451 protein-coding genes, 17 tRNA genes, 7 pseudogenes, 4 riboswitches and 4 other annotated features (1 of these 483 cut by a window edge) are annotated in these 461,373 nt (G+C 37.1%); of the genes and pseudogenes, 326 read left to right on the top strand and 149 right to left on the bottom strand.

The features are described 5' to 3' along the window. Positions 1 to 95 precede the first annotated feature (95 nt). From BN990_RS16880 to BN990_RS16870, 3 genes are all read left to right on the top strand, one after another. On the top strand, positions 96 to 1,103 hold the full coding sequence (locus tag BN990_RS16880) for an ABC transporter substrate-binding protein (RefSeq protein WP_021290536.1): 1,008 nt from the start codon (positions 96 to 98) through the stop codon (positions 1,101 to 1,103). A gap of 96 nt (positions 1,104 to 1,199) precedes the next feature. Then, positions 1,200 to 2,060, top strand: coding sequence for an ABC transporter permease (locus tag BN990_RS16875; protein WP_021290537.1), 861 nt, complete (start codon positions 1,200 to 1,202; stop codon positions 2,058 to 2,060). After that, positions 2,057 to 3,265, top strand: a complete 1,209-nt coding sequence (locus BN990_RS16870; RefSeq protein ID WP_038245851.1) for a quaternary amine ABC transporter ATP-binding protein — start codon at positions 2,057 to 2,059, stop codon at positions 3,263 to 3,265. Before BN990_RS16875 ends, BN990_RS16870 begins: the two co-directional genes overlap by 4 nt. Before the next feature lie 57 nt (positions 3,266 to 3,322). Here BN990_RS16870 and pdxK read toward each other — a convergent pair whose 3' ends face one another. Beyond that, a complete protein-coding gene (gene pdxK / locus BN990_RS16865) occupies positions 3,323 to 4,120 on the bottom strand; it encodes a pyridoxine/pyridoxal/pyridoxamine kinase (RefSeq protein WP_021290539.1) in 798 nt (265 codons plus the stop codon). A gap of 158 nt (positions 4,121 to 4,278) precedes the next feature. Between pdxK and BN990_RS16860 the strand changes: the two genes are divergently transcribed. From BN990_RS16860 to cydC, 5 genes are all read left to right on the top strand, one after another. After that, complete coding sequence (locus BN990_RS16860) at positions 4,279 to 5,373, top strand: glycosyltransferase family 2 protein (RefSeq protein ID WP_038245850.1); 1,095 nt, start codon at positions 4,279 to 4,281, stop codon at positions 5,371 to 5,373. 417 nt (positions 5,374 to 5,790) lie between these two features. Beyond that, positions 5,791 to 7,143, top strand: coding sequence for a cytochrome ubiquinol oxidase subunit I (locus BN990_RS16855; RefSeq protein ID WP_038246115.1), 1,353 nt, complete (start codon positions 5,791 to 5,793; stop codon positions 7,141 to 7,143). After that, positions 7,140 to 8,153, top strand: coding sequence for a cytochrome d ubiquinol oxidase subunit II (locus BN990_RS16850; protein WP_021290542.1), 1,014 nt, complete (start codon positions 7,140 to 7,142; stop codon positions 8,151 to 8,153). The genes BN990_RS16855 and BN990_RS16850 overlap by 4 nt, the downstream gene beginning before the upstream one ends. 43 nt (positions 8,154 to 8,196) lie before the next feature. Continuing rightward, a complete protein-coding gene (gene cydD, locus BN990_RS16845) occupies positions 8,197 to 9,933 on the top strand; it encodes a thiol reductant ABC exporter subunit CydD (RefSeq protein WP_038245849.1) in 1,737 nt (578 codons plus the stop codon). Next, on the top strand, positions 9,930 to 11,645 hold the full coding sequence (gene cydC / locus BN990_RS16840; RefSeq protein WP_021290544.1) for a thiol reductant ABC exporter subunit CydC: 1,716 nt from the start codon (positions 9,930 to 9,932) through the stop codon (positions 11,643 to 11,645). The genes cydD and cydC overlap by 4 nt, the downstream gene beginning before the upstream one ends. Positions 11,646 to 11,884: 239 nt before the next feature. Here the strand turns inward: cydC and BN990_RS16835 are convergent, their stop codons facing one another. The 4 genes from BN990_RS16835 to BN990_RS16820 all read right to left on the bottom strand — a co-directional run bounded on the left by BN990_RS16835 (position 11,885) and on the right by BN990_RS16820 (position 15,174). Next, positions 11,885 to 12,475: a 5' nucleotidase, NT5C type gene (locus BN990_RS16835; RefSeq protein ID WP_021290545.1), complete on the bottom strand. Its 591-nt coding sequence runs from the start codon at positions 12,473 to 12,475 to the stop codon at positions 11,885 to 11,887. Then, on the bottom strand, positions 12,472 to 13,581 hold the full coding sequence (gene ribD, locus BN990_RS16830; protein WP_038245848.1) for a bifunctional diaminohydroxyphosphoribosylaminopyrimidine deaminase/5-amino-6-(5-phosphoribosylamino)uracil reductase RibD: 1,110 nt from the start codon (positions 13,579 to 13,581) through the stop codon (positions 12,472 to 12,474). Before ribD ends, BN990_RS16835 begins: the two co-directional genes overlap by 4 nt. Next, the gene (locus tag BN990_RS16825; RefSeq protein WP_021290547.1) at positions 13,574 to 14,329 is read right to left on the bottom strand and encodes a GTP cyclohydrolase II; all 756 of its coding nucleotides are present in this window, start codon (positions 14,327 to 14,329) and stop codon (positions 13,574 to 13,576) included. Before BN990_RS16825 ends, ribD begins: the two co-directional genes overlap by 8 nt. Before the next feature lie 251 nt (positions 14,330 to 14,580). Further along, positions 14,581 to 15,174, bottom strand: coding sequence for a TetR/AcrR family transcriptional regulator (locus BN990_RS16820; RefSeq protein WP_021290548.1), 594 nt, complete (start codon positions 15,172 to 15,174; stop codon positions 14,581 to 14,583). 155 nt (positions 15,175 to 15,329) lie between these two features. Here BN990_RS16820 and BN990_RS16815 point away from each other — a divergent pair, with 155 nt between their 5' ends. The 3 genes from BN990_RS16815 to BN990_RS16805 all read left to right on the top strand — a co-directional run bounded on the left by BN990_RS16815 (position 15,330) and on the right by BN990_RS16805 (position 19,721). Beyond that, complete coding sequence (locus BN990_RS16815) at positions 15,330 to 16,238, top strand: ABC transporter ATP-binding protein (RefSeq protein ID WP_038245847.1); 909 nt, start codon at positions 15,330 to 15,332, stop codon at positions 16,236 to 16,238. Next, positions 16,238 to 17,839, top strand: a complete 1,602-nt coding sequence (locus tag BN990_RS16810; protein ID WP_038245846.1) for an ABC transporter permease — start codon at positions 16,238 to 16,240, stop codon at positions 17,837 to 17,839. Before BN990_RS16815 ends, BN990_RS16810 begins: the two co-directional genes overlap by 1 nt. A 142-nt stretch (positions 17,840 to 17,981) precedes the next feature. Then, positions 17,982 to 19,721 carry an ABC transporter ATP-binding protein gene (locus tag BN990_RS16805; protein WP_038245845.1) on the top strand — a complete coding sequence of 580 codons (1,740 nt, stop codon included), beginning with the start codon at positions 17,982 to 17,984 and terminating at the stop codon, positions 19,719 to 19,721. A 255-nt stretch (positions 19,722 to 19,976) separates the two neighbouring features. On the opposite strand, the pseudogene BN990_RS16795 reads toward BN990_RS16805, so the two are convergent. Next, positions 19,977 to 21,193, bottom strand: a pseudogene (locus BN990_RS16795) (IS110 family RNA-guided transposase). A 607-nt stretch (positions 21,194 to 21,800) separates the two neighbouring features. Between BN990_RS16795 and brnQ the strand changes: the two are divergent. After that, positions 21,801 to 23,156 carry a branched-chain amino acid transport system II carrier protein gene (brnQ, locus tag BN990_RS16790; RefSeq protein ID WP_021288863.1) on the top strand — a complete coding sequence of 452 codons (1,356 nt, stop codon included), beginning with the start codon at positions 21,801 to 21,803 and terminating at the stop codon, positions 23,154 to 23,156. 64 nt (positions 23,157 to 23,220) lie between these two features. Here brnQ and BN990_RS16785 read toward each other — a convergent pair whose 3' ends face one another. Next, a complete protein-coding gene (locus BN990_RS16785; protein WP_021288862.1) occupies positions 23,221 to 23,877 on the bottom strand; it encodes a GntR family transcriptional regulator in 657 nt (218 codons plus the stop codon). 112 nt (positions 23,878 to 23,989) lie between these two features. On the opposite strand from BN990_RS16785, the gene BN990_RS16780 reads away from it, so the two are divergent. Beyond that, a complete protein-coding gene (locus tag BN990_RS16780; protein ID WP_038245843.1) occupies positions 23,990 to 24,709 on the top strand; it encodes an EcsC family protein in 720 nt (239 codons plus the stop codon). A gap of 27 nt (positions 24,710 to 24,736) precedes the next feature. On the opposite strand, the gene BN990_RS16775 is transcribed toward BN990_RS16780, so the two are convergent. Further along, on the bottom strand, positions 24,737 to 26,341 hold the full coding sequence (locus BN990_RS16775; protein ID WP_038245842.1) for a catalase: 1,605 nt from the start codon (positions 26,339 to 26,341) through the stop codon (positions 24,737 to 24,739). A 180-nt stretch (positions 26,342 to 26,521) separates the two neighbouring features. On the opposite strand from BN990_RS16775, the gene yfkAB reads away from it, so the two are divergent. Further along, the gene (gene yfkAB, locus BN990_RS16770; RefSeq protein ID WP_031334918.1) at positions 26,522 to 27,619 is read left to right on the top strand and encodes a radical SAM/CxCxxxxC motif protein YfkAB; all 1,098 of its coding nucleotides are present in this window, start codon (positions 26,522 to 26,524) and stop codon (positions 27,617 to 27,619) included. A gap of 178 nt (positions 27,620 to 27,797) precedes the next feature. Then, entirely contained in the window at positions 27,798 to 28,898 is a 1,101-nt protein-coding gene (locus tag BN990_RS16765; RefSeq protein WP_038245841.1) for a mechanosensitive ion channel family protein, read from the top strand. Between the two features lie 162 nt (positions 28,899 to 29,060). Here BN990_RS16765 and BN990_RS16760 read toward each other — a convergent pair whose 3' ends face one another. The 3 genes from BN990_RS16760 to BN990_RS16750 all read right to left on the bottom strand — a co-directional run bounded on the left by BN990_RS16760 (position 29,061) and on the right by BN990_RS16750 (position 32,005). Beyond that, positions 29,061 to 29,816, bottom strand: coding sequence for a DUF3891 family protein (locus tag BN990_RS16760; protein WP_038245840.1), 756 nt, complete (start codon positions 29,814 to 29,816; stop codon positions 29,061 to 29,063). Positions 29,817 to 30,159: 343 nt separating this feature from the next. Continuing rightward, the gene (locus BN990_RS16755) at positions 30,160 to 30,630 is read right to left on the bottom strand and encodes a FixH family protein (protein WP_038245839.1); all 471 of its coding nucleotides are present in this window, start codon (positions 30,628 to 30,630) and stop codon (positions 30,160 to 30,162) included. 13 nt (positions 30,631 to 30,643) lie between these two features. Further along, positions 30,644 to 32,005, bottom strand: coding sequence for a PepSY-associated TM helix domain-containing protein (locus BN990_RS16750; RefSeq protein WP_038245838.1), 1,362 nt, complete (start codon positions 32,003 to 32,005; stop codon positions 30,644 to 30,646). 362 nt (positions 32,006 to 32,367) lie between these two features. Between BN990_RS16750 and BN990_RS16745 the strand changes: the two genes are divergently transcribed. Continuing rightward, a complete protein-coding gene (locus tag BN990_RS16745; protein WP_021288854.1) occupies positions 32,368 to 33,321 on the top strand; it encodes a calcium/sodium antiporter in 954 nt (317 codons plus the stop codon). Between the two features lie 34 nt (positions 33,322 to 33,355). On the opposite strand, the gene BN990_RS16740 is transcribed toward BN990_RS16745, so the two are convergent. The 3 genes from BN990_RS16740 to BN990_RS16730 form a co-directional block, all read right to left on the bottom strand. After that, positions 33,356 to 33,961 (bottom strand): alpha/beta hydrolase, encoded by a 606-nt coding sequence (locus tag BN990_RS16740; protein ID WP_038245837.1) that lies wholly within the window; start codon positions 33,959 to 33,961, stop codon positions 33,356 to 33,358. Positions 33,962 to 33,978: 17 nt separating this feature from the next. Beyond that, entirely contained in the window at positions 33,979 to 34,401 is a 423-nt protein-coding gene (locus BN990_RS16735) for a MarR family winged helix-turn-helix transcriptional regulator (protein WP_021288852.1), read from the bottom strand. A 72-nt stretch (positions 34,402 to 34,473) separates the two neighbouring features. Further along, positions 34,474 to 36,054, bottom strand: a complete 1,581-nt coding sequence (locus BN990_RS16730; protein ID WP_101953563.1) for a Vga family ABC-F type ribosomal protection protein — start codon at positions 36,052 to 36,054, stop codon at positions 34,474 to 34,476. A 380-nt stretch (positions 36,055 to 36,434) separates the two neighbouring features. Here BN990_RS16730 and BN990_RS16725 point away from each other — a divergent pair, with 380 nt between their 5' ends. The 4 genes from BN990_RS16725 to BN990_RS16720 all read left to right on the top strand — a co-directional run bounded on the left by BN990_RS16725 (position 36,435) and on the right by BN990_RS16720 (position 38,618). After that, a complete protein-coding gene (locus BN990_RS16725) occupies positions 36,435 to 36,767 on the top strand; it encodes a PadR family transcriptional regulator (protein WP_038245836.1) in 333 nt (110 codons plus the stop codon). 354 nt (positions 36,768 to 37,121) lie between these two features. Next, a complete protein-coding gene (locus BN990_RS22670; protein ID WP_148530721.1) occupies positions 37,122 to 37,304 on the top strand; it encodes a hypothetical protein in 183 nt (60 codons plus the stop codon). 269 nt (positions 37,305 to 37,573) lie between these two features. Next, positions 37,574 to 37,792, top strand: coding sequence for a hypothetical protein (locus tag BN990_RS22665; protein ID WP_148530720.1), 219 nt, complete (start codon positions 37,574 to 37,576; stop codon positions 37,790 to 37,792). Between the two features lie 64 nt (positions 37,793 to 37,856). Beyond that, positions 37,857 to 38,618 (top strand): isoprenyl transferase, encoded by a 762-nt coding sequence (locus tag BN990_RS16720; RefSeq protein ID WP_238323682.1) that lies wholly within the window; start codon positions 37,857 to 37,859, stop codon positions 38,616 to 38,618. A gap of 80 nt (positions 38,619 to 38,698) precedes the next feature. Here the strand turns inward: BN990_RS16720 and BN990_RS16715 are convergent, their stop codons facing one another. Then, the gene (locus BN990_RS16715) at positions 38,699 to 39,289 is read right to left on the bottom strand and encodes a hypothetical protein (RefSeq protein ID WP_021288847.1); all 591 of its coding nucleotides are present in this window, start codon (positions 39,287 to 39,289) and stop codon (positions 38,699 to 38,701) included. Positions 39,290 to 39,568: 279 nt separating this feature from the next. Between BN990_RS16715 and BN990_RS16710 the strand changes: the two genes are divergently transcribed. From BN990_RS16710 to BN990_RS16695, 4 genes are all read left to right on the top strand, one after another. Continuing rightward, on the top strand, positions 39,569 to 39,892 hold the full coding sequence (locus BN990_RS16710; protein ID WP_021288846.1) for an ArsR/SmtB family transcription factor: 324 nt from the start codon (positions 39,569 to 39,571) through the stop codon (positions 39,890 to 39,892). A 1-nt stretch (position 39,893) separates the two neighbouring features. After that, on the top strand, positions 39,894 to 40,160 hold the full coding sequence (locus tag BN990_RS16705) for a hypothetical protein (RefSeq protein ID WP_021288845.1): 267 nt from the start codon (positions 39,894 to 39,896) through the stop codon (positions 40,158 to 40,160). Positions 40,161 to 40,323: 163 nt separating this feature from the next. Beyond that, entirely contained in the window at positions 40,324 to 40,881 is a 558-nt protein-coding gene (locus BN990_RS16700; RefSeq protein WP_031334912.1) for a cysteine hydrolase family protein, read from the top strand. 359 nt (positions 40,882 to 41,240) lie between these two features. Next, a complete protein-coding gene (locus tag BN990_RS16695; protein ID WP_021288843.1) occupies positions 41,241 to 42,140 on the top strand; it encodes a macrolide 2'-phosphotransferase in 900 nt (299 codons plus the stop codon). Between the two features lie 248 nt (positions 42,141 to 42,388). Here BN990_RS16695 and BN990_RS16690 read toward each other — a convergent pair whose 3' ends face one another. From BN990_RS16690 to BN990_RS16680, 3 genes are all read right to left on the bottom strand, one after another. Further along, entirely contained in the window at positions 42,389 to 43,522 is a 1,134-nt protein-coding gene (locus tag BN990_RS16690) for a conserved virulence factor C family protein (RefSeq protein ID WP_021288842.1), read from the bottom strand. Between the two features lie 242 nt (positions 43,523 to 43,764). After that, a complete protein-coding gene (locus tag BN990_RS16685) occupies positions 43,765 to 44,133 on the bottom strand; it encodes a DUF4180 domain-containing protein (protein WP_021288841.1) in 369 nt (122 codons plus the stop codon). A gap of 139 nt (positions 44,134 to 44,272) precedes the next feature. Next, complete coding sequence (locus BN990_RS16680) at positions 44,273 to 44,722, bottom strand: YaiI/YqxD family protein (RefSeq protein WP_021288840.1); 450 nt, start codon at positions 44,720 to 44,722, stop codon at positions 44,273 to 44,275. 150 nt (positions 44,723 to 44,872) lie between these two features. On the opposite strand from BN990_RS16680, the gene BN990_RS16675 reads away from it, so the two are divergent. The 3 genes from BN990_RS16675 to BN990_RS16665 all read left to right on the top strand — a co-directional run bounded on the left by BN990_RS16675 (position 44,873) and on the right by BN990_RS16665 (position 47,507). Beyond that, positions 44,873 to 45,238 (top strand): PadR family transcriptional regulator, encoded by a 366-nt coding sequence (locus tag BN990_RS16675; protein ID WP_021288839.1) that lies wholly within the window; start codon positions 44,873 to 44,875, stop codon positions 45,236 to 45,238. After that, positions 45,225 to 46,238, top strand: coding sequence for an HAAS signaling domain-containing protein (locus BN990_RS16670; RefSeq protein WP_021288838.1), 1,014 nt, complete (start codon positions 45,225 to 45,227; stop codon positions 46,236 to 46,238). Before BN990_RS16675 ends, BN990_RS16670 begins: the two co-directional genes overlap by 14 nt. Before the next feature lie 756 nt (positions 46,239 to 46,994). Then, on the top strand, positions 46,995 to 47,507 hold the full coding sequence (locus BN990_RS16665; RefSeq protein WP_021288837.1) for a GNAT family N-acetyltransferase: 513 nt from the start codon (positions 46,995 to 46,997) through the stop codon (positions 47,505 to 47,507). Between the two features lie 257 nt (positions 47,508 to 47,764). On the opposite strand, the pseudogene BN990_RS16660 reads toward BN990_RS16665, so the two are convergent. Together BN990_RS16660 and BN990_RS16655 are read right to left on the bottom strand one after the other, a co-directional pair. Continuing rightward, positions 47,765 to 48,224 (bottom strand): annotated as a pseudogene (locus BN990_RS16660) (GNAT family N-acetyltransferase). A gap of 8 nt (positions 48,225 to 48,232) precedes the next feature. Continuing rightward, complete coding sequence (locus BN990_RS16655) at positions 48,233 to 48,850, bottom strand: TetR family transcriptional regulator (protein ID WP_021288835.1); 618 nt, start codon at positions 48,848 to 48,850, stop codon at positions 48,233 to 48,235. Between the two features lie 281 nt (positions 48,851 to 49,131). Between BN990_RS16655 and BN990_RS16650 the strand changes: the two genes are divergently transcribed. From BN990_RS16650 to argF, 12 genes are all read left to right on the top strand, one after another. Continuing rightward, on the top strand, positions 49,132 to 49,551 hold the full coding sequence (locus BN990_RS16650) for a YwqH-like family protein (protein ID WP_021288834.1): 420 nt from the start codon (positions 49,132 to 49,134) through the stop codon (positions 49,549 to 49,551). A gap of 1 nt (position 49,552) precedes the next feature. Continuing rightward, positions 49,553 to 49,837 (top strand): YwqI/YxiC family protein, encoded by a 285-nt coding sequence (locus BN990_RS16645; RefSeq protein ID WP_038245835.1) that lies wholly within the window; start codon positions 49,553 to 49,555, stop codon positions 49,835 to 49,837. Positions 49,838 to 49,895: 58 nt separating this feature from the next. Beyond that, positions 49,896 to 50,579, top strand: a complete 684-nt coding sequence (locus tag BN990_RS16640) for an LXG domain-containing protein (protein WP_038245834.1) — start codon at positions 49,896 to 49,898, stop codon at positions 50,577 to 50,579. Between the two features lie 320 nt (positions 50,580 to 50,899). Continuing rightward, on the top strand, positions 50,900 to 51,214 hold the full coding sequence (gene rhaM / locus BN990_RS16635; RefSeq protein ID WP_021288831.1) for an L-rhamnose mutarotase: 315 nt from the start codon (positions 50,900 to 50,902) through the stop codon (positions 51,212 to 51,214). Between the two features lie 19 nt (positions 51,215 to 51,233). Next, positions 51,234 to 52,556, top strand: a complete 1,323-nt coding sequence (locus tag BN990_RS16630; RefSeq protein WP_021288830.1) for an MFS transporter — start codon at positions 51,234 to 51,236, stop codon at positions 52,554 to 52,556. A gap of 42 nt (positions 52,557 to 52,598) precedes the next feature. Then, a complete protein-coding gene (gene rhaB / locus BN990_RS16625; protein WP_021288829.1) occupies positions 52,599 to 54,023 on the top strand; it encodes a rhamnulokinase in 1,425 nt (474 codons plus the stop codon). Continuing rightward, positions 54,020 to 55,273 (top strand): L-rhamnose isomerase, encoded by a 1,254-nt coding sequence (gene rhaA, locus BN990_RS16620; protein ID WP_021288828.1) that lies wholly within the window; start codon positions 54,020 to 54,022, stop codon positions 55,271 to 55,273. Before rhaB ends, rhaA begins: the two co-directional genes overlap by 4 nt. A gap of 108 nt (positions 55,274 to 55,381) precedes the next feature. After that, entirely contained in the window at positions 55,382 to 57,448 is a 2,067-nt protein-coding gene (locus tag BN990_RS16615; RefSeq protein WP_038245833.1) for a bifunctional rhamnulose-1-phosphate aldolase/short-chain dehydrogenase, read from the top strand. 87 nt (positions 57,449 to 57,535) lie between these two features. Further along, entirely contained in the window at positions 57,536 to 58,297 is a 762-nt protein-coding gene (locus tag BN990_RS16610) for a DeoR/GlpR family DNA-binding transcription regulator (protein WP_021288826.1), read from the top strand. Between the two features lie 342 nt (positions 58,298 to 58,639). Then, on the top strand, positions 58,640 to 59,782 hold the full coding sequence (gene solA, locus BN990_RS16605; protein WP_038245832.1) for an N-methyl-L-tryptophan oxidase: 1,143 nt from the start codon (positions 58,640 to 58,642) through the stop codon (positions 59,780 to 59,782). A gap of 85 nt (positions 59,783 to 59,867) precedes the next feature. Continuing rightward, positions 59,868 to 61,061, top strand: coding sequence for a class I SAM-dependent rRNA methyltransferase (locus tag BN990_RS16600; RefSeq protein WP_021288824.1), 1,194 nt, complete (start codon positions 59,868 to 59,870; stop codon positions 61,059 to 61,061). Positions 61,062 to 61,207: 146 nt separating this feature from the next. Further along, positions 61,208 to 62,176 carry an ornithine carbamoyltransferase gene (gene argF / locus BN990_RS16595; RefSeq protein ID WP_021288823.1) on the top strand — a complete coding sequence of 323 codons (969 nt, stop codon included), beginning with the start codon at positions 61,208 to 61,210 and terminating at the stop codon, positions 62,174 to 62,176. An 18-nt stretch (positions 62,177 to 62,194) separates the two neighbouring features. Here argF and thrB read toward each other — a convergent pair whose 3' ends face one another. The 3 genes from thrB to BN990_RS16580 are packed head-to-tail and all read right to left on the bottom strand — an operon-like array spanning position 62,195 to position 65,461. Then, a complete protein-coding gene (gene thrB, locus BN990_RS16590; protein WP_021288822.1) occupies positions 62,195 to 63,106 on the bottom strand; it encodes a homoserine kinase in 912 nt (303 codons plus the stop codon). After that, positions 63,103 to 64,164 (bottom strand): threonine synthase, encoded by a 1,062-nt coding sequence (gene thrC / locus BN990_RS16585; RefSeq protein ID WP_038245831.1) that lies wholly within the window; start codon positions 64,162 to 64,164, stop codon positions 63,103 to 63,105. Before thrC ends, thrB begins: the two co-directional genes overlap by 4 nt. Then, a complete protein-coding gene (locus tag BN990_RS16580; protein ID WP_038245830.1) occupies positions 64,130 to 65,461 on the bottom strand; it encodes a homoserine dehydrogenase in 1,332 nt (443 codons plus the stop codon). The genes thrC and BN990_RS16580 overlap by 35 nt, the downstream gene beginning before the upstream one ends. 244 nt (positions 65,462 to 65,705) lie before the next feature. Here BN990_RS16580 and BN990_RS22965 point away from each other — a divergent pair, with 244 nt between their 5' ends. Continuing rightward, the gene (locus BN990_RS22965; RefSeq protein ID WP_021288819.1) at positions 65,706 to 65,852 is read left to right on the top strand and encodes a hypothetical protein; all 147 of its coding nucleotides are present in this window, start codon (positions 65,706 to 65,708) and stop codon (positions 65,850 to 65,852) included. Between the two features lie 86 nt (positions 65,853 to 65,938). Continuing rightward, entirely contained in the window at positions 65,939 to 66,988 is a 1,050-nt protein-coding gene (locus tag BN990_RS16575; protein ID WP_038245829.1) for a DUF3900 domain-containing protein, read from the top strand. Between the two features lie 227 nt (positions 66,989 to 67,215). Here the strand turns inward: BN990_RS16575 and BN990_RS16570 are convergent, their stop codons facing one another. Beyond that, positions 67,216 to 68,367: an MFS transporter gene (locus BN990_RS16570; protein WP_038245828.1), complete on the bottom strand. Its 1,152-nt coding sequence runs from the start codon at positions 68,365 to 68,367 to the stop codon at positions 67,216 to 67,218. A gap of 217 nt (positions 68,368 to 68,584) precedes the next feature. Here BN990_RS16570 and BN990_RS16565 point away from each other — a divergent pair, with 217 nt between their 5' ends. The 7 genes from BN990_RS16565 to BN990_RS16535 all read left to right on the top strand — a co-directional run bounded on the left by BN990_RS16565 (position 68,585) and on the right by BN990_RS16535 (position 76,729). Then, positions 68,585 to 69,373: a squalene/phytoene synthase family protein gene (locus BN990_RS16565; RefSeq protein WP_038246109.1), complete on the top strand. Its 789-nt coding sequence runs from the start codon at positions 68,585 to 68,587 to the stop codon at positions 69,371 to 69,373. A 253-nt stretch (positions 69,374 to 69,626) separates the two neighbouring features. Next, positions 69,627 to 71,144, top strand: coding sequence for a BCCT family transporter (locus BN990_RS16560; protein ID WP_101953571.1), 1,518 nt, complete (start codon positions 69,627 to 69,629; stop codon positions 71,142 to 71,144). 230 nt (positions 71,145 to 71,374) lie between these two features. Further along, positions 71,375 to 72,961, top strand: a complete 1,587-nt coding sequence (locus BN990_RS16555; protein WP_038245826.1) for an L-lactate permease — start codon at positions 71,375 to 71,377, stop codon at positions 72,959 to 72,961. Between the two features lie 82 nt (positions 72,962 to 73,043). Continuing rightward, a complete protein-coding gene (locus BN990_RS16550) occupies positions 73,044 to 73,757 on the top strand; it encodes a FadR/GntR family transcriptional regulator (protein WP_021288813.1) in 714 nt (237 codons plus the stop codon). A 112-nt stretch (positions 73,758 to 73,869) separates the two neighbouring features. Next, positions 73,870 to 74,607, top strand: coding sequence for a (Fe-S)-binding protein (locus BN990_RS16545; protein WP_021288812.1), 738 nt, complete (start codon positions 73,870 to 73,872; stop codon positions 74,605 to 74,607). Next, positions 74,604 to 76,028: a LutB/LldF family L-lactate oxidation iron-sulfur protein gene (locus tag BN990_RS16540; RefSeq protein WP_038245825.1), complete on the top strand. Its 1,425-nt coding sequence runs from the start codon at positions 74,604 to 74,606 to the stop codon at positions 76,026 to 76,028. The genes BN990_RS16545 and BN990_RS16540 overlap by 4 nt, the downstream gene beginning before the upstream one ends. Beyond that, positions 76,028 to 76,729, top strand: coding sequence for a LutC/YkgG family protein (locus tag BN990_RS16535; RefSeq protein WP_021288810.1), 702 nt, complete (start codon positions 76,028 to 76,030; stop codon positions 76,727 to 76,729). The genes BN990_RS16540 and BN990_RS16535 overlap by 1 nt, the downstream gene beginning before the upstream one ends. Before the next feature lie 288 nt (positions 76,730 to 77,017). Here BN990_RS16535 and BN990_RS16530 read toward each other — a convergent pair whose 3' ends face one another. Next, positions 77,018 to 77,203, bottom strand: coding sequence for a hypothetical protein (locus BN990_RS16530; protein ID WP_021288809.1), 186 nt, complete (start codon positions 77,201 to 77,203; stop codon positions 77,018 to 77,020). Positions 77,204 to 77,273: 70 nt separating this feature from the next. Beyond that, entirely contained in the window at positions 77,274 to 77,747 is a 474-nt protein-coding gene (locus tag BN990_RS22960) for a hypothetical protein (protein ID WP_021288808.1), read from the bottom strand. Positions 77,748 to 78,158: 411 nt separating this feature from the next. Here BN990_RS22960 and BN990_RS16520 point away from each other — a divergent pair, with 411 nt between their 5' ends. From BN990_RS16520 to BN990_RS16495, 6 genes are all read left to right on the top strand, one after another. Continuing rightward, positions 78,159 to 79,643 carry an MDR family MFS transporter gene (locus BN990_RS16520; protein WP_074436691.1) on the top strand — a complete coding sequence of 495 codons (1,485 nt, stop codon included), beginning with the start codon at positions 78,159 to 78,161 and terminating at the stop codon, positions 79,641 to 79,643. A 412-nt stretch (positions 79,644 to 80,055) separates the two neighbouring features. Continuing rightward, entirely contained in the window at positions 80,056 to 80,385 is a 330-nt protein-coding gene (locus BN990_RS16515; RefSeq protein WP_021288806.1) for a PadR family transcriptional regulator, read from the top strand. Further along, positions 80,382 to 80,780 (top strand): permease prefix domain 1-containing protein, encoded by a 399-nt coding sequence (locus tag BN990_RS16510; protein ID WP_038245824.1) that lies wholly within the window; start codon positions 80,382 to 80,384, stop codon positions 80,778 to 80,780. The genes BN990_RS16515 and BN990_RS16510 overlap by 4 nt, the downstream gene beginning before the upstream one ends. An 11-nt stretch (positions 80,781 to 80,791) precedes the next feature. Then, a complete protein-coding gene (locus BN990_RS16505) occupies positions 80,792 to 81,430 on the top strand; it encodes a hypothetical protein (protein WP_021288804.1) in 639 nt (212 codons plus the stop codon). Then, a complete protein-coding gene (locus BN990_RS16500; RefSeq protein WP_021288803.1) occupies positions 81,427 to 82,014 on the top strand; it encodes a hypothetical protein in 588 nt (195 codons plus the stop codon). Before BN990_RS16505 ends, BN990_RS16500 begins: the two co-directional genes overlap by 4 nt. Positions 82,015 to 82,197: 183 nt before the next feature. Then, on the top strand, positions 82,198 to 82,935 hold the full coding sequence (locus BN990_RS16495) for a MerR family transcriptional regulator (RefSeq protein WP_038245822.1): 738 nt from the start codon (positions 82,198 to 82,200) through the stop codon (positions 82,933 to 82,935). A gap of 302 nt (positions 82,936 to 83,237) precedes the next feature. On the opposite strand, the gene thiE is transcribed toward BN990_RS16495, so the two are convergent. The 7 genes from thiE to BN990_RS16460 form a co-directional block, all read right to left on the bottom strand. Further along, positions 83,238 to 83,819 (bottom strand): thiamine phosphate synthase, encoded by a 582-nt coding sequence (gene thiE, locus BN990_RS16490; protein ID WP_051170014.1) that lies wholly within the window; start codon positions 83,817 to 83,819, stop codon positions 83,238 to 83,240. Between the two features lie 43 nt (positions 83,820 to 83,862). Further along, positions 83,863 to 84,633, bottom strand: a complete 771-nt coding sequence (gene thiM, locus BN990_RS16485; protein WP_038245821.1) for a hydroxyethylthiazole kinase — start codon at positions 84,631 to 84,633, stop codon at positions 83,863 to 83,865. Further along, on the bottom strand, positions 84,633 to 85,466 hold the full coding sequence (gene thiD / locus BN990_RS16480) for a bifunctional hydroxymethylpyrimidine kinase/phosphomethylpyrimidine kinase (protein WP_238323681.1): 834 nt from the start codon (positions 85,464 to 85,466) through the stop codon (positions 84,633 to 84,635). The genes thiM and thiD overlap by 1 nt, the downstream gene beginning before the upstream one ends. Beyond that, the gene (tenA, locus tag BN990_RS16475) at positions 85,433 to 86,122 is read right to left on the bottom strand and encodes a thiaminase II (protein WP_021288798.1); all 690 of its coding nucleotides are present in this window, start codon (positions 86,120 to 86,122) and stop codon (positions 85,433 to 85,435) included. The genes thiD and tenA overlap by 34 nt, the downstream gene beginning before the upstream one ends. Positions 86,123 to 86,189: 67 nt before the next feature. Then, a riboswitch (TPP riboswitch) is annotated at positions 86,190 to 86,293 on the bottom strand. Continuing rightward, positions 86,282 to 86,779 carry an energy coupling factor transporter S component ThiW gene (thiW, locus tag BN990_RS16470; RefSeq protein WP_038245819.1) on the bottom strand — a complete coding sequence of 166 codons (498 nt, stop codon included), beginning with the start codon at positions 86,777 to 86,779 and terminating at the stop codon, positions 86,282 to 86,284. Its footprint overlaps the riboswitch before it by 12 nt. 122 nt (positions 86,780 to 86,901) lie before the next feature. After that, positions 86,902 to 87,012: riboswitch (TPP riboswitch) on the bottom strand. A 268-nt stretch (positions 87,013 to 87,280) separates the two neighbouring features. Beyond that, positions 87,281 to 87,673, bottom strand: coding sequence for a spore coat protein (locus BN990_RS23530; RefSeq protein WP_051739235.1), 393 nt, complete (start codon positions 87,671 to 87,673; stop codon positions 87,281 to 87,283). A 442-nt stretch (positions 87,674 to 88,115) separates the two neighbouring features. Continuing rightward, on the bottom strand, positions 88,116 to 88,322 hold the full coding sequence (locus BN990_RS16460) for a hypothetical protein (protein ID WP_038245818.1): 207 nt from the start codon (positions 88,320 to 88,322) through the stop codon (positions 88,116 to 88,118). Between the two features lie 198 nt (positions 88,323 to 88,520). Between BN990_RS16460 and BN990_RS16455 the strand changes: the two genes are divergently transcribed. After that, positions 88,521 to 88,895 carry a DUF2642 domain-containing protein gene (locus tag BN990_RS16455; protein WP_038245817.1) on the top strand — a complete coding sequence of 125 codons (375 nt, stop codon included), beginning with the start codon at positions 88,521 to 88,523 and terminating at the stop codon, positions 88,893 to 88,895. A 13-nt stretch (positions 88,896 to 88,908) separates the two neighbouring features. Continuing rightward, entirely contained in the window at positions 88,909 to 89,121 is a 213-nt protein-coding gene (locus BN990_RS16450) for a hypothetical protein (RefSeq protein WP_021288792.1), read from the top strand. A 124-nt stretch (positions 89,122 to 89,245) separates the two neighbouring features. On the opposite strand, the gene BN990_RS16445 is transcribed toward BN990_RS16450, so the two are convergent. After that, complete coding sequence (locus BN990_RS16445; RefSeq protein WP_148530719.1) at positions 89,246 to 90,169, bottom strand: Gfo/Idh/MocA family protein; 924 nt, start codon at positions 90,167 to 90,169, stop codon at positions 89,246 to 89,248. 116 nt (positions 90,170 to 90,285) lie between these two features. On the opposite strand from BN990_RS16445, the gene BN990_RS16440 reads away from it, so the two are divergent. From BN990_RS16440 to BN990_RS16430, 3 genes are read left to right on the top strand one after another with little or no spacing between them, the layout of a single operon-like run. Next, a complete protein-coding gene (locus BN990_RS16440; RefSeq protein ID WP_021288790.1) occupies positions 90,286 to 91,206 on the top strand; it encodes a glycosyltransferase in 921 nt (306 codons plus the stop codon). A gap of 25 nt (positions 91,207 to 91,231) precedes the next feature. Beyond that, a complete protein-coding gene (locus BN990_RS16435) occupies positions 91,232 to 91,909 on the top strand; it encodes an acyltransferase (protein WP_021288789.1) in 678 nt (225 codons plus the stop codon). 23 nt (positions 91,910 to 91,932) lie between these two features. Then, positions 91,933 to 92,955 (top strand): D-glucuronyl C5-epimerase family protein, encoded by a 1,023-nt coding sequence (locus BN990_RS16430; RefSeq protein WP_038245816.1) that lies wholly within the window; start codon positions 91,933 to 91,935, stop codon positions 92,953 to 92,955. A 31-nt stretch (positions 92,956 to 92,986) separates the two neighbouring features. On the opposite strand, the gene wecB is transcribed toward BN990_RS16430, so the two are convergent. Continuing rightward, complete coding sequence (gene wecB, locus BN990_RS16425; RefSeq protein ID WP_021288787.1) at positions 92,987 to 94,072, bottom strand: non-hydrolyzing UDP-N-acetylglucosamine 2-epimerase; 1,086 nt, start codon at positions 94,070 to 94,072, stop codon at positions 92,987 to 92,989. Between the two features lie 156 nt (positions 94,073 to 94,228). Here wecB and BN990_RS16420 point away from each other — a divergent pair, with 156 nt between their 5' ends. Then, on the top strand, positions 94,229 to 95,464 hold the full coding sequence (locus BN990_RS16420) for a glycosyltransferase (RefSeq protein ID WP_051739233.1): 1,236 nt from the start codon (positions 94,229 to 94,231) through the stop codon (positions 95,462 to 95,464). Between the two features lie 9 nt (positions 95,465 to 95,473). Here BN990_RS16420 and BN990_RS16415 read toward each other — a convergent pair whose 3' ends face one another. Together BN990_RS16415 and BN990_RS16410 are read right to left on the bottom strand one after the other, a co-directional pair. Then, positions 95,474 to 96,436: a GDP-mannose 4,6-dehydratase gene (locus BN990_RS16415; protein WP_021288785.1), complete on the bottom strand. Its 963-nt coding sequence runs from the start codon at positions 96,434 to 96,436 to the stop codon at positions 95,474 to 95,476. Positions 96,437 to 96,456: 20 nt separating this feature from the next. After that, a complete protein-coding gene (locus BN990_RS16410) occupies positions 96,457 to 97,212 on the bottom strand; it encodes an SDR family NAD(P)-dependent oxidoreductase (RefSeq protein ID WP_031334898.1) in 756 nt (251 codons plus the stop codon). A 153-nt stretch (positions 97,213 to 97,365) separates the two neighbouring features. On the opposite strand from BN990_RS16410, the gene BN990_RS16405 reads away from it, so the two are divergent. From BN990_RS16405 to BN990_RS16385, 5 genes are all read left to right on the top strand, one after another. After that, on the top strand, positions 97,366 to 98,562 hold the full coding sequence (locus tag BN990_RS16405) for a glycosyltransferase family protein (protein ID WP_021288783.1): 1,197 nt from the start codon (positions 97,366 to 97,368) through the stop codon (positions 98,560 to 98,562). 27 nt (positions 98,563 to 98,589) lie between these two features. Further along, complete coding sequence (locus BN990_RS16400; protein ID WP_021288782.1) at positions 98,590 to 99,819, top strand: glycosyltransferase; 1,230 nt, start codon at positions 98,590 to 98,592, stop codon at positions 99,817 to 99,819. A 45-nt stretch (positions 99,820 to 99,864) separates the two neighbouring features. Next, the gene (locus BN990_RS16395) at positions 99,865 to 100,866 is read left to right on the top strand and encodes a glycosyltransferase family 4 protein (RefSeq protein ID WP_231378645.1); all 1,002 of its coding nucleotides are present in this window, start codon (positions 99,865 to 99,867) and stop codon (positions 100,864 to 100,866) included. 115 nt (positions 100,867 to 100,981) lie between these two features. Further along, positions 100,982 to 102,298, top strand: coding sequence for a nucleotide sugar dehydrogenase (locus BN990_RS16390; protein ID WP_021288780.1), 1,317 nt, complete (start codon positions 100,982 to 100,984; stop codon positions 102,296 to 102,298). A gap of 1 nt (position 102,299) precedes the next feature. After that, positions 102,300 to 103,424 (top strand): DegT/DnrJ/EryC1/StrS family aminotransferase, encoded by a 1,125-nt coding sequence (locus tag BN990_RS16385; protein WP_021288779.1) that lies wholly within the window; start codon positions 102,300 to 102,302, stop codon positions 103,422 to 103,424. Between the two features lie 3 nt (positions 103,425 to 103,427). Here the strand turns inward: BN990_RS16385 and BN990_RS16380 are convergent, their stop codons facing one another. Beyond that, positions 103,428 to 104,732: a glycosyltransferase family 2 protein gene (locus tag BN990_RS16380; protein ID WP_021288778.1), complete on the bottom strand. Its 1,305-nt coding sequence runs from the start codon at positions 104,730 to 104,732 to the stop codon at positions 103,428 to 103,430. A gap of 144 nt (positions 104,733 to 104,876) precedes the next feature. Between BN990_RS16380 and BN990_RS21605 the strand changes: the two genes are divergently transcribed. Together BN990_RS21605 and BN990_RS22050 are read left to right on the top strand one after the other, a co-directional pair. Further along, positions 104,877 to 105,128, top strand: a complete 252-nt coding sequence (locus BN990_RS21605; protein WP_148530718.1) for a hypothetical protein — start codon at positions 104,877 to 104,879, stop codon at positions 105,126 to 105,128. Between the two features lie 19 nt (positions 105,129 to 105,147). Then, positions 105,148 to 105,351: a carcinine hydrolase/isopenicillin-N N-acyltransferase family protein gene (locus tag BN990_RS22050; protein WP_074436690.1), complete on the top strand. Its 204-nt coding sequence runs from the start codon at positions 105,148 to 105,150 to the stop codon at positions 105,349 to 105,351. On the opposite strand, the gene BN990_RS16370 is transcribed toward BN990_RS22050, so the two are convergent. Then, positions 105,342 to 105,414 (bottom strand) — tRNA-Ala (locus BN990_RS16370). The genes BN990_RS22050 and BN990_RS16370 overlap by 10 nt on opposite strands. A 269-nt stretch (positions 105,415 to 105,683) precedes the next feature. Here BN990_RS16370 and BN990_RS16365 point away from each other — a divergent pair. Beyond that, a complete protein-coding gene (locus BN990_RS16365; RefSeq protein WP_038245815.1) occupies positions 105,684 to 109,367 on the top strand; it encodes a 5'-nucleotidase C-terminal domain-containing protein in 3,684 nt (1,227 codons plus the stop codon). 64 nt (positions 109,368 to 109,431) lie between these two features. Here BN990_RS16365 and nadA read toward each other — a convergent pair whose 3' ends face one another. From nadA to nadB, 3 genes are read right to left on the bottom strand one after another with little or no spacing between them, the layout of a single operon-like run. After that, positions 109,432 to 110,553, bottom strand: coding sequence for a quinolinate synthase NadA (nadA, locus tag BN990_RS16360; RefSeq protein ID WP_038245814.1), 1,122 nt, complete (start codon positions 110,551 to 110,553; stop codon positions 109,432 to 109,434). Then, entirely contained in the window at positions 110,550 to 111,401 is an 852-nt protein-coding gene (gene nadC / locus BN990_RS16355; RefSeq protein WP_031334892.1) for a carboxylating nicotinate-nucleotide diphosphorylase, read from the bottom strand. Before nadC ends, nadA begins: the two co-directional genes overlap by 4 nt. Further along, on the bottom strand, positions 111,370 to 112,956 hold the full coding sequence (gene nadB, locus BN990_RS16350; protein ID WP_021288774.1) for an L-aspartate oxidase: 1,587 nt from the start codon (positions 112,954 to 112,956) through the stop codon (positions 111,370 to 111,372). Before nadB ends, nadC begins: the two co-directional genes overlap by 32 nt. 99 nt (positions 112,957 to 113,055) lie before the next feature. Between nadB and BN990_RS16345 the strand changes: the two genes are divergently transcribed. From BN990_RS16345 to panF, 6 genes are all read left to right on the top strand, one after another. Beyond that, complete coding sequence (locus BN990_RS16345) at positions 113,056 to 114,180, top strand: IscS subfamily cysteine desulfurase (RefSeq protein ID WP_038245813.1); 1,125 nt, start codon at positions 113,056 to 113,058, stop codon at positions 114,178 to 114,180. Between the two features lie 61 nt (positions 114,181 to 114,241). Continuing rightward, positions 114,242 to 114,784: a transcription repressor NadR gene (locus BN990_RS16340; RefSeq protein ID WP_021288772.1), complete on the top strand. Its 543-nt coding sequence runs from the start codon at positions 114,242 to 114,244 to the stop codon at positions 114,782 to 114,784. A gap of 139 nt (positions 114,785 to 114,923) precedes the next feature. Further along, on the top strand, positions 114,924 to 115,067 hold the full coding sequence (locus tag BN990_RS22660) for a hypothetical protein (protein WP_021288771.1): 144 nt from the start codon (positions 114,924 to 114,926) through the stop codon (positions 115,065 to 115,067). A 257-nt stretch (positions 115,068 to 115,324) separates the two neighbouring features. Further along, positions 115,325 to 116,818, top strand: a complete 1,494-nt coding sequence (locus BN990_RS16335) for a peptide MFS transporter (protein WP_038245812.1) — start codon at positions 115,325 to 115,327, stop codon at positions 116,816 to 116,818. A gap of 163 nt (positions 116,819 to 116,981) precedes the next feature. Continuing rightward, positions 116,982 to 117,248 (top strand): YhdT family protein, encoded by a 267-nt coding sequence (locus BN990_RS16330; protein ID WP_038245811.1) that lies wholly within the window; start codon positions 116,982 to 116,984, stop codon positions 117,246 to 117,248. Further along, positions 117,245 to 118,684, top strand: a complete 1,440-nt coding sequence (panF, locus tag BN990_RS16325) for a sodium/pantothenate symporter (RefSeq protein ID WP_038245810.1) — start codon at positions 117,245 to 117,247, stop codon at positions 118,682 to 118,684. The genes BN990_RS16330 and panF overlap by 4 nt, the downstream gene beginning before the upstream one ends. Before the next feature lie 177 nt (positions 118,685 to 118,861). Here panF and BN990_RS16320 read toward each other — a convergent pair whose 3' ends face one another. From BN990_RS16320 to BN990_RS16295, 6 genes are all read right to left on the bottom strand, one after another. Then, on the bottom strand, positions 118,862 to 120,847 hold the full coding sequence (locus BN990_RS16320) for an acetoacetate--CoA ligase (protein WP_038245809.1): 1,986 nt from the start codon (positions 120,845 to 120,847) through the stop codon (positions 118,862 to 118,864). Between the two features lie 155 nt (positions 120,848 to 121,002). Further along, positions 121,003 to 121,527, bottom strand: coding sequence for a type 1 glutamine amidotransferase domain-containing protein (locus tag BN990_RS16315; protein ID WP_021288766.1), 525 nt, complete (start codon positions 121,525 to 121,527; stop codon positions 121,003 to 121,005). Between the two features lie 91 nt (positions 121,528 to 121,618). Then, on the bottom strand, positions 121,619 to 122,029 hold the full coding sequence (locus BN990_RS16310) for a DUF3021 domain-containing protein (RefSeq protein ID WP_021288765.1): 411 nt from the start codon (positions 122,027 to 122,029) through the stop codon (positions 121,619 to 121,621). Then, positions 122,019 to 122,480 (bottom strand): LytTR family DNA-binding domain-containing protein, encoded by a 462-nt coding sequence (locus BN990_RS16305; RefSeq protein WP_021288764.1) that lies wholly within the window; start codon positions 122,478 to 122,480, stop codon positions 122,019 to 122,021. The genes BN990_RS16310 and BN990_RS16305 overlap by 11 nt, the downstream gene beginning before the upstream one ends. Before the next feature lie 17 nt (positions 122,481 to 122,497). Continuing rightward, positions 122,498 to 123,247 (bottom strand): ABC transporter permease, encoded by a 750-nt coding sequence (locus BN990_RS16300; protein WP_021288763.1) that lies wholly within the window; start codon positions 123,245 to 123,247, stop codon positions 122,498 to 122,500. Positions 123,248 to 123,276: 29 nt separating this feature from the next. After that, a complete protein-coding gene (locus BN990_RS16295; RefSeq protein ID WP_038245808.1) occupies positions 123,277 to 124,176 on the bottom strand; it encodes an ABC transporter ATP-binding protein in 900 nt (299 codons plus the stop codon). A 220-nt stretch (positions 124,177 to 124,396) separates the two neighbouring features. Between BN990_RS16295 and BN990_RS16290 the strand changes: the two genes are divergently transcribed. After that, the gene (locus tag BN990_RS16290) at positions 124,397 to 125,887 is read left to right on the top strand and encodes a BCCT family transporter (RefSeq protein WP_038245807.1); all 1,491 of its coding nucleotides are present in this window, start codon (positions 124,397 to 124,399) and stop codon (positions 125,885 to 125,887) included. Positions 125,888 to 125,923: 36 nt separating this feature from the next. On the opposite strand, the gene BN990_RS16285 is transcribed toward BN990_RS16290, so the two are convergent. Next, positions 125,924 to 126,367: a YueI family protein gene (locus BN990_RS16285; protein ID WP_038245806.1), complete on the bottom strand. Its 444-nt coding sequence runs from the start codon at positions 126,365 to 126,367 to the stop codon at positions 125,924 to 125,926. A 118-nt stretch (positions 126,368 to 126,485) separates the two neighbouring features. Next, positions 126,486 to 126,656, bottom strand: coding sequence for a YfhD family protein (locus tag BN990_RS22045; RefSeq protein ID WP_021288759.1), 171 nt, complete (start codon positions 126,654 to 126,656; stop codon positions 126,486 to 126,488). Positions 126,657 to 126,847: 191 nt separating this feature from the next. On the opposite strand from BN990_RS22045, the gene BN990_RS16280 reads away from it, so the two are divergent. After that, positions 126,848 to 128,803, top strand: a complete 1,956-nt coding sequence (locus BN990_RS16280) for an aconitate hydratase (protein WP_038245805.1) — start codon at positions 126,848 to 126,850, stop codon at positions 128,801 to 128,803. A gap of 16 nt (positions 128,804 to 128,819) precedes the next feature. After that, a complete protein-coding gene (locus tag BN990_RS22955) occupies positions 128,820 to 128,996 on the top strand; it encodes a hypothetical protein (RefSeq protein WP_021288757.1) in 177 nt (58 codons plus the stop codon). 117 nt (positions 128,997 to 129,113) lie between these two features. Here the strand turns inward: BN990_RS22955 and BN990_RS16275 are convergent, their stop codons facing one another. Further along, a complete protein-coding gene (locus BN990_RS16275) occupies positions 129,114 to 129,737 on the bottom strand; it encodes a spore coat protein (protein WP_038245804.1) in 624 nt (207 codons plus the stop codon). 172 nt (positions 129,738 to 129,909) lie between these two features. Between BN990_RS16275 and BN990_RS16270 the strand changes: the two genes are divergently transcribed. From BN990_RS16270 to BN990_RS16250, 5 genes are all read left to right on the top strand, one after another. After that, positions 129,910 to 130,164 carry a hypothetical protein gene (locus BN990_RS16270; protein ID WP_021288755.1) on the top strand — a complete coding sequence of 85 codons (255 nt, stop codon included), beginning with the start codon at positions 129,910 to 129,912 and terminating at the stop codon, positions 130,162 to 130,164. Positions 130,165 to 130,167: 3 nt separating this feature from the next. Continuing rightward, a complete protein-coding gene (locus BN990_RS16265; RefSeq protein ID WP_038246100.1) occupies positions 130,168 to 131,520 on the top strand; it encodes a tripartite tricarboxylate transporter permease in 1,353 nt (450 codons plus the stop codon). Between the two features lie 90 nt (positions 131,521 to 131,610). Continuing rightward, positions 131,611 to 133,398 carry a cation:proton antiporter gene (locus tag BN990_RS16260; protein ID WP_021288753.1) on the top strand — a complete coding sequence of 596 codons (1,788 nt, stop codon included), beginning with the start codon at positions 131,611 to 131,613 and terminating at the stop codon, positions 133,396 to 133,398. A gap of 105 nt (positions 133,399 to 133,503) precedes the next feature. Next, positions 133,504 to 134,799, top strand: coding sequence for an alpha/beta hydrolase family protein (locus BN990_RS16255; RefSeq protein ID WP_031334890.1), 1,296 nt, complete (start codon positions 133,504 to 133,506; stop codon positions 134,797 to 134,799). Positions 134,800 to 134,866: 67 nt separating this feature from the next. After that, positions 134,867 to 135,814, top strand: a complete 948-nt coding sequence (locus BN990_RS16250; RefSeq protein WP_038245803.1) for an MBL fold metallo-hydrolase — start codon at positions 134,867 to 134,869, stop codon at positions 135,812 to 135,814. 77 nt (positions 135,815 to 135,891) lie between these two features. Here BN990_RS16250 and BN990_RS16245 read toward each other — a convergent pair whose 3' ends face one another. Both BN990_RS16245 and BN990_RS16240 read right to left on the bottom strand, forming a co-directional pair. Next, positions 135,892 to 136,284, bottom strand: coding sequence for a hypothetical protein (locus BN990_RS16245; protein WP_021288750.1), 393 nt, complete (start codon positions 136,282 to 136,284; stop codon positions 135,892 to 135,894). Between the two features lie 81 nt (positions 136,285 to 136,365). Continuing rightward, on the bottom strand, positions 136,366 to 137,127 hold the full coding sequence (locus tag BN990_RS16240; RefSeq protein ID WP_038245802.1) for an exodeoxyribonuclease III: 762 nt from the start codon (positions 137,125 to 137,127) through the stop codon (positions 136,366 to 136,368). Positions 137,128 to 137,368: 241 nt separating this feature from the next. Between BN990_RS16240 and BN990_RS16235 the strand changes: the two genes are divergently transcribed. From BN990_RS16235 to BN990_RS16220, 4 genes are read left to right on the top strand one after another with little or no spacing between them, the layout of a single operon-like run. Beyond that, complete coding sequence (locus BN990_RS16235) at positions 137,369 to 137,767, top strand: GntR family transcriptional regulator (protein WP_021288748.1); 399 nt, start codon at positions 137,369 to 137,371, stop codon at positions 137,765 to 137,767. Beyond that, the gene (locus tag BN990_RS16230; RefSeq protein WP_021288747.1) at positions 137,760 to 138,449 is read left to right on the top strand and encodes an ABC transporter ATP-binding protein; all 690 of its coding nucleotides are present in this window, start codon (positions 137,760 to 137,762) and stop codon (positions 138,447 to 138,449) included. The genes BN990_RS16235 and BN990_RS16230 overlap by 8 nt, the downstream gene beginning before the upstream one ends. Next, positions 138,446 to 139,282 (top strand): hypothetical protein, encoded by an 837-nt coding sequence (locus BN990_RS16225; protein WP_038245801.1) that lies wholly within the window; start codon positions 138,446 to 138,448, stop codon positions 139,280 to 139,282. The genes BN990_RS16230 and BN990_RS16225 overlap by 4 nt, the downstream gene beginning before the upstream one ends. Before the next feature lie 14 nt (positions 139,283 to 139,296). Continuing rightward, the gene (locus tag BN990_RS16220) at positions 139,297 to 140,532 is read left to right on the top strand and encodes a hypothetical protein (protein ID WP_038245800.1); all 1,236 of its coding nucleotides are present in this window, start codon (positions 139,297 to 139,299) and stop codon (positions 140,530 to 140,532) included. 20 nt (positions 140,533 to 140,552) lie between these two features. On the opposite strand, the gene BN990_RS16215 is transcribed toward BN990_RS16220, so the two are convergent. Next, a complete protein-coding gene (locus tag BN990_RS16215; RefSeq protein WP_021288744.1) occupies positions 140,553 to 140,894 on the bottom strand; it encodes a thioredoxin family protein in 342 nt (113 codons plus the stop codon). A 110-nt stretch (positions 140,895 to 141,004) separates the two neighbouring features. On the opposite strand from BN990_RS16215, the gene BN990_RS22950 reads away from it, so the two are divergent. Beyond that, the gene (locus BN990_RS22950) at positions 141,005 to 141,181 is read left to right on the top strand and encodes a hypothetical protein (RefSeq protein WP_021288743.1); all 177 of its coding nucleotides are present in this window, start codon (positions 141,005 to 141,007) and stop codon (positions 141,179 to 141,181) included. 194 nt (positions 141,182 to 141,375) lie between these two features. On the opposite strand, the gene BN990_RS21600 is transcribed toward BN990_RS22950, so the two are convergent. Beyond that, a complete protein-coding gene (locus tag BN990_RS21600) occupies positions 141,376 to 141,918 on the bottom strand; it encodes a CotY/CotZ family spore coat protein (protein WP_021288742.1) in 543 nt (180 codons plus the stop codon). A gap of 437 nt (positions 141,919 to 142,355) precedes the next feature. Here BN990_RS21600 and BN990_RS16205 point away from each other — a divergent pair, with 437 nt between their 5' ends. After that, the gene (locus BN990_RS16205; RefSeq protein ID WP_021288741.1) at positions 142,356 to 142,556 is read left to right on the top strand and encodes an SHOCT domain-containing protein; all 201 of its coding nucleotides are present in this window, start codon (positions 142,356 to 142,358) and stop codon (positions 142,554 to 142,556) included. 46 nt (positions 142,557 to 142,602) lie between these two features. Here the strand turns inward: BN990_RS16205 and trpA are convergent, their stop codons facing one another. The 7 genes from trpA to trpE are packed head-to-tail and all read right to left on the bottom strand — an operon-like array spanning position 142,603 to position 148,954. Further along, entirely contained in the window at positions 142,603 to 143,376 is a 774-nt protein-coding gene (gene trpA / locus BN990_RS16200; protein WP_021288740.1) for a tryptophan synthase subunit alpha, read from the bottom strand. Beyond that, positions 143,377 to 144,573: a tryptophan synthase subunit beta gene (gene trpB, locus BN990_RS16195; protein WP_038245799.1), complete on the bottom strand. Its 1,197-nt coding sequence runs from the start codon at positions 144,571 to 144,573 to the stop codon at positions 143,377 to 143,379. Further along, positions 144,551 to 145,183 carry a phosphoribosylanthranilate isomerase gene (locus BN990_RS16190; protein WP_021288738.1) on the bottom strand — a complete coding sequence of 211 codons (633 nt, stop codon included), beginning with the start codon at positions 145,181 to 145,183 and terminating at the stop codon, positions 144,551 to 144,553. The genes trpB and BN990_RS16190 overlap by 23 nt, the downstream gene beginning before the upstream one ends. Next, positions 145,173 to 145,958, bottom strand: coding sequence for an indole-3-glycerol phosphate synthase TrpC (trpC, locus tag BN990_RS16185; protein ID WP_202406577.1), 786 nt, complete (start codon positions 145,956 to 145,958; stop codon positions 145,173 to 145,175). The genes BN990_RS16190 and trpC overlap by 11 nt, the downstream gene beginning before the upstream one ends. 6 nt (positions 145,959 to 145,964) lie before the next feature. Next, the gene (gene trpD, locus BN990_RS16180; RefSeq protein WP_021288736.1) at positions 145,965 to 146,990 is read right to left on the bottom strand and encodes an anthranilate phosphoribosyltransferase; all 1,026 of its coding nucleotides are present in this window, start codon (positions 146,988 to 146,990) and stop codon (positions 145,965 to 145,967) included. Beyond that, complete coding sequence (locus BN990_RS16175; RefSeq protein WP_038245798.1) at positions 146,974 to 147,573, bottom strand: anthranilate synthase component II; 600 nt, start codon at positions 147,571 to 147,573, stop codon at positions 146,974 to 146,976. Before BN990_RS16175 ends, trpD begins: the two co-directional genes overlap by 17 nt. Next, on the bottom strand, positions 147,554 to 148,954 hold the full coding sequence (trpE, locus tag BN990_RS16170) for an anthranilate synthase component I (protein WP_021288734.1): 1,401 nt from the start codon (positions 148,952 to 148,954) through the stop codon (positions 147,554 to 147,556). The genes BN990_RS16175 and trpE overlap by 20 nt, the downstream gene beginning before the upstream one ends. 70 nt (positions 148,955 to 149,024) lie before the next feature. Next, positions 149,025 to 149,277 (bottom strand) — a binding site (T-box leader). Between the two features lie 42 nt (positions 149,278 to 149,319). Further along, positions 149,320 to 149,566 (bottom strand) — a binding site (T-box leader). Positions 149,567 to 149,936: 370 nt separating this feature from the next. On the opposite strand from trpE, the gene ddlA reads away from it, so the two are divergent. Then, positions 149,937 to 151,037, top strand: a complete 1,101-nt coding sequence (gene ddlA, locus BN990_RS16165; protein WP_038245797.1) for a D-alanine--D-alanine ligase — start codon at positions 149,937 to 149,939, stop codon at positions 151,035 to 151,037. A gap of 66 nt (positions 151,038 to 151,103) precedes the next feature. On the opposite strand, the gene BN990_RS16160 is transcribed toward ddlA, so the two are convergent. The 3 genes from BN990_RS16160 to BN990_RS16150 form a co-directional block, all read right to left on the bottom strand. Then, positions 151,104 to 151,658 carry a nitroreductase family protein gene (locus tag BN990_RS16160; protein WP_038245796.1) on the bottom strand — a complete coding sequence of 185 codons (555 nt, stop codon included), beginning with the start codon at positions 151,656 to 151,658 and terminating at the stop codon, positions 151,104 to 151,106. A gap of 371 nt (positions 151,659 to 152,029) precedes the next feature. Next, entirely contained in the window at positions 152,030 to 152,791 is a 762-nt protein-coding gene (locus BN990_RS16155; RefSeq protein ID WP_021288729.1) for a DeoR/GlpR family DNA-binding transcription regulator, read from the bottom strand. 96 nt (positions 152,792 to 152,887) lie between these two features. Then, positions 152,888 to 153,988, bottom strand: a complete 1,101-nt coding sequence (locus BN990_RS16150) for an alcohol dehydrogenase catalytic domain-containing protein (RefSeq protein ID WP_038245795.1) — start codon at positions 153,986 to 153,988, stop codon at positions 152,888 to 152,890. A 203-nt stretch (positions 153,989 to 154,191) separates the two neighbouring features. Here BN990_RS16150 and BN990_RS16145 point away from each other — a divergent pair, with 203 nt between their 5' ends. From BN990_RS16145 to BN990_RS16130, 4 genes are all read left to right on the top strand, one after another. Then, a complete protein-coding gene (locus tag BN990_RS16145) occupies positions 154,192 to 155,874 on the top strand; it encodes a ribulokinase (protein WP_038245794.1) in 1,683 nt (560 codons plus the stop codon). Positions 155,875 to 156,068: 194 nt separating this feature from the next. Then, positions 156,069 to 157,106 (top strand): PTS transporter subunit IIC, encoded by a 1,038-nt coding sequence (locus BN990_RS16140; protein ID WP_038245793.1) that lies wholly within the window; start codon positions 156,069 to 156,071, stop codon positions 157,104 to 157,106. Between the two features lie 73 nt (positions 157,107 to 157,179). Then, positions 157,180 to 158,043, top strand: coding sequence for a fructosamine kinase family protein (locus BN990_RS16135; protein WP_038245792.1), 864 nt, complete (start codon positions 157,180 to 157,182; stop codon positions 158,041 to 158,043). A gap of 18 nt (positions 158,044 to 158,061) precedes the next feature. Then, positions 158,062 to 158,514: a DUF2269 family protein gene (locus BN990_RS16130; protein ID WP_038245791.1), complete on the top strand. Its 453-nt coding sequence runs from the start codon at positions 158,062 to 158,064 to the stop codon at positions 158,512 to 158,514. Between the two features lie 145 nt (positions 158,515 to 158,659). On the opposite strand, the gene BN990_RS16125 is transcribed toward BN990_RS16130, so the two are convergent. The 3 genes from BN990_RS16125 to BN990_RS16115 are packed head-to-tail and all read right to left on the bottom strand — an operon-like array spanning position 158,660 to position 162,228. Beyond that, positions 158,660 to 160,552: a PTS fructose transporter subunit IIABC gene (locus BN990_RS16125; protein ID WP_038245790.1), complete on the bottom strand. Its 1,893-nt coding sequence runs from the start codon at positions 160,550 to 160,552 to the stop codon at positions 158,660 to 158,662. Positions 160,553 to 160,567: 15 nt separating this feature from the next. After that, positions 160,568 to 161,479, bottom strand: coding sequence for a 1-phosphofructokinase (gene pfkB, locus BN990_RS16120; protein ID WP_021288721.1), 912 nt, complete (start codon positions 161,477 to 161,479; stop codon positions 160,568 to 160,570). Then, complete coding sequence (locus BN990_RS16115) at positions 161,476 to 162,228, bottom strand: DeoR/GlpR family DNA-binding transcription regulator (protein ID WP_021288720.1); 753 nt, start codon at positions 162,226 to 162,228, stop codon at positions 161,476 to 161,478. Before BN990_RS16115 ends, pfkB begins: the two co-directional genes overlap by 4 nt. A 224-nt stretch (positions 162,229 to 162,452) precedes the next feature. On the opposite strand from BN990_RS16115, the gene BN990_RS16110 reads away from it, so the two are divergent. Next, entirely contained in the window at positions 162,453 to 162,989 is a 537-nt protein-coding gene (locus BN990_RS16110; protein WP_021288719.1) for an HD domain-containing protein, read from the top strand. A gap of 39 nt (positions 162,990 to 163,028) precedes the next feature. Here the strand turns inward: BN990_RS16110 and BN990_RS16105 are convergent, their stop codons facing one another. Further along, positions 163,029 to 164,051 carry a D-alanyl-D-alanine carboxypeptidase family protein gene (locus tag BN990_RS16105; RefSeq protein ID WP_038245789.1) on the bottom strand — a complete coding sequence of 341 codons (1,023 nt, stop codon included), beginning with the start codon at positions 164,049 to 164,051 and terminating at the stop codon, positions 163,029 to 163,031. Positions 164,052 to 164,205: 154 nt separating this feature from the next. Between BN990_RS16105 and BN990_RS16100 the strand changes: the two genes are divergently transcribed. Beyond that, positions 164,206 to 165,411: an MFS transporter gene (locus BN990_RS16100; RefSeq protein ID WP_038245788.1), complete on the top strand. Its 1,206-nt coding sequence runs from the start codon at positions 164,206 to 164,208 to the stop codon at positions 165,409 to 165,411. 7 nt (positions 165,412 to 165,418) lie between these two features. Here BN990_RS16100 and pepT read toward each other — a convergent pair whose 3' ends face one another. Further along, complete coding sequence (gene pepT / locus BN990_RS16095; RefSeq protein ID WP_038245787.1) at positions 165,419 to 166,648, bottom strand: peptidase T; 1,230 nt, start codon at positions 166,646 to 166,648, stop codon at positions 165,419 to 165,421. Between the two features lie 224 nt (positions 166,649 to 166,872). Here pepT and BN990_RS16090 point away from each other — a divergent pair, with 224 nt between their 5' ends. Then, complete coding sequence (locus BN990_RS16090; protein ID WP_021288715.1) at positions 166,873 to 167,721, top strand: sulfurtransferase; 849 nt, start codon at positions 166,873 to 166,875, stop codon at positions 167,719 to 167,721. Next, positions 167,718 to 168,281 (top strand): DNA-3-methyladenine glycosylase I, encoded by a 564-nt coding sequence (locus BN990_RS16085; RefSeq protein ID WP_038245786.1) that lies wholly within the window; start codon positions 167,718 to 167,720, stop codon positions 168,279 to 168,281. The genes BN990_RS16090 and BN990_RS16085 overlap by 4 nt, the downstream gene beginning before the upstream one ends. A 114-nt stretch (positions 168,282 to 168,395) precedes the next feature. Here BN990_RS16085 and BN990_RS16080 read toward each other — a convergent pair whose 3' ends face one another. Further along, entirely contained in the window at positions 168,396 to 170,162 is a 1,767-nt protein-coding gene (locus tag BN990_RS16080) for a methyl-accepting chemotaxis protein (protein ID WP_021288713.1), read from the bottom strand. Between the two features lie 161 nt (positions 170,163 to 170,323). Between BN990_RS16080 and BN990_RS16075 the strand changes: the two genes are divergently transcribed. The 10 genes from BN990_RS16075 to rsgA all read left to right on the top strand — a co-directional run bounded on the left by BN990_RS16075 (position 170,324) and on the right by rsgA (position 180,839). Next, positions 170,324 to 170,836: a hypothetical protein gene (locus BN990_RS16075; protein WP_021288712.1), complete on the top strand. Its 513-nt coding sequence runs from the start codon at positions 170,324 to 170,326 to the stop codon at positions 170,834 to 170,836. 140 nt (positions 170,837 to 170,976) lie between these two features. After that, positions 170,977 to 172,392 (top strand): LysM peptidoglycan-binding domain-containing protein, encoded by a 1,416-nt coding sequence (locus BN990_RS16070; protein WP_021288711.1) that lies wholly within the window; start codon positions 170,977 to 170,979, stop codon positions 172,390 to 172,392. 68 nt (positions 172,393 to 172,460) lie between these two features. Beyond that, positions 172,461 to 172,574, top strand: coding sequence for an RAxF-45 family protein (locus BN990_RS23525; RefSeq protein WP_021288710.1), 114 nt, complete (start codon positions 172,461 to 172,463; stop codon positions 172,572 to 172,574). 184 nt (positions 172,575 to 172,758) lie between these two features. Beyond that, a complete protein-coding gene (abc-f, locus tag BN990_RS16065; protein ID WP_038245785.1) occupies positions 172,759 to 174,387 on the top strand; it encodes a ribosomal protection-like ABC-F family protein in 1,629 nt (542 codons plus the stop codon). A 74-nt stretch (positions 174,388 to 174,461) separates the two neighbouring features. After that, positions 174,462 to 175,286, top strand: a complete 825-nt coding sequence (locus tag BN990_RS16060) for an aldo/keto reductase (protein ID WP_021288708.1) — start codon at positions 174,462 to 174,464, stop codon at positions 175,284 to 175,286. A 242-nt stretch (positions 175,287 to 175,528) separates the two neighbouring features. Further along, positions 175,529 to 176,485 (top strand): ABC transporter permease, encoded by a 957-nt coding sequence (locus BN990_RS16055; RefSeq protein ID WP_021288707.1) that lies wholly within the window; start codon positions 175,529 to 175,531, stop codon positions 176,483 to 176,485. Beyond that, complete coding sequence (locus BN990_RS16050; protein ID WP_038245784.1) at positions 176,472 to 177,428, top strand: iron chelate uptake ABC transporter family permease subunit; 957 nt, start codon at positions 176,472 to 176,474, stop codon at positions 177,426 to 177,428. The genes BN990_RS16055 and BN990_RS16050 overlap by 14 nt, the downstream gene beginning before the upstream one ends. Beyond that, complete coding sequence (locus BN990_RS16045) at positions 177,425 to 178,201, top strand: iron ABC transporter ATP-binding protein (protein ID WP_021288705.1); 777 nt, start codon at positions 177,425 to 177,427, stop codon at positions 178,199 to 178,201. Before BN990_RS16050 ends, BN990_RS16045 begins: the two co-directional genes overlap by 4 nt. 229 nt (positions 178,202 to 178,430) lie before the next feature. Further along, positions 178,431 to 179,450, top strand: a complete 1,020-nt coding sequence (locus BN990_RS16040; protein ID WP_101953570.1) for a siderophore ABC transporter substrate-binding protein — start codon at positions 178,431 to 178,433, stop codon at positions 179,448 to 179,450. 324 nt (positions 179,451 to 179,774) lie between these two features. After that, complete coding sequence (gene rsgA / locus BN990_RS16035) at positions 179,775 to 180,839, top strand: ribosome small subunit-dependent GTPase A (RefSeq protein ID WP_038245783.1); 1,065 nt, start codon at positions 179,775 to 179,777, stop codon at positions 180,837 to 180,839. Between the two features lie 331 nt (positions 180,840 to 181,170). On the opposite strand, the gene BN990_RS16030 is transcribed toward rsgA, so the two are convergent. Continuing rightward, positions 181,171 to 181,713 carry an HD domain-containing protein gene (locus BN990_RS16030; protein ID WP_021288702.1) on the bottom strand — a complete coding sequence of 181 codons (543 nt, stop codon included), beginning with the start codon at positions 181,711 to 181,713 and terminating at the stop codon, positions 181,171 to 181,173. 2 nt (positions 181,714 to 181,715) lie between these two features. Continuing rightward, positions 181,716 to 182,315 carry a TetR/AcrR family transcriptional regulator gene (locus tag BN990_RS16025; RefSeq protein ID WP_021288701.1) on the bottom strand — a complete coding sequence of 200 codons (600 nt, stop codon included), beginning with the start codon at positions 182,313 to 182,315 and terminating at the stop codon, positions 181,716 to 181,718. An 84-nt stretch (positions 182,316 to 182,399) separates the two neighbouring features. On the opposite strand from BN990_RS16025, the gene BN990_RS16020 reads away from it, so the two are divergent. The 6 genes from BN990_RS16020 (at position 182,400) to BN990_RS15995 (ending at position 187,633) form a co-directional block, all read left to right on the top strand. Further along, a complete protein-coding gene (locus BN990_RS16020) occupies positions 182,400 to 182,945 on the top strand; it encodes a hypothetical protein (RefSeq protein ID WP_021288700.1) in 546 nt (181 codons plus the stop codon). A 128-nt stretch (positions 182,946 to 183,073) separates the two neighbouring features. Next, positions 183,074 to 184,129: a type 2 isopentenyl-diphosphate Delta-isomerase gene (gene fni / locus BN990_RS16015; protein WP_021288699.1), complete on the top strand. Its 1,056-nt coding sequence runs from the start codon at positions 183,074 to 183,076 to the stop codon at positions 184,127 to 184,129. Positions 184,130 to 184,317: 188 nt separating this feature from the next. Then, positions 184,318 to 184,776: a DUF2188 domain-containing protein gene (locus BN990_RS16010; RefSeq protein ID WP_021288698.1), complete on the top strand. Its 459-nt coding sequence runs from the start codon at positions 184,318 to 184,320 to the stop codon at positions 184,774 to 184,776. A 92-nt stretch (positions 184,777 to 184,868) separates the two neighbouring features. Continuing rightward, positions 184,869 to 185,738, top strand: coding sequence for an MBL fold metallo-hydrolase (locus tag BN990_RS16005; protein ID WP_021288697.1), 870 nt, complete (start codon positions 184,869 to 184,871; stop codon positions 185,736 to 185,738). Positions 185,739 to 185,810: 72 nt separating this feature from the next. After that, a complete protein-coding gene (locus tag BN990_RS16000; RefSeq protein WP_021288696.1) occupies positions 185,811 to 186,527 on the top strand; it encodes a DsbA family oxidoreductase in 717 nt (238 codons plus the stop codon). A 368-nt stretch (positions 186,528 to 186,895) separates the two neighbouring features. Next, a complete protein-coding gene (locus tag BN990_RS15995) occupies positions 186,896 to 187,633 on the top strand; it encodes a SurA N-terminal domain-containing protein (protein ID WP_021288695.1) in 738 nt (245 codons plus the stop codon). Between the two features lie 38 nt (positions 187,634 to 187,671). On the opposite strand, the gene hisC is transcribed toward BN990_RS15995, so the two are convergent. The 9 genes from hisC to hisZ are packed head-to-tail and all read right to left on the bottom strand — an operon-like array spanning position 187,672 to position 195,224. Beyond that, positions 187,672 to 188,736 (bottom strand): histidinol-phosphate transaminase, encoded by a 1,065-nt coding sequence (gene hisC, locus BN990_RS15990; protein WP_021288694.1) that lies wholly within the window; start codon positions 188,734 to 188,736, stop codon positions 187,672 to 187,674. Further along, positions 188,729 to 189,370, bottom strand: coding sequence for a bifunctional phosphoribosyl-AMP cyclohydrolase/phosphoribosyl-ATP diphosphatase HisIE (gene hisIE, locus BN990_RS15985; protein WP_038245782.1), 642 nt, complete (start codon positions 189,368 to 189,370; stop codon positions 188,729 to 188,731). The genes hisC and hisIE overlap by 8 nt, the downstream gene beginning before the upstream one ends. Then, on the bottom strand, positions 189,361 to 190,134 hold the full coding sequence (gene hisF / locus BN990_RS15980; RefSeq protein WP_021288692.1) for an imidazole glycerol phosphate synthase subunit HisF: 774 nt from the start codon (positions 190,132 to 190,134) through the stop codon (positions 189,361 to 189,363). Before hisF ends, hisIE begins: the two co-directional genes overlap by 10 nt. Then, the gene (hisA, locus tag BN990_RS15975) at positions 190,124 to 190,846 is read right to left on the bottom strand and encodes a 1-(5-phosphoribosyl)-5-[(5-phosphoribosylamino)methylideneamino]imidazole-4-carboxamide isomerase (RefSeq protein WP_021288691.1); all 723 of its coding nucleotides are present in this window, start codon (positions 190,844 to 190,846) and stop codon (positions 190,124 to 190,126) included. Before hisA ends, hisF begins: the two co-directional genes overlap by 11 nt. Then, on the bottom strand, positions 190,843 to 191,448 hold the full coding sequence (hisH, locus tag BN990_RS15970) for an imidazole glycerol phosphate synthase subunit HisH (RefSeq protein ID WP_038245781.1): 606 nt from the start codon (positions 191,446 to 191,448) through the stop codon (positions 190,843 to 190,845). Before hisH ends, hisA begins: the two co-directional genes overlap by 4 nt. Before the next feature lie 26 nt (positions 191,449 to 191,474). Beyond that, positions 191,475 to 192,059, bottom strand: a complete 585-nt coding sequence (hisB, locus tag BN990_RS15965; RefSeq protein ID WP_021288689.1) for an imidazoleglycerol-phosphate dehydratase HisB — start codon at positions 192,057 to 192,059, stop codon at positions 191,475 to 191,477. Further along, a complete protein-coding gene (gene hisD, locus BN990_RS15960; protein ID WP_021288688.1) occupies positions 192,046 to 193,344 on the bottom strand; it encodes a histidinol dehydrogenase in 1,299 nt (432 codons plus the stop codon). The genes hisB and hisD overlap by 14 nt, the downstream gene beginning before the upstream one ends. Before the next feature lie 2 nt (positions 193,345 to 193,346). Further along, entirely contained in the window at positions 193,347 to 193,976 is a 630-nt protein-coding gene (gene hisG, locus BN990_RS15955; protein WP_021288687.1) for an ATP phosphoribosyltransferase, read from the bottom strand. Then, positions 193,977 to 195,224 (bottom strand): ATP phosphoribosyltransferase regulatory subunit, encoded by a 1,248-nt coding sequence (gene hisZ / locus BN990_RS15950; protein ID WP_021288686.1) that lies wholly within the window; start codon positions 195,222 to 195,224, stop codon positions 193,977 to 193,979. Positions 195,225 to 195,338: 114 nt separating this feature from the next. Between hisZ and BN990_RS15945 the strand changes: the two genes are divergently transcribed. The 3 genes from BN990_RS15945 (at position 195,339) to murB (ending at position 198,010) form a co-directional block, all read left to right on the top strand. Then, positions 195,339 to 196,130 (top strand): histidinol-phosphatase HisJ family protein, encoded by a 792-nt coding sequence (locus BN990_RS15945; protein ID WP_021288685.1) that lies wholly within the window; start codon positions 195,339 to 195,341, stop codon positions 196,128 to 196,130. A 103-nt stretch (positions 196,131 to 196,233) separates the two neighbouring features. Beyond that, on the top strand, positions 196,234 to 197,046 hold the full coding sequence (locus BN990_RS15940) for an alpha/beta fold hydrolase (protein WP_021288684.1): 813 nt from the start codon (positions 196,234 to 196,236) through the stop codon (positions 197,044 to 197,046). 19 nt (positions 197,047 to 197,065) lie between these two features. Continuing rightward, positions 197,066 to 198,010 (top strand): UDP-N-acetylmuramate dehydrogenase, encoded by a 945-nt coding sequence (gene murB, locus BN990_RS15935; protein WP_238323680.1) that lies wholly within the window; start codon positions 197,066 to 197,068, stop codon positions 198,008 to 198,010. Positions 198,011 to 198,097: 87 nt separating this feature from the next. Here murB and ehuA read toward each other — a convergent pair whose 3' ends face one another. From ehuA to ehuB, 4 genes are all read right to left on the bottom strand, one after another. Then, positions 198,098 to 198,868, bottom strand: coding sequence for an ectoine/hydroxyectoine ABC transporter ATP-binding protein EhuA (gene ehuA, locus BN990_RS15930; protein ID WP_038245780.1), 771 nt, complete (start codon positions 198,866 to 198,868; stop codon positions 198,098 to 198,100). Then, positions 198,868 to 199,578, bottom strand: coding sequence for an ectoine/hydroxyectoine ABC transporter permease subunit EhuD (gene ehuD / locus BN990_RS15925; protein WP_021288681.1), 711 nt, complete (start codon positions 199,576 to 199,578; stop codon positions 198,868 to 198,870). The genes ehuA and ehuD overlap by 1 nt, the downstream gene beginning before the upstream one ends. Further along, positions 199,578 to 200,204: an amino acid ABC transporter permease gene (locus BN990_RS15920; RefSeq protein ID WP_038246092.1), complete on the bottom strand. Its 627-nt coding sequence runs from the start codon at positions 200,202 to 200,204 to the stop codon at positions 199,578 to 199,580. Before BN990_RS15920 ends, ehuD begins: the two co-directional genes overlap by 1 nt. 178 nt (positions 200,205 to 200,382) lie before the next feature. Next, positions 200,383 to 201,276: an ectoine/hydroxyectoine ABC transporter substrate-binding protein EhuB gene (gene ehuB / locus BN990_RS15915; RefSeq protein WP_021288679.1), complete on the bottom strand. Its 894-nt coding sequence runs from the start codon at positions 201,274 to 201,276 to the stop codon at positions 200,383 to 200,385. Between the two features lie 478 nt (positions 201,277 to 201,754). Here ehuB and BN990_RS15910 point away from each other — a divergent pair, with 478 nt between their 5' ends. From BN990_RS15910 to BN990_RS15895, 4 genes are all read left to right on the top strand, one after another. Further along, complete coding sequence (locus BN990_RS15910; RefSeq protein ID WP_038245779.1) at positions 201,755 to 202,672, top strand: ketopantoate reductase family protein; 918 nt, start codon at positions 201,755 to 201,757, stop codon at positions 202,670 to 202,672. A 17-nt stretch (positions 202,673 to 202,689) separates the two neighbouring features. Further along, on the top strand, positions 202,690 to 202,872 hold the full coding sequence (gene ytzI, locus BN990_RS15905; protein WP_021288677.1) for a YtzI protein: 183 nt from the start codon (positions 202,690 to 202,692) through the stop codon (positions 202,870 to 202,872). Positions 202,873 to 202,876: 4 nt separating this feature from the next. Further along, positions 202,877 to 203,857: a Gfo/Idh/MocA family protein gene (locus tag BN990_RS15900; RefSeq protein ID WP_038245777.1), complete on the top strand. Its 981-nt coding sequence runs from the start codon at positions 202,877 to 202,879 to the stop codon at positions 203,855 to 203,857. Between the two features lie 94 nt (positions 203,858 to 203,951). After that, positions 203,952 to 204,665 (top strand): nitroreductase, encoded by a 714-nt coding sequence (locus BN990_RS15895; RefSeq protein ID WP_051170007.1) that lies wholly within the window; start codon positions 203,952 to 203,954, stop codon positions 204,663 to 204,665. Between the two features lie 42 nt (positions 204,666 to 204,707). Here the strand turns inward: BN990_RS15895 and BN990_RS15890 are convergent, their stop codons facing one another. Next, a complete protein-coding gene (locus BN990_RS15890) occupies positions 204,708 to 205,268 on the bottom strand; it encodes a M15 family metallopeptidase (protein WP_021288674.1) in 561 nt (186 codons plus the stop codon). Positions 205,269 to 205,399: 131 nt separating this feature from the next. Between BN990_RS15890 and BN990_RS15885 the strand changes: the two genes are divergently transcribed. The 9 genes from BN990_RS15885 to BN990_RS15845 all read left to right on the top strand — a co-directional run bounded on the left by BN990_RS15885 (position 205,400) and on the right by BN990_RS15845 (position 213,149). Continuing rightward, entirely contained in the window at positions 205,400 to 206,017 is a 618-nt protein-coding gene (locus BN990_RS15885; RefSeq protein ID WP_021288673.1) for a glycerol-3-phosphate acyltransferase, read from the top strand. Between the two features lie 18 nt (positions 206,018 to 206,035). Beyond that, a complete protein-coding gene (locus BN990_RS15880; protein WP_021288672.1) occupies positions 206,036 to 206,521 on the top strand; it encodes a DUF456 domain-containing protein in 486 nt (161 codons plus the stop codon). Between the two features lie 19 nt (positions 206,522 to 206,540). After that, positions 206,541 to 207,107 (top strand): cysteine hydrolase family protein, encoded by a 567-nt coding sequence (locus BN990_RS15875; protein ID WP_038245776.1) that lies wholly within the window; start codon positions 206,541 to 206,543, stop codon positions 207,105 to 207,107. Continuing rightward, a complete protein-coding gene (locus tag BN990_RS15870) occupies positions 207,100 to 207,639 on the top strand; it encodes a GNAT family N-acetyltransferase (RefSeq protein WP_021288670.1) in 540 nt (179 codons plus the stop codon). Before BN990_RS15875 ends, BN990_RS15870 begins: the two co-directional genes overlap by 8 nt. 35 nt (positions 207,640 to 207,674) lie before the next feature. Further along, positions 207,675 to 207,897 (top strand) — a binding site (T-box leader). Positions 207,898 to 207,966: 69 nt separating this feature from the next. Continuing rightward, positions 207,967 to 209,406 (top strand): proline--tRNA ligase, encoded by a 1,440-nt coding sequence (gene proS / locus BN990_RS15865; protein ID WP_038245775.1) that lies wholly within the window; start codon positions 207,967 to 207,969, stop codon positions 209,404 to 209,406. Between the two features lie 372 nt (positions 209,407 to 209,778). Beyond that, on the top strand, positions 209,779 to 210,933 hold the full coding sequence (locus tag BN990_RS15860; protein ID WP_038245774.1) for a M20 family metallopeptidase: 1,155 nt from the start codon (positions 209,779 to 209,781) through the stop codon (positions 210,931 to 210,933). Positions 210,934 to 210,955: 22 nt separating this feature from the next. After that, positions 210,956 to 211,741 carry an ABC transporter substrate-binding protein gene (locus BN990_RS15855; protein WP_038245773.1) on the top strand — a complete coding sequence of 262 codons (786 nt, stop codon included), beginning with the start codon at positions 210,956 to 210,958 and terminating at the stop codon, positions 211,739 to 211,741. A gap of 33 nt (positions 211,742 to 211,774) precedes the next feature. Next, entirely contained in the window at positions 211,775 to 212,434 is a 660-nt protein-coding gene (locus BN990_RS15850) for an amino acid ABC transporter permease (RefSeq protein WP_021288666.1), read from the top strand. Further along, on the top strand, positions 212,427 to 213,149 hold the full coding sequence (locus tag BN990_RS15845) for an amino acid ABC transporter ATP-binding protein (RefSeq protein WP_021288665.1): 723 nt from the start codon (positions 212,427 to 212,429) through the stop codon (positions 213,147 to 213,149). Before BN990_RS15850 ends, BN990_RS15845 begins: the two co-directional genes overlap by 8 nt. A gap of 45 nt (positions 213,150 to 213,194) precedes the next feature. On the opposite strand, the gene BN990_RS15840 is transcribed toward BN990_RS15845, so the two are convergent. Both BN990_RS15840 and BN990_RS15835 read right to left on the bottom strand, forming a co-directional pair. Further along, positions 213,195 to 213,674, bottom strand: a complete 480-nt coding sequence (locus BN990_RS15840) for a glutathione peroxidase (RefSeq protein ID WP_021288664.1) — start codon at positions 213,672 to 213,674, stop codon at positions 213,195 to 213,197. A gap of 76 nt (positions 213,675 to 213,750) precedes the next feature. Continuing rightward, on the bottom strand, positions 213,751 to 214,626 hold the full coding sequence (locus BN990_RS15835) for a LysR family transcriptional regulator (protein ID WP_021288663.1): 876 nt from the start codon (positions 214,624 to 214,626) through the stop codon (positions 213,751 to 213,753). Positions 214,627 to 214,769: 143 nt separating this feature from the next. Here BN990_RS15835 and BN990_RS15830 point away from each other — a divergent pair, with 143 nt between their 5' ends. Continuing rightward, positions 214,770 to 216,095, top strand: coding sequence for an aspartate aminotransferase family protein (locus BN990_RS15830; protein ID WP_031334873.1), 1,326 nt, complete (start codon positions 214,770 to 214,772; stop codon positions 216,093 to 216,095). Positions 216,096 to 216,145: 50 nt separating this feature from the next. Here BN990_RS15830 and trhO read toward each other — a convergent pair whose 3' ends face one another. Then, the gene (trhO, locus tag BN990_RS15825) at positions 216,146 to 217,114 is read right to left on the bottom strand and encodes an oxygen-dependent tRNA uridine(34) hydroxylase TrhO (protein WP_038245771.1); all 969 of its coding nucleotides are present in this window, start codon (positions 217,112 to 217,114) and stop codon (positions 216,146 to 216,148) included. Positions 217,115 to 217,344: 230 nt separating this feature from the next. On the opposite strand from trhO, the gene BN990_RS15820 reads away from it, so the two are divergent. The 19 genes and pseudogenes from BN990_RS15820 to BN990_RS15725 all read left to right on the top strand — a co-directional run bounded on the left by BN990_RS15820 (position 217,345) and on the right by BN990_RS15725 (position 234,972). Beyond that, the gene (locus BN990_RS15820) at positions 217,345 to 219,078 is read left to right on the top strand and encodes a PrpR N-terminal domain-containing protein (protein WP_038245770.1); all 1,734 of its coding nucleotides are present in this window, start codon (positions 217,345 to 217,347) and stop codon (positions 219,076 to 219,078) included. Between the two features lie 292 nt (positions 219,079 to 219,370). Beyond that, positions 219,371 to 220,360, top strand: coding sequence for a 2-keto-3-deoxygluconate permease (locus BN990_RS15815; RefSeq protein WP_021288659.1), 990 nt, complete (start codon positions 219,371 to 219,373; stop codon positions 220,358 to 220,360). Between the two features lie 83 nt (positions 220,361 to 220,443). Further along, a complete protein-coding gene (locus BN990_RS15810; RefSeq protein ID WP_038245768.1) occupies positions 220,444 to 221,742 on the top strand; it encodes a four-carbon acid sugar kinase family protein in 1,299 nt (432 codons plus the stop codon). After that, positions 221,739 to 222,737: a 4-hydroxythreonine-4-phosphate dehydrogenase PdxA gene (gene pdxA / locus BN990_RS15805; protein WP_038245766.1), complete on the top strand. Its 999-nt coding sequence runs from the start codon at positions 221,739 to 221,741 to the stop codon at positions 222,735 to 222,737. Before BN990_RS15810 ends, pdxA begins: the two co-directional genes overlap by 4 nt. Before the next feature lie 391 nt (positions 222,738 to 223,128). Continuing rightward, positions 223,129 to 224,478: an NAD(P)-dependent oxidoreductase gene (locus BN990_RS15800; protein WP_038246088.1), complete on the top strand. Its 1,350-nt coding sequence runs from the start codon at positions 223,129 to 223,131 to the stop codon at positions 224,476 to 224,478. Between the two features lie 29 nt (positions 224,479 to 224,507). Beyond that, positions 224,508 to 225,788 (top strand): NAD-dependent dihydropyrimidine dehydrogenase subunit PreA, encoded by a 1,281-nt coding sequence (preA, locus tag BN990_RS15795; protein ID WP_021288655.1) that lies wholly within the window; start codon positions 224,508 to 224,510, stop codon positions 225,786 to 225,788. Between the two features lie 19 nt (positions 225,789 to 225,807). Further along, a complete protein-coding gene (hydA, locus tag BN990_RS15790; RefSeq protein ID WP_038245764.1) occupies positions 225,808 to 227,235 on the top strand; it encodes a dihydropyrimidinase in 1,428 nt (475 codons plus the stop codon). Positions 227,236 to 227,316: 81 nt separating this feature from the next. After that, entirely contained in the window at positions 227,317 to 228,792 is a 1,476-nt protein-coding gene (locus BN990_RS15785) for an NCS1 family transporter (protein ID WP_038245763.1), read from the top strand. Between the two features lies 1 nt (position 228,793). Further along, a complete protein-coding gene (locus tag BN990_RS15780) occupies positions 228,794 to 229,018 on the top strand; it encodes a hypothetical protein (RefSeq protein WP_021288652.1) in 225 nt (74 codons plus the stop codon). 43 nt (positions 229,019 to 229,061) lie between these two features. After that, positions 229,062 to 230,297 carry a Zn-dependent hydrolase gene (locus BN990_RS15775; protein ID WP_038245761.1) on the top strand — a complete coding sequence of 412 codons (1,236 nt, stop codon included), beginning with the start codon at positions 229,062 to 229,064 and terminating at the stop codon, positions 230,295 to 230,297. A gap of 135 nt (positions 230,298 to 230,432) precedes the next feature. Continuing rightward, complete coding sequence (locus BN990_RS15770) at positions 230,433 to 230,993, top strand: biotin transporter BioY (RefSeq protein WP_021288650.1); 561 nt, start codon at positions 230,433 to 230,435, stop codon at positions 230,991 to 230,993. 99 nt (positions 230,994 to 231,092) lie between these two features. Beyond that, positions 231,093 to 231,347, top strand: a complete 255-nt coding sequence (locus BN990_RS15765) for a hypothetical protein (RefSeq protein ID WP_021288649.1) — start codon at positions 231,093 to 231,095, stop codon at positions 231,345 to 231,347. Positions 231,348 to 231,546: 199 nt separating this feature from the next. Beyond that, entirely contained in the window at positions 231,547 to 231,849 is a 303-nt protein-coding gene (locus tag BN990_RS15760; protein WP_021288648.1) for a metal-sensing transcriptional repressor, read from the top strand. A gap of 480 nt (positions 231,850 to 232,329) precedes the next feature. After that, positions 232,330 to 232,512, top strand: a complete 183-nt coding sequence (locus tag BN990_RS23640; RefSeq protein ID WP_021288647.1) for a hypothetical protein — start codon at positions 232,330 to 232,332, stop codon at positions 232,510 to 232,512. Between the two features lie 26 nt (positions 232,513 to 232,538). Next, a pseudogene (locus BN990_RS23635) lies at positions 232,539 to 233,120 on the top strand (HAD-IC family P-type ATPase); the annotation flags it as partial. 63 nt (positions 233,121 to 233,183) lie between these two features. Beyond that, on the top strand, positions 233,184 to 233,390 hold the full coding sequence (gene copZ, locus BN990_RS15740; RefSeq protein WP_021288644.1) for a copper chaperone CopZ: 207 nt from the start codon (positions 233,184 to 233,186) through the stop codon (positions 233,388 to 233,390). A gap of 271 nt (positions 233,391 to 233,661) precedes the next feature. After that, positions 233,662 to 233,859, top strand: a complete 198-nt coding sequence (locus BN990_RS15735; RefSeq protein ID WP_021288643.1) for a cold shock domain-containing protein — start codon at positions 233,662 to 233,664, stop codon at positions 233,857 to 233,859. 115 nt (positions 233,860 to 233,974) lie between these two features. Next, entirely contained in the window at positions 233,975 to 234,661 is a 687-nt protein-coding gene (locus BN990_RS15730) for a class I SAM-dependent methyltransferase (RefSeq protein WP_021288642.1), read from the top strand. Beyond that, positions 234,658 to 234,972: a hypothetical protein gene (locus BN990_RS15725; protein ID WP_038245759.1), complete on the top strand. Its 315-nt coding sequence runs from the start codon at positions 234,658 to 234,660 to the stop codon at positions 234,970 to 234,972. Before BN990_RS15730 ends, BN990_RS15725 begins: the two co-directional genes overlap by 4 nt. Positions 234,973 to 235,006: 34 nt before the next feature. On the opposite strand, the gene BN990_RS15720 is transcribed toward BN990_RS15725, so the two are convergent. Continuing rightward, positions 235,007 to 235,879, bottom strand: a complete 873-nt coding sequence (locus BN990_RS15720) for an NAD(P)-dependent oxidoreductase (RefSeq protein WP_021288640.1) — start codon at positions 235,877 to 235,879, stop codon at positions 235,007 to 235,009. A 107-nt stretch (positions 235,880 to 235,986) separates the two neighbouring features. On the opposite strand from BN990_RS15720, the gene BN990_RS15715 reads away from it, so the two are divergent. Together BN990_RS15715 and BN990_RS15710 are read left to right on the top strand one after the other, a co-directional pair. Continuing rightward, complete coding sequence (locus tag BN990_RS15715; protein WP_021288639.1) at positions 235,987 to 236,436, top strand: GNAT family N-acetyltransferase; 450 nt, start codon at positions 235,987 to 235,989, stop codon at positions 236,434 to 236,436. A gap of 171 nt (positions 236,437 to 236,607) precedes the next feature. Then, entirely contained in the window at positions 236,608 to 236,877 is a 270-nt protein-coding gene (locus BN990_RS15710; RefSeq protein ID WP_021288638.1) for a hypothetical protein, read from the top strand. Between the two features lie 909 nt (positions 236,878 to 237,786). Here the strand turns inward: BN990_RS15710 and BN990_RS15705 are convergent. Beyond that, on the bottom strand, positions 237,787 to 238,383 hold the full coding sequence (locus BN990_RS15705) for a TetR/AcrR family transcriptional regulator (protein WP_038246085.1): 597 nt from the start codon (positions 238,381 to 238,383) through the stop codon (positions 237,787 to 237,789). A gap of 114 nt (positions 238,384 to 238,497) precedes the next feature. Further along, positions 238,498 to 238,848 (bottom strand): P-loop NTPase family protein, encoded by a 351-nt coding sequence (locus BN990_RS21595; RefSeq protein WP_051739228.1) that lies wholly within the window; start codon positions 238,846 to 238,848, stop codon positions 238,498 to 238,500. A 138-nt stretch (positions 238,849 to 238,986) separates the two neighbouring features. On the opposite strand from BN990_RS21595, the gene BN990_RS15695 reads away from it, so the two are divergent. From BN990_RS15695 to BN990_RS15685, 3 genes are all read left to right on the top strand, one after another. Beyond that, positions 238,987 to 239,955 carry a helix-turn-helix transcriptional regulator gene (locus BN990_RS15695; RefSeq protein WP_021288636.1) on the top strand — a complete coding sequence of 323 codons (969 nt, stop codon included), beginning with the start codon at positions 238,987 to 238,989 and terminating at the stop codon, positions 239,953 to 239,955. 259 nt (positions 239,956 to 240,214) lie between these two features. Further along, positions 240,215 to 240,883 (top strand): TraR/DksA C4-type zinc finger protein, encoded by a 669-nt coding sequence (locus BN990_RS15690; RefSeq protein WP_038245757.1) that lies wholly within the window; start codon positions 240,215 to 240,217, stop codon positions 240,881 to 240,883. Between the two features lie 65 nt (positions 240,884 to 240,948). After that, entirely contained in the window at positions 240,949 to 241,155 is a 207-nt protein-coding gene (locus tag BN990_RS15685) for a zinc ribbon domain-containing protein (protein ID WP_021288634.1), read from the top strand. Between the two features lie 53 nt (positions 241,156 to 241,208). Here BN990_RS15685 and BN990_RS15680 read toward each other — a convergent pair whose 3' ends face one another. Then, positions 241,209 to 242,582: a S1C family serine protease gene (locus tag BN990_RS15680; protein ID WP_021288633.1), complete on the bottom strand. Its 1,374-nt coding sequence runs from the start codon at positions 242,580 to 242,582 to the stop codon at positions 241,209 to 241,211. Between the two features lie 306 nt (positions 242,583 to 242,888). On the opposite strand from BN990_RS15680, the gene BN990_RS15675 reads away from it, so the two are divergent. From BN990_RS15675 to BN990_RS15655, 5 genes are all read left to right on the top strand, one after another. Further along, positions 242,889 to 243,578: a response regulator transcription factor gene (locus BN990_RS15675; protein WP_021288632.1), complete on the top strand. Its 690-nt coding sequence runs from the start codon at positions 242,889 to 242,891 to the stop codon at positions 243,576 to 243,578. Next, the gene (locus BN990_RS15670; RefSeq protein WP_021288631.1) at positions 243,575 to 244,915 is read left to right on the top strand and encodes a sensor histidine kinase; all 1,341 of its coding nucleotides are present in this window, start codon (positions 243,575 to 243,577) and stop codon (positions 244,913 to 244,915) included. The genes BN990_RS15675 and BN990_RS15670 overlap by 4 nt, the downstream gene beginning before the upstream one ends. Positions 244,916 to 244,997: 82 nt before the next feature. After that, the gene (gene typA, locus BN990_RS15665; RefSeq protein WP_021288630.1) at positions 244,998 to 246,827 is read left to right on the top strand and encodes a translational GTPase TypA; all 1,830 of its coding nucleotides are present in this window, start codon (positions 244,998 to 245,000) and stop codon (positions 246,825 to 246,827) included. A 441-nt stretch (positions 246,828 to 247,268) separates the two neighbouring features. After that, complete coding sequence (locus BN990_RS15660; RefSeq protein WP_021288628.1) at positions 247,269 to 248,351, top strand: PQQ-dependent sugar dehydrogenase; 1,083 nt, start codon at positions 247,269 to 247,271, stop codon at positions 248,349 to 248,351. 224 nt (positions 248,352 to 248,575) lie between these two features. Then, a complete protein-coding gene (locus BN990_RS15655) occupies positions 248,576 to 248,848 on the top strand; it encodes a YkvA family protein (protein WP_021288627.1) in 273 nt (90 codons plus the stop codon). 22 nt (positions 248,849 to 248,870) lie between these two features. Here BN990_RS15655 and BN990_RS15650 read toward each other — a convergent pair whose 3' ends face one another. The 5 genes from BN990_RS15650 to BN990_RS22040 form a co-directional block, all read right to left on the bottom strand. Beyond that, the gene (locus tag BN990_RS15650; RefSeq protein ID WP_021288626.1) at positions 248,871 to 249,737 is read right to left on the bottom strand and encodes a dimethylarginine dimethylaminohydrolase family protein; all 867 of its coding nucleotides are present in this window, start codon (positions 249,735 to 249,737) and stop codon (positions 248,871 to 248,873) included. A gap of 105 nt (positions 249,738 to 249,842) precedes the next feature. Beyond that, the gene (locus BN990_RS15645) at positions 249,843 to 250,022 is read right to left on the bottom strand and encodes a hypothetical protein (RefSeq protein WP_021288625.1); all 180 of its coding nucleotides are present in this window, start codon (positions 250,020 to 250,022) and stop codon (positions 249,843 to 249,845) included. Positions 250,023 to 250,129: 107 nt separating this feature from the next. Further along, on the bottom strand, positions 250,130 to 251,086 hold the full coding sequence (locus BN990_RS15640; protein ID WP_021288624.1) for an ABC transporter permease: 957 nt from the start codon (positions 251,084 to 251,086) through the stop codon (positions 250,130 to 250,132). Continuing rightward, on the bottom strand, positions 251,079 to 251,996 hold the full coding sequence (locus tag BN990_RS15635) for an ABC transporter ATP-binding protein (protein WP_038245755.1): 918 nt from the start codon (positions 251,994 to 251,996) through the stop codon (positions 251,079 to 251,081). The genes BN990_RS15640 and BN990_RS15635 overlap by 8 nt, the downstream gene beginning before the upstream one ends. 188 nt (positions 251,997 to 252,184) lie before the next feature. Beyond that, positions 252,185 to 252,346: a YfhE family protein gene (locus BN990_RS22040; RefSeq protein ID WP_021288622.1), complete on the bottom strand. Its 162-nt coding sequence runs from the start codon at positions 252,344 to 252,346 to the stop codon at positions 252,185 to 252,187. A 190-nt stretch (positions 252,347 to 252,536) separates the two neighbouring features. Between BN990_RS22040 and BN990_RS15630 the strand changes: the two genes are divergently transcribed. The 6 genes from BN990_RS15630 to BN990_RS15605 all read left to right on the top strand — a co-directional run bounded on the left by BN990_RS15630 (position 252,537) and on the right by BN990_RS15605 (position 257,749). Continuing rightward, on the top strand, positions 252,537 to 253,100 hold the full coding sequence (locus BN990_RS15630) for an RNA polymerase sigma factor (RefSeq protein ID WP_021288621.1): 564 nt from the start codon (positions 252,537 to 252,539) through the stop codon (positions 253,098 to 253,100). Continuing rightward, complete coding sequence (locus BN990_RS15625; RefSeq protein WP_021288620.1) at positions 253,097 to 253,852, top strand: anti-sigma factor; 756 nt, start codon at positions 253,097 to 253,099, stop codon at positions 253,850 to 253,852. Before BN990_RS15630 ends, BN990_RS15625 begins: the two co-directional genes overlap by 4 nt. A gap of 129 nt (positions 253,853 to 253,981) precedes the next feature. Continuing rightward, complete coding sequence (locus BN990_RS15620; protein WP_021288619.1) at positions 253,982 to 255,337, top strand: hypothetical protein; 1,356 nt, start codon at positions 253,982 to 253,984, stop codon at positions 255,335 to 255,337. A 27-nt stretch (positions 255,338 to 255,364) separates the two neighbouring features. Further along, the gene (locus BN990_RS15615) at positions 255,365 to 256,015 is read left to right on the top strand and encodes a class F sortase (protein WP_021288618.1); all 651 of its coding nucleotides are present in this window, start codon (positions 255,365 to 255,367) and stop codon (positions 256,013 to 256,015) included. Between the two features lie 530 nt (positions 256,016 to 256,545). Beyond that, positions 256,546 to 257,355, top strand: a complete 810-nt coding sequence (locus BN990_RS15610; RefSeq protein ID WP_021288617.1) for a DUF368 domain-containing protein — start codon at positions 256,546 to 256,548, stop codon at positions 257,353 to 257,355. A gap of 73 nt (positions 257,356 to 257,428) precedes the next feature. Further along, on the top strand, positions 257,429 to 257,749 hold the full coding sequence (locus BN990_RS15605; RefSeq protein WP_021288616.1) for a thioredoxin family protein: 321 nt from the start codon (positions 257,429 to 257,431) through the stop codon (positions 257,747 to 257,749). 92 nt (positions 257,750 to 257,841) lie between these two features. On the opposite strand, the gene BN990_RS15600 is transcribed toward BN990_RS15605, so the two are convergent. Then, complete coding sequence (locus BN990_RS15600; RefSeq protein ID WP_038245754.1) at positions 257,842 to 259,134, bottom strand: S8 family peptidase; 1,293 nt, start codon at positions 259,132 to 259,134, stop codon at positions 257,842 to 257,844. 405 nt (positions 259,135 to 259,539) lie between these two features. Beyond that, positions 259,540 to 260,169, bottom strand: coding sequence for a VOC family protein (locus BN990_RS21590; protein WP_051739226.1), 630 nt, complete (start codon positions 260,167 to 260,169; stop codon positions 259,540 to 259,542). A 93-nt stretch (positions 260,170 to 260,262) separates the two neighbouring features. Here BN990_RS21590 and BN990_RS15590 point away from each other — a divergent pair, with 93 nt between their 5' ends. From BN990_RS15590 to BN990_RS15570, 5 genes are all read left to right on the top strand, one after another. Beyond that, the gene (locus BN990_RS15590; protein ID WP_021288613.1) at positions 260,263 to 260,823 is read left to right on the top strand and encodes a GNAT family N-acetyltransferase; all 561 of its coding nucleotides are present in this window, start codon (positions 260,263 to 260,265) and stop codon (positions 260,821 to 260,823) included. A gap of 118 nt (positions 260,824 to 260,941) precedes the next feature. Next, positions 260,942 to 261,637 (top strand): response regulator transcription factor, encoded by a 696-nt coding sequence (locus BN990_RS15585; RefSeq protein ID WP_021288612.1) that lies wholly within the window; start codon positions 260,942 to 260,944, stop codon positions 261,635 to 261,637. Beyond that, entirely contained in the window at positions 261,634 to 262,986 is a 1,353-nt protein-coding gene (locus BN990_RS15580; RefSeq protein WP_021288611.1) for a HAMP domain-containing sensor histidine kinase, read from the top strand. The genes BN990_RS15585 and BN990_RS15580 overlap by 4 nt, the downstream gene beginning before the upstream one ends. Positions 262,987 to 263,058: 72 nt before the next feature. Further along, entirely contained in the window at positions 263,059 to 263,661 is a 603-nt protein-coding gene (locus tag BN990_RS15575; RefSeq protein WP_021288610.1) for a PepSY domain-containing protein, read from the top strand. A gap of 199 nt (positions 263,662 to 263,860) precedes the next feature. Beyond that, positions 263,861 to 264,415, top strand: a complete 555-nt coding sequence (locus tag BN990_RS15570) for a PepSY domain-containing protein (RefSeq protein WP_021288609.1) — start codon at positions 263,861 to 263,863, stop codon at positions 264,413 to 264,415. Positions 264,416 to 264,480: 65 nt separating this feature from the next. Here BN990_RS15570 and BN990_RS15565 read toward each other — a convergent pair whose 3' ends face one another. Beyond that, entirely contained in the window at positions 264,481 to 266,049 is a 1,569-nt protein-coding gene (locus BN990_RS15565) for a bifunctional metallophosphatase/5'-nucleotidase (protein ID WP_021288608.1), read from the bottom strand. Between the two features lie 233 nt (positions 266,050 to 266,282). Between BN990_RS15565 and BN990_RS15560 the strand changes: the two genes are divergently transcribed. The 6 genes from BN990_RS15560 to BN990_RS15535 all read left to right on the top strand — a co-directional run bounded on the left by BN990_RS15560 (position 266,283) and on the right by BN990_RS15535 (position 270,444). Beyond that, the gene (locus tag BN990_RS15560) at positions 266,283 to 267,179 is read left to right on the top strand and encodes a YegS/Rv2252/BmrU family lipid kinase (protein ID WP_021288607.1); all 897 of its coding nucleotides are present in this window, start codon (positions 266,283 to 266,285) and stop codon (positions 267,177 to 267,179) included. A 118-nt stretch (positions 267,180 to 267,297) separates the two neighbouring features. Beyond that, positions 267,298 to 267,756, top strand: a complete 459-nt coding sequence (locus BN990_RS15555; RefSeq protein ID WP_021288606.1) for a MarR family winged helix-turn-helix transcriptional regulator — start codon at positions 267,298 to 267,300, stop codon at positions 267,754 to 267,756. 236 nt (positions 267,757 to 267,992) lie between these two features. Further along, entirely contained in the window at positions 267,993 to 268,628 is a 636-nt protein-coding gene (locus BN990_RS15550) for an SDR family oxidoreductase (protein ID WP_038245752.1), read from the top strand. 181 nt (positions 268,629 to 268,809) lie between these two features. Further along, positions 268,810 to 269,103, top strand: coding sequence for a glutaredoxin domain-containing protein (locus BN990_RS15545; protein ID WP_021288604.1), 294 nt, complete (start codon positions 268,810 to 268,812; stop codon positions 269,101 to 269,103). 75 nt (positions 269,104 to 269,178) lie between these two features. Beyond that, the gene (locus tag BN990_RS21585) at positions 269,179 to 269,589 is read left to right on the top strand and encodes a YppG family protein (protein ID WP_021288603.1); all 411 of its coding nucleotides are present in this window, start codon (positions 269,179 to 269,181) and stop codon (positions 269,587 to 269,589) included. Between the two features lie 147 nt (positions 269,590 to 269,736). After that, positions 269,737 to 270,444 carry an alpha/beta hydrolase gene (locus tag BN990_RS15535; protein WP_031334861.1) on the top strand — a complete coding sequence of 236 codons (708 nt, stop codon included), beginning with the start codon at positions 269,737 to 269,739 and terminating at the stop codon, positions 270,442 to 270,444. 45 nt (positions 270,445 to 270,489) lie between these two features. Here BN990_RS15535 and BN990_RS15530 read toward each other — a convergent pair whose 3' ends face one another. Together BN990_RS15530 and BN990_RS15525 are read right to left on the bottom strand one after the other, a co-directional pair. After that, the gene (locus tag BN990_RS15530; RefSeq protein WP_021288601.1) at positions 270,490 to 271,344 is read right to left on the bottom strand and encodes a DegV family protein; all 855 of its coding nucleotides are present in this window, start codon (positions 271,342 to 271,344) and stop codon (positions 270,490 to 270,492) included. Between the two features lie 22 nt (positions 271,345 to 271,366). Beyond that, positions 271,367 to 272,281, bottom strand: coding sequence for a DMT family transporter (locus BN990_RS15525; protein WP_021288600.1), 915 nt, complete (start codon positions 272,279 to 272,281; stop codon positions 271,367 to 271,369). 343 nt (positions 272,282 to 272,624) lie between these two features. Between BN990_RS15525 and BN990_RS15520 the strand changes: the two genes are divergently transcribed. From BN990_RS15520 to BN990_RS15510, 3 genes are all read left to right on the top strand, one after another. After that, positions 272,625 to 274,100: a DEAD/DEAH box helicase gene (locus BN990_RS15520; RefSeq protein WP_021288599.1), complete on the top strand. Its 1,476-nt coding sequence runs from the start codon at positions 272,625 to 272,627 to the stop codon at positions 274,098 to 274,100. A gap of 152 nt (positions 274,101 to 274,252) precedes the next feature. Next, on the top strand, positions 274,253 to 274,732 hold the full coding sequence (locus BN990_RS15515) for a PH domain-containing protein (RefSeq protein ID WP_021288598.1): 480 nt from the start codon (positions 274,253 to 274,255) through the stop codon (positions 274,730 to 274,732). Continuing rightward, complete coding sequence (locus BN990_RS15510; protein ID WP_021288597.1) at positions 274,725 to 276,149, top strand: PH domain-containing protein; 1,425 nt, start codon at positions 274,725 to 274,727, stop codon at positions 276,147 to 276,149. The genes BN990_RS15515 and BN990_RS15510 overlap by 8 nt, the downstream gene beginning before the upstream one ends. 261 nt (positions 276,150 to 276,410) lie before the next feature. Here BN990_RS15510 and BN990_RS15505 read toward each other — a convergent pair whose 3' ends face one another. From BN990_RS15505 to BN990_RS15495, 3 genes are all read right to left on the bottom strand, one after another. Beyond that, entirely contained in the window at positions 276,411 to 277,019 is a 609-nt protein-coding gene (locus BN990_RS15505) for an HAD family hydrolase (RefSeq protein WP_031334859.1), read from the bottom strand. Positions 277,020 to 277,086: 67 nt separating this feature from the next. After that, positions 277,087 to 278,037, bottom strand: coding sequence for a LacI family DNA-binding transcriptional regulator (locus BN990_RS15500; protein WP_021288595.1), 951 nt, complete (start codon positions 278,035 to 278,037; stop codon positions 277,087 to 277,089). 310 nt (positions 278,038 to 278,347) lie between these two features. After that, positions 278,348 to 279,121 carry a rhomboid family intramembrane serine protease gene (locus BN990_RS15495; RefSeq protein WP_021288594.1) on the bottom strand — a complete coding sequence of 258 codons (774 nt, stop codon included), beginning with the start codon at positions 279,119 to 279,121 and terminating at the stop codon, positions 278,348 to 278,350. A gap of 166 nt (positions 279,122 to 279,287) precedes the next feature. Here BN990_RS15495 and acpS point away from each other — a divergent pair, with 166 nt between their 5' ends. The 15 genes from acpS (at position 279,288) to BN990_RS15420 (ending at position 291,956) form a co-directional block, all read left to right on the top strand. Beyond that, complete coding sequence (acpS, locus tag BN990_RS15490; RefSeq protein ID WP_021288593.1) at positions 279,288 to 279,659, top strand: holo-ACP synthase; 372 nt, start codon at positions 279,288 to 279,290, stop codon at positions 279,657 to 279,659. 47 nt (positions 279,660 to 279,706) lie between these two features. Then, positions 279,707 to 281,218, top strand: coding sequence for an NAD(P)H-hydrate dehydratase (locus tag BN990_RS15485; protein ID WP_021288592.1), 1,512 nt, complete (start codon positions 279,707 to 279,709; stop codon positions 281,216 to 281,218). Positions 281,219 to 281,277: 59 nt separating this feature from the next. Then, a complete protein-coding gene (locus BN990_RS15480) occupies positions 281,278 to 282,294 on the top strand; it encodes a LolA family protein (RefSeq protein WP_021288591.1) in 1,017 nt (338 codons plus the stop codon). Between the two features lie 174 nt (positions 282,295 to 282,468). Then, positions 282,469 to 283,587, top strand: a complete 1,119-nt coding sequence (gene alr / locus BN990_RS15475) for an alanine racemase (RefSeq protein ID WP_021288590.1) — start codon at positions 282,469 to 282,471, stop codon at positions 283,585 to 283,587. Positions 283,588 to 283,770: 183 nt separating this feature from the next. Then, positions 283,771 to 284,055, top strand: coding sequence for a CopG family ribbon-helix-helix protein (locus tag BN990_RS15470; RefSeq protein ID WP_031334858.1), 285 nt, complete (start codon positions 283,771 to 283,773; stop codon positions 284,053 to 284,055). Between the two features lie 4 nt (positions 284,056 to 284,059). Next, positions 284,060 to 284,419, top strand: a complete 360-nt coding sequence (locus tag BN990_RS15465; protein ID WP_021288588.1) for a type II toxin-antitoxin system PemK/MazF family toxin — start codon at positions 284,060 to 284,062, stop codon at positions 284,417 to 284,419. A 227-nt stretch (positions 284,420 to 284,646) separates the two neighbouring features. Further along, positions 284,647 to 285,516: an RsbT co-antagonist protein RsbRA gene (locus BN990_RS15460; protein ID WP_021288587.1), complete on the top strand. Its 870-nt coding sequence runs from the start codon at positions 284,647 to 284,649 to the stop codon at positions 285,514 to 285,516. A gap of 4 nt (positions 285,517 to 285,520) precedes the next feature. Continuing rightward, positions 285,521 to 285,877 (top strand): STAS domain-containing protein, encoded by a 357-nt coding sequence (locus tag BN990_RS15455; RefSeq protein ID WP_021288586.1) that lies wholly within the window; start codon positions 285,521 to 285,523, stop codon positions 285,875 to 285,877. 3 nt (positions 285,878 to 285,880) lie between these two features. Further along, entirely contained in the window at positions 285,881 to 286,282 is a 402-nt protein-coding gene (locus BN990_RS15450; RefSeq protein ID WP_021288585.1) for an anti-sigma regulatory factor, read from the top strand. A gap of 102 nt (positions 286,283 to 286,384) precedes the next feature. Beyond that, entirely contained in the window at positions 286,385 to 287,398 is a 1,014-nt protein-coding gene (locus BN990_RS15445) for a PP2C family protein-serine/threonine phosphatase (protein WP_021288584.1), read from the top strand. Between the two features lie 83 nt (positions 287,399 to 287,481). After that, positions 287,482 to 287,814 (top strand): STAS domain-containing protein, encoded by a 333-nt coding sequence (locus BN990_RS15440; protein ID WP_021288583.1) that lies wholly within the window; start codon positions 287,482 to 287,484, stop codon positions 287,812 to 287,814. After that, positions 287,814 to 288,290, top strand: a complete 477-nt coding sequence (rsbW, locus tag BN990_RS15435; RefSeq protein ID WP_021288582.1) for an anti-sigma B factor RsbW — start codon at positions 287,814 to 287,816, stop codon at positions 288,288 to 288,290. Before BN990_RS15440 ends, rsbW begins: the two co-directional genes overlap by 1 nt. Further along, entirely contained in the window at positions 288,262 to 289,053 is a 792-nt protein-coding gene (gene sigB / locus BN990_RS15430; RefSeq protein ID WP_021288581.1) for an RNA polymerase sigma factor SigB, read from the top strand. Before rsbW ends, sigB begins: the two co-directional genes overlap by 29 nt. A gap of 2 nt (positions 289,054 to 289,055) precedes the next feature. Further along, positions 289,056 to 289,646, top strand: a complete 591-nt coding sequence (locus tag BN990_RS15425) for a SpoIIE family protein phosphatase (protein ID WP_021288580.1) — start codon at positions 289,056 to 289,058, stop codon at positions 289,644 to 289,646. A 138-nt stretch (positions 289,647 to 289,784) separates the two neighbouring features. Continuing rightward, positions 289,785 to 291,956 carry a Tex family protein gene (locus BN990_RS15420; protein WP_021288579.1) on the top strand — a complete coding sequence of 724 codons (2,172 nt, stop codon included), beginning with the start codon at positions 289,785 to 289,787 and terminating at the stop codon, positions 291,954 to 291,956. Between the two features lie 46 nt (positions 291,957 to 292,002). Here the strand turns inward: BN990_RS15420 and BN990_RS15415 are convergent, their stop codons facing one another. Continuing rightward, a complete protein-coding gene (locus BN990_RS15415) occupies positions 292,003 to 293,466 on the bottom strand; it encodes a catalase (protein WP_021288578.1) in 1,464 nt (487 codons plus the stop codon). A gap of 211 nt (positions 293,467 to 293,677) precedes the next feature. Here BN990_RS15415 and BN990_RS15410 point away from each other — a divergent pair, with 211 nt between their 5' ends. The 19 genes from BN990_RS15410 to BN990_RS23520 all read left to right on the top strand — a co-directional run bounded on the left by BN990_RS15410 (position 293,678) and on the right by BN990_RS23520 (position 299,611). Continuing rightward, entirely contained in the window at positions 293,678 to 294,127 is a 450-nt protein-coding gene (locus BN990_RS15410) for a SprT family protein (protein WP_021288577.1), read from the top strand. A 180-nt stretch (positions 294,128 to 294,307) separates the two neighbouring features. Next, a tRNA-Asn gene (locus tag BN990_RS15405) sits at positions 294,308 to 294,382 on the top strand. Between the two features lie 3 nt (positions 294,383 to 294,385). Beyond that, a tRNA-Ser gene (locus BN990_RS15400) sits at positions 294,386 to 294,476 on the top strand. Between the two features lie 9 nt (positions 294,477 to 294,485). Continuing rightward, positions 294,486 to 294,557, top strand: a tRNA-Glu gene (locus tag BN990_RS15395). Positions 294,558 to 294,578: 21 nt separating this feature from the next. Then, a tRNA-Asp gene (locus BN990_RS15390) sits at positions 294,579 to 294,655 on the top strand. A 5-nt stretch (positions 294,656 to 294,660) separates the two neighbouring features. After that, positions 294,661 to 294,735, top strand: a tRNA-Gln gene (locus BN990_RS15385). 4 nt (positions 294,736 to 294,739) lie between these two features. After that, positions 294,740 to 294,814, top strand: a tRNA-Gly gene (locus BN990_RS15380). Positions 294,815 to 294,820: 6 nt separating this feature from the next. Then, positions 294,821 to 294,909, top strand: a tRNA-Leu gene (locus tag BN990_RS15375). A 3-nt stretch (positions 294,910 to 294,912) separates the two neighbouring features. Further along, positions 294,913 to 294,989 (top strand) — tRNA-Arg (locus BN990_RS15370). A 6-nt stretch (positions 294,990 to 294,995) separates the two neighbouring features. After that, positions 294,996 to 295,072: transfer RNA gene (locus BN990_RS15365), tRNA-Pro, on the top strand. Positions 295,073 to 295,100: 28 nt separating this feature from the next. Then, a tRNA-Gly gene (locus BN990_RS15360) sits at positions 295,101 to 295,174 on the top strand. 9 nt (positions 295,175 to 295,183) lie between these two features. Further along, positions 295,184 to 295,257: transfer RNA gene (locus BN990_RS15355), tRNA-Ile, on the top strand. A 315-nt stretch (positions 295,258 to 295,572) separates the two neighbouring features. Next, a tRNA-Gln gene (locus BN990_RS15350) sits at positions 295,573 to 295,647 on the top strand. 4 nt (positions 295,648 to 295,651) lie between these two features. Then, positions 295,652 to 295,726, top strand: a tRNA-Gly gene (locus BN990_RS15345). Between the two features lie 5 nt (positions 295,727 to 295,731). Continuing rightward, positions 295,732 to 295,805: transfer RNA gene (locus BN990_RS15340), tRNA-Cys, on the top strand. Between the two features lie 11 nt (positions 295,806 to 295,816). Next, a tRNA-Leu gene (locus BN990_RS15335) sits at positions 295,817 to 295,898 on the top strand. A 292-nt stretch (positions 295,899 to 296,190) separates the two neighbouring features. Then, positions 296,191 to 297,183: a tRNA dihydrouridine synthase gene (locus BN990_RS15330; RefSeq protein ID WP_038246072.1), complete on the top strand. Its 993-nt coding sequence runs from the start codon at positions 296,191 to 296,193 to the stop codon at positions 297,181 to 297,183. A 275-nt stretch (positions 297,184 to 297,458) separates the two neighbouring features. Further along, positions 297,459 to 298,676, top strand: a complete 1,218-nt coding sequence (locus tag BN990_RS15325; RefSeq protein WP_038245750.1) for an IS110 family RNA-guided transposase — start codon at positions 297,459 to 297,461, stop codon at positions 298,674 to 298,676. Positions 298,677 to 299,161: 485 nt separating this feature from the next. Continuing rightward, complete coding sequence (locus BN990_RS23520; RefSeq protein WP_038245749.1) at positions 299,162 to 299,611, top strand: helix-turn-helix domain-containing protein; 450 nt, start codon at positions 299,162 to 299,164, stop codon at positions 299,609 to 299,611. Positions 299,612 to 299,709: 98 nt separating this feature from the next. On the opposite strand, the gene BN990_RS15315 is transcribed toward BN990_RS23520, so the two are convergent. Both BN990_RS15315 and BN990_RS15310 read right to left on the bottom strand, forming a co-directional pair. Then, positions 299,710 to 300,264, bottom strand: coding sequence for a GNAT family N-acetyltransferase (locus BN990_RS15315; protein ID WP_021291965.1), 555 nt, complete (start codon positions 300,262 to 300,264; stop codon positions 299,710 to 299,712). 139 nt (positions 300,265 to 300,403) lie between these two features. Then, entirely contained in the window at positions 300,404 to 301,288 is an 885-nt protein-coding gene (locus BN990_RS15310) for a LysR family transcriptional regulator (protein WP_038245748.1), read from the bottom strand. 125 nt (positions 301,289 to 301,413) lie between these two features. Between BN990_RS15310 and BN990_RS15305 the strand changes: the two genes are divergently transcribed. Together BN990_RS15305 and BN990_RS15300 are read left to right on the top strand one after the other, a co-directional pair. After that, positions 301,414 to 302,637 (top strand): amidohydrolase, encoded by a 1,224-nt coding sequence (locus tag BN990_RS15305; RefSeq protein ID WP_081856159.1) that lies wholly within the window; start codon positions 301,414 to 301,416, stop codon positions 302,635 to 302,637. 23 nt (positions 302,638 to 302,660) lie between these two features. Beyond that, positions 302,661 to 303,881 (top strand): amidohydrolase, encoded by a 1,221-nt coding sequence (locus BN990_RS15300; RefSeq protein ID WP_021291968.1) that lies wholly within the window; start codon positions 302,661 to 302,663, stop codon positions 303,879 to 303,881. A 179-nt stretch (positions 303,882 to 304,060) separates the two neighbouring features. On the opposite strand, the gene BN990_RS22655 is transcribed toward BN990_RS15300, so the two are convergent. Beyond that, positions 304,061 to 304,225 (bottom strand): hypothetical protein, encoded by a 165-nt coding sequence (locus BN990_RS22655; protein ID WP_158295247.1) that lies wholly within the window; start codon positions 304,223 to 304,225, stop codon positions 304,061 to 304,063. A gap of 471 nt (positions 304,226 to 304,696) precedes the next feature. On the opposite strand from BN990_RS22655, the gene BN990_RS15295 reads away from it, so the two are divergent. From BN990_RS15295 to BN990_RS15265, 7 genes and pseudogenes are all read left to right on the top strand, one after another. Then, positions 304,697 to 306,127 carry an alanine/glycine:cation symporter family protein gene (locus BN990_RS15295; RefSeq protein WP_038245746.1) on the top strand — a complete coding sequence of 477 codons (1,431 nt, stop codon included), beginning with the start codon at positions 304,697 to 304,699 and terminating at the stop codon, positions 306,125 to 306,127. 271 nt (positions 306,128 to 306,398) lie between these two features. Beyond that, positions 306,399 to 306,683: a hypothetical protein gene (locus BN990_RS15290; protein WP_038245745.1), complete on the top strand. Its 285-nt coding sequence runs from the start codon at positions 306,399 to 306,401 to the stop codon at positions 306,681 to 306,683. A gap of 299 nt (positions 306,684 to 306,982) precedes the next feature. Beyond that, on the top strand, positions 306,983 to 307,294 hold the full coding sequence (locus BN990_RS15285; RefSeq protein WP_038245744.1) for a hypothetical protein: 312 nt from the start codon (positions 306,983 to 306,985) through the stop codon (positions 307,292 to 307,294). 303 nt (positions 307,295 to 307,597) lie between these two features. After that, on the top strand, positions 307,598 to 308,191 hold the full coding sequence (locus tag BN990_RS15280) for a YdeI/OmpD-associated family protein (protein WP_038245743.1): 594 nt from the start codon (positions 307,598 to 307,600) through the stop codon (positions 308,189 to 308,191). A gap of 194 nt (positions 308,192 to 308,385) precedes the next feature. After that, a pseudogene (locus BN990_RS15275) lies at positions 308,386 to 308,704 on the top strand (M24 family metallopeptidase); the annotation flags it as partial. A gap of 134 nt (positions 308,705 to 308,838) precedes the next feature. Continuing rightward, complete coding sequence (locus BN990_RS15270) at positions 308,839 to 309,651, top strand: nucleotidyltransferase domain-containing protein (protein ID WP_337588263.1); 813 nt, start codon at positions 308,839 to 308,841, stop codon at positions 309,649 to 309,651. A gap of 38 nt (positions 309,652 to 309,689) precedes the next feature. Further along, complete coding sequence (locus BN990_RS15265; RefSeq protein ID WP_158295246.1) at positions 309,690 to 309,866, top strand: hypothetical protein; 177 nt, start codon at positions 309,690 to 309,692, stop codon at positions 309,864 to 309,866. A gap of 204 nt (positions 309,867 to 310,070) precedes the next feature. On the opposite strand, the gene BN990_RS15260 is transcribed toward BN990_RS15265, so the two are convergent. Then, the gene (locus tag BN990_RS15260) at positions 310,071 to 310,496 is read right to left on the bottom strand and encodes a hypothetical protein (RefSeq protein WP_021291977.1); all 426 of its coding nucleotides are present in this window, start codon (positions 310,494 to 310,496) and stop codon (positions 310,071 to 310,073) included. A 459-nt stretch (positions 310,497 to 310,955) separates the two neighbouring features. Between BN990_RS15260 and BN990_RS15255 the strand changes: the two genes are divergently transcribed. The 12 genes from BN990_RS15255 to BN990_RS15200 all read left to right on the top strand — a co-directional run bounded on the left by BN990_RS15255 (position 310,956) and on the right by BN990_RS15200 (position 325,523). Further along, positions 310,956 to 312,581 (top strand): sensor histidine kinase, encoded by a 1,626-nt coding sequence (locus tag BN990_RS15255; protein WP_081856158.1) that lies wholly within the window; start codon positions 310,956 to 310,958, stop codon positions 312,579 to 312,581. A 16-nt stretch (positions 312,582 to 312,597) separates the two neighbouring features. Further along, positions 312,598 to 313,278 carry a response regulator gene (locus BN990_RS15250; protein ID WP_038245738.1) on the top strand — a complete coding sequence of 227 codons (681 nt, stop codon included), beginning with the start codon at positions 312,598 to 312,600 and terminating at the stop codon, positions 313,276 to 313,278. Positions 313,279 to 313,770: 492 nt separating this feature from the next. Next, entirely contained in the window at positions 313,771 to 314,739 is a 969-nt protein-coding gene (locus BN990_RS15245) for a tripartite tricarboxylate transporter substrate binding protein (RefSeq protein ID WP_038245737.1), read from the top strand. 32 nt (positions 314,740 to 314,771) lie between these two features. Next, positions 314,772 to 315,221, top strand: coding sequence for a tripartite tricarboxylate transporter TctB family protein (locus BN990_RS15240; protein ID WP_038245736.1), 450 nt, complete (start codon positions 314,772 to 314,774; stop codon positions 315,219 to 315,221). Between the two features lie 19 nt (positions 315,222 to 315,240). Continuing rightward, complete coding sequence (locus BN990_RS15235) at positions 315,241 to 316,749, top strand: tripartite tricarboxylate transporter permease (RefSeq protein ID WP_038246067.1); 1,509 nt, start codon at positions 315,241 to 315,243, stop codon at positions 316,747 to 316,749. A gap of 3 nt (positions 316,750 to 316,752) precedes the next feature. Next, positions 316,753 to 318,249 (top strand): FAD-dependent tricarballylate dehydrogenase TcuA, encoded by a 1,497-nt coding sequence (gene tcuA, locus BN990_RS15230; RefSeq protein ID WP_038245735.1) that lies wholly within the window; start codon positions 316,753 to 316,755, stop codon positions 318,247 to 318,249. Positions 318,250 to 318,339: 90 nt separating this feature from the next. Continuing rightward, on the top strand, positions 318,340 to 319,713 hold the full coding sequence (locus tag BN990_RS15225) for an SLC13 family permease (protein WP_038245734.1): 1,374 nt from the start codon (positions 318,340 to 318,342) through the stop codon (positions 319,711 to 319,713). Between the two features lie 306 nt (positions 319,714 to 320,019). Further along, positions 320,020 to 322,074: a peptidoglycan D,D-transpeptidase FtsI family protein gene (locus tag BN990_RS15220; protein ID WP_021291985.1), complete on the top strand. Its 2,055-nt coding sequence runs from the start codon at positions 320,020 to 320,022 to the stop codon at positions 322,072 to 322,074. 117 nt (positions 322,075 to 322,191) lie between these two features. Then, positions 322,192 to 322,710, top strand: coding sequence for a GrpB family protein (locus tag BN990_RS15215; RefSeq protein WP_038245733.1), 519 nt, complete (start codon positions 322,192 to 322,194; stop codon positions 322,708 to 322,710). A gap of 73 nt (positions 322,711 to 322,783) precedes the next feature. Then, positions 322,784 to 323,866, top strand: coding sequence for an ethanolamine utilization protein EutH (gene eutH, locus BN990_RS15210; protein ID WP_021291987.1), 1,083 nt, complete (start codon positions 322,784 to 322,786; stop codon positions 323,864 to 323,866). A gap of 19 nt (positions 323,867 to 323,885) precedes the next feature. Continuing rightward, positions 323,886 to 324,533 carry a YczE/YyaS/YitT family protein gene (locus tag BN990_RS15205; protein ID WP_440870602.1) on the top strand — a complete coding sequence of 216 codons (648 nt, stop codon included), beginning with the start codon at positions 323,886 to 323,888 and terminating at the stop codon, positions 324,531 to 324,533. Between the two features lie 345 nt (positions 324,534 to 324,878). Further along, positions 324,879 to 325,523 carry a hypothetical protein gene (locus BN990_RS15200; protein WP_038245732.1) on the top strand — a complete coding sequence of 215 codons (645 nt, stop codon included), beginning with the start codon at positions 324,879 to 324,881 and terminating at the stop codon, positions 325,521 to 325,523. A gap of 98 nt (positions 325,524 to 325,621) precedes the next feature. On the opposite strand, the gene BN990_RS22650 is transcribed toward BN990_RS15200, so the two are convergent. Then, positions 325,622 to 325,780, bottom strand: a complete 159-nt coding sequence (locus BN990_RS22650) for a hypothetical protein (RefSeq protein ID WP_158295245.1) — start codon at positions 325,778 to 325,780, stop codon at positions 325,622 to 325,624. A 279-nt stretch (positions 325,781 to 326,059) separates the two neighbouring features. Between BN990_RS22650 and BN990_RS15195 the strand changes: the two genes are divergently transcribed. Then, a complete protein-coding gene (locus BN990_RS15195; RefSeq protein WP_038245731.1) occupies positions 326,060 to 327,520 on the top strand; it encodes a SulP family inorganic anion transporter in 1,461 nt (486 codons plus the stop codon). A 56-nt stretch (positions 327,521 to 327,576) separates the two neighbouring features. Continuing rightward, positions 327,577 to 327,993 carry a universal stress protein gene (locus tag BN990_RS15190; protein WP_021291992.1) on the top strand — a complete coding sequence of 139 codons (417 nt, stop codon included), beginning with the start codon at positions 327,577 to 327,579 and terminating at the stop codon, positions 327,991 to 327,993. Positions 327,994 to 328,052: 59 nt separating this feature from the next. Here the strand turns inward: BN990_RS15190 and BN990_RS15185 are convergent, their stop codons facing one another. Together BN990_RS15185 and BN990_RS15180 are read right to left on the bottom strand one after the other, a co-directional pair. Next, positions 328,053 to 329,171: an NAD(P)/FAD-dependent oxidoreductase gene (locus BN990_RS15185; RefSeq protein ID WP_038245729.1), complete on the bottom strand. Its 1,119-nt coding sequence runs from the start codon at positions 329,169 to 329,171 to the stop codon at positions 328,053 to 328,055. After that, a complete protein-coding gene (locus tag BN990_RS15180; protein WP_021291994.1) occupies positions 329,172 to 329,624 on the bottom strand; it encodes a DinB family protein in 453 nt (150 codons plus the stop codon). A 486-nt stretch (positions 329,625 to 330,110) separates the two neighbouring features. Here BN990_RS15180 and BN990_RS15175 point away from each other — a divergent pair, with 486 nt between their 5' ends. The 15 genes and pseudogenes from BN990_RS15175 to BN990_RS15105 all read left to right on the top strand — a co-directional run bounded on the left by BN990_RS15175 (position 330,111) and on the right by BN990_RS15105 (position 339,747). Then, complete coding sequence (locus BN990_RS15175) at positions 330,111 to 330,692, top strand: hypothetical protein (protein WP_038245727.1); 582 nt, start codon at positions 330,111 to 330,113, stop codon at positions 330,690 to 330,692. Positions 330,693 to 330,765: 73 nt separating this feature from the next. Further along, positions 330,766 to 331,698, top strand: coding sequence for a manganese-dependent inorganic pyrophosphatase (locus tag BN990_RS15170; protein ID WP_021291997.1), 933 nt, complete (start codon positions 330,766 to 330,768; stop codon positions 331,696 to 331,698). A 255-nt stretch (positions 331,699 to 331,953) separates the two neighbouring features. Continuing rightward, positions 331,954 to 332,106, top strand: a complete 153-nt coding sequence (locus BN990_RS15165; RefSeq protein WP_021291998.1) for a small acid-soluble spore protein P — start codon at positions 331,954 to 331,956, stop codon at positions 332,104 to 332,106. A 107-nt stretch (positions 332,107 to 332,213) separates the two neighbouring features. After that, positions 332,214 to 332,597 (top strand): large conductance mechanosensitive channel protein MscL, encoded by a 384-nt coding sequence (gene mscL / locus BN990_RS15160; protein WP_021291999.1) that lies wholly within the window; start codon positions 332,214 to 332,216, stop codon positions 332,595 to 332,597. Between the two features lie 437 nt (positions 332,598 to 333,034). Then, entirely contained in the window at positions 333,035 to 333,385 is a 351-nt protein-coding gene (locus BN990_RS15155) for a DUF4260 domain-containing protein (protein WP_038245725.1), read from the top strand. A gap of 149 nt (positions 333,386 to 333,534) precedes the next feature. Beyond that, positions 333,535 to 333,921, top strand: coding sequence for a CotD family spore coat protein (locus BN990_RS15150; protein WP_021292001.1), 387 nt, complete (start codon positions 333,535 to 333,537; stop codon positions 333,919 to 333,921). Between the two features lie 59 nt (positions 333,922 to 333,980). After that, the gene (locus BN990_RS15145) at positions 333,981 to 334,535 is read left to right on the top strand and encodes an SLOG family protein (protein WP_038245724.1); all 555 of its coding nucleotides are present in this window, start codon (positions 333,981 to 333,983) and stop codon (positions 334,533 to 334,535) included. Positions 334,536 to 334,727: 192 nt separating this feature from the next. Beyond that, complete coding sequence (locus BN990_RS15140; protein ID WP_051739224.1) at positions 334,728 to 335,399, top strand: SIMPL domain-containing protein; 672 nt, start codon at positions 334,728 to 334,730, stop codon at positions 335,397 to 335,399. Positions 335,400 to 335,497: 98 nt separating this feature from the next. Continuing rightward, positions 335,498 to 335,878, top strand: coding sequence for a DnaJ family domain-containing protein (locus BN990_RS15135; RefSeq protein ID WP_038245723.1), 381 nt, complete (start codon positions 335,498 to 335,500; stop codon positions 335,876 to 335,878). A gap of 123 nt (positions 335,879 to 336,001) precedes the next feature. Next, positions 336,002 to 336,484 (top strand): GNAT family N-acetyltransferase, encoded by a 483-nt coding sequence (locus BN990_RS15130; protein WP_021292006.1) that lies wholly within the window; start codon positions 336,002 to 336,004, stop codon positions 336,482 to 336,484. A 49-nt stretch (positions 336,485 to 336,533) separates the two neighbouring features. Beyond that, on the top strand, positions 336,534 to 336,911 hold the full coding sequence (locus BN990_RS15125; RefSeq protein ID WP_021292007.1) for a hypothetical protein: 378 nt from the start codon (positions 336,534 to 336,536) through the stop codon (positions 336,909 to 336,911). 25 nt (positions 336,912 to 336,936) lie between these two features. Further along, a complete protein-coding gene (locus tag BN990_RS15120) occupies positions 336,937 to 337,575 on the top strand; it encodes a VC0807 family protein (protein ID WP_021292008.1) in 639 nt (212 codons plus the stop codon). 39 nt (positions 337,576 to 337,614) lie between these two features. Beyond that, a complete protein-coding gene (locus BN990_RS15115) occupies positions 337,615 to 338,322 on the top strand; it encodes an aspartate/glutamate racemase family protein (protein ID WP_038245722.1) in 708 nt (235 codons plus the stop codon). Beyond that, positions 338,315 to 338,691, top strand: a pseudogene (locus BN990_RS15110) (VOC family protein). The gene BN990_RS15115 and the pseudogene BN990_RS15110 overlap by 8 nt, the downstream one beginning before the upstream one ends. Before the next feature lie 108 nt (positions 338,692 to 338,799). Then, positions 338,800 to 339,747 (top strand): phosphotransferase, encoded by a 948-nt coding sequence (locus BN990_RS15105; protein ID WP_021292011.1) that lies wholly within the window; start codon positions 338,800 to 338,802, stop codon positions 339,745 to 339,747. 27 nt (positions 339,748 to 339,774) lie between these two features. Here BN990_RS15105 and BN990_RS15100 read toward each other — a convergent pair whose 3' ends face one another. Next, the gene (locus tag BN990_RS15100) at positions 339,775 to 341,292 is read right to left on the bottom strand and encodes a DHA2 family efflux MFS transporter permease subunit (RefSeq protein WP_051739273.1); all 1,518 of its coding nucleotides are present in this window, start codon (positions 341,290 to 341,292) and stop codon (positions 339,775 to 339,777) included. A gap of 681 nt (positions 341,293 to 341,973) precedes the next feature. On the opposite strand from BN990_RS15100, the gene BN990_RS15095 reads away from it, so the two are divergent. Beyond that, on the top strand, positions 341,974 to 342,522 hold the full coding sequence (locus BN990_RS15095) for an NADPH-dependent FMN reductase (RefSeq protein ID WP_021292014.1): 549 nt from the start codon (positions 341,974 to 341,976) through the stop codon (positions 342,520 to 342,522). 92 nt (positions 342,523 to 342,614) lie between these two features. Beyond that, complete coding sequence (gene fosM / locus BN990_RS15090; protein ID WP_038245721.1) at positions 342,615 to 343,037, top strand: FosM family fosfomycin resistance protein; 423 nt, start codon at positions 342,615 to 342,617, stop codon at positions 343,035 to 343,037. Positions 343,038 to 343,171: 134 nt separating this feature from the next. Here the strand turns inward: fosM and BN990_RS15085 are convergent, their stop codons facing one another. Continuing rightward, complete coding sequence (locus BN990_RS15085) at positions 343,172 to 343,585, bottom strand: DUF6376 family protein (protein WP_021292016.1); 414 nt, start codon at positions 343,583 to 343,585, stop codon at positions 343,172 to 343,174. A 141-nt stretch (positions 343,586 to 343,726) separates the two neighbouring features. On the opposite strand from BN990_RS15085, the gene BN990_RS15080 reads away from it, so the two are divergent. From BN990_RS15080 to BN990_RS15065, 4 genes are all read left to right on the top strand, one after another. Further along, complete coding sequence (locus BN990_RS15080) at positions 343,727 to 344,458, top strand: hypothetical protein (RefSeq protein ID WP_021292017.1); 732 nt, start codon at positions 343,727 to 343,729, stop codon at positions 344,456 to 344,458. Between the two features lie 244 nt (positions 344,459 to 344,702). Next, entirely contained in the window at positions 344,703 to 346,124 is a 1,422-nt protein-coding gene (locus BN990_RS15075) for an MDR family MFS transporter (RefSeq protein ID WP_021292018.1), read from the top strand. A gap of 390 nt (positions 346,125 to 346,514) precedes the next feature. Beyond that, positions 346,515 to 347,606 (top strand): glutamate 5-kinase, encoded by a 1,092-nt coding sequence (gene proB, locus BN990_RS15070; protein WP_038245720.1) that lies wholly within the window; start codon positions 346,515 to 346,517, stop codon positions 347,604 to 347,606. 29 nt (positions 347,607 to 347,635) lie between these two features. Continuing rightward, positions 347,636 to 348,883, top strand: a complete 1,248-nt coding sequence (locus tag BN990_RS15065; RefSeq protein ID WP_038245719.1) for a glutamate-5-semialdehyde dehydrogenase — start codon at positions 347,636 to 347,638, stop codon at positions 348,881 to 348,883. A gap of 60 nt (positions 348,884 to 348,943) precedes the next feature. Here the strand turns inward: BN990_RS15065 and BN990_RS15060 are convergent, their stop codons facing one another. From BN990_RS15060 to BN990_RS15050, 4 genes and pseudogenes are all read right to left on the bottom strand, one after another. Beyond that, positions 348,944 to 349,249 (bottom strand): MerR family transcriptional regulator, encoded by a 306-nt coding sequence (locus tag BN990_RS15060; protein WP_021292022.1) that lies wholly within the window; start codon positions 349,247 to 349,249, stop codon positions 348,944 to 348,946. Between the two features lie 138 nt (positions 349,250 to 349,387). Continuing rightward, the gene (locus BN990_RS22645) at positions 349,388 to 349,540 is read right to left on the bottom strand and encodes a hypothetical protein (RefSeq protein ID WP_021292023.1); all 153 of its coding nucleotides are present in this window, start codon (positions 349,538 to 349,540) and stop codon (positions 349,388 to 349,390) included. 169 nt (positions 349,541 to 349,709) lie between these two features. Then, positions 349,710 to 350,270, bottom strand: a pseudogene (locus BN990_RS15055) (LrgB family protein). Further along, positions 350,267 to 350,626 carry a CidA/LrgA family protein gene (locus BN990_RS15050; protein ID WP_038245717.1) on the bottom strand — a complete coding sequence of 120 codons (360 nt, stop codon included), beginning with the start codon at positions 350,624 to 350,626 and terminating at the stop codon, positions 350,267 to 350,269. The pseudogene BN990_RS15055 and the gene BN990_RS15050 overlap by 4 nt, the downstream one beginning before the upstream one ends. 216 nt (positions 350,627 to 350,842) lie before the next feature. Here BN990_RS15050 and csaA point away from each other — a divergent pair, with 216 nt between their 5' ends. The 7 genes from csaA (at position 350,843) to BN990_RS15015 (ending at position 357,408) form a co-directional block, all read left to right on the top strand. Further along, positions 350,843 to 351,172 carry a chaperone CsaA gene (gene csaA / locus BN990_RS15045; RefSeq protein ID WP_021292027.1) on the top strand — a complete coding sequence of 110 codons (330 nt, stop codon included), beginning with the start codon at positions 350,843 to 350,845 and terminating at the stop codon, positions 351,170 to 351,172. Between the two features lie 377 nt (positions 351,173 to 351,549). Further along, positions 351,550 to 351,981 (top strand): RDD family protein, encoded by a 432-nt coding sequence (locus BN990_RS15040; protein ID WP_021292028.1) that lies wholly within the window; start codon positions 351,550 to 351,552, stop codon positions 351,979 to 351,981. A 152-nt stretch (positions 351,982 to 352,133) separates the two neighbouring features. Continuing rightward, on the top strand, positions 352,134 to 353,540 hold the full coding sequence (locus BN990_RS15035; protein WP_420340855.1) for an FAD-binding oxidoreductase: 1,407 nt from the start codon (positions 352,134 to 352,136) through the stop codon (positions 353,538 to 353,540). Between the two features lie 226 nt (positions 353,541 to 353,766). Continuing rightward, complete coding sequence (locus BN990_RS15030; protein ID WP_038245713.1) at positions 353,767 to 354,036, top strand: hypothetical protein; 270 nt, start codon at positions 353,767 to 353,769, stop codon at positions 354,034 to 354,036. A 230-nt stretch (positions 354,037 to 354,266) separates the two neighbouring features. Continuing rightward, the gene (locus BN990_RS15025) at positions 354,267 to 355,214 is read left to right on the top strand and encodes a nucleoside hydrolase (protein WP_021292031.1); all 948 of its coding nucleotides are present in this window, start codon (positions 354,267 to 354,269) and stop codon (positions 355,212 to 355,214) included. A 5-nt stretch (positions 355,215 to 355,219) separates the two neighbouring features. Beyond that, on the top strand, positions 355,220 to 356,167 hold the full coding sequence (locus BN990_RS15020) for a nucleoside hydrolase (RefSeq protein WP_021292032.1): 948 nt from the start codon (positions 355,220 to 355,222) through the stop codon (positions 356,165 to 356,167). Positions 356,168 to 356,196: 29 nt separating this feature from the next. Then, entirely contained in the window at positions 356,197 to 357,408 is a 1,212-nt protein-coding gene (locus BN990_RS15015; RefSeq protein WP_038245712.1) for a NupC/NupG family nucleoside CNT transporter, read from the top strand. Positions 357,409 to 357,449: 41 nt separating this feature from the next. Here the strand turns inward: BN990_RS15015 and BN990_RS22400 are convergent, their stop codons facing one another. Further along, positions 357,450 to 357,827, bottom strand: coding sequence for a hypothetical protein (locus BN990_RS22400; RefSeq protein WP_021292034.1), 378 nt, complete (start codon positions 357,825 to 357,827; stop codon positions 357,450 to 357,452). A gap of 215 nt (positions 357,828 to 358,042) precedes the next feature. Here BN990_RS22400 and htpG point away from each other — a divergent pair, with 215 nt between their 5' ends. Continuing rightward, positions 358,043 to 359,926, top strand: a complete 1,884-nt coding sequence (htpG, locus tag BN990_RS15005) for a molecular chaperone HtpG (protein WP_038245711.1) — start codon at positions 358,043 to 358,045, stop codon at positions 359,924 to 359,926. Positions 359,927 to 360,066: 140 nt separating this feature from the next. Beyond that, positions 360,067 to 360,996 carry an MBL fold metallo-hydrolase gene (locus BN990_RS15000; protein ID WP_038245710.1) on the top strand — a complete coding sequence of 310 codons (930 nt, stop codon included), beginning with the start codon at positions 360,067 to 360,069 and terminating at the stop codon, positions 360,994 to 360,996. Between the two features lie 47 nt (positions 360,997 to 361,043). Here the strand turns inward: BN990_RS15000 and BN990_RS22640 are convergent, their stop codons facing one another. The 4 genes from BN990_RS22640 to BN990_RS14985 all read right to left on the bottom strand — a co-directional run bounded on the left by BN990_RS22640 (position 361,044) and on the right by BN990_RS14985 (position 364,022). Continuing rightward, positions 361,044 to 361,199 (bottom strand): hypothetical protein, encoded by a 156-nt coding sequence (locus tag BN990_RS22640; protein WP_158295244.1) that lies wholly within the window; start codon positions 361,197 to 361,199, stop codon positions 361,044 to 361,046. A 278-nt stretch (positions 361,200 to 361,477) separates the two neighbouring features. Then, positions 361,478 to 362,470 (bottom strand): ABC transporter substrate-binding protein, encoded by a 993-nt coding sequence (locus tag BN990_RS14995; RefSeq protein WP_021292038.1) that lies wholly within the window; start codon positions 362,468 to 362,470, stop codon positions 361,478 to 361,480. 15 nt (positions 362,471 to 362,485) lie between these two features. Further along, on the bottom strand, positions 362,486 to 363,247 hold the full coding sequence (locus BN990_RS14990) for an ABC transporter permease (protein WP_021292039.1): 762 nt from the start codon (positions 363,245 to 363,247) through the stop codon (positions 362,486 to 362,488). Continuing rightward, a complete protein-coding gene (locus tag BN990_RS14985; protein ID WP_021292040.1) occupies positions 363,225 to 364,022 on the bottom strand; it encodes an ABC transporter ATP-binding protein in 798 nt (265 codons plus the stop codon). Before BN990_RS14985 ends, BN990_RS14990 begins: the two co-directional genes overlap by 23 nt. 257 nt (positions 364,023 to 364,279) lie before the next feature. Between BN990_RS14985 and thpD the strand changes: the two genes are divergently transcribed. Beyond that, complete coding sequence (gene thpD, locus BN990_RS14980; protein ID WP_038245709.1) at positions 364,280 to 365,182, top strand: ectoine hydroxylase; 903 nt, start codon at positions 364,280 to 364,282, stop codon at positions 365,180 to 365,182. A gap of 127 nt (positions 365,183 to 365,309) precedes the next feature. After that, a pseudogene (locus BN990_RS22635) lies at positions 365,310 to 365,462 on the top strand (winged helix-turn-helix transcriptional regulator); the annotation flags it as partial. Between the two features lie 165 nt (positions 365,463 to 365,627). On the opposite strand, the gene BN990_RS14975 reads toward BN990_RS22635, so the two are convergent. Then, positions 365,628 to 366,722, bottom strand: a complete 1,095-nt coding sequence (locus BN990_RS14975) for a branched-chain amino acid aminotransferase (RefSeq protein ID WP_021292042.1) — start codon at positions 366,720 to 366,722, stop codon at positions 365,628 to 365,630. Between the two features lie 147 nt (positions 366,723 to 366,869). Between BN990_RS14975 and BN990_RS14970 the strand changes: the two genes are divergently transcribed. Next, complete coding sequence (locus tag BN990_RS14970) at positions 366,870 to 367,649, top strand: HAD family hydrolase (RefSeq protein WP_038245708.1); 780 nt, start codon at positions 366,870 to 366,872, stop codon at positions 367,647 to 367,649. A 108-nt stretch (positions 367,650 to 367,757) separates the two neighbouring features. Here the strand turns inward: BN990_RS14970 and serA are convergent, their stop codons facing one another. Next, entirely contained in the window at positions 367,758 to 369,344 is a 1,587-nt protein-coding gene (gene serA, locus BN990_RS14965; protein ID WP_021292044.1) for a phosphoglycerate dehydrogenase, read from the bottom strand. Between the two features lie 35 nt (positions 369,345 to 369,379). After that, positions 369,380 to 370,528 (bottom strand): pyridoxal-phosphate-dependent aminotransferase family protein, encoded by a 1,149-nt coding sequence (locus tag BN990_RS14960; protein ID WP_021292045.1) that lies wholly within the window; start codon positions 370,526 to 370,528, stop codon positions 369,380 to 369,382. A 303-nt stretch (positions 370,529 to 370,831) separates the two neighbouring features. Between BN990_RS14960 and BN990_RS14955 the strand changes: the two genes are divergently transcribed. The 5 genes from BN990_RS14955 to rbsB all read left to right on the top strand — a co-directional run bounded on the left by BN990_RS14955 (position 370,832) and on the right by rbsB (position 377,229). Beyond that, the gene (locus BN990_RS14955) at positions 370,832 to 372,277 is read left to right on the top strand and encodes a carbon starvation CstA family protein (protein WP_021292046.1); all 1,446 of its coding nucleotides are present in this window, start codon (positions 370,832 to 370,834) and stop codon (positions 372,275 to 372,277) included. A 341-nt stretch (positions 372,278 to 372,618) separates the two neighbouring features. Next, on the top strand, positions 372,619 to 373,593 hold the full coding sequence (locus BN990_RS14950) for a LacI family DNA-binding transcriptional regulator (RefSeq protein WP_021292047.1): 975 nt from the start codon (positions 372,619 to 372,621) through the stop codon (positions 373,591 to 373,593). Positions 373,594 to 373,834: 241 nt separating this feature from the next. Further along, positions 373,835 to 375,316 (top strand): sugar ABC transporter ATP-binding protein, encoded by a 1,482-nt coding sequence (locus BN990_RS14945; RefSeq protein ID WP_081856172.1) that lies wholly within the window; start codon positions 373,835 to 373,837, stop codon positions 375,314 to 375,316. Beyond that, entirely contained in the window at positions 375,313 to 376,248 is a 936-nt protein-coding gene (locus tag BN990_RS14940; protein ID WP_021292049.1) for an ABC transporter permease subunit, read from the top strand. Before BN990_RS14945 ends, BN990_RS14940 begins: the two co-directional genes overlap by 4 nt. 36 nt (positions 376,249 to 376,284) lie before the next feature. Continuing rightward, positions 376,285 to 377,229 (top strand): ribose ABC transporter substrate-binding protein RbsB, encoded by a 945-nt coding sequence (gene rbsB / locus BN990_RS14935; RefSeq protein WP_038245706.1) that lies wholly within the window; start codon positions 376,285 to 376,287, stop codon positions 377,227 to 377,229. 259 nt (positions 377,230 to 377,488) lie between these two features. Here the strand turns inward: rbsB and BN990_RS14930 are convergent, their stop codons facing one another. Next, positions 377,489 to 378,592 carry a 5-methyltetrahydropteroyltriglutamate--homocysteine S-methyltransferase gene (locus BN990_RS14930; protein WP_038245705.1) on the bottom strand — a complete coding sequence of 368 codons (1,104 nt, stop codon included), beginning with the start codon at positions 378,590 to 378,592 and terminating at the stop codon, positions 377,489 to 377,491. A gap of 89 nt (positions 378,593 to 378,681) precedes the next feature. Continuing rightward, positions 378,682 to 378,784, bottom strand: a riboswitch (SAM riboswitch). A 136-nt stretch (positions 378,785 to 378,920) separates the two neighbouring features. Between BN990_RS14930 and BN990_RS14925 the strand changes: the two genes are divergently transcribed. From BN990_RS14925 to BN990_RS14905, 6 genes are all read left to right on the top strand, one after another. After that, positions 378,921 to 379,838: an aldo/keto reductase gene (locus BN990_RS14925; RefSeq protein WP_038245704.1), complete on the top strand. Its 918-nt coding sequence runs from the start codon at positions 378,921 to 378,923 to the stop codon at positions 379,836 to 379,838. Between the two features lie 129 nt (positions 379,839 to 379,967). Beyond that, a complete protein-coding gene (locus tag BN990_RS14920) occupies positions 379,968 to 380,666 on the top strand; it encodes a CBS domain-containing protein (RefSeq protein WP_038245703.1) in 699 nt (232 codons plus the stop codon). A gap of 29 nt (positions 380,667 to 380,695) precedes the next feature. Continuing rightward, the gene (locus BN990_RS14915) at positions 380,696 to 381,307 is read left to right on the top strand and encodes a 3'-5' exonuclease (protein ID WP_021292054.1); all 612 of its coding nucleotides are present in this window, start codon (positions 380,696 to 380,698) and stop codon (positions 381,305 to 381,307) included. A 344-nt stretch (positions 381,308 to 381,651) separates the two neighbouring features. Then, entirely contained in the window at positions 381,652 to 383,253 is a 1,602-nt protein-coding gene (locus BN990_RS14910) for a fatty acyl-CoA synthetase (RefSeq protein WP_232620917.1), read from the top strand. Positions 383,254 to 383,313: 60 nt separating this feature from the next. Further along, complete coding sequence (sspL, locus tag BN990_RS22035; protein ID WP_021292056.1) at positions 383,314 to 383,454, top strand: small, acid-soluble spore protein L; 141 nt, start codon at positions 383,314 to 383,316, stop codon at positions 383,452 to 383,454. A 3-nt stretch (positions 383,455 to 383,457) separates the two neighbouring features. Continuing rightward, on the top strand, positions 383,458 to 383,715 hold the full coding sequence (locus tag BN990_RS14905) for a sporulation protein (protein WP_272945487.1): 258 nt from the start codon (positions 383,458 to 383,460) through the stop codon (positions 383,713 to 383,715). Positions 383,716 to 384,252: 537 nt separating this feature from the next. Here the strand turns inward: BN990_RS14905 and BN990_RS14900 are convergent. Then, positions 384,253 to 385,011 (bottom strand): arylamine N-acetyltransferase family protein, encoded by a 759-nt coding sequence (locus BN990_RS14900; protein WP_021292058.1) that lies wholly within the window; start codon positions 385,009 to 385,011, stop codon positions 384,253 to 384,255. A 155-nt stretch (positions 385,012 to 385,166) separates the two neighbouring features. Between BN990_RS14900 and BN990_RS14895 the strand changes: the two genes are divergently transcribed. The 3 genes from BN990_RS14895 (at position 385,167) to BN990_RS14885 (ending at position 387,747) form a co-directional block, all read left to right on the top strand. Next, positions 385,167 to 385,538 (top strand): VOC family protein, encoded by a 372-nt coding sequence (locus BN990_RS14895; RefSeq protein WP_021292059.1) that lies wholly within the window; start codon positions 385,167 to 385,169, stop codon positions 385,536 to 385,538. A 74-nt stretch (positions 385,539 to 385,612) separates the two neighbouring features. Continuing rightward, positions 385,613 to 385,714: riboswitch (purine riboswitch) on the top strand. A gap of 153 nt (positions 385,715 to 385,867) precedes the next feature. Next, positions 385,868 to 386,455 carry a xanthine phosphoribosyltransferase gene (locus BN990_RS14890; protein WP_038245702.1) on the top strand — a complete coding sequence of 196 codons (588 nt, stop codon included), beginning with the start codon at positions 385,868 to 385,870 and terminating at the stop codon, positions 386,453 to 386,455. Then, positions 386,452 to 387,747, top strand: a complete 1,296-nt coding sequence (locus BN990_RS14885) for a nucleobase:cation symporter-2 family protein (RefSeq protein ID WP_021292061.1) — start codon at positions 386,452 to 386,454, stop codon at positions 387,745 to 387,747. Before BN990_RS14890 ends, BN990_RS14885 begins: the two co-directional genes overlap by 4 nt. A 242-nt stretch (positions 387,748 to 387,989) precedes the next feature. On the opposite strand, the gene BN990_RS14880 is transcribed toward BN990_RS14885, so the two are convergent. Further along, the gene (locus BN990_RS14880; protein ID WP_038245701.1) at positions 387,990 to 388,478 is read right to left on the bottom strand and encodes a superoxide dismutase family protein; all 489 of its coding nucleotides are present in this window, start codon (positions 388,476 to 388,478) and stop codon (positions 387,990 to 387,992) included. Positions 388,479 to 388,689: 211 nt separating this feature from the next. Here BN990_RS14880 and BN990_RS14875 point away from each other — a divergent pair, with 211 nt between their 5' ends. Next, positions 388,690 to 390,129 carry an MDR family MFS transporter gene (locus BN990_RS14875; protein WP_038245700.1) on the top strand — a complete coding sequence of 480 codons (1,440 nt, stop codon included), beginning with the start codon at positions 388,690 to 388,692 and terminating at the stop codon, positions 390,127 to 390,129. 37 nt (positions 390,130 to 390,166) lie between these two features. On the opposite strand, the gene BN990_RS14870 is transcribed toward BN990_RS14875, so the two are convergent. Beyond that, complete coding sequence (locus tag BN990_RS14870) at positions 390,167 to 391,120, bottom strand: DMT family transporter (protein WP_021292064.1); 954 nt, start codon at positions 391,118 to 391,120, stop codon at positions 390,167 to 390,169. Positions 391,121 to 391,289: 169 nt separating this feature from the next. Here BN990_RS14870 and BN990_RS21580 point away from each other — a divergent pair, with 169 nt between their 5' ends. Then, complete coding sequence (locus BN990_RS21580) at positions 391,290 to 392,270, top strand: phosphotransferase (protein WP_051739221.1); 981 nt, start codon at positions 391,290 to 391,292, stop codon at positions 392,268 to 392,270. Between the two features lie 709 nt (positions 392,271 to 392,979). Here BN990_RS21580 and BN990_RS14855 read toward each other — a convergent pair. Further along, the gene (locus tag BN990_RS14855) at positions 392,980 to 393,915 is read right to left on the bottom strand and encodes an NADP-dependent oxidoreductase (RefSeq protein ID WP_038245699.1); all 936 of its coding nucleotides are present in this window, start codon (positions 393,913 to 393,915) and stop codon (positions 392,980 to 392,982) included. Positions 393,916 to 393,996: 81 nt separating this feature from the next. On the opposite strand from BN990_RS14855, the gene BN990_RS14850 reads away from it, so the two are divergent. From BN990_RS14850 to carB, 7 genes are all read left to right on the top strand, one after another. Beyond that, positions 393,997 to 394,503: a DNA-deoxyinosine glycosylase gene (locus BN990_RS14850; protein WP_021292068.1), complete on the top strand. Its 507-nt coding sequence runs from the start codon at positions 393,997 to 393,999 to the stop codon at positions 394,501 to 394,503. Between the two features lie 791 nt (positions 394,504 to 395,294). Next, positions 395,295 to 395,564, top strand: a binding site (T-box leader). A 52-nt stretch (positions 395,565 to 395,616) separates the two neighbouring features. After that, on the top strand, positions 395,617 to 396,459 hold the full coding sequence (locus tag BN990_RS14845) for an SAM hydrolase/SAM-dependent halogenase family protein (RefSeq protein WP_021292069.1): 843 nt from the start codon (positions 395,617 to 395,619) through the stop codon (positions 396,457 to 396,459). Between the two features lie 280 nt (positions 396,460 to 396,739). After that, the gene (locus tag BN990_RS14840) at positions 396,740 to 398,923 is read left to right on the top strand and encodes a YhgE/Pip domain-containing protein (protein WP_021292070.1); all 2,184 of its coding nucleotides are present in this window, start codon (positions 396,740 to 396,742) and stop codon (positions 398,921 to 398,923) included. A gap of 96 nt (positions 398,924 to 399,019) precedes the next feature. After that, positions 399,020 to 399,508, top strand: a complete 489-nt coding sequence (locus BN990_RS14835; protein WP_021292071.1) for a DinB family protein — start codon at positions 399,020 to 399,022, stop codon at positions 399,506 to 399,508. A 529-nt stretch (positions 399,509 to 400,037) separates the two neighbouring features. After that, complete coding sequence (locus BN990_RS14830) at positions 400,038 to 400,994, top strand: alpha/beta hydrolase (RefSeq protein ID WP_038245698.1); 957 nt, start codon at positions 400,038 to 400,040, stop codon at positions 400,992 to 400,994. 275 nt (positions 400,995 to 401,269) lie between these two features. Next, on the top strand, positions 401,270 to 402,367 hold the full coding sequence (locus tag BN990_RS14825) for a carbamoyl phosphate synthase small subunit (protein WP_038245697.1): 1,098 nt from the start codon (positions 401,270 to 401,272) through the stop codon (positions 402,365 to 402,367). Then, positions 402,346 to 405,570, top strand: a complete 3,225-nt coding sequence (gene carB / locus BN990_RS14820; RefSeq protein ID WP_038245696.1) for a carbamoyl-phosphate synthase (glutamine-hydrolyzing) large subunit — start codon at positions 402,346 to 402,348, stop codon at positions 405,568 to 405,570. Before BN990_RS14825 ends, carB begins: the two co-directional genes overlap by 22 nt. A gap of 326 nt (positions 405,571 to 405,896) precedes the next feature. On the opposite strand, the gene BN990_RS14815 is transcribed toward carB, so the two are convergent. The 3 genes from BN990_RS14815 to dat all read right to left on the bottom strand — a co-directional run bounded on the left by BN990_RS14815 (position 405,897) and on the right by dat (position 409,483). Beyond that, a complete protein-coding gene (locus BN990_RS14815; RefSeq protein WP_038245695.1) occupies positions 405,897 to 407,900 on the bottom strand; it encodes a S9 family peptidase in 2,004 nt (667 codons plus the stop codon). 62 nt (positions 407,901 to 407,962) lie between these two features. After that, the gene (locus BN990_RS14810; protein WP_021292076.1) at positions 407,963 to 408,484 is read right to left on the bottom strand and encodes a DNA topology modulation protein; all 522 of its coding nucleotides are present in this window, start codon (positions 408,482 to 408,484) and stop codon (positions 407,963 to 407,965) included. Between the two features lie 123 nt (positions 408,485 to 408,607). Continuing rightward, positions 408,608 to 409,483, bottom strand: coding sequence for a D-amino-acid transaminase (dat, locus tag BN990_RS14805; protein ID WP_038245694.1), 876 nt, complete (start codon positions 409,481 to 409,483; stop codon positions 408,608 to 408,610). A 290-nt stretch (positions 409,484 to 409,773) separates the two neighbouring features. Here dat and BN990_RS14800 point away from each other — a divergent pair. The 9 genes from BN990_RS14800 (at position 409,774) to BN990_RS14760 (ending at position 421,842) form a co-directional block, all read left to right on the top strand. Further along, positions 409,774 to 409,847: transfer RNA gene (locus tag BN990_RS14800), tRNA-Gly, on the top strand. A gap of 165 nt (positions 409,848 to 410,012) precedes the next feature. Continuing rightward, complete coding sequence (locus BN990_RS14795; RefSeq protein ID WP_038245693.1) at positions 410,013 to 411,716, top strand: ABC-ATPase domain-containing protein; 1,704 nt, start codon at positions 410,013 to 410,015, stop codon at positions 411,714 to 411,716. 16 nt (positions 411,717 to 411,732) lie between these two features. Beyond that, a complete protein-coding gene (queG, locus tag BN990_RS14790; protein WP_038245692.1) occupies positions 411,733 to 412,863 on the top strand; it encodes a tRNA epoxyqueuosine(34) reductase QueG in 1,131 nt (376 codons plus the stop codon). Between the two features lie 60 nt (positions 412,864 to 412,923). Continuing rightward, complete coding sequence (locus tag BN990_RS14785; RefSeq protein ID WP_038245690.1) at positions 412,924 to 413,766, top strand: amidase domain-containing protein; 843 nt, start codon at positions 412,924 to 412,926, stop codon at positions 413,764 to 413,766. 47 nt (positions 413,767 to 413,813) lie between these two features. Further along, positions 413,814 to 414,287: a tRNA (cytidine(34)-2'-O)-methyltransferase gene (locus BN990_RS14780; RefSeq protein ID WP_021292146.1), complete on the top strand. Its 474-nt coding sequence runs from the start codon at positions 413,814 to 413,816 to the stop codon at positions 414,285 to 414,287. Between the two features lie 498 nt (positions 414,288 to 414,785). After that, positions 414,786 to 417,638: a 2-oxoglutarate dehydrogenase E1 component gene (locus BN990_RS14775; RefSeq protein ID WP_038245688.1), complete on the top strand. Its 2,853-nt coding sequence runs from the start codon at positions 414,786 to 414,788 to the stop codon at positions 417,636 to 417,638. Continuing rightward, the gene (odhB, locus tag BN990_RS14770) at positions 417,631 to 418,890 is read left to right on the top strand and encodes a 2-oxoglutarate dehydrogenase complex dihydrolipoyllysine-residue succinyltransferase (RefSeq protein WP_021292149.1); all 1,260 of its coding nucleotides are present in this window, start codon (positions 417,631 to 417,633) and stop codon (positions 418,888 to 418,890) included. Before BN990_RS14775 ends, odhB begins: the two co-directional genes overlap by 8 nt. A gap of 182 nt (positions 418,891 to 419,072) precedes the next feature. Further along, entirely contained in the window at positions 419,073 to 420,365 is a 1,293-nt protein-coding gene (locus BN990_RS14765) for an NCS2 family permease (protein WP_038245687.1), read from the top strand. Between the two features lie 289 nt (positions 420,366 to 420,654). Then, entirely contained in the window at positions 420,655 to 421,842 is a 1,188-nt protein-coding gene (locus BN990_RS14760) for a NupC/NupG family nucleoside CNT transporter (protein WP_021292151.1), read from the top strand. A gap of 246 nt (positions 421,843 to 422,088) precedes the next feature. On the opposite strand, the gene BN990_RS14755 is transcribed toward BN990_RS14760, so the two are convergent. After that, positions 422,089 to 423,462, bottom strand: coding sequence for an MATE family efflux transporter (locus BN990_RS14755; protein ID WP_038245686.1), 1,374 nt, complete (start codon positions 423,460 to 423,462; stop codon positions 422,089 to 422,091). Positions 423,463 to 423,563: 101 nt separating this feature from the next. On the opposite strand from BN990_RS14755, the gene BN990_RS14750 reads away from it, so the two are divergent. Further along, positions 423,564 to 424,637 (top strand): undecaprenyldiphospho-muramoylpentapeptide beta-N-acetylglucosaminyltransferase, encoded by a 1,074-nt coding sequence (locus BN990_RS14750; RefSeq protein ID WP_038245685.1) that lies wholly within the window; start codon positions 423,564 to 423,566, stop codon positions 424,635 to 424,637. A 61-nt stretch (positions 424,638 to 424,698) separates the two neighbouring features. Here the strand turns inward: BN990_RS14750 and BN990_RS14745 are convergent, their stop codons facing one another. The 3 genes from BN990_RS14745 to BN990_RS14735 are packed head-to-tail and all read right to left on the bottom strand — an operon-like array spanning position 424,699 to position 428,463. Then, positions 424,699 to 425,838 carry a Ger(x)C family spore germination protein gene (locus tag BN990_RS14745; protein ID WP_038245684.1) on the bottom strand — a complete coding sequence of 380 codons (1,140 nt, stop codon included), beginning with the start codon at positions 425,836 to 425,838 and terminating at the stop codon, positions 424,699 to 424,701. Then, entirely contained in the window at positions 425,828 to 426,949 is a 1,122-nt protein-coding gene (locus tag BN990_RS14740) for a GerAB/ArcD/ProY family transporter (RefSeq protein ID WP_021292155.1), read from the bottom strand. Before BN990_RS14740 ends, BN990_RS14745 begins: the two co-directional genes overlap by 11 nt. An 8-nt stretch (positions 426,950 to 426,957) precedes the next feature. After that, the gene (locus BN990_RS14735) at positions 426,958 to 428,463 is read right to left on the bottom strand and encodes a spore germination protein (RefSeq protein WP_038245682.1); all 1,506 of its coding nucleotides are present in this window, start codon (positions 428,461 to 428,463) and stop codon (positions 426,958 to 426,960) included. A gap of 480 nt (positions 428,464 to 428,943) precedes the next feature. On the opposite strand from BN990_RS14735, the gene BN990_RS14730 reads away from it, so the two are divergent. The 4 genes from BN990_RS14730 (at position 428,944) to BN990_RS14715 (ending at position 434,333) form a co-directional block, all read left to right on the top strand. Next, complete coding sequence (locus tag BN990_RS14730) at positions 428,944 to 430,713, top strand: ABC transporter ATP-binding protein (RefSeq protein ID WP_038245673.1); 1,770 nt, start codon at positions 428,944 to 428,946, stop codon at positions 430,711 to 430,713. Beyond that, entirely contained in the window at positions 430,692 to 432,719 is a 2,028-nt protein-coding gene (locus tag BN990_RS14725; protein ID WP_021292158.1) for an ABC transporter ATP-binding protein, read from the top strand. The genes BN990_RS14730 and BN990_RS14725 overlap by 22 nt, the downstream gene beginning before the upstream one ends. A gap of 21 nt (positions 432,720 to 432,740) precedes the next feature. After that, positions 432,741 to 433,562, top strand: a complete 822-nt coding sequence (locus BN990_RS14720) for a S1C family serine protease (protein WP_031335755.1) — start codon at positions 432,741 to 432,743, stop codon at positions 433,560 to 433,562. A gap of 63 nt (positions 433,563 to 433,625) precedes the next feature. Then, a complete protein-coding gene (locus BN990_RS14715) occupies positions 433,626 to 434,333 on the top strand; it encodes a PRC-barrel domain-containing protein (RefSeq protein WP_051739218.1) in 708 nt (235 codons plus the stop codon). 58 nt (positions 434,334 to 434,391) lie between these two features. Here BN990_RS14715 and BN990_RS14710 read toward each other — a convergent pair whose 3' ends face one another. Beyond that, positions 434,392 to 435,981 carry a BCCT family transporter gene (locus BN990_RS14710; protein ID WP_038245668.1) on the bottom strand — a complete coding sequence of 530 codons (1,590 nt, stop codon included), beginning with the start codon at positions 435,979 to 435,981 and terminating at the stop codon, positions 434,392 to 434,394. Between the two features lie 476 nt (positions 435,982 to 436,457). On the opposite strand from BN990_RS14710, the gene BN990_RS14705 reads away from it, so the two are divergent. From BN990_RS14705 to BN990_RS14685, 5 genes are all read left to right on the top strand, one after another. Further along, the gene (locus tag BN990_RS14705) at positions 436,458 to 437,354 is read left to right on the top strand and encodes a beta-keto acid cleavage family enzyme (protein WP_021292162.1); all 897 of its coding nucleotides are present in this window, start codon (positions 436,458 to 436,460) and stop codon (positions 437,352 to 437,354) included. 6 nt (positions 437,355 to 437,360) lie between these two features. Further along, positions 437,361 to 438,344 (top strand): 3-hydroxyacyl-CoA dehydrogenase NAD-binding domain-containing protein, encoded by a 984-nt coding sequence (locus BN990_RS14700; RefSeq protein ID WP_038245667.1) that lies wholly within the window; start codon positions 437,361 to 437,363, stop codon positions 438,342 to 438,344. A 15-nt stretch (positions 438,345 to 438,359) separates the two neighbouring features. Continuing rightward, entirely contained in the window at positions 438,360 to 438,830 is a 471-nt protein-coding gene (locus BN990_RS14695) for a thioesterase family protein (RefSeq protein ID WP_021292164.1), read from the top strand. Between the two features lie 656 nt (positions 438,831 to 439,486). Beyond that, positions 439,487 to 440,215 (top strand): RNA polymerase sigma factor SigI, encoded by a 729-nt coding sequence (gene sigI / locus BN990_RS14690; protein WP_021292166.1) that lies wholly within the window; start codon positions 439,487 to 439,489, stop codon positions 440,213 to 440,215. After that, entirely contained in the window at positions 440,212 to 441,438 is a 1,227-nt protein-coding gene (locus tag BN990_RS14685) for an anti-sigma factor domain-containing protein (protein WP_021292167.1), read from the top strand. The genes sigI and BN990_RS14685 overlap by 4 nt, the downstream gene beginning before the upstream one ends. 67 nt (positions 441,439 to 441,505) lie before the next feature. Here BN990_RS14685 and BN990_RS14680 read toward each other — a convergent pair whose 3' ends face one another. After that, positions 441,506 to 441,742, bottom strand: coding sequence for a YhdB family protein (locus tag BN990_RS14680; protein WP_021292168.1), 237 nt, complete (start codon positions 441,740 to 441,742; stop codon positions 441,506 to 441,508). Positions 441,743 to 441,906: 164 nt separating this feature from the next. Between BN990_RS14680 and BN990_RS14675 the strand changes: the two genes are divergently transcribed. From BN990_RS14675 to BN990_RS22025, 8 genes are all read left to right on the top strand, one after another. Further along, positions 441,907 to 442,527, top strand: coding sequence for a YhcN/YlaJ family sporulation lipoprotein (locus tag BN990_RS14675; protein ID WP_021292169.1), 621 nt, complete (start codon positions 441,907 to 441,909; stop codon positions 442,525 to 442,527). Between the two features lie 137 nt (positions 442,528 to 442,664). Further along, positions 442,665 to 443,303 (top strand): class I SAM-dependent DNA methyltransferase, encoded by a 639-nt coding sequence (locus BN990_RS14670; RefSeq protein WP_021292170.1) that lies wholly within the window; start codon positions 442,665 to 442,667, stop codon positions 443,301 to 443,303. 25 nt (positions 443,304 to 443,328) lie between these two features. Beyond that, positions 443,329 to 443,790, top strand: coding sequence for an S-ribosylhomocysteine lyase (locus tag BN990_RS14665; protein ID WP_021292171.1), 462 nt, complete (start codon positions 443,329 to 443,331; stop codon positions 443,788 to 443,790). Between the two features lie 15 nt (positions 443,791 to 443,805). Then, positions 443,806 to 444,723 (top strand): PLP-dependent cysteine synthase family protein, encoded by a 918-nt coding sequence (locus tag BN990_RS14660; RefSeq protein WP_021292172.1) that lies wholly within the window; start codon positions 443,806 to 443,808, stop codon positions 444,721 to 444,723. A gap of 62 nt (positions 444,724 to 444,785) precedes the next feature. Then, positions 444,786 to 445,919 carry a bifunctional cystathionine gamma-lyase/homocysteine desulfhydrase gene (locus tag BN990_RS14655; protein WP_021292173.1) on the top strand — a complete coding sequence of 378 codons (1,134 nt, stop codon included), beginning with the start codon at positions 444,786 to 444,788 and terminating at the stop codon, positions 445,917 to 445,919. A 119-nt stretch (positions 445,920 to 446,038) separates the two neighbouring features. Beyond that, entirely contained in the window at positions 446,039 to 447,409 is a 1,371-nt protein-coding gene (locus BN990_RS14650; RefSeq protein WP_021292174.1) for a dipeptidase, read from the top strand. Between the two features lie 95 nt (positions 447,410 to 447,504). Further along, the gene (locus BN990_RS14645; RefSeq protein ID WP_038245666.1) at positions 447,505 to 448,263 is read left to right on the top strand and encodes a (S)-benzoin forming benzil reductase; all 759 of its coding nucleotides are present in this window, start codon (positions 447,505 to 447,507) and stop codon (positions 448,261 to 448,263) included. Between the two features lie 273 nt (positions 448,264 to 448,536). Beyond that, positions 448,537 to 448,668, top strand: a complete 132-nt coding sequence (locus tag BN990_RS22025) for a YjcZ family sporulation protein (RefSeq protein ID WP_021292176.1) — start codon at positions 448,537 to 448,539, stop codon at positions 448,666 to 448,668. Positions 448,669 to 448,708: 40 nt separating this feature from the next. Here BN990_RS22025 and BN990_RS14640 read toward each other — a convergent pair whose 3' ends face one another. Further along, positions 448,709 to 450,352: a putative ABC transporter permease subunit gene (locus BN990_RS14640; RefSeq protein WP_074436701.1), complete on the bottom strand. Its 1,644-nt coding sequence runs from the start codon at positions 450,350 to 450,352 to the stop codon at positions 448,709 to 448,711. Next, positions 450,345 to 451,070 carry an ABC transporter ATP-binding protein gene (locus BN990_RS14635; protein ID WP_021292178.1) on the bottom strand — a complete coding sequence of 242 codons (726 nt, stop codon included), beginning with the start codon at positions 451,068 to 451,070 and terminating at the stop codon, positions 450,345 to 450,347. The genes BN990_RS14640 and BN990_RS14635 overlap by 8 nt, the downstream gene beginning before the upstream one ends. Positions 451,071 to 451,211: 141 nt before the next feature. Here BN990_RS14635 and map point away from each other — a divergent pair, with 141 nt between their 5' ends. Further along, positions 451,212 to 451,964: a type I methionyl aminopeptidase gene (gene map, locus BN990_RS14630; RefSeq protein ID WP_021292179.1), complete on the top strand. Its 753-nt coding sequence runs from the start codon at positions 451,212 to 451,214 to the stop codon at positions 451,962 to 451,964. 59 nt (positions 451,965 to 452,023) lie between these two features. Here the strand turns inward: map and nhaC are convergent, their stop codons facing one another. Continuing rightward, positions 452,024 to 453,403, bottom strand: coding sequence for a Na+/H+ antiporter NhaC (nhaC, locus tag BN990_RS14625; protein WP_021292180.1), 1,380 nt, complete (start codon positions 453,401 to 453,403; stop codon positions 452,024 to 452,026). A 504-nt stretch (positions 453,404 to 453,907) separates the two neighbouring features. Here nhaC and BN990_RS14620 point away from each other — a divergent pair. Both BN990_RS14620 and BN990_RS14615 read left to right on the top strand, forming a co-directional pair. Next, positions 453,908 to 454,627 carry an AzlC family ABC transporter permease gene (locus BN990_RS14620; protein ID WP_038246046.1) on the top strand — a complete coding sequence of 240 codons (720 nt, stop codon included), beginning with the start codon at positions 453,908 to 453,910 and terminating at the stop codon, positions 454,625 to 454,627. Further along, entirely contained in the window at positions 454,627 to 454,917 is a 291-nt protein-coding gene (locus BN990_RS14615; protein ID WP_021292182.1) for an AzlD domain-containing protein, read from the top strand. Before BN990_RS14620 ends, BN990_RS14615 begins: the two co-directional genes overlap by 1 nt. 37 nt (positions 454,918 to 454,954) lie before the next feature. On the opposite strand, the gene BN990_RS14610 is transcribed toward BN990_RS14615, so the two are convergent. After that, positions 454,955 to 455,830, bottom strand: coding sequence for a cation diffusion facilitator family transporter (locus tag BN990_RS14610; protein WP_031335764.1), 876 nt, complete (start codon positions 455,828 to 455,830; stop codon positions 454,955 to 454,957). Positions 455,831 to 456,064: 234 nt separating this feature from the next. On the opposite strand from BN990_RS14610, the gene BN990_RS14605 reads away from it, so the two are divergent. Together BN990_RS14605 and BN990_RS14600 are read left to right on the top strand one after the other, a co-directional pair. Next, positions 456,065 to 456,298, top strand: coding sequence for an IDEAL domain-containing protein (locus BN990_RS14605; RefSeq protein WP_021292184.1), 234 nt, complete (start codon positions 456,065 to 456,067; stop codon positions 456,296 to 456,298). Positions 456,299 to 456,477: 179 nt separating this feature from the next. After that, on the top strand, positions 456,478 to 457,773 hold the full coding sequence (locus tag BN990_RS14600; RefSeq protein ID WP_021292185.1) for an MFS transporter: 1,296 nt from the start codon (positions 456,478 to 456,480) through the stop codon (positions 457,771 to 457,773). A 144-nt stretch (positions 457,774 to 457,917) separates the two neighbouring features. Here BN990_RS14600 and BN990_RS14595 read toward each other — a convergent pair whose 3' ends face one another. Then, entirely contained in the window at positions 457,918 to 458,832 is a 915-nt protein-coding gene (locus BN990_RS14595; protein WP_021292186.1) for a zinc dependent phospholipase C family protein, read from the bottom strand. A 256-nt stretch (positions 458,833 to 459,088) separates the two neighbouring features. Between BN990_RS14595 and fumC the strand changes: the two genes are divergently transcribed. Together fumC and BN990_RS14585 are read left to right on the top strand one after the other, a co-directional pair. Further along, positions 459,089 to 460,474 carry a class II fumarate hydratase gene (gene fumC, locus BN990_RS14590; protein WP_038245661.1) on the top strand — a complete coding sequence of 462 codons (1,386 nt, stop codon included), beginning with the start codon at positions 459,089 to 459,091 and terminating at the stop codon, positions 460,472 to 460,474. A 257-nt stretch (positions 460,475 to 460,731) separates the two neighbouring features. Continuing rightward, the gene (locus BN990_RS14585; protein WP_021292188.1) at positions 460,732 to 460,929 is read left to right on the top strand and encodes an alpha/beta-type small acid-soluble spore protein; all 198 of its coding nucleotides are present in this window, start codon (positions 460,732 to 460,734) and stop codon (positions 460,927 to 460,929) included. Positions 460,930 to 460,975: 46 nt separating this feature from the next. Here BN990_RS14585 and BN990_RS14580 read toward each other — a convergent pair whose 3' ends face one another. Further along, positions 460,976 to 461,373, bottom strand: the end of a protein-coding gene (locus BN990_RS14580; RefSeq protein ID WP_021292189.1) for an ABC transporter ATP-binding protein. 700 nt of this gene lie beyond the right edge of the window; only the last 398 of its 1,098 coding nucleotides appear in the window; the start codon falls outside the window, past its right edge — the gene reads right to left on this strand; its stop codon occupies positions 460,976 to 460,978.

Raw genomic sequence — 461,373 nt, 5'->3', positions numbered from 1 at the left:
CTCAATTTTCTTATTATTGGTATTCCAATGATTTATTTTTATATTACCAATTAACAGAATCTATTGAGAATATATTATAAAAGGAGTAGTCATTCATGAAAAAAATACTATATTTATTTTTTGCTGCTATATTAATAGTTCTTTCGGCCTGCGGAAGTTCCGACTCGGGTTCAGCAAGTGAACAAGGCATTGATACCATTACCTTTGCAGATGCCGGATGGGATAGCATTAAGGTACATAATAGTATTGCTCAAACGATTATTGAAGAGGGGTATGGTTATCAAACAGATGTAACGAGTGGTTCAACTGCAGCTACTTTCCAGGGCCTTCGAGATGGCGATATTAATGTATATATGGAAGTTTGGACAGATAATATCAAAGAAATTTATGGAGAAGCAATGGATACAGGAGATATTGAAAAATTATCTACAAATTTTGATGATAATACACAAGGACTCTATGTTCCAACCTATGTTATCGAAGGCGATCCTGAACGTGGGATCGAACCGTTAGCACCAGACTTAAAAACGGTGGAAGATTTAAAGAAGTACCCGGAAGTATTTGAAGATCCAGAGGATCCGGGTCGAGGGCGGATTATTAATGCTCCAAGTGGCTGGGCAGTAGCTGAAGCAATTGATGCAAAATTTGAAGCTTATGGTTTAGAAGAAACGATGAATAATTTTATGCCAGGATCAGATGCCGCAATTGTTGCTGATTTAACAGATGCTTATGAGGCAGGACGTGGTTGGGTAGGTTACTACTGGTCGCCCACAGCAGTTACAGCAAAGTATGATTTAACCTTATTGGAAGAACCTGCTTATGATGAAGAAACGTGGAATGAAACGAAGGCGACGGAATTTCCTCCAAATGATGTAGTGGTTGCAGTGCATAAAGATATGCCAGAACAAGCATCGGAGGTTGTTGAATTCTTAAAAAACTATGAAACTAGCAGTGAGCTAACGGAAGAAGCATTAAGCTACATGGATGAAAATGATGCTTCAGCAGAAGAAGCTGCAAACTGGTGGATGAAAGAACATGAAGATATTTGGACAAGTTGGGTGTCCGAAGATATTGCAAACAAGGTGAAGGATGCGATGCAATAAGAAATAAGCAGCTTGCCACGTGGTTGGCTGCTTTTTCTGCTATTTTTTAAACTATTACAAGAGAGGTGAAACGACTGCTTATGCAGTCGATTAAAGATGGGAAATTTTCCAGATATACGGACACAAATTGGTGATTATGTCGACCAATTTGTAAGTTTTTTAGATACCTCATTAGAAGGATTTTTTGATTTTATCTTTTTTATATCTTCACGAACAATCAACGGCATAGCTGATTTCTTAATGTGGATGCCATGGTGGCTGTTTATCATCCTTATTGTCCTGATGGGTTGGTATTTTAAGTCAGTAGTTTCGGGTGTTTTATATGGATTATTTATCTTTTTGATTGGTACATTTGGCCTTTGGGAAGATATGATGACAACCATTTCGATTATAATAACAGCTGTCATCATCTGTTTAATCATCGGTATACCTTTAGGTGTATGGATGGCATTTAGTAAAGGTTTTTCAACCGTCATGCGTCCATTATTAGATGCTATGCAAACAATGCCAAGCTTTGTATATCTCATACCAGCAATATTTTTCTTTGGTCTTGGTAATGTATCTGCCATATTTGCAACATTGATCTATGCTTTACCTCCAGTTATTCGTCTAACAGAGCTAGCGATTCGTGGTGTCGATAAAGAGGTGATTGAATCCGCACAATCATTCGGATCATCCAATTGGCAAATGCTTAAAAAAGTGCAACTACCACAAGCCCTTCCAACTATTATGGCTGGTGTCAATCAAACGACCATGATGGCACTTGCAATGGTTGTTATTGCTTCCATGGTCGGTGCTTCAGGATTAGGAGAACAGGTGCTAGTAGCAATTAACCGAATTGATATTGCACTTGGATTTGAGGCAGGAATCAGTATTGTATTTTTAGCAATCATTATTGACCGGATAACAAATGGTGTTGCTGGAAAATTCCAAAAACATGGAGGTGCGACTGAATGACAGCGCAAATAAGAGTTGAGAATGTGTCCAAGATTTTTGGTTCTAAACCAAAGTCAGTTATTCCGATGATTAAGGAAGGCATGTCCAAAGAAGGCATTTTAAATAAAACAAATCATACGGTTGGTGTATACAATGCTTCGTTTGAAGTAGAAAAAGGGGAAGTCTTTGTCATTATGGGTTTATCCGGAAGTGGAAAATCGACACTAATCCGTTGTTTTAATTTATTAAATAAGCCAACGGATGGGTCTATCTATTTAGATGGAGAGGATATTGTCGCTTTTAACAAGAATGAACTTAAGAAAATACGGCAAGAAAAAATAGCGATGGTATTTCAGCATTTCGGTTTGTTTAGTCACCGGACAATTTTAGCGAATGTGGAATATGGTTTAGAGATTCGAAATGTTTCAAAGGAAGAACGCAGGGAAATTGCTATGAATAATATTGAAACAGTTGGATTGAAGGGGTATGAAGATAAATATCCAGATGAATTATCAGGAGGAATGCAGCAACGCGTTGGATTAGCCCGAGCACTGGCAAATGATCCGGATATTTTATTAATGGATGAACCATTCAGTGCATTGGATCCATTAATTCGTAGAGAAATGCAGCTAGAACTGTTGGACATTCAGGAGAGATTACAAAAGACGATCATTTTTATAACACACGATGTTAATGAAGCATTTAAACTTGGCGATCGTGTTGCTGTTATGAAAAATGGGCAAGTAGAACAAGTTGGTACACCAGAAGAAATTATTACGTCACCAGCTAATCATTATATCTCCGATTTTATTAAGGATATTGATCGTTCTAAGGTTTTTCAGGCAGAGCATATTATGACACGACCAAACGCCTTAGTGTCGTTGAAGGACGGTCTGAACGTTGCTGTCAAAGAAATGAAAGAAAATGGTATCTCTAGCGTGTTCGTAGTTAATCGTAGTCGTCAGGTAGAGGGCATTGTCACAATTGGTGATGCTATTCAAGGAATAAAAGAAAAACAACGTTTATCTGATGTATTACGCCATGATATTACCGTTGTAAATCAAGAAGAATATATTAACGATTTAATACCGAAAGCATTAGAGTCCCAGTTCCCGTTAGCTGTTGTGAACGGGGAAAATAAATTAATTGGATTTATTTTAAGGGTACATGTGTTGTCAGGTTTAGTTTCCGAAGAAATAAATAAAAGTGAAGCATATTATGTTTAATAACAAAACCCATTGATTGATGAACTCAATGGGTTTTGTTGTAGACAAAGATCTTGATTATTTGTGGTAAGCGCCATGCATGACAGGCCCTACATATTCATTCAATTTCCATCCATGCGTAATGGCTGCAGTTACAAATTCTTTGGCGTCTGTAACGGCATCTTTTACCGATTTGCCATTCGCTATATTAGCTGTAATCGCTGCCGCGAAGGTACAACCAGCACCGTGATTATACGTTGTATCAATCTTATCTTTTTCTAATAATGTGAAGTTGTTCCCATCATAGAAAAGGTCAAGTGCTTTTTCATAATCAAAGGCCTTTCCACCTTTAATAATTACATTCTTTGCACCTAATTCATGAATTTTCACAGCCGCCTCTTTCATGCCCTCTACTGTTTTTATTGGACCGGTTTGCGCTAACTGTCCAGCTTCAAATAAATTTGGAGTAGTTACAATGGCATGAGGTAATAATAGCTCCCGCATTGCCTCCGTATTCTCTGGTTGAAGTACTTCATCGTCGCCTTTACAAACCATTACTGGATCAAGTACATAATTCGTTAATTGATAGGCTTCAATTTTCTTCGCACCTAATTCAATGATGTCAACCGATCCAAGCATTCCTGTTTTCATTGCATCCACGCCAACGGAGAGGATCGTATCTAGTTGTTTCTCTACAATATTTACATCAATTGCAGACACATTGTGACTCCAACCGTCAGGATCCATCGTTACAATGGAAGTGAGGGCCGTCATACCATATACATCATGTTCCTGGAATGTTTTAAGATCAGCTTGGATACCGGCACCACCGCTGGAATCTGATCCTGCAAGCGTTAAGGTTTTCTTCATTGTCATATATATCGCTCCAAACGTTAGATTCTCTATAAATCCTTCTTTCTATAGAATATAACAGAAATAACGAGAATGAAAGTGTTAGACGTTCTGGAATATTATTAACAAATTTAGGTATCTGAATCATATAGTAGTGGTAGTTAGAGAAGGTGGTGAGAAATATGAAAACAATCAGTTTGTGTATGATTGTTAAAAATGAAGAAGAGGTCTTGGAACAATGTCTAAGTAGTGTGGAATCTATATGCGATGAAATAATTATCTTAGATACTGGTTCTAAGGATAGTACAAAGGATATAGCTAAGAAGTTTACAAATAAGGTGTTTGATTTTGAATGGATAGATCACTTTGCAGCAGCACGTAATAAAGCTTTCAGTTATGCTACCAAGGATTTTATATTCTGGTTAGATGCAGATGATGTTTTATTACCTGAAGATATTGATAAACTAAGGAAGTTAAAGCAAGAATTACATGATGACATTGATGCGGTATCAATGTATTATTATACAGCTTTTGACGAAGAGGGAAACCCAACGTTTAAGTATCGACGAAATCGATTAGTAAAGCGAACGAATAATTTCAAATGGTACGGGGCTGTCCATGAATATCTACAAGTGGGTGGCAACGTTGTTCCATCAGAGATTGGCGTAACCCATCGAAAACAAGATAAGCCTGCTGATTCCATTAAAAGTGATCGGAATTTAAAGATCTATGAAAAGCAGTTAGCAAATAAAGAACCGTTTACTCCTAGGGATATGTTTTATTATGCGAATGAATTGAAAGATCATATGCGTTTAGATGAAGCAATTGATTATTATCAACAATTTTTGGATACAAAAAGAGGTTGGATTGAGGACGAGATTCGAGCTTGTATTTATATAGCAGATTGTTTTAAGATTATGCAGCTCCCAGAAGAAGAGGTTGAAGCCTTGCTGCAATCACTAAAGTATGATCTGCCCCGTGCAGAAGTTTCGTGTCGTGTTGGCGATTATTTCAAGGAGAAAGGAATGTTTAAGAAGGCAATTATCTGGTATGTCTTTGCTCTAACATTAGAGGCTGATAATGATAGTGGATTTGCCAATATTGCTTATACTACTTGGTACCCTCATTTGCAAATGTGTTATTGTAATTGGCAGATAGGAAATAAGAAAGATTCCTATCAGCATCATTTGCAAACCAAAAAGTATCTCCCAAATAATGAGCAAGTACTTTACAATGAAGCTTTTTTTAATAGTTTAGATCAAGAAGAATTAACATAATTAAGTAATGTTGCACTTGATGGGGCTGACTTATAGGTTTGCTTTCATTCACAATTGGATTATTGGCTATTCGATCCTGCTATGGGAACCTATTTCTTGTGGGAAGAGTGTATCTTCCGATTGTATAGGTATAGAGCTAACTTTTGCTTCAGCCTCCTTTTTTATAAGCAGAAAAAATCTGAAGTTTTTGGTGTAAATTATGTACATTAGGGAATTAACTAAACAGAGATAGACAAATTTTTGTTTAACCTTTGTCAATGTTTTGTCATAGCAATGAACGTTCATCTGTACGAAAATAGTTTATACTATGGAAGATATGGAAATCTATCCCCTAAAGGAAATATATGGATGGATTTTCACTTGATCAATACTGAGCAAGTGCAATGATCGCTACATAATAAAGGAGGGATACCAATGATGACTGAGTTGGATCCAGTTCTTATGAGTCGACTCTTAACAGCATTAACATTAGTATTTCACGTTATATTTGCTACCCTTGGCGTTGGTGTTCCATTAATGATTTCCATTGCTGAGTTTATCGGGATAAAAAAGAATGATCCACATTATCTAATGATGGCACGTAGGTGGACACGTGGTTTTGTTATTCCTGTTGCTATTGGAGTGGTAACAGGTACAGCAATAGGATTACAGCTTTCTTTGCTATGGCCAGAGTTTATGCAAGTTGCGGGAAATGTTATTAGCTTACCGCTATTTATGGAAGTCTTTGCTTTCTTCTTTGAAGCAATCTTCTTGGGTATTTATCTATATACATGGGACCGATTCAAAAAACCAATGATGCACTGGTGGTTGTCGTTACCAATTATTATCGGTGGTGGTCTATCCGCAGTATTTATTACTTCCGTAAACGCCTTTATGAATACACCTGAGGGGTTTACAACAGGAGCAGGTGGATTCGCAACCGTTAATCCACTCGACGCGATGTTCAATCCGGCAACGCCGACAAAAGTATTTCATGTTTTAGCATCAGCCTATTTAACAGTAGCTGCTATTTTAGCAGCAATTGCTGCATTTAGTATGTTACGTAAAAAACACACGGAGTATCATAAAAAAGCACTGAAACTAACGATAACACTAACATTCATTTTTTCTATTTTGACAGCTATCGCCGGAGATGTTTCAGCGAAGTTCTTAGCAGAGCATCAACCTGAAAAGTTAGCAGCGGCAGAATGGCATTTTGAAACGGAAGAAGGAGCAGATCTTGTTTTATTTGGCTGGTTAGGTGATGAGAACACTCCAGCTGGTGCGCTTCGCTTCCCAGGACTTTTAAGCTTCTTAGCTTATGGTGATTTTCAAAGCGAGGTAACTGGTCTAGAAGAGTTCCCAGAAGACGAGCGACCACCATTATGGATTCACTATATGTTTGACTTGATGGTTGTTATCGGGTTTTTCCTATTAGGGGTTTCCTTATTATATATTTTAGCCTGGAAAATTAAACGGTGGAATGAGCATAATAAATGGATGCTTTGGCTTCTCGTAGTTAGTGGACCTTTAGCAATGCTAGCAATTGAATTTGGCTGGATATTTGCAGAAGAAGGCAGACAACCATGGATATTACGAGGTTATATGTTGGTTGAAGATGCTGCTACGACTTCTCCGTATGTAGGTTGGATGTTCTTATTATTCCTTGGGCTTTACACTGTATTAGGTGTACTAGGAGTGGCAGTATTGCGAAAGTTATTCAAAAATAACCCTGCTGAAGAGGAACTAGAGAAGAAGTACCCGACGATAGAAAAGGGTGATAACAAATGAGTTATGAAATAATTGGGATTACCGTTTTATGGATCTTTCTATATGGTTATTTAATTGTTGCATCGGTTGATTTTGGAGCTGGTTTCTTTGCCTATTATGCGAAGGTTACCAAAAAAGACCATATAATGAACCAATTAATTTCTAGGTACTTGTCCCCTGTTTGGGAAGTTACAAATGTATTCTTCGTGTTCTTCTTTGTTGGAATCGTTGGGTTTTTCCCCGATTCAGCTTATTACTATGGGACAGCATTGCTAGTTCCTGGTAGCATTGCAATTATACTGCTTGCCATAAGAGGGTCATTCTATGCTTTTGAGAATTATGGTTCGAAAAAGAGCAATGTATATATGTTTTTGTATGGGGCAACAGGATTATTAATTCCTGCATCCTTATCGATTGCATTAACATTGTCTGAGGGTGGATTTATACTCGAAGAAAATGGCGTTGTATCATTGGATTACCTTGCGTTATTTACGAGCCCTTATTCTTGGAGTGTAGTTGTACTTGCAGTCGTTTCTGTATTGTTTATTAGCGCTGCATTTCTAACCTTTTATGCAGCTAGAGCAAATGACCAGGCAGCATTAAAGTTAGTTCGTAAATATGCATTGTTTTGGGCAACACCGACCATTATTGCAGCGTTAACTACATTCATCGCATTAGGTCAGCATAATGAGCGACATTACCAAAATATGTTTGATCTTTGGTGGATGTTTGGTCTTTCCGTTGGTTTCTTTATCATTGCCATGTGGTTAATTTATGAAGGGAAACGATTTGGATTGGCATTTATCAGTGTAATGCTACAATTCTTCTTTGCGTTTTTTGGGTATGGTGCTAGTCATCTTCCATATATATTGGATCCATATGTTACGATCTACGAAAATGCAACACATGAAGCAACAGGTATTGCTTTAATAGTGGTATTTATCCTAGGGTTGTTTTTATTAATTCCTTCATTAATCTTGCTGATGCGTCTATTCCTGTTTGATGCAGATTATGTGAAAGGGAAGAAATAGTGATTGATGTAACGAAAGATACTGTTGAACAGGAGCATATATAATGCGTACGATAAAAGCGTATCTGAATGCCAAAAAATTTAGCATGGTTTACCTCTTCTTCTTTGCTTTGTTAACGGGTGGAGCGATTGTTGGCCAAGCCTTTTTACTTGTTACCGTTATTGATGGTGTGTTCCTAAAAGACCAAAGGTTTCAAGAAATCCTACCATTATTGGGAGGGTTGTTCTTCATTCTTCTAGCTCGTTCGATTTTTACGTATATGAGTGGAAGACTTGGCGTACGATTAGGAGCGGAAGCAAAAAGACATTTACGTCATGAATTGCTTGATAATTATTTAAAAAATCCGGTTCAAGCATCACTGAAGGGACAATCAGGACAAAAGGTCAGTATGATGATGGATGCAGTTGATGAGGTAGATAGTTACTTCAGCCAATACATTCCACAATTGATTCGATCTTCGGTCATCCCTGTCGTTCTATTAATCGTTGTATTTAATCAACATGTGAATAGTGGAATTATTATGGTAATCACTTCTCCATTTATTCCACTTTTTATGATTATTATTGGTATGCAAACGCAAAAAAAATCCGAAGAAAAAATGGATGAATTGGCTGCTTTTTCAGGTGAATTTTTAGATACGGTACAAGGGCTAGTTACTTTAAAGTTATTTGGTAAATCTAAACAGAAGAAGGAGACGATTAAACAAAGCAGCTTGCAATTTCGAGACGCGACGATGGAAATTCTAAAAGTCGCCTTTACCTCATCCTTCATGTTAGAACTCATTTCGATGTTAGCCATTGGAATCATTGCATTGGAAATAGCTCTACAGTTAATTATCTTTGATGGAATTAGTTTCTTTGCAGCATTCTTTGTACTCGTGCTCGCACCTGAGTACTTCACTGCATTACGTGAATTAGGAACTGCCTTTCATAATGGAAGAAGCAGTATGGGTGCCATTCGTAAAGTGGAAGAGGAACTTAAAGAAACAGATGAATTCACTGTGCAATGGGGGAGTAAACCTATACCAGAAAAGGGTTTGCCGGTAAGAATAGATATTGAGAATGGCGGTTTTCAGTATGGAGAAGCCGATTTTCAATTAAAAAAAATGAGTACCAATTTCTCCCCTTTATCCAAAAATGCGATTGTCGGTAAAACGGGTTCAGGGAAGTCCACGCTCTTGCATATGATTGCAGGAATCATTCCAACACATCAAGGGTCCATCCTTATCGACGGAGAACCTTTAACGAAATATAGAGAGGCAGACTGGTTTCATAGACTCAGCTATATTTCTCAGCACCCCTATATTTTTTCAGGCACGATTGCAGATAATATTGCGATCGGAAGTCCTAACCAAGTTACTCGAAACGAAATAGAGCTTGCAGCAAAGCGAGCCGGGATTGCAGAAACAATAGCATCGTTTACGTATCGTTATGACACAGTTGTAGGGGAAGGTGGCCGAGGGTTATCTGGCGGTGAAAAACAACGTTTAGCTCTAGCAAGGGCTTTTCTAAAGCAGCCTTCTATTGTACTATTCGATGAACCAACGACCGGATTAGATTTGAAAACAGAACGAATCTTACAGGCTTCTATTGAAAAACTAGCTCAGACAGCAACAGTTATTACCGTAGCTCACCGATTGCACACGATTAAAGATGCGGATAAGATCTTGATTTTAGATGATGGGGAACTTATTGCTGAAGGTACACATGAGCAATTATTGCAAATAAATTCTGTTTACCGAGATATGATTGTTGTGCAACAAGGAGGGAAGGCAGAATGAGGGATCTAGTGTTTGTTACGAAACAAATGATGAAAGAAAAAAGAGATATTCTGCTTTCAATCTTATTAGGATTTATTGCGGGGCTATCTACAGTGGTATTGTTCTCAGCTAGCGGGTATTTAATTGCAAAAGCTGCTTTGCAGCCACCATTTTATACATTGATTATCTTAATTGCATCTGTAAAAATGTTAAGTTTTATTCGTGCCTTTAGTAGATATGCAGAGCGGTTTGTATCCCATCGCGGAACCTTCACAATGCTAAGTAATTTACGGATGGCGTTTTATGAAAGGCTAGAGCCCTTAGCGCCAGGTATATTTACTTCGTTTCGAAGTGGAGATCTCTTAGCAAGAATTGTAGGGGATGTAGAAAGTCTGCAAAACTTTTTCTTACGCGTGGTATACCCGCCAATCGTGCTAGCTTTAGTGTTTATCAGTACGATTTTCTTTGCATCCTTTTATTCTATCCATACAGCAGTAATTCTACTAATTGGTTTATTATTTACCGCCGTTGTAATCCCTGCTATTTTTGTTATACGTCAACGTTCAATAAAAAGCCAAGTTCGAAATAAACGAGCGATATTATCGACAGAAGCTACCGAATTTCTTTATGGTTTCCGCGACTTAAAAATATATCAGCAAATGGATGAGAAAAGAAAGCAACTTTTAGCACATTCGGATGCTTATATAAAGGAACAGGAGCAGGAGGAAATCAATACGTTATATAATCAATCAGTGAATCAATTTGTATCGTTACTCGTTACATGGACTGTGTTATCCATAAATGCATATCTAATTGGTCAAGGGCAGCTTGATGGCGTGCTATTAGCAATGTTAGTAATGCTTTCGATTACTTTATTTGAAGATGTGGGGCCGATGGCGGTTTTCCCGATTCACTTTGAGGATAGTAAGCAAGCTGCGAATCGTTTATTTTCTGTGGTTGAACAAGAAAGAGAAGAATGTGAAGAATCATCCACATTATCTGTTGGTTTCCGTACGCCTCCTAAAATATCTATGTGTGATGTTACCTTTACCTTTCCGGATGATGGAAGGCCAGCTGTTCATACGGTGAATATGGAACTTCCTGCTGGTTCGAAAACAGCTATTGTTGGCGCTAGTGGATCTGGCAAATCAACGTTACTGCAGCTTATAATCAAATTAATCATGGCTGATAGCGGGGAAGTTCGACTGAATAATATGGAGATAGCGCAGTTCTCGCAGAAAAGTGTCCTGGAAGAAGCAAATGTCGTTCTTCAAGATAATCATTTCTTTTACGGTACGATACGAGATAATCTTAAGCTCGCCAGTGAAACGGCTACGGATGAGCGCTTGCAAGAATTACTGGTTAAAGTTCGATTAGAGCATCTTGACTTAGATCATTCTGTCTATGAAAAAGGAGAGAATTTATCTGGTGGAGAGAAACAACGATTAGCCATTGGAAGAGCAATGTTGAAAGGAGGGCAATTCTGGTTGCTGGATGAACCAACCTCCTCCCTTGATACCGTAACGGAACAATCCATTTATGCACATCTTTTTGATCAAGCGTCTAATGACACCGTTGTGCTCATAAGTCACCGATTAGCTGGTATGGAGCAGATGGATCAGATTATTGTCATGGATCAAGGTACGATCGTAGAAACAGGAACATTTACAGAGTTAATGACGAAACAAGGGTACTTCTATGAAATGAAAGAACTAGAAAGAAACCTGCTATAAAGCTGAATAGGGGTTTAATAGAAAAAAAGAAGGAGAGACCAAAGTATTTTGGGCAAAGCATCATCGGCTAATTACTACGGTGAGGAATGGCGAGCCTAGGCGTAAGTCACAGCAAATAAAATAGGCATGGCCTCTGCGAGAAGGTACGCCCCAAGTTAGCTCGGTACGGAGTCGCAGAGCATGCCGTATTTCAAGTTGTGTTTTTAAATGAATTATATTGATTTTATTCGGATTTCAATTTATCGTTTTCTGTTATGTTTCAGGCTCTTTTCATACATATGCTTGAATTCGCTCCAGTGAAAGAGACGAGTGGCTTCTCTGTATTCCTTATTATAGGATTGATCTTTTATGATTGGTGTTGTATCTATATTTTTTAACGTACGCAGCACAGTGGGTTTATCATCTACATAGTAGTCAAGGTTCAACTGATGAATAATGTTAATTTTTTCATTATCTTTCATTCCATAGTAGAATTTATCATCTTCAATAGGAAAGCCTTGTTCTCTCAACCATACCTTTGTACGCTCGCCATGTTTGTGTGGTCGCGCAGTAATATAATAGATATCATGCCCACTATATTTTAAATCTTGGATTGTTTTTAAAGCTCCAGGAAAGATTGGACAATCTGTATAATATATGGTTTCTAGGGTGTTTTCCCACAATTTTTTCCCTTCCTCATCAGTAAGTCCGAAAGGTTCATGGATTTCTACTCGCTGTAGCGAATAGAAGGATTCCATCGGTAGCTGCATATTTAACTTTTCTCTATAAATGAGAAAGGCATGTTCTCGTAAATTGATTAGTGTATCATCAATGTCAAAGCCAAATTTCATTCGCAATCCCTCTTGTCACTATAAATTGGATAACCTGTCCATTTAAAGTCTTTGCCAATTGGCTGTATTTCTGTCTCGCTCAGCTCAATGGCATCATGCATCTCATTTATCCCTGTTCCCTCAAGAAAGCTAGGAGCATGTTTACCCCCAATTAATTTAGGAGCCATATATAGTATCATTTTATCTATTAAACTATGTTCAATAAATGACGCATTGATTGCACCACCAGCTTCAATTAGCAAGGAAGAAATGCCGTGTTGTCCTAAATAAGTGATTACTTTTCGTGGATCAACTGTGTTTGTACCTTCTGTCGGAATAACGATTATACCAAGCGATTCCAATTCTTTACGCTTTTGTTTGTCATAATTTTCAGTTGTAAATATCCATGTACCTGCTTGTTTATCCTGAATAAGCTGGTAATCAAGTGGAATTTTTAATGTAGAATCCATCACGATTCGTAGAGGGTTTCTACCGTTTGGAATCCGTGCTGTTAATGCTGGATTATCTTTTAATACTGTATTAATCCCGGTTAAAATCGCCATATGTTCATGTCGAAGTTGATGTACATCTGCTCTAGCCTCTTCAGATGTAACCCATTTGCTGCTTAAGGTATGACTGGCAACTTTGCCATCTAGTGTTATTCCTGATTTTAATGTAATAAATGGGCGTCTTTTGGTTATAAAGGTATTAAATACTTCGTTCATTTTACCTGCTTCTGCTTGTCTGATACCAACTATTACTTTAATACCTGCATCCTCTAAGATAGCTACTCCATTTCCCGAAACAATTGGGTTTGGATCTAACGTTGCGATTACTGCTGTTTTAATACCTGCTTTTACGATGGCTTCTGCGCATGGACCAGTACGACCATGATGGGAACAAGGTTCAAGGGTTACATAAATCGTACCACCTCGTGCCTGCTCTCCGGCCATTCGTAAGGCATGAATTTCAGCATGTGGCTCCCCCGCTTTTAAATGGGTTCCAACACCGACAATTCGATTATGATTAACGATGACGGACCCAACTAATGGATTGGGGTCCGTTTGACCTTTCATAGCTCTAGCATTGTTTAAGGCAATATCCATATAAACAGCATGACTAGTCATTAAAACAAGTCCCTTCGGATTTTAGGTGGCCAGATTTAGTTACCTTGGTCTGTAAGTATTTTCGGTTGTATTCCGAGATATCTCCCCATAATGGCGTTCTCCCTGAAACAGAAAGGCCAGCTTCTTCTAATGCATCCAATTTACTGGGGTTATTTGTGATTAATGTTACTGCTTTGCTGCGTAATGTCTTTAACACAAGGATGGCATCTTCATAATTTCTAGCGTCATTTACAAAACCGAGTCCTTCGTTTGCCTCAACTGTGTCATAGCCATTCTCTTGAAGAAGGTAAGCCATCGCTTTGCTAAACAGACCAATACCTCTACCTTCATGATTTGCTAAATAAAATAGCGCACCGGCTCCATTTTCCTTTATACGTTTCATTGATTCCTTCAATTGAAATCCACAATCGCATCGTTTACTTCCAAATATATCTCCAGTATGACAAATAGAGTGCATACGAATTAGGGCATTTTCAGCATTAGCGAAATCACCGTATACTAAAACACTGGATTGTTGATACTCTGCCAGATTCGAAGAAGCTAATTTATGGATAATCTCTTCATAGTCCTCCGTGACTTCATCATAATTAAGCCAGCAATACCATTGGAATACGGTTGTTTCACCTTGTAGATTGACTGGTAGTTGAATCGGTCCAACCAAATATATGGCACGTTCATTTTTTTGAATCAGTTGAATTTTATCTTTCAAAATAGAAAAAACGTCAGATTTAAGCTTCATTTGTTCCATTTTGTAATCTCCTTTCATTTGCACTAAGTATAATGAAAAAAACGGATATCTTCAATTTTTCGTGCTTCAAACGAAATTTTTTGATGTTTTTTGTTATAGTATGTACCAAATTGCCTGATTGATTGGGGAAAGTTAAAACAAAGGCGTGAATTCCTTGTTTAGGAATAAAATGAAGTTTTCCATTGTTACTCGGTCATACCAACAAAAAAGCTTGTAGAGGCATATAGCTGCTTCTCTACAAGCGGAAAGATCTAATTAGGATGATCTCCTTTCCCAATAATCCCATAGAATAAGATCTTCATGATATCTTCCGTCATTGGCAGTATTTTATTATATATATCTTCACGCTGCATGGCTTCTTTAAAAATGTGGAAATACATTAAAATCGACTCATTCGATAGATCTGGATCAACATATCCTTCGCGTTTCCCTTCTTCAAATAACTCCATCATTTTCGGTATCGCCTTTTTTTGGTATAACTCTTCAATATAACTAATACCAGCAGAATATTCTTTCATAATCACATTGTAGAAATTGGAATTGATATGTTGGGCTGTTTCTGTCTTAGCGAAGATAAGCTTCTTTATCTTTTCAGGAAAGGGTAAATCGTTATCAAATAATGACTCAAACTCCCACCATGTTTCGCTTATATAATGTTTAATTACTTCATGAACAAGGTTGTTTTTGCTCTCAAAATAATTGTAAATCGTTACTTGAGATACATTTGCTTTTGTAGCAATTTCTTTAATAGAGACTTTTTGTACGCCAAAATCCATGAATAATGTTAAAGCAGCCTGCAATATATGTGATTTTTTTAATTCGCGTCTTCGTTTAAAACCATCCAAGTAGTTTCACCTCATTCTAATTTTAATAAAAAATATGTAATAAAACAATAAATATATTTCATAAGTTATTGCATAAACAATTTTATTTATATATTATGAAATATATGGGTTAAAATATTTCATAATTTAGATGCGAACATAAGGGGGAAGTAAAAATGCCTGTGTTACAAACAACTAACTTAACAAAGAAATTTGGAAAGTTTACTGCGTTAGATGGTGTGAATATAGAAGTTAATGAAGGAGAAGTTTATGGGTTTATCGGTCCCAATGGGGCAGGCAAATCAACAACCATTCGGATATTATTAGGGATATTAAAAGCGACAAAAGGGAACGTAACCATCTTTGGTAAAGATGCGTGGTCCAATGCTGTTTCTATTCATGAGCGAATTGCTTATGTTCCAGGGGATGTGAATTTATGGCCGAATTTAACGGGAGGAGAAGTTATTGATCTGTTTGTAAAATTACGTGGCGGAAATAACCAAAGCCGAAGAGAGGCTTTGATCAAACGATTTGAATTAGATCCAACCAAAAAATGCCGTACTTATTCAAAAGGAAATCGGCAAAAAGTGGCATTAGTAGCTGCTTTCTCGTCTGATGCAGATTTATATATTTTAGACGAACCTACTTCCGGTCTTGACCCATTAATGGAGAAAGTATTTCAAGATTGTGTCTTAGAAGCAAAACAGGCTGGTAAAAGTATTTTGCTTTCTAGTCATATTTTATCGGAAGTAGAAAAGTTATGTGACCGTGTTGGAATTATTCGGCAAGGTAAGATTATTGAATCTGGATCTCTAAGTGAAATGCGACATCTGACGCGAACGAATTTATTAGTAGAAACAAAACAAGATATTGTTGCGTTAAGTGAAGTCGAAGGCGTACATGCTATCGAAAGAGAAGGGAATGAAATTTCTTTTCAAGTAGATACCGAAAAATTGGATGATGTCATACGTTATATTAGTAAATTTGGTTTGGTGAAACTGCAAAGTGCTCCTCCAACATTAGAGGATTTATTTATGAGACATTATGAAGGGAATATAACGGCTGGAGCTGGGAGGGAAGTGTAATGGCAGGTTTAACAAAAAACACAGGGAAGTTGTCTCGTTTTCTCCTACGGAGGGATCGTATACGAATTCCTGTCTGGATTTTGTCATTAGCTATCATTACCTATACCATTGCCTTATCTTTTACGGATCTCTATGGATCAAAGGCGGATCGTCAAGCGATTGCTGAAACCATGTTAAATCCTGCAATGACAGCTATGGTTGGTCAAGGGTATGGGCTGGATAATTACACATATGGAGCCATGATGGCACATCAGATGCTCCTGTTCACAGCGATTACGGTGGCAATCATGAGTATCTTATTAGTTACAAGGCATACGAGATCAGATGAGGAAGACGGTCGAATTGAACTGATCCGATCATTACCAACTGGTAGGTTATCAAATTTATTCGCATCGTTAAACGTTGTTTTCATGACGAATTTTTTTATGGCGCTTCTCATTGGATTTGGTTTAGCGGCATTAGATATTGAAAGTATGGACTTAGAGGGTTCTCTTTTATATGGTGCAGCCCTAGGGGCAATAGGCTTTTTCTTTACAGCAATCACAGCGGTATTTGCACAGCTTTCTGAGAACTCCCGTGGTGTTATTGGATTGTCCTTCTTTGTGCTGGGTATTGCTTATATTTTACGAGCGATTGGAGATGTAAGTAATGAGACATTATCTTGGATTTCTCCATTGGGCTGGATTTTAGGAGCGAAGGTTTATGTTAATAACTATTGGTGGCCAATTCTATTAACCATCGGTGTATCGTTCATTCTTTGTATATTGGCACTCTATTTAAATGGTATTCGGGATTTGGGTTCTGGATTTTTACCAGCCAAGCCAGGTAAAAAATATGCATCTGTACTGTTAAAAAGTCCATTAGGGCTGTCCTTTCGTCTTCAACGTACGGGGATAATTGCTTGGGCAATAGGAATGTTTGTATTAGGTGCATCCTATGGTTCCGTATTAGGGGATTTAGATACCTTTTTTGAAGATATTGATATGATGAAACAAATGCTAGCACCTGTAGATGGTTATTCGCTGACAGAACAATTTATTACCATGTTAATGAGTATTATGGCTATGATTAGCACGATACCAGCTTTAATGGCACAATTGAAATTAATGGGTGAAGAAAGAAAAAATAGAACAGAGCATTTGTTAAGTCGTGCAGTTTCTCGTACACGGCTATTAAGTAGTTCATTAATCATTTCTATTCTTGTTTCGTTTGTTATGTTATCTTTGGCAGCACTTGGTCTTTGGTCAGCAGGCTCTGTATCGATTAATGACGGAATGGATATTACAGTTGTGTATCAAGCGGCAATAGTCTATTTGCCTGCGATGTGGGTAATGATTGGGCTGACGGCATTTCTTATCGGCTTTCTCCCACAGGTAAGTAACTGGGTATGGGGGTATTTAATTTATTCATTTATTGTTGTGTATTTAGGCAATCTAATTCAATTTCCTGAGTGGATGAGCAGCTTGTCCCCGTTCGGGCATATACCTCAGATACCTATTGAAGATATGAACATAACTGCAGTTACCATCCTTACAATTTCTGCAATAGGCTTGATGGTACTCGGGTTTATTGGTTATCGTCAACGGGATATTGGTGGATAAGGCATGCTTTTAAATAAAAACGCTGTTTTGTGGAACAAAGCAGCGTTTTTATTATTTAAGGCTGGAAGGGGAGAATCATGTATTATGTTCTTTTTTCATTTATAATAAAAGGATAGATATTCTAAGATAGGAGTACATGGTATTGGAAAAATCCCGTAATGATTTGAAGCTATTTATTTCGTTTATCTTGTCTACCAACATTCCAAAGCTCCCTCTTTCAATAGGATTAGTTGGTAGTGTAATCACAACACTTGTAGGTCTAAGTATCCCTCTGCTAACTAGGGAATTGGTTGATGGGTTCTCCTTAGAATCGGTGAGTATCATGCTGATAGTGATGATAGCGGTTATTTTTATTTTGCAAGCCGTAATCGATGGTGTATCTACTTATATGTTAGCATTAGTTGGACAGAAGATTGTTGCCCGGCTTCGCGAACGGATGTGGAGGAAGTTAATCCATCTACCAGTTAGCTATTTTGATAAAACAAACAGTGGGGAATCGGTAAGTCGTGTGGTCAACGATACCGGAATTGTGAAAGATCTGATATCTCAGCATTTTCCACAGTTTATAAGTGGGTTAATTTCTATCATAGGTGCCGTTGCTATACTATTAATTATGGATTGGCAAATGACACTGATGATGTTAATTGCTGTTCCCATAACGATTTTACTGATGATGCCATTAGGTAGCAAAATGGCTAAGATCTCTCGAAGTCTACAGGATGAAACGGCGGTATTTACTGGTAATATTCAGCAAACATTAAGTGAAATAAGGTTAATGAAGTCGTCTACAGCGGAACCTTTTGAGGAACGAAAGGGATTACATGGAATTAGTAAGCTATATTCATTCGGCTTAAAAGAATCAAAAATCTTTGCTTTGATTGGGCCACTTATGTACTTAATTATTATGGCTGTAGTAGTGGTTATTATTGGATATGGAGGTATACGTGTGGCCAATGGTTCCATGTCTACCGGATCATTGGTGGCATTCTTGCTTTATTTGTTCCAAATCATTATGCCAATTACCACATTTGCTATGTTTTTTACCCAATTACAAAAAGCAAAGGGTGCAACAGAGCGAATTATCGATATTTTGGATTTATCAGAGGAACCAGGGAAAGATGGTGCTTCTTTAACAAACGCAAATCGCATCATTCAGTTTCATCATGTATCCTTTTCCTATAATCCAACAGAACAAGTTTTAAGAAATATCACTTTTGCTGCCCATCCTGGTGAAATGATCGCATTTGCTGGTCCAAGCGGCGGGGGAAAAACAACGTTATTCGGTTTGTTAGAACGATTCTACCAACCAACAGAAGGTGAAATTTTCATTGGTGACACGTCGATTGAGAAAATGTCGTTGCAAACATGGCGAAGTCATATTGGTTATGTCTCACAAGAAAGTGCGATGATGGCTGGTACCATTAGAGAAAACTTAACCTACGGTTTAGCTGACGCAACAGATATTTCAGATGACCGGCTTTGGTTGGTTACCAAGATGGCTTATGCAGATAGGTTTATAGCAACGTTTCCCGATCAATTAGATACAAAGGTTGGCGAAAGGGGAGTTAAACTATCTGGGGGACAAAGGCAACGCATTAATATAGCTCGAGCATTTCTACGTAACCCAAGTATACTGATGATGGATGAAGCAACTGCCAGTTTAGATAGTCAATCAGAAAAGGTTGTTCAACAAGCCTTAACTAAATTAATGGAAGGACGCACAACCTTTGTAATCGCTCACCGCCTATCAACGATTGTAGATGCGGATAAAATTATATTTATCGAAAATGGAGAAATAACAGGGGTGGGAAAACATCAAGAACTAATGGATCGGCACGCATTATATAGAGAATTTGCCCAGCAGCAATTAACAGATCGGTGACATGAAAGGGGAGTAGCTGCGACTAGAGGGAGTAGAACCCCCTTTGTTTTAAGGCACCTCAAAGTTGGATTTGTTTTCTAACTTTTCTTACCTCCAGTCAAGTGTTTTACACAATTTATTTGAATTATTTACCTTGATTTATTCAGGGGGGATAAACCTCCTGAGTAAGTCAAAATTTCCGCATGACTAATAGACCTGACGTTTTTCCATTTTTTTCGCAAGGTCTTTATGGTATAGTGAGATTAGCCTAGGTGATTATGAATGAGTAGAAGCAATTTCATAATCGTATGGTATGTTGTGTGAAATAAGGTGAAATGCCACTTTCAAGAACTTATTTATACACGCTATCATCGCAACCTTATGAGGTTTCCTCTGAGGTTGTTTTTTTAATTTGTCATAGTAATCAACGATGTGATTCTGTCCTTTTTTTCGTAATGAAATCATGGAAAAAATCATGAAATATAATATTTTCCGTAGTTTCTTATTGCCACGTTTATTGATACGATCTCTATATTGTGTATTACCTGACTGATATCGCATAATATCAATTCCAACGTATGCATTCAGCTGTTTGGCATTTTTAAACCGTCGTATATCTCCTAGTTCACCAATAATTCTACATGCCGTCGCATCACCAATGCCAGGGAATGAACGAAGGATATGATATTCCTTTCTATCAAGAGATAAGGCAACCATTTTTGCGATAATTTCTTCTTTCTTATCTCTTAAGTCTGCAATTCTGCTTGCGTAATCCCTTACTTGTTCACAACGTACATCCGATGCATCGATAGCTGGGTATGAGTTTTTGGCAACTAGTAAAAGCTCTTGTGCCTTCTTATCTGCTAGTTTAAGAGAAAGATTTTTTTTGGTATTCTTTTTCAGGCTATTTCTATTACTGTTTTTGAATGTACCAATAAAAATGATGGCTGCGGATACAATTGAACGATGTTCAAAAAGAGTGCTGAGCTTGGTGTAATCATTCGTTCTAGTTCCGGAAAAGATAATTGTAAAATCGCATGCATTTTGCCCCGTAGTTGGATTAATTCTTCATCAACTTCGTCGTAATAACGTGATAGGGCACGCATTTGATTATAATAGGTGTCTTGTTGAAACATTGGCTTACGGTTTATTTTAAAGTGTGTTTTAGCCAACTCATGCGCATCGCTTTTATCGGTCTTATTTCTTCGCATAGCTGCTGTCTGAAGTTTTGCCTCAAGTGGATTTAAGCGGCAATATATGTATCCACGATCTTGAAGAAATTTTTCCAAAGCCATTGAATAAACCCCAGTCGCTTCAAAAACAATTTCCGGTCTTTGACCCTTTTGTTGTTCTAACAATATCATTCGCTTACGAAGTGATTCGAAGTCCGCTTGACAATGATTTATTTCCCCTTCAAATATACAGCGTTTTTGATCATAAATAACTATCGTACTTTTACCTTTACTTACATCGAGCGCAACTACAGGTTTCATTTCGTCTCCTCCAATTAATTACTCATAGAAGTCTTCACATAACCTTATCGATTCCACTTTCTTATACACGATCTCTAGGGACCCAACATACTAACTTGATTCAAATAAGGGTGTGAAGTGAGCCTGTTTGGGGTGCGGATTCAATATTGATCCCAAAGTTAGATCGGCTTTTCTTCACTCCTACTATAAAAAAATAGTAGCACAAAACCATGGCCTTGGTTTTGTACTACTAATCTTAGTATGTTTGGGGTGTTTATTATTGAAAACGATAGGAGAAACAAAATGATGGGATTCTAACCTCTCTGGGAGCGCAATTGTGGATTGAGAAATGGAAGCAATTTACAGAATTGTGTGAGGGAATATTATATTTAGAAATAGGATTGTTCCTCGAAGCAGCAAATTTTATCACGTACTGATTTTTGATTGGAAATAAAGATTTACATTTTTTGTCTTCAAATTTTAGTCACATACCTGTCTAAATTATGAAAAAATTACACGTAATATATTGCATGTTACGCAAAAAGATAGTATGATTAACAACATCGATATATTGCATATAAATTAAACAATATAAACTAAAATTTTACATCTGGGAGAGGGCATATTTATGAAGGAAAAACTTACATTTTCATCGTACGCAACTATAGGTGTGATGTTGTTTGCGTTATTCTTTGGAGCTGGTAATTTAATTTTTCCTGCTCAACTTGGACAACTTGCTGGAGAGAATGTATGGCAGGCGGTATTTGGCTTTTTAATTACGGGAGTAGGGTTACCGCTTTTAGGTATTCTGGCTATGAGTTTTTCTGGTAGTAAAAATCTCCAGGATTTGGCAGGTAGAATTCATCCAATATATGGCGTCTTATTTACTTCGTTACTTTATTTAACCATTGGCCCTTTTTTTGCTGCTCCCCGAACAGGGACAGTAGCATATGATGTTGGTATTTCACCATTTGTTAGTGAAGGATTCCAGCAAGGAGGCTTACTGATTTTTACACTTGGTTTCTTCTTCGTAACGTTACTTTTTTCGCTGTATCCTGCGAAAATTGTCGATTATGTTGGAAAGATACTAGCGCCTGGCATTGTTGTATTACTTGTAGTGTTGCTAGCTATGGTTGTCTTTCAGCCAATGGGCGCCTTGCAATACCCTCAAGAAGCATATACAAATGGTGCATTTGTGAAAGGGTTTTTGGAAGGATACAATACAATGGATGCTTTAGCTTCGCTTGTATTTGGTATTATCGTTATTAAAGCAATTCGTTCACTTGGTATTACCTCCAAAAGGGAGATACTAGGAGCGACTGCAAAGGCAGGATCTGTTGCCATCGTTTTATTAGGTGCAATATATGTTGGAATTGCTTATTTAGGTGCTACGAGTACGGAAGTTTACGGAATATTTGATACTGGTGGACCAGTGTTAAGCAGTGCAGCAACGCATTATTTTGGAACATTCGGTTTAATTTTATTAGCCATCGTTATTACCTTAGCCTGCTTAACGACGAGCATTGGTTTAACAACAGCTTGTGCAGAATATTTTCATTCGCTATTTCCGAAAGTAAGTTATAAGAAATTTGTTGTATTTTTCGCATTTATAACGTTTGTTATAGCTAATTTTGGGCTTGCGAATATTATTACCTACTCTATACCTGTATTAATGTTTTTATATCCTTTAGCGATTGTGTTAATGTTATTAGCATTCTTATCTCCATTGTTTTATCATAGACGAGCTGTTTATATTTCAGTTATATCTGTAACTTTTTTAATCAGTAGTATTGATGGTTTAAAATCATTGTGTGAGTCAGTAGGAATACCATATTTTGATTGGATGCTCCCAATAATTTCATTCTACGAAACAGTATTACCACTTTATCCAGAAGGGCTTGGTTGGTTACTTCCTGCATGTATCGTAATGATAGTTACTGGTGTTGTTATCCGAATTCAAAAAGCATCGACCGTTCATGCTTAACTAAAAAAACCGACTTTCTACTAGAGAAAGTCGGTTTCATCGTTTATAAACCTACCTATAAATGCTATTTTAATGCTTGAAATTCTTGAATGGTACGTAACCAGTTTTCCTTCATAATCGGAGCTAATGCCTCATTATTACCTTCTTTCATAAGTTTAATAATTTGGCTATGTTCTTCTATGGATTTTTCGGTTAGAATGATGGAGTTATGGAAGAATAATCGTCTTACATGGGCCTGTAAGTTAGCAATAATATTGTGGATATAAGGATTATTAGCAGCATCTACAATGATTTGATGAAATTCTTCATCAATTTTTAATGCAGCATAGTAGTTCTCAGAGCGAATGGCCTTGGCAAACCTCTCGTTAACCTCTTCCAAAACCGCAATGATATCTTCTGTTAAGTTTTCAATAGCCAATTCTGCTGATAAAGCTTGTAAAACGGCTAAAGGCGGTAACAAATCATTCATCGATTCCTTTTCAACATCGGTTACTTGTGTAGCTTTCCCAGGAAACATCTTTACGAACCCTTGCACTTCTAAAAGTTGTAAGGACTCTCTGACTGGCGTTCTACTTACGCCTAATGCTTGAGCAAGTTCAGAATCATTAAGCTTCTCACCAGGTTGTAAGGTACCATCTATAATCCATTGTTGAATTTGATTAAATGCACTTTCTTTCGCGGATTGTCGAACTGGCTTGGAATGATCTGAAGGTATTGGCATATCTACTCCCCCTTCCTGAATAATTTTTAGTATACTAAACAGTATACAATAAAAATGGGAATATGAAAAATGCAATATATTAGTTGAAAATTGTAAGTGAGGAGGTCATTTTTTGGTTGCTTATGAGGACATCGTTTCCCAAGAGTTAGCACAATGGCGTAAAAAGATGTATGCGAAACCTAGCTTATTTAATCAGCTTTCTAAAAAAGCACAAACAAAAATAAACAATTGGATTCCTGAGAAGATACACGGTATCATAACCGATAGTATTAAAAATATGGTGAAGGCAACTTTGGTTGGTTCTCATGTGACTACGCGAAAACCAGAAGTACAGGAATTGAATTTGTATCAGCAAGATCAACTTGTAAAAGAAAAGTTATCTACTTATAGAAAAACTGCATCTGCGGAAGGCGCAGGGACCGGTGCAGGTGGAATATTACTGGGATTTGCTGATTTCCCATTGTTACTTTCAATTAAATTAAAGTTTCTATTTGAAGCTGCTACGATATATGGCTTTAATACGAAGGAATATGAAGAACGATTATTCATTTTACATATCTTTCAATTAGCCTTCTCTAATGAAAAAACACGGAAACAGACCATGCGCATTATCGAAAATTGGGAACAGGAAAAGCAGCATTTATTAGATATGGATTGGCGGGCTTTTCAGCAAGAGTATCGTGATTATATTGATTTAGTTAAATTATTACAATTAGTCCCAGGTTTTGGAGCAATTGTTGGTGCCTACGCTAATTACAATTTACTGGACCAGTTAGGGGAAACAGCGATGAATGCTTACCGCCTCAGGATTTTGAATATACCAAAAAACTAAAGCTCCCGAATTGGGAGCTTTACCTTTTTAATATGGGTCGGCGTCGTGTCCTTTTTCAATAGCCTGTTCTGGTGCGTTTTCACTATCTTTATTGCCTAACGGATTTTTACTTGTCTCATCCATCATCATTTTCTTCGCTTCTTCTATCCCTTCACGCAAGCGACGGCCATATTCTTCATCTGCTTCTTCAGCAAGAGCAATCATTTTGTCTTGAATTCGTTGGTCGCATACGGAAATATCATTAACTAGATTTGTAATTAAATCATCTTTTTCCCAGTCCTTGAAACGACGGAATGTTTCGCCTGCTTGTTTTGTGTTATTGTTTCTTTCAATGGATTCACGCACAAGCTCGCCTTTTACTTCAGGGGTGTATTCTTTTCCTGTTTGTTCTGCTTCTTTTAGTCCCCCTAATACCGAAGGCTCATAGTTAACATGAGGGTTTTGACCAGGTGCTTTATCGTTTTGTTGGCGTAATTGACCGCCTTCCTGATTGGTAGCAACTCGCTTCTTAGCAGCATTTATTGGAACCTGTAAATAGTTTGCGCCTACCCGATAGCGTTGTGTATCTGAATAGGAAAAGGTTCTCCCTTGCAGCATTTTGTCATCTGAGAAGTCGAGTCCATCAACAAGAACTCCGGTTCCAAATGCTGCTTGTTCTACTTCCGTAAAATAGTTTTCCGGGTTTTTATTTAATACCATTTTTCCAACTGGTAACCACGGAAACTTATCCTCTGGCCATAATTTTGTATCATCCAGTGGGTCAAAATCTAACTCGGGATGATCATCGTCGCTCATAATTTGGACAAATAACTCCCACTCTGGATAGTCACCTCTCTCAATCGCATCATATAAGTCTTGGGTAGCATGATTGAAATTGGTTGCTTGAATTTCATTTGCTTCTTGTTGAGTTAAGTTCTTAATTCCCTGTTTCGGTTCCCAATGATACTTAACTAGTACGGCTTCCCCTTCTTCATTTACCCATTTGTACGTATTTACTCCCGAACCTTGCATCATTCGATAGTTTGCAGGTATACCCCAGGGAGAATAAACAAATGTCACCATATGAAAGCTCTCTGGTGAATTAGCGCAAAAGTCAAAGAAACGCTCACTGTCTTGGATATTCGTAACCGGATCTGGTCGGAAAGCATGAATCATGTCTGGAAATTTCATGGCATCTCGAATGAAAAAGATTTTGAGATTATTTCCTACCAAATCCCAGTTTCCATCTTCCGTATAAAATTTAACAGCAAACCCACGTGGATCTCGTACCGTTTCTGGAGAGTGGTTACCATGAACTACTGTGGAGAATCGAATAAAAACAGGTGTCTGTTTTCCCTTATCCTGAAAGACTTTTGCTCTTGTATACTTAGATACTGGCTCATCGCCAGCCGTTCCATATGTTTCAAAATAACCATGTGCTCCTGCTCCACGAGCATGAACAATCCGTTCAGGGACTTTTTCACGGTCAAAATGACTAATCTTTTCAATAAAATCATAGTTCTCCAACGTTGCTGGTCCACGATTTCCTACTGTGCGGATATTTTGATTATTGGTAACGGGGTGCCCTTGCCTTGTCGTTAAGGTATCTTCATTTTCAATGTTATTAGGCTTATTTGGATCTTTTCTTTCCATTAGAATCACCATCCTATTTTCAATCAAGTTTCGCTGTTTTTAGTGTTGCCCATTTCATTGCAAATCATTCTTATTTTGTAACAGATACAGACGGAATAAGCTGATACATGATAAGATAATGATAGAGTATTTTGTATAGAGAGGGTTTTTCACGTGAAATTATCAGAAGCGAGACAAACAATGTCCCCATCCTATGATCCTTGGGAAGCATATTTAGATGTGGAACAGTATGGGGAAATGACATTGTCTAACATTGAATTTACAACAACAACGCTTTGTAATATGCGCTGTGCCCATTGTGCTGTTGGTTATACACTGCAAGGAAAGGATCCCGATGCTTTGCCAATGGAATTAATGGAACAGCGATTAGATGAAATTCCTCATCTGCGGACCTTAAGTATTACTGGCGGAGAGCCAATGATGTCAAAAAAATCGGTTCGTAATTATGTACTGCCATTGCTACAATATGCACATCAACGTGGCGTTAAGACACAAATAAATTCCAATTTAACATTGCCTTATAGCCGATATGAAGAGATCATCCCATATTTAGATGTATTACATATTTCACATAATTGGGGGACAGCAGAAGAATTTGCAGCGACTGGTTTTGCGAGGATGGAGAGAAAACCGACGGAGGAAAATCGAAAGAAATATTTTGAACGAATGGTGGCTAATTCCCAAAAATTATCAAGGGCAGGCGTCATGGTTTCTGCTGAAACCATGCTAAACGGCCGAACCTACCCTTATTTAGAAAAAATTCATGACCATGTTTTAGAAATGGGATGTACACGCCATGAAATCCACCCAATGTATCCAGTAGACTTTGCCAGTAATTTAGAAACCTTATCGTTAGAAGAAATGCGGATTGGCATTGAAAGATTATTAGATCATCGTGATCCAGATACATGGATGCTATTTGGGACGTTACCTTTTTATCCTTGTAGCTCATCCACAGAAGATATAGCGTTACAAAAGCGTCTTTTTCAAGAAAAAAATGTCTCAGTCAGGAATGATCCAGACGGACGATCCAGATTAAATGTCAATATCTTCTCAGGGGATATCATTGTTACGGATTTTGGAGATGAGCCAAAACTCGGAAATATTCAGACAACGTCTTTACCAGAAGCTTATGCGCGTTGGATGCAAACAGATACGGCTAAATCATTGAATTGTCATTGTCCAGCTGTCAAATGCCTCGGACCAAATATTCTTGTCAAAAACACGTATTACAAAGAAATGGATTTTCAAAAACGACAAACGAATATTATGTTATAGCAATAACACGCCATCATTTTTTTGACGAACGATTCAGTTCCAAAGACACTACGAATGAACGCCAGTAGTGTCTTTTTGTTGTGCCACTGGTATTCAACATAACAGACTGCATGTCTATTCTTCCTCTGATGAATATATACATATAGTAATAAACATCTTTTGGGGGTAAATTTGCGTTATGTCTTTAGAATTTCTTCAATTTTTACAAACCTATGAAAAGCTGATTTATTGTAGTTTAGCTGTTGTTGTTTTTTTCATGTTTTATTTGCTTAAAAAAGTAATTACTAGGAATTTATTTCTACTGCTATTAAAAATAAGTAAGCATCGACTTAACGGCTTCTTTTTGCAATTACGCTTGTCATTTGAACAACCTATACAGGGATTGATCTTAATACTTGGGGTTTATGTTTCTGTTCGAATATTTCCGTACCTCGATCAAGACCATGTGTTTTTTATGCATGTCATACGATCATCCATCATTTTTATGATCGGTTGGGGGTTATTTAATTTATCTTCATCTTCATCGTTGATGTTTACCAAATTAAATAAGCGATTTCATTTAAAGATTGATTCCATTCTTATTCCCTTCTTTTCAAAAGCTATCAGGCTCATTATCGTTGCAATTAGTTTTAGTGTTATTGCTCAAGAGTTTGGCTATGATGTCAATGGTTTTGTTGCTGGATTAGGGATTGGCGGACTTGCGTTCGCTTTGGCAGCTAAGGATGCATTGGCTAATTTATTTGGGGGCATTATTATCATTACAGAAAAACCATTTACAATTGGCGATTGGATTCTTACACCAAGTGTAGAAGGTACCGTTGAAGATATCTCTTTTCGAAGTACGAAAATCAGAACCTTCGCTCAAGCATTAGTTACCGTTCCCAACGCAACATTAGCAAATGAATCCATAACGAACTGGAGTAAAATGGGGAAAAGACAAATAACTTTTAGTTTACGTCTTACGTACGACACATCAAGAGAAAAAGTGGAGAGTGTTGTATCTCAAATTGAATTGTCATTAAGAGAGAATAACAACATTCATCAAGATACAATCTTTGTTAATTTTGATACCTATAAAGAAAATGGACTCGATGTTTTTCTGTATTTCTTTACGAAAACAACCGATTGGGGAGATTATTTAAAGATTAGAGAATCTGTTAATCTGGAGATTCTTGATATTCTGGAAAGAGAAGCGGTTTCTATCGCTTTACCAACCAGAAAATTACTGATTGATAGAGATGTTGCTGCAAATGATCCTTTCGTTCAACAGCAGACATAATAAAAATCGGGCTGGGAAATAAAAGATAATTCCTAACCTAAAAAGAGACGATAATTGGCGGGACAGCCCCAGCTAACCGAGGGGAAGGAAAATCGCTTACCCCGGTCTTCCGCCTCGTACTGTACCCTTGGCTCTGTTTGCCCTATCCCTATGGCAACATAGTTAAGATACAATGGAAAACGATATTTGTTTAAAAGAAGATTGCTTGTATGCACGGATAAGACCATTCGTAGTTATTTCGCGTTTAGTCACCCATTTATATGAATAACCAAAGGATGTATCCTTTTGAAATGGAAATTCATTAACACGTAATGTATGGTTATCTTTCCAAGTTATTTCTAGTGATTTTCCATGAAAACAATCTAATGTATCTGGTATCGGGATTCCATTTTTAAAGAAGGGATGTTCGTTTTTACCAGGTTCATTGATGCATAGAAATAATGAAAGGTTATCACATAACTGTAAAAGACCATAATGCTTCATGAATATATCAAAACGAAATTCTGGAAGCTGGCGAATAATTCGTTGCTGCCGCAATCTTTCTTGGCTAACAAACTGGCGACTTTCTAATTGATTATCGTCTAAAAGAAACCGAGTATAATGAAAACTGCATAATAATGCTGCGTATGAATCATGAGCTTCAACATTTTCAATTCCATTTGTGTAAAGCAATGTTTTAACTGGATTGGGGAAATCGGTGAAGCTATAGGGGACTTGATGATAGTCGTTCCAAAACGGATCCTGATCATAAGCTTTCCAGCCACCATCATGCTGATCAATGGCTAAAAACAACGAGGATTGAAATGGAGAATTTGGCAAATGGAACGTATTCCATTGTCTAATCATATCACCAGAGACTCGTGCATGATGATCTTGTTCAATCATAATAAATCCATCTGGTTGTTCTCTAACAATCATGAAAATTGGCCTCCCTTTCTAAATTCAATGTAAGAATATCTGTTTTTTTTCTATCCTTAACTTGATCTTGCACCTAATTTGCCTTATAGGACAAATTTTACTGATTGGATTTAGATAATTCAATTATTTAAAATTTTAATAGATAAAGGGGCTGGGACACAACTAAAAATAGGTAACCAAAAAGCCGAATGATAAAACAAGGTGAAATAAACGCTGATACGGAGTTTTTTGACGGAGGGATGATAGAACCTGTTTTATGTAAAAAAATAATTCAAACGGTTTCCGGTGAATCCGTACGAATTATAAGATACTTATACTACCTCAGTCTCTTTTAAGTAGTCTGTTAATGATGATGGTCATGAGACCTTTCTTGTTCAGGTATATCTTTCTGTAAATATTCAAGATCGTTATCTGATAATTCTCCAACAATAAATTGTTGTTTGGGTATTATTTCAGAATCTTGATGCTTAATATGGGCCTTTATAAAATAGAGACCTTCACTTGAGAAGGAAGTTGTTAATTGGTATTTTCCATTGCCACGATTATCAGGTATTTTGTGAATGGTAGGTATTGATCCGTCTTGCTTCCAAATTTCAACATGAATGTTATCTACCTGGTCAACGGGATTTCCATCTTTTGTGAGAAGAATTTCTATAGTTTGTTCTTCTTTGGTTGATATGGAATCGTCTAAAGTTATTTCTGCATCTAGATTTGGTTCTTGTTTATACAGTTGGGCGACATTTGAATTAAGGGTACATCCGCTTAATAGTATGAATAACGTGAATAGTATCGAAGTAGATAGTAATCGATTCATATTCGTTCCTCCTTTAAGCATGAAAGAAATTTCGAAGTTTTGATATCTTGCGTATAACGAATCGATCTATTAAATAAACAAAGATAATAGATAAACCAACTAATGGAAAAGTAAGGCCTAATCCAATTATTAAAATGAAGAAGAGCTTCATGCTATAAATCGGAGGTGCCTTTGGTGCTCCTAAGCCATCATCTGGCTTTCGTTTCCACCATAGATAAAGTCCACTAAGTGCAACAAAAACAATACCAATGCATATGAATAAGCTGATGAGTTGGTTTATAAACCCAAATTGTGTTCCTTTATGAAGAGTGATACCCCATGCAACGACTTTTCCAATTGATCCATAATTATCATAGCGGTAATCTGCTAAAACTTTTCCCGAGTACTGATCAATATGCATAGTGATTTCGTCTTGCGCTTTAGGAGGAAAAGCTGAAAGCGTGTAAACTCCTGTATTTTCTTGAGGAAGATACAATGTATAACTCGAATGCACACCTTCTCGATCAGCAATTGCTACAATGTCGTCGATAGAAACAGGAACCCTACCTTGAATGTCCGATTTGGGTACATCTAAAGTTTCTGCAGCCCAAGGGACTTCTGCAATATCTTTTGTTTCTATTTGGGAGGTTGGGGCGTTACCAACCCAAACAGAAGGAGGGTAACCATTACCCAAATTAGTCGTTACTGTTTGAAAATTCGTTCCCCAAAACCCTGACCAAGGTAGTCCAGTCAGGATTAAGAATAACATCCCTGCTGTTATCCAAAAGGCGGGAACTACATGTAAATCCCTTCGAAGTATTCGTTTTTTGCTAGTTAATCTCGGTACTAAGACACCAGATATTCGAAGCTTGTTTCTGGGAAACCACATGTAAAGGCCAGTTACAATTAATACAATTGCCCAGCAAGCAGCTAATTCCACAATACGGTCACCTAAAGTTCCAGCCATTAGTTCCCCATGAAATTCCTCGATTTTGTCCATTATTCTATCTTCGTTATTTAATTTTCCTAAGGATTTGCCTGAGTATGGATCAATAAAAATAGTTGATGATTGATCATCCATTGTAATATGGAATTCGCTTGAGCGTGTGGCATCCTCCCCAGGTCGATACGCTGTTATTACTGCATTAGGATATTCGTTTTTAACTTTTTCCATCAGTTGAGATGGTGGAATTCGATCACCCTCAGGAGTTACTTCATAATAATCTTGATAGATGATTTGCTCTATTTGAGGCTTAAATAAATAAATGGATCCAGTGATAGCTAGGATAAGAAGAAATGGTGAAATGATAAGTCCTGCATAAAAATGCCATCGCCAGAAAAGTTTATAATTCGAAGCTTGCTTTTGTTTTTGTTGTCTGTTTTTGCTAGATAACATTGGTTTCTCCTTCCGACCTAACGTCTTGTTAAAAATTGTTATATTTATTTATCGTATTGTGATCCAATAATGGAATGACAAGAGTATAATGTAAGCTTGCTTTTAAAGTTTTTGTAATTGGTAGATAATAAATTGATAATGTGATTGTATGTGTTAACTTTTGTTTTATTTTAACATCATTTATATTGAGATGGAGTAGCTACTATGAAAAAGAAAATGAAAATAATGTGAAGACCAATTAATATATTTACAAAAAGTTCACATGTTTTTTGTTACTATTTGGTACATTAATACGTAATACTATGGATGGAATATATTTAAGGAAAATGTCTTTAAAACTATCGAAAAGGAAGATTGTTGATATGGCTTACATATGGTTAATTATTGGATTTGTTTTATTAATTAAAGGGGCAGATTTATTTGTAGATGGTTCATCCAATATAGCAAAATTATTACGTGTTCCTACTATTTTAATTGGATTAACCATTGTAGCTTTTGGAACTAGTTCACCAGAGGCGACGGTGAGTATCATTGCTGCATTAGAAGGAACAGCTGATGTATCAATGGGGAATGTTATCGGAAGTAATATCTTTAATTTAACCTTAGTTGTCGGGATTGCGACCATTATTTTCCCGATCAAAGTAGAAAATGAAACCATTCGTAAAGAAATTCCATTTACGCTGTTGGCTAGTGTGGCGCTATTAGTTTTGATTAGTGATACAGTGCTTCAGGGGTTTGACGTGAATTACATCTCTCGTAGCGATGGATTAATCTTTTTATTATTCTTGTCTGTCTTCATGTATTATGTCATTGAGGTAGCGTTGAAAAGTAGAGAGAATGTAACCCAAGAAAAATCTTCGCACGATATTAAGTGGGGTAAAAATATTCTGTTAACGTTACTAGGGCTAGCTGGGATAATTATTGGCGGACAAATGGTTGTTGATAATGGTAAAGATATTGCCTATTCCTGGGGAATGAGTGAAGCTTTGGTTGGGTTAACTATTATTGCAATCGGTACATCTCTACCCGAATTAGTGACCTCCATAACAGCAGCTATTAAGAAAGAAAGTGAAATCGCTATTGGTAATATTGTAGGAAGTAATATTTTTAATATATTATTTGTTCTTGGATCTTCCGCTGTTATTACGCCGCTAGATGTAAACGGAAAAGTAGTGATCGATATCATTATAATGATTGCTCTGACTGTATTATTATTAGTTTTTTCTAGAACAAATTATAAAATTAGGAAAACAGAAGGGGTTATTCTTGTCATAGGTTATGTCCTTTATTTAACATATATTATCATCCGAAATTAAAAAAGTGCTGGAATTGATCTTCCAGCACTTTGACTTATTGATTGTCGTACCATGCAACCGCAGCTTCTACTTCATCTAGTGTTAATTGGTGACCGTGATTCTCCCAATGAAGCCTCACATGGGCATTTGCTTGTTGTAACACATCTTTAAGTTCTTCTGACTCTTCAGCAGGACATATAGGATCATTCGTTCCAGCAGCAATAAATACATTGATTCCAGACAGGTCAGGTAAAGACAATCCTCTTCGTGGAACCATTGGATGATGTAGAATTGCACCATATAACGCATGTGGATAATGGAATAATAAGCTAGCTGCAATATTAGCTCCATTTGAATACCCAACAGCAAAGATATGATTTCGATCAAACTCATATTGTTTTGCGGCTTCATCAAGGAAGTCGTTTAACTCTTGGGTACGGAAGATCAGATCTTCTTCATCAAAAACACCTTCAGCCAACCGTTTGAAAAAACGAGGCATGCCGTTTTCTAAGATGTTACCACGTACGCTAAGCACATTCGCTGCAGGATCGATCTTACTTGCTAAAGGTATAAGGTCTTGTTCGGTTCCGCCAGTACCGTGCAGAAGTAAGAGTGTTGGTCTTGATTGATCTGTTCCTTTTTGAAAAATATGCTTCATCAATTCTTTCCCCTTTCTTATTACGCACGTTGACCTACTTGTTTTAATACATCAACCAGCGTTTGTTTTTGTTGTTCATCAATGCCAACAAATAGTTCTTCAATCACTTGCTGATGTTGTGGGAAAATCTCATCCATTAATGCTTTACCGGCATCTGTTATATGAATATAAACGACACGGCGGTCTTCACTGCAATGTTGTCTTTCCAATAATCCTTTTGTTTCTAGTTTGTCAATTACATAAGTAATCGATCCAGTATTAATGAGTACACCTTCTGATATTTGGCGTATCGTTTGCTTTCCTTTATGATAGAGTGTCTCTAGAATTGTAAATTCAGAAGTCCGCATACCGTAATTGCTTATATCCTTTTTGATACGTTCTTGAACAGCTTTTGAAGCCTTCATCAACACAACAAATGATTTTAGAGAAAGATTCTCACTCATTGCTAGACCACCTTGTTTAATGTATTTAATTAATTTATTCTTAATTAAATATAAATCAAAAAATAGAAAGTGTCAATTCGATCGTTTAGATTCCAATTCTTTCTTACGCGCTAGAAGTGATTCAAATTCCTGATCCAACGCTTCAGTAGGTTCCATACTCAATTTGCTTAATGTTTCTGTAATCTTTGTCTCCAGCACAATTAGCTCTTGCTCGAATGGGTCTTCTTTTTGTTTTTTCGTATCGTTTTTATAGGCAGCGTATGTGCCTTCAAATAGGTTAATTTGATGATTTTCAAAAACGATGATACGGTTAGCTATTTCTTGAATAAACCTTCGATCGTGGGAAACAAATAGTACGGTTCCTTCATAATCCGTTAATAGTTGTTCTAATGCCTCTACTGCATCAATATCCAGAAAATTAGTAGGCTCATCAAGAATGATGGTATTAACATTACTAACAAATAATTTAGCAAAGGCAACTTTAACTCGTTCCCCCCCACTCAATACCTTAATTTCCTTATAAACATCTTCGCGATAAAAATGTAGTCTGGCTAACACGGTCCTAATTAGTGCTTCATCTTGGCTGGATGTGTCACTTACATTTTCTAAGATGGTTTTATTTATATCCAGCACATCTAAATTCTGACTGAAATAACCGATTTTCATAGCAGGAGAAGATTGTATCTGATCCTCTTGATTGATTATTTTTTTAATTAATGTTGTTTTCCCGCTACCGTTTGGACCGATAATTGCTAATTTATCGCCACCCCTGATTTGAAAACTTACGTTATTCCAAAGCAAGCGGTCACCAACTTTCCCAGCTACTTCTTCTACGCGCAGTATAATTCGACCTTTTGTCCCTTCCTCATTCGGAAGTTTCATTTTAATTGGCGGTATTTCTTTTACTTTTTCAACTTTATCCAGTTTTTCAAGACGAGTTTCAATGGCCTTTGCCGATTTACGTAATTTCTTTTGCTTATTCGCATAATAAGGCTTAGCACCGGTGATTTTTGCTTCCGAGTTGCTTGTTTGCTTTGGTTTCTTGGTTGCTCTCTGTGCTTTTTGTTCTTTGAGTTCCAGCGCTTCCTCTAGCTGTGATTTCTTCTTGATATACGATTCATAAGCTTGTTCTTGTTGCCTTATTTCCTGTTGTTTTTGTTTATAGTAATCGGAATAGTTTCCTTTATATTCGCTTACCTTGCCGTCTTGTAATTCCCAGATTTTCGTGCAGATGTTATCTAAGAAAGCACGGTCATGAGAAACTATGACCAAGATACCCTTCCATTTTTTTAGTTGTTTTTCTAATTTTTCAATTCGAGTTGTATCTAAATTTGTAGTTGGTTCATCCAGGAAAAAAATATCCGCTTTTTTCGCAAGTGCTTTGTCAATATATTCTTGAGTAATCTCCCCACCGCTTTTTGTTGTATTGGTTCGTTTTAATTGAGGAAGCAGGTGTCTTGTACCATCTGTTACGATATGCCCTGTCTCCGGGACAATCTCCCCAGCTAATATTTTCATTAATGTTGTTTTGCCGCTGCCGTTCCTACCAACCAAACCAATTCGGTTTCCTTCGTGAAGGCGAAGGTTGGTTACATCAATTAATTTCCGATCTTTCATATACATAGATAAATTCTTTGCTTCTAAAAAACCCAATTCTACCACTCCAATCTTTCTTGTGTTGGAGAGACAAAAAAAGCCTCCCATTCATTTCAGAATAGGAGGGCAAACGGTGTGGTAAAAGGGGATATAATATACCCCGAAAAGTATACCACAATAAAGCACAATCCTATTCTGAAACGTTCGTAAAATGACATACAAAAAGGAACAGACTACCATCTGTTATTGTAAATGCCTTTTGTCGAATGTTTTCAGTGAATAGGATTAGTACTTCATTTAATTGGATCACCCTTTGCTTTTTAGTTAGTACCATTATATACAGTGTAAATGAATTTGTCTACCTGGTCATTCGCCCTTTACGTTTTGAATTTATTGTTTAAAGTATACATACCTAATAATTCTAGTTAGGTGAACGTATGTTTAACAGAGCATTAGTCAAAGGCAGTATATCGTTGCTGGTCCTTCAATTATTAAATGAACGGGATATGTATGGATATGAACTTGTAAAGGAAATGGATCAACGTAGTGATCATCATTTTCAAATGAAGGAAGGGACCCTGTATCCAGCCATACATAAGCTAGAGAAGCAAGCATATATATCGTTTTATTGGCAAGAACAAGAAAAAAGTCGAGCCCGAAAATATATTTGTATAACAGAACTTAAAAAGAATATGCTCGAGGAAAAAACAAGTGAGTGGCATTGCTATGTTCAAGTTATGAATAGCCTAACTAGGAGAGATCAATCGTGACGAAAGCAAGGGATCGATTTCTTTACGAGCTGGATCAGGCTTCCCCAATCTATTACTTATGTATGTGACAATTTTTAAGCTTATCCCGTATGAATGTTTTCAATCATTATTAAGGTTTCCGTTTATTATTGCTTGTATTGGTTTCACGTGGGGAAGAAGAACATCTGTCTAGCGCAGGCATAGCTTTATAATCGAGATAATTTGTCGCTACATACATAGAATTTCTATGTGTATAGCAACACTTAATAAGAAGGATATGTTTATGGATGGTCAAGTTCTTATGCACTTTCATGTCGTATCTATTAAAACGCCAATTTAATAGAGTTGGTTTGATTTTCCGTTTATTTATTTCTAATGGAAAAAGTTCAGGAAGTTATCGAGTATCGTTTTCAGCTTTGTAAATATTATTTTACAAAGCTAGTTAAACCCTATGAAGGCGAGAAGGGAGATAGATATTTTCATTCCAGCTTGATTGGATTAGGTATCGGTGCACCACTGCTTGCTGTTATTATTGGGGTTGTTAATGTCTGCAGATAACGTATTCCAGAAGATGATTTAGCGAAATGGGGCGCTTCGAATTATTAATATAACAATTACTTCTTAATGGGTCTTTGTAATTCGTTTTATCAAATATACGAATATCGACAATCAATAAATTACCGTCTCTATGTTTTTTATTAAGCGACCTATGGATACATTAGATCTTACTTTGGTGCATAGCTTCATGTCTTTCCTTATGGTAATATTTGGTTATACTCGGATTCGGGTATGGATAAAACGATAATTTTTTCCTTCACTTCTATTTATTGCAGGGTTATTATTCTACTACGGGCGTAAATGCAATAAATATAGAGAAGGTTGTGTTAGATAAAAATCTAAAGCATTATGAACATACACAGAAGATAAATGTATCGTATTTAGATCTGCTTTCTTATAGCGGATGGAATGGCATGATTTATTTATATGAAAAGGCTCAAGAACTTTCTGAAATAAAGGAACGGCTTAAAAAGCGGATTAGTGAATGAGAATAACGGAAAACCAAGAATCGTGGCAATCCTTTAATTTCACCAAAAGGAAAGTAACAAATAAATGAAAATCAGCGCCGACTTTCGAATAAAGGATATGGGGGTTCCGACGATGGATTATTATACTCCAAAGCATGTTGCGATCATGATGGATGGAAATGGTAGGTGGGGAAAGCAGCGAGGATTAACTCGTAGTGAAGGGCACTACGCAGGAGCCCAAGCAATGGAGCATATCATTGATGCAAGTATTGAATTAAATATTCAAGTGTTAACTCTTTATGCATTTTCATCTGAAAATTGGTCGCGTCCAAAAGATGAGGTCAATTATTTAATGCAATTGCCGGTTAAATTTTTTAAACAAAAGCTACCAGAGTTTCAAAAACGGAATGTGATAATTCGGCTATCAGGTCATATAGAAAATTTGCCAAAGAAAACAAAAAAATCACTACTCCAGGCAGTTGAACAAACCAAGCACAATACAGGTATTATTGTTAATTTTGCTTTCAATTATGGTGGCAGAGCTGATATTCTACAGGCAACTAGACAAATAATTTGCGAGGCAGCGAATAAACAAATAGATATTAATCAGGTGAATGAAGAACTCTTTCAGCGTTATTTGTATACAAGTGAATTGCCTGATCCAGAGTTAGTAATTCGAACAGGAGGTGAGAAGCGGGTTAGTAACTTTCTATTATGGCAATCTTCCATGGCAGAATTGTATTTCTCTGATAAATATTTCCCTGACTTTGGCAAACTGGAATTAGAAGCAGCGATAAATGAGTTTCGGCGTAAGCAGGGTACAAAACAAAATGAAATGTTAAGTTAAAACAGCTTGTTGTTCAGGCTGTTTTTTTAAGAGGTATCATAATCATACGACAAACTTAAAGGTGATAGACCCTTTTTTCATTAAAAAAGGATTATGTCTTCTCGTCCTTCCCCAAAATCCTGATCGACTTGGCTTTTTAGTCTCTCCTTTTGATAGGCTTTTAATTTTCCTTTGTACACAAGCTCAAATACTTCATTCGAAAGCAAGTCATGAGGCGTAATTAGAGCCGGCGGCTTGTGATATTCAATAACATTACTCTTTTTAAGTACAGTGGCAACAAATTGAGAACAAAAGAATGCGTTTCTGCGTTTGATAGGGATTTGGAGGAGAATCCCAAATACACCTAGCAGATTATAACGATAATTATCTTGTTCTTGCTGTATCTCTTGTACATAGGCATTCATTTTATTCCATTGTTCGTTTGTGATGGTAAAGGAATAAATCGCTCCACTAGCTTGCTTAAAAAGGCCTGTTTGAATATCTTCTTTAATAAAACCACCAATAAACGGGTTTCTTCGTTTTTTTCTCCCAAAACTATAGACCTTTTCCAGTTCTTCATCAAAAGCTATGGAAGCGTGGTTGTATGGCTTTCTGGTGTAACACTTAATTAGCTTAGTAAACCAAGTCCCCGTATCCGTAAGTAGTATATATATCTGTTTATCATTCATCATCGTATTTCCCCTTATTTATCGTTTTGGATCTCCCTGATATTGAACTACTTTGAATAACACTTATTACATATTCCTGAATCTATCATAGGTTGTAAAAGAAGGCTTGATAAGCAGCTTGCGAAATAATAGAGGGTAGGTCTAAGGATGTATTTTTGGTATGTTGACAAACACCAACATGTGTAATATATTTATTACACATGATGCTTAAATATTAAGTTTGAGAGGAAGTGGGGATATCCTTCATGATTGAAAAAATGAGAGACCGCGTGTTAGTAAAGTATGAGTAAACAAGATGGAGATACACTGCTTGTCCTTTTTGAAGCGTTAGCCAACCCACATCGATTAAAGATCATTTCCATTCTTTTTGTCGAAAGGCAGTATGTTAGTCAACTAGCTAGAGAAGCAGAAATGAGTAGACCGTTACTATATATGCATTTACAAAAACTAGAGAAAGCAGGGCTTGTAAAGAGTGAAATGGAACTATCTACGGACGGTAAAGCCATGAAATATTATGAGCTTGTTGCTTTTGATTTTACGATCACCCCAGCTTTAATCAAAGATGCGGCGGAAACCATAACAATAAAAAAGAAAGAAGGGAAATAGAATGGATTCTGAAACAATGTTTGGATTAGCGGGAATGCTTTTCGTTGTGCTAATTATTGGGCTCGCAGTTGTATTGCTTGTATCGCTTACAAAAGTATGGCAGACAAAAAATCAAACTTCTAAGGAAGAGGTGTATCAAAACCTTGCTGCTGAAGTAATTGAAGTTCAGAAAGCTTCTAATGCGCATCAGGAAAAAATATCTACTGATATGGAGGAAGTAAAAGCAAAGGTTGTATCAATGGAAAAAATGCTAAAAGAAGTGGAATAGGTGGTAGGGTCTTCATAGATCCTATCTTTTTTAAATTTTCTAACAAATAACACCGTATTATGATATCCTATTTATAAAAGGAGGCGGTCATTATGAATATAAAAACGTTACGCATTTTCTGTAAAGGTATTGATCTATACTAATGGTTTAAGGAGTGATTGTTCTGAATCAAGCATTGTTAATTATTGATGCTCAACAGGAGTTAATTGATGGGAATGAGACAGAAAATGGTGTTTACGATAAAGTAATGCTAATTAATCGAATTAACCTTGCGATTGAGAAGGCGCAGGAGGCAAATGCCCCCATTATTTGTGTAAGAGATGTGGACGTAAGCGAAGGCGAGGGTGCTGGTTTTCAAATACATGAGGAAATACAAATCCCATCAGGAGTAATGACCTTTGATAAACAAGCAACGAATTCATTTCACGGTACGGATCTAAAAAACTACCTATTCAAAAATGAAATAGACCACCTCGTTATCATGGGATGTCAAACGGAGCATTGTATCGACACGGCAGTACGAACAGCAACGATAAGTGGATTTGATGTTACATTAGTAGAAAATGGTCATTCGACAGTTGATAGCGAAGACTTTTCAGCAGAGCAAATTATCAAACATCATAACCGGGTTTTGCACGGACATTACAATGTCGAACATTTTTCAATTGTAAGGAAAGTGGAGGAAAATTTATTCCATCCCACACATGATACTTATCGATAAGTAATTGGCACCCTTGTAATTTATAATCTATATGCTATTCTAATGGTAATTATAAAGAATGGAGGTTTCCTAATGATTTTAATCAGACTACGTTTCCATTTGAACTACTAACTGAATACGTTCAGGGTAGCACTGCATGTACTGTAGTGTTAATGGGGATAGTCTGCCTTTTAGGAAATGATAGTCGTTGATGATTAAGAGGGAGGGGTTGCCTCCTTCTTTTTTTATGCATAGAATGCTTCAGGTAACCAAGATTAGGTAATAAAACTTGATCCATGTACATACAGTACACAGGCAGTGGTCTGTGTTTTTTCTTTGTGATTAAACGGAAGGAATATTATTTAAAAGGAGTGTACATGATGACATTATCGAATAAACAAGTTATTGAATTGGCAAATCAACATAACATGCAATTAGTGGAATCGTCACTAAAAGGAAACGAATCTGGGTTAGATTTTCAAGTTGTCTTTACAGAAGAGCCCTCTGGTGATCAATGGGTTCTCCGAATTCCAAGAAGGGAAGATGTTATTCCAAGGGCAAACAAGGAAAAGCGAATTTTGGATGTTGTTGGTAGACACCTATCAGTGCAGACACCCAATTGGTCTGTTTTCACGGATGAATTAATTGCATATAAACGACTAACAGGTATTCCTACAGGCACGATCGATCCCCAAGCAAAACGTTATGATTGGGAAATCGACGACAAAAACGTGCCTGATCAATTTCATGAAACACTGGGAAAGGCAATGATGGAATTGCATCAAATTAATCATCATGAAGCTGAGGAAGCTGGAATGACAATGAATACTCCTGTAGAACTGCAGCCATCAATGAAAAAACGTATGGATAAGGTAAAGCAAGAATTTAAGATTGGTGAGCCTTTATGGGGACGTTGGCAAAGATGGTTAGCAAATGATTCATTTTGGCCAAAACACACAGCGGTAATTCATGGCGATTTACACCCAGGTCATATATTAATTAATAAACAAGCTGAAGTGACAGGGTTAATCGACTGGACAGAAGGTAGAGTGGATGACCCTGCTAATGACTTTGTGGCCCATCTTGCAGCATTTGGTGAGGAAGCATTGAAACAATTAATAGCTGCATATCAAGAAGCTGGTGGATATGTATGGCCAAATATGTTTGCACATATCGTAGAGCTTTCTGCTGCTTATCCTGTAGCAATAGCAGAATTTGCTATGATATCTGGCATGGGTGAATATAAGGAAATGGCACAAGAAGCGTTATTAGCTAACTAATTATATGAAGGAAAACTAAGATAAGCCTTGATCCTTTGCGATTGGACAATATATAAAAGAGCACTGCAAGGGATCTCAAGCTATGCATCAATTAAATAGTTAACCCAAAAGCAGAACAATAAAATAGGAATAAAAAAACGCTGATACGAAGCGCAGTCAACATACGTCTGTATACAAAAATCCGAACGAATTCGAGAGGAATCGTTCGGATTACTATGAGAATAAGATACTTTTTGTCCACTTTCCTGCTATTTTTGCTTTGCGGCTTGTGTCATTTGGTTCCAGATAGACCCTTTTGCCTCTTCACCATCTTCAATCCTTGCTAAGGCCATTTTCACTTGCATTCTGACTTCAAATTCAGGGTCTTCCATCGCATCTTTAAGAGCAGGAACCGCTGATTCATCACCTAATTCATATAAAAACATTGCCGCGCGCCAACGAACAAGTCTACTCTTATCCGATAGCGAATGGATGACTTCAGGCATCGCCTCTTTAAATCCGAGGTCAGATAAACAGTCGCCTGCCGTCCGTCTCACATTTACCCCTTTATCCTTTAGTGCTTTGTACAGATAAGGCAGTACCTTTTTGTCTTCAATCATCCCAAGATAGGCAGTGGCTAATCTGCGAATAGAGGACTTATCATCTTCAAGTGCTTTATTTAATACAGGTAAATCTTCTATTGTTGGATCCAATCGATCCAACGCCGCATAGCGTTCTTTCCAATTTGGATGATCAAGCATTTCAACTGTTACTTTTTGATGGAGGGATGATACAAATGAAGCATCATTCGTTAAAGCGTAGTTAACGAGATCGGTTAGTCTTTGTTCATTATAACTAGCTGCTATTTCTTCAACTACTTCACAGCCGATCTCTTCTATATCACCATAACGAGGCTTCTGTTCAATCCATTTACGTTCTTCGAGCATATTATCCGATGATTTAGTTGCTTCCATGGCAGCATTCATAAATCGCTCTGGTAAGCCAAAACGTTTTTCTGTATCACCCTCTAATAGTTTCACTTGCATAGGGATATAGCGAAAGGTTTGAATATATACATTTACTTCCCCATATGCTTCTTCCATACTTGCGTTATTTGCAGGGATATCTTTATTGTCTTCTTCTGCGGAGCCCAGAACTTGTCGCACTTCTGGAAGAATTTCTTCCCAGGAAACTCTTGGATTTCTTTCAAGCGCTATAAAATCGATTACACGGTAGATTCCTTTTACTCCTCTAATCTGAAACAAATCTTGTATATATGGCGGAGCATCCTGTTTATCATCATCTAACTTGAAATTTTGTGTTTGCCCATCTGCTAGTTGTTCATCCACGTTAATTTTCATCGAATATGGGCTAGGGGTTGGTTCAATGGAAACGATCTTCACGATTCATTCCTCCTTTGTAATCAGGGTCGTTATATGAAAACTACTGTTAATAACTATTAAAAGTTTAACAAAAGTGAAAGCGATAATCTATGCCAGTTCCCCATCATCTATTGGTGAATGATCGATATAAACCATCTAAAAAGCGCTGTGTCATTATAATATCATTTGGAATACCATTTCTAAGAGAGTAACGTCATTAGGAAAAAGAAGGTAAAAATGGCCCCGGTTTTTCTTGACTATGGTTAGATGGCATTAGATAATTTATCAATTGCTTCTTGCTCTGATGAAACAAAAAATACATTGTTTCCTTTGTTACACTCATAAATAAAATCTTTGAGTGATTTACTGGTATGAGACGAAAAATCCCCAATAATTGCAAACTTTATATGATAGGTAGCAACCTTTTGGAGGATCGCCCCTGCAAGTCTTGTACGAAGCTTAAAAAAATCTTCAGAAATCGCTTCTTTGTTTAATGCTATTCGACTACCACCTGTCTCACTGCTAATCGTCATAATTACATCTAATGCACGTTGCTCATCTGTTAACAGGATTGAATCTGCATTAGCTATTACGATGATATGTCCGTTAGCCTCTGTCTTTTTAATATTCATCTTCCACCCTCTATTCGAATTGCAGGATAAATTTTCGCTTACCTTTAGAAAAAGGCTGCTTCAGCAGCCCTTCACTGGTTTAATGCTAATCACATTTAGTCTCGGTGGTACACACTTTCATTCTGCAACTTTAATTTGATCAACCGTTCCTTTGTTCTAGTAAACTGGAAAATCGTTGTTCAAACAGCTTGCGATCTTCTTCAGAAAAAGGCTTCGGGCCTTTGGTTCGTTTGCCGCTTTTTCTTGCCATCGCGCTTAAATAGCGGGTCTGTAATAGTCGGTCAATATTTTCATTTGTATAAATGAAGCCTTTGTGGTGAACAACATCACAATTTTTCGCAAGGCCCAATGATGCAAGTCCATAATCTTGTGTCACAATAATGTCTCCTGATTTAGCTAATTTCATAATTCGATAGTCAGCTGCCTCAGCACCTGCGTCGACATAGATGGTATTTACTCCATCTGGATCTTCCTTATTAGAAAAATGGGAAAAACTTTGAACAAAAGTTACGGGGGTATTCCAACTCTTTGCCAATTCAATGATGGATGGTTTCACAGGACAAGCATCTGCATCGACATATATATGCATGAAAAAACCTCACATTCGTACATTAACGTTGGAGTGAGCATAATCCGAATCGGTCAAAAAGTCAAGTTATAAAATATTTTGTGTAATTTAATATTGTACACTTTACAATAGTGTGCGACACACACTATACTGTGTTTAGGAGTTGATTAAATGAGTGAAGCCAAAGAACATTTAGATAAACTAACGCAGGAACTACGTAGAGGTACGATCACCATTGGCGTTTTAAGTCAATTATCCAAACCTCAATATGGATATTCTTTAGTAACTAAATTAAACGAGGAGGGAATTCATGTTGAGCCTGGAACGTTATATCCATTGCTTCGCAGACTTGAAAAGCAAGGTTTATTAGAAAGTACCTGGGATACCAATGAAGCAAGACCTAGGAAATACTACATGTTAAGCAAGATGGGAGCGGAAGTGTTCGAACTGTTATGGAAGGAGTGGCAAAAGATGGTGGATAGCTTAAACCATTTAATTGATTTAGATAAAGGAGGAGATAAGAATGGAGATGATTGATCGGTATATATATGCCGTGACACAACGCTTATCGCAATCACAACGAGAAGACATTTCACAGGAGCTTAGAGGGTTAATTACGGATATGTTGGAAGAACGGATGGAGGGATTGCAAGCGGCAGAAAACGATGTAGAGCAAGTATTAAGCGAATTGGGGGATCCTAAGAAACTTGCACAGCAATACCAAGGAACAAAAAAGTATATTATCGGACCTGAACTTTATGATCCATTTATAATGGTTATGAAAGTAGTACTGATATCGATTGTGGCTGCAATGAGTATCATTTTTGCTATTCAAATCATAATTAATCCTGTTAATATCTTAGACTATTTTATTGATTATATTGTATCTTTTGTAACTACGATCCCGATGGCCATTGGCTGGGTAACATTTGGATTTGTGTTTTTGGAGTATTTTCAAAATGTAGATGGAAAAGACCTGAATTTAGAAAAGGATTGGTCCCCTTCAGATTTGCCGCAACTTCCTGATCCGAAAAGACAGATTAAACGACATGAGCCGCTAACATCGATTGTATTCTTTATTATTTTAATGGCAATGGCGGTCTTTTCTAGTAACTACTTTGGTATTTGGGCTTTTAACAATGGTGAATTGTCAACGGTCGTCCCATTTTTAAACGAAGCTACGTACAATGGCTATATGTTGTTAATTCTCCTTATTCTCAGTCTAGGTGTTATAAAAGAAATTGCTAAACTAGTTAACGGGAAATGGACGAACCGACTGTTTCTCTTTACGATGTTCATTGATGTAATAACTGTCATAGTAGTAATGGTAATGGTATCTGGACCAGATTTCTGGAATCCACTATTTATGCAAGAACTTGTGCAAGCTGACATGCTTACCGAAGGAAGCGATAACTATCAAACGATCGAGAATATTTGGGAAAGTACCACACTTTTGACATTGCTCTTACTAATTGGAGGGCTAGTTTGGAATATCATTGCTAGTTGGGTAAAAGTTAGAAAAGGAAAAGAATCTTAACAAATTATAGAACCGCCGAAATAATCGGCGGTTTGTTTTTATTCATTCGTCTAAACCATCGATTCTTATAGCTTCCAAGGTATGATTGTGCGGTTTTAGGAACTAATAGACCGGGATTTCCCTAAATAGATATATTCCATTGTAACCTCCCTTTTTGTTTTGTGTCATACTATTGTGAATATCAGTCAAACGGTAGTAAAGATTCATGATCTAAGAAGTTATTTTCTTTTTTATAAATTTTGATTATAATTATCATCAATTATCTTTTTGTATAGGGGAGGGGAAATACGATTAGTTGAACCCGGTGTTGAATGGGAAAATGAGCATCGAGCTTATGAAAAAGAGTGGGGCACTACTCGGATGATTCCTTCAAGCTTTGATTTATCAGGATATAATAACTATGACGTTATGTAAAGGAATTGGATCTAAAGCAAGAGGGAGCGGAGACAGGATGCTCAGTTCCAATTATTTATGAATTAATGACATGGATGAAACTGTAGCTATGGTGGATATTCGCCACCAATTAAATGAATTCCTTTTAAATTTTGGTGGCTATATTGGCTATAGCGTCAGGCCGTCTGAATGAAGAAAAGGGTATGCTACCATCCTTCTTCATGAAGCATTACACAAGTGCAAAGATGAAAGATATACCGTGTATTCGTGACTTGTGACATGGATAACATTGGTTCTGCAAAAACGATTATAAAAAATGGCGGATTAGAAGGTACTAACGAACGAGGAGGTTCTGGATAAACAATGTCTAACAGCATAGAACAAATCATAATGAAACCGATGGTATATCGAGATTGGCCAGAGGTTAGGGATATATATATGGAAGGAATTGCTACTGGCAATGCTACGTTTGATACACAAGCTCCAACATGGGAAGAGTGGAATGAGAAATATTTAAATGTCTGCAGATTAGTTGCATCGGAACAGGGGAAAGTCATTGGATGGGCTGCATTACTGCCGATTTCGAGTAAAAAAGCGTATGCAGGTGCTGCGGAGTTAAGTATATATTTAAGCGCTGCAAGTCGAGGCAAGGGAATAGGCAGAAAGCTCATGGAATATGTTATTTCAGAGAGTGAAGCAAATGGATTCTGGACACTACAATCTGGAATTTTCCCTGAAAATGAAGGGAGTATTCGACTACATGAAAAACTAGGATTTTATCAAGTAGGTGTTCGTAAGCGAATCGGAAAATTAAATGGCGTATGGAGAGATGTTGTTTTATTGGAAAGGCGTAGTGACTCGGTTGGAGTTGATTAAGGAAAAAGCTTGAATTAGGATCCAAGCTTCAGGCTGTCGAGCTCGGGAACAATAAATTTCGATCAGTACATGAAGTTGAAGGTAGAGTAGAAGATGTTGATGATTTCTATAAAAAAGGGAAAGAACGATGGAATTATCAAAAGGGAAGTATTGCATTTCAGGGACCGGATTCAGTCTGTGTTTCCAATAATTGATAACGTAAACTAGAACAACCTGTATTCGTAGGAAGAATCAGGTTGTTCTTTGGTTCCGTGCGACTATCCTAAAAATTCACTTTGTAGAATACCCTTATGTAATAAATCATGCCAATTTCCATTTCTAAATAAGTATTGTCTTGTTGTTCCTTCATGTTTAAAGCCTAGTTTTTCATATAAGTGAACAGCCCTATGATTGAATGAAAATACTCGAAGGGATATGCGATGGAGGTTCATTTCAAGAAAAGCATATGTCAATCATATTCTCATTGCTTCGTAACCATAACCTTTACCCCAGTATTCCTTTTCACCGATGTCGATAATAATCTCCGTGATTCTATTTTTATGATCGATTTGAGTTAGTGACACAATGCCTATCGGCTAATCTGTTTCTTTCGGCGTAAATATCTAATCGGGCATTGGTTGCCTCCATTACTTCCAAATTATTACGCCAATTGTGGTATTGTTCAACATCTGAAAGGGTTATTTTTCTAAATCTACGTTTTGCTGATTCAAATAGCATGGAATAGATCACTCCTTTGTGTTTACTGGACATAGCATGTGTTTTAAAGAAAACAGTAACCCGTCTATTTGTTCCTCCGTATTTGTCACTGCACTACCGTGTTGAAAAGTGTTTAACATTAAACCATCGATACAGGAAATAATAAACTGTGCAATCGCATCTTTGGATACTATTGGGTTAAATTCACCGTTTGCTTCACCCAATTGTATGGTTTCTTTAATTACTTCAATCATCAGTTCATATCGTTTCTTTAGATAAGAAGCATTTTCTTTATCCATCTTGTATTTCGTCGAAAGAAAAAATTCGGAGCGAGCTAGAATAAGAGAGTCACGATTAAATTGAATGCTTTTTTTCTGATCTTTTATCCAAGTTGTAAGCTGATTCCATACCGATTTATTATAATCAAGTGTAGGAAGGATTTGCTGATCCTCTTGATAGAGCACGTCCATGAAAATATGGTCTAAATGATTAAAATAACTATAAAGTCCCCCTCTTGAAATCTTGGCCTCTGTTAGAATATCCTCCATCGTTGCATGGGTATATCCCTTATTAATAAATACCTTTTTTGCCGCTGCTAAAATTGCTTGTCTCTTCTCTAACTTGTAAGAGTGACTAACTTTAGGCATGAATATGTTCACCTCAATAAAAACGACAATATTGTCGTTTTTATTGAATTTTACGTAACATAAGCATTAAAGTCAATAAGATATATTACAATTTATTTAAATATTAAATACATTTTGTTATTTTTGATTCATAATACCTAAGTATTTTATCTCTTATGAAAAGGATTTACTATAAATATAGGCTGAAGTCCTCTTAAAACAGGGGAATATATGCTATATAATAGTATTGTTGTATGGTAATCACATTTTTGTGTAATGTTGTAGTAGTCTGAGGTGAAAAAATGGAGTCCTTACATTCGATAAATGGACAAATTAGTCGTATGCAAAATTCTCTCTATGACCTGAATTTACAACTGGAAAATAGACGAAGAGAACTGGAGAGATTGGCACTTGCCTTGTCTAATTTATATGATTATAAAGATGATTTTAAACAAAATAGAAAATTATGTGTTACTCCTGAGCTTTCTCCGAATACATGGCATGGTCAGTATGCATCTCGGTTTCAACAATTTAAAGATAATGAGGTTTTAGCGAACTACATATCTTTATATGATTATCAATTAGTTCAAACGATTGATCAACTAAATGAAAAGATTCGGGAAATCAAGCAATCAATTATTGATATCAGAATGGATCTGTCTAATCAGCGTAACGAACTAGATCATTTATATGATAAGCAAAGAAGGGAGTTAATGAGTTAACGTGAGTAAAGAAATAAAGCTACAACAGGAACCTGTCATCCAAGCATTAACGAATTTGAAAACAGCGACAGAATCTATGGATGCAACTGGGCTGGGAAAAGAAATAGAAGGCAATAACACGTTAGATATGGTTACGAAAATAAATGAAATTAATCATCAATTAGAAGATATATTAACCACATACCAAACAATACTCTTAAATCATGAACAGGAAACTGCTAAAGCTGTAGATAACTTTATGCAAACAGAACAAATGATCGCATCTTCTATGGAGCTTTCAAAATAATTGATTGAACTACCACGACTAAACACTTCTTTTACATTCCTCATCAGGAGGTATTTCCATGAAAATAATTGATATTCAAACACTGAACTCTAATATAAGTGAAATGCAACATACCATTCACCAAATCCAAAAACAGTTACATCCTGTTAGCCAAGCAGTTCAACAAATTGCTTCTCTGAATGATGCCTTGAAAGGCAAAGGGGCGAGCGCTATTCGATCCTTTTACGAGGATGTTCATCAACCCTTTTTAGCGTTTATGGACAATTTTTTAACGTCATACGATCAAATGTTAAATCAAATAAAAGATACGGTTCATTCGTTTGAACCAGCGACAGATGGTTTTGTTCGCCAATCTTTCTTAGAGCAGGATTTAGAAGAAGGGCTGAAACAGTTGGAAAATGTCACACAAGGATTAACGGATAACGTCAACCGGGAACTGACAAAGATACAAGATATTATATCGTTACCGCACTTAGATGATATGGATTTATTGACTAGTATTCACCAGGCGAAAAACAAGAAAAATGAAATGATAGAGCAGCTTTATGCTTTAGACAGTTCACAATTAAGGGCATTAGAGCCTATGATGCATGAACTGTCAATGATGACGAATTATTTATCGGAAATGCAGGAAACATTCCATGCAGATAAAGGAGCCGTTACTACGTACGACCCGACGACATTAGATAAGTTAACTTATTATCAGGAAGTAGTAGAAGCGAATTCAACGAAAACCGAATGATTAGGCTTTTGATTTTAATAACACCGTTTTAATGCGGTGTTATTTTTTGCTGTCAACAGCTTGGTTGTTCTTCTTACCTCTCTGAATCAAAAGTAAATATTCCCAAAAATTTTGGTTGGTTTTCTGATTAAATGTTGAAAACATAACCTAAAACAAAAATAAATAAAAATAAATATATTTTGTTTGTATTTGCAAACGTTGACTTGTGATTGTTATCTGATTATAATTACAGTTAAATAATCTTTCATCTTCAATGAAACCGTTAACAAAAAAGGTGAAAGATAAAGGTTTATAAATCTGTTAGAAAGGGTGGATATAATTTGATTAGAAAAGCATTTAAAATGAAAGTTTATCCAGATAAACATGAAGAATACCAAAAAAGGCATCGAGAAATTTGGCCAGAGATGATAGAGGCACTACATAAACACAAAGCAAGGAATTATTCAATCTTTTTAGATGAGGGAACGAGTACGCTTTTTGGTTATGTTGAGATTGAAGACGAAGTGACATGGAATATGCTAGCTGCATCGGATATTAATCAACGCTGGTGGGCATATATGGAATCAGTTATGGAAACGAATTCAGATAAAAGTCCGGTGACAGAAGATCTTAAAGAAGTTTTTCATATGGCTTAATTAGAAGGAGAGAGTGGGAATGGCTAAGAGAAAGTTTGGGGCAAAAAAGGTTACTGGTTGGAAAGCAACGATTGCTGTAGCGATGGCAAATTATATTGAAGCTGGTTCGATTATTGCTGCTGCTAGTAGTCTTACATTGTGGCAAGCCTATTTAAATATTGATAGTTTTGGCGTTGGCTTACTAAGTGCATTAAGTGCAAATGCTTTTGGTGCTGCTGTCGGTGCTTTAATTGGTGGTCCTTTAACGGACAAATTTGGCAGGGCTTTCATATTTAAATATGATTTGCTTTTATATATGCTAGGTGTACTACTCATTGCGTTATCGGTTAATTTTCCGATGTTACTTATTGGAACGATCATAACAGGGGTGGCAGTTGGTGCTGGTGTACCTGTTTCTTGGACATACATTGCAGAAGAGTCACCTGAAGATAAGCGGGCTGCTCATGTTGGAACAGCCCAGCTAGCTTGGTCAACTGGTCCAATGGTGACGTTCTTCTTAGCTGTATTAGTAGCACCGTTAGGTTTGTTGGGATCACGCCTTATTTTCTTCCATTTATTAGTGATCGCATTTATCACTTGGTATATTAGACAAGGATTGGATGAATCAAAGATTTGGCAAGAACAAAAAGATAAAGAAGAAAAGGAATCTGTACTTGGTAAGGAAAAGCGGAGCTCTATCAGGGAGTTATTCTCATTAAGTGTTAATCGAAAAGCGCTGTTCTTATTAATCGGGATTTATTTATTTTGGAATTTAACTTCTGGAGCAATGGGGTATTTTATGCCTTATATTTATGAGAATGTTGGTGGACTAAGTGGAGCACAGGCGAACTTATTACAGGCATTTTTGTGGATGTTTACAGTATTAACGACGTTCTTTGGGTTTATGAAATTAGGAGATAAATATAGTCGTAGATTGATATTTGGGCTTGGCGCTGTGATGGGTGTTGTAGCCTGGATTATCTTAACCTTTATGCCGATGACATGGCCTACACTAATCGCATTTGTTATTTTATGGGGTTCCGCTGCTGGAATTGGCGCACAAGCTTTCTATGCATTATGGACAAGTGAACTATTCCCGACTAGATATCGTGCTGGAGCCCAAGGGTTAATGTACTTTATTGTTCGAACAGGGATTGCAATATGGTCCTTTATCTTACCAACGTTAATGGTTACGCTTGGATTTAAAGTTGCAGGAATGGTCATGATCACATTCCTTATTATTCATGCGATTATTGGAATTGCTTTATCTCCGAAAACACAAGGAAAAACACTTAAACAAATTGAACAGGAACGATATGGTGAGGTAGATTCACTTAGGACAGAAGCAAAAGGTAGTAGTTGATAGATATAGAGTAGGATTGACTGTTGATATGGGGGTATAGACATGACTAAATGTTGCTTAGCGGTTGATATCGGAGCCTCTAGTGGAAGGGTGATGGCCGGTTATTTGAATGATGGTACTGTGCAACTAGATGAAGTGCACCGATTTGATAATAGGATCACCAAGAAAGACGGGTATTTCATTTGGGATATTGCTGGTTTATTTCAAGAGATTAAAACAGGCATTTATCAAAGTAAACTGCTTGGGTATACGCCGCAGAGTATTGGGATTGATACATGGGCAGTGGATTTCGTTCTTTTGGATGAAAATGATGAATTGTTAACAGATGCAGTAACTTACCGTGACCCAAGGACAGATGGGCTAATGAAAGAAGTATTTGAAAATATCATAAGTAAGGAGCGGTTATATCTTGAAACAGGCATTCAATTTCAGAAATTTAATACGATTTTTCAATTATATTCCTTGAAGAAGGCGAATCCAGATATTTTAAAGAAGGCAAAAACGTTTCTAATGATTCCAGATTATTTTAATTATTTATTAACTGGGAAGAAGGCGAACGAGTATACCAATGCAACGACCACACAATTACTAAACGCCTTTACGAAGAAATGGGATAAAGATTTGCTTCGGCAGTTAGGAATCGATGATGGCATCTTTCAAGAAGTTTTACCTCCCTCTACGAATTTAGGGGGATTGAAGCAAGAGTTGATCGATGAGTTGGGAGTGGATATGGATGTTTTATTACCTGCCACCCATGATACTGGCTCAGCTGTTCTGTCTGTTCCGGAATTAACGAATACGATTTATGTGAGTTCAGGAACATGGTCCCTTATAGGTGTAGAAAATAACTTTCCAATTTGTGTGACAAAAGCCTTTGACTACAATTTTACAAATGAAGGTGGATTTGACTATCGCTTTCGGTTTCTAAAAAATGTTATGGGGCTGTGGATGATTCAAGAAGTGAAGCGAAACTATGAACATACCTATTCATTTGCTGATTTTGTACAATTAGCAAAACACGAGAAGAACTTCTGCTCCGTTGTAAATGTAGATGATAATCGATTTATGAAGCCTGAAAACATGATTGAAGAGATTCAAAAGTACTGTGCAGAAACCGAACAGCAAATACCGCAGACTGCTGGTCAAGTTGCTAAATGTGTTTATGATAGTTTAGCTCTTCGTTATAAACAAGCGATTGCACAAATTGAGGAAATATTTGAAAAAGAATTCAAAACAATTAATGTTATTGGCGGCGGTTCCCAGAATGATATGCTAAATCAATTAATTGCAGATACGACGAATAAAGAAGTAAAAGCTGGCCCCATAGAAGCTACCGCAATAGGAAATATTGTATCACAGCTTATTACTTTAGGTGAGGTTAATGGAATTGTTGATGCAAGAAGGATGATTCAGCAGTCTTTTGAAATGAAAACATATAGGAAACAAGATCAGGAGGGAATTATATGAGTATAGAAGCGCGTTATAATGAAGCTAAAAAGCAATATAAAAAATGGAATATTGATGTTGATCAGGTTTTGAAAGAGCTAAAAAAGGTACCAATTTCAATTCACTGTTGGCAAGGTGATGATATTGGAGGATTTGAAGTAAATCAACAGGAGTTATCAGGTGGTATTGATGTAACCGGGAATTATCCTGGCAAAGCTACAACTCCTGAAGAATTAAGAAATGACATTGAAAAAGCTCTTTCACTTATTCCAGGGAAGCACCGGATTAATTTACATGCAATTTATGCAGAAACCGATGGAGAAGTGGTTGATCGTGATCAATTAGAGCCCAAGCATTTTGAAAAATGGGTGAATTGGGCAAAACAGCATGAGTTGGGACTTGATTTTAACCCTACTTTATTTTCTCACTCCAAAGCAGATGACGGATTAACACTTGCTCATCCTGACAAACAAATTAGAGATTTTTGGATTGAACACTGCAAAGCGAGTAGAAACATAGCAGCCTACTTTGGAAAAGAGCTGGGAACTCCTGCATTAACTAATATTTGGATACCAGATGGTTACAAAGACATCCCGAGTGATCGGTTAACGCCTAGAAAACGCTTAAAAGAATCGCTTGATGAAATATTCGCAGATACCATTGATGAAAAATATAATTTAGATGCTGTAGAAAGCAAATTATTCGGTATCGGTTCGGAAGCTTATGTAGTTGGCTCTCATGAATTCTATATGGGTTATGCACTAAAAAACAATAAACTGTGTTTGCTTGATACAGGACATTATCATCCAACAGAAGTTGTTTCTAATAAAATTTCATCGATGCTGTTATACAGTAACAAGCTGGCACTACATGTATCAAGACCAGTACGTTGGGATAGTGATCATGTGGTCATATTGGATGATGAATTACGTGAAATCGGTTTAGAGATCGTTCGAAACGGTGCGCTAGACAAAGTTTCAATTGGGTTAGATTTCTTTGATGCAAGTATCAATCGGGTTGCTGCATGGACAATAGGCACGCGTAATATGATTAAAGCTTTGTTACTCGCAATGCTCACACCTAATGAGTATCTAAAACAGCTTCAAGAAGAAGGTAACTTTACAGATAGATTGGCACTGATGGAAGAGTTTAAAACCTACCCATTTGGGGCTATTTGGGATTATTACTGCGAAATATCTGATGTACCAGTAGGAGAAACTTGGCTGGATGAGGTAAAACATTACGAACAAACGGTGTTGAAACATAGATAATAGGAGTTAAAAAGATTTTCTTATTACTAAACAAAAACAAAAAAATAAATTCAAAAATAAACGGAAGTGTGCTATCATAAAAACAACAAGAAATTGGAGGTATGCAACGTGGTGAAAAACCTTTGGGACAACCAACATGGCAATACGGATAACGGTTTAAATGAATTGGTGTATCGATCAAACTTATTAGGTCAAGATCGCTCGGTAGCAAATTGGGGAGGTGGGAATACTTCCGTAAAAACAAAGGAAACGGACTTTTTCGGTAGAGAGATTGATGTAATGTGGGTCAAGGGCAGTGGCTCTGATCTTGCCACGATGAATAAAGCGAACTTTACTGGTTTGAATTTAGCAGATATTCAACCATTACTTGAAAAAGATGATATGTCGGATGAAGAGATGGTAGAATATTTATCTCATTGTATGATAGATTCCAAACATCCTCGTTCATCAATTGAAACACTTCTACATGCTTTCTTACCTTTTAAACATGTTGACCATACACATCCAGATGCAATTATTAGTATAGCCTGTGCAGATAACGGACAAGAAATTGCTAAAGCGATATACGGAGACCGCTTTGTTTGGGTTCCCTATATTCGACCAGGATTTAAGTTGTCTAAAATGATTGCAGAAGGAGTTAAAAACCATCCCAATCCGGAATTAGTGATTATGGAAAAACATGGACTTGTAACATGGGGGGATACTTCGAAGGAGAGTTATGATAGAACAATTTCGATTATCCAAGAGGCAGAAGATTATATTGAAAAACAAGCTAGTGAAACGGTACTTTTTGGCGGGAAGAACTATGAATCTATAGAAAAGAAGGAAAGGGAAAGGATTTTAGCACAAATCCTCCCTATGATAAGAGGACAAGTTAGTTCAGATAAAAAAATGATTGTAACTTTCGATGATTCGAAAGACGTGTTGGCGTTTGTTAATAGTAACGATGCACAAGCCCTATCGCAAATAGGGGCTGCATGTCCAGATCATCTCGTTCATACAAAACGTGTCCCGCTGTTTATTGATTGGGATCCATCTTCTAAAGATGTCGATCAATTAATAGATACTATAAAGCAAGGAATAGCTTCGTATAAAGCAGCGTATACAGATTACTTCAACCGTAATAAATCGGAAGCAGACCAAATGGTTGAAGCTGCTCCACGTGTTATGCTTATTCCTGGAGTTGGTATGATTAATACAGGTAAAAGCTGGACTGCATCTAAAGTGAGTGAGTCATTATATCATCGCGCCATCGCAGTCATGCGCGGTTCTACTATTTTAGGCAACTTTGTTTCACTAAATGAAGCAGAATCTTATGCCATTGAATATTGGCCATTAGAACTTTATAAATTAAGTCTAGCTCCACCGGAAGCGGAATTCTCCCGTCAAGTAGCTTTTGTTACTGGAGGGGCAGGCGGGATTGGGAGTGCAACTTGTGATCGCCTATTGAAAGATGGAGCACATGTAGTACTAGCCGATATTAATTTAGCAGGAGCTCAAGAGTTAGCTGCTGCGTTTAATAACCAGTACGGTGAGGGTCGTGCGGTAGCCGTCGCAATGGATGTGACGAAAGAGGATCAAGTCATATCTGCTATCCATTCAGCTGTATTAACATACGGAGGCTTAGACATCGTTGTAAATAATGCTGGTCTCGCTAGTTCAAGCCCCTTTGAAGAAACCACGCTTGATAAATGGAATGTAAATATGAATGTATTGGTAACTGGATATTTTCTCGTAGCCAGAGAAGCATTTACGTTAATGAAAGATCAAGCAATTGGCGGAAATATGGTGTTTGTCGGTTCTAAAAACTCTATCTATGCTGGCAAGAATGCTGCGGCATACAGTACAGCGAAAGCAGCTGAAGTTCATCTAGCCCGAACAGTGGCAGCAGATGGAGGTCAATATGGTATTCGTGTGAATTCTGTATTACCTGATGCTGTTATCCGAGGTTCAAAAATTTGGGATTCCAACTGGAAAAAAGAAAGAGCATCTTCTTATGGAATAGATACTGATGATATTGAAGAACATTATCGAAAGCGAACCATTTTAAATGTAAATATCTTACCACAAGATATTGCGGAGTCAGTTGCATTCTTATCTTCCTCCCAATCTGCCAAAACAACTGGATGTATGATTACCGTTGATGGTGGTGTCGCAGCTGCCTTTACAAGGTAACCTTTTCATAGATTCTCTGTTATTTACAGGGAATCTATTATACAATAAAAAGGGAAAAGTTGATTCACAAAGAAAGTAGGGAATGACATGCTTGTTGCTGAGAGACAACAAAAAATTGTTGAACTTGTTAATGAGAAGAAAAGTATTCGAGTAACGGAGCTAAGCCAGCACTTTTCCGTGACAGAGGAGACAATTCGCAGAGATTTAGAGAAATTAGAAAAAGAAAAACTTCTCTCACGAAGTCATGGAGGAGCAATAAGTATTAAGCCAGTTGACTCGATGGAAATTCCTTATTCTGAAAGAGAAGTCATAAATGTGAAAGAAAAGAGCAAAATTGCTCTCGAAGCAGTCAAGCAGGTACATGAAGGGGATAAAATTATTCTAGATGCGAGTACAACCGCTTGGTACATGGCTAAAGCTTTACCGGATATACCAATAACTGTGTTAACAAATTCGATCAAAGTATCCATGGAGCTGAGTACGAAGAAGCAAATTACCGTAATTTCAACCGGCGGTACACTGCTTGCAAAATCTTTATCCTTCGTAGGGAATTTAGCTGAAACATCTCTTGACCATTACCATGTAAATAAAGCCTTTATCTCATGTAAGGGGCTGCATCTGGAACGAGGTATTAGCGAATCAGACGAACGTCAGGCAAATATTAAGAAAAAAATGATGGAGAGTGCAGACACGGTCTATATTATGATTGATTATAGTAAATTTGGTGTTCAAGCGTTCTCGCGTTTAGCTGGTTTGGGAGTAATTGATCAGCTAATAACAGATAGTAATGTAGATAAACAGGTGATTGAACAATTAGAAGATAGATCGATGCATGTCATACGTGTTTAAAAGCTGAATTGCTCCGGAGAGCAATTCAGCTTATTTATTTTGTTGTGTTCGTTTATTTCTAAGTAGTTATGTTAAACTAATATCAAATATATCTTAAGATTTCATTTTTTCAAATTATTATCCTCATCAATGAATCGTTATCACTTAATCCCGCATAAATTTGGCAGTGGCAGCAGTGCCACCGTTTTTAAATCTACGAGGTTCACCTTAATGATGGAATACAACAACAGAAAAATGTTATTCAGCTTAGAATCCTTTACGTCTTACCTTGTAGCATGATCAATCGAGGGATGAATAAAACGGCGCAGTGAAGTTTTACTTTTTTAGATCGGGGGATACGTAGTGGATGCTGAAATAGGTGTAATTGGATTAGGAACAATGGGAAGTATGACAATGTGGCAGTTAGCTAAGGCAAGGGTAAATGCAATAGGCTTTGAGCAGTTTGGTATTGGGCATGATCGTTCGGCTGCTGGTGGAGAAACAAGGATGTTTCGAACAGCGTATAAGGAAGGTAAACAATATGTTCCATTACTAAAAGATGCTTATATGCTTTGGCGAGAGCTGGAGAGTGAAACAGGAAATGAATTATTGCAATTAACGAAAGGGCTAATTATTGGTGATCCTAATTCAGGAACGTTCAAAAATGTAAGACGAAGCATTCAAGCGTATAATTTAGAACATAAATTATTAACAAATAAAGAAGCAGAACATCGTTTTTATCAACATAAACTATTCGAAAACGATCAAATTATGATTGATGGTGCTGCTGGTTATTTACGATCACAATATGCCATTGTTTCTGCTGTTAGTCGGGCCATTGAACTTGGAGCAACCATTTATAGTCATACGGAAGTAGATACCATTACTTCTGATGAGGATGGTGTAACTATTTATGCTGAGGGGGAACGTTATCGTGTACAAAAGGTCATTATAACTGCTGGACCCTGGGCAACTAATTTTATTGGTGAATTTACGAGTTTCCTAGAAGTTCGTCGCTTAGTGAACGCTTGGTTTTTGCCAAAAGACATGGAGTCCTTTCGAGAAGGTGACTTTCCAGTCTTTATAAGGGAAAATGTAAATAATAGCTATTATGGTTTTCCTTTGATAGATGGAAACATGGTTAAGTTAGGTTTACGTGCAACAGCTGCGCATCGATTAACAGATGCTGCTTCATATATACGTGATGTCACAAGCGAAGAAATTCATCATTTCAAGCACCTCGTAAATCGGGATCTCCCTGGATTACATAGTGATCCATCTAGGATGGAAGCCTTTATGGAGTTGTATACCAAAGATCACCACCCTATTATTGGAAAACTTCCACATGATCATCGGGTCATTGTCTTAACAGGTTTTTCTGGGCATGGATTTAAGATGGCTACTGTGATGGGAAGAATTGCTGCTGAGTTAGCGCTCCATGGAGAAACGCACTATGACATTTCCCTATTTGCACCAAAGCGGTTTGTTAATCTTGGGGTCATGTGAGAAATAAAACGAACGTTGGGTAATCATTTTGCTTTTCCTATAAGTGACATGCGATAATATAGAAAAAAGCAGTAAGGATGAAAACATGACGAAAGAAATGAAGGTACGAGTGAATGATAAATACAGGAAGCAATTGCAAACTGGGTATCCGCTTATTACGAATGATGTGGTTACAGGAATACCAGCGTCTATAAAAGAGGGTACCATCATTCAGCTCGTTGATAATAAAAACCACTTCTTAGCAAAAGGTTACTATGGGATTCAAAACAAAGGGATTGGTTGGGTTCTTACAAATAGACAGGAAGAAGCGATTAATCTGGATTTCTTTAAAAAGAAACTCCTTTCGGCAATTAATAAACGACAGGGATTTTATCAATCGGAGGAGACCAATGCGTTTCGTTTGTTTAATGGGGAAGGGGATGGGATTGGTGGTCTAACGATCGATTATTTTAATGAATATTATGTAATTAATTGGTATAGTAAAGGAATATATGCATTTAAGGATTATATCATTCAAGTATTGGACGAGTTAGGCCGTTATCAAGCGATCTATGAGAAGAAGCGCTTTGATACGAAAGGCAGTTATATAGACGATGATGATTTTGTAAAGGGGAAACGAGGAGAATTTCCAATAACTGTGATGGAAAATGGGGTCCGCTATGCTGTTTATTTGAATGAGGGTGCAATGGTTGGTGTATTTTTAGATCAACGTGATGTCAGGGAAGCAATTCGCGATCGCTATGCAAAGGGAAAACATGTACTAAATACTTTTTCGTATACAGGAGCTTTTTCGGTTGCTGCGGCTTTGGGTGGAGCTGAAAAAACCACAAGTGTTGATCTAGCGAAACGAAGTAAAGCTAAGACCATCGAACAATTTAGTATAAATGGGATTGATTTTGAGCAGCAGGACATCATTGTAATGGATGTCTTTGATTATTTTAAATATGCACGTAAAAAAAATCTAATTTTTGATATGGTTGTTTTGGATCCACCTAGCTTTGCGCGATCGAAGAAACGAACGTTTCGTACAGCAAAAGATTATCCAGATTTACTGAAGGATGCTGTTTCCGTCACTAAGAATAATGGGATTATTGTTGCTTCCACCAATAATGCGAGTTTTGGAATGAAGAAGTTTAAAGGATTTATTGAAATAGCATGTCGTGAGATGCATATATCTTATCAAATACTAGAAACATTCCATCTTCCGCGTGATTTTCAAACGACCAAACAGTTTTCAGAAGGAAATTATTTAAAAGTAGTTATCTTTCAAATAAGCTAAAATTATCAACGCTCCGCCTATCCGGGGTGTTGATTTTTATTTGGAGCCATTAATATAAGAAGTATAAAAAATTTTTTCAACTATTGTATAAATATTCTTTTTATTGCATAATAATTCATATACTATTTGGAAGGTGGAGATTTTTCTTGGGAGTAGAATTGAAACGGGCCAGATTAAATCCTCAGTATTTACATGGAAAAGATTTTTTAACTTTAGCAGATTATACACAGGAAGAAATTACGTACTTACTACAATTAGCGGACCAGCTTAAAACTCAGCGTAAAAATGGGATAGCTGAACAACCACTAAAGGGAAAGACGCTTGGTATGATCTTTGAAAAATCATCAACACGAACAAGAGTCTCTTTTGAAGCAGGAATATATCAATTGGGAGGCAATGGTATTTTTCTAAGTTCTAAGGATATTCAAATTGGAAGAGGAGAGTCAATTTCTGATACTGCACAAGTGTTGTCAGGTTATTTGGATGCCATTATGATACGTACCTTTTCGCAAACTGCAGTAGAAGAATTAGCTGAAAAAGCAAGTATACCTGTAATTAATGGACTAACCGATTTATATCATCCTTGCCAAGTATTAGCCGATTTACAAACAATCAAGGAACAAAAAGGTACACTGGATGGAGTGAAGGTGAGTTATATTGGAGATGGAAACAATATGGCACACTCGTTAATGCTAGGAGCAGCGATTATGGGAATGCATTTATCCGTAGCAGCCCCTAAAGGATATCAACCTGATCAAAAAATTGTAGCCAAAGCTAAAAAGCTAGCGGCATTATCAGAAGCGGACATTCAAATTACGGATAATCCTGAATTATCTGTAAAGGAATCAGATGTTATTTATACTGATGTTTGGGCGAGTATGGGACAGGAAGAAGAACAAGTGAAAAGGGAAATTGCTTTTAAAGATTTTCAGGTTCATTCAAACTTACTTCAACTTGCCAAGTCAGATGCAATATTTATGCATTGTCTTCCAGCCCATCGCGGAGAAGAAGTGACAGCAGATGTTATTGATGGCAATCATTCTGTTATCTTCCAACAAGCAGAAAATAGATTACATGTACAAAAAGCGTTGCTGGTTGCATTAATGGAATCCTAAAAAGAAGTGGCAGAATGATCATTCTGCCACTTCTTTATTTGTCGATACTTGTACACCATCATTATCAACTTCTAATTTTTGAATGAGATAGGAAGGGAAAAGCTCTTGCATCTTACCGACGATTTGTTCACCACTGCCACTTGGGACAAATGCGATCATCGTCGGTCCCGCACCGCTGATAACCGTTCCGTAGGCACCAAATTGTTTTGCTTTTTGTTTGATAGCAAGATAGTTCGGAATGATAGATGAACGATATGGTTCATGAAATAAGTCTTTCTCCATCATTTCACCAGCTAAATCGTACTGTTTGTTTATCAAAGCCGCTATAAAAAGATTGCTAATACTACTTGCAATTGCTGCTTGTTTTCTCGAATATTGTTCAGGCAAAACATTTCGTGAGGCTGTTGTTTTTAGCTCAACATTAGGAATAAAAGTGACCATATCCATATCTAACGAATCTAGCTTGCAATAATGAATTGTTTCGTTTTCTGTGTATGCTGTTACAACAAAACCGCCAATGATAGAAGCTGCAACATTATCGGGATGCCCCTCTTTAGCTGTTGCAAGCTGGAGCTTTTCACTTATAGAAAGATCTAAGTGAGAAAGCTGGTTAGCTAGTTCAATTCCTGCAATAACTGCTGAAGCACTGCTGCCTAATCCGCGAGCTAAAGGAATCGAACTTTCAATCGTTAATTTACAAGCAGGTAGTTGTTTGTTGAAATGGTTTGCAGTTTCTTCAGCAATCATGTAAATAAAATGGTTTTCATAACTGTCAAACGCGGGCAGTAGGTTCGATAGCTGTTTTACTTCCCAAGTATCCTGTTCTTCTACCGTTAATCGCAGGTATAACCCTAGCGATAGACCGAATGAATCAAAGCCTGGACCAATATTTGCTGAACTCGCGGGTATGGTAATCGTAAACTTACTCATGCGTTAACCTTATTTTCCATATACTCCATGATGATTTTTTCATCATTTGGCAAGGAGGCAGGATCTATCGTTAACTGATCTATCGCTGTTTGTGGGTCCTTTAATCCATTTCCCGTTAACACAGCTACTACTTTGCTCCCTTGTTTAATGGTACCGTTCTCGGTTTCTCTGATTAATCCTGCAATCGATGCACATGAACCGGGCTCAGCAAAGATACCTTCTTTCTGAGCTAATTTTTTAAAGGCATTCGTAATTTCCCCATCTGTAACCGATTGAATTGCTCCACCTGATTCATCTCTCGCCGATTCGGCAAGCTTCCAACTAGCAGGATTTCCGATACGAATAGCAGTTGCAATCGTTTCTGGATTAGAAATAACCCTATTATAAACGATGGCTGCTGCTCCTTCTGCTTCAAACCCAAACATCTGAGGAAGACCGGTTTGTTTTTGATTATGATATTCTTTGAAACCTTTCCAGTAGGCACTTATGTTACCAGCATTACCTACCGGAATTGCAAGAACATCTGGGGAAGTACCTAATTGGTCACATACTTCAAAGGCAGCTGTTTTCTGTCCCTCTAGGCGATATGGGTTAACAGAGTTTACAAGCGTTACTGGCTGTTCTTCACTTAATTGTCGTACCATTTTTAGAGCGTCGTCAAAGTTACCATCTATTTCTACAATTTCTGCCCCATACATAATTGCTTGAGCTAGCTTTCCAAGCGCGATTTTCCCTTTAGGGATAACGATCATCGCTTTCAGGCCAGCCTTTGCTGCATAAGCAGCAGCGGAAGCAGAGGTATTGCCGGTAGAAGCGCAGATAATTGAGTTACTTCCTTCTTCTACAGCTTTTGCTACAGCCATTACCATACCTCGATCTTTAAAAGAACCGGTTGGATTAACACCTTCGACTTTCCCATATAGTTCGATACCAAGTTCCTTAGATAAATTGGAAAAATGAATCAATGGTGTATTTCCTTCTTGTAACGTTAATGCTGGTGTCTTGTCAGTAATTGGTAAGTATTTATGATAATGTTTTAGTAGTCCCGGCCAATTCATATGCCGCATCTCCTTCCACTTTATAGTAGCTTTTTAATTGAAGTACTACCTCGAGTTTTTTCAATTGATCTAATGCATGTTGAAAATTATCTAGAGATGTTTGGTGGGTAACCAATATAATTTCTGCTGATTCTCGTTTTTTTATCGGTGTTTGAAGAATTCGTTTAAAGCTTATTTCTAAATCATTAAACAGAGTGGATATTTCAGAAAAAGCTCCGACTCGATCTTTTACATGGATTCGTAAATAATATTGTCCCGAACGCTGATCAGCACTACGTAATTCTTTCTTGAACCGAGCTTCAAGAGAGTGCGTGCCACTTACACCAAGCCTCATGTTTTTAATTACAGTAACCAGATCAGAAACCACGGCAGTCGCTGTTGGTAAACTTCCAGCTCCTGGGCCATAAAACATGGTCTCTCCTACCGCTTCTCCATAAACATATACCGCGTTATATTCATTTTTAACGTCTGCCAACGGATGCTCTTTTGATAATAGAGTGGGTTGAACACTTACTTCGATTTGGTGGTCTTTACTTTGTGCATAGCCAATTAATTTCATGGCATATCCAAATTTATCTCCATATTGAAGGTCTTCTAGCTCTAAACTTTTAATTCCAGTTACTTCAACATCTTCTAAAGCTACATCTGTAGAGAAAGCAAGTCTGCCAAGTATAGCCATTTTTCTCGCAGCATCTAACCCTTCCACATCTGCCGTTGGATCTGCTTCAGCAAATCCCAGTTCCTGCGCTTCTTTAAGAGCATCGAGATAGGAAAAACCTTCATTACTCATCTTTGTTAAAATATAATTTGTTGTACCATTTACAATTCCCATCACCTTTTGGATACGATCGGAGGATAAACCATCAGCAATTCCTCTTAAAATTGGAATTCCGCCGGCTACGCTGGCTTCATAGTAGAAGTCACATTTATTCTTTCTCGCAGCCGCCTCTAAATTAGTACCATACAGTGCAACTAAATCTTTGTTTGCGGTTACTACATGCTTTTTATTCGCAAATGCATTTAAAATATATTGATAGGTTTCTTCTATGCCGCCCATAACTTCTACGATTACATCAATCTCAGGGTCATTTATGATATCATCGGGATTCGTAGTGAGAAACGTTCGATCTACCTCAACGTTACGTGTCTTATCTAGGCTGCGAACTAATACACTCTTTACACTAACCTCGCATCCCAGCTGATGAACAAGCTTTTCTTGATGATTTTCAATTAGTTTAATAACTCCCGAACCAACTACTCCTAATCCTAATAGACCGATAGAAACCTTGTCTCTCACATCATCACCTCATCGTTTTTGTTTAATAGCTATTTAAACACGAATACAAAAGTATAGCAATAGTGAATTTTTCACACGAATTGAATTTGTGTGTAAATTCAAAGAACAATATGGATGGGGTATTTAGTCAGTATTTGAAATGAACGAAACGTAACAGACATCTTTTTAGTGGAATTACTTTTAACCTTTCCTAAAGTAGAAGAATAAACTAACGAGAGGAAGGAAAGCAATGGAGGTGTAGGGAATGAGCGACGCAACTGCTGGACTGACGTTTGTTACCTGTTTATTGCTAGGTACGGGAGTAGGAATGTTATTTGGTCAATTAGAGGCTGGAGGAGCAATTGGGCTCGGGCTAGGGATTATTACCATTGGCGTGTTTCGAAAAAGATAGGTAACATCTTCATTTCATTCTTATTGACGTGCTTCTTTTGTCTTTCTATACTTAGGAAGGCATAAAAGGAAGAAACAGGTGATAAAATGGATTTTACAATAAATTATTTATCTTTCTATCTCATTCAAGTAGATGGAGAAGATAAACGTGCACAACATTTTCAAACGTTGGATAAACCTAACTATGAAGCTAGTCCACTAAAAGAATTCCTTGATGGCGAGTTAACGAGAATTGCAAAGCGGAAGGTAGAACGTCATGCTAAGTCAGAAAATGCGCCTACAAAAATCGGTAGATTCATGGTGGAGCCTGGGCATGAATTAACATCTAACCCTAATTATAATGTATTTCAAAAAGTGAGGAATGCAGAAACAACAGAGGATTTTCAGTCTAGTACGGATCAACTTGCACAAATGTATGTAGATACGAGTGCGGTAAGAGGCGGTGTTTTTCTTGTAGCCGCTGCCCGTCTAACGAAATACTTCGATGATCCCTTCTTGTTTGTAATGAAATGTGATTTTGAACCCAAGGTAGCTCGAATTACGAATCAAGAAACACTTGTCCAAAATGTGGAAATGGCAATAACGACAAAAAACATGAAGTCAATTCAGTATCCATATATGCCTGAAGAAGGAATAATGGATGAAGCAGAAATTAAAATTCATCAATCTTCCCATGCGCGTTATTTTGAAGACTTCTTACCATTTGTATCCTACGAAAAATCAATGCCAGAAATAATGAAAACACAAGTAATGGATATGGTTCAAGACCATATTAATGAAACTTTCCCAGAGGAAAGTGAGGAAAAAGAACAGTTTGAGGAAGCTATGGAAGAATGGGCGGTTACACCAGAAAGAGAAATTCAAGAACGTTTAACAACAGAGCAGGTAGTCGAAGCTTCTGCGCAGATTGTTGAGCATACCCCGGATGCAGAGCTGAAAATGAAACTTGATCACATCGCTATAAAAGCCCATTTATCGGATTTTGGAGAGTGTCTTCACTTAGCTAAGGTAAATGGGAAATATATTCTAATGGTTGAAGCAGAGCAAATTAGTTTTGATAAAGGATTCTCACCCATTGAATTTCATAAACCAGATGATTTAGAATCCGTAGTAAAGCGAATCTTAGATAGAGGATAAGTGATGGGCTGACTATCAGTGATTTCAGTAACTCGAATATGCGATACTCCTACAGGCGAAGCACAATGTGCAGGCCTACAGTGCGCGTTATTTCTTACGAGCAGGCTCCATTCTTCGCCGTAGAAAGATCGTATATTTCAGTTGCATGATTCGTGGGCTGACTTTTTTCTTTGTGAATTTCATCAAGCAGGCAGCGTGAAACTGTCCAGCCGCGTTCCTATCTTATTCTACGCATAGCTTTTTCTTCTTAATCTAGTCATGGAGATAAGAATTGTTCCCAATGATAGAAGAACGAATATACCACCAATCGATGCATTTTGTTGGACAGTCGCCTGTTCAATCACAAATCCCCCGATTAATGATCCAAAGGCAATTCCGAAATGCAATGCAGAGTTGTTTAAGCTTTGCTGTATATCGGAAGTTTCTGGTGACGTTTCAATTAAATAGCTTTGCAGGGCTGGCGTTATAGCCCAGCTCATCATTCCCCAGATAATCATAACAACAAGAAAAACAATCATTGTTGTTGTATAAGGGATGAGGAGTAACGCGAATGCAAATATAAGGATTGCTGATATGATTGTCTTTTTAGAACCAAAGCGATCAGAGAAAGCTCCTCCAATGCCACCACCGCTTACTGCAGCAATTCCAAAAATGAGATAAATGATACTAACCCAGTTTCCATCCATATTCATTGTTGTTTTTACAAATGGAGTTAGGTAAGCATATAAAATAGTATGACCTGCCATATATAAAAATGTGGTAGCGTGACCTAGAAAGATTTTGCTTTCTCTCAATGTGTTCATTTGTTGTTTTAGTGGCACTTGTGGTTTGGGTGCAACTTTATCCATAAAGAAATGAACCCCTATCATAGATAGTATGGAAAGAATAACAATGAAAACAAAAGGTGCTCTCCAACCGAAACTATTACCTAGTACAAGCCCAATAGGTACTCCCAAAACAAGTGAACCACTGACACCCATCGATACAATACCAATCGCACGACCACGATATTTATCATCACCTAGGTTTGCCGCGATAGTTAAACATAAGATAATAAGTAACGAACCGCTAGCAGCTGAAATAATTCTGCCAATGAAGAGAATGCTATATACTGGACTAAATACAGCTACTAAGTTCCCAATTAGAAAAACTAGCAATGCAAGTAAGGTTAATCGCTTCCGTTCCATTTTTGCAGTAACAATTAATAAAATCGGTGCTGAAATTGCAAATATTAATGAAAAAATGGTAATTAATAAGCCGGCTTGTCCTAAACTGACTTGTAAATCATTGGCAACTAAATCTAAAATACCACCAATAATTAATTCAACCATTCCTACTACAAACGAAACAATAGTTAATAGATAAATACGTTTGTCCATACAATGACGCCTTTCTAATAAGTTGTTTAAATTTCACCTATATAATAGTAATCCCATTTTCACTAATTGACAAGCGGGTTAACCGAAATAAGGGGTATCGTTTGTGAAAAGGAGATTGAATGAAGTTTCACATTATTTTTGGTATACTTATAATACCTCAGGTGAAAATAAGGAGGAAACATTGTTGCGTACAGATGCTAAATTACAAAAAGATGCGATGCGGGTTTTAAAACAGACAAGCAGAACCTTTTATATCCCCATTACTTTATTAAAACCAACCTTAAAAAAAACGGTAGGATCTGCTTATTTATGCATGCGCGCTGTTGATGAAATAGAAGATCATGAACAGCTAGAAAGTGAGACAAAACAATATTTATTACGATCGATCAGCAAATTGCTGAAAGAGGATCCATTTGATGAATCCGCCTATTCTGAACTACTAGCCCCTCATCAATCATTTCTCCCAGAAGTTACTACTAGGCTAGCAGATTGGCTTGACGTCTGTCCGGATGAGATTGTATTAAAGGTAAAAGAATCTACCAGTATTATGGCAGCTGGGATGGCAGATTGGACAGAGAAAAATTGGATAATAAAAACAAAAGAAGACTTAGATGATTATACATATTATGTAGCCGGCTTAGTTGGGGTCATGCTGTCTGATATTTGGGAATGGTATGATAATACAAAGACAGATTACGATTTGGCGATTGGCTATGGTAGAGGTTTACAAGCTGTCAATATGTTGAGAAACCAAGAGGAAGATGCAGAACGTGGTGTTCAGTTTATTCCAGACGGATGGACAAGAGCAGATATGTTTGCATATGCGAAATCAAACTTACGTCAGGCAGAAGCATATATAAAAGATGTCCGTACACGTCATATTCTTTTATTCTGTAAAATACCATTAGCATTAGCTAATAAGACATTAAAAGCTTTAGAAGATGGTCAAGAAAAGATAACGCGATCGGAAGTAGAATCGACTGTAGATGAAATCATTAACAAGTAAGTGATTCGTGTTCTTTCTTTTGGAATAAATTTGTTTATGAACAATAAACTAATGGCAGAGGAAAGAATTTATACGTATAAAATTTTGAGCAAGCTGGTGGGTTTTTTGTCATGATTATTTATAAGTAGCATGTAATAATCACTATCCATCCAACGGTCTTTAATGACAAGGGGTATCAACGATATTACAGGCACTTGCTCCTATAAAAAATAGGAGGAACAGCGTGAATTCAAAGAAAAACACGAAAATAGACATGCCCGTATTTATTATTAGTGGAGGACTACTAATTATCTTTATTCTACTTTCTATCTGGAATAAGGATGCGGTAGGAAGTGCAGTAAATACATTATTTGCTTATTCTTCCGATTTATTTGGCGCTTATTGGCAGTTATTATTACTAGGGAACTTTTTTATCGGTTTAGGATTGGCTTTTTCAAAATATGGGAAAGTGAAGTTAGGTAATCAAAATGAACCAAAATATAGTTATTTTAAATGGGTAGCTATGATACTGGTAACGTTATTGGCAAGTGGTGGCGTGTTTTGGGCAGCTTCCGAACCAATGTATCATTATATGACAACACCTCCGTTGTTTGGCGGTGGGGAATTTAATCATTTACATGCAGCATTTGCTCAATCATTTATGCATTGGGGATTTTTAGCGTGGGCAATTCTTGGGACCCTTAGTGTTATCGTTATGATGTATGTGCATTATAGTAAAGGGTTACCATTAAAGCCTCGTGGTCTGCTTTACCCTATATTCGGTGAAAAAATTTATCAAAAGAGTATTTTAGGCTCTGCTGCAGATATTTTCTCCATCATTGCTACAGTAGCAGGAACATTAGGTCCATTAGGATTTTTAGGTTTACAAATTTCATATGGATTGAATCATTTATTTAATATACCTAATACGCTATCTGTGAGTATTATTGTAATTTTAATATTAGTTGTGATCGCTGCGATATCGGCAGCTACTGGGGTAGATAGAGGAATTCTTACACTTAGTCGTTATAATGTTGGTTTTACTATCTTTTTAGCAGCAGTGGTATTGATTGTTGGCCCAACTACTTTTATTATTGATGCGCTTGTAGGGGGAACTGGCGTCCATTTGCAGAATTTCTTTACGATGTCCATGTTCCGTGGTGATGAAGCGTGGCTGTCATTTTGGACGATCTTCTTCTGGGGTTGGTTTATTGGTTATGCTCCGATGTTAATCGTGTTTATTAGTCGAATCTCGCGAGGCCGTACCATTCGGGAATTAATTATTGGTGTCTCCATTGTTGCACCAATTGTTAGTAATTTTTGGTTTTCAATTGTAGGAGGGACTGGTGTCCATTTTGAAATGGAAAACGCAGGTTCTATCTCAAATGCTTTGAACGATGGAGGTATGCCAGCTGCAGTAATGGCGATCACAGATCAACTTCCTTTGGGAATCGTGTTTGGTGTTAGCTTTTTAGTTGTATCGATTATATTTGTGGCAACTACTGCAGATACCATGTCGTATACAGTTGCTGCTACGTTATCTGGTAATGATCATCCGAAGCGTTGGCTTCGTGTGTTTTGGGCTTTGATTTTTGGGGCGACATCGATGGTTATCTTAACAATTGGAGAGGATAGTGTGACTTCAATTCAAAATTCAATTGTTATTACAGCTGTACCTGTCTCGTTTTTATTGTTGCCTCCGTTATGGACGGCACCTAAAATTGCTCGAACAATGGCCTTAGAACAAGGGTTGATTTGGCAAAGAGAGATGACTAAAAAAGTTGATAAATAAATGAAGATAGCCTCTACTCCTTCTTCTTAATGAGTAGAGGCTTTTTGAATATAGATAAGCTTATCACTAACGGCACAAAACCTTTCAGCTTTTTATCCGGGAAACGTATTTTTCTGATATAGTAACTTGAATTCGAGTAAAAAACGAAGTAAACTATAAATAAGGTCATCAGATGACCTTATTTATAGTACATCTATGAAATCGCTTTATTTGTGGGAGAGAGGGGTTTAATGTATTTACTTGTGGCACTGAGTGCTATTTTAGCACCATTTATTTTTCTTGTAATATTGCGCTTCCCGGCAACAAAGGGGATGACGTGGAGTGCTTTAATTGTGATTATGTTTGCGCTTACGGTATGGGGAATGGAAGGAGAAGTCATACTTTCTTCTATCTTTCAAGGGACACATAAAACACTGACTATTTTATGGATACTTTTTGGGGCGCTTGTATTACTAAATACACTTCGAAATACCGGAGCAGTTGATCGAATTAATCAAGGGTTTCAAAGTATCTCGGGGGACATGAGAGTTCAAGTTATCATCGTAGCTTTCCTGTTTGGTTCATTAATTGAAGGGGCAGCAGGTTTTGGGACACCAGCAATGGTAACAGGGCCATTAATGATAGCACTTGGATTTAAACCGTTAGCAGCTGCAACATTAGCCTTAATTGCAGATAGTTCAGCTGTGGCTTTCGGTGCTGTAGGAACCCCTGTTGCAGTAGGTCTAAGTAATGTTCCAACTGCTAATGCTTCTTTTTTTCAAGAAATTGGGATTACTATTACAACGTTGGATTTATTTGCAGGGACATTCATCCCTTTTGTCTTGGTCCTGATTATGACTATTTTCTTTGGCAAAGGAAAGGGGATTAAAGACGCACTTCCCATGCTTCCGTGGACTTTACTGATAGGAATTGTGTATACGAGCTCAGCACTATTCTATGCCATCTTATTTGGTCAAGAATTCATTGCTATTTTAGCATCACTTACTGCTTTAGTAGTTGCTACATTAACAGCACGAAAGGGATGGTTAATCCCTAAGGCAGAATGGAAAGAGGCATTGCAGGAAGGTTTTAAACAAAAGGAAGTAAAGTCCGAAATGGGCATTGTTGCTGCATGGTCGCCATACATCATTGTTGTTGTATTGTTATTATTGACACGCGTTGTTCCTTGGTTAGCTAATTTTACAAAGGAAGCTATTAATCTTTCATGGACCAATATTCTTGGTATTGAAGGAATAGCCTCTGACTGGGAGTTTTTATATTCTCCAGGAACAATACTTACGATTGCAGCAATAGTATCGGTGTTTTTACACAAACGAACAGTAAAGACCTTTATAAGTGCATCGAAGCAATCCCTATCTACGATGAAAACAACAGCAATCTCTTTAATTACAACACTAGCGATGGTGCATGTCTTTACAAATTCAGGAATGAATATGAATGAATTGGCGAGTATGCCTCAATATATAGCAGAATCTTTTGCTAGTTCACTAGGTTCTGTTTGGTGGCTAGTTGCACCATTCTTAGGAGAACTAGGTTCATTTATAACAGGAAGCGCTACTGTATCAACATTAACCTTTTCGCCGATTCAATTTAATGTTGCTCAACAAGTTGGTTTAGATGTAAACGCTGTACTTGCTGCTCAGGTGATTGGAGCTGGAGCAGGGAATATGATTTGTGTTCATAATGTAGTTGCAGCTAGTGCCGTAGTTGGGCTATCTGGTAAAGAAGGCGATATTATTAGGAAAACGTTACCACCAGCAATCTTATATGGACTATTAATTGGAGCAGCTAGCTTTATCACCCTGCAGCTTTTTTAGCATCATGTTCTGTCATATGATCAACTTTTCAAACGTTTGACAATCCAGTAAAATGGGTTCAAATGATGAGGAGTTGAAAATCATGGAATATAAACGCATAAAATCAAAGAAAATCTACGAACAAGTAGCTGATTCACTCATAGATATGATTAAGAATGGACAACTGCAACCTGGTGATAAGTTAGCATCGGTTGAACAATTGGCTCGCAATTTTGATGTAGGGCGTTCAGCAATCCGTGAGGCTCTTAGTGGCTTACGATCCATGGGGCTTGTTGAAATGCATCAAGGGGAAGGGACCTATATAAAAACCTTCGACCCAAAACGATTTACGTTACCGGTTAGTACAGCTTTCTTAATGAAACACGCGGATGTGAAAGAATTATACCAAGTTCGTAAAATATTGGAAGTAGGTACAGCTGGTTACGCAGCTAGTTATCATGATGAAAACGATCTAGTTCAGATGCAAAAAGCACTGGATGTCATGAAAGAAGCAAAAGGAAATGATGTAATGGCGGAAAGCGCTGATACTGAATTCCACTTAGCTATTGCACAAGCAACACATATGGAACTACTTATTAATTTAATGGGCAGTGTATCTGATTTAATGTCAGAAACGATTCGAGAGACGCGTCGGCTGTTATTGTATTCGGAAGACCGAGCAAATGTATTATTCGAAGAGCATCAACTAATTTTTCAAGCAATTAAGAACAGGCAATCGGATAAAGCAAGGAATTATATGTATGATCACTTAGAAAAGGTAGAAAAACTTCTATTTAAGAATCTGGAGATTGATTAATATAACCTCGGTCCATTTAAAAAAGGCATTTCGTATCAATTGTCGGTTTGAATTCAAAAGCGACAATCGAAAGGAAAACAGCTTTCAAGAATAAGTTTAGAGGTGAAGGTGAATGAAAGTATCATTATTCATTACCTGTGTCAGTGATATTATCTTTGCTGATGTTGGTAAAAACACGGTAGAAATTCTAGAAAGAGTAGGTTGTGAGGTAGATTTTCCTGCTGCGCAAACATGTTGTGGTCAACCAGCTTATAATAGCGGATACTTACAAGAGGCGAAAAAATCGATGAAACAGATGATGCGTGCGTTTAAGGATTCGAAGTATGTTGTAGGCCCTTCTGGTTCTTGTGTTGGAATGCTAAAAGAATATCCTGCCGTTTTTAAAGGGGATCCTGAATGGGAAGAAGCTGCTAATGACCTTGCGAATAAAAGCTTTGAGATTACTCAATTTTTAGTAGATGTTCTAGGAGTTACGGATCTTGGGTCAACCTTTAAAGGAAAGGTGACTTACCACCCATCTTGCCATATGACACGAGTCTTAGGTGTAAAGGATGCGCCACAAACACTGCTCAACAACGTTAAAGGCGTAGATTTTGTTGAACTTCCAGTAAAAGAAGATTGCTGTGGATTTGGTGGAACATTTGCCGTGAAAAATCCAGCAATCTCAGGGGAAATGGTAAAAGAAAAATCGCAGCATGTTTCGGAGACCAATGCAGAATATTTAGTCGGAGGAGATATGGGTTGCCTCATGAATATAGGTGGCAGGATGCGAAGAGAAGGTAAGAATGTGAAGGTTGTTCACATTACTGAGATTTTAAATACACAAGAAAAAGGCGGAGGGATAGCATGAGCGTGAAAATTGGAGATGTTTCTTATAAAGATCGTATTGATAAGGGGATCGAAAATGAGTTTATGCGTCAAGCTGTCTCTTCTGCCCAAGGTCGTTTTCGAACAGGACGTCTATCGCAAGCGGAGGAGCTTGGGAATTGGGAAGATTGGCGACAGCTTGGTTCGGAAATTCGTACACATACGCTAGAAAATATTGATTATTATTTACAACAGCTAAGTGATCAAGTGGCTAGACGAGGCGGAAACGTGTTCTTTGCTGAAACAGCAGAAGAAGCCAATGATTACATTGAAAATGTTGTGAAAAAGAAACAAGCAAAGAAAGTCGTGAAATCCAAATCAATGGTTACAGAAGAGATTGGATTAAATCATTGCCTAGAAAATATTGGGGCAGAAGTAGTTGAATCGGACTTGGGAGAATGGATCCTACAACTAGATGAAGATCCACCATCTCATATTGTTACACCCGCCTTGCATAAAAATAAAGAACAAATTCGAGAAACATTTGCACAAAAACGAGGGTATGATAAATCAGATGATCCGGAAGAGTTGGCGGCATTCGCACGTGAACAATTACGGAAGGATTTCCTCTCTGCTGATATAGGAATTACTGGATGTAATTTTGCAATAGCAGAATCCGGTGCTATTACATTGGTAACCAATGAGGGGAATGCTCGAATGGCTACGGCTCTACCTGATACACAAATTACAGTAATGGGAATGGAAAGGATTGTCCCAACATGGGAAGATATGGAAGTACTAGTGAGCCTGCTTACCAGAGCTGCTGTGGGACAAAAATTAACCAGTTATGTGACTTCCTATACCGGAGCAAGATTAGAGGATGAGATTGATGGGCCAGACGACTATCATCTAGTCATTGTTGATAATGGACGCTCCAAAATATTAGGAACGGAGTTTCAATCCGCACTTCACTGTATTCGCTGTGCGGCATGTATCAACGTTTGTCCAGTATATCGTCATGTAGGGGGTCATGCTTATAATTCCATTTATCCTGGTCCAATTGGTGCCGTACTAACTCCGTTATTGGATGGATACGAAGATCATAAAGAATTACCGTATGCTTCTTCACTTTGTGCAGCCTGTACAGAAGCTTGTCCAGTAAAGATACCACTACATGAACAATTAATTCGACATCGTGAAATTATTGTGGAACAGGAAAAGAAATCACCAGTAGCAGAAAAAGTGATGATGAAGGGATTTGCTAAATGGGCGTCTAATCCAGCTGCATATAAATTAAGTACGAAAATGGCTCGTACGGCATTGAAACCTTGGACAAGGGATGGAAATATTGAAAATGGACCTGGTCCATTAAAAGGTTGGACCGATGTAAGAGATTTTCCGGCACCACCTAAACAATCATTCCGGACATGGTGGAGTAACCGTCAAAAGGAAGGGAAGGCATAATGGCTATTCATAATAGAGATACGTTCTTAAGTAATTTAGCAGCAAATTTAGGCCGACCACGACGAATGGATGGCGTAGAAAGACCGACATACAGTGTGCAACCCCAATATGACGTGTTAAACGGGTATTCTACGGATGATTTAATTTCTGTCTTACAGGAACAATGCAACGTTATTCATACCGATTTTATTCATACAAATCGTGATGGCTTATCTAACGTGTTAATGGATACGATTGCCAGGTATGAAGGGAAATCAATAATTGCTTCAAATGATAAGCGTAATCAAGTATATGGTTTGGATGATATCTATTCCCGACTTGACCAGGAATTAGACGTTCACATATGGGATCATTCTTTAGGAGAAGCGAACCAAAGGATTGCGGAACAAGCGGATGTTGGAATCTCATTTAGTGATATAACCTTAGCAGAATCTGCGACAGTGACTCTATTAAACAATAAAGATAATGGTAGATCTATTAGTCTCTTACCAAAAACATATATCGCTATCATCCCTAAAGATACACTTGTACCAAGAATGACCCAGGCTGCCAAGCAGCTCCACGAAGCCGATGCGCAAGGCGTAGACGTACCTTCTTGTGTAAGCTTTGTGTCTGGACCTAGTAATAGTGCTGATATTGAAATGAACTTAATTGTAGGTGTACATGGACCAATCAAGGCAACCTATATTGTTGTAGATTAATTGGAATTCTAATGCTTCTTTATTTTTCAGATAAATGTTGCTAGCGAAATATTTTTGATTGATCATGACTTTTAGGTGACGAGATTCTAATAATCTATCTGTCATACGTAGACTTATACTTTGTTCACGCAAGAAGTAAAGCACTATGGTCATAGAATCCTAACCATCAAAAGGGATGAGGACAAATAGTAGGTACTGAACTAAAAACAAAACCGTATGCAATCCGTTTTTTAACTTGATTGCATACGGTTTATTCATTTCACATCGTTTCGTCGGATTCTCCATAAGCTATTTTTGAAATAAGGCTTTAAACCCTATATAAAGCGTAGCAACTGCAAATACAATCATAGCTATTCCTCCGATGATGTCGAGGAAGTTGGTGATATCTTCTGTGATTACTGCAGAAACCGGTACATTCGTTAGACCAAAAGCAGCAAATACACAAGCTAAATAAAGAAGAGCCAAATTATACATATCGCATCCTCCCTTCACTTTAGCCTATGAGAGAGAGGGAGGCTTGGTATAGTCGACTATCCTTATTTAACTAAAAGCATTGGTATGATTCAATTCGGTCCAGATCAATTCCGAAATAAACCCATCCAAAACCGGTCCAGCGGAAGCCAGCAATTGAATTTCTGCCTACAAAAATTGGATAGAACCAGAAGGAATCCCTTCTTAGCCAAATATAGGTGTTGCGAAATAAACAGAATCGGATTCCGCCTGGATCAACAGCAAACGTTTGTACTTGTGGTTTTTGCGGAACAAATGATGGTGGCGGAGCAGTTGGCGCCTGCCCTTGACCTGGCCCCCCAGGTCCTGGAGGTGGCCCGGGAGGCCCACCCCCGGGTGCACCAGGGAATCCTGGAGGGCCAGGAGGCCCCCCTCCGGGGCTGCCAGGAAATCCTGGAAAACCTCCGCCTCCTTGGCCGCCACCCGGTCCAAAAATGCCACTTATATTAGGTAAATTAAAGATCCGCTGTTCGTCATTATTAGGTGGTTCATAATTGTAAGGATACATACAAAATCTCCTCCTATTGAATCTTTCTCTTTACTATATGGGGCACGCGTCTATTTTGTTATTATTTTTTCTGAGTATTTTTCTAGATGCATGTTAAAATATTTACCTTTAAAATAATTTAATAATTGAATACTTGCTTCTGTCTATGGTGCATGTTAGTATTAGTTTACTTAAATGGAACGGAGGTTTTTGAAGTGGTAAATGATCAATCCAAAATTACTGTTATAACTAAATAACAAGCTAATTTTGTAGCTACTGGGATTGGTCTGCCTATTTCAACAAATCAAGAACGTGAAGGGGGAGAGAATAGTCTCTCCCTTTTTATTGTGTTTTTTATCAAAAATGTGTTGACGCTACCTGTCCTATCGTGACGATGCTACAAGGTTAATAATTAGAAAGGAGATCTATACAATGAACGATAAGAATGAACCAACATATGAATACTTAGCGGATAATCCGAACTTTAAGGTTATGCCAATTATGTTGTCATTAATTATTGGTGCTTTTTTTGCAATATTGAACGAAACATTATTAAATATTGCACTCACTACATTAATGGGAGAATTTAATGTATCCTTACCAACGGTTCAATGGATGGCAACGGGTTTTATGCTTATCATGGGGATAGTTATCCCCGCGTCTGCTGTGTTATTGCAATGGTTTACGACAAGGCAGTTATTTTTAGGAACAATGACCATTTTTACCCTTGGGACAACAATTTGTGCGTTAGCACCAACTTTTCCTATTTTATTAATAGGAAGACTGATTCAGGCAGCGGGAACAGGTTTATTAATGCCAGTAATATTTAATGTGTTTTTACTTGTATTCCCACCACATCGGCGTGGGAAGGTGATGGGACTTGTGGGATTGGTTATTATGTTTGCTCCGGCAATAGGACCTACACTTTCAGGAGTGATTGTTGAATATTTAGGATGGCGTTTTTTATTTATTTGTGTAATCCCATTTGCTCTGTTTTCTGTCGGATTTGCTTATAAGTATTTATTAAATGTTTCAGAAGTTACAAAACCAAAGGTTGATGTGTTATCACTTGTTTATTCAACCATTGGCTTTGGATCACTTGTCTACGGATTTAGTGCAGCGGGGGAAGGGGAAAACGGCTTCCTAAGTCCGAATGTGTACACATTTATATTTATTGGGGTTGTAGGTATTACGTTATTTGCGATCAGACAGTTCAAGTTAGAAGATCCAGTGATGGATTTACGAGTGTTCAAGTATCCTATGTTCACCCATGGGATATTGATGTTCTTAATCATTATGATGACGATGTTTTCATCGGAAATTATCCTACCTGTGTTTATGCAGGGTCCCTTAGGGCTGATGCCTGCAGCAGCAGGGCTTTTGCTATTACCAGGAAGTATCTTAAATGGTATTATGTCACCCGTCATGGGACATCTCTTTGACAAGTTCGGTCCAAGGTTATTAATGATACCTGCGTCTATTGTATTAAGTGGTACCATGTTCATGATGAGCAGGCTGAACGAAAATACAGAACCCTGGATGATTATTATTGGGTATATTATATTAATGCTCACTGTATCAGCCATAATGATGCCTGCGGAAACGAATGGTTTAAATCAATTACCCAAAAGATTGTATCCCCATGGAACTTCTGTAATGACAACATTGCAGCCAGTAGCAGGTGCAATTGGGGTATCCGTGTTTATTAGTATATTGAATGCTCGCCAAGCACATTATTTAAGTCAGTCCGAAAATCCGCAAGATCCAAACGCGATTAGTGATGCAATGGTGGCAGGAGTTGAACTTGTTTACTTTATCGCATTTGCTATCTCCATTGCTGCGGTTATTTTAGCATTTCTAGTGTACCGAGCTGTTCCAAAAGATCAAGAAAAAAAAGAACAGCCAAATAACATTTAAGAGTGAAACAGACAATTTTCATGTGCCCTAAGGCTGTCGAGAAAACGTTCTCGACAGCCTTATTTTTTAGCAATAGTTTCCACTGCTATGCTTAAGGTAGAATTCTCAAAGGCACTGATGACAGCGAACTATCAAATATTAAAGGTTGTCTCGATTTAGCAGAGGGACGATGAAACGCTTGCAAAAGAACGGGGTGAGACAACGAAGTCACTAGAAGTTCATCCGCGGAAAGCGAGTTGTTCGCACCGTACTTCTAGTGAACAAAACGCAGTATAATGCGTCTGTATTTTCACATGTATCATCAATGACTGATTCATGTAGCGAGCTTTTTTAAAAATTACTTTGACAGACAGAGTAATTTATCGTATGATTACTCTGTGAGATAGAGTAGTCAAAATGAGGAAGTGTGATAATGATAAGAAGTGATATCATCCGTGGTCATTTGGAATCGATCATTTTACGTTTAGTATGTGAAGAAGATCGATATGGTTATGAAATTTCAAAAGAGATAAGTGCACGCACAGACAACCGATTCCAAATAAAGGAAGCTACTTTATATGCGGTGTTTCAACGGCTGGAAAAGAAGGATTTAATTGACTCCTATTTTGGAAATGTTTCTCAAGGCGGAAAGCGAAAGTATTATCGTATAACTACCCTTGGAAAGGCTTATTTGAAAGAAACGGTTGAAGAGTGGAAAGAAACGAAGGCAATTATCGATTTATTCATGGAGGGATTAGATTGAAGAAGATTAATGGATACGTGGAGGAATTATTTAAAAATATACCTGAGAGCGAGCAAAAAAACGCAGTTATGCAAGAGGTGACCCAAAACCTTGAAGAAAAGGTCTGGGACTTAATGGGAGAAGGAAAAACGGAGGAGGATGCAATTAATAAAGCCATCGTTGATTTTGGAGATATTGAAGATTTAAAGCAAGAATTAGGTGTAAGCCAACCTAAAAAGAGGAATACGTCTAAGCTGAATTTATGGTATTCCATATGGGGAAGTCTTCTCATTATTTCCTTATTTGTATTTATTAATTTCTATTACTCCCCAGAAATCATATGGTTTGTATACCCAACATTTGCGGTACTTTGGTGGCCACTTACAATGTATTTTTCATGGAAACGAACAAAGTAGGGGGAAACAAGATGAAAAAAATAGATGTTGCTTTTTTACTAACAGGTTCGATCATGACGATTATTTTTCTAGTCATTGTCAATCTATTAACAAGTAAAGAACATGTATGGTTTATTTACCCAACTGCATTCATGCTCATTTTTCCGTTTGGATTATATTGTTTCAAAATGAAGAAACAGACGTTTTTCTCTGTCATTAGTAGTGCTATTATCTTTTTTTTACTTGTGATTGAGAATATAAGAAGTACCCCTGAACATCCATGGGCATTATACACGATCATCCCTCTCGTTTATTGGCCGATGCTGATGATTCTGAGGAGGAAAGTAAAACCGTTGCGAATTGCAATTATTGGTAGTGGAATCTTTATTCTTTATTATTGTTTATTAAACCTACTTGTTTCACCATATACGCCTTGGGTTATATTCCCTGTTTTTGCTATATTATGGTGGCCGCTTTCTGTCTACCATGCAAGAAGAAAATCGTATTTCTCTTTCTCCCTTCAGGGGGCTACCCTTCTTTGCGCATTTTTTATTATGGTGAACGTTTTTTACTCTCCAAGCACGATTTGGGCAATCTACCCAATATTCACGATACTTTGGTGGCCTTTAAGCATGTATTACTTTGTATATAAAAGGAATATAAAATCATGAATCAAGATAGTAACAGTAAAAGACAAGTTTATTTAATTTTTACAGACACCGGAACATTATTTACAAAATTAATTAAGTTTTATACGAGGAAGCCTTTAAACCATGCTTCCTTATCATTTAGCTTAGAACTAGAGAACATGTATAGTTTTGGTCGTAAAAATCCAGCAAATCCTTTTATTGGTGGCTTTGTTAAAGAAAACATTTCAGAAGGGTTGTTTAGAAACGCAGTATGTGAAGTGTATAGCTGCAATGTAACAGAGTTTGAATATAAGAAAATGGTTGATAAAGTAAATCAAATGGAACAGCAAAAAGATAGGTATCGGTATAACTTGATTGGCATGGTTGCCCTCTTATTTCAGTTTAATATCCATCGATCAAATGCATTTTTCTGTTCACAGTTTGTGGCAACGATTCTTAATGAATTAGATAATAAATTAAATAAATCGGCTAATCTTTGTACGCCTCAAGATCTTCGAGATATGAATAATCTTACTTGTATTTTTAAAGGAGAGCTTAAAAATTATCCATATCGTTTTGAAGAGAAAGAAAATGAAATAGAACTTCCGTCAAGGAAGGCGATTTAATCAATGTTGGCACTGTCCATTAGATGGATGGTGTTTTTTTATACTCATCGGCAGGTTTGTACGTATAGGAAATGGATCATTTACAATGATGGTTTCAATCTGATGAAAATTATTTTGAAACTTGCTATTGACCCTCACGCTACGTGATACTCTATAGTATAGATTGTAGGGAGGTTAACAGCCATGAAAGTTAAGGAAGTAGCTGATTTGGTTGGAATTAGTGTGCGCACACTTCATCATTATGATGACATTGGGCTTTTGACTCCTGAACAGACAACCGAATCAGGGTATCGTATTTATTCTGAGATGGATCTAGAACGCTTGCAACAAATTCTATTTTTTAAAGAACTTGATTTTCCGCTGAAGAAGATTAAAGAGATCATTGACAGCCCTTCTTTCAATCAAGCGGAGGCACTAGAAATGCAACGAAATATGCTGCTTGATAAACGGGATCGAGTCGATACAATGATTCGAACAATTGATAAAACGATAAAATATAAACAAGGAGAGATCGTTATGAGTAATAAAGAAAAGTTCGATGGATTTGACTTCAGTCATAATCCTTATGAACAAGAAGCACGTGAGCGTTGGGGTGATAAGGCAGTGGATGAGTCCAATGCGAAAATGAACCGAATGACGAATGAGGAGAAAAAGGAATTCGAGGAAACATTCCATGCTATTTATCGTGAATTAGCAGTGGTTCGTCATGAAGATCCTGCTTCTGAAATAGCCCAAAAACGGATTGGTGAATGGTTTGAATTCTTGAACCAGATGGGAACCTATTCCCTTGATGCTTTTAAAGGGCTTGGTCAAATGTATGTGGACGATGAACGATTCACCAAAAATATTGACCAATTTGGTAACGGACTCGCTATATTTATGCGTGATGCAATGGCTGTTTACGCAGATAAACGAAAGTAGAGTTGAGAGCGAGGCAATGAATGGTTTTTACAGGGTAACCAGTTCCAAAACATTGGATAATGGGTAACTTTATTCATCCAACATAGCAATAGAAATAGGCATGATTCGAACGGGATCCATCCATCAGCTCAATTCGGATAAGCGGTTTTTGCTTTTCCAATTTAACCTGGTCATCCCCGTAGAAAGCATGCCCTATTTCGAATTGCGGTTATCGAATATTCGAATTTAGAGGTCCTTATTCTCATAATGTTCTAGCTTCTTTATTGTTCATAAAAGCTGTTACTTTTCTTCTATAGAGGGCTCTATAATTGCGATACGGCTTGGTCTATATATTTCGCATTTGTAATAGCTGAGATGATTGAAACCCCATCTGCTCCAGCCTCCATCACAGATGCAGCATTATCAACAGAGATTCCTCCGATTCCGACGATGGGGATATGGGGATAGGCATGTTTAACTTCTTTTACCCATTGGGTACCAACAGCAACTTTAGCATCCTCTTTTGTAGTTGTAGAGAATATTGGTCCAACCCCCAAGTAATCAATGGAATCGATTGGACTATTGTTAAGCTCTGCCTGATTAGATATCGAAAGCCCAATCCACTTGTTTGGAAAACGGCGTCGCAGCTCTGCTGCCGGTTTATCATCTTGACCTACATGTATACCGTCGGCATCTAATATTTCTGCTAATTCTTCATCATCATTAACGAAGAAAGGAATTTGGTATTGTTTGCATATATCCCGTAATTGTTTGCCTAATAAATATCTTTGAAATCCCTGTAATGCACCGTTTCCTTTTTCCCGATATTGAAATGCGGTTATTCCAGCATTCGCTGCTTGTTTAAGGATTTCCTTAGGGTCGCCATTACAGTTTTGGCTTCCCATAATAAAATATTTTCTTAATGCTTGTCTTACTTCCAATTCCTGATTAGCTCCTTTCCAATTGCTCTGATTTCAAAGATAGTGCATCAATAAATGCTGGCAGGAAGCTTCCTGGACCGTAGACATATGATTGTGCTGCAGCATGTTCCGCTGCTAGTCCATAGAATTGTACAGCAGTAAGTGCTTGTTCTTCAATGGAGTAATTTGTTGTTAAACAAGCTGTTAGAATGGAGCCTAATAAGCAGCCTGCACCAGTAATTTTTTCTAACCAGGCATGACCTGTTGTATTATGAATCATCTTTTCATTACTACAAATGACGTCTGTTTTTCCTGTAATAATAGCAGTTGTTTGGTACAATTTGGCTACTTTAGCTGCAATTTCTTCAACATTTCCATCACCAACAGATTCCACACCTTTTGTTTCCCATGGGATATCAACAAGTTGTGCCATTTCTCCAGCATTTCCCTTAATTGCTGTAAATGAAACAGCCTGTAATAATTGACGAACTCCGTCTTGCCTAAATGAAGTAGCCCCAACTCCGACTGGGTCTAGCACAACAGGTATCCCTTTCTTATTGGCCGCTTTACCAGCGAGCTTCATTGCTTCCAGCTCCGTTAATGACGTTGTTCCAATATTGATCAATACTCCATCAGCCGCCGCTGCCATCTCTTCAACTTCTTCCTTTGCTTTTGCCATAACTGGGGCTCCCCCAAAAGCCAGCAACCCGTTAGCTGAAAAGTTCATGACAACTTCATTTGTGAGGTTATGGATTAGTGGAGTAGTTGCTTTAACCTCTTGAATGATCGAATCCTTCATTATTTCACCCTTTCTTCTCTTATAGCCCAGTGATTGGTAGGACCGTTACCTGTTCCTAATGGAAAGGAATGCTTTATTGCTTCGGTCACATAGTGCTTTGCCATTTGAACAGCTTCGATTAAATGAAGCCCATTGCTTAAGTTTGCAGTAATTGCTGCTGAATAAGTACAACCAGTTCCATGGGTGTTCTTCGTATCAAATCGGTCCGCAGCAAATGTATGAAGTTGTGATCCATCATACAAAAAGTCAATTGCTTTCCCCTGTAAATGGCCCCCTTTGATAAGAGCTGCTTTTGGTCCATACGTATGGACAATTGATATGGCTGCTTCTTTCATATCCGCTAGGCTATTGATGGAATTTCCTATAATAAACTCCGCTTCGGGAATATTTGGGGTAACCAACGTTGCTATTGGTAATAATTGTTCTTTAAGAACCCCCCTTGCCTCTTCATCAATCAGAGGATCACCGCTTGTTGCTACCATAACAGGATCAATTACGTAAGGTGCATTTGTTTTTGGTATTGCATCAGCAATTACTTCCATCATATCTCGGTTAGCAATCATTCCTGTTTTTATCGCATGAACTGGCATATCGGTTAATACAGATTGTAATTGATCATGTAACATCCCTGTTGGTAAGTGATGGATGTTTTGGACTCCAGTTGTGTTTTGAGCAACCACAGAAGTAATGACAGACATCCCATAAACCTTCAATTCTTGAAATGTCTTAAGGTCTGCCTGTATTCCTGCACCTCCACTAGGATCCGTTCCCGCGATAGTTAGTACACTTGGAGGTATACTCATTGATTGGTCACCTTCTTTTCTCCCGGCCATTCTTCACAGGTGTAAGCCATCTCCCAGAATTTAAGTTCCAACTGGCAGCTTTTTCGAAAAGCTTCGCTAATTAGATCTTGTTCTGATTTTGATGCATTGGCTGCTAATATATCGAGCCGGCTTCTCATTTCAGTTGTTGTTTTCTCTACCTCATCACTTGCATAAAAGCTAATCCAGTCATAAAATGGATGATCTCTTGTTGGGTGGAATTGCTTCATCAATTCTTTCCCTATTTCTAAATACGTCCATGGGCATGGAAGTAGTGCTCCGAGTATTTCACCGGATGTCCCCATTTGGGCATGGTACATCATATGTTTTATATAATGGTCTGCTGTTGGTGGAAGAGGGTGTCCTTGTAAATCTTCATACTTAACCCCAATATGATCACAAAAATTTCGGTGGGGGTGGATTTCATCATTTAATACAAAGTTTATTTGGTCAAAGAAATAGGCAATATCTTCTCGCTTTTTAGACTTTGCTAAGGCTATCCCATAAATTTGCATAAATGCATTCAAATATTCGAAATCCGCTTTAATATAATGAGCAAGGGCTTTATCGGGGATCGTTCCATTTCCGACGCCTTGAACAAATGGATGTTCAAAAATGAGCGCAAAGATATCATTATTTTCTTGTCTTAAATGATCTGTGAAACACATCATTTAGCCTCCTTTATTATGGGACGCTACTAGAGGAATTAAAGTAGATAAATAGAGGAGTGTTATGATAATTTCCTCACTACTTTCCTGCGCTGGTATTAGCCAGATCAGGTTCAAAGGGACAAAGGAAGCGTTCCTTATCTCAGCAACATGGCGCCCCTAGTAGTTTCCTTGTAAACGAATAATATGTTCTTGTTTTACTTTTAATAAGATGATCCAACCAATAAATGCTCCAGATATACTGCTTGCCAAGAAGGATGGCATAAAAAATAGTGCACCTGTACCACTATTCATAAATAGTTTGGCGAAAGGGACAGCAAAGAGAGAACCGATGATTCCTGTGCCGATAATTTCTCCAAAGACAGCAGCTATTTTTTTACCTACCCAACGATAAAGCATTCCTGCTAGGAAAGCACCAATCATCGCACCAGGGAATGCTAACAGTGTACCTAGACCAATCATGTTTCGTAATAAACCGATTGTGAAAGCAATCACTACAGCTGGGCCAGGTCCTAATGTAATGGCAGCTATGACATTTACAGCATGCTGCACAGGGTAAGCCTTAGCAATTCCAGCAGGAAACCAAAGAAATTGGGCTCCTAACGTACCAATCGCTATAAATACAGCCATGTATGTTAGTAAATAGGTTTTTCTCATGGATTCATAAATGAGCTCCTTTTTGTTATAGATTTAAGCTTAGTAAATGTTCTCTGTTTGTTTTTACGACTATGAAAAAGCCAGATCCTTTGGGGACCTGGCTTCGGTTATGAAATAGAAAGACGCTATGCCTACTACTTCCCTCCGCTGGTATTAACCAGATCAGGTCTGTAAGAGTCAGAAGCTCAACTGCTTCCTCTCAGCCCACGCCATGGGCACCCCTAGTAGTCTATGAATATTTAGTTATGTTTCACTTCACTAAGCTTTATTATTAGCATAACAAATCAAATCATGTTTGTCATTCATAAACCGAATGAGCAATTAATAAAACTACGAACCATAAAAGCTAGTTTAAGCAAACGATTGATTAAACTTATACTTTATAACCCTCATATACGTACGGATATCTAAAGGTTTTTAAGTAAATGAAAAGGCCATTTCGCACAAGAAAATGGCCTTTTCGTTTATGATTATTTAATAGGTTATTTTGTAGGTTGAAAATTATAGAATATCTAATCTAACAACTAGTGCAATCAAGATTTGAAGCAACACTTGAACGTTGATCGCGATATCTGTATCGGAAGTAGATACTTCTACGCCACGAGAGTTTTCAATAAATACTTGCTGTTTATTCACTTGGCTGGATTTTAGTTTAGCAAATAGGTCTTGTGTTACCTCGTCTGCTTGGTTCCCATCTGCAATAGAGATACTAATTACAATAGCAATGGCAACCTGTAGCGCTACCTGTACATTAAGTGCAGCTTGAATGTCAGATGATGTCACATTTACATCACAAGAATCTTTGATAATAATGGATTCAATAGATTGTTGAACATTTTTCAATTCACCGCTTGCTTCTTGATCTACGGTAGGATCATCAAATGGATGGCACATCGATGTGTCTAAGGCTCTCCATTTTTTATCTTCTCCTCGGGAATCATTACAAGAATTATGACATGAATCATGACATGAATCATGACGAGAATCATTGCAAGAATCATAACTTGGACGTACATTACTACAGCTGTCACAAACATTTTCATGACGACCACGTCTTCTCCTATCTATTGTTCTGCCGCAATCTTCACAGCAAGACTTCTCAAACGCTTTTGATCTTGACATAGTATTATTTCCTCCTTCTTCTCGTTTAGAATATCTTATGTCTCAAAATTGAAATAGGAAGGGTGATTGTACCAAGATAAACTACCTATTTATTGGAGAAATAATTGTTTTTTAAAAGACAAGAGGAAATCCCGGTAATTTTTGTTGATTTACCGGGATTTAGATTTAACTTTGAATATAGGGGGTTTTAAAAATTGATCTATTTGTCTATTATTTATTTTGTTTCATCTTCCTCATTATTACTTTTCATTACGCCATCCACATCTTTCCTTAGCTTGCTAACCATATCTTTAAGTGTTTCTTTATCTGTTTCACTTACTTTCGTTTTATCTAACGTAACACCGTGCTTTTTTAATGTTGCATCTAAAAGAAAATCGACAATATGGCTTGAAGCATTATTATTTTGATTGTTTTTACTCAATTCTTCCACCTCCAGCAAAGCTTTTTATATAGTATATTCTCACAAGAGGTAATCGTGCTAAGATACTAGTCTATTTATGGGTTATATGAATCTATAGGATAAAGGTGGAATTATCGCTCCATGAAATAAATGCCCTTACTAATGGCTATTGTGGCACATATATTGAATAGAAATATATTATAGAAAGGATGAATATCATTGGCACTAACAAATGGACAGCGTAGTCTACTAGAGCTGCTAAATCAATTGTCTCAGAACCTAGCTAATAGCAGTGGCATAAGTAAAGACGTATCTGTAAATTTACCAGGAATTGGTGTGGATGTTGGGCTTGACCTAGGTGGTAACGGCGGTGCTGGAGACACAGGAGATAATGGGGGTACACCTGACACGCCTACTACAATCCGAGATGTACTTTTAGGTCTAGTTAATGAACAAGTAGAACTAACCACTCCTTTTGGAATGGTAACAGGGACATTGCTAGCAGTAAGAGATGATTATGTTGTTGTAATTGAGAATACCGGGTCACAAGCACTTGTCCGAATCGATAAGATTGAATTTGTCAGTGAACTATAAAGGAGGATTATAAATGTTTGAAGATGCATTTGCAGCTGAACTTGCAACGCAATTGGGTTCTACTGTTGAGGTAGCTACAGATAACAACTTAATAGAAGGAATTCTTTCAACAGTGACTGCGGAATTGGTATTAGTAATTGATGTAAGCAGCGGATACGGTGATAATGTGAAAATCTATATATCGTTAGACGCAATTAACTTCGTTCGTTTCCCTGTAGCAGCTTAAATAAAATAAAAAATACCCTGATATAAAGTTCAGGGTATTTTTTATATTGTTTTTTCATAAGTTTATTCCAAAAGTCATACGATGAAATGATAAGCGTACACTTCCAAGTGTACGCTGACAATACTTAATTCAACTTACTTATTGCATTACCGATTTGGTTGGTAAGCTGAAGTGCTTTTATCCCATCTTCGCCCGAGACTTTTGGTTGATCGTTGTTTTGGATGCAACGTATAAAATCCATTAACTGTAAGTGGAGCGGTTCGATCTCATCATCAATCACAGTTATGCTTGTTATGCCTGATCGTACGATTTTTAATTGCTTTTGAATGATGTCGACATCAAATAGAGCGTCTTCGGTTAAAATCTGGATAGACCTTATTTTTCTTTTCGATTTAAAGCTGGCGGTTAATTGTACAATAATGTCTTTAACAGATGTAGCAATAACAACCGCGTGTTTTGGGGTGTTTTCAATGATTTTACCAAAAGCATGAAAGTCGTCAATGGTATCTTGAAGAATAGCTTGTAGGATATAAAGGTCATGGATCATTAAATCAGCTACTACATCTACATTTTTAATACGGTGATGATATGGATTCATTCGATGAAATTCCATTCCAATGATCTTTTCATCTGTTAATTCCTTTATCAGTAATTGAATTATTGGATTAAATAGTTCAATATGACCGACTTGAAGCTTTATTCCCGCCTTTTTCGCTTTTTTGACCAAATCGTTTGCCTGAACAACCGTACTAGTTATTGGTTTTTCCATTAGGATGTGCACGTTGTGCTTAATACAGGTTAAGCCAATTGGGTAATGGTATTCAGTTGGTACAGCTATACTTATTGCATCAACTTGTTGGAGAAGGTTATCCATCGATTGAAATTGTCTCACATTATATTTGTTCGCCATATCATTTGCCCTTTGTTCATCTTTATCAAAAATACCAACTAGTTGGCAGTGTTCATGCATGGATAAATATGTTCGAATATGATTTTCTCCCATCTTTCCTGTGCCAATTACACCAACTCTCATAATAAATCTCCTCACTCTGATGACTCCTTGTTCTATATCGTATGCATGAGCTTGTAAGCGAGATAGACTGACATAACACAAATAAATAAAATTGGCCTTTGACCTGTTCAATTAAGAAGGGAGGTGGCAATATGATTCGTCTATTATTAATCGCTGAAGACACTTCACAGATGATTAATAGAAATTACTTCTACTTAGAGCAGGAACTATCTCGTCTTGTTCACGTCATGCTGTGGAGAAAATCAGGACATATTGATTATATCCTGAAACAACTTGATGTGCGTCCGGATTTTATATTGATTCTCAATGATATCGATCGGCAAATGAAGCCAATAATAAAGGGGCTTGCACATGTGGATATCCCTACTGGACTATTTATAAATGATGTTCATCGTTTTGTAAGTCTTCGAAGGAATTATATACAGAAAAACAACATTGATTATTTGTTTCCAGTCGTTCGTGATAAATGTTTGGAGGTATATCCGGAATTTCAAAATAAAATGGAATGGTTTCCACATTTCGTTAATATAGAATTATGTAAGGACTACAGATTAAAAAAAGATATCAATTTATTAATGATTGGGGCGGTAAATGAGCTTTATCCATTAAGACAACGTATTATCAATACCTATCAAGGAAGGGCAGATTTCGTGTATCATCCACATCCAGGGTACCATCATTTTAATGAGGAAGAACAACAAGAGAAGATGATTGGTAAGAATTATGCCAAGGAAATAAACAGATCAAAGATACTTTTTACTTGTCCATCAAAACTTCATTATCCTGTAATCAAATATTTTGAGGCTCTTGCTTGTAAAACATTGCTACTGGCTCCTACGTTTAATGAGCTAGAGGATATTGGATTTATACCAGGGATTCATTTTGTACCAATAGATGAGCATGATTTTGAGCAAAAAGCGGCATATTTCTTAAGTCATCAAACGGAACGTGAACAAATTGCCGAACAGGGGTACCGATTTGTACGTAAGCATCATAGCGTTCAACAAAGAACAAACCAATTAATTGAAAAAATTAAATGTATACTACAATAATAGTATAACTTGAGGAGGTTTTTGTTTGGCTTCTATTCCAGAGAGCTCGCAGTTTGGAAATAATGTTGTTATAGAAAATAACGTTAGCATTGGTGAGCACGTTGTTATCGGCCATAATTCGATTATTTTAGAAGGTACAACCATCGGTGATCATGTCCATATTGGTTGTAATTGCGTTATTGGTGTCAAGCCTAGCATAAATCAGAGAATGCGAAAAACATCTAAGGCGACTCAGCTCGTGATTGAACCTGGTACGCGAATTGGGCAGCTCGTCTCTATTTATTCTGGTACACGAGTGGGAAAAGATGTGTTTATTGGCGACCATGCAAGTATTAGAGAAAATGTTACGATCGGAGATGAATCGATTGTTGGTAGGGCGGCCATTGTAGAGTTAAATACAATAATTGGAAAATCTTGTACCATTCAAACGCTGGCATATGTGACAGGGGATACAACAATTGAAGATAATGTATTTCTAGGTCCATGTGTATCGATGTCGAATGACAAATATATGGGAGCACAAAGCTACTCCCTAAAGGGACCGTACATAAAAAAAGGAGCTAAAATTGGGAATAACGCTTCACTGCTGCCTGGAGTAAACATTGGTGAAAATACGATTGTTGGTGCAGGTTCTGTTGTCACTAAACATCTTGAAAATGGGATAGTTGCTGTAGGTATCCCTGCTAAAAAATTACAATCTTAACAGAAGTTGAGGGTGATATAAAAATGGAATCAGGACGGCCTGAGGATATTCGTGTAGTGATGCATCAACATTTAGAATGTAAAGGAAAGAAGATTGGGAATGAGCTATTTGTTCCAATCACGTTATTAGAGAAGGGATATTTCGCTGAAAAGGAATGGATCGAGGGTCAGAAATTATTAAAGATCCATGTTTCCAAAGCCCGTTATTCCGAGATTAATCAGTACGATTTTCGAGGGAATTATTTACATTATGATAAAAACGGGGTGGAGAACTGGAGTGTAGAATTTCATGATGGTATTCCAAAAACTGTCTATCCATTTGGAACTTATTTTAATCCTTCTACTATTGCCCAATATGGTTTACAACATTATAGTTTATACCTGAAAAATAAGGATGAACAAAGTAAACAGAAATTTTTATCTGTTGCAGCATGGTTTTTACAAAACCAAAATTCTCAAGGAGGCTGGGCTTATCAATTTGATCATGCTTATTATCCTAGCAGGCTAGAAAAGTTAAAGGCTCCATGGTATTCGTCTATTGGTTTAGGAATGGCAATGTCTGTTTTGGCAAGGGCATCTTATTTAACAAAAAATACTACCTATCAAAACAAAGCATTACAAGCTACCTCTATTTTTCAAACATCTTCTAATGATCATGGAATCTTAGCCAAGTTTGAAGGCAAGTATTCATTTTATGAAGAGTGTCCTACAAATCCGCCTAGCTACATTTTAAATGGCTTCATGTTCGCTTTAATTGGATTATATGATCTCCACAAACAAACAGGAAATAGGCAAGCAGGAATGTTATATGAAGATGGTGTGAGAACTCTAAAAAGAATGTTACCTTTATATGACTTAGGAAATCGAACTGCATATGATTTAACCCATTATACGACAGATGGTGGGTATCCGAATATCGCATCGTGGGGATATCATGTAACACATATTCATTTATTAGCTGCTTTGAATTCGGTTGAGAAAGATCCCAAGATGAGTGAAACACTACAAAGGTGGAAGGGTTATATCGATGGAAAGATGGCTAGATAACCAAAGGAAGAGGTAATGAATGCCTCTCCCACTAATGATTCTTGTTATACGTTTGCAATAATAGATTGTGAATGAGAGAAGAAGTTTTTCCATCTCCATATAAGAGTGGCGAATTTGTTGGTATGGACAGATCTTTCATGCTCTTGACGATTTGCTGCGTATCTGCGCCAACTAGTTGATTCCAACCAGTTTCTAACGTTTCAATCCACTCGGTTTCCTCTCTGAGCGTAACACAAGGGACTTGCAGCATGTATGCTTCTTTTTGCAATCCTCCAGAGTCGGTTAAAATCGCTTTTGCATCAGAGGCAACCGCTAGCATGTCAAAGTAATTTACAGGTTCAATCGTCTTTATCTGAGTATGAGTAATTAAGTCGGTTAATTTATACTGCTCTATTTTCTGCTTCGTCCTAGGGTGTAAAGGAAGGACAACTGTCTTATCCAATTGTTGGAGCCCTGTTAGTATGGCTGTTAATCGTTCAACTTGATCGGTATTCTCTGCGCGATGAATGGTTGCTAGGTAATAATTATTTTTTTTAAGCGTTAAATCATTTCTTAGCGTGGATTGTTTTAATGCTTGATTTTTAAAGAAAAGCACTGCATCAAACATAATGTCACCAGTCTGGTACACACCTGAAGTAATACCTTCTTTTTTTAAATTCGTCATAGCAGTTTGTGATGGACAAAATAACCAACTAGACAAATGATCTGTAACGATTCGGTTGATCTCTTCAGGCATTTCTTTATTATAGCTACGTAATCCAGATTCTACATGTGCAATAGGAATATGGAGCTTTGCTGCTGCTAGGCTTCCAGCTAAGGTGGAATTCGTATCTCCATATACCAATACGATGTCTGGTTCCATCGAGATCATAATACTTTCCAATTTTGCAAGCATATTTGCTGTTTGTTCACCGTGGGAACCAGATCCAATACCTAAATAATAATCCGGTTTAGGGAGCTTTAGTTGGTTAAAGAATATGGTGGACATATTTGCATCATAGTGCTGTCCTGTGTGTACTAAAATTTCTTCCATTTTCCCTTCAGATTGAATTGCTTTGGATAACATGGATGCTTTAATAAATTGTGGCCTTGCACCAACTACAGTTAAAATTTTCATACAAATCCCCTCTCTTATAAATATGTATGATTTATCAACCAATCATTTCTTGTTAGGTATTTAACGTCAATATGTTGGATTAAGGAAGGTGTTAGCATGAATGCTTACCAAGCTAAATATAATGAATGTATTCAGAAATAAGAAAGGAGTGCTAAAATGTCTAAAAAGGTATGTATGCTAGTTGCTGAGCACCCTTTTTTAGATTCAAGGATATTCAAGAGAGAAGCGAAAAGCCTTAAGAAATTAGGCTATGATGTCACGATGATTGTTCCAAGAAAAGATGGGTATCTTTTTGATATTGATGGAACGCCGTTTAAAGATACCTATTTATCACAGAGATTCACCCATGAAGGGATTACGATAATAACCTATGACTTTAGAGAGAGTAGGAATTCATTAAGTAAAGTAGTCTCCCCATTAGCACAATGGGAACAAGGATTTAACAATCCGTTAACTGAACTTGGCGTACAGGAAAATGCGGATGTTTATCATGTTCATGAGTACTTATCTTTATTTGCAGGAATAGGCGTCAAAAGAAGAATGAACCAGCAGCAAAAACATGTGAAATTAATATATGATAGTCATGAACTAACCCCAGATCCATTTGATTCTAGAAATTCCAAACAGCACAGAGAGAATTTAAAAGAGAAGTTGCTCGTAATGTTGAAAGAAGTAGACTACATTATTACTATTTCCCATGCAATAAAATCATGGTTTCTTTCACAGGATCCTACTTTTGCTGTAGAAGTAATTTATAATTCCCCCCCATTAGCGACGAAGTATAAACCGAAAAATTTTAGTGGAGACAAACTTGTTGCTTGCTACGAAGGGAATATCGATTACAAAAGGGGAAGTAAAAATAAAATCACGCAAATGACCGAAATATGCTCCAAATCCATCGATTTTCAATTTAAAGTTATTGGTGGAACAAGATTTGGCGATTCATTTGTCCTTCCCGATCACTTAAAGAACAACGTGATTCTAACGGGATGGGTTGATTATTATTCCATTGGTGAGTATATGAAAGATGTTGACGTTGGCTGGATTGATTATGAAGATTTAAATGATTCCCTCAACCGTTCGTATGCTATGCCGAATAAATTTTTTAGTTACTTAAATAATGGTGTTCCAATTATTGTAAATCGCTGTCATGAAATGGAATCTTTCTTAAGAGAACATCGTTGCGGTTTAGTAATTGATAAAAAAGATGCCACTGCCAAGGACTATGCTGAAGCAATGCTGTACTTGGCAAAGAACAAAGAACTGGTTAGAACGATGAGTATGAACGCTAGAAATGTAATGGAAGAAATTTATTGCTGGGAGCAAATGGAAGTAAGATTAGCCAATGTATACCAACAGTTACTTCAACAAACTACCCTATTTGATGTGTAATCGTATAGGTTACTGGTTCGCTTTTACCCAATTTACGGTAGATGTGATGCCATCTTTAAATGCTGTTTTATTAAAAGTACCAATTAATCCATGTAATTTTTTCATTGAACCTCTGTGAATTTCAACATCTGCTTTTCGATTAGGTTTTTGAAGAACTTCACCGTTATAATTCATTACTTCCATAATTGTTTCGATCACCTGTTTAATGGATAGTTGCTGGTCTGTTGTGATATTTACACAATCACCGGAAGAGATAATAGGATAGGTTTTTATTACCATATCTACGGTGTCTTTGACATAAATAAAGTCTCTTGTTTGTTGACCATGTCCATGTATCTCTGGAACATCACCGTCTAGAATTTTCTTAATTGTAACTGGAATGACACCAGCTAAAGGCCCTGAGAAATTTTGCCTTGGACCATAATTATTAAATGGCCGAACGATAAAAGCATCCAAATCAAACATGTTGACGTAAGATTGTAACAACAAATCAGCCGAAGCTTTTCCGGCGGCATATGTTGTGGTCGGGAGTAAAGGATGGGCTTCATCCATAGGCTGATATTTAGATGAACCATATGCTTCAGAGGATGAAAAATGACAGAGCGTTTGAAAAGCTCCGTTTCGTTGTAATTCTAAAATATTCTTTAAGACGACAACATTGGTTAAAAATGCATTTGAAGGGTTTATAAAGGAGTAGTTTAACGCCTTGGTTGCACAATTAAAAACAATATCAATATCATGTTTTCCCATAATGTAATTCAATGTCTCTTGATTTTCTGCATCATCGATATAAAGGGTTGTATTTTGTGCTAGTGCAGCAGTTAGGTGTCCTATACTGCCTGTAAAAAGACTATCCAAAATCACAATATGTTTTGCGTTTTCTTTTATTAATTTATCTACTAAATGGCTCCCAATAAAACCAGCTCCACCAATAACCAAGATGGTACTGTTTGCAAGCAATGGTCGATTCATAGTTGGCACTTCCTTTTCCGTTAATAATTCATTCGTGATTGACCACCATCAACAGTAATCGTAGTACCGACAATCCAAGATGCCTTATCTGAAGCTAAGAATACAGCAGTGTTTCCAATTTCCTCAGGTTTACCTAGTCGTCCTGCAGGTATTCTAGCGCTTGCATAATTTGTTAAGAAGTTTGGATCGTTTTGGATACGTCGATTCCATTCTTTATTTGGATGGAAGATCGCCCCAGGGGCGATACCAACAACACGAATATTATGTTTTATTACTTCAGAGCTAAAGGCTTTTGTAAAGCTGATTACTGCTGATTTTGAGGTGTTATACGCAGGTAATCCGCCTGATTCTTTTCCGTAAATGGATGCAATATTAATAATTACCCCTGCACCTTTGTCTATCATGTATTGGCTTACTAATTGACTTAAGTGCAACACAGAGATGAAATTAATCTTCATTGACGCTTCGAATACGGCTGGTGCTGTGTCTAAAACCTGAGTTCCTATTCCTGCACCAGCATTATTAACTAGTACATCAATTGTCTGGAAGTCTTCGATAAATTCGTGAATTAACTGTATACGCTCATCCTCTATCGTGATGTCTTTTCTATATACCTTTACTCCAAGTTCTTGTTTTACATGAAGAAGTTCCGTTGGGTTTCGAGCCACAACGCCAACATTAGCTCCTTCTTTACGAAAAGCTTGGGCGATGGCTTTCCCTATTCCTCTTGATCCCCCAGTTACAAGTACATTCTTTCCAGTTAAGTTTAATTCCACTTGGATTACCTCCAATACGACATATAGCCATGGTGATAACAAATAACGACATCCTAACACGTACATTCAATTATATGAATATTTGCATTCAGATGTTAATACTTTATTAGGAGGATAGGAAAATAATAATTAAGTTGAAGAGTGGAGGTTGACATGTTGAAACCAAAGGTGTGTATGCTGCTTTGCTACCTTCCCTTTCTAGATTCGCGTATTTTTGAATGTGAGGCGAAGAGTCTTTTAAACAATGGTTATGATGTCACCATTATTGCACCGCGTAAGGCTGGTCTTCTTTTTGATATAAATGGAGCACCATTCAATAAGAAATTTCGTGAACGAGTTTTTTATTATCAAGGTATAAAGGTAGTTACTTATGATAGTGAGAGAAGGTCGTTAAATCCAGTATCTGACCCGCTTTATCAATTAGGAATAAAAGAAGATGCTGACTTTTATCATGCGCATGAATTGAACTCTTTTACTTATGGAAAAGCGATTAAGCAGGATCTACAACAGCAGAGGAATAAAGAAGTTAAGTTAATATATGATAGTAGACAACTTATTCCTGATCCCTTTCCATTACAGATAAATGATCATACAAAGCAACAATGGCATAAGACACTCTTAGGAAATTTACAAGAAGCCGATTATGTTATTACCGTATCGAATTCAATTAAATCTTGGTACCTGGCAATGGATCCTATGTTATCGGTTGAGGTAATTTATAATGCTCCGCCATTAAGTAAACATATCATGAACAAAAACACACCTAACGATTCATTTGTTGTCGTTCATGAAGGCAATATGTCAAGAGAAACCTTCGAAAAGGTAATAGCAATCACTGAGGGAAGTAACAGCGGAACGGATGTTGAATTTAAAATCATTGGTGGATCGAGGTATGGGGAAACCTTTCCAGTACCTGCGCATTTGCAAAATAGAGTACACATAGAACAGTGGGTTGATTATCATACACTACCAGCAACGATGGCAGGTGCAGACCTTGGTTTAATTGATCTAGATCCAACCCATTCCCTTAATAATATGTTTGCGATGCCTGCCAAATTATTTAGTTACTTAAATAATGGAATTCCGGTTGTAGCTAGCAAGTGCAGTGATATAGAAAAATTTATAAAAACGTATCAATGCGGACTTGTTATTAATAAACGAAATCCTGCGCCGGCAGACTATTTGCAAGTAATACATCATTTGCGACAGCATCCAGAAAAATGGGCAGCTATGGGAAGCAATGCAAGGAAAGTAATGGAGGAAGTCTATAATTGGAATCATATGGAGAAACGGCTGATATCGATTTATCAATCCCTAGGTTCGAATCAAATGCCTTATCTCTTGTCATAAGGCGAAATTGCTTGTTGGGAGGGAATTATGACTAAAACAGTATGTTTTTTAGTGTCTGAGCATCCATTTTTAGATGCACGGATTTTTAAGAAAGAAGCAAAAAGCTTACATAAATCAGGGTATCATGTAACGATGATCGTTCCTAAAAGAGATGGTTACTTATTCGATATAGATGGTACTACGTTTACTGATCAGTATTTAGAGGATTCGTTTTATCATGAAGGAATTAAAATAATTACCTATGATCAAATGTATCCAGAAAAGCATATTAAAGCCCTCCACTACAATTTAAAATCTGGAAAATACATACGGTTTACCGATCCCCTAACTCAATTGGGAATACAGCAGCAGGCAGACTTTTATCATGCACATGAATTTTTTTCTTTGTATTGCGGAGTAGGCATTAAACGGTGTCTAATGTCTAAAGGGAAACCATGCAATTTAATCTATGATAGCCATGAACTGGAACCCGATCCACTGATCAATCAATCTAGTAAAACAAAAAAACTAAAAAATGAAATGCTTGAAAGCATGATAAAAGAGATAGACTATTTGATCACCGTATCTGAATCTATCAAGGCATGGCATCTATCCGTCAATCCGACCATACCTGTTGAAGTAATTTATAATTCCCCGCCTTTAGCTACGGATTTCAAACTAAGTAAGAATGGAAAATCGCAATTAATCCTTACATTTGAAGGGACAATCAATAAGAAAAGAGGAAGTTTTGATAAATTAGTAAAGATTATAGAGATCGTTAATCAACAACTAGATGTTAAGGCTAAAATAATTGGAGGGTTTAAGGGAAAAGAAGCAAAACAACAATTAGAACGATTGCCGGATCATATTCAAGATAATATCCAATTCACCGGTTGGATTCCTTATGAAAAGATACCACAAGTAATGCGCGATGTTGATATTGGATGGATTGATTTAGATGCAGCTCATTCGTTGAATAATCGATATGCAATGCCAAATAAGTTTTTTAGTTATTTAAATAATGGAATTCCTGTACTTGTTAATCAATGCGAAGACATGGCAACATTTATTCATTACTATCAATGCGGATATGTCGTGCCGAAGCTACAAGCCACTGCACGGGATTATGTTGAAGCGCTTATCGCTTTATCTGCCAATCGTAATGAGCTTGCCGAAATGAAGTATCAAGCACGTAACGTAATGGAGTCTACATTTAGTTGGGAACATATGGAGAAACGTCTGATTAACGTCTATCAACAGCTAACGGAGACTTCATAAAAAGCGAACAGTTATGATTCAGGAAAGGGGTTTATTTGATTGCGAGTGCTACATCTTCCGTACGGACCTTCAATGATTGAGTTATGTCGAGCTTTACGAGCAAAAGGAGTAGACGCTACTGCTTGCCATTTCGATGAAAATAATTTCGAGTTTGAACCGGATTTATGCTTACGCTTAAATTCCCTTTCGTCTCCAGAAAGGGAGAACCGCATCCATACGTTTTTACAAAAAGCGATTGAAACATACGATATTTTTCACTTTCATTTTGGAGCAACCTTTTTCCCTGATAAACGCGATTTAAAACGATTAAAGCAAGCAGGAAAGAAAATGGTTGTTCATCATCATGGCTCTGATATTCGAGTAGGTTCGATAGCTAGAAGCTTTAACAACCCTTATGTTCGAGTGAAGCCAGAATGGACGGAAGAGAAGATATATGCCAATATTGCGACGTTATCCAATTATATCGATCATGCGATTGTTCAAGACCCTGAACTAGAATGTTACATTTCAAATGTATACGAACATACGCATATCATTCCCCATACAATTGATGTACGTCAGTTTACCCCAAATTATCCGGATAGTAATACATCCACCCCTCTCATTGTCCATGCTCCTACTTCGCGCAATCTAAAAGGAACCGAGTTTATTCTAAATGCTGTTAGTACGCTAAAGAGGAAGGGAATTCCATTGAAATTTAAATTAATTGAAGGTTACACATATCAGGAGACGAAGCAGCTCCTCTCTCAAGCTGATATCGTTATTGATCAATTGCGCATTGGTGCAAGTGGATTTATTAGTTCGGAAGCCATGGCATTCGGAAAACCCGTGATTTGCTATATAAGGGAAGACTTAGTAGATAAATATTCTGGTAAGCTACCAATCGTTAATGCGAATCCTAGTACTATCCTAACTGTATTAAAGGAGCTTGTTCAAAACCCGGTGAAATGGGGAGAGCTAGGCAGGGAAGGTAGAAAATATATTGAATCCTTTCACGATGCCCCTATTGTGGCTGATCGTTATATTGATATCTATAAAGCGTTATAAATGGCTGGATTCGGACAGCAGTTGAAGTTTTTCCAACCGGTGACAACGTCCAAACTGTCTATGATTTACAATCATATCCTATAGAAAATCTTCTCATAGAAATGAGGGTAAATCCATGACCATAGACGAACAACAAGCGAGTGTAGCTGTGATTGGACTTGGCAAAATTGGGCTTACCTTGGCTGCTGTATTTGCAACAAATGGGTATTATATTTTTGGTGCAGATAAAAACAAAGAAGTTGTTGCTTCTATTAACCAAGGGAAATCACATATTAATAATGAGCCAGGATTAGATCAATTAGTTTCGGATGCCGTTGAAAATAATCAAATGCGGGCTACTTCCGACAATGTGGAAGCTGTTGCTCATTCTTCCATCATTGTTGTTATTGTCCCTGTATTAGTCGATACCGCTAACCAAATTGATTATCAAATGATCGATGCTGTAGTGGAAGACATAGCTAAAGGGATAAAGAAGGGGTCATTAGTTATTTTTGAAACAACACTGCCACCGGGGGACACGAAAAACCGGTTTGGAAAACGAATTGAAGAGCGATCGGGTTTACGGTTAGGTACGGACTTCTATCTTGCATACAGTCCTGAACGAGTGTATTCAAACCGAATCATCGAGGACTTGGAAAAATATCCAAAAGTAGTTGGCGGCATAAATGAGAAAAGTTTATTGTTAGCATCTACATTTTATAAGCAGGCATTAAACTGTCAGCTAATAGAAGTAAGCTCAATTGAAACCGCTGAATTCTCAAAAGTGGCAGAATGTGTATATCGGGATGTTAATATTGCTCTTGCGAATGAACTTGCTCAATTTGCAGATCAAACGGGAGTTAATATATCTGAAGTAATCGTAGCTAGTAATAGTCAGCCGTATTCACATATACATTCACCAGGTATAGGGGTTGGGGGACATTGTATCCCGATCTACCCATATTTCTTTATTAATAAAGGATTAAATCAAGGGCTAACACCACTTGCTAGAGAGGTTAATGATGGCATGGCAGCCTATGCCATCTCACAGGTTAAGAAGGAAGTTGGTAGTCTAGCAAATAGGAATGTTCTTATATTGGGACTTTCATATAGAGAGAATGTAAAGGAGCCAACGAAATCAACGACGTTATTACTAATAGATCAACTACTGAATATGAATGCCAACGTCTTTGTGAATGATCCATTATTCTCAGATAGAGAAATTCATGCATTTGGGGTAACGCCGCTTTCTCTACAAGACAAATCCATCTCCAAGATTGATATTATTATTTTGCAGGCCTATCATGACGATTATAAGAATTTAAATTTTAAAGACTTTACCAATTGTAAGCTTTTATTTGATGGACGTAATCAATTAAAACAGGAAGATATCAAAAAACACGGGATTACTTATCAAAGTATCGGTCAACAAAGTGAAAAAGGGGAGTGGTAATGTGTCTAACCACAGTTTAACCCCAATACCAATGGTTGACTTAAAAGAAGAATTAGCCTTAGTAAGAAACCCAATTCTAGCAAGTCTTACCGAGGTTTTAGATAGCGGGGAATATATTCTTGGAACGAAAGCAGCACAATTAGAAGAGGATGTTGCAAGATATATAGGAGTTCCGTATGCAGTCGGCGTAGGGAATGGAACGGATGCGTTACAACTATCTCTAATGGCATTTGATATTGGCCCTGGGGATGAGGTGATCACAACGCCATTTACTTTTTTTGCCACTGGCGAGGCTATTGCGCAAGTCGGTGCCACCCCTGTATTCGTTGATATTGATGAAGCAACGTATAACCTAGATCCTTCCAGAATAGAAGAAGTAATAACAGATCGGACAAAAGCTATTATTGTTGTCCATCTATATGGACAAATGGCTGAAATGAAAAGCATTATGGAAGTAGCTAAAAAGTATCAAATTAAGGTGATAGAAGATGCTTGTCAAGCAATTGGATCAGAATATAATGGAGTAAGAGCTGGAGCGATTGGTGACATTGGCTGTTTTTCTTTCTTTCCTTCCAAAAATTTAGGCGCGTATGGAGATGCCGGTTTAATAACAACAAATCAACAAAGTCTCTATGAGAAGTTAATGCAATTGCGAAACCATGGAAGTGAGCAGAAATATTATCACACATTATTAGGTATGAATAGCCGGCTTGATGAATTCCAAGCTGCAATTTTGTTAGCAAAGCTCCCTTATTTGGATATCTTTCTACACCAACGAAAAGAGGTTGCTAGAAGATATACGGAGAGCTTTCATCAGCAATTACGTCCTCCTTCTGTTCCGCAAAATCGGGGGCATACGTTTCATCAGTATTGTATTGAATTAGATAATAGAGATGAACTGGCTTTGGAATTAAACAAACATAAAGTTGCTTCTGCTATCTATTACCCAATACCATTACACTTACAAGTCGCATTCCAATACCTTAAATATAAAGAAGGGGATTTTCCTATTGCTGAAAAAACAGCGAAACGAATACTAGCTTTACCGATTTATCCTATGCTATCGATCCAGAAACAAGCATATGTGATATCCATCGTGAAGGAATTTTTAGAGAGTAATAGATAGCATCTATCTATTACTCTTTTTGTTTAGTGTCCTTAAAAATTCTTTCCATTTCCCATTCTCTTTTTTAGTAATGCTCTCTGGATGTTCTCTTACATTATAAATTGTAAAATCCTGATAGCGGAAAGGAGAGGTAGTAAACAGCTGTTTCAATACAGCTACGTCTTCGTAAAGCCGGCCTTCTTCATACTCAATGATTGGAAACCCACCTTGCTTTTTTAACATGGAAGTTCGATATATCCGTGGTCCAAGTGGAAAGCGATAAGCCATTAAATCATGTATATCTTTGATGGTTTTTCCTTGACTAATTCCTTTATAAAGCAAATTATTGTCTCGTTGCTTCCATCTACGAAAATTGCCGTACAATACACCAATTTCTTGCGGTAAAGTCATTAAATACGTTGTAATGATTGATACAGCATCTGGGTCAAGCCAATCATCTGCATCCAACTCTAAGATAAATTCACTAGAAACATAGGGTAACAGCTTATTTAATGCTTTTGCTTTCCCTTCATTTTTTTTATGAAGTAACTGGATCTTGTATTGTTTTTCCCACCGTAATAATTGCTGATAGGATCGATCTGTAGAACCATCATCTATAACAAGAATTTGTTCAAAGGGTTCCGTTTGCCAATGACATGATGCAACCGCATTTGCTACATAACCCTGCATATTATAATTTGCCAACATTACGGATAATGAGGGTTTATTAGTCGAAGAAGTTATCGCATTGGATTGGTGTTTTTGTACGAATCTTTCCTTTTCAAGGCTCGTTGCAGAACGATTCCTCCTGGCTTGTTTCAAGCAATCCTTCTTACTTATTTTATGGGTTTCTTCTAACAAGGACAGCCATATTGGTAATAACCCTTCTTTAAAAGGGGTGCTTATTACTGAGAATTTGGTTTGTTGCTGCATATAAGCGGTGCAAACGAATAAGGGCATTTGAATAGGTATATTGTTAGACGTAACGTAATTGGTTGCTAAGACAAATACTGCATCTGGTAGCTGGATAAATTCTGAATTTACATTTGGAGAAAGACACATTGAATCTTGTAGAAACAGCACATAACTACTAGCTAATTGGTTTATTGTTTGGTCTATGCACTCTCCAGCGTTAACATCATTCACTGTTATTAAGGTAATTGGAAACGAATAAGAAGGCATGTTACTTTCTTTTATGGAAGTACTGTTGGAATCGATCATTACAACAATGGAAGTAATTCTTGCATTTAGACGATGTAAAGACTGAAGGGATTTATGAAATGCTACACGATCAGATGGCCACATAATAATGACAGTTATATCCTTCAATATGGTACCTCCTCTATGCAAGGCTTAATTACGATAGCATATGTATTTGAAATGAGAAATGTTGATGTTTAGAGAGGGAAAAACGATTATCATGTCGAAAGTAAGAATGAATGTTCATGTTTAGCAAAGGGAGATGAAATGCAATTGGAGGAAATACAGGTTGATGTACTACAAATTAGAGGAACTTCATTTAGGAATGGGTACATACAGGGCAAGCAATTAAACCGTGAATTAATGCACACCTTCTCGATAATGGAGGAGAATGACAGAAACGTAGAAGCAGTAATACCAATTTACCAAGAGTTGGCACCACATTTGGTAGATGAACTTCATGGGTTGGCAGACGGGTTAGCCAACCCATTTTTTAAAAGCGGCAACATTATTTGGTGGATATAATATTCCGAAGATCAAAGGAATGGGCTGTTCTTCTGTAATAAATCGAGACTTTGCTGTACGTAATTACGAATTCTCCCCTAAGTTATATGATAAACGTTTGGTGTTAATCCAGCCAGAAGAAGGATTTGCAAGTATTGGCCATAGCCTTCACGTGATTGGGCGACATGAAGGAGTTAATCAAGGTTCTCATGTTTGCTTTTTACATGAAGCAGATGGAGCATAGCGGGCTCGAACCGCTGACCTCTTCGCTGCCAGCGAAGCGCTCTCCCAACTGAGCTAATGCCCCGTACATAAAAATTATAGTGAATGATCTTTGTTTTTGCAAGCCTATATGAGTAAATTTCTGTCGCCTTCTTTCATTGATAAACTGTTATCGGTTTAAATGTAGATCTTAGATCTTTTTTCCTAATTTAATAAATTAGTGGTACTATTGGTTTGAATTTACCAAAAATTTACTAATCTATTATAGATTATACATGTATGTTATGCGATAGTAAAAGTGTGTCATGTCGACGTAACATGACAACAAACTACTAAATCCTGAGGAGGTTGCAGATGCGAAAATTACGGGTGAAGCAGTGTTTTTCCTTATTACTTATCTTTACGCTTATTGTAATGAATTTTTCACCAGTATCACGTACATCAGTAGCTGCGGCAGACAACACAGAGACGGCAGATAAGTTGTTTATTTCAGAGTATATAGAAGGAAGCTCCTATAATAAGGCAATTGAAATTTACAATGGTACAGGGGCGGAGGTAGATTTAGGCAATTATCAATTGGCACTTTATAGTAATGGGGCGGAGGATGCTAGTAAAACATTGAATCTTGAAGGGACATTAGCACAAGATGAAGTGTATGTGCTTGCACATACAAATGCTGATGAATCCATTTTAGAAGTCGCTGATCAAACGAATACAACGGTTATTAATTTTAATGGAAATGACGCAATTGCTTTACAGAAGAACGAGAACAACATCGATATACTGGGTACGGTTGGGGATGATAGTAACTATGCAAAAGATATGACGATTGTCAGAAAGCCTTCCATAAATATGTCAAATACAACCTATGATGTGGCAGAATGGACAGAGCATAACCACGATTATTTTGAAAATCTTGGTGTCCATACCATCGATGAAAACAATCCTGGTGATCCAGGAGAACCCGACCCAGAGGATCCTAATGTTTCTACTATTGAAGAGGCTAGACAGTTTGATGATGGTACAACGGTATCAGTAGAAGGGACTGTCACGGTGAATTCAGCTGCTATTAGTAACGGCACCCAATTTACAACGTACATACAAGACGTTACTGGCGGTATTAATCTATTTGCCTATGAACAAGGTGAATTACCAGAGCTTGCAAAGGGAGATAAAGTAAAAATTGTTGGTGAATTGGCCACATACAATGGATTAAAAGAGGTAGTCCCTACTAGTATACAGGTATTGGAGTCCGATCAACCATTACCAGAGGTACAAGAAGTTAGTTTAGAAGATTTACAAAATGAGGAGACAGCAGAGTCACTTGAAGGGGAACGTGTTCGTGTAAATGGGTATCTATCTAGTATTCCAGATAGTCCTGCTGGTGGTGGATACAATGTATCATTTATTGATAGTGATTATAATGGTACGACGCTCCGTATTATGGAAAATGCCTTAGATATAGCACAAGTGGAGGAAGATGCATGGTACAACGTTACAGGGATTGTAAGTCAATACAATAATTATCAGGTTATTCCCACAGAGCAAGCAGATTTTGAGGTGGCGGCGGAACAACCAGATCCACCATCCGCCTCAGGAGAATATGAAACAACCGTTGAAGCGGTAACGGATGGAGATACCATCCGTATTGCAGATCCTGTACTCGGTGAAACAAGGGTTCGATTTGTCAATATGGATACACCGGAAACGTATGCCGCACATAATGAGGATCCAGCAAGAGGTGAAATCAATCAAAACCAAAAGTATCATGGGGATGCAGCTACAAGTTATATCAATGAGTTAATTCAGTCTGGTGATGAAATTATTGTTAAGCTTAGCGATACACCTACAGATGACTATGGTAGATTGCTAGCAGAGATCATTCGAAAAGAAGATGGCATGAATATTAATCTAGAAATGGTAAGACAGGGATATGCATCGACTTATTTTATAGCTCCTTTTAATGACGAAGTGTACCCAGAGTACCAACATGCGGTTAAGCAAGCAAAAGATAGGGGGTTAGGTATTTGGAATGCTGAAAACCCTCTAATGGAATTACCATTTGTGTTCCGTGCAAACGATGATCAAAAAGGATTTCAACGATATGTAGGTAACTCGGATACTAAGGAGTATGTTGTTCCAGATAATTGGGCAGATGTTCCTGTTGAGAAGCGTGTGTTTTTCTCAAGCCCGGAGGAAGCAGAATCCTATGGATATTCTCCAGCAGAGGAAACAGCCGATGAAAATTTACAGGTACAATTATTAGGAGTGAATGATCTTCACGGAAAGATAGATCAGGAATATGAATTAGATCCAGATGGTGATGGCACATTGGCCATGTATGGTCGCTCCGATTATTTAGCTTCTGCGATCAAACAAAGAGATCAGGAACACGAGAACGCTTTAGTTGTACATTCAGGTGATATGATTGGTGGAAGTTCACCAGTTTCTGGTTTATTGCAGGATGAGCCTACAGTTGAAATTATGGAAGAAATTGGATTCGATGTAGGTACGGTCGGTAATCATGAATTTGATGAAGGTACGGACGAATTATTGCGTATGGTCGATGGTGGGGAGCACCCGGATGGTACACCTGATTATGATGGCATGGACTTTCCGAATCTTTGTGCTAATTGTGTATACAAGGGTAGTGGTGATCCGATATTACCCCCTTATTATGTGGAAGAAGTTGATGGTGTAGAGATTGGTTTTGTTGGTGTGACTACGGAAGAGACGGCGAATATCGTCATGCCTGAAGGTATTCAAGATATTGAGTTTACAGATCCTACAGCTGCAGTGAATGATGCGGTTGCTGAATTACAAAGTCAAGGAGTAGAATCGATTGTTATTTTGGCTCACATTCCTGCTGAGCAAGATGGGGATGGGGCAACAGGAGAAGCTGCAGATTTAGCAAATAATGTGGATGATGCGGTTGATGTGATTCTTGCAGCGCATAACCATCAAGTGGTTGATAGTGTGGTAGATAATAAGTTAATCGTTCAAGCCTCTGAATATGGAAAGGCATTTGCGGACATTGATTTGGAAATTGACCGAGAAACAGGAGATATTATCCAAAAAGAAGCAGAAATTGTCTTTGTGAAACAAAGTGATTATCAGCCAGACGACAAGGTTGCAGCTATTCTAGAAAAATATCAAAATCAAATCGGACCAATTTTGGATGAAGTGATTGGCTATAATGCTACGGATTTAACAGGTGATTATATTGTCGATGGTGATCATGGATTAGGTAATTTGCTTGCAGATGGAATGAAATGGTCAATGGATAGCGATTTTGCCATGATGAATGGTGGAGGTATTCGAGACGATCTCCTTGCAGGTGAAGTGACGTGGGGAGACCTATATAATATACAGCCATTTGGAAATACTTTAATGACAGTGGAAGTTACAGGTGAAGATATCTATACGATCCTAAATGAACAGATTTCTCCTGAATATGGACCTGATTATAGTGTGAGTGGATTATATTATACATGGAACCCGTCCTTAAATCAGGTCGTTAACGTAAGTTTTCCTGATGGTACGTTAATTGATAGAGAAGAGGTATATACCCTAACGGTAAATAATTTTATGGCAACGTCTGAGGGACCGATCAAGGATCTGGGACAGAACCCAGTCACCGGACCAGCGGATATTGATGCCACGGTTGATTTCGTAGAAAGTTTAAATAGTACAGCTGACAATCCATTTGAATATGCTTCAGAAGGCAGGATAACGGAAACCGATGAAGAACCAGGTGATCCAGGCGGCACTCCTGAAGTAGAAATAGAACCAAAGCATGATTTTGGGATAGCAACAGTCTATACAAGAGATTTGTTAGATATCGAGAATGGGGCACGTGTAACAATTGATATCGAGAATGGTTGGAGTTATCGTTTTGTCTTTTTACACAAAAGGCAAGTAGATGTTTTAAAGGAAAAAGAAGTGACCTTGGTCATTACAAATGGATTGGGGTCAAGAACGTTTGATATGACGGACTACGAGAGACGATGTCTATTTGCTGGTGTAAGAAACCGTTGATAGGAAAGCAAAAGCAAAACCTTGCCTAAGCATACCATAACTCAGGCAAGGTTTTTTCATTTATTTATAATGAATGGAACATGCGGTGAAGTGCAAGGGCAGCATTGGTTGATACATCTTGGGACACTTTGATTTGATTGACTGGTTTGCCGCTGATAATGGACTCAAGGCACCAAAGGAGGTGGACCAAATCAATCCTATTCATCGTTAGACAAGGGCACATATGTGGATTCAAAGATATAATTTGTTTATCGGGATGCTGATCAATCAGTCTTTGGACAAGATTCATCTCTGTACCAATTGCCCAAGCAGTACCAGGATTTGCTTGTTCGATGGTACGAATAATATGATTGGTACTCCCATTATAATCAGATGCGTCAACTACTTCTTTCCGACATTCTGGATGTACAATGATATTCATACTTGGATCGTTTTTACGTACATCTTCAACATTTGATAATGTAAAATTCTCATGAACGGAACAATGCCCCTTCCATAAAATGGCTTTAATTCTTTCTACGTCCCCTTCAAAAAGAAGTTCGTTGTTGATTGGATCCCAGATCGCCATCTCATCTAGCCCAATACCAATATCTGAGGCAGTATTTCTACCTAAATGTTGGTCTGGTAAAAATAGAATTCTTTCTTTTTGGGAAAAGGCCCAATTCACCATGTTATGCGCATTCGATGATGTCACCGTAGCACCGCCGTGCTTTCCAACAAACGATTTAATCGCTGCTGTAGAATTAACATAGGTTAAGGGTACAATGCTATCTCCAAATATAGTTTGTAAGGATGACCAGGCTCTCTCCGTTTGGTATATATCTGCCATATCTGCCATCGAGCAACCTGCGCGCATATCAGGTAAAAGCACGTTCTGATCGTTGTTCGTTAATATATCTGCTGTTTCTGCCATGAAATGTACCCCACAAAAAACAATATAGGTTGCCTTGGAGTTTTCAACAGACACTTGAGCTAGTTGAAGCGAGTCTCCCACGGCATCTGCAAATTGAATAACTTCATCTTTTTGATAATGGTGTCCTGGTATAAATAATGAATCTCCTAATGTTTGTTTGATTTCTTGGACGCGTTGTTCCATTTCTTCTTTCGTTAAATGAAGGTATTTATCATCAATCGTATGTAATGAACCTGTTAGCTCTTCAAGTAACCCATTTTTATTTCCTCCTATTTTGCCATTTGATTTTCCGCACGTACCTGTGCACTAATATCCAGTCCCGATGCAGAATGTGTCAAATATCCCAATGAAATAAAATCAACACCACTCGTAGCATAATTATAAAGCTGATCCATTGTTATTCCACCAGAAGCTTCTGTAGTAATATTGTTAGGGACATGATGTATCCATTGTTTAATTGTTTGCGGGGAACAGTTATCAAACATAATAATATCTACATTGTTTGCAGCTGCCTCAACTAATTGATCCTCGGTTTCAATTTCAACTTCGATTTTGATCGTGTGACCTAGACCGTTTTTTAAATTTCGAATAGCATTTGTGATCGACCCGGCGTAGGCAATGTGATTATCCTTTATCATCACTGCGTCAGCTAAACTAAGTCTATGATTAAAACCGCCACCGCATCTGACGGCATGTTTTTCAAGCATTCGTAGTCCAGGTGTTGTCTTTCTAGTGTCACAAATTCTCGCTTCTGTACCAGTTATTACATCCACGGCGTGAGCAGTTAAAGTAGCGATTCCACTCATACGCTGTATAAGATTAAGTACCACTCGTTCAGCCTGAAGTAAATCCTTTATCGGGCCATGTATACGAGCAATTTCCGTTCCTTCAACTACCTTGTCACCATTTTTTACAAATAGTTGGGAATGGACCATTGGATTAATGATAGGAACCCCTCTGTTAATGATTTCTTCCCCACAAAAAATGCCTGGACTTTTTGCGATCAGTTGCATTTCTCCCATTTGTTTACTGTCAAATAAATACTGTGTAGTAATATCGCCGTCACCAATATCCTCTATGAAAAAGGATTCAAGCATAGATTTCAATTTGATGTTGTTTATCATAGGTTATCCTCGCTCTATTATTTTCTTGATTATGCATGATTCGTTTTTTGTACCAATTTATTTGATCCTTATTTGGAAAATCAGATCGAATATGAGCTCCGCGACTTTCCGTTCGAAGCAGCGAAGATTCGGTCATTAATACAGCATGAATCCACATAAAATAAGTTTCAATGTCTGATCTGCTCTTATGGTCAATTGCTTGAAATGGAGTCAAAGCAAATCTATTCAACCAATTTAATTGTTTGGTTAAGCCGTTTTGATTACGAATAATACCAACATGACGCATCATGGTATCCTGTAACGCTTCTTTGGTAAATGGAAGCTGGATTAGTGGAGACTGGTTCTTTTCAATAGGGTCGAAATCTAATGTAGTATCTTTCTTGGTGCTTAGTAACAATGCCGCTAATCGATTCCCATATACGAGTCCTTCGAGCAGTGAATTACTTGCTAATCGATTCGCTCCATGTACCCCGCTGCATGCTACTTCACCAATAGCATAAAGCCCTTTTTTAGTGGTGCATCCCCACTTATCGACCATAATTCCGCCCATCATGAAATGGGACCCTGGTGTAACAGGAATTCTGCATTTATGTATATCAATGTGATTATCAAGACACATAGCTGCTATGGAAGGGAACTGGTCTTGAAAATTTGTTATTGGCGAAATATCCAAATATATTTTTCTACCAGACTGTAATTGTTTATAGATTTCATAAGCTACAATATGCCTTGGCCCTAAGTCTTGGAGTGGGTGAATATCGGTCATTATTTTTTCTCCATCTTCATTAACAAGCTTTGCTCCTGCTCCTCTAATTGCCTCAGATATTAATCCGATTGTTTTCCCATTTACAGTAAGGATAGTGGGATGGAATTGAAAAAATTCCAGGTCGGTAATATGCGCTCCAGCCCGATAGGCTAAGGCGATCCCATCTCCTACTATGGAGGGGTGATTGGAGGTACGCGTAAATAGTCCTCCGGCACCTCCCGTGGCTAATACAACATGAGAAGCAAAGTATGTTTTACACTGATCCTGCTTGTTCTTTGTTTTCACACCGATGCAGTTCCCGCTACGGTTTAACATTAAATCAATAACCATTTCATTTTGAACCCATTCAATCGTTGATGAAGCGGCAATTGCATCCATGATAAAACCAGTTATTTTTCTACCTGTCTGATCACCACCTGAATGCAATATTCGTGGTTTGCTATGTGCACCTTCTATACCTAAATCATACGTTCCCTCCCTCGTTATATCGAAGGGGGCACCAGCATGAATGAATCGTTCCACGGCTTGTTTTCCTTCTTGAACAAGAGCTGTTACCGCTTGTTCATTTCCGTGCCAATCACCTGCGATCATGGTATCCAGAAAATGATGCTGCGTATGGTCATCTTTAGAGATAGCAGCTGCAATTCCACCTTGGGCTAAATATGAATTATTAGCTGTTAATTGATTTTTTGTGATAATCATCACATGCAAATGTTGATGAAGGTTATACGCTAATTGCAAAGCTGCAATTCCGCTTCCGATGATAATCACATCTGTTTTAGGCACTTTTGCACCTCCTGATATTACAATTGTCTTGACACATATCATTACATATAATTACGATAAATACAAGCGTTTTTTCTGAAAAAGGTGGGAGGGATATTGTTGAAGTACTTTGACTTTGCTGCGACAACTCCGATAGATCCAGAAGTGTTATCCATATATCAAGAAGTGGCACGTGATTATTGGGGGAATACCAGTAGTTTGCATGATACAGGAACAAATGCGAAACAAATCCTAGAAAGTTGCCGAGAAAAACTGGGTGCTGTATTACAAGTTCCAGCACAAGGGATTTATTTTACGTCAAGTGGGACGGAGGCTAATCAACTAGCGATTACTTCATTAGCTTTCAGCCAAGGTCATAAAGGAAAACATATTATAACGTCAATGGCAGAGCATCCTTCCGTTGGTTCTAGCCTGGATTTTTTAAAGGATTTTGGTTACACCATTACGAAATTACCTTTTAACCAGAGCGGACAAGTAGATATACATGATTTCAATGAAGCGATTCAAACAGACACAGTATTAATTACAATTAGCCATGTTAATAATGAAATAGGCTCTATCCAACCCATTGAAGCTATTTATCAACGAATTAAAGATAGGCAAATTCTTCTTCATAGTGATTGTATTCAATCTTTTGGCAAAATGGAGATGCAGCCCATCAGTTCACTGGTTAACAGTATGTCGATATCTGCCCATAAAATCTATGGACCTAAAGGAGTAGGGGCTGTTTACATTCAGCCTGATATTCCAGTAAAGGGGTTATTTCCTAATCAAACACATGAACATGGTTTCCGGGGGGGGACGGTTAATACCCCCGGTATCGCCGCCTTTGTAGGAGCAGCATTAAAAGCTTCTCATGTTGAACGGGAGAAAGTAATGGCGTTACGAAATTTGTTTATAACTCAATTAACAAAGGAAATGGATCACATATTTCGAATTGTGGAAGCACCATTTAATTGGCAAAACCCCTATGTATTAGGGGTTATAGTGAAAGGCTTGGAGGGTCAATGGGTTATGTTAGAGTGTAACCGCAGAGGATTTGCGATCTCTACAGGGAGTGCCTGTGGTCAGTCAGTTCATTTGAAAGCAAATACATTATTGGCGATGGGATATTCCCAAGAGGAACAGAAGGAATTTATCCGAATTTCTTTTGGGAGAAATACAAAAGGTGAAGATGTAAAAGCGTTAGCGAATACTTTAAAAGAAATAGCACAAAGCGTATAATAAGAACTGAAATTGGATGATTACGTCTTTAATATCGCAATTAATCTTGGACGGTGATGGAATGAGTGGGAAGCAGAAGCTCCTTGGTGAAGAAAGAAGAAAAGCTATTTTAGATCTATTGAGAAAAGAAGATAAGCCAATAAAGGGTGGGCAATTAGCAGAATTAACGAATGTAAGTCGACAAGTCATTGTAAATGATATTACCTTGCTGAAAGCTAAAAATGAGCCGATTATGGCAACCAGTCAAGGTTATCTTTATATTTCACATTCTGCTCCAGCTGGTGCCGAACGAATCGTTGCTTGTCAACATCCTCCGATGCGAACAGAAGAAGAATTGAATTTACTTGTGGACCATGGTTTAACAGTCAAAGACGTCACAATTGAACACAGTGTTTATGGAGATTTAACAGCGTCTATTATGGTAGCAAATCGGGTTGAGGTAGCAAATTTCATCGAAAAAATCACATCAACTGGTGCGTCATATTTATCGGAACTAACGGAGGGAGTACATCTCCATACCTTAGTAGGTGTTAATGAAAATCAGTTAGATAAGGCAGAGGAAGCGTTAAAGAAAGCTGGATTTCTAATCCAAACAAATGAGTAACAGGAGGCTAAAGAAAGGTTCGGTATAGACAATAATCTTTATTTATCATATTATATATGAATCATCTCATACACTAGATAAAGTGGTAGTTACAGCCGCTTTGGATGGGGTGAAGGTGTAAAACAAAGGAGGAAATACCATGCATATGCACATCATTCGCTGGGTGATTGTTGGAGTTGCAGTAAATGCGGTAACATTAATGCTGTTATTTGCAAATATCGAAGGATTAAAAGGACTTCTCGAATTTATGACCGAGTTTAGTAAGTATTCGAATAAGTCATAATATGGTAATGTCTTCCTAAATCGACGATGAATCTGTTATGAAAAATCTCTTTATTAGGAAGGAGATAAGTTGTGCTTCTCCTTCAAAATAAAGAGATTTTTTACTTTTTAAATACTAAATAATGTAATAATTAAGAAATACTTCTCAATATTTTCTAAATTATGACGTTTGACGTATGACTTTAATAGGAGTAACATATTTTTGTCGAAAAAAATAATTTTCAGTTTATTCTGAAGGAAGAAAAGGAGTTTAACAACATGTCAACACATAGCAAAGAAGAAATTGTGCGAAGTGTCCCACAAAAGGGATTTTTTGGACATCCGAAAGGCCTATTCACACTTTTCTTCACAGAATTTTGGGAACGTTTTTCCTATTATGGAATGCGTGCACTTTTACTTTATTATATGTATACAGAGGTTGCGAGTGGTGGTTTAGGAATTGATGATGGCACTGCTAAATCAATTATGGCAATATATGGCTCCCTCGTTTATATGTCTGGTATTATTGGAGGATGGATTGCTGACCGCCTGTTAGGAACACAACAAACAGTGTTTTACGGTGGGGTACTAATTATGGCAGGTCATATTGTATTAGCGCTTCCTGCTGGAACCACTGGACTATTTATTTCAATGTTCCTTATCGTCGTTGGTACAGGCTTATTAAAACCAAATGTATCAAGTGTAGTGGGCGATCTGTACAGCCCTAGAGATGTACGTCGTGATTCTGGATTTAGTATTTTTTATATGGGTATTAATATGGGAGCTTTAATTGCGCCATTGGTTGTTGGTACATTAGGACAAGAATTTAACTATCATTTAGGTTTTGGTGTAGCAGCAATTGGTATGCTTCTTGGATTAATTGTATTTGTTGTTACTAAGAAAAAATATCTTGGCCTTGCTGGAACCTATGTACCGAATCCACTTGAACAAGATGAAAAGAAAAAGGTATACAGTCGTATTGGCATCGGCGCACTTATTGTTGTTATCCTTGGTGCAATAACAATACCAACAGGTATATTGACAATTAATGGCTTTACCTATTTAGTAAGTATATTAGGAATACTAATTCCGACCATTTACTTTATCGTGATGTATCGTAGTCCTAAAACTACTGCAGATGAGAAATCACGATTGGTTGCATATATTCCATTGTTTATTGCTGCTATCATGTTTTGGGCTATTCAAGAACAAGGTTCTATCATTTTAGCTGAATATGCAGATAAACGTACGGAACTTAGCTTTCTAGGTCTTGAATTGCAATCATCATGGTTCCAATCTCTTAATCCGTTATTTATTGTAATATTAGCTCCAATATTTGCAGGATTTTGGATGAAGCTTGGTGAGCGTCAGCCATCCACACCGAAAAAATTCTCCATTGGTTTACTATTTGCAGGTTTATCCTTCTTAGTCATGATTATTCCTGCAACAATAAATGGAACTGATAGCTTAGTAAGTCCAATTTGGCTGGTACTCAGCTTCTTACTTGTTGTAATTGGGGAGCTATGCTTATCACCCGTTGGTTTATCTGCAACAACAAAACTTGCTCCACAAGCGTTTTCCGCGCAAACAATGAGTTTATGGTTCTTATCAAACGCATCTGCTCAAGCAATTAATGCGCAGATTGTAAAACTATACACACCAGAAACAGAGGTCATTTACTTTGGAGTAATTGGTGGGGTTGCAATCCTACTTGGATTTATGCTGTATTTACTTTCTAAAAAAATTCAACACTTCATGAAAGGTGTTCGCTAATTAATCTGGATAAAAATCGGCAATTCTAATGAGTTGTCGATTTTTTAATTATCCGTATTCATATAATTAGAGTCACGCACATCTTCTGTTGGTAGGCTTTCTAATTTTACATAAAATAACGGATTAAGGTATATTGGTTTTAAGTAATTACGGGGGTGAGTTTTTGAAAAAGGATACTGTGAAAATCGCCAATCGAGAGGCACTAATTGGTGTTGGTTTGGTTGTTTTTCATTTTATTTGTTGGTTTGCGTTTGCCTACGGCTTAGGAAGTAAAGACATCAGCGAGTATACATATATCATTGGCTTACCAGCCTGGTTCTTTTATAGCTGTGTTGTAGGTTTTATTGTTATAGCGGTGTTAGTCACAATTGTAGTCAAGAAATTTTTTGTCGTTATTTCATTTGATGATGAGGAGAAGGAAACAGAATGAATTGGGAATCTCTACTACCGTTAATCGCAATCTTAATTATTATTTTTGGTGTTGGTATTTGGGCTGGAGGTTATTTAAAGGGATCTACCAACTTTGTTCAAGATTATTTTTTGGGTGGTCGTAGTCTTGGCGGGTTTGTCCTGGCAATGACAATGACAGCAACATATGGAAGTGCAAGTAGTTTTATTGGCGGGCCTGGAACAGCATATAATGAAGGGCTTGGCTGGGTACTGTTAGCGATGTCGCAAGTTGCAACAGGTTATATTGTGTTGATGATTTTAGGTAAGAAGTTTGCGATTATAACACGTAAGTATAAGGCATTAACAATGGTTGATTTTTTGAAGCAGCGTTATCAATCCAAGTGGGTCGTTATCTTTTCGGCGGTTAGTATTATCGTTTTTCTTTTTTCAGCAATGGCAGCGCAGTGGATTGGTGGTGCAAGATTAATAGAATCCTTAATTGGAATTGATTACACATCTGCGCTATTTATATTCGCTGTTTCTGTGCTGATTTATGTTACTGTCGGTGGTTTTCGTGCGGTTGCTTTGACGGATGCGATTCAAGGAAGCATTATGTTTATAGGGACGTTTATATTACTTATCGCTGTGATTATAGCTGGTGGCGGTATTCCACAAATTATAGCAGATTTAACAGCGGAAAATCCTAATTTAATTACTCCATATGGATCAGACGGACAGTTAACTCCAGCCTATGTATCCTCTTTTTGGATACTGGTCGGTGTTGGGGTAGTAGCATTACCACAAATTGCTGTACGGGCGATGTCTTATAAAAACGCACAATCAATGCATCGGGCTATTATTATTGGGACAATTGTCGTTGGTGTTATCATGTTAAATATGCATTTAATAGGGGTATTTGCTCGGCCTATTTTACCTGGAATCGAAGTTGGCGATCGTGTTATGCCTTTAATTGCATTAGAAGTCATGCCAAATTGGTTAGCAGGAATTGTCCTGGCAGCTCCCATGGCAGCAATCATGTCTACGGTTGATTCGCTATTATTATTAGTGAGTTCGACCATTCTAAAAGATGTCTATCTTAACTATGTAAGGCCAAATGCGTCTGACCAAACGGTTAAACGATTAAGTATAGGGATAACCGCATTACTAGGTATAATCGTATTTATTATGGCATTAAATCCACCGGATTTAATTATCTGGCTGAATTTATTTGCATTTGGTGGGCTAGAGGCTGCTTTTATTTGGCCAATTGTATTAGGTTTATATTGGAAGAAAGGGAATAAGTATGGAGCCTTGTCTTCTATGTTTACTGGCGTAGCTTTATATATTGTATCCGATCGTTTCTTTCCACAACCATTTGGACTCCATTCGGTCGTGTTACCCGTTATTATTTCGTTCATCGTCTACGTGGGGATAAGTATAGTGACACAGAAGCGGACGGATGCATCGATCAGATAAGGAAAAGCGTCAGGCTTGCTCTGGTAGGTTCTAAGCCACAACCTCTTTGTAAACACTTGCTTAAAAAGAGACTTTCTCATAAAATGGAAAGTCTCTTTTTGGTAAGAAGGTATGCTATTCAATCAGTCTTATTTGAGAAAAGGGAAGCAGACAACTCTACAAGTTTAGAGTACTAAATTAGACTTTTAAGTGGTTTGCAAATTCAAGAAATGCATCTAAGGACGCTTCATTACTTAATGAGCCTTTATTAACAACTTGATCCAATGGCTTTCCCATTAAAAGTTTTTTAACAGGGATTTCAAGTTTCTTTCCATTTAGTGTCTTAGGTAGATCAGGAACTTGATAGATTTCTGTCGGTACATGGCGAGGGGAACAGTGTGTGCGAATTTGCTGTTTAATGATCTGCTTAATTTCTGAAGTTAACTCCTGTTCTTCTTTCATGACGACAAACAAAGGTACAAATGAGTCCCCATTGCGAGCTGGGATATCAACAATTAAACTATCAGCCACCGATTGCACGTGGTCGACAGCACGATAGATTTCACTAGTACCAATACGAACTCCACCACGATTAATTGTTGCATCAGAACGTCCATAAATGACACAGGTATTTCTTTCAGTAATCTTAATATAATCCCCGTGACACCATATGCTAGAAAATACATCGAAATAACTGTCACGTAGTCTGGTTCCGTCTTCGTCATTCCAAAAGTATATGGGCATGGAAGGAAATGGTTCTGTCAACACGAGCTCTCCAACCTCTTCAATCTGTGATTTTCCATGCGCATTAAAACTTTCAATTTTTGCACCAAGCCCGCGACATTGGAGTTCACCAGCGTAAACTGGTAAAGTAGGTACACCTAGAATAAAAGCAGTGCAAACGTCAGTACCACCACTAGCTGAAGCTATCCATAAATCATCTTTCACGTTCTCATAGCACCATTGAAAACCTTCTGGAGGTAGCGGAGAACCAGTGGAACTTATATTATATAAGTGGCTTAAGTCGAATTGCTCTTTTGGCTCCAATTCCTCTTTCATACAAGCAGTAATATAACTAGCACTTGTTCCAAGCACGGTCATCTTTGTTTCCTCAGCTAATTGCCATAATTTATTTTTAGATGGATAACTAGGGTTTCCATCATATAGAATGATCGCACTGCCAGTTAGTAAACCACCAATAAGGAAGTTCCACATCATCCAACCGGTCGTTGTAAACCAAAAGAAACGATCTGTTTCATCTAAATCCACATGGAAGCTCAACGCTTTTAAATGTTCAAGTAGAATTCCGCCCTGACTTTGCACAATTGGTTTTGGCTTGCCTGTTGTACCAGAAGAGAATAATACCCATAACGGATCATTAAATGCAACATATTCAAACGTTAATGTTTGTGCTTGCTCCTGCTTGATTACTTGGTCCCAATAGGTGACAGCAGAGAGTTTTTTAAAGGTTGCATGTTCATCTAAATAAGGGATTGCAATCGTTGCTTCTAAAGAAGGGAGACTTGATTGAATCTTTGCCGCAACTTCCGTACGATCAAAATTTTTTCCACCATAGCGGTACCCATCAACAGTGATCAGGAGTTTTGGTTCGATTTGTTGGAAACGATCAATTACACTTTGTGTACCAAAATCAGGAGATGCACTAGACCAAATAGCTCCAAGACTCGCTGTTGCTAGAAACGATACAACTGCTTCATATATATTCGGAATATAACCAACAACCCGATCTCCCTTGTTAATTCCTAGTTCTTTTAAGGTTTGCTGCATCGCAACGGTATCTTGGTATAGTTTTTGCCAGGATACTTCTTCCGTTGTACGGTTCTCAGATGTATGAATAATAGCAGGTCGAGTAGAGGTAGCACGATTTCGAAAGATATGCTCTGTATAGTTTATTGTTGCTTCTGGAAACCATTTAGCTCCGGGCATTTGATGCGAAGTTAATATCGTATGGTATGAATCCTTCGCTTGGATATCAAAATATTCCCAAATGCTGGACCAAAACGATTCCACATTATTTACCGACCATTTCCAGAGGGAGTGGTAGTCTTGAAATTCAAGATTCTTATGCTGTTTTAACCAACGCATGTAGTGATAAATTTGGGTAGATTGCTTTCTTGCTTCGCTCGGCTCCCAAAGTAAGTCTCCTTCGTGTACTAGTTTCATCTCGTTCCCTCCTGTAGTATCGAATAATTCTATTATATGTAACCGCTTTCCTTGTGTAAAGTTACTATTTGGTATAAGAAGGCCAAGCCTCCGATGGTAATCGTAGGCTTGGGATATATTTACTCTGATGAACGATGGATAGCTTTGTAGGTTTATTACTGCTTTGATAGTATATCAGAAAATGTTTTCATGTACACTGGTAAATCAGGTGGTCTCCGACTTGAAATTAAATGTCCGTCTACAACGACAGGCTTATCGACCCATGTTGCACCTGCATTTGTCATATCATCTTTAATTCCTGGTGTACTTGTAACTTGCTTGTTCTGAAGAATGTCAGCAGAAATAAGCACCCAACCAGCATGACAAATTTGGCCGATCGGCTTTTTGTCTTTATTCATTGATTGTACAAGTTGAATCACTTCTGGATAGCGTCTTAATTTGTCAGGTGCCCAGCCACCTGGCACTAATATTGCATGATAATCAGTAGCACTTACGTCAGCTAAAGCATAATCGGATTCAGCTGGAACACCGTATTTGCCGTAGTATATTTGGTTAGCTGTTTTTCCAACAAAATCAACTTGGGCTCCTTCTTCGCGTAGACGTAAAACAGGATACCATAGTTCAAGATCCTCAAAATCTTGTTCAACTAATGCTATCACCTTTTTTCCTTCTAATCGCATATTCAACCTCCGTCTCTACATCTTTTATATATGTTAGTTTATCAAACTTGAAAGAGAGGAGGGAAGTAGAATGATTGCATCGCTTTTCCCTTTATCTTTTTTTATCAAGGTATTCATTCATAGAGGATGCTAACCGTTTGGCAAAAAACTGTGCACCTGCCCAAAAAAGAATGTAAGCGGAGATAAATAATAATGCACCGATTAGAAAAGAAAGTGGTTGAAATGGCAGCCAGTCAACCGCAAAAGCAATGATAAAATAAACGGTAATCGAAAGTGAAAAATGTATTATTGTCCGCTTCAATGGACTCCATTTATCAAATTCATATAGGAAAGAGGAAAGTCCGAAGTACGTACCAATTAAGAGATTTCCTAGCATATACTTCCAAACTTCAGCTATGGAAGCTTCTGCATCCCCAATTACCATGCCTGTTAAGGCAATAAATGTAAAGATTGCTCCAATTGCAATGCCAATGATTGAGCGTTTTAGTATTTCAACGATCATAGAAATCGCCACCTGTCGCTAATTTCTTTTTAATTGAAGTAGCATATTTTCGTGTAATGTATTCTTTATTCCCCGAATGGAAGTAAACACATAAGTTTCCATTGAAAGAAAGTTCAAAACACTGAATATTATTTAGATTCCCGATCACTGACTTAGAGAACCTCATGAAGTGTTGTGGAAGAAGCAGTTCTTCTATTTCATAGAGCTTCATCTTGATTTCAATTCGTTGATTGTGGAGAGCGGCAAAGATTTTTCGTTTCTCTGCATAAATATAATCGATTTCCTTAGGGTTTAGGATGATAGTCTGGTCAGCATCTACACCGAATAAGCGAGCTTGCTTCTTATTGTTAATGTAACGAATGATTTCTTCCAATTCATCTGTCCATTTTTGAGTTTGAATGGTTATTGAGGTTTCTTCGTACTGATCATCGATATCGATGTTTACTTTCATTTGAATTCCTCCAATAGCTAACCTTTCGCTTGCTTTAGAAAATAAGGATAACGTAAGAGTGCAGTAATAAAGCCAGCGGCTCCAAAAGCAAAAAGAATAGAAAGTACCATAATGAATTGCCGCCATTCAAGTGTGCCATCCATAGCACCTCGTAATCCTTGATGTGCCCAATATTGTGGCATCAATTTGCCAATGATTTGGAAAATGGTCGGCATCATATCCATAGGTACCCATAATCCACTTAGTAGTGCGCCACCTAAGGCAATAATTTGGGTAATGGCTAACCCCATATTATTTGTTTTAACTAGTAGAGCCAAAGCCAAGCCAAGACCGGTTACTGTAAATGTTAAACAAATGGAGATGATACTAATAAACAGCGGTTGTTCTAGCGGTATAGTATATACTGCTTTTCCGAATAGAAATAAAATCGTAATTTGGATGAGTACAATAACGAAATATGGCATCCATTTACCTAATAAATAAGCGTAAGAAGGAGCAGGTGTACTGGAAATACGAGCAGCAATTCCATTGTCACGATCCTTTATAAAAGTAGCTGTCATTGTAATTAGAATAAAAAACACAAACATAACTACATACCCAGGAACAATAGAGAGTATAACTTGTTGTTTGATTTCCTCAGCTGCTTTTGCAGTGAAGATAGAAATAAATAATACGGTGAAAATAATGGGGAGAATTAGCATCCAAAATATTAATCCTCTATCTTGAAGATTTTTAATGGTTTCCATGTGAAATAAAGCAGAAGTCATTGCTTATTCCTCCTTCTAGTTTAGCATATTTAATCACGTAGCTGACTCCCTGTTAATGAAAAAAACGTATCCTCTAAACGTGGTTTTAGTAACTCTAATTGTTCAGGGAGAATGTTGTTTGTATGGCAATGTTGGATAATGCTTTCCATAGTTGAAAGTGGATGGTTTGTAGTAATGATATATCCGCCATGTTTGTTTGTAACTCGACCAATCAAGGAGGCATGATCAGGTAAACACGTGTCTCCTTTTATAAATACTGATGGGCTTGCATAAGCGTTTGCTAATTCTTGTATCGTGGCACTTTTTATGATGTTCCCATGATCAATAAAAACTGCTTCATCACAAATTTCTTCAATTTCTTCCATATAATGACTTGCATAGATAATGAGTGTATGCTGTTGTTTTAATTCATGAATGAGTTGAAAGATGAACTGTCTAGATTGTGGATCAATACCGACAGTTGGTTCATCCATGATTAGTATAGAAGGCTGGTGAAGGAGTGCACATCCGATGTTTAATCGGCGTTTCATTCCTCCCGAAAAAGTAAAAACTTTCTCTTTTGCTCGTTCCGTTAAACCAATTAACTGCAACACCTGATAAATACTTGATTTTAACTGTTTTCCTTTAAGGCCGTATAATTTTCCAAAGAATAATAAATTTTGATAAGCGGATACGGTTTCTTCAAGACTTAATTCCTGTGGTATATAACCGATGAGGCCTTTGTGTTTTTTACTGAGTGATTCATTGTTAATGAGAACCTTCCCATCATCTGGTTGATTAATCGATGCTAAAATCTTTAGTAATGATGACTTTCCAGCGCCATTTGGACCAATTAATCCGTAGCATTTTCCTATTTCCATTTGTAATGATACGTCTTGCAATGCTTGAATTTTTTTGTGTTTTTTCTTAATATGTTTAATTGTCAGCAAAATCTTCCCCTCCTAATAAACCGTTGATACTATTATTACAAGGAAGCATCTGGATGTAAGCAAACATGGAATAACATACAGTTATTCCCGCCTTACATGATAAAAATGGTGAATAAGGGGAAATTAGTTATCATGTCAGATTCGGTTTGATAATATGCCGTATAGGGTATAAGTATGGCTGTACATAGGTGGAAAAGTAAAAAACAGAAGAGGTGTACGAATGAAAAGTGTAACGAATGTATTTTGGTATTCTTTAGCATTATGTATTATCGTAGTTCTCTGGGGATCAATCGCTCCGAAAAAACTAGAGGGTTTTACAGCAGATGTCACTGCTTTTATTTCTGAACATTTTGGTTGGTATTATTTAATAGTAGTTATGCTTATGTTGTTATTTTGTATTTATCTTATCTTTTCTCGTTATGGAAAAATTAAGTTAGGGAAAGAGAATGACAAGCCAGAATTTAGTTTATTGTCTTGGTTCGCTATGTTATTCAGTGCTGGAATGGGAATGGGTTTAGTATTCTGGACAACAGCCGAGCCTATTTCTCATGCATTTATTAGTTCTCCAAGTGCTGAACTAGGGTCGGAACAAGCAATTAAAGATGGTTTGAAATTTTCGTTTTTTCACTGGGGGGTACATGCGTGGGCAGTATACGGAATTGTAGCATTAGTATTAGCGTATTTTAAATTTCATAAGGAGACACCTGGGCTAATCAGTGCAACATTAGTTCCATTATTTGGGAAAAACAGCATGCAAGGGTTTCCTGGAAAGTTAATTGATACTTTGGCTGTATTTGCAACGATCGTTGGTGTTGCAGCAACTCTAGGATTTGGTTCTGCGCAAATAAGTGGTGGACTATCCTTTTTATTTGGTACACCAGGTACTTTTGCAATGCAATTACTGGTATTAGTGATTACTACTATTCTTTTTATAGGGTCTGCCTGGTCCGGAATAGGTAGAGGAATCAAATATTTAAGTAATATTAATATGGGATTAGCAGTTGTATTATTGCTTCTATTATTCTTGGCAGGCCCAACACTCTACATTCTTAATATGTTTACTAATACATTGGGGAGTTATTTATCTGATTTCTTTGATATGAGCTTACGCATGGCTCCTCAAGATGGCGATAAACGAGCTTGGATTGATAGTTGGACAATATTCTATTGGGCTTGGTGGATATCATGGGCACCATTTGTTGGTATTTTTATCGCTCGTATTTCAAAAGGAAGAACAGTGAAAGAATTTATGCTTGGTGTATTAATTGTTCCAGCAATCGTTTGTTTTGTTTTCTTCGCAGTATTTGGTGTTTCTGCTTTACATTTAGAGCAGAATGGGATCGCAAAAATATCCGAGTTTGCATTAGAAACATCTACTTTTGGCGTATTAAATGAATATCCATTAGGAATGCTGATGTCAATCATTACATTTTTTGTAGTTGCAATATTCTTTATAACATCAGCTGATTCTGCAACCTTCGTATTAGGAATGCTGAGTACTGGAGGAACGCTTAATCCACAAAATTCAGTTAAAATTTTGTGGGGGTTCATGCAATCAGCAGTTGCTGCCATTATTGTTTACTTTGGTGGAACACAAGGATTGCAAAATATGCTGATTATTGCAGCGCTGCCTTTCTCTGTGGTAATCATCCTCATGGGTGCTGCATTTTTTAAATCTGCTCATGCAGAACACGGTCCACGAAAAAAATAAAATAAAACCCAAGTGGAGAGTACTCTCATTTGGGTTTTATTTAAACCAATTCTTAATTTTAGAAAGGATGGGGGGAGATGCGTCATGCTTTAGTTCTTCCTGATTTGGCTCTTCTTGAATAAAGATTTGCTCTTTATCAATCGCATAATCATAAGTTAATACCGCACCAATGTCTGTGTCGGACTGTTCTTCGTTGGTAATCGTGGAATGTTCAATATTGTATTTATTTGCTAATGCTTTTTCTTCTTTTTGAAAACGATAGGATACATGCCCATTTATAATCAGTTTTGATTTTGGATTATCTTTCATAGCCTGTTCCAGTGCTTCAAGCCCCTTATTGGACATTACTTGCCCTTTTGTAAGTACTAACACAATACGCTCTCTTAATGTACCTAAAAATTGTTTTCGTTCATTATCTTTAGGGAGCCTAGTACCATACATCCCTTCTGTAAGATAATCGTCAACGTCCTTTTTGCTCATACGACATTCCTCACTTCTTATCTGATAGCCCTATTTTACAAATCACGTAATTTAGAATCAATAAAATTGATTCATGGAAAGGAGCGGTCTTTTAAAGACCGCCCCCTTTATCCAAGTTTTACTCTTTTTTTGCACGTTTATCTGCATGACGACCGCGCGCTTGTGCTTCTTTATCCTCATGATCAGCAAATTCTTCAGAGAATTCAACATCTAGACCATCTGACTTTTGATTTTTCGGTGTTTGCGATAGATAATTATTCCTTTGCTTTCGATGTTCATCTCGTCCCATAATTTCACCTCATTCATCTAAATTTAGGTTTAGTATGTAACAAAAACAGAGAACTATGATAGTAACGAAAGTAGTTTTCTTTTATGTTGAATATTCAAAATAGATCAGCGTGTCTTGGTAAATAATATTATTGTTTTTTGTTATACTAATCGAAAGAAAATTTTTCTAGTGAATAAAGGGAGGTTTACACGTTGGCATTAAATTTAACTCAAAAGTTAATTAACGACCATTTAGTGTCTGGGAAAATGAACCCAGGTGAAGAAATTGGCTTGAAAATTGATCAAACGCTTACACAGGATGCGACCGGTACCCTCGTTATGTTGGAATTGGAAGCAATGGAGTTAGACAGAGCAAAAACTGAAGCATCCGCACAATATGTAGACCACAATTTGATACAAGAGGACAATAAAAATCCAGATGACCATTTATTTCTGCAAAGCGCCACGCAACGTTTTGGTTTATATTACAGTAGACCAGGAAATGGGGTAAGCCACCCTGTTCATATGCAGCGTTTAGCTAAACCAGGTAAGACATTACTTGGATCAGACAGTCATACTTGTGCAAATGGCTGTATGGGAATGTTAGCAATGGGAGCAGGGGGGATCGATGTCGCGTTAGCAATTGCTGGAGAACCCTTTTACGTAAAAATGCCGAAAGTTTGGGGGGTTCGATTAATCGGAAAACTCCCTAAATGGGTTAGTGCAAAAGATATTATATTGGAGCTGCTCAGACGGTATGATGTAAAAGGTGGTGTAGGGAAAGTAATTGAATACTATGGTCCTGGAGTCAGTCAACTTAGTGCAATGGATCGTCATGTGATTGCGAATATGGGGGCAGAGCTTGGAGCTACTGGTACCGTCTTCCCATCAGATAATGAAATTAAGCGGTATTTAAAAGAACAAGATCGGGAGGAAGATTGGATTGAACTTGAAGCTGACAAAAATGCTACGTACGATATAGAGGAAGAAATTGATTTATCCAGCTTAGAACCATTAATTGCAAAGCCTTCTAGTCCAGGGAATGTGGTACCTGTACGAGAAGTGAAAAATACGCCTATTTATCAGTCGTATATTGGTTCTTCAGCCAATCCTGGCTACAGAGACTTTGCCATTGCTGCTGAAATTGTGAAGGATAAAAAAATAGCGGAAGGTTTATCATTTGATATTAACCCAAGCTCGAGGCAAATGCTTCAGGATCTAGTAAAAGAAAATCACATTGCAAGTCTTTTGCAGGCTGGGGCACGACTACATCAAGCAGGATGTAATGGCTGTATTGGTATGGGACAAGCTCCAGCTTATGGTAGAAATAGTTTACGAACAACACCAAGAAATTTTCCTGGAAGATCGGGTACTAGAGAAGACAGTGTTTTTTTATGTAGTCCAGAGACTGCAGCTGCGTCAGCATTGACAGGAGAAATTACCGACCCAACTACATTAGACATGAAATATCCAAATGTACAATTACCAAAACAGCCTACGGTTGATAAGCAGTTGTTACAGCGGCCATTATCATATGAGGATGCACAGAAAGTAGAGCTACAAAAAGGGCCCAATATCGCATCCATTCCTAAAATGGATGAAATGCCAGACCAGATTGAAATTCCAATCTTGTTAAAGATGGGGGATAATATATCAACAGATGAAATACTAGCTGGAGGAGCTAGAGTGCTTCCATATCGTAGTAATTTACCAGAAATTAGTAAGTTTACGTTCGAAATTATTGATGAAACGTATTATCAGAGAGGGAAAGAGACAGTGGAAAAAGGAGGGCATGCCATCGTTGGTGGTTTCAACTATGGCCAAGGATCTAGCCGAGAACATGCTGCGCTAGCTCCTCGCTATTTAGGACTTCGGGTGGCTATTGTGAAGGACTTTGCTCGTATTCATTGGCAAAATCTTGTTAACTTTGGCGTGCTTCCTTTAACCTTTGTGAATGAAGAGGATTATGATTTGTTGCAACAAGGGGATGTAATCGTTGCAAAGGATTTAAAAAGGAAAGTAAATGAAGGAAATGAATTCTCTATCGAACTGAAAGGAAAAAATCAAAAAATACAGGTGACCCATGCATTATCTGAACGGCAAAAGGAAATTATGTTAAAAGGTGGGATTATAAACTGGGTAAAAGACCGCAGTGAAAAACAAGGCTGATAAGGAGGGGATAATAATGGATAGTAAAGGTAATCGTTGTAAAGTCTGTGACGGAACTGGGTTACTTTCGGATGATGAGGGATGGCAATATAGATGTTCGGTATGTAATGGTGATGGTATTTTTGGAAAAGAAGATGAAAACAAACCAGCAAGAATAATGGAAGTAGATGAAAATAATCGGTTATTGGATTAGAAAGAGGGTGTTTCTGACACCCTCTTTCTACTTGAATGTTCGTACCCTAGCTAAACGATTCACGCAAGCTCTTATTTCATGCCCACCTGTCGTAGCATTGCAATGGTATCTGTGTTCCTAATGAGATATTGGCCCTTGTGATGGAGCAGGATTAAATGCATTTATTAACTGCTGCATATCTTGTTGCTGTAATTGCGGAACTTGATAATATTGGTGCTTATTTTGGTATAGAAATACTTCATATGCCATTTCAACCAAATTGGGAATACTATCAGAAAAAACCCGTCTTAGCACTGGATTTGTGGTTTCCAATGCCGTTGTAGTAAATGCTGAAGCTGATTGTTTCAACACACCTAACATAAAGCTTGATACACATTCATCATTAATTTCATTCACTGTTTGTGCAGGAGATTTAGGCTGAGTTGGCTGCATTCCATAAAGCACATTATTATCTGAAGCCATATTGTATGTCCGTGTTCCAACAGCGGGCTCTTGTCCTGTCTTTAATGTTTCCACTAATGTGTTATAAAGCTGCGTAAGGAAGGATTTATGCTGCCCGAGCATCATTTTTAATTCAGGATCCTGAATGTGCTGTTCATATAACAAATACTGTTCCATACCACCTACTAAACCTGAAATAGCCTCATGGGCATCAAATAATGCATGCCCACCATGACTTTCTTTTGCAGGCATTTGAGAAGAACCTTCAAGATTTTGATTTGTTTTTTGTTGAAGATGCATATGATTTCCTCCTTTAAGTTAGGTGTATCATCCATTATTTTGATCATTAGCGAATGATTTATGTCGTGAAGAAATTGGGAATTAAACTGATAGCGCGGTGGTTTTCTGCTTCAATTCTGTTTTGCTACCATGTATAATTATGGATTATACCTTACATAGAGGAGAACGAATCATGGAAAATAAATCCGATCATCATAGTCAAAATGAATATATAGAGGTATGGGAAGATCTTGTTCATATTAAAGATCTTATTTTATCGCTTATCATATGTACAGTTACTACGTTAGGAGCCTATTTACTTGCTCCAAACGCCCCCCCTAAACCACTTATTTTTGGTTTAATTGGCGCCGTTATTGGTTTTGTAGTTAGTAGTATAATCATTAAGCCAAAACGAAATTTTCGTTATCTTGAGGGGGAGGAGGAATAAATGATGGATATGGTATTAATAGCTGAAATGATCGGTGCATCAGTTATCGGCGCCATATTGTATACCATTATCGGCATTGCACCTGGAACCGATGAGACAGCGGTTCTCGCACCGGTGACGTTAGTACTCGTATTGTCCGGCTTCGAACCAATTGTTATTTTAGCCTTCTTCATCTCAGCTATTGTAGCAAAAAAGCTGACTGATTCCATTCCAGTAGCCATTGCTGGCATACCAGGCGGGGTCATGTCAGCACCAATGGTAGAACATGCAATGATTCTAAAAAAACATGGGATGCCAGAATTAAGTATTCGTAAAATGGCCTCCGGCTCCGTTATCGGAACAATTATTGCAGTACCAATGAGCCTATTGTTAGCAAATTTAATTGCACCACTTTCTGGATACATAACCGAATATGCAAGTCAAATTTTCTTGGGTGGTGCAATTTTTTTAGCTTTAATGACAAAAAATCGCTGGGTTGCTTTATTGTCTATTTTACCCTTTGCTTTTCTTATACAGGGATTGCGTATCTTTTACTGGGAGGCAGAGATCGTCCCTGCGGATCAAACGGTTTTCACTTCGTTTTTCTTAGGGATAACGATAGGACCAGTCATATTAAAATTGGCCGAGTTACTTTCGGGTAAAGTAAGAAAAAATATGCCTCGTTATGGAATGAAAGATATTGCATTAAAGCGTACCCCTAAAACGAAAGGCTTCCCCAATCCATTTAAAATCTTAACAAAAAAGGAAATAGGGACTACTTCGTTAAGTTCTGTCTTAGGGGTACTTACGTTTTTTATGAGCCCTGTTGGAATGACTATTTTTCTAGGAGAAACCTTAACCAGCCGTATTAAAGATCCGGTTAAAAAAGCGGCACGAGCCATTTCGAGTATGGACGGTCTGACAAATGCTGCCTATATTTCAGGAACATTAATTCCATTAATTGCAATTGGATTACCTCTGTCTCCGACAGCAATTGGTCCAGGTGGTGCATTATTCAACGCACCGCCAGTATTTACAGAAGAAAATAACCTTCATCATCTGTTATCGATGACCGATTTTATTGTTGCTACGGTAATTGGCTCTGTGATTGCGATTGCGATTACATTTTATATTACGATGAAATACGCGCAGGAGATTTGTGCATTTGTGTTTCGGTTCATTCCTCATGAAGCCGTGTTAGGGCTGTTCTTTGGACTTGTTATGATGCTTGCATTTATGGACGCAGGTATTATAAATATAGCTGGAGTGCTTATTGTCGCGATTGTTGCAGGTCTTCTGCATCGTAAAGGAGTAAATTATGGGGTGCAATTTATGACGCTCTATGCCGCTCCTTGGTTAGTTTCGCTATTTATATAATTGCTCTAATCATGTATGAAAACGGTGGAGAAGGAAAATTTATTATTAATCGGGATTAAATACGTAGTGGTGAAAAAAGGGGATTAGTCTATGCAAGAATTAGGTTTAATTAGTATCGTTGTTGTTATAGCATTAGGCATTTTCTCACAATGGCTTGCTTGGCGAATTCAATGGCCATCGATTGTCATAATGTCGATAGCGGGTTTGTTAATTGGACCAGTTTTTGGTTTTATAAATCCTGAACAGGCTTTAGGGGATTTATATAGCCCAATTGTTTCCCTTGCAGTTGCAGTCATTCTTTTCGAAGGAAGTACAACCCTCGACATTCGCGAAGTCAAGGGTATTTCCAAGTCGGTATTCCGGGTTGTTACATTTGGTGCTTTTTTGGCCTGGATTGGTGGTTCATTTGCAGCACATTTCATTGCAGGACTTAGTTTAGAGGTTGCCTTCATCATTGGGGGATTATTTGTCGTAACTGGCCCAACTGTGATTATTCCACTACTCAGGCAGTCAAAATTAAAGCCTCGAACAGCAGCTGTTTTGAAATGGGAAGGGATCATTGTTGACCCAGCAGGTCCATTGCTAGCCTTATTTGCTTATGAGGTCATTAAAGTCATTGTTGATGATTCCCAGAATATAGGCAGCCTAGGTCCATTTTTCTTTGCAGCATTCTTGGCAGTTGTCATAGGGTACTTATTTGGTGTTATTTTAAGTTTTATGGCAAGTAGAGGGCTATTTCCAGAATACTTGAAATCACCAATTACTTTATCTCTTGTTTTTATTTGTTTTGGTATCAGTGAAGTAATCATGCATGAAACAGGGATGCTTGCCGTAACGGTAATGGGCTTAACATTAGCCAGAACGAAGAAATATATTTCTTCCCTTGGCAATATTAGTCACTTTATTGAAAACATATCGGTATTATTAACATCTACTATTTTTATATTATTAACTGCTTCTTTGACAAGAGAGACGATAGGAGAAGTCTTTACACTGCCAATACTAGGGTTTGTGCTTGTTATGTTATTTATCGTCCGCCCATTGTCTATTTGGATTTCAACCATTGGTACCGAATTAACGGTTGCAGAAAAAACATTAATTGGCTGGATTGCCCCTAGAGGAATTGTTGCTTTAACCGTATCTGGATATTTTGCTTCAACTTTAATAAATGATGGATATGAAGGTGCTTCCATTTTAACAGCATTAACATTTGCTCTCGTATTTATCACGGTTTGTGCACATGGTTTTACATTAGGGCCATTGGCGAAAAAACTACAATTGGCGAGCTCTGAGCCACCAGGGGTGTTAATCGTTGGTGCTAGCAGCTTTTCCATTGCCTTTGCTGAAAAATTGAAAGAATTTGGGAATCCAGTGATGATTAGTGATTCTTCCAGTGGACGGTTATCTCGAATTGAACAAAATGGAATAGCGATTTTTCAAGGGGAAATTTTGGACGAGCATAGTCAATTTGAAGTGGATATGACTCCTTACGAAATCATCCTTGTTATGACCGAAGATTCAACTTATAATGCGCTGGTTACACAGTCATATATTCCAGAATTCGGCTATAATAACACCTTTGCTATACCTACGGAACGAATGGAGTATAAAGATGATGCACAAATCCCTATCGCATTAAAAGCTCATATGTTATTTGGAAAAGAGCATGTGTTTAAGGAATTAAATCGCAAAATCAATACAAATTATCATATTGACAGTGTTACATTAACTGAAAAAATCGAGAAAAAAGAGGATTTACCTGTCGATGGATATCCTCTTTGTATTCGGAAAAAGAATGGAACTATTGAATTCATTACTTTACGAAAAACACCAGCAATGGACAAAGAAGATCAGCTCGTATATTTAACCAAGAAATAACCTCTAAAAAAAGCAATTCTTTTATAAAAAAAGAATTGCTTTTTTAATGAAACTTTTTACTCAAAGAAACGTATTATTAGAAAAATCAAAAAAGGAGTTCTTTTGTTGCACAAATTCATATTACTGTTCGCTATTCTTTTACTCGGAACGGTAGGATGTAATCAATCAGAGGGAGGAAAAGAAATGCATCCAACTATTGATGGATTTTGGAAAGGTGAAATTGAAATACCCAATCAACCACTGAAAATTGAAGTTACGTTAAGTAACCAAGAAGAATTACTTGGAACAATAAGTATACCCATTCAGGGTGTAGAGGATTATCCTTTATCTAATGTGACGTACGGTGGCAAACAGAACATTCATTTTACCATGGAAATTCAAAATCAGCTGCTTTCATTTGAAGGCGAAGTTAAACCAGAGCAGATTATTGGTACATTTACACAAAATGGACAGTCTTTTCCTTTTCAATTAACAAAAGGAGAACCTGTGGAGACAGAATCCGAATCAGGGGAATATATAGAGATGGAAACGGATACTGGAACATTGTTTGCTGAAGTAGAGTTGCCAAAAGGGAAGGCTCCTTTTCCAGTAATGCTGATTATTCCTGGGTCTGGACAGACAGATCGAAATGGTAATTCAGTTGGGGTTCCTGGTAAGAACGATAGTTTGAAGCTGCTCGCGGAAGAACTAGCTCAACAGGGGATAGCAAGCATTCGGTATGATAAACGTGGAGTGGGGAAAAACCTACAGGCTGCGGTGGATGAAGCAGATATGCGTTTTCAGTTGTTTGTCAATGATGCAGTTAACTGGATTCAAAAATTGGAAACAGATGATCGGTTCTCAACCATCGGAATTATTGGGCATAGTCAGGGCTCATTAGTAGGAATGCTAGCAGCAAAAGAGGCAACGATAGATACATTTATATCTATAGCCGGCCCTGGACATTCTTTGGATAAAGAATTAGGTCGCCAATTAAAGGAACAGCTATCCGAACCCTTAATGAAAGAGGCGAATGAAATTCTAGCATCGTTAACCGCTGGGGAAACAGTTGATCACGTAAGTAGAGAATTGCAAGCTGTCTTTAGGCCATCGGTACAACCATTTTTAATTTCATGGATACAGTATGACCCTAAAACGGTTATTGCTGAATTGGGGATACCTCGTTTAATCATTCAGGGAAGTCATGATATCCAGGTTCCCGAAGAGGATGCAACGTTGTTACAAGAGGCCGCGCCTGAAAGTGAAGTCGTCATTGTAGAAGGTATGAATCATGTGTTAAAACAAGCGCCGATGGAAAGGGAAAAGAATATTCAAACATATAGCCAGCCTGATTTGCCGCTTGCTTCTGGATTAATGGATGGAATTACAGGTTTCTTAAAGCAAATCCATTTTGCAAATTAATCTCGATATTATTTGTCATTATGCTAGGATATAACTACAAACTAGCTATTACTTAGGAGGAGTAGAAATGGAAAGCAAAGCACCTATTCAATTGGATGAACGCATCCACTTAATCGATGGATTTGATCTAGGTGTACCAAACCGAACAGGGACATACGTAATTAATGAACAAGAATTAACGTTAGTCGAAACGGGGCCAAGTCCATCGGTAAAGCATGTGAAAAGCGGGTTAGAAAAATTAGGGTTTCGATTAGATCAGGTGAAATATATTATCGTCACCCATATTCATCTCGATCATGCTGGAGGTGCAGGCGTATTGATAAAGGAATGCCCTTATGCATCTGTAGTGGTCCACCCACGAGGGGAGAGACATCTTATTGATCCGAAAAAGCTGGCTGCAGGGGCTCGTGCTGTGTATGGGGATAGTTTTTCCGATTTATTTGATCCGATTATGCCAATTACTAAAGATAGGCTGGTCGTTAAAGCTGATGGCGATACATTAAAGATTGGTGCTGACTGTATACTAGAATTTCTAGATACTCCAGGTCATGCAAAACACCATTTCAGTATATATGATCCTGTAAGTAATGGAATATTTACTGGAGATACCGTTGGAATTAAATACCATCAATTAGTGGAGCAAGGAGTACCGTTCTATTTACCCTCAACATCACCAAATCAATTTAATCCTGCTGCTATGCAAAAGGCGATTGACCGTATTCGAACCTTAAATGTGGACCGTATCTATTATGGTCATTTTGGAGTAAGCGACTCACCAGAAGCAGCATTAGACCAAGTGGAAGGGTGGCTTGATCTATTTGTAGCAACGGGAGAACAGGTCTATGCATCAGGTCAATCGTATTATGAATTAGCTGAGCAATTATTATCTAGAATTAAAGTAAACTTACGGTCAAGAGGTATTGCTGATGATCATGAAGTTTATAGCTTGATTAATTTAGATATGCAAGTCAGCGCACTTGGTATATTTGATTATTTCCAAAAACAAAGGCAATAATGATAGGGGGCTAGCCACAGTACGCAGCCCCCCTCTTAACTTGATTAAGACTATTTCTTATACTCTGCTTATCTCTTTCATACCTCATCTTCTAGTTTAAGAAAAGTTAAAATTAAAAACAAAGCAAAGCTAATGAGTAAGATGGATCCGCCAACAATAAAGAGAACGGTTGTCATAGTTTCGTTCAAATCAAATGGCCGCAAGTAGTATAGCCACATTCCAGCTGTTAAGCCAATTGCGCCGATAATAGCAGTCCATACATGGAGGGTTGCCAACAATTTATTTGCAGGAGGAAATACTTTATAATAAACGGCCCATGCAAATAATGTTAGCCAGCCAACAACTAGGATATGAGCGTGTACAGTACGAAATTCATACCCGCCTGCGCCAGCCATGTGGGAACCTATAAATGCACCAATCACTGCAAAAATCGCTGAAAAACGTAATAATGTTTTACTATACGTGTTCAAGTAGAACGCTCCTTTGTATTGAAATGGTACGGTTTATCGTTTAGCTTATTAAAGGTTTATGAATAGAAGATGAACAACATGTTACAACCGTTCATACATTTCCATAAAAATTGGACAATGGTCACTTCCATATACACGTGAATGAATATCCGCATCAACCAATTTAGATGTTAGACGATCCGAAACAATAAAGTAATCAATGCGCCAACCGACATTTCTTTCCCGAATTGTCTTCATATAGGACCACCAAGAATATAAGCCTTCCGTATGCGGGTGAAAATGTCGAAGGCTATCGGTAAATCCATTTTCTAGTATGCGTGACATTTTGCCTCGTTCTTCTGTGGTGAATCCTGAATTTCCATGATTTGTTTTATGATTTCTTAAGTCAATCTCTTGATGGGCGACGTTTAGATCGCCGCAATAAATAACTGCTTTTTTTGTATCTAATGCTTTTAAGTACGTATAAAGTTCGTTCTCCCATGCCAAGCGGTAATCTAATCTTGTTAAATCTCGCTTTGAATTCGGTGTATAGACATTAACTAAATAAAAATCTTTATACTCTAATGTAATAATCCGGCCTTCTTCTTGAGACGATTCGTTACCTAAGCCATAAGAAACGGATAACGGTTTTTGTTTGGTAAATACAGCTGTTCCAGAATATCCCTTTCTTTGTGCGTAGTTCCAATATTGGTGATAACCGTTTAGGTCTAGATCAATTTGTCCTTCCTGTAATTTAATTTCTTGAACGCAGAATATATCTGCATCTACTTCATAAAAATAATCTAAAAACCCTTTGCGTATACAGGCACGAAGCCCATTTACATTCCACGATACAAGTTTCATAGATTTATCTGTTCCCTTCTAAAATTCAGTCTGCTGTGCTTTATTCTAGCATATTTATGGCATTGTTCGCTTCCTATAATAACACGGTGAAAATAAGGCATTGACAATTTTAGTGTATCAACCGTATAATACACTTCAGGAGCGTATTACGTGGTTAATACAATATATATTTTTGCATCGCGTGTATTAATTGGTTAATACACAATGGAGGAACATCAGACGAATAATAGGAGTTGTTGCTATGAAGGTTAATTTTAATAATCGGGATCCGGTTTATGTTCAAGTTGTTCGTTATTTTAAACAACAAATTGCTACCAATATGCTTGAACCTGGTCAGGAGATTCCTTCACGTAGAGAATTAGCAAGTGAATTAAAGATTAATCCAAATACCGTTCAGCGAGCTTATAAAGAAATGGAGGAAGCAGGCTTGATTTATACAGAACGTAATTTACCTAGTAAAATCACCAAGGATGAAAAAATGCTGCATTCCGTGCGCGAGGAACTTATTATTGAGGCGGTTGATTCGTTTGTTGCTTCCGTTCATTCGATACAGGTGCCATTCGAAGAAGTAGTTGCTATCTTAAAAGAAAAATATGAAGAAGTAAGTGATGAGAATAAAAGGGGGGAGAGCAATGATTGAAGTTCATAATATTATAAAGAAATTCGGCCGAAAACAAGTACTAAAAGGCGTGAATTTCACAGCAAAAAAGGGAGAAATTACTTGTCTAATTGGTATCAATGGGGTTGGTAAAACAACTATTATGAATGCCATTATGGCTTTAACACCAATTAACAAAGGCAGTATACAGATTGACGGTAAGGCTATAAAAAAAGACACCTTTGATAGAATTACTTTTATTCCTGATGCAATTACTGTCCTTCCTCATATGACAATTGAAGAATCGATGCAATTCATGCGTGATTATTATAAATCATGGAATGATCAACGAGCATTGGAGCTATTATCGTTTTTTAAGTTAAACCCAGATGAGAAAATCGCAAGTTTATCGAAAGGAAATACAGCAAAAGTAAATTTATTGCTCGGATTAGCGTTGGATGTGGACTATGTATTAATGGATGAACCCTTTTCCGGAATTGATATGTTTAGTAGAGAACAAATTGCAAATGTGTTTACAAGTCATCTGATAGAAGATCGTGGTGTCATTATTACTACACATGAAATCAATGATATAGAACATCTGATTGATAAAGTCATATTGCTAGATGATGGTGTGGTAATTAAACAATTTAACACCGAAGAAATGCGTGAAGTAGAAGGGAAATCTGTTGTGGATGTCATGAGAGAGGTGTATCAATCGTGAAAAGCTATTTAAAACTAACAAACTTTGAAATTGATCGGTTTTTTAAGATTTACCTTGTTTTGATAGCCATTACGGTTACTGTGCAGATAATCGGAACGATTATTGTAGCAAATGACTATATGAATAGAGCTAGTCGTATTATGAATGAAGAGTCTCTGCAAACATCAGCGTTCATTCATAATTATGGATATTTTAGTTTACTTAATTTAATGGACAGCCTTTGGTTTTTTGGGCCAATTGCATTCTGTGTTGCCGGCCTTATCTTTTATACTTTCTTTATTTGGTACCGTGATTGGTATGGTAAGAATACATTTATTTATCGTCTGCTTATGCTACCTACTTCGAGGTTAAATGTATTTTTTGCAAAAGCGACAGCTATTTTCTTAATGGTATTGGGGTTAATTGCTTTACAACTCGTGCTTCTTTATATCGAAGAACTGATCGTAGAGTTAATTGTACCGTTGGAGTTCATTCAATTTACCAGTATTCCACAGATCATGAATGCGATTAATAGTGCATATGTAGTGCTTTTTCCGAAGACTTTCATCGAGTTTATTCTTATTTATGGAACTGGTTTAATAGCAGTATTCACTCTATTCACCGCTATTTTATTAGAACGAAGCTATCGTTGGAAGGGCGTATTAATGGGGGCTGGATACTGTATCGTGGCAAGCGGAATCTTCCTCTCACCTGTACTTATTAGTGAACTCAGTGGAAATTATTATCTGTATATCGGTGAGATTATTATCTTAGAGGTTGCTTTGGGCTGTATCATCATTGCTAGCTCTATCTGGCTTAGTCGTTTTTTACTAAATAAAAAGATCACGGTATAGAGGGGGTCACAATAATGGGACGATTTTGGAAATTAATACTAATACCGTTCGTTGTAATGATTTGTATTGGCGCATTTTACTTACAAAGAGCGATTGCGAACGGTCAACTGCCAGATTACGATTGGGATACTCAAAGTGGAGATGAGCAATTATTAGAAAATGTAACAATCTATGGTCACCCTATTGATCAAACGGGTGCGATGAAAATAACGAAAAATGATACGATTTATCAAAATGAGCTATTCTTTATTGAGCGAATGAATGGATTAACAACCCATCCGATTATTGAAGATTTAATTGAAGACCATCGTAATTTTATGCGTGGGAAAAGTAAAGAGCTAAACCATTTTTATGAAGATGAAGAACTTCTGGTATCCGTTGAAATAGAATCAAACAGAGAACTTAATCAGGTTAGGGAGACAGACTTCCGATTAGCCGTTGAAGTGTTTAGAAAAGATACCAAAGAAGTAAATTCCTTCAGCGTGAATATTCCAAACGAAGATGCTTACGATTATATAAGCCTATTGGATATTCGAGTAGAAAATGGCAATCTATTTGTTATTACGAATAACGATACAATGGAACCAACATCCGATCATCCATCAAATGAAACAAGGGTATATCGTTTAAATATAGCAGGAGAAAAGCTAATTAGTGAAGAGCGGTTGCTTTCTTTTGTAGGTTATGATAACAATCACCCAAATGAAGTTGCTTCTTTATTGGGTGGTGCGGAGGAAATATATTCAAATGAATACATGGCCGTGTCAGTAAGAGAAGTAAATGAGGAGGAAGTCAACAAACTCATTGTAGTAAACTTGAAAACAGAGGAACAATTCCGTGTTGATCTTCCTAAAGATACCCTTTCGCAAGAGGCATGGATAGACAAGCAGTCGAATATGTTATATTTCTGGAAAAGTACGGAAGGCGGATTAGAGATCACCCCTTATGATCTTTCAAAGCAAGCAGTACAAAATACGATAGAAGTAAAATTACCAGAATCGACATTTACTGAGCCTCGTTCATTTGATGGGAAAAATCCAGGTTCAAATGCCATTCAAGAACCCTATCGGATGAATGTGATTCGTATCCATGAAGGGAATGCCTATGTACTGAGTGGACAGAATCCGGACAAGACGGACGTTTATTTGCATGTTGTACGTCTTTCCGATGGAGAAGTCTTATATAAAGGTAAATTAGATAACCGTCAAAAAGATGGTGGGTTTGAAATTTACAATATGACCATTAGATAAGAAAAAATGTGGTTGGTTCGTTAATCCGTTCCAACCACATTTTTGTAGATACGCTTGATTTTCGCTTCGAGTAAGTCTAAATGCACAATACGTGCTTCGCGGATATATTCTTTTCCATTGACAAAGAGAAGGAGCACCGGGACGGTAAAGATGGAAAAACGACTGGCGACTTCTTCTACCAGTTCAGCTCGAATATGCACTGCTGTTATTTGTGGATAATCGGTTAATAATTGCTGTACTTGTGGTAATAGACTATGACAAACACTACATCCCTCACGCGATATAAACAGAAAAGCCAGTTCATGTTCCTCAATAAAGGAATTGATATCATTTATCTGTTTTAATTCTTGAAATGTATGCATGGCAAGACCTCCTTTTATTAGAATAGCACAGAAGATATGTTTCTACTCATTCTACGTTTTACGCATGAAGAATGCAGGAATAGGTAAGTAAAAACAATGAGGTGGTATATATGAGCAATGAGCATAAACCAGAAAAACGAAAAAAAGATATAAAAGAAGATCGAACAAAATTAGATGAATTTGAAGACCAAAAGCATGTCGATGCTATTCCATTAGAAGATTTGAGAAAGGAAATGAAAGAGGAAAAACAAAAAAGAAAATCTAAAAACTCCTCTCAGAGTGAGTAAAGGGCCCGAAAAGAATGAAAACGAGCGCTCGATAATGAACCGCCAAATGATTCATTCCTTTTGGTAGGAATCATCTGCTTGCAAAAATAAACGATAAAAAATCTGAACTACTTTTCGAATCTAGCTTCGGCTTTAGATGATCGTTCAGATTTTTTATCTAACTTACTTTTTTTAAGACTCCTAGGGGAGTGCATCTATTCCCATGGAGTAATGGGGTCTAAACAAGTAATTGCAAAAAAATGACTTAAATCAACGGTGATACATACGCCAGTTGCTTGAAAATCAGTGACCCTAGTATCGTCTGGAAAAAAGGCGCAAGCATGACTGCAATGCCCAGTAGAAGTTTCGTATCCATCTGATATCGGTAACAGCAGCTCAAGATTTACACAGCATTTGCTTCCCTTCGCAAAGTGTTTGGCACGGAAAATTGGTGATTCAATGCATTCAAATCCGTGGCGATGACACGAGCAAGTCTTCGAAACACCACTACCAATAAATGGTTCACAACTACATTTATCATACAACATAAAAGGGATGGTAGTATGCCTTGGTCCGTGTTTTTTCCCACGTAATTGTTCAATCGAGGTGTGACAGCTGGAATCACAATGACAGTCGTTACGTACTTCATGTTGAGCATCTATAATTCGGCGGACAATATCACAGATGCAATCCTTTCGTTGTTTTTTTGAAGAACAGCCTTTTGAACAGGTCTTTTTCTTTCTTTTATTACAACCCATATGATCTCTCCTTTTGTACAGCTAACGAATTATAATAGTTTATGCTTCGCTCTCATTTTAGCCTGTATAAAAGTCTAGTTTTTAAAAAATAAGGTAGTAGTCTAGTAAGTAATTAAAAATGTATGGATACCCTAGTGGATATGCCGATGCCTTTATAGGAATAAGTCATATGATAATATAAATCATTACAAGCTTGTATAGATTTTACCCATGAATTGTTCTCCCAGAAAAAAGCCGACTGATCCTCGGCTTTTTTCGTTTTATGTAGTTTGTTATGTGTCAATCAGCATTCTAGTGATATCGGAGTGGGCCGCTGTTAGAGGTAGATATTATTATGAGCGGCAAAAATGTAACATCAGATGGATGCGCGTGCGCGTGGGGAAAATAATGCTTAAAATGATGAAAACGGGTTATCGTATAAATAGAGGTGATAGATGATGACTGCAATATTTATGGATCAAACCTTTCGTTTTTGGTTATCGCTTGCTTTAGTGATCATTATCCTGGGGATTCTTTTTCGCTTTCGTGCCAAAAAGAACCCAAAGAAAGATTCGCTTGAATTGTTAAAGGAACGATTTGAGCGTGGGGAAATAAGTAAGGAAGTGTATGATAGGGCACGTAAACAAAGGGGGAAATGATTAAAGAACAGAAAGAGATCGATCAGTGACCAACCTCTTTCCAGTTCTAGATGCTTGCTTGAATTAATTGTTTAATTTGTTCTGTCTTTCCTTCATGAAAAAGATCGACAATCTTGCTTCCGACGACAACGCCGTCGCAATAAGAACCAAGCTCTTTCGCTTGTTCATTAGTGGAAACGCCAAATCCGGCTAAAACAGGAACAGGACTTTGTTGTTTTACTTGTTGAAGGTATGTCTTTACCTTTGATTCATAAGAAGATCTCACGCCTGTCGTTCCAGTGACTGTAACCGCATATAGAAAGCCTTCTGATCGATGGGCCAATGTTTCAATCCGTTCACTAGAGCTAGTTAGCGCTGCAAGTCGAATCAGTGCAATTGCCCTATGTTGAAGCGCATCTGTTACCATGGCTTCCTCTTCTAATGGCAAATCTGGAATAATCAGCCCATCTATGCCAGCTTGGACACAAGAATCTGCAAATGATTCTACGCCATATTTATATATTGGGTTGATATATGCCATTACAATAATTGGCACTATACGCTTCTCTTTAAAGGATGCGAGCTTATCTAATACTGCAGTTAATGTTGTTGCATGATCTAGGGATCGTTTGCCGGCATTTTGTATGGTTGGTCCATCTGCGACGGGATCGGAAAATGGAATACCAACTTCGATAGCTGCTGCACCACATTCTTGTAAAAATAGAATGCGTTCTTCTAGGTTATCTAGGCCACCATCTCCAGCCATAATATAGGGAACGAAGAGGTTTTTATTTTCACTTTGAAGTTGATTAAGGTAATTATCTAGTTTTTCTTTCCCCATTTATTTCTCCTCCAATACTTGTTTTATTTGCTCAACATCTTTATCTCCGCGTCCAGAGAGACAAATGACCAACCTTTGATCTGAATTCATTTCTGCAGCTAATTTTTCAGCATAAGCGATCGCATGTGCACTTTCTAGTGCGGGAATAATTCCTTCGGTTTGCGACAATGATTGAAATGCAGTGACCGCTTCATCATCGGTAATCGATACATATATAACGCGCCCCGTATCATTTAAATGGCTATGTTCTGGGCCGACACCAGGATAATCTAGTCCAGCTGATATAGAAAAAGCCTCTTGAATTTGTCCATGTTCATCCTGAAGTAAATTCGTCATGGTCCCATGTAAGATCCCTGGGTTTGGATTTACTAATACGGATGCATGTTGATTCGTATCTAATCCAGCTCCCCCGGCTTCGACCCCGTACAACCTTACTTGCTTATCTTCAATAAACGGGTAAAACATTCCCATCGCATTACTGCCTCCACCTACACATGCAATCACGGCATCGGGTAATGAACCATCTTGTTTGAGGATTTGCTGTTTTGTCTCTTTGCCAATAACGGATTGAAAATCACGAACAATTTTCGGAAATGGATGAGGTCCAACTACTGATCCGAGGATATAATGGGTATCTTCGACATTCGTCACCCAATATCTTAGTGCATCATTGACAGCATCCTTTAACGTACCACTTCCGTTTTTGACACTACGTACTTCTGCACCTAATAACTCCATCCGAAATACATTTAACTTCTGTCTCCGCATATCCTCTTCACCCATAAAGACAACACATTCCAGGCCAAGAAGGGAACAAACCGTAGCAGTAGCAACTCCATGTTGTCCAGCTCCTGTTTCTGCGACTACCTTTTTCTTTCCCATTCGTAATGTTAATAGAGCCTGGCCAATGGTGTTATTTATCTTATGTGCTCCGGTATGGTTTAAATCTTCCCTTTTTAAATAGATTTGTGGACCACCAAGCTTCTTTGTTAGGTTCTCTGCATAGTATAAAGGTGTTTCTCTACCAATATATTGATTCAGGTAATAATGTAATTCCTCTACAAATGCAGGATCATTTATTGCTTCTCCATACGCCTTTTCTAATTCAAGTAGAGCGGGCATTAGTGTTTCTGGAACATATCTTCCCCCAAACTCTCCAAATCTTCCATTGGCATCAGGCATTGTGTAGGTTGTCATGGAACTCATCCTTTCGTTTAGCATTAGCTATAAATTGCTTTATTTTCTCTGGATCCTTTCTACCTTTCGTTTCTACTCCGCTTGATACATCAACAGCATATGGGCGAAGTGTTCGAATGGCCTCTCCGACATTTGCTGGTGTCAGACCACCAGCAATCATAATTTTATCCCTTGGAATTGATAAACGATTGAATAGACTCCAATCGAATGTAACACCATTACCACCTGGCCTTTCCTTTACTGGTCCGTCTAACAAATAAACATCACATGGATAGGTTTTAATACGAGATAGCTGCTGGGCATCTACGGGATATGCTTTTATAACCTGACGTTGAAGTTGCTTAGCAACGGTGGTACTCTCTTCACCGTGAAGCTGGATATAATCAAGCGGAACAAGTGAAGCAATTGTATTCATTGTTTCAATGCTTTCATTTACAAAGACACCTACTTTTTTAACTGACTGAGGCAGGTTATTTACAATGGTGGCAGCCGCTTCGGGAGTGATGGATCGCTTGCTGCCGGCAAACACAAAGCCGATGAAATCAGCACCTGCTTCAACTGCTGCCTGAGCTGCATCCATTGATTGAATGCCACATATTTTAACGCGCATGTTTTGCACTCCTTTGCTTTGCAATTTTTAAGTGATTAAACGTTTTGGATAAGTTATCGGAACGCATTAATGTTTCGCCGATAAGTAGCACCTCTGCACCGGCATCACGTGCTAAAATTGCATCTGCACGAGTTTGTAATCCACTTTCACTGATAATTAATGTATTTCTATTTTTTATACGAGCTGCTAGGTGAGTTGTTGTTCGTAAGTCTACTTCAAATGTTTTTAAATTTCGGTTATTAATTCCAATGATTGCAGGATCTAACGCTAGTAAATCCTCCAATTCCTCTAATTGATGAACTTCGCAAATGACTTCTAATTCTTTTTCCGTAGCATAATGATATAACTCGTATAATTGCTGTTTAGATAATGCAGCAACAATTAATAGGATAATGGAAGCGCCAGCAGCTTTAGCTCGGTCTATTTGGATAGGGTGAATGATGAAATCCTTACATAAGACCGGTATTTGCACAGCGTCAGAGACTGCTTGCAAATCCTGAATGGATCCTTTAAAAAAGGTAGTATCCGTTAATACGGATATAGCGGCTGCACCATTTGCTTCATATTGTTTCGCCTGCTGTACATGGTTTATCTTTGTTTTTATATCCCCTTTTGAAGGGGAGGCCCGTTTTATTTCCGATATAATCTGCACATGTGTTGAAGCGGCAATTTTGCTTTTAAAAGGGACCGGTTGTTTTGCTGAATCAAACGTCATTCCTTTGTTTACGAGTTCCTCTACTTCGATTTGTTTCTTCGCTAGGATTTTTTCCAACATTGTCACTTATACCACCTCGCTATCGTATTTTTTACTGAAATGAACTAAGTTAGTTAAACACTCCAACGCTTTTCCTGAATGAATACTTTCCTTTGCTAATTCGATTCCATGCTTGATGGAGGATGCTGTACCATGTGCATATAGTCCAAGTCCAGCATTTAAAATCACTGTATCTAAATAAGCACTGGGGTTTCCTTGCAGAACATTTTTTGTAATGGTGGCATTTTTCTTAGCATCGCCACCTTGAATTTCTTTAATGGAATATACTGGCAACCCAACTTCTTCTGGATGTAAAGTGAAGGGTTTTAGTTCACCATCCTCAAGTAAAATAAGGTGATTTTTACCTGCCAGCGATGCTTCATCCATTCCTCCAGCACCATTCACTACTAACGCTCGTTTTCTACCTAAGTTTCGTAATGCCTGTGCAACGATATGAAGTTTATCTTTACGATAGACACCGATAAATTGCGAATTTAACATAATCGGGTTCGTTAACGGTCCAATTACATTGAAAATAGTTGGTAAACCTAAATCTTTGCGCACCTTTGTAAATGGTTTTAACGCGTTATGCACATGGGGAGCGAATAAAAAAGCAATTTGATTTTGTACTAACGATTCTTCTACTTGAGAACGGGTGAAAAATAATGACACTCCCAAATATTCTAAGACATCGGCACTGCCCGTTTTACTGGAGACACTGCGGTTTCCATGTTTAGCAACAGGAACGCCGGCACCGGCAATCACAAATGCTGAAGTTGTACTAATATTAAAGCTTCCTGACATGTCTCCTCCAGTTCCGCAATTATCCATTGCGTTCACTATGGAGTCAGTGTTAAAAGCGGATTGAGATAGAATAACTTCTACTAAACCAGTAACTTCTTCTGCAGTTTCTCCTTTTACTTGTAAAGCTGTTAGTAAAGCTGCAATTTCAGATTCTGTAATAGACTCCTTGAAACAAGCAAGAGCTGCTGCCTTCATCTCTTCTATACTTAAATTATTTCCTTGAATTAATTTCTCAAGATAAGTTCTCATGGGGAGTCTCCTCTCTAAGTTCTTGAATGAAGTGATTCATTATTTTACGTCCAATCGATGTACCAATTGATTCTGGATGGAATTGTACACCATATACCGGATAAACAGGATGTTGAATCGCCATCACCGCATGGTCATCCATTGAAGTCGCCACCACTTCTAACTGTGGTGGGATGGATGCTGCTTCTAGTATATTTGAGTGATAACGCATGACTTCGATTGGTTGAGATAAATATTGAAAAATTCCTGTTCCTTTATGCGTAATTAATGATGTTTTTCCGTGCATAATTTGGTTTGCTTGGCGAACAGAAGCTCCTAATGCTTCTCCAATAATTTGATGTCCTAAACAAACGCCTAATATTGGAAGCTGTCGATAAAATGCTTGAACTAAATCAAGACAAATTCCTGATTCTTTAGGTAGCCCTGGTCCGGGAGAAATAATGATTGCTTGTGGCTGTAGAGCATTCACTTCATCGACGGTGACGTGGTTATTACGAACTACTTGAACATCGAATCCCGCTTCAGATACGTATTGATAAATGTTGTATGTGAAAGAATCATAATTATCGACTAATAGAATCATGAGCTGGCACCTCCATAAGTGATTGGGCTTTAAATAATGTTTCTTCATATTCCTTATTCGGCTTCGAATCATAAACAATCCCTGCACCTGTTTGCAGGTATGCATAATCTTCTTTAATAACAAGCGAACGGATAGCGAGTGCAATCGTTAAGTCGTGATTAAAACTAATAAAACCAACTCCACCGCCATAGACACCACGCTGTTTATCTTCTAAATCATTAATGATTTGCATCGCTCGTATTTTAGGGGCACCAGAAACGGTACCTGCAGGTAGACAAGATTTCAGGGCATCGAATGATGTCGTATCATCTCGAAGCTCCCCGTGTACTTCTGAGACAATATGCATGACATGCTGGTATTTTTCGACCACCATATAGGTAGGAATGGTAATACTTCCGATTGCACATATTCGTCCGAGATCATTTCTGCTCAAATCAACAAGCATGCGATGTTCGGCAATTTCCTTTTCATCGTTTAGCAACTCTTTCATATGCTGTTCATCTTGTAATGCTGTTTTGCCACGCGGCCTAGTCCCAGCAATTGGATTCGTCATGACTGTTTTTCCGCTTGTTTGAATAAGACTTTCCGGTGAAGCACCGAGTAAAAGATAGTCTTCAAAGTCAATATAGAACATATACGGAGATGGGTTTACCTTTCGTAGTTGGCGGTAAAAGGAAAAGGAATCGCCATGGACGTTTGCTTTCATTCGTTGCGATAAAACAACCTGAAAGATATCCCCGCGCTCTATATGCTGTTTAGCGATTTCTACATTTTGTTCAAAATGTTTGCGTTCGATCTCTGGATAAAAATGAAAAGTGGTTGTGCCCTGATCAGTTGTAGCCGTTGGCTGGAGTATTTGTTCCTTCATACTGTCTATACGTTTAGATAAATCAGTGCTTTGGTCGTCTGGTAATTGTATGGCAACGATATAGACGGATTCGCTAGTATGATCAAACACAATAATCTCTTGATAGAGCATTAAGTGGATATCGGGCATTTCAAGGTCATCAGGCAGATTTTCTCCGATATCTTCTACACAACGGATCGCATCGTAACCAATATATCCAATGGCTCCTCCATAAAAGGGGAGGGGGAGGTCAATTTCGATACATGGCAAGTGCTGTTCCACATAAGTTAAGGCATCTTGATTAATTTTCGTAACGGTGTTTTTTTTAGAATCGACAACCGTTGTTTGTTTCCCATCGCCAATAATTTCTTGGTAAGGATTGCAACCAATAAACGAATACTTTCCCTTTGTTTCGTGTTGAAATGTACTTTCTAGGAGAAATTTTTTGTTTCCAGTTAGCCGTTTATATAGCTCAATCGGGGTTAAGGTATCGGCATTTAACTTTAGTATTTGATGATTTGTTTTAGTTGGCATGTCTTTCATCCTTTCCTTTCTGTTTTTCGTTTCATAAAAAAAGTCCTCTATAAACACATCAGTTGTGTTTATAGAGGACGATTATGGGACCGCGGTGCCACCTCTGTTGAAAAGCAAATGCTTTTATCTTTGTTCGAATACGGGATCTAATACAATCCGATATTCTATCCGTGTAACGGCGGAACTCCGTGTTTCCCTACTACTTATTTCAAGAAACCTCTTGTAAGTCCATTCAGCAGGGTAGATCGTGCTAGCATCCCAGCATCACTAGCTCTCTTTGAACGACCTAATCCTTGCTTACTCCTCTTACGCAACGATTTTCATTATTTAATTACGTACACGAAAACGAAAAAGCCCCTCATCCAAAAAAGGACGAGGGGACCGTGGTACCACCTTTATTAGCTAAATACAGCTCACTTTGACAATAGGAAGCTAAAACTGCTGCCTATCTGTCTCAGGTAACGATAAGACGAATTCGCCAAAGCCTACTGCAATTATGGTTCGGTTTGGAAGCTCAGAAGTCCATTCTTCTAATGAATCACACTGATTCTCACCAGCCATCAGCTCTCTTATGAGTTCAATTAGAATACTACTCTTCTTCAATGCTTAAGTTGATTAAGTTTATTGTCATTAATACTAAGAGAGTTTTTTCAAAAAGTCAACCCCATTTTTGCTTTTTTTGGAATATAATTGATTTACTATATGAGGAGCATGCAATGAAATGAATCATATTCATTCCTTTGGATTTGAGATATAATTGACAATAAAATAGTACTTTCTTATCCAAGCCACTTTGTGCTATTTTTAATATAGCCTTCATCCTTAAAATGGGTGAATGGTCAAAAATTTTAGCGCTAATTATTGTTATTTTTCTGTGAAAATCATTAGGATTCACATAGGTTAGGAGAAAAGCAACCGATGTAAAAGTTAAACCATTCGTTGCATGTTATAGGTTGTGTATTGTAGGAAAGGACGGAGGAGAATGGAAAAGAAAAAGGTGGGTATCATCTTTGGTGGTAAGTCTGCTGAGCATGAAGTATCGCTTCAATCAGCTAAAAATATTGTAGATGCAATTGATAGGGATCAATACGAAGTTGTGTTAATTGGAATTGATAAAGAAGGAAAATGGCATTTGAATGACCAATCATCTTATTTATTGCATGCAGAAAATCCAAAACTTATTCAATTAAATAAATCGAACGATACGGTAGCTGTAATACCTGGAGAACGTGATAACCAGTTCATTCATGCATCAACTTCGTTACAAGTAGACCAACTTGATGCTGTTTTCCCTATTGTTCACGGGACGTTAGGGGAAGATGGCAGCCTGCAAGGGATACTGCGACTAGCGAATATTCCATTTGTAGGATCAAGTGTGTTAGGTTCTTCGGTATGTATGGATAAGGATATTGCGAAGCGTCTCTTACAGGCTGCAGGAATCAATGTAGCTAAAGGAATGGTATATTCTAAAGCGAAAAAGCATCAAATATCGTATTCGGATGCAGTTGATCAGCTTGGGACTCCAATCTTTATCAAACCAGCCAATCAAGGATCTTCGGTAGGTGTAACAAAGGCTGTGACAGAAGAAGCGTTTTACAAAGGTATTGAAGAGGCGTTTCAATATGATCATAAAGTTGTGGTAGAAGAAAATATAATTGGTAGGGAAATCGAATGTGCTGTATTAGGCAATACAGAACCAAGAGCTTCGTTGCTTGGTGAGATTCTACCCCAAACGGAATTTTATTCGTATGAATCAAAATATATTGATGAAAAGGGAGCGGATTTAGCAATCCCAGCGGATGTTTCAGAAGAAACAACCAAGCGCGTTCAAGAAGAAGCGATTAGGGCATTTGAAGCTCTTGAATGTGAAGGATTGGCTCGAGTTGATTTCTTCATCACAGAAGATGAGGCGATTTATGTTAATGAAGTGAATACACTTCCTGGGTTTACAAAAATTAGTATGTATCCAAAGCTTTGGGAAATTAGTGGTCTCCCCTATAAAGAGTTAATTCATACATTAATTGAACTTGCTATGGAAAGACATGAGCAGGATAACCAATTAAAAAGTACAAAGTGGGAGTAAGCTGCTTTTATGTATCAATATAAAAAAGGCTGCTGCATCAAGATGCAGCAGCCCTTTTTTATGCTTTTAAAAAAGCGAGAATTTTTCTTCAATAGGGGTCCGTTCTTTGACAGCAGGTTTTTCGTCAAAATAGCCTAAATGTAGGAAGCCAATAATTTTTTCATTTTCTTTCAGTTGTAATAAGTCATTTACTGCAGGATCATATATATGCGGATTTGTTTTCCAAACAACGCCTAATTGTTTCTCCCATGCTAATAGCCAGAAATTTTGAACCATACAAGCAACGGCACCATAATTCTCCTCCCACTGCTTTTGAATTTCTGCTTCTTCCATGACGACGACTAATATAGCATTTGGTTCATTCAAATAATCTTCACGGTTTTTTTGTCTTTCTTCAGGATAAGTTGCCGCGACTTTTTTGGCAAAATCAGGACGTTTATTCTGTCCGACGAAGATAAAACGCCAAGGTTGTCTCATCCCATGGTTGGGAGCCCAAATAGCATCTTGGAGTAGTTCTAATATCGTCTCTTTCTTTACTTCTTTATTATTATAGCCTTTTTTAACCGCACGGCGTTCACGGATAACCTTAGCCAGCTGTGATTTAGTTACTGTATATTCCATGTAATACATCTCCTTATATACATGCTGCATTATATTCGAACAATTGATAATTATTTTCAATGAAAATTGTAGCCGATAAGAAGGAGAAAAGCAAATCTTCATACATTAGGTAGAATTCTGTTGATATATGCATGCGCATAGTAGTCTATTCAACCTTATCGGAAGATGTTACAACATGGAATAATAGGATTAACCCTAATGATAGGTGCTGAGCTCATGTTTTAATAGTCCCATCCATAATAGAGTTCTGAAATTCACGTCTAACTCTTGATTTTCAATAGGTCTTAGAAATACTCTGGACAATTCGAGAAACTTCATCATAGAGAAGTCGAAATTCTTTGGCATGTATCCCCCTTTCCGTTAATAAGTGGTCAAACTGTATATACGGTAAGTCCAGCATCTCTAAACTGCTGGATTTGTGCTTCTGATGCCTCTTTACCAGTGATTAGTTTATTTATTCGATCTATAGGTGATACCGTATGAAGCGAAACACCACCTAGTTTTGTGTGATCGGTTACAACGATAGTCTCTTCTGCAGCCTCAATCATGCTTTTTTTTGCCGATATAAGTTGTTCATCAAAATGTGTTAACCCACGTTTCGGATGAAATGCAGGGATGGCAACAAATGCTTTTGAAACATACAAGTTGTTTAACACGCTATCTGTATAGACCCCGTTAAGAATGTAGCTGTCCGGAAAGAGAATCCCGCCAGTTACAATTACCTTGATGGAAGCACATGCTTTAAATTCAGCGGCAATATTGATATCATTCGTAACGATGGTGATATTTACTTTATTCGTTAACTCTTGAGCAATTTGATAGGTGGTCGTCCCTGAATCAAGAATGATATTATCACCTTCATCCACCATCGAAGCTGCCTGCTTAGCTATTCGTTGTTTCTCATCAATCCGTTCACTTGCACGTATGGTGAATGTTGGCTCTGAACTTACATCTTCTACTAACACCACTCCGCCATGAGTTCTTCTAAGCTTTCCTTCTTTTTCAATTTCATTTAGGTCTCTTCGTATCGTCGCCTCATGAACCTGGAAAGTGGAAGATAGCTCAGCTACCGATGCGGTTTCTTTGTGCTTAACATATTCTATGATTTTTAGCTTTCTTTCTGCTGCGAGCAAGGCAATTAACTCCTTTAACAAAATACTAGTTAATGCTAGTCTAGCATACATGTAATTGATTATTCACTTTTGCTCATACTGACGTATTAGGTAATTTTACGACCATTTAAAATCTAGTATAGTTTTTTTCCAGCCTTTATGGTTCGAAGCATCATTCATTGCGTTTTGAAAATCATGGGCGCTATATATAGAAGTATAATGATCGGGGATAATTTCTTTTAGTGCATGTTGGTAGTTAAGATTTTCAAAGGCTTCCATAACAGCATGGTAATCTGGTACGGAACTTCTACTGCTACCATATAAAGAAATCCCTTTCTCAAGAATATCTCTCGTATTAATTGGCACTCTATCCTCAGAAACACCCATTAGGATTAACGAGCCTCCTGGATATAACAAATTAATCGCCTGATTAATGGCTGATTCACTAAATATCCCTCCAGTACAATCAATGGCAACGTCTATTCCGTTTGTCTTTTTAAAATCAACCTCATGTACTAACTGACAGGTTGCAAAAGTGAAGTGAGATAATTTTTCAGGTATTGCACCGAAAACAAGTAAACGAGAATAATCGACCCCGAACAGGAAGCGTAGCATGGCAGCAGTCAAATATCCAACTGGTCCATCTCCAAAGACAGCTATTCTGGTACTGTTTGCGTTTAATGTTCCTTTAAGAGGATGTAATGCATGGTAAGATACGGTACAAAGTTCACTTAGAACTGCAATTTCATCTGGTATGTGTTCCGGTATAGGTATTGCGCATGATGAAGGTACCACAACACGATGTTGCGCAATGCCATCATAACCACTTCCCATAAATGAACTTTTTTCGCAGTAGTTATCCGGATTACCTTTACGGCAAGAGTTACAACAGGCTTCTTTTTCATTTCCTTTGAGTAAATAGTTTGGTAGATTTGGTACGATCACGACACGTTGACCGAATTGGAATTCCGAATCATTACTTTCAACGATGGTTCCAATTCCCTCATGCAATAAAGCCATTGGTAACTTTTTAGCCAAAGCTTCTGGTTTTCTTAACCCAGCATAATAACGTATATCCGCATGACAAATGCTAGCTAAAGTGGGTTCGATGACTACATAACCTGCTTTTATATCTTTTTTTTGAACGTTTTCTTGAATCTTGCCTGGCTGTAGGAGCTGATATGTTTTGGATGAAACGGAATGTAAGGTTCTAGCCATAATAATACCTCCTCATATCTTGTTTTTTATCTATCTTAATGTTCATTTATGCTTATGTCAATGTAAAACAAACATAAATAAACAGTGATAATTAGGTTTTTAATACATAATCACGAATATATTTATCGCATTGTTGCTCGAATTTGCTCGTTTTGATAAAATGAGTTTATGTGAAAAGGGTTTCAATACAGGGAGGGTATGAAATGGTGGATAACTATTTTTCGATCGGAATAGATTTTGGAACGGAATCGGGAAGGGTTCTGCTTGTAAATGTGCATAGCGGTTCAATTGAGGCGATAAAAGTTATTCCCTACAGGCATGGCGTGATTGAAGATACGTTGCCTATTAATAAACAACGAATTCCGAAAGGGAGTGTGCTTCAACATCCCGGGGATTATTTGCATGTATTGAAAGAGGGTGTTGCGCATGTACTTGCTGAATCAAAAGTCAATCCAACACATATCATCGGTATCGGTGTTGATTTTACTTCTTCAACAATCGTGCCGGTGGATCATACATTAACGCCATTATGTTTTTACTCTAACTATCATCAATCACCGCATTCATGGGTGAAGTTATGGAAACACCACCATACAAAGGCAGAAACAGAAAAGATTTATCGTGTAGCCACACAACGAAAAGAAAAGTGGATGCGGAAATTAGGCTATAATATATCTGAAGAATGGATGATTCCTAAGATTCTTGAAGTGTTTGAACAAGATAGAGAAATATATACCCATACAGCCTATTACTTAGAAGCGGTTGATTGGATTGTATCAATACTTGCATCGAAAGTATCAAGAAATAATTGTTCATTAGGATTTAAAGCGTTTTGGAATGAAAAAGATGGCTATCCAGAAGAGTTTTTCACTGCAATAGACCCGGAGTTTGGAAAGACAATTCTTCCAAAACTAGCAGGAGAAGTAAAAAATATTGGGGAATGTGCGGGGTATTTAACAGAGGAATGGGCCAGAAAACTTTCACTACCTGTAAATCTTCCTATATCAACAGGAGTTATTGATGCTCATTCAGCAGTGCTTGGAACAGGCGTTTACCAAAGTGGAGAGCTATTAATGGTAATGGGAACGTCGACTTGTCATATGATGTTACATTCTGAAGAAAAGGAGATTCCGGGAATATCTGGAGTGGTTAAAGATGCCATTATCCCAGGCTTATACGCTTATGAAGCTGGACAGTCAGCAGTGGGTGATCTGTTTGGGAGTTATATTAAGAACCATGTACCCGAATCATACAAACAGGAAGCTGACAAACAAGGGGTTTCCATGTTTGACTATTTAGAGAAAAAAGCTGCTAAACTTTCGCCAGGGGAGAGTGGATTAATAGCATTGGATTGGCATAATGGTAATCGCTCTATTTTATCGAATACGGATCTTTCTGGTTGTTTAATTGGCCTAACACTTCATACGAAACCTGAAGCCATTTTTCGAACGTATTTAGAAAGTACAGCTTTTGGAGCGAATATGATTATTGGAGCTTATCGTGATTGGGGAATGGACGTAAGAGAAGTGGTAGCTTGCGGCGGATTACCACAAGCAAACAAACTATTAATGCAGTTATATGCTGATATATTAAATATGCCAATTCATGTATCCCAATCAAATTACGCTCCGGCAATTGGGGCGGCAATATTAGGTGCTGTTGCAGCAGGGAGGATCAATAACGGATACGATGATATGGAGGCAGCTATTCGTTACATGGCTCAACCAATAGAAAAAACGTATTATCCAATAAAGAAACATGTGGAAGTTTATCAACAGCTCTTCGCTCATTACAAGGAATTGCATGACTACTTTGGGATGAAACGATTATCGATGATGCGAAATTTAAAGCATGGAATTGATAAAGAAACAGAGACTATATATTAAGAAAGATGTGTTTCAAAATTTTGATGAACAGTACGAAAGCATGACAATGAGCTGTCTATGGTGCAGCTCTTTTTTGTTTGTATAAATAGTACTTGATTATGGGAGCGTTTTAGCGTAATAATAGAGATTGGACGCGAACGTGTGAGGAGATACTGAAATATTTGTGAAATAAATCACAAAAGGAGGGCAATCAGATGCGGGATTTTTTAAAGTGTAAAGGTGTTTCGTTATCTGGGAGAACCTATTTTATTACAGCTTTAGGTTATATGGCGTTAGGTTTGTTTTCATCATTAATTATTGGACTTATAATTAAAACAATCGGAGAACAAATTATTATTAATTTTTCCCCAAGTATTGCCCAAACACTGATTGAAATGGGCAGCTTTGCGATGGATACGAAAATAATGGGCGGCGCAATCGGGGTAGCTATTGCTTATGGACTAAAGGCACCGCCATTAGTGCTGTTCTCTGCTTTATTTGCCGGAGCGTTCGGAGCGGAATTAGGTGGTCCAGCTGGCAGCTATGTGACTGCATTATTAGCCACAGAAGTTGGAAAACTTGTCTATCAAGAGACGAAAGTGGACATAATTGTTACTCCATTTGTAACGATTGTATTCGGTTTTACAATAGGAACTTTTGTTGGTCCAGCAATTAATCAATTTATGATTGGGTTTGGAGAGATGATTAATTGGTCCACAGAGCAACAGCCATTCATCATGGGAGTGCTAGTTGCTGTGCTTATGGGGATAGCATTAACTGCTCCAATTTCATCAGCAGCTATTGCTATCATGCTATCCTTGGATGGATTGGCAGCAGGTGCTGCTGCTATAGGTTGTTCTGCTCAAATGGTAGGCTTTGCGATAGCAAGTTATCGTGATAACGGCTTTGGCGGGGTAATCGCCCAAGGTGTAGGAACTTCTATGCTTCAAGTTGCAAATATTGTAAAAAAACCAATCATTCTGTTACCTCCAACACTTGCTGGTGCGATCTTGGCACCATTTGGAACGGTTTGGCTTGAACTAACAAATAATGCCTCTGGAGCAGGAATGGGAACGAGTGGTTTTGTTGGTCAAATTATGACGTTTGAATCGATGGGATTTTCAATGGATGTTTTTTGGGCAGTGCTAGTGCTGCATATAATAGCTCCAGCAATTATTAGTTTTTTACTAGCCGAAATACTACGAAGAAAAGGCTGGATTATGCCAGGGGACATGAAGATAACATATGAATAAGGTTTATCATGAATCTGGATCATGATAGGATGTGTACAATTCATTTGTATAATCATAAAGGAGTATCTATAACATGAATACTTTATTCAAAAGTGCGCTAGAGAGGGCAGGAGATAGTAGTACCTTGCTTACAATCAAAAAAGTGGCTGGCGGTTCGATTAATGAAAGCTATATTGTTGAAACTAAGAAAAGGAGCTACTTTATTAAGTATCATAAAGATGCCCCCGAACGTTTTTTTGAACTGGAAGCTAAAGGGCTGCAATTGATAAAATACACAAACACAATTGATGTACCAGAGGTTATTGATTATTCAGATGAACAGAAGGAAGCTTACTTAGTGCTTGAACATGTACAAGGAGAGCGTAATAATCATACGGAGAGACTGTTAGGGGAACGCCTTGCTGGGTTACATCAAACCATAGGACAAGCACATGGCTTTAGAGAACCAACATTTATTGGTACGTTAACGCAGCCTAATGGATTGTATGACAGTTGGCTGGAGTATTATCGCGATCGTCGATTAGCTGCTCAGTTGAAGTTAGGGATAAGAAATAAGCGAATGGTTGGTAAGCGTAAAAAGAAATTAGAGAATTTACTGAATCATTTGGATCAGTGGATTCCTAGAGACATTGAACCTTCCTACTTACATGGAGATCTATGGGGAGGGAATTGGATCGTTGGGGGAGATGGGCATCCTTATTTAATTGATCCTTCATTCTTATATGGGGACCGCCATTTTGAATTGGCATTTACTGAAGTATTTGGGGGATTTTCCAAGCAATTCTATCAAGCATACGAAGCTACATATCCAACGAGCAATCATTACCAATCGTGCAAGAAAGTATATCAGCTCTATTATTTACTTGTACATTTAAATCTATTTGGAGAAATGTACGGCTCAGAAGTGGATGCAATTCTTAACCATTATGTTCGCTGACTATCCGGGGGCATTAAAATGACTTTTTACGATCTTCTTGCTTTCGTTCATATATTCTCCGCTATTTTAGGGCTAGGTCCTGGTTTTATGATGATTCCTGTCGTCTCGAAAGCAAAAACTATGGAAGAACTACGCTATGCTTTTGCTATCAGGGGAAGACTCCATCGTTGTGTAATGATAGGAGGAACTTTGTTATTAGTAACAGGTTTAATAATGGGAAGTCTTCGACCACATTTATTCACAGAAGGTTGGTATGTACTAAGTTTAGCTTTATTCCTAATAGGATTAGCATTCGGACCATTGGTGTTGTCGCCAAAATCAAAACCAATAAAGAAATTATTGAATGAATATCAAGGAAAAAATATACCGGTGGCGTATGATCAACTTTCACGTAAGTTATTCTTCTACGAAAACATCGAGAACTTTTTATTTTTACTTATTATCGTATTAATGATTAGTAAGCCATTTTAGTAATAAAAATAGCAGCACACTTTAGTGTGCTGCTTTACAGGCTGTCGACTTTTTGACAGTCGTTTTAAATAAAAGAACGGTACTTGATCATGGTGTCAATTTTGAGTGTATAAATCAAAGATTTGGAGTTAGAACTCGTCTGTATTTAAGCCTCTATTTTTTTCTTTAGTACTCCTGCTAGTAAGGCAGTGACTATTGCACCAATAATGATTGCTAGACCGTAGAGGAGTGCAGAAGAAACGCCGCCTTCGACTAGTCCAATTACAAAGATTCCACCATGTGGTGCACGTAGTCCAATATCGAATAACATCGTGAGCCCGCCTGTAATGGCTGCCCCGGTCATAACGGATGGAATAACTCGAGCAGGGTCCGCTGCAGCGAATGGAATAACTCCTTCGGTGATAAAGCATGCACCAAGTACATAAGAAGTTTTACCTGCTTCTCGTTCTGTTTGCGTAAAACGATTTTTAAAAAACGTCGTCGCTAAGGCCATACCTAAAGGTGGTACCATACCGGCTGCCATTACAGTTGCAATAAACGAGTAATTTCCAGCATCTAGCATTGCGATGCCGAAAGTGTAAGCTGCCTTGTTAACAGGTCCTCCAAGATCAAATGCCATCATGGTCCCCAACAATAATCCTGCCAGAATTTGATTTGTTCCTCCCATTCCTTCTAAGAAGGAAGAAATACTTGTGTAAACTTGTGTAAGAGGGGGATTTATCGTCATCATGATCAACCCAGTAACAGCAATACTAATTAATGGATAAAATAAGACAGGCTTTAAACCCTCTAATGCTTCTGGTAATCGGGAAAGTATCTTTTTTATTAATAAGGTAATGTATCCTGCTAGAAATCCGGCGATTAACCCTCCGAGAAATCCAGAACCCCCATCTGCTCCTTCAACCCCAGATACAGTAACGGCAATTAATCCACCTATCATTCCGGGGGCAAACCCTGGACGATCGGCTATGCTAGAAGCGATAAACCCAGCAAGCACTGGCACCATGAGGAAGAATGCTTTACCCCCGCCTATTTCATTTAACATGGCAGCGAATACATTATACTGATCGCTGTCAGGGTTGCTTGATTCTACGCCCCAAAAGAATGAGAGGGCAATTAGAATTCCTCCACCTACAACAAATGGAAGCATATTGGAAACGCCGTTCATGAGATGTTTGTAAAAGCCATTTTTTCCTTCCTTTTCTTTAGAACCATTACTGTGTGCTTCTTGGTAAATAGGTGCCTCTTTTTGGATGGCACGTTTTAGCAAATCCTCTGCTTCATGAATGGCTTTACCTACAGGTACCTGAATAACAGGTTTTCCATGAAAGCGAGCCATTTCTACTTTTGTATCAGCAGCGACGATGATAGCGTCAGCAGCTTCGATGTCTTGTTTGGTTAGTTGATTTTTCACCCCACCTGAACCATTCGTTTCAATTTTAATAGAAGTACCCATGTCTTTCGCAGTCTCAGATAATTTTTCAGCAGCCATATATGTGTGAGCAATCCCTGTAGGACATGCGGTTACTGCTAATAGCTGTTGGTTGGTTGAATTGGTACCTTTATTAGATTCTTCATCCACGTCTAATTCTTTCTTGCTTATCGCTTGCAGGACCTGAGAGATATCCGCAGCTTCATATAATTTGGTTCGGAATGTTTCATCCATCAAGAACGTTGATAATCGAGATAATGCTTCAAGATGTTCATTATTCGCGCCATCTGAAGCGGCTATCATAAAGAATAGATGCGCCGGTTCTCCATCAAGTGAATTATAATCAATTCCAGATAGTGACCTACCAAATACAATAGCGGGTGTTTTTACTGCAGATGATTTGGCGTGAGGGATGGCAATCCCTTCGCCGATTCCGGTAGTACTTTGAGCCTCCCTTGCAAAGATATCTTTATGAAAAGCCTGTTTATCTATTAATTTACCAGTTTTGTTTAATTGATCTATGAGTTCATTCAATACCGCTTCTTTGGTGTTCGCTTGTAGATCTAATAAGATCGTATCATCACCTAATAATTCCGTAATCTTCATTTATTTACCCCCCATTTATACCTGTGTTATGGATACGCGATCTATTAAATGCTCGATATGTGATTTATCGCATAAGTCGTGACTGAACGCCGTAGCACTTCCTGCTGCTACCGCATAGCGAAAAGCTTCTTGGCTTTCTTGGTTAATTAAATAAGATGCTAAGAATCCAGCTACCATTGAGTCTCCAGCTCCTACCGTGTTTATTACGTTTCCTTGTGGCGATTCAGCTACCAAAGTAGTATCCTCGTTAACTAAAATAGCGCCCTTTTCTCCCATAGAAACCATTACATGCTTAATACCTGTACGCATAATTTGCTTTGCACGATCAATTACTTGCTCTGTCGTGTGAAGTTTCGTGTTAAATAATGCTTCCAGCTCTGTTTGGTTCGGTTTAATCAAAAAAGGTTCTGTCTGCAATAATTGATGTAATGCTTTCCCTGATGTATCAATTACTAAATGTACTCCTTTGCGATTGCAAGTAGCAGCTATCGCTTCGTAGAAGGATGAGTCAATGGTTTCTGGAAGACTCCCAGCTAATAAAAACCAATCGTTTTTTTGAAATTGTTCTATTTTTGTAAGTAGCGCACGCTGTTGTTGTTTTGAAATAATTGGTCCTGGTCCATTTAACTCTGATTCCTTTTCTGCCTTAATCTTTACATTAATCCGCGTAATTTCATTGGTTGCTATAAAGTCTGTTTGAATCCCTTCTACAGTCAATGCTTGTTGAATAAACTCGCCAGTAAAACCACCTGCAAATCCGAGTGCTGTAGTAGATATACCTAAACGATGGAGTACTCTCGACACATTAATCCCTTTTCCGCCTGGATAATAATGAACATGTTCCGTTCGGTTCAGCTCTCCCGGTTTAAAGGTTGGTAGATGGATTGTATAATCGATTGATGGTGTCATTGTGCAGGTATATATCATTGGTTTGCCACCTTTACTGTTGTTAAGTCGGAGAAAATTTTGTACGCTTCTTCAGAAAGGTGACAAGTAATGAGGGCGGCATCGCTTATATCAGCTATTTTTGCAAAACTAACGTTATTTCTTTTCGTTTGGTCAGCCAACATGAACGTTTCAAGAGCATATGCACTTGCTTGTCTCTTTGTACTTGCTTCTTCAGGATCAGGAGTTGTATAACCGAATTGTTTATGGAATCCATTTACTCCTAAGAAGCTTTTATCAAAACGATAATTGCTAATTGATTGAATGGTTTGGGCTCCAATTAGAGCTCCTGTTTTGGTCTTTATATATCCCCCTGTAACATAAGTAGGGATGCCATAATTCATTAAAGCTTCTACATGAGTCAGACCATTTGTAACTACAACAACCTCTTTATCTTTAAGAAAAGGAATCATTTGCATCGTAGTCGTACCGGCATCAAGGAATATGCAATCTCCTTTATTCAAGAGGGAAACAGCATATTGAGCAATTTGAACCTTCTCGTGAAGGTTTTTGGTGGATTTTTCTTTGATACTGAATTCCTGTAACTTCCGTTTAGGTAAAGTGGCACCACCGTGAATTCGAACTAATTTATCTTGTGCTTCTAGCTCGGTTAAATCTCTGCGAATCGTTGATTCAGAAGCGTATGTTAACTCGATAATATCTTTTATTGTAAGGTTTTTATATTTCGTTAATTGTTCTAAAATAAGGGAATGTCTTTCTGTAGTCAGCATTTGAATTCCTCCTATATCGATTACGTATTCAGTATATAGTAAACGATTACAAAAATCAATCATATTCGTTCATTTTTGTTCAAAATCATTCATTGAATGTTAATGTGGATGAAGGAAAAGTTTAAAATATGTAAAGTTAGGGAAATAAGTATTGCAAAGTATAGCTGATTTATGCTATATTTTTAAAAATTTATATTTCATTAAAAAAGAAAGGAGTAGTTTAAATGCGAAATGTTACTCTTGAAGACGTATTTGTTCACCCAATCACACAAAGACATTTAAAGCGTTCAGGCATTGCTCATGCTATTGCAGTAGCTGAATATGCATTTATGTTATCCAAAAAATATGGCGTGAATCCAGATCATGCTGCAAAAGCTGGATTATTGCATGATGTAGGACACTATAATTGGTATCGAGAAGGTAAATGGGATTATGAATTATATAAAGAAAATGATATTCATGCGATTAAAGGTGCAAGTAGAGCGCATAAATTATTAATACGAATTGGTGAAGAACGTCACGTAGCAAAAGAGATTGCGGTTGCTATTCTGCTTCATACTGATTCGTATTTGCCTAAAGGTGAATTACAATTAAAACCATTGCAGCAAGTGGTGAACCTTGCAGATGAAGCGGATGAGGAAATCGGTGGAAATCACCATTATAAGGTAATTGAAGATCATGTAGCATTAGAGCGAATTCGTGTCTTGGATAAGCAAATTGATCATTGGATAAATAAAAACCAGACAAAGGAAATTGTCTGATTTTTACTCATTCTCCATGTTATTTCTTCTCATTCTTCTCTAATTTTCTTCTTGCTTTAAATACTCTTCCAGTGTTACATCCTGTTCCGTAATTTCTTCTGCGGCCTTCTTCCCTACATAACGAATATGCCAGGGCTCATATTGGTATTCTGTAATATCCTCTTTCCCTTTAGGAAATCGAATAATAAAGCCATAATCAGCTGCATGCTGTGCTAACCATTTACCTTCATCTGTATTTGCGAATTCCGTTGTTAACTGAAAATCAATATCAGGGCTGGTAACATCCATTGTGAGCCCGGTTTGATGCTCGCTTTCCCCTGGACGTGCGCTAAATTTATTAGCTGCTTCCTCACCATCTGCCTCCACATTTGATGCGAAAATTGTTTCTTGTCTTTCATAGGAACGATAGCCAGACTGAGCAAATAAATCAAGTCCTGCTTCGTCAGCTGCAACAAATAGCTCTTCTAAAGAACTAGCAGCGATTTTTCTCATTTGTTTTTTTGGTAAATCTTCAGTGAACGGAAAACGAACGTCAGGAATTACTAAATCTTCTGGTATATAATCTTCAGGAAGTGCATGTTGTTTGTTTACTAGAGCCAATTGTTCATAAGGATTTGCAATGACTTCTGTACCATGATTAGTTGTAGCAGTTTCTGTTTTCGCAGGTAGTCCATTTCCTGGTTCGAATGTTCCTGTATTCTCATGGAGAAGCGTGTCTATTGTTTGAGCTGTATCTTCTGTGTAGATTCCAGTAACCAGTAAAGCATCATGTTGAAGTTGAATATCTGTAATTGCCCATACAGTAGAAGCATCAAATTCTCCGTTTATTGTGATTTCATAACCTAATTTATTTAGAACTGTTTGTAGAGATTGAACAGCATCACCATTGTCTAATTTTTGTAATTGCTCTTTTGGAAGTTCCATTGTATCGTTTTCTGCATTTGAAGTATTCTTTTCTTGGTCTGGTTGTGTAGTTGTTTCAAGGCTTTCTTTATCGGTGCATGCGGCAGCGATAAGCAAAATTATAAACACTACGAATACAACAATTCGCTTATGTTTCATGACGTTCCTCTCCTGTGCGAAATAATTTTAAAGGTCTTAATAAAACCATCTTTTATTCTCTCATAGTTTTCGCTCAGGTGGCAATCCATTTTTATAGGCACATCATCTTTTAGCGTCTCATATGGATAAAAGAAGAGTGAAGAGGGTGACGTAAGTGTTTCAAAATAGCTCAAAAAGATATTATCTATATACGTTTATTCTTTTTTGGTGTGCGCTAGTCGTTGTTTCAAGTGTATATGTTGTAACGCCATTAACAGATACCTTTTCCAGTTATTTTCAAGTAAGTGAACAAGAAACGACTTGGATAGGAAGTGTGTTTTCTGGATGTTATGCAATTGGATTCCTTTTATTTGTACCGCTCGTGGAAAGCTTTGGAAAAAGGCAGCTAATTGTATTTGGGCTCGTTATGCTTACATGGTTAACTTTTTTGCTTGCTTTCGCTGAAGCTTTTTGGTTTATGTTGATGTTTCGTGCCTTGCAGGGCCTTTTTGCTGCAACATTTGCTCCTACTGCACTCGCATATGTATTTGACCTGTTTCCAAAAGAGAAAAGGATGGTGGCAATTAGTTACATTAGTTTTGGATATGTTCTAGCAGGGATCTTTGGTCAAGCAGTCGCAGACATAATTAATCAAACGTTTGAATGGCAACTTGTATTTTACGTGTTTTCGGTAATCTATTTGATTAGTATATTTCTTGTTTATTGTTTTCTTCCATCTACAACACAAACAGTCAGACAACTTAAAGTAAAAAGTTATATTTTGCAAATAAAGCAATTAATAATAAGAAGAGAATTACAAGTATGTTATTTCATTGCGTTTACTCTCTTGTTTACGTTTCTCGGTATGTATAGCCTTATGGGGGACTATTTACAGGGAAATCCGTATTATCTTCTTGATCGGGAGGTTTTTAATGTAAGAGTATTAGGTATCACTGGAATGCTGTTGTCTCCATTTGCAGGGTTCTTTGTCAAACGATGGGGAGAATTAATTGTACTGCGTTTTAGTCTCAGTATGGCGCTCATAGGGTTATTTTTCATGTTAATTAGTAATAACCTCTGGTTTACAATTAGTGCGAGTGTTGGATATGTAGCAGGGATTTCGCTTACTTTCCCTGTACTAATGAAAATCATTGGCGATTTAGGCGGGGAAGCTAGGTCTGTTGCATCTGCACTTTATGCATTTATATTATTTGTGGGTGCTTCTCTAGGGCCGATGACTTCTTTATATTTTAAGGGGATAGCTGGTTATCATGGTGCGCTTTTAAGTTTAGCAAGTTGTTTATTTATTTCATGTTGGGTTGCTTTTCTCTCTAAGTTATTAAGAAAAAAGTCAGATGCTTCGTTTAGTGAAAGCACCTGACATTAGCTTATCGCTGTTCAAATAATTTGCAAATTTCGATTATGGTGTTGGTTGCTTTAATCATATTATCTACAGAGATGTATTCATATTTACCGTGAAAGTTTTCTCCACCTGTAAAAATATTTGGTGTCGGTAATCCCATATAAGAAAGCTGAGAACCATCAGTACCACCGCGAATTGGCTCTACAATTGGTTCAATAGCGAGGTTTTCCATTGCTTGATGTGCGATATCAACAATTTCTTTTACAGGTTCGATTTTTTCTCTCATGTTATAGTATTGGTCGATTAATTCTATCGAAATAATATTTTCGCCGTATTTCTCCTGTAACTCATCGACAAACTGAATAACTGTATCTTTTCGTTTCTGGAAAATACCCTTATCAAAATCACGAATGATGTAAGTTACTTCTGCATACTCAACATCTCCTTGAACAGAGATTAGATGATAAAAACCGTCGTAGTTTGCTGTATGCTCTGGAGCTTCTAATTCTGGAAATTTACTAATAAATTCTGTGGCCATTTTACCAGCGTTTATCATTTTATTTTTGGCGGTCCCTGGATGTACGCTATTTCCCTTGAAGATAACCTTTGCCGCAGCTGCATTAAAGCTTTCATGTTGCAATTCACCTAATGGCCCCCCATCAACCGTATAAGCGTATGATGCCTCAAATCGATCTACATCAAATTTATGTGGACCTCTACCAATCTCTTCATCTGGAGTAAATCCTACACGAATGCGTCCGTGTTTAATTTCTGGATGGTTTACGAGGTAATCCATGGCGGTCATAATTTCTGAAATACCAGCTTTATTATCTGCACCTAACAATGTCGTGCCATCTGTTGTAATCAAAGTATGACCTTCGTATTTGGTTAGCTCTGGAAAATCTTCATTCGATAAAATGATATTTGAATCTTCGTTTAGAACAATATCACTTCCATTAAAATTCTCAATCACTTGGGGTTTTACGTTTTCGCCAGTAAAATCGGTGGCGGTATCCATATGAGCTAAAAAACCAATTGTTGGTATGTCTTTATCGGTATTTGCAGGTAGTGTGGCCATTACATAACCGAAATCATCCACGGTTACATCAATTAGGCCAATCTCTTGAAGTTCGTTACCTAATTGATTAGCTAATTCTAGTTGTCCCGGTGTAGATGGAGTTTGATCATTATTTTCATTTGATTGTGTATTCATTTTTGCATAGGTAATAAATCGTTTCATTAAGTCTTCTTTCATTTTGAATTCATCTCCTATTTAAATAATTCTAATTTTATTATAGCTTATTCTTACGTGCGATCTAAATAGAAATTTCCATTAGGGGTATGGAACGCTTGATAGATCGATAGTCATGAAATTGTTGAATAGGGTAGGAATGCATGAATACTTCGTTTAAAATAAAAGGTAATAAAATATTGTCTGTTACTTTTATCCGAAATAAATTCCAGTTTGGAGGTCTGAATATGACGTACTTAATTAGTGTAAATCGGTTAAAGAATCGCTTAAATAATAGTCTAAATAATACGGTAATTATTGATGCTCGTTTTGAACTAACGAAACCAGATGCAGGAAGGAAAGCATACTTGAAGGACCATATTCCTGGAGCTGTTTATATGGACTTGGAAAAGGATTTATCTGGTAAAAAGGAAAAACATGGTGGGAATCATCCTTTGCCAGATCTTGATATGTTGGTTAATAAACTCAGTAATATTGGAATTGATCATCAAACGACAGTCGTTGTATATGATCAACGCAATGAAATGTATGCGGCAAGAGCATGGTGGCTTCTGCATTATTTAGGACATGATAAAGTGTATATTCTTGAAGGGGGCTATCAGCGTTGGAAGGAAGAAGGCAATCCAACGACAGATGCTATTCCAGAGTTATATGCAAAGGAATTTGAAGCGAAGCTGAGACAGAATCAAACCGTTGAGATGAAAGAGGTAAAAGATAAGCTAGCGAAGCAAACGGCGGTTGTCATTGATTCAAGGTCGAAGGAAAGGTATTTAGGCGATGTAGAGCCATTATATGCTCGAGCAGGTCATATCCCGGGAGCAACCAATTATTTTTGGAAAGACGTATTATCGAAAGTCGATGGTAAGTGGAAGGATAAACATGAATTAGAGCAGCAGTTTGCTGGATTATCCAAAGATGATGAAATTATTGTATCTTGTGGTTCTGGTATCTCGGCGTGCCCAAACATTCTCGCTTTAAAATCACTCGGATTTACAAATGTAAAATTATACCCCGGAAGCTTTAGCGATTGGATTTCATATGATGAAAATGAAGTAGCTATAGGAGAGGATTCATGAAGCAGAGATGCCATTGGGTAACTAATGACCCTATATATATCGAATATCATGATAATGAATGGGGAAGAGCAGTATACGATGATCAGAAATTATTTGAAATGTTATCTTTAGAAGGAGCCCAAGCAGGATTAAGTTGGATTACAGTCCTTAAACGAAGAGAGAATTATAGAAAGGCTTTTGAACAATTTGACCCAGCTGCTGTCAGTGGGTTTTCGGAATCAAAAATAAATGAATTAGCGGCAAACGAAGGAATTATTCGACATAGAGGAAAAATTGCATCGGTTGTCACAAACGCACAAGCATTTTTGCAGATTCAACAAGAATTCGGTAGCTTTTCAAGGTATATCTGGAATTTTGTGGATGGGAAGCCAATTGTAAATAATTGGCAGTCCCATGAAGAGGTTCCTGCTTATACAAAAGAATCTGAAAATATGAGTAAAGATTTAAAACGTCGTGGATTCCGATTTGTTGGGCCGACGATTTGTTATGCTTTTATGCAAGCTACTGGCATGGTAAATGATCATATTCAAGGGTGTTTCTTGTATAATGGCGACATTTAACTGTGTTATCAAGGAATTTATTCTAGTTTCTCATTACATAACCCGTAAGCTTTTCCCAGTTCCGCTCTGGAAGTATTGGCTTACGGGTAAGGTAACTTCATGCTCCTATATTCCTTATAGTTTAAATACATTTACTTCTTTATTTAGTTGTTCGGCAAGCACCGATAATTCATTTGCATTACCCGAAACTTCTTCCATGGAACTGGAGGATTGTTGGGCAGAAGCGGCAGCTTGTTCAACAGCTGCGGCAGACTCCTCAGATACAGAAGCAATTTCTTCAATTAAATTGTTCATATCCATACTGCTCGCTGCTATATCGTTGAGATTCTGGGAAATATCATTTATTCTGCTAGTCATTTCTAATACAGCGGTGTTAATTGAGTTAAAGTTGTCGCCAGTTGCTTCAATTTGATTCGTACCTTCCTTCACTTCGTGATACCCATTATTCAATGATTGAACCACTTGATTGGTTTCGTCCTGAATAGTTGTCACAATCGAGGTAATCTCTCCTACAGAAGAAGCGACCTGCTCAGAGAGCCGACGAACTTCATCTGCAACCACAGCAAAACCTTTACCGTGTTCTCCTGCCCTTGCTGCTTCTATAGCTGCATTTAACGATAATAAATTTGTTTGGTCAGCAATATCTTTAATCACTAATACAAGCTTAGAAATTTCAGTTGATTGATGTTCTAATCCTTGTACCTTGTTTACGGCTTCAGCAACAATTGTATCAATTTGCTTCATTTGTGTGACAGATTGCTGCATCAGTTTTTTACCCTGATTCGTTAATTGTTGTACTCCTTCAGAGCTGGTTAATATGTCTTTGCCTTTTTCTTCAGAAGAACGAACTTTATCTACAAAGCTTAGCATCGTTTCAGATAGGTTACTTGCACTATTCGCTTGGGATTCTGAACCTGTTGATAATTCTTCCATCGTTGTTGCAATTTGGTTACTGCCTTCTTTCACCTCAGTAGCTGATTGTGTGAGTTCTTTACTTCGAGAAGAGACAGAGGAGGAAGCGTTTTGTACTTTCATCAGTATTGCTTTAATATTTTCTTTCATTAGATTAACAGAAGTAGCTAATTGACCGATTTCATCCTTTCCATGATCCTTTATTGAATCGGATTGTAAATCTCCATTTGCCACTCTTGAGGTTAAATGGACGACTTGTTTTAACCTTGAAGTGATGCCGCGGCTGACAATTATCATTAATGGGATTCCGATAATTAATACGAGTAGATTGGCACTTACTAAAACATAAATACTCGTATTTGAACTGTTTTTCGCTTGGGTTAGTGCATTCGATTGATCCTCTTTCATTAATTCCATAAGTTCATTTACTAAAAGTATCGTATCGTTTCTCATCCTAGACGAATAATCTCGTAATGTATTAGCCATGATGTCATTATCACCTTCTAAGGAAGAGACCATTCGATCGAGAAAAGCAGTGTCGATGGATTCATTTTTTTCTTTGATCTCTTGAAACAAGCTTCTTTGCTCTTTTGTAACCAATGTGGATTCGAGTTTGCTTGCTAATTCATTAAAATCATTTTGATATTCTTTAAAAGAATCAATATACTGCGCATTTTGTGTCAGAAGGTAGTCTGCAGATTGTACATCTTTTGCCTGGATAAGAATTGCTAATTGGGATACGTCGTTTAATTGGTTACTATAGTCATCTACTGCTTGTATATCCTTCTGACCATGATTTAATTGTAAGTATACAATAATGGCAGAGGTGACAAATAAAGCGATCGTAAGGAAAAAAACGATCATGTATTTCTTGCTGAGCTTTAGGTTTCTCCATTTTAAGAATAGAAGTTTCGGGTGTTTCCTGTTTCCTTTCTTATGTTTTACTTTTTCCAACTTTTTCTTTTTCATTGTTATCCCCCAATTAATAAGACAGCTTTTCTTCATTATCGACATAATTGGTGTAGGTATGAAGTACTATTTCAAATTTTTTAACATTTGCATCATTTAAGCATATCCTGTACAATGCACCATTGTGTGTCTTATTTTAGATAAATTGCAGGTGATTAAAATTGAGTTATACTGCATTCGTTGATATAGATAGGAATAAGGAAGAATTAAAAGAAGAACTGGATTCTATAGAGTTTCAATTATTTCGAATGCAAGAAAATGTAAAAGAAATAGCTAAAAAATCTGAGATTATCAGTATCGATCGAACAAAGGAAGAGAACTGGGCTGTTATCTATGTTGATAAAAAATCCACCACTTTCCAAATTATGCTACATGAGTGCACAAAGCCATTTCGTGGAAATTGGGACTCTGCGATCGAAGTAGAATATAAAAATGAAAGAACCATTCACATCTGTGATATAAAGGGAGAAGAGAATAAAGGATTTGGTTCTGTCCTAATCAATCAGTTAAAAGAAATAGCCCGTGAAGAAAATAAGCAATTTATCACAGGTGATATTGTCCAACGCGATTTTGATCATGTTCATCGACTAAAGCATTTTTATTGTAAACATTATTTCAATGTAAACATAGACCATAGCCAACAATCTGGAGAAATTATTTGGACAGATAGTTGATGTGAGAGGCTGTTCCGCGAATGGAGGGGAATGGTCTTTTTTATTCTCTAATTTAGATAACAGGACAAACACCCAATGAATAAAATATGAAGTAGCGAGATCGAAACATACCTAATTGTTTACATGGGGAGCGAATAGAAATGCAAATACATGTGATAAGTCGTAATGATACATTATGGAATATTGCTAATAATTATGGTTCTGACGTAAATCAAATTAGTTTACTTAATCAAATAAATAATCCAAATACATTGGTAGTCGGGCAAGCTTTAGTTGTTCCAAATGCCCAACTGGAGTACGTAGTTCAATCTGGGGACAATTTATGGGCGATTGCTCAAAGGTATCAGATATCGGTTAGTGAGCTCGCCTCGTTTAATAATATTACAGATCCATCCTTGCTTTTTGTTGGTCAAATGCTGCAGATCCCTTTTTTAACATATGTTATTCAACCAGGGGATTCCTTATGGGCAATTGCTAATCGTTTTGGGGTGAGTGTGGATGACATTGTCAGGGAGAATGAAATCGTTGATCCTTCCCTTATTTATTCTGGACAGCGCATCAGGATTTCACAACCAGCAAGGCCAACTACAGAGATAAATGCATATTCCACAAATACTAATCAGCAAGGAGCTCAAGAAGTAATGGCCTATGGAAGGCTTCTAACGTATCTATCCCCATTTTCGTATCATATTCAGTCTGATGGAGGAATAAATGAATTAGATGATAGGCCAATTCTTCAAGCAGCTGAAGCAACCAATACGTTTCCTTTACTTGTGTTGACTAATTTTGTAGAGGGAGAATTTAATTCAGATGTAGCTGCTAGTCTTCTACGTAATCCGGAATTGCAAGAAACAATGATTACAAATTTACTAGAAATTATGCAAGAAAAAGGCTACCAAGGGGTTAACTTTGATTTTGAATATGTCTATCCAGAAGATAGAGAAAATTATAATGCGTTTCTAAGACGTGTCGTTGCTCGGCTACATCCAGAAGACTATATTGTTACAACTGCTTTAGCTCCTAAAATTAGTGATGATCAAGAAGGTTTATTATACGAAGCCCATGATTATCAAGCACAAGGTAAGATCGTGGATTTCATTGTATTAATGACCTATGAATGGGGATGGGCAGGAGGCAGGCCTTTAGCCATAGCACCGATTAACAACGTTCGTGAAGTATTGGATTATGCAGTTACCGTCATGCCACGTGAGAAGATTATGATGGGTATTCCTTTATATGGTAGAGATTGGAAGATTCCATGGCAAGAGGGGACGGTTGCTCGAACTGTCAGCTCACAGGAGGCAATTCAGCTGGCTGCAACGTATGGAGCAGAGATTGAGTACAATGATACGTATCAGTCCCCCTACTTCCAATACACAGATGAAGAAGGTCAAGCACATGAAGTATGGTTTGAAGACGCAAGAAGCATACAGGCAAAATATAACACAGTAGAGGAATATAACCTAAGGGGGGCTAGCTACTGGGTAATGGGGGCACCATTTCCTCAAAATTGGCCAGTATTGCAAGATACCTTTGCTGTGCAGAAAATTGAGTGAGGGGGAAGTATTGACATTAATCTGAATTTTTCGGTACACTAAACGTAACACAAAAGGAGGTGGGTTAGATGAATCATACTGGTAGTGTAACGAAGCTTATGGAATATCTCTATATTCGTTATGCGATTTTTTCCGGAATTGCCACTAAAGGGATACGTATGTCCTTTTTAGCTACCAATTAAATGGAAAAAATACCAGTAAGAGGCATCTACCTACAAACGGATATTGCATGGACTCAGCTTACTATTCTGATGATTGAAGAGTAGCTGCTAAACTATGCATTATAAAGACACGGATGGGAGTAGAAACGTCTTCGTGTCTTTTTGTGTATCGAAAATGCCTCTTCTGACGATGGAGGAAGGGCAAATGATTATTAGTAGTTTGCAACAGGTTACTCAAATGCTAGGAGCAAATGTAATATTTACAGATTTATCATTGGAAATCAAACAAGGAGAACGAATTGGACTTATTGGAAGAAATGGAGCAGGCAAGTCTACATTATTACATTTACTGGCCAAGAAAACAAAACCTGCAAGTGGTGAGATAACGTGGAAAAAGAATGTAACGATTGGCTTATTAGAACAAGCTCCCGACATGGAGGGAAGTGCAGTAGTTGAAACATTATTGTTTGATGTTTTCATTGAATTAAATCAATTAAAGGCTCAGATGGAAGAATTGGAAAGCAAAATGGCTAATGAGAAGAATCACAAAAAATTAAATGAACTTATGGAAACATACGGAAAACTTCAAGAACGGTTTCAAGATGGTGGTGGATATGTAGTAGCTGCTGATGTAAGACGTGTTATGAAAGGCCTGCAAATGGAGCGCTTATCCAATAAAAAATGGAACACCTTAAGTGGCGGTGAGAAAACAAAGGTTGGTTTAGCGAGACTATTATTAACAAAACCGGACCTGCTTTTATTAGATGAGCCAACCAATCATCTTGATTTTTTAGCCATCGAATGGCTAACTACATTTATAAATCAATACCAAGGTACGGTGGTTATCGTTTCTCATGACCGTTACTTTCTGGATGAAACGATTACTTCTATTGTAGAAATAGACCAAGGAGATATTTTGAAATATAATAATACAAATTATACAAAATATGTAAAAGAACGAGAGGAACGCTTACTTCAAGAATTTCAAGCGTATCAGGATCAACAAAAGAAGATAAAGAAGATGAAGGATACGATAAAACGCTTAAAAGAGTGGGCAAATCGAGCAAATCCCCCAAATGATGGTTTACATCGACGAGCAAAAAGTATGGAAAAAGCTTTAGAGAGAATGACAATTTATAAACGTCCGATCTTAGAAAACAAGCGAATAAAAGTTGACTTTCAAATGGAAAAACGAAGTGGGACAGATGTAGTGAAGTTAGAGAATGTATCAAAAAAGTATGATGATAAGCGGGTGCTTCACCGTGTGAATATGCACATTCGCTATCAGGATCGTATTGCTATTGTTGGTAAAAATGGAACGGGGAAGTCTACATTATTAAATCTAATTTTAGGTTTCATTAATAGCGATGAAGGAAAAGTTGACTTAGGCAGTAATTTGTCCGTTGGTTTTCTCTCGCAACATATGATAGAAATGGATAACGAACGGTCTGTTTTACAAGAATTTCGAGAACATGTACATGTGGCTGAAGGAGCAGCGAGGGGAATACTCGCTCAATTCCTTTTCTATGGCCCCAGTGTTTTTCGTAAAGTAAGCCAGTTGAGCGGAGGAGAGAAAATGCGTTTACGTCTTGCAGAACTGGTATATCAAAATCATAATTTGCTTGTTTTAGATGAGCCAACGAACCATCTTGATATTGAATCGAAAGAAGTACTTGAGGAAGCATTGGAACAGTTCGATGGTACGATTATTGCTGTTTCCCATGACCGGTATTTTCTGGATCGTTTATTTCCTGTAACCTATTTGATTGACCATCATTCGTTAGTAAAGTTTGAAGGTACCTATTCAATGGTAAGAAAGAGATGGCATCTTTAAAAGCATATTAATTAATATGGGCTAAAAGCTATGATAAGATGAGATTAATTAAATCGAAGGGGTGTTTTAATAGGATGCAATTTATTACACTTAATAATGGTCTTAAAATGCCACAGTTAGGCTTTGGTGTATGGCAAGTGCCAAATGATGAAGCAGTACCTGCAGTAGAAAAAGCACTTGAAGTTGGCTATCGCTCGATTGACACGGCGAAGGTATATGATAATGAGCGAGGTGTTGGGGAAGCACTAGCTAGTAGTAATATTCCGAGAGAAGACTTGTTTATTACTACAAAAGTGTGGAATACAGATCAGGGCTATGAGAATACATTAAAGGCTTTTGATAAAAGTTTAGAAAAATTAGGGCTTGATTATGTGGATCTTTATCTTATTCATTGGCCAACTCCAGAATATGATGAATATGTGGAAACGTATAAAGCGTTAGAAAAGCTGTATAAAGATGGACGAGTGAAAGCGATTGGAGTATGTAATTTCAATGTGGAACATTTACAACGATTGTTAGATGAATGCGAAATTGTTCCTGCAGTAAATCAAATAGAATGTCACCCATACCTACAGCAAAAAGAAGTAAAAGAATTCTGTGCCAAGCATGATATTTATGTGGAGGCATGGAGCCCATTAATGCAAGGCGGAGATGTGTTAAATAATGAAGTCATTACCAACATTGCAGCCAACTATAATAAAACAGCAGCTGAAGTAGTGCTTCGCTGGCATCTGCAATATGATAATATTGTAATTCCAAAATCAGTTACTCCATCAAGGATTGAAGAGAATTTTGATGTGTTCGATTTTGAATTGAGTGCAGATGAACTAGAAAAAATTAAAGACTTGGATCGTAATGAGCGTAAAGGCCCAGAGCCTAGTGAAATGAATGTACGATAAATTTTATATCTATTATGTTAGGACCAGACGAGAGGATAGCGTCTGGTCTATTTTTTGGGTAGAATTTTCATTACCTATGATTGATTTTAACTCTTGTCTATACTAGGTTCGATTTTATTATTTATCTAGCAGCAGTATAATTCAGGTTGATTTTATACGATGTATTTTATATAATAAATTTACATTTAGAATGATAATCATTTTCAATTATAAAATGACAACAACACGTGTGAGGATAACCTATGAGACTATGGATATTAATTATAATTACTGTTATCCTGTCATTTATTTCGCTATTTATTGGTGCTATAGATATTCAACTAAGTGATTTGTTAGATTGGGAGTCCGATAAAGCGCAGACATTTCTCATTAGTAGAGTGCCTCGTTTAATAGCAATTATTTTGGCAGGAGCAGGGATGAGTATTGCAGGATTAATTATGCAGTCGTTAAGTCGGAACAAATTTGTATCACCGACTACGGCAGGTACGTTGGATGCAGCAAAACTTGGGATATTGATCTCCATGCTGTTCTTTACAAATGTTACATATACCCAGCAAGTGATTTTTAGTTTTGCTTTTGCATTAATCGGATCATTTTTGTTCATGCAGATTTTGGATCGTATAAAATTTAAAGATGCCATATTTGTTCCTTTAATAGGAATCATGTATGGAAATATTTTGTCCTCCATTACGACATTTTTTGCTTATGAAGCAGACTTGTTACAAAATATTTCCTCTTGGTTAATGGGAAGTTTTACATTAGTTATTGCTGGTCGATATGAACTATTATATGTCAGTGTTCCGGCAGTTATATTAGCCTATTTGTATGCGAATAAGTTTACTGTTGCTGGTATGGGTGAAGAATTCGCTAAGAATTTAGGGATGAGCTATAAAGTTGTGTTAAATATTGGGCTTCTTCTTGTTGCTGTAATTTCTACGACGGTGGTATTAACGGTTGGAGTTATTCCATTCCTGGGTCTAATCATACCAAATATCGTTTCACTTTATTTGGGTGACAATCTAAGAAAAACAATTCCACATACTGCTGTCATGGGAGTTGCTTTTTTACTGGCTTGTGACATTCTTGGAAGAGTGATTATTCATCCTTTTGAAATTCCAGTTAATATTACGGTTGCTGTAATTGGTAGTGCGATCTTCTTAATCATGTTGTTTAGGGGGAGAGCATATGCGCAAAAATAGGATCAGGTTATTTATTCTAGCTGGAATTGGATTGGTTTGTATATTACTCTACGCTTTTTATGATATAAAGGGTGGTTTTGACTACGCCTTCCCTAGACGAATGATACGTATTGCTGCAATGATTGTAACAGGTATCGCTATTTCATATGCAACAGTAGTGTTTCAGACAATTACTAGGAATCGAATATTAACGCCCTCAGTAATGGGATTAGATTCGATGTATGAAGTTGTCCAAACGTTGATTTATTTTTTTGCGGGATCTATGTCGGTATGGGTGTTGAATCAATACCTGAACTTTGGAGCTGCAATCATTGCGATGGTGGTTTTTGCTCTCCTATTATATCGATTCTTATTTCGGGCGGATAAACATCCGATTTATTTACTATTATTAATAGGAATGATTATTGGAACGTTCTTAGGAAGTTTTGTTACATTTTTACAAGTTATTATTGATCCAGTAGAATATTTGGCTTTACAATCTCGATTGTTTGCAACATTTTCAAATGTTAATTCTGATTTATTACTGGTTTCTGTAGGTATGTTATTGGTAGCATTCATTTATGGATACTCGATAATGGACAAATTAGATGTGATGTCACTTGGCAGGGAGAATTCAATTAACCTAGGTATTAATTATGATCGTATGGTAATGAATGTCCTAATTCTTTCTTCTATTCTTATAGCGACATCAACAGCTTTAGTTGGTCCAATTACATTCTTTGGGTTAATTGTAGCGAATCTATCTTATCAATATTTAGCTTCCTATAAGCATTCTGTATTAATATTAGGGGCAAGCTTGATCAGTATTATTGCTCTAGTTGGCGGACAATTTCTCGTAGAGCATGTGTTAGAGCTTCGTACAACCTTGAGTGTAATCATTAATTTTGTTGGTGGAATTTACTTTATTTACTTATTAATCAAAGAAAGTAGGTCTTCCCGATGATAGAGATAAAAGGATTAACGAAACGATTTGGTAAGAAACCAGTAGTAGAAGATGTTTCCGTTACTATTGAACCTGGAACGATAACTTCATTTATAGGTCCCAATGGCGCAGGGAAATCAACACTGCTATCAATGGTTAGCAGGTTATTAGATGCGGACACTGGGGAAGTTTTGGTAGATAAAAATAATGTGAAGAAATGGAAATCAAATGAATTTGCAAAAAGGGTTTCTATTTTAAGGCAGTCCAATTTTATTAATGTCCGATTGACAGTACGTGAATTAGTAGCTTTTGGCAGATATCCTTATTCAAAGGGAAGATTGACAGACGTAGATATCAATTACATTGAACAAGCATTGGATTATATGAATTTAGTTAATATACAAGATAAATTCTTAGATGAATTATCCGGGGGGCAAAAGCAGCGTGCATTCATTGCGATGGTCATTGCACAGGATACGGAGTATATTCTGCTTGATGAACCATTAAATAATTTAGATATGAAACATTCTGTTCAAATTATGAAGACTTTACGAAGGCTTGTAGATGACCTTGGTAAGACAGTAATTATTGTTTTACATGATATTAATTTTGCATCGGTTTATTCAGATAGAATTGTGGCATTAAAGGAAGGTAAACTCGTTAAAAACGGTAAAACGAATGAAATTATCAATTCTACAGCTTTAAGAGAAATATATGATATGGATATTCCTATACAGGAACAAAATGGTTGTAGGATTTGCGTTTATTTTAATTCACACACAGAGGCAAACTAAATAAAGCTGTATGTAGTCTAGAGTTACGGTTGGTTAAACAGTTGCTCTAGACTTTATTTCTTGTATATGACAAATCGATGAAATGTTGAAAGTTTATTAAAGAGTCTTGACGGTTGATGTGAAAGGGATTATACTATAAATACAACAGATGATAATGATTATCAATATCATTTGTTGCGAATATATTACATAATTTTGAGGGGTGTCATAAAGCGTGAATAAATTTAGAATGGCAGTTGTACTTATATTTTTATCATTCGTACTTGTTGCTTGTGGGTCAAACGAAGATAGTGCCACAGAACAATCAGGTGATTCAAATGCTGAAAGCCAAGGTGCTAATTCTGAAGATCAAAGTAAAGATTCAAAATATCCGATGACAGTTTCTCCAACTGTTTCTAACAGTGAAGGTAGGGACGGATCATCTTATACTTTCGAAGATGTAGAATTCGAATCGATGCCAGAGAATATTGTAGTTTTTGACTATGGCATGTTAGATACTTTAGATGCATTAGGTGTTGAGGGTATTGTAGGAGTAGCTAAAGGTTCTACGTTACCATCTCATTTGGAAAAATATGCATCGGATGAATATACGAACATTGGTACATTAAAAGAACCGTTACTTGAAGATATTGCTGCTTTAGAGCCGGATGTTATTTTTATCTCTGGGCGCCAGTCAGCATTTTATGACCAATTAAAAGAAATTACACCAAATGTTGTTTTTGTTGGAACACAGCAAGATGATTATTGGAATACTTTCCAAGAGTCCGTTAATATTGCAGCAACAATGTTTGATAAAGAACAAGAAGCAGATGAATATCTTGCTGAATTTGATTCCGCATTAGAAGAAGTAAATGAACTAGCTGGAAATTATGAGACTAGTTTAGTTACCATGTATAATGAAGGTAACTTATCTGGATTTGCTAGTAATTCTCGGTTCGGCTATCTTTATGATGTATATGGTTTCAACCCTGTAACAGAAGATATTGAATCTTCTTCACACGGTTCAAACTTTGGCTTTGAAGCATTACTAGAGTTTGATCCAGAAGTGTTATTTGTTATTGATCGCACAGCTGCTATTGGTGGGGATTCGAATATTAATAAGGATATGGAAAATGATATTATTAAACAAACTAAAGCTTATAAGAATGATCAAATTATTTATTTAGATGGTCCGCTTTGGTACTTAAGCGGTGGCGGATTACAATCTGAAATGGATAAAATTAATGAGATTCTAGACGAATTAAAATAATTATACCTATAAGCCTTTCACCACTAAGCCTTTCACCACTAAAACAGTTAGTGGTGAAAGGCTTTTTATTAAGATAAGAAAGTGTCGCTTCGACGAAACACACTTTGACAGCACGCATATTCTCTTGTTCATTTCTCTTTTACAAACTTTACGTATACATAAAAATGAGGTATAACTAATCTAAGAGTATAAGGTTTTTCCATTTGAAAGGAGTGATGTTTTATGAGTGAATTCGTAATAAAAAAGCAAACCACCCATATTACACGTAAAATGGAGGAACGGTCGGTATAATGGCTTTCCTCCAGAAAATAGGAGGAAACAATCGTGAGTAATTTAGAAAAGTTAGGCTGGGATGAACATTTTTTCCCTGCAATAGATACGGATAAGCTGGCACGCGTTGCAGCGGTTCAACGTAATCAGTATCGAATTACCGATGGGGAGAATGACTATATTGCCCATGTAAGCGGAAGATTTTTAAATGGTACTACCTCCATATTAGAATTTCCAACCATTGGTGACTGGGTTCGCGTAGATAAATTGATGGAGGAAGGAAAAGCAGTTATTCATCAAGTGGTGCCGAGAAAGAGTCAATTTATCCGGCAAGCGGCAGGAGAGAAAACAGAGGGTCAGCTCGTGGCGGCAAATGTAGACACGATCCTTATTGTTAATTCATTAAATGAGGATTTAAATATACGGCGGATGGAGCGTTATGTCCTTGCTGCCTATGAAAGTGGAGCTACACCTATTATTGTTCTAACAAAGAAGGATGAATGTACAGAAGCGGTACTAGCAGATGCGATTAGTGAAATCGAAGAGATAGCGATTGGAGTGCCAATTGTTGCTTTAAGTAGTTTGACTGGTGAAGGGTTGAACGATCTTTTGGAGTATGTAGTTCCGAAGAGAACAGCAGCATTACTGGGGTCTTCTGGTGTAGGAAAGTCAACACTAGTTAATATATTGTTGGGCGAAGAAGTACAGACGACGAAAGCTATTCGTAGTCAGGATAGCAAAGGACGTCATACGACAACCCATCGAGAGTTGTTTCAATTGCAAAGTGGCGCATTGCTTATTGATACACCTGGAATGCGTGAACTACAGCTATGGGAAGGCGATCATTCTTTTAACACTACATTTCAAGATGTAGAAAGTTTTGTTGAAGCATGCTATTTCACAGATTGTCGGCATGATACAGAACCAGGTTGTCGGGTGAAAGCTGCAATAGCTTCAGGTGAACTATCGGAACAACGCTTTCAGAGTTACCTCAAATTGCAGCGTGAACTGGCATATGAAAAAAGAAAACAAGACCAAAAAGCACAATTAGAAGAAAAAAACAAGTGGAAACAGATATCGAAGACCATGAAAAAACGATATAAATATCACAAACGGTAGAAAGAATCACGGATTTAAACCATTTATTGAATGGGGGGGACATATAGACCCCCCTCAAACTTAAAATGAAGAAAAGGAACACGCTTGCTTAATAGTTAATTATACAGTAGAAAAACATTACAGAGCTTCTATGGCTGCAGCAGGGGTTGTATGATCCACTCGGGTAAGCGATTTCTTACTCGAGTCAGCTGAGGCCGATCCAGTGAAAAAACGAAACGATTTTAAACTGCAATCGAATGAAGTGCCCGAACCGAATGTAATAGAGATCGGGTTTACGTGCCGGTTTTATTTAGCTATATTACTTTCCCATAGCAGCTTTTTTCTATATTTGTTATGAAACAAAGATTCGATGAACGAGTTCTTCATACGTCTTAAAATAATCTGGTATGTCTTCTTGATTGATCCCGTTATACATTACTTCAGCAATCGCTTGGTTATACCATTTCTGTTGATCATATGGAGCATTAAAATGATCCCATACTGCATCACCTTGATTAGCTAAGTCGGCCTCTAGACTTAATAAATTATCAAGTTTATCGGCTATTATTAACTGTTTGATTTCTTTACCACCTACTCTGACAGTATCAATGGTATGTTGTTTTCGTTCTTTCCAACGTAAGGATTTATCCTCTGTGTGAGCTGCAACCAAATAAGCTACATGACTGCCAAATTGTTCTTTAATGTCTTCAATTGTATAAGGCGTATCCTCAACGACATCATGTAGATAGCCTGCACTAATTAATTCTTCACCGAAACCAGCCGCTTCAAGTCTTTCAGCTACACGAACTGGGTGTGTAATATATGGGGCATTCGAACTTTTTCTCCGTTGCCCATGATGTGCACTTATTGCAAAGTGTTTGGCTCTTTGTTTCATCTCTACCCCTCCTGTTTACATAATGTTTGTAGATGATGCTGGATAACAGCATGCATGGTATCCACAGATAAACTGTCTGGTTGGAGTATATGATGGATCGCAAGTCCATCAATGAGTGCATATAACCGTTCAATCTCGACTTCCGCCGCAAAATCATTTGCTACGAATTGTAAGGATATAAGGCTATGGATAACCGTAGAAACAACTTGCCTTAAATCATGATATACTTGTCGATTTAAATTCATTAAATCTGGATCGACAAGGCTTCTTGCTGTGAAGCTGAGCCATACCTCCATTTCTATTTTTCTATTGTTATCGAAAGGCAAAAATTCGAAAAGTATTTCCTGCATGACTTGAAGTGGTGGCCCTGTGTAATGTTTATTGGCCATCCGTTCGCTTACTCGTTCAGAAATGAGCTGCATCGAATAGCGTAATAATTCAGGTTGTGTCGTAAAATAATGCCTTAAAGAGCCGACGGATAGTTGAGCAGCTTCAGCCACATTCCGAACAGTCGCTCGTTCTATCCCAGCTTCGGCAATTACTTTCCATGTTGCTTCAGCTATAATGATTTTTCTTTTTTCATGATCTACTTTTTTTGGCATGTTTTTATTATAGCACAGTTGTATTATTTAAATAAGTCGCATATAATTTAATTAGTACAACTGTACTAAAAAGGGGTGGAGATAATGATTGGTTGGTTGATCATAGCTTGTGAAATAGGCTTTTGGATATTTGTTGCAGCTGGATTGGTAACAAGGTATATCTTAAAAAGGCAACGGCTGAGTACGATTTTGCTTATTCTTACACCGGTTGTCGATTGCATTTTGTTAATAGCAACCGTCATCGATTTAAAAAACGGTGCAGTGGCTTCGACTGTCCATGGTATTGCTGCAATTTATATTGGTGTGAGTGTTGCATATGGCCATACTATGATTAAGTGGGCAGATCAGCAATTTGCTTTCCATTTTGCAAATGGAGAGAGGCCTGCCAAAAAGAAAAAATATGGCAAAGAGCTTGCTAAACGTGAAAGAGTTGGCTGGTATCGTCACTTAGCAGCTTGGTGTATCGGAAGCTTATGTCTAGGAGGAATTATCTTATACATCAATGATACAGCACAAACTTTTGTACTTCTTGGAACACTTCGTTTATGGTCGTTGATTTTATTAATTGATTTTATCATTAGCTTTAGTTATACCGTGTTTCCTAAAAAAGAAAAAAATTCGTATACTTAGCGTATGCTGGCTTAGAACTAGGCAAAAGAATATGGAAGCAAACTTCTTCATTTCTAATCGAAACATACGATTTCATAGACAAGTTATGTTATGATAAGATCCGAGGTCAAATATTGGAGGTCTATAGCATGGAAGAGGGAATCAACCGCAGGAAAACCGAACACATCAGGCTCTGCTTAACCGAAAATGTGGAAGGTGTTAACAAAGCAACAGGGCTAGAGGGTATTTCATTTATACATAATGCACTTCCAGAAATTAATTTTGATACCATCAAAACCGATACAAGTTTTTTAAATAAATCGTTAAAGGCTCCTTTCTTGGTTAGTTCGATGACAGGTGGATCAGAATTAGCAGCTGAAATCAATCAAAACCTAGCAATAGCAGCAGAAGCAAAAGGTTGGGCTGTTGCACTAGGTTCTACAAGAGCGTTGTTAGAAAGTGATTCGCATAAAGCTTCTTTTTTGATTCGCAAACAGGCTCCGACAGCGCCATTAATTGCTAATCTAGGGGCAGTTCAATTAAATTATGGTTATGGAGTAGAAGAAGCTCAGCGGATTGTTGATCTAACGGAGGCTGATTCGCTTGTTTTACATTTGAATAGTTTACAGGAAGCCGTGCAAGATGAAGGCGACTTAAATTTCGAAAAATTGTTACCAAAGATTGAAGAAATTTGTAATAAATTAACAGTACCAGTTGGTGCGAAAGAAGTTGGTTTTGGGATTGATGGCACTGTGGCAGAAAAACTATATGGCGCAGGTATTTCCTATATTGACGTATCTGGAGCAGGCGGTACATCCTGGAGCCAAGTGGAAAAACTTAGATCTCAGGATCCTTTAAAAAAAGCTGCAGCTGAAGCGTTTAATAATTGGGGAATACCTACGAAGGATTGTATTGTTTCTGTTAAGAGTAAGCTTCCAAGTATTCCACTAGTGGCAAGCGGAGGGATGAAAACAGGAGTTGATGCTGCCAAAGCAATAACAATTGGTGCTGATGTGATCGGTTTTGCTCGTCAGTTATTACAGGCAGCAACTGAATCAGCTGAAGCAGTTGTTACGACCATGGATCAAATCGAATTAGAGTTGAAAATGGTTATGTTTGGAATTGGCGTAACCACACTTGAAGATTTAAAAAATACGAAACGTGTGAATATAATGGGAACATCATTATTAGAAGAAAACAGCTAATGCTTATATAAGCATTAGCTGTTTTTTCAAAAGATAAGAAAGTGTTCAGTTACTCCCGCTGATATGCCCGTTAGCATATAATAAAAATGCCTCTTTCCTGCTTGGATGAATAACGTATATCATGTGTTTTTAATGATATCGAAAAGGGTAGTCTATAACTAAGAATTTTCGTCGGGAGGTTTTTTTCTATGCCATGGACACGAACGGATTATCCATCCTCTATGAAAAACTTAGAAGCTATTACGAAGAAAAAAGCGATTGATATTGCAAATTCGATGCTTGATGAAGGGTATGAGGAGAGTAGAGCTATACCGATTGCAATTGAACAAGCCAAACAATGGCGCAAACAAGCTTCAACTGAAGAAATAAATCAGTATAAAAATAACGGCAAGCCAACGAAACGTTCAAGCGAAGGAAAGCAATATGAAAATAATCCAGAGCGATTAGAGGAAGGCGAGCATGTCGTTGCTCATGAAGGCGGCTGGGCTGTACGATCAAGTAATGGGAAGAAGCCAAGTAATGTTTTTCAAGATAAGCATGGGGCTATCCAACGTGCTCGAAAAATAGCAAAAAATAAAGGAACGTATTTGATTGTACACCGACAGGATGGTTCTATTGAAGAAAAGAAGAAGTATGCTTCAACATAACTATTCATGTATAAATAACTGCTCTTAGAGTGGTTATTTTTTTGCTCCCTGATAAATACTAGAGGTAATACGATACAAAGGAGCTAGTTATTATGGATAACGAATTTCATCAATCCGAACATCATAAATTTATTCCAATGACATCGATCACGAGTGGTGGGGGAATTCAAGTTAAAACCGATATATATTACTACACGGATCAAATCGTCAATATTGGGTTTATTGGCAATCCAGAGACAGGTGACTGGGTGTTAATTGACGCTGGTTTACCAAATGCTGCTCCGGAGATAAAGTCAGTGGTTGTGGATCGTTTCGGAAGAGGGAGTCAGCCGAATGCAATCTTATTGACACATGGGCATTTTGATCATGTTGGAGGGATAGCTGATTTATTAGAGGAATGGGATGTTCCTGTATATGCTCATCCACTAGAAATCCCTTATTTGACGGGTGAGAAGAGTTATCCAGATCCTGACCCCTCCGTAGAAGGAGGGGTATTAGCTAAAATATCCTCTATGTATCCAGTAGAACCGATTGATTTAGGAGAAGCAATTCAATCTTTACCGGAAGATAATTCCGTTCCGGGGTTAGCTGATTGGAAATGGATTCACACACCAGGACATACGCCAGGGCATGTTTCGTTTTACCGTGAACGTGACGGATTTTTATTCTCAGGTGACGCGGTGGTTACGGTTCGACAAGATTCATTGCCACGTGTTTTTATGCAAACACAAGAGGTATGTGGTCCACCAAGATATCTTACAACCGATTGGAAAGCTGCACGAGCGTCGGTTGAAAAGCTGGCTGAGCTTAATCCATCAACTTTGGTATCTGGACACGGTGCAGTTATGAAAGACGAGAAACTATCCAAAGGATTTCAAAGGTTAGTATCTTCTTTTGATGAATTAGCTATGCCTAACCATGGAAAATATGTCGATCAAGATGACTCTCCCAATTATCATTAATCGGGACCAAGCAGGATTCTTCATTAGGAAAGTTCAGCTATGCTACAATAATAGGAGAAATGAGGTGCAGCTATGAAAATTGAAATTTGGTCTGATTTTGTGTGCCCTTTTTGCTATATTGGAAAAAGAAAGCTAGAGAACGCTTTAGAAACTTTCTCTCATCGAAACGAAGTAACATTAGAATTCAAAAGTTATGAGTTGGATCCAGAATCAGAGGCGATGCCAAATGAAACCATACATGAACACTTATCAAATAAGAAAGGTATGTCATTGGATCAGGCAAAGCAAATGAACAAAAATGTAGGAAAGCAAGCGGAGCAAGTTGGTCTAACCTACCGTTTTGATACAATGCAGCATACAAATACGTTTGATGCACATCGATTAGCTAAATATGCTGAAAAGCAAGGAAAAGGGAGGGATATGGCAGAACGGTTAATGCATGCGTATTTTACGGAATCCAAATTAATAAGCGATTATCCTACACTAGCCGAATTAGCAGCTGATGTTGATTTAAATAAACAAGATGTTCTAGGAATGCTGGAATCTAATGAATATACAAAACATGTAAGAGAAGATGAATCACAAGCACGAGAAATTGGAGTTCAAGGAGTTCCTTTCTTTGTCTTTAATGAAAAATATGCACTATCTGGTGCACAGCCTCAAGAAGTGTTTGAAGAAGTACTAAATCAGATATGGGAAGAAGAACAAAAAGAAAGTAAACTCAAATCCCTAAATCCTACTTCTGCTAAAACAACTTATTGTACAGATGAAGGCTGTGAGAGTGAATAGGGAAACTATGCCGCTTATTAGAGTTTTTTCTCTGATAAGCAATTTTTTTGCAGAAAATTGCATTTAGACAAGTGTTGTTGATTATAATTCATGAAGTAGCTAGGGTAAAATAATCTCAGCTAAACACTTGAAAACCTATCATTAAAAGGCGCTCCTGCTAGTGTCGATAATTAAGTAGGTACATAAAAGCCTGTCGAATGTGGCATAATTGAGAAAAAGGCCCGAGTATTGTTGATAAACTGTAAATGGGGCTTTATCCCTTGCTACAGTTGTTTTTTCACTGAAAAAAGCACATTTGGCACTTGAAAAGGTTATACGAAGTATGTTTGAATGAAAGGACATTCACGAAGAAAAGAGGGATTGTACGAATGAAGAAATTGATTTTGTTAGGTTTCACTTTAACTTTAGCAATTGTATTAGCAGCTTGTGGTGACGACAACGCTGAAGGAGATAATAGTAACGAACAAGCTACAGAGCAAGAGCAAGGGAGTTCGTCTGAAGAAGGTCAGCAGCAACAACAGCAAAAAGTAGAAGTAACAGATGAGGAGAAAGTAGCTGCCGATAAAGCAGTAGCTTCTGTAAATGGGGAAGAAATTAAAGGTGACCGTTATAACCCAACATACTCTCAACTAAAGATTACAATGGGACAATATGGCCAAGATGTTAGTGATCAAGAAAAGTTGAAAGAACAAGCAATTACAGTTCTTGTTGAGCAACATTTAATTCGTGAAGATGCTAAGAGTAAAGGGATTGAAGTATCAGATAAAGAGGTTCAATCTGAATTCGATACACTCAAAGAACAAAATGGCGATCAATTAACTGCAGCGATGGAACAATTCCAATTAAATGAAGAACAATTCAAAACGATGTTAAAAGATGATTTAATTACAACGAAATATATTGACTCACAGTTGGATATTAAAGTAACGGATAAGGAAATAGAAGAGTACTACAATCAGATCAAAGAACAAAATCAAGAGATTGGTGAGTTGAAAGATTTAGAGGAACAAATAAAAGCTCAAGTTGAACAGCAAAAAACAAATGAACAGCTTCAAGCAAAAGTGGATGAATTGAAAAAAGATGCTGAAGTAGAAACCTTAATATAGACAATAAAATGGATCTCCCTTCTACAAGGGAAGATCCATTATTTTTTGCTGAATATATCATCAATAATACCCAGGAACTGTTCCATGGATTCTTTTGTCCCTATCGTAATTCGCAAGTAATTCGATATCCGCAGTTTATTAAAATGACGCACTAAAATGCCGTTTTCTTTTAACCCTTTATAAAGCGATTCAGCATGAAACATTGGGTGATGGACAAAGAGAAAATTCGTTTCGGAAGGCAGTACCTTAAAGCCACGTTTTTTTAACTCCGATAAGAGCCAGTTCCTCGTATTCATTATTTTTCTCGTTGTTTCTTGATAATATTTATTATCTTCTATTGCAGCCTCTGCACCGGCGATAGCTAGACGGTCAACAGTATAAGAATTAAAGGAATCCTTTATTCGGGTGAGCCCTTCAATTAGTTCTTTATCTCCAATAGCGTACCCGATTCTTAATCCAGCTAGCGAGCGCGATTTAGACATCGTTTTTACAACGAGGAGATTCTTGTATTGCTTAATAAGTTCAACCGCACTATCAGAAGCGAAATCACTATAAGCTTCGTCAATGATAACGACATTATCATTATTATTCTCGATAATGGCTTGAATTCGGTCCAATGCAGTATGAATACTTGTTGGTGCATTTGGGTTCGGTAGAATAACGCCTCCCTGAGATCCAAAAAACAGCGTTTCATCCAAGGTGAAATCCTGTTTTAATGGCATTTCTCTATAGGGAATTTGAAAGAGGTTGGCGTATACTGGGTAAAAGCTATAAGAAATATCAGGAAATAAAATCTGTTGATGTTCTTCAAAAAATGCCATAAAGGAAAAAGCTAATACTTCATCTGAGCCATTTCCGATGAAAACATTTTCTTTATCTACTTGGTAGTGATAAGCTATTTTTTCTCTTACATTATCCAATGTAGGAGAAGGGTAGCGATTCATTTGGTTTTCCACTTCTTGTTTAATTGCTCCCACTACAAGAGGGGAGGGAGGATACGGGTTTTCATTTGTATTTAGTTTAATAATATTTGGATCATTTAATTGCTCACCAGGTACATAAGGTGTACATCGTTTCGCTGCTTCACTCCAAAATTTAGTCATTTTGTTCAGCCTTTTTTTGAATATGTCTTTCGCTTAACTCATCATAAATATCCGTGACAGCTACTCCCAATACTTCCATGAGTACAAGCGTATGATAGGTTAAATCAGCAACTTCCCAAGTGACTTCTTCTTTATCGGTGTTTTTAGCACCAATAATGACTTCACTCGCTTCCTCTCCAACCTTTTTTAAAATTTTATCCACCCCCATATCAAAGAGATAGGTTGTATACGAACCTTCTACGGGATTATTTCTTCGTTCAGATATCCGATTTGTCAACTGCTGAATTACTTCAAAATTTGCTGGTTTATTCTGGTATAGCATGTCATGAAAACATGTAACATCACCTGTATGGCATGCAGGTCCGAACGGATTAACTTTTAGTAACAAGGCATCTTGATCACAATCTAAGGAGATTTCTTGAACAACTTGTTTGTTTCCTGAAGTCGCTCCTTTATTCCATAGTGCTTGACGCTTTCTGCTGAAAAACCATGTTTCCTTTGTCTCTATTGTTTTTTCAAAGGCTTCTTTATTCATATAGGCTAGGTTTAATACTTGTCCTGTGTTTGCATCTTGTACAATAGCTGGAAGCAAACCATTCTCATCAAATGTGATATTATTAAAATCTATTTCCATTGCAAATCTCTCCTAACTTCTATTCCAGATTGATACAATTCCGTTTTTAATTCAGGTATGGAAATTTCTCCATAATGGAACACAGAGGCAGCTAAGGCAGCATCTGCAATCCCATCTTGTAACACCTCAGCAAAATGCTGTGTTGTACCTGCACCACCACTTGCAACGATCGGGAGATTTACTTCAGCTGCAACGGATTGCATTAATGCTAGGTCGTAGCCATTTTTTTCTCCATCTGTATTAATTGCATTTAGGACAATTTCTCCTGCACCTAGTGCTTCCCCCTGTTTGGCCCAATCGACAACATCTAGGTTTGATTGTTGACGTCCTCCATTAATATAAACACCCCATCTATTATTGGCAGCTTGCTTTGCATCAATGGAAAGTACAATACATTGAGATCCAAATCTCAGCGCAGCTTCTTTAATGACCAATGGGTTTTTAACAGCTGCGCTATTGATTGATACTTTATCTGCCCCAGCCCGTAGTACTTGATGAATATCTTCTACGGTACGGATTCCGCCTCCGACAGTAAAGGGGATAGCTATTTCTGCAGCAACACTCTCCACCATATCTAGGAAAATATTTCTTTCTTCATTAGAGGCTGTTATATCATAAAATACGAGTTCATCTGCACCGTCTTGATTGTATTTCTTTGCCAAATCAACCGGATGAGCGACATCTTGGATATTTTGAAATTTTTTACCTTTTACGACTCGGCCTTTATCGACATCTAGGCAGGGTACAATACGCTTAGCCAGCATTGCTGATCAGCTCCAATCCTTGTTTTAATGATAAGGATCCATCATAAAGCGCCTTTCCGATTATTGCGCCATATAACTGTTTTTGATTTAATTGAACAATATCATCCAATGTTGTTACTCCTCCTGAAGCAATGATATTCATGGAGGTGGAGTTATTGACATTTTCTAATTCCTCCAAATTAGGGCCTTGTAGCATACCGTCTTTCAAAATATCTGTGTAAATTAATGTTTGTAAACCTAAGTCCTCTAAGTTTCCAACAATTTCTGTTGCCTCTACTTTACTTGTTTCAGTCCACCCATTTGTAGCAACAAAACCATTTCGTGCATCAATGGAAACTGCCGTTTGAGTCGGATAATTCTTAACAGCAGTCTCTAAGAACTGTTTATCTTTAACTGCCGCTGTTCCTAATATAACTCGATCGACTCCAGCATTTAAGTAATCTTCCATAACTGTGATGGATCGGATCCCACCGCCGATTTGGATCGGAATATTCGTTTGCTTGGCAATTTCTTTAATCAAATCTGCATTGATAGACAAGCCAGATTTTGCACCATCGAGGTCAACTAAGTGTAAATAAGCCGCTCCTTGTTCTTCCCATTGCTTCGCAACAGAAACTGGTGAGTCACTATAAATTTTTTCTTTCCTGTAATTTCCCTGTGTTAGGCGGACACACTTTCCATTTTTTATATCAATTGCTGGAAATAGAATCATCTTATCATCTCCCCGAAATTTTCTAATAGCTGCAATCCGATATCGCCACTTTTTTCTGGGTGAAATTGCATTCCAATGATATTGTTCTGTTGGACAAATGCTGGAATCATCCCTCCGTATGTTGAACTTGCAATTAATGAATTATGTTGAAACGCTGTTACAGCATAAGAATGAACGAAATAGACATACGCATCATCTGGGATATCCTTATATAATGCACTGTTTCGATGCGTGGTTAAATTATTCCACCCGATATGGGGTACTTTTACGGAGTTGCTAATTCTACTTACCTTGCCTTCAAGTAGTCCGAACCCTTCCCGTTCTCCATCTTCTTCACTTGTTTCATAGAATAATTGCATGCCTAAGCAAATACCAAGTATAGGTTTCCCATTATTCGCTTCATGTTTCAGAATATCAATGAGGCCTTTTTGATCTAACGTTTTCATTGCGTCTTGAAATGCTCCTACACCTGGTAAGATAATTGCATCACTGTTAGCAATCTCATTAGGATCTGTTGTTAAGTAGGATTCCATGCCTTTTTTGGTCAATGCAAACTGAAGACTTTTAATATTTCCAGCTCCATAGTCAATAATCGCAATCATTTTCAACGCCCTTTCTGTATTCGCACTTATAGGCTTCCCTTTGTGGAAGGAACACCTTTGATCCGTCCATTTTTTTGACTAGCTGTATCAAGCGCACGTCCAAATCCTTTAAATATCGATTCAATGATATGATGGGTGTTTTTGCCGTAAACCTGGTGTATATGAAGAGTGACTTTAGCGTTGCTAGCAAATGCTTGAAAAAATTCTTCAACCAGTTCTGTATCAAAATCTCCTACTTTGTCTTTAAGTCCCTCTACTCCATAGACGAGATAGGCACGACCACTTATGTCTATCGAAACTGTTGATAGCGCCTCATCCATTGGCGTTGTTACGCTAGCATAGCGAGTGATCCCTTCTTTATCGCCTAATGCTTGGTGAAATGCTTGACCGAGGGCAATACCAATATCTTCAACAGAATGATGTTGATCAACGTCTAAATCGCCTTTACAAATGATATTGATATCAAATAATCCGTGTTTGGTCATTAAGGTTAACATATGGTCAAAGAAGCCAGCTCCGGTTTGAATGGAGCTAATTCCTGCCCCGTCAATCGTTAATCCTAAAGTGATCTCTGTTTCTGAAGTAGCTCGGTTAAGCTCATGCTTTCGCATTGGAATCATCCTCCTTTCGAATTTGAATGGCCTGGGCATGGGCAGTCAACTTTTCTGTAGTAGCTAATTCTGTAATTGCATCAACTGTGTTAAGTAACGATTGTTTGTCATATTGAATCACGCTGGATTTTTTCATGAAATCATAAACCCCTAATGGTGAAGAGAAAGCAGCGGTACCATTTGTTGGTAATGTATGATTCGGTCCTGCCATATAATCTCCAAGTGCTTCTGGGGAATAGTTACCTAAGAATATGGCACCAGCATTCTTAATGTAACCTAGCTTTTCAATCGGATTTTCAATCATTAATTGCAAGTGTTCTGGAGCAATATCGTTAGCGATGTCCATTGCCTCATATAGATCTTCAACGAGGATGAATTTGCCATTTTGCTGTACAGATTTAGTGATAATTTCCTCTCTTTCCAGCAGCGCGGTTTGTCTTTCCATTTCCTCTTGTATCGCTGTTGCTTGCTTGTTATTCCAAACGATACAAATAGGGGTAGCAGCCTCATCATGTTCTGCTTGTGATAGTAAATCAGCTGCAACAAAATCAGCTGGAGCTGTATCATCTGCAACTATACAAATCTCACTTGGTCCTGCTATCATATCAATGGCTACTTCTCCAAAAACCCATTTTTTTGCGCGAGCCACATATGCATTACCTGGACCAGTGATTTTTTGAACTTTGTTTATCGTTTCCGTTCCATAAGCGAGTGCTGCAATCGCCTGCGCCCCTCCAATTTTATAAACCGTATCTGCTCCGGCCTTCTCGGCAGCAACTAGAATATGTGGGTTTACCTTGCCGTTTGGTTGTGGGGGTGTCGTTATTACGATGGATTCAACCCCAGCAATTTTTGCAGGGATGACGTTCATTAGCACGGTAGATGGATAAGCAGCTTTTCCCCCAGGAATATAGATACCAACACGTTCAAGGGGAGTAACCTGCTGCCCCAAGACAATTCCAGGGATACTTGAATCTATCCATGATTGTTGCAGTTGTCTCTGGTGAAAACGTGTAATATTTGTCTTCGCTTGCTCTAATGCAGGCACAAAAGCAGGAGAAACTCGATCTCGTGCTTCTGCAAATTCATCTTTCGTTACTGTAAAGTCATCTAATTTGATTCCATCGAATTGATTTGTTAAAGAATTGACGGCCCGGTCACCAGCTTCCTTAACCTGACGAATAATATCAAGAACGGATTGATCGATGGAGTTTTCAAGTTGATCTTCGATAGCTTGTGAAGATATCTTGCTGCTCCAATATTGAGCTCCAGTTAGCCATTTCATGTCTATTCCTCCAAGCTTATTTTCAGTTTTTCAATAAATTGCTGTATGTGATTTGCTTTCATGGCAAAACTTGCTTTATTAATAATTAAACGAGTACTTATCGGTTCCACATGTTCAATTACGACCAACCCATTTTCCTTTAGCGTATTACCTGTCTCTACAATATCGACGATCACATCAGAGAGGCCGATCAATGGAGCTAATTCAACAGAACCATTCAGCTTTACGATCTCAACGTTATTCCCTTTACGTAAGAAGTGTTTTTTTGCAACGGTCGGATACTTTGTTGCGATCGTTAAAGATTGTAATGTATCAATGTTTACACCTGGTTTTCCGGCAACGGCAAATTCACATTTTCCAATTTGCAGATCAAGAATCTCATAAATATCAGCTTCTGATTCCAAGATATTATCTTTCCCAGCAATCCCGATATCGGCTGCACCTTTTTCTACATAGGTGGGCACATCCACAGCTTTAACAAAAATAAGCTTAATCGTGTGTTTTTTATTATAAAAGACCAATTTTCTACTGGAAGGGGTTAAATCTTCAAAGAAAATATCCATTTGCTCTAATAATCTAATGGTGTGATCTGCTGTACGGCCTTTTGCTACAGCTAGAGTAAAAGCTTCCATCTATCCATTCTCCTTTTTTGCTTGTAATAATCCCTGTAAATCTACGAAATTTTTAAATTGATAGATTTGATTGTCTACAGCAGCTGTATAAACGTTTTCTGTGTACATGATTTCCCAAGTAGCTTGAATAGTCGCTGTTTCGGATGTTTCCTTAGGAAAAGAAATAACTGAATATCCTTGGTTTCTAAGGTGAAACGCTGCAGCTACAGCCTCTTGTTGCGTATTTGTATCATAATATAAACAGATATCAATGGATGACTCTGGTTCGGACAATAAATGATGTTGACTAGCAGCATGGATTAATAAATCTACATCAAAAGCAAAGCCAATAGCAGGAATATGTGTACCAAACTGATCACCTAGGTTATCATACCTTCCTCCCATAACGACTGGTCTACCAATCTGATTGATAAATCCTTGGAAAATTATATCTGAATAGTAATCCATATCATTAATCAGTCCTAAGTTAAACACAATATCCTCTGACAGGTCATATGCCTGGAGGTTAGTATAAACATCAATTAGTTTTTGTAATTCAGCTTTCACCTCGTTATCCAAGCCATATTGATTAATTTCATTAATGACAGATTTTGGCTGCCCATATAGAAAAGGAATATTCCGAATGGCTGTTTTTAAAGGCTCATCAATAGTTAATGATTCTAAATAAGCTGTCATTTCTGCTAGATTCTTTGATTGTATAAATCTTTGAATATTCGTGATTTCAGTTGTCGAAAGTGATGTTTGTGCAATGAGTGCCTTAAAAAAACCAGCATGCCCAATTTCTATTTTATAGTCGGAAAAACCGCAGTCATGTAAGGTATGAATAGCTAATGCGATAACCTCAGCATCTACTGTGGGTGAAGAGTCTCCAAAGTATTCAATACCTGCTTGGGTACGTTCCTTCTGTTCATTCCATTCTGCATGACGAAATACATCCATAACATAAAAGTAGCGATCATGTTTTACAGTTAATTGATTTTTATTGGTCATCCATTGCGTCAATGGAATGGTTATATCTGGGCGTAATACTAACACTTCTCCCGATGCGTCGATGATTTTGATCATATCTTCTGTGTTAACAATTCCAGTTTTCGTTGCATACATATCATACTTTTCAAATGCTGAAGTTTGAATTTGTTTATATCCATACGTCTTAAAGCGATGTTTTAGTTTAGAAATCAATTCTTCACGTTGCTGAAACCTTTCGATTTGATCGGCACGGTAATGGTTGTTTACTAATGAATGCATAAAGTTAATACTCCTTCCAGAACACTTCATCACTTTATCGCTTTATCTAAATAAAGTTATATAGTATTCTAATAATTATAAAAGAAAAAGTCAACCAAAGGAGCGATATTTTTTATGTTTGATTATCACATGCACAGTACTTTTTCGGCAGATTGTGATACACCAATGGAGAAGGCAATCGAAGAGGCAATTCATAGAGGGCTTAGAGAAATCTGCTTTACAGAGCATATTGATGAAGATTATCCAGATCCTACGATTACCTTTGATTTAGATTTAGCTGCTTATGATAAAAAAATTAGAGAAATGCAACAAGCATATGCAAATAGGATAAGTATAAAGAAAGGGGTAGAGATTGGCATTCAGCCACATCTTATTTCTAATTGTAAACGGGTGGTTGAGCAAGAAGTTTTTGACTTTGTTATTTGTTCAATGCACACCACTCAAAAGAAAGATTTACATTCCGGTGATTTCTTTAAGAATCAAACGATAGAGGAAGCATATCAGCAATATTATCAGGAATTATATGCATGTATTACGCAATTTAAAGAATTTCAAGTACTGGGACATATTGACTTAGTAAAGCGATATACGAAAGGACAAGAGAGTAATCATGATTTTCATTCCATTCTTTCACAAATATTTCATGAAATAATTCCAGCTGGGAAAGGTATAGAAATAAACACCTCTGGTTTCCGTTATGGGCTTAACAGTGCCATGCCAAGTACAGATATCTTAAAGCTTTATAAAGACTGTGGCGGAGAAATTATAACTGTGGGTTCAGATTCACATGTAGAAACGACAGTAGGCTCAGGGGTTGAAGATGCAATTCGTTTATTACGCTATCTAGGGTTTAAATATGTCACGACATTTGAAAACAAACAACCGATCTTTCATCCCATTACGTAATGTTTATCGAATGTCCTTGTTTTGAAAGAAAACAATCATGAGACATGCTATAATTGGGTAGAACAAATTAGATTCAACAGGTTGTATAAATGAGGGAAAATGTTTGAAGAAGAAACATATTATAACAATAACGTCAATTGGTCTAATCATCCTTGGTTTCGCGGCCCTTTTATACATGCCAAATAAGGCAAATTCAGATTATGATAAAGTAAGGCCAACCCTATTTGTACATGGTTATAAAGGTACCATAAATTCATTTGGTAATATGTTAAACCGTTTTGAATATGACTATCATTGGGGAAATAAAGCGATCGTGTATTATGTGAAGCAGAACGGAGTTGTTCAAAAATATAATCTCAGTAAAGGAAAAAAAGAACCGGTATTTATTCAAGTTGTGTTTGAGGATAATCGGGCAAGCTTTGAGGTGACGGCAAGTTGGCTTGCAAAAGTGTTAGAGGATATGAAGCAAGTTTATTCCATCGAAAGTGTCAATATAGTCGGGCATTCAATGGGAGGAATTGTGTCATTAGAATACTTGAAGCAATTTCAGGGTGTGAATTTTCCAACAGTACGTAAATTTATTGCTATTGGTAGTCCGTTTGATGGAATTTATAGTGAAGAGTATTTTAAAATAAATCGTGATCCTGCAGCTGCGGATTTACATCCTGATTCTCCTGCATTACAATACCTTCGTGAGCGTCCGTTTCCAGATCATATCGAAGTACTTAGTATTGCAAGTACAGGAGATGCAATTGCTGTGCCAGAAAGTGTACACTCATTACGAAATATTGTACCAGAGGCACAGCTACAGGAGAAAGTTATTCATAATGATCAATTAAGTCATAGTGGCTTACATGAAAGCAGGAAAGTGGATCATCTCATTTATAAATTTCTGTGGCAAGATCATATACAATAGCTTACAATATATTGGAATAATGTTTAAAGGAATGATACGTGTGGGATTGAATCATCATATGTACGATAAATTAACGGAAATAACCCCGAAGAAAAATGTGATGGTGGATGAACCATTAAAGAATCATACGTATACTCGCTTAGGCGGGAAGGCTGATTTTTTAGTAACACCGGAAACATATAATCAAGTACAGGAAATAGTCAAACTAGCAAATAGGGAGGAAATCGCATTTACCCTACTCGGTAATGGATCTAATCTGATTGTAAAAGATGGTGGTATCCGGGGGATTGTTATGAATTTGAAGCAGTTAACCGATATTTCAACAAATGGATCAACCATTGTAGCTCAAAGCGGTGCTAGGATCATTGACGTTTCCAGGGAAGCCCTTGATAAGACATTGTCTGGATTGGAGTTTGCTTGTGGAATCCCAGGATCTGTCGGTGGTGCCTTATTTATGAATGCAGGGGCTTACGGAGGCGAAATAAAGGATGTACTCGTGAGCTCGAGAGTAGTAGATAGAGAAGGAAATCTTTTAACAAGGACAGCAGATCAACTGGATTTGGATTATCGTACGAGTAATATTCCTGAGAGAGGATATATTGTTCTTGAAGCAACGTTTTCCTTGTCGCAAGGTAGTTATCTAGATATTAAAGCAATTATGGATGATTTAACGATGAAACGAGAAACGAAACAGCCATTAGAATATCCTTCATGTGGGAGTGTATTCAAACGACCCCCAGGTTATTTTGCAGGGAAATTAATACAAGATAGCGAATTACAAGGATCACAAATTGGTGGTGCTCAGGTTTCCTTAAAACATGCAGGATTTATTGTGAATAAAGACCAGGCAACGGCAACGGATTATATTCAATTAATTCGTCACGTGCAAAAAACAGTAAGTGATAAATTCGGGGTTCAGTTAGAACGAGAGGTAAAAATTATAGGGGAAGATCCAATACATTAACAAGAAGCTGTAGCTCCGTTTTAATGGAAGCTGCAGCTTCTTGTTTTTATAGCAAACTTCAAGTTGGTGTTCTCTGCTTTTAGCCCTTTAATTTCTAAAACGGTGTAAAAAGCTTTGTAAACGGTCGTTTTTAGAGTGTTCAATGACTTCGCTCGCGGTTCCTTGTTCAGCAATGACACCTTCATCCAAGAACAATACTTTATCTGCGACGTCAAGAGCGAAATCCATTTCATGGGTTACAAGAATCAATGCCATCTCACCGTCTTTAGCAATATCTCGGATCACTTCAAGCACTTCACCGACTAATTCTGGATCCAAAGCTGAAGTTACCTCATCAAATAACATGACTTTTGGTCGCATAACTAAAGCTCTTGCCATAGCTACACGCTGCTTCTGACCTCCGGAGAGCTGGCTAGGATAGTTATCTAATTTATCACCAAGTCCCACTTTTTTTAGCATTTCAATGGATCGGTTTTTGGCAGAGGATTTGCTTTCCTGTTTCACATGGATGGGTGCAGTCATACAGTTTTCTAAAATTGTCATATGAGGAAAAAGATTAAAGTGTTGGAATACCATTCCGATATCTCCTCGAACTGCTCGTAAATGTTTTTCATTTGCTGTAACCTGTTTTCCTTTTTTATCCATCTTCCATAAGTTCGTTCCATCTACAATAATGTCACCAGAAGTAGGCTGTTCCAATGTCATTAGCATTCTAATGATGGTGGTTTTCCCAGAACCACTTGGCCCAATTATAGCTACTTTTTCTGCTGGTCTTATATCTAAATCAATTCCTTTAAGTACTTTTACATCACCAAAGGATTTATGAACATCATTAAACGTAACAATCGGTTCTGTCATTATGCTGTCGCTCCTTTACTACTATTAAGTGCTTCCTTCTTGTCAAAGCGGCGGTTCATTTTCTTTTCTAGCTTATTAATTAGTATAGCAGAAGGATAACTCATTATTAAAAATAATATTGCTACAATGGTAAGAGGTTCTAGATAAGTCCAATATTGTGCTCCATAGCTGTTCGCCATATGAAGTATTCCTGCAACTCCAATTGTAGAAGCAAGAGGCACCTCTTTAAACATAATAATAAGATAGTTTCCTAACATTGGTATTGTTGGTGGAATAGCTTGCGGCAATATAATTTTAGTCCACTTCTGTTTCGTAGAAAAGTTTAGTGATTTGGCTGCTTCCCATTGCCCTTTATCTACTCCGTCAATACCAGAACGGTATACTTCTCCAATATAAGTACTAAAGTGAATACCTAGCCCAAGAATCGCACTTGTGAAAGGATCCAGGGTGACCCCTACAACTGGAACCATCGGCCATGCATAATAAATAAAGAATAGTTGTACTAACGGTGGCGTTGAGCGAATAAATTCCATTACCCACGTTACGATCCAGTTAATTGGTTTAAAAGGAATTCTACGCAGGAATGTCCAAAAAAAGCCGAATATAAGAGCAAATAAATAACAAGCGATGGTTAATCCCAGTGTTATTCCTAGCCCTTCTAAAACAATAGGAAATGCTTCTGCAAATACTTCCCAACTCCAATTACTCATTAATTAGCCACCCCTTTCTTTGAAATGCCCTCCAATTTCCGAGTTAAGAAGATTAACGGGAGAGCAAGTATGAAATAGAAGAACAATACTAAGATATAAACTGTCGGCGCCTGGGATAGATTAGAGCTTCGAATAATATCTCCATAGTAAAGAATATCGGTCATTCCAATTAATGATACAAGAGAAGTTGCCTTTAACATTTGAATTAAATAATTTCCGAACTCGGGTAACATCATTCGCACTGCTTGGGGAAAGATAACAAGCCGCATTCGCTGAAATCGCGACATATTCAAAGCAGTCGCAGCCTCTGTTTGTCCTTTGGCAACTGCGAGAATCGATCCACGTACAATTTCTGACATATAGGCGCCATAATTTAATGCTATCGCAATAACACCGGCCCACCAGTTACTACCAAGTTCAATACCAAATAGCATCGGAATGGCATAATAGAGCCAAAACAATTGGACAATTAATGAAGTTCCCCGGAATACCTCGACATAGAATCCAGTAAATTTACGTAGAAAAATATTAGAAGAAAGTCGGCAAAGCCCAGCAATAAATGCAAATAGATAACCAAAAAAGGCAGAACCGAGCAGAACAGTAATCGTGATTGTTAATCCCTTCATTAGGGAAGGGAATATTTCTATGACCGCATTAATGATAATCACTCCTTTAGTAGATTGGCTGCTTCTTTAATACGTAAGATAAAAAATATAGGGCCAGACACCCTGGGCGAGGGAGCCGGACCCTATGGAGTCATCATGTTTATAAACTGTAAAGTTGTTCAGTTTCGTGGAAGGTAGATTAGATGTCACCGTTACAAATTTTTTCCGTAGTAATATCTGCTTCCACCATATTATTTTGTTCGCTGAATCCATTCTTCTCCAGTAATTCTGCTACTGTGCCATCTTCTTTCAATTCAGCAAGTTTTTCATTATATGCATCACGCAATTCCGTGTTATCTAGATGGAAAGCTGCCGCACCATAACTTGGTACACCTTCAACATCTGGTTGTTCAAATCCTTCTACGAATTCTAATTTATCGCTATTCAACGATTCGTATGCCATTTTAATTGTCATCTCTGTACCGGTTGTTGCATCTGCTCTACCAGATTCTACAGCTGATAAAGTAGCTGGTATATCATCTGCATTCGTTATTTGATCTTCGCTTACACCTTCAGATTTAAGAAATTCATTTTCTGTTGCCCCAGCCATAACCGAAACGGTAGCATCTGGATTATCTGCTATATCTGTGTAGCTTTTAAGATTTAGTGGATTTCCTTTTTGGACAATAAGTCCCTCACCGTATTTCATTTCAGGTTCACCGAAGGCTGCGTTCTCACAACGGTCAGGATTAATAGCCATCCCTGCCGTAATAACGTCGAATTGGCCAGCTTTAAGGCCTGGAATTAATTGTCCAAAATCAGCTAATTTCGAATCCATATTTTCCACACCAAGTTCCTTAAATACAGCTGCTGCAATATCAACTGCAGCTCCCTTCAATTCGCCATCTTCCCCCTCATATGCATATGGTTTTTCATTAGCAAAACCAATAGTTACGGTTCCTGCCTCTTTTAATTCGTCTAATTTACTTCCGCTGCTTTCGCCATCTTCCCCGCTTGCACTATCGTCTGACCCGCATGCTGCTAGTGCGAACATGGTTAATCCTAGAACAAGCATAAGTAAGAGTTTCTTCATGTAATTAATTGCCTCCCTTTTTTATTTAAAAATCTATTTTTCTATGTATTGCAGTGCCCAGTTGGTCGGCGCTAGCAATCTTGCGTCTTTATTCCTGGGTAAAAATCACTGCATTTTTATTAAAAAAATAGATTTAAAGAATGGATAGCCTCCTTTATATGCAGTTATATTAAAATGTTACAGGGCTTTTACAATTGATTCAAACACAGTAAATTTTGATAATTTGCAATTTATTACGAAAAATCGATGTATAGGGTATATAAAATTTATATACATAAATATACTGTGGTATCATCCTTTAAGCTTTGGTATGTTCATAAATATGTTGATATAGGGAATAATTACCATTTTATTGAGTAGTTATTGTTAGACACCTATCCATTAAAAAAGTACCATTAAGATAACCAAATAAACATGATAAGATAGCATTGGACGACTATCTCTTAATAGCTATATTATTCAAAGGGGAGGGGAAAATATGCATGTTGTTATACTAGGTGCTGGCGCATTGGGGGGGTATTTTGGTTTACGGTATCAAGAGGCAGGTGCTAAGGTTACCTTTTTAGTTCGGGAGAGGAGAGCTGAACAGATTCAAAAGCATGGGCTTGCCATTCGTAGCCCTCAAGGTGATTATAATGTTAAAGATCCTATATTGTGTACGGATCCAAATAATATAGAAAAACCAGATATAGTGATTGTAAGTGTGAAAGGCTATCATTTAGCTGGGACGTTAGATTCTTTACAAGTACTCGTTCAAAAAGGGGCATATATTCTTCCGGTTCTAAATGGTATTGAACATATGGACATTTTGCAGGAAAAATTAGGCGAGAAGAACATAATTGGCGGACTTTCCTTTATTATTGCTACATTAAATGAGCAGGGGTATGTGGTACATTCAAGTGATTTTCATGAGCTTGTGTTTGGGCCACTAAACTCTAGTCAAGAAGAGGTATGTAAGCGATTAGAAGAACTTAGTAGTAAAGCTGTCATGACTGCAACATACCATCCATCCATTTTATATGAACAATGGAAGAAATACATGTTTATTAGTGCTTTTTCCGGAATTACCACGGCCATCAATTTACCAATCGGTCCAATTAGAGAGCATAAAGAGACATTTGCGATTGCAGTAAATCTATTACAAGAGATGAAAAAGTTAGCAAATGCATGCCAAATTAAGCTTACCGACGATGATGTAGAAATGGCAAAAGAAAAACTACTAGGTCTGAATAATGAAGCAACATCATCGATGCACCAGGATAGACGTAAACAATCCCCACTCGAATTGGATCATTTACATGGAGCAGCCATTCGACTTGCTAAACAAAAAGGTCTTACGCTCCCCTATACAAATATGGTGTTAGGGATGGTTAAGCCATTTGCAAATCTAACATAAAGTGAGGTATGTTCTTTGTGTCTACTTATATTGTAGTAATTATCGCCTGTATTATTGTAGTCGCAATCGTTCTTATCTTGTCCTTAGTGACGATCTCAAAAGGATACGCTTATAAGCATGAAATCGATCCATTACCAGATGAATGGGAAACAACAGAAGGAAAGCACGAAGAAGATAGTACGGATAAAAGGGGAGAATAGAGCTTTGAAGTATTCTACAATAGGAACAAGTTGGATAACCGATGCTTTTATTGATGCTGCGCAACAATCAGGGGTAGCTGAATTAGTCTCGGTCTATTCAAGAAATGAACAAAAAGCCCATCGTTTTGCAGAAAAGCATGGAGCAGCTCATATATTTACGGATCTGCAAGCGATGCTTACGGATGAAAGTGATGTTGTGTATGTTGCTTCACCCAATAAATTGCATGCCGATCATATCAAATTATGTATACAGAATGGGAAACATGTATTTTGTGAAAAACCAATGGTATATACTGTGCAGCAATTAGAAGAGATAATGGACTTGGCGAGGGCCAATGATGTCTTCGTTTTTGAAGGGTTCCGGCATCTATTCTCTCCTAATTACAAAATCTTAAAAGAACAACTATTACAAATTGGCGTTATTCGTAGTGCCATGTTTCAATATGTGAAATATTCATCAAAATATGATCAATATAAAGAAGGTAAAGATCCAAATATATTCTCTAAAACTTTTGCCGGTGGTGCATTAATGGATTTGGGTGTATATCCGTTAAGCATGGCAATTGATTTGTTTGGACAGCCCGAGAAAGTCAATTATTTCCCAGTTTTATTATCTAATGGGATTGATGGTAGTGGCACAATTGTATTAACCTATAAGGGTTTTATTGTAACTATTCTTTGTTCAAAAATTGCCAATGCAAGCCTGCCGTCAGAAATTCATGGTGAAGATGGTTCCTTGACGATGGATAGTGTAGCTCCAATTAGTGATCTGCAATTATATGACCGTATTGCTTCAAAAACAACTTCGCTTGCAAGTCAACAATATGAGGCTGACATGATCTATGAAATTCAAGCTTTTGAGAAAATGTTGAAAGGAAAAGATAGGAAATGGCATGATGCCTGTCTGGAAAGAAGCCGTATCGTTGTCCAAATAACTGAACAACTTAGAAAAGAAAATGGAATCCTTTTCCCAGGTGAATCATGATATAATATAGACACAAATAAAGCTGTTGGTCGCATTCAACAGCTTTATTACTTTTGATATGATAATCGATCATTTATGATATACATATAGGATAATGTACAAGCTATACAGATATCTAAGGAGGGGTCGTCCCATAGATAAGAATTATTTTCAAAAGTTAGTCCGTAGTAGAAGCTCAATCAGGGGATTTAAATCGACGCCGGTAAATAGCGAGACCATTACGGAAGTTTTGGAAGATGCTCAATTTACTCCTTCCAATTGTAATACGCAACCCTGGGACGTCCATATTGTATCCGGGAATATAAAAGATGAATTAAGTCGCAAGATTTTAGAAGCGAATCGTAATGGCCAACATACTGCTGATTTTTCATTTGATACAAAAGATTATTATGCGCGTTATTCTGAACGTCAAATAGAACAAGCCATTGCTTATCAACAGGCGATGGGAATCGATAGGAATGACCGTGAAGGCAGAATGCGTGTCGTTAACTTAAACTATGAATTCTTTCACGCTCCTCATGTTGCCTTTCTATTTATGCCATCTTTTGGGGATAACGTTCGAGTAGCCGCCGATATTGGGATGTATGGTCAGTCATTTTTATTAGCTCTTGCAGCGAGGGGATTAGGTGGCGTTCCGCAAACATCATTAGGCTTTTTTGCTAATCAAGTCAGAGAATCTCTAGACATATCAGAGGACATGAAACTATTATTTGGTATTTCATTTGGTTATCCGGATGAAGACTTCCCTGGAGCTTTGATGCGTGTTGGTCGAGATTCCGTTAATAAAAGTGTAGCTTTTCATTCATAAGGAAAAGCTACATTTTTTATTAGAAAGTGGTAACAAAATAAACTATTCTTGTGCAGGCTTAGGGCGTATACCACGTTGCAGTTGTTCAATGCTTAAGCCAAATGTTATTTGTAAATGTGGATAATCTTTAAATCCTTCCCAGTCTCCACCCCACTCAAATCCTAGATTTTTTGCAATATTTGCAACCTCGAACCAATCGGATTGATTATTATTATTGCCATCGTAATGGATATCCCAAATTAACTCGCCGTTTTTGTTTTCAAGTGCATAGTCGATAGCAAGTCCATAATTATGATAGGATTCGCCACCTTGTGCGTATGTCACAATCTCGCCATCTGTCGCTCTTCCTTGCTGATATAATTCTTCTTGGCGTTCAAATGAGCGAACGTCATCCGTTATCACTACATGGATATCTTTCGTTACTGCTTGTTCAATTAATTTATTTTTCTTCTCTTCCACCGTTGGATGTAATTCCGTTGCTGCTCCAACATCTTCTCTTTGGTCTGTATACTCTTCGTTTTGTCCTTGATAAAGTTGGAATAAGATGATGAGAAATACGGAAATTAGCAGCCATGGAAGTAGTATTTGTTGCAATTTTCTCATGGTGATCTCCTCTAATGTAAAAATATTATTTCTTCTTTAAAGGGTATTAAGTTGAAATACCAAAATCTTAAAAAATCTTTATTATTTTCTTCCAGTTTTACGTTATAATGAGTAAAAGGAAGGGGGATATAATGATTACGTTAGCTGTCTCAATTATTGGATACTTAGCAGGCTGCCTGCATGGATCGCAGCTAGTAAGTATATATAAACAGGTGGATATAAAGAAGAATGGAGTAAAAAACGCAGGTGCTTCTAACGCGACTATTTTACTTGGATGGAAATATGGGATACTAGTTGCATTAATTGATATATTTAAAGCTACGTTTGCAATATTACTTGTACTCTATATTTTAAATGAAAATGGGATCAATGGTAAAGAGCAAACATTGCTCATCTATATTACAGCTTTATTCATTATTCTAGGACATAACTATCCAATTACAATGAAATTTAGTGGAGGAAAAGGGACTGCTTCACTCGTCGGCATCTTATTAGCCATAGATTGGAAAATTGCTGTTATTGGAATAGGAATACTGTTATTATTTACTTTTGCAACGGATTACCTAGTTGTTGGTGTATTATGTATGTATCTTTCTTTTTTAATTACAACGTTTGTTTTTTTTGGCCCAGAGCCCACTTCTATCGTCATTTTTTTATCAATTTTAAGTGTAGCGAAACATATGGAGAACTACAGACGTATAATTACGAAGCAGGAAACAAAACTATCATATATGTTTTCAAAAAAGTAAGTGACGTTGGAGGTAACTATGTTAGACATAATCATGTGGATTTTAATTAGTGCATTGTTTATTTTAAGTTTTGTAGGGGTCATTTTCCCAATTGTTCCATCCGTACTTGTGATATGGATTGGTTTTCTCATCTATCACTTTGTAATTAACGCAAATGAATTAACGATGTCATTTTGGATAGCAATGTCTATTATTACGGTAATTCTCATTGTTGCAGACGTTATTGCAAATGGTTATTTTGTAAAAAAATACGGTGGAAGTAAGTGGGGAGAACGTGGTGCAGCGATTGCTGTTATTGTAGGTTCATTCATTATTCCCCCATTCGGGATATTAATCGTTCCGTTTTTAACCGTGTTTATCATTGAATTAATGCAGCAACGAACCGTACAAGAAGCACTTTTAGCTTCTTTTGGTTCATTAGTAGGTTTTCTAGGAGGAACGATAGCTAAAGTAATTATCCAGCTGTTTATGATTATTTGGTTCTTTGTTGCTATCTTATTTTAGTGTATAGGGGGATGCTGTAATGAGAAAGGCTTTGATCAATGTAGATTATACGAATGATTTCGTGGCTGATGATGGTAAGTTAACGTGTGGAAAGCCAGGTCAAGCTATTGAAACATCTATTGTTAACTATACAACTAACTTTATACAACAAGGGGAGTTTGTTGTGTTTGCGATAGATACACATGTAGAGGGAGATAATTACCATCCAGAGTCTTCGCTTTTTCCAGCGCATAATATACGTGGCACTTCAGGCAGGAACTTATATGGAAAACTTGCAAAAGTTTATCAAGAACATCAAGACAAAGAAAATGTTTACTTTCTTGATAAGACAAGATATAGTGCATTTCAAGGTACGGATTTAGAAATGAAGTTACGTGAGAGAGATATAACGGAAATACATCTTGTAGGAGTTTGTACAGATATTTGTATTTTACATACAGCCATGGATGCCTTTAATAAAGGATTCAACATTATCGTCTATGAGGATGCAGTAGCAAGCTTTAATCACACAGGGCATGAGTGGGCATTGGCGCATTTTGAAAAGACATTAGCTGCAAAAGTTCTTTCCAGGGGGGATTGTGATTAATATTGCGTTGAACGATCCATATAGTGGATATACAGTTAGAAAAGCAAAATTGGAAGACATGGATGAAATTATTCATTTACTGAAAACTGCTGCACAATGGGTACAAGCAAAGGGGATAGAACAATGGGGTCATTTACTAACTGGAGAGGAAGACGCTAAGATTCAATCAGACATCCAATCTGATACGACATACGTTGTAGAGCAAAATAATCAGCTAGTTGCTACATTTAATCTTTCTAATCAACAGAATGAATGGGATATTTGTATGTGGGGTCATCGAGAAGATAATGCCTTTTATCTTCATCGCTTTGCTGTGGGCAGCAGGTATCATGGCAAAGGGATTGGAAAACAAATTCTACAATGGATGGATAATCAGTTAACTGGAACAAATTGCTTTCTTCGACTTGATTGTGTGGCTGATAATTCAGGTCTAAATCAATTATATAAACACGCCGGTTTTGTGTATCTTAAACAGAAGGATATCGATGGTGATTTGTTTTCCTTGTATCAAAAGTCCTTCGTTAAATCTTGACTTTGTTAATTGTAAACTATATAGTGAAGGTAATATCTGTAGCAATGAAGGAGATTAGTATAATCTGGATGTCTTTTTAGAGAGGGAATGGCCGCTGAGAATTCCTAAGGCAAGGGTTAGAACCTGCTCCCTGAGCTCACTGTCGGAAAGGCTTCTATGTTATAAGGCAGTGCGGATCGTATCCGTTATCAACATAGAGTGTACGTAGTGTCATTATATACGTAAACAAGGGTGGTACCACCAACCTCGGTCCCTTTATTGGATGGAGGATTTTTTTAATGTTTTTAATCGTATTTTATTACTATATATCGTAAAGAGGTGTTTGATTTGGGCAAAAAGAATAAGCAGTTTGTAGAAAAGATAACTGCAATGGAAGATGATTTTGCACAATGGTATACAGATGTAGTAAAACAGGCTGATCTCGTTGACTATGGTCAAGTTCGCGGCACTATGATTATTAAACCTTATGGTTATGCTATTTGGGAAAATATCAAAGATGAGCTTGATAAAAAATTTAAACAAACAGGCCATACCAATGTTGCCTTCCCATTATTTATTCCTGAAAGCTTATTACAAAAAGAGAAGGATCATGTAGAGGGATTTGCACCAGAAGTTGCATGGGTGACTCACGGAGGAGAAGAGGAGTTAACAGAACGCCTTGCGATTCGTCCTACTTCCGAAGTGTTATTCTGTGATTACTATTCCAAAAACATTCATTCCTATCGTGATTTACCTAAATTGTATAATCAGTGGGGGAATGTCGTTCGTTGGGAAAAAACTACACGCCCATTTTTACGTTCCTCGGAATTCCATTGGCAGGAAGGCCATACTGCTCATGCTACAGATGAGGATGCATCAAAAGAAACGAATCAAATGTTAACTATTTATGCGGATCTCGTTGAAGAATATCTAGCAATTCCTGTCTTGCGTGGTAAGAAAACGGATAAAGAGAAATTTGCTGGTGCAAAATACACGTTAACAATCGAAAGCCTTATGCATGATGGGAAAGCTTTGCAGTCAGGTACCTCGCATCATTTTGGATCTGGATTTGCCGAAGCATTTGATATTACGTACTTAGATGAAAATGGAGATAGTCAATATGTTCATCAAACCTCTTGGGGGCTTTCCACGCGTATTATGGGAGCATTAATTATGGTACACGGTGATAATCGAGGGCTAGTAATTCCACCTCGCATTGCTCCAACACAAGCAATGATTGTTCCAATTGCACAACATAAAGAAGGTGTGTTGGACAAAGCTTATGAATTGCGTGATCAATTAAAGGATATTGTTCGTGTTGATATTGATGCTAGTGATAAGATGCCTGGATGGAAGTTTAATGAATATGAAATGAAGGGTATCCCAGTTCGAATTGAAATGGGGCCAAAGGATATGGAAAAAGAGCAAGTGGTTCTTGTACGTCGCGATACAGGCGAAAAAGAATTCGTTCCTTTAACTGAACTACAAACAAGATTGACGGCACTTTTAGAAGAAGTCCAATTGAATTTGTATACGAAGGCAAAGAATCATCGTGATAAAAAAACAAGTATTGCCACTACGATAGAAGAATTTAGTCGTGTATTATATGAAAATCCTGGCTTTATTAAAGCAATGTGGTGTGGAGACCTAGCTTGCGAAGAGAAAATCAAAGAAGATACGTTAGCTACTTCCCGTTGTATTCCATTTGAACAAGAGCAAGTTGCGGATATCTGTGTATGCTGTGGAAAACCAGCAAAAGAGTTAGTTTTTTGGGCAAAAGCTTATTAAAAAGAGACGAAGATAAAAAAATCTTATTCCAATAATAATCCGGACGGTTTCTTTCGAATCTGTTCGGATTATTTGTTTACACTTAAAATTTCTTCTATCATTACGCCATCAACATACTTCGCTTCTGCTATACGTACTTAAACTGTGCTTTGTTTCACCTTCAATTAATAGTTATTTTACCATTCGGGTTTTGGATTAGCTATTCTAGTTGTGTCCAGAAGTTTTTTATGCATTTAATCATAACTAATTGACAATGTAAAAGAGACTGCCGTTCTGTGAAATGGTGGAATAAAATAACTATTGCATAGCTATACATATTGTGGTATAAATATACATATAAATTAATAAATATGCATATGGGTGGGAACGAAGATGGATGCGTTTTTGAAACAACAAATAGAAGAAATTCATTTAGAGTTATGTACAATTAGTGATGACTTATACAAGCATCCAGAGTTAGGAGATCAAGAATATGAATCGATGAAAGCTCTCGTTCATTTACTAGCAAGTCATGGATTTACGATTGAAACTGGTATTGCAGATCGAGAAACTGCTTTTAAAGCGACATTTAAAGGTAAACAACCAGGACCTGTGATTGCATATTTAGCTGAGTATGATGCTTTACCAGAAGTTGGACATGGTTGCGGTCATAATTTAATTGGCACGATGAGTGTTGGAGCAGGTATTGCGCTAAGCAAACAGGTAGAGGAGGTTGGGGGAAGTGTTATAGTTTTAGGGACTCCTGCTGAAGAGACAAATGGTGCCAAGGTGCCAATGAGTGAACAGGGGATTTTTGATGAAATGGATGTAGCAATGATGGTTCATCCTAGTGACAGTTCCTATGAGAGTGGAGAATCATTAGCTATGGATGCAATTCAGTTTACTTATTACGGGAAGTCTTCACATGCAGCAGCCTCTCCTGAGCAGGGAATTAATGCACTTGATAGTGTTATTCAATTATTTAATGGGATAAATGCTCTACGCCAGCATCTTCCGTCAGATATTCGAATTCATGGCATCATATCAGAAGGTGGACATGCTGCCAACGTTGTACCTGATAAGGCGACTGCTCAGTTTTATGTACGGGCGAAGGAGAGACGCATGTTAAATGAAGTTGTTAATCAAGTGAAACATATTGCAAATGGTGCAGCGATGATGACAGGAGCCACACTCGAGATATCTAACTATGAATTGAGTTATGACAATATGCTAACAAATCAACCATTATCAAAAACGTTTACAAATCATTTACAAGAAATAACAAAAAAACCTGTGCAAGCAGCTAAACAAAACTATGGATCTATTGATATGGGCAATGTTAGCCAAGTTGTGCCAGCCATTCACCCTTATATTGGTTTGGATGAGCCAGGATTAATCGCGCATACAAAGGAATTTGCGGATTTAACGATAACAGATAAAGGTCATCAGGTAATTGCAGATGGGGCTCTGGCTCTAGCAAAAACAGGTTTTGAAATCATAACAAACCCTATATTGCTCTCTGAAATTAAAGGGGCATTTAATAAATAAAAACGAAATTGAGGGGAAGAAAATGATGAAATTAACGAACTTATTTATCGTATTCATGCTAATTGGTGCGGTATTAGCCGCGTGTGGAAGTCAAGGTAATAATGGCGAGGCTTCTAGTGATGCGAATTCAGAAGGCAAGAAAGTACTTAAGATGGCTACTTCTGCGGATTTCCCACCCTTCGAATCTCGTGACCCAGAAGGTAACTTTGAAGGTTTTGATATTGAACTAGCACATATGATTGCGGACGAATTAGGTTATGAATTAAACATAGAAGATATGAAATTTGATGGATTAATTGGTGCTTTACAAGCAGATCGAGTAGATATGGTTTTGTCTGGTATGAGTGCTACAGAAGAACGTAAAAAGAATGTTGATTTTTCGACGGAATATCATCATTCAGGAGAATCATTCCTAACCAAAGCTGATTCGGATATCCAATCACTCGACGATCTGAAAGGGAAAACAGTTGGTGTGCAGCTTGGTACGATTCAAGAGGAAGGTGCAGAGAAACTAGCTGAAGAATATGGTTTTGAAGTGAAGAAAGTTGATAACTCTGGCCTACTTGTTCAAGAATTAAATTCCAATCGAATTGACGTCGGGTATATGGATAAGACCGTAGCAGTAGGCTATCAAGAGGAGCAAGGGTTAAGCGGATTTGATGATCCAACGACTAGCTCACCTGGCATGGCTATTGCTTTCCCGAAAGGAAATGACTTCGTTAATGAAGTGAATGAAGCATTAGCGAAATTAGAAGAAGAAGGAAAAATTAAAGAACTGGAAGAAAAATGGTTATCTAACGTTGAATAAAGCAATAGATAGAGAAAAGCGAGGTGATAAGGCATGAATTTGGACTTCAGCCAAATCGTGCCTTATATTCCTTTTATACTTGAGGGAATATGGGCTACATTAAAATTTGTAAGTGTTTCGATTCTAATGGGATTTATATTAGGTACGCTTTTATCCCTATGTAAAATTACAAAAACCCCCCTATTAAAGTGGTTAGCGGATGCGTATACGTCAATATTTCGAGGGACGCCACTTATTTTACAACTCATGATTATTTATTATGCTGTACCACAATTAACGGGGTATGATATCTCTGCGTTTTTATCAGCTGTTCTCGCCTTCGGTTTGAATTCGGCAGCATATATTTCCGAAATTATTCGCGGTGGGATTTTAGCAGTAGATAAAGGACAAACCGAAGCGGCAGAAGCTTTAGGGGTACCATATAAACCGATGATGCTAAATATTATCTTACCACAGGCATTTAAAAATATATTGCCTGCAATGATGAATGAGTTTATTACATTAACAAAGGAATCAGCACTTGTATCTACCATAGGTTATTTAGATATTATGCGAAGAGCGCAAGTTGTTGGTTCAGATTTGTATCGTAACTTCGAACCATTGTTATTTGCTGGTCTCATATATTGGGTAATTGTTTATATTCTTACCTCTGTAGGAAGATTAGTGGAACGGAGGCTTCGTCAAAGTGATTAAAGCAAACAATATTACGAAAGTATTTGGTGAAAGTACAGTTCTTCAGCAAATAACTACTACAATCAAGCAAGGGGAAGTAGTGACTATAATTGGACCTTCTGGGTCAGGTAAATCTACTTTTCTACGTTGTTTAAACCTATTAGAAGACCCAACAGAAGGACAAATATTTCTTCACGATCAGGAAATTACGCTGCCTAAAACCAATAAATTAGTTATCCGTAAAAATATCGGAATGGTTTTTCAACATTTTCATTTATTTCCACATATGACCGTACTAGATAATGTTTCTTATGCGCCGCAAAAGGTGAAGGGTGTATCAAAACAAGAAGCAGAGAAAACGGCCAAGCAGTTACTAACGAAAGTAGGATTAACGGATAAAGAGGATACGTATCCCAACCGTTTATCTGGTGGACAAAAACAACGAGTTGCGATTGCAAGGGCATTAGCAATGGAACCAAGTATTATGTTATTTGATGAGCCGACTTCAGCATTAGATCCAGAAATGGTGAAAGAGGTACTGGATGTGATCAAAGATCTGGCACAGACGGGTATGACGATGGTGATTGTAACGCATGAAATGAATTTTGCGAAAGAAGTAGCTGATCGGGTCTTGTTTTTGGATAACGGTAGATTAGTAGAAGAAGCAGAACCTACGAGATTTTTTGAACAGCCAACTTCCGAACGAGCTAGAGATTTTCTTGATAAGGTACTATAAGGTAAGAGAAAGGGGAGACCAAATGTTCATTGGCCTCCCTTTAAATTATGCTTTTAATGCAGCTTCAATATCTTTCGCTAGTTGATTTGGTTTTGTTTGAGGAGCATAGCGGGCAATTACCTCTCCTTGTTTATTAATCAGAAACTTGGTGAAATTCCACTTGATCTGCTTTGTTAACATACCTTTCGCCTCTTCTGTAAGGTGCTTAAACAATGGATGAATATTTTCTCCTTTTACATCTACCTTGCTAAACATGGGGAAGGTAACCCCATAATTTAATTGACAGAAATCTGAGATTTCATCGTCCGAGCCAGGATCTTGATTATTAAATTGATTACATGGAAAACCAAGTACATTAAATCCTTGTTCCTTATAAGAATTGTATAGGTTTTGTAAGTCTTCCAATTGAGGCGTGAATCCGCATTTACTTGCTGTGTTTACAATTAAAAGAACATCCCCTTGATAATCTGCTAAAGATTTTTCCTTCCCATCTATTAAAGTAGTTTGAAAATCATAGACATTCATACCAATAGCCTCCTTTAAAAAAAGAATAGCAATAGGGGGTGTCACTGTCAAAATGAATGGTTTAGTTAGTAACCGGTTAGTTAGTTATGAAATCAATAAATAATTTTGTTGCATCATCAACGGTTTGTTCTTTTTTAATAATTAATTCAAAATCTCGTTCTATTTTAGGAATTCCGTCTATTTTAATTGTATGTAATAAGCCATTATGCAAGTCATTTTTAACAGAAAAATATGGAAGAAACGAAGCACCTATATTATTTTTAACCATTTCTTTCGCACCATCAATACTATCAATCTCAGCAACAATATTTGGAGCCAGTTCTACCTTTTTAAAAGCGTTTTGAATTAATTTCCAATCTTTGGTCTCTGGCTTATATAAAATTAGTGGTGAATTAGCTAGATCCTCAAGGGTTGGCTTATCTAATTTACTTAAGGGATGATCTGAATGGTAGACTAGTATCATTTCATCTTCTTCGATACAGAAACTTTCGATTTGTGGGTGATAAATAGAGCGAACAATTCCGGCGGAAACGTCTTGATTAAGTACCATATCTAAGACTTGATCAGAATGGCCGGAGAAAACGCTGAATTTAATGTTTGGGTAAGTATCTCTGAAGGCTTGTATGCGACTAGGGAGGAAGTAGCCAGCACCTGAAAATACAATAGAAAGAACTACTTCACCATCAAATAGTTCGTTCCGTTTTTGAATAGAGCGTTTTCCTTTTTGAATGGAGTCGACAGCTGCTTGTGCAAAAGCAAGAAATGTTTCCCCCTCCTCAGTTAAATAAACGTTTGAATAATTACGTTCAAATAATGGCGCGCCTAGCTCCTTTTCTAAAACTTTTATCTTAGAACTAATAGATGGCTGCGATAAAAAAAGTAATTCACCTGCTTTACTAAAACTCCCTGTATTAGCAATATAAATAAAGGCCTCAAGCTGATCAAAGTTCAACTGTATTCCCACCTTATTATTAATTTTTATATGATCATAAAATATTTCAATTCGACTTGTCAATGTAATTCCATTACCATGAAAACGATACAATAAATATCTCGTTATTCAATCAAAAAATACAGACGAACTAACGCAAAGAGGTGGGCAGGTTGATAAAACGTATGAATCAATCGTTGGCATATATGGACAGAGCTAAACAGGTGATGCCAGGAGGAGTGACAGCCAATATTAAATATTTTGAACCACATCCAATTGTTATGAAGAAAGGCCATGGTGCATATTTAACGGATGTGGATGATAATGAATATGTCGATTATCTATTGTCCTATGGTTCATTAATGCTAGGACATGGACATCCTGTAATTAAACATGCAATTCAATCCCAACTAGATACAAGTGGTACGTGGTTATTCGGAACTCCGCATGAGTTAGAAGCAGATTTTGGAGAGAAGTTAAAGCAATACTTTCCAAGCATGGAACTTCTTCGGTATACGAATTCAGGAACAGAGGCAACCTTGCTTGCTTTACGTCTAGCAGCAACTTATACTGGAAAACATAAAATAGCTAAATTTGAAGGACATTATCATGGCGGTTATGATCAGGTGTTATTAAGTGTGGATCCAGATGTTAATGAAGCTGGCCCAGCAGAGGAACCTCTATCTGTACCTGCATCAAAAGGAGTGGGAGCCTATCATCAAGACCATACGGTTATTTTGCCGTTCAATCATTCATATGCGTTTGAGTTACTAAAGCACCACAGGGATGAAATCGGAGTGGTAGTATTAGAACCTATCCAAAGCGGGTTTATCCCGGCACAAAAAGTGTTTATGGAAGAATTGCGTCGTCTTACAAAAGATTTAGGTATTGTTCTCCTATTTGATGAAGTGAAAACTGGATTTCGAATAGGTATGGGAGGGGCACAAGGCTACTATGGCATTGAGCCGGATTTAACTGCTTTAGGAAAGGTCATTGGAGCTGGATTCCCGATGGGGGTTGTCGGTGGAAAACGGGAGATATTGATGGAAAGTGCGCCTGTTAAAAATAATGCTACCAATTTAAGTTCCAAAGATGTACTTTTCCATAGCGGTACGTACAATGGTCATCCAATGATCTTAGCAGCAGGACTTGCAACCATTCAAGTGTTAGAAAATGAGTTTGACTTTGTAGTCATGCAAACAAATGAATTAAAACAGCAATTAGAAAGGCTGTTTGCAACAAAAGGAATTGCTATGCAAGCAATTGGGATAGGAGCAATGTTTAATATAGTATTTACGGAAGAAAAGGTTACCAACTATCGTGAATATCAAATTGCTGATTTTCGTTTAAGGAAAGATTTAGATGCTCATTTGTTAAAAGAAGGTATATATGCAAAGCCGTGTAATCGATATTCCTTATCTACACAGCATGGAGAAAAGGAAATAGAAAAGACAGTAACAGCTGTGACTGGTTTTCTTAACCAGATGTAAAATAAAAAGAAGACGTCCTTTATAAAAGAAGGACGTCTTCTTTCTTGTCATTACGCATTTTGCATTAAACTTTCACCAATTCGTGCTAATCGTTGTTCCACTTCTTCTTGTGAAAGCTCCTGTTCTTTAATATATAAATTTCGAGGACTCACCCGACATTCATGTGTACAACCCCGTAAATACGTATGCTCATTTTCTTCAGAGCAAAGAATTTGTTTATTACAATCTGGGTTTGCACAGTTTACATATCGTTCACAAGGTTTTCCATCGAAATAATCCACACCAACTACTACGTGTTCTTTTTGATTTACTGGAACAGAGATACGTTCATCGAATACGTAACATTTTCCATCCCATAAATCACCTTGAACTTCAGGATCTTTTCCGTACGTAACGATTCCACCATGTAATTGGTTTACATCTTCGAAACCTTCTTCTAATAACCAACCAGAAAATTTTTCGCAGCGAATACCGCCAGTACAATACGTTAATACTTTTTTATCTTTGAATTGTTCCTTATTCTCACGAATCCATTCTGGTAATTCACGGAATGTTTCTATATCTGGACGGACGGCACCGCGAAAATGTCCTAAATCATATTCATAATCATTACGTGCATCAATCACGACAGTGTTTTCATCCTGCATAGCCTCGTAGAATTCCTTAGGAGATAAATGATTACCTGTTGTTTGTAACGGATTTATATCATTCTCTAATCGAAATGTAACTAACTCTTTGCGAGGGCGAACATGCATTTTTTTGAAGGCATGTCCATCATGCTCATCAATTTTAAAAACCATATCTGCAAAGCGAGGATCTTGATGCATCGTATCCATATACAATTTGGTTTGTTCTTTTGTACCTGATACAGTACCATTGATCCCTTCCTGTGCTACTAAAATTCTACCTTTTAAACCAATGTCTTTGCAGAATTTAAGATGCTCATCAGCATAGCTTTCTGGGTCATCAATTTGGACATACTGATAGTACAATAATACTTGATAATTATTGTTCTCCATGTTGTTTACCACCTATCATTTATATTTGCAAGATACAAATGTTTGGTAGCCGTTATTCAATTTTTTCTATCTTGCAAGAGATATTATACCAAGGTTTGATATGAATTTCAAAACAGCTTTATTTTGCATCATGTTCCTTATTTTATCCACTGAAAGAGCGTTGATGTACAAGAGAAACGAACTATGTAATAATAGAGTTGTTTAAAAATGGAACAAAAAGAGGGATGACATTGATTAAAGCATTATTAATTGCCCCTTATCCTGGGTTAGTTGAAATCGCAAAAAACCTTCAGATTCCCAATTATATGCAGTTAGATATACAGACAGCAAATTTAGAACAAGGGGTAGAAATTGCTCGCAACGCCGAACGACAGGGGTATGAGATTATTATAAGTCGCGGTGGTACCGCAACAATGATACAAGATGAAGTATCGTTACCTGTTGTTCATATTGATATTACTGGATATGATATGCTTCGAGTTTTTACATTGATAAGCGGCCTGCAAAAGAAGGTTGCACTTGTAGGATTCGCTAATATATCACGCGGTGCTGCAACTTTGTGCAATATATTAGAACTCAATGTAAAAATGATTACTATCCAATCTAGAAGTGAGGTAAAACACCATTTACAAGAATTAAAACAAGAAGGATATTCTGTAATAATCGGGGATGTTGTAACCGTTCAGGAAGCTAAACAACTTGGCTTACGTGGAGTGTTGATTACTTCAGGAAAAGAAGCGTTAATGGATGCTTTTGAAGAAACGAAGAGGTTACATCACTTAGCTAATAAAATTAGATATCAAACAAAATATTTATCTGATATGTTTGCCGCTTTACCAATACCTGCAGTTATAATTGATGAATCGAAGCAAATCGTTGATTACAACAATGTTTTTCAAGTACATCCAAGATATAAAGAAATCTTACATACGAAGCAATTGAACAACATTATCCGTAAAGTTTTGAGTTCAGGAGCAGACTGTTGGAGTGAAATTAAGGGAGAAAATCAGGTATTTATGACTCAGGCATATAAAGTAAATGAAGAAGATTCACTTGTAGGTATTCTGGTACACGCAGAAGTGGAGAAACCAGAATACGTTCATTTAAAGGTAACTAGTCATCCTTCTCCCTTACCGATTATCGGGGATAGTGAACAAAGTAAAAGCTTAACTAACAATATGCCTACCTATGCGTCCACTAATCATTCCATTTATATTTACGGAGAAATTGGTACTGGTAAAAAGACATTAGCCAAGATTATACATTTTGAGCGTTTTGGAAGTCATGTACCTATCATCGAAGTAGCTGGTTCATTGAATCATGCTGAGTTAAATAGCTTAAAAAAACTGGTTCGAACTATTAAACAAGCAACATTGCTATTAAGGGATGCCGATAAAATGAGTAAGAGTGAACAATCAAGCTTGTTAAAAATAGTAAGCAATAAATCAATAGATGTACAAGTAATATCAGTAAGTAATGCATCGATAGAAAAGTTGGTAAAAAAGGGTGCATTTAGCCAAAAGTTATACGATCAGTTAACGGATCATACGATTCATATGATTCCATTACGAGAAAGGAAAAGGGATATTCCAGCGTTTATCAATTATTTCTTAGCTGAATTCCATACGGACAGTGGCTATGAAGCGATTGGAATGAAAGAAGATGCAATGGAATTACTTATGCAATTGGAGTGGGAATTAAATGTAGCGCAATTAAAAAAGGTTTGTAGAGAGCTAAGCTTAATGACAACGGGTTATTATATTGAAGCAAAGCATGTAGAGAAACTGATACAAAATAAAGGAATTGGTGATTTTTCCATACCAATAGAGGGTACATTAATGGAAATGGAGCAACGGGTGATTAAGCGCGTGCTCGAGGAGGAGAATAATAACCAATCCAATGCCGCAAAACGATTAGGGATTAGTCGCACAACATTGTGGAGGAAACTTCATAACGAAGGCTAACGAGTGAACATGAAGGGAAGCAGAACATTGCTTTCCTTCTTTTTTTGTTTAAAAATGAAACGATATTTAGTAGGGATAAATTAACTGTTGCAAAATAATATACGAAAGGGTACAATTATCACTGAAATCGCTTTAATTTTTGTTTCATATTTGAACGATAATAATTAGTCCATAGACTATAGTTTTTTTTAATCGATTATGAAAGGGCTTTATAATTGATTCATTAATAATGAACTGTGGATTCCGTTCTTATCACTTGTATTTATATCTAATTTTTGAGGGGGAGAAAAAAATGAAGATTAAAGCCACATTAGAGAAAATACCTGGAGGTATGATGGTTGTACCATTATTATTTGCTGCATTATTGAACACTTTCGTGCCAGAGTGGTTACGTATTGGTAACTTTACGCAAGCGCTTTTTGTAGATGGTGCTAGCACATTAATTGCTCTGTTTTTACTTTGTACGGGTGCTCAAATTAATTTACGTAATGTAGGGGTTAGTTTAGGGAAAGGTGCTACATTACTTGCGACAAAATGGGTCGTTGGTGCAATCGTTGGTTTGCTTGCTTACATGTTTGCTGGGGATAACGGGCTTTGGATGGGGCTAGCTCCGATTGCTATTATTGCTGCCATGACAAATAGTAATGGGGGATTGTATGTTGCTATGGTTGGTCAGTATGGAGATAAAACAGATAGAGCGGCATATTCCCTCTTGGCATTAAATGATGGACCGTTTTTCACGATGGTAGCATTAGCTATCTTCGGTACGATGGGCTTTGTAGATGGTATGTTTTCTGTAGTATCATTTGTATCCGTTTTATTACCAATTGTTGTAGGAATGGTTCTTGGTAATTTAGATGGAGACATGAGAGAGTTTTTGAATAAAGGAAGTTCTATGTTAATTCCATTCTTTGCATTTGCACTAGGTATGGGAATCGATTTTGCAAGTATTATTGAAGGTGGACTTGGCGGTATTGTGCTTGGTTTACTAACTGTATTTGTTACTGGTACAGCAGGATATTTTGTATTTAAAATGATGAAATGGAATCCTATTGCTGGTGCGGCAGAGGGATCCACAGCGGGTAATGCTGTAGCAACTCCTGCTGCAATTGCTGCGGCGAGTTCTGCTTTTGCTGCTAATGTGGAATTAGCAACTGTGCAAGTTGCGGCATCTACGGTAACGACGGCTATATTACTCCCAATCTATGTTGCTTTCTTAGTCAAACGACTGGAGAAAAAAGGAGTAAATATACCCGAAGATTATGTTATTGAAGAATCATAATTCATAAACGGAAATAGAAAATCAAATTACGGCTTTCACTATTATATTAGGGGAATTCAAGCTTGCTAAAATGAGGGATAGGAATGACGAGACAAATAGGAATAATTGCAGATGACCTAACTGGTGCAAATGATAGTGGTGTTCAGCTTGCAGAAAAGGGAATTAGCACTTCTGTATTTTTTGAAACGCCAACATCTGAAACAACGATTGATCGTGGAATTGTCATTGATACGAATTCACGAGCTTTAACCAGAAGAGAGGCGGTTGAGGCTACTAAAAGGGCTGCTGCGTTTATTAAACAGGCGAGATATCAACAGGTTTACAAAAAAATGGATTCCACATTACGCGGGCATATTGGTGCTGAGTTAAAAGCCGTCGGTGACATACTTGATCCTGACTTTATAGTTGTAGCACCTGCATATCCGAAACTTGGGAGAACTACAGTTAACGGTATTCATTATGTGAAAGGAGACAAAATAGCAAATACGGAAGTTTCTATAGACCCGAAACACCCAGTTTTGGAATCATCTATACCAGCTATTATCCAAAATGAAATAGGAGAACATGCAGAAGTTCTAACAAAGGAAATGATTGAAGCCTCGTTATCCGATTTTACGCTATGGATCAATCGCATGGTAGAAGATGGGATAAAGTATATCGTGTGTGATGCCAATACACAAACAGATTTATTCCAAGCAGCCAAAAAAATAAATTCTTTATCTAAAGATATTGTTTGGGCAGGGTCTGCGGGGTTGGCAGAAGTATTGCCTGAAGTATTAGAAATTGACCAATTACATGATGAAACTAAAAAAATCGGTTTATCCCAAGTAATGACCGTATGCGGTAGTCTGTCTCAAGTAACCCAATCGCAAATCGTATATGCAAAAAAGCAACCGAATATACAAGCTGTTGAGATTGATACGTCAGCTATTTTTAACGATAATTGGCAAAGGGAGCAACAACAGTACATACAACAGTGTACCAATGCTTTGCGGGAAGAGCAAGATGTTGTGCTGTTTGTTCCATCCAATGAGGAAATAAGAAGGGAAGTTAAACAATTAGCAGACCAGCTATCTCTTACACCTAATCAGATTGGAGAGAGAATTTCTTCAGCAATTGGAGAAATGGTGGCACAAATCGCCAAAAGAAATGAACAGTTAACTGGATTGGTTCTTACTGGTGGGGACACGGCAAAAGATACGGCAAAACACCTTGGTGGTGTGGGGATAAATCTGATTAAACAGGTAGAAGCCGGAATACCTTTAGGTACTTTAATTGGAACAGATAAGTTGTATCATGTAGTTACGAAAGCTGGTTCTTTTGGAAAACTAAATTCTATATATGAAGCCATGCAAGTGTTGAAAGGAGAAGAAACAAAATGAACAAAAAGCCGATTATTGGTATAACCATGGGAGATGCTGCTGGAGTAGGGCCGGAAATTATTGTGAAAAGCTTACAACAAAAGGAATTATACGATCGAGCACATCCAATTGTTATAGGTGATTCGAAAATGCTAAAAAGGGCCGCATCTATAGTAAAGACTGATATGACGATTAAAGAAATTAATATAGATTCAGATTTTACAGAAGGAAATAATCGTGAAATTACATGTGTTGACTTAGACCTGCTTCCGGAGGATTTGCCATATGGGCAAGTATCAGCAGAGGCTGGGAATGCTGCTTTTCAATATTTACGTACAGCTATTGAATTAGCGAATAAACATAAAATTGACGCCATATGTACGGCGCCATTAAATAAGGAAGCATTGCATAAAGGTGGTCATCTTTATCCCGGACATACGGAGATATTGGCGCAATTAACCGATACAACAGATTTTTCTATGATGCTTTCTTCTCCTAAACTAAAAGTAATTCACGTAACAACACATGTGGGAATCATTGATGCAATTAACCAAATTAAGCCAGAACGTGTATATAATGTTATACGTCTTGCGCATCATACATTAGCTAAATCCGGTATAAGTGAGCCGAAAATCGGAGTTTGTGGAATTAATCCGCATGCTGGCGAAAATGGATTATTTGGTTATGGGGAAGAAGAAGAGAAGATTATACCAGCTGTTACGAAAGCGCTGGAAGAAGGGATTCAAGTAGAAGGGCCACTTCCGGCAGATACATTATTCTTCCGTGCGCAGCGTGGGGACTTTGATATTGTTGTTGCTATGTATCATGATCAAGGCCATGGTCCTATTAAGGTGTTAGGCTTGGAGGCAGGAGTGAACATAACAGTCGGATTACCAATTATTCGTACAAGTGTAGATCACGGTACAGCATTTGATATTGCTGGTAAAGGAATGGTTGATGAAAGAAGTATGTTAGAAGCATTGAATCAAGCTATTGAATTAGCACCAGAAAAATAAAACGGAAATGATGAACGAGCTTAGGCTATCGACAATAGATGGCCTGAGCTCTTTTTGTATTAGAAGCCATCTCTAAATGCGACTGCCTTAAACAAAGGTAAACATCATTTACCTTTGTTTAAGGAGATTGCGTTTGTAGAATATTGAAAATAAATGTAAGAAAATCTCACATTATCTGATTCGGACATTACATAAATTGAGAAATGATTTGACGGTATGTCCTGTTTTTGTAAATAAATTTTAACACTTTGTCTAATGTATTTGAAAAATAAAAAAATTATAATAATTTATGTAAGGAAAGATAACATGTTTGAAGTGTAAATGATAATTAAAAATGAACTGTCAAGATGTAGAAGGAGGTTTACGATTGAGCGATTCGAAACAACCGTCTATGACTTTAACGACCCTATTAGAAAACTTTGAAGAAGCTAAGCCGAGTTACAATTCTGCGGAAGCGATCAATGAAGCAAATCGGTGTCTATACTGTTATGATGCGCCATGTATGGAGGCGTGTCCGACAGGAATTGACATACCATCCTTCATTAAAAAGATAGCATCCGGAAATTTAAAGGGTTCTGCAAAAACAATTATGACAGCAAATCCAGTGGGGGCGAGCTGTGCTAGGGTTTGCCCAACAGAAGAGTTATGTGAAGGAGCTTGTGTATTAAATCATTCTACCAGTCCAATCATGATTGGAGACTTACAACGATACGCAACAGATTGGGCCATTAAAAATGAACAATTACTATTCCAACAGGGAGAGAAGCATGATAAGCGCATTGCAATAATCGGAAGTGGACCAGCAGGTTTATCAGCTGCACGAGAATTAGCTTTATTAGGTTATCATGTTGTGATTTATGAAGCGAAAGAGGAAGCCGGTGGATTAGATACGTTTGGAATCGTCCCATTTCGCTTACCGAAAGAGATTTCGTTATGGGAAGTGGATCAAGTAAGCAGACTGGGGGTGGAGATTTGTACCGGTGTAGAAGTCGGCAAAGACATTTCGCCACAGGAACTTTTGGATAATCATGATGCTGTGATACTAGCTATTGGGATGTCTAAGGTACCAATGTTAGGAATTGAAGGTGAACAATTGGCAGGCGTTTACGATGCCATCGAATTAGTTGAACGTACAAAAACATATGGAGTAACAGATGAATTTGTTGATAAGCGGGTAGCAGTGATTGGTGCTGGTAATACAGCGGTTGATGGAGCCACTACTTCAGTAAGACTTGGTGCTAAGAACGTTAAAATACTCTATCGTCGTACGGTTGAGGAGATGTCAGCTTACGACTTTGAGTATGAATTCGCTAAGCAAGATGGAGTCGAATTTAGATGGTTAACAGCACCTAAACGGCTTATTGGCGATGAACATGGACGAGTTACCAAACTAGAATGTATCGAAATGGAATTAATAGAGGAAAAGCTGGGTGGCAGAAAACGTCCAGTAGAAGTAAAAGATTCATCGTTTATGATGGATGTGGATATTGTCGTAAAAGCAATCGGCCAAACAAGATATCGGTCACTAATAGAGGAATTTCAGTTAGTACATCATGATGGTGTTGTTCGTGTGAATCAAGAAACTTACCAAACTTCTAATCCGAAAGTCTTCGCTGCGGGTGATGTCATATTTGGGAAAGGACAAGGTGAGGCAATGGTTGTTTCTGCAGCCCAACAAGGCAAAGAAACTGCTTATGCTATTCATAGATCAATCAAACCATCAAAAACAGAAACTGCATAATGAAAGAAATCAATGATCGGAGGATGGATATGGCTGATTTACGTATTAATTTTGCGGGGATCAAATCCCCTAATCCATATTGGTTAGCATCTGCACCGCCGACGAATACAGGTTATCAAGTACAGCGAGCTTTCGAGGCCGGCTGGGGTGGAGCCGTGTGGAAAACGCTTGGTGATCCTGTTCTTAATGTAACTTCTAGGTTTGGAGCGCATCACTTTAATGGACAGCGAGTTGCTGGATTCAATAACATAGAATTAATATCTGACCGACCGATTGAAGAAAACCTGAAAGAAATCTATGAAACGAAGAAGCGATTCCCTGATCGCGCAATTATAGCATCGATTATGGTTGAACCAAAACAAGCGAAATGGCATGAGATTGTGAAACGTGTCCAGGCTGTTGGAGTGGATGGATTTGAATTAAATCTTGGCTGTCCTCATGGCATGTCGGAACGCGGCATGGGATCTGCTGTGGGCCAGCAGCCAGATTTAGTAGAAAAATCTACCATGTGGGCAAAAGAGGCTGCTGAGGTTCCTGTGATTACCAAATTGACGCCGAATATTACTGATATAACTGCTACTGCTCGTGCTGCAGAACAAGGAGGAGCAGACGCCATTAGTATGATTAATACAATCAATAGTTTAGTAGGTGTTGATTTAGATACGTGGAATACGATTCCGAATGTAAATGGGAAGGGGGCCCATGGTGGTTATTGCGGCCCTGCCGTTAAACCAATAGCCCTAAATATGATAGGGGAATCAGCTCGAAATCCGCATATTACCATTCCTATTTCTGGGATTGGCGGTGTATCCACTTGGCAAGATACAGTTGAATTTATGCTAATGGGTGCAGGTGGCGTGCAAATTTGTACAGCGGCTATGCACCATGGTTTTCGGATTATTGAAGATTTAGTGGATGGTTTAAATAACTACCTAGATGATAAAGGGATTGTTTCTGTTAGCGACATTGTTGGAAGGTCTGTAGAAAAGTATACTGATTGGAGCAATCTTGATCTAAATCATAAGATCGTTGCACGAATAAACACCGATGTTTGTATTAATTGCAATAAGTGCCATATCGCTTGTGAAGATACATCGCATCAATGTATTGATATGTTACAAGATAAACATGGAATCGAATATCTAGAAGTTCGAGAAGAAGACTGTGTCGGCTGTAATTTATGCTCGATCGTTTGTCCAGTTGATGGTGCTATTGACATGGTTGAAGCTGAGAGGTTGGAAACACCAATGTCTTGGAATGAACGGCAAACAGCAATCCAAATGCTTGAGCAAAATATTGTTAATTCATAGTGTTAAGGAGGAATATGCAATGAAAAGAGTAATTAAGAATGGGACGATTGTGACTGCATCTGATAAGTATGTAGCGGATATTTTAATAGAAGATGAAAAAATCAAATCAATTAGTGATCAAATAGATGAACCAGAAGCAGAAATAGTTGATGCATCGGGCTATTATGTAATGCCTGGTGGGATAGATCCCCATACACATATGGATATGCCGTTTGGAGGAACAGTAACAGCTGATAACTTTGAAACAGGTACGATTGCGGCAGCGTATGGTGGGACAACAACAATCATTGATTTTTGTTTATCCGATAAAGGGAAGTCATTAAAAAGTGCACTAGAAAAATGGCATAGCAAGTCCCAGGATAAAGCGGTAATTGACTATGGATTTCATCTGCAAATATCCGAAATCAATGAGGATGTACTAAATGAAATTCCAGAAACTATTGAACAAGAAGGGGTAACTTCTTTTAAAGTTTTCATGGCTTATAAAGGTGTATTTCAAGCAGATGATGAAGTTTTATTTAAAATACTGGTGGCTGCGAAAGAGCATGGTGGGCTAGTAATGGTACATGCAGAGAATGGAGATGTCATCAACTATTTGACGACAAAGGCGTTAGCTGAAGGTAAAACAGATCCTATCTATCACGCACTGACCCGACCTCCAGAGGCAGAAGGGGAAGCGACGGGTAGAGCAGCTAAATTAACTGCATTAGCAGATTCTCAATTATATGTGGTACACGTTACATGTGAAGAAGCGGTTGAACAAATTGCTGAAGCGCGTAGTAAAGGTTTTCGTGTATATGGAGAAACATGTCCACAGTATTTGGTCTTAGATCAATCTTACCTAGAAAAAGCTAATTTTGAAGGTGGGAAATACGTTTGGTCACCACCATTGCGAGAGAAATATAATCAAGAGGTGTTATGGAATGCTTTGAAAAGTGGACAATTGCAAGCCATTGGTTCTGACCAATGTTCGTTCAATTTTAACGGCCAGAAGGATCTTGGCAGGGATGACTTTACGAAAATCCCTAATGGCGGTCCGTTTGTGGAAGATCGATTTAGTTTGATGTATTCAGAGGGAGTCCATAAAGGAAGAATCTCCATTCATGAATTTGTTGATATGGTATCTACGCAAGCAGCTAAATTATTTGGATTATTTCCACGTAAGGGAACAATTGCACCAGGAAGTGATGCAGATATGGTGCTATTTGACCCCGCTGTGGAACGGACAATCTCTGCAAAAACACATCATATGAATGTCGATTATAGTGCATTAGAAGGGATAAAGGTAATCGGTGAACCAGTGAGTGTTTTTTCCAGAGGGAAATATGTCATCAAGGATAGACAGTTTGTCGGTAGACCGGGGATGGGGAGCTATCTGAAATGTAATAAATTTGGGCTTAAAGCTAAAGACGAAGCAAAAGCTACGACTTTAATTAAAAACTCGTAAAAGCAAGATAACTGCTTGATGTTCCTAACACGTCAAGCAGTTATTCTATATAACTTTGGGATCAGAAGGGATGAGAAAAAAATGCAAACAAACCAGAAATCCTATTTGAAATCTCCAGATCTGCTGCCAGTTCATCATCAAAAGCGAAATATTAATGTAGTTGGCTTTTGTGCCATGTGGGTGGGAATGGCTATTCTTCTGGCAACCTTTGATATAGGAGCTTCGGGTATACAAAATATTCCTTTACCACTGGTTATACTTGCAACATTAATCGGGTCAATTGCTATTGGTGGTTTTATTTCCATCATTGGTGATATCGGTGTAGAGCATGGAATTTCGTTTCCAGTTTATATGCGCGCACCATTTGGTACATTGGGAACGCATATACCTTCCATTACTCGTGCATTAGCTGCTTCATTTTGGTTTGGAATCAATACATACTTTGGTGCAACCGCAATTAATGCTATTTTACATACGTTTTTCCCTTCATTTGATTATTTATTAGGGTGCTATATTGTATTTGCAGTCTTTCAATTAATTAATACAGCTTCAGGGATTAAATGGGTCGAACGATTCGCTGATTTAGCAGCTCCGATTATTGTTGTTTTGTCCTTAATTATTTACATGACATTGTCAGAGGAAGCGAAACTCGGTGGAAGTGATGTATGGACATGGGTTGGTAGTCCGGTAACTGGAGGGGCAGCTTTTACCGCTTTTATGATTGTAGTTTTCGCTAATATGGGGTTCTGGGCAACTCTTGGAACTGATATTCCGACGATTTCCCGCTTTTTTAAGGCTCCTAAATTTGAAAGAAACTGGTTCAAAAGAAATAAGACAACCTTCATTGGCAGTGTCATTGCTCTTCCATTAACAGAGGCATTTATGATTATGATTGGCGCAGCGGCTTTTGTTGTTTCTGGTACTTCGAATCCTGTTATTGCCTTACAAGATGCTTCATCTGGATGGATGTTAGCAATGTTACTGTTAATGGTGGTTTTAACACAATGGTCTACAAATACGGCTGCGAATATCATTCCCGCTTCTGCGGTATTTTCTAATGTGTTAGGACCAAAAGTCTCAAATATGGTTGCTGTATTTATTGTAGGAATCGTAGGTACGGTTATCCAACCATGGAGTGTTTATGAAGTATTAACACAGGTATTACTATTTATTGGAGCGGTATTAGCATCGATTACGGGAATACTTTTTGCAGATTATTATTTATTACGGAGGCGAAGAGTTAATGTACAAGATTTGTATCGCTCAGATGGTCAATATCGATTTGCTGGAGGGATAAATGTAGCTGGGTTTATCGCTTGGGCGATTGGGGGAGTAGCCGCAATATTCTTAATGGAATATTCGTTTATAGTAGGTTTTCTTATAGCTGGTGCTAGCTATTATATTTTAGCTAAATATTGGTACTTCAGAAAATATCAGCAGAAGGAGATTGAGGATCCTAGTGATGACAAGTATTTAGGAATAACAGTAGGAAGGGATTGGGTTATTGAGAGTGTAGAAGAGGAAGGTAGCAATCATTTATTAAAAGAGGAGGCGTAGGATGACAGTTTACGATGTTTTTGAAACGGAAAAGAATCAAATTGATCAATTGCTTCATAGTGGTTTTAAAATGACAAGGATAACAAGTAATTTAGATGGGGATGTGGTCCATATGGAACGGATAGAGACAAATGAGCAAAGAACGATTCGCTTAACCAATCCCGAGAGCAGGAAGTACCTGACGACATTACTTATTAGGCAAGGAAGAGAAGGAACGATTACTTAATCAAGTGACTTGTGCAACACTAACAAAAGGGGAGATGAAGGAAATGGAAAACCAAAAAGTTTTGGTTAATGGAGAACGTTTAAGAGATACATTGGAGAAATTCGCAGATTTTGGCAGGACTGCAAATAATGGCGTAACTCGCCTTGCCTTATCAGAGCAGGATTTAAAAGTGAGGTCCTACTTTCAATCATGTTGTGAAAATCTAGGAATGGACGTATTCTATGATGATATGGGAAATATGTATGCAAGACTAGCGGGCGTCAATAATGAAAAGCAACCAATTGTAATTGGATCGCATCTAGATTCTGTAGAAAAAGGCGGACGATTTGATGGCGTATTGGGAGTAGTAGCTGGACTTGAAGTGGTACGAACGATCGTCGAAAATAAGGTTAAACCGCAAATACCTATTGTTATTGCTAATATAACAAATGAAGAGGGCGCAAGGTTTGAACCCTCGATGATGGCTTCAGGGGTCATCTCAGGAAAATTTGATAAAACCAGAATGCTACAGTCCACAGATAATCATGGGATAACGTTTAAGGAAGCGTTGGAAGCAAGTGGTTATATTGGACAGGAAGCGAATCGACTAACTGAGGCCGAGGCTTTTCTGGAGCTTCATATTGAGCAAGGACCAATTTTAGAACAGGAATCCTTAAAAATTGGTGTTGTAGAATGTGTGGTCGGAATGGTTTGTTATGAAATAGAAATTACAGGTGAATCGGATCATGCTGGTACAACACCAATGCAAATGAGAAAAGATGCACTATTTACTGCGAATAGCGTAATTAGTCAATTACGGGATAGGTTAAGTCGATTGGATGAAAGCATAGTATTTACAATAGGTAGGGTAGATGTTAGCCCCAATATTCATACGGTTATTCCGAATAAGGTTGTATTCTCTTTAGAAGCACGTCATCAAGATGAAGCGATTATTAAACAAGTAGAAGAAATTATTCAGGCTATTCCATCTTCTCCCATGAAAGAAGATTGTGATGTCACCTTGCGAAAACTGTGGGGCAGAGATACGGTTTGGTTTGATTCAGCTATTGTAAACATACTGGAACAATCCGCCAAAGGCTTAGGTTATTCATATAAGCGAATGGTTAGTGGAGCTGGGCACGATGCCCAATTTATTGCGACTTATATTCCATCTGCTATGGTTTTTGTTCCAAGTGTAAATGGAAAAAGTCATGCTGAAGATGAGTTAACAGACTGGGATGATTGTGCAAAAGGTGTAAATGTCCTATTAGAATCTGTATTACGTTTAACAGCCGAATAGCCTCCATTTTTCTCCCAAACGATAGTATGATCTGTCGCTTGGGAGTTTTTTTGTCAACCTTAATTAAATGTGGTTGACAAACAAATGTTTTTAAAATAGAATTTAATCTAATTATTCTTAAGGGGAGGTGTGAGGATGAATTCAAAAAGTAAAAAGATGCATAGGATTACAACGTGTGCAATCTTCTCGGCGTTAACAGCCATATTGGCGCAAATTGAAATTCCTTTACCAATTATTCCAATAAGTGGTCAGACATTAGCAGTAGGCATCACTGCAACCATTTTGGGAAGTAGGCTTGGAGCGATAGCAATGATTTGCTATGTATTAATCGGAGCAGTCGGTGTACCTGTTTTTGCTGGTTTTAGCGGGGGTCTTCAAGTTTTAGCTGGTCCATCGGGTGGATACATAATGGGATTTATTTTAGCAGCCTTTGCTACGGGAATGATCTTAGAGAAGACACGTTTTAACTACCTTTATGCTGTTATTGCGAATACAGTTGGTATGTTTATTACCTTAGTATTTGGAACAATTCAGATGAAGTATGTACTGGATGTTAACTGGCAAGAAGCTATGTTAGCGGGGGTATATCCGTTTATTATTGTTGGATTTATTAAAGTGTTAATGGCAAGCTGGATTGGGATTATAGTGAGGAATCGATTAATCCATGCTAATCTAATGGTCGAAAAGATCGCGTAATAATAAGGTAACGATTTTTGACAATTGATCGAAAACGATTGCAAAGTGCTGTTCCCCATGTAATTCTTAAACTAGGAATTTGAATGGGGGCAGAAAAAAGTGAGTGTTGGTTTAATCGTCTTTTTAATTATCTTATTTGTGATTGCTCTAGGCGCTACCTTGTTTGCTTTCAAGCAGGAAGAGAATAAACTAAGAAGGTATGAGGAGGAAGGAGATTCTCCCGAAAATGAGCGAATCCGCTCATCTGAATATGAGGTAAATTCGTTAAAAACGAATGTCCCTATTTTAATTGGGATTTATAGTTTGGCAGTACTTATAGGTTTAATTGCATTTATGTTCTATATTTTTAACTAAATACCGTATGGAATCACCTTTTTCGTAGAAGCTGAAAATATAGCTCTTATGGAAAAGGTTTTTTGTATTAACTAGAAAAAGAAAAAATGATACAAAATAGTGATGGGATTTATATGCTTTTTTGTTGTGCATTATACATTAGAGGGGTATAGTATATAGCGAAAGATGAATGAAACCAATAATAAGGAGATGAAGATAGATGGCAAACCAAAGGCATGACCACCCAGTAACTCCAAGGACAAAGGATGAAAAGGCAGCAATAACGAATCGGCTAAAGCGCATAGAAGGACAAGTACGAGGGATACAAAAAATGGTTGAGGAAGATCGCTATTGCATCGATATCTTAGTTCAAATCAGCGCGATTAATGCTGCATTAAAAAAGGTTGGATTTTCTGTAGCAGAACGACACACGAAACATTGTGTTACGGATGCTGTTAAAAATGGTGAAGGCAATGAAGCGATTGATGAGTTAATGGAAGTATTAAAACAGTTTTCTAAATGAAGGTGTATCCAATACCTGAAAAACAACATGTTACATTCGGAATAACAGGTATGACCTGTGCTGCTTGTTCAACTAGAATTGAGAAAGCACTTAATGAAAAATCTGAATTTTTAATGCATCGGTAAATCTGGCCAATGAATCTGCTTCGATTGAATACAAATTCCGCAGTTACTGGGGAAGGTGAAATAATTAATGTAATTGAAAAGCTAGGGTATCATGCACAGTTAAAGACCGAAAACTAACAAAAACAATCGAAAAAAGAAGAACAGTTAAAGCGAATGAGAAGGAAGTTGGTTGCTGCAGTGTTTTATCTATGCCACTATTAATAACTATGTTTGACCATTTATTTGGTCTACAATTGCCGGGCTATCTTTATGAATCCTTGGTTTTAAATTTGTCTTAGCTACACCCGTTCAATTTTTGATTGGCTGCCAATTTTATATTGGAGCTTATAAGAACCTGCGGAATTATTCAGCAAATATGGATGTGTTGGTAGCTCTAGGTACAAGTGCAGCTTATTTTTATAGGTTGTATGAATCGTTAAAAACCATTGGGGATCCAACTTATATGCCACATCTTTATTTTGAAACGAGTGCTATTCTAATCACGTTAATATTATTTGGTAAATATTTGGAAACAAAAGCGTTAACTATCAAACAGTAGAGGAAGAAGTTCAACGATTTGAGGCTGATGGGAAGACGGCCATGCTGATCGCAATTGATTATGACTTGAAAGGAGTTATTGCTGTTGCAGATACAATAAAAGATACTGCAATAGAAGCAATTGAACAACTTCAATCTCAAGACTTGGAAGTAATTATGCTCACAGGAGATAATGAAAGAACAGCTGAGGCGATCGCGAAACAAGTTGGAATTAGCCAAGTGATTGCAAAGGTTCTTCCAAAGCAGAAAGCAGAAAAAGTAAAAATGGTGCAACAACAAGGTAAGCAAGTAGCAATGGTTGGTGACGGAATTAATTAGCAGTAGCCGATATTGGTATTGCCATTGGACAGGGACAGAAGTTGCTATAGAAGCAGCAGATGTAACGATCTTGGGTGGCGAGTTGCTTTTAATACCAATGGCGATCAAAACAAGTCAAGCAACGATAAAAAATATCCGGCAAATTTATTCTGGGCTTTTGCCTATAACAGTGCAGGTATACCAATTGCAGCTCTCGGCTTATTAGCTCCATGGATTGCTGGAGCTGCAATGGCATTTAGTTCCGTCAGTGTTGTCTCCAATTCTTTACGATTAAAACGGCTGAAACTATAGCAGAAATAAGGTTTAAATGGATATATTTTCGTGGAAAGCAATAATTGAAAGGAGATATAAATGATGCAAACAACATTAGATGTAAGAGGAATGAGCTGTGGCCACTGTGAACAAGCAGTGAAAGGTGCACTTGAAGCATTGAATGGTGTTACGGGAGTAGAAGTTCATCTGAATACTGGAAAAGTAGATGTAACCTATGATGAAGCACAGGTGAATATTCAGACTATGCGTGAAGCGGTGGAAGAACAAGGATATAATGTCGTAATTTAACGGATGTCTGACAAATAGGTGGAATCGCCTAAAAAAATATTCCAAAATATGAATTATCAAATTATTTTCATAGGAATTATAGAGCAATTGCGAAAAAATGTTGCGAATATCCGCTTATGCACTTGCATTTTATTAAAGAACAAGGTAAAGTTAAAAGTGCAAAAGGAAATTGAAGTTTGAATAATACTTTACGATCTCTTTATCAAAGTGAGTGTAAAAGTATTTATGATTCAATTACTTTGCACGATATTTGTATAAGGAGGTCATTTTAATGACTGGTAAAGTAAAATGGTTTAATGCTGAAAAAGGCTTCGGTTTCATCGAGCGTGAAGACGGAGACGACGTATTCGTACACTTCTCAGCTATCCAAGCTGAAGGTTTCAAAACACTTGAAGAAGGTCAAGATGTTGAATTTGAAATCGTAGAAGGTAACCGCGGGCCACAGGCTGCAAACGTTACTCGTCTATAATAGATATAGAAAAAAGGCTTATCTCTTTTGAGATAAGCCTTTTTTTATACATTAGAAAAGGATAGAATTTAACTATATTACAAATCGAAATCTTTGTTATATAAGGAGGAAACTCATGACAAGCTTTGATTGGAATAAAGAGGCTACTGAACAATGGGACAATCGAGCAGCGTTTTGGAATGAACGAAGTCAGAATATGTGGGAAAATGGGAGTAGGAGCGAGATTATCCCATTTATTAATAACTACTTTCAAACAGGAGGCTATGTTCTGGATATTGGCTGTGGTGATGGATATGGAACATATAAGCTTTATGAGCAGAAGTACCAAGCAGTGGGCCTTGATATATCAGCCAATATGATTAACTATGCAAGAGCAGAGCATCCAAGCAGTATTGAATTCTTACAAGGAAATGTAAATCAGCTTCCTTTCAAAAAGGAAACATTTGATGGTGTGATGGCAATAAATAGTTTAGAGTGGACGGAGAATCCTAAACATGCAATAAAAGAAATAAAGCGAGTAGTAAAGCAGGGCGGTTGGCTTTGTATTGGTATTCTTGGTCCGACTGCCGGTCCGAGAATAAATAGTTATCCACGTTTACATATGGAAAAAGCTATATGTAATACGATGATGCCATGGGAATTTGAAAAACTATGTGAGGAGATGAATCTTTCCTGTACGGATGGATTTGGAGTATATAAACAAGGCGTAACAAAAGAAAATTATGCTCACTTAACGACAGAACTAAAACAAGCACTATCCTTTTCTTGGATATTTATGTTAAAAAAGGCGGGGGAATCATGAACGAAAAAGCAAAAGAGCAGCAAATCATAGATAATTATCAACAAGAAGAAAAAATGATGATTCTTGTGTTCACCCAATGGTGCAAGAATAATAACTTAGACCCGGAAGCTTTGTATAATCAAGCGTATCCTAATCAGACAGGTACAAATCAAGCGTTAGTTGAAGCTATCAATTCAACTGTTTCAAGGGAAGAGTCAGAAATGATTCCAACGGAAACGGTATTACAAGTGCTACAATTATTTGGTAATGATGAATTAGGTTTTATCGTCCAACAAGCAGCAGAGGAAATCAAACACAAGGGGCAACAATAGCATAATTGTTACCCCTTCTCTCAGCATTTTTGTTTTAAGCAAATAGTTTCATTAACGCTTGTGTTCCACTATCAGCTTCACCCTTTTCCTCAAGTTCCTGATATAACTTTAGTGAAAGCGATAATCCGTGTGTGGATAGACCAAGTTCTTCCGCAGACTCAAGCGCAATTCTCATATCTTTGATAAAATGCTTCACATAGAACCCTGGTGCAAAATCACCAACAATCATTCGTGGTGCTAGGTTGGATAATGACCAACTACCTGCAGCACCAGTTGTAATACTATCCAAAACGCGGCTTGGATCGAGTCCAGCTTTTTTTGCATAAGCAATTGCTTCACAAACACCAATCATATTGGAAGCAATGGTAATTTGATTTGCGAGTTTTGTGTGTTGGCCTGCCCCCGCTTCTCCCTGAAGCATGATATTTTCTCCCATAATCTGAAAAAGCTCTTTAACATCCTGAAATGCTTGCTCTTCTCCGCCAACCATAATTGCTAACTTTCCGTTTCTGGCACCTAAATCACCACCAGATACAGGTGCATCTAAGGCATAACAATTTTTTTGTTTTGCCTGATTTGCAATATCTATTGCTAATTGTGGTTTTGAAGTAGTCATATCAATTAAAAACGAACCAGGAGACACATGATTCAATATGCCATTTTCGCCAAAATAGATTTCTTCTACGTCTGAAGGGTATCCAACCATGGTAATTATTACATGACATGATTTGGATAAGGCTGTTGGGGACGAATACCATGTTGCGCCTTCGGCCAGTAATTCTTCCGCTTTCTGTTGAGTTCGAGTATAAATTGATAATTTATATCCTGCTTTCATGAGATTACGCGCCATACTTTTGCCCATTACACCAGTTCCGATAAATCCGATATTTGTATCTGTGGTTACCAATTTTTTCTCTCCTTTCTTCTCTTTCTAATTCTTTCGACAAAATAAACAAGTTTTCCTGTATGCTATAGTTAAATTATATTGTAAACATAGTGGGGAGGGTTTTTTAAATGGAATGGGTGGTTAAAACATTCAATGAATTAGATGCAGAAGAATTGTATAAAATACTTCAGTTAAGAGTAGATGTGTTCGTCGTGGAGCAACGTTGTGCATATCCAGAATTGGATGGGTATGATTTTCGATCCATCCATTATTATTTAAAAGATGGTGAAGAAATCGCTGCTTATGCACGATTATTACCTGCGGGTAGTATGTATGAAGAAGCATCAATTGGTCGCGTATTGGTAGCGGCTAAATATCGTGGCAATGGTTATGGAAGACAATTATTGGCAAATGTACTACATTATATGAAAAATGAACAAGTGTATACCCTAAAAATACAAGCGCAACAATATTTAAAAAAGTTCTATGAATCCTTTCAATTTAGACAAATATCGGAGCCATACCTTGATGATGGGATTTGGCATATTGATATGACTTGGGTAAATGATCACAATTGATGTTGATATAAGAGCTATTATTAAAGCAATACTTTTATGCTTATTCATCACGAAAAGTAAGTAAATTCAAATGGAAAAAAGTGAAGTATTATCATTCGTATAAATTTGATGGATGATGCAAAAATAATATTGAATTTCAAGAAGAACCAACAAATAAAAAGGATGATAAATATGAATAATCGAGGTATGATGACTTCACTACTTGCCATAGGAGCAACGGGAGCAGCAATTTATGGAATTACAAAGGGAGTACAAAATGGAACATTTAAGAACATGTCCCAAAATTTATCGAATGCAATGAACAATTCAGCACAACAAATAACTCAACCCATCCAAAATATGACTAACAATCAAAATGCGCAACAACTAACAAACACACTAAGTGGGTTAAATAGTTCACAACAACAAGCGCCTAACAATCATTCGCAAAGCAGCAAATAACTGTTGACTACATGTGAATCATTGTAACTTTATAAATACTTTTTCTGGTATTGAGCGAGCGATTAGTGAATTACAAACATTTCGTTATTTAATTAAATAAAGCCCCTCGTTTAAGAGGGGCAATTCGCGTGAGACCTTACATATACTATGTTTATATAGAAAGTGAGTAATCTGAAAGGCTAAGAAAAGCCTTAAATTTATGATGTGTCTTTAGTCATATTTAAATACATTGGTAAATATTATCTATAAGGGTTAACCCCATTACCTTGCCCTAGTTCAATTTGCGGTTGTTGTACTAGGGCTATAGTTATGTAATAATTCTTCTTTGGCTTCTAGACTTAAATAGTAGAGGAGTCCGTCCGGATGAGTTGTTTACATAAAATAGGTTCTATCATCGCTCTCGTCAAAATCCTTCGCTTTCCGCGAGCACGGTTCAGCTTCCTTGCCCCGGCAATCCCTCGTCAGCACACTTTCCTTCGGGATCTTCCGCTCGTACTGTTCCGGTATGAGTCTACGTATGTTGACTGCATGTGTATCATCGTTTAACTCATTCCTATTTTATCGTTCGACTTTTAGGTTACCTATTTTAGTTGTCTCCCGTCCCCTGGGTGTTTTTTTAATAGGCATACTCGCAATATAATTTAGGTATCACATATTAAAATGTATATTAAAATATAGAGATGTGAAGCAAGCCCTCTTGGAACAAGAGAGGGCTAAAAGAATAACAATGTCTAGAAAGGAGTGAAATGTTATAACCATTTTAATATTAATCATATGAAAGGAACGTTTGTTGGTGTAGTTTAAAAGTTTAATTTTAATTAATTTACATAAAAGCCCCTTCAATAAGAAGGGGGCGGATAGAGAATGAGCTTCATTGTTTGTATGTCGCAATCACGCCATATAATTGTTTTAAAAGGAAAGCGAGTTACAAAACTCATCAACGATCTGCTTTTTTATTTCTTCTATGGGAAACTGCTGTGGATAAGTAGATATCATCAACATAATGCCTTGAAGCGTGGATGGAAAGTATAACGACCGTTTCCGTGATTCCTTTGCTCCTAGTTTTTCAAATATCTTACATTGAAACTCAAACTGTCTGCCGTTCTCTTCAATAAGAAAACGACTGTATTTGATCAGCTCATGATCTGCTTCAGGCTGCGTTTGCGGATGTAGATAGAAACGAAATTCTTCCGGCCTATCGTAGACATTATCGATAGCACCCTCTATAATATGCTTGATTTGCTCCACTGGTGTATCGATAGCTTTTGCTTGATCCATGACTTCAACTATTTCTCCTACCCGAGCGTCTACCATTGTCGCCAGAAGTTCTTCTTTCCCTTTAAAGTAGTTGTAAAGCAGGCCTTTAGAGACGCCAGCCTGTATAGCAATGTCGCTAATAGAAGTCGCATGATACCCCTGCTTGATGAATAATTCCATCGCAGCTTTAAGAATACTCTCTTTGGCTAACTGCCGAATACGCTCATTCTCTTGTGGTGTTCTTGGCATATCAATCATCATCCTTTTAAAAAATATTATATGTCGATACAAATCCTTGGGATGCGTTAACGTCACCATATGATCTGCACCAGAAATTTCAATGATTTGAGCGGCTGATTGTTTTCAAAAGTAGTCAGCGACGCGAAGGTTATCGGGTAATTCCTCTGTACCAATTATAAATAAGGTTTTAACAGTCAACTTTGCCAGTCTTTCAGCTGCAGGAGGATTTGGCCAAATCATTTCAAAAGCATGCCAGTTAAAGGTTCGTTTGATATGATGTCGAAGCATTTGTTCAGTCAGTTCCTTGTGAGGACTAGCCTGGACTTTACTAATCGTATCGAAGACGATGGATGACTTCCCTGCTCCGGATACGCCTGTGAATATAGTGATTTTCTTTTTCGGGATTTCAAGGGAAATGTTCTTTAAATTAGTTTCATTTACTTCGCTTAAAATGATGTGATTTTGGTCTTGCATACTGCACCTCCTGGGTAGAGCGCTTAAGTATATGGAACAGTGGTCTCAATGAATTACCTATAATATTACACCCTGTTCTTGACAACTTATGTCATATTTTATTAAATAAACATAATAAATGATAAAAAGGTGAGGTTGATGAGAGGGGATCGACTGGTATCTATACTTTTATTATTACAATCACATGGGCAAATGACAGCCAAAGAATTAGCAGAAAAGCTGGAGGTTTCCGAACGAACCATTTATCGAGATATGGATGCTTTAAGTGGAACCGGTATCCCAGTTTTAGCAGAACGGGGGAAAAACGGCGGCTGGTCATTATTGGAAGATTATCGGACTAATTTAACAGGTTTAAAGGAATCTGAAATTCGTGCGCTATTTGTACCTCAGTCCACACAATTGCTAGATGACTTGGGATTTGCCCGTACATCCGAAGAAGCTAGGAATAAACTAATCGCTTCGCTTCCATCTATTTATCGCGAAAACGCTAAAGATGTCTGGAATCGTATTCATGTTGACATGAGCACATGGTTTAAGCGGAGAGAAAAAATAATGTCCTTCGAAGTTCTTAAAAAGGCCATTTGGAACGAATACAAATTAAAGATTGAATATCAGCGTATGGACGGAAATACTAGTGAACGAGTTGTAAAACCACTTGGACTTGTAGCAAAAGGAAGTCGTTGGTATTTCGTTGCTTCCAAAGAAAATGATGACATCCGAAATTACAGGGCGTCGCGTATATTATCCGCAAAACCTTTGGAAGAAACATTTGAAAGACCAAAAGATTTCAATCTTGCTCAGTATTGGGAATTATCAACAAAAGCATTTATAGAAAATTTACCTCATTACGAAGTACGAGTGGAAGTTCTGCCGTCTACCTTGACATGGCTTAAGTTCTCTGGACGATTGGTCCAAAATATGGAGGTTGAAAATATAACGAAGGATGATTGGGTCCCTGTCAAACTTTCTTTTGATACCGAAAATGAGGCAAAAGCCTATATACTGGGGTTTGCAGATCAAATAAGGGTGATTGAACCAAAAGAATTACAGGATAAGATTATTGAAATGGCTGAAAGTGTTGTCGCATTCTATAAACGTGAAGGGTAATAGTAAGAAAAATGATCAACATGGATGTATTTTCTTCTCGCTTCAATTTTTTACATGTATCTTGAAGCGCCTTAATAAAAGGATTTATATATAACCTTTGGCATTCCTGCATCCATAATGTATCAACTAAAAATGGAAATAAATTCTAAATAACCGATTTCGGATTGACATGATTTGGGAGCAAAAATAGAGAATGTCGTCGTCCTCTTTTGTGCATAGTATAGATACATATTCACTCAAAAAGAGAGGACGATCTTCCATGATTACGAACCAACAATTAGCGGCATGTAAGGAAGTCTTATTAAATCGGCAATCTGAGTTGATTAATCAAGTTCAGGATCACTTAGGGCTTACGCTTGAAACGGCACAGGAATCAATTGGGGAACTTTCCAATTATGATAATCATCCTGGAGATACAGGGTCTGAATTATTTGAGAGGTCAAAGGATCTAGCTCTTAATGAGCATGCTGAAAGGGAATTAGAAGAAATTAATGAAGCATTACATGCTATTGAAGATGGCACATATGGTATATGTACGAAATGTGGGGGAGATATTCCGTATGAAAGGCTAGCTACTGTTCCTACTGCTGATCGTTGTGTGGAACATGCGAATCATAATGCATTTACGCAGCATCGTACCATTGAAGAGCAAGTTTTTAGCCCAAATATAAATCCTGATGAAAGATCTGATGATTCACAGGTTGAATATGATGCAGAAGATGCTTGGCAAGAAGTGAGTGTCTATGGAACTTCTGAAACTCCATCTGACTTCTATGGTGAGAAAGAAGACTATGATGAAATGTATCCAAATAGTGATGGAGCACCAGGAGCAGTAGAAAGTGTAGAAGAATTTTTAGCTGCTGATATTAATGGAGAATATACACATCCGGCTGCTAATCATAATAAATATGAAGAGAATTTGGACTAACTCATTGCAACTTCATTTGAAACCTTTATTCCATTTATTCGTAGTACAAATAAGAGGTGAATGAAATGAATCAAAGTAAAGGTTGTTTAAAATGTGGCAGTACGGATGCGGATCAAAAAGAAGTATCAATGACAGGTTCTGGGTTATCGAAGATGTTTGATGTTCAGAATAATAAATTCCTTGTTGTATATTGTAAAAATTGTGGATACTCGGAGTTCTACAATAAGGAAACTTCTGCAAGCAGCAATATTTTTGATTTATTCTTTGGATAACATTATAAAAAACCCATCTCCTGTTGTTGAGGAAATGGGTTTTTACATGTTTATCATTCGTTTGACTGGTTTGTTTCATTGTCTTCTTGTGCTTGAAGTGTTAATTCTGTTGTTTGCTTCTCACCATCACGATAGTACTCTATTTCGACTGTCTCACCAACGGATGCATCAGAATAGAGGAATTGTCTTAATTCTAAAATCGATGTAATTTCATTCCCATTAATTTTTGTAATGACATCAAATTGTTCTAAACCTGCTTCAGATGCTGCCGAACCATTTTGTACCTCTGCGATAACCATACCGCCCTTTACATCATCAGGCAAGGCAATTTCATTGCGATACTGTTGAGGTACTTGATTAATTGCGGCAGTACTAATTCCGATTAGCGGCCTTTCGATTTCACCTTCTTTTTCTAATTGTTCAATTATCGGAAGTGCTGAATCTACCGGGATGGCAAAACCTATACCTTCTACTTCACTACGAGCAATTTTCATAGAGTTAATACCGACGACAGCTCCATTTTCATTTACTAATGCACCGCCGCTATTTCCAGGGTTGATTGCAGCATCGGTTTGAATAACTTCTGTTACCCAATCTGCTTGCTGGTCACCATTTGTATCAATTTCAATGGAGCGATTTAATCCACTGACTACGCCTTTCGTCACGGTGTTAGCAAATTGCATGCCGAGCGGATTGCCAATAGCCATAGCAGTTTCACCTACTTTAAGGTCTTTTGAAGTACCCATGTTAGCAACAGTTGTTATTTTCTCGCCATCGACTTCTAATACAGCTAAATCGGTTAATTCATCTGTACCTAGTACTTTTGCATTTAAGCGTTCCTCTTGATAATTAAGCACAATTTCTACTTCTTTTGCCCCTTCTACAACGTGTTGATTCGTAATAACGTATGCCTTGCCGTTTTCCTTTTTATATATAATTCCTGAGCCAGTACCTGCTTCCTCGCTTTCAGTCCATACGCTTTGCTGTTGCATATTAAGTACACCAACAACAGCTTTAGAAGTTTCTTCTATGTTAGTAGCAACATCTGCGTCATCGGAGGCCAAGGTCTTGACTACTTCTGCTGCTTCATTGTTTGAATTATCTGTAGCGTTATTATTGTTTCCGCTTTGTTGGTTAATAGGTATAATATTTGTTAATACCAATGCTACTATTAAGGCTACAGATACGATACCACCAGATAACCCTCCTAGGAAGAAGTGCAGCATCGATTTATTTTTTGGAGGTTTTTTATTTCCTTTAGAGTCTCTATGATTATCGGAAGTACCTGTATCTGTTTGATTATATGATTCTCTTTGAGTTTGATGGTCTTGATAGGTATCAGATAGTGGCCGTTCATCTTCGAAAGAATTATTTTCATTAGGATATCCATCCCAATCATTACGTTGATTTTCGTCTTTATAATCCATCTTTCCTCACCCTTTCCAAAGATTTTAAAAAACAGGCTTTAGGATACCATCTCTAAGCGACGAGGGGAGTTAGGGGACGCAACAGAGGTGTTATCCACCAGCCTGAATATATGAGTAAATGGCACTTCATGAGAATTTAAAGATGTAATTCAATGAAGTCACCATCGATATATTTATATTGTACCCACGCTATTTGGGATTCATTTGGTATAAATGTGGAAAAAATGTGTAAAACCATTTAGGATGTAAACATTAACTATTTATGTGAGAATAGAAGTAATTAATTTGTAGAAAAGGTGACAGAGTATGAATAATCATATTGGTGTTGTTGAAGATGATTCGAATATACAAAATATTGTATCCGCGTATTTGAAAAAAGAGGGTTTTGAAGTAACCGTACTGGATAATGCTGAGGATGCATGGGAGTTTTGGCAAACCGACCGCCCCGATATGTGGATATTAGATATTATGCTGCCTGGTATGGATGGTTATGAATTCTGCAAAAAAATTCGTAATGAAAGTGAAGTTCCAATTATTATTATATCAGCAAAAGATGAAGAGATAGATAAGATTCTCGGGCTGGAGCTTGGTGGAGACGATTATTTAACAAAGCCGTTTAGCCCGCGAGAATTAGTGGCTAGAGTAAAACGTTTATTCAAACGCTCGCAAGTGTTGGTAGAAAAAGAAGAACTGGAAGATAGAGTAACTGTTGACCAACTAACGATTGATAAGAAAGAACGGCGTATTTTCTTTGATAATCAAGAATTTGAAGTAACCACCAAAGAATTTGATATGTTATCGATACTAACTGAAAATATCAATCGCGCATTTTCTAGAGAAGAATTGCTAATAAAAATATGGGGAGATAATTACTTTGGAAGTGATCGAGCCGTGGATGATTTAGTGAAGCGGATTCGGAAGAAACTACCCGATCTTCCGTTGGAAACTGTATGGGGTTACGGCTATCGATTAAGGCATGAAGGAGATCAAGTATGAGGCTGCAATCTCAGCTAAATGCTGCATTTACTACTCTATTATTAATCGTCATGGCGATAACGGGATATTTGATTTACTCTTTAATTTTGGACATGCTTATTCAAGATGAGCAACGGCAATTAAGGCAAAAAGGAGATTTATTAATTGAGGTTCTAAATGAACAGTACGGTAACACGAGTATAAGTAATTTAGAGGAGTTTCTCCAGGATCAAGATTTACAATTATTTATATATGATCGTAATCAAAATGCCGTCGTATCACCATTACCTAAATCGGTTGTTGCTGAATTCTTTCGTACCAATGATTTTTCCGATAAAAATGAAACGTTATGGGAGTATAAAAATGATAAATACGTTACTTCGCGAATTCTAATTAGACCTGAAAGTACAGGATTAGAGTTAATTTTATTAACCCCACTTAGTGATATTGAATCTGTTCAACAGAATTTTATTTTCCGGTTACTAATTGTATTCTTGATAGGTGGCGCTATTGCAACAATTCTGAGTTATATATTTACACGTAAATTAGTAACGCCACTTTCTAAATTAAAAAAACAATTGAAGAAAATCGAAAAACGTCAATTTAATTCCATGGAGAGAATTCACGCTACTGGGGAAATTAAGGAAGTGGAACAAAGTGTATTTGAGATGGCAAACGAACTACAGAGGTATATTAATTCTCAACAAACTTTCTTTCAAAATGCAAGCCATGAACTAAAAACGCCATTGATGACAATCCAAGGGTATGCAGAAGGAATCCGGGATAAGATTTTTGATGCGAATGAAGAAGAAAAGGGCTTGGAAGTGATGGTAACAGAAGTTAAACGCTTGAAAAAAATAATTAATGAAATGGTCCTATTAGCTAAATTAGATAGTGAACCAGATGTTTATAATCCTGAAATGTTACAGTTATCTGTTATCTTGGAGCAAGTAGTGGATCGGGCTTTGCCAATTGTTAATGAAAATGGAGTTGAATTAAAGCACAGCATGGAGGGGTCACCAGAATTATACGCTGATGGTGAAAAGTTATTACGTGCCCTTTTAAATCTTACCTTTAATGGCATACGTCATGCGAACGAAAAGGTAAGCTTGCATATTAAACAAGAAAACAAGCGAATCCTGATTACTGTAGAGGACGATGGTGAGGGGATATCCGAAAACCTTATCCCGCAGATATTTCATCGATTTGTAAAAGGAAAGGGTGGAGAAACTGGCCTTGGATTAGCAATTGCTCGAGCTATTATTGAACAATCTGGTGGCAGAATAACTGTCGATCGCTCACAACTTGGAGGAGCAAAATTCCAAATAGAATTTTTCGAGCAGCATTTAGAACGATGAAACTTCAAAACTTTTACCTAATACCGGCAAGTGTGTTATAATTGAATGGTTTGAATCAACTCGTAAATAGAGGAGCTTACGTATGCAATTAAGAGAAGATATTCGCAACATCGCTATTATTGCCCATGTAGACCATGGTAAAACGACATTAGTCGATCAGCTTTTAAAGTATTCGGGGACATTCCGCGAAAATGAGCAAGTTAATGAGCGGGCGATGGACTCTGGAGATATTGAGAGAGAACGTGGTATTACTATTTTGGCAAAGAATACCGCGATTAAATATAAAGACACAGCCATTAATATCCTTGATACGCCTGGCCATGCTGACTTTGGTGGTGAAGTGGAACGAATTATGAAAATGGTTGATGGAGTGGCGTTAGTAGTTGATGCTTACGAAGGAACGATGCCGCAAACCCGTTTTGTATTAAAAAAAGCACTGGAGCAAAAACTTACCCCAATCGTCGTGCTAAATAAAATTGATCGCCCAAACGCACGTCCACACGAAGTAATTGATGAAGTGCTTGATTTATTCATTGAGCTTGGTGCAGATGATGACCAACTAGAGTTCCCTGTAGTTTATGCTTCTGCTTTAAATGGAACTTCAGGGTTTGAACCAGAGGAACAAGAAGAGACGATGGATCCTGTATTCACCACAATTCTGGATCACATTCCGGCTCCAGTGGATAATCGTGAAGAGCCATTACAATTCCAAATAACTTTATTGGATTATAATGATTACGTTGGCCGAATTGGTGTGGGCCGTGTAGTACGTGGTAAAATCGCTGTCGGTCAGCAAGTTGTCATTTTGAAAAAAGATGGTTCGGAAAAATCATTCCGTATTACTAAATTATTTGGCTTTATAGGCTTAAAACGGATAGAAATTAAAGAAGCAGTTGCGGGAGATATTGTAGCAGTTGCTGGAATGGAAGATATTAATGTAGGTGAAACGATATGTCCACAGGATCATATCGAAGGACTGCCTTGGTTACGTATTGATGAACCTACCTTACAAATGACTTTTCTTGTTAACAACAGCCCATTTGCTGGGAGAGAAGGAAAATATATTACGTCACGTCGAATTGAAGAACGATTGCTAAAACAATTAGAAACAGATGTTAGTCTGAGAGTGGAGCCAACAGATTCACCTGATGCTTGGATTGTGTCAGGGCGTGGGGAACTACATCTATCCATTTTGATTGAAAATATGCGTCGTGAAGGATATGAATTACAACTATCGAAACCGCAAGTTATTATTAAAGAAATAGATGGTGTAAAGTGTGAACCTGTAGAACGGGTACAAGTCGATGTACCTGAAGAATATACAGGAGCGATTATGGAATCTTTAGGGGAAAGAAAAGGTGAAATGCTTGATATGGTTAACCAAGGAAATGGTCAAGTACGCCTTGAATTTAAAGTTCCATCACGAGGACTGCTTGGGTATTCAACAGAATTCATGTCGCAAACACGTGGGTATGGAATCCTAAACCATACGTTCGATGGATATGAACCAATTATAAAAGGACAAGTTGGTGGAAGAAGAGAAGGTGTCCTAGTAGCACTAGAAAACGGTAAAGCATCAACTTATGGTATTATGCAATTGGAAGATCGTGGTGTTATCTTTGTTAACCCAGGTACGGAGGTTTATTCCGGTATGATTGTAGGAGAACATAATCGGGATAATGACTTAACGGTTAATATTACAAAGGAAAAACATTTAACCAATGTTCGCTCTGCGACAAAAGATCAAACCTCAACCATTCGCAAAACCAGGGAAATGTCTTTAGAAGAAGCAATTGAGTATCTAAATGATGATGAATATTGTGAAGTAACCCCTGAGACAGTCCGATTACGTAAAAAAATCTTAAATAAGAATGAACGTGAAAAAGCAGCGAAAAAGAATAAAATAGACTAAGAAACGTAAAACACTGAAAGTATTGCTTTCAGTCAGCTTGTAGAAAAATCTTATGTTTTTCTACAAGCTTTTTTGTGCGCCCGTGCGGTACCACTCGCTTTCTGCGGACGAAAGCCCGAGCCTCCTCGTGAAAACCCCACTGCGGGGGCTTTTTCCGCAGGAGTTTCGTGGTATTCGTCCTTCACCTAACTTACCTTGGATAGGTGAGGGGGCACTCCATTTCCAATACATTTTGCCTATCTTTTTTTGATTGAAACAAAACCATTACTGCCTTTAAGAATTCTATCTAAAAATAACAAAGAAAAGATGGAATTTCAGGAAAAAAAGCAAGAAAAGACTGTAGTGTTTTTTGTTACTAAATTTAGGGAATAATCAAAATAGATTAGTAAAACGAATAATGATGAGGTGTTGTGTATTCGGGATTTCTACGTATTCTTTATCATGGTTGTTATCGTTTTGGTATCTGCATGTGCACAAGATAACGATTCGAATTCGTCTCAAAAAGATCAAGCGTCACAAGAATCAAAAACCACTGAAGAAACAGATCAAGGAATCGAAAAGAAAGTAATTGCTTCTAATTTGCAAGAACCGTGGGAAATTGAGCAAGTAGATAGCTCGCTGTATATTAGCGAGCGAACCGGTTCTATTGTGAAAGTGGAAGCGGACGAAGTTAATCGAAAACCCGTACAATTTGATGCTAGTTTATCCCAGCAAGCTGAAGCTGGATTATTGGGGTTAGCGTTCCCAGAGAATTTCTCACAAACAAATACGGCAATTGCTTATTATTCCTACGAACAAAATGGAGCATATTATCAACGTGTAGTGACAGTAGAGGAGACCGAAGAACAATGGAGAGAAAAAAGTATATTACTTGATAAAATCCCAGGAGGAGAGTTCCATCAAGGTGGAAGAATGGAGATTGGGCCAGATAATAAGTTGTATATTACTACAGGTGATGCTACGAATCCTGAATCAGCTCAAGATATGGAGAGCCTTGCTGGGAAAATTCTTCGGATGAATCTTGACGGTACCGTTCCCAATGATAATCCGCAACAAGATTCCTATGTTTTTTCTTACGGTCATCGTAACCCACAGGGTTTAGCTTGGGGGAAAGGCAGTCAGTTATATGCAACCGAACATGGTTCAAGCGCAACAGATGAAATAAATCAGATCGAAGCAGGCAATAATTATGGTTGGCCGGAGATACAGGGTGATGAGACAAAAGAAGGAATGAAAACTCCGATTATCCATTCAGGTGAAGATACTTGGGCTCCTTCTGGAATGACCTATTTACAAGGCAAGTTTTATTTTGCTTCTTTAAGAGGGGAAGCACTTCGCCAATTTGATCCCTTAAAGGAAACCGAAACAGCAATTATTTCAGATGTTGGTAGGGTACGAGATGTAATGGCTGACCAGAATGGATTGTATATTATTACGAACAATACAGATGGACGAGGAAATCCAGCAGAGAATGATGATCAGTTAATGTACATTCCAATACCAAAAAATCAGCTGCATCAATAGTATAAAATAGTGGACCTTGTATAAAAACAAGGTTCGCTATCCATCCTTTTCTTAGGGCCTTTTGTGTTACTTCTCCCCAGCTATTTTATAGTGCTATGTCTTTAATTGGCTCATCTTATAAAGATTTTCATATATTATGCGCCATGTTGAATCATTCGGCAAATCACATATATATATGCTAGTATAACTAGGATAAAGGAAATCAAGAAAGGAGCTTGCTTATCATGCGAAGGTTTTGGAAACGTATTGGATTCCTATTTACATTTCAACGGTCTATTCCATTTTTAAAAGATTTCTTTGTGGAAAAGGAAGTTACAAAATCAAAAAAGATTTTGTTTGCTGTATTAATTATCGGCTATTTCTTATTTCCATTTGATTTAATTCCTGATTTTCTATTCGGCTTAGGTCTTGTAGATGATGTTTCAATAGCAATTTTATTATTGCAATGGATGATTAAAATGGCTCCCCAGCACTTAAAAGAGAAGTATTCGTTCTAGAACTAGGTAAGAGCGTCTATTGCTAACCTTCCATTCTTTTCAGTGGCAGTGTGCAGCAGCGGAAGGATCCACCTGATTTTATAATTTCAGAAAAGGCGATTTCAGCTACTTTAAACCCAGCTTGTTCCATCTTCCTATTTAAGGCGCGGTTTTCAGGTAGACTTACGATTGTGTTGTTACCAATCGTAAGAACGTTCGGCCCCATCGCGAATTGCTCTTCCTCCGTGACTTCAATAACCGTGTACCATGTCTTCAAGTATTGATAAGCAGCTTTATCTATCCCAGCTGGATATACGAGGGCGGTATGCTCCCCAATAATAGTCAATACACAATCCAAATGAAGAATATCCTCTCTTAGTTTTACGGATCGTATATAATGGTTAGGCAATACTTGCTGTAACTGTTGGATAGCTTTTCTGCTCGTACGATGGCTGTTTCCTATCCAAATGGTTTTACCATCAACTAGTACATCTCCGCCCTCGATTGCTGATGATATCGTAGCATTGTATTGCAGGTTATTTTGCTGTAGCCAGTCTCTTAAAACAGCAGTCTCTGGATGACGAACCTCTTCTTTCATTAATGATATAAATAACGTATCCTCAATGACAAATCCGATATCTCTTGTATAGACCTGTTCATTTAATTCTTCCTTCGTTGGTAATTCGCTTACATGGGTTCCTTCTGACTCTAAGAAAAGTTTAAAATCATGGTGCTGCTGCAGAGCCTTATCTCGGTTGATGTTATCTTTTAGATAATGCTCCTGTGTTTCATTAATCACTTCTTCAATTTTCATGTTGGTTGGTGGTACAAGAATAACTTCTTGTAATGCATCATATTCGTTTTCGCAATAAATAGTCATAGGTTGGTTTTCGGGCAAAGCTTTTGTCATTTGTTGAACCTCCATTACTTGTTTACCTATTCTTCCCTGTTTGTTAAAGAAAGAAACAAAAAAAGGACTGCTTACAGCCCTTTTTCTGTAGGATCGTATCCTTTGTCAATGTTTATTATGTTCTTCTTCATTTGGTATATACTTTGCAAAATAAGCTGCGAATAATAAAAATATAAAGGACAATCCCCATGAAACAATACCGTTCCATTGAAAGTCTATACGTAATCCAACAACTAAGATAACCGCACTTAAACCAATGAAGAACACTGTTAAGTAACGTTTCACGTAAAACACCTCGATTACTTAGGTACATAGTTCCATCGTATTGTATGCATATATTATAATATGTGTCTTCAAAAATTTATATTAACAGGTTCTAAAAATTGGACTTTTTATTGCCCAGCAACATCTCTTTTCGTAAAAAACAGCCAAGACAATACTAAAAATACAATATAATAAACAATTAAAACACTGATGGAAAAGCCAAGGGTCATTCCTTCTATCCAGGGAGTATTGCCAGCGGCATATCTACTAAGGTCTGTGTTTGCAAATAATATATACTTGGCCCATTCTTTGTCTGCAAAGAAGCCAACGATAGAATTTCCCGCCATCATTAAAAATATTGCTGTACCGATAGCAAGTGCACTATTACGGAAGATGGAAGATATCATAAACGCAAATGTAGCCATCATAATTAGGTTAACCATACTATAACCATACTCAGTAAAAATGGAACCGACTAGTGAAACAACTTCGAATCCTCCCGAACCATCATTTGTTACAATAGAAGGATTAACCCCTTCTACGCCAAAGAAAATAGCGCCAATAATCCATGAAAAAGCAAAAACAAAAATAGAAGTAAATAATGAGAATAATAACACAGAAAGATATTTTGATAATAAGATTCCACTTCTGCTAATTGGGCGGATAAGCAAAAGCTTAATTGTTCCCCAACGGAATTCGTTTGCTACAATTCCTGCCGCGATAATAATAGTTAGTAAGCTAACTACAGATAAAAAGGCTAGATTTTCTTGGACAAATTTCCAGGCACCATATGCTTCAGGCTGGATATCATGTTCTAAATAATAGTTATTCTTTTCAATTTGTTGTGAATTATAGTCTGCCATCATTTCCTCATTTTGCATCTCTTCTTTCAAGGCAGCATTCTCTTCTTGCAATACTTCTCGCCAGTTGTCATCTTGATATTGTTCTGTTGAATTACCGAAATTGTTTGTCATAACTGCCATGCCAAGAATTAACAAGGCTAAGACAATGTACATTGCCCACGTTGATTTTTGAATATAGATTTTGATTTGTTCATTGTAGATAAGGCTTACCAGTTTACTCAATTGTATTCTCTCCAATCAGTTCAAAAAATTGATCTTCTAGGTTTCCTTTTGCAACATGGATTTGATATACAGCACAATCGTTCTCCATTAATGATTTAATAATTGCGGGAACTTGTTCCTTTTGACTACGAAACGATAAGAACTCATCGATTCGGACAGCTTCCAATTGATATTGCTCTTGCAAAACCTGTGCTGCTTTATCTATCGGTTCTACTTCCATTTGATGAATCAGGTTATGGTCGGCTGCATCACCTCCGACCGTTTGAATAGATATCAGCTCACCATTTTTAATGACACCAATACGATCACACATTTGTTCAATTTCTGATAATAAATGACTCGAAATAATAATGGCTACCTGTTCTTCTTTTGCAAGCTTTCTTATGTATTGACGAATTTCTCGAATTCCTGCTGGATCTAACCCATTTGTTGGTTCATCTAAAATTAAAACAGAAGGATTATGGAGTAAGGCTTGAGCAATTCCTAGACGTTGACGCATCCCTAAAGAATATTTACCTACCTTGTCGTTAATTGGTTTTTCAAGACCAACAAGGGTGACAACTTCTTGTACACGTTCCTTTGTTACTTCTGGCATCATTCTGGCGTAATGCATTAAATTCTGCCATCCGCTCATAAACGGATACATTTCTGGATTCTCAACAATGGCACCTACCTCCTTTACAGCCTCCTTATAATTTGTTGAAATGCTATTTCCGAGAATACGAACATCTCCAGCCGATAATTTCATTAAACCTACCATCATTCGAATTGTAGTCGTTTTTCCTGCGCCATTTGGACCAATAAAACCAAATACTTCTCCTTTATAAATATAGAATGATAATCCTTTAATAATTTCTTTGTTTCCTACTGATTTTTTAACATCGATTAATTCCATCGCTGTTTCCGGCATTTTTAAACCTCCTATATCATTGTTATTAGGTATTACGTAGGGGCTTACTAGATTGTTTCATTCCTTCAAAAAAAATCCAATATATAAAGAGGAAATTCCTCTTCATATATTGGTGTTTGTCTATTTATAGGGGGAATTGAATGATGAATGTCCAGCAATTGTCTGTCCAATCTTTGTTTAATCGTATCTTATTTAATCAAATCAGGGTTTTCGTTTTTTGCTTCACGGACTCTTGATTTACGATATCCACCAGCGATGTCCGCATGTTTGAAGTCCTTTGAATAATGAACTTCTTGTGCGTCAGTCAACTGTTTGTTTTTCGTTGGTTGATATTGTGTATTTCTACTCATCTTTTAAAAATCCTTTCTTAAAAATGGTTACATTTCTCGTATTCCCGTTAGAAATATACTTAAACGTAAAAAATTGATCCATTTACAGCGCTTTATACGTTTCCTCTTTAGATGATTAGAAGATGCTGCTTTTATGAATTCGATCAAACCTATGATATTCTATAGGCATATTGCTATAAAGGAGAATAGGATGCGAGAACAAGATATTGAATTATTTCATCGCGTACAGAATAAAGATGAAGTCGCTTTAGAGCTACTTTATGATCGCTATGAGAAATTACTCTTTTCTTTTTCTTTTCGTATGACCAATAATAAATTCTTGGCGGAAGAAGCCGTTCAGGATGTGTTTACTAAACTTTGGTCAAAATCATTGCCTTATTCGGAAGAAAAGGGTAAATTTTCATCTTGGTTGTTAACTATTACACGCAATACCTGTCTTGATTTATTAAGAAAAAAGAAATCAAATGATTATGAGCTAAAGGAGAGGGACGCTCTTCAAGAAGATAATGATCCTTCTCCAGAAGAAACAGCTGAATGGAAAGAACAGCATGAAGAGATACAACATGCGATTAAGGAGTTAAAAACAGAACAGCAGGAAATTATTAATTTGTTCTATTTTAGAGGATTTACTCAGTCCCAAATTGCAAAGAAGTGTAACCTTCCGTTAGGTACAGTTAAAGGAAGAGTTCGTCTTTCGCTACAACACTTAAATAAAATACTGACTAAGAAAAAAGAAAGGGGGATTCGTGAATGATGGATAAACAATGTGATCTTTTACTAGATTATTTTAATGGGCATTTAACAAACCAACAGAAGGCTGCATTTGAATCGCATTTAAAAGATTGCCCATCTTGTCAGGAAGAACTAAAGGAATTAGAAGAGCTGACAATGGATCTCCCATATGCAAGTGAACCTATTGCTGTTCCAGATGGTATGAAGCAACGTATTTTATCAAATGTTAAAGACGATTCACAGATAGAGAATAAGGCCACATTTGATCAAACAGACAGTGAACCTGGTCCGAAACCACCAATAAAACCGAAGCGTACATGGTTTAAACCGTTTATGGTAGCAGCATTAACGTTATCGTTAGTGGGTAATGGGGCGGCCTTGTACTATATTAATGAACAAAAAGATGACGCTGATACTGGAGAATCCTTTTCTGTAGATAGCATGAAGGAAGCCTACACTCTTCAAGCTTCTGAAGATATTGAGGCAGCAGCAACAGCGATGATGATCGAACAGAACCGTGAGACGAACCTCATTATTCAAGCAAACAATCTTCCAGAATTAAAAGGAGATGAAAAATACCAAGTTTGGGTGTTAGAAGAAGGTAAACCGTTTCGGGCTGGTACGTTTGTAACCAATCAAGACGGCAAAGGTGGTGTATCCTATACATTGCATGACATGAAGGAGCGGAATTATGATACGATTGCAATTACAAAGGAGCCAAATGCCAATAGCCAACAACCACAAGGAGATATTTTATTGAGTTCTCCATTATAATTTAGAGGCGGAACACATGAAGTGTTCCGCCTTTTTTAGCTATGGATAATAAATTTTTTGATAAAAATGTGATCTAAATTTATTTCTATTTCGTTCGCTTTACAGATTAATAAAAAAGGAGAGAGTGAAATGAATTGGAAAAAGACATTGGTTATTGCACCTTTAAGTGCAACATTACTATTTTCAAGTAGTGTAGGTGTGGTAAGTGCAGAGGAAACGACAGATAAGCCAACCGTAGAAACAGCAGCAGTAGATTTACGTGCTGACTTAGGACATTTATTAAGTGAACACGCATTTCTAGCGATTGAAGCAATGCGGAATGGTGCAGCGCAATCAGAGGACTTTGACGCGTCTGTTTCCGCTTTAGAATCGAACACAGAAGATCTAACGGCTGCAATTGCATCGGTTTACGGAGATGATGCAGGTGAATCATTTCAAACGATGTGGAGTGACCATATTGGCTACTTTGTTGACTATGTAAAAGCCACTGGCGAACAAGATGAAGAGGCAAAACAGGCAGCTTTGGATGAGCTTTCCCAATATAAAGAAGATTTTTCGAAGTTCTTGGAAGAAGCAACCGGAGAGAGATTAGAAGCTGGTTCATTAGCGGAAGGTCTTCAAATGCATGTTAACCAACTAATTGGAGCATTTGATAGTTATGTACAAAAAAATTATCAAACTGCTTATGAACATGAAAGGGAAGCTATTGGGCATATGCATATGGTAGCAAAAGGTCTATCATCTGCAATTACAGATCAATTTCCAGAAGACTTTAATAATACGAAAGCAGTAACACCTGCAGGAGATTTACGAGCTGATTTAGGACATCTATTATCTGAACATACTGGTCTAGCAGTAGTAGCAATGCAGAATGGAGCAGATGGGGCTCCGGATTTTGAAGCAGCGGCAAATGTATTAAATGCAAATACACAAGATCTATCGAAGGCTATTACATCTGTATATGGCGAAGAAGCAGGAAAAGCATTTGAGGAGATGTGGTCTGAACATATTGGCTACTTCGTTGATTACGTAAATGCAACAGCTGAAGAAGATGAAGAGGCAAAACAAGAAGCACTAGATAACTTGGCTATGTATAAAGAAGAATTTTCTAGCTTTATGGCCGAGGCTACAGAGGGTAATGTTCCAGCCGACGCTTTAGCCGAAGGTCTACAAATGCATGCAGATCAACTGATTGCAGCATTTGATGCATATGCAGAAGGTAACTATAATGAAGCGTTCACGAAAGCACGCGAAGCATATGGTCATATGTATGGAGCAGCCGCACAATTATCATCCGGTATTGTTATGCAACACCCTGATAAATTTGCTCAAGAAATGCCATCTGAAATGCCAAATACCGGTCTCGGAGCACCAGAAGATCAATCTTCAACTATGGCATGGGCATGGATCGTTGGAGCAAGTGTGCTTGGTGCAGCTATACTATTTGTTATTAGAAAAATGAAATTAAATAATGAACGGAAATAGTAGATTTCAAGAAACAGGAGGGATTGGATGATCAAATATATAGCTTTCGTTGGAATAGCTATTTGTTTAGTAGCGTGTTCTCCATCTCAGAATGAAACAGCTGACACTTCGGTTTCCTCCAATCCTTCCAATAGTAATTCAGGTATGAAACAGGAACAGTTGGAATACAATTCGGAAACTGCGAATGTAGAAAATAAGACCTCGGATTCAATAATTAAAGATAAAGAATACCATCTTACGCCAAAAAAAATTACCATTGACGCTATTGATGTCAAATCTGAAATCGAAAGTGTTGGTTTACTGGATAATGGTGAAATGGCTGTTCCAGAGGATTTCACGAAAACAGGATGGTTTGACCTTGGTACGAAACCAGGAAATCGTGGAAGTGCGGTAATCGCTGGTCATGTTGATGATAAAACGGGTCCGGGGGTATTTTTTGATTTAAAAGATTTGAAGATTGGTGATGAAGTGAATATAACTGGAGAAGATGGACGAACGTTAACTTTCGAAGTAGTAGATAGACAGGTATTTCCTAAAGATGATGCACCAATTGAAGATATCTTTGGTTATACATCAAGACGAATGTTGAATCTAATTACTTGTATTGGAACATTTGACCATTCCATTGGCGGGAGAACAGAAAGACTTGTGGTATTTACAGAGTTAAAAGAAGAATAATTACTTAAGAAGCGTTAGAGTAAAAAAGAATCATCCGAACAATTCCTTAGAAATATTCATTTATTTATATTTGGAGAATTGTTCGGATTTTTTAATTGTTAATTTTTACAATTGAATTGCTAGGGAAGGAATGGATATCTTTCCTCTTAATCTTAGCAGCATGTGAAATAGGGATGAATCGAGCGGGAATAGCACAGTTCCGAAGGTCCACACAGATAAGCGACTTTTCTTTTAATCGAGTTAGCTAAAGCCGTGCCCGCGGGAGTTCCCTTATTGCATTGTACGGTTAATGAATAAATGTGTATTCGAAGTTAGATATCAGCACTTCTTGTGGCCAACACAAATAATTGGAAGTTAAATAATTTTTACATCCAGAGCATATTTTTTTTCTATAAAATAAATCATTAATTTGATATGATAATGCTAGTGACTTAATCAACATTTGGTTAGGTTTTTATTTTGTTTAATCCTATGTATAAGCAGGAAGAAGATAGAAACAAATCTTAACCATCAATAAGGGAGATTAGAAAATGGAATGGAAAAATATTTATCGTGGTATATTTATGGGAGCAAGTGATGTCATTCCAGGAGTAAGTGGCGGAACGATTGCTGTACTATTAGGAATATATGATCAATTAATTGCTGCAATTAATGGGTTCTTGAGTAAAGAATGGAAAAAACAACTAGGGTTTTTAATACCACTGGGAATTGGTGTTGTAATTGCGATATTTACATTAAGCCATGTAATTGAATGGCTATTTGAACATCACCCTGGACCAACCATGTTTTTTTTCTTAGGATTAATTATTGGAGTCCTTCCGTATCTTTTACATAAGGCCGAAGCTAAGAGCAAATTTAAAGCAAACCATATTGTATTGTTAATTATTGGTGCGATTCTGGTTGGTTCTATGGTTTTCTTACAGGCTGGCGAAGGGCCAGTGATTACGGAAATGAATATGTCAACCTATATTTTACTTTTCTTTTCCGGTTTTATAGCAAGTAGTGCTATGATTTTACCTGGAATAAGTGGGTCATTTATGTTGCTTGTCCTTGGCGTCTATCCTACTGTTATTGGAGCAGTAAGTAATATGCATGTCGATATTATTGCAGTTACTGGTATTGGGATTGTAATAGGAATTGTCGTTATGAGTAAAGTAATTAACTACTTTCTTACTCATTACAGAACAGGGACTTTTGCTATTATCATTGGGATGGTAATCGGTTCAATCGTTGTCGTATTTCCAGGATGGCCAGCAACAGGTTCACTTGTTTTAATCAGTGTTGCGACGTTTGCAGCTGGATTATTTGTCGCATATATTCTAGGTAGAGTAGAATATTAAGATAGAGCAAACCATAAGACAAACATATAAAAAATCGGTACAATAAACATTAGAAAAAGAGGGGGTAGTCAAAATGGAAGCAATTAAAACAGAAGAAGCTTTTTATGAAATTATTCAAAACGATGAACCAGTTATCGTTAAATTCTTTGCGGATTGGTGTCCGGATTGTAAACGGATGGACATGTTTATTGGCGATATCTTGGAAGAATTTAATAACTATAAATGGTATGAAATAAATAGTGATGAAGTCAAAGGTATTGCTGAAAAATACGAAGTAATGGGAATCCCTAGCCTATTAATTTTCCAAAATGGGGAAAAGAAAGCACATCAACATAGTGCATATACAAAAACACCAGAATCGGTTACAGAATTTCTTCATCAGCAATTAGGATAATTATAAACAGGCTGTCATTTATGACAGCCTGTTTATTAATGGTGTGAGTTTTTTTAATCGAACACCCTAAGTAAATGGGTGTGCTTGCGCTCTTATCTGGCAGCTTTTTGATATACTGTATATTTCTTAGCCATTTCCACGGCTCCATTTGCTTCAATATATCCCCAAATATCATTGAGCATTGGCTCAGAAGAAGATTTAAGGATGCTTTTGATATCGTTCGGACTTAAATTGGGATTTGCCTCCAGCATTTGAGCAATTACTCCTGCGCAAATCGGGGTTGCCATGGAAGTTCCTGATAACTGTAAATAGTTCTCATCGATGACTTGCTCAGGAAGTTCTTGTTCTAAGGCAGAACCAGGTGCCAATAAAGATATGATGTCTGTGCCAGGTGCGTATATATCAGGTTTCACAAAGGAATCTACAGTGGGACCTCTGCTTGAATACTCTGCAATTTGATCATCTGATCGTGCTTCAGTATTTTGGTCCATGGTTGATCCGACCGTAATAATAAATGGGTTGATGGCCGGTGTACTAATGGTTGTTTGTTCTGGGCCACTATTTCCTGCGGCAGCACATACAACAATTCCCTCATGCCATGCTTCCTCTACAGCAACTGATAAAGGATCGTCTCGGAATGATTCAAAGGCTTGAGCTCCAAGAGATAGTGAGATAACCCGAATGTTATACTCATCTTTATTACTTATGCACCACTCAATCCCTTCAATAATTGTAGATAATCTCCCACTTCCATTCTTATCAAGTACTTTTACACCAATGATGGATGCTTCTGGAGCGGGTCCAACATATAATCCATCGGACTGTTGACCGTTACCTGCTGCATCTCCAGCACAATGCGTGCCATGTCCATTATCATCATATGGCTCTTCTTGATTATTTATAAAATCTTTAAATGCTATAATACGATTATTTGGCTTTGTTAAGTCACTATGAGGGTGGATACCTGTATCAATAACAGCGATGGTGACGTCTTTTCCTGTTAACCCAGCGCTTTCCTGTAGTTCAACAGAACCAATTTGTTTACTGGCAACGTCTAATAATGCAGTAACTGTACGATCGTAGAAAATACGGTCAACAGCTTCATGATCTTTAATTTGTTTAATCATTTGTGGAGTTAAATTACCTCGAGCAGTTCTTCTTCCAATATCTTTGTCTAGCTTACTGTTGTTATCTGCTTGGCAAGCTGTTAACAAGTCTTTCTTCTTTGTGTCATCTGAGTCTTTTGAATAATAAACAATTACTGGCAGTCTTTCGTTACTTGTCTCATAAGGATCTTCTTTCCGTTTTAACCGAAGTTGTTCTACTAATCCTGGATCTAGACTGCGGCCGGCCTCTTCAAACCAAACTCTTTTTCTGTTACTCATTTTCTTCCTCCTTGTGATTTTAAATTTAAAATCTACGAAATAGAATACCAGTAACGAGAACAACCCCCTATATTTGTATCCCTGTTAAGAGAGAGTGGGTCGTATAGAGAAAATAAGTAGTCGTTTGTTTGATTTGATAGGGGTGAGTCCTTATAAATAGAATAGCACTGGATGATTATGGTAACAATATGTCAAAATTACCAATTTATACTATTCGTATATTACATTGTATTCAGTTGATAGGAAGTGGTATGTGTAATAATCATGTCTTTGTGCAAGTGATGGCAACTGTGCAACATTGTTAAAAACATGGAATAGTTATATCTATGAAAACTATCCGATTCTCCATACCGTACGCATCTATTATATAGAACCGTTTACCTAGATTTGCAGTTTTGAAGTCAGTTATTCACTTATGCTAAACATAAGCTTTTTTTCTTCTTCAAACTGTAAATTCGTGTTAGCCAGCTGGAAATGATTAGCTTGGATTCGATGTTGGTACAAGGCTTTAAATTCATTGACAGGTAAGGTAGTAGCAATATTCGTTATGTTTTGCTTATTAATTAATTGTTTATCATCTGGAACATTCATTGAATTTCCCCATTGAATTAAAAAAGGGAAGTACTTTTTCGGTTGTGGGAAAAGCATTTGCCATGTTAAGTCCATTCCATTTGGCTTTTTTCGATGACCATCAGTGGGACCGATATATGGAGTCATCGCTGTGTCAAAATGTTTGATAAAAGATGTCATGTTTTCTGTTCTTAAGGCGAATTGAATTGGTCCTTCTTCAGAATTATCTAGAGCTAAAATGAGTTGTTGAATTAATGGATTTTCCGATTGATTGGCTAATCGCTGGTTGAATATTCCTAACCATTCAATATAGCAGTTATTTGCGAAGTACGCTAAATGATTATAGGTACCCCACTTCTCATGTTTTCCACCTTCTATCGTTTTGATATGATTCTTAGATGCAAAAGCAAGAGCAGCTGTTTTCGGTTCCTTGGCAGCAACAATGATATGGTCCAATGCCAACATATTACTTATCCCTCCTGGTTAAAAAATAGCTTCCTATTCTCTTGTACCTTAAGTATAATGGAAAAAAATTATTCGTGAAGGGATGTAAAGGAAATGCAACCAATTTTAAAGGATTTTCCACATGAGTTCGAAACAAAAAGATTGTTTATCCGCTTGCCGCTTCCTGGGGATGGCAGTGAAATTTATGATGCATTGCAAGCAAGTCGAGCTGAGTTAAAACCATGGTTACCCTTTGCGCAAAATGACCAAACAAAAGATGAAACAGAGGCAAATGTTCGTCAAGCACATCTGCATTTCTTAAGTAGAGAAGATTTGCGTTTTCATATTTATGATCGCAACAGAAGAAAATTCATCGGTTGTACTGGGCTGCATCGAATTGATTGGGATGTTCCCAAATTTGAAATTGGTTATTGGATTGATACAAGGTATCAGGGGCAAGGTTTGATGAAAGAAGCAGTTCAAGGATTGATTGAATTTGCGTATTCTGAATTTCATGCACATCGCATTGAGATTCGTTGTGATGAAAAGAATGTAAGAAGCAGGTCTATTCCAGAACGGCTGGACTTTGCTTTGGAAGGTATTTTGCGTAATAATTCGAAAGCGGTTGATGGGGAAGGGTTACGCAGCACATGTATTTATGCAAAATTAGGATAAGAACAGACTTTTTACCATATATTTGTTATCTTTAAGAAGAAAGAAATGGTAATTAGTTGAATGGGTATACAAGCAATGAAAGTTATCAATAATCTAGATTAAAAAAGCAGGTGGAATCATGGGGCAACCAAACATTTTAATTGTAGAGGACGAGCAAAAGTTAAGCAGAGTTCTGCAATTGGAACTGGAGTATGAAAATTACGAAACGACAATTGCTACAAGCGGAAAAGAAGCGTTAAAGCAAATGGAAAATAACCAATGGGATTTAGTGCTTTTAGATATTATGCTTCCCGAATTAAGTGGTTTAGAAGTGCTGCGAAGAGTAAGAAAAACGGATGAAACGACACCAATTATTCTGCTTACTGCCAGAGACCAAGTCCATGATAAAGTTAGTGGTTTGGATTTAGGGGCAAATGATTATATTACGAAACCCTTTCAAATAGAAGAATTATTAGCACGAATTCGTGTTCATTTACGTAATCCGATTAAGAAAAAAGAAGAGAATGGAGATTTACTTGCAGTTGGTGAATTACAAGTCAATCAAAATAGTAGAGAAGTAAAGCGTGCAGAAAAACAAGTTGAATTAACGCCTCGAGAATTTGACTTACTTGTATGTTTGTTACGAAATAAAAACATCGTTTTAAATAGAGAACAATTAATTGAACAAGTATGGGGATTTGATTACTTTGGGGATACGAATGTCGTAGATGTCTATATTCGCTACTTGAGACAAAAAGTAGACAAAGGCTATGATCAACCCTATATCCAAACCATTCGAGGAGTTGGCTATACAATAAAGGATATTGAAGCATGAAGCTTAGAACAAAAATCCAACTATTTACAGGTTTGTTTATGCTCGTTGTAACGTTATTAATAAATACATCTATTTACTTTTTGTTTTATAAAATCTCCACGGATAGTGAATTAGAGGAATTAGCAGATCAAACGGAGCGCTTGGTAGAGACGATTCAACAGCAACCGGATGTTGCTTCAAAAGAATTATTTACTTCATTTTCTCCGCAACAAGGAATGATTCAAGTCATTAACCAGTCAGATATAGCGTTTCTTGCCGCAAACCCCGCAAATTACGAACCACCAACGGCGTTTTCGGCTAACGAGGAAAATACAATTATAGAACAAAACAATGCACCGGATGTAGCATTAGTATCCAAGCCAATTATTTGGGAGACAGGCGATCAGGCTGGTGAGGTTGTTACCATCCAATTTTCAAATCAGCTGACTACATTAGATAGTACAATGACAACTTTGTTTTATGTATTATTAGCTGCATCAGGGTTGATAATTATTCCAATCATTATCGCTGGTAATGTGCTAAGCAGATTCTTATTAAATCCAATAAAAACATTAATTCAAACGATGCGTGAAAATATGCGCGAAGCCAATTGGAAGAAGATCAATGTCGACAATCGTTCCCGAGATGAGCTCTATGAGATGGAGAAGACCTTTAATGAAATGATTGATCAGTTGAAAGATAATTTTGAGAAACAGGAAATATTTGTATCGGATGCCTCTCATGAATTAAAAACACCTATTTCTATAGTGAAAAGTTATGCTCAGCTATTAGAGAGACGAGGAACGGATAATCCATCTCTTGTAAAAGAGTCCATTGAGACCATCGATTCAGAAGCAGATCGAATGAGTAAATTGGTGGAACAAATGCTGCGTTTAGCTAAAAATAAAGAAGCATCTGTAACGGAAACGATAGATATGTCTGCATTAGCAAAGGAGACAGTATGTACATTTGATGGTGCTTATTCTAGAGAAATCCAATTTGATCAAAGAAGACAGCAATTGATGGTAAATGGCAGTCGTGATCAATTGGAGCAAGTAATGTATATCTTAGTAGATAACGCGCTTAAATACAGTAATGAACAGGTAGAAGTCAGCATTGATCAGAGCAATGATAAGGCTGTTTTTTCTGTACGTGATTATGGCAAGGGGATTCCTGAGCAAGAGCAAGCGCGTATATTTGAACGATTTTACCGTGTAGACAAGGCGAGAAGCAGGGATACAGGTGGAACCGGTTTAGGCCTTGCTATCGCGAAGGCAATCGTTAAAGAACATCAGGGAGAATTAACGGTTTTTAGTAAAACGGATGCAGGTTCGACATTTACGATAAGCCTACCAATTGTTGATTCTTAGCAAATTTTAATGTGAATCACCACTGCTTCTCATGCGCTTTATTTATCCTTGTAATATAAGGAGGGAAGACCTTTGAGTAAAAAAATAGGTATCATTGTAGCAAGCATAGTAGGAGTCATTCTTTTTGGTTTTGGGATGATCTATTTTAGCGTTACATCATCAGGGACGGAGCTCTCCAAATCAGAAGCAGAGGATATTATTACTAGTCAATACCCTGGGAAAATTAATGGTGAAGTAGAAAAAGATGCAACGCATGGATATTATCATGCTGTCATTGAACATAATGGGAAAGCTTATGACGTGAAAATCGATGGAAATACCGGTGAGGTATTAAATTTAAAAAAACTACAAGTACCTGTTGATGATCATTCTACGGAAAACCAGGAGGATAAAAACGCAACGGATTCGAAAAAGAAAAAAAACGAAGAAAATCAAAACAATCATGAAAAATCCAATGAAAACGAAGTAGTAATAGATATAGAAAAGGCAAAAGAACTTGCTTTAGAACAATTTGATGGAACAGTCGAAGACATAGAAAAAGATGAAGATGATGGCATTTATGTTTATGAGGTTAAGGTTGTAAATGGTGAAGACGAGGCAGAAATTACAATTGATGCATCAACTGGAGAAATTATTTATAAAGATATTGATGTTGAGAGAGAAGATGAAGATTAATCTGTATGGTTCCTGTTACAAAAACAGGGACCTTTTTATGGATGGAAGCTGACCTTGCCATAGAGCGGATATTCTAGTTAAACCTGCCTTTAAGAGGGTATTTCCTTTTTATTTTCTCATTAAATTCTAATCTTGTTCACACGATCCTCTTATTCCGAATGGTTATGATAAGACTAACAACAAATTAGGAGGAATAAATATGAAAAAAACATTCGGTATTATTATTGGAGCATTGGCAGGGACAGCAGTTATTGGATCAGGGGTTTACTATTCAGATGCAGATGTAAAAAGTCCAAAGTTAAATAGTGACGAGATTCGACAAATGGTCGAGGATCAGTATGATGGAACAATTACTGAGTTAGAGCTTGATAAGGATCGCAATCAAGCTGTATATGAGGTAGAGGTTATCGAAAAAAGCAAGGAGCATGACCTTAAGTTAGATGCTGATACAGGAGAAGTATTACGTGAAAAATCAAAAGACATCAATAAAGATGACGATGATATCGAAGATGATGTTAAACTTGATATGAATAATGAAGATTTGATTGGTGTAGAAAAAGCAAAAGAGATCGCCAAAAATAACTTTGATGGGAAAGTAGTAAGCATTGAGTTGGATGATGATGATAATCGCTTGATATATGAATTGGAATTAAAAAATGGTAAGAAAGAAGCCGATTTTGATATTGATGCCAAAAACGGTGAGATTTTAGAAATGGATGTAGAAGCAGACGACGATGACGACGATGACGAATAAACATAAAAAATATCCAGTTGATGATGCATCAGCTGGATGTTTTTTATACAGTCACGATAAATCATTTATTTGGCGATAACCTTATAATTATTTGTTACCGTAGCTTCTATAGTGGTATATGTATCAAAGTATTCTCTGATTAGTTCAACGGTGTCTTTTTGAATTTCTTTTATAACGCTTTTCCCTTTAAACATTGCATAATTTCCACCGCCTGAGGCACGGTAGTTATTCATAACAACGGAATATGTAGCCGTATTTTTAATTGGTTGTTTTTGATAAGATAATTTTTCTATTCTATTGCCAACTGGATTGGCGACATTAATGGTATATTCAATTCCTTCCCACATATCATAATTATAGTGTTGCGGCTTTGGATCTTCATATGCAGGATTAACAATGATTCTCCCGTCTACGGCTAATTTAAAATAGGTTGCGGTTTGTTCTAAAGCTTCCTTTATGTCTTTCCCGGATAGCTCTAAAACAACCAATGTATTAGGGTACATATAATTACTAACTACATTACGCATTGTAACTGTTGAAGAGAACCCTGTTGCGTGGTTATTTAAGAGAGCAGTTACAGAAATATTAGCTCCGCTAGCTCTCATTTGTACTTTCTGGATAAATTCTATAAATGGGTGCTTGTTTATTCGCGCCTCAAATGGATTACGTATGGTCATATCACCAATAATATTACCAATCGGTTGGTCTAGCCATTTCTGTGTGGATGCTTCTAAATAGGAAGCATCTTCAACAATTTTTTTATCTGTATCCATAGTTTCTAAACGACCAATGGATGCTTGTTTATTTATAATGTTCCAATGATTGGTTTCATCTTGTTCAAGGGTCACTTGTATTTCACCATAGGTTACCGCGTTATGACCAGGTTGAATAAATAGTGTGCCATGTCTATCTCCAATGATTTTTCTATGTTGATGGCCAGTGAGTAATATATCAATTCCTTCCAAGTCGCACATTTCATATGCTTGATTTTCTCCAGTTAACGTCTCTGTAGGTTCACCAGTTTGTAAATCTTTTTCAAATCCGCCATGATAAGCAGCAATTAAAACATCTGGCTGTTCAACCATTTGAATATGAGAGACCCATTTTTGAAGGGTTGAAGATGCATCTTCAAAATTAATCCCTTGAAGATGATCCGGGGATTCCCAATTTGGAATATAATGTGTTGTAACTCCAATAATTGCAATCTTTAAACCATTCTCAAATATTTTTGTTAGATAGGGCGGCCCAAATTTTGGTTGATTGGATTCCTTATCAATAATATTTGCCGCTAACCATGGATAATGGGATTGATCTATGGCGGCATGTAATACATTCATCCCATAATTAAACTCATGGTTACCTATCACGCCGGCATCTATTCCAATCGTATTCATCGCTTGTATCATTGGATTTAATTTGTTCATATGTTCTTTTACATAATGTGTCATTAATGGCGTGCCTTGAATCAGATCACCATTATCAACTACGATCATGTAATCTGATTCTTTTCTTTTTTGTTTAACTACTGTGGCATATTTCGCTAAACCACTATCCGTTTTTTCATTGGTAGCATAATTAATTGGCATGATATGTCCATGAATATCACTTGTATATAAAATAGTAAGATTTATCAACTTAAAAAGCATCCTTTCGAAGCTAAAATGGTACTTGAGGATTTAGTTTATAACGTTTTACATCATTCCATGCCTTTATTAAATACTATTTAAAACAAAAAAGCTATATTAAATTAATATGATAGGAAGACGCCCAATGATTAGATGTAATGCATGGATCTTACATGGATAGGTTTCTTTTCACATATATAAGGAAATAAATAAGTAATAGCGGAGGAGTGGAGGTTTTAGCAATGGGTTATAATAAAGCATTATATATATATAATGGAAACGCTGGAAAAGAAGCAATGGAAGAAAAATTAGCACAAACGTTACCCATTTTATCCCAAGCAATCAAACAATTAATTATTATTCAGACGGAATCAATTGAAGATGCTAGAACAACATGTATCGACTATGCTTCGCACATAGATTTGCTGATTATCTTAGGTGGAGATGGAACGATACATAATTGTATTAATGCGATAGCTCCTTTAAATGAACGACCGGTAATTGCTATACTCCCTGGAGGAACTTCAAATGACATTACGAGGATGTTGCAAATCCCCCAAAACTTATACCAAGCAGCTAGTGCGATCATAGATGGCAAGGTTGTTCCTATAGATGTAGGCAAAGCAGATGACCGTTACTTCCTTAATTTTTGGGGAATTGGCTTAGTCGCAGAAACTTCCCAAAACATTGACAACGACCAAAAGAAAAATTTAGGCGTTCTTAGTTATTTTATGAGTACGTTAAAGACAGTAGGTCAAGCTAAAAGCTTTTCTTATGAACTAAAAACAAGTTCAGATAGATATCAAGGGGAAGCGGTGATGGTGATTGTGCTCAATGGAAAATACCTGGGGACGAGAGAAATCCCGATAACATCAATCAGCCCTTCTGACGGGAGGTTAGATGTCTTAATAGTTAAGAATTCAAGCTTAGCATCTTTTCGAGAACTATTGTCTATGAACAATCCAGAAACAGAAATAAACGATCTCCAAGAAATTAAGTACACACAAACAAATCGGTTACACATACACACAAACGAAACAAAGGATGTGGATACCGACGGTGAAATCATATCTGGTACCCCCTCGACTATTGAAATATTACCATCGCATCTGCGCATGATAAAAGCTACATCAAATTAAAGAAAAACACAATTCCATTTTTTGGGAATTGTGTTTTTAAATTCGCTCTAATTTACAAATTTAGGAAAGAAATTATGCTATAATACCTTTAATTATGGAATCGGAAAGAGGGGATGAAATGATAATAGATAATACATTAAAAGAGAAAAAAGAGGATGCCTCTCTAAAATTATTTGTCGTTCTTTCAAAGGCATACCGAACAATTATGGAACAAGTAGAAGCTGATATTCAATCGAGAGGACTCAATTTAACGGATTTTGCAGTGTTAGAATTACTCTATCATAAAGGAGCACAACCTTTAAAAAGCATTGGAGAAAAAATACTATTAACGAGTGGAAGTATTACGTATGTCATTAATAAGCTTGAAAATAAACGGTTATTAACAAGAATACCGAACGCTGAAGATCGACGTGTTACTTTTGCTGAAATTACTGAAAGCGGGGCTGACTTATTGCAAACCATTTTCCCAGGACATTGGGAGAGGATTGAGGAAATTACTGCTGGATTAAATGATGCAGAAAAAGAAATTGCGATTGATTTATTAAAAAAATTGGGTACTTCTATCCGATCTTTATAACATATTTTATTTCCATCTGTGACGAACATCACTGATGAAAATAGAAAAAAATGGTAATATATACAATGGGATATGGGGATGTCCCAGCTCTATTATGATATAACACGAGTCAAGGTTCCGTTTACTTGACTATAAAGAAGCAAAATGTCTTTTAAAAGATGTTTTGCTTCTTCTCTTTGCGGATATAGTATTTAGGTGTGCTAATTTTGAGTTTCAAAGGGGGGGAATAATCATTTATGCGAGTGCTCGTAATAGGAGCTAACGGTGGAGTAGGAAGGCATATTGTCACCAAACTAAGAGCAGAAGGACACGAGCCAATTGCAATGGTTCGTAAAGAGAGTCAGTTGTCAGATTTTGAAAAAAACGGATGGAAGGCTGTTCTTGCAGATTTAGAATCTGACTTTGAATCGGTATTTAATCAGATAGATGCAGTTATTTTCGCTGCAGGTTCGGGTTCTAATACAGGTGCAGATAAAACAATTATAATTGACCAAGAAGGTGCGATTGCAGCAATGCATCTGGCTCAAAAGCATTCTATTAAACGGTTTTTACTGCTTAGTTCAATGGGAGCAGATCAATCAAAAGAAGCTCCTGATTCGATCAAGCATTATTTGTATGCAAAGCATCGAGCAGATGAGTATCTAAAACAGTCACGTCTTGCTTATACAATTATACGTGCGGGTTATTTAACGAATGAAGAAGAAAAAGGTACAGTAACTTTACAAGATGAAGAAAATGAAATAGAAATTGACTCGGTAACGCGAAGTGATGTTGCAGCTGTAATGTCAGCTTTACTAACAGATGAGAGAGCTCAATATAAGGTTTTACAATTAACGAATGGAAAAACACCAATTAGCAACCTTTTTCAGTAAGTGGGCTATATAAATCTGCAGCTAGGATATCTTCCTAGATCGTAGGTTTATTTTTATGACAAATAATGCAAATAATGTAATCAAGATGTAATCATTTTATTATATTTCTGTTTGTTTTTCCTTTATGACGGGTACTATAGCATTAAGCAGCTGATAAAGATGAAAAAGGAGGCTCTTAGTTATGGCAGATCCAGAGGTGGTCGTTTTTGTTAGCAACGATAATGCTGAATGTGAAAAGTTACTAGAACATTTGCGTGATTGGAATGTCACTTATGTGACTAAAAATGTTAATACAGATAGTGGTCACATGAAGGAGTTGCAAGAAAACGGAATCTACGGTACTCCAGCGATGTTTATCAATGGAGAAAAAGAACCAATTTTGGGCTTTCAGAAAAACAAAATAAAATATAGACTTGGTTTAGCTAATACCGATGTCTCACATTATAGTTCATTGTTTGAAGGGTATGAAAAATGATGCATTCATCTAAATGTCACACACCTTAATGAACAACATAAACTAGTAAAAAAGATAAAGAAGGTGTGTGTTCAAATGTTTCATCGGCCTTATTTTGATCACGCTTATTTTCATGATGATGGCCAACGTAATTATCCTTATCCTCAACAATATAACTACAATTTGAATACGGATCCAGGGAATCAAAATTACCACGGGAGTAATCCATACAATTTTCAAGCCGTGCAGCAGACCCCCTATGATTATTTTGCTAAGCCACAACAACCAATGAGCTGGCCAGGTACAAAATCGCAACTAAATCAACAAACGGATTATCAAGACATGAATGTTCCAGAATTTGCTACACAAGATCAAGCTCCCCCTGGACCAGGTCAACAATTAGATTTAGATAAAATGTTATCAACCGTAGGGCAGTTAGCTAATACGTATCACCAAGTGTCGCCAATTGTGAAGCAATTCGGTTCACTAATAAAGACGTTTCGATAGAGGAAATCAAGCTGATGGTAAAAAAGGAACACATCAGCTTTTTTGTTGGAAAAATAGTTTGTTATTTTATCCATTAAGTAACTATAATAATTTTTTCCTTTATCGGGTAAACGAAGATATAGGATATGAAAGAGGAGAATAAATATGATGACAGCATGTTTAATTATTCATGGTTATACTGGCGGCCCTTATGAAGTGGAACCACTAGCCAATTATTTACATGAACATACCAATTGGCATATTAATGTTCCTACGCTGCCCGGACATGGAAGAAGGCTTAACTTAAAAAATGTTTCTTATAAGAAATGGATTAAAGCAGCAGAAACTACATTGCTGCAATTAAGAGAGAAGTACGAGACAGTATATCTTATTGGATTTTCAATGGGAGGAATGATTGCTGCTTATCTTGCAGCAAAATACAAAGTAGAGAAGCTCGTTCTTTTGGCAACTTCAGGAAAGTACTTGTCTTTTAAACAAATTAGCTTAGACGTTGGCGGGGTAATTGCTGATGCAATAAAAGGTGATTTAGGAAGGAATAAGTTATACATCCATTATAAAAAGAAATTAGGAGCCGTACCGTTAAAAGCAAATATTGAATTTCTAAAATTGGTAAAATTCACAAGGAGATATTTAAAAAAAATTAAATCGCCTGTATTAATTGCTCAAGGGCAACAGGACGGAATGGTACCATATAAAACCGCTTATTACTTAAATAAAGAAATTACTTCAGAACGCAAGGAAGTAGTGTTTTTTGAACGTTCCAGACATTTAATTTGTTTAGGGGATGATAAAGACACCCTTAATCAAATGGTCTATTCATTTCTTACCAAACAAGAGGTAGTGATGAACACATAAAAAGAGTCTGTAACCCATGTGTTAACAGACTCTTACATACATAATTCAGTCTCGAAAGAAGGAAATGACGAGGGCACCTTCACCACCGTAGGTAGAAATTAGTGGACCAGTATCCATGAGATAGGCGTCTTTGAAATTGTACTTTCTACGAATTTCGGCTAGTACGTTATTTGCCCGCTCCTCGGCATTACAGTGTGCTAATGATATAACCTTATCTTCCACATTTTTAGTATATTCTCCGATCTGTTCAATAAATCGGCGAATGGATTTTTTATCACCACGTACTTTTTCACTAACTTCAATGGTACCTTCCTCACTAGCTCTCATTAATAACTTAATGTTTAATGTTTTGGCTATGGTACCTTTCACTTTGTCTAAACGACCACCTAGAATAAGATTTTCAAGCGTTTTAAGCACAAATAGTGTGGTGGTGTGCTCAACCATTTGGTGCATATGCTCTACTAATTCTGAAAATGCAAAGCCGTCATTTATTTTTGAGATTGCTTCATGAAGTAATAACGCAATTCCTGAAGAAGCGGTTTTTGTATTAATTACCTCTATATTGCGTTCTGGTTCTTCTTCTAACAACATTCTCTGTCCCAACACCGCATTCTCATACGTACTACTTAATCCTTTAGTAAGACTTAGCATAAGAATTGGTGTTTGTTTATCAATTTGTTTAAATGCTTCATAAAAATCATTAGGGCTTGGTGCTGCTGATCTAGGCAATTCGTTTAATTCTGAAACTTTTTTATGGAATGCAGGGAGATCTAAATCAATTCCACTTTGGTATTGGCCATCACTAAAATGCAAATAGAGTGGTACTTGAATAATTTGTGTTTTATTAAGCAGCGACAATGGAATATCTGCCCCACCATCTGTCATTAATTGAATGTACATGTATTCACCCATTTCGTAAAAATTAATCTTGCTGTTCTTTTTTTGCGATTGTCATTTTCGTTTTTCGATTGGTACTTAAAATAAATAAAAACAAACCAAAGAGTACGATTGTCCCACCTAATAATTGAAAGGCAGTTATATTCTCGCCTAATATAATATAGGCGAGGATAGAGGCTCCTATTGGTTCAAAAACAATCCCCATAGAAATGGTTGCCGTACTTAACCATTTTAACGCCCAGTTAAATAAGGTATGCCCAAGAAAAGTCGGAATAATAGCAAGTGCTAAGAAAATCCACCAATGATCGGCTGGATAATTAAAGAAAGCGTTGCTAAGCAATAAGTTATAGACAATAAGCGTGATGGAGCTGACGCCATATACAACAAATGTATAGGTCATTAACGAAAGATTTCGTCTAACTTGTTGACCTAATAAGAAATAAGCAGTAACGGTTATTGCCCCAAGTAATGCTAGTATATCGCCAAAGAGAGCTACTCCACTTATCTTAAAATCGCCCCAACTTATGATAATGCTTCCAATTAATGCAATTAGCATGCTAATTACGGCTCCAGATGAGAAGCGTTCCTTGAAAAAGAAATAGGTGCCTAGAAATGCAAAAATAGGCTGAAGCGTTACAAGTACAACTGAACTTGCTACGGAAGTATAGTTTAAAGATTCAAACCATAATATAAAATGGAAGGCTAAAAAAATTCCGGCCAAAATGGACAATATCCAATCTTTTTGATTAATTAATTTTAACTCATGTCGATATTTAGTTAATACGAAAGGAGCCATTAATAATACGGCAAATAATAAACGATAATTTGCGATAATAGCTGCAGGTGCTTGGTCTGCCAGCTTTACAAATACTGCAGAGGTCGAAACAGAGGCAACTCCAATAACTACAGCAATGTATGGGTTAAACGGAGGAAGACGCATCCTAAACCCTCCTAATTTATACTTGTATATCCCATACATTTTATCATGGTATAGTAAAAAAATCATTTTCTAATTAGTATCCTTATGAAAAATATGTTATCATATTGATTGCATGAACTTACGATTGAGGCCTCTTACCATTATGGTGAAGCCTTTTTGTACTTTAGAAGTATAAAAATACATTCTGATTTTAGAATATAAATAAAGTCATACGATTTTTGTGTAAAATTCCCTTAAAGATAAGCTTTTACTATACTGTGAACGCGGGAACGATATCAAGAACTAAAGTATAGAAGCAACCAAGGCCTCTTTTACAATCACAAAAAAAGGAGTAGAGGAATAGGTGACAACATTCAAAGAATTAGGCATCTCAACTTCCATTATGAAAGCATTAGAAAAAATGGGGTTCGAAGAAGCTACACCGATACAAGCAGAAACAATTCCACTTGCTTTAGAAGGCAATGATTTAATTGGACAAGCTCAAACTGGAACAGGGAAAACCGCTGCTTTTGGTATTCCAATGATAGAAAAATTAGATGCAAAAGCAAGAAAAATTCAAGGATTAGTAGTAGCGCCGACAAGAGAATTAGCTATTCAAGTAGCAGAAGAATTAAATAGGCTAGGAAAGCTTAAAGGAGTACGCGCTTTTGCAGTTTATGGTGGTCAACCCATGGATCGTCAAATTCGATCTTTAAAGGATGGTCCACAAATCGTTGTTGCTACACCAGGAAGACTATTAGACCATATGCGCAGGAAAACAATTCGTACAAACTATATTCAGACTGCTGTATTAGATGAAGCAGATGAAATGTTGAATATGGGATTCATTGATGATATTCGTGATATTTTAAAAGGAATTCCAGAAGAAAGGCAAACATTATTGTTTTCAGCAACAATGCCTAAAGAAATTAGAGAAATCGCAACAAATTTGATGAAAAGTCCAAAAGAAATTAAGATTAAAGCGAAGGAAATGACGGTTGAAAATATTGATCAGTATTTCATTGAAATACCGGAAAAATATAAATTTGATACGTTAAATAATCACTTGGACATTTATTCCCCAGATTTAGCGATCGTTTTTAGTCGTACGAAGAAACGTGTCGATGAGATTACGGAAGGTTTGCAAGCAAGAGGTTATCGAGCTGAAGGAATCCATGGCGATTTAACCCAAGGTAAGCGTATGTCCGTCCTTAAGAAATTCAAACATGGTCGTGTTGATGTATTAGTTGCGACAGATGTGGCTGCTAGAGGATTGGACATTTCTGGTGTTACGCATGTGTATAACTTTGATATTCCACAAGATCCAGAAAGTTATGTTCATCGAATCGGTCGTACGGGACGTGCTGGTCGAACTGGCGCAGCCATTTCATTCATTACTCCAAGAGAAATGGCACACTTGCAATTAATTGAAAAAGTAACGAAAAGTAAAATGAAACGTATGGTACCTCCAACGAATCATGATGCCCAAAAGGGACAGCAACAAGTATCATTAAATAAAATTAAAGGTACGATTGAGAAGAAAGATTTGAATGATTACCACCAAACGGCCAATCAACTATTAGAAGAACACGATTCTGTTTCAGTCGTAGCTGCAGCATTGAAGTTACTAACCAAGGAGCGCAAAGACACTCCTGTTAAGATATCTTCTGTAGCACCAGTAAGTGTTAAAAAAGCACAACGTTCGAAGGATAGTCGACGTTCAAATAATAAACGTGTTTACGGGAAACGCGGTCAAAGTGGTCGTAGTGGTCAAGGCGGCCGCAACCAGGGTGGCCGTAATCGGAAAGGTAATTTTCAAAAGCGGAGAAATAGAGATTAGTTAATATAAAAAAAGCTTCTTGAATAGCAAGAAGCTTTTTTTATATGGTTTAGTATAGATGAGCTTCATGGTAGGATAAGAATAAAATGAAACATATTCTATCGATGTATCGTATTAGTTGAGAAGAAAATTAAAAAACAAGGTGATTGGACATGAGACAACCTCCGAAACATACGATAGCTCAAGACGCTATCAAGGTATGGAGAATTACCGAAGCAATATTTTTTGGTATCCTTATTATCATTGGGATAGCTGCATTTATTATTAGTATGCTCTTTGATTTTACTATTTGGTACAGCATCATTGGCTTGGTTGTAATTATCGTATTGGCGTATATTGCAATACAATACTTGCCAGCTCTTCGCTGGCGGCGCTGGAGATACGAAGTGTTTGACCAAGAGATTTACATACAGCATGGCATTATTATTGTTTCGAGGACTTTAGTTCCCATGATACGTGTACAGCATGTGGATACAAAACAAGGGCCAATATTAAAAAGGTATGGATTAGCAAGTGTGACAATATCCACAGCTGCTACCACACATGAGATACCAGCTTTACTTGAGGAAGACGCCTCCGTGTTGCGAGATCGGATCTCAGAATTAGCAAGGGTGGATGAAGAAGATGTATAGAGCAAAACGAATGCACCCTGCTGTTATTTTGTTTCAATTTTTTAAGTCACTCAGAGAAATGATTATCCCTATCGTTGTAGCTTTTTTTGCTTTTCGCGATGAACATTTTATGTACTTTATTGGAGCGATTACGCTTGTAACTGTACTTCTTGTCACTTTTAGTACCATTACTTGGCTGCGATTCACTTATACAGTGACTGATGAGGAACTGCGTATTGAATCTGGAATTTTTATTAAAAAGAAAAGGTATATTTCAAAGGGACGTATTCAATCAATCGATTTAACAGCTAATGTCCTGCATCGGTTATTAGGCTTAGCAAAAGTACAAATAGAAACTGCTGGTTCAGGTACTTCAGCAGAAGCTTCTCTAACTGCGGTGAAGGTAGCAGAGGCTGAACAACTAAGAAATCTTTTGAAAGTAACCAAGGTAGCTACATCGGAAGTTGGAGAAACGAAGACCGTACAAGCACCTTTTTATCAAATTACCAACAAGCGGTTGTTCATTGCTGGAACAACATCTGGAAGCATCGGTGTATTATTAGCTTTTATCGCTTTTGCATTGTCCGAATTAGAACAATTTATTCCTGATAATTATTTTGATCATACGATACAGTGGATAATTGGGCTAAGCGTTGTGCTTATCGTTATAATAACAATTGGATTCTTATTCGTTCTATGGCTGCTTGGAATAGTAGGGACGATGGTTAAGTACGGTCATTTCCGTATTGAGAGGCGTGATGAAGAATTATTTATTACGAGAGGCCTACTAGAAAAAAAGCAAATTACTATACCTTTAAAACGTATTCAAGCCATTGGTATGAAAGAAAGCATGATTCGTCAACCCTTTGGTTATGTTTCTTTATTTGCAGAAGTAGCTGGTGGTTCCTTAGATAAAGGAGAAGAGTATTCCACTTTATTATTTCCAATCATGAAAAAAGACGAAGTGGAGGATTTTTTGAGGACACTCCTTCCTTCCTATAGTTATCCAATCGAGCCAACATGGAGAAAACTCCCAATCAAGGCGAAGAAATTTTATATGCTTCGTGGAGTTATCCCATTTATTCTAATCGCGATACCAATCGCTATATTTATTCCAACTTTCTTATGGACTGTCATTGTTTTTCTTATACTTGGGTTATATCTAGGTTATCTCCGTTATTCAGATGGAGGCTTTCTTATACAAGAAAAACGATTAATGATCCGCTGCCGCACTTTTAGTAGGATAACAGTCGTCTTGTTTCATAAGCGTATTCAAGCCTATGAAAAGAAACAACACATTGCACATCGAAAGCAAAACCTTGCTAACTTTAAACTATCTATTATCGGAAAGTACGGTTCTGGTAAACATTATCAATTAAAGGAAGTAAAAGATGTCCAAGCAGATTCATTAGCAGATTGGTTTTCATACCGAGTGTAAAAAGGAAGGGAAGTCAAAGAATTTTATCATTTAATAATCCGAACGATTTCACACTCGAATCAGTTCGGATTATTTGTTTACCAAAAACAGGTTCTATTCTAGCTCCATAAACACTTCACTTTTTAGGGGGACTTCAGCTCGCGATGTTCCTGCAGGAATCTACGGATCGAACCGCATTTCTTATCAGGATTTACTTCACCACTATATTATTGTTCGGATTTTAGTGAACGACCTTTATTGGGTCCTAGCCTCTGCGGTAGCTTAGGTGGTTAACTGCAAAATCTCATAGGGGTTTTTAAATATATATTCCGCATTTGTAAATCTGGTAGTAGAAGTCAGTCCCCATGCTGCTACCCCGAAATCTACTCCTGCTGATTTCGCGCATTCCATGTCATAAGGGGAATCCCCAATATATATAGCCTCATTTGAGTCGCAATTTAAGTATTGTAAGGCTAACTGCAACGGGTCTGGATTTGGTTTATGGTATTCTGTGTCATCTGCAGATACAACTGTTTGAAAATGCTGTGCAATTGAAAGCCTTTCAAAACCTGCTTGCAGTTCTTTTTTGGTTTGGGATGTGACAATTCCTGTTTTTGGTAATCGCTTGATTACTTCGAGAATATCTCTAAAGATAGGGACATTTTGCATATGCGGCTGTTGTTTTTGGAACCAAGTATCGAGCGCTGTTTGAGTATCGGAAATGTCTAAGACTTCGAGTGTTCTTAATCCTGGAATACCAATCGAAAAACGTAGTTCTTCAAGATCTTTAACGATTCCCATCTCGGATAATGTTGCTTGTAATGCTTCCAATCCAATTTTTTCTGAATCAATAATCGTTCCATCCAAATCAAAAATAAATACTTGATACACCATCATCATCTCCTAAGAATAGTTGCTATGTTTATCCTAGAGGATGAAATGGATTTCAGGTCAATAGTTAAATAGAAGATCGTTGAATTATTTCATAAGGAACGTTGACTTTTGCTTGTGATTTTTGAATAGCAAGTTGAAATGCTTGCTCACCAACTTTCATTAAGCGATGATTGACTGTTGAAAGATCAAGAGCTATTCCAATAGGCTGGTTCTCTTGGCCGACAATTGCTAGCTCATCGGGTATTTTCACTCCTACTGATTGTGCATAGTTGTAAATGCCGCCAGCAACCTCATCTCCATTTGCGTAAATAGCATGTGGTCGATCATTCAATTGCAAAAATTCATGGGCTGCTCGATAGCCATCTTCCAAACGGTAACAACCGGAAATATGTAAATGGGGTGGGAGTTTTCCGATTACTTTATGGTAAGCTTGGATGGTTTGCCTGGTACTAAGGCTTTCATTGGCTCTCGCAGTAGTAATTGCTATGTTTGTATAGCCTTTCTTTTTAAGCATTTGAAATGTATCAACATAGGAAGCATAGCGATCGATATACGCACAACCAACTTCTTCAGCTGTTGTATACTCACATGAAATAATGGATCCATATTTCGTGTACGGAACGATCTTCTCCCAATCATTGGAACGGGAAGTAATAATAAGACTATCTAAAAATTTATTCTTTAGCATCGTAAGATACTCCATCTCTTTTTTGTTATCATATTTTGTTGGGAGTACAGTGACAGAATAATTATATACCGTAGATTGATTTAGAATGCCGTGTAACATTTGGTCGAATGCTTGATTATTATTGTACGGAATAATTACACCAATCATCTTTGTTTCACCACGTATCAAATCGATTGCATTCTTATTTGGGGTATAATTGAGTTCCTCTATCACTTTCTGTACTTTGCTTCTTTTGGTTTCTGATACATATTTGTAGTTATTAAGTACTCTGGATACGGTCGTAACAGATACTCCAGCTAATCTAGCTATTTCACTTATATTTGCCATTAGTATTACTCCAATCAAGAATAGTAATTGATAATAAAGCTGGCTGGTACATAACTAAAACGAGTAACACGAAAATCGGATAATTTATTTTTGCTTTAAACCCAATCTGAAACAGACTATACTTTCGAGGAACGGCACAACCAACTTGGATGGGGCTTTTTCATTAGGAATCAGGACTGTCTTAGTCATCATCATTTAAAAACGAACGATAAAATATCCGAACTACTTCGAATATTACTTCGTTTACTCGGATGTTCGTTCGGATTACTCTTTATCTACTTTGCTTTTTGGTTCAACTCCGTATTCGCCACTACATTATTCTACTAATTATTCCTAATAAAACTAAGAGGATGAAAATGATCCACCATATATTTTTTTTCATGGAACGTGGAATTCGTTTCTTTTTCCAGCGGTTAGGGTCAAATGATATGGTTTCGCTGTCATCCTTCCTTCGCGTTGCCATAGTTACCCATGGATTATACATTTTAGCATTCGCTAAAACGACAGGTGCTATTGCAAAGCCGCCAATAAACCCAAATATATGTCCATATACGTTTATATTTGCTCGTATAAATGTCATAATGAGACCAACAACGAAAATAGTAAGGATAATTTGGGAGCTTGTCTGATCTATTAAATGTTTACGAAATGCCACCATAAAGACGTAAATACCAAATAAACCAAAAATAGCACCTGATGCGCCTACGTGGACGTACCAAAATTCAGAGGGGCCGAAGAAATAAGTTCCGAGGTTCCCGGCAATACCAGCAACCAAATATGCAATAATAAATTTTGTGCGCCCTAGCATTTGTTCTAAGGCTGGACCAAATAATACGAGGGAGAAAGAATTAAATAGGGCATGCATTAAATCGGCATGAAGAAATATTGGCGTTACAAGCCGCCAATACTCACCTTGATTGATATAAAAATTACTCCCAGCTCCTAATTGATAAATTGTTTCACCGATAGACAGTTGTAGGAAGTTAATAATTAACCATAATGCTAAGTGGACAATCACTAATGTAGAAACAACAGGATAAGACGTTATAAATTCTTTCAAACTTCTTTCATTTCGAATAAACATGGAATAGACTCCCCCGATTTTTATATTATAAAAGGATAATGGTTCTGTAAATCATTGTTATTATATTGTAATAAAATACTACAAGTAGTATGACCAATTTTATCGTACTAAAATAACAATCAAAAATATAATCATTTGCATTTTAGTTAGAAAGGGTTCGTGGTCGATGATAAAGGGAATTGGATTAGACTTAATAGAATTAAAACGAATAGAACAAAGTATTCAAACGAATAACCGTATTATTGAGAGAATTTTAACGCCATCAGAAAGAGAGGAATTTTACACACTAGAAAGTAATAAGCGAAAAATAGAGTATTTATCTGGAAGATTTGCTGCCAAAGAGGCATTTGCTAAAGCAGCAGGTACAGGAATTGGAAAGCTTCGTTTTCAAGATATTGAAATACAATCTTGTGAGAGTGGAGCACCTAAATTAACTGCTTCTGGTTACGAGAAAGTTAATATCTTCTTGTCGATTACACATAGTAACGATTATGCTGCTGCACAGGTTGTCATTGAAGAAGATGAACAAAATGCATAAACAGAAAGGTTGTCTCATATATTTTAGTGCGGGTAGGAGGGAACAAATTGTTTATTGTCACCGCGAAGGAAATGTACGATATTGATAAGTTCGCAATGCAGGAAATTGGTTTAGATGGGAAATTGCTGATGGAAAATGCCGGACGAGCCGTTGCTGAGAAGATCACAGCAATGAGCTCTAAACAGGAAAAAATCTGTGTATTAGCTGGTGCAGGAAATAATGGTGGAGATGGTTTTGTTATTGCTCGGACAATGATGGATCAAGGGTACCATATCCATGTGTTACAAGTGGTTCCAGATAGTAAAATACGAGGAGATGCATCTTTTCATAAACGTATTTATGAGAATTGTGGAGGCAGTCTATCTTTATTCGATGGAATCGATGGAACAGAGGTGTTAGATGCAGATATTATTATTGATGCAATGATTGGCATTGGCGTGAAAGGGGAATTAAGAGAACCTTTGTTATCATTGGTCTCGCTTATTAACCAACAAACCAAAAAGGTAATCTCTGTAGATGTTCCGTCTGGTTTACCAGCTGATGAAGGTACAGTTGAATTTAGTGCAGTAGAAGCAACATACACTTTTATTATCGGGGCACCAAAAATCAGTGCGTTTTTAAATCATACATCTCCTTATTACGGTACATGGGAACTTGTTTCCATTGGTTTACCCAAAAAAGCATTCCAGTTAAGTACAAGCAAGTCTATTTGGAACGAGACGAATGTTCGAGATTGTTTTCCCGGTCGAAAACCAGATGATCATAAGGGAACACATGGAAAGGGACTGGTGATTGGAGGATGCACGGAAATGCCGGGGGCGCTTTCTATGACACTAAAAGCAGCTCTAAGAGCAGGAGCGGGATTAATTACTGGGGCTACATCAGAACATGTAATTAATCGTATTGCGTCTACGAATGTGGAAGCAACTTATGCCGTATTATCTACGACAGATGGATTTATCAATAATGATTCGAAAGTAAATGTACAAGATTATGACGCAATCGCATTAGGAATGGGGATGGGTAGAAAAGCATTTACGAGTGAGTTGGTAAGAGATGTTGTTAGTGAAGCCAATTGTCCAATTATTATTGATGGTGATGGACTACATCATATTCAACCATATCTCACATCCTTAAAAAGACGAAAATCCCCTACCATTATGACGCCACATCCTAGAGAAATGGCCATGCTTTTAGGGGCGAATGTTAACGAAATTTTGGTAGAACCTTTTCGTTATGCTTCCGAATTTGCTAGAAAGTTTGACGTTTATCTGGTTTTAAAAGGGATGTATAGTATTATCACGTCTCCAGAAGGAAAGCAGTCGGTAAATATGACTGGTAATCCAGGTCTTGCTAAAGGGGGAAGTGGAGATGTGTTAACAGGGATTATATTGGCAATGATTATGCAGAGACAAGACATGTTTGATGCCATCTGTAATGCCTGTTATGTTCATGGGAAGTCCGCAGATCTTTTAATTAAACATCAGCACTCTCATCATGATCTATTAGCCAGTGATGTGATTGACGGAATAGCTAACGTTTATCGTACCATTTCTTGAGAGGTATTTAGGTGATAAGGTTCCCTTTGTTTTTTAATTGAGACAAGGGAGATATGTTCATGAAAAGAAAAATCGGTGGTTGGATCATTGTATTTGGCTTTGTTCTATTATTATCAGCCTGTGGAGAAAAGACACAGGAGGATGTGGTTGCAGACCTAAAAGATAATATGGAAGAAATGGATGGCTATAAAGCAAAAGCTGAAATGAGTATGAACACTGGCCAAGAACAACAAATGTTTAATATTGACGTTTGGCATAAAAAAGATGATTTGTATCGAGTAGGGTTATCCAGTAATGAGGATGAAAAGGGTAACCAAATCATTTTAAAAAATGAGGATGGTGTATTTGTTTTAACACCAGCTTTAAGCAAAAGTTTTAAGTTTCAATCTGAATGGCCGGAAAATAGTAGTCAACCATACCTATACCAATCATTAATTAATGATATTGAAAAAGATAAAGAAGCGGAATTTGAAGTAACCGATTCCCATTATGTGTTTAAAACAAAAACAAATTATCAAAGCAATAACAATCTTCCATTTCAAGAAATTTACTTTGATAAAAAGACATTACAGCCTGTACAAGTGAATGTACTAGATAAAGATAGAAATGCTTTAGTAGAGGTGAAGTTCTCAAATTTCGATCAAGAAGCATCGTTTGAAGATGACGATTTTTCAATGGAGAAAAATATGGCAAGTAGTGGATCTCAAGAGGAGCCAGTTTCAAGTGATAAAGGAGAAAATTCGCTTACCGTATTTTATCCTTCATACATGGCTGGTGCAGAATTAACCGAAAAGAAAGAAGCTTCAACTGAAAATGGGGAAAGAGTCATTTTAACATTTGAAGGAGAAAAGAACTTTACCTTAGTAGAAGAAAAAGCGGAAGCACAAAAAACCATGGCATCCCCAAATGAGGTAGCAGGCGAAATTGTAAACTTAGGTTTTGCGGTAGGAGCAATTTCAGACAACTCCATCGAGTGGACGCATGATGGAGTAGACTTCATGTTAGCTAGCGATGAGTTAACAAAAGAAGAACTCATCCAAGTAGCGCAATCCGTACAAAGCAAAGAAGTGAAATAATATGCCATTATAATAAAGCAGACTCTCACTAAATAGAGTCTGCTTTTATTTTTGGAATCAGAATCGTATTACGTCGTAAAAGAATTGACAGCCTTGACAAGACAAGAAATAATAGGTAGAGCTAAAAAGTAGCAAAAGGAGACAAAATTGGTTTTCGGAAGGGAGTCAAGATTTGTGGATTTACATAGAAGTACATGGGTAGAAATAGATTTGAATGCTATTGCATATAATATAAATACAATAAAGAATAAGATGCCTAATCATACAAAAGTAATTGCTGTGGTGAAGGCCGATGGTTATGGTCATGGAAGTATTCCGGTTGCCAAAAAAGCTTTAGATTCAGGGGCTGAGGCATTGGCAGTAGCTTTATTGGAAGAAGCACTTGAATTAAGAGATGCTGGTATAACTGCACCAATTTTAGTACTGGGTTGGGTGCCACCAGCATCAGCAATAATTGCTGCAGAGCAGAATATCACATTAACATTCTTTCAACAAGAATGGATACAGCAAGTTAACACGTATTCATTTACGAAACCATTGAAGCTCCATCTAAAACTTGACTCAGGAATGGGAAGAATCGGAATAAGAACGGAAGAAGAACTACATGCTATCTTATATGCATTAAATAAAAATTCAAGCATATATTTAACAGGAGTATACACCCATTTTGCAACAGCCGATGAACCAGAATCAACCTATTTTGATGTACAAAAAAAACGCTTTGAAAGGGGGCTCTCGCTTTTACAAGATAATTGGAATGGTAATCTAGATATCCATATTGGTAATAGCGCTAGTGCTATTCGGTTACCAGAAGGTATGTACAATTATATACGTTTTGGTATTGCCATGTATGGATTGTATCCTTCTAAAGCTGTTAAAGAACAAGGAGATATAGAATTGAAGCAGGCCTTCTCTTTGCATAGTCAATTGGTGCATGTGAAACAGATTCAAGCAGGAGATTCGATAAGTTATGGATGTACCTATACAGCTAAAAAGGAAGAATGGATTGGTACAATTCCGATTGGATATGGGGACGGTTGGTTACGAAAAATGCAAGGGTTCTCTATTTTAATTAACGGAAAAAGAATGCCTATCGTAGGCAGGATTTGTATGGATCAAACGATGGTACGGCTGGATCGCGCATACCCTGTTGAAACAAAAGTGACTTTCATTGGTCACCAGAATGATGCATTTATTCCGATGGATGAGGTGTCGGAATATGCTGAAACGATTAACTATGAGATTCCTTGTGTGATTAATAAGCGGATTCCACGAATATATAAAGGTCTTTAGGGAAAAGCTCTTCATAACGGATTAAATTATTCATATACCACGTATAGAAGTCTATTAAACGACAAAACAAACGACTTTTTTAGAAAAAATTCGGGCAACCCTTTGCAAATGGGCGAATTCAATGATATTATTGAAAATGACTTTTACAAAGTTCGTTCAACAGTTGGCGGAGGTGTGATGGTTTTGTCAGAGAGTTTACAAGAAGTATTAGTGAAAATACCGAAAAACCTGTTAAATGAGGTGGATGGTCTAATGAAGTATGAGAATAGTGATTTAAGTGATTTCATATGTCAGGCTACAAGAAACTATCTTCAACACAAAAGAGATGAGCATTTCCAACAATTTCGTGAAAATATGCAAAAAGGCTATGAAGAAATGGGCCGCATTAATTTAACAATTGCTTCAGAAGCTTTTCAAGCTGAAGAGGAGGCAGAAAACACCTTGGAACGCTCAGTGATCGGGGTGTAATCACTTGATCGTACAAAGAGGCGAAGTATATTTCGCTGACCTTTCCCCTGTTGTCGGATCAGAACAGGGAGGCGTACGCCCGGTATTGATCCTGCAAAATGATATCGGGAATCGTTTCAGTCCTACCGTTATTGTTGCGGCTATCACAGCGCAAATTCAAAAAGCTAAACTCCCAACGCATGTGGAGATAGATGCAAAGCGATATGGGTTTGATCGTGATTCCGTTATTTTGCTAGAACAAATAAGAACACTTGACAAACAACGGCTAACAGATAAAATTACAAGATTAGATAAAGAGATGATGACTAAAATTAACCAGGCATTAGAAATAAGTCTGGGGCTGAAAGATATGTATGGTCAATGACGATACCCTTGTTATGCGGAACAAGGGTATTTTTATGTTTGTTACAAGATAATATTATATATAGAATTTGTTTCTGTGTTACAATTAATTTGACATTACTAGTGTTTTTTAACTAATTTATTGTGAAATTTATACAATTTTAGCCAGGAACGACAATTTTCTAAAACAGATAATTTGACAACATAAGAACAAATAAACAAATCTCTAAATACGTTGGAGGTATGGAAATGGACGAGAAGTTTAAAAAGGTTGCGATCGAAAACAGTGATTCCATAGTGAAAATGTGGATGGGTGAAATTCATTCACTAAAGGATGGGAATTACACTTCAAGTATATCTGATGAATTATTTGAAAGCACAAATAGAGAGTTTGTTAATGTTATATTTACAAGTATAAAAAACGCTGGATCACCGAAATCGGTTGAAAGCTTTTCGGAGAAAATCATTAATCTTGGTTGGCCATTAAGTTATATCATTGATGGGCTACAAGTATTTCGCAGGGTAACAGTAGATTATATTTTAAGTCAATCGGAACAAGTGGATTCTGCATTTATCTCATCTGTACTTCGAAGTGTAGATACTTGGGTAGAGCCGCTGATTAGGCAATTGGTTAATGAGTATTCCGGTAGTTGGGAAAATACGGTCTCTTTACAACGTGTAGCACTTCAAGAGTTATCTGCACCACTGATTCCAGTAATGGAGAGTATTACAATCATGCCGTTAATTGGAACAATTGATACAGAACGGGCAAAATTAATTATGGAGAACTTGCTTGATGGTGTAATTAAACATAACTCCGAAGTGGTGTTAATCGATATTACAGGAGTTCCTGTCGTTGATACGATGGTGGCTCACCATATTATTCAAGCTGCAGAAGCAGTACGCTTAATTGGTTCTACTTGTATATTAGTAGGGATTCGTCCAGAAATTGCTCAAACGATTGTAAACCTTGGAATTGACTTAGGCAAATTTCCAACAAAAAGCTCTTTGAAAAAAGGCTTCCGAACCGCACTTGAAATAACCAACAGACAAGTTGTCGATATAGAAAGTAAAGAAGATAACATGGAACAAATGATTAAATCATTGAAAGGGGAGTAGAATCTTGCGTATACCGATACTAAAGCTCCATAATTATTTGCTAATTTCCATTCAGACGGAATTAGATGATCAAACAGCTATTCAATTTCAAGAAGACTTACTCGATAAGATCCATAAAAGCGGGTCATCTGGAGTAGTCATTGATTTAACATCTGTAGAGATTATAGATTCTTTCATTGCCAAGGTTTTAGGCGATGTGGTTACAATGTCTGATTTAATGGGGGCAAAGGTAGTTTTAACCGGTATCCAACCAGCAGTTGCAATGACTTTAATTGATTTAGGAATACACTTAAAGAATGTGCCAACTGCATTAGACTTAGAACAGGGTCTTATTAAACTCTACCAGGAATTGGGGGAATAGCGCATGAAACCTCAATCTTGCGTAAACATAAATAAAGAGTGGGATATTGTTGGGGCTAGGCAGTTAGGCAGAGATATTGCGAAAAAAATTGGATTTGGGACTGTCGATCAAGCACGTATCGCTACCGCGATCTCAGAATTGGCTAGAAACATCTATTTGTATGCTGATCATGGACAAATATGTTTTGAAATAATAGATAACATGGAACATAAAGGGATTTGTATGGTAGCGATCGATGTTGGTCCTGGAATCGAAGACATTGGACAAGTTATGGAAGATGGGTATTCTACTTCAGGTGGATTAGGTGCTGGGTTACCTGGTGTTAAACGACTTATGGATGAATTTGACCTCCAATCCGAAGTAGAAAAGGGAACGAGAGTCAAAGCAATTAAATGGGTGAGATAGAATGACTTTTTGCTCAAGGTGTGTACATTATGATTGTACACACCCTGTGTTGTTTTAGATCGTAACAATCCTTGGTTTCATAGGGAGATAGGGGGAAGAGAGGTGGACGATATATTGAAATTGGATGCCGAAACATATAAAGAGTTAATGAAGCGATATATGGAGACAAGGGATGAACAGTCCCTATATGAAGTAGAACAGGCCAGCAAATCCTTTATACAAAACAATATCTTACCAGATGAAATCGTTAATATGCATATCCAAGCATTGGAAGAGTTATACCCCAGTTTGAGTGAAGACATACAGTATTCAATGAACTTCTTACTAGAAGCCATGATTGCCTATGGTATTGCTCATCAAGAATATCAAACATTACGCGAGAAACAATCTGAATTAAAATCGGAAATATCGGTCGCAGCTAGCATGCAAGAAACCTTGCTTGGTACAACGAAGCCAGATATCGAGGGGATAGACATCGGCATAATTAGCGTTCCAGCTCATCAAATGAATGGAGACTATCATCACTTTATCAAAGGGAGAGATGGTTCTTTAGGTATTGCGATGGCTGATGTGATTGGTAAAGGTATTCCAGCAGCATTATGCATGTCCATGATTAAGTATTCCATGGATAGCTATCCAGAAGATGTTATGAGCCCAAAAGCTATTTTAAATAGTTTAAACCGTGTGGTAGAAAGAAATGTTGACCCCAGTATGTTCATTACAATGTTCTATGCACAGTATCTTCCCTCGGAACATAAACTTCGTTATGCATCGGCAGGTCATGAACCTGGTTATTATTATAATGCTGCAAATGATACCTTTGAGGAGATTGAAACAAAAGGGCTTGTACTCGGGGTAACTCCGGATACAGCGTATCCTGAATATGAGATGGATATTAACAAAGATGATATGGTAATTATGTTAACGGACGGAGTTACAGAATGCCGTGATGGTGACCGATTTATTGAAAGTGAAGAGGTGTTAGAAGTAATTAGATACTATGCACATTTACCAGCACAGGAAATGGTCAACCAAGTATTTAAACATTTTGAACGACTTCAAGAATTTGAGTTACGAGATGATTTTACGTTACTAATCATACGAAGAGAGGTTTAATGGTTAAATAAAATGGGTAAACCCTTGTGAAAGGGTAAAAACTAGAGTTACGAATTATATCGTTCTGATATAGGAGGAAGAGTATGAATTTAAGTGTGGATGTTGTAGAAGAAACGAATAAGTCAATTGTTAACCTCGCAGGTGAAATAGATGCATATACTGCACCAGAATTAAAAGAAGCATTACTACCTTTAACAAAGCAATCCGGTCATTTAGTAGAGGTGGATTTAGAACAGGTGAATTACATGGATAGTACAGGTTTAGGAATATTTATCAGTGCCTTAAAATCGACCAAAGAGAATAATAGTCAAATGACGCTTGTTAACATTCAAGATCGTGTGCTTCGTCTTTTTAAGATTACGGGTTTAGATGAAATTATGGATATCAATTCTGCGATTCGGGGTGGAAGTGAATAATGGAAAGATTTGATTTTATTGAACTAAAAGTTCCTGCAAAAGCAGAATATGTTGGAGTAGTGCGATTAAGTATTTCGGGGATAGCAAATCGCATGGGCTTTTCTTATGAAGATATTGAAGATCTAAAAGTAGCTATATCGGAAGCAATTACGAATACCGTTACACATGCCTATGAAGACAATGATGATGGAGAAGTTACCATCGGTTTTGGCGTGTACGAAGATAGACTAGAAGTTATGGTAGCTGATCATGGAGGTAGTTTTAATCTGAACGAAGTGAAAGACGGAATCGGCCCCTATAAGCATACGGATTCGATCGAAGACCTAAAAGAGGGAGGTTTTGGTCTGTTCCTAATCGATGCATTAATGGATAAAGTACAAATAAATAATAACTATGGGGTTATTGTTTTAATGACAAAGTATTTAAATGAAACTGAGGTGGGCTTTGATGACGACCAAATCTCAACCACACAATAGCGGAAGAGATGAGGTTTACCAATTAATTGAATCGTTACAACAAGATCCTACTAATGAAGGTCTGCAGGAAAAAATTGTTCTCACCTATAAGGATCTCGTAGAATCTATTGCACGTAAGTACTCTAAGAATAGTAGTATACATGAGGATCTAGTTCAAGTAGGTATGATTGGGTTACTAGCTGCCGTTCGTAGGTATGATCCAGCTTTTGGTAAATCTTTTGAATCCTTTGCAATACCCACGATTATTGGAGAAATTAAACGATTTATCCGCGATAAAACATGGAGTGTCCATGTACCAAGGAGAATTAAGGAGTTAGGACCAAAAATAAAAAAAGCAGTAGACACATTAACCACTGAAACGCAAAAATCTCCATCAGTTAAAGAAATAGCGGATTATCTAGAGGTATCAGAAGAAGATGTTCTAGAGACAATGGAAATGGGCAAAAGCTATAAAGCATTATCTGTAGATAGAAAAATCGAAGCAGATTCTGATGGAAGTACGGTAGCTATTTTAGATTTAGTTGGTAAAGAAGAGGACGGTTATAATTCGATCGATCAAAAAATGTTACTGGAGAAAATTTTACCTATCTTATCTGAAAGAGAACAGCAAATTCTTCAGTATACCTATTTTGAAAATCGCAGTCAGAAAGAAACTGGCGAACTATTAGGGATTTCACAAATGCATGTATCAAGACTACAGCGTCGTTCATTACGTAAATTAAGAGAAGCAATTCAGTCTGAGAGCTCAGAGGTCTTTGATTAAGAATGCAACATGTACAAGTATCTGTCTTTCAACAAGCGAAAGAAGGAAATTACTACTGTGGCGATAGTTATTTTTATAAAGAGACAGATAAAGAATTTGTATGTGCTGTAGCCGACGGATTAGGCAGTGGTGAGTATGCAAAAGAGTCATCCCAAATAGTGATCGATATTATTAAACAGAATATGCACACAAGTATAGAGGGCATCATAAAAGAGTGTAATAAACAATTACAAGGGAAGCGCGGCGTAGTAATCGGCATTTTGAAGATTGATTTTCAGTCCAATATGTATTCATTTTCTTCCATTGGCAACATTGGTATTTTAACGGTTAATGATAAGCAAAAAAAGAAGAGAAATATACCTAATGCTGGGTACCTTGCAGGTTATCATCGTCCTTTTAAAATTATCCGTGAGAAATTGGAGGAAGATATGATGTTTATCATGTTTTCTGATGGAGTAACGGATAAGGATCTATCTCAACGATACATTATGACAGAAGATGTGAATGAAATTACGCAAACCTTTGAATATGTAAGCGACTCTAGTCGAAAAGACGATACAACACTTATTGCAATGCATTTTAGGCAAAGCTGACAATGAAAAGAGTCAGCTTTTTTTCTTGTATCCCGTCAATGGAGAACGAATCTTCGTACAATTTGTAGCGTGAGGTTGTATTCAACTTCAGTTTTCGATTTATGATAAAATAGATTTGGATGTAAAGGAGGAAAATGTGTGGCGAACGAACAGAATCAAGAATTAATCCAATGGGTGGCAAAAGAGACAGAAGTAAACACTTCGATTGTAAATAAGGTTATTGGATTATTAGAAGAAGGTAATACGGTACCGTTTATTGCACGTTACCGCAAAGAGATAACGGGTGGTTTAGATGAAGTACAGATAAAATCTGTTCAAGATAAATGGAGTTATGCGGTTAATTTAGCTGAAAGAAAGCAAGAAGTATTGCGCAGTATTAAAGATCAAGGGAAATTGACAGATGAACTGCAGCAGGAAATTATGCAAGCCATGCAGTTACAACGAGTGGAAGATCTTTATCGCCCTTATAAACAAAAAAGACGTACACGAGCGACAATAGCTAAGGAAAAAGGTCTCGAACCATTAGCAGAATTGATTTGGCAGCAATCGATTACAGATATTCAAGAAGAAGCAGCTGTCTATATATCAGAAGAACAAGAATTACATACAATTGAAGATGTATTAGCAGGAGTAAACGATATTATGGCAGAATGGATTTCAGAGGAGCCAGCATATCGTGAATTTATGCGAGAAGAAACGTTTAAACGTGGTATGATTGAATCCGAGGAAAAAGATGTAGAGAAAGACGAGAAACAAGTATATGAGATGTATTATGAATTTCATGAGGCGATACGTTCACTTGTATCACACCGCATTTTAGCACTGAATCGTGGTGAAAAAGAGGGTATATTAAAAGTGTCTGTAAACCCACCAACGGAACGAATTATTGAGTATTTACAAAGGAATGTTATTACAAAAGCAACATCTGAAGCGTTGACTCAAGTCTTAAAGCATGCAATTGAAGATAGTTATAAACGATTGATCCAACCGTCTATTGAGCGTGAAATTCGTAACAGTCTAACAGAAAGTGCAGAGCAACAAGCAATCGACGTTTTCTCTAAGAATTTGAAGAACCTATTACTCCAACCGCCTCTTAAAGGAAAAACTGTACTGGGTGTAGATCCAGCCTTTCGTACCGGTTGTAAACTAGCTGTGATCGATGAAACAGGTAAAGTGCATCAAATAGGTGTTATTTATCCAACAGCACCCAGAAATGATGTTGCTGGAGCAGAAAAGACGGTGATGGAGCTCATAAAGACTTATAAGATTGAGTTGATTGCCATTGGCAATGGTACAGCTTCCCGAGAAACAGAACAATTTATCTCAAATGTTATCGGAAAAAACAAATTACAAGTGCCATATATTATCGTTAATGAAGCAGGAGCCAGTGTATATTCAGCTTCTAAACTAGCTCGAGAAGAATTTCCGGATTTACAAGTAGAAGAGAGAAGTGCGGTATCCATTGCTAGACGTGTTCAAGATCCATTAGCTGAGTTAGTTAAAATTGATCCAAAATCCATAGGAGTTGGCCAATATCAACATGATGTGAGTCAGAAGTCGTTAAATGAATCATTATCTTTTGTTGTTGAAACAGCAGTAAACCAGGTTGGTGTAAATGTAAATACTGCTTCCGCATCGTTATTACAATATGTCTCGGGACTTAGCAAAGCCGTCGCAACGAATATTGTGAAACAGCGTGATGAAGAAGGGAAATATACGAATCGGAAACAATTAAAGAAAGTACCTCGCTTAGGTGCAAAAACGTATGAACAAGGCATTGGTTTTCTTAGAATTATTGATGGAGATAACCCGCTTGATCGTACTCCCATTCATCCAGAGAGTTATTCAAACACGGAAAACCTGTTAACAATGTTAAATTGCGATGTAAGCGATATTGGGTCAGATAAACTTCGTGAAGGGATTTATGCTATAGATCCTAAGCAAGTTTCTGAACAATTAGGGATTGGCGAACCGACATTGATTGATATTATACAAGCATTAACGAAGCCAGAGCGTGATCCGCGTGATGATTTTCCACAACCTTTATTAAAGCAGAATGTGATAGCAATGGAAGATATTAAGCCAGGTATGGAAATGCAAGGAACTGTTCGAAATGTTGTTGATTTTGGTGTGTTTGTAGATATTGGAGTGAAACAAGATGGACTTGTTCATATTTCCAAAATGTCTCATTCATTTGTTAAGCATCCAATGGATATTGCTTCGGTTGGAGATGTAATTACAGTTTGGGTAGAGAATATAGATATTAATAAGGGAAGAATTGCTTTATCGATGATCGAAGGAGAAAAGTAAAGAAGCATGGCTCACAAAAGGGCCATGCTTCTTTCATTAGTGTTACTTATTTTACGCCTTCTGGAACTTGTAAACCAAGACCTTGGGCTACACGTTCGCCCCATTCAGAATCTGCTTTGTAGATATGCTCAATTTGACGAAGTTTAATTTCATCTTTTGTAACTGGAGTCATATGATCAACAAAAGCTTGAACCAAACGTTCTTTTTCATCTGATGACATAAGACGGTAAAGGTCACCAGCTTGGGTATAGTGATCGTCACTGTCGTAAGCAACGCTATCAGCTTCTCCGTATACTTCAAATGGCTTAATTTTAGCATCGCTATCTTCTGTAGGACCATTCACGCTGTTTGGCTCATAGTTTGGTTTGTTTCCACCATTACCATCTACACTCATAAAGCCATCACGTTGATAATTATTTACTTCGTTCTTAGGACGGTTTACTGGAATGCTATGATGATTTGCACCTAGGCGGTAGCGGTGAGCATCAGAGTATCCGAATAAACGCCCTTGAAGCATTTTATCTGGAGATGCTTCAATTCCAGGTACGAATTGACCAGGTGAAAACGCAGCCTGTTCTACTTCTGCAAAGTAGTTTTCAGGGTTACGGTTCAATACCATGCGGCCAACTTCAATACGTGGATAGTCTTTTTTAGACCAGATCTTTGTTACATCGAATGGATCCCATTTGTATGTTTTAGCATCTTCATAAGGCATGATTTGTACATATAATCTCCATGCAGGGTAGTCGCCTTCTTCAATCGAATTAAATAAATCTTCTGTGTGATAATCAGGATTTTCACCAGCAATTTTATCTGCTAGAGCAGGGTCTAGGTTTTTGATACCTTGTTCACTAATGAAATGGTATTTAACCCAAAATGCTTCTCCTTCTTCATTAACCCATTTAAACGTATGGCTTCCATATCCATTCATATGGCGTAAGGTGGCTGGAATACCACGGTCACTATGAAGATAGGTTACTTGGTGCAATGATTCTGGAGATAGAGACCAGAAATCCCATACCATGTCTTTATCTTTCAAATGAGTTTGTGGATTACGTTTTTGTGTATGAATGAAATCAGGAAACTTAATTGCATCGCGTATGAAGAAGATTGGTGTATTATTACCAACTAAATCATAGTTTCCTTCCTCTGTATAAAATTTAACTGCGAAACCACGAGGGTCACGAACAGTGTCTGCAGATCCAAGCTCACCTGCAACTGTAGAAAAACGGATAAACATATCCGTACGTTTACCTTTTTCACTGAGGAAATCAGCTTTCGTATATTTTGAGATTTCGTCATTTGTAACTTCGAAGTACCCAAATGCACCAGCACCTTTTGCGTGCACAACACGTTCAGGAATACGTTCTCTATTAAAATGAGCAAGCTTCTCTAGTAAATTAAAATCTTGTAGTAGTGTAGGTCCATTATGTCCAGCTGTAATTGAGTTTTGATTGTCACTTACTGGTGCACCAGCAGCAGTAGTCAAAGTATTTCTTTTATTACTCAATGTAAATCTCCTCTCTTTTACTAAGTATTAATATATCTACACTTAATATTATAATATAATTCAAATAAAAATCAATGTTTAATTACAATAATTTTAAATAACGAACATAACATTTTTGACACATAATATAGGAAAGAATAAAAATATGCTGCAATAAAATCGATAGTATATTAAAATATTAGAATAGCTTATTGATAAGGAGAGAATTTTGATGAGGCTTCCAGATGATAACGAGTTATTTGAATTAGTCGATAGGCTATCAATAGTACATTTCAATAAACCTTTCTTACATAAGGTATCTTTTAATTCCCGTTTACGAACGACAGGTGGCAGATATATTCCGGGTAGGAAGACCATTGAACTCAATCCTAAGTATGCGATGGAAAGGGATGAAACAGAATTTATTGGAATTATAAAGCATGAACTATGCCACTATCATCTTCATATAGAAGGAAAAGGATATAAACACGGAGATCGTGAATTCAAAGAACTTTTAAAAGCTACGGGCTCTCCTCGACATTGTAAACCATTGCCTTCTCAAATGAAGTATAATTATGAGTATCAATGCAGAAATTGTAATCAGACGTATAGACGAATGAGAAGAATAAATACATCTAAATACCGCTGCGGAAAATGTAAGGGGAGGATTATACTACAATAAATATAAAAAAATGGTGATAAACCATTGACGAATGATGTCATCCGTGATAAATTAATTAAGCTGTCTCATACAGTGGATTCAACTTACATAGTTTCCGTTGAGAAAATCATAAAAAAATGTTGACTTTTAGCTCAGAATGCTGTATTATATTTCTCGTTGCAATTGTTATTGATCTTTTATTCCACAGTAGCTCAGTGGTAGAGCTATCGGCTGTTAACCGATCGGTCGTAGGTTCGAATCCTACCTGTGGAGCCATATGGAGAAGTACTCAAGTGGCTGAAGAGGCGCCCCTGCTAAGGGTGTAGGCCGTGTAAGCGGCGCGAGGGTTCAAATCCCTCCTTCTCCGCCATTTTTTAATGGCCCGTTGGTCAAGTGGTTAAGACACCGCCCTTTCACGGCGGTAACACGGGTTCGAATCCCGTACGGGTCATCATCCTAATTGCATAGGTCGGGTCCGGTAGTTCAGTTGGTTAGAATGCCTGCCTGTCACGCAGGAGGTCGCGGGTTCGAGTCCCGTCCGGACCGCCAGATGTTGGGCTATAGCCAAGCGGTAAGGCATCGGGTTTTGATCCCGTGTACCCCAGGTTCGAATCCTGGTAGCCCAGCCATTATGCGGAAGTAGTTCAGTGGTAGAACACCACCTTGCCAAGGTGGGGGTCGCGGGTTCGAATCCCGTCTTCCGCTCCAAGCCATGCCGGGGTGGCGGAATTGGCAGACGCACAGGACTTAAAATCCTGCGGTAGGTTTCTACCGTGCCGGTTCGAGTCCGGCCCTCGGCACCATATGCGCCCGTAGCTCAATTGGATAGAGCGTTTGACTACGGATCAAGAGGTTAGGGGTTCGACTCCTCTCGGGCGCGCCATGATTCCGGGAAGTAGCTCAGCTTGGTAGAGCACATGGTTTGGGACCATGGGGTCGCAGGTTCAAATCCTGTCTTCCCGACCATCGCAGAATTAAATAGATTTCCATCTTTGCGGGTGTAGTTTAATGGTAAAACCTCAGCCTTCCAAGCTGATGACGAGGGTTCGATTCCCTTCACCCGCTCCATGATTATATGGGCCTGTAGCTCAGTTGGTTAGAGCGCACGCCTGATAAGCGTGAGGTCGGTGGTTCAAGTCCACTCAGGCCCATTTGCTTTTTGAAGCAAAAAAGGTATTGACTTTACCTTATTGAGATGATATATTAGTAAAGTCGCCAATTTGAGAAGCGAAACAGTTGATGATAAAAACTTGAAAAAAGTTATTGACAAACGCTAATCAAACTGGTATAATAAAAGAGTTGCTGCAAAAAGCGACTAAAAAATATTTGCTCTTTGAAAACTGAACAAAACAACCAGTATGTCAAGAAAAACAGGTAACCTGTTATTTCTATAAAACAACCAGAAGGCAACTTCTGGAGAAGCTAAGAAGAATGATTAACGGTGTTTAATCATAAACAAACTTTATTGGGCTATAGCCAAGCGGTAAGGCATCGGGTTTTGATCCCGTGTACCCCAGGTTCGAATCCTGGTAGCCCAGCCATTATGCGGAAGTAGTTCAGTGGTAGAACACCACCTTGCCAAGGTGGGGGTCGCGGGTTCGAATCCCGTCTTCCGCTCCATATAGGGCGGTATAGCCAAGTGGTAAGGCAGAGGTCTGCAAAACCTTTATCACCGGTTCAAATCCGGTTACCGCCTCCATAAACGAACTTGCCGGTGTGGCGGAATTGGCAGACGCGCACGACTCAAAATCGTGTTCCTTACGGAGTGTCGGTTCGACCCCGACCACCGGTATCGATAAAAGCAGGAAATATGCCTTTAAGGCCAAGTGTTCTCACAGTTAGTGAGAGCTCTTTTTTTGTATCCATTTCGCACGAGCCAGGTTGAAAAAACGAGTGTTCTTTTAATGAACTACGTATCGTTTCTCCCTTAGGTGCGAATTTTCTGAAGGGTTTAAATTAGGCAATCCGTTTGATAAAAAGGGCTTAAGCATGATATAAGTGTAAAGGAAGCAAGGATACTTTGTTAGTTGATTTTGGGATTAGTTTTGGTCAATATCCCATAATGAGAGGATTGGAATTTGATTATGAAAGATAATTTTTGGCGTGATTTACCACGACCGTTTTTTATATTGGCACCAATGGAAGATGTGACAGATGTTGTTTTTCGCCATGTCGTTAGTGAAGCGGCCAGACCTGATGTGTTTTTTACAGAGTTTACAAACTCAGAAAGCTATTGTCATCCAGAAGGGCGACAAAGTGTGCGCGGGCGCTTGACCTTTACAGAGGATGAGCAGCCAATAGTTGCCCATATTTGGGGGGATAAGCCTGAGTATTTTAGAAAAATGAGTATTGGTATGGCTGAACAAGGATTTAAAGGTCTGGATATTAATATGGGATGTCCTGTAGCTAATGTCGCAGGGAATGGGAAAGGCTCTGGTCTTATCCGTCGTCCAGAAGTTGCAGCAGAGCTAATACAAGCTGCAAAAGCAGGAGGACTACCTGTTAGTGTAAAGACAAGACTCGGTTATACGTATATTGATGAATGGTTTGAATGGCTAAGACATGTATTGGAACAAGATATTGTTAATCTCTCGATACATCTTCGTACAAGAAAAGAAATGAGTAAAGTAGATGCTCACTGGGAGCTAATTCCGGAGATAAAAAAGCTTCGTGATGAGGTCGCTCCAGATACATTATTGACCATCAACGGTGATATTCCTGACCGGCAAACCGGCATGGAGCTTGTGGAACAATATGGTGTAGATGGAGTAATGATCGGACGGGGAATTTTTAAAAATCCATTTGCTTTTGAAAAGCAGCCGAAGCAGCATAGTAGTAAAGAACTGCTTGATATCTTAAGGCTGCACTTGAATCTTTTCGATAAATATTCAAAAATAGAACCACGTTCGTTCAAGCCCCTTCGCCGCTTTTTTAAGATCTATGTTCGTGGCTTTAAAGGGGCAAGTGAATTAAGAAGTCAAATGATGGAAACATTGTCAACGGATGAAGTACGTGCATTGCTTGATCACTTTGAGTTAAAAAATAGCGATTTAGTCGGAGGAGGAGAAGAATTCTAAGTAAGGTAAATCTTACACGGATAGCCCCCAAACATACTAAGATTAGTAGTACAAAACCAAGGCCATGGTTTTGTGCTACTATTTTTTTATAGTAGGAGTGAAGAAAAGCCGATCTAACTTTGGGATCAATATTGAATCCGCACCCCAAACAGGCTCACTTCACACCCTTATTTGAATCAAGTTAGTATGTTGGGTCCCTAGAGATCGTGTATAAGAAAGTGGAATCGATAAGGTTATGTGAAGACTTCTATGAGTAATTAATTGGAGGAGACGAAATGAAACCTGTAGTTGCGCTCGATGTAAGTAAAGGTAAAAGTACGATAGTTATTTATGATCAAAAACGCTGTATATTTGAAGGGGAAATAAATCATTGTCAAGCGGACTTCGAATCACTTCGTAAGCGAATGATATTGTTAGAACAACAAAAGGGTCAAAGACCGGAAATTGTTTTTGAAGCGACTGGGGTTTATTCAATGGCTTTGGAAAAATTTCTTCAAGATCGTGGATACATATATTGCCGCTTAAATCCACTTGAGGCAAAACTTCAGACAGCAGCTATGCGAAGAAATAAGACCGATAAAAGCGATGCGCATGAGTTGGCTAAAACACACTTTAAAATAAACCGTAAGCCAATATTTCAACAAGACACCTATTATAATCAAATGCGTGCCCTATCACGTTATTACGACGAAGTTGATGAAGAATTAATCCAACTACGGGGCAAAATGCATGCGATTTTACAATTATCTTTTCCGGAACTAGAACGAATGATTACACCAAGCTCAGCACTCTTTTTGAACATCGTTCAATTGTATCCGCAGCCATCATTTTTATTGGTACATTCAAAAACAGTAATTAGAAATAGCCTGAAAAAGAATACCAAAAAAAATCTTTCTCTTAAACTAGCAGATAAGAAGGCACAAGAGCTTTTACTAGTTGCCAAAAACTCATACCCAGCTATCGATGCATCGGATGTACGTTGTGAACAAGTAAGGGATTACGCAAGCAGAATTGCAGACTTAAGAGATAAGAAAGAAGAAATTATCGCAAAAATGGTTGCCTTATCTCTTGATAGAAAGGAATATCATATCCTTCGTTCATTCCCTGGCATTGGTGATGTGACGGCATGTAGAATTATTGGTGAACTAGGAGATATACGACGGTTTAAAAATGCCAAACAGCTGAATGCATACGTTGGAATTGATATTATGCGATATCAGTCAGGTAATACACAATATAGAGATCGTATCAATAAACGTGGCAATAAGAAACTACGGAAAATATTATATTTCATGATTTTTTCCATGATTTCATTACGAAAAAAAGGACAGAATCACATCGTTGATTACTATGACAAATTAAAAAAACAACCTCAGAGGAAACCTCATAAGGTTGCGGTGATAGCGTGTATAAATAAGTTCTTGAAAGTGGCATTTCACCTTATTTCACACAACATACCATACGATTATGAAATTGCTTCTACTCATTCATAATCACCTAGGCTAATCTCACTATACCATAAAGACCTTGCGAAAAAAATGGAAAAACGTTAGGTCTATTAGTCATGCGGAAATTTTGACTTACTCAGGAGGTTTATCCCCCCTGAATAAATCAAGGTAAATAATTCAAATAAATTGTGTAAAACACTTGACTGGAGGTAAGAAAAGTTAGAGGTTAATTGGGGGGGTGTGAATATGCCAGTATACTCCTTTGATTATTTTGAATCTTATCTATGCCGAAATATCAACGTTTCTCACTTGGTGGGAAACGTTTTTTAATCACTTAATAAGAAGAGCAACAAATTATCTTCCACGAGTGAGGTTGTTGTTTAAACCACCGCGTTCCTTAGTGAATGCTATATTTCCAAATGCCTGATATGGATAGAGTGCAACCATTCGTTGCATGGATGGTTCTGTTTATTCGCTTTACATTTAGACTATTTTCTACAAAGATAGATGTTAGGGAGGAGTGTTTATCATTGTACTTCAAAGAGCGTTTAAAAAGTGAAAGAGAGTTAAAAGGTTGGTCTCAAAGTGAATTAGCAGACAAGCTTCATGTTTCGAGGCAATCTATATCTAAATGGGAAACCGGAAAAAGCTTTCCAAACATTGAGCTGATTATCCAATTAAGTGATTTGTTTGGTATAACGATTGATGATTTTTTAAGGAGTGATGAGAGGTTGGAGAATAAAATTATAGATGATAGTAAAAATTTAGCCTATCCAAATTTAAAAAAGTTATTTGAAGCATTATTGATTCTGGGTGGTTTCTTTATCATGATAAAATGGTTTGTGCTGGGAGTAAATACATATATGGATACCGATATTTATATACATGGTGTTCCCTCCAATGTGTCAAATTATCTGCCGCTTGGTATGGCAACTGTAGGCTGGATTGGCGGAAGTATATTAAGCAAAAAGTATAAATAACAAACAAAGGGCAAGAATCACCTCATCTTGCCCTTTTTACTAATCTTATTTGCAGATATAAAAGGATTCAGTGAGTTAATAACAAAAAAGCCTATACTTTACTCAAATATAGGCGATTTAAGGTGATCTGATCTACGTTTTGAATATAGATTTAGGTCTATATATTTCCCGTCATCTTTCTCATACTGTCTAAGGGTGCCTTCAAACGTAAATTGAAGTTTTTCTATAAGGGAAATGGAATTTAAGTTATCAGGATCTATTTTAGCTTCAATTCGATTAAGATTGATAGATTGAAATGCGAGCTGTAACAATTTACTAATGGCTTCTTTAGCGTAACCTTTCCCCCAAAATTCTTTTGCAAGTTCGTACCCAATTTCTGCTTTGTTGTTTTCTTGATCGATGGAATTAAAGCCACATGTTCCAATAATATGATTTGTAGATAATTCAATTATGGAATAACGTATAGCTTGGTTATCTTTATACAATTGATTCAAGAATTGAATCATTTCTACTGCCTGGTTTTCATCCGTAAAACTACTTATATTCATGAATTTAGTCACTTCTGGATCAGACCATATTCGAAATAGCATGGATGAATCATTAACTGAGATTTTCCTTAAAAGAAGTCTATTGGTCCGTAAAGTTGTAATCAATACTTATTCCTCCAATATAAAATGAATATGGGTTTTAAATATTGATATCCGTGCATGATTCAATCCCTTCTGTTTGTAAGCTAATTTGATTATACAAAGTTCTTGGAGGATAGTAAAATATGAATGTAGCTAGAGCAATTTAATATGCCTTTTTTAATAATTCGACAAAGTTTTCTGCGGCGGCAGATAAGTGATGATTTTTAAGCCAAATTAATCCTATAGATCCTTTTACGTTTGCTTGATTGGAAATCTTATAGATGTGAATCGGGTATCCACTGTGTCGTTTCAACAAAGTTTCTGGAACGATGGAAGCAGCAAATTCAGATGAAATGAGGTCCATTAATAGCGTAATGTCTGAGCACTCCCCAATTATATTTGGTTTTCGCTTTGTTTTTGAAAATGCCTCAAGAACTAAATAATGTACGCCCAACCCTTTTGTACTAGGCAGAACAAGCGGAAAATCATGAATCTCTTCAAGACTTACCTCATGGGTATGTTGAAAAGGTTTATGTTTGTTGGATGTAATAAAGTAAAATGGTTCTGTATGAAGATGGAGAACGGAAAAGTCATCCAAATCTAATGGTAATCGAATTATTGCTAGCTCAACGATTCGATCCTTTACTAATTGGCAAAGATGAGCCGATTCATTTTGTTGGATCTTATAAGTGACTTTCGGATATCTGCTTCTAAATTGATGTAGTATTTCCGGTAATTCGGCCACTGAAAATGTATTAATGCCAAGTGTTAATCTTCCATTTACGCCATATCCGACTTCTTTTACATTCACTTTTGCTTCTTCCATTAGCTGTGTCACCTGCAAAGCATACGTATATAAAGCTTTACCAGACTCCGTTAATTCTAAATACCTTCCACTTCTTTCTATTAATTTGCAACCAAGTTCATCTTCCATTGCTTTTAAATGCTGACTTAAAGGTGGTTGAGAAATATGAAGCCTTTCTGCTGCTGCCGATATTTTTCTTTCTTCTACGATCGCGATGAAATAGCGTAATTGCCTTATATCCAAGATGACTCACTCCTTTAGTATATGAAAAACTTTAGTAAAATTAAGTTTATTTATATTTTTGATATAAGAAATCTCATGATAACATAGTTACATAGGAATGAAAAATCAAGAGAAAGGGGATCCACATGCAGCACAAACCATACTGGTTAATAAATGTTCGATTAGAGGTCGGTTACCAATATGATAATGATATCGTCACTGGAACAAATACCGAACAATTTCATATTCGTGTGGAAGATGGAAAGATTGCAGAGATGGTGTTGGCTGATGAACCTATAGAAGATCATCTACCTAAGCAAGATGCAAAGGGTTGCTTGCTACTTCCGTCATTTCGAGACATGCATATTCATCTTGATAAAACCTTCTATAGTGGACCTTGGAAAGCACCAACGGTTCCAACACAAGGGATTTTTACAAGACTAGAGGAAGAAAAAGAATTGCTTCCAAAAATGCAGCCCTTTGCTGAAGACAGGGCAAAGAAACTTATCGATTTGCTCCTATCTGCAGGGACAACTAACATAAGAACACATTGTAATGTCGGTCCTATAGAAGGGATGAAGAACCTGGAAGCTACTGTACGAGCAAAGGAAGCTTATAAAGAAAAGGCTAATCTAGAAATTGTTGCTTTCCCTCAACAGGGCTTGCTACGTAGCGATTCTTATTCATATATAAGGGAGGCCTTACAAAACGGTGCTTCAATAATAGGTGGAGTTGATCCAGCTTCCATTGATGGGAATATTGAAAAATCCTTACAACAAACGATGGAATTAGCTGTTGAAAATAATAAAGGTATCGATCTTCATTTACATGAACCAGGTCATCTGGGGATATTTACGATGAAACGATTAATCGCTCTTACGGAAGAAGCAGGGTGGCAGGGGAGAGTTAATATCAGTCATGCTTATGCTTTGGCTGACATATCGTGCCAGGAAGCTGAAGAAATGGCAGTATTACTCGCTCACCATGGCATTTCTATTACATCAACGGTTCCTATGGGAAAAACCATTCCAATCCCATTATTGAAGGAAAAAGGAGTAAGCGTATCCTTAGGTGATGATAGTATTATTGATCATTGGTCCCCCTTTGGAAAAGGAGATAGCTTGGCAAAAGCAGGGAGGTTAGCTGAACGTTTTGGTTTAAGTGATGAACGATCTCTTGGACAAGCGTTAGGCTATATTACAGGAGGGATAACATCCTTAGATGAACAAGGGGAGTTCATGTGGCCTCAACCTGGTGATGCTGCTGATTATGTTCTAGTTGATGCCAGCTGTACTGCTGAAGCAGTGGCAAGGCGGTCGCCAAGGAATGCGGTCTTTTTCAAAGGAAAAATCGTAAGCGAAGATAAATAATTTTATATAGGGAGGATGTTTAGATGCATGCTGGTTTTTGGTTAACAAATGTTCGACTAGAGACAGAGTTTCGATTTAGTGCTGGAGATGTGATCGGAACGAAAACGGGCGTATTTCATTTATTTATAAAGGATGGAGAGATTAGCAAGGTATTATCGGCAGACGAGATGCTCACAGATGATGTACCAAAGAAAGATGGAAAAGGATTTTTAGTATTACCATCTTTCATAGAAAAGCATTGTCATTTAGATAAAACGCTGCTGGGAGAAAACTGGCGTCCTGTCATTCCAACATCCAGTATTTTTGAACGATTTGAAATTGAGAAGCAGGTCCTACCCTCGTTGGAAACATCGACACAATCTCGGGCGGAAAAATTACTTGAAACATATATGCAGTCTGGTGTGACACATGTGCGAACACATGTAGATATTTATCCGGAAGTAGGTCTAAAGAATTTAGAAGCAGTGCAAAAGGCATTACAAGCATATGAAGGAAAGTTATCGTATGAATTGGTTGCCTTTCCTCAACATGGGCTATTACGATCAGAAGCCAAGCATTTAGTTAGGGAAGCTGTTCACAAGGGTGCAACGCTAATAGGTGGAGTTGATCCTGCCACAGTGGATGAGGACATAGAAACATCTTTACAAGAGATGGTGAAGATCGCGGCAGAAGAGAATGTAGGAATCGATCTTCATTTGCATGATCCAGACCATTTAGGAATATTTACAATGAAAAGATTAGCTGCGTTAACAAAGGAAGCTAATTTAGAAGGGAAGGTTGCGATTAGTCATGCCTTTGGACTTGGAGAAATACCTACTTCTCAAATAGAAGAAATGGCCGATCTATTAGCTGATGCGGGCATATCCATTATTACCAGTGTGCCTATTAACCGCAAATTCCCACCAGTTCAACTATTACATGAACATGGCGTAAAAGTTGCTGTTGGCTGTGATAATATTTTTGATGTTTGGTCCCCCTTTGGTAATGGCGATATATTAGAGCGTGCAAGTCGATTAGCAGAAATTTCTAAATGGGTAGATGAACGGTCATTAGCTCAAACACTCTCCTTCATAACAGGAGGTGTGACCCCATTAAACAGGGAGGGTCAACAGGTTTGGCCAAAAGTAGGAGATGAAGCTAGTCTTGTTTTGGTAGACGCGTCCTGTTCAGCAGAAGCTATTGCGAGAAGAGCAAAACGAAAAGCTACAGTATTTAAAGGTGAATTTGTTTCGGGTTCATTTTAATAAGGGGTCGATAGAACAGTAGGAATTACTCCTGTTGTTTGTTTTTTGTTCATATACTAATAAAACCCTAAAAAATGAACTCAGGAGGATTTAGGTGGTCAGAAAACCGCATAAATTATTTTTAAGTAAATTCAATTAAAATAAATATCTTCTATTTCAAGACTATTGGGGTCTTTTAATTATGTATCAAGGTCATTTTTCAAAAAGGAAGATTCTTCCCTATCCGTAATTTCAAGTTTATCTTTTATTAGTTCGAGTTCCTTTAATATTACTTTCGTATTTAACCAAGCGGCTATGGATGCAAAAATCGTTATAATTAAAATGATAGTAATAAGAATTTCCAAGATTTCACGCTCCAATCATTTATTAATAATAACATAGTTCCGACTATGTAACAGTAAAACTATATACTTATTCTAATCATCCGATAAATAAATGAGAGCTGATTGTTTGAGTATAGATTTTAGTCCTTTAGAACCTGCATTAGATTATATATGGTGGGGCATATTTAAAATTCTTTTTATCCCTTTTATTTTCGCAATAATTAGTGGTTTGTTCCTAACTTTTGTAAGGGTCCCAAATAAGCTTATCAATCTTATATCGATATTAATTTTCTTGTTTTTATTTGTGAGGATGATCTTGACTTTGGAATGATTTTCAAAAAGAGAAGATAGATTTATTGTGATCTCGATGATGGATCGGGATCTTTTTTATATTGGCAGATAATCTAACCAGTTTGTTGTTAGGATATATACGACATGATAACTTGAAACAGTAATAGTCAGAAAAATGAATAAAAAAGAAGGGGTGGAAGAATGGATCAGATCATGGAGTTTATTGGACAGGTTAACGGTATACTGTCTACATATTTAACAATTCCTGTTTTATTAGGAGCAGGATTATTTTTTACAATCTTTTCGAAGTTTGTTCAGTTTAGGTATATGAAGGAAACATTTCGTGTTTTATTTGAAAAGACACCTGGTGAAAATGGGAAAGAGATTTCTGCTTTTAAATCTTTTTGCATTGGCTCTGCAACTCGAATAGGTACTGGTAATTTAGCAGGGGTGGCTGTGGCAATAACCATGGGTGGTCCTGGAGCAGTATTTTGGATGTGGATTGTTGCACTTGTTGGTGGTGCAACTGCCTTTTTTGAGTGTACGTTAGCTCAAGTGTATAAGATACGTGATGGTAAGGATGCCTTTAGGGGTGGGCCAGCTTACTATATCGAGAAGGGGCTTAAGCAACGGAGGGTAGGAATCGTTTTTGCTATCCTAATCGCTGTTACATTCGGTCTTATTTTTAATTCGGTTCAAAGTAATACAATTGCTGCAGCAGTCAGTTCTACCTTTAATATACCAACATTCGCAGTGGGACTTGGCCTCGTTGTTATTTCTGCACTTATTATATTTGGTGGCGTCCATCGCGTAGCTAATTTCTCTAGTGTCGTTGTCCCAATTATGGCAGGGATTTACTGTTTAATCGCTTTTGTAGTTGTGGCAATGAATATTACTGCACTACCTGATATTTTGGCTTTTATTATTTCTAATGCCTTTGGTTTTGAACAGGTTATTGGCGGTGGAATAGGCGCTGCGATTATGCAAGGAGTAAACCGTGGTTTATTTTCCAACGAGGCTGGCATGGGAAGTGCGCCAAATGCAGCAGCCTCTTCGCATGTGTCTCATCCAGTAAAACAAGGGTTTATTCAAGCGGCAGGGGTATTCCTTGATACCCTTGTTGTTTGTACCGCTACAGCGTTTATTATTTTAGTATCGGATCTTGCTGAGTTTGGAAGTGAAGCGGGAATAACGCTGCTTCAGGATTCCTTAACAAAGCAAATTGGCAGCTGGGCAAGTATATTTGTAACATTAGCCATTTTTCTATTTGCATTTAGCTCGATTGCTGGAAGTTATTATTATGGAGAAAAGAATATTGAGTTTATTCGAGAAAATCCTACCGCTATTTTAGTCTATCGCGTAGCTACCTTAGGAATGGTAATGTTTGGTTCGATAGCAAGTCTTAGTCTGGTCTGGGCCCTTGCTGATGTGTTTATGGGATTAATGACAATGATTAATATGTATGCGGTAATACGATTAAGTAAAGTGGTCTACAAGGTTTTCGCAGATTATATGGAACAACGAAAAGCGAACGTTGAACCAGTATTTGAACCAAGGAAGCTTGGCATTGAAGAAGCAGTAACCTGGGAAAGACTCGATTTTGAAAATGTAAAACATAAGAAAGTGGTTTAGTTAAATAAGACCGTTGTGACGATCACGACGGTCTTGTTTTTAATGTGAGGAGATATTGCTTGCAACAAGGTTGTTCAATAAAAATCATGATTAATGTGATATATATGTTATTATGAACCAGAGGATTGTTACATAATTTGGTAATAAATTCATGTTACTGCGAACCAAGAAGAAAAATGAATCAGATGAACATAGCTATTCTTGCTCCATGTTCAATTAACTATAACATGTGTAGATATTATAACATCAAGTAGCGTTTGGAGATGGTAAAATGGTATTCGTTGTTGGATATGGAGTTGCATGTATAGCTGCTATGATAGCTTATCTTCTAAGCAGAGATAAGTCTAGAAATAGCAAATATAAGATTTGGGGCATCGCTTTGATGGTGCCTATTTCCAAATCCTTGTCTTTTGCTATTGGGTTAATCTATGCGACCATTGTTAAAAATGGTTGGGCTGGATTGATCATGTGGTATATTTTTTCCATTATCTTTATCATAGGATTGATGATGCTTGCGGTTGGTATTCTCAAAAAAGAGAAAGCAGAAAACCTTTGATTCGGGGACAATATTTTAATATTATTATTTTAAATACTGATCAAGGATGTTCTGAAGAAGCATTGTCATCATGGGGAATTTTTTCCTCTGATTAATCCTTTGAGGAGTGTATGAATTTTAAAAGCCATACTACATCTATGTCGGGAGAGAAAACTTTTATCCTAGAATTTGCATGATAGTTATTTAAATTGCATTTTTGCTATGGGTTGGAAGTTTTTTTCTTTAATTTGTTACATGGACTGGAAAAGCGGTTGATTTCGTTACTTCCTATTATATTTATTTGAGAGGAGAAGCATAGAATGTCTTTATTTATTGGATTCTTATTACCTATTTTTTTGGTAGCTATCTATGTCTTTTTTAAATTTTCCTGGAGTAAAGAATCGAAAGATGAAAGTGGTAAACAAATAGTAATGAAGGCAGCTGAGAATGCGATCCCTATTTTCCCGACCGGTTGGTTATTGATGGAATATTATCATCGCTATATTCAAGAAATTTCATTGCAGCTATATAGAGATTATATGGGCATACTATTTTGCATCACATTTATAGTAATCGGATTCAGTATCGTAGTTTTAAAGCAAAAAAGAAAACAGAATAACAGTACTGGATAACAAACACAGTCGTTGAGGGAGGTCATTAGTTATTTTTCTTATTATGTAGGGCTATCCTGCTGTTAAGGTTCTTAGGGAATACAATTGTTTCTTTCATAAATACTTGTAAGAAGAGTAAGAAAAAGAGTATTTATATTTTTTACTGATTGGCATAGCAATTTTCTTTTTAACTGGTTGGTCACAAAGAGTTAGAGATCAAAACGAATGATGGTTTAAAATCAAAAAAACAGAAAGGGTTTGGAGGGAATTGAAATAATAAATCTTAACTGTTAGCTACAAGAAAAGTAAAAAAGAGGTGCCTTAATGACAAATAGTAGAACAAATCCTAAGGTTGATGAGTATTTAAGTGAGGTTAAAAAATGGCAGGCAGAAACGGAAAAACTGAGAATGATCATTCTCAACTGTGGGCTAACCGAAGATCTGAAGTGGCGTAAACCATGTTATACGTTCCAGAATAGTAACATAGTTATAATACAAGGATTTAAAGAATATTGTGCGCTAATGTTTTTCAAAGGCAGCTTGTTACATGACGCCAAGGGAATTCTAATTAAACCCGGGGAGAATTCGCAGGCGCAACGTCAAATTCGATTTACAGATGTTCGAGAAATAGTTGAGCTGGAACCCGTTTTGAAATCCTATATTCATGAAGCCATTGAGATCGATAAAGCAGGTTTGCAAGTGAATTTTAAACAAAAGAAAGAATTAAAATTTCCTGAAGAACTTCAAAATAAATTCAAAGAATTCCCTGCCCTGAAAAATGCTTTTGAAGAATTGACACCTGGGAGGCAAAGAGCGTACATAATTTATTTCTCACAGGCCAAGCAATCCAAAACGCGAGCATCTAGGATTGAAAAATATATGCAGCAAATTCTCAATAGAAAGGGATTACATGATTAAGTGTGTCAGTGAAAGCATAAATGAATCAGACTTTTCAATGGATCACTTCCTTTCTTTTTTATCATAATTTAATTATAGGGCAATTTACTGAACAATAAGTTACTTAACGAATAGTATGAATAAGGAATATTGCTAAATTAAAATTATTGGACCATTTAATAGATAATAAAAAATACAAAATGGGAGGTTTGAATATGACAGTTGAAAGTGAAAAAGAGGTTGAAGGATTAAAGAGAATCGGAAAAATCGTTGCAGCGACTATAAGGGAGATGAAACGCCAAACATGTGTCGGCATTGACGACTAAAGAATTAGATGATATTGGATTAAAAAGCCACGGAGCTGTATCTGCACCAAAGACAACTTTTCCTGGTAATACGTGCATAAGTATTAACCATGAAATTGCCCATGGAATTCCAGGGAATCGGAAAATTCAAGAAGGTGACTTAATTAATATTGATGTTTCCGCTGAACTTGGAGGTTATTTTGCTGATGCAGGACATTCTTTTCAACTGCCTCCGTACAAACCTACTTTAACGCATCTGAACATACAATAATTATTACAAGGGATCAGCCCATCATTACTACTGTAGCCTAGTTTATTTTCTAACGGGTTCCATCATCGTATCGATAAAATTAAAGGAGGAAGATTAAAATCAGAGGTCTACAAGCTGGATATGGGTTAGACAGAGATGGTTACATTATAAGTGACGTCTCTCTAGACAAAATTGATAATGTCTACTTTCCATGCATTAAAGAGGCTGTTGAGAAACTAGGAAGGGTATTCCCCGATTTACTACATAGTGTCTATGTATATGGCAGCGTTGCAAGAGGCGAAGCTGTGGCGATTAAGTCAGATCTAGACCTTTTAGTTATATTCAATGGTGTGCTGCGAACGGAAGCGTCGATGGAATTAAAGAGCCTTTCTAAAGAGTTGTCTCTACGATATAATTATTTGGTTCGCGAAGTTGGCTTAGCTGTTGCAAACTACGATTACGTGATTAATCCGGAGAATTACTATGAACAAGCATTTCTAAAGGAAATCTGTGTTTGTGTCCACGGAGAAGATCTTCGCGAACGGTTCGGCCCTTACAAACTCACATCTGAAATAGCTGTAAGTTTTAATGGAGATATTCGCGATGTTTTTGCTCGGACTATAAACCGGTTAGAAGTAGCTTCCAACAAGGAATTTAAAACACTTATACAAAACTTTGCTCGTAAGCTCATTCGAACATACTATTCTATGGTGATGGAACGATCTCAGATTTGGACGACACGCCTTCATGAGCAGTCTGAGGTTATTATCAATTACTTGCCACATAAGGAACCTATTATTCACACCTTGCAGAACTGGATAGAAGAGTCACCAACCAACCGAGAACCAGTACTAGAGTTATTTCAGAGCGAGGGCAGCTGGGTTACTGAAAACTTTGAATATGAAGCCCGTATTCCTTATTTATAAAATAAATTGATACTATTTCAAGTTGGAAGGGATAAATGATGAGATTGTTCTTTTTTTTTGCTTTTGCTATTTTCGTTTTAATAGGTTGTCAAGAAGAACAATCTAGTGAAAATGCAGAAGTTGAAGTAACTTTTTATGTTGTTAATGAGGATCAGATTCCGTTGGGGGACGCAGCAATAAGTCTTGTGAGACCAAGCAAGGGGGAAAAGGAATGAATCTAGATCCTACCAATGAGGATGGAAAAACAACAGCAATTTTAATTGTTGGAGAAGATTGGAAGTAGCACAAAAGAGGTGCAAAACAAAGAGTTGATAGTTTCAAAGAGAGAAAATGACTTTACGTTAGTAGTAAAATAATAGTAAAACCTTTTCTATCTCAATGATCAGTGGGGATCATCTTTTTCGATAGTAGTAATAAAATCACTTGTTTATTCTGTTTTTAACAAAATAGATACTAGTCAATATTATTAGCGACAAAATCATTAAACCTATGGTTGGAGCAGCACTTATTTCCTCGTATGGATACGCAGCTTCTCGGATAGCCTTTTTAAATTTACCATTATTTTCTTGAATAGCTATAGCCTTATCTGTGCTAATACCCTCAATAGAATAGTATTTGGTACCTTTTTCATACACATTGGAAAAGTTCCCGGAGTATTGTTCCATATCAGAATACATTGTAACTTCCCCAATCTCTTTATGTATTTGAGTTATGTATTCATCGCTAACTACATAAATCGATCCATCCCACACGACAAATGGATAAGCCCATGATGTTGCGAAGGATGTTATAGTTGGAATCAAAAATGAAAACAATATAATACATGGAATTACATGTTTCCCCATCCTAATAAGCCCCCTTATATTAGAATAGACGTGTATGATTCTGTTACGTTTCACTAACATACTCGCTTTTTTATTGTAAAGACGAGGAAAAAACTAAAAAGCTAAAAGATTAGTTACGAAAGGGAGGGCAGGATACTATGTCTTTAAAAATAGTTATATCACACCACTAATCGTTGCAATAGCTGGTTATATCTCGTCCACAATGTTTCAATCTACCTTGGTTTTAGGTAACACTGTATGTAGGATTATCGTTATTATCAGGGCTAATTAGTAAACTAATTTGTTCTAAGAATAACTATGATGATAGATAAACGTAAAGATATCCTATGGCTTCTCCAGCATTTCTAGTGATTATCTATATCGCTATTTAATATAAAGCAACAATAAAATAGTCTATGATATAATAAGAAAAACATCATCATATGTGATTACAATAAAGCTAGAAGGATAGTAAAAGCCATGTTACGAAAATTGAAAGAAACCATTGAGCAAGGATTGCATGTATCGATGCAAACAAAGATACTTGGACTAATAATTTCCCTGCTTGTTTTCATCATTGCATTAATTTCTACGATATTTGGTATAATGGAGCTTCGGGAAGAAATTGAAAAAGCAGAAAATAGTGCGGAGCAGACGGCAAAAACATTATCCTATATGCCTGTGATACAAGACTATGCGACAGCAATAGAGAGGGATACCAAGCCGAAGCTCAAAGGAATTGCGGATCAAGTACGGGAAGAAATCAATGCGACGGGGATTATGATTGAAGATAGAAATGGGTTGATTTTTCATAATGTTTCTACTTCGATTGTTTCACAGCTTTCAAAGAGTGACGAGACCTATCAAGCAATTATGTTTGGAAGCGCTTATACGGAAATGCTAGGTGAAGGAGAAGAGGAACTACTCTTAGGGATTGCTCCTATTTATGTTGATTATGGATCCTATATAAAGGTGGAAGGTGCCATTTCCGTTATTTTTCAAATGAAAGAGATTAAAGCGGATATTATTACAGATATTCGCAATATCCTGATTATATCATTGATTGTGCTTGCTGGTGGTTGCTTTGGGGGAGTCATGCTAGCGAGAAGTATTAGAAAAGATACATTTGGATTGGAACCGGCTGAAATTGCTGCTTTATACAAAGAGCGAGGAGCAATTTTACAATCTGTAAAAGAAGGAATTCTAGCCATCGATTCAAATGATCAAATTACCATGTTAAATATGTCGGCAAAACAGATGTTAAGCATTGATCTTTATAAGAAAGGCATACCTTTGGATGCCGTATTTTCCTCTAATAATGTGATTGAATTGTTAACGTCTGCACATGAAAATCATGATGTAGAACTAGAATTTAATGGTAAGACGATTATTTTAAACTCACAGCCAATTATTGATGGGAACAAAAAAGTAGGGACAGTTGCTAGTTTTAGAGATAAAACGGAAATAAAAGATATGGTCAATACCCTTTCGGAAGTCAAACGTTATTCGGATGATTTACGTGCACAAACACATGAATTTTCCAATAAACTGTATGTTTTACTTGGATTAATTGAACTTGGCCGCTTGGATGAAGCGATTTCTTTTATTAAACAAGAAGTAGAGATTCAAGAGTTTAATACGGATATTATATTTAATCAGATTGAAGATGAAAAAATCCAAGCGATACTCCTAGGCAAGTTAGCAAAAGCCTCGGAATCAAGGGTGTCACTTACAATAGATACGAATTCTTCCTTATCACCGCTTCCTGAGTACTATGGATTACACCCATTATTAATTATTCTAAGCAACCTAATAGATAATGGATTCGAAGCGGTGTCACACGTAAATAATGGGGAAGTAACATTTTTTGTCACAGATATTGGGAAAGATATTATTTTTGAAGTTGCCGATAACGGTGGAGGAATAGATCAGGATAAATTACCAATGCTTTTTAAAAAAGGAGTATCTGAAAAAGGAAAACAGCGGGGATATGGTTTATCCAATGTCAAGGATGAGGTTGAACAGCTGGGAGGAACGATTGAGATCGAGACCTCTGTGGATAGTGGAACTGTTTTTACCGTTAGCTTACCGAAGAATCAGAAATGAATGAGGGGGATCATGGATGATTAATGTAGCCATTGCCGAAGACGACTTCCGAGTAGCACAAATTCATGAAGGATATTTAGAGAAAGAGCAAGATATGCAGATCGTGGGTAAGGCGATGAATGCAACAGAGACGATGGATCTATTAAAAGACAAAAGGATTGATCTAATCCTCCTGGATGTATATATGCCAGATCAATTAGGAACAGAACTTCTTCATCAGATTCGTTATCACCATCCAGGAGTGGATATTATCATTATTACGGCGGCTAGGGATAAGGCTTTCTTGGAGAAATCATTGGGTTATGGTGTGTTTCAATATTTAATCAAACCTGTTGATTTGCAATTATTCAGCAAAACGATGGAGCAGTACAAGAAACAGAAGCAAGTATTAAATACGGCAGCGGAAGTGAATCAGGATATCTTAAATCAAGTATTTGGTAAACGTATTACGGATTCGAATGAAACGAATAATCTTCCACCAGGCATTGATGCACTAACTCTCGAAAAGGTAAAAACTTTAATTCATCAAACCTCCGAAGGGCTTACATCAGAGAAAGTTGGTGAAAAAATGGGAGCATCTCGTACGACCGCCCGAAGGTATTTGGAGTACTTAGTAGGAACAGGGGACTTAAAGGCAGAAAGTGTATATGGTATTGTGGGGAGACCTGAGCGAAGATATTATGCTATGAACGAATAAACAACTAAAATAGTTACCACAAAAGCCGATTGAAAATAGGATGAACTAAACGATCATACGATGTGCAGTCAACATATGTAGACTCCTGTGGGAACAGCATGAGCGCTGAAGATCCCAAAGGAAAGTGTTCTGATAAGGGCCGGCGAAACTCGTTCTTTGCGGACAACGTCGGCATACCCCTTGCCGGGGCAAAGAAGCCGAAGCCAGGAAGTTATATGTCGAAGCCTTGATAGTACCTTTTGCAAACAAAAAATCCGAACGGTTTCGAGTGGAATCGTTCGGATTTTTATTAGAATAAGATACTTTTGTCTCAGTCTTTTTTTATCTTCCACTATTTATTTCATGAATTTTATGAACAAAATTAATTTTAAGTTTTTAAAAAACAATATTTTGAAAACGTTTACATTAAACGTTGTTGTGATTTAATCTAGTAGTACACTTATAAGTTGTAATTTTCCAATATTTTTATGAGAAATGTAAAGGGGGATATAGATGAAAAAAATTATCTTACTTATTTGTATTTTATTTCTAGCAGCATGTTCAAATTCAGCTTCCGGTGGAAATGATTTTCCGACAAAAAATGTGGAAATCGTTGCGCCAGCATCTCCAGGGGGTGGCTGGGATTTAACTGCACGCTCGGTGCAAAAATTGTTGAACGATAATAATCTCGTGGATGCCAATATTAACGTCGTAAATAAACCAGGCGGCGGTGGCGAAGTAGGTTGGCAATACATTCAATCGAAGGATGCACACAATCTTGCAATTAATTCAAGTTTGCTGATAACCAATAATTTATTAGGTACAAGTGATTTAACGCACAAAGATTTTACGCCTTTAGCTACCTTAGCTACTGAATGGCAGGCATTAGCGGTTCCTGTAGATTCTGAATTTAAATCTTTGGAAGATTTAATGAACCAATTCAAAAATGATCCTAAATCGGTGAAAGTCGGTGTTGGTCCAGCTTTAGGGAATGATGATCATTTGTCTTTTGTTCAAGCTGTTCGTGAATACGATGTAGATCCTAAGAACGTAGATTTCCTTGTTTATGAAGGTGGTGGAGATGTTGTAACTGCACTGCTTGGTGGTCATGTAGGTGTTGTGACTACGTCATTGTCAGAAGTAAAAGAACAGCATCTTGCTGGAAAGGTACGTATCCTTGCAATTTCTTCTGAAGAACGTGTGGAAGGATTAGAAGATGTTCCAACCTATCAAGAAGAAGGACTGGATATCGTGTTCCCGCATTGGCGAGGCATTATGGGACCACCAGATATGACGGAAGAAGAAATCGCCTATTGGGATGAAAAACTTAGTGAAATGGTGAAAACCGATCAATGGCAAGAAGTGATGAAGAATAATGATTGGGAAGGGTTCTATAAGAACAGCTCTGAAACGAAGAAATTTCTAGAAGAACAGACAAAATTGTATCAAGACTTAGTGAATGATTCTGGGTTAGGCCAGTAACTCTCTCGGGATGATAGGAAGGGGGATATTTGTTGAAAGCATTTAAGATAGGGATGCCGATATTTTTAATTCTTTTAAGTGTTTTTTTCCTGGTTGGTTCGTTAAGATTGCCCAAAGCTAATTTGGGCAATCCTTATGGACCACTGTATTTTCCAATTGGTGTAAGTCTATTATTACTTATCTTTAGTATTATTTACTTTATTCAAGAGTTAAGAAAGTTAACGGAAGATAATGAAGCGATCAAAGAGCTTTTTTCCGGTCGAACTCCAAAGCTAATCGGAATTACCATTTTGTTTGCGATTGGATATTCGCTGCTATTTGAGAGGGCGGGCTTTCTCCTTTCTTCCATACTCTTTTTGGGGGCATTATTATTCCTGATTAATGGGCCGAAGAAATGGATCACCAATCTTATTGTGGCCGTTATCTTTTCATTTATTTCTTGGTATGCATTCAGTGAGATGCTTGGAGTAAGTTTACCGTAGGAGGTGTAATACCATGGATATGAGTACATTTATGCAAGGGCTAACCACAGCTTTAGAGCCAATGAACCTCCTCTGGATTGTTATTGGTGGGTTTTTAGGGACCATTGTTGGGATGCTTCCAGGTTTAGGACCAGCTACGGCAGTTGCTGTATTAATTCCAGTTACCTTTGGTATGGATCCAGTAAGCGCATTAATTCTTATGGCAGCAATTTATTATGGAGCCATGTATGGCGGGTCGAGAAGCTCGATTTTGCTAAATACGCCTGGTGATGGTTCTGCGATTGCTGCTACATTTGACGGTTATCCCATGGCAAGAAAGGGAATGGCTGGACAGGCGCTTGCAATTTCAGCAGTTGCCTCATTTATTGGCGGACTTATTGCTGTAGCAGGGTTTATTTTATTAGCAGAACCATTAGCCAATTTTGCCCTGAAATTCGGACCAGCAGAGTATTTTTTATTAATGCTACTAACGCTTTCAGCAATCATTTCCTTATCCATTGGAAGAATGGTTAAAGGATTTATCGCGATGTTAATTGGATTAATGCTAAGTACGTTTGGAATTGATACGCAAACTGGCGTATATCGATTTACGTTTGATATTCCTCATTTAAGTGAAGGTATCGATTTCTTAATTGTGATTATTGGAATTTATGCTGTCGGTGAAGTTCTCTATAACTTATTGACAATTGATAAACAGAAGAAGGAAAAGAAAAAGATTGGCAAGGTATGGTTTGATAAAGACCAATGGAAACGTTCGAAATGGCCGATATTACGTAGTGGGCCGATTGGTTTTATTGTAGGAGTTCTGCCAGGTGCTGGCGGATCTATTGCTTCCATGATTAGCTACACAACCGAGAAGCAGATTTCCAAAAAGTCAGAAGAGTTTGGTGAAGGTGCGCCTGAAGGACTTGCTGCTCCGGAATCAGCAAATAACTCTGCCTCTGTTGGTGCAATGATCCCCTTACTGACAATGGGAATTCCTGGTTCAGGTACAACAGCAGTTATGCTTGGCGCTTTAATTATGTTAGGTATACGTCCAGGACCGATGTTATTTGAGAGTGACCCTGGCCTTGTTTGGACATTTGTTAACAGTATGTTTATTGGGAATATCGTACTAGTTATTATTAATATTGCACTTGTTGGACTGTTAGTAAAAATTCTAGATACACCAGCAAAAGTGCTTTATCCAATCATTTTACTACTTGCCTTCATTGGAACCTATACACTTAGTTACAGTGCGATTGACTTTTTCTTGTTAATTATTTTTGGTTATTTAGGTTTACTTTTTAAATTATTTGACTTCCCAATTGCACCATTAGTATTAGCGGTGATTGTTGGATCAGATATGGAACAAAACTTTAGAATGGCAGTTCTATCTTCTAATGGAAGCCTTGGTGTTTTCTTCCAGTCTCCAATATCGATTGGGTTGATCATTTTAACTATTTTATCCCTGTTCTATCCATTGATAATGAAATTAATTCGAAATAGAAAAAGAAAACATGCGTCGGAACAAAGAAAGGGAGCGTAATTGATGAAACAAGCTTATGATGTGATTGTTGTAGGAGCAGGAAATGCTGCATTATGTTCAGCTATTGCAGCAAGCGAACAAGGAGCAAAAGTAGTTGTCTTAGAGAAAGCTCCAAAACATAAACGTGGTGGGAATTCATTTTTTACCGATGGAGCAATTCGTGTTGCATATGAAGACTTTCATCAGATCAGAGAAATCATTCCTGATATTACAGATGAAGAAGCAGATAAGATAGAGATGCCAGTATATACGAAAGACGATTATTATGATGATCTCATGCGAGTTACAGCTGGCAAAAGTGATACCGATCTTGCACACCAATTAGTTGGTTCTTCTTTAGAGACAATTAAATGGATGAGACAACAAGGAGTCGCGTTTGAATTAAATGCTAAAAATCAATCCTTTATCAACGATGGAAAGCGTCATTTCTGGGGAGGATTACCATTAAAAACAAAGAATAAAGGGATCGGTTTAATAGGGCAACTATTCCATCGTATCGATGAACTAGGAATTGATGTGCTTTATGAAGCTCGAGCGATGAAACTTTTAAAAGAAGCAGACCGTGTTAATGGGGTAGTGGTGGAACATCAGGGAGAAGCTAAAGCGTTACAAGGAGCTAGTGTTGTTTTAGCTTGTGGCAGTTTTGAAGCGGATAAAGAAATGCGAAAACAGCATATTGGCGATGAATGGGAGGCAGCCATTGTCCGTGGTACAGAATTTAACACGGGAGATGGAATTGAAATGGCATTAGCCGTCGGAGCACAGAAATATGGTGAATGGTCTGGCTGTCATTCGATAGGTACGGATTATAATGCACCACGGGTTGGAGATTTTGAAAAGCCTGGGGACATCTTTAAAAAGCACTCGTATCCAATAAGTATTATGCTTAACAAAGATGGGCAGCGGTTCGTAGACGAAGGTGCGGATTTCCGAAACTACACCTATGCCAAATATGGCAAGGAGATATTAAAACAGAAAGATCACGTAGCCTATCAAATCTACGACGTCACATTACGTCCATTATTAAGAGAAGAATATGATTTAGAAGAAGCAACCAGCTTCCAAGCAGATACACTAGAGGAATTAGTTGATCAGCTTCCAGTAAATAAGAAAGCCTTTATCGAAACCATTTATGAATATAACGATGCTGTTCAAGCAGGAACATTCAATCCATCTATCAAAGATGGTAAGCATACGGAAGGTATTACACCGCCGAAAACAAACTGGGCAGCTAAAATAGAGCAAGGTCCATTCTATGCCTTTCCAGTTACCTGTGGCATTACCTTTGCTTTTGGAGGTTTACATGTAAATACTGATGGAAAGGTATTAGATGAAGATGCACAGCCAATTAATGGCCTCTTCGCTGCTGGAGAAATGGTTGGTGGAATTTTCTATGAAAATTATCCAGGTGGTTCTGGATTAATGTCAGGAGCAGTGTATGGAAAAATTGCTGGAACGGAAGCTGGAAAGTATGTTCAATCTGTTAACGTGATGAAATAAGAAACGATGGGAGGAAAAGCCACCTTATTTGATGGTGGCTTTTTCATTGATTTCTCACTTCTAGACCGTTATTCAAAGGGGTAGGAAGGTATGAAAAAGAATATCCTATTATGTATTGCCATCATCCTCTATTTGCTTTTTCTACCTAGCTATGTGGATGTTGACATAAAGGTAAAAGCATTCGCTACACTTGTTATTATTCAAATTCTTTGGATGGGAAGAGTTTTTCCTCTAGCCCATAGTTCAATTCTTTTAATGTTGATTCTTTCGTTTCATTTTTTTACATACGAGGAAACACTTGACTTTATCGCTACGGATATTGTCTGGCTAATGTTTTCAATTTTTATCATCTCTCATGCATTTATTAAAACGGGATTAGCAAGAAGAATTTCCTTAATGATGTTAAAGCTTTCCAGGGGATCTGGGAGGCTACTCATCTTAATTGCATATCTTCTGATGTTTATTTTATCGATTATGGTGCCTTCTAATATTGGAAAAGCTAGTTTATTAACTTCTGTATTTGATAGCTTATTAAAAAGTGTACAAAAAATAATAAAAGCAAAAAACTTAGGAAAAGCCTTGTTTATTGGTGTATCTTATCTTACAGCGACGTGTGGTGCATTTGTTGCCACAGGAGCTAGTTCCACTGTATATGCCTACGGGATTATGAGTGGGTTATCGCCTGACTTAAATTATTTAAATTGGATTCTATACTTTGCTCCACCAATTATTCTATTTGCATTCGTTCTATGGGGGATTTTTCTGTTTGTTTATCCACCCGAAAATATTGATAAAGAGCTATTAAATCAATTAATTAATTCCAAGCTGCGTGAACTTGGAGAAATAAGCCTTTCAGAGAAAAAGATGATCGTTATTATTAGTATAACCGTTGCTTTATGGGCTACACAGCAACTTCATCACGTCTCGATACCATTAATAGGGCTATTAGGAGCGGTGCTTACCATTACTCCTATGGTTGGTGTTTGGAATTGGAACGAAGCAAAACAGGCCATTGATTGGGATATGATTCTATTCTTTGCTTCGACAATCATGGTATCTGGAATGTTAATTGATACAGGAACCATTGATTTGCTTGCGAAGACACTAATGGATGTTTTACCTTTCGAATCATCCATGCTCATTGTAGTTGCTCTACTCATTTTTATTTTATTATTACGAATCATCTTTGTTAACGTACTCGGATTTTTGACGATTGTTTTACCATTGGCATTGACATTAGGAGAGACACTTCCAGGATTTTCATCCATTGTGCTTACGATGGGGGTATTTTTGATTGGTATTCCAGGATTTCTACTCATTACCCAATCGCCTGTCCATTTACTTACCTTCCCATATGGGTACTATTCCGAAAGAGATTTACTACGAGTAGGAGGGATTTCCATCGTTTGCTGGTTGGTTATCATTCTAACTACGATGATGACCTATTGGATATACATAGGGTAGAACAGTAGGTATAGCTTGTGGAGACTGGTTTCTGTTTTCTACAAGCTATTTTTATAGTATTTTGATAAATGGGGAATATGGTCCTTGCTGATTGCTTTTGTGAAAGACAAAATATCTAACAAAAAGGAAATAATTGGTTGAAGGGCATGGAAGATGAATGGTATGATCGACTTAGATAAAACGTTGGTATGAAGACGAGTAAATGAAAGGGCAGTTCCTTACAATTCAATAATTCTCAATTTTCGTTCTTCATTCTAGGCAATTCGCATACAAAGTACAAAAAGGGTTGGTAAATGGGGGAGTTGGATGGGAAAAAAGAAAAAGACAAAAAAAGAAAAATTACCGCTTCGATTAAATATTATTTTCTTTATTATGTTTCTCATGTTTTCCGCATTGGTTCTGCAATTAGGAGTTGTACAAATTCTTAATGGGGAAGAATTTCAGCAGGAAATTGATCGAACAGTTAGAGAAACAACGAAAGAACCAGTGCCTCGAGGGGAAATATATGACAGCAATCATCGGTTAGTTGTTGGGAATAAACCGATATACGCGATTACATATACTCCACAGAAAGGGTTACAAGCGAACGACCGTCTAGAAGTTGCCGAAAAACTTGCAGCATTCATCGATTTAAGTACGGAGGACATTACGGAACGCAATAAAAAAGAATATTGGTATTTAAAAAATAAAGAAGCAGCGGTAGAGCGATTAACGGATAAGGAAAAAAAGGATCTTGATGATACAGAAGAATACAATCTTGCTTTAGAGCGAATTACGGAAAAAGAAATGAATGATTTATCGGAACAAGAAAAGAAAGTAATTGCTATTAAAAAAGAGTTGGATAAGGCTTATGCGCTAACGCCACAAATTGTCAAAAATGAAGATGTGACGATGGAAGAGTATGCAAAGGTGTCTGAAAATCTTGATAAGTTACCAGGAATCAATGCCATTGCAGATTGGAATCGCGATTATCCTTTTAATAATACGTTTAAAAATTTAGCAGGTAACATTACCTCCCAGGATCAAGGGATACCTGCTGATCAAGAAGAACATTTCCTAACAAGAGGGTATAGCCGCAACGATCGAGTCGGTACAAGTGGACTGGAAGAGTACTATGAAGAAGTTCTACGCGGCAGAAAAGAACAGGTTCAATATATAACAAAAAAAGATGGGACGACGATTGATTCAGAAACCGTAGTGGAGGGGAAACCTGGAAAAGACTTGGTTTTAACGATTGATATGGAATTTCAAAAAAAAGTTGACGAAGTGGTAAAACAAGAATTACAAAATACCATTCAAAAACATCCTTACCAGCATCAATTCCTTTCTGATGCCATTGCTGTTGTTATGAATCCGAAAACAGGTGAGTTGCTAGCAGTTAGTGCACAAACACATGATAAGAAGAAGAATGAATATATCAATACTTCTTATAAAGCATTGCATGATTCGTACTTGCCAGGTTCCGCAGTAAAAGGAGCTACTGTATTAGCTGGTTATCAATCGGGAACGATTACGCCAGGTCAAGTTTTCGTTGACCGTACGATAAATATTGCTGGAAGTCCACCGAAAGGCTCCTATCGAACATTGGGATCGGTCAATGATTATGATGCACTCCGATTATCTTCCAATGTATATATGTTCTATATTGCCTTACAAATGGGGGGGGAGATGAGGCATCCATTTCCAGATGGAAGTAAAGCTAGTTTTAATATGGCTGCTTGGACAGAAATGCGTGGTTATTTCCAACAATTTGGATTAGGAAAGCATACAGGGGTTGATTTCCCCTATGAATCTACTGGTGTAACAGGTGATAATCCATTTAACCCCGGGCTACTCATGGACTTTGCTATTGGCCAGTACGATAATTTCACCGCCATGCAGATGGTTCAATATGTATCGACCATTGCTAATGATGGCTATCGAGTTCGTCCCCATTTCGTCAAAGAAATTCGTAATCCTTCCAACAATGACGAACTTGGTCCAGTATATCGAACAAAAGGCACGGATGTTTTGAATCGTATTGATATGAGTCAGCAGTATATTAATCGAGTAAAGGAAGGGTTTCGACAAGCATTTCATGCAAATGGTGGAACTGGAACCGACTATTTTGGAACAAAAGATTATCGAGGCTATAAAGCAGCGGGGAAAACTGGTACCGCAGAGAATGAATTTTATAGAGATGGCGAGAAGTTAGGAGATACAGAAAATTTATCTTTGGTAGGTTACGCACCGTACGATGATCCGGAAATGGCTTTTGCTATCATTGTACCGCATACCGGAATTGTAGATAATAAATACCCCATTAACCATCGCATAGGTCAAGGAATACTAGATGCTTACTTTGAAACATATAAACCATAGACAAGAAGAGGCGAGACAAAAGTAATTTAAATAAGAGAAATCCGAACGCTTTCCGAGTATACAAGGATTTTTTGGAGAGTAGTTGGGATTTTTTTGTTTCATACATGGAGGATTTTGATGAGGAAAGTAATTGTTACAAATTATCAGGAGCAATGGGAAGAAGGATTTAAAAAAGAAACTGCTAAGCTAGAAAAAGTGTTTAAGGATATACTTATTTCCATTCATCATATTGGGAGCACAGCCGTTAAAGAATTAAAGGCAAAGCCAATTATTGATATATTGCCTGTCGTAAACGCAATTGATCAAGTAGATAGCCATAATCAGAAAATGTATGAATTAGGATATACTCCATTAGGCGAATATGGAATTTCAGGAAGAAGGTTTTTTAAGAAGGGTGTAGATCAACGAACCCATCATGTGCATATATATCAAGCTGGCAATCCGCATATTGATCGACATTTAGCGTTTAGAGATTATTTACGAGTCCATTCACAAACTGCTAAGGAATATGGCGACAAAAAAGAATGGCTTGCAATACAATATCCTTATGATATCGAATCCTACATCAAAGAAAAAGACATGTTTGTTAAACAAATCGAACAACAGGCATTAAAGTGGTATGAAGGCAAGCAGTAATTTATCCCTATTAATGTATGGAACATCCATTGTTATAATGGAGATCGTATTACTTAGGAGAATGAGGTAAGGTATGGGCATAAATGATATTATTATTGTTATTGTGGTTGGTTTTCTTTGTCTTGGGGCGATTGATAAATGCTTTGGCAATAAACTTGGATATGGAAAGCAGTTTACAGATGGGTTAATGACAATGGGGTCACTTACCATAGCAATGGTTGGAATTATCTCCATGGCCCCAGTACTCGCTAAATTACTGACTCCGATAATCGCACCTGTTTATGGGGTTATTGGAGCAGATCCTGCCGTTTTTGCTAATACCATCCTTGCCATTGACATGGGTGGATATGCTTTAGCGCAGGAAATGGCGGAAACCCCAGATGCAGGGCTGTTTGCTTGGGTTTTTTTAGGAACCATGATGGGTCCTACTATTGTTTTTACAATTCCAGTCGCATTGGGAATTATTAAGAAGGAGGATCATCCGTTTTTTGCTAAAGGTATTCTCATAGGAATAATTACGATTCCTTTTGGTTGTTTTGCTGGTGGGTTCCTTGCTGGATTTACTATTCATATGATTCTATTAAATTTACTTCCTACTGTCATATTCTCTGTGATCATTTCTGTTGGTTTATGGAAAATACCTGATAAAATGATTTATAGCTTTTCTATTTTTGGTAAATGTATCGAGGTAATCGCTATTATTGGGCTAACAGCGATTATTATCGAGACGTTGACAGGGATAGTTGTGATACCTCATTTAACACCACTTAATGAAGGAATACAAATTGTTGGTCAAATTGCGGTATTTTTAGCAGGTGCATTTCCAATGGTCCATTTTATTTCGAAAGCTTTCAAAAAACCGTTATTTATGCTAGGTACACGTCTAGGTATTTGTGATACATCAACTGCTGGATTAGTTGCTTCGCTTGCGCACAGTATTCCGATGTTAACCCTGTTAAACCATATGGATGACAAAGGCAAAGTATTGAATGTAGCTTTTGCCGTCAGTGGTGCTTTTGTATTCGGTGGCCATCTAGGGTTTGTCGCAGGAATTGATAAGGAAATGGTATTTCCGATGATTGTGGGGAAATTTATTGGAGGAATTAGTGCAGTTGTATTAGCGATTTTTGTAATAAAACCGTCTAAACAAGCTTAAAAGTAGAGAGAAGGGATTGCTGTTGATCATTGCATTGCGCTGGCTAGTATTTTTTTTAGGGTTGATGTTATTTAGTTTAGGAATTTCGATCTCTATACAGGTACAGTATCTTGGTATCCATCCTTGGGATGTATTAAATGTTGCATTGTATGAGAAGTTTGGTCTATCGATTGGTTCCTGGGCTATTCTTATTTCCATTCTATTAATTATCATTTCTTGGTTTTTAGATAAGCGTTATATCAAATTAGGTACATTTCTAAATGCTGTCCTTATTGGAGCTTTCGTAGACATTTATTTATTTTTAGACTTTTTGCCAAAAGCAACACACTCGTGGATTGACTATCTTATTATTATCATTGGTATTGTCATTATGGGATTAGGTGGAGGCATCTATAATGCTGCAGGTGTTGGATCTGGACCACGTGACGGATTTATGTTATCGATCTCTGACAAAACAAGCACTTCTGTTGGAAAAGTACGGATTATTACGGAATCAATTGTACTTGTAATTGGATTCATGCTAGGAGGGCCGGTGTTTTTATTTACTTTCCTCTTCACCTTTATACAGAGTCCAATTTTTCAATATACGTATGAACGGCTAAAAAAATGGATCCGTAAATTGGATGAGTTATATCGCCACAAACAAATTTCAAAAATGCGTGCGTAAGGCAGCGATTAGTTAGTAATCGCTGTTTTTTTCAATAATTAAAAGTTTCCTATAATGATGGATAACTAACCAAGTAATCAAGGCTCTAGGGTCTTTAGGATAGAGGACATGCTGAAGTTGGCCTACGATGGGCCGAATTTCGCGGCTTTCATTAATAAATGGTGCTGACGTTATTGTGCAATAACTAAAAATTGATAAATAAGCTTGCCTTTGCACGATAAAATGGTAAAAGTTCTAATGGAAAACGAGAACCGAGCGAAACGTTGCTGCTTTCCATTCTATTTTGTACATTAGACGTTCCCTTTATGAATGCTACAATAAAGAAAATAGATTGGAGGGAAACTTATGTTAAATCAAAAGAGCGCTTCAAAATCCCTATGTAATAAACGGGATCTAATTGCGATGATTGATGAAATATTTTACTATTCAATGGAACAGCATCTGCAACGATTATTGGAAGAAACAGAACGGTTTGCAAAGGATATTCATTTATCTGAAACTTGGTATAATAAACTATATGTCCAATGGTTATGGTGGACGATTTTTTGTATAGAATGCAATTCTACTTCTAGAACTATTTATCAACAATTCTTAGAAAGATCAAGTGCTCGTGACTATCCGGAGCCAATTCGACAAGTATTGGGTAAGTGGAAACAGGTGGATGCTGGTTTTTATATAATAGAAACTTCCTATGATAGACCTCATTATATTATGTGTAGAGACTTAGTTGATAATCAAGTTAAGCCTGTTCAATTAGCTAGTACTAGAGTCAACTACCAGATAGGAGACTTGGTAACAGGATTATTACTTCCTTTTCCTGACGGCATGTACTTCTCTCCTAGTAGTTTATGTAAGCTTAGAAGAAAACTATCAACTCCACTTGCTTCTGATATCCAAACAGTGATTCATCCTACAACTTCTTCTCAATGTTCTTCGAATTATCCTATATTATTAAAAACAATCTTACGTTTGGTGGATAGCCCGATATGAAAGCACCTTATAAGACATCTAAAAATGATAGGTCTTCCATTATAAAATCGTTAGCTAAAACAAAAATCAGGATTATATTTTTTGAAAAACCAACTTGTTTACGAGAGAAAGATAGTACAATTGATCCGTTCAGGTGATTGATGTAAAGCTTTTTCCAGGTCGTAATCAACAATAACCTCTTGTAGCCAAAACCAACATAAGGCTAGTGCTATTAAAGTCACAATAATTAATATAAATACAATTGTTCTTCCTTTCATGATCTATCCTCCTTCATATGTACATAAGCGTACCAAACCGCTTATCTTATGTAAATATTCTTTTAAAAAGTACTAGAAAATAATAGATGACTTGATTCAATTACTTTTTGTTAACTTCTAGTAAATCAAGCAAATACATAAGAAAATTAAAGAAAACGAAAGAAGAACACGCTTTCTTTCGATTTTTAATGTCGGGCGATTTATGGTATGATTCATTGGTTATCTGCGGCTCAAGCTACACGAAGGCTTGGAAATCTTAAATAGAAAGAGGTTGAACATTTGAAAGTAGCACAATGGAAACAGGAATGGTTTGGCAATGTCAAGGGTGATGTTTTAGCAGGAATTGTCGTAGCTTTAGCATTGATTCCTGAGGCAATTGCTTTCTCCATTATCGCTGGTGTAGATCCGATGGTCGGTTTATATGCATCGTTCTGCATTGCAGTCGTAATTGCTTTTGTCGGAGGGCGACCGGGAATGATCTCTGCGGCAACAGGAGCAATGGCATTACTCATGGTTGATTTAGTTGCCGAGCATGGGTTGCAGTATTTATTCGCGGCAACTATTCTTACTGGTATGATTCAAATTATATTTGGTATCTGTAAGTTAGCAAAAGCAATGAAATTCGTACCACGTTCGGTGATGGTCGGTTTCGTTAATGCATTAGCTATCTTAATATTCACGGCCCAACTTCCTCATTTTAAAGGAGAAGGATGGATAATGTATGCATTGGTTGGATTAACACTTGCAATTATTTATCTCTTACCACGCATAACTACAGCAGTTCCATCCGCATTAGTAGCAATTGTAGTGGTTACAGCAATTGTAGTCTTAGGGGATATTCAAGTTGGAACAGTCGGAGATATGGGGGCTTTAACACAACAGCTTCCAGTATTTTTACTCCCATCTATCCCATTTACTTGGGAAACATTGATGATTATCTTTCCTTATGCTTTCGCATTAGCCATTGTAGGTTTGTTAGAATCGCTATTAACCTCAAATATTGTGGATGATATGACGGATACGGAAAGTAATAAACATCGTGAAAGTAGAGGCCAAGGAATTGGGAATATCATTGCTGGTTGTTTCGGAGGAATGGCAGGATGTGCCATGATAGGTCAATCTGTGATCAATGTGAAGTCAGGTGGAAGAGGAAGATTATCAACACTAGTTGCCGGTATTTTCTTGATGTTTTTAATTATTGTATTAGGTGGCTTAGTTGTACAGATCCCCATGGCAGCATTAGTGGGTGTTATGATTATGGTATCTATAGGTACATTTGATTGGTCCTCGATTAGAAATATAAATAGACTGCCGCGTACGGATGCAGCTGTCATGCTGGTTACAGTAGCTGTTGTGGTTTATACACATGACCTATCCAAAGGCGTATTTGCCGGAGTGCTATTAAGTGCGATTTTCTTTGCGGCAAAAATTTCACGAGTGAAAGTAACCAATGAGCTTGTAAATCAGGGACAAAAACGAATTTACTATTTAGAAGGTCAATTATTCTTTGCATCCATCAGTGATCTGCCAGTTAACTTTTACTTTATGGATCAAGTTACGGAGGTAGAAATAAACCTTGAAAAAGCCCATCTCTGGGATGACTCTGCTATTGGGGCATTAGATAAAATTGAGATGAAATTCGAGCAGAATCAAATTGCTGTTTCATATTCTGGGTTGAACGCTGATAGTCAACAGCTTATGCAACGAATTGGTGGTATTTCCAAAGCCTCTGGTCATTAATATGATAGGATTAGGATAAGAACTATTTTTCTAGAGTTATCAAAGAGGTGAGGTTATTGTTCCAACAAATTTTATTAGCAACCGATGGTTCGGAGCATTCTATTCGTTCAACGAAACAAGCAATTGAACTTGCCAAAAAGTTTTCTGGGACAATTGAACTGATTTATGTAATAGATGGCCAAACAGCGAAATCAGATGTTTTACATGCAGCGGATAAATTTGAGGTAGAACAAAAAAGATTAGAAAAGTTAAAAGCGGTTGAAGATATCGTAAGAACGGCAGGGATTAAGTACAAAATAACTATTTTACATGGAGAACCTGGACCAACAATTGTAGCTTATGCTAATGAACAAGCCTTCGATTGTGTTGTTATTGGTAGCCGCGGATTAAATAACCTACAGACATTTATTTTAGGAAGTGTTAGCCATAAGGTAGCTAAGCGAGTAAATTGTCCAGTTCTAATTGTAAAATAAAGCTAGAAGGATGCCTGATTAAAGGCATCCTTCTCTTTGTGTGTAATAAAGGCAATGTGCTAGTAAATTGCTCCATTAATATCATAGTTATCTAAATCAATCTCATGCTCTTGATCTGTTGCCATTTTTGCTAATTGTGATCCTATATATGGACCCATCGTAAGACCAGTAGATCCTAAACCATTCGTTAAATAAAGTCCTTTAAACTTAGGTATTGGACCGATAACTGGAAGGAAATTTGGCGTTACCGGGCGAAAACCTACCCTCGCTTCCACTATCGTACTGTCAGAAATGCCAGGAGCATATTCCATTGCTTTTGATAATATTTCATGAAGTCCCCCAGCAGTGATACGTGGATCGAACCCTACATTATGTTCATGGGTAGCACCCAGAACAATTCGATTGTCTGGAAAGCTAAGCATGTATTGATTATTAGGTGGTTTAACAACTGGCCATGTAGCTGTTTCTTCATATGGATGAGCTACATGTAATATTTGTGCACGCTGTGCTTCGACTTGAAATTTGATCCCTAATGGTTTCAATAGTTCAGGCATCCAAGCGCCAGTAGCGGCAATAACTGAATCAGCAGGTAATTTTTGATTATCTACGATCGCTCCAATCACCTTATGTCCAGCAACGTTTAATTCGGCACTTCCATTGATAAAAACAGCACCATGTTTTTGTGCACCGTTTAATAAAGCATCTCGCAGTTTTTGGCCATTTACACGAGCAGCACCACTTACGTAAACAGAGCTATAGTTGTTATCCAATAATCTGAATTTACGCTTTGTTTGTTCAGGATCTAGTATTTCAATATGTCCTATTTCTGGTGCGTCTATTTTTCTTTTTTCTGCTCTTTCTTTCATAGCAATCAATTTCTGTTCATCTTTATGAAGATGAAGTGCACCCACTTGATCATATCCTATGTCACCTTCACCATCTTTGGCAAGAGCATCTACAAGGCTTGGATAGATGCGAGCCCCTGCTTTTACAAGCTGATACCAGGCCTTATTTCTGCGTTGAGACAACCACGGGCAAACAATACCAGCCGCAGCATCTGTAGCTTGGCCATTATCTGAACGATCGATAATAGTGACTTCATGGTTGGCTTTAGCAAGGTAGTAGGCAGCAGAAGCTCCAGCTATACCTCCACCTACTACAATGATCTTCTTTTTCATTTATTTGTTTTCTACTATACGCTTTATTGCTTTAATTTGGCCAAGATGTTCTGCTTCGTGATGAATAATCATTGCATAAATATCACCATATGTTTTGAAGTTACCAAACGGTAATGTATAGGGTAAATCTTTTGCAAGGAATTCCTCTGTCAATTCTTCAATACGTGGTGCTTGTGCTTCCAAATCTTTAATCAGATTCGCTAGGCTAGGTACGCTCTCAGGCCAATCGGCCGGTTTCGTACCAGTCGCAAATAAGTCATTATAGTATTCTGGCAGCTGATTGGTTTGTTTTGGAAAGCCGAATAATAGACTTTCTGCGGTTACAAGAATATGGCCGATATGCCAATGAATGTTGTTATTAAATTCTTTTGGCTGCACATCAATCACTTTAGTGTCTAAGTTCTTAATAAATGAAAGTAAACTTCCCCGTGTAAATGAAAATTGATTAATCATTTAACCTCGCCTCCAATTCAAAAATAACTCTATCTATCATGATAAAAATAATTACGGAAAAAGTAAACTATTTGAAGGGTTTACAAGAAGAATCAAGAATTAATTATCAAGAGGACTAGCGAGGAATGGGAATGAACAAATCATATAGCTCGCTATTTTATGTCTTCCTGAAAATACAATGGTGGAGGATAATAATGGAAAATAAATGCAGCAGAATTGGAATAATAATGTCTATAAGATTATGGTTTTTATGAGGATCAAGCAATACCAGAAATAACTGAAACGTCCATAAAGGGATATTTTATGATTAATCTTCAAGATCGTCGAGACTATCCATTAAATCCAGAGTTACATGTGGTCAATATTAGTACTGAGCAAGCAATTGAACTTACGTATCAAAAACATAAGCTTTAACTAATGGAATGCTATCATAATCGACGTATCTAGATCTTTTGAACTGGTGTTCAAAATAAAGGGAGTTTTAATATGAAGCGGAAAAAGACAAAGAGAAGCTGGGGCTGGTTTGGCTGGACAATGTTGAGTGTTGTGTTAGTCACCATTATTGGTTCAACTGTGTTTTTCTTTACCATCTTTCAATTCAATATCTCCTCTCTATTTCAGGAAAGCGAGGCAGCCAATAATTCGGAAGTGAATGAAGAAAATTCACAGCAAAATAATGATGAAACATCTAAAAATATTGAGCATGTACAAGAAACTGTAGGAAAACAACATCAGGAAATTGGTGCATTTATTTCTGAGACACATGCATTTTATAATGAGACGACAGGTTATGGTGGTATAAATAATTTGGATTGGGATGAACAACAATCAAAAGCAAAAGCGATACAATCCCAAATCCATTTGCAATTAAGGGACGTGAAAAATGAATCACTAAAGAATGATTTGGAGAAGGTAAATGTTTTTGCAAAACGTGTCGTCCAAGACCAATCAGTCGAAGCTGTTCAGAGTCTACATCGATATTTTCATGATTTAGACATCGCTTTAAATGAATACAACGGGTATGACAAAATTTGGAATGTCACCGAAACATTAGCAGAAACAGACTAAATAAAACGCTATTCAATTTCCTTGAATTTTGATAAGCTATTATTGGTAGAAGCTTAATAGAAGGAGAATGATCATGGGAAAAACGTTAATTTTTGGCCATAAAAATCCAGACACTGATACAATCTGTTCGGCGTTAGCTTATGCTGATTTAAAGAATAAACTTGGAATTCCGGCAGAGCCAGCAAGATTAGGTTCCGTTAATAAGGAAACCCAATTTGCATTAGATTATTTTAAAACGGAAGCTCCACAACGCATTGAAACAGTGGACAATGATGTAAGCGAAGTTATACTTGTCGATCACAATGAATTCCAACAAAGTGTAGATAATATTAAGGATGTACGTATTGCAGAAGTAGTTGATCATCATCGAATTTCTAATTTTGAAACAAGTGAACCACTTTATTTTCGTGCAGAACCAGTAGGTTGTACAGCCACTATTCTAAATAAAATGTATAAAGAAAATAAAATAGAGGTCACAAAAGATATTGCTGGTCTTTTAGTTTCAGCAATTATTTCCGATTCATTATTACTCAAATCACCAACATGTACAAAAGAAGATGTAGATGCTGCTTATGAATTAGCTGAAATTGCTGGCATCAACCTTGAAGCGTACGGTTTAGAAATGCTTCAAGCTGGTGCAGACTTAAGTGATAAATCTGTAGCCGAATTACTTACGATGGATGCAAAAGAATTTTCTATGGAGGATGCAAAAGTAGAAATTGCTCAAGTCAACGCGGTGGATACGGCGAAGATTTATGCGCTTCAAGATGAGATTAATCCAGAAATAGAAAAAATCATAAACGAAAAAAATCTTGATTTATTCTTGTTTGTTGTAACAGATATTCTAAATAATGATTCAGAAGTGTTGGCACTTGGAAATGGCAAAGCGAAAGTGGAAGAAGCATTTCATGTTCGTTTAGATAATAACAATCGTGCCTTGCTTAAAGGTGTTGTCTCACGTAAAAAACAAATTGTTACTGCTTTAACAGATGCATTCACAAAATAGAATGTTTTTCGTAAAAAGTGAGAGCTTTTAGGCATTCGACTTTTTTACTGTGCTAAGCGACGGGTTACTTCAGCTAACTAAACATAGTAATATTTTGGCTTTCTGCGCTCTATTTAGCTGTTGTAGGATGGAATTCACTGATTTTATTTATTTATCCCATACATTTATGATTAAGCGACAAGTCAAATGTTCGGTCGATGAATAAATGAGAATACTACCTCAAATGCTATGTAGGGTGAAAGGAGGAAGTTATCCATGGGAGGTAAGCCAAAAGGACCGAAGCAGCAAGAGCATCCTAATTTGCCACAAAGCCCCAAACAGCCATATGGTGAACCATTAAGTGGTTCTAAGAAAGTAAAGAATGCAAATCACTCGAGACAAAAGCATAACCCGCATCATGGTCTTTAGTATCAAGGTATCCTGTTTTAGGATACCTTGTTTCTTTTATATCATTCTCATTGTAATTACATATATAAATTAATTCATGTATAGGATGGAACAGGGGGATGATCTAGTTGTGGAAGGATTTTAAAGAATTTGCATTTAAGGGTAATGTAATTGATTTAGCTATAGCGGTGGTGATTGGCGCGGCATTTAGTGGTATCGTTTCATCCCTAGTGGATAATATCATTACTCCATTGATTGAAATCCTCTTAAATGGGATGGACTTTACCGATTTAACTTATACGATTGGAAATGCAGAGATTTTATATGGCATGTTTATTCAGTCTGTTGTAGATTTCTTTATTATTGCTTTGTCTATTTTTTTCATTATCCGCTTGTTTATGGCATTTAAACGTAAAAAAGAGGTAGAGGTGATTAAGTTATCATCAAAAGCAAACCCTCAAGAAAAACTGCTTAAGGAAATTAGAGATATATTGAAAGAAAAAAATAAATAAAAGGAGGTAAGATATGGAAATTAGAGCTTATGGGCCAATTTCGAGAAAAGTTGGCTAAGGTTGCAGGGTTCTTTTTTCGAAACTACTTATTTTGATCATGCTTTACATCAAAAAGAGACATACAAAAATCCGGAAATTGAATGTGAGTTATGCTTATAGATGAGCAAGTAGTGGGGATTATTGATGTTGAATATGAGTTAGCATGAAATAAATGGGTTTAACCATGTATTCTCTTATTTATAAGTTACATGGAGGGAGAAACAGAATTAGGAGCCATTACAACCAGTTCAAGCTTGGGCACACTGCACAAGAAAGGACGAGTCAACTATACATTCTACTTTCAATCGTTACCTAAATGTAGCAATTTTGAAAAGCGTTTAAATGAAACCGTGACGAATTAACATTAGCAATAAATAAGCATAAAGGGAGGCGTGTCGATGCAACCGAAAACAATCATTCGTATAGAAGGCGTAGCGGTTTTGTTAATAAGTATCTATGTTTATGCAGCATATGAATTTAATTGGCTATTATTTGGATTATTCTTGTTTGCTCCAGATCTCTCCATGGTTGGTTATCTAAAAAGTAAGCAAACGGGAGCCTGGGTGTATAACATCTTTCATACCTATGCACTGCCTATTATTATTGTGATGCTTGGCTTTATCTTTGTTCATACATGGTTTCTTAAAATTGCGCTCATCTGGTTTGCGCATATTGGAATGGACCGAATGTTTGGGTTTGGTTTAAAATACAAGACTGCATTTAATGATACACATATACAACGAGTTTAGTGGCTTATTGAGATTGTTAGCTTTGCAGTTATATGATGATGAAAACCATGAAAATAATTTCTCCTGACTGGGTAATTGTCTTATACAAATCGTAGTTACTTGCCATACGTTATTAGTGTAGTAAATACAGGAAAGGGGAGTCTTTATTCATGAGACGTCATCATCATGGGAACTGTGGTTGCCCAAAACAAGTCGTTCATCCAACTAAATATAATAATGTACAACAATGCTCAGAAGATGTAGTAGAACATGTTCATCCGTCGCACACAACCGTTCACAATCATCACACAACAGTTAACAAACACGTATTTCCACATTCAACTTCCGTACAAAATACGAGTGACAATGTAGATGTTTATGGAGGATCATATAACGTACCTTCTCAAGTAGGAGGAGCAATGGATCCGGGTTATGGGAATGGAAACGGTAACGGAAATGGGCAAGTTGGGGGAGCAATGTACCCAGGTATGGGCCAAGGAATGGGTCATGGGTGCCACAAGCCTAAACATTGGAAAAAACCACATAAATGGTGTTAACTTAATGTAAAAGGCTGGCATACGATATGCCAGCCTTTTATTATAAGGAGGAGTGAGATGTGAAGATTCTAACAGTAACTGGTTATAAACCAATGGAGATTAATATCTTTAAAGAGGATGATCCTAGGATTACATATATTAAAGCAGCTATCACGAAACGACTCATTCCATTAATCGAAGAAGGATTAGAATGGATACTTATTTCAGGGCAAATGGGAATTGAGTTGTGGACTGCAGAAGTTGTACTTGATTTGCAACAAGAATACAATGTGAAATTAGGAATTTTCCCTCCTTTTGAAAATCAAGAAAGTCGCTGGCCAGAGACAATTCAGGAAAAATATCAAATGATTACAACAACAGCTGATTTTTATAAACCAATCTACAAAGGAGATTATCAGGGGGTTTTTCAGTTTAAGGCAAAGAATATGTGGTTAGCTGATAAAAGTGATGCATGCCTCTTATTAATGGATAGTGAGTATCCAGGAAGTACGCGCTTTTTCTATGAAATTGCAAAGCAGGTAATGGAAGAACAAGCTATTTTCATAATTACCCCAGCGGATTTAGATGATGTTGTAGAGGAGATAAGAATGGCAGATCCGGATTATTGGGGGTAAATGTTATTCACAAATATCCCCCTAAAGTTCAACAAAAATAAAACGTAACAAAACCCCCTCCAGGTCCACCATATACAACCAATCTGCATGAAACGAAAGCAATTTCTTGATTTCGTTTTCTTTCAATCTGAACCGTCAATATTTTCTCCCTTTATGCATACAATTTACTAATTCATGAAAGGAGGAGTGCAGATGCAATATACTTATCCTTACTATAGACAACCGTTCACTCCTAATCAGGTTGAGTCAAATCGAAGAACGATGGAGGTTTATGGAGATGGTAAAGTTTCTGTAGAACCTAATGTCGTAACCATTCAATTAGCTGTTGTTACAGAAAATCAATCCCTACAAACAGCGCAGGAAGAAAATGCAATGCGAATGAATCAAGTTATTCAAGCGCTAAATAACGAGGGAGTACCTAAAGAAGTGATTCAAACGGCAGCCTATACTATTTCTCCCAAGTATGAATATGAAGATGGAAAACAAATGGATCGTGGTTACCAAGTTACAAATGCTGTTCAAATTAGGGTGAAAGATATTAGTAAGATTGGCAGGATAATTGATACAGCAGTGGATCAAGGTGTAAATCGGGTCTCTAATATTACGTTTACCATTGATCAGCCACAAGTATATTATGAAGAAGCATTACGGTTTGCATTGGAAAATGGAGGCCAAAAAGCGCAAACGATTGCTGATTCACTGCAACTTCAATTGGACCCAGTTCCAGTAAAGATTATCGAGCAAACAGAAGCACCACCTGTAGCCTACAAAACATTTGCTGCATCAGCAGAGAGTTTTGCAACACCTATTGAACCAGGCCAGATCGAAATTGAAGCCTCAGTAGAGCTGCAATATCAGTATTAGTTTCGTACTTGACAACTTCTTGAACATCTCAAAAAAGCAGGTATTTAAAGAAAATTGGCGAATATAACATATAAATAGGAAAATAATTAAAAATTGAAATGAGTGGTGAATGGATGGATAAAGATGATAAAGAATATGAAGGAAATGAGCGAATTCAATATGCAGACCCAATAGGTGAAATGATAAAAAAAGCAGAAAATGATGGCCAATTTGACAACTTGCCTGGTAAAGGAAAGCCTCTTTATTTGGGAAAGAATTATCTAAATCCAGATGAAAAACAACTGTATAAAACGATGAAGGATAATCATGTTCTACCAAAATGGGTGGAATTAGCTAATGAAATTGATCATATAAAAAAAGAATTGTTAACGTTGGATGGAGAGGAGCGGCTAAAGAAAATCAAAATCATTAATAAAAAAATAAAAGCGTATAACTATGCTTGTCCACCGTCACTACAACGTAATAAAATAATGGAATGATTTCAATATTTTTGTGGTTACATGCATGAATAGCGACGTAGGAATAAGCAAAAAGTCCTCCGTCTTTTTTTGTGTTATCATTAAATTCATAATATAATGAATTTAATGGAAAGGAGCTTTGATATGGAATATAACATACGTCCAATGGCGGAAAAAGATATCACTCAAGTGCAACGTGTAGCGGAAACAAGTTGGCATACTACATATAAAGGATTAATACCACAGGCTGTACAAGATCATTTTTTAACAGAAGCATATAGTGCGAAAATGCTACAACGACGTATGAAATTCTCCTATATTCTGGTAGTCGAAGTAGACAACCAAGTGATAGGCTTTGTCAATTATTCACCAGTTACTGAAGGGAAGGTAGAACTTGGTGCCATTTATTTGCTGCCTGATTATCAGGGGAAAGGGATTGGTACAGCTTTATTAGCGCGTGGGATAGAGATGTTTCCGGAAGCAAAGGTAATTTATATTAATGTTGAAAGAGATAATGAAATTGCTAAACCCTTTTATTATGCAAAAGGGTTTAAAGAAGTTGAAGTGTTTAATGAGGATTTTGATGGTCACCAATTACAAACCATTCGAATGGCTTTAAACCTTTAAACAAGAAATTTAATAATCATTAGTAAAAGAGCGTTCAGGAGGTAAGCTCATGAAAATTTTTAATTTTGCCAAAGATGCAGGGAATGCAATTACTCTATTTGGTTCAATTAATATGGTGATGTCACGAATTATCCAAATTGGAAAAGGTAGATATCCATATTGGATGTATTCCCATTTAGAAGCTAACGGAAAGATTGGCGAACATGCTGCCTCAACTGATCAATTATTACTAATCGTATCTGGTTCAGGCCAGGTAAAGGGAAAAGAAAATGTATTTCAGGATGTTACTCGTAACGATGCTGTACTTTGGGAGAGAACAGAAATGCATAAAACAATAACTGAAGCAGGACTAACAGCAATTGTTATTGAAGGGAATAGCATTGATCCTGCACCTTATTTGCCAATGAAACAGGGGCATTCATATTGAATTATTTAAATTTAGGAGCGTACGTATGCAAAAGAATATCGTAATTTGGGATTTAATTTGTTATCTGGCTTTTCCATTATTGGTATGGAATGTTTTAAGGGATTACATCGGTGATTATCCTGCAATGCTTCTATCAACGATACCCGGAATTGTGTATTCCTGCATCCGTTTTTTTGCAGTAAAGAAGATAAATACGTTTGGTATATTTATGATTGTTACGTTAATTGCCAGTACCTTGGTAAACGTACTTGCTGGCTCAGCAATACAGATGCTTTGGAATAATGTATATTATGCATTTGCCATGGCCGCATTCTTTTTATTTACTATATTAATCAAACGGCCATTGGTTTTATTGTTTACCTTAGATTTTGCCGAGCTGCAAGGCCAAAGTCGTAAAAAAATGAAAAAAATTTTTTATGAGAAAAGATTTTATATGATCTTCAATTTAATTACGTTTGGATTTGCCATGAGGGAAGTTATCTTAGGAATTATAAAAGTTAGACTAATATCAGCATATGGCATAGAGGCGTTTGATAAAGGGTTAATCATTCGAAATATCCTCAGTTGGGGGATTACTGCATTATGTGTACTGGGATTTATTTATATATCGAAGCTTTTACATACGCAGACGGCGAATTATACAGGTAAGTTCAAGACGTACTGAATTCGGAGTAGGTTAAATAAAAGGAATGAGGAGAATAACGTGAGAACCATTGGTTTACTTGGGGGAATGAGTTGGGAATCTTCGGCAACATATTATGAATTAATTAATAAAGAAGTGAAAACACGGCTGGGTGGATTGCATTCAGCTTCTTGCATTATGTATAGCGTTGATTTTCATCAGATGGAGAGGTATCAATCTACAGGTAAATGGGAAAAAGCAGGTCAATTGCTTGCAAATGCAGCTAGGTCGTTAGAACAAGCTGGAGCTTCTTTTATCATACTTTGTACAAATACGATGCACAAAGTCGTTGACATGATTCAAGCTGCTATCACGGTACCGGTCCTACATATTGCGGATGCTACAGCGAAAACTATTAAACAAAAAGGCATGAAGAATGTTGGTTTACTTGGGACGGCTTATACGATGGAACAAGATTTTTATAAGTCACGCCTTGAAGAACATGGAATTCATGTGGTGATTCCTGATCAAGAAGAAAGACGCAACATAAATGACATCATATTCAATGAATTATGTCTGGGTCATACTCATACATCTTCAAGGGCTGTTTTTCAAAAGGTGATAAATGGACTGATCGAACAGGAAGCCGAAGGTGTTATTTTAGGCTGTACAGAGATTGGCATGTTACTCAAAAGCGAAGATGTCATACTGCCTATTTTTGATACGACAACTATACATGCGTTAGAGGCGGTAAACCAATCGTTAAAAGGAGGCATCCAACTTGAATAACAGGTTATTACGAGCAGGCACGACTTATTTACCTATAAAGGAGTTAGAATTATCAATAACTTGGTATGTTCATTATTTAGGTGCTGTGCTAACGTATCAAGATAAAAATTAAACGATTCTTAATATGGCAGGCCAAAGTTTTTGTCTAGTGAAAGCGACGGACGGTCAAAAATTTTTTAGATCAACGTGGTCAAGAATGCTTTTCACTTGTCGTTTGAATTCAATGGATAAACTGATTTACTAAAGCTACATAGCGAATTATCCAGTCATCATATAAAAGTAGGTCCTATTGAAAACAGAGGACATGCTGGTAGGAATTTTATCTTTTCTGATCCTAATGGTAAGCAATTTGATGTATGGAGTGAGTGAAGTGATAATTTTAAACAATGTATGAAATAAACATGAATCTTACGAAAGGAATTACCAAGGTTTTGGCTGATTAAGCCCAATTTGCAGGTAATGTAGAGGGATTATCAAATGAATAGTAGTAAAATAATGAAGCATTTTGGAATTAAGACGGATGAAGCACCAATAAGTATTTATCCGTTCTCTCCAGTTTATAAAGTTCAACATACTACAGGAAATATAATTATAAAGAGAACACAGCAACCATTAGAAAAAGCGAAAAGGTTAATGAAGTACTTATTGCATTTAAGGAAAAACAAGATTGATATTGTCACCCCGGTTGTATTGGACAGAGAGAATCCAATAGAGATGGAGGATGCGTGTTATGTGGCATATCCGTTTATAGAAGGTGAAGGTTACATTGCCTCGGAAAAGTCGATTAAAGAAGCAGGTAGATTACTTGGTTCCATTCATAGACTATCGGAGAGTACGAATACCTATCAGCTTCCAGAATACAATGTGTATGATTTTACAATAGAGGAAGTGGAAGAAAGTATGGCGGCAATTAGGAGATATGCAATGCCATATAAGGAGGATGTTCAGGTTCCTAAATTAAGAAAGCGATTATTAAAAGTGGTGGGACAACAAGATGAAATCAAACATGCTAAATTACCACATGTTGCAACACCCCATGATTATAAAGCAAATAATTTAGTATATACACCTGAGCCTTTTTTAATTGACCCAGATAACGCTACATGGATTCCACGTATTTTTGATTTAGCTCTCGTTTTATTATTGTTTCATAATGAATTAGAAACAGCCCCCGATCGTACATTCACTCCTGATGAATGGTACATATTTATGGATGGTTATACAGAGTATGTAAGATTAACTATGGAGGAGAAACATTTTTGGAAAAAAGCAGTAGAACATGTTTTTTTAGATGAAGTAATGTGGTTAATGGCTGAAGTTCCAGAAGATTGGAAGAGCCCTTCGCAACGTAATTTATTTCAGAGTATCGTCCATTTACTATTTCACATAGAGAACTATTTCATGCTAAGGACAAATACCTGGTGATCTGCTCACCAGGTATTTGTCTTTCCATTATGACTGATTTGGAACGGGAGTTTGCTGACTATCTTGCATTTCTGCTTGTTGCATTGCCATCTCCTGTTGCTGTTTTTGACTTTCTGTTGTATCAACACGTTTCATAAATAGAGCTAAAATCAATGCTCCTACTGCAATTATGGTTGATATGAAGAAGGTAAAGTTAATTCCGCTTAACATTGCCTCATTCATAATTTGGGCTTGCATTTCTGCCATCGCTTGGTCAGAAGGAACAGCACTCGGATCCATATTTGCCATTGCTTGCTCACCCAACTCAGTTGCCTTACTTTCTGTGCGATTATTCATTACTGTAATTAATAGTGCAGAACCAATTGCTCCTGACACTTGTTGTAGGGTATTATTCATTGCAGTTCCGTGCGGGTTATCTTTAATTGGTAGTTGGTTTAAGCCATTTGTCATAACAGGCATCATGACCATTGACATTCCGAACATACGAACCGTGTATAGAAGCATGATCGTACCATAAGCAGTATCCATATCTAGACGGCTAAAGAAATAGGTTGTTGCAATGGTAATGAATAGACCCGTAATTGCTAACAATTTTGGCCCGTATTTGTCAAATAATCTTCCTGTAATTGGTGACATAATTCCCATCACAAGTGCTCCTGGTAGCATTAATAACCCAGAATCTAGTGGAGAAATGCCACGAATCGTCTGTACGTAAATAGGCATTAAAATCATTGCTGAGAACATTGCTACAGCAAGGACAATGGAGATAGCGGATGATAATGCGAACATCGAATGCTTAAAGATTCGAAACTCTAACATTGGATCATCCATTCGTAATTGACGAAGAATAAGGCCAATGACAGACAAGGCTCCAACAATAATCGTTCCATAAACAGATGGATCATTCCATCCGCTTTCTCCTGCTGAACTAAATCCATAAAGTAACCCACCAAAACCTAAACTTGATAAAATAATGGACAGGATATCAAGTCTAATGGCTCGTTGCGGGGTAATATTTTTTAATTTAACGATTGCATAGATTAGTGTAAATACAGCAAACGGGAGTACAATATAGAATAGCGTTCTCCAATCATAATGTTCAATAATCCAACCAGATAATGTTGGGCCAATTGCAGGTGCAACAATCATTACCAAACCAAAGGTTCCCATTGCTGTACCTCGTTTTTCGACTGGAAATGCGGTTAGCATGACATTCATTAATAATGGCATCATCACTGCTGAACCGGCCGCTTGAATCATTCGAGCTACAAGTAGTATTCCAAATGAAGAGGCAAGGGCAGCTGTTAGTGTTCCAGCTGTAAATAGAGCCATGGCAGTTATAAATAAACTTTTATTGGTAAACCGCTGAATAAAAAATGCGCTTGCTGGAATAAGAATTCCGTTTACCAGCATATATCCATTTGTTAACCACTGTACGGCGGATGGACTTACATCAAATTCGGCCATAATTGACGGCAATGCTATATTTAATAACGTTTCATTTAATATGGCAACAAATGCTCCAATAAATAAAATAGCGATCATTCCATAGGGTGGACGTTTTTCAATAGAATGTGCTTCCAATTGTTCATTCCTTCTTTCATTCTGAAGAGTAATTTTTTATATAATACTAACCTATTTTATACTCATAGTATAATAAAATCAATATCTTTATTGAAAATTTACATTAAAGTTGATTTGGCAGCGTTTTACTGATCAGATTTATTTATAAAATGGTGCTTTTTTCTTCCGCTGTTTTTTTGGTTTTGTACACTTATTATAATACTTTCGTTAATAGAGAATAATGCATCAATATAAAGGTTTGGTTTAACTTCTTGAGAATTAAGGTATGATAGAAATATAAATAAATTGGAGGAAATACGATGAAAAGGTTAATTCGAAAACTAATAAAATATGGTCCCATTATCTATCCGGTAATAAAAAAATATTTAAATAAACGAAAATCCAAAAAATATCCAGGAGATTAATAAAAGGCGAAGCGTTTCTGAGCTTCGCCTTTAAAAATGGTTGAAATCAACAATATGGAGGGGCTCGACTAGAGGAAACTAATCAGTAATGTACTTGATGTACATGGACATCCTGCATAGGGCATTTATGGTTTTTCTAATCTGTTTCATAAATGAAACAGATCTCTTGATGTTTCCTGTGATTTTTGTAACAATATATTATGCGATTATTTTTAATAACTAACAGGAGGAATACGAGATGAAAATTGTAGCAATGGTCGGAAGTAACCGCCAAGATTCATACAACTTGAAGCTGACTCGCTTTTTACAAAAAAGATATACGAATAAAGTAGAGGTTGAGATTCTACCTATTGATCAGCTTCCTTTTTATAATCAGGATGAGGAATACAATCCACCTGAAATTGTGAAAGAAATTCGAAATAAAATCTTAATGAGTGATGGTGTACTTATTGCAACACCAGAATATAATGGTTCTATTTCAGGCATGTTAAAAAATGCGCTTGATTGGTTCTCGAGAGTAGAACAAGTATTAGTGAAAAAACCAGTCATGATCGTTGGTGCTTCTATGGGTGCAATGGGAACGATCCGTGCGCAAATGCACCTTCGTCAAATCTTACAAGCTCCAGGGATTGGTGCATTGACATTGCCAGGCAATGAAGTATTCATTGGTTCTGTTCATGAAAAAATGGATGAGCAAGGCAAGCTTACCGATGAACCAACAATTGAATTTGTAGATTCCGTAGTTGATAACTTTATCGATTGGGTAGAGAAAACAAAAGTTTTTTAATGAATTAAACATGCAAGCTTAACACTTACTTTCAAAAATTTATTTTTTGAAGGTAAGTTTTTTTGTATCATAATGAAAAGGAGGGACAAAACTTGAGAATAAAAGGAATTAATCATTTGCTATTTTCAGTTTCTGATTTGGAAGTCTCTATTGATTTTTATCAGCACGTGTTTGATGCAAAACTTCTAGTGAAAGGGAAAAGTACGGCTTATTTTGATTTGAATGGGCTATGGCTAGCTTTAAATGAGGAGAAGAATGTTCCGCGAGAAGAAATTCAGGAGTCTTATACACACATTGCTTTTTCTATTGAAGAAAAAGATTTTCAGCAGATGTACGATCGGTTAGGGAGTTTAAACGTTTCTATATTGCAAGGTAGACAACGCGATGTTCGCGATAAGCAATCGATTTATTTTACAGATCCGGACGGGCATAAATTTGAGTTTCATACAGGTACCCTGGCAGATCGATTGGACTATTATAAGCAGGCGAAAAAGCATATGACATTCTATGACTAATTTCAGGTACTTTGAGTTTCTGTAATGAAAAAGCACTCGGGTAGGCGCGATGAGATTTTTGCTTACCCGAGTTATCTCTTGGTAGATATTATGTTCATTTCGGTCCATGAAGATACGGTGTTTTCGTTACAGTCTTATAATTCCAATTGTTCAATTTGTGATTGGAATTCGATAATATTCTCCATTGTTTGATATACTTCTGACTCCTTAAATTGTTCAACGGCAATTTCTCCTTGATCAATGATACCATTTGTTGCATCCAATAATGCTTGGCTTTGAGATTCTAATTTCTGATGAATATCTTCAGCCAGGCTCGGTGGTTCTATCGTAAGAAAATCCTTTATTGTATCTTGTAGACCTTCTAGCTTTATGACAAGCTCTTCTTCTGGAAGTTGTGTTGCTTCGTTTGCAAATTCACTTAAATCATTTATATAATCTGATGTTTCATTCACATAATTGACTGAATTCGTTGTTTCTTCTAGAAAAGAACATCCAGTTAAGCTCCCGATAAATAAAACGGACAGTAGAATAAAAATCGCTTTTTTCATTTGTTACTCCTTTCTTTTTTATAACACTTTATATAATCTACATACGATGAAACATCATTTTTGTTTCATAAAATCAATAAATGATTTTGTAACAAATGGGTAAGCTATTTTCTTGAGAGGATATAGAAAGGATGTAAGAAGATGAAAAAAATATTACTATTAAGTATGATTGCGATTTTTGCTTTGGTAGCAGGTGGGAATTCGGTCTCTGCAGAATTTTTAGACATCCGATTATCGGACATGCATCATTCCAAGCAAGCAAACGATGTTCATAAGGCGTTACTTCATCAAAAGGCGAAAGAATTAGGAATTAAGGTAGAAGATAAGTCAACAAAAGAAATTCATAAGGAAATTATAAAAACAACCATTCTAAAAAATGCAAAAGAAATGGGAGTAGAAACAAAAGGAAAATCATTTAAAGAACTGAAGGAAGAAGTTCATCATCAAAAAGTTATAAACAAAGCGAAAGAACTAGGAATAGCTACAAACAATAAGTCGCAAGAGAATCTGGCGAAAGAAGTTCATGAAGCAATGATTAAAAATAAAGCGCAACAATTAGGAATTGAACAACAAGGCAAAAGTATCAAGGAGCTGAAGAAAGAAGTTCTTGCACATTCGGTAAAAAAAGAGGCGCAAGAGCTAGGGATTGAAACGAAGGGGGAAGAAGTAAAAGCTTTAGTACATGCTATTCATGAAGCAAAATTATATACCACAGCCGAAAAACTTGGGATACTTACAAGCGGAAAAAGTGCCAATGAGTTAATGGAGGAAATCATTGTAAATCATGCTACGGAAGCGGCAGAACTAAACCTTTATCCATTTAAAAATGGCAAGCTTCATTTTCATGCTTCTCATAGAGAACTTCGGAAATAGGAAAAACGAGCAAGGATGCTCGTTTTTTTATGAATGAGAAAATGGATTGAATTTTTTACATAGTGGTTGAAACATTTTAGTTTGTAATGTATTTTCGATATGGTATGATGATGTTTATGACTAAACTTTGAGTCTAAATTAGGGTGCTTTATAGCTCTACCACAGGTAATACGTATGTATAAAAAGCTGTCGCTGAGGCATCCATAAGATTAAAAAGAATTTTAAAAGAAAGAAGGAAGATTTTATGGTGGACAACAATGTTTCAGAAGCAAATAATCCAACTTCTGTAAATAAAGTACCGCTAATGATTGTTCTTATATCTGGTGCTTTTGTTGCTATTTTAAATCAAACATTATTAGCCACAGCCTTGCCTCATATTATGGCAGACTTGCAATTAGACGCTAATACAGCACAATGGTTGCAATCCATTTTTATGCTTGTTAATGGAATAATGATTCCAATTACTGCATTTTTAATTGAACGTTTTACAACAAGAGGATTGTTCTTGACTGCATTAACGATATTTGCGGTGGGAACAGTGATCTGTGCAATCGCTCCGAATTTCAGTATCTTGATGGCTGGACGTGTTGCACAAGCTGCCGCTGCTGGTATTATTATGCCATTAATGCAGACTATATTATTCCTAATATTTCCTGTTGAAAAACGCGGTTCAGCAATGGGGATGTTTGGGTTGGTTATCGCATTTGCTCCAGCCATTGGACCAACGTTATCCGGCTGGTTAGTAGAGCATTTTCCGTGGAGAAGTCTGTTCTATATTATATTGCCAATCATTATTGTTGATATTATTATTGCTTACTTTATATTAAAGAATATTACAAATCGTACATTCCCAAAATTGGATATGATATCCATTGTTCTTTCAACGTTAGGGTTCGGAGGCCTATTATTTGGATTCAGTAGTGCTGGTAATAACGGCTGGGGAAGCTTCGAGGTTATTCTTTCTCTAGTTATAGGTGCAATCACGCTCTTCTTCTTTATTTGGAGACAAATGAAGCTGGAACAACCAATCCTTGAATTCCGGGTATTTAAAAATAGTATTTTCACTTTAACAACCGTTTTAGGTATGGTTACATTCATAGCGATGATTGGAGCAGCAGTTGTATTACCATTACTCGCTCAAAATATGCTTGGGTTTACTGCATTGGAATCAGGGTTAATGTTATTACCTGGTGCTGTGCTTATGGGAGTTATGAACCCAATTACGGGGCGTTTATTTGATAAGTTTGGGGCGCGGTGGCTCTCCATTATTGGATTAACGATTGTTACCGTGACTACATTTATGTTTTCAAATTTATCAGCAGATACAACGTTTACTTATCTTGCCACCGTTAATGCAATTCGTATGTTTGGAATTGCTATGGTAATGATGCCTGTTACAACAGCTGGATTAAACCAGCTACCAGTGAATTTAATTCCACATGGTACAGCTATGAATAATACCATGCGACAAGTTGCTGGTGCAGTTGGTACAGCACTGTTAGTTTCGGTTATGACAAATAGTGCAATACCTGAAGAAGGGTTAAATGGTATGATCCATGGTGTAAATGTGTCCTTTATTGTTGCAGGCGTGTTTGCAATCATTGCCCTAATCTTGTCATTCTTTATTAAAAGATCTCAACCGAAATCAGTACAGATAAGTAAGTAATTTGCATTAATTTTGAAAAAACAGTTGACATAAGTGCTATTTCTATCCATAATATTAAAAAAACATACTTGAACGGTAAGGAAGGAATAGTATGTGGTAGAAATAGGTGGCCAGAGAGAGTGGGTTATTAGCTGGAAGCCCACTTCACTTATTGTCACAGAACGCGCCTTCTGAGTCCTGCATAAAGCAGGCGCTTTGCATGGCGTTAACGCAACAAGACGGGATGTAATCATCCAAATTAGGTGGTACCGCGGAAGAAAAGCTCTTTCGTCCTGAGTAGCAGGACGAATAGGGCTTTTTTTATATATTACTTTCATTTTAATTATATTAGATAGCTGGTTCTTAGTTAAACATCTATAGAAAGAAGACAGAAGGATAGGGGCATACAGTATGAGTAAACAGAGAATTGTAGTCAAAATTGGAAGTAGTTCGTTAACTAATCCACAAGGTGAGCTAGATAAAAGGAAATTGACGGAGCATGTGGAAGCAATTGCTAGACTTCGTCAACAAAATCATGATGTTGTGTTAGTATCTTCTGGGGCAGTTGCTTCCGGTTTTTCTAAAATCGGCTATGCTTCAAAGCCGGTAACGGTAAAAGGAAAGCAAGCAGCTGCAGCGGTAGGGCAGGGATTATTAATTCAAACCTATATGGAGAAGTTTGCTGAGTTTAGGTTAACTGCTGCCCAATTACTACTAACTAGAGAAGATTTTACTACACGTAGTAGATACAAAAATGTATTCAATACGATGATGGAACTTTTGGAACGACGCGTCATTCCAATCATTAATGAAAATGATACGGTGTCTATAAATGAGCTTACATTTGGAGATAATGATATGCTTTCAGCATTAGTAAGTGGTATTGTTCATGCAGATCAATTAATGATGTTAACGGACATAAATGGTTTATATAATGGTAATCCGCGTACCAACCCAGATGTTGTTAAGTATGATTATCTAGAGATGATCACAGAGGAAATGATTGCCGCTGCTGAATCAAACGGGTCTTCTGTAGGTACCGGTGGGATGAAGTCAAAATTGGAAGCAGCACGAATGGCTTTATCTTTAGGTGTTAATGTATTTATTGGTACAGGTGAAGGGGAGAGAAAGCTCCTCGAAATTATTAGTGGCGATGGGGATGGTACATACATTTCTAATAAATCGAAAGTAACTGTTAATACAAATAGGCAGTGGATAGCACTTCATTCAGAGACGATGGGGAAAATTTATGTCGATGAAGGGGCAGAGAAAGCAATCTTATATCAAGGAGCAAGTCTTCTTTCCGCAGGAATACAAAAAATCAAAGGAACCTTTCAAGAAGGAGACGTGGTGGAAGTTTATGGAATAAAGGGGCTTATTGGAAAAGGGGAAGTCAGTTGTTCAGCTGCCATTGTGAACAAAGAAATGGAAGAAAGAAATACAGATAATAGCTGTTTATCATCACGCGTTATCCATCGTGATCGTTGGGTAAGGTTGAAATAATAAAGATAACATTTAGAGGAGGAGAGATAATGGAAGAAGTTCTGGAGAAAGGAAAGTTAGCCAAAGTCGCAAGTTATCAATTAAATGGGGTGACTACCGAAGATAAAAATAAGGCTTTGCAATTAATCGCAGATCAATTAATACAGGATTTGGATTATATATTAAGCGAAAATCAAAAAGATATTGTTGATGGCCGTACTAATGGCCTAAATGAATCTGTAATAGATCGAATTATGTTAGATAAAGATCGAATCCGATTAATGTATAATGCCATTTACCAATTAATTGATTTAGCCGATCCAATTGGTGACGTGCTTGAGTCGATTGAAAAGGATAATGGATTGCTAATTGAAAGGAAGCGTGTACCAATCGGAGTTATCGGTATGATTTATGAAGCAAGACCAAATGTTACCATCGATGCTGCAACTCTTGCTGTCAAAACTGGGAATGCAGTAATATTACGAGGCAGCTCCTCTGCTAAATATTCTAACCAAGCTTTAGTCCATTCGATACATCAAGCATTATCTACTAGCAATCTTTCTGTAGATGCAGTACAGTTAATTGAAAATACAAATAGAGATTCTGCAAAAGCATTATTTACATTAAATGAATATTTGGATGTATTAATTCCAAGAGGCGGGAAAAATTTGATTGAAACGGTGATTAAGGAATCTACCGTACCAGTAATAGAGACAGGTGCTGGTAATTGTCACGTTTATATTGACGATACAGCCGATGTGAAGATGGTTCAGGATATTGCAATTAATGCGAAAATACAACGACCATCTGTATGTAATGCGATTGAAACTGTTTTGATTCATGAGGATTGGTTTAATCATCATGGTGTAGAACTTCTTGATACATTACGAGAAAATAAGGTGGAAATTTATGGCGATGATATCGTATGTGAGGCTTTCCCTTTTGCTAAACAAGCATCAGAAGAAATATGGTACACAGAATTTCTTGATTTAGCAATTGCTGTACGTGTCGTAAAAAACTGCAATTCAGCTGTTAATCATATTAATGCTTATGGAACAAAGCATTCGGAAGCAATTATTACAGCAAATGATAATCACGCTATCTACTTTCAAACACATGTTGATGCTGCGGTTGTATATCATAACGCTTCAACAAGATTTACAGATGGTTTCGAATTTGGATATGGTGCAGAAATTGGCATTAGCACACAGAAATTACATGCAAGAGGACCGATGGGGCTTCCAGCATTAACATCTAGCAAATTCTTTATACATGGTACAGGGCAAATCCGTTCATAAATCTAATTTGAAACGACTGCATTAAATGTAGTCGTTTTTATAAGGAGAGAATTCGAAAATTTATGGACGCCGATTAAAGTGAGCGTTTAATTGGCCTTGTAACATTTCACTTCGAATGTCTTTCTTTCTTTTTTCTCGAATCATGTCACGTTTAATTTCAGTGGTTTGAACACCGTCTTCACGTAGATCAGCAATCTTCATTAACAATTCTATATCTGAAAAAGAATATTTTCTGGTTCCCCGTTTACTTCGTTCTGGAAATAATAGTCCGCGCTCTTCATAATAGCGAATTTTCCTTTCTGATAGGCCAGTAAGTTCGTGTACAATACCAATTGTAATTACTTTTTTATCTTTATAGGATATCATTTTGTTTCCCTCCTGAAGGATTAATCGACGTAATTTTCGGACAATACAGTCATTATCTCACTTTTATGTTAGGTTTCCTAACATAATGATTGGGAAGTGAATAGAAACGGAAACTATCCTGGATAGTTTCCGAATAACTTATAACTGATAAAATTTAACCAATCGCTGTAGTTCACTCAATGTGAGATTATTCATCTTCTTATTTTTATCCTCAATGACACCCGCATCTTTAAGTTTTAAAATATAATACAATTTCGCTTCTTCAATTCCCTCACGAAGCTGATTTCTCATTGACTCACCTCCATAAACATTTTGCATTTACCGTTCAATTTATGAGATAAAAGCCAGTAGCGGTACAATTATTGCAAGAAATAAGGCAGATATCGTCATTGCGATACTTCCCCATTGCACCTTCTTCTTCTCCCCATATTAAAGATCGATTTGCTCCTAACATTTGTGCCTAAGTACCCATAGCCAATCCTTTGGCAGATTTACTCCTAATACCTGCTTTCTTTAATAAATCAGGACCTATAATAAGTGATAATAAGGCAGAAGTAATTACAAACAGGACAGTAACTGAACCTAGACCACCAAGATCGCTAGATATGGTGAGGGCAATTGGTAATGTGACAGAGCGCGGAATTAGTGAAGCTAGCAGTTGATCTTGTAAATGAAAGAAGTGAGATAAACCAATCACTGCAAGAACTCCTAGTCCCGTTCCGCATATCACACCAAGACAGATTTTTTGATAATTTCGTTTAAGGAATTCCCACTGTTTGTATAATGGAACAGCTAGTGAGACGATGGTTAACTATAATAACAGGCTGAATAATTCAATTCCTTCCTGATAGCTCTCTCCTTTGATAGGTGTGAATAGTAATAGGATGACAACCATAACGGAAGCAGTATATAATGGGTTTAACCAAGATTTTTTGTATTTTTTAAATAAGAATAGTCCAAGTAAATAGCAGCTAATAGTAATCGTAATTGCAAGAAGTATGTTAAAAATGAAAAAGCTCATTCTACATTTCTTCTTTTTTCATATAGCTCTACAGCAAATCCTGTACCTAATAAACAACATATACTACTTGCTAGAAGTATAAATAAGATGTTCCATTGGAGTATTTGTATAAAACCGGTGGAAAGAAATAAGGTGACGAGCGGAGGAATGAAAAGAAGTGTCAGATGCTTTAATTGAAAGTTAGATATCTTCTCAATCCATTCCAGTCGTATAACCCCCGTTAATAAGAAAAAGAATAATAGAATCATACCAATAATACTCCCTGGTAGTGGAAGGTGCATGACAGCTGCTATTCCATAACCCAAAAGAAGAAACAAATTTATTATCCCAAGCTGTATGAACCAGCGAAATATCATGTTATTCCCTCCAATCTGTAGATGATGATAGTAACAGATTAGAATAATTTTCTTGTCTTGTCATTCGATTTGTTAGATTATCTAACATGATATTTTGACATGATGGGATAGGAAATCTTACTTCGTAGGTTAGAAATGATTAGTTTCCTATATAAACAGGGATTAGGTGAGGGTTTAGCGAATTAATTATATAGAAAATGGAATGGAGGAATAAACTTGGCTACTATTGACGATTTTATGGAAATTGATATGAGAATTGGAACCGTAAGAAAGGCGGAACTGTTTCCAGAGGCTAAGCATCCCGCAATTAAATTATTTATTGATTTTGGAGAACTTGGTATGAAACAATCGTCTGCGCAAATAACCAAACGTTATACACCAGAAGATTTGATTGGTCGGCAAGTAGCAGCAGTTGTTAACTTCCCGCCTATGCGAATTGCTGGATTTAAATCAGAAGTGCTCGTATTAGGTGGGGTGCCGGAAAAAGGCGATGTCGTACTGTTGAATCCAGGAGAAGAAGTGAAAAACGGTACTCGAATTTCTTAATTTGCATATCAAACATATAAAATAAAGAAATGAAGTTCTTAGGAAGGGAACGGACAGATGACAATGATAAAAACTGTCAACAAAATAGGCCTGCTTACGAAGGTAATATCGTTCTACTATCTAACAAGATGACCGTATTGAAATAATAAACAATAAGAAACGGGTGTGGCATCTAGAAGACAATCAGGGACGATTACGTATGTCCTATTCTTCTTGGTAGGTATAATGCTATGGTATTTATCTGTTTATGTCCCTTTATGAAGTACGTGCGTACATATGAGCCATTTTGGTTAAAGTACATCTATCGATTGCACAGGTGAGTAGCAGAGAAAATAGGTTAAACGAACAACAAAGTAACGCATCAAGGAGGTTATTAAATGGCTGAAACAAAGCCAGCTGGATTCTGGATACGGGTATTAGCAAGTATCGTAGATTCGTTATTATTGTCTGTATTGGCAGCTATTATTGCATTCATTATTAACGATGAGGATTTTGTATTTTTGTATTCGCAAGCTGAAATGGAGACTTCCACTTCGGATTCATGGGCGTCTGCGATTTATATCATTTTATTTATGATTATATTAACGGCGAGTAAATGGAAAGGCTCACCAGGAAAAATTATCTGTAATATTCAAGTTGTTAATACGGATATGTCGCAGATAAGTATATTGAAATCAATTGGACGGTATTTAAGTTATTTCCTTTCTGCAATTCCATTATTGATTGGTTTTATGATGGCAGGTTGGAATGAAGAGAAAAAAGCTCTCCATGATATCATTTGTAAGACACGAGTTGTATATAGAAAGTGATCACTGCTTGTAGGGAATTAATTGTAGTTCTCTGCAAGCTTTTTTATGCTGAAAAATGCATCCCAATCCCCTTTCTTATTAGTAAATGATATCATCCAGAAATAAATCTCTTCAATAACGTATAGGTATTAAATGTGATAAACTATAAATAAATGAGACGATTTGAAAGGAAGATGGGGTTGAAACTATTAGAGGCTTTGCATCAGATTTTACCAAACGATCGTGTGACGAATAATGAAACCGTTTTAGACCAGCATAGCTCGGATGAATCGTACCATACACCAGCACGGCCAGATGTGGTGGTATTTCCTGAAAATACGGAAGAAGTCAGTGATATTATTAAGCTTGCAGCGTTATATGAGGTGCCAGTTGTCTCGTATGGTTTGGGAACGAGCTTAGAAGGAAGTATGATTCCCTATGATAAAGGGATTGTTATGGATTATTCATTGATGAACAAAGTATTGGAAATTCGACCAGATGATTTTCTTGTTAAAGTCCAACCAGGAGTAACCAGAAAACAATTGGAAAAAGAATTAAAGTCACATGGGTTATTTTTCTCGGTTGATCCAGGAGCAGACGCAACCCTAGGGGGCATGGCTGCAACAAATGCAAGTGGAACTACCTCAGTAAAATATGGAATTATGCGAGATCAAGTTCGAGACTTAGAAGTAGTGCTTGCAGATGGAACGATTATCCATACCGGTGGGATGGCAGCTAAGTCTTCGTCAGGTTACCATTTAAATGGATTATTTGTTGGTTCAGAGGGCACCTTAGGATGTTTTACAGAGCTTACACTTCAAGTGCATGGAATTCCTGAAAAAACAATGGCAGGAAGAGCCGCTTTTCATTCATTAGATGAAGCTGTATCTGCTGTCATTGGTATTTTGCAAGCGGGTATTCCAGTAGCAAGAGTAGAGTTGGTTGACGAACAATCAATGAAACAAATTAATTTATTTAGTGAGACAGATTATCCGGAAATTCCAACTGTATTCCTTGAATTCCATGGAAATGAGGCCGGATTACAACAAGATGTAGCGTTTGCCAAAGAAATTCTGCATGATTTAAACTGCCGATCCTTAGATTTTGAATCAGATACAGCTGCTAGACAGCAATTATGGGAGGCGCGACATAATGCGGCATACGCATATTTGCATAATTTCCCAGGAAAAAAACAGATGGTTACTGACGTATGTGTCCCAATATCTGAACTAGCTGGAGCAATTAAGGATGCAAGGGCAGCGATTGAAGCTTCTGGCCTTGACGGCGGAATTGTAGGTCATGTTGGTGATGGTAATTATCATATCTTATTAATGGTTGATGTAAATAAATCGGCTGATATAGATGAAGCTAATGTAGTAAATGAAAAAATCGTAGCCTATGCTTTGGATAGAGGCGGAACCTGTACGGGGGAACATGGGGTAGGTGTTGGTAAAGCAAAATATCAAGAAAAAGAGCATGGAAAAGCATTAGAAGTGATGCGAAAAATTAAGAAAACATTAGACCCGGCGGATATTTTAAATCCTGGTAAAATCTTATATGATAAGAAAATCCATTCTTAAGGAACTGCGTAGGAGGCAGTTCTTTTTTATTCGTAATTATCCTTATTCTGGGTTGGAATTCTTACCAGTAAGTTGTTTAAAACTTTTGTGAAATTATATGATCCACGATATATCTGTAAGGATTGCTTTAAATAGATGTAAAAATAATGCAGCTAATTGAAATACATAGTTTTAGAAAATAAAGGAAATATATAGGGAAACAGTATTTATGCTAGGAGGAATTTCGATGTCAGGGCAAAATCAACATCAGGAGATTGAAAAGTGTACCATTCAAGTAAAACAAGCATATCAAATGATTGAACAGGCAAAAACGAATGGGGATATGGATCAGTTGGAACAAGCTCAGCAGCAGTTACGTCAAGCCGAAGAGCATTTAAAGGCTGCGCAGGATCGGTTTGGAAATGAAGCGTTAGAAAATCCCCAATTTCAACAGACTCAAGAACATTTACATGATGCTCGCCAAGAAATAGAGCATTTTAGGCAGAATCATAAGTAAAAAGCTCTTTCAAGAGCTTTTTACTTTTTTGTTCGGTATATGTTAAAAAAATAATTTATGGTAGTTGTCTATGTTATATTGTTTGGATTTAATTTAAATAACAAGTTTTATTCGTTTGTTATCGCATTAAAAAACAGTAAAAAACGAACAAAAACTTGTATTAATGACTGGACTTTTTTATAATAGGAACGTTCACTAAAAAATCAAACCATTTTTGGGGAGGACTTTTTATGAAAAAGAAGGTTTATTTAAATCATGATGGTGGCGTCGATGATTTAATTTCATTATTTTTATTATTGCAAATGGAAGATATTGATTTATTAGGAGTGGGGGTCATTCCTGCAGATTGTTATTTAGAGCCGGCAATGTATGCGAGTCGAAAAATAATCGATCGTTTTGGGAATGGTGACAAAATTGAAGTTGCTGCATCTACCTCACGTGGGAAAAATCCATTTCCAAAGGATTGGCGAATGCATGCTTTTTTTGTCGATGCCTTACCAATCCTCAATGAAAACTTACCAATAAGTACAAAAGAAGCGGAACTTCCAGCACATAAGCATTTGGTTCAACAAATTCAGCAAAGTAATGAACCAGTAACACTTGTTTTTGTTGGACCTCTAACAGATCTAGCACGAGCGTTAGAGGAAGCACCTGAAATTGAAGAAAATATTGAAAAACTAGCATGGATGGGTGGTACCTTTCTTGATGTAGGGAATGTGGAGGAGCCTGAACATGATGGCTCAGCTGAATGGAATGCGTTTTGGGACCCAGAGGCTGTGCAAAAAGTGTGGGAAAGCAATATTGAAATAGATTTAATTGCATTGGAAAGCACGAATATGGTGCCACTTACAGTTGATGTAAGAAACCAATGGGCTGCAGAGCGAAAGGACATCGGAATCGATTTCTTAGGACAATGCTATGCAATGGTCCCACCTCTCGTACATTTCCAAACGAACTCTACGTATTTTCTTTGGGATGTGCTTACAACGGCTACCATTGGCAAAAGTGATCTAGTTAAGAAAAAACAAGTTAACTGTACAGTTCACCCTCAAGGTGCGAGTCAAGGCAAAACAGAGATTTCAGAAGAAGGGCGAGCAGTTAATTTGGTATATGAAGTAGATCGCGAACAATTCTTTGGTTATATTACAAGCTTATCAAGACAACATGAAAGGAGCTGATATACATGAGAAGGGTGATTATTGATACAGATACTGCTGGTGATGACACGATCGCATTACTTACTGCTCTACATCACTTTAAAGTAGAAGGAGTCACAATAACTGGAGGAAATGTAGAATTTCAACAAGAGGTAGAAAATGCATTATATACCATTCAAGTATTTCAACCTAATTATAAGGTACCGGTATATAAAGGCCATGAGCGCTCTATTTTGTCTGCTGGAAAAGATAGTCATCGCACCGTTGAGGATGTTCATGGCAAAGACGGGATGGGGGATTCGTTTTTTGAAAAAGCAAGTCAACGACCTGAAGCGGAGCATGCTGTTGATTTTATTGTTAGAACGGTAAAAGCCTCCCCTGGTGAAATTGAATTACTGGCAATTGCCCCATTGACCAATATTGCTATGGCAATAAAAAAGGATCCATCTATCGTAAAGGATATTCCGCACATCTATATTATGGGTGGAACTAATAATTCTTTAGGAAATATTACTGCTGCAGCAGAGTATAATTTTTGGGTTGATCCTGAAGCGGCAAGAATTGTTTTGCATGCTGGTATTCCCATCACGATGGTTGGCTGGGATATGTGTACGAAATATTCGGTGATGACTGATGAAGACCATCAAGAAATAGCATCTTTAGGAACTTCTAGATCTGATTTTTTTATGGATATTAATCAAGTTGTTATGCGCTTTAATCCATCCATTCATAAAATTAATGGAACTACACATCCAGATACTTTATTAGTTGCTGTTGCTGCACACGAAGAATTAATGGTGGAGGCAAGTAGTTACTACGTAGATATTGAAATAAAAGGAGAGCTAACGAGAGGATATTGCTTCGTTGATATGAATAACCGTTCTGGAAAAGCGCCAAATGTTCGTGTTTGCGAAGCAGTGGACAGGAGAGCGTTTAAAGATAAATTAATCGACGTATTATCATCTGGTTCGTAATTAGAAAACAACGAAGTGAGGTTTACATGATGGAAATTATTTGGGGAATTACTGGAATATTGGTGATATTAATCATTGCATTTCTATTATCAAAAAGCAAAAGAAATATTAATTATCGAACTGTATTTGGTGCACTGGTGCTGCAATTTTTATTTGGATTTATTGTTTTGAAATGGGAATTGGGTAGAAGTTTTTTTCGGAAAATCACTTCCATTGTTGAGCAGATAATCAATACTTCCAATGAAGGAATTAATTTTTTATTTGGCGGTGTGCTCGGATTAGAAGGTATTGGTACTGTATTTGCTTTCCAAGTGTTACCTGTTATTATATTCTTTTCTTCACTTATATCTGTTTTATTCTATATCGGTGTGATGCAAATTTTGACAAGAGCAATTGGTGGATTTTTGGCTTTTATGTTAAAAACAACAAAGCAAGAATCATTGTCAGCTGCTGCCAATATCTTTGTAGGCGTAACAGAAGCACCACTTGTTGTAAAACCATATTTAGAAAAAATGACAAAGTCGGAGTTGTTTGCAGTTATGACTGGGGGGACAGCTTCTGTGTCAGGGACGGTTCTTGTTGGATATTCCCTATTAGGTGTACCATTAGATTACTTGTTAGCCGCGGCATTTATGGCAGCACCTGCAGGATTACTTATTGCTAAAATACTTGTACCGGAAACAGAAACAACGGAAGAACAAGCGATTATCGCTGAGTCTGAAAAAGAGGCAAAAAATATCGTTGATGCAGCCTCTAATGGTGCATTAATCGGGCTCAAGCTTGCATTAAACATTGGGGCATTGCTGCTTGCGTTTATATCCCTAATAGCATTGGTTAACCTTGGTCTTGAATGGATCAGTGGCTGGTTTGGGTTTGAGGCTGTGACCATTGAACAGATTCTTGGCTATGCGATGGCACCATTAGCTTTTCTAATTGGTGTACCATGGGATGAAGCGATACAAGCAGGTTCCTTTATTGGTCAAAAATTCGTATTAAATGAATTTGTTGCGTTTAGCAATTTTGGAGCTGAAATTAACCATTTTTCAGATAAAACGGTTGCAGTTATAACGTTTGCTTTATGCGGCTTTGCTAACTTGGCTAGTATGGGTATGCTCATTGGAGGAATTGGTGGACTCGCTTCGTCTAGAAAAAACGATTTAGTTCGGTTTGCTTTTTTAGCTATTATTGGTGGTACATTAGCCAATTTATTAAGTGCAGCAATTGCAGGATTGCTTATTTAAAGGTGAATAAAGGGGCTGACTTTTAGGTCAGCCTCTTATTTTTAATCATAAAAAATCATATATGATTTTACATTTGTACTGTGAATTTTTTGCACGTAAAATTCAGCTTCGTTATTGGAACCATCTACAAATCCGCCGATATTTCTAAAAATCGCACATTCACCATGGGATAAATATCTTTCTCCTACAAAATCATCTCCTACAGGGTCATCTTCCCATAACTTGTACCAGCCGGAAGGACCTGCATCTAAGCAGTACTTAAAATCCCCGCCGGTGGATTCTGCAATACCAGTAGTATTAAAGAAGATAGAGTAACCAACATAATCCCATCCAGTTAGTTGTGATTTTGCTTGTACGGATGAGAGGGAAGCGAATAAAATTGTTGCAACTGTTAGTAACATAATAAATACCTGTTTCATAAACAACCTCCTAAAGTAATAAATTTTGAATATGAATTCTCTTTACTTTATTATGATGGGGAGGAAATGGTTTCGGACATCTATTACAGGTTCCTCTAATTTCCAGCCTATTTTATACTAAAGGGAGTTTTTACTTGTTGTATTGACAGAAAAAATAGTTTATGGTATTTAAACATATGATAGATCAAATTAGTAAGAATAAAGGAGAGATCGTCTTGGAAACAAAACAATTTAAAGCGGAATCTAAAAGATTGCTAGAGTTAATGGTAAATTCTATTTATTCTCAACGCGAAGTCTTTTTAAGAGAATTAATCTCTAATGCTAGTGATGCAATGGATAAGATGTATTACCGTAGTTTAACAGATGAGAACTTAGCTTTTAATCAAGCTGATTATTACATACAAATTATTCCTAATAAAGCGGATCGAACGTTGAAAGTCATTGATACTGGAATTGGTATGACGAAGGAAGAATTGGAAACAAATCTAGGTACAATTGCAAAAAGCGGATCATTTGCATTTAAGAAGGATACCGAAATCAAGGATGGACACGATATTATCGGACAATTCGGTGTAGGGTTTTATGCTGCGTTTATGGTAGCTGATAACGTCACAGTGAAGAGTAAAGCTTTGGATGAAGAACAAGCACATCAATGGGAATCAACAGGTACGGAAGGATATTCCATTTCTATTTGTGACAAAGAACAGATTGGTACAGAAATTACGTTAAAAATAAAAGAAAACACGGAAGATGAATCCTATGATGCTTATCTAGATGAAGTCCAATTAAAGGAAATTATTAAAAAATATTCCGATTTTATTCGTTATCCGATTAAAATGGATATCACAAAAAGCAAACCAACAGATGATGAAAGTGACGAATATGTAGACTATGTTGAGGAAGAAACCATTAATAGTATGGTTCCAATTTGGAAAAAAAATAAAAAGGAATTAACGGAAGCTGACTATGAGAATTTCTATCAAGAGAAACGATATGGTTTTGATAAACCATTAAAATCCCTTCATATCAATGTAGATGGAACTGTACGTTATAATGCTATTCTGTTTATTCCAGAAAATACGCCATTTGATTATTACTCCAAGGAATTCGAAAAAGGCGTAGAGTTATATTCGAATGGCGTGCTCATCATGAATAAATGTGGTGAATTGCTTCCGGATTACTTCAGTTTTGTCAAGGGGATGGTCGATTCAGAAGATCTATCTCTAAATATTTCAAGAGAAATGCTCCAGCATGATCGCCAATTAAAAGTCATTGCTAAAAATATTACAAAGAAAATAAAAAACCAGCTGCTTCATTTGCAAAGAGAGGAGCGAGAAAAATATGAAACATTTTATGACTCCTTTGGAAGGCAATTGAAAATCGGCGTTTATAGTGATTTTGGTGCAAATAAAGAAACACTTCAGGATTTATTAATGTTTTATTCTTCAACGGAAAAGAAACTGGTAACACTTGATGAATATGTAAAACGAATGCCTGAAGATCAAACATATATTTATTATGCCACGGGTGAATCGATTGATCGTATTGAAAAACTCCCACAGACTGAGATTGTAGCGGATAAAGGATATGAAATTTTATATTTCACAGAGGAAATTGATGAATTCGCAATTAAAATGTTAATGAATTATCAAGAAAAGGAATTTAAGTCCGTTTCCAGTGGCGATCTTGGTATAGATGAAGATTCGAATGAAGAAACGGATCAAGGGAAGCAAGAAGAAAATGAAGAACTATTTCATTTCATGAAAGAACATTTATCAGGAAAAGTAAAAGATGTTCGAGCTTCGAAGCGCTTGAAGTCTCATCCAGTTTGCTTGACTGCAGATGGAGATATATCATTAGAAATGGAAAAAGTACTAAATACAATGCCGAATAATCAGCAAGTAAAAGCGGATAAAATCCTAGAAATAAACGTTCATCATGAAATTTTTCAAAGCTTAAAAGCTACCCATGAAACAGATAAAGACAAGCTAGTCCTCTATACAAATCTATTATATAATCAGGCTTTACTAATTGAAGGTATGCCAGTAAATGATCCAGTAGAATTTACGAACGATATTTGCAAAGTAATGATTTCGTAATTCACTGATGATAAAAAAACATAGGGCTCTTCCCTTATAAAAGGGAAGAGCTGTTTTATTTATTATTTGACCTAAGTCAACTATAATAGAAGAACACAGTAAATTGTGAAATTACAGATTTATCAAAAGAGGGGAAGGCAATGTTTGTTACTGTAACAGAGGGAATACATAAATTAGTGGTGAAATTCCCAAAAGGGATGGGAGAGATTAATTCTTATTTAATAAAAGGAGCCCATGGGTATACAGTTATTGATACAGGAACAAATTCGAAAGAAGCAAAAGGAACATGGAATGATGTATTAGATAAGGGCATTCCGATAGAAAAAATTGTATTAACACATACACATCAGGATCATATTGGGCTTGCAAAATGGTTTCAACAAGTTCATGAGATTCCTGTCTATGTTTCCGATTATAGCTATCAGGAAATGAAATGTCGGAGAGAAACAAATACAAAGAAGAAATTAGCCTGTCTGGTAAGAAAACATGGGGTTTCTAATTTCCCGGAAAAAAGCGAAAATGAATCAGATATTTATAATTTTGAACCGAATGGAATATTCACGAAGGATGAAAACATTAAACTGGGTGATGAGAAATATGAAACAATATGGACTCCAGGTCATGCTTGGGATCATTTCTGTTTTTATCAGCGCAATAAACAGCTTATGATTATTGGAGACCATATATTAAAAGATGTTTCTCCTGTAATTGGTTTATGGACTGGGGAAGAAGCTAATCCCTTGAAGGAATATTTTAATTCCTTATTCTTATTAACGAACTACCCAACCACGATTGCCTTGCCTGGTCATGGTGATCCGATTTATCATTTGAGTGATCGCATTGAAGAATTAAGGAAGAGACATGTTACTCGTTTAAAGCAAGTATTTGCATCAGTAAAAGATGAAGCAAAAACCGCTCATCAAGTTTGCTATGAGATTTATGGTACAACAAACATTATTTTAATACTTAGTTCATTTATGGCTACGTTAACGAGGTTACTCTATTTGGAATCGATGGATAAAGTGAGAAGAGAAGAAGTGGATGGAAAAGTTACTTTTAAAGCTATTTAAAAGTGGTTCTGTCATTCGAGCTGCGTCCTCAGTTATTCCAGCCAGTTTCAGTTTGAATCGAGTTCATGCGTTAAGACGAGCTCTGTTCCCGATTGAAGGGTAGTAATATCAATCGTTACTCGTAACATTAAATACAAGTCTTCTTCGTCCATCCGTTTACACGTGCAGTCAACATACGTAGACTCTTGAAGAAAGCGAAGCATTGTTACGAAGCGATAGACAACCTATTAAATGTAAACAAATCATCCGAACGGGTTCGAGTGAAATCGTTCCAATGATTATAGGAATAAGATACTTTTATCTTCGTCTCTATCAAGGTGTGAAAAAGCAGTTATGCTTGAATGCAGAAAGTGGAGCGGTTGGCTAGGTAATTATATGTGAATAACTGAAAACGGGGAATCATCCTTGTGCTTATCTTATGAAAGAAATAATAAAGATCCCCTGGAAGTCCATGATAGGCTCTTTCCAGGGAGATGATTGGTTATTCTATGAAACTTTTGTCAACTAATCCTTTTAAGTCAGGTTTTTCTTTTAGAAATGCTAAATCATAGGAAGCATTAGAGAAATCCTGTAAGACATCCGCTTCTATATTGTAAGTGAAGTCAATTCGTTTCCAAGCATTATCAATGACTGATTTCGAGAGTTTTTGATCTGTTATCTCGTTAATTTTATCAATGGCTATTGTTTTAGCTTCCTCTGGGTTTTCTTGAATGAATTCAGTCGCTTTTTTATGTCCATCAACGATATGTTGAACAAGTTCAGGGTTATTCTTTGTTAAATCTTGCGAGGTAACAAAGACGGCAGCTGGAAGTGATTCTCCCCAGGCAACTTCAGATGTGTCAATCAGCACTTCTCCACTGCCTTCTGCTTCTATGACAGAAGCCCATGGCTCTGGGACAGTAGCGGCGTCAATTTTTCCGGAAGTAAACATACTATGGTAGGTTGCTGGTTTGCCTGTAACATGTTTCATTTCTCCATTGACTCGATCAGAGGTAAGGTTGTATTCTTCTTTCATTTGTGCTTCGAATTGGACATCATGCGTACATCCCACGCGAGGTGAAATAAATGTCTTACCAGCTAGGTCGTCGGGCGTTTCTATCCCAGCATTATTTCGAGCCATAATCACTGTTCCTCCGGTTGATCCAGCTGCGACAATATTAACTTTTGCACCGCTAACAAAATGATTCATAGCTGGACCAGGTCCAACTAAACCACCTTCAATTTCACCTGTTTCTAATGCAGTCATAAAGGCAGAACCATCAGGAAAATATTGATAATTTACTTTTGTTCCATCTGGTAATGTTTCCGCATATAAATTTTTTTCCTCGGCTACCATTCCAGCGACATGATTAATGTTTGGGAAGTAACCAATTGTTATCTCTTTTTGTTCACCATCCGTTTCATTATTTCCGCAAGCTGCTAACACGCTCGCAATTAATGAAAATAGGAAAATAAATTCTACGATTTTATTCATTCGTTATTCATCCTTTCACCTTAATAGTCCCCATCTCTTTCTTACTGTGTGTTCTAACTTTGAAAATACAAAATGATCCATAAATGCTCCGATTACTCCAATAATTATAATGATACCAATCACTTGATCCATTCTCGCGTAGTCTTGCGCGTAGCTTAGCGAATATCCTAGACCTGGACCATTACTTAACAATTCACCAGCCATTAATGCACGCCAGCTAAATGCCCAAGCAAGTCGTATACCTGTCATAAAGTAGGGGATGCCAGCAGGTATCTCTACTCGATAAAATAATTCCATTCCTTTTGTCCCCATCGTTCTAGCTGCTCGAATAAGCTGTGGTGATACGTTCTGAATTGCTGAACGAACATTAATCGCCATGACAAAGGTTCCTCCTAGTACCACAACGAAAATGACAGAAAACTCCGTAAATCCAAATAACATGATCGCAAGAGGAACCCATACAATACTTGGAATACTTTGAAGTGCAATTAAATACATTCCTGCTGTTTCATCCGCTTGTTTCGATTTACCAAGAATGACACCGACAATCGTTCCGATTACAATGGCTAATGACATCCCAGCTAAAAGATGTTTAAAGCTAGCTCCTAAAGCTTCTACAAACTCCCCACTTGCAAAGCCTTCATATAATGTAGTAGCAACAGTACTTGGGGAGGGGAATACAATTGCTTCAAAAATGTTTAAAGAATAAATCGTTTGCCATATACCTAAAACAACAACGAGAAAGATCATCCGCTTAACTGCTATGCTGAAATTCATCCGATAACTCTTCCTTTAACACTTTATTTATTTCTATTTTTAAAAGTTCCATAATGTGTTGCTCTAATTCAATAACATTACGATCTTCGCGTTCACGCGGTCTCTGTAGATCAATTGGAATATCTGAAATAATCCTTCCTGGACGAGTACCCATTACGATAATTCGGTCAGATAATTTAATTGCTTCTTGAATGCTATGTGTAACAAATAGAATGGTTTTCTGTGTTTCCTGCCATATATCCAATAATTTGTCTTGGAGAATATGGCGTGTTTGTTCATCAAGCGCTCCAAAAGGTTCATCCATCAGCAGCACTTTAGGATCCATTGCTAAAGCGCGAGCAATTGCAACACGTTGCTGCATTCCTCCCGATAGTTCATATATATAATGGTTTTTAAATTTGCTTAATTGCACCATTTTTAAAAAACGATCCGCATGATTGTCGGCATCTTGTTTAGACAATCTTTTTCTAAGTGGAAAGGTAACATTGCCTCTCACGTCAAGCCATGGGAAGAGAGAAGGTTGTTGGAACACCATTCCGCGGTCTGGACCTGGTTTGTTTATTTCCTTTCCCTGTAATGAAATAGAACCTTCTGTTGTATTTTCTAGTCCAGCAACTATAGATAATAATGTGGATTTTCCACAGCCAGATGGACCAAGAATGGAAACAAACTGATTTTCCGGAATTGTAATTCGAATATCGGAAAAGACTTCAAAAGAGGATTGCTTCTCTTGATCAATAAACGTTTTTCCGATGTTTTCCATTTGAAGAAACAATACAATGACCTCCTTAATCTGTTAATTCCTATAAAAAAACTTGGAATTGATTTGAATTGTTATTATTATACGCAACAGTAGGCAAAAACGTCAATGTTCTATGAAAGATTATAGAATAATTCTAAAAATTTTTATATTAGGAGTTTAATAGGTAATCTATACGGGTAGACGTCGTTAATGTAAGGAGGTTTTCCAACAATAGGGATAGGAGTTATACAAAGCTTACTGTGAAAATTCGAATAGGAGGAGTGCTAATCATGGAAGATCTTTATCCTTCAAGACAAAATAATCAACCGGAGATTTTGAAAAGGAAGGATCCTGTAATCTATACTGATCGATCCAAAGATAATCAAGCCCCTATTACAAAAGAACAGCTTGATTCCTATGAGAAAAATGGATTTCTGCAGATTAAAAACTTTTTCTCTGAAGACGAAGTGATAGATATGCAGAAAGCGATTTTTGAACTGCAGGATTCAAACAAAGATGTGGCTTCCGATAAAGTAATACGCGAACCGGAAAGCAATGACATCCGTTCTATTTTTCACGTTCATCAGGATGATAACTATTTCCAAGATGTGGCAAATGACAAACGCATTCTTGATATTGTTCGTCACCTTTTGGGAAGCGATGTGTATGTACATCAATCCCGAATTAATTATAAACCGGGATTTAAAGGAAAGGAGTTTGACTGGCATTCTGATTTCGAGACATGGCATGTAGAAGATGGAATGCCACGGATGCGAGCCATCAGTGTATCTATTGCTCTATCAGATAACTATTCGTTTAACGGACCTTTGATGCTTATACCAGGGTCCCATAACTATTTTGTGAGTTGTGTAGGTGAAACACCTGATAATAACTATAAAGAATCATTGAAGAAGCAGAAGCTGGGCGTACCTGATGAAGAAAGCCTTCGTGAACTAACAAGAATAGGCGGGGGTATCTCTGTTCCAACTGGTAAGGCAGGATCTGTTACATTGTTTGAAAGTAACACAATGCATGGTTCAACCAGCAATATTACACCATATCCACGTAATAATTTATTCATGGTGTATAATAGTGTTAAAAATCGTTTAGTGGAGCCGTTTTCTGGTGGTGAAAAGCGTCCGGAATATATAGCAGTACGAGAGAAACAACCAGTGTATAGTGCTGTAAACTAACATAGAATAAGAAAACCTTCTTCTTAACCACTTCTATCCCTAGATAGAAAAACTAGCTTCCAAGACAATCACTTGGAAGCTAGTTTTTTAATAATAAGATATTGTATATCGTGCAGTTTATTTATGGGGTTCGAAACGATTTGGTGAATTACAACGATTAATGCCAAATGTCACAAGGATGGTGCTGCCCCAATAGCTTAGAGAGCTAGAAGCTGATGGCATTATCTATCGGAGAGTTCCTTCAAAAGTAGAGTACGTGCTTACAGAATATGGAGAAACCTTCTGAGAAGTACTTGATATTATGTGTGCATGAGGAGAACAATGGATTCAACTAGAAATATTAAACAGGAAAAAATAACGTAATAAAAAAAGGAGGAAGTATTAAGCTGCTTCCTCCTTTTAATGTTACTAGTTATGCTTCTATTAAATGGAAATATAAATTCAATTACTGCTTTACTGCATTCGCTTCATTAACAATATCAATCCATCCGAAGGGGTCTTTTTCTTTGCCATATTGAATTCGAGTTAATGTGTTATATAAATCTCTTGATATTTTTCCGGTTTTTCCATCATTAATATATAAATCTTTATCCTCCCAGCTTAACTGCCCAATTGGAGAGATAACTGCAGCAGTTCCCGTACCAAACGCTTCTTCTAAACTGCCATCTAAATAAGCTTGATATAAAACTTCCATTGAAATTCTTTCTTCAATTACAGGAACATTCCAATGTTGCAGTAATTGAATTACAGAATTACGTGTAACACCTTCAAGAATGCTGCCATTAAGTGCAGGTGTATATACTTTACCGTTTATTTTAAAGAATACGTTCATGCTGCCAACTTCTTCAATATATTTTTTCTCTACACCATCAAGCCATAACACTTGAGTAAATCCTTTTTGAGAACAAAGTTCTTGTGCTTTTAGACTTGCAGCATAATTTCCACCCGTTTTTGCTTCACCCGTACCACCTTTAACCGTTCGAACATATTGATTTTCTACAGCGATTTTCACAGGATTAATCCCTTCTTTATAATAGGCCCCAACTGGTGATAGAATAACGATCAATCTATACTGATGTGATGGAGCAACTCCAATAAACGGTTCCGTAGATATAATGAATGGACGAATATAAAGGGAAGTTCCCTCAGCAGTTGGAATCCAATCTTTATCTAAATACACCAGCTGCTTAATAGCCTGCAATACAAACGCTTCATCGATCGGAGGGATACAAAGACGATCATTTGACCGGTTTAAACGTTGCATGTTTTTTTCAGGGCGGAACAACTGAATATTACCCTCTGGCGTGTAATACGCCTTTAATCCTTCAAAAACCGATTGACCATAATGAAATGTCATTGCAGAAGGATCAATTGAGAATGGTTGGTAAGGGATGATGCGTGCATCATGCCAACCTAATGGTACAGAATAATCCATTATAAACATATGGTCTGTAAATACTCTTCCAAACTCCAATTGATCTGTGTTTGGCTTTTCCTTTTTTGTTGCAGAACGATTAATTTCAATTGTCCATTCTTCCATGTCACTATCCCCTTGCTGTAAAAATTTTAATAACTATAATAGTCTATATTTCTAATAAAAGCAACCCTAAATATTCAGTTTTTTTAATTTAATTAAAATGTTGTATACTTTTAATTAACGTATGCAGGCAGAAGGAGAGATGTATAGATGCTAAAAGCAATTATATTTGATTTGGACGATACATTATTATGGGATAGCAGAAGTGTCTCCGAATCATTTAAAGAGACTTGTAAGTTAGCAGAAGATAAAAATCCAGTAATTGATCCTATCCAACTGGAAAATAGAGTAAGACAGGAAGCGCGAACGCTTTATGCTTCCTATCCCACTTATAAATTCACACAAATGATTGGAATCAATCCATTTGAAGGGCTGTGGGGGGAGTTTAACGATGAAGGGGAGAGCTTTAAACAATTAAATCGAATTGCTCCTCAATATCGTAAAGATGTGTGGACGAATGGTTTACAGGCAATAGGGGTTAATGATTCTCACTTGGGCTTAACCTTAGCAAATGCCTTTGTAGCATATCGTAAAAAGAATTCATTTGTATATCAAGACACCTTTTCTGTATTAGACAAACTATATAAGAAATACCGGTTAGCACTTTTGACAAATGGGTCTCCTGATTTACAACAAACAAAATTAGCGATGACGGCAGAGTTAGAACGATATTTTGAGCAAATTGTAATTTCTGGAGAATTCGGAAAAGGCAAGCCAGATCCAGGTATTTTTCAATATATGTTAAAACAGCTTGGGGTAGCTAAAGATGAAGTGTTAATGGTGGGGGACAATTTACATACAGATATTCTAGGGGCTTCACGTGCAGAAATAGCTTCCATATGGATTAATCGAAATAATCTCGATAACAACGAGATTCCGACATATGAAGTAAATCGTTTATCTGAAATTCTTTCGATTATTAAAGAATAAAGCAAGAGCGCTCTAAAAACTACTTAACAACTGGAAGATGCATCTGTTGAGGATCCTATGCCAGTTGTTAGGTAGGTATTTGACAGCTCTTGCTTTCCTATCGATATATTATAAATCAATTGCCGTGGCATCATGAATCTCTTCAAGTTGCTCCAGCGCTCGTAATTCCTTTTCTTCGATGTGTCGATCAACTGACATCACCATAATGGCTTCGCCTCCGATATCTGCTCTATCGACCTGCATCGTTGCAATATTAATCTCTTGGGTGGCTAAAAAGCTTCCCATTTTCCCAATGACCCCTGGTTGGTCCTTATGATGAATGACTAGTAAGTGTCCTTTTGGTGTAACATCAACACTGTAATGATCCATTTTTACAATACGAGGTCCTAAGCCATTCAATAGCGTGCCCGCAACACTTCGTTTTTCTGATTTCGTAATGATTTCCACTTTTAATAGATTGGTAAAACCTTGTGTGGAAGATGTTTTATTTTCATTGACAGTGATGCCTCTTTTTTCAGCGAGATAAAGTGCATTGACATCATTTACATGTTCGCCTAGATGACGGGTTAATAGCCCTTTAATTGTATTACGTGTAATTGGTCCGATTTTGGTTTGTGATAGATCACCGGAGTAATATAGATTGATCTCTTCAACAGGTTCATTTGCCAAATGAATAAGGAAGTGACCAAGTTTTTCGGCAAGATGGAAATATGGTTCAATTTGGCTAAGTATATCTTTAGGAACAGAAGGGAGATTAACTGGGTTACGTACAGCTTCTCCAGATAGAAAGCGAATGACATCTTCACTGACATCAATCGCGACACTTTCTTGTGCTTCAAACGTACTAGCACCGAGGTGAGGTGTTGCGATAACTTCGGGTAATTCCAAAAGAGGGTGATCATAAAATGGTTCTTCCTCAAATACATCTAAAGCTGCACCGGCTACCTTTTTAGATTGTATCGCATGATACAATGCGTCCTCATCGATGATCCCCCCGCGGGCACAGTTAACAATGTGTACGCCTGGCTTAACAGCATGAAACGCGTCTGCATTAAGTAAATGACGTGTCTCTTTTAAAAGTGGAGTGTGGATGGTGATAAAGTCAGCTGCGTGTAATACTTCGTCTACGGATCCATATTGAATATCCATTTTTTTGGCTTGATCTTCTGTTAAAAATGGGTCATATGCAATGATATTCATGCGTTGCCCTTTCGCACGATACGCAACCTCCGCACCTATTCTTCCAAGACCAATAATGCCAAGTGTTTTGTTTTTAAGCTCCGTACCTACGTATTTTTTCCGATCCCATTGTTTGTTCATTAAAGATAAATAAGCTTGAGGTATTTTTCTTGAGAGAGCCATGATCATGGCCATTGTATGTTCTGCTGCTGAATTCGTATTGCCATTTGGTGCATTAACAACGATTATTCCATGTTCCGTTGCGGCATCAAGATCAATGTTGTCTACCCCCACACCTGCGCGTCCAATAATTTTTAAATTGGTGGCTTTCGTAATTAATTCCCGGTTAACTTGAGTTTGACTTCTTACCAATAACGCATCATATTCTGTAATTTGGTTTGCCAATTTTTCCTGTGACCAATCTGTAGCTAGTTCAATACTAATATTCTCTGCCTGAAGCAGGGGATACATCCCTTCTTCACTTAATGGATCTGATATTAGGATTTTAAAAGCCATTTTGTCTGCCTCCTTGTGTGAAAATATATTTTCGATTAAATATCTAAATAAGCAGTTTGAGCCGCTTTAACACCGGTACCAAGTTCAATCGTTTTGTCTATCGATTGCAAGCCGACTTCTACTAGACTAATAATTTGTAACACATCAGCTGGTGAACAATATCCCATATGCCCAATTCGGAAAATATTACCTTTTAAATGCTGTTGTCCACCAGCAATCGTTAGTCCGAATTTTGAACGAAGTTCTCTTCGTAGATCTTCTGATGAAAAATCATTTGGTTTTACAGCTGTTACGGTTGGCGATGCATCCATATCAGTTGTGAGAAGCGGAATATCTAACGCATGAAAGGCATCTCTTGTCATTTTTGCCATTAAATGATGTCGTTGAAATACAGTAGATAATCCTTCCTCCTCAATTAGCTGCAGTGCTTGCTTTAGCCCTAATAATAGAGAGACTGCTGGTGTGAACGGACTTGCATCTTCCTGTAGTTTGTCTCGATATCTTCGCATATCTAAATAAAAACGGGGATGACTGTTTTTCTCAATCACTTTCCACGCTCGTTTGCTTGCTGCAACAAATGCCAAGCCTGCTGGGAGCATCATTGCTTTCTGTGATCCAGTTACAACGATATCAAGTCCCCACTTATCCATTTTTGTTTCCGTCCCCCCAATACAAGATACACCATCCACGATAAATAGAGCTTCCGATTCTTGATGAACAACCTTTGCTAATTGCTTAATTGGATTCAAAACACCAGTAGATGTTTCACAGTAAGTAGCAAATACTGCTTTTACCGTAGGGATTGATTTTAAGTATTGTGTTAATTGCTCGGGATCCGCAGCCTCTCCCCAATTCACATCATATTTGTGAACCTTTATGTGATATTCCTCACATATTTTTGTAAATCGATCTCCAAATGCGCCTGATACAATGACGATAACCTCATCTCCGGGCTGAACTGCATTCACCACAGCTGTTTCCAACGCAGCTGTCCCACTTGCTGTATATATTAATACATCTTCGTTTGTACCAAAGATCGGTTTGAGCTTATCTTTTACACCGTGAAGTAAATCTTTCATATCCTGACTACGGTGACCAATCATGGGCTGGGTCATCGCTCTTTGTATACTAGGGGGAATAGGGGTAGGCCCTGGGATTCTAAGTATTTGATGATCCGTATACATTATTTTCTCCTTTCCTTTCCTTGGGGTTTCATCTGAAATAATATTCTTCAGCATAGCAGAAGTTTGTGTATTGTCAATAAATTTAATGAATTTATAATAGTTAAATTACTGAAAAAGGTGTAAGATCTTATTCTTATTCGGGAAAGAATCTATTTGTTAATTCCATGATATGGAAATAAAATAAATTTTCATAAAATAGCTTGCATAAAACCAACATCCGATATAGAATATTCTTTAAAATTTCAAAAAACACTACGAGAGAATCTATATCTATTAGATTTTCGGATAAGGAGGGGAAAAGCGATGGTTACTTTTGTAGCATCCATCTTGCTATTACTAATCGGTTATTTTGTATACGGAAAGGTGGTGGAACGAATTTTTGGCGTCAATGATCAACAACCTACACCTGCCTATGCAAAACAGGATGGGTTTGACTACATGCCTATGAGTTGGTGGAAAGCTAGTCTTATACAGCTTTTAAATATCGCTGGAACCGGTCCGATTTTTGGTGCCATTTTGGGAGCGTTATATGGTCCCGTTGCTTTTATTTGGATTGTTATTGGTTGTATATTCGCAGGGGCTGTACATGATTATATGTCAGGGATGCTATCACTTCGTCATGGTGGCACGCAATTCCCTTCATTGGTTGGTAAATATTTAGGGAAATATGCTAGAGCTTTTATTACGTTATTATCCATTTTATTAATGATCTTGGTTGCAGCAGCTTTTACAGCAGCACCTGCCCAATTGATGACGCAAATCACGCCGCTTAATTTTGTAACATGTATTTTAGTCGTATTTGCTTATTTTCTACTAGCAACTGTTTTGCCAATAAATAAAATTATTGGTAAAATTTATCCAATATTTGGTGCGATTCTTATTTTTATGGCAGTTTCCATTGGAATAGGGATCTTCTTTTTTGATTATTCGGTACCGAATTTAACGCTTAGCAACTTGCATCCTGGCCAATTGCCTATCTGGCCACTTTTAATGGTAACAATCTCTTGTGGTGCAATCTCAGGATTCCATAGTACACAAAGTCCAATTCTTGCTCGAACCTTAAAAAAAGAAAGTGAAGGACGTAAGGTTTTTTATGGGGCTATGATCGGTGAAGGGATTATTGCATTAGTTTGGGCGGCAGCAGGAATGGCTTTTTATAACGGAACAAATGGATTACAGGCTGTATTAAATAGTGGTGGTCCTGCCGGGGTAGTAAATGAAATAAGTGTTGCTACACTTGGTTCATTCGGAGGTGTTTTAGCAATTCTTGGTGTTATGATTCTACCGATTACTACAGGGGATACAGCACTACGCTCATCTAGGATGATGCTAGCTGATTTAATTAATCAGATAGCAAAAAAGGATATAATGGGGAAAAAATCACTCATTTTACTTGTTATTCCAGTAGCACTTCCAGCTTTTTGTTTATCTTTAATTGATTATACATTTTTATGGCGTTATGTTGGCTGGTCAAACCAAGTAGTCGCTACATTTATGTTATGGACAGGCGCTATGTATTTATTAAAACATAATAAGTTCCATTGGATTTGTAGTATACCAGCATTATTTATGACAGCAGTTGTTAGCACATATATCTTCTATGCTCCGGAAGGATTCCAGTTAGACTATTCCATTTCAATGATACTTGGGACAATTATTTGGGCAATCGTATTAAGTTGGTTTATCTATACGTTAATTCAACATCATACAAAAAACAAACAAAAACTAGCAAAAACGATTGCAAGCTGATGCACGTAAAAGAGAGGGAGTCCCTCTCTTTTTTTATTACGTCCAGAAGGCGAGTTATGTTGGCGGAGGAATATAGAACCATGTAATGAAGTAATCCGAACAGATTCGAGTGAAATCGTTCGGATGATTATAGGAATAACCCCAATTTTTTGTCTTCGTTTCATATTTACTGAGTAGGAAAAGATAAATGCTGGTTGTCAGAGTAAAGATATACCAGTTTATCTTTTTGGAAGATAGGGATATTTTAAAAAATATTGACAATTTCTGCAAGGAGCTCTAAGATGTAACATGTAACGGGTTACATATAACTATCAACTTAATTCCGGAAGAGGTTAAAAAACATGGCAACAATAAAAGATGTGGCTAATTTAGCTAATGTTTCTACTGCTACTGTATCTAGAGTTTTAAATAATAATGGATACGTAAATATAGATACTAGAAAACATGTAAAAGCGGCTATTACCCAATTAAACTATCGACCGAATGATATAGCACGCAGTCTTTATAAGGGTAGCTCAAGAATAATTGCACTATTCGTTCCTGATATTATGAATCCTTTTTTTCCTGAACTTGCACGTGCAGTTGAAGACGTTACAAAAAAACATCAGTACACCTTTGTTCTTTGTAATACGGATGACAATCCTGAAAAAGCAAAAGCTTATCTAGAAGCATTACAGCAAAAATCTGTGGATGGTTTTATTATTGTATCAAGTAATTTAGAACCGAAACATCTTGGTCATATAGATGTGCCTGTAGTCGCGCTTGATCGGATTGTAAGCGATAAATTATCGTCCGTCACTATTAAAAATCGCGAAAGTGCAAGAGTAGCCACACAGTATTTAAAAGATGCGGGATGCCAACGTATAGCCCATATTTGTGGCCCTGATTTTGCAGTTAATACAATGGAGCGATTAAAAGGGTATCTCGATGTCGTGAAAGAAGAAAAATGGTTTTTATCTAGTTACGTTGTCTGTGGAGAATATAATTATGAAATGACGATTTCAATTACGAAAGAATTACTCGTGAACCATCCTGAAATTGACGGTATTTTTGCAGCGAATGATTTGATGGGCATCAGTGTTTTGAAAGCAGCTGAAAAGCTAGGAATTAAAGTACCGGGTCAGTTAGCTGTAGTAGGGTTTGATGGTATTGCGATGGCTGAAACAGCCACTCCTTCATTAACAACCATACAACAGCCAATCTATCAAATTGGGGCACAGGCAGCACATTTATTATTAGAGCATATTAATCATCCAAATAGCGAAATACAACAATTAAAATTGGATACAAAATTAGTAGTTAGAGATTCAACATAATTAAAAAAACACTAGGAATATAGTAAACAAAAGGCATAAGTCGTAGGAATCTTCATTCTTGATAAAACACGGCAATATAGAGTTTTTACATATTATTATCTGTATATTCCTCATGGTCACATTAAAAGACCAAATCGTTTTAATAACTGAAGTTATTCAACCATATGTGAATACAGTGTTTGAGTAGGCATTATAGGGACAAGGGGGGATAGAAGTGACTAAAGCAACCAAGATAATTGAGATGACAAATATTGATAAAAGATTTGCTGGGAATCACGTTTTAAATTCCGTTTGTTTTCAAGTAGTCCAAGGAGAAATACATGCATTAATGGGAGAAAATGGTGCAGGGAAATCAACACTAATCAAAGTACTAACTGGTATACACACCCGTGATCAAGGGGTGATAAAAGTTCGGGGCAAGGAGGTACATTTCTCTGATCCAAAACAAGCAGAGAAACAAGGTATTGTGGTTATTCATCAAGAATTAAATATTATTCCTTACTTAACAGTTACTGAGAATATGTTTCTAGGTAAAGAAATAACGTACAAAAAAACTGGTATTCTAAATAAAAAGGAGATGAAACTACATACCGAACGAAATTTAAAGAGACTGGGAGTATCCAATATTTCTCCAGACGATATTGCTAGTGATTTATCTGTAGGTAAGCAGCAACTGGTAGAAATAGCTCGAGCATTAGCAGCTAATGCGGATTTACTTATTATGGATGAACCGACTGCTGCTTTAACAGAAAGAGAGATTAAAAACCTATTTTATGTTATTTCCACTCTAAAGCAACAAGGTGTTAGCATTATTTATATTTCACATCGAATGGAAGAGATCTTTGAAATTTGTGATCAAATTACCGTTCTACGTGATGGTGAATTTATTAGTACTAAAGCCACCGAACAAACATCCTTTGAGGAAATAGTTAAAATGATGGTGGGTAGAGAACTTGGAGAACGTTTTCCAGTAAGGAATGGAAAGCTTGGAGAAGTAATATTTGAGGTAAATCATTTGTCTAGAAAAGGATATTTTCAAGATGTTAGTTTTGATGTAAAACAAGGAGAGATACTCGGTGTTTCTGGTTTGATGGGAGCTGGACGATCCGAAGTAATGGAAGTCTTATTTGGATTTCGTAAAAAGAATGAAGGAACTATAAAATTACATGGTAAACAGTTAGTCATTAAACATCCAAATGACGCAGTGAAGGCAGGGATAGGATTTATTACTGAAGACCGAAAAGCAAAGGGGCTAGTATTGCAGTCATCCATTCGGGAAAATATCGCATTACCAAATTTGAAAACGATATCAAAAGTAGGAATTATCCGAAAATCACAAGAAATAGCTTTCATTGATCATTTAATGAATCGACTCCAAGTTCGAATGACTGGTAAAGAACAAGAAGTAAAATCTTTAAGCGGGGGCAATCAACAAAAAGTAGTTATAGCAAAATGGTTAGGTATTAAACCCAAACTATTAATTTTAGATGAGCCGACAAGAGGAGTAGATGTTGGGGCAAAGAAAGAAATCTATCATATTATGAATGAGCTAACGGAGCTGGGTGTGGCTATCATCATGGTTTCATCCGAATTACCAGAGGTGTTAGGAATTAGTGATCGTATCATGGTTTTACATGAAGGAAGAACAATTGGCATCTTTAATCGGAACGATGTGGATCAAGAGATAATTATGACTGCAGCAACAGGAGGCGAGAGAGCATGAAAAAGCTAGGTCGCCTTCAATTAGCAACATTGGGACCACTCTTCGGGTTAATTCTTATTACTAGCGTATTAGCAATAATGAGCGATAATTTCTTTACATTAACGAATATTTTTAATTTATTACGACAAGTTTCCGTTAATGCGTTAATTGCATTTGGGATGACATTTGTCATATTAACCGCTGGAATTGACCTATCGGTAGGATCGATTCTAGCACTAGGCAGTGCATTGACAGCAGGTCTATTAACAAGTGGAATAGACCCGATCCTAGCTGTATGTATTGGCTTAATAATCGGCCTCATTTTAGGAACGGTCAATGGATTGATCATTACAAAGGGAAGAGTAGCGCCATTTATTGCAACATTAGCCACAATGACAATCTATCGAGGTATAACATTAGTCTACACAGATGGAAGACCAATCACTGGACTATCGGATAGCTTTGCCTTTGAGATGATCGGCAAGGGGTATGTTTTTGGAATTCCCTTTCCTGCCATAGTAATGGTGATTGTATTTATTGTTCTTTATTTTATTCTTCGACAAACTGTATTTGGAAGGGAAGTATATGCCGTAGGTGGTAATGAAGAGGCTGCTACGTTATCAGGAATAAAAGCAGATCGCGTTAAAATTTGGGTATATTCACTAACTGGTATGCTTTCTGTTTTAGCAGGTATTATTATTACAAGTCGATTGAATTCTGCCCAACCGACAGCCGGATCCATGTATGAGCTGGATGCCATTGCAGCGGTTGTAATTGGAGGGACAAGCCTTGCGGGAGGCCGTGGAAGAATTGTCGGTACCTTAATTGGTGCGCTAATTATAGGTGTTATAGATAATGGATTAAATTTATTGAATGTTCCATCTTTCTATCAACAAATTGTCAAAGGTGGGGTGATTCTACTAGCTGTATTATTAGATCGTAAAACATCGTAAGTAGTGATAATTTATACGTAATTAGGAGGAATGGACATGAAAAAACAATTACTTGTAAGCTTTACCTTAGGATTATTTCTCTTTCTCGTGGCATGTTCAACAGAAGCACCTGGAGAAGCATCTGATGGTTCAGATGAATCGAATAATGAAAAAGCGAGTGAAGATGTAAAAGTGGGTTTATCCATTTCCACTTTAAATAATCCATTTTTTGTAACATTGCGAGATGGTTCAGAAGCAAGTGCAAAGGAATCGGGATATGAAATAATTACTTCCGATGCACAGAATGATCCATCAACACAATTGAGTGATATCGAAGATTTATTACAGCAAGACATTGATGTTTTATTGATTAACCCAGTGGATTCGAATGCAGTGGTCTCAGCGATTGAATTGGCAAATGACGCGAATGTTCCTGTAATTACAGTTGACCGAAGTGCAGGTGGAGGAGAGGTGGTAACTCATATTGCTTCAGATAATGTTGAAGGAGGGGAAATGGCAGGAGATTTTATTGCTGAACAACTTAAAGAAACAGGAAAAATCGTTGAGTTACAGGGGATTGCTGGTGCATCGGCTACTAGAGAAAGGGGAGAGGGTTTCCATCATATTGTCGATGAATTAGAAGGCATCGAAGTAGTTGCTAGTCAATCGGCAAATTTTGATCGTACCGAAGGATTATCCGTAATGGAAAATATCTTACAAAGTGTTGGAGACTTCCATGCTGTATTTGCGCATAATGATGAGATGGCACTCGGTGCAGTGGAAGCACTGCAGGCGCAGGGCTTATTAGATAACGTAGTTGTTGTCGGGTTTGATGCTACTGATGACGCAGTAGCAGCTGTAGAAGAAGGATCGATGGATGCAACCATCGCACAGCAGCCAGGTTTAATCGGTGAAAGAGCAATTGCTGCTGTTGGAAAGATTGTCAAAGGCGAAAAAGTAGAAGGTTTCATTCCGGTTGAATTACAAATGGTAACCGAATAAAATTCCTCCGAAAAGCGGTATCAAATTTAGAATGATGCCTCCTTCCATAAACGATTTTATGAAAGGAGGCAGCCACTGATATATCGATAAGAAGCAGTAGAAACCCTTCGGCTTCTGCGGAAACAACAAGGCCCATGATGCTCCACTCGGATAAGAACTTTGCTTATCCGGGTTAGCTAAGGCCATATTCTTCGAAAAGCAAAACGATTTCAAACTTCGATAAAATTACGCTTATAGATATAATTGGTGTAAGGAATCGTTACTCCCAAATTTCTTTCGCAACGTCTACAATGAATTTTAGTTTCCTCCACTGTGCCTCCTCAGTTAAGATATTGCCGTGATGGGTAGAAGCAAATCCACATTGTGGACTTAAACATAATTGCTCTAAAGGTACATAGTTGGCTGCCTCTTTTACTCTAGTGATAATCGCTTCTTTATCTTCAAGTTCTCCTGTCTTCGAAGTTACAACACCTAATACGACTTGTGGCCCTCCAGTAGGAATATGCTTTAAAGGCGTAAAGTCACCGGAACGTTCATCATCATACTCGAAGAAAAAGCCATTTACTTTCTCCTTTGCTAATAATGTTGGTGCGATTAAAGCATAGCTGCCTTCAAAAGCCCAAGTTGATTGATAATTACCTCTACATAAGTGGGTGGTAATCTTTAGGTCATCTGGTTTGTTTTCTAATGCACCATTAACAACGCGAAGAGCTAAATCAATTAATTGTTCCCTTGAATAATCGCCATCATTAAATGGGATAGAAGGTGCTGATAATCCTGCAATGTAGACATCGTCTAATTGAAGGTATCTAACGCCGGCATCATAAAATGCTTGAATTGCATCTTGATATGCTTTGATTACATCATTGGCATAATCTTCGATGTTTGGGTAGATTTCCGAATTTCGAATCCCTTTATTGAAAAGTTGATTTGGGCTCGGTATTGTCTGTTTAGGTACTGCACGATCACCAACAATTTCTTTGAACGCAATAAAATCCTGTATAAACGGATGCTCTGAATGAAACGAAATCTTACCTGTGTTACGTACATCGTATTTTTCTGTTTCGACATCTTTGAATTGGTAGCCAGATGATGGGACATATCCTTCAATGCCGTTTAAATGTTCCAAAAAGTCTAAATGCCACCAAGTTCTTCTGAATTCACCGTCTGTAACTACCTTTAAGCCAACTTCAATTTGCTTATCAACGATGTAATTAATTTCTTCAGTTTCAATCGCACGTAGTTGCTTTTTTGTTATCGTGCCTTGTTGATAATCTCTTCTTGCTTGATGCAGTCTCTCTGGTCGAAGTAGACTTCCTACATGGTCTGCCTTGAATGGAGCTTTAATAAGAGTGGTTGTCATTTTACATACCTTCTTTCTTTTTGTTTGTATAACTAAAAAGCCTCTTCTTATAGATAAGAAGAGGCTTTGATATACATTAGCTTGTCCTCTTCTTATCTTCATGCAGCATGCATCTGGAATTGGCACAGTACGTATGAAAAGTCTGTTGCCGAGGCTTCCAAGGGCCAGTCCCTCCACCTCTCTGGATAAGAAGTTATACGATTAATTTAATTATTGAAAATAAGATTACCGTATATACATTGTCTTGTCAACATTATTATTTTAAAACTTCAAATTTTCTTTATTCATGATATGCTAGAGTTATAAAATTGAAGAGGAGATGAGTGGTATGCGCAAATTAAAGTTGGGAAAGAGTGACCTATTTGTTTCTAACCTTGCATTTGGCTGTATGCGGCTAACTCAATTGTCTGTAATGGAAGCGGAAAAATTACTTCACCATGCATTGGGTCTTGGAATCGACTTCTTTGATCATGCAGATATCTATGGCGGAGGGCATTCCGAAGAAATATTTGCTAAAGCTATTCAAATGCGTCCTTCGGTACGAGAAAAAATGAAAATTCAATCAAAGTGTGGAATACGAGAGGGGTTCTTTGATTTTTCTAAAAACCATATAGTAGAATCAGTAGATGGAATACTTAAACGTCTCCAGACAGAGTACCTTGATGTATTATTACTCCACCGTCCGGATGCGTTAATGAAACCTGAAGAGGTGGCAGAGGCATTCCAAGTTCTTAAAGATAGTGGTAAAGTTAGACAATTCGGTGTGAGTAATCATAACCCATTACAAATAGAATTATTAAAGCAATACGTTGCACAAGATTTAATTGTTAATCAATTACAATTCAGTATTATGCATTCTGGAATGGTCGATGCAGGTCTGCAAGTAAACACGCAGCATGTAAATGGAATAAATCGAGATGGAAGTGTATTAGATTATTCTCGAATGAATCATATGACAATACAAGCTTGGTCACCATTTCAATATGGATTCTTTGAGGGCGTTTTTATTGATAATGAAAAATTCCCTGAATTAAATACAAAGCTTATGGAAATAGCTGAAACATACGGAGTAACAAAAACAGCAATTGCTATTGCATGGATTCTACGTCACCCTGCAGGAATTCAACCTGTTGTAGGTACGATGAATCAAGAGCGTTTGTCACTAATAGCAACAGCATCTGACCTTCAGATTACTCGAAAAGAGTGGTATGACATTTATCAAGTAGCAGGAAATAAACTGCCATAGTCAATAAACACAATGTTTCATTTTCGGGATGAAGAACCGCTTCATTCTATTTTTTTCGAAACCCATGAATCAATCTACTGAAAAAAAGGCGTTATTTCCCATCTTACTATGAAAATGAGGAGTACAACCATGTATCAAAACTCAGAGCGTTTTCTTACTGCATTCAACCGAATAGAAAAAATGCTACGTGCGTTATTAATTCATAAGAAAGATGTAGGTTTCTCTAAGGCTGTAAAAATACTTAGAAATTCTAACGCCCTCGTTCGCGAATATAGTGATGATCTTTTGGAGTTTGCAGAACTACGAAATGCTATCGTACATAATAAATTAGATATGACACATGCCATTGCAGAACCGCATGATGCAATTGTGGAGAGAATTGAAGAAATTGAAATAGAATTAAATGAGCCAAAACGGGTAACTCCTTTATTTTCTAGGCAAGTACTTTGTTATCAGAGTAACGATCCGTTAAATCAACTTTTAACAATTATTCATGAAAAACAGTTATCTAAATTTCCTATTTATCAAGGAGATACGTACAAAGGATTATTAACCCAAAAGGGGATAACGAACTGGCTAGCTAGTAAAAAGCAAGAAGAGTCATTTGCTAAGAGTAGTTGTCAACTAGAAGAGATCTTGCCATTTGAAAAACAAGATAATTCTCGTTTTATACATCATGGAATGACAATATATGAGGCCATAGAAATTTTTAAAGAACATACAAGTAAAGGAAGGCGACTAGAAGCATTGCTCATTACCAAAAATGGTAAACCTTCCAAACAATTATTGGGTATGATTACCGCGTGGGATATTTTGGAAATATCCTAATATTGAATAAAAGAAAGAAGAGGAGAAATATGAGGGTTGTCTCGATTGATTTTGAAACAGCAAATGAAAAAAGATTTAGTCCATGTGCAGTGGGGATAGTAGTTTTAGAGGATGGAAAAATTATTGATGAATTCTATCATTTAATTAATCCACTTATGCATTTTAATTCTATGAATATTCACGTGCATGGAATTAATGAAGCTGATGTCGTGGGTGAACCGACGTTTCCTGAAATTTGGCCATCGATCAAATCGTATTTAAGAAGTGGTTTAGTAATTGCGCATAATGCTAGTTTTGATATGAGTGTTATTCGGCAAACACTTGATTATTTTGGATTACCCTATCCTGAAATGAATTATCTTTGTACCGTTGGATTGTCCAAGCAATTTTGGCCCGACTTAACTAATTATAAGTTACATACACTAGCGAACTTTCTACAGATGACGTTTAATCATCATCATGCGCTTGAGGATGCCAGAGTAGCAGCAGCACTATTTCATCATGCGTTTAGGGAAAGTGAAGCCAAATCATTAGAAACATTTTTAGATAGATGCAATTTACAAACTGGTAGAATTTATGAGCGAGGATATGTTACTCCAAAGAAAAAAAAGAAAAATCAACCTAAACGAATATATATTTAAATGGATGGAGGAATAACTAAAACGAGTAGCTGCATCGGCATCATCATAATTGCAAGAAATAAGCCATGCTTTCCGCCGAAACGATAACTTTGGTAAACAAACCATACCTACTCGCATCAAGCTTCGGACGCCTTATTGTTCCTCAAAAATTATCCTTATTTCATTCCTTTTGGCAGTAAGATATTTCAAAAAAAAAACGTTAAAATCCCAACTACCATCCGAAGTAATTGGGATTTTGCTTTGTTTAAAACCAAGCTTCTTGCTTTTATTAAATATCTGAATTAAACTAAAAAAAAGAAAATTCTATCTTTTTATATAAATTTTATAATTTGAGGGGTGAGTAAATGAACACGCAGGCAAATGTACATGATGAAGTGAAAATGATTCAACGTGCAAGACGGAACACGCTTAGTGATATACTCTCACGGACAGCAGCTAGAATGCCAGATAAAAACGCAATCGCTTACAATGGGGTGACAGTTACGTACAAGGAATTAGATACACTAGTAACTCTCACAGCATATGGTTTTAAGAGAGATGGGATGGGTAAAGGAGATATGATCATTGTCATGTCGAAAAACAGCTTGGACTTTGTGATAGTCAATTTTGCTCTTGCACGTATTGGGGCAGTGATGATCCCAATTAATTATATGTTGAGTACAACGGATACAGCTTACATTATTGAACATGCGAAAGCTTCGGGATTTATCGCATCTAAAGCGTACGCGGATGTACTAGATATTTCAGCGAAGGAAAAAGCGAAAGAAATTAAATATCGGTATATAATGGAGAACAGTGAAGACCAGGTAGAAGGATGGAAGAACTTAAAGGATATACAATATGGGCACAATTCTAATGCAAAGATTGAAGTTGAAATTGCTGATGATGACCTCTGTCATGTGTTATATACAAGTGGTACAGAATCACGGCCAAAAGGGGTTATGCTCACGCATAAAAGCATCATGAACGAATACGCAAGTTGTGTTTTCAGTGGAAAAATGGAAAGCGATGACATTATGATTCATGCATTGCCACTATATCATAGCGCGCAATTACATGTATTTTTAGGTCCGAGTATATATATTGGATGCAGTAGTATCATCCTTGAAAAAGCTACTCCGGAGTTGATTCTTAAAACAATTGAAGAAACTGGTGCATCACAGCTATTTTGTCCTCCTACTGTATGGATAGCGATACTCCGTCATCCTGATTTTGAGGTGCGAGATTTATCTACACTAAGAAAATGTTATTATGGCGCAGCAATTATGCCAAGAGAAATACTAAAAGAATTGTCGAGTCGATTGCCAAACGCAAAATTCTGGAACTTATATGGTCAAACAGAGGTTGCACCACTAGCCACTGTCTTGCAACCGGAAGACCAGTTAAGAAAGATTGGTTCAGCTGGAACGCCATCCTTATATGTTGAAACAAGAATTGTGAACGACCAGGATGAGGAAGTTGCCCGTGGAGAAGTTGGTGAGATTGTGCATCGAACACCCCATGCAATGAAGGGGTATTTATATGATCCAGTTAAGACTCGTGAAGCCTTTCGGAATGGTTGGTTCCATAGTGGTGATCTAGGAAAGATGGATGAGGAAGGGTATATTACGATTATTGATCGTAAGAAAGATATGATTAATACGGGTGGAATAAATGTTTCAAGTAGAGAGGTAGAAGAAGTAATTTATCAATTGGAAGGAGTATCAGAGGTCGCTGTTATAAGTATTCCGGATCCATACTGGATTGAAGCGGTTACGGCAATTATTGTCCCCAAAAAAGATGTAACGTTATCGAAAGAAGTGGTTGAGCAATTTTGTAAGGAGCATTTGACCAGATTTAAAGTTCCTAAGTATGTGACCTTTACAGATGCATTGCCAAAGAACCCGAGTGGAAAAGTACTTAAGCGTGCACTACGTGATCAGTATGAAATATTAAATAAAAAGTAATTCTTTATCGTAGGCATACATTACAGTATTTTTGTCAGACTATAAATGGAGGTGTTTTTTATGACTAAAGAAAAAGAACCATATCAAAAACGAAATGCACAAACAAGTGTAAATCCACAAGGCTTATCAGAAGATACGGCAGATCAACAACCTAAATCACAATTAGAACAACGAGCAAAGAAAAAGAACACAAAAATTTAAGAGGTGAAGAAGATCGACCATACATTAAAATATCTTAGAGAATCCTTGTCTAACTACATGGATAATCCGTATTGTCAAACGATCGTAGGAAAAATGGAACAAGGTCATTTTGCAAGTGAAGTAGCCTTTGTTAAACAGTTGAGTGAAGAAGAATTAACGTATTTAAATGATGTATTGGAAAATGAGATAAATTATGCAAAAGAAGTACAATTCGATAATCGCGTAAAAGAATTAACAGAAGTCTACGAACAATTATTTTGAATAATCCTTCTTTGAATTTAGGATAATTTTACCATTGATTATTCATTTCATAACGTATAATATAAATATTACAAGCTACGTTGTACGTATTTAATTAAGTTTTAACCTCTAATGAATGAATAGGGAGTTTTACATCGGAATTCTAATGTCGAGCCGTCCATGAACGGAAGGCAGGACAATTTCTGCAAACACCCACTTAGCGAAGTGGTGGTTTAAAACTTTTTATTAGATAATACGGCAAATGTGGCCTGTTACTATTATACGTAAATAAAGTAGACCAGTTTCTAATGAAACTGGTCTTTTTGGTTTCCTTAGTAATTATAAATTTTACGACTGTGGTATGGCTGATGCGACCAACGAGCCTAACGAGTCTTCTCGTACTTATTCGCTGAAAACAAAGCATAAAATCGAACAGGTGCCATACTGATGATCGTTATGCAGCAAATTCTAAGGAGAATCTCGCTTTGTAGCGGTCAGTGATTAGGTTGCTCTTATTAGAACAGCGTCAAGCGCTTGGTTGGTATCCATATGAAAAGCTTATATATTTGTGATTCCAAAACGCTCTTCAGATAACTGCTTGAACGAATGCGTATCTAATTTTAGTTTATTCTTTTTCCCATTTTTTATTTCCGTGAATGTATCTTTTGTTAGTGTAATGTGCCCTTCTTCCGTTAGTTTAGATAGTAATACGCTATGATTGAATGGAGAATTAGGATGAGAAGTAATGGTTTCTCTTACTTGATTAACATCATTTTCGTCTACAGCGTTTGTAAAGAATGCATATCCTGCTTGAATGAGATCATTCTGATATTTCACTAGTTGATAATCACCTCTATCTGTATGCTTTTGAGTGATTTGAAAATCTCCTGTTGTTGCATGGATTATCTCGCCGCTAAGCGGAATTGGCTGCAATGCTAGATGCGAACCGAATCCAACATCAACAATATACTTCCGTTGGTTAATAGATAGAAGGTTGGCAATATGTGTCCCTTTGATCCCGTTTTTAGGTACAGTAATCGTGGCCGTAATCATTTGTACATCAAATCCCAATTCTTTTAGTAAATAGTAAAAAAACGGATTTAATTCATAGCAGAGTCCACCCCGCTGCTGATTTATTATTTTCTGTTGTAAATTGGTGCGGTTAATAGTCAATGCCCGTTTATTGATAACATCAATGTTTTCAAAGGGAATATGCCTGGCAAATTGGTGCATGAGTGTGGATATATTGTTGAAATCAATTCGATTTGATTGCTCATAGTGGATACGTTGAAAAAGTTTATGAGTAAATTCGTTCATTATAAATCACCTCTCTCACACTAATCATAAAACATAGCTAGGTACTATGAAACCTATTCAACCTATATATAATAAAATCTGATCATATTGGATTTGAAACGGATATTAGCATTTGTTCTCACATTCACTTAATCTATTACCAGGGAGGGATTACATTGTCTTTTCAACTGGAATGTTTTGATCATGTTCAACTAGCAGCTCCATGTAATGGAGAGGAGCAAGCAATTGCATTTTACCAAGGGATTTTAGGAATGGAGCTGATCGATAAGCCAGAACCATTACGAAAAAATGGCGGTGTTTGGTTTCAAGCAAGATCGCTACAAATACATGTTGGTATAGAAGATCCGTTTAAACCTTCTAGAAAGGCACATCCAGCTATTCGTGTTCAACATTTACAGGAGTTAAAAAACCGATTCGTATTGAGTCAAATTAATGTCATAGAAGATCAATTATTGCCTGGAGCAAATCGATTTTATGTAGTTGATCCATTCGGTAATCGCCTTGAATTTTTAGAATGGAAAATATAGCCTATCAAAATTATTGGAATGTTAGTTTTATTAGGGAGGGGGTTGTTAAATCACACTCACATGCTATACTAATTACATTCAAATAATTATTTTTTCATATAATCGCGGGGATATGGCCTGCAAGTTTCTACCGGTTTACCGTAAATGAACCGACTATGAAAACGTACTGGAAGAGGGATATTGTATGTGCTTATTGCAATGCAATTTCTTTCGCTATTTCGACTGTATTAAAAAGTTCGAAAACCAGCTTCCGTTCATGGTTCTTACGGAAACTGGTTTTCGAACTTTTTTATTATTGTCCAACATCACTGCTAGAAAGGAAGATTTTCATGGAAGCTTTAAAGCAAAAGATCTTATCAGAAGGAAAAGTTTTGTCAGAATCCGTTTTAAAGGTTGATTCGTTTTTGAACCATCAAATAGATCCAGAATTGATGCAAGAGATTGGTAGGGAATTCGCTGATCGTTATGCTGATGCTGGAGTAACAAAAATTTTAACATTAGAATCGTCGGGAATCGCTCCAGCTGTTATGACGGGGTTAACGATGGGGGTACCGGTGATTTTTGCCCGCAAACGAAAATCATTAACATTAACTAATCATTTGTATTCTGCTGAAGTATATTCGTTTACTAAAAGGGAAGCCAATGAGATTTCTATTTCTCAGGATTTTATTACGAGTGAAGACACCGTATTAATCATGGACGATTTTTTGGCAAATGGACAAGCAGTAATAGGCATGATTAATATTCTACAACAAGCAGATGCCCAACTTGCTGGAATTGGAATTGTGATAGAAAAAGGATTTCAAGAAGGTGGAAGAAAAATTCGTAATCAAGGGTATCGGGTAGAAACACTTGCGAACATTGCAGAGCTCACCGACGGGCAAGTGACGTTTATGAAGGAGGAAAAAGTCGTATGAAAAACGCAACTTTAGGGTTTCAACACTTGCTTGCTATGTATGCAGGAGCTATCCTCGTTCCGCTAATAGTTGGTGAAGCGCTCGGATTAACTTCTACACAATTAACGTATTTAGTGGCAATCGATATATTGATGTGTGGGGTTGCTACGATTTTACAGGTACTTAACAATCGTCTTATTGGAATTGGTCTTCCAGTTGTTCTAGGTTGTACGTTTACTGCAGTAGGACCAATGATTGCGATAGGCGGTCAGTTTGGTGTTTCGGCAATTTATGGAGCTATTCTTGTATCGGGTTTAGTGGTTATATTAATTAGCGGTGTTTTTGGTAGTTTGGTACGTTTCTTCCCTCCGGTAGTAACTGGTTCCGTAGTAACGATAATTGGGATAACATTAATCCCTGTTGCAATTAACAATATGGGAGGCGGAGAAGGAGCAAGCGATTTTGGTTCCTTAGCGAATATTGGTTTATCTTTTGGCACCTTATTTTTTATTATTCTATTATATCGATTCACAAAAGGATTTATTCAATCTATTTCTATTCTATTAGGATTAATTGCAGGAACAATTGTTGCTTCTATTATGGGAAAAGTAAATTTACAGTCTGTTGCAGAAGCTTCCTATTTTCATATGCCTCATCCATTTTATTTCGGTACACCAACTTTTGAATGGTCAGCGATTATTACCATGATCCTTGTAGCTATCGTATCATTAGTCGAATCAACAGGTGTCTATTTTGCGCTTGGAGATATGACGAATCGTAAATTAAAAGGAAAGGATTTAGCAAAAGGATATCGAGCGGAAGGGGTAGCTATTTTATTAGGTGGAATATTTAATGCTTTCCCATATACCGCTTTTTCACAAAATGTAGGACTAATGCAAATAACAGGTGTAAAGAAAAAGAAGGTTATTATCATTATGGGATGTATGTTAATTGTTCTTGGTCTGATTCCAAAAATTGCTGCATTAACCACAATTATCCCGTCGGCAGTATTAGGCGGAGCTATGATTGCAATGTTTGGAATGGTGATTTCACAAGGAATTAAAATGCTAGGCCCAGTAATTACAGAATCATCCGAAAATGCAATGATTATTGCTTGTTCGGTTGGTATGGGCTTAGGTGTAACAGTGGTTCCGGAGTTATTTGCTAAACTTCCTGATAGTATTCAAATCTTAACTAGTAACGGCATTGTTGCTGGAAGTATAACAGCAATTTTATTAAATATTTTATTTAATATGCTGTCACAACGAAAAGAAAATAAGTCGGTAGTATTAAAAGAACAAGAGGCATCTTAAACGTAAAAGATAAGACAATAACAGAATACCATCTGTACTCAGCTTGTAGAGAACCCCCTGTGTTTTTCTACAGGCTTTTTAACTGGATGACGTATGTCGTTCTCTTGGTTATGGAAAAAGACGCTCTGTATCTAGCTAAGTTAAGCTAGATACAGAGCGTCTTTTTATATGTTGCTAGGTAGCTGTTATTCGCCCCTATTCATTTTTATATTTCAGATTCTGTATAATGCTTAAAAGTTAGATTACCTGCCTTGAATAACACCGCAAGCTAATCGTTTTCCTGCATCACCCGCTGGCTGAGTACGGTAATCATCAGGCGATTGATGAATGATGATTGCTTTTCCGATAACATCAGTTGGAAGAAACTTATTGGTGAAGAAGCAGATATACGCAAAGCCATTGTTGGAAAATAGAACAGGGAAATCACCAGCATGGTTACCATGTGGTTGATCTGTTGGATTCCAGTGCTCTCCTGCCTCTTGGAAAGGGTTTTGTTGATCACCTATTTGACAGCTGCCGTTTTCATGAAGATGAAATCCATGAGGCCCGATCGGTCTTCCGTCTCCTTGTCCGGCTTGATATGGCGGAAGCCCTTCGATTTGAGCACAAACCATGGTTCCGTTGTAGACTTGTTGAAACGTTACGAAACCGTTAATTTCAGGAGCTAAAGGGCCACCATTAATTTCAGCGAAAACTTGGTCCACTCGATGTGGGTAATAGTTATAATACATGTTGTACTCCCCTTTACATACTCACTTCGTTTTTATTCATTCTATGCTCTTGCCCATAAAGCTGTTCTCGCGTAAACGGTAATAATCAAATACGATTAACCATGTATGGATAACGCAGGCTAACTTATTGTAAAAAAAGATATATCTGTTAAAATGAAAGGTACTTTTTAAGAGGATTATACTTTAAATTTCAACGAATAGGGGGGAAAAAATGAAACAAAACGATATAGACAATTTAGGAGAAATAAATAAACTACCAATCGTCATCGTACTCATAACAGGAGCTTTCTTGGCAATATTAAATCAAACGCTGCTGGCGACAGCGATCCCTCATATCATGACGGATTTACAATTAACTGAGAACACGGCACAATGGGTGACTACGATCTTTATGCTAGTAAATGGGATCATGATACCGATTACTGCCTTTTTAATAGAAACGTTCACAACTAGACGCTTGTTCATTACAGCAATGAGCATATTCGCATTAGGGACGCTCATATGTGCATTATCACCAAACTTTCTCTTATTGATGGTCGGTAGGATTATTCAAGCTGCAGGTGCTGGAATTATGATGCCTTTAATGATGACGATATTCCTGTTAATTTTCCCAGTTGAAAAAAGAGGGACGGCAATGGGAACAGTTGGATTGGTTATCGGTTTTGCTCCGGCTTTAGGGCCTTCTATTTCAGGGTGGCTAGTCGAGCATTTTCCGTGGCGATCATTGTTTTATATTGTGTTACCTTTAGCAATCATTGATATTATTGTCGCTTATTTTGTAATGAAAAATATTACAAAGCGTACATTTCCAAAAGTTGATATCCTTTCTATTATTTTTTCAACACTTGGTTTTGGCGGTATTCTATATGGATTCAGCAGTGCGGGAAATATCGGCTGGTCTGATCGAGTAGTAATTATTTCTTTACTAGTAGGTTTCATTTCATTAGGCATTTTTATTACCCGTCAATTTAAATTAGCACAGCCCATTTTAGAATTTAGAGTATTTCAAAATAAAATTTTCACCATAACGATGATCATAGGGATGATTGGATTTATTGGACTTATTTCTGCAGAGACGATACTTCCTATATATATGCAAAACATGGCAGGTTTCTCTGCTTTTGAGTCTGGATTAATGATCCTCCCTGGAGCTTTACTGATGGGAATTATGTCACCAATTAATGGTAGGATCTTTGATAAATTTGGCGCGAGGTATCTTGTTATTATTGGTCTTTTATTACTGACGATAACATCGTTTCTTTATACTAATTTGACGCCAGATACCTCTTTCGCTTATTTAACGGTTGTATTTGCGTTAAGAATGTTTGGGATATCGATGATTATGATGCCTTCTACAACAGCTGGATTAAATCAATTATCCAATCGTTTAATTCCACATGGTTCAGCCATGACAAATACAATGAGACAGGTCGCTGCATCGATTGGAACGGCATTATTAATCACAATCATGACTGCTTCTACATTAAATAGTGGTAGTCAAGTTACTGCTATAGATCAAATTCATGGTGTGAATATCGCTTTTTATGTAGCAACGGGCATTTCGTTTATTGGTTTAGTCCTAGCTTTTTTTATTAAAGATAAAACACCAACAGAGAATAAAACAAATGCTGTACGACAAAAGGAAGCCTAGAAAAAAGGATGATCTCAGCGGTGAGAATCATCCTTTTCTAATTTATTCCTGCTTTTTTTGGCGTCCATTTTTGTTTTCGGTCACTAATAATAGATAGCAAACTATGTAAAATCATTCCGATAATTACGAATGAAATACCAATATAAGATAATGCTCCTGGCATGGGAACACTTAAAAATAATAATTCTCCACCTAGTACAAAAATTACTTCTCCAGATTGTGTAGCTTCTACTCCAGCGAGTTTATGGTTATCATGCTGTACTTGCTCTGTGGCATAAAAGAAAAGAGCTGTAGCTATAATGCCAGATGAAATGGCAACAATGAATGTCTGCACAAGTTGACTTGAATCAGGGGCTCCGTGAGATAAAAACCCAAAAACTGATAGGAATATCCAAAATGGCATGGATGCAATTGTCATACCGAGGATACGTTGAAAGGTATTTAATTCCCCTTTCACCATTAACATCATTTTTCGGTTTCCTAATGGATAAGCAAATGCTGAGATAAGAATTGGCACGACACATAAAATAACACTTAACCATGATACAGCAGATGCATGTTCAAATTGGATAAAGAACACCCCAACGATAATAATGAAAGAGATAACTACTGCACGATAAGGAATACGCTGTTTCACTTTTTGATTTAATAATGGAACGAGGATAGATCCTGCAATAATCGTTAATTGAAATGTCGCTGCAACTAGCCACCCTGGTCCATATATTGTAGCAAAGGTTAAGGGTGCATAAAATAAGCCGAAACCGACGGTACTCCATAGAATCCATGGCCATGGATGAGATCTTATATGTGTAAGGACAGGTTTGACATTTTGTTGATAGCCAACAATAATGAATAACATAGGAAGCATAAATAGAAAGCGAAGGGAAGCGCTCCATGCCCAACTGCCCCCTTCTAATTCCATCGAACGATTTAAAATGAATGTAACCGAAAAGAACAATGCCGCAAATATACCGATCAGTATTGCTTTCATGACGTCACCTCGATACAGATATGTACCATCATAACAAATACCGAAGTGTTTTGTGTGAAAATTTATAAAAAAAATGAACTAATTTTGCTTGTGAAATTTTATTAAGACACGTTACGCTTGTTAGAGAAGTTAGTAATAACAATGTTTGATGATTTTTGGGGGTATAGATATGACAGCGGTCCAACCAAAACATACGTTAATAACTGAGGCATCCATAAAGGGATTAATGCATACCTATGACATTGGCCACGTGGATGAATGTACCTTTCTGACAAGAGGATTAAATGATACATATCGAATAAAAACAGCTAATGATTACTATATATACCGCGTTTACCGTCATGGATGGAGGGATTATTCCTCTATTCAGTTTGAGGCGGACGGGCTACAGCACCTGAAACAAAGGCGATTTCCTGTATCCTATCCGATAATTAAAAGTGATGGAACGATGATTAGTACCATAGAAGCCCCTGAAGGGACGCGGTATGGTGTGCTTTTTACATACTCTCCAGGAGAACGTCCCACTATCCAGCCAAATCATGCTGGGAAAATTGGGGAATTACTTGGTAAGATGCATAGTCTAACCGACGACTTTCGTTCATCAAATTATCGGGGATTTAAATTAGATGAATCCCATTTGCTCGATGAACCGTTATCACGAATCAATCCATTAATTAAAGCATATTTAGGAGAGGAAGCTGAAGAAGAAATAGCAAATGCAGTAAAGAATATAAAAAAAGAACTATCTAATAAGAAACTTGAAGTTGGATTTTGTCATGGTGACTTTCACAATCATAATATGCATATAAACCAAGGGAATCTTGAAGTGTTCGATTTTGACTGCAGTGCAATTGGGTATAGAGCTTATGATATTGCAGTTGCCTGGTGGAATATAAGAAGCAATTATCAAAGTGAAGAAAAAGCTTGCTGGAATGCTTTTCTGTCTGCTTATTTAGAGGAAAGAAACTTATCCGATGATGATTTTCAAAGTTTGCCGCTATTTATAACGGCTAGAAGAATTTGGCTGCTTGGGGCAATGCTGGAAAATGATGATGTCTGGGGGAGTAATTGGATAAATAAATCGTCTCTCGAATTATTCATACTACAGATTCAATCGGATCGAAATAGGGAAGAGAATAGAATAAGATAAGTTAAAGGGAGTGATAACAAATTGGTGTCTTTACCAACATGGATTTGGGTCTTTTATTTTATTTTCTTGGTTTTTACATTAACTACAGCTTTAATCAGTAATTTTAAAAATAGGTCGATTTCATATGCCTACACAGCAATTATCTTATCGTTCGCCGCCCCGTTATTTTCATTTTTGTTTTCAGTGGGAAGACCAGAGGGTGTTCATTCGATTAGCTATGTTTTTTCACAAATTTGGAATGGAAACCTGTTTGCTTTAGCTATTGTGTTAGCAAATATCTATCTACTATTTTGGGATGGACTTTTTATCAAGAATTATCGGGATCAGCTTATAAGGTATTACCATAGAGTACTCAAAAAAATACAAGATACGGATATACTGAAAAAACGTGAAAAATCACAATAATAGATAAATTATTAACACCAATACGTAGGATTGAATTTAATTAATCTCTACAGTTGAAAAAACGCCATGAAAAATATGGAATGCTTTTCGCGGGCGCGGTCTGGAGCTAAGTCGGTATACAAAAATCGATCATCTGTCTGCATCTCTAGATACTTGTTATTGCAGCTGGAGTTCCCTTTATTTTATTTACAATACTTACAACGGTATCCATAGTAATCATCAGCGTTTCAGAAAAAGCCAAACGAATATTCAAGTATCATTCGTTTGGTTTTTTTCTTTATTTAATTACTTTTGTGTCTCAAAACTACTTTATTTTTATAATTATTTTTCCTTTTGCATGATGTGTTTCACTAAGCTGATGGGCTTTCTGTAGACCTTCCTCCGTAAGAGGGAAAGTATGGCCAATGGTAGGTTTTATTTTTCCTTCTTCAAGAAGTTCCGCAATTTCTGCTAATTGTTTGCCGTTTTCTTCTAACCATAAGAATCCTGCAACAATACCATTTTCACGTGCTATATCTTCATCAGGTGGTTCCGCGATAGAAACAAGTTTTCCTCCCTCTTTTAAAATTTGAAAACTCTTCAGCTGTATATCTCCACCCATTGTATCCACAACGATATCATAATCTGATAAAATTTCTTCGAAGTTTTCTGCTTGATAGTTAATCAAATGATCTGCTCCTAATTCTTTTACCAGCGCTTCGTTTTTTTCGCTAGCGGTTGTCGCCACATACGCACCAAAATACTTGGCGATTTGGATAGCGAAGCTACCTACACCGCCTGAACCAGCATGAATCAATACGTTGTCTCCTTGCTTGATTTTGGCAAAGTCTACAAGGCATTGCCAAGCAGTTAATCCAGCCAATGGAACACCAGCCGCTTCATCGAACGTGATGGAGGAAGGTAGTTTGGCTAATCGTTTCTCATCTACTGCTGTGTATTCTGCATAAGTGCCATTAGCTGTTGTGGCGGGTCTTGCAAATACACGATCTCCAACTTGAAATTGAGTCACTTCTTCTCCTACTTGTTTCACAATCCCTGCTGCATCCCAGCCTAGGATAATAGGGAAGTCAAAATCAAACTTCTCCTTTAAATAGCCTTCACGAAGTTTCCAGTCAATTGGATTAACGGCTGTTGCGTGCAATTCAACCAAAACTTGATTATTCTTTATAGTAGGTAAGGGTACTTCTTGTTCTTTAAGTTGTTCCGATTTACCATAATTAGTGATAACAATTGCTTTCATTTTTAACCCTTCTTTCATAGCGTACTATTTATCATTTTCCCGATTCTATTTTCGTTAATCATAAATAAGAGGTGATTTTTTTTGGAAACGTTAACTTCATTTGAACCAATCTTACCTTCTGATCCTATTGTTCTTATTTTAGGATCGATGCCAGGTGGGATTTCATTAGAAAAGCAAGAATACTATGGAAATCCTCGAAATCATTTTTGGAAAATCATGTTTACTTTATTTGATAAACCTTTAAAAGAGGATTACCATGAAAAAATAAAACTCTGCAAACAGCATCAAATCGCCTTGTGGGATACAATTGCAAATTGTTATCGTGAAGGTAGTCTCGATGCCAATATCAAGAAAGAAGTCCCTAATAATATTTTAGAGTTGTTAGATAAGTACCCAACAATTAAATTAATCGCTTGTAACGGGGGGAAATCGTATCAAACGTTTAGGAAGTATTTTTCAACGGCGTTAATTAAACCAGTAGATGTAGTTAAGTTACCTTCAACAAGTCCGATTCCTGGGAGGTACACGAAGTCATTTTCAGGAAAACTGGAAGAATGGAAAGTTATTCTTTCATATCTTAGCGAATAGTACAAAAACAAAGCGAATAACCCTCAAAAAATCAATATTTATGTCGATTATCTATGTCAAAATAGGGTATAATAATAATACTTAGATAATTCATTACATTTAACTTGATTATGAATATTTTTGATGGAAACGTAATAAGATTACATTGGTTGTTTTTTAAGTAAAGGTTATGGCGAGATAGAGGTTGGGGACGGCAAATGAGTCGCAAGCGGCAACTTGCGACTCAGACAGAGATATCCGCAAGGAACGGCGACATTGCAACATAGGATACAAACGCATCTCACCTGATCCTTGTTACTATCGTCGACAGGGTGCTTACTTGTTTTCTCGGCTATTTACAATCAACAATACAAGCGTGGCGAACGAGAACATCAGCTCAAGTGTCTTGTCAATTGGTATCAATTTTTTTCAGCCCCTTTCCCTTAGGGGATTACCAGTCGCCAAGTATAAGAAGCCTTTTCACTAAGCTTCCATCTTACACCCTGCATATCCTGTCCCCACCATTATACTATAAATAATGTAATAATTGTGGAAATTATTAGGAAATGGTATAAAATTCACAGATTTCAGTTTTTTGAGTATAAACTGCCTATTCATGGACAGGCTTTCCATGGGTTAGAAGCCCTGTGAAACAAGTATGTGTAAAGGGTTACAGAGATTATATTGGTAGTATTAATCGACGATAATTATGTTACGGGATGTGAATATTTGCTTAGTTCCTGTAATATTTTGAAAAATTGATACTTGATTTATTTTTCTATATTACGTATACTATTTGTAAATTTAGCAATTAAAAGGCGATGACAGAGAAAAGTAGGGTTTGAATTGTTTATTCAGAGAGCTTCGTTTGCTGAGAAGAAGTTAAACGTCAAACTTGAACAATGGTCTCATAGAGCTTCGAACTGAACATAATTTTTATTATAAGTAGGTTGCGACGGGATTTGGTACTCGTTATTAATATCATAGTATCCATGCTAATATAGCTAGTGTACTTATAAAGGCTATTTATGTAATTAAATAGTGAAATAAGGTGGTACCACGTTACAAACCACGTCCTTATCGATTCTACGGTAAAGACGTGGTTTTTTAGTTAATCATATTGGAGGGGTTCACATGTTTAAGCAACTTGTATTACAAACAGACTTTGGGGTGAGTGATGGAGCAGTTAGTGCTATGTATGGGGTAGCAATTTCAGTGGATCCTGAAGTTCGAATCTTTGATTTGACCCATGACATACCACCGTATAATATATGGAATGCTTCTTATCGTTTGTATCAAACAATTTCATATTGGCCGAAAGACACCGTTTTTGTATCTGTCGTAGATCCTGGGGTAGGGACGAACAGACTGAGTATCGTTATAAAAACGACAGATAATCATTATATTGTAACACCTAATAATGGGACACTAACCCATATAAAAGAACATATTGGAATAAGAGAAGCACGAATTATTGATGAAAATGTAAACCGTTTACCGCAATCTGGAGATTCTTATACATTTCATGGTCGTGATGTGTATGTCTATACAGGAGCAAGATTGGCGTCTTCTGTGATAAATTTTGAAGAAGTGGGTCCAGAAATAGATGTAGACACTGTAATTAGTTTACCTAAGCCAAATCCAACGGTCGAAAATGGAGAAGTATTCGGACATATTGATATATTGGATGTGCGGTTTGGCAACCTTTGGACGAACATTGATCGAGAATCTTTTGAAGCGGCAGGAATAGCGTATGGTGACTTGTTAAATGTGAGAATTACCAACAATTCTCATGAAGTATATAATAATAGCATGACATTTGGACGTTCTTTTGCTGATACTCAATTAGGGGAACCATTAATCTATGTAAATTCATTAGACAAACTCGGTGTTGCATTAAATCAAGGATCGTTTGCAAACGCATATCATATTGGTACAGGAGCTAGTTGGAAGATAAGCATATCTAAAACAGTATAGTCACATATTTTAAGAAACTGGATAGAGATTGTCCACATAAGTATATTAAATATATTGACCTGCTAATAAAAAGCAGGTCTTTTACATATTCCTATAAGTATCCCGTTGTATCCGGTTGCATTCATTTACATATCACAAAAAGAATATTGTGAATACAATATCTTCCTGAAAATGGCTGGATTTACTTCTACAACGTTGTTATAATCATCCATGATATTATCGTTTTTTTGCCCTAAGATGAATAGTCATTCATTTATTATGTAAAAAGAGGTTGAGTTGTATGAAAAACAGCTTTAGAATTTATTCAAAAGATATAAAAAACATTGCTACAAATTGGGTAGCGGCTATTTTAATTGGTGGATTGATATTATTACCATCATTATATGCATGGTTTAATATCAAGGCATCATGGGACCCGTATGGACAGACAGATCAAATTCCTATCGGTGTCGTTAACGAAGATGCAGGTGCAACCGTTCGGGGTCAGCAAATTCATGTTGGAGATGATTTAGTTGCAACGCTCAAGGAAGATAAATCAATGGATTGGCAATTCACAGATAGAGATACTGCGATGGAAAAAGTAGAATACGGAGACTATTTTGCAGTTATTGTTATCCCCAAAAATTTCTCAGAAAAACTAGGCACCGTCGTTGAAGATGAACCAGAAAAAGCGGATGTTGAGTATTATGTGAATGAGAAGGTTAACGCCATTGCTCCAAAAATCACAGAAAAAGGTGCTTCCGTGATCGTGGAACAAATTAGTAGTAATTTTATTTCCACTGTGAATGGTGTCATTTTTGATATGTTTAATAATCTTGGTGTTGAATTAGAGAAGGATTTACCAGATATTAAGCGGTTTGAAAATTATATTTTTGAGATGGAGAAAAAGTTACCGGAAATCCATGATTTGCTAAATCAGTCATTAACAGATGCGAGTAGTGCACAGAATATTATTAATCAAGCTCAAGCATTAGTACCAGAAGCTGAACGTGTCACTGGCGAGGGAATGCAAACGATTGATAATACAACCGAATTTCTTAATAAAGCAGAAACGCGATTAGAAGAGATGGCACCCAAAATTGAAGAAGACTTAAATCGCGTCCAAGAAATAGCTAATAAAACAAATAATTTTATACAGGATATCCAACATTCAGAAATTGATTTTAGTAATGGGGAAGAGCTTACGGATCAAGTGAATGAACAGATTACGCAAGCTATGCAAAGAATAACGACGATTAATCAGGCATTAGATCAATTGCAAGAGCAAAATCAGGATGATCAGTCGGGAGATACAGGGAATGGTGCAAATAATGAAAAAATTGATCAAGCACAACAACAGTTAGAGGAGCTGCAACAGCGTCTAAATGAGGTGCAAACAAAAAATGAAGAAGTTGCTGCTTTTATCACGGATAAACATGCAGAAGTACAACAAACAATTGCAGAATTACAAGAGCTGTCAAGTAATGTTTCAACAAGTATAGATGATTTTGTTAAAGAATATAAAGAGAATATTGAACCGACGGTTATGGGGGAAATTGATCGCGCACAGTCTACATTAGCAAATGCACGAGGAATATTGGTAGACATTCAAAATACAATTCCTGAAGTAGAGCGAATTCTTTCCAATACGGAAGGGAGCTTAGGAGAAGGCGAAGATATACTGGAATATGCACTTGGAGAGTTTCCTTATGTAAATAGTAAAGTGAATGAATTAGCAGATAGGATTCGAGAAATACAAGGAGAAACGGATATTAATGAGATAATTCAACTATTACAGAATAATCCAGAAGCTGAAAAAGGTTTCTTCGCTGAACCTGTTCAATTAAATGAGAACAAATTATTTCCAATAGAAAATTATGGAACAGGCATGACACCTTTTTATACGGTATTAGCAATTTGGGTGGGCGGCTTATTATTGATATCTCTACTATCAGCAGATAGTCATCGATCAGATGACTTTACGGGTAGACAAATTTATTTTGGTAAACTATTTACCTTTATAACTATTGGTTTATTGCAAACAATCATTGTCACAAGTGGCGATTTATTATTATTAAATGTTGGCGTTACGCACCCATATTGGTTTATTGGATTTGGTTTACTTATCAGCATGGTATTTATGATGATTATTTACACGCTGGTCTCTGTGTTTGGTGATGTTGGTAAAGCCATGGTTATTGTACTATTAGTGTTACAAATTGCTGGAGCAGGCGGCACCTATCCAGTCGTCTTGCTGCCAGAATTCTTTCAAGTTATCCATCCATTTTTACCGTTCTCCTATGGCATTGATTTAATGCGCGAAGCTGTAGGGGGGATTGTATGGGATAGGGCCACCAAAGATATTCTCTTCCTATGTATATTCGGAGGGGCAGCAATTATCATTGGCGCCTTCTTAAAACCAATAATTAATAAACAAACAAATAAACTAAAAAAGAAATCAGACGAATCCGGGCTATTTCACTAGAAGCTAAATTAGCTTTATTAAATTCGTTAAGGAAGAAATAGCGAAAAGCTATCGAATTTTATCGTTTCGATTTATAATTGGTTGAAGGAGTTGATGATGGTGCAAATAAACGAACAGGCACGTGAAACGTTGTTGTCTGAAGTAAGTGGACTAACAGATGAACAATTAAACCTAAAACCGTCAACTGATCAATGGTCAGTGAAGCAAATTCTTGAGCATCTTTTTTTAATGGAAGCAGCCATTACAAAGACAATTCAACAACAAATAATTCTTGGTGATACGAAAACAGTGGATGAGAAACCCATTCATTTTACTGTTAATCGTTCTGTTAAAGTAGACGCTCCAGAATTTGCTATACCAAGTGAAGCATTTGCCACCTTGGAAGAAATGAAACAAAAGCTTGCGGCAAGTCATGAAGGACTACAAAATTTAGAAAAGACAGCAGATAAGAAGACATTAAGGGAGAAAGCATATCCGCATCCTGCTTTTGGTGAGCTAAGCTTATATCAATATATTCCGTTTGTTGGCTATCATGAAATGCGGCATATTGAACAATTGAAGGAAGTAAAAGCAAAGATGAACTAGAATAGAGACTGAGACAAAAAGTAGCTTATTCCTATCATAATCCGAACGATTTCACTCGAATCCGTTCGGATTATTTGTTTACATAAAACAAGTTCTATTATTGCTTCGTCAACATACTTCGCTTTCCGCGGACACGGTTTCACCTTCCTTGCCTCGGCAGGTGGATGCCGTCATTATCCGCAAAGGACGAGATTCGTTGCCCCTCATCTGAACACTTTCCTGAGGGATCTTCCACTCGTGCTGTTTTGCTTCGTATGTTGACGGCACCCTTATCAGTGTTTATTTCATTTCATTCCTGTTTTATCATTTGGCTTTTGGTTACCTTTTTTAATTGTGTCCGGCCCTTTTTAGATTTATTTTACATATCGTCCTGCTCCACATGAAAAAAGAGGTACAGAAGCTTTTTAGATTGGAGTGAATATAGTTTGTTTGCTTTATTGTAAACAAGTACCAATGAAAAAAGGTTATGATGAAACTTGTTCTCCTGTATAATAGAAAGGGTAATGCTTTAAAAGGGAGGAGAGCGAGTTTGAAGAAAAAAACATGGATTCGGATAGGGATCGGACTACTTGCGATCCTTTTAGTAATAGATATCATAGCTAGTTTTTATTTTTATAATTTAGCGATCGCTCGTAATGTGAAAGATTTTCTTCAAGACAATTCGGATTTAGAGGTTTCAGCTGAAGCTTTAGATGAAATGCTAGAAGGAGATTGGAGGGATTGGGTTCGCAACCAAGATTTTGAAACTTGGAAAATGACATCTTACGATGACCTTCAATTACAAGGATATTACTTAGAGGCAAAGGAAGAAACAAATAAAACGGTTATATTTGCACATGGATATCTAGGTAATGCTATGGATATGGGGATGTTTGGGCAATATTATTATGAGGAACTAGGTTATAATATGTTTACGGCTGATCTAAGAGGTCATGGCGAAAGTCAGGGAGATTATATAGGGTTCGGCTGGCATGATCGTATTGATTATTTGGACTGGATTAATAGAGTAATTGAAGAGCAAGGGGAAGATACGGAAATCATATTACATGGTGTTTCTATGGGAGCTGCTACCGTTTTAATGGCAAGTGGTGAGGAATTACCAGATAATGTGAAGGCAATTGTTGCAGATAGCCCATATACAAGTGTTTACGATATGTTCGATTATCAGATGGATCGGATGTTCCATTTGCCAGCGTTTCCTGTCTTACCAAGTACGAGTGTTATTACGAAAATGCGAGCAGGCTATGGTTTACAAGAAGCCTCTGCGCTTAATCAAGTGAAGAAATCAGAAACGCCAATCCTTTATATTCATGGGAATTCAGACACATTTGTCCCTACTAGGATGAGTCAGGAATTATATGAAAATACGAAAAGTGAAGCGGATTTAATAACATTTGATAATGCTGGCCATGGAGAAGCATTTGTTACCCATAAAGAAAAATATATTGATAAATTAAATCGTTTCTTAGAAAAATATATTAATTAGTCATTTGGTTTCCTGTGATAACAACAGGAAACCTTTTTTATACGATGTCTCCATGAATGGAACGTTTTCTTTCGTACAAAAAGCAAATAAAGGATAAAAGGGCTGTTTTTCAGCCCTTTTTGTATTTTTATTCCTTTTATATGCAAAAAAAAGCATAAAATAGATGTTATTATGAATAATTATAAAATAAAACTAATAAATATGCTTGATAAATTGATGGCGGAAAACTATAATAGTCAATAATTAAAAAAATATAGTATAGGGGTGAAAGATAAATGACAAAAGGATATCTCGTGTTAGAAACTGGTGAAACATTTACCGGAGATTGGATAGGATATGAGAGCGAGGTTGCTGGTGAAGTTGTGTTTAATACCAGTATGACTGGATATCAAGAAATGCTTACTGATCCATCTTATGCTGGTCAAATACTAACTTTATCTTACCCCATTATTGGTAATTATGGGATAAGTTCATATAACCATGAAAGTAATACGGTTCAAGCTGCTGCCGTAATATTAAATGATGTTTGTGATGAACCGAGCCATTTTGAATCGGAGATGACTTTATCACAGAATTTAAAAGCAGCTGCGATACCAGGGCTTAAACATGTAGATACGCGATCGCTTGTTTCAACTATTAGAAAATATCAAACTGTTAAAGGAAGAATTGTGTTAGAAAAGGTTTTTCCTGATTATATACATAAGTTCAATATTCCGAACAGTCGTACTCTTGTTGAACAAGTCAGTGTGAAACGGCCAGTTGTAATGGGTAGAGGAAACTGTCATATTGTATTGATTGACTTTGGGTATAAAAAATCAATTGTTGAAGCTTTAATTCATGAACATTGTAAGGTGACAATTGTACCGAACTCAACTTCTTATAACGAGATTGAGGAACTATATCCTGATGGCGTTATCATTAGCAATGGCCCTGGAGATCCCAAAGATTTACATGCACATTTTCCACTAATCAAACATCTTTCTGAAAATTATCCAACTTTAGGAATATGCTTAGGCCACCAATTAATTGCTTTAGCCTTTGGTGGCAGAACAGAAAAAATGCCATTTGGCCATCGTGGAGCTAACCATCCTGTGAAAAATCTAGTGACAGGAAAAGTGAATATGACGTCACAAAACCATGGATATGTAGTGTTAGCTGATGGTATAAATTCAGAAGATTTTCAACTGCTTTTTAAAAATGTGAACGATGGTTCGGTAGAAGGAATGAAGCACAAAAAATTACCAATTACATCGGTTCAATTTCATCCAGAAGCACATCCAGGTCCCAGTGATACGGAATATATTTTTACTGATTTTATCGAAACAGCAAGATTATCAGGGGGGAAACAGGTATGGGAAAGCGTACAACTTTAAAGAAAATACTTGTAATTGGATCAGGACCTATTGTGATTGGTCAAGCGGCTGAGTTTGATTATGCTGGTACACAAGCTTGTTTGACATTGAAGGAAGAGGGAATTGAAGTCATTTTAGCTAATAATAATCCTGCAACAATTATGACAGATAAACAGATAGCGGATAAAGTATATATGGAGCCGTTGAATGTAGCGACGCTTGAAATTATTATCGCAAAGGAGAAGCCAGATGGATTGATTGGTACTCTTGGCGGTCAAACTGGATTAAATTTGACGATAGCTTTACATGATAAGGGCGTCTTAGCTGAACATCAGGTTGAAATCCTTGGTACATCTGTAGACTCTATTCAAAAAGGAGAAAGTAGAGAATTATTTCGTCAGTTAATGCTAGATTTAAATGAACCTGTTTCCGCGTCAAAAGTAGTGGAAACTGTCCAAGAAGGTGTTGACTTTGCTTTCGAGATTGGATATCCGGTTATTTTACGTCCAGCATATACACTTGGTGGTGAAGGTGGTGGATTTGCATACGATGAATCGGAACTGCTTAATCATCTGCAGAAGGCTCTAGAGTTAAGTCCCATTCACCAAGTATTAGTTGAAAAGAGTATTAAAGGTTGGAAAGAAGTTGAATATGAAGTCATGCGGGATGCAAATGATACTTGTATCATTGTGTGCAATATGGAAAATATGGATCCGGTAGGTGTGCATACTGGAGATTCCATGGTAGTGGCACCATCCCAAACATTATCTGATACACAGTATCAATTGCTGCGTGCCTCTTCATTAAAAGTCATCCGGGCACTTGGGGTTGTTGGTGGCTGTAATATTCAATTTGCCTTAGATCCGAATTCAAATGAATATTGCATTATTGAAGTAAATCCCAGGGTTAGTCGCTCATCTGCTCTAGCATCTAAGGCCACTGGTTACCCAATTGCTAGAATTGCTACGAAATGCGCGCTTGGATATCAATTGGATGAAATTAGTAATCCAATTACGGAAAATACATATGCATCATTTGAACCTGCGCTGGATTATGTCGTCGTCAAGCTACCTCGATTCCCCTACGATAAATTTACAGAGGCGGATCGTACGTTAGGTACACAAATGAAGGCCACTGGCGAGGTAATGGCAATTGACCGTACATTTGAGGCAGCTTTAAATAAGGCTGTACGTTCGTTGGAGATGAATGTTTATTGTATGCATTGGCCTAAAATGCATGAAAAAACGCCAAAGCAACTGTTGCAACTTCTGGAAGTACCAAATGATTTACGATTGTTTGCTATTTATGAGGCTCTAGAACGAGGTTATTGTATTGAGGAACTGACTCAAGTTACTCAAATCGATCCATGGTATTTGCGGAAAATGGAGAGGATCTTTTATTTAGAACAATTAATTACAAATGAAACCATTACATCTATTTCGAGAGATACATTACAACAAGCCAAACGTTTCAATATCAGTGATGAACGTATTGCTGAGTTACTGAACACTACTGCCACCGTCTTACGGCAGAAATATCAGTACATGCAAATGAAACCAAGCTACAAATTAGTAGATACGTGCGCAGGAGAATTTGATGCAATTACTCCTTATTATTACTCTACTTGGCATGGGCAGGATGAAGTGTCAGTAAAATATGATAAAAAGAAAATTCTTGTATTGGGTTCTGGTCCAATTCGTATCGGACAAGGCGTTGAATTTGATTATTGTTCAGTACATGCTGCCATAGCGGTAAAGGAGCTTGGATATGAAGCAATTGTGATGAATAATAACCCTGAAACGGTGAGCACAGATTATTCAGTTGCTGATCGATTATATTTTGAACCATTAGCTTTAGAAGATGTATTATCGGTTGTATATAAAGAAGCAGTGGATGGAGTACTCGTTCAATTTGGAGGTCAAACGGCTATCAACCTAGCGAATGGTTTAAAAAAAGAAGGGGTTGAGGTTTTAGGAACAGCACCAGAAAATATCGATCAAATGGAAGATCGTGAACAATTTTATCAACTATTAGATAGCTTATCTATTGACCATATTAAAGGGCATATTGTTAAGAATATAGATGAATTAACAGTATCTACGAAAGAATTAGGTTTTCCCGTGCTTATTCGCCCTTCCTATGTAATTGGTGGGCAATCCATGTTTATTTGCTATAACCAAGAAGAATTGTATCATTTTGTTACGCGAATACAATATGACACCAATGATCGTTGTTGGCCACTACTGATCGATCCTTATCTGCCCGGGAAGGAGTGTGAAGTTGATGTTATTAGCGATGGAAAAGACATTATTATTCCAGGGATATTTGAGCATGTAGAAAAAGCTGGAGTTCACTCAGGTGATAGCATGGCAGTGTTTCCGCCATTTTCTTTAAGTGATTCTGAAAAACGGAAAATCACAAATATATCACAAACCATTGCTCAGTCAGTTCCGATTGTTGGGATGATGAATATTCAATTTGTCATTTTTCATGATACCGTTTTTGTATTAGAAGTAAATCCTCGTTCGTCACGAACAGTTCCTTTTATTAGCAAAGTAACAGATATTGCAATGATTGAACTTGCCGTAAATGTACAATTGGGTCAAACAATACAAAACTTGGCACCCCAAACTGGCCTTTGTAGCGAACCGCATTATATTTCTATCAAGGCTCCTGTTTTTTCAGCTGGAAAGTTAAAGGGAGTTGATCACCTTTTAGGTCCAGAAATGAAATCGACTGGTGAAGCAATAGCGATGTCCAAATGTAAAGAAAAGGCTTTTGCAAAATTAGTTTCAAATAATCGTCCATCTAATCCAATTATTTTTGCTTCAATTGCTGATCGTATGAAGGAAGAAAGCCTTGCCTATTTTCAAAACTGTGCTGAAAAGGGAGCTACTATTATAGCAACGAAGGGGACTGCTAACTATCTAATTTCACATGGTTTACCCGCAGCTTCGGTTCTGAAAGATAGAGAGCGTATTTACGAATCATTTGAAAAAGAAAAGCCTGACATGATCGTAAATATTCCTGAACAAGGAAGGGAGAAAGAGAAAATAGGTTTTTATATTCGAGAACTTGCTACACGTTATCAATTACCATGCTATACAAGTTTGGAGAAATTTAAAGCAATGTACCTAGTTGGATCTGCTGCTGTTAACGATGATGTGTATGCTTTACAAGATTATCTTAATCGTATTCCTAAGAAAGCATCTATTCTTCGTTAAAAGTCTCACTTCTTATAATTCTTTATAACTGATACATAAGTGCAGTAAAAGGAAGAGAAGAAAGCAGACCATAAGTTAAAGAGACGAGGACCAAAGTAGCTTATTTCTATCATCATCCGAACGATTTCACTCGAATCCGTTCGGATGATTTATTTACATAAAACTGGTTCTATCATCGCTCCGTCAGGATACGTCGCTTTCCACGGGTGCGGTTTCAGCTTCCTTACCCTAGCAGAGGGGTTTGCCGACATTGTCCGCAAAGGACGAGTTTCGTCATCCCTCATTAGAACACTTTCGGCTTTCGAGTTACCTACCCTTAACCTATTCTATACGTATTTCTCAAACCATCGACAAATATGATTGAGTCGTTCAATTCGCATATTTGGTTTTCCGCTTCTGCTCAGTTCGTGATTAGCCTCTGGAAAACGCACAAATTCTACTTCTTTCTTTAAATGCTTTAAAGTAATAAATAACTGTTCCCCTTGTTCAATTGGACAACGATAATCATTTTCTCCATGCAGGATTAATAAAGGTGTTTCTACATCTGCTGCATATTTCAGAGGGGAAATTTCCCATAATTTTGATGGATCGTCTAATAAGTTCAAACCATGTTCCCATTCTGTAAAGAAGTAACCTATATCGCTTACACCGTAGAAGCTAAGCCAATTCGATATCGACCGTTGCGTAACAGCAGCTTTAAAACAATTCGTATGCCCAACAATCCAGTTTGTCATAAAGCCTCCATAACTTCCTCCTGTAACACCTAGACGGTCTTTATCTATAAAGCTATACATTTGAACAGCATGGTTAACAGCCTGCATCACATCATGATAATCCCCTCCGCCATAGTCCATGCGGCATGCATCCACAAAATGTTGATCATAACCATGGCTGCCTCTTGGGTTTGTATATAGAACGACATATCCTTGTGCTGCAAGTAATTGTAGTTCGAAAAAGAAGGTTTGGCCATACATAGCATGAGGACCACCGTGAATCTCCAGGATCATCGGATACTTCTTTCCTTCTGTAAAATGATATGGCCGAATAAGCCATCCTTGAATTTCTACATTATCCTCTGTTTTAATCCACAAGGTTTCAGGCTTTTCAAATGCAATCTGATCTTTTACTGTTTTATTTCCATTGGTAAGTTGTGAAAGACTTAAATCCTCATTTAATAAATAAAAATTACAAGGATCAGTCGGAGTACTGATTCCAAGAATCAATTGATCATTTACAACGTCATAGGTAAAACCAAAAACATGATTATCGTCCGAGTATAGTACTTGGTGGTTAGCTGTCAATTCGATTTGATGTAATTCGGTTGCACCTTCTCTCGTTGCAATAAAGAAAATGGTGGAGCCATCCTGATTCCAAGTTGGACCAGTTTCTGATGTACCTAGACGGGTATCGCCTATCATCGCATCACCAAGCTGGAAATTCCAATTGGTACTAAGACAGGTTTGTTCTAAGGATTGACAGTCGAAAATGTATAATTCGGTTAGTGTAGCTCCTTTATATGCAAAATCGTGCCCAAAACAAGCGATTTTGCTTCCATCCGGAGAGAAGGAAGCTTGCTGATAGGAACCATTTTTAGTAGTTAATTTGTTCATCTTTTGAGTTGCGATGTCAAGTAAATAGAGATCGTTAGACAACTCTTGATCCGCTTCATCATTTAAATTTGCTGCTATTAAAACGGTTTTCCCATCGGGAGAGATATCTTGAAAGGCATAATCCGTATCCGCTTGCGTTAATTGAGTAACAGAACCATCTTGGATATTCATGCGAATGATCTGTGTCTTTTTATTATCATGAAATCCTTTTGCATCTGATTTATATTTTAAGCGATTAACAACGAGGGGGTGCTCCTGTTTAGCAGATTTTATTTTTTGCTTCTCTTCTTTCGTCATTTCCTGTTGATTATGTATATCATCATCGTTTTCTAATAATGCGCTAAAGAGAATAAATTGTCCATCCTTTGTCCACGTAGGGTTTGTCGCACCATGCTTAAAGGTAGTTAATTGCTGTGCCTCCCCTCCATCGGTATTGATCAACCATAATTGAGGGAGACCACTTCTAGTAGATTGAAATACTGCTCTCTTCCCATCAGGAGAAAATCGAAGATGTGTATTTTTATCGTTGTCAAATGTCCAAGGAATTGCATTGTTGTCATTTAAGCTTTGGTAAAAAAGTTGAGACTGATAGTCTTTTTTATCATTAATTGTGGTAGATACATAGGTGAACGCTTGGCCATCGGGTGTGAATTGTGGGTCACTAAATACTTCTAGATTCAATATGTCTTCAGAAGTCAGCTTGCGTCTATGCTTACTCATTATTTTCCTCCTCTATTAAAATAAATGATTTTTTAATAGTTTAAACTATTTCGACTTTCGAATCAATCGACACTACGGTGATGATTTAGATTTTTCAGGAAGTTATTTAATTCTTTTCTGTTTTTGAAGATAAGAATGTTTTTGTTCTTATATTTAGAAAGGCGTTGATAAATTAGCGGAGCCTTTTTCTTATTAAATGTACGTACCCAATTGAAGAATTCGAGGTCAATTTTTTCCTTACAATCCTTTCCCATGTCTGGACGGGTTTTGTTACGGTGTTGAATCCGTCTTTTTATGATGCCATACAGACATTGTATTGTTCGGTAATGCAAGAAAATAATCGTATCTGCTTGTTGCATACGTATCTCCATTGATGCACTGTAATTCCCATCAATAATCCAATTGTCTGTTTTCATAATGTTGATTGTTTCTTCTACGAGTTGTTCTCGTTCAATAGCGACCCATCCAGGTTGCCAAAATATTGCATCCATATGATGGACAGGGAGATGAAGTAGCTTACCCAATTGTTTTGCTAACGTTGACTTACCAGAACCTCCGCTACCAATAATCATTATTCTCTTCATGAAGTAAAACCTCCTAAACGGGAAAAACTGAATTTAATTAAGTATCTTTACAGTGGGGGTTTCCATTAATCGCAATTAATAGAAAAGCACCTCACAAATGATGCAAGGTGCTTTTTCGATAAATTAAAGGGAATGCGTTATATTGTTTTCTGTTATATTCGCATCACGTTCATATTCTTGTTGTAATTTACGAGTTATCGGCCCAGGTGTACCATCTTGAATTTGTTTTTGATTAATTCGGATGACAGGCATAACCTCAGAAGTGCTACTAGACAAGAAAACTTCATCTGCATCAAACAGATCATCTTTGGTAAAGCCACTTTCATTAAAAGAAATAGAAAGATCGGTTGCGAACTTCTCAACGCGCATACGAACACAACCATGTAAGATTCGGTTGGTTGCTGGGTGCGTGTAAATAACGCCGTTCTTTACTATATAAATATTTGATGAGCTGCATTCAGTTACAAGGTCATCACGATGTAAGATAGCTTCATAGCAGCCTTGTTCTTTTGCTTCTTGCTTGGCAAGTACATTAGGTAACAGATTTAAACTTTTTATATAACAATTCTCCCAGCGCACATCTGGCTCCGTAATAGTAGAGACTCCTTTTTGAAGGTTTTCTAGATGACGAGGTAAATCTTGTACATACGCATACAAGTTTGCTGGTACATCGGCAGGAAATACATGATCTCTTGGAGCAGATCCGCGCGTTACTTGTAAATATACTTTCCCATCGGATGTCATTTCATTCTTTTCTAATAAATGGAGTAACAAATCTGTAATTTCCTCTTTCGTAGCAGGAAGTTTAATTTTTACTGCATCTAGCGAACGAAACAAACGATCAACATGTTCATTCAGTAAATAGTATGAACCATTATATATACGGATTACTTCATATATACCATCTCCAAATTGTAATCCACGTTCTTCAAATGGATAGGTTAAATTATCTTGATGAGTAAATGTTTGCTGTGTTAATACAATTGGATAAATAGCCATTCTCTCTCTCCTCCCTAAAACTTATGACTATTCTATAACTTCTAAAACACAATGTAAATCCTTTCTCATTGGAAATTCAAACTTTTAGAACGAGCGCCTAAAAGGAGTAATACCTGCCTCTAGGGGGAAAACAGTAGAAAAAAGAAATATTTTTTAAATAGCTGTAAGCTTTGTTATTATTTTATTAAATTTTTGTCGAAAAAAATTAAAAAACCTCTTGATTTCGTAAAACCTAATTGCTATAATTAACACTGCGTTCGAAAAAATGATAAATAATTTTTACATACATTGCGGGTGTAGTTTAATGGTAAAACCTCAGCCTTCCAAGCTGATGACGAGGGTTCGATTCCCTTCACCCGCTCCATACATATGTCTTAACGCAGTATTTCGTAATGGAAGGTACGAAGTATTGCGTTTTTAATTTATTTAGAAAACTAAAGTTGTTTTACTTATGTAAGTTAAGCATGTACAATCTTGGACGTAGAATATTACGTTGAAACGACTATACTTGGCTACTTGAGGTGATTATATGAAGAAATTATTGTCTATATTAAAGCGAATTGATAATAAAGGTTATAAGGCTTATAAAAGTATTCAAGGTCATTACGAACATGAAAACTACGATTTAGATATTGATTATGTCCAAGGAGACCCTTTTGCCACTCCTTCTAAATTACGCATAACGATCCCTAAGCGTAAGCGATATGTTTATCCAGAATGGTTGGAGACTACTTCTAGAAAAATTGCTACAGAAGACGCTTTCGGAAGAATAATAGGGGAAGCAGTGACTAATGAAGCTTCATTTATAAAAGGTTCTGGTAAGAGTGGATTGATTCTATTCGATCGTCCAGGACAAGAAATATTGGAACGAAGTGCTGTACAAATTACGACACAATCAATTGTTATTTGCATTTCTGTTGGATTGCCAGCCAATGGAAGGAAGATTAATGGGAAAGAAGCAGAGAAATTATTTAGCCAAGCATTACCATCGATTATAAGGAATTCCGTGTATACGTTAAAAGATGAAGCAATTAATCAAGCCATCAAATTGGCAGATCAACAAGATGCGGTTCGTCAGCAAATGAAGGAAAATAATTGGGTTGCATTTTTAGCAAATGGCTCCATTTTACCAAGAGAGAGCGGTATAAGTAATCGCCCGTTAAAAAAAGCTGTACCATTTCAAAGTCCTGCAGAAAACCAAGTGGAAATCGAAATTCCTCATACAGATGAACCGATAAAAGGAATGGCCGTGGAAAAAGGTATATCATTAATTGTTGGCGGTGGCTATCATGGTAAGAGTACACTACTTCAAGCAATTGAACGTGGTGTTTATTCGCATGTAGCGGGCGATGGCCGAGAATTTGTATTAACGGATAGAAATGCTGTAAAAATTCGCGCTGAAGATGGGCGTAAAGTAAGTGGAGTAAATATTTCTCCGTTTATTAATAATCTCCCTCATGAACAGGAGACTACTTTTTTCTCCACAGAAAATGCTAGTGGCAGTACGTCACAAGCAGCAAATGTAATGGAAGCTTTGGAAGCAGGTGCATCTACATTATTAATTGATGAAGATACAAGTGCAACTAACTTTATGATTCGTGATCATCGAATGCAATTGCTTGTTCATCAAAATAAAGAACCAATAACACCATTTATTGATAAAATAACGCAACTACGTGATGAATTAGGCGTTTCAACAATACTAGTAATGGGGGGTTCAGGTGACTATTTTGCAACTGCTGATACAGTAATTCGAATGGAAAACTATATACCTGCAAATGTTACAATAGATGCAAAAGCAATTATGCAACAATATCCATTAGAAAGAGAGACTTCATTAGAGGGGACATTTGGAAAAGTTAGAAATCGTTATTTTCAGCAATCATCCTTACAGACAAATAAAGGAAAACGAGTAAAAGTTCAAGCCAAGGGCCGCACACATATATTGATGGGGAAGACAGATATATCATTTACAGATACAGAACAGTTGGTTGATGCCTCCCAAACTAGGATGATAGCTGAAATGATTCAACATCTAGACCGTAAACAAGGTATGAATGATATTGCGTTGTGTACATTGCTAGATCAGATTGAAGAACGAATGGATAAGCAGGGGTTAGGGTCAATTACTGCTTTTCCTAATCAGCATCCCGGCGATCTTGCGCGTCCACGTAGATTCGAAATTGCAGCAGTATTAAATCGGATGCGTACAGCTATTATAAAGCAGAGGTAGAACGGAGAAGAAGCTTATGCAAACAGATCTACTAAAACAAGAAATTATTGATTATAGTAAACAGATAGGTATCGATAAAATCGGTTTTGCATCTGCAGATGTATTTGGTGAGTTAAAAGAACGGCTTAAAAGACAGCAAGCGTTAAACTACCAATCTGGATTTGAGAAAGGTACAATTGAGGAACGTACGGAACCTACACGATTACTTCCAGAGGCAAAATCGATTATATCAATTGCATTGGCTTATCCTTCAAGAATGAAAGATGCTCCTCGGAGTACAAAAGAGGAACGACGAGGTTTATTTGCCAGAGCTTCATGGGGCGTTGATTATCATATCGTGATGAGAGAGCGTTTAAATAAGCTGGCAGCTTTTATTCAAGATAAAGTACCTGACGGGAAAAATAAAGTAATGGTTGATACGGGGGAATTATCCGATCGAGCTGTTGCGGAGCGAGCGGGCATCGGTTTTAGCGGAAAGAATACATCGATTATCACTCCGGAATTTGGTTCTTTTGTCTATTTAGGAGAACTAATTACTAATGTTCCTTTTGTACCAGATGAACCTGTTGACGATAGCTGTGGTTCATGTACAAAATGTATTGATGCTTGTCCTACAGGGGCAATTGTACAGGGGGGGCAATTGAATGCACAACGCTGTATTGCCTTTCTAACCCAAACAAAAGACTTCTTACCAGATGAATTCCGGTCCAAGATTGGAAATCGTGTATATGGTTGTGATACATGCCAGGTAGTTTGTCCTAAAAATCACAAGGTTGACTTTCATATTCATCCCGAGTTTGAACCGGAACATGAGGTATCAAAGCCAAAACTAATTCCAATGTTAAAATTGTCAAATAGAGAATTTAAAGCGACATTTGGGCATATATCTGGATCGTGGAGAGGGAAAAAACCAATTCAGCGTAATACTTTAATTGCTCTTGGGCATTACAAAGATAAAACGGCAGTAAAAGAGATTATTGATGTGATGACGAAGGATCCTCGGCCGGTTATTCGAGGTACTGCAGCCTGGTCGCTAGGGAAAATCGGTACGGAGGAAGCATTTCATGCAATAAAGATAGCAATGGAACAAGAAACAGATGAGCAAGTATTGTTTGAAATGGAAAAAGGACTTGCCTTTCAAAACTAAGAAATTTTTGGCTGTTTGACAAGCATTCTCTCCATATACTTTCTATGGAGGGGATTTTTTATGGAAAAATTAAAAGATTACTGGATCCACATGTTTGAATCAGATCAGTGGAATAATGACTGGTGGAAACGGAAAAAAGCATTGCTCGAAGAACGAAATGCTTCCATTGTTCATATTAAAGGAAATGGCCATCTGTATAGAAAAATCCGTTATGATCAAGCTACACATTATAATTATCATTTGCATTTATCCTTATTAGTGAAACAACAGGAACAATTATACTTGGAGGAGTCAGTCTATCCATATACTTTTCAAATCAATCAAGGAGAGATTAGTGACCATCGTCTTATAATAAATAAACAACCAGAAATACAACAAAACATAAGCCCTGATGATATTATCGGCAGGGATACATCCACGCGTTTTTCCTATGATCGTCATGCTGCAGTTCAATATGCAGAAAGATGGTGGAATAGTTACAATCCTGCTTATAAAAAGTTTGAAGTGGATTGTACGAATTATGTATCTCAATGCATGTTTGCTGGTGGAGCTCCAATGCGAGGTGCACCTGTAAGAGAAAGAGGATGGTGGTACGGAAACGGGAGTTGGAGCTTCAGTTGGGCTGTAGCTCATTCGCTACGCTGGTATTTAAGTGGTTCGACACAAGGTCTCAGAGGTGAAGAAGTGGAATCTGCCGGAGACCTCCTACCAGGCGATATTATCTGCTATGATTTTGAAGGAGATGGCCGGTGGAATCATAATACAATTGTTGTTGCAAAAGATGCGTATGGAATGCCGCTTGTAAATGCACATACCGACAATAGCCGTAATCGATACTGGTCCTATGAGGATTCCACTGCATGGACACCAGAAATTAAATATAAATTTTTCAGGATTTATTAGAAAAAGTGATATACTAAAAAGCAGAACGTAGGTAAGGAGAATGAAAAGTGAGTTTACATGTTGTTTTATATCAGCCAGAAATTCCAGCAAATACAGGGAATATTGCTAGAACTTGCCTAGCAACAAATGCCACATTACATCTTATACATCCACTTGGATTTTCGACAGAGGACAAAATGGTGAGAAGAGCTGGTCTAGATTATTGGAAAGATGTCGATATACAAGAGTATGATTCACTTGATGAACTCTATGAAACATACCCAAGTGGGTCATACTATTATATAGAAAATTTTGGAAAAAAGCATTACACAGACTATGATTTCAGTAATTGCCAGGAAGAATTATTTTTTGTTTTTGGCCGAGAGACAAATGGGATTCCACATGAATTATTATACGGAAAGGAAGATCGTTGTCTCCGAATACACATGGGTGATAAGGTAAGATCGTTAAATTTATCCAATACAGCTGCTATTATTATTTATGAAGCATTACGTCAACAAGGATTTCCTGACTTGACATAAGAAAAATTAGAAAATAAAAAGCGCAAACGAAAGCTATCTTCTGTAGCGAATCGTTTGCGCTTACTTTATTGCTGTTTTTTAGGTACACCAGGTTTTGAATCATACCCTGATGTGAAAAATGATGTTACAAATACAAGGATTACTCCCATTAATAGAGCTAATTTCATGTACATATCCTCCTTCTATGTAAGAGACCATTAGTACTTAATGTTGCCTCTATTATAACTAATTATTAATAAAATGTGAATATAAGGAAGGAAAACAATGAATAATTATGGTTTTTAGCTAAGAGGATTGGTATATAGTTCATCCTTCCCTTTTTTAATAGAGTTAATCATTTGAAAATTTAAACTATAATCAACGTTGGAACATTGTGTTGTTTCAACTAATAAAATAGGGTATATTAGTTGAAGTAAACATCAGTCAGTTCTATAATGTAGAATGAATAATGTATACCGTTTCATAACGGGAAGCTAACTTCTAATGGGGGTATAAAAGGTGGCACAGCGCGAAGAATCTAATGAGAGATTCTGGTCAGAATTTCATGGTCCAAACATGGGGTATGTAGAAGAACAATATGAATTGTATAAAGAGGATCCAGAGGCAGTAGATCTATCCATTAAGAAAATGTTCGATGAGCATGGAGCCCCACAATGGTTATCCCAATCAACTGTTTCAGCCGAGGCACCGTCTCAGGCTACATCTATAAATGACGTAAAAAAACTCACCTCAGCAATGAAACTTGTTGAGGCTATTCGTCGTTTCGGACATTTGGAAGCAGATATATATCCAGTTGGTCATAGAGGTCGAAAATCTGAATTAGTAGAAGCATCAACTTACGGTTTATCGGATGAAGATCTAAAAAGTATGCCAGCTGCATGGTTATGGGAAAAAGCACCAAGTAATGTTGAAAACGGGTTAGATGTTATTAAAGAATTGAAGAAATATTATTCAGGTACCATTACATTTGAGTACGATCATGTAAATAATGATGACGAACGCAAATGGTTGTTGGATTTGATAGAATCGGGAAATGCCCGATTGGAACTATCGAATGAAGAAAAGGTTAAATTACTTGAACGCCTTACACATGTAGAAGGGTTTGAGAGCTTTTTACAAAAGACGTTTGTTGGCCAAAAAAGATTTTCTATTGAAGGTTTAGAGGCTATGGTACCGATGCTCGACCAAATTGTTAAATATGCAAGAAATGATAAGGTCGAAAACATTATGATGGGAATGGCGCATCGGGGACGTTTAGCAGTATTAGCCCATGTTTTGGGAAAACCATATGATAAGATTTTTTCTGAATTTCACCACTCTCCGAACAAGGAGCTTATTCCATCTGAAGGCTCAATGGGAATTAATTATGGTTGGACTGGTGATGTGAAGTATCATTATGGTGCAACCAAAGAACCAGGCGATGAGAATACAACTCGAATTCGTTTGGCTCATAATCCTTCTCATTTAGAATTTGTTAATCCAGTGGTAGAGGGATTTGCTCGTGCTGCTCAAGATGATCGGACAGAAAGCGGTTATCCAAAGCAAGACACGAATAAGGCAGTTCCTGTAGTTATTCATGGTGATGCGGCTTTTATCGGCGAAGGAGTTGTTGCCGAAACGTTAAACATGAGTGGATTACCAGGTTATTCTACGGGAGGATCACTTCATATAATAGCGAATAACCTTGTAGGATATACGACGGATCAAGTAGATGGACGATCAACTCGTTATGCAAGTGATTTGGCGAAAGGATTTGAAATACCTATTATACACGTTAATGCAGATGATCCAATTGCATGTGTATCTGCTGTGAAGATTGCTTATGAATATCGCCAGAAATTCCATAAAGATTTTCTAATCGATTTAGTTGGGTACCGCCGTTATGGTCATAATGAGATGGATGAACCACGAATGACACAACCAGGTCTTTATGAAGAAATTGATAAGCATCCAACGGCTGCCAATGTTTTTGCTAAAGTGCTCGAAGAAAAAGGAATTACAAGTGCTGATAAATTTAAAGAAATTAAAGATAAAGCAGAACAAGAATTACGTGAAATATATAATAATATGAAAGAAAATGAAACGGGTGAATGTGTTTCAAAACCAATGCCTGAAGCCTTAACCAATGGCTTGGATCAATTTGAAACGGCAGTTGACTTAGATACATTAAAAGAGTTAAATGAAGGATTAATGCATCGTCCGGGAGGTTTTAATAGCTATAAAAAGCTTGAGAAAATACTCAAACGCCGTCAAAACTCCTTAGAAGAAGGTGGAAAAGCGGATTGGGGCACTGGAGAGGCACTGGCATATGCATCTATCTTGAAAGATGGCATTCCTATTCGTTTAACTGGTCAAGATACAGAGCGTGGGACATTTGCACATCGTCATCTGGTTATTCATGATGTGAAATCGAATGAAAAATTTAGTCCAATGCATACGTTAAAAGATGCTCATGCATCTTTTGATATTCGTAATAGCCCGTTATCTGAAGCAGGTGTGTTAGGCTATGAGTATGGGTATAGTGTTCAGGCGACAAATACGTTAGTTTTATGGGAGGCGCAATTTGGTGATTTTGCCAATGCAGCGCAGGTAGTATTTGATCAGTTTATTTCCGCTGCTCGTGCAAAGTGGGGAGAGAAATCCAATATGGTGATGCTGCTTCCTCATGGATATGAAGGGCAAGGTCCAGAACACTCAAGCGCTCGCTTAGAACGTTTCTTACAAATGGCGGCAGAGAATAACTGGATTGTTGCTTATGTAACTTCATCTGCACAGTTCTTCCATTTAATTCGCAGGCAAGCAGCTTTAAGAAATCGCGAAGAAGCAAGACCTTTAGTTGTTATGACACCAAAAAGTAGTTTAATTCGAAATCAACGGATTGCATCCGCTGCAGAAGAATTTACAGAAGGTAAGTTCCAGCCATTGCGCGAACAGCCTAATTTAAAAGTAAGCAAGAAAAATGCTACACGCCTGTTAATTGGAAGCGGGAAAGTAATGGTTGATATAGAAGAGGCGATGGAACATTCGGAAGAAAAATTTGATTGGTTACGTGTATTACGATTGGAACAAATCTATCCATTTCCTAAGAAACAATTAGAGAAAGAATTAAAGGCATTGCCAAATCTTGAAGAAATTGTTTGGGTTCAGGAAGAACCGAAAAACATGGGTAGTTGGGATTTTGTAGATGATTATTTAAGGGAATTATTAGAAGATGATCAGTCATTGCGTTATATTGGACGACCAAATCGTTCAGCACCATCTGTTGGTGTTCCAAATGTGCATAAAACAGAGCAAAATCAAATCGTACAACAAGCGATTAGCCCATCAAAAGGAGGAGATTCCAATGAATGAAATTAAAGTACCAGAGCTAGCTGAATCGATTACCGAAGGAACCATTGCAGAGTGGTTGGTTAAAAAAGGGGATAATATTGAAAAAGGTGACCCAGTAGTAGAGTTAGAAACGGATAAAGTAAATGTGGAAGTCAACTCCGACTTCTCAGGAGTTATTACCGAAATTATCCGTGAAGAGGGTGATGATGTAGAGGTTGGTGACATTATCGCGAAAATTGACGAAAATGGCGAAGCAGGTGGGGATACTTCACAAGAAGAAAATGAGCCTGCCGAATCAAAAGCAAAAGAGAATGAGCAGAAAAAAGAGGAACCAAAACAAGAAGACAAGCAAGCGGATAAAGAAGAAACACAATCAAAAGGAGATGTCATTGCTTCTCCAGCAGCAAGAAAACGTGCTCGTGAATTAAACATAGACTTAAGTAAAGTGAGTCCACGCGATCCATTAGGAAGGATTCGTCCAGAGGATGTGGATGCAGCTGCTAGCAGTTCTAAGGAAAATACCAAACCAGCAAAAGAGGATAAAAAATCAAAAGAAAAAACAGAATTTGATAAGCCAGTTGAGCGGGTGAAAATGTCTCGTCGTCGCCAAACAATTGCTAAACGTCTAGTGGATGTACAACATGAAGCTGCGATGTTAACAACATTCAACGAAGTTGATCTAACGAACGTAATGAAACTCCGTAGTGAAAGAAAAGAAAAATTTATTGAAAAACACGGTGTTAAATTAGGGTTTATGTCTTTCTTTACTAAAGCAGTTGTAGGTGCTTTGAAAGAATTTCCGCTATTAAATGCTGAGATACAAGACAATGAAATTGTTATTAAAAAATTCTACGATATTGGTATTGCAGTATCTACAGATGATGGTTTAGTTGTTCCAGTTGTGCGCGACGCTGATCGTTTAGATTTTGCAGGTGTCGAAAAAGAAATTGGTAATCTCGGTAAAAAGGCTCGTGATAAGAAGCTGGAAATGAGTGAACTGCAAGGCGGTTCATTTACGATAACAAATGGTGGAACGTTTGGCTCTATGTTGTCTACGCCAATTCTGAACGCTCCGCAAGTTGGAATTCTCGGCATGCATAATATCCAAAAACGTGCAATGGTTATGCCAGACGATAGCATCGAAGTACGCCCAATGATGTATATTGCTCTATCCTATGACCATCGAATTGTTGACGGAAAAGAAGCTGTACAGTTCCTAGTTCGTGTGAAACAATTGCTTGAAGATCCTTATGATTTATTACTTGAAGGATAATGAAATGTTTAAAAAGCCTTGCTTAAAGCAAGGCTTTTTTTGTGGTAAGATCTTAATTATTGGTTAAAATAGGGCTAATTCTTTCATGTAAAAGATACAAAGCATTTTATCTTGCATTAAAACTTAAAAACGAATATTATATTAAATGTTGTCGATTTTATTCGGAAAGAAAGGTGCTATCTTTGAAGAATTTATTTAGATTAACGGAAAACAATACAAATATCCAAACAGAAATAGTTGCCGGTTTGACTACATTTTTAACAATGGTTTATATTATCGTTGTTAATCCTGCTATTCTGTCTGCAGCGGGGGTACCATTTGAACAAGTATTTATGGCAACGATTATATCGGCAGTAGTTGGAACACTATGTATGGGATTTTTTGCAAACTATCCAATTGCTATTGCTCCTGGGATGGGGTTAAATGCATATTTTGCCAGTGTCGTTGCAGCAGAAGGTCTCTCGTATCAAACTGTATTTGGTACTGTATTTGTGGCTGGTATTTTATTTATACTACTTAGTTTAACAACGTTGCGGGAAACTTTAATAAAAGCAATACCGTCTTCGCTAAAGTATGGTATTACTTCGGGCATCGGCTTATTTATTGCATTTAACGGGTTGAAAATGGCTGGTATTGTTGCTCCAAATGAAGCCAACATTGTTGGATTAGGGGACTTACATCAGCCAATGACATTATTAACATTGATCGGTTTGTTTATTACCCTTATTTTATTTGTCTGGAACATGAAGGGTGCCTTATTTATTGGTATGCTTATAACTACAATTATAGCTATTTTTACAGGACAATTATCGTTCAGTGAAGGATACATATCAACTCCACCAACACCTGTATTTTTTGATCTTGATATTGCCGGTGTGTTTAGTCAAAGTCTATATACGATTGTCTTTGCATTTCTTCTCGTAACAATATTTGATACAACGGGAACAATGATTGGTGTAGCTGAACAAGCAGGATTTATGAAAAATGGGAATATGCCACGTGCAAAGGCTGCACTATTATCTGATGCTACGGCAACTACTGTTGGTTCTATGTTTGGGACAAGCCCTTCAACTGCTTACATTGAATCTACTTCTGGAGTGGCTGCTGGTGGTCGAACTGGCTTAACTTCTGTAATTGTAGCTTTGTTATTTGCACTGTCGATATTTTTTACTCCCATTATTAGTGCAGTGGCAAATATACCAGCAATTACTTCACCAGTACTAATCATAGTTGGTTGTTTTATGATGGAAGGATTAGCAAAAATAAATTGGAAATCGTTTGTTGAGGCTTTTCCAGCGTTTGCTATTATTCTATCCATGCCACTTACTTCTAGCATTGCCACTGGAATATCCATAGGATTTATCACTTACCCTCTATTAAAGTTGGTATGCGGAAGGGGAACAGAAGTCCATTGGCTACTTTATTTGTTTGGTGTAATTTTTATCATCCAGATGGCTTTTTTTCCTACCCATTAATTCGTTACAATGGTCTCAATAACTCCTAGGTTATTGAGGCTTTTTTAATTATAAATAAGTGGCTACAGATCAACCAAGAGACGGTGCAACAGTAATTCGATTATATTAAATAGTCGCGTCACCCTTAAGCCTTGAAATCGACGTTTTTTACAAACGAATAGGAAAACAAAATAGTGTAGTTTTTAAATTGACAGAAAAAACAATCTCTTGCATGACGTCAGACAACTTGGTACAATGACCTATGAAACAAAAAGAATGAAAACAGTTACAAAAAAGGGAGGCAATCAGTGTGGGAATAATTCTAGGATTATTGGCAATTGTCATTGTCCTGGGACTAGCTTTTTTAATGTCGAATGATAAAAAGAACATAAATTATAAAGGCATTGGAATCATGTTAGTCTTACAACTTTTGATTACCCTGTTCATGTTTAGAACAGAGATTGGTCAGAAAGTTATTACTGGTATTTCGGCAGGTTTTAATAAATTAATTGAGTTTGGTACGGAAGGTATTAATTTTGTAGTAGGTGGGTTTGTTACAGAAGAAGGCGGCGTATTTTTCTTCAATGTTCTACTATTAATTATCTTCTTTGCAACGTTGCTATCTGTATTAACTTATCTTCGTATTCTTCCACCACTTATTAAATACTTCGGTGGGTTAATTTCTAAAATAACGGGTTTACCTAGAGTAGAATCATTTAACGCCGTTAATAGTATATTTTTTGGACAATCAGAAGCGTTAATTGCTATTCGCTCACAGTTCCATCATTTAAATGATAATCGATTGTATATTGTAAGTGCTTCTGCAATGGGATCTGTATCTGCTTCTATTGTTGGAGCATATTTACAAATATTACCAGCTGAGTATGTATTGGTAGCACTTCCTTTGAATATGTTAAGTGCGTTAATGATATCTTCAGTTATTGCACCCGTAAAAGTACCAAAGGAAGAAGATGTGGTAGACATCAAGGATGTAACGAATGATCGAAGCATTTTTGAGGCAATGGGTAATGGTGCACTTGAAGGTGGTAAGATTGCCTTAATTGTAGCCGCTATGTTAATCGCATTCATCGCTTCATTAGAATTAGTCAATTGGTTAATTCAGTTGATATTTGCCGGAGTTACGCTTCAAGAAATCTTAGGTTATGTTTTAGCTCCTATTGGAATGCTTATGGGAATTTCACCGAGTGAAGTTGTTCAGGCTGGTTCGATTATGGGAACAAAAATTGTAACAAATGAATTTGTTGCTATGCTGCAATTTCAACCAATGTTAGAATCCATGTCAGAAAAAACAATCGGTATTGTATCTGTATTCCTAACCAGTTTCGCGAACTTCTCATCGATTGGGATTATTGCAGGAACTGTGAAAGGGATCGATGCTAAAAAAGCAGTTAGTGTTTCTGGATTTGGAATGAAATTATTAATTGGTGCGACATTGGCATCAATTTTATCAGCTTCTATTGTTGGCTTATTCCTATAATAATATATCTTCGTTTACGTACGCTTGAGCCAATATGGACAAGCGTATTTTTTTATTGTTTAGGACTGTATAAAATTCTATAATGGTGGACAACTAACCACGTAATCTAGCAGCGGGCCTAAAGGATGCAAGTCTTGCCGAGGTCGCGGTCGCCTAGAACGTGGAATTAGCCAGCCTTCCTTAATAAAACTGGCAAAAAAACTGTTGCAGAATCTAGATAGTTCTGCAACAGTGGTAATATCAATTTTATATTTTCTCTGTCTCTACTCCTTTCAAACGTACATATTTCCTTTGTAAGTAAAGCAGTCTCCCCAATAATGCAATGGCTCCACAAGTCAAGCCGGTTATAATACCGACCCAATATCCAAATGGTTCGAGAGCTGTGTAGTTTGCTAATAGCCATCCAACAGGAAGACCAATAATCCAATAGGAAATCAAGGCCATTATTAGGGTTATATTGACATCTTTATATCCACGAAGCGCCCCTTGTATAGGAGCTCCAAAGGCGTCAGCCAACTGAAAGAATATCGCATAAAATAAGAATTGCTTGGTTAATTCAATTACTTCGGGGTTTGAGTTATATAAGGCAGCAACCCAATCTCTGGTAATGTATATTACAAACCCTGCAAATAATGCAATAAAAATCCCGCCACTAATTCCGATATAGCCATAGGTTCTTGCGTCCTTAAAACGTTTCGCTCCAATCTCAAAACCAATTGCTATCGTTAGAGCCATACCAACACTAAGCGGGATCATATATAGTAAAGAAGCGAAATTAATGGCTGCTTGATGTGCAGCGATCGTATAGGTACTGTATACACTCATAAAAAGCGTTACGGCTGAAAAAATACTCGTTTCAAAAAACATAGCAAAACCAATCGGAATTCCAATCTTTAATTGATCCCACCATACAGCAATAGAGGGTCTAACCCAATTGGTTAAAATGGAAAATCTGCGAAATGGGTGGATATGGTAGATAACAATTAATGATATGATACCTACTAACCAATACGTTACGGATGTTGCTATACCAGCTCCAATCCCACCGTAGGCAGGGACACCAAACTTGCCAAAAATAAAGATATAATTAAAAAATAAATTTAAAGGTAACGATAGTAAAATGATGAACATCGAGATACGTGTTTGACCAAGTGCGTCAATAAAACAGCGAATGGTATTAAAAATAAATAACGGGATAATCCCTGTTCCTAGTGCAATTAGATAATATTTAGCTGTACGTTGTACACCACTTTCTAAATCCATCATGTTCAATATCGGGTTTAGCAGTATCCCGCCAATGATACATACGATAACTGCGAGTATGGTAGACAAGTAAATCGCCTGTTGAACTTTATGAGAAACTTGGTTATTTGAATTCGCACCAGTTAGTTGAGCAATAATTGGAGTGATGGCTAATAAGATCCCATTAATTCCTGTAAATATGGGGACCCAAAGGCTAGAGCCAATTGCTACTCCTGCAAGATCTATTGCACCAGCGCGACCTGACATGACAGTATCAAATATGTTCATTAAATACATACTTACTTGGGTAATGAGTATCGGGATTAAAATAATACCAAATAGCTTAAATTTTTCTTTGATGGTTGTTGTTGGATACATAATTCTCTTCCTTTTTCGAGTATTTTCTAATAGGATAGAAGAGGAACAAAAATATTATACCGTTTTATGAAGCAGTTTGAAAGAAGGGACGTTAACATCATATGAATAAAAAAAGGATACTGTTTACAGGTGGAGGAACAGCAGGCCATGTAATTGTAAATTTAGCGCTAATCCCATACTACCAAGAACAGGGATGGGAAATTGATTATATAGGATCTAAAGAAGGTATCGAACGGAATTTGGTTAGCGAGCTAGATGAAGTCACATACCATCCGATTTCTACGGGAAAATTGAGAAGGTATATATCGAAGGAAAATATAAAAGATCCATTTAAAGTATTAAAAGGTACTTTACAAGCAATAAATATCTTAAGGAAACGGAAACCATCTGTAATATTTTCTAAAGGTGGATTTGTATCTGTTCCTGTCATGCTGGCAGCTAAACTAACTGGTGTTCCAGCAGTTGTACATGAATCTGATTATACACCGGGCTTAGCCAATAAAATTGCCATGCCATTTGCACAAAAAGTATTAGCAACATTTCCAGAGACCCTTTCGTACCTTCCGGAGAAAAAATCTGAATACGTTGGTGCAGTCATACGTGATGAATTATTTCAAGGCAGTAGACAAAATGGTCTGGATATAACGGGCTTATCAGGTGAAAAACCGGTACTTTTGATTATGGGAGGCAGTGGCGGCTCTGAAAAAATAAACGAAACCGTTCGAAATTGTCTTCCGCAATTACTACCATTTTTACAAATCATTCATATTTGTGGTCATAGTAAAATGGATACAGAAATTAACGAACCAGGTTATAGGCAATTTGAATACATTAATGAGGAATTAAAAGATATGTTTGCTGCAAGTGATTTTGTGCTTTCTAGGGCTGGTTCAAATGCTATCTTTGAATTTTTAGCTTTACAGTTGCCAATGCTGTTAATTCCATTATCTCGTCAGGCTAGTCGTGGTGATCAGATTATTAATGCAAAATCATTTGCAGAGCGGCGTTATGCCAGAGTTTTAGAAGAGGAAGCCTTAACAGATGAGGCACTAATAGAAGAAATCAAGCAATTAACAAAATCAGCGCCAGTAATGGTTGATGCAATGAAACAATATAAAACAGAAAAAGCCAAGGATCGTGTAATCGAAATCATATCCGAGGTAAGAAAAAAATAAAAAGGCATGATAAATAAATTACAAAGGGAGCTTGTGGATAGCTCCCTTTACCTATGCAGCATCATCTAATCGTTCCGTATTCAACGATTTTTACATCTACCTTGTAATCCACGTCTATTTCAGGGTAGAGCTCATGCCATTGATCTCTTTTTAATTCCCCATTATTTTTATTAATTCGGTAAATTTCTCCGTATCCAAATGGATCTGCTTTCATTTTTTGTGTTTGTGTTAATAATTCTTCATACTGCTTTTTTACTTGTTTTTCAATTTGTTCTTCAAGTGTTGAAGTAACTTCTTCATTAGCTAAATCTAATTCTCGGGACAGCTCAAGTAAATTCATTTGGATGGTCACATCCGTTTGAAATTTAAGTTGTTTGGAATCGACTATTTTTGTATTCGTTCTTCCCTTGATAATCTTCCCATTTAATTGGATCGTCTCATTATCTTGACCAGAAAGAAAGTTTTGTAAATACTTTTCAAGCGGTTTTGCATCTACCCCAATATCAAACGGGGTAGAATGGATGGTTTTTAAAAACATATTAATTAATATTGCTTGATCTAGCGAAAGCTTCCCAACATAAACATCATCTTTGAACATGGCCATTGATGACAATGCTGGCGTCCCTTCTGCAGAACTAATAAGAGGTAGTACGGGATCTTGCCCTTTTTCAAAAAAGGCATGTGTAAAATCATATAGTTCTGGCTTTGGAATACTGTCATTCTCAATTTTCTGTTTGATTAACCCACTCATAAATAAGCCGACATTTATATTGGTTGCCTGCTGTCCTTGGGTAATAATTTCCTTTGCAGAAGAATCAGTAATTGCTAACAGTACCCTATCCGATGTGCGTGCATCACGCACTAGGGTATTTAAGTATGAAATGATTCCCTTTTCCGCTACATCTTTACCATATAATTCCAAACGTATTTGCCCTGGTGTTAATGTAAAACTGGTTTTGGTGTTTGCGTCATATCTAGCCTCTTTAATTGTTTTCCCTGAGCCGGAAGCAATCTTGGAAATGTCTGGACTTTGTGTATCAAATTGAAACATTACGAGTGTCGTATCAATTAATCCTTCAGCCAGTAAATCAATACCTCTAGCATTTATAATCGCTAATCTTTCTATTGGTTTCGTTTCCAGACAACCACTTAATAGAAGAATAGGAATAAAGCAGAGCAGCATAATGAGCTTATTTTTCATGATTAACAGCTCCTTTATTTTGAAAGATCCGCTTTTTTACGTAGACCAGAATAAGTAAAAGGAAGGGATAAATATATATAATCCAGAAACCAAGTTTGGCTGAAAAGTTAATTAACGCTTGAATAACATAATGTTCTTTTGTAAATATACTAGCGATTGCTAATAACGAAACAAGTACATATAAGGTAGTTTTTTGTGGGATTTTATAAAGTCGTTTTATCCCATAGATGACTGCCCAGCTGCATAATATCATGTTAGGGAGAGTGACCATCATCCACTCTGCAACAACAATATAATCAAATCGTTCTACAAAAGAGAAGGATTGAATCTTATATAGACCAAGTACTGACCATTCTCTAGCTTTTATTTCTTCTGGTGTAAAGAAACCAGTTACAACCACTGTCGCTGCCATTACAAGTAAAGCCGACCATAAAGCTCCTAAATAAACCGGGAGCTTTACTGATTTCTTATTTTGGACAAAGGGATAAAGTAAAAATAGAAGCTCAATGCCGCTAAATGTATAGGCTGTTTGTCGAGCCCCTTCTAACAGCTCCGTTAACGATGATTGAAACATTGGTTGGAAATGCGACCAATCCATTTCCCAAATGGGTTGGGCAAGTAACAATACCAACCAGTGGGATAGGATGAAAAACAAGAAGCAGACACCAATAATTACTCTAATTCCACCGATTGTACTGTATAAGATCAAAGCAACCAATAAAATAGCCATAAAAAAGTTATTAAGATCAGGAAAAATAAAAATAGTAACTACCTCAATATAGGTAATTAATACCGTAAATAAATTTAGAACGAAATAGGCGATATAGATCGTACCTAATAATTTGCCTATCCAATTCCCAAAAATGTCAATTTGAATACCAAAAATGTCTGCATTGTCATACGGTTTTAAAATCAGGAACATCACTGAAAGCAGAAGAACAATATATAAAAATGCAAGGATGACAGATATCCAGGCATCACGGCCAGAGGCTTCAAATATGATTCGTGGCACTCCCATAATGCCTACACCAATTTGAATGGATACGATAACAAAAAACAGGTAAAAGGATCTTATCTGTAAATTTGGTTTGATATTCAGATTAATCTCCACATTTTCACCTACTCATCTATGTCTTTCTTCTTTCTCGCCTTATCTTTGTCAAATCGGTACAGGTCTCTTAAGCGAAAGGAAACAAATCGTTTCGTTTGCATATTGTATGGAAGTCGGAATAAGGTCTTATTTAGATCCTGCCAATTGAATGGGTAGACAGGAGATAAATATGGTCCTCCCAATGAAGTTAATTTAAGCAAATGTATAATTAAAAAACAAATTCCAAACATAATTCCGATTAATCCTAGGACACCTCCAAGAATGATCATCGGAAAACGTAATACGCGTATGGTTGTACCCATTAAGTAACTAGGTGCTGTAAAGGAAGCTAGTGCGCTTAATGTAACCAAAATAATTAACGTATTGCTAGTAAGTCCTGCCTGTACAGCAGCAGTACCAACGACAACACCTCCGACTATACCCATGGTTTGACCTACTTTGGTAGGTAATCTTGCGCCGGCCTCTCGTAGTAATTCGATCAATAGCTCTAACAGCATTGCTTCAAAAATTGGAGGAAACGGAACATTTGCACGTGATTGACCAAGGGTGATGAGCAAGGGCATCGGGATGATCTCATAATGATAGGTAACCACCGCTACATACATAGGCGTCAACAAAACGGATATAACCATTGCTATGAAACGAAGAATACGAAAAAAAGATCCAATGTTCCATCGCATATATAAATCTTCCGTTGATTCCAAAAAGCTAAATAACGTAATGGGTGCGATAATACCAGTAGGACTATTTTCAACAAGTACACCAACTCGTCCTTTGGAAATGGAATAGGAAAAGCGATCAGGTAATTCCGTCTCATAAAACTGTGGAAAGATGCTAGATGAAGAGTCTTCAATTAGTTGGATCAAGACGGAACTGTCTTCAATTTCATCCACTTCCAATTCAACTAGACGCTGGCGCATCGTATTGATGTCATCCTGATTTGCGACGGATTTTAAATACGCTAATCGTAGTTCTTTAGGAGACTGTTCACCGACGATAATCTTTTCTAATACCAGGTCGTTTGATAATATCCCTTTTCTCGTAAGATTCATATTGGTAGCGAGTGATTCTGTAAAGGCAACCTGTGGACCAAGAACTAGTGACTCTGTTTCAGCCTTTGAAAGGTCTCTTTTTTCCTCTTTCTTTAATGGATAGGAGACTATTTCTTTTTCATTTTCAATATAAATGAAGACTTCTCCCATTAGGATTCCTTTTAATATGTCATCCATTGTCTTAGCTTTTTTTCCAGAACTGAGTGGAATTTGATTGAGAAGTTTCGTATTATCCCAGGTTTGTTTACTATCTAATAAAGGCTTAAGCAGAGATGCTTCGACTTTATTCGTATCTATTAAATAGGTAACATAAAAAACAGCAAGCTGCTGATTTTGATGTTGGTAGATGGTATAGTTTAAGTCTGAATTGTGATCAAATTTGGTTTGTAATTGCCTTTTAAGATCTTCTAGATTTGTTGGAAAGATAGAGTTATCATTGCTTTTTTTTCTTGCTTTTCTCATACATACCATCCCATTCGTACGGTTTATATAAGTTAGTATGTCTGCAAGCGAGAGATATTATGTTAGAAAAGTGTTGACGCGTCATTAAAATTAATTTCAAAATTTGCAAAAAACATGTTGACTAAAAATTTTCTTAATACTATAATAATTGAGAATCAAAAAAGAGGAGGTCACGTATCATGCGAAAACAAATTACCCAGCAATCATTATTAACCAATTCTATATTCTCTGTGACCTCAAGCGGAAGAATGTAATATTCTTAGATTGTTTATCCGTATCGTTAAAAGGTCACCTATGTCTGTGACTTTTTTTATGGGTAAGTTGTCTATGTAACCATTACTTATCTCAATAAAACACGCATTCGTCATGGACGGATGTGTGTTTTTTTATGGGTGAATGATCCGACATGTTTGAGTAGGACAGAGAATATCAGCGGAAGAATTTTTTATGTAAAAGAAAAAAGAGAAGAAGGTGTAGGGAATGTTTGAGGTATTTATCAAGTTAACTTGGTTTTTTAAACATTATTGGAAACGATACCTCTTTGCAATTTTAGCTTTAATTATTGCAAGTGCGATTGGTTTAATACCACCTAAATTGGCAGGTTATACAATTGATCATATTCAATTTGAGACATTAACTTCCCAGTTATTAATGGCGATTATCGTTGGTTATCTCGTATTAATTATTGTTCACTATGCTATTTCCTATTTATGGGATTATACATTGTTTAGTGGTGCAGTCATTTTAGAAAGATGGATGAGAAGTAAATTGATGGATCATTTCTTAAGGATGACGCCAACATTCTTTGGTAAATATCGTACAGGTGATTTGATGGCACGTAGTACCAATGATTTAAAGGCGATTAGTTTAACAGCTGGTTTTGGCGTACTTACGCTCGTTGATTCGAGTATATTTATGTTAATGATTGTAGCAATAATGGGATTCACCATTAGCTGGAAGTTAACGTTAGCTGCTTTAATCCCATTACCAATAATGGCAATCGTAATGAATAAATATGGTTCAGCCATTCATAATCGATTTACAAAAGCGCAAGCGGCTTTTGGGGAAATGAATAATGACGTGCTCGAATCGATTCGGGGAGTAAGAGTAATACGAGCTTTTGTTCAGGAGAAGCAGGATGCAAAACGTTTTCATGCGATGACAATGGATGTATACGAAAAAAACATAGAAGTAGCTAAAATAGATGCTTTATTTGAACCTACAATGAAAATATTAGTAGGACTGTCTTATACAATTGGACTGGGCTATGGAGCTTTTCTTGTTTTCGATAATATTTTAACACTTGGGGATTTAGTAACATTTAACGTCTATTTAGGCATGCTTATTTGGCCAATGTTTGCTGTTGGCGAATTAATTAATATATTGCAACGTGGGAATGCTTCCTTAGATCGTATTAGTCATACGCTTGATTATCAATCTGATATTCAACAGCCAGCACATCCTATTCATGTACCAGACGTTATGACGGTGCAATATAACTCGGTATCCTTTGCTTATCCCTCGACGGAGAGCAAGCAATTAAAGAATATCTCATTAACGATAAATAAAGGGCAAACAATTGGGATAGTAGGAAAAACAGGTGCTGGAAAAACAACGCTATTTAAGTTATTACTACGCCAATATGCTGGGGTAGAAGGGAGAATAACAATATCTGATAAGAATATAGAGGATCTTTCCTTAGAAACAATTCGTTCTTGGATTGGATATGTTCCTCAAGATCAGGTCATGTTTTCTAAGTCTATCCGTGAGAACATTCAATTTGGAAAAGAGGCTGCAACAGATCAGGAAATATATCGAGTAATGGAATTAGCCCATTTTCTTAATGATATGAAGCAGTTGCCGAATGGCTTAGATACACAAGTCGGAGAAAGCGGTGTTACATTATCTGGCGGACAAAAACAACGCGTGGCTTTAGCGCGAGCCTTTATTAAAGATCCTGAGATATTAATATTAGATGATTCGCTATCTGCCGTAGACGGTAAGACAGAAGCAAAAATAATTGAGCATTTACGGCAAGAAAGGCAAAATAAAACAACTTTAATTGCAGCTCATCGTCTTTCCGCAGTGACACATGCTGACCATATTATTGTATTGGAAGATGGAAAAATTATTGAAGAAGGAACACACGATCAATTAAATCTTAATAATGGGTGGTATCAAAAACAATATCAACAACAACAATTAGCAGACAAAGAGGTGACCAATTCATGTCAACAGAGAAAAGGTTAGTCGCGTACGCATGGCAATTTAAAAAAGGAATTATTATTGGTCTCATTTGTTTAATTATTGCTGTTTCATTAGAATTAGCAGGTCCATTAATTGCTAAAAAAGTAATCGATGATCATATCCTTGGTGTCGAAGGCATTTGGCAACAGGTCGAATCAAATGATGACCGAAACACAGTCACTTATAAAGGGGATTACTATAAACGAAGTGATCGGTTAGAAGAGGAAGATAAGGCAATTGAGGGAGCATCAACCGTTTTAGGAATTGGTTCCAGTTATTATTTCGTTGATAAAGAAGTGACTTTACAGGGCAAACGGACGATCAATGGAAATTCCATAACGATTACAACTGGAAGTCAACAAATGGAGGTAATGGGAGATAAGTTATCGCTTTCTGAGATATATCCCTTTTTTAAACCTGAGCAAAGACCGATCCTATATTTATTAGGATTATATATGCTGTTGCTAATTATTGCTGGTTTCTTTCAGTTTTATCAGACCTTTTTATTACAGCAAGCATCCAATCATATTGTTAAAAAAATGAGAAATGATTTATTTACGCATATTCAAGGGATTCCGATTAATTATTATGTTGATCAGCCGGCAGGGAAAATAGTTGCCCGTATTACCAATGATACCGAGGCTATTCGAGATTTATATGAACGTGTTTTATCTATTGTCGTTACAAGTGTTATTTATATGGGTGGAATTTTTATAGCCTTGTTTATCTTGGATGTGAAATTAGCAGCATTATGTTTACTTATTATTCCTTTACTATATGGTTGGATGAAACTTTATAAACATTATGGGACAAAATATAATACTGTTATTAGATCAACCATAAGTGAAATAAATGGAAATATAAATGAAGCGATTCAAGGGATGTCAATTATTCAAGCTTTCCGGAGGGAAAAGAAAACAAAAGAGGATTTTGAGGTGTTAAACAACCGTCATTTTACGTTTCAGCGGAAGTTAGTCAAGTTAAGTGCGTTAACATCTTATAATCTGGTTACAGTTTTCCGTAATTTGGCATTTGTAGGCTTTATTTGGTATTTTGGTTCTTTTTCTTTAGAGCCAACTAGTGTGATATCAATTGGATTGTTGTACGCTTTTGTTGATTACCTTAACCGATTGTTTGAACCAGTTACAGATATCGTAAACCAGTTACCATTAATTGAACAAGCGAGAGTAGCGGGAAACCGTGTGTTTGAATTAATGGACTATAAAGGTGAAGCCGTTATTGATAAACCAGTCAAACGATATCGCGGGCATGTACATTTTGATCAGGTTTCCTTTGCTTATAATGACAAGGACTATGTATTGAATGAACTTTCCTTTGAAATAAAGCCAGGGCAAACTGCTGCATTTGTTGGTCATACTGGATCCGGCAAAAGCTCGATCATGAATTTGTTGTTTCGGTTTTATGATCCACAGACAGGAAAAATCACAATTGATGGTATCTCTACACAAGAGTGGTCAAGGCAACAAGTTAGAAGTCATATGGGGATTGTTTTACAGGATCCATTCTTATTTTCGGGTACGATTACCTCCAATGTGACTATGAATGATCCAACAATCACCAAAGAAACAGCGATAAAAGCGTTAAAAGCAGTAGGTGCCGACCGCTTTATTGAAAAATTACCGAATCAATATGAGGAAAAAGTTACTGAAGGAGGAACAACTTTTTCGTTAGGAGAAAGACAACTTATATCGTTTGCACGAGCTCTTGCTTTCGATCCTGCTATTTTAATTTTAGATGAAGCGACAGCAAATATAGATACAGAAACCGAGATGGTTATCCAACAGGCTTTAGAAGTATTAAAAGCAGGTAGAACAACATTAGTTATTGCCCATCGATTATCAACGATCCAGCAAGCTGATATTATTTTTGTATTAGATCATGGTAAAATTATGGAAAAAGGAAATCATAACGAATTAATGAAAGAAACTGGATATTATTATCAAATGTATCAGATGCAGCAAGGATTAAAAGCAAATTCTGCTGTCTAACGTCAATCAAACTTGGGGTGAATGATGAGCTCTAAAGATAAGCGGAAACGGGATATAATAGATGAAGATTTGTATGAAGAAATTGATGATGAAACGTTATTTGAATTAGTTGAGCAAGAAAGACAGCAAGCGTTAGCAAGAGAAAAAGAAGAAGAAAAACAAAAAAGACCCAAACGTCCATTTCCTAAATGGGCGTTTTGGTTAATCGCGTCAGTTCTATTATTAAATGTGATTGCAATAATCCCGCGTACTTTTTCAATTCCAGCCATTGATTTCTTAATTACTTCAGCACAGTTATCTCAAGAAGAGGATATCAAAACGTATCAGCAGGCCGTAGTTACCGTTGAAACTGGAGATTCAAAAGGAACGGGCTTTTCTATTTCGTCAGATGGGTTGATTCTGACAAATTACCATGTGGTGGAGGAAGCAAGCGAAATCATCGTTGCTTTTCCTAATGACAAACTTTATCCGGCTCATGTTAAGGAGATTCACCCATCCATTGATTTAGCAATATTGGATATTGATTCTGAAAATATGCCATATTTACAGTTAGCGAAAAATGCAGATATTCAAAAAAATGATGCTATCCAGTTTATTGGTAACCCACTTCAGTTTCATGGAATAGCTAATGAAGGAACCGTTATTGGTGAAACACAACTTCCTTCTTGGGATCGTAAGGTTATTATGCTTGATGCTCCTGTATACAGAGGAAATAGCGGTAGTCCAGTAATAAATAACAACGGAAAGGTAATAGGCATCATTTTTGCTACTTTAGACCATAAAAGCCATGGAAAAGTGGGATTATTTTATTCAATTGATTATTATTATGATTATCAAAGGTAAGGGCTGTTTGGAAGGAACAAAAAAAGGGTATGAGATCAGTAAACATTGAAGGAGGAAAATGAAATGTTCTTTACATCTGATTTGAAAGCCTACAATATTCATGCATCAGATGGAGAAATGGGGAAAGTCAAGGATTTGTATTTTGACGATCAAAAATGGACGATACGATATGCGGTTATAGATTCAAGAAAGTGGCTCCTAGGCAGGCGCGTGCTTATTTCTCCAACTTCCTTCCGAACGCTTAATGAAAGGGAAGAACTTGTAGAGGTAGAATTAGATAAAGATACCATTCGAAATAGTCCTACAATACCTGAAGAACATGCAATTACAAAAGATGTAGAAAATTCGCTCATTAGTTATTATGGTTGGGCAAGAGATTGGACAGGAAATATGATTTGGGGAAACATAGATGAACCTTTTACCTCCCCTCGATCAAATGAGCAATCCGAAATACAAGAACAACGTTTACATGACATGCAGGCGTATGATTTGCGAAGCGAAGATGAAACATTAGGATATAAAGTACACGCGAATGATGGAAAGATTGGAACGGTTATCGATATGGTATTCGATACAGAGTATTGGAAACTAAGATATATGGTAGTACAAGATAGCGATACGTATACAGAAGAAGCATACTTGATTTATCCAATTGATAAGATTGAAACAGTGGATTGGTTTGAAGAAGATATTTATTTAAACGAGACATTAGCAGAAGCCAAGACAAATGCCGTATATAAATCGAAAGCTACTATATTGCCAAATTTATAAAATGTAATATCAGAAGGACTACGGTAGAGACAATCTACCGTAGTCCTTTTTTCTAAAATTAATTCTTTGATTTTGGATTTACATCCTTATCTTTTTTACTAATGTGAATGGTTGGATTTTTAAACTCTCTAGATGATTTAAGATCATGATTGGATGCTTTGATAAACGACCATGACAATAGGAACATGATGAATATGAGTGGAAAACCTGCAACGATGCTTGCTGTTTGTAATGCCTCAAGATCTCCGATAAACATTAGAACAAGCGGTAACAGACATAAAGTGAATGCCCAGAATAAACGATTCCATCGCATTGGTTCACCTTTCATTTGTTTTTGCACCACAGAGGCTAAGATATAAGAAGAAGAATCAAAGGTTGTTGCTAAAAATAGAACAGCTAATATGGTAAATGCGCCCACAACAACTTTTGCCATAGGAAGTTGATGGAGGATTGCTATGATAGCAGCTGGTGCTCCGTTTTCATTCATAAACCCGATGACATCAAATGTGCCAGAAAGTTGAAGGTAAAGTCCAAAGTTACCAAGAATCCCAAAGAATAAAATGCAGCCCAACGTACCATATATCATCGTACCAAGAATCATCTCACGAATTGTTCTGCCTCGGGAAATACGTGCAACAAATAAACCAACGAATGGTGCGTATACAACCCACCATGCCCAGTAGAAAACCGTCCATGATTCTGGGAATCCAGTTTCCGAAAATCCGGCCAAGTCTCTAAATGGCTCTAACCATGTAGCCATGCGGAAGAAATTATCTGCAAGAATACCAATACTAGAAAAAGTCGTTTCACTAATAAATACAGTTGGTCCAAAGATAAATACAAAAGCCATTAATAGAATCGTTAACCAAATACAAACATCACTTAATACCTTAATTCCTCTACGTAACCCAGAATAGGCACTGACGGCAAAGATTACGGTACATAACAACATGATGACTGCTTTTAAGCCTAATGTAACTGGTATACCGGTTAGGTCATGGATTCCTTCTGCAATCATAGGCGTTCCTAATGCTAACGTTGTTCCAGCACCACCCATAAGACCGAACATAAACAATATATCAATGATATTGCCTACGGGGCCATCAACATACTTTCCTAATACTGGTCGGACAGCTTCGCTAATTTTCAAAACAGGCTTTTTTCGTACATAGTAAAAGTATGCGATAGGGAGAGCAGGTAAAGTATAGATGGCCCAAGCAATCGGCCCCCAATGAAAAATTCCATACGTAGATGCCCATTGAATAGCTTCATTTGATTTAGGTTCTACTCCAAATGGCGGCCCTTGATAGTAATAAGCCCATTCAATCATTCCCCAATAAAGGATACTAGAGCCGATCCCAGCAGCAAATAGCATTGCTGCCCATGAGAACGTATTAAATTCTTTTTTGTCATCTTTATTCCCTAATTTGATTCGTCCATTCTTACTAAATGCAACAAATACAAGAAACAGAAAACATCCAAGCCCTAATATTAAATATAGAATTCCAAAATTACCAGTCATGAAAGAATTGGCTAGATTAATTACTTCAGCCCCAGCTTCTGGAAAGAAAATCAGAGGCAGAGAAACACCTAATAATATAAATAAGGCCCCTAAGAAGGTTGGCCAATCGATTAGTTTAAAATTCATATAGTAATCAAACACCTTTCCTATCATAAATATAAAATTTTCCGATTTAAAGGACTTTATTATCTTAGCAAACCAAACTAGCCCACACAAACATCAAATAACTTATAAACTTTATAAATTTTATTATTTATAAAGTTTATAATGGTTGAGTTAGCTCATTCTCTCATATGCTCCCATATTCTAGTTGAATTGATATTTTTTATTTTTGTACATGCATGTTACAGTTTCTACGTAAAACAAAGATTGATATGTCGTCACGATGATGAAGTAATAAATTTCTTGTTGAGAAAAATCCTAACGGTTACTGAGCTGGTTCCCTTTACTTCCATTTTATCCAGTAGGTAAAGAGAGACAATCAGATAGTAGTACAATAACGAAATAGAGGTACAAAATGAGATCCTGATGGAAATCAATTTATTTTTTGGAAGTGGCGAAGTAGTCGAACATATGCATCAGAATAGATAGGAGGAAGAAGAATGAATAATCGAAAAGTTATATTATCTTGTGCAATAACAGGTGCTGGCGAGACAGCTGAAAAAAGCCCGCATGTACCGGTAACGCCAAAAGAAATTGCAGATTCAGCAATTAAAGCAGCTAAGGCAGGTGCGACCATTGCACATATCCATGTACGTGATCCAGAAACGAAAAAATTGAGTCATGATGTTCAATTATTTCAAGAAGTTGTAGAGCGAATTCGTGCGTCTGAAACAGATGTTATTATAAATATTACTGCCGGTGGTGGTGGCGATTGGATACCTAGTGATGCAGACCCAACAAAAGGGGGACTAGGAACGGATATTCAAACACCAGAGGAACGTCATGAACCAGTTGGTTTGTTACTTCCTGAAATATGTACCTTAGATTGTGGTAGTGTGAACTTTGGTGATCAAATTTACATTAGTCCGGCAAATTGGTTACGTAAGCAGGCTCAACTAATAAAAGATAGTGGTGTTAAACCAGAACTTGAATGTTTTGATACGGGTCATATACGGTTTGCAAATCAATTAATGAAAGAAGGGTTAATTGAAGGGGATCCTTTATATCAATTCTGTCTTGGGATTCCTTGGGGAGCAGATGCTGATGCTGAAACAATTGCCTACATGAAAAGTCGTTTACCTGAAAATGGAAAATGGGCTGCTTTTGGGATCGGAAGAATGCAACTACCGATGGTTGCTGAATCTGTTATCCAAGGAGGAAATGCACGTGTTGGTCTAGAGGATAACTTGTATATAAAGAAAGGTCAGCTTGCTACGAACGAAGAACTCGTAGATAAAGCAGTAGAAACGATTCATGGTTTAGGTCATGAAGTAATGAGTCCCGTGGAAGCGCGTAATTATTTAAATTTAAGAAATCCACATGAAAGAGGAGAATAATCAGAGATGTCAGTACAAACTTCAAATACAACAACAAAGATAAAAAATATAACCGTCGTCGGGACTGGTGTCATAGGGAATGGATGGATAACTAGATTCTTAGCAAATGGCTATCATGTAACTGCTAGTGATTTAGATCCTAAAGCAGAAGCACGCACACGCGAAGCTGTTTCAAGGGCATGGCCAGCCATGGAAAAAAAGGGGCTAACAAATGGAGCTTCTTTAGATAATTTATCTTTCGAAAGTGATCTGGGAAAAGCTGTTTCAAATGCTGACTTTGTTCAAGAAAATGTTCCTGAAAGAGAAGAACTAAAGCGTCAGGTTATAGCAGAAATTGACAAATATGCACCAGAAGAAACAATTATTGCATCTAGTACTTCAGGTATTCTTCCAAGTACATTGCAAGCTGATTGTAGCCTTTATCCAGAAAGAGTAATTGTTGCACACCCATTTAATCCAGTTTATCTAATGCCTTTAGTTGAACTTGTAGGTGGACAAAAAACGTCTTCTTCTTCAATTAATGTCGCTAAAAGTGTCTATGATGGTATGGAAATGAAGCCACTCGTTATTCGAACAGAAATCGAAGGACATGTGGCTGACCGATTAATGGAAGCTATCTGGAGAGAGGCATTGCACATTGTTAATGATGGAGTAGCAACGACTGATGAAGTAGATGCGTCCATTGTATATGGGCCAGGATTACGCTGGGCATTAATGGGTCCTTTCATGACCTTGCATATGGGTGGAGGTAAACAAGGAATGGCACATTTACTCGAGCAATTTGGTCCAGCTCTTAAACTTCCATGGACAAAATTAGAAGCTCCAGAATTAACTGAGGAGCTCTCTGAAAAAGTTATTAGTGGTTGTGAACAACAAACTGCAGGAACAACGATGGAAGAATTAGAAGAACGACGTGATCAGTTTTTAATTGAACTGCAGGATTTAGTAAAGAAATATTGGCCAGCAGCAACGATTAAAGGCGAATTATAGAAAGAGGGTTTGGAAGTGACGTCAAAAGTAATTTTAGAAGATCGGGTAAGAAAAGAATGGATTGACTATAATGGGCATATGAACGATGCAGAGTATGGGCGTGTATTTAGCTGGGCTGTCGATCGATTAATGAAGCTTGCAGGTATTGATGATTCCTTTCGTGAAACAGAACAATACACCATGTACACATTAGAAACACATATCTGTTATTTAGCAGAAATGGAGTATAATGAGCCACTCGAAGTACATGTACAATTGCTGGATTATGATGCAAAACGTATACATGTTTTCTTTGAATTAATGGGGTTGAATGGGAAACGAGCCGCTTCGAGTGAACAAATGTTAATGGGTATGAATCAAGCGACTGGTAAACCGTCACCTTTTCCTGATCAAATATTGTCAAAAGTTAAAGAACTTGCTTCTATGTATACACCGGCTGAAAAGCCGAAAGAAGCTGGAAGGGTAATAGGAATAAGGAAAAAATAAATAATACGTTGTTTCATCAAAGCTGTCGAGACACTTCTCGACAGCTTCTTATATTTAAAGTATTTTATAAAATGATCGTTTCATTATATTCTTATTATTCATAAAATCATACAATATAAGCAAAAAGTCACAGGTAAAAATTGATTAAAGACATTGTAAAGAAATTATTACATAATAGGTGAAGAGAGTAATTATTATTTAAAGAAAATGTAACGGGTTTGTGGTAGCCACACGGTATTCGTTACGTTAAGATAAAATGACTTGTCATATGAAATTACGACAAGATACATCATAATATTCGTAGTGTAACAACCTTATTTTGGGGACTAGCCTCAAAACGTAATAAAAATTTAAAAAATGAACGGGTATATATAGCTTGTTAGAATGAATAATTAAACCTATTAAATGTGTAATAACGGGGAGCAATACCCGTAACGAGAATCAATTGCTTTAACTGAAATAAGTAGGGTTGAAAGAAAAAACCCGACAGACCGAAGATATATTTTATTGAAACTAATAATAAAAGATGGTGAATACATCGTGACTAATAAATTAATGAATGATTATAAATGGAATGAATGTGAATATGGAAATAGTACGGCCAAAAATATTTCAAACAACTCGAAAATTATAATGGCTAGGGGGGCTTTTAATTGATGGTGAGTAAATCATTAAAAGATATTCCCTTAGAAGAAATGATACTTTCAGCCCAGCAAGGAGACCAGACTGTCCAAAATTATCTATTAAAAACATATCAACCTTTTATTGCAAAATGTGTTTCAGAAGTCTGTAAACGGTATATTGATCCTAAAAAGGATGATGAATTCAGTATTGGACTTTCAGCTTTTAATGAAGCAATTTTATCCTATTCACCAGAGAGGGGTAGCTCCTTCTTATCCTTTGCAAAACTGGTGATTAAACGGAAGGTAATTGATTACATTCGGTATGTTCAAAAACGCCCAGCTGCAGTTTCTTTAGATGAAACATATGATGCGGAACAGATGGAAAACCCTACAGAAATTCTCGCAGTAAAGGAACAGTATCAATTAGAGCAGGATTCATGGTATCGTAAACAAGAAATACTTGATTTTAAAGAAAAGCTAAAACTATATAAAATGAGTTTAGCTGAATTAACAGAGGTATCGCCGAAACATAGAGATGCCCGTGAATCAGCGATACGAACAGCAAGGGTATTATGTGAAAAGCCTGAGTTAAAAGAGTATGTGATAGCGAAACGAAAGTTGCCAATTAAAGAACTGGTAAAAAACGTTGATGTAAGTAAGAAAACACTAGAACGTAATCGAAAATATATATTAGCGATTTTTATTGTACTTACAGAAGACTATCTATATCTTAAAGACTATTTGAAGGGGGTGGGTCAGTGAAGAAAGGGATCATCATGGAACAGCATCGAAAGTATATGATTGTTCTTACAGAAGAAGGTGTATTCTATAAGGCAATCCCTGTTAAGAATGTTGAAATTGGAGCTGAAGTTACTTTTAAACCAATCCCAGCACAAAAGCGTTTTCATTTCTTGTCTCGTGGTCATAAAATGAATATGCCAATGCGTTTACTTGCTTTAGTAAGTATCATGCTTTTATTTGTGCTGCCTTTTTATTTTCTTATGGATAATAAAAAAACATATGCTTATGTTGGAATAGATATAAATCCCAGTGTAGAATTACAAATCAGTGAAGATTTGCAAGTCCAATCCATTCGTCCTATTAATAATGATGCTGAAAACATTGTAGGCAAGCTAGGTGAATATCAGGGAAAAGCATTGGAAGATGTAATACATATGATTATGGTTGAAAGTGAAGAGACTGGCTTAATTAATAATCAAAAACATATGTTAGTAGGAGTAAGCTTGATTCAAAATAATAAAGGTTCATCTATAATCGAGAGAATGCAACGCTATTTTCAAGTAGAAGGTTCCGAATGGGATATTGCAACTTATTATGTTCCAGATGAAATCAGGCAGGAAGCAGAAGATAATCACATGTCTATGAATGAAGCGATGGCTGCGGCAATACAAGAGAAGGATGATACGTTAACTAAAAACACTGATTCAGAAACGAAATTGGATGATGAGGATAGAGCTATTATTAATTCATTTTATAATTCTAAAAAAGAAAGTGATTCCGAAAGTAATTCTGAAAAGGTGTCAGAACAAGATTCATTGACGGATCAAACCAATGCTAAGGATAAACAAAAGAATAATCCACAATCAGAAAATAATAAAGAGCAGCAAGAAAATCCAATACAATCGAAGGCTCCATCAACGTCATCAGCAAAAAATAGTAGTAAAAATGAAGATACCAAACAGACAGAAGAGAAAGACCAAGCGAAATCTAAAAAGAAACCTACAAATACAAAAAAGAATGAACATAAACAAACGGATAGGGACAATCATAAATGGGAGAAAGATAAGCAATGGTATCAAAAGCGCCATCATGATAATGAATATGAAGATGAAAGCGACTACAATTGTGGTCGAGAAGAGAAGAAAAGCCATGGATATAGACATAAATACGGTGATGATGAAGAAGATACAGATGATGATAAAGAGGATAGAGATGATGAAGATGAAAGAGAGTACGATGATTAAATCGAATTAACGAGTAGAATAAACAAATGAAGTAACACAGACCATGTGGTAAGGTCTGTGTTACTTTTTATACTTTCATCGTAACTGTGGATTCATATTTCATTGCATGATCCAAGTAATAAAGCAGATTGTCATGAGATTCCATAATTGTTCGTTCATCAAGTGAATAATGAAAAGCGTGCAGAAAATGTTGAATTTTTTTTGAGAGAAGATCATCATTTGTTCGTACCATAAGTACAAGCAAATCGTCCCAATGTCCCCAAAGCGTATAGTAAAGTGCTTTATCATAATCAGGAATATCCATTTTACCCCTCCTTAAATTGTAAGGGTTATTCCATAGTGTCCCCATATTATATATATATTGTCTGAAACAAAAATGGTGTATTTGCCATAAAAAGGCTAAATAAAAAAAGTATAATAACTCAACCTTGAATCATACTAAGGGCAAAACAAAGGAGGTAAATACACATGAAAATAAAATTAGTTAGTATTCTTGCTGTACTTGGTATTGTGCTAATGGGATGTGCCAATACAGATGATAACAACAATAATCCAGACAATGGAGCGGAAGAAAACGCAGAACAAACAAGATATAATAATACTGGCGATGGCATGGCAGGTGACCGTGATTATGAGATGAGAAGAACATCGGAGCGAGATCAGGAAAATAATAATGCTGATCGTTATGATGTTTCAAAAGAAGCAGCTGACAAAATAACCAATGAAATTGATGAAATTGATCGTGCATACGTTGTAACTACGGATAACAACGCTTACGTTGCGGCAGGTCTAGACAAGAATGATGCAAATACCGAGAATAAAAATACAGCAGATAATACGAATACAAATAATACAAACACAAATAATGCGGATAACGGAAATGAAGTTACGGATGCAGTAAAATCAAAAATTAAAGAAATTGTTCAGTCTGTTGATAAAGACATAGATAATGTATATGTCTCAACTAACCCGGATTTTCTTAACTTAACGCAAAATTATGCGGAAGATGTGGATAATGGAGAGCCAGTAGAAGGGTTTTTTGATCAATTCGGTAATATGGTTGAACGCTTATTCCCGCAAAATCGTTAATGATAAACGAGTGGCCCAATTTCAAGGCTACTCGTTTTTTCTTTTAAAAAATAGGAACTTATTATATAATTATACATATAATTCTTACTATCCATAGTGTTTTAGTAAGGATTAATTTATTTTTGGAGCTGAAAAACATGGGGAGAGAGTTTCTATCGATTTTTGATGATTGGGCAAATCAATACGATGACAGTGTGGCAGGGATGGATCCGCAATATGCACGTGTCTTTGCTAACTACAATCATATTTTAGATACAGTGGTTTCCTATACGGAAGGCAGCGTGTTAGAGTTTGGAATAGGGACTGGGAATTTATCTCAAAAGCTCATTGAAGCAGGGCATGAGTTTGTCGGAGTTGAACCATCGTTAGCGATGCGTGAAATTGCTAATAAAAAACTTCCAAATGTCCAAATAGTCGAAGGGGACTTCCTTCACTTTCCAGCTTTCACAGAAAAGGTAGACACCATTGTAAGCACCTATGCGTTTCATCACTTAACGGATACGGAAAAGGAGAGTGCTATTAAACAGTTTTCAGAATTGCTGCCAATAGGTGGAAAAGTAGTATTTGGAGACACCGTGTTCATTACTGAAGAAAAAAAACACAAGGAAATAGATCATGCAAAAAAACATGGTTATATGGATCTTGCAGAAGACCTACAACGGGAGTATTATCCAACAGTAACGGTTTTAAAAAGTATCTTCACCTTGTATAATTTTGATATAGCAATGAAACAAATGAATGACTTCGTTTGGTTAATCGTAGCTACGAAAAAATAGTATATTTCGAAAAGGAGCGGTTATCATGGCAAAAAAAATGAATGTAGAAAGTTTTAATCTTGATCATACAAAAGTGAAGGCACCATATGTTCGTTTAGTTGGCGTTACAGAAGGGGCTAATGGGGATAAAGTATATAAATATGATATTCGGTTTAAACAACCTAATAAGGAACATATGGATATGGATGGATTACACTCCATTGAACATTTAATGGCAGAGAATATCCGTAATCATATGGATAATGTATTAGATATTGGTCCTATGGGATGCCAGACTGGCTTTTATTTATCTATTATGAATCGTGATCAATATGAGGAAGTATTAGAGGCCTTTGAACACACCTTAAACGACGTTCTAGAAGCCCGGGAAGTACCTGCTTGCAATGAGGTACAATGTGGCTGGGCAGCAAATCATAGCTTAGAAGGGGCAAAAAAAATTGCCCAGGAAATGTTAGATCATCGGAACGAATGGCATCAAGTATTCTAAAGGCAGGAGAAATGGATGACAGTTTACAAGTCGATTCAGCATATTATCGGAGATACCCCATTACTTGAGTTAACGAACTTTTCATTACCAAAGGATGTCCATTTATATGCTAAATTAGAGTTTCTAAATCCTGGAGGAAGCATTAAGGATCGATTAGGAGTTGCGTTAATTCAGGATGCCTTAACGAAAGAGAGAATCCATCCAGGTGGTACCATTATTGAACCGACAGCTGGAAATACCGGTATTGGTTTAGCGATTGCGGCAATATCACATAATCTTTCCGTTATCTTATGTGTACCAGAACATTTTAGTACTGAAAAACAAACACTGATGAGAGCTTTAGGAGCAACGATTGTTTCTACTCCTCGGGAATTAGGAATGAAAGGTGCAATACAGAAGGCGGAGCAGTTATTAGGGGAGATACCGAATAGTTACTCTCCACAGCAATTTACTAATGAAGCTAATCCAACTACCTATTATCAAACAATGGCTCCAGAAATTTGGTCAGACTTAGAAGGGAAAGTAGATATATTTGTTGCTGGAGCAGGGTCTGCTGGAACGTTTATGGGAACGACCAGATACATGAAAGAAAGGAATAAACAATTAAAAGCGGTTATTGTAGAGCCAGAAGGTTCAATTATTGGCGGTGGTGAGTCTGGGTCTCATCGGACTGAAGGTATTGGAATGGAATTTTTTCCTGAATATATGGATCATTCCCTGATAGATCTGGTTTATACTGTACCGGATGATAATGCTTTTGATTTAGTTAAAACCTTGGCGGAAAAAGAAGGATTACTCGTTGGGAGTTCTTCTGGTTCTGCAATGTATGCCGCACTGAAGGAAGCAGAGCTTGCCTCTCCAGGCACAACGATTGTGACAGTATTTCCAGATGGAAGTGATCGTTATTTAAGCAAGGATATTTATCCTAGATAAAAGAAAAGAATAAGAAAAGCGGTTTTCAACTCAGCTGCTTTAATGTATGAAGGAGAATCGGAATGCGAAGAAAAACAAAAATGGTTCATGGTGGTATTACTGGTGATAAGCAAACAGGTGCGGTTTCAGTACCTATATATCAAGTAAGTACCTATGAGCAAAACAACGTTGGTCAACATCGCGGATATGAATATTCTCGGACCGGTAATCCTACTCGGAATGCGCTGGAAGAGGTAATTGCTGATTTAGAAAATGGTCAGGCAGGTTTTGCTTTCGGCTCTGGAATGGCAGCAATAACATCAGTAATGATGTTATTTAATACTGGTGACCATGTACTATTAACAGACGATGTTTATGGTGGTTCTTATCGGATGATGACAAATGTATTGAATCGATTTGACTTAAGTCATACATTTGTAGATACAAGTAATCCAAAAAAAGTAGAAGATTCGATAAAACCAAATACAAAGGCTTTGTTTATTGAGACACCTACGAATCCGCTTTTAAAAATTACCGATTTACAGAAAATGGCCGCTATTGCCAAAAAACACGACTTACTCCTTATTGTGGATAATACGTTCGCTACTCCTTATTGGCAATTACCATTAGATTTGGGTGCTGATATAGTATTGCATAGTGCAACGAAATATATAGGTGGGCATAGTGATGTAGTAGCTGGACTTGTAGTTGTTAATTCCGAGAAGCTTGCTGAACAAATTCATTTTATCCAAAACTCTGTGGGAGCAATATTAGGGCCACAAGATGCTTGGCTATTAATGCGAGGGATTAAAACTCTAGGTCTACGCATGGAGGCAATTGAGGCAAATACGAGAAAACTTGTAGCTTTTCTTGAAAGTCATCCACAGGTAACGAAGGTTTATTATCCTGGACTTAAGAAACATCAAGGCCATGAAATAGCAATGCAGCAGGCAAAAGGCTCTGGAGGGATGGTTTCATTTGATGTTGGAAGTAGTAAGGCAGCAGAGACAGTGATTGAAAAAGTAAACTACTTTACTTTGGCAGAAAGTTTGGGAGCGGTAGAAAGTTTGATCTCAGTCCCTGCAAAAATGACACATGCATCGATCCCGAGGGAGCGGAGGCAAGAGCTGGGTATTACAGATGGCTTAATTCGCTTATCCATAGGTATTGAAGATAGTGAAGATTTAATTGAGGATTTGGAACAGGCACTGGAATAGATAGACAAGGCAGCTATTGCTGCCTTTTTTATTATGTCAGCGGTATTGTCCAATAGGTGTTTTGTAAATGTATATGGTAAAATGATACATATTAGAATTTTCAAGTAGGAGGCTTTCGAATGAGTGAAAAAGCGCTCGTGTATTTAAAAAATAATCGAGAACAATTACTAAACAAATTATCAAATTTTTTGGAAATTCCGAGTGTAAGTACGGATCGTGCACATAAAGAAGATATTCATCATGCTGCGGATTTTATCGTTACGTATTTACATGATATTGGCTTCGATTTTGCTGAGAAACAAGCAACTTCGGGTCATCCTCTCGTCTATGGCGAATACAACAGGGCTGGTTCCAATGCGCCAACTGTACTTTTTTATGGCCATTACGATGTACAGCCAGCAGATCCTCTTGAACTATGGGATAGTCATCCATTTCGGCCAGAAGTAAGAGATGGCCGATTATATGCTCGAGGTGCTAGTGATGATAAGGGACAAGTGTTTATGCATCTTGCTGTATTTGAAGCGTATTTGAAAGCGGAGGGGAAGCTCCCGCTGAATGTTAAAGTATGTATAGAGGGAGAAGAAGAAATAGGCAGCGAGAATTTATATGAAGTGCTTCACTCAAAAAAAGAACAATTCGCGGCAGATTTTGCCGTTATATCCGATTCTGGTATGGTCGCTAAGAATCAACCAACCATCTTATATGGATTGAAAGGCTTTACCGGAATCGAAATCAATGTCACTGGCCCGGACCACGATTTACATTCAGGAATGTATGGCGGTGCAATTCGGAATCCATTGATGGCTCTAAGTCATATACTTGCCTCCATGAAGAACGAAGAAGAAGTGATTACCGTCGAGGGTTTTTATGACGGTGTAGAGCCGCTTGCGGAAGAAGAAAAAAAGCTGATTGATCAGGTTCCAGGAGAAAGCTATTCTGAAGCAACAGGAGTTAACGAGACTGCTTCAGAGAAAGGTTACACGGCTAAAGAACATACGATGGGTCGTCCTACATTTGAAGTTAATGGTATGTACGGTGGGTATCAAGGAGAAGGAACAAAAACAATTATTCCTTCAACAGCTACAGCTAAGATTACGTGCCGGTTAGTCCCTGGACAAGATCCTGTTAAAATTCAACAGCTGTTAGAGGAACATGTAATGAATGTTGCCCCTGCAGGAGTTACAGTAGATGTTAAAAAGGAAAAGTTATCTGCGAAAGCTTATAAAGTAGAACCAAACCATCCATTAATTACCAAAGCTGCAACTGCCTACACGAAGGCATTTAATAAAGAGACTGTTTTTGTTAGAATGGGTGGATCCATTCCTGTGGTGGAGTGGATCGAAGCAATCTATCAAATGCCAATTGTATTGTTAGGTTTTGGAACACCAGACGATCGGCTTCATTCGCCAAATGAAAGCTTTCCAATTGATAGTTTTGATAAAGGGATGGAAACCCTTATATATTATTGGAATGAAGTAGGTAATCAATAAAAGCAGGATTATAAATATTTGGGTCCTTTCTCTAGCGGCAAGGACCCTTTTCGTTATTTCCAACTGTAGTTTATTAATGAAAAGGAGGATAACGTATGAAATATGCGGTAGTAACAGGAGTCTCAAGAGGTTTAGGGGAAAGTGTAGCAAAAAAATTTATGAATCAAGGAGTTCATGTTGTTGGTATTTCACGTAATAAATCCTCTAATTTAGAGGCCTATGCATCCGATAAAAAGGTGAATTACACAAATATTAGCTGTGATTTAGGTGATATGGAAGCAGTCAATGAAACAATCGAATCTCTCGCAATGAAACTTACACAAGAGAAACCGACGAGTATCTATTTAGTTAACAATGCCGCAGCAATTGAACCAATTGATCATGCAATGAATATTTCCTCATCTGACTTGGCATATCATTTTCAAGTAAATGTATTAGCACCTATGGCAACTACGAACATATTTTTAAAATATGCGCATGCAGAAAATGTACCGATGATTGGACTTACCGTTACATCAGGTGCAGCGGAAAAGCCATCATATGGATGGAGTGCATATTGCAGTTCAAAAGCTAGTATTAATATGTATACGCAAACCGTCGCGTTAGAGCAAGAAAAGTTAGCAACGAAAAACAAAGTTATTGCATTTAGTCCAGGTATAATGGATACGGCTATGCAAGAAGCAATTCGCTCGAGCTCAAAAGAATCCTTTGCAGCAGTGGAGAAGTTTAAGGAATACAAGGACAAAAACCAATTGAAAAATACAGAGAAGGTTGGTGGAGTGCTTGTAGATATTATGGTTGATGAGTCTAAAATCACGAATGGAAAAATATATCACGTGAACCAATACTTATAATATTTCTTAAAGTTAGGTAGAGAATTTTTTCAAGTTTGATTCCTCGCTAACGAGAAGCCTTTTTGTGTAAACAAATAAGACAAGTAGAGGGGAAGACATTTAGGTGTCAACGCATCGTTCATTCATTACAACAGTGGGAAATGATAGGTAACGCTACTGCTTGCATATTTAGATGGAGCATGTAAAATTTAAAGCCCATATAAGCTAATTTCCCTCCCATTATTTTATCTTTAGCATAAAATGAATTATTCAGTGAAAGAGGAGGCGAAATGCATGAGTGAAGGCGGTTTTGGCTATGGCGGCGGTTTCGCGCTACTTGTAGTATTGTTTATTTTACTAATCATTATTGGTACTGCCTATTCAGATGGTGGTGGCTACGGCGGTGGCTATGGCGGCTGTTGCTAATAAAAAATGCAGGGTTTTCCCCTGCATTTTTTTATTATTTCTAGATATAGTGTTGATGTTTTGCTCGAATTTTTGATTGAATTAGCTTTAATACCAAACCATTGACAAGGACTAAGGCAATCATGATACTAAGAAATGTTAGAAATAGACCATGAATACTAGCTGAATTCCAAATAATTAATACAAGCCCACCAAACATTCCAAAATAGATAAAGAGCGCAATCAAACTAATAAATCTTGATTTAAAGACTTCTTGTTCGTCTGTCCAAGTTAATTTTGGATTGCTGAAGTCCAGATATGTTCCAAAAGTACTTGTTAACCAGCTAGCAATGAACATTAAAATGGCCCAACTTCCAATATATAAGGGAGACAATTGGAATAAAAAACTTCCGATGATTAGCAATAATCCTATCAATATTAAGTTAAGCAGCCAAGCTGTCATTATTTTATAAAACAGTATTTGTTTTATACTTATCGGAAAATACATATGTACAAACCAATTCTTTCCTTCCCTTGAAATGGAAGACAAAGAAGTTGCGTTCGTACCTAGTAAAATAATTGATGCTAAAAACAAAAGTAAAATCGTTTGTTTGCTTGACAAGTTATCAAAAAAGGCAGCAAAAGCTTCATTGGATGAATCCATCAATAGGATAATTAAGATAAAAATCGGACTAAACAAGCTCTGTATCACACATTGCAGTAAAAACGAAGGAGTGCGAAAAATCGTTCGTAATTCTTTTCTTATAAATGAAACCCAAATTGGTCGTTGTGTTATAGCTTTTTTAAATGTATTTTTAGCAACTATTTGCTTTTTCGAATTTCCTGCTCCAAACATTCCTTTTAGATAGGTTTGCTGACCTACCCATAGGAATAAACTGAATAATCCAATTGTAAATGCAATAACAGCAAGTAAACAGAGTATTCCTTCCCATGTTCCAGCCCCAGTTAAGGATTTCGTTTGGAAGTAAGCTGGTGGATAGTATGCAGTAATTTGGTTTAGTAAGCCATCGTTTTTTTGAATGTAATCCGCAAAGTTATTGGTTATCTTATCTGTATCCGTGTTTAGACGGATGAGGACATTTATAAAAATAATAAATGCTAAAGATACAATTCCAGCAATTACTTTTGAACGATCTTTGTTTTTAGCAACATTTACAAAACGCATGACAATCATAAGTATAATGGCTGCAAAACAAAAAGGGACGAACGGCAATAGTATAAAGTTCAAAATCCCATGTATGTAATAGAATATAGAGGCACTGCTCACCCCCCCATAAATGAAGTAAAAAGGAAGAAACAGGAATCCATTCGTTAAATATAAATATAAAAATGGGTTAGTTGCCTTACCTAATAATAATTGATATGGCTGAAAGGGAAAAGGAATGAACGATTGAATATCCTCTGTAAAGTAAAATGTATTCATTATGGTGAAGAAACTCATAAAGAATAGGATTGCATGGATACTAATAAACAGTAACCCAAGAATAACGGTTTCCTGCCCTATCGGCTGTAAGGATTCGAAAAGAACTGTAACAATACTCCTAATTAACCCAATATATAAGAACACAAATGGAATACAAAAGATAAATGCAATTAATAAAATCCACATTTGCGAATGGCTCTTACCAGCTTTCGAGTATTGCATTTTTAGCATGATCCGCATTAAAAGCCAGGTTTTACTCATCATTTGTCAACTCCAAAAATACATTTTCGAGTGATTGATCGGTTTGATATTCTTTATGTAATTGGTCCATATCACCATAGAAGAGCAGTTCCCCATTATTAATAATCGCAACTACATCACATATCTGCTCTACAACTTCTAGTCCATGACTTGAAAAGAAGACAGTATTTCCTTTGTCAGCATGTTGACGCATCAAGTCTTTTAGTACATATGCGGACTTTGGATCTAGTCCTGTTAATGGTTCGTCTAGGATCCAAATAGCAGGTTCATGTAGTAATACGCCACTAATAATGATTTTCTGACGCATTCCATGTGAATAATTTAGGATATAATCATGTAGTGATTTATCAATTTGAAATTGCTTTGTAAGCTTTTCGATTCGTTGTTGTCTTAACTGTTCAGGTACCTCATAAATATCACCGATAAAATTTAAATATTCGATTCCTCTTAATCGTAGGAACATGTCTGGTTGGTCAGGAACATAACCGAATAATTTTTTTGCTTCAATCGGATGGTGGTTAATGTTGTATCCATTTAAAGTAATACTTCCTTCGTCAATAGGCAGAATCCCAGTTATCATTTTGATGGTAGTAGATTTCCCTGCTCCATTAGGGCCGAGAAAGCCAACGATTTTTCCATCTGGGACAGTAAACGAAAGGTTGTCAATGGCACGGCTATTGCCAGGAAAACCTTTACGAATATTTGTTAATTCAATCATGATTACGCCTCATTTCTAATTGCTTTTATGAATAGATTAAACTATGGTACACTTTATGTTGGGTATTGTTTCTTTCATGTACGTTAAAGCTATTCTAACATATATATATTGGAGATTTTGTATGAAGAGAGGAAGTATTAGATGATAACGAGAAAAAGTAAACGAGAGATTGAAAAAATGCAGGCAGCAGGAGATATTCTTGTTAACTGTCATAAAGAAATTGCCAAAATAATTAAACCTGGTATTACTACAATGGAGATAAACGAGTTTACGGAGAACTTTTTAAAAGAACATGGGGCAACACCTGAGCAGAAAGGTTATAATGGATATCCTTATGCAATTTGTGCATCAATTAATGATGAAATCTGCCATGGTTTCCCTCGAGAAGAAAAGTTAGAAGATGGAGATATTGTTACTATCGATATGGTTGTTAATTTAGATGGTGGTTTAGCAGACTCAGCCTGGACGTACGCGGTTGGGAATGTAGATGAAAAAGGTCTTCGATTAATGAAGGTAACCAAAACCGCACTTGATAAAGGTGTGGAACAGGCGCAAGCGGGAAACCGCCTAGGAGATATTGGGCATGCCATTCAACAATATGCTGAAGGAGAAGGTTTTTCAGTAGTACGTGATTTTACTGGTCATGGAATCGGACCGACACTTCATGAAGATCCACATATTCCCCATTTTGGACTGCCTAATAAAGGCTTACGTCTCAAAGAGGGAATGGTGATAACCATTGAACCAATGATTAATGAAGGATCTTGGCACAGTCAAATGGATCGTAATAATTGGACGGCTAGAACAATTGACGAAGGGCGTTCTGCACAATACGAACATACCATTGTTATTACGAAAGAAGGGCCATTACTACTTACAGATCAGGATAAATAATTTTGTAGGATAGGAAAAGGCAGTTCGGAGAGCATCTTTTACTCCAAACTGCCTTTTTTTTATATTTTTTTTGATTTTGTTTCAAATGATTTACCACTGAAGATCATCGTAATTATTGGACTTAATAGACAGAAGAAGGCAAACGGTAAATAAGTTAAAACTGGAACACCTAGAACATCTGCGATAAATACACCACATACGCTCCAGGGAACGAGTGGATTGATAACCGTTCCTGCATCTTCAAGCGTACGAGATAATACTTTTTTAGGCAATTTTGACTTTGCATAAACTGTTTTAAATGTTTCACCAGTAAGCATGATAGAAAGGTATTGTTCCCCAATCAATACATTTACACCTATTGCTGTGGCTGCTGTGGAAACAATAATAGATCGAATATTTCTTAATTTCTCCTGTAATGCAGTTAAAAGACTTGGGATAATCCCTGTAACAAATAATAGGCCGCCAAAGCCTAAGGCTAGAATAACAAGTGAAATTGTAAAAAGCATACTGTTAATTCCGCCTTTTGTTAATAGTTCATTAACAGGCTCGAAATTTGTAGATGCTGAATAGCCATTAAACCAAATTCCCCATATTTCACTTAAGGCTAGTCCACTTGTAAAAGCTGCGAAAATCGTAGCAAATAAACTACTTATTGCAATCGATATAAACGCTGGTATTCGAAAGTACGTACATATAATTAAGACCATAAGTGGTAGCCAGGAAGTCCAATGGATGAGGCCCGTTTCTGCTAAAGCTTGTTGATAAGCTTCCCCATTCTGCATCCCCACCGTTTCATTTGGTGACAGAAGGGCAAAAAGTATAAACGAAATAATAAACGCCGGTATTGTTGTCAAACTGATATGCTTAATGTGATCAAACAGATCAACACCGACAACTGTAGAAGCGAGGTTAGTTGTATCCGATAATGGGGACATTTTGTCACCGAAGAATGCCCCGGAGACAATTGCTCCTGCAGTAATAGCTATAGAGGCATCTAATGCACTCCCCATACCAATAAAAGCAACACCTATTGTCGCCGTTGTAGTTAAAGAACTTCCCATTGATACACCAATGATAGAAGTGATGGCGAATACAATCGCATAAAACCAAGTACCACCGATAAAAGAAAAACCAAGATTAATTAAAGCAGGTATCGTTCCACTTATCATCCAGCTGCTGATTAAGATACCAATAAGAAAGAATAAGAATACTGCACCCATGCCTGTTCGCGCACCTTCAATTAATCCATTCTGAAGGTCTTGAAAAGATATTTTTTTGATTATCCCATATGCCATTAGTATGAAAATACCAAGTAAAATTGGAATATGAGGATTGGTTCCCAATTTAATAATAAAATAGCTTATAAGAGCTATAATGACAACGAAAAAGATAATGGATTCTGATAATGACGGACGGTGTTTAGGTTGAATTGGAAACATCGATTTTCCTCCTTCATGTATTAGATATAAATAGAGAACTTTTTCTAAAAAATGGTTGGCTTTTTAACTCCGGTATTCTCATTGAGCGATTTAACAACAATGGAATGCTTCAGAATAGATAAGTGACTTATTCTGCAAACAATGTAAAAGGAACTAAAATAAAAAAAGCTTCGCCCCTATAGGGACGAAGCTTTCTCCGCGTTACCACCCTGATTGCTGGAAAAATATTACCAGCCTCTCGTTATCTTATGACCTATTACAAAGAATGTGTAATTCAATAGTTTTCCTGCCAGAGTTTTCACCAAGCACTCTGTCTCTCGTTACTGCTCAGAAGCTATTTACTATGCATTCTAAGGTCTTCACTATATTATTTTAAAGATTAATATTGAATATAACTGGGAAATTCCAATTTGTCAACATGAAAAATGGGGAATTGAATCTTTTTAAAATTGATAATATAGGATATAATTACAGGAATTATATAAGGGAGGGAAGGTCTTGAACATAAAAGCTGCAGACGGAAGAACAAACGGAACCATTGATATCATTCAAAAAGGATTAGCAAAAGGCTTCCCTATTATGGTTGGGTATTTACCAATAGCCTTAACGTACGGTGTATTGGCTAAACAAGCCGGAATGTCAATTACAGAGTTAACATTAATGAGTGTGCTTGTATTTGCTGGAGCAAGTCAATTTATGGGAGCAAATATGATAGCGGTCGGTGCGGGTGCAGTAGAAATAATTATTGCAACCTTTGTACTTAATTTCAGGCATTTTGTAATGAGCCTTTCTTTTATGAATCGATTAAGGGGGATGGATATAAGATGGAAACTTCCTATGTCTATGGGGTTAACGGATGAAACCTTTGCTGTCACTTCTCTTCATCCGGAAGAGGCGAATAAGGATAAAGGGGCATTATTCTATACAACCATCATTTTAACTGCCTATTTATCATGGGTATTTGGATCTTTTGCTGGTGGTATTTTAGGGGAAGTCATTCCTGAAAAATTGAGTCAAAGTATGGGGATTGCCCTTTATGCCATGTTTATTGGTTTACTAGTTCCTTCTGTGAAAAAAGATAAACGGGTAGCCGTGATTGCAATTTTAGCTATGTTAATTAATGGATTATGTCTGCAATTAGGCTTAGGCACTGGATGGTCCATTGTGTTTGGAACGATAATTGGCGGGATGAGCGGGATATTCTTATGGAAGGAGGAGCGCTGATGATTTTGCTAATTATTATCGGTATGGCAATGGTGACCATGCTACCACGAATGGTTCCTGCCTTTATAGTAGATAAATTACAATTTAGAGATTGGGTGAATCGTTGGTTGAATGCCATTCCTTATGCAGCGCTAGGCGCTCTTATTTTTCCAGGAATTATGTCCGTTAAGCCAGAGCAACCATTAATAGGGGTTATCGGTGGAGTTGTTGCAATTATCCTGGCATATATCGGTGTTAATGTTATATTGGTTGTTGCTGCAGCAATTACAACTGTGTTTTTATTGACTTAATGAAATGCCAAACGCATGAGTTTAGACTACTCATGCGTTAGTTTTTTGTTACATAGGGTTCAATGTGAATATGCGCCCTTGAAATACTATGTTTCTTATATAGATAATTTTCGAGACGTTCTGTAATTGCGTGGCTTTCTTCTACATTGAGATTAGGATCTACTAGGATCGTAATATCGATGAATGCTTGGTTTCCATGTATTCTTCCCTTAATTTCTACAAGCTTTCTTACGTCAGGGTCTTTTTCGATAGTTTTACTTATTTTTTCGATTTGTTTTTCGTCAAAACCATCCGTCAACGTATGTGTAGAATCTTTAAAGATGCCCCACGCTGTTTTGCAAATGATTAGCCCCACAATTAGTCCAGCCAGTGGATCGAGCCAATAAATACCAAATTGAGCACCAATAATACCAATAAATGCTCCGATACTAACCAGCGCATCGGATCGATTATCTTGGGCAGCTGCATAAAGGGAGCTGCTTTGTATTTTTTTGGAAAGTCGTAAATTATAGAAATAGACAGCAAACATAACGATAGCTGCGATTAACGCTGTCCATGCAGTTATCATATTAGGTTGAGCATAGCTTCCGCTTAGGACTGTCTTGCATGTTTCAATTATAACTTGAATACCTACAAACATCATAATAAAAGCTGCAAATAAGGAGGCAATTGTTTCTGCCCGGAAATGTCCGTAGTGATGATCTTCATCGGGTGGTTTCCGAGAAATCTTTAATCCGATTAGAACAGCAATTGATGCAATGACATCAGTTGTATTATTTAAACCGTCTGCTCGTAAGGCGTCTGAGTTTCCAGACGATGCTATGGTTAATTTTCCAATAGCTAAGCTAATATAAGCGAAAATACTTATCCATGCACCTTTTTCACCTTTTTTTAAGTTATCTGAGTAATTCATCATGTAAAGGGCCTCCATCTAACAGCCTTATTTGTACTTAAACAGTCTACCAAAGCGTGCTATGGTAAGTCTAGAGAAACAATAAAGCGTTGAGCAATATGTATTGAGTGGAGGTAAGGATGTTTCGTTAGGTAAAAATTACTTAAAAAGAATTTAACTTTTCTTGCTTTTACCTATTGCAATTATTCTAAAAATTTAAGATAATAGTAAAAAGGAACAAGGGGGAAGTGTTCCATGAAAAAGCAGAAGACAGTTTATCAGTTTTATCGGTATAGTGGAAAAGGAATTAAAGCTAAACGAGAAATTCCGTTTGAGCTAAGGTTTTCCTCCCGGCTGCTTTTAGATGAATTATGCTTTAATTATAATAAAGCATTTTTGGAGGAACGAATAAATCGTTCCATTGATGAAGGTAACGAGGATAGCTTTTTGAAATTAAGTGAGCATTATAGACACTTTATTTGGGAATAAGCATTAACAGATATAGTGCCTTGCCTATCTGGTAAGGTGCTTTTTTTAGTGTATGGATAGGACTTTTTACATAACGGTACGCTTATGATAAATCAGTACACCTGTTTTTAAACTTTTTGTAAAGTAGTTCTTGATTGTACCTTAATTTGATATTCTTAAGATAAACAGGGGGGGATTTTATGAGGAAGATAACGAGAAGCTGGGTACTGTACGATTTTGGTAATTCTGCTTTTGCTACAACGATCATGGCGGCTGTACTTCCTGTCTTTTACTATGATGTCGCTGCAGTTGGCGTCGATGAAAATTTAGCTGCCAGCTTTTGGGGGTATTCTCAATCGATTGCAGTGTTAATCGTAGCAATACTTGCACCAATATTAGGTGCCATTAGTGATTATTCGGCAGCAAAGAAAAAATTTCTACGGTTTTTCGCTTACATGGGGATGTTAGCAAGCATTTTATTAGCCTTTGTTGGAGAAGGGGACTATCTATTTGCTTCATTATTATTAATTATAGGTACGATAGGCTTTTCTGGTGGTAATGTATTTTATGATGCATTCTTACCAGAGATTGCCAAAGAAGAAGAAATTGATAAAGTTTCCTCAGCAGGATTTGCTTGGGGATATATTGGCGGCGGCTTATTATTAGCTATAAATATTTTAATGATTTTAAAATATGAATGGTTCGGCTTAGCTAATGCAACCATAGCTAGTCAGGTTTCATTTGCAACAGTTGGTCTATGGTGGTTTTTGTTCTCACTACCGCTTTTTCGAAATATCAAGGAGGAGAAAAAGCAGCGAGTGAATCGTGAAAGGTCGTATGCGGCAATTGGTTTTTCACGCGTTGCTTCAACTATAAAAGATTTAAAGCACTATAAGCAATTATTAATTTTCCTACTTGCTTTTTGGATGTATAATGATGGCATTTCAACAATAATTAAGATGGCAACCATCTATGGAAGAGATATAGGAATTGACGGGAATAGTTTAATTGCAGCATTGCTGATTACTCAATTTGTTGGTATTCCTTGTACCTTTTTCTTTGGATGGCTGGCAACAAAAATAAGTGCAAAGAAAGCTCTAAGTCTCTCCTTATATATTTATATAGGAATCGTTATATTAGGGTATTTTATGACATCCGCCATTCATTTTTACTTATTAGCAATATGTGTTGGAATGGTCCAAGGTGGGGCTCAATCACTTAGTCGTTCTATATTCGGCAGGATGGTTCCTGAAAATAAACATGCTGAATTCTATGGATTCTACGGAATTTCCTCAAAGTTTGCAGCGATATTTGGTCCATTTTTATTTGCATTTGTCGGGCAGTTGACTGGATCAAGCAGGTTAGGGATTATTTCGTTAGTCGTATTTTTTGTTGGAGGCATTTTATTATTAAAGTTTGTTGATATAGACAAAGGTATAGAGGATGCCCAAAGACAAACAGCGGTGAATGAGAAAATTAATATTATCTCAAAATAAATAAAGCGCTTGAAATGTAACGATAACATTAGAGAATAGACATAGTTAAGACCCCGAACCTCTTTGTCGAGATTCGGGGTCTAGTTATTCAGAGCGTGTTTATCCCCTCAGGCACTTCCTAGTTGTGAGTAACATCTGTTTATGTTATACAATCGGTTCACTGTATCTATTTTCTAATTCTAAGTGAAGTGATTTACCGGTATCATAAGAGATATTGCCAATCTGTCCAGTTAATTTTGTCAAAAGCGATTCGTTGCTTGAATTCCAATACTCGTTAACAGTTGTTAATATTTCTATGGCTTCAACCTTTGCTTGGTGATAGAGGTCAAGAAAACTGTGTGTACAAGGTTTGTTCGTCGCAGGATGAAACCAGGTTGTATTGTGTAAATTAAGATAGTCTTTCTCATCTCTAATCGGTTGATGAGAGTAGGAAGCAATGGTTGATTTTAGAAGTGCATTTTTCCATCCATATGGGTCCGCTAACAGCTTTAATGCAAATTTCATATCACGGTATGATTTTTGAATATATCGTGTGGTACTAAAATTGAATTCTGGAAAATACTTTGTAACCAATCGATGAAGAAGATGACGAATATCTTCATCAATCGAAATACCAACATCAATTTCTTTATAGACAGGAGTTTTCCATGTCTTAAGGTTTTGGTATTTTTCCATCATCAATGTATCTATAAACACTTCTAATTTTTGATGTTTGCTGCCTTCATATCCTGCACGATAATGGATATAAGGATGCGTGTTGCGGTCTAATATATGGTGGGTGATGAATCCAAAAACATAAGCTTTTACGCTTCCATTCAACGTACTAGCCGCTTTAATTAAATCGATTAAAAAATCTCCACAGTATCGTGTGTGCAGTGCAGTGCCAACTTTTTGAACAGACTCATCTTTTAACCATGGCCAAAATTTATAATAGAAAAAGGGATCAGGCCCTTGTGCACCAAGTTTCATGATTGTCTCATGGTTAGAAATTGTTTTTGTCTGTGTTATCTCATCAACAATTTCTTCACAAAAAAGAATATGTGTCCAAATATTAGGCATAACGAAATCCCCCTTCTGTGCTTCTATAAGAAGACTTCTGTTTTGCATTATTATAACTGCTATTTATATAAGTGTCTTCCATAAGTGCATGGTTCTCTAACATATTATAAAAGATATTTGATCAATAAAGGAATAGGTCAGCACGTACAATTTTGTGTCAATCAACAAGCAATAACATGAAATTGCTTTCATTATTTTATTCTGACAAATTTCTGATACAATAGATAAAGAAAGATGGACATAGGGAGGAATCTAAATGGATTATCGTGTAGAACGAGATACAATCGGAGAAATACATGTACCTGCTGACAAATATTGGGGAGCGCAAACACAACGAAGTAAACAGAACTTTCCAATTGGAAATGAAACAATGCCAGTAGAGATAATTAAAGCGTTTGCGATACTTAAAAAAAGTGCTGCACATGCAAATAAAGAACTCGGGTTACTGGAAGCCAAAAAAGCAGAAGCTATTCATGCAGCAGTGGAGCAAATTATAAATGATGAAATAACAGACCACTTTCCTTTAGTTGTTTGGCAAACTGGAAGTGGAACACAGTCTAATATGAATGTAAATGAAGTAATTGCATATGTAGGTAATCATTGGTTACGTGACCAAGGAAGTGACTTAACCTTACACCCAAATGATGATGTCAATAAATCACAGAGTTCAAATGACACCTATCCAACAGCGATGCATATTGCATTTGTTCTTAAACTAGAAGATACAGTTCTCCCAGCCGTACGTACGCTTAAAGATACGTTAAAAGTCAAGATGGAAAAATTCAATGACATCGTTAAGATTGGTCGAACCCATCTACAAGATGCAACTCCATTAACGCTTGGACAGGAGATTAGCGGATGGCATCGTATGTTAGAAAAATCAGAAACGATGATTGAGGGAAGTATTCATTATATCAAAGAACTAGCAATTGGAGGAACTGCTGTCGGTACAGGATTAAATGCACATCCGGAGTTTTCAGAGCGCGTTTGTGCAGCTATTAATGAACATACAGGTAAAAACTTTGTATCTGCCCCGAATAAATTTCATGCTTTAACGAGTCATGATGAATCGGTTTACGCTCATGGGGCTCTAAAAGGGTTAGCAGCAGATTTGATGAAAATTGCAAATGATGTACGTTGGCTTGCTAGTGGGCCGCGATGTGGAATTGGGGAAATAACTGTTCCAGCTAATGAACCAGGTAGCTCGATCATGCCTGGAAAAGTAAATCCAACACAAAGTGAAGCTGTCACGATGGTCGCTTCTCAGGTAATGGGAAATGATGCCACCATCGGTTTTGCATCGAGTCAAGGTAATTTTGAGCTAAATGTGTTTAAGCCTGTGATTGCCTACAATTTCTTACAATCATGTCAGTTGCTATCCGATAGTATTCTGTCATTTGATGAACGTTGTGCTCAAGGGATTGAACCGAATTTAGAACAAATTGAGAAAAACTTAAAAGATTCCTTAATGCTAGTAACCGCTTTAAATCCACACATAGGATATGAAAATGCTGCTAAAATTGCTAAAACTGCATTTAATGATAATGCTACTCTAAAAGATACAGCTGTAAAACTTGGTTTACTTACAGAAGAAGAATTCCATCAATATGTAAATCCAAAAGAGATGACATATCCAAAATAAACTCAGTTTGTAATGAACCTCAAAAGTTAGCGAACGTAACGCTAACTTTTGAGGTGTTTATTTATTTACGCTTGGATTTCGTTTGTTCCTCGAGTCTTACATAAGCGAGGTTTGAACACCGATAGTTTGAAAAATTGTTTTTATAAACAAACACTCCATAAAAACAATCCCTTTAGCTAACATCTACAATTTACCAGTTAAAACTTATGATAAGTTTTCGTAATCTGCTCACACTAGTAGTACAGGAGGTGATAATTATGGCTAACAACAGTTCAAACCAATTAGTCGTACCTGGAGTACAACAAGCTCTTGATCAAATGAAATACGAAATTGCTCAAGAATTTGGTGTTAACTTAGGTCCTGATTCAACTTCTCGTTCTAACGGGTCTGTTGGTGGAGAAATCACTAAAAGACTTGTTCAAACTGCACAACAACAACTAGGTCCAAAAGCTTAATAATGATGGATAAGGGGAAAAGCTGATCAGCTTTTCCCCTCATTGTTTAACGTATGCGAAGTTCTGTTTCAATATCAAAAAAGTGGGCTTTATTCATATCAAATGCTAAATCGATGTTCTCGCCAACATTAATATCTGTACGAGAATCAATACGTGCAATAAAATCTTGTTCGTCTATTTTTGAATAGAGAAACGTTTCTGCTCCCATTAAATCAGCTACTTCAATTGCTGCAGTGATTTTGGTATTTGGTGAAGACTCGATGAATATAGGCTCATCATGAATATCCTCTGGTCTTATTCCTAATGTAATTTCTTTATCTTCATAACCTTGTTCTCGTAATGTCTTCAGTTTACCTTCTGGAATAGCAATTTTCTTTTCTCCTATTTCAAAATTACTTCCATTTAACTTTCCAGTAAAAAAGTTCATTGATGGAGATCCAATAA

Origin of the sequence: Virgibacillus salexigens, from assembly GCF_000723585.1 — a bacterium.
GTDB lineage: Bacteria > Bacillota > Bacilli > Bacillales > Amphibacillaceae > Virgibacillus > Virgibacillus salexigens.
Note: the sequence above shows the minus strand (reverse complement) of the source record. Positions and strands in the feature narration are given on the sequence as shown.

Excerpts from the sequence above, each read along its gene's own strand:
- BN990_RS16270 (WP_021288755.1), top strand. The coding sequence starts at position 129,910 with ATGGAAAATAAATCCGATCATCATAGTCAAAATGAATATATAGAGGTA.
- BN990_RS14920 (WP_038245703.1), top strand. The coding sequence starts at position 379,968 with ATGTATCAAAACTCAGAGCGTTTTCTTACTGCATTCAACCGAATAGAA.
- BN990_RS16725 (WP_038245836.1), top strand. The coding sequence starts at position 36,435 with ATGTTTAACAGAGCATTAGTCAAAGGCAGTATATCGTTGCTGGTCCTT.
- yfkAB (WP_031334918.1), top strand. The coding sequence starts at position 26,522 with ATGTCCCCATCCTATGATCCTTGGGAAGCATATTTAGATGTGGAACAG.
- odhB (WP_021292149.1), top strand. The coding sequence starts at position 417,631 with ATGAATGAAATTAAAGTACCAGAGCTAGCTGAATCGATTACCGAAGGA.
- ehuD (WP_021288681.1), bottom strand. The coding sequence starts at position 199,578 with ATGAGTAATTGGAGTTGGGAAGTATTTGCAGAAGCATTTCCTATTGTT.
- BN990_RS15200 (WP_038245732.1), top strand. The coding sequence starts at position 324,879 with ATGTTAAATCAAAAGAGCGCTTCAAAATCCCTATGTAATAAACGGGAT.
- BN990_RS16520 (WP_074436691.1), top strand. The coding sequence starts at position 78,159 with ATGAACGATAAGAATGAACCAACATATGAATACTTAGCGGATAATCCG.
- BN990_RS14900 (WP_021292058.1), bottom strand. The coding sequence starts at position 385,011 with ATGAACGAATTTACTCATAAACTTTTTCAACGTATCCACTATGAGCAA.
- pfkB (WP_021288721.1), bottom strand. The coding sequence starts at position 161,479 with ATGATATATACCTGCACAATGACACCATCAATCGATTATACAATCCAT.
- BN990_RS15220 (WP_021291985.1), top strand. The coding sequence starts at position 320,020 with ATGGGAAAAAAGAAAAAGACAAAAAAAGAAAAATTACCGCTTCGATTA.
- BN990_RS16505 (WP_021288804.1), top strand. The coding sequence starts at position 80,792 with ATGAAAAAAATAGATGTTGCTTTTTTACTAACAGGTTCGATCATGACG.
- BN990_RS16070 (WP_021288711.1), top strand. The coding sequence starts at position 170,977 with ATGCAAATACATGTGATAAGTCGTAATGATACATTATGGAATATTGCT.
- hisZ (WP_021288686.1), bottom strand. The coding sequence starts at position 195,224 with ATGCATTCATTAGTAAACAACCATTACCGTGCCGATCAAATCGAAAGG.
- BN990_RS15895 (WP_051170007.1), top strand. The coding sequence starts at position 203,952 with ATGTACAAGCTATACAGATATCTAAGGAGGGGTCGTCCCATAGATAAG.
- preA (WP_021288655.1), top strand. The coding sequence starts at position 224,508 with ATGGCTGATTTACGTATTAATTTTGCGGGGATCAAATCCCCTAATCCA.
- ehuB (WP_021288679.1), bottom strand. The coding sequence starts at position 201,276 with ATGAAGAAACTCTTACTTATGCTTGTTCTAGGATTAACCATGTTCGCA.
- trpC (WP_202406577.1), bottom strand. The coding sequence starts at position 145,958 with ATGTTGGAAAAAATCCTAGCGAAGAAACAAATCGAAGTAGAGGAACTC.
- BN990_RS14955 (WP_021292046.1), top strand. The coding sequence starts at position 370,832 with ATGGTTACTTTTGTAGCATCCATCTTGCTATTACTAATCGGTTATTTT.
- BN990_RS16785 (WP_021288862.1), bottom strand. The coding sequence starts at position 23,877 with ATGCCAATACCTTCAGATCATTCCAAGCCAGTTCGACAATCCGCGAAA.
- BN990_RS16835 (WP_021290545.1), bottom strand. The coding sequence starts at position 12,475 with ATGAAATTTGGCTTTGACATTGATGATACACTAATCAATTTACGAGAA.
- hisG (WP_021288687.1), bottom strand. The coding sequence starts at position 193,976 with ATGGAAGCTTTTACTCTAGCTGTAGCAAAAGGCCGTACAGCAGATCAC.
- BN990_RS14910 (WP_232620917.1), top strand. The coding sequence starts at position 381,652 with ATGAACACGCAGGCAAATGTACATGATGAAGTGAAAATGATTCAACGT.
- eutH (WP_021291987.1), top strand. The coding sequence starts at position 322,784 with ATGGGCATAAATGATATTATTATTGTTATTGTGGTTGGTTTTCTTTGT.
- BN990_RS14605 (WP_021292184.1), top strand. The coding sequence starts at position 456,065 with ATGAAAAAGCAGAAGACAGTTTATCAGTTTTATCGGTATAGTGGAAAA.
- BN990_RS15440 (WP_021288583.1), top strand. The coding sequence starts at position 287,482 with ATGAATTTAAGTGTGGATGTTGTAGAAGAAACGAATAAGTCAATTGTT.
- BN990_RS15080 (WP_021292017.1), top strand. The coding sequence starts at position 343,727 with ATGAAAAAAATATTACTATTAAGTATGATTGCGATTTTTGCTTTGGTA.
- BN990_RS16050 (WP_038245784.1), top strand. The coding sequence starts at position 176,472 with ATGCGCAAAAATAGGATCAGGTTATTTATTCTAGCTGGAATTGGATTG.
- BN990_RS14940 (WP_021292049.1), top strand. The coding sequence starts at position 375,313 with ATGAAAAAGCTAGGTCGCCTTCAATTAGCAACATTGGGACCACTCTTC.
- BN990_RS15140 (WP_051739224.1), top strand. The coding sequence starts at position 334,728 with ATGCAATATACTTATCCTTACTATAGACAACCGTTCACTCCTAATCAG.
- BN990_RS16550 (WP_021288813.1), top strand. The coding sequence starts at position 73,044 with ATGGAATATAAACGCATAAAATCAAAGAAAATCTACGAACAAGTAGCT.
- BN990_RS16675 (WP_021288839.1), top strand. The coding sequence starts at position 44,873 with ATGAGTGAAGCCAAAGAACATTTAGATAAACTAACGCAGGAACTACGT.
- BN990_RS16310 (WP_021288765.1), bottom strand. The coding sequence starts at position 122,029 with ATGATCGTTGAAATACTAAAACGCTCAATCATTGGCATTGCAATTGGA.
- copZ (WP_021288644.1), top strand. The coding sequence starts at position 233,184 with ATGCAAACAACATTAGATGTAAGAGGAATGAGCTGTGGCCACTGTGAA.
- BN990_RS16135 (WP_038245792.1), top strand. The coding sequence starts at position 157,180 with ATGAATACTTTATTCAAAAGTGCGCTAGAGAGGGCAGGAGATAGTAGT.
- BN990_RS15605 (WP_021288616.1), top strand. The coding sequence starts at position 257,429 with ATGGAAGCAATTAAAACAGAAGAAGCTTTTTATGAAATTATTCAAAAC.
- BN990_RS15615 (WP_021288618.1), top strand. The coding sequence starts at position 255,365 with ATGATCAAATATATAGCTTTCGTTGGAATAGCTATTTGTTTAGTAGCG.
- BN990_RS14710 (WP_038245668.1), bottom strand. The coding sequence starts at position 435,981 with ATGAATTTTAAACTAATCGATTGGCCAACCTTCTTAGGGGCCTTATTT.
- BN990_RS16110 (WP_021288719.1), top strand. The coding sequence starts at position 162,453 with ATGCGAAATGTTACTCTTGAAGACGTATTTGTTCACCCAATCACACAA.
- hisIE (WP_038245782.1), bottom strand. The coding sequence starts at position 189,370 with ATGGAAATAGATTTTAATAATATCACATTTGATGAGAATGGTTTGCTT.
- BN990_RS15020 (WP_021292032.1), top strand. The coding sequence starts at position 355,220 with ATGAGAAGGGTGATTATTGATACAGATACTGCTGGTGATGACACGATC.
- BN990_RS23525 (WP_021288710.1), top strand. The coding sequence starts at position 172,461 with ATGAATCATACTGGTAGTGTAACGAAGCTTATGGAATATCTCTATATT.
- fumC (WP_038245661.1), top strand. The coding sequence starts at position 459,089 with ATGGATTATCGTGTAGAACGAGATACAATCGGAGAAATACATGTACCT.
- BN990_RS16650 (WP_021288834.1), top strand. The coding sequence starts at position 49,132 with ATGGAGTCCTTACATTCGATAAATGGACAAATTAGTCGTATGCAAAAT.
- BN990_RS14585 (WP_021292188.1), top strand. The coding sequence starts at position 460,732 with ATGGCTAACAACAGTTCAAACCAATTAGTCGTACCTGGAGTACAACAA.
- BN990_RS15135 (WP_038245723.1), top strand. The coding sequence starts at position 335,498 with ATGAGTGGTGAATGGATGGATAAAGATGATAAAGAATATGAAGGAAAT.
- tenA (WP_021288798.1), bottom strand. The coding sequence starts at position 86,122 with ATGTGTTTCACAGATCATTTAAGACAAGAAAATAATGATATCTTTGCG.
- BN990_RS14675 (WP_021292169.1), top strand. The coding sequence starts at position 441,907 with ATGAAAATAAAATTAGTTAGTATTCTTGCTGTACTTGGTATTGTGCTA.
- BN990_RS14730 (WP_038245673.1), top strand. The coding sequence starts at position 428,944 with ATGTTTGAGGTATTTATCAAGTTAACTTGGTTTTTTAAACATTATTGG.
- pdxK (WP_021290539.1), bottom strand. The coding sequence starts at position 4,120 with ATGACAATGAAGAAAACCTTAACGCTTGCAGGATCAGATTCCAGCGGT.
- BN990_RS16420 (WP_051739233.1), top strand. The coding sequence starts at position 94,229 with ATGTCTAAAAAGGTATGTATGCTAGTTGCTGAGCACCCTTTTTTAGAT.
- BN990_RS15685 (WP_021288634.1), top strand. The coding sequence starts at position 240,949 with ATGAATCAAAGTAAAGGTTGTTTAAAATGTGGCAGTACGGATGCGGAT.
- BN990_RS16680 (WP_021288840.1), bottom strand. The coding sequence starts at position 44,722 with ATGCATATATATGTCGATGCAGATGCTTGTCCTGTGAAACCATCCATC.
- BN990_RS21600 (WP_021288742.1), bottom strand. The coding sequence starts at position 141,918 with ATGGGTTGTAATAAAAGAAAGAAAAAGACCTGTTCAAAAGGCTGTTCT.
- BN990_RS14880 (WP_038245701.1), bottom strand. The coding sequence starts at position 388,478 with ATGTATTATAACTATTACCCACATCGAGTGGACCAAGTTTTCGCTGAA.
- BN990_RS15000 (WP_038245710.1), top strand. The coding sequence starts at position 360,067 with ATGTTTGTTACTGTAACAGAGGGAATACATAAATTAGTGGTGAAATTC.
- BN990_RS16230 (WP_021288747.1), top strand. The coding sequence starts at position 137,760 with ATGATTGAAGTTCATAATATTATAAAGAAATTCGGCCGAAAACAAGTA.
- BN990_RS22645 (WP_021292023.1), bottom strand. The coding sequence starts at position 349,540 with ATGAGAAATCAGCTTCGTGAGGGAATTGAAGAAGCGAAATTGTATTAT.
- BN990_RS14885 (WP_021292061.1), top strand. The coding sequence starts at position 386,452 with ATGAAAAACGCAACTTTAGGGTTTCAACACTTGCTTGCTATGTATGCA.
- BN990_RS15810 (WP_038245768.1), top strand. The coding sequence starts at position 220,444 with ATGACGAGACAAATAGGAATAATTGCAGATGACCTAACTGGTGCAAAT.
- BN990_RS15635 (WP_038245755.1), bottom strand. The coding sequence starts at position 251,996 with ATGCCGGAAACAGCGATGGAATTAATCGATGTTAAAAAATCAGTAGGA.
- sigB (WP_021288581.1), top strand. The coding sequence starts at position 288,262 with ATGACGACCAAATCTCAACCACACAATAGCGGAAGAGATGAGGTTTAC.
- brnQ (WP_021288863.1), top strand. The coding sequence starts at position 21,801 with ATGAAGGAAAAACTTACATTTTCATCGTACGCAACTATAGGTGTGATG.
- serA (WP_021292044.1), bottom strand. The coding sequence starts at position 369,344 with ATGGCTTTTAAAATCCTAATATCAGATCCATTAAGTGAAGAAGGGATG.
- BN990_RS16390 (WP_021288780.1), top strand. The coding sequence starts at position 100,982 with ATGACCATAGACGAACAACAAGCGAGTGTAGCTGTGATTGGACTTGGC.
- BN990_RS15180 (WP_021291994.1), bottom strand. The coding sequence starts at position 329,624 with ATGATTAATCAATTTTCATTTACACGGGGAAGTTTACTTTCATTTATT.
- BN990_RS16750 (WP_038245838.1), bottom strand. The coding sequence starts at position 32,005 with ATGTTATCTAGCAAAAACAGACAACAAAAACAAAAGCAAGCTTCGAAT.
- BN990_RS21585 (WP_021288603.1), top strand. The coding sequence starts at position 269,179 with ATGTTTCATCGGCCTTATTTTGATCACGCTTATTTTCATGATGATGGC.
- BN990_RS15130 (WP_021292006.1), top strand. The coding sequence starts at position 336,002 with ATGGAATATAACATACGTCCAATGGCGGAAAAAGATATCACTCAAGTG.
- BN990_RS15065 (WP_038245719.1), top strand. The coding sequence starts at position 347,636 with ATGGAAGAAGTTCTGGAGAAAGGAAAGTTAGCCAAAGTCGCAAGTTAT.
- BN990_RS16315 (WP_021288766.1), bottom strand. The coding sequence starts at position 121,527 with ATGCGATTAGAAGGAAAAAAGGTGATAGCATTAGTTGAACAAGATTTT.
- BN990_RS16025 (WP_021288701.1), bottom strand. The coding sequence starts at position 182,315 with ATGCCAAAAAAAGTAGATCATGAAAAAAGAAAAATCATTATAGCTGAA.
- BN990_RS14785 (WP_038245690.1), top strand. The coding sequence starts at position 412,924 with ATGGAAAAATTAAAAGATTACTGGATCCACATGTTTGAATCAGATCAG.
- BN990_RS15555 (WP_021288606.1), top strand. The coding sequence starts at position 267,298 with ATGATAATAGATAATACATTAAAAGAGAAAAAAGAGGATGCCTCTCTA.
- BN990_RS16600 (WP_021288824.1), top strand. The coding sequence starts at position 59,868 with ATGACGAAAGAAATGAAGGTACGAGTGAATGATAAATACAGGAAGCAA.
- BN990_RS15920 (WP_038246092.1), bottom strand. The coding sequence starts at position 200,204 with ATGAAGGGATTAACAATCACGATTACTGTTCTGCTCGGTTCTGCCTTT.
- BN990_RS15235 (WP_038246067.1), top strand. The coding sequence starts at position 315,241 with ATGAGTACATTTATGCAAGGGCTAACCACAGCTTTAGAGCCAATGAAC.
- BN990_RS16045 (WP_021288705.1), top strand. The coding sequence starts at position 177,425 with ATGATAGAGATAAAAGGATTAACGAAACGATTTGGTAAGAAACCAGTA.
- BN990_RS15655 (WP_021288627.1), top strand. The coding sequence starts at position 248,576 with ATGCGAAGGTTTTGGAAACGTATTGGATTCCTATTTACATTTCAACGG.
- thrC (WP_038245831.1), bottom strand. The coding sequence starts at position 64,164 with ATGAATTGGCCGGGACTACTAAAACATTATCATAAATACTTACCAATT.
- hydA (WP_038245764.1), top strand. The coding sequence starts at position 225,808 with ATGAAAAGAGTAATTAAGAATGGGACGATTGTGACTGCATCTGATAAG.
- BN990_RS14875 (WP_038245700.1), top strand. The coding sequence starts at position 388,690 with ATGAAACAAAACGATATAGACAATTTAGGAGAAATAAATAAACTACCA.
- BN990_RS14855 (WP_038245699.1), bottom strand. The coding sequence starts at position 393,915 with ATGAAAGCAATTGTTATCACTAATTATGGTAAATCGGAACAACTTAAA.
- BN990_RS16440 (WP_021288790.1), top strand. The coding sequence starts at position 90,286 with ATGATTCGTCTATTATTAATCGCTGAAGACACTTCACAGATGATTAAT.
- BN990_RS15290 (WP_038245745.1), top strand. The coding sequence starts at position 306,399 with ATGGTATTCGTTGTTGGATATGGAGTTGCATGTATAGCTGCTATGATA.
- BN990_RS16745 (WP_021288854.1), top strand. The coding sequence starts at position 32,368 with ATGGCTTACATATGGTTAATTATTGGATTTGTTTTATTAATTAAAGGG.
- BN990_RS16755 (WP_038245839.1), bottom strand. The coding sequence starts at position 30,630 with ATGAATCGATTACTATCTACTTCGATACTATTCACGTTATTCATACTA.
- BN990_RS15705 (WP_038246085.1), bottom strand. The coding sequence starts at position 238,383 with ATGCCAAGAACACCACAAGAGAATGAGCGTATTCGGCAGTTAGCCAAA.
- thiW (WP_038245819.1), bottom strand. The coding sequence starts at position 86,779 with ATGAGAAAAACCTATTTACTAACATACATGGCTGTATTTATAGCGATT.
- map (WP_021292179.1), top strand. The coding sequence starts at position 451,212 with ATGATAACGAGAAAAAGTAAACGAGAGATTGAAAAAATGCAGGCAGCA.
- hisF (WP_021288692.1), bottom strand. The coding sequence starts at position 190,134 with ATGCTGGCTAAGCGTATTGTACCCTGCCTAGATGTCGATAAAGGCCGA.
- BN990_RS22670 (WP_148530721.1), top strand. The coding sequence starts at position 37,122 with ATGGAAAAAGTTCAGGAAGTTATCGAGTATCGTTTTCAGCTTTGTAAA.
- murB (WP_238323680.1), top strand. The coding sequence starts at position 197,066 with ATGTTTAAAGGAATGATACGTGTGGGATTGAATCATCATATGTACGAT.
- BN990_RS14915 (WP_021292054.1), top strand. The coding sequence starts at position 380,696 with ATGAGGGTTGTCTCGATTGATTTTGAAACAGCAAATGAAAAAAGATTT.
- BN990_RS16695 (WP_021288843.1), top strand. The coding sequence starts at position 41,241 with ATGACATTATCGAATAAACAAGTTATTGAATTGGCAAATCAACATAAC.
- BN990_RS15800 (WP_038246088.1), top strand. The coding sequence starts at position 223,129 with ATGACTTTAACGACCCTATTAGAAAACTTTGAAGAAGCTAAGCCGAGT.
- BN990_RS16405 (WP_021288783.1), top strand. The coding sequence starts at position 97,366 with ATGTTGAAACCAAAGGTGTGTATGCTGCTTTGCTACCTTCCCTTTCTA.
- BN990_RS16765 (WP_038245841.1), top strand. The coding sequence starts at position 27,798 with ATGTCTTTAGAATTTCTTCAATTTTTACAAACCTATGAAAAGCTGATT.
- BN990_RS16515 (WP_021288806.1), top strand. The coding sequence starts at position 80,056 with ATGATAAGAAGTGATATCATCCGTGGTCATTTGGAATCGATCATTTTA.
- BN990_RS15265 (WP_158295246.1), top strand. The coding sequence starts at position 309,690 with ATGAGATTGTTCTTTTTTTTTGCTTTTGCTATTTTCGTTTTAATAGGT.
- BN990_RS14735 (WP_038245682.1), bottom strand. The coding sequence starts at position 428,463 with ATGAGAAAAGCAAGAAAAAAAAGCAATGATAACTCTATCTTTCCAACA.
- BN990_RS15695 (WP_021288636.1), top strand. The coding sequence starts at position 238,987 with ATGAGAGGGGATCGACTGGTATCTATACTTTTATTATTACAATCACAT.
- BN990_RS16175 (WP_038245798.1), bottom strand. The coding sequence starts at position 147,573 with ATGATTCTATTAGTCGATAATTATGATTCTTTCACATACAACATTTAT.
- BN990_RS15570 (WP_021288609.1), top strand. The coding sequence starts at position 263,861 with ATGAAAAAAACATTCGGTATTATTATTGGAGCATTGGCAGGGACAGCA.
- rsbW (WP_021288582.1), top strand. The coding sequence starts at position 287,814 with ATGGAAAGATTTGATTTTATTGAACTAAAAGTTCCTGCAAAAGCAGAA.
- BN990_RS16335 (WP_038245812.1), top strand. The coding sequence starts at position 115,325 with ATGTCAACACATAGCAAAGAAGAAATTGTGCGAAGTGTCCCACAAAAG.
- BN990_RS14720 (WP_031335755.1), top strand. The coding sequence starts at position 432,741 with ATGATGAGCTCTAAAGATAAGCGGAAACGGGATATAATAGATGAAGAT.
- hisC (WP_021288694.1), bottom strand. The coding sequence starts at position 188,736 with ATGACTAAATTTTGGAGTGAAGCAGCGAAACGATGTACACCTTATGTA.
- BN990_RS22040 (WP_021288622.1), bottom strand. The coding sequence starts at position 252,346 with ATGAGTAGAAATACACAATATCAACCAACGAAAAACAAACAGTTGACT.
- pepT (WP_038245787.1), bottom strand. The coding sequence starts at position 166,648 with ATGAAAGAAGACTTAATGAAACGATTTATTACCTATGCAAAAATGAAT.
- BN990_RS16340 (WP_021288772.1), top strand. The coding sequence starts at position 114,242 with ATGAGTGGGAAGCAGAAGCTCCTTGGTGAAGAAAGAAGAAAAGCTATT.
- BN990_RS14680 (WP_021292168.1), bottom strand. The coding sequence starts at position 441,742 with ATGGATATTCCTGATTATGATAAAGCACTTTACTATACGCTTTGGGGA.
- BN990_RS15730 (WP_021288642.1), top strand. The coding sequence starts at position 233,975 with ATGACAAGCTTTGATTGGAATAAAGAGGCTACTGAACAATGGGACAAT.
- BN990_RS15105 (WP_021292011.1), top strand. The coding sequence starts at position 338,800 with ATGAATAGTAGTAAAATAATGAAGCATTTTGGAATTAAGACGGATGAA.
- BN990_RS15460 (WP_021288587.1), top strand. The coding sequence starts at position 284,647 with ATGGACGAGAAGTTTAAAAAGGTTGCGATCGAAAACAGTGATTCCATA.
- queG (WP_038245692.1), top strand. The coding sequence starts at position 411,733 with ATGCAAACAGATCTACTAAAACAAGAAATTATTGATTATAGTAAACAG.
- BN990_RS16640 (WP_038245834.1), top strand. The coding sequence starts at position 49,896 with ATGAAAATAATTGATATTCAAACACTGAACTCTAATATAAGTGAAATG.
- BN990_RS16495 (WP_038245822.1), top strand. The coding sequence starts at position 82,198 with ATGAAAGTTAAGGAAGTAGCTGATTTGGTTGGAATTAGTGTGCGCACA.
- BN990_RS16205 (WP_021288741.1), top strand. The coding sequence starts at position 142,356 with ATGACTGCAATATTTATGGATCAAACCTTTCGTTTTTGGTTATCGCTT.
- BN990_RS14600 (WP_021292185.1), top strand. The coding sequence starts at position 456,478 with ATGAGGAAGATAACGAGAAGCTGGGTACTGTACGATTTTGGTAATTCT.
- BN990_RS16140 (WP_038245793.1), top strand. The coding sequence starts at position 156,069 with ATGCGGGATTTTTTAAAGTGTAAAGGTGTTTCGTTATCTGGGAGAACC.
- BN990_RS16020 (WP_021288700.1), top strand. The coding sequence starts at position 182,400 with ATGATTGGTTGGTTGATCATAGCTTGTGAAATAGGCTTTTGGATATTT.
- BN990_RS23640 (WP_021288647.1), top strand. The coding sequence starts at position 232,330 with ATGGATGTGTTGGTAGCTCTAGGTACAAGTGCAGCTTATTTTTATAGG.
- BN990_RS15525 (WP_021288600.1), bottom strand. The coding sequence starts at position 272,281 with ATGCGTCTTCCTCCGTTTAACCCATACATTGCTGTAGTTATTGGAGTT.
- BN990_RS15725 (WP_038245759.1), top strand. The coding sequence starts at position 234,658 with ATGAACGAAAAAGCAAAAGAGCAGCAAATCATAGATAATTATCAACAA.
- wecB (WP_021288787.1), bottom strand. The coding sequence starts at position 94,072 with ATGAAAATTTTAACTGTAGTTGGTGCAAGGCCACAATTTATTAAAGCA.
- BN990_RS15100 (WP_051739273.1), bottom strand. The coding sequence starts at position 341,292 with ATGATCGCTATTTTATTTATTGGAGCATTTGTTGCCATATTAAATGAA.
- BN990_RS16235 (WP_021288748.1), top strand. The coding sequence starts at position 137,369 with ATGAAGGTTAATTTTAATAATCGGGATCCGGTTTATGTTCAAGTTGTT.
- BN990_RS16215 (WP_021288744.1), bottom strand. The coding sequence starts at position 140,894 with ATGCATACATTTCAAGAATTAAAACAGATAAATGATATCAATTCCTTT.
- BN990_RS14945 (WP_081856172.1), top strand. The coding sequence starts at position 373,835 with ATGACAAATATTGATAAAAGATTTGCTGGGAATCACGTTTTAAATTCC.
- BN990_RS14840 (WP_021292070.1), top strand. The coding sequence starts at position 396,740 with ATGAAAAACAGCTTTAGAATTTATTCAAAAGATATAAAAAACATTGCT.
- BN990_RS16530 (WP_021288809.1), bottom strand. The coding sequence starts at position 77,203 with ATGTATAATTTGGCTCTTCTTTATTTAGCTTGTGTATTTGCTGCTTTT.
- thiM (WP_038245821.1), bottom strand. The coding sequence starts at position 84,633 with ATGAAGGATTCGATCATTCAAGAGGTTAAAGCAACTACTCCACTAATC.
- BN990_RS15855 (WP_038245773.1), top strand. The coding sequence starts at position 210,956 with ATGATGAAATTAACGAACTTATTTATCGTATTCATGCTAATTGGTGCG.
- BN990_RS16105 (WP_038245789.1), bottom strand. The coding sequence starts at position 164,051 with ATGAAACATAAGCGAATTGTTGTATTCGTAGTGTTTATAATTTTGCTT.
- BN990_RS15075 (WP_021292018.1), top strand. The coding sequence starts at position 344,703 with ATGGTGGACAACAATGTTTCAGAAGCAAATAATCCAACTTCTGTAAAT.
- BN990_RS22050 (WP_074436690.1), top strand. The coding sequence starts at position 105,148 with ATGGGCTGTTCTTCTGTAATAAATCGAGACTTTGCTGTACGTAATTAC.
- BN990_RS15150 (WP_021292001.1), top strand. The coding sequence starts at position 333,535 with ATGAGACGTCATCATCATGGGAACTGTGGTTGCCCAAAACAAGTCGTT.
- BN990_RS22965 (WP_021288819.1), top strand. The coding sequence starts at position 65,706 with ATGAGCGACGCAACTGCTGGACTGACGTTTGTTACCTGTTTATTGCTA.
- BN990_RS16000 (WP_021288696.1), top strand. The coding sequence starts at position 185,811 with ATGAAAATTGAAATTTGGTCTGATTTTGTGTGCCCTTTTTGCTATATT.
- tcuA (WP_038245735.1), top strand. The coding sequence starts at position 316,753 with ATGAAACAAGCTTATGATGTGATTGTTGTAGGAGCAGGAAATGCTGCA.
- BN990_RS22025 (WP_021292176.1), top strand. The coding sequence starts at position 448,537 with ATGAGTGAAGGCGGTTTTGGCTATGGCGGCGGTTTCGCGCTACTTGTA.
- BN990_RS16560 (WP_101953571.1), top strand. The coding sequence starts at position 69,627 with ATGCCCGTATTTATTATTAGTGGAGGACTACTAATTATCTTTATTCTA.
- BN990_RS15225 (WP_038245734.1), top strand. The coding sequence starts at position 318,340 with ATGAAAAAGAATATCCTATTATGTATTGCCATCATCCTCTATTTGCTT.
- BN990_RS22045 (WP_021288759.1), bottom strand. The coding sequence starts at position 126,656 with ATGGGACGAGATGAACATCGAAAGCAAAGGAATAATTATCTATCGCAA.
- BN990_RS15850 (WP_021288666.1), top strand. The coding sequence starts at position 211,775 with ATGAATTTGGACTTCAGCCAAATCGTGCCTTATATTCCTTTTATACTT.
- BN990_RS14655 (WP_021292173.1), top strand. The coding sequence starts at position 444,786 with ATGCGAAGAAAAACAAAAATGGTTCATGGTGGTATTACTGGTGATAAG.
- BN990_RS14960 (WP_021292045.1), bottom strand. The coding sequence starts at position 370,528 with ATGTATACGGATCATCAAATACTTAGAATCCCAGGGCCTACCCCTATT.
- BN990_RS16260 (WP_021288753.1), top strand. The coding sequence starts at position 131,611 with ATGCAAGAATTAGGTTTAATTAGTATCGTTGTTGTTATAGCATTAGGC.
- BN990_RS15735 (WP_021288643.1), top strand. The coding sequence starts at position 233,662 with ATGACTGGTAAAGTAAAATGGTTTAATGCTGAAAAAGGCTTCGGTTTC.
- BN990_RS15840 (WP_021288664.1), bottom strand. The coding sequence starts at position 213,674 with ATGAATGTCTATGATTTTCAAACTACTTTAATAGATGGGAAGGAAAAA.
- BN990_RS16570 (WP_038245828.1), bottom strand. The coding sequence starts at position 68,367 with ATGGACAAACGTATTTATCTATTAACTATTGTTTCGTTTGTAGTAGGA.
- BN990_RS16565 (WP_038246109.1), top strand. The coding sequence starts at position 68,585 with ATGCGGGTTTTAAAACAGACAAGCAGAACCTTTTATATCCCCATTACT.
- BN990_RS15910 (WP_038245779.1), top strand. The coding sequence starts at position 201,755 with ATGCATGTTGTTATACTAGGTGCTGGCGCATTGGGGGGGTATTTTGGT.
- BN990_RS14930 (WP_038245705.1), bottom strand. The coding sequence starts at position 378,592 with ATGACAACCACTCTTATTAAAGCTCCATTCAAGGCAGACCATGTAGGA.
- BN990_RS15630 (WP_021288621.1), top strand. The coding sequence starts at position 252,537 with ATGCGAGAACAAGATATTGAATTATTTCATCGCGTACAGAATAAAGAT.
- BN990_RS16040 (WP_101953570.1), top strand. The coding sequence starts at position 178,431 with ATGGCAGTTGTACTTATATTTTTATCATTCGTACTTGTTGCTTGTGGG.
- BN990_RS14815 (WP_038245695.1), bottom strand. The coding sequence starts at position 407,900 with ATGAGTAAGCATAGACGCAAGCTGACTTCTGAAGACATATTGAATCTA.
- BN990_RS15995 (WP_021288695.1), top strand. The coding sequence starts at position 186,896 with ATGAAGAAATTGATTTTGTTAGGTTTCACTTTAACTTTAGCAATTGTA.
- BN990_RS15300 (WP_021291968.1), top strand. The coding sequence starts at position 302,661 with ATGCATGCTGGTTTTTGGTTAACAAATGTTCGACTAGAGACAGAGTTT.
- BN990_RS22950 (WP_021288743.1), top strand. The coding sequence starts at position 141,005 with ATGAGCAATGAGCATAAACCAGAAAAACGAAAAAAAGATATAAAAGAA.
- BN990_RS16875 (WP_021290537.1), top strand. The coding sequence starts at position 1,200 with ATGGGAAATTTTCCAGATATACGGACACAAATTGGTGATTATGTCGAC.
- BN990_RS15780 (WP_021288652.1), top strand. The coding sequence starts at position 228,794 with ATGACAGTTTACGATGTTTTTGAAACGGAAAAGAATCAAATTGATCAA.
- BN990_RS16610 (WP_021288826.1), top strand. The coding sequence starts at position 57,536 with ATGCTTGTTGCTGAGAGACAACAAAAAATTGTTGAACTTGTTAATGAG.
- BN990_RS22640 (WP_158295244.1), bottom strand. The coding sequence starts at position 361,199 with ATGCTTCGCTTTCTTCAAGAGTCTACGTATGTTGACTGCACGTGTAAA.
- BN990_RS16030 (WP_021288702.1), bottom strand. The coding sequence starts at position 181,713 with ATGAAACAAAGAGCCAAACACTTTGCAATAAGTGCACATCATGGGCAA.
- BN990_RS16575 (WP_038245829.1), top strand. The coding sequence starts at position 65,939 with ATGGATTTTACAATAAATTATTTATCTTTCTATCTCATTCAAGTAGAT.
- carB (WP_038245696.1), top strand. The coding sequence starts at position 402,346 with ATGGGAAAGCGTACAACTTTAAAGAAAATACTTGTAATTGGATCAGGA.
- BN990_RS15175 (WP_038245727.1), top strand. The coding sequence starts at position 330,111 with ATGAAGCGGAAAAAGACAAAGAGAAGCTGGGGCTGGTTTGGCTGGACA.
- BN990_RS14610 (WP_031335764.1), bottom strand. The coding sequence starts at position 455,830 with ATGAATTACTCAGATAACTTAAAAAAAGGTGAAAAAGGTGCATGGATA.
- BN990_RS16430 (WP_038245816.1), top strand. The coding sequence starts at position 91,933 with ATGGAATCAGGACGGCCTGAGGATATTCGTGTAGTGATGCATCAACAT.
- BN990_RS15680 (WP_021288633.1), bottom strand. The coding sequence starts at position 242,582 with ATGGATTATAAAGACGAAAATCAACGTAATGATTGGGATGGATATCCT.
- BN990_RS14640 (WP_074436701.1), bottom strand. The coding sequence starts at position 450,352 with ATGAGTAAAACCTGGCTTTTAATGCGGATCATGCTAAAAATGCAATAC.
- BN990_RS16305 (WP_021288764.1), bottom strand. The coding sequence starts at position 122,480 with ATGAAAGTAAACATCGATATCGATGATCAGTACGAAGAAACCTCAATA.
- typA (WP_021288630.1), top strand. The coding sequence starts at position 244,998 with ATGCAATTAAGAGAAGATATTCGCAACATCGCTATTATTGCCCATGTA.
- BN990_RS16500 (WP_021288803.1), top strand. The coding sequence starts at position 81,427 with ATGAATCAAGATAGTAACAGTAAAAGACAAGTTTATTTAATTTTTACA.
- trhO (WP_038245771.1), bottom strand. The coding sequence starts at position 217,114 with ATGGAGAACAATAATTATCAAGTATTATTGTACTATCAGTATGTCCAA.
- BN990_RS15245 (WP_038245737.1), top strand. The coding sequence starts at position 313,771 with ATGAAAAAAATTATCTTACTTATTTGTATTTTATTTCTAGCAGCATGT.
- BN990_RS16240 (WP_038245802.1), bottom strand. The coding sequence starts at position 137,127 with ATGAAACTTGTATCGTGGAATGTAAATGGGCTTCGTGCCTGTATACGC.
- BN990_RS16300 (WP_021288763.1), bottom strand. The coding sequence starts at position 123,247 with ATGACTTCTGCTTTATTTCACATGGAAACCATTAAAAATCTTCAAGAT.
- BN990_RS15670 (WP_021288631.1), top strand. The coding sequence starts at position 243,575 with ATGAGGCTGCAATCTCAGCTAAATGCTGCATTTACTACTCTATTATTA.
- BN990_RS15550 (WP_038245752.1), top strand. The coding sequence starts at position 267,993 with ATGCGAGTGCTCGTAATAGGAGCTAACGGTGGAGTAGGAAGGCATATT.
- thpD (WP_038245709.1), top strand. The coding sequence starts at position 364,280 with ATGGAAGATCTTTATCCTTCAAGACAAAATAATCAACCGGAGATTTTG.
- BN990_RS15590 (WP_021288613.1), top strand. The coding sequence starts at position 260,263 with ATGCAACCAATTTTAAAGGATTTTCCACATGAGTTCGAAACAAAAAGA.
- BN990_RS14825 (WP_038245697.1), top strand. The coding sequence starts at position 401,270 with ATGACAAAAGGATATCTCGTGTTAGAAACTGGTGAAACATTTACCGGA.
- trpA (WP_021288740.1), bottom strand. The coding sequence starts at position 143,376 with ATGGGGAAAGAAAAACTAGATAATTACCTTAATCAACTTCAAAGTGAA.
- panF (WP_038245810.1), top strand. The coding sequence starts at position 117,245 with ATGAATTGGGAATCTCTACTACCGTTAATCGCAATCTTAATTATTATT.
- BN990_RS15875 (WP_038245776.1), top strand. The coding sequence starts at position 206,541 with ATGAGAAAGGCTTTGATCAATGTAGATTATACGAATGATTTCGTGGCT.
- BN990_RS15760 (WP_021288648.1), top strand. The coding sequence starts at position 231,547 with ATGGCAAACCAAAGGCATGACCACCCAGTAACTCCAAGGACAAAGGAT.
- proB (WP_038245720.1), top strand. The coding sequence starts at position 346,515 with ATGAGTAAACAGAGAATTGTAGTCAAAATTGGAAGTAGTTCGTTAACT.
- BN990_RS15620 (WP_021288619.1), top strand. The coding sequence starts at position 253,982 with ATGAATTGGAAAAAGACATTGGTTATTGCACCTTTAAGTGCAACATTA.
- sigI (WP_021292166.1), top strand. The coding sequence starts at position 439,487 with ATGGTGAGTAAATCATTAAAAGATATTCCCTTAGAAGAAATGATACTT.
- BN990_RS22955 (WP_021288757.1), top strand. The coding sequence starts at position 128,820 with ATGGATAGTAAAGGTAATCGTTGTAAAGTCTGTGACGGAACTGGGTTA.
- BN990_RS15185 (WP_038245729.1), bottom strand. The coding sequence starts at position 329,171 with ATGAAAAAGAAGATCATTGTAGTAGGTGGAGGTATAGCTGGAGCTTCT.
- hisA (WP_021288691.1), bottom strand. The coding sequence starts at position 190,846 with ATGATTCTATTTCCAGCAATTGATATAAAAAATGGAAAGTGTGTCCGC.
- BN990_RS15535 (WP_031334861.1), top strand. The coding sequence starts at position 269,737 with ATGACAGCATGTTTAATTATTCATGGTTATACTGGCGGCCCTTATGAA.
- BN990_RS16290 (WP_038245807.1), top strand. The coding sequence starts at position 124,397 with ATGAAAAGTGTAACGAATGTATTTTGGTATTCTTTAGCATTATGTATT.
- BN990_RS15050 (WP_038245717.1), bottom strand. The coding sequence starts at position 350,626 with ATGATATTTCGCTGGTTCATACAGCTTGGGATAATAAATTTGTTTCTT.
- BN990_RS14795 (WP_038245693.1), top strand. The coding sequence starts at position 410,013 with ATGAAGAAATTATTGTCTATATTAAAGCGAATTGATAATAAAGGTTAT.
- BN990_RS15480 (WP_021288591.1), top strand. The coding sequence starts at position 281,278 with ATGAAAAGAAAAATCGGTGGTTGGATCATTGTATTTGGCTTTGTTCTA.
- BN990_RS16080 (WP_021288713.1), bottom strand. The coding sequence starts at position 170,162 with ATGAAAAAGAAAAAGTTGGAAAAAGTAAAACATAAGAAAGGAAACAGG.
- BN990_RS16705 (WP_021288845.1), top strand. The coding sequence starts at position 39,894 with ATGGATTCTGAAACAATGTTTGGATTAGCGGGAATGCTTTTCGTTGTG.
- pdxA (WP_038245766.1), top strand. The coding sequence starts at position 221,739 with ATGAACAAAAAGCCGATTATTGGTATAACCATGGGAGATGCTGCTGGA.
- BN990_RS15880 (WP_021288672.1), top strand. The coding sequence starts at position 206,036 with ATGTTAGACATAATCATGTGGATTTTAATTAGTGCATTGTTTATTTTA.
- BN990_RS15675 (WP_021288632.1), top strand. The coding sequence starts at position 242,889 with ATGAATAATCATATTGGTGTTGTTGAAGATGATTCGAATATACAAAAT.
- BN990_RS15600 (WP_038245754.1), bottom strand. The coding sequence starts at position 259,134 with ATGAGTAACAGAAAAAGAGTTTGGTTTGAAGAGGCCGGCCGCAGTCTA.
- thrB (WP_021288822.1), bottom strand. The coding sequence starts at position 63,106 with ATGAGTAAGTTTACGATTACCATACCCGCGAGTTCAGCAAATATTGGT.
- BN990_RS14750 (WP_038245685.1), top strand. The coding sequence starts at position 423,564 with ATGAATAAAAAAAGGATACTGTTTACAGGTGGAGGAACAGCAGGCCAT.
- cydD (WP_038245849.1), top strand. The coding sequence starts at position 8,197 with ATGCGTACGATAAAAGCGTATCTGAATGCCAAAAAATTTAGCATGGTT.
- BN990_RS14595 (WP_021292186.1), bottom strand. The coding sequence starts at position 458,832 with ATGCCTAATATTTGGACACATATTCTTTTTTGTGAAGAAATTGTTGAT.
- BN990_RS16130 (WP_038245791.1), top strand. The coding sequence starts at position 158,062 with ATGACTTTTTACGATCTTCTTGCTTTCGTTCATATATTCTCCGCTATT.
- BN990_RS16145 (WP_038245794.1), top strand. The coding sequence starts at position 154,192 with ATGGTGGATAACTATTTTTCGATCGGAATAGATTTTGGAACGGAATCG.
- BN990_RS15120 (WP_021292008.1), top strand. The coding sequence starts at position 336,937 with ATGCAAAAGAATATCGTAATTTGGGATTTAATTTGTTATCTGGCTTTT.
- trpD (WP_021288736.1), bottom strand. The coding sequence starts at position 146,990 with ATGAGAACTTATCTTGAGAAATTAATTCAAGGAAATAATTTAAGTATA.
- BN990_RS23530 (WP_051739235.1), bottom strand. The coding sequence starts at position 87,673 with ATGTGCCATCCATTTGATGATCCTACCGTAGATCAAGAAGCAAGCGGT.
- BN990_RS14670 (WP_021292170.1), top strand. The coding sequence starts at position 442,665 with ATGGGGAGAGAGTTTCTATCGATTTTTGATGATTGGGCAAATCAATAC.
- BN990_RS15515 (WP_021288598.1), top strand. The coding sequence starts at position 274,253 with ATGAGACAACCTCCGAAACATACGATAGCTCAAGACGCTATCAAGGTA.
- BN990_RS16535 (WP_021288810.1), top strand. The coding sequence starts at position 76,028 with ATGGCTATTCATAATAGAGATACGTTCTTAAGTAATTTAGCAGCAAAT.
- BN990_RS16760 (WP_038245840.1), bottom strand. The coding sequence starts at position 29,816 with ATGATTGTTAGAGAACAACCAGATGGATTTATTATGATTGAACAAGAT.
- sspL (WP_021292056.1), top strand. The coding sequence starts at position 383,314 with ATGACTAAAGAAAAAGAACCATATCAAAAACGAAATGCACAAACAAGT.
- BN990_RS14700 (WP_038245667.1), top strand. The coding sequence starts at position 437,361 with ATGTCAGTACAAACTTCAAATACAACAACAAAGATAAAAAATATAACC.
- thiD (WP_238323681.1), bottom strand. The coding sequence starts at position 85,466 with ATGGCCGGGAGAAAAGAAGGTGACCAATCAATGAGTATACCTCCAAGT.
- hisH (WP_038245781.1), bottom strand. The coding sequence starts at position 191,448 with ATGATTGCGATTATTGACTATGGAGCTGGAAATATTAAAAGTCTTCAG.
- BN990_RS15285 (WP_038245744.1), top strand. The coding sequence starts at position 306,983 with ATGTCTTTATTTATTGGATTCTTATTACCTATTTTTTTGGTAGCTATC.
- BN990_RS15885 (WP_021288673.1), top strand. The coding sequence starts at position 205,400 with ATGATTACGTTAGCTGTCTCAATTATTGGATACTTAGCAGGCTGCCTG.
- BN990_RS16810 (WP_038245846.1), top strand. The coding sequence starts at position 16,238 with ATGGCAGGTTTAACAAAAAACACAGGGAAGTTGTCTCGTTTTCTCCTA.
- trpB (WP_038245799.1), bottom strand. The coding sequence starts at position 144,573 with ATGACAACCTACACAATGCCTGATGCCAATGGAAGATTTGGAGAGTTT.
- BN990_RS16655 (WP_021288835.1), bottom strand. The coding sequence starts at position 48,850 with ATGCCTAAAGTTAGTCACTCTTACAAGTTAGAGAAGAGACAAGCAATT.
- nhaC (WP_021292180.1), bottom strand. The coding sequence starts at position 453,403 with ATGTTTCCAATTCAACCTAAACACCGTCCGTCATTATCAGAATCCATT.
- BN990_RS14660 (WP_021292172.1), top strand. The coding sequence starts at position 443,806 with ATGACAGTTTACAAGTCGATTCAGCATATTATCGGAGATACCCCATTA.
- BN990_RS22960 (WP_021288808.1), bottom strand. The coding sequence starts at position 77,747 with ATGTATCCTTACAATTATGAACCACCTAATAATGACGAACAGCGGATC.
- cydC (WP_021290544.1), top strand. The coding sequence starts at position 9,930 with ATGAGGGATCTAGTGTTTGTTACGAAACAAATGATGAAAGAAAAAAGA.
- BN990_RS15770 (WP_021288650.1), top strand. The coding sequence starts at position 230,433 with ATGAATTCAAAAAGTAAAAAGATGCATAGGATTACAACGTGTGCAATC.
- BN990_RS15060 (WP_021292022.1), bottom strand. The coding sequence starts at position 349,249 with ATGATATCCTATAAAGATAAAAAAGTAATTACAATTGGTATTGTACAC.
- BN990_RS15330 (WP_038246072.1), top strand. The coding sequence starts at position 296,191 with ATGAAAGATAATTTTTGGCGTGATTTACCACGACCGTTTTTTATATTG.
- BN990_RS15545 (WP_021288604.1), top strand. The coding sequence starts at position 268,810 with ATGGCAGATCCAGAGGTGGTCGTTTTTGTTAGCAACGATAATGCTGAA.
- BN990_RS15305 (WP_081856159.1), top strand. The coding sequence starts at position 301,414 with ATGCAGCACAAACCATACTGGTTAATAAATGTTCGATTAGAGGTCGGT.
- BN990_RS16010 (WP_021288698.1), top strand. The coding sequence starts at position 184,318 with ATGCCATGGACACGAACGGATTATCCATCCTCTATGAAAAACTTAGAA.
- BN990_RS14755 (WP_038245686.1), bottom strand. The coding sequence starts at position 423,462 with ATGTATCCAACAACAACCATCAAAGAAAAATTTAAGCTATTTGGTATT.
- BN990_RS15125 (WP_021292007.1), top strand. The coding sequence starts at position 336,534 with ATGAAAATTTTTAATTTTGCCAAAGATGCAGGGAATGCAATTACTCTA.
- BN990_RS14635 (WP_021292178.1), bottom strand. The coding sequence starts at position 451,070 with ATGATTGAATTAACAAATATTCGTAAAGGTTTTCCTGGCAATAGCCGT.
- BN990_RS15585 (WP_021288612.1), top strand. The coding sequence starts at position 260,942 with ATGGGGCAACCAAACATTTTAATTGTAGAGGACGAGCAAAAGTTAAGC.
- BN990_RS15625 (WP_021288620.1), top strand. The coding sequence starts at position 253,097 with ATGATGGATAAACAATGTGATCTTTTACTAGATTATTTTAATGGGCAT.
- BN990_RS14715 (WP_051739218.1), top strand. The coding sequence starts at position 433,626 with ATGTTCTTTACATCTGATTTGAAAGCCTACAATATTCATGCATCAGAT.
- BN990_RS15775 (WP_038245761.1), top strand. The coding sequence starts at position 229,062 with ATGGAAAACCAAAAAGTTTTGGTTAATGGAGAACGTTTAAGAGATACA.
- rbsB (WP_038245706.1), top strand. The coding sequence starts at position 376,285 with ATGAAAAAACAATTACTTGTAAGCTTTACCTTAGGATTATTTCTCTTT.
- BN990_RS16735 (WP_021288852.1), bottom strand. The coding sequence starts at position 34,401 with ATGAGTGAGAATCTTTCTCTAAAATCATTTGTTGTGTTGATGAAGGCT.
- BN990_RS16365 (WP_038245815.1), top strand. The coding sequence starts at position 105,684 with ATGCGAAAATTACGGGTGAAGCAGTGTTTTTCCTTATTACTTATCTTT.
- BN990_RS14870 (WP_021292064.1), bottom strand. The coding sequence starts at position 391,120 with ATGAAAGCAATACTGATCGGTATATTTGCGGCATTGTTCTTTTCGGTT.
- BN990_RS15580 (WP_021288611.1), top strand. The coding sequence starts at position 261,634 with ATGAAGCTTAGAACAAAAATCCAACTATTTACAGGTTTGTTTATGCTC.
- BN990_RS15715 (WP_021288639.1), top strand. The coding sequence starts at position 235,987 with ATGGAATGGGTGGTTAAAACATTCAATGAATTAGATGCAGAAGAATTG.
- dat (WP_038245694.1), bottom strand. The coding sequence starts at position 409,483 with ATGGCTATTTATCCAATTGTATTAACACAGCAAACATTTACTCATCAA.
- BN990_RS15295 (WP_038245746.1), top strand. The coding sequence starts at position 304,697 with ATGGATCAGATCATGGAGTTTATTGGACAGGTTAACGGTATACTGTCT.
- BN990_RS15040 (WP_021292028.1), top strand. The coding sequence starts at position 351,550 with ATGGCTGAAACAAAGCCAGCTGGATTCTGGATACGGGTATTAGCAAGT.
- ddlA (WP_038245797.1), top strand. The coding sequence starts at position 149,937 with ATGGAAAAGAAAAAGGTGGGTATCATCTTTGGTGGTAAGTCTGCTGAG.
- BN990_RS16090 (WP_021288715.1), top strand. The coding sequence starts at position 166,873 with ATGACGTACTTAATTAGTGTAAATCGGTTAAAGAATCGCTTAAATAAT.
- BN990_RS15650 (WP_021288626.1), bottom strand. The coding sequence starts at position 249,737 with ATGACAAAAGCTTTGCCCGAAAACCAACCTATGACTATTTATTGCGAA.
- BN990_RS16825 (WP_021290547.1), bottom strand. The coding sequence starts at position 14,329 with ATGGAACAAATGAAGCTTAAATCTGACGTTTTTTCTATTTTGAAAGAT.
- BN990_RS15690 (WP_038245757.1), top strand. The coding sequence starts at position 240,215 with ATGATTACGAACCAACAATTAGCGGCATGTAAGGAAGTCTTATTAAAT.
- BN990_RS15025 (WP_021292031.1), top strand. The coding sequence starts at position 354,267 with ATGAAAAAGAAGGTTTATTTAAATCATGATGGTGGCGTCGATGATTTA.
- BN990_RS16085 (WP_038245786.1), top strand. The coding sequence starts at position 167,718 with ATGAAGCAGAGATGCCATTGGGTAACTAATGACCCTATATATATCGAA.
- BN990_RS16850 (WP_021290542.1), top strand. The coding sequence starts at position 7,140 with ATGAGTTATGAAATAATTGGGATTACCGTTTTATGGATCTTTCTATAT.
- BN990_RS14615 (WP_021292182.1), top strand. The coding sequence starts at position 454,627 with ATGATTTTGCTAATTATTATCGGTATGGCAATGGTGACCATGCTACCA.
- BN990_RS14650 (WP_021292174.1), top strand. The coding sequence starts at position 446,039 with ATGAGTGAAAAAGCGCTCGTGTATTTAAAAAATAATCGAGAACAATTA.
- BN990_RS15035 (WP_420340855.1), top strand. The coding sequence starts at position 352,134 with ATGAGACGATTTGAAAGGAAGATGGGGTTGAAACTATTAGAGGCTTTG.
- BN990_RS15255 (WP_081856158.1), top strand. The coding sequence starts at position 310,956 with ATGTTACGAAAATTGAAAGAAACCATTGAGCAAGGATTGCATGTATCG.
- BN990_RS16870 (WP_038245851.1), top strand. The coding sequence starts at position 2,057 with ATGACAGCGCAAATAAGAGTTGAGAATGTGTCCAAGATTTTTGGTTCT.
- BN990_RS14835 (WP_021292071.1), top strand. The coding sequence starts at position 399,020 with ATGGTGCAAATAAACGAACAGGCACGTGAAACGTTGTTGTCTGAAGTA.
- BN990_RS15530 (WP_021288601.1), bottom strand. The coding sequence starts at position 271,344 with ATGTACATTCAATTAATGACAGATGGTGGGGCAGATATTCCATTGTCG.
- BN990_RS14975 (WP_021292042.1), bottom strand. The coding sequence starts at position 366,722 with ATGGAAGAATGGACAATTGAAATTAATCGTTCTGCAACAAAAAAGGAA.
- BN990_RS15155 (WP_038245725.1), top strand. The coding sequence starts at position 333,035 with ATGCAACCGAAAACAATCATTCGTATAGAAGGCGTAGCGGTTTTGTTA.
- BN990_RS16685 (WP_021288841.1), bottom strand. The coding sequence starts at position 44,133 with ATGAATATTAAAAAGACAGAGGCTAACGGACATATCATCGTAATAGCT.
- BN990_RS16815 (WP_038245847.1), top strand. The coding sequence starts at position 15,330 with ATGCCTGTGTTACAAACAACTAACTTAACAAAGAAATTTGGAAAGTTT.
- BN990_RS15945 (WP_021288685.1), top strand. The coding sequence starts at position 195,339 with ATGTTTGATTATCACATGCACAGTACTTTTTCGGCAGATTGTGATACA.
- BN990_RS16055 (WP_021288707.1), top strand. The coding sequence starts at position 175,529 with ATGAGACTATGGATATTAATTATAATTACTGTTATCCTGTCATTTATT.
- thiE (WP_051170014.1), bottom strand. The coding sequence starts at position 83,819 with ATGGGAAGCCAAAACTGTAATGGCGACCCTAAGGAAATCCTTAAACAA.
- BN990_RS15785 (WP_038245763.1), top strand. The coding sequence starts at position 227,317 with ATGCAAACAAACCAGAAATCCTATTTGAAATCTCCAGATCTGCTGCCA.
- BN990_RS15495 (WP_021288594.1), bottom strand. The coding sequence starts at position 279,121 with ATGTTTATTCGAAATGAAAGAAGTTTGAAAGAATTTATAACGTCTTAT.
- BN990_RS15815 (WP_021288659.1), top strand. The coding sequence starts at position 219,371 with ATGAAGATTAAAGCCACATTAGAGAAAATACCTGGAGGTATGATGGTT.
- BN990_RS15890 (WP_021288674.1), bottom strand. The coding sequence starts at position 205,268 with ATGAGAAAATTGCAACAAATACTACTTCCATGGCTGCTAATTTCCGTA.
- BN990_RS15860 (WP_038245774.1), top strand. The coding sequence starts at position 209,779 with ATGGATGCGTTTTTGAAACAACAAATAGAAGAAATTCATTTAGAGTTA.
- acpS (WP_021288593.1), top strand. The coding sequence starts at position 279,288 with ATGATAAAGGGAATTGGATTAGACTTAATAGAATTAAAACGAATAGAA.
- BN990_RS15170 (WP_021291997.1), top strand. The coding sequence starts at position 330,766 with ATGGGAAAAACGTTAATTTTTGGCCATAAAAATCCAGACACTGATACA.
- BN990_RS15410 (WP_021288577.1), top strand. The coding sequence starts at position 293,678 with ATGAGGCTTCCAGATGATAACGAGTTATTTGAATTAGTCGATAGGCTA.
- BN990_RS22650 (WP_158295245.1), bottom strand. The coding sequence starts at position 325,780 with ATGAAAGGAAGAACAATTGTATTTATATTAATTATTGTGACTTTAATA.
- fni (WP_021288699.1), top strand. The coding sequence starts at position 183,074 with ATGGAAGAGGGAATCAACCGCAGGAAAACCGAACACATCAGGCTCTGC.
- BN990_RS16220 (WP_038245800.1), top strand. The coding sequence starts at position 139,297 with ATGGGACGATTTTGGAAATTAATACTAATACCGTTCGTTGTAATGATT.
- BN990_RS16320 (WP_038245809.1), bottom strand. The coding sequence starts at position 120,847 with ATGAAACTAGTACACGAAGGAGACTTACTTTGGGAGCCGAGCGAAGCA.
- BN990_RS15560 (WP_021288607.1), top strand. The coding sequence starts at position 266,283 with ATGGGTTATAATAAAGCATTATATATATATAATGGAAACGCTGGAAAA.
- BN990_RS16005 (WP_021288697.1), top strand. The coding sequence starts at position 184,869 with ATGGATAACGAATTTCATCAATCCGAACATCATAAATTTATTCCAATG.
- rhaB (WP_021288829.1), top strand. The coding sequence starts at position 52,599 with ATGACTAAATGTTGCTTAGCGGTTGATATCGGAGCCTCTAGTGGAAGG.
- BN990_RS16275 (WP_038245804.1), bottom strand. The coding sequence starts at position 129,737 with ATGCATCTTCAACAAAAAACAAATCAAAATCTTGAAGGTTCTTCTCAA.
- BN990_RS16250 (WP_038245803.1), top strand. The coding sequence starts at position 134,867 with ATGGAAAGCAAAGCACCTATTCAATTGGATGAACGCATCCACTTAATC.
- BN990_RS14810 (WP_021292076.1), bottom strand. The coding sequence starts at position 408,484 with ATGAAGAGAATAATGATTATTGGTAGCGGAGGTTCTGGTAAGTCAACG.
- abc-f (WP_038245785.1), top strand. The coding sequence starts at position 172,759 with ATGATTATTAGTAGTTTGCAACAGGTTACTCAAATGCTAGGAGCAAAT.
- BN990_RS16540 (WP_038245825.1), top strand. The coding sequence starts at position 74,604 with ATGAGCGTGAAAATTGGAGATGTTTCTTATAAAGATCGTATTGATAAG.
- BN990_RS16855 (WP_038246115.1), top strand. The coding sequence starts at position 5,791 with ATGACTGAGTTGGATCCAGTTCTTATGAGTCGACTCTTAACAGCATTA.
- BN990_RS15250 (WP_038245738.1), top strand. The coding sequence starts at position 312,598 with ATGATTAATGTAGCCATTGCCGAAGACGACTTCCGAGTAGCACAAATT.
- BN990_RS16710 (WP_021288846.1), top strand. The coding sequence starts at position 39,569 with ATGAGTAAACAAGATGGAGATACACTGCTTGTCCTTTTTGAAGCGTTA.
- BN990_RS16860 (WP_038245850.1), top strand. The coding sequence starts at position 4,279 with ATGAAAACAATCAGTTTGTGTATGATTGTTAAAAATGAAGAAGAGGTC.
- BN990_RS16285 (WP_038245806.1), bottom strand. The coding sequence starts at position 126,367 with ATGAGCAAAAAGGACGTTGACGATTATCTTACAGAAGGGATGTATGGT.
- BN990_RS16400 (WP_021288782.1), top strand. The coding sequence starts at position 98,590 with ATGACTAAAACAGTATGTTTTTTAGTGTCTGAGCATCCATTTTTAGAT.
- BN990_RS15015 (WP_038245712.1), top strand. The coding sequence starts at position 356,197 with ATGGAAATTATTTGGGGAATTACTGGAATATTGGTGATATTAATCATT.
- BN990_RS14970 (WP_038245708.1), top strand. The coding sequence starts at position 366,870 with ATGCTAAAAGCAATTATATTTGATTTGGACGATACATTATTATGGGAT.
- BN990_RS15510 (WP_021288597.1), top strand. The coding sequence starts at position 274,725 with ATGTATAGAGCAAAACGAATGCACCCTGCTGTTATTTTGTTTCAATTT.
- BN990_RS21590 (WP_051739226.1), bottom strand. The coding sequence starts at position 260,169 with ATGTTGGCATTGGACCATATCATTGTTGCTGCCAAGGAACCGAAAACA.
- BN990_RS15710 (WP_021288638.1), top strand. The coding sequence starts at position 236,608 with ATGAATAATCGAGGTATGATGACTTCACTACTTGCCATAGGAGCAACG.
- BN990_RS14925 (WP_038245704.1), top strand. The coding sequence starts at position 378,921 with ATGCGCAAATTAAAGTTGGGAAAGAGTGACCTATTTGTTTCTAACCTT.
- BN990_RS16545 (WP_021288812.1), top strand. The coding sequence starts at position 73,870 with ATGAAAGTATCATTATTCATTACCTGTGTCAGTGATATTATCTTTGCT.
- BN990_RS15500 (WP_021288595.1), bottom strand. The coding sequence starts at position 278,037 with ATGGCAAATATAAGTGAAATAGCTAGATTAGCTGGAGTATCTGTTACG.
- BN990_RS15325 (WP_038245750.1), top strand. The coding sequence starts at position 297,459 with ATGAAACCTGTAGTTGCGCTCGATGTAAGTAAAGGTAAAAGTACGATA.
- BN990_RS16555 (WP_038245826.1), top strand. The coding sequence starts at position 71,375 with ATGTATTTACTTGTGGCACTGAGTGCTATTTTAGCACCATTTATTTTT.
- ehuA (WP_038245780.1), bottom strand. The coding sequence starts at position 198,868 with ATGACAGAACCGATTGTTACGTTTAATGATGTTCATAAATCCTTTGGT.
- BN990_RS16265 (WP_038246100.1), top strand. The coding sequence starts at position 130,168 with ATGGATATGGTATTAATAGCTGAAATGATCGGTGCATCAGTTATCGGC.
- BN990_RS16880 (WP_021290536.1), top strand. The coding sequence starts at position 96 with ATGAAAAAAATACTATATTTATTTTTTGCTGCTATATTAATAGTTCTT.
- BN990_RS16670 (WP_021288838.1), top strand. The coding sequence starts at position 45,225 with ATGGAGATGATTGATCGGTATATATATGCCGTGACACAACGCTTATCG.
- ribD (WP_038245848.1), bottom strand. The coding sequence starts at position 13,581 with ATGACTAGTCATGCTGTTTATATGGATATTGCCTTAAACAATGCTAGA.
- BN990_RS14725 (WP_021292158.1), top strand. The coding sequence starts at position 430,692 with ATGTCAACAGAGAAAAGGTTAGTCGCGTACGCATGGCAATTTAAAAAA.
- BN990_RS16775 (WP_038245842.1), bottom strand. The coding sequence starts at position 26,341 with ATGGAAAGAAAAGATCCAAATAAGCCTAATAACATTGAAAATGAAGAT.
- rhaA (WP_021288828.1), top strand. The coding sequence starts at position 54,020 with ATGAGTATAGAAGCGCGTTATAATGAAGCTAAAAAGCAATATAAAAAA.
- BN990_RS16665 (WP_021288837.1), top strand. The coding sequence starts at position 46,995 with ATGTCTAACAGCATAGAACAAATCATAATGAAACCGATGGTATATCGA.
- BN990_RS16125 (WP_038245790.1), bottom strand. The coding sequence starts at position 160,552 with ATGAAGATTACGGAATTATTAGGTGATGATACGATCTTATTAGATCTA.
- BN990_RS15425 (WP_021288580.1), top strand. The coding sequence starts at position 289,056 with ATGCAACATGTACAAGTATCTGTCTTTCAACAAGCGAAAGAAGGAAAT.
- BN990_RS14645 (WP_038245666.1), top strand. The coding sequence starts at position 447,505 with ATGAAATATGCGGTAGTAACAGGAGTCTCAAGAGGTTTAGGGGAAAGT.
- BN990_RS15610 (WP_021288617.1), top strand. The coding sequence starts at position 256,546 with ATGGAATGGAAAAATATTTATCGTGGTATATTTATGGGAGCAAGTGAT.
- BN990_RS15660 (WP_021288628.1), top strand. The coding sequence starts at position 247,269 with ATGGTTGTTATCGTTTTGGTATCTGCATGTGCACAAGATAACGATTCG.
- hisD (WP_021288688.1), bottom strand. The coding sequence starts at position 193,344 with ATGAAATGGCTAACTGGAGCTCAATATTGGAGCAGCAAGATATCTTCA.
- BN990_RS15095 (WP_021292014.1), top strand. The coding sequence starts at position 341,974 with ATGAAAATTGTAGCAATGGTCGGAAGTAACCGCCAAGATTCATACAAC.
- BN990_RS14990 (WP_021292039.1), bottom strand. The coding sequence starts at position 363,247 with ATGAATTTCAGCATAGCAGTTAAGCGGATGATCTTTCTCGTTGTTGTT.
- BN990_RS22660 (WP_021288771.1), top strand. The coding sequence starts at position 114,924 with ATGCATATGCACATCATTCGCTGGGTGATTGTTGGAGTTGCAGTAAAT.
- BN990_RS15450 (WP_021288585.1), top strand. The coding sequence starts at position 285,881 with ATGAAACCTCAATCTTGCGTAAACATAAATAAAGAGTGGGATATTGTT.
- BN990_RS14665 (WP_021292171.1), top strand. The coding sequence starts at position 443,329 with ATGGCAAAAAAAATGAATGTAGAAAGTTTTAATCTTGATCATACAAAA.
- BN990_RS14705 (WP_021292162.1), top strand. The coding sequence starts at position 436,458 with ATGAATAATCGAAAAGTTATATTATCTTGTGCAATAACAGGTGCTGGC.
- BN990_RS16415 (WP_021288785.1), bottom strand. The coding sequence starts at position 96,436 with ATGAATCGACCATTGCTTGCAAACAGTACCATCTTGGTTATTGGTGGA.
- BN990_RS14890 (WP_038245702.1), top strand. The coding sequence starts at position 385,868 with ATGGAAGCTTTAAAGCAAAAGATCTTATCAGAAGGAAAAGTTTTGTCA.
- BN990_RS14950 (WP_021292047.1), top strand. The coding sequence starts at position 372,619 with ATGGCAACAATAAAAGATGTGGCTAATTTAGCTAATGTTTCTACTGCT.
- BN990_RS15030 (WP_038245713.1), top strand. The coding sequence starts at position 353,767 with ATGTCAGGGCAAAATCAACATCAGGAGATTGAAAAGTGTACCATTCAA.
- BN990_RS16715 (WP_021288847.1), bottom strand. The coding sequence starts at position 39,289 with ATGATGAATGATAAACAGATATATATACTACTTACGGATACGGGGACT.
- BN990_RS15085 (WP_021292016.1), bottom strand. The coding sequence starts at position 343,585 with ATGAAAAAAGCGATTTTTATTCTACTGTCCGTTTTATTTATCGGGAGC.
- BN990_RS21580 (WP_051739221.1), top strand. The coding sequence starts at position 391,290 with ATGACAGCGGTCCAACCAAAACATACGTTAATAACTGAGGCATCCATA.
- BN990_RS16630 (WP_021288830.1), top strand. The coding sequence starts at position 51,234 with ATGGCTAAGAGAAAGTTTGGGGCAAAAAAGGTTACTGGTTGGAAAGCA.
- BN990_RS16160 (WP_038245796.1), bottom strand. The coding sequence starts at position 151,658 with ATGGAATATACAGTAACTAAATCACAGCTGGCTAAGGTTATCCGTGAA.
- BN990_RS21595 (WP_051739228.1), bottom strand. The coding sequence starts at position 238,848 with ATGCAAGACCAAAATCACATCATTTTAAGCGAAGTAAATGAAACTAAT.
- BN990_RS16720 (WP_238323682.1), top strand. The coding sequence starts at position 37,857 with ATGAAAATCAGCGCCGACTTTCGAATAAAGGATATGGGGGTTCCGACG.
- BN990_RS14845 (WP_021292069.1), top strand. The coding sequence starts at position 395,617 with ATGTTTAAGCAACTTGTATTACAAACAGACTTTGGGGTGAGTGATGGA.
- BN990_RS16115 (WP_021288720.1), bottom strand. The coding sequence starts at position 162,228 with ATGCTGACTACAGAAAGACATTCCCTTATTTTAGAACAATTAACGAAA.
- BN990_RS14745 (WP_038245684.1), bottom strand. The coding sequence starts at position 425,838 with ATGAAAAATAAGCTCATTATGCTGCTCTGCTTTATTCCTATTCTTCTA.
- BN990_RS14995 (WP_021292038.1), bottom strand. The coding sequence starts at position 362,470 with ATGAATAAAATCGTAGAATTTATTTTCCTATTTTCATTAATTGCGAGC.
- BN990_RS22400 (WP_021292034.1), bottom strand. The coding sequence starts at position 357,827 with ATGAAACAGGTATTTATTATGTTACTAACAGTTGCAACAATTTTATTC.
- BN990_RS16190 (WP_021288738.1), bottom strand. The coding sequence starts at position 145,183 with ATGCGCGTTAAAATATGTGGCATTCAATCAATGGATGCAGCTCAGGCA.
- hisB (WP_021288689.1), bottom strand. The coding sequence starts at position 192,059 with ATGCGAAAGCATGAGCTTAACCGAGCTACTTCAGAAACAGAGATCACT.
- BN990_RS15280 (WP_038245743.1), top strand. The coding sequence starts at position 307,598 with ATGACAAATAGTAGAACAAATCCTAAGGTTGATGAGTATTTAAGTGAG.
- BN990_RS16150 (WP_038245795.1), bottom strand. The coding sequence starts at position 153,988 with ATGGCTAGAACCTTACATTCCGTTTCATCCAAAACATATCAGCTCCTA.
- BN990_RS15260 (WP_021291977.1), bottom strand. The coding sequence starts at position 310,496 with ATGGGGAAACATGTAATTCCATGTATTATATTGTTTTCATTTTTGATT.
- trpE (WP_021288734.1), bottom strand. The coding sequence starts at position 148,954 with ATGCCAACTAAAACAAATCATCAAATACTAAAGTTAAATGCCGATACC.
- BN990_RS16450 (WP_021288792.1), top strand. The coding sequence starts at position 88,909 with ATGTTTGAAGATGCATTTGCAGCTGAACTTGCAACGCAATTGGGTTCT.
- BN990_RS15165 (WP_021291998.1), top strand. The coding sequence starts at position 331,954 with ATGGGAGGTAAGCCAAAAGGACCGAAGCAGCAAGAGCATCCTAATTTG.
- BN990_RS15215 (WP_038245733.1), top strand. The coding sequence starts at position 322,192 with ATGAGGAAAGTAATTGTTACAAATTATCAGGAGCAATGGGAAGAAGGA.
- BN990_RS16060 (WP_021288708.1), top strand. The coding sequence starts at position 174,462 with ATGCAATTTATTACACTTAATAATGGTCTTAAAATGCCACAGTTAGGC.